This window comes from Enterococcus haemoperoxidus ATCC BAA-382 (genome assembly GCF_000407165.1).
Taxonomy (GTDB): Bacteria; Bacillota; Bacilli; order Lactobacillales; family Enterococcaceae; genus Enterococcus_L; species Enterococcus_L haemoperoxidus.
In genome coordinates this window covers 115,343-576,715 of the sequence record NZ_KE136480.1, presented here as the reverse complement: position 1 = coordinate 576,715, position 461,373 = coordinate 115,343, and the positions used below count along the sequence as shown (strand labels likewise).

General features: G+C 36.0%; 409 protein-coding genes, 1 pseudogene, 1 riboswitch and 2 other annotated features (1 of these 413 running past the window's edge). Of the genes and pseudogenes, 334 read left to right on the top strand and 76 right to left on the bottom strand.

Going from position 1 to position 461,373, the window contains the following annotated elements; translation table 11 throughout:
- The first annotated feature begins 244 nt into the window (after positions 1-244).
- On the top strand, positions 245-418 hold the full coding sequence (locus I583_RS16570; protein WP_010761950.1) for a helix-turn-helix transcriptional regulator: 174 nt from the start codon (positions 245-247) through the stop codon (positions 416-418).
- Between the two features lie 1,292 nt (positions 419-1,710).
- Here I583_RS16570 and I583_RS13400 read toward each other — a convergent pair.
- On the bottom strand, positions 1,711-2,082 hold the full coding sequence (locus I583_RS13400; protein WP_010761949.1) for a GHKL domain-containing protein: 372 nt from the start codon (positions 2,080-2,082) through the stop codon (positions 1,711-1,713).
- A gap of 1,059 nt (positions 2,083-3,141) precedes the next feature.
- Here I583_RS13400 and I583_RS13390 point away from each other — a divergent pair.
- Positions 3,142-3,615, top strand: coding sequence for a hypothetical protein (locus I583_RS13390; RefSeq protein WP_010761948.1), 474 nt, complete (start codon positions 3,142-3,144; stop codon positions 3,613-3,615).
- Between the two features lie 643 nt (positions 3,616-4,258).
- Here the strand turns inward: I583_RS13390 and I583_RS13385 are convergent.
- Both I583_RS13385 and I583_RS13380 read right to left on the bottom strand, forming a co-directional pair.
- Positions 4,259-4,645: a type II toxin-antitoxin system HicB family antitoxin gene (locus tag I583_RS13385; protein WP_010761947.1), complete on the bottom strand. Its 387-nt coding sequence runs from the start codon at positions 4,643-4,645 to the stop codon at positions 4,259-4,261.
- A gap of 175 nt (positions 4,646-4,820) precedes the next feature.
- On the bottom strand, positions 4,821-5,468 hold the full coding sequence (locus I583_RS13380; protein ID WP_010761946.1) for a FusB/FusC family EF-G-binding protein: 648 nt from the start codon (positions 5,466-5,468) through the stop codon (positions 4,821-4,823).
- A gap of 438 nt (positions 5,469-5,906) precedes the next feature.
- On the opposite strand from I583_RS13380, the gene glmU reads away from it, so the two are divergent.
- Positions 5,907-7,289 carry a bifunctional UDP-N-acetylglucosamine diphosphorylase/glucosamine-1-phosphate N-acetyltransferase GlmU gene (gene glmU / locus I583_RS13375; protein ID WP_010761945.1) on the top strand — a complete coding sequence of 461 codons (1,383 nt, stop codon included), beginning with the start codon at positions 5,907-5,909 and terminating at the stop codon, positions 7,287-7,289.
- A 562-nt stretch (positions 7,290-7,851) separates the two neighbouring features.
- On the opposite strand, the gene I583_RS13365 is transcribed toward glmU, so the two are convergent.
- Positions 7,852-11,622, bottom strand: coding sequence for a 5'-nucleotidase C-terminal domain-containing protein (locus tag I583_RS13365; RefSeq protein ID WP_010761943.1), 3,771 nt, complete (start codon positions 11,620-11,622; stop codon positions 7,852-7,854).
- Between the two features lie 402 nt (positions 11,623-12,024).
- On the opposite strand from I583_RS13365, the gene I583_RS13360 reads away from it, so the two are divergent.
- The 3 genes from I583_RS13360 (at position 12,025) to I583_RS13350 (ending at position 15,721) form a co-directional block, all read left to right on the top strand.
- Positions 12,025-12,996: a ribose-phosphate diphosphokinase gene (locus I583_RS13360; protein WP_010761942.1), complete on the top strand. Its 972-nt coding sequence runs from the start codon at positions 12,025-12,027 to the stop codon at positions 12,994-12,996.
- A gap of 482 nt (positions 12,997-13,478) precedes the next feature.
- Positions 13,479-14,768 carry an electron transport complex subunit RsxC gene (gene rsxC, locus I583_RS13355; RefSeq protein ID WP_010761940.1) on the top strand — a complete coding sequence of 430 codons (1,290 nt, stop codon included), beginning with the start codon at positions 13,479-13,481 and terminating at the stop codon, positions 14,766-14,768.
- A complete protein-coding gene (locus I583_RS13350; RefSeq protein WP_244264884.1) occupies positions 14,768-15,721 on the top strand; it encodes an RnfABCDGE type electron transport complex subunit D in 954 nt (317 codons plus the stop codon). Before rsxC ends, I583_RS13350 begins: the two co-directional genes overlap by 1 nt.
- A 71-nt stretch (positions 15,722-15,792) precedes the next feature.
- On the opposite strand, the gene celB is transcribed toward I583_RS13350, so the two are convergent.
- The 3 genes from celB to I583_RS13335 all read right to left on the bottom strand — a co-directional run bounded on the left by celB (position 15,793) and on the right by I583_RS13335 (position 19,502).
- On the bottom strand, positions 15,793-17,139 hold the full coding sequence (celB, locus tag I583_RS13345) for a PTS cellobiose transporter subunit IIC (protein ID WP_010761938.1): 1,347 nt from the start codon (positions 17,137-17,139) through the stop codon (positions 15,793-15,795).
- 15 nt (positions 17,140-17,154) lie between these two features.
- Positions 17,155-18,546, bottom strand: a complete 1,392-nt coding sequence (locus I583_RS13340; protein WP_010761937.1) for a glycoside hydrolase family 1 protein — start codon at positions 18,544-18,546, stop codon at positions 17,155-17,157.
- Between the two features lie 233 nt (positions 18,547-18,779).
- Positions 18,780-19,502 (bottom strand): DeoR family transcriptional regulator, encoded by a 723-nt coding sequence (locus tag I583_RS13335; protein WP_010761936.1) that lies wholly within the window; start codon positions 19,500-19,502, stop codon positions 18,780-18,782.
- 358 nt (positions 19,503-19,860) lie between these two features.
- Between I583_RS13335 and I583_RS13330 the strand changes: the two genes are divergently transcribed.
- From I583_RS13330 to nagA, 4 genes are all read left to right on the top strand, one after another.
- On the top strand, positions 19,861-21,135 hold the full coding sequence (locus I583_RS13330) for an LPXTG cell wall anchor domain-containing protein (RefSeq protein WP_010761935.1): 1,275 nt from the start codon (positions 19,861-19,863) through the stop codon (positions 21,133-21,135).
- 120 nt (positions 21,136-21,255) lie between these two features.
- On the top strand, positions 21,256-21,825 hold the full coding sequence (locus tag I583_RS13325; RefSeq protein ID WP_010761934.1) for a hypothetical protein: 570 nt from the start codon (positions 21,256-21,258) through the stop codon (positions 21,823-21,825).
- Between the two features lie 108 nt (positions 21,826-21,933).
- Positions 21,934-22,704 carry a DeoR/GlpR family DNA-binding transcription regulator gene (locus tag I583_RS13320; RefSeq protein WP_010761933.1) on the top strand — a complete coding sequence of 257 codons (771 nt, stop codon included), beginning with the start codon at positions 21,934-21,936 and terminating at the stop codon, positions 22,702-22,704.
- Positions 22,701-23,846: an N-acetylglucosamine-6-phosphate deacetylase gene (gene nagA / locus I583_RS13315; RefSeq protein WP_010761932.1), complete on the top strand. Its 1,146-nt coding sequence runs from the start codon at positions 22,701-22,703 to the stop codon at positions 23,844-23,846. The genes I583_RS13320 and nagA overlap by 4 nt, the downstream gene beginning before the upstream one ends.
- Positions 23,847-23,902: 56 nt before the next feature.
- Here nagA and I583_RS16780 read toward each other — a convergent pair whose 3' ends face one another.
- Together I583_RS16780 and I583_RS13310 are read right to left on the bottom strand one after the other, a co-directional pair.
- Entirely contained in the window at positions 23,903-24,070 is a 168-nt protein-coding gene (locus I583_RS16780; protein ID WP_010761931.1) for a hypothetical protein, read from the bottom strand.
- A 179-nt stretch (positions 24,071-24,249) separates the two neighbouring features.
- Positions 24,250-25,059 (bottom strand): MerR family transcriptional regulator, encoded by an 810-nt coding sequence (locus I583_RS13310; protein WP_010761929.1) that lies wholly within the window; start codon positions 25,057-25,059, stop codon positions 24,250-24,252.
- 107 nt (positions 25,060-25,166) lie between these two features.
- On the opposite strand from I583_RS13310, the gene I583_RS13305 reads away from it, so the two are divergent.
- Complete coding sequence (locus I583_RS13305; RefSeq protein ID WP_010761928.1) at positions 25,167-25,685, top strand: ClbS/DfsB family four-helix bundle protein; 519 nt, start codon at positions 25,167-25,169, stop codon at positions 25,683-25,685.
- Between the two features lie 96 nt (positions 25,686-25,781).
- Here I583_RS13305 and I583_RS13300 read toward each other — a convergent pair whose 3' ends face one another.
- From I583_RS13300 to I583_RS13290, 3 genes are all read right to left on the bottom strand, one after another.
- On the bottom strand, positions 25,782-26,606 hold the full coding sequence (locus tag I583_RS13300; protein ID WP_010761927.1) for a VanW family protein: 825 nt from the start codon (positions 26,604-26,606) through the stop codon (positions 25,782-25,784).
- Between the two features lie 167 nt (positions 26,607-26,773).
- Complete coding sequence (pgmB, locus tag I583_RS13295; RefSeq protein WP_010761926.1) at positions 26,774-27,424, bottom strand: beta-phosphoglucomutase; 651 nt, start codon at positions 27,422-27,424, stop codon at positions 26,774-26,776.
- A gap of 21 nt (positions 27,425-27,445) precedes the next feature.
- Positions 27,446-30,199 (bottom strand): glycoside hydrolase family 65 protein, encoded by a 2,754-nt coding sequence (locus tag I583_RS13290; protein WP_425268405.1) that lies wholly within the window; start codon positions 30,197-30,199, stop codon positions 27,446-27,448.
- Between the two features lie 163 nt (positions 30,200-30,362).
- Here I583_RS13290 and treR point away from each other — a divergent pair, with 163 nt between their 5' ends.
- Genes treR through I583_RS13275 form a run of 3 tightly spaced genes read left to right on the top strand, consistent with a single transcriptional unit; the run spans position 30,363 to position 32,382 of the window.
- Positions 30,363-31,076: a trehalose operon repressor gene (treR, locus tag I583_RS13285; RefSeq protein WP_010761924.1), complete on the top strand. Its 714-nt coding sequence runs from the start codon at positions 30,363-30,365 to the stop codon at positions 31,074-31,076.
- A gap of 36 nt (positions 31,077-31,112) precedes the next feature.
- Positions 31,113-31,898, top strand: a complete 786-nt coding sequence (locus tag I583_RS13280; protein WP_010761923.1) for a sulfite exporter TauE/SafE family protein — start codon at positions 31,113-31,115, stop codon at positions 31,896-31,898.
- Positions 31,899-31,950: 52 nt separating this feature from the next.
- Positions 31,951-32,382: a GNAT family N-acetyltransferase gene (locus I583_RS13275; protein WP_010761922.1), complete on the top strand. Its 432-nt coding sequence runs from the start codon at positions 31,951-31,953 to the stop codon at positions 32,380-32,382.
- A 136-nt stretch (positions 32,383-32,518) separates the two neighbouring features.
- Here I583_RS13275 and mscL read toward each other — a convergent pair whose 3' ends face one another.
- Positions 32,519-32,968, bottom strand: a complete 450-nt coding sequence (gene mscL / locus I583_RS13270; protein ID WP_010761921.1) for a large conductance mechanosensitive channel protein MscL — start codon at positions 32,966-32,968, stop codon at positions 32,519-32,521.
- A gap of 202 nt (positions 32,969-33,170) precedes the next feature.
- On the opposite strand from mscL, the gene yfmF reads away from it, so the two are divergent.
- The 5 genes from yfmF to I583_RS13245 all read left to right on the top strand — a co-directional run bounded on the left by yfmF (position 33,171) and on the right by I583_RS13245 (position 38,793).
- Entirely contained in the window at positions 33,171-34,439 is a 1,269-nt protein-coding gene (gene yfmF, locus I583_RS13265) for an EF-P 5-aminopentanol modification-associated protein YfmF (RefSeq protein WP_010761920.1), read from the top strand.
- The gene (gene yfmH, locus I583_RS13260) at positions 34,432-35,724 is read left to right on the top strand and encodes an EF-P 5-aminopentanol modification-associated protein YfmH (RefSeq protein ID WP_010761919.1); all 1,293 of its coding nucleotides are present in this window, start codon (positions 34,432-34,434) and stop codon (positions 35,722-35,724) included. Before yfmF ends, yfmH begins: the two co-directional genes overlap by 8 nt.
- A gap of 421 nt (positions 35,725-36,145) precedes the next feature.
- Positions 36,146-37,075: a helix-turn-helix domain-containing protein gene (locus tag I583_RS13255; protein WP_244264883.1), complete on the top strand. Its 930-nt coding sequence runs from the start codon at positions 36,146-36,148 to the stop codon at positions 37,073-37,075.
- Positions 37,076-37,277: 202 nt separating this feature from the next.
- Complete coding sequence (pgsA, locus tag I583_RS13250; protein ID WP_010761917.1) at positions 37,278-37,856, top strand: CDP-diacylglycerol--glycerol-3-phosphate 3-phosphatidyltransferase; 579 nt, start codon at positions 37,278-37,280, stop codon at positions 37,854-37,856.
- Positions 37,857-38,139: 283 nt separating this feature from the next.
- Positions 38,140-38,793: a hypothetical protein gene (locus I583_RS13245; protein WP_010761916.1), complete on the top strand. Its 654-nt coding sequence runs from the start codon at positions 38,140-38,142 to the stop codon at positions 38,791-38,793.
- 150 nt (positions 38,794-38,943) lie between these two features.
- On the opposite strand, the gene I583_RS13240 is transcribed toward I583_RS13245, so the two are convergent.
- Complete coding sequence (locus I583_RS13240) at positions 38,944-40,377, bottom strand: DUF1958 domain-containing protein (RefSeq protein ID WP_010761915.1); 1,434 nt, start codon at positions 40,375-40,377, stop codon at positions 38,944-38,946.
- 296 nt (positions 40,378-40,673) lie between these two features.
- Here I583_RS13240 and I583_RS13235 point away from each other — a divergent pair, with 296 nt between their 5' ends.
- The 4 genes from I583_RS13235 to I583_RS13220 all read left to right on the top strand — a co-directional run bounded on the left by I583_RS13235 (position 40,674) and on the right by I583_RS13220 (position 43,845).
- A complete protein-coding gene (locus I583_RS13235; RefSeq protein ID WP_010761914.1) occupies positions 40,674-42,371 on the top strand; it encodes a patatin-like phospholipase family protein in 1,698 nt (565 codons plus the stop codon).
- Positions 42,368-42,586 carry a YdbC family protein gene (locus tag I583_RS13230; RefSeq protein WP_010761913.1) on the top strand — a complete coding sequence of 73 codons (219 nt, stop codon included), beginning with the start codon at positions 42,368-42,370 and terminating at the stop codon, positions 42,584-42,586. Before I583_RS13235 ends, I583_RS13230 begins: the two co-directional genes overlap by 4 nt.
- 16 nt (positions 42,587-42,602) lie before the next feature.
- Positions 42,603-43,487 carry a YicC/YloC family endoribonuclease gene (locus I583_RS13225; protein WP_010761912.1) on the top strand — a complete coding sequence of 295 codons (885 nt, stop codon included), beginning with the start codon at positions 42,603-42,605 and terminating at the stop codon, positions 43,485-43,487.
- 70 nt (positions 43,488-43,557) lie between these two features.
- On the top strand, positions 43,558-43,845 hold the full coding sequence (locus I583_RS13220) for a hypothetical protein (RefSeq protein ID WP_010761911.1): 288 nt from the start codon (positions 43,558-43,560) through the stop codon (positions 43,843-43,845).
- A gap of 68 nt (positions 43,846-43,913) precedes the next feature.
- On the opposite strand, the gene I583_RS13215 is transcribed toward I583_RS13220, so the two are convergent.
- A complete protein-coding gene (locus I583_RS13215; protein ID WP_010761910.1) occupies positions 43,914-45,362 on the bottom strand; it encodes a DUF1958 domain-containing protein in 1,449 nt (482 codons plus the stop codon).
- A 401-nt stretch (positions 45,363-45,763) separates the two neighbouring features.
- On the opposite strand from I583_RS13215, the gene gmk reads away from it, so the two are divergent.
- The 11 genes from gmk (at position 45,764) to I583_RS13160 (ending at position 57,481) form a co-directional block, all read left to right on the top strand.
- On the top strand, positions 45,764-46,378 hold the full coding sequence (gene gmk / locus I583_RS13210) for a guanylate kinase (RefSeq protein ID WP_010761909.1): 615 nt from the start codon (positions 45,764-45,766) through the stop codon (positions 46,376-46,378).
- Positions 46,379-46,382: 4 nt separating this feature from the next.
- On the top strand, positions 46,383-46,688 hold the full coding sequence (rpoZ, locus tag I583_RS13205; RefSeq protein ID WP_010761908.1) for a DNA-directed RNA polymerase subunit omega: 306 nt from the start codon (positions 46,383-46,385) through the stop codon (positions 46,686-46,688).
- Positions 46,689-46,895: 207 nt separating this feature from the next.
- Positions 46,896-49,328, top strand: a complete 2,433-nt coding sequence (gene priA / locus I583_RS13200) for a primosomal protein N' (protein ID WP_010761907.1) — start codon at positions 46,896-46,898, stop codon at positions 49,326-49,328.
- A gap of 32 nt (positions 49,329-49,360) precedes the next feature.
- Positions 49,361-49,855: a peptide deformylase gene (def, locus tag I583_RS13195; protein ID WP_010761906.1), complete on the top strand. Its 495-nt coding sequence runs from the start codon at positions 49,361-49,363 to the stop codon at positions 49,853-49,855.
- Complete coding sequence (gene fmt / locus I583_RS13190; protein WP_010761905.1) at positions 49,848-50,789, top strand: methionyl-tRNA formyltransferase; 942 nt, start codon at positions 49,848-49,850, stop codon at positions 50,787-50,789. Before def (I583_RS13195) ends, fmt begins: the two co-directional genes overlap by 8 nt.
- A 5-nt stretch (positions 50,790-50,794) precedes the next feature.
- Positions 50,795-52,159: a 16S rRNA (cytosine(967)-C(5))-methyltransferase RsmB gene (gene rsmB / locus I583_RS13185; protein ID WP_010761904.1), complete on the top strand. Its 1,365-nt coding sequence runs from the start codon at positions 50,795-50,797 to the stop codon at positions 52,157-52,159.
- Positions 52,160-52,174: 15 nt separating this feature from the next.
- Positions 52,175-52,924 carry a Stp1/IreP family PP2C-type Ser/Thr phosphatase gene (locus tag I583_RS13180; protein ID WP_010761903.1) on the top strand — a complete coding sequence of 250 codons (750 nt, stop codon included), beginning with the start codon at positions 52,175-52,177 and terminating at the stop codon, positions 52,922-52,924.
- A complete protein-coding gene (pknB, locus tag I583_RS13175) occupies positions 52,921-55,104 on the top strand; it encodes a Stk1 family PASTA domain-containing Ser/Thr kinase (protein ID WP_010761902.1) in 2,184 nt (727 codons plus the stop codon). The genes I583_RS13180 and pknB overlap by 4 nt, the downstream gene beginning before the upstream one ends.
- A 130-nt stretch (positions 55,105-55,234) precedes the next feature.
- The gene (rsgA, locus tag I583_RS13170) at positions 55,235-56,134 is read left to right on the top strand and encodes a ribosome small subunit-dependent GTPase A (protein WP_010761901.1); all 900 of its coding nucleotides are present in this window, start codon (positions 55,235-55,237) and stop codon (positions 56,132-56,134) included.
- 52 nt (positions 56,135-56,186) lie between these two features.
- On the top strand, positions 56,187-56,837 hold the full coding sequence (gene rpe / locus I583_RS13165) for a ribulose-phosphate 3-epimerase (RefSeq protein WP_010761900.1): 651 nt from the start codon (positions 56,187-56,189) through the stop codon (positions 56,835-56,837).
- Positions 56,837-57,481 (top strand): thiamine diphosphokinase, encoded by a 645-nt coding sequence (locus I583_RS13160; RefSeq protein ID WP_010761899.1) that lies wholly within the window; start codon positions 56,837-56,839, stop codon positions 57,479-57,481. The genes rpe and I583_RS13160 overlap by 1 nt, the downstream gene beginning before the upstream one ends.
- A gap of 44 nt (positions 57,482-57,525) precedes the next feature.
- Here I583_RS13160 and rpmB read toward each other — a convergent pair whose 3' ends face one another.
- Entirely contained in the window at positions 57,526-57,714 is a 189-nt protein-coding gene (rpmB, locus tag I583_RS13155) for a 50S ribosomal protein L28 (RefSeq protein WP_010761898.1), read from the bottom strand.
- 266 nt (positions 57,715-57,980) lie between these two features.
- Between rpmB and I583_RS13150 the strand changes: the two genes are divergently transcribed.
- The 35 genes from I583_RS13150 (at position 57,981) to ftsY (ending at position 96,661) form a co-directional block, all read left to right on the top strand.
- Positions 57,981-58,343, top strand: a complete 363-nt coding sequence (locus I583_RS13150; protein ID WP_010761897.1) for an Asp23/Gls24 family envelope stress response protein — start codon at positions 57,981-57,983, stop codon at positions 58,341-58,343.
- 281 nt (positions 58,344-58,624) lie between these two features.
- The gene (locus I583_RS13145; protein WP_010761896.1) at positions 58,625-60,298 is read left to right on the top strand and encodes a DAK2 domain-containing protein; all 1,674 of its coding nucleotides are present in this window, start codon (positions 58,625-58,627) and stop codon (positions 60,296-60,298) included.
- Positions 60,299-60,383: 85 nt separating this feature from the next.
- Complete coding sequence (recG, locus tag I583_RS13140) at positions 60,384-62,438, top strand: ATP-dependent DNA helicase RecG (RefSeq protein ID WP_081631814.1); 2,055 nt, start codon at positions 60,384-60,386, stop codon at positions 62,436-62,438.
- 322 nt (positions 62,439-62,760) lie between these two features.
- The gene (gene plsX, locus I583_RS13135; RefSeq protein WP_010761894.1) at positions 62,761-63,759 is read left to right on the top strand and encodes a phosphate acyltransferase PlsX; all 999 of its coding nucleotides are present in this window, start codon (positions 62,761-62,763) and stop codon (positions 63,757-63,759) included.
- 143 nt (positions 63,760-63,902) lie between these two features.
- Positions 63,903-64,142: an acyl carrier protein gene (gene acpP / locus I583_RS13130; RefSeq protein WP_010761893.1), complete on the top strand. Its 240-nt coding sequence runs from the start codon at positions 63,903-63,905 to the stop codon at positions 64,140-64,142.
- 260 nt (positions 64,143-64,402) lie between these two features.
- Positions 64,403-65,410 (top strand): ABC transporter ATP-binding protein, encoded by a 1,008-nt coding sequence (locus tag I583_RS13125; protein WP_010761892.1) that lies wholly within the window; start codon positions 64,403-64,405, stop codon positions 65,408-65,410.
- Positions 65,410-66,354, top strand: a complete 945-nt coding sequence (locus I583_RS13120; protein ID WP_010761891.1) for an ATP-binding cassette domain-containing protein — start codon at positions 65,410-65,412, stop codon at positions 66,352-66,354. The genes I583_RS13125 and I583_RS13120 overlap by 1 nt, the downstream gene beginning before the upstream one ends.
- Positions 66,354-67,316: an oligopeptide ABC transporter permease gene (opp4B, locus tag I583_RS13115; protein WP_010761890.1), complete on the top strand. Its 963-nt coding sequence runs from the start codon at positions 66,354-66,356 to the stop codon at positions 67,314-67,316. Before I583_RS13120 ends, opp4B begins: the two co-directional genes overlap by 1 nt.
- A gap of 31 nt (positions 67,317-67,347) precedes the next feature.
- On the top strand, positions 67,348-68,253 hold the full coding sequence (locus tag I583_RS13110) for an ABC transporter permease (protein WP_010761889.1): 906 nt from the start codon (positions 67,348-67,350) through the stop codon (positions 68,251-68,253).
- A 16-nt stretch (positions 68,254-68,269) separates the two neighbouring features.
- Positions 68,270-70,048: an oligopeptide ABC transporter substrate-binding protein gene (locus I583_RS13105; protein ID WP_010761888.1), complete on the top strand. Its 1,779-nt coding sequence runs from the start codon at positions 68,270-68,272 to the stop codon at positions 70,046-70,048.
- Between the two features lie 348 nt (positions 70,049-70,396).
- A complete protein-coding gene (locus I583_RS13100) occupies positions 70,397-70,693 on the top strand; it encodes a WXG100 family type VII secretion target (protein WP_010761887.1) in 297 nt (98 codons plus the stop codon).
- A 248-nt stretch (positions 70,694-70,941) separates the two neighbouring features.
- Positions 70,942-74,316 carry a type VII secretion protein EsaA gene (esaA, locus tag I583_RS13095; RefSeq protein WP_034683737.1) on the top strand — a complete coding sequence of 1,125 codons (3,375 nt, stop codon included), beginning with the start codon at positions 70,942-70,944 and terminating at the stop codon, positions 74,314-74,316.
- 31 nt (positions 74,317-74,347) lie between these two features.
- Positions 74,348-74,842, top strand: a complete 495-nt coding sequence (locus I583_RS13090) for a hypothetical protein (protein ID WP_010761885.1) — start codon at positions 74,348-74,350, stop codon at positions 74,840-74,842.
- Between the two features lie 14 nt (positions 74,843-74,856).
- Positions 74,857-75,117: a hypothetical protein gene (locus I583_RS13085; protein WP_010761884.1), complete on the top strand. Its 261-nt coding sequence runs from the start codon at positions 74,857-74,859 to the stop codon at positions 75,115-75,117.
- 13 nt (positions 75,118-75,130) lie between these two features.
- A complete protein-coding gene (gene essB / locus I583_RS13080; RefSeq protein WP_010761883.1) occupies positions 75,131-76,303 on the top strand; it encodes a type VII secretion protein EssB in 1,173 nt (390 codons plus the stop codon).
- Entirely contained in the window at positions 76,284-80,729 is a 4,446-nt protein-coding gene (gene essC, locus I583_RS13075) for a type VII secretion protein EssC (RefSeq protein ID WP_010761882.1), read from the top strand. The genes essB and essC overlap by 20 nt, the downstream gene beginning before the upstream one ends.
- Entirely contained in the window at positions 80,726-81,127 is a 402-nt protein-coding gene (locus I583_RS13070; protein WP_010761881.1) for a DUF4176 domain-containing protein, read from the top strand. Before essC ends, I583_RS13070 begins: the two co-directional genes overlap by 4 nt.
- 11 nt (positions 81,128-81,138) lie before the next feature.
- Positions 81,139-81,393 carry a hypothetical protein gene (locus I583_RS13065; protein WP_010761880.1) on the top strand — a complete coding sequence of 85 codons (255 nt, stop codon included), beginning with the start codon at positions 81,139-81,141 and terminating at the stop codon, positions 81,391-81,393.
- A 12-nt stretch (positions 81,394-81,405) separates the two neighbouring features.
- Positions 81,406-81,768 carry a hypothetical protein gene (locus I583_RS13060; protein ID WP_010761879.1) on the top strand — a complete coding sequence of 121 codons (363 nt, stop codon included), beginning with the start codon at positions 81,406-81,408 and terminating at the stop codon, positions 81,766-81,768.
- Entirely contained in the window at positions 81,759-83,276 is a 1,518-nt protein-coding gene (locus I583_RS16330; RefSeq protein WP_010761878.1) for a T7SS effector LXG polymorphic toxin, read from the top strand. Before I583_RS13060 ends, I583_RS16330 begins: the two co-directional genes overlap by 10 nt.
- Positions 83,264-83,911, top strand: coding sequence for a hypothetical protein (locus I583_RS13050; protein WP_010761877.1), 648 nt, complete (start codon positions 83,264-83,266; stop codon positions 83,909-83,911). The genes I583_RS16330 and I583_RS13050 overlap by 13 nt, the downstream gene beginning before the upstream one ends.
- Complete coding sequence (locus tag I583_RS13045; protein WP_010761876.1) at positions 83,908-84,345, top strand: hypothetical protein; 438 nt, start codon at positions 83,908-83,910, stop codon at positions 84,343-84,345. The genes I583_RS13050 and I583_RS13045 overlap by 4 nt, the downstream gene beginning before the upstream one ends.
- Positions 84,338-84,817 (top strand): DUF5085 family protein, encoded by a 480-nt coding sequence (locus tag I583_RS13040; RefSeq protein WP_010761875.1) that lies wholly within the window; start codon positions 84,338-84,340, stop codon positions 84,815-84,817. Before I583_RS13045 ends, I583_RS13040 begins: the two co-directional genes overlap by 8 nt.
- 342 nt (positions 84,818-85,159) lie before the next feature.
- Entirely contained in the window at positions 85,160-86,128 is a 969-nt protein-coding gene (locus I583_RS13035) for a hypothetical protein (protein WP_010761873.1), read from the top strand.
- A gap of 67 nt (positions 86,129-86,195) precedes the next feature.
- Entirely contained in the window at positions 86,196-87,098 is a 903-nt protein-coding gene (locus I583_RS13030) for a hypothetical protein (RefSeq protein WP_010761872.1), read from the top strand.
- Positions 87,095-87,247, top strand: coding sequence for a hypothetical protein (locus I583_RS16775; protein ID WP_010761871.1), 153 nt, complete (start codon positions 87,095-87,097; stop codon positions 87,245-87,247). The genes I583_RS13030 and I583_RS16775 overlap by 4 nt, the downstream gene beginning before the upstream one ends.
- Positions 87,244-87,432, top strand: a complete 189-nt coding sequence (locus tag I583_RS13025; RefSeq protein WP_010761870.1) for a hypothetical protein — start codon at positions 87,244-87,246, stop codon at positions 87,430-87,432. Before I583_RS16775 ends, I583_RS13025 begins: the two co-directional genes overlap by 4 nt.
- Before the next feature lie 169 nt (positions 87,433-87,601).
- On the top strand, positions 87,602-88,198 hold the full coding sequence (locus I583_RS13020; RefSeq protein ID WP_010761869.1) for a hypothetical protein: 597 nt from the start codon (positions 87,602-87,604) through the stop codon (positions 88,196-88,198).
- A gap of 57 nt (positions 88,199-88,255) precedes the next feature.
- Positions 88,256-88,885 carry a hypothetical protein gene (locus I583_RS13015; protein WP_010761868.1) on the top strand — a complete coding sequence of 210 codons (630 nt, stop codon included), beginning with the start codon at positions 88,256-88,258 and terminating at the stop codon, positions 88,883-88,885.
- A 1-nt stretch (position 88,886) separates the two neighbouring features.
- Positions 88,887-89,297, top strand: a complete 411-nt coding sequence (locus tag I583_RS13010; protein ID WP_010761867.1) for a hypothetical protein — start codon at positions 88,887-88,889, stop codon at positions 89,295-89,297.
- Positions 89,298-89,641: 344 nt separating this feature from the next.
- Positions 89,642-90,049, top strand: coding sequence for a nucleoside-diphosphate kinase (gene ndk / locus I583_RS13005; protein WP_010761865.1), 408 nt, complete (start codon positions 89,642-89,644; stop codon positions 90,047-90,049).
- 235 nt (positions 90,050-90,284) lie between these two features.
- Complete coding sequence (gene rnc, locus I583_RS13000) at positions 90,285-90,977, top strand: ribonuclease III (RefSeq protein ID WP_010761864.1); 693 nt, start codon at positions 90,285-90,287, stop codon at positions 90,975-90,977.
- A 23-nt stretch (positions 90,978-91,000) separates the two neighbouring features.
- Entirely contained in the window at positions 91,001-94,579 is a 3,579-nt protein-coding gene (gene smc / locus I583_RS12995) for a chromosome segregation protein SMC (protein WP_010761863.1), read from the top strand.
- Between the two features lie 27 nt (positions 94,580-94,606).
- Positions 94,607-95,434, top strand: a complete 828-nt coding sequence (locus I583_RS12990; RefSeq protein ID WP_010761862.1) for a Cof-type HAD-IIB family hydrolase — start codon at positions 94,607-94,609, stop codon at positions 95,432-95,434.
- Entirely contained in the window at positions 95,435-96,661 is a 1,227-nt protein-coding gene (gene ftsY / locus I583_RS12985; protein ID WP_010761861.1) for a signal recognition particle-docking protein FtsY, read from the top strand.
- 63 nt (positions 96,662-96,724) lie between these two features.
- On the opposite strand, the gene I583_RS12980 is transcribed toward ftsY, so the two are convergent.
- Positions 96,725-97,519: an SDR family NAD(P)-dependent oxidoreductase gene (locus tag I583_RS12980; protein ID WP_010761860.1), complete on the bottom strand. Its 795-nt coding sequence runs from the start codon at positions 97,517-97,519 to the stop codon at positions 96,725-96,727.
- A gap of 22 nt (positions 97,520-97,541) precedes the next feature.
- Complete coding sequence (locus I583_RS12975; protein ID WP_010761859.1) at positions 97,542-98,384, bottom strand: aldo/keto reductase; 843 nt, start codon at positions 98,382-98,384, stop codon at positions 97,542-97,544.
- A gap of 156 nt (positions 98,385-98,540) precedes the next feature.
- Between I583_RS12975 and I583_RS12970 the strand changes: the two genes are divergently transcribed.
- The gene (locus I583_RS12970; protein ID WP_010761858.1) at positions 98,541-98,915 is read left to right on the top strand and encodes a winged helix-turn-helix transcriptional regulator; all 375 of its coding nucleotides are present in this window, start codon (positions 98,541-98,543) and stop codon (positions 98,913-98,915) included.
- A 215-nt stretch (positions 98,916-99,130) separates the two neighbouring features.
- Here I583_RS12970 and I583_RS12965 read toward each other — a convergent pair whose 3' ends face one another.
- The gene (locus I583_RS12965) at positions 99,131-100,009 is read right to left on the bottom strand and encodes a YitT family protein (protein WP_010761857.1); all 879 of its coding nucleotides are present in this window, start codon (positions 100,007-100,009) and stop codon (positions 99,131-99,133) included.
- Between the two features lie 199 nt (positions 100,010-100,208).
- Positions 100,209-100,703, bottom strand: coding sequence for a cysteine hydrolase family protein (locus tag I583_RS12960; protein ID WP_010761856.1), 495 nt, complete (start codon positions 100,701-100,703; stop codon positions 100,209-100,211).
- A gap of 227 nt (positions 100,704-100,930) precedes the next feature.
- Here I583_RS12960 and gshAB point away from each other — a divergent pair, with 227 nt between their 5' ends.
- From gshAB to lepB (I583_RS12905), 11 genes are all read left to right on the top strand, one after another.
- Positions 100,931-103,201 carry a bifunctional glutamate--cysteine ligase/glutathione synthetase gene (gshAB, locus tag I583_RS12955; RefSeq protein ID WP_010761855.1) on the top strand — a complete coding sequence of 757 codons (2,271 nt, stop codon included), beginning with the start codon at positions 100,931-100,933 and terminating at the stop codon, positions 103,199-103,201.
- Between the two features lie 871 nt (positions 103,202-104,072).
- A complete protein-coding gene (locus I583_RS12950; RefSeq protein ID WP_010761854.1) occupies positions 104,073-105,185 on the top strand; it encodes a tyrosine-type recombinase/integrase in 1,113 nt (370 codons plus the stop codon).
- 332 nt (positions 105,186-105,517) lie between these two features.
- Positions 105,518-106,228 (top strand): winged helix-turn-helix transcriptional regulator, encoded by a 711-nt coding sequence (locus tag I583_RS12945; RefSeq protein ID WP_010761853.1) that lies wholly within the window; start codon positions 105,518-105,520, stop codon positions 106,226-106,228.
- Between the two features lie 81 nt (positions 106,229-106,309).
- Complete coding sequence (locus I583_RS12940) at positions 106,310-107,590, top strand: pectate lyase-like adhesive domain-containing protein (protein WP_010761852.1); 1,281 nt, start codon at positions 106,310-106,312, stop codon at positions 107,588-107,590.
- Positions 107,591-107,664: 74 nt separating this feature from the next.
- Complete coding sequence (locus I583_RS12935; RefSeq protein ID WP_010761851.1) at positions 107,665-110,430, top strand: isopeptide-forming domain-containing fimbrial protein; 2,766 nt, start codon at positions 107,665-107,667, stop codon at positions 110,428-110,430.
- A 14-nt stretch (positions 110,431-110,444) separates the two neighbouring features.
- On the top strand, positions 110,445-110,792 hold the full coding sequence (locus tag I583_RS12930; RefSeq protein ID WP_010761850.1) for an EF2685/EF0750 family sortase-dependent surface protein: 348 nt from the start codon (positions 110,445-110,447) through the stop codon (positions 110,790-110,792).
- Between the two features lie 5 nt (positions 110,793-110,797).
- Positions 110,798-111,604: a WxL domain-containing protein gene (locus I583_RS12925; protein WP_010761849.1), complete on the top strand. Its 807-nt coding sequence runs from the start codon at positions 110,798-110,800 to the stop codon at positions 111,602-111,604.
- A gap of 32 nt (positions 111,605-111,636) precedes the next feature.
- On the top strand, positions 111,637-112,452 hold the full coding sequence (locus I583_RS12920; protein ID WP_010761848.1) for a WxL domain-containing protein: 816 nt from the start codon (positions 111,637-111,639) through the stop codon (positions 112,450-112,452).
- Between the two features lie 91 nt (positions 112,453-112,543).
- On the top strand, positions 112,544-113,638 hold the full coding sequence (locus tag I583_RS12915; RefSeq protein WP_010761847.1) for a WxLIP family cell surface protein: 1,095 nt from the start codon (positions 112,544-112,546) through the stop codon (positions 113,636-113,638).
- A gap of 33 nt (positions 113,639-113,671) precedes the next feature.
- On the top strand, positions 113,672-114,337 hold the full coding sequence (locus I583_RS12910; RefSeq protein ID WP_010761846.1) for a hypothetical protein: 666 nt from the start codon (positions 113,672-113,674) through the stop codon (positions 114,335-114,337).
- Positions 114,338-114,401: 64 nt separating this feature from the next.
- Positions 114,402-115,178: a signal peptidase I gene (gene lepB / locus I583_RS12905; protein WP_143139961.1), complete on the top strand. Its 777-nt coding sequence runs from the start codon at positions 114,402-114,404 to the stop codon at positions 115,176-115,178.
- Positions 115,179-115,404: 226 nt separating this feature from the next.
- Here lepB (I583_RS12905) and I583_RS12900 read toward each other — a convergent pair whose 3' ends face one another.
- Positions 115,405-115,851 (bottom strand): YueI family protein, encoded by a 447-nt coding sequence (locus tag I583_RS12900; protein ID WP_010761844.1) that lies wholly within the window; start codon positions 115,849-115,851, stop codon positions 115,405-115,407.
- Positions 115,852-116,223: 372 nt separating this feature from the next.
- Between I583_RS12900 and fitA the strand changes: the two genes are divergently transcribed.
- From fitA to fitD, 4 genes are all read left to right on the top strand, one after another.
- Positions 116,224-117,171, top strand: coding sequence for an iron chelate ABC transporter permease FitA (gene fitA / locus I583_RS12895; protein WP_010761843.1), 948 nt, complete (start codon positions 116,224-116,226; stop codon positions 117,169-117,171).
- A complete protein-coding gene (gene fitB, locus I583_RS12890) occupies positions 117,168-118,136 on the top strand; it encodes an iron chelate uptake ABC transporter family permease subunit FitB (RefSeq protein ID WP_010761842.1) in 969 nt (322 codons plus the stop codon). Before fitA ends, fitB begins: the two co-directional genes overlap by 4 nt.
- The gene (gene fitC, locus I583_RS12885) at positions 118,133-118,891 is read left to right on the top strand and encodes an iron chelate ABC transporter ATP-binding protein FitD (RefSeq protein ID WP_010761841.1); all 759 of its coding nucleotides are present in this window, start codon (positions 118,133-118,135) and stop codon (positions 118,889-118,891) included. Before fitB ends, fitC begins: the two co-directional genes overlap by 4 nt.
- Before the next feature lie 70 nt (positions 118,892-118,961).
- A complete protein-coding gene (fitD, locus tag I583_RS12880; RefSeq protein ID WP_010761840.1) occupies positions 118,962-119,927 on the top strand; it encodes an iron chelate ABC transporter substrate-binding protein FitD in 966 nt (321 codons plus the stop codon).
- 68 nt (positions 119,928-119,995) lie between these two features.
- On the opposite strand, the gene I583_RS12875 is transcribed toward fitD, so the two are convergent.
- The gene (locus I583_RS12875; RefSeq protein ID WP_010761839.1) at positions 119,996-121,258 is read right to left on the bottom strand and encodes a MucBP domain-containing protein; all 1,263 of its coding nucleotides are present in this window, start codon (positions 121,256-121,258) and stop codon (positions 119,996-119,998) included.
- Positions 121,259-121,531: 273 nt separating this feature from the next.
- Positions 121,532-121,767, top strand: a binding site (T-box leader).
- Between the two features lie 183 nt (positions 121,768-121,950).
- Between I583_RS12875 and I583_RS12870 the strand changes: the two genes are divergently transcribed.
- The 11 genes from I583_RS12870 (at position 121,951) to I583_RS12820 (ending at position 133,441) form a co-directional block, all read left to right on the top strand.
- On the top strand, positions 121,951-123,597 hold the full coding sequence (locus tag I583_RS12870) for a peptide ABC transporter substrate-binding protein (protein WP_034683721.1): 1,647 nt from the start codon (positions 121,951-121,953) through the stop codon (positions 123,595-123,597).
- Between the two features lie 43 nt (positions 123,598-123,640).
- A complete protein-coding gene (pepT, locus tag I583_RS12865) occupies positions 123,641-124,876 on the top strand; it encodes a peptidase T (protein ID WP_010761837.1) in 1,236 nt (411 codons plus the stop codon).
- Between the two features lie 70 nt (positions 124,877-124,946).
- Positions 124,947-125,174, top strand: a binding site (T-box leader).
- Between the two features lie 710 nt (positions 125,175-125,884).
- Positions 125,885-127,249 carry an anthranilate synthase component I gene (trpE, locus tag I583_RS12860; protein ID WP_010761836.1) on the top strand — a complete coding sequence of 455 codons (1,365 nt, stop codon included), beginning with the start codon at positions 125,885-125,887 and terminating at the stop codon, positions 127,247-127,249.
- A complete protein-coding gene (locus I583_RS12855; RefSeq protein ID WP_010761835.1) occupies positions 127,246-127,821 on the top strand; it encodes an anthranilate synthase component II in 576 nt (191 codons plus the stop codon). Before trpE ends, I583_RS12855 begins: the two co-directional genes overlap by 4 nt.
- Before the next feature lies 1 nt (position 127,822).
- A complete protein-coding gene (trpD, locus tag I583_RS12850) occupies positions 127,823-128,836 on the top strand; it encodes an anthranilate phosphoribosyltransferase (RefSeq protein ID WP_010761834.1) in 1,014 nt (337 codons plus the stop codon).
- Positions 128,837-129,595 (top strand): indole-3-glycerol phosphate synthase TrpC, encoded by a 759-nt coding sequence (gene trpC, locus I583_RS12845; protein WP_010761833.1) that lies wholly within the window; start codon positions 128,837-128,839, stop codon positions 129,593-129,595. It begins immediately after the preceding gene.
- Entirely contained in the window at positions 129,592-130,197 is a 606-nt protein-coding gene (locus I583_RS12840; RefSeq protein ID WP_010761832.1) for a phosphoribosylanthranilate isomerase, read from the top strand. Before trpC ends, I583_RS12840 begins: the two co-directional genes overlap by 4 nt.
- Positions 130,190-131,383 (top strand): tryptophan synthase subunit beta, encoded by a 1,194-nt coding sequence (gene trpB, locus I583_RS12835; RefSeq protein ID WP_010761831.1) that lies wholly within the window; start codon positions 130,190-130,192, stop codon positions 131,381-131,383. Before I583_RS12840 ends, trpB begins: the two co-directional genes overlap by 8 nt.
- Positions 131,380-132,147 carry a tryptophan synthase subunit alpha gene (gene trpA / locus I583_RS12830; RefSeq protein WP_010761830.1) on the top strand — a complete coding sequence of 256 codons (768 nt, stop codon included), beginning with the start codon at positions 131,380-131,382 and terminating at the stop codon, positions 132,145-132,147. Before trpB ends, trpA begins: the two co-directional genes overlap by 4 nt.
- Before the next feature lie 74 nt (positions 132,148-132,221).
- Positions 132,222-132,791, top strand: coding sequence for a GNAT family N-acetyltransferase (locus I583_RS12825; RefSeq protein WP_010761829.1), 570 nt, complete (start codon positions 132,222-132,224; stop codon positions 132,789-132,791).
- Between the two features lie 32 nt (positions 132,792-132,823).
- Positions 132,824-133,441, top strand: a complete 618-nt coding sequence (locus I583_RS12820; protein ID WP_010761828.1) for a DUF1054 domain-containing protein — start codon at positions 132,824-132,826, stop codon at positions 133,439-133,441.
- Between the two features lie 69 nt (positions 133,442-133,510).
- Here I583_RS12820 and I583_RS12815 read toward each other — a convergent pair whose 3' ends face one another.
- Together I583_RS12815 and lepB (I583_RS12810) are read right to left on the bottom strand one after the other, a co-directional pair.
- Positions 133,511-133,954: a hypothetical protein gene (locus I583_RS12815; protein WP_010761827.1), complete on the bottom strand. Its 444-nt coding sequence runs from the start codon at positions 133,952-133,954 to the stop codon at positions 133,511-133,513.
- Positions 133,955-134,110: 156 nt separating this feature from the next.
- Positions 134,111-134,656 (bottom strand): signal peptidase I, encoded by a 546-nt coding sequence (gene lepB / locus I583_RS12810; protein ID WP_010761826.1) that lies wholly within the window; start codon positions 134,654-134,656, stop codon positions 134,111-134,113.
- A gap of 192 nt (positions 134,657-134,848) precedes the next feature.
- Here lepB (I583_RS12810) and I583_RS12805 point away from each other — a divergent pair, with 192 nt between their 5' ends.
- On the top strand, positions 134,849-135,934 hold the full coding sequence (locus I583_RS12805) for an ABC transporter permease (protein WP_010761825.1): 1,086 nt from the start codon (positions 134,849-134,851) through the stop codon (positions 135,932-135,934).
- A gap of 17 nt (positions 135,935-135,951) precedes the next feature.
- A complete protein-coding gene (locus I583_RS12800) occupies positions 135,952-136,644 on the top strand; it encodes an ABC transporter ATP-binding protein (protein ID WP_010761824.1) in 693 nt (230 codons plus the stop codon).
- A gap of 144 nt (positions 136,645-136,788) precedes the next feature.
- On the opposite strand, the gene rpsD is transcribed toward I583_RS12800, so the two are convergent.
- Complete coding sequence (gene rpsD / locus I583_RS12795; protein WP_010761823.1) at positions 136,789-137,400, bottom strand: 30S ribosomal protein S4; 612 nt, start codon at positions 137,398-137,400, stop codon at positions 136,789-136,791.
- Positions 137,401-138,017: 617 nt separating this feature from the next.
- Here rpsD and I583_RS12790 point away from each other — a divergent pair.
- The 3 genes from I583_RS12790 (at position 138,018) to I583_RS12780 (ending at position 140,360) form a co-directional block, all read left to right on the top strand.
- Positions 138,018-138,815, top strand: coding sequence for a formate/nitrite transporter family protein (locus tag I583_RS12790; RefSeq protein ID WP_010761822.1), 798 nt, complete (start codon positions 138,018-138,020; stop codon positions 138,813-138,815).
- Positions 138,816-138,913: 98 nt separating this feature from the next.
- A complete protein-coding gene (locus tag I583_RS12785) occupies positions 138,914-139,561 on the top strand; it encodes a DNA alkylation repair protein (RefSeq protein ID WP_010761821.1) in 648 nt (215 codons plus the stop codon).
- Positions 139,562-139,583: 22 nt separating this feature from the next.
- Positions 139,584-140,360 carry a Cof-type HAD-IIB family hydrolase gene (locus tag I583_RS12780; protein WP_010761820.1) on the top strand — a complete coding sequence of 259 codons (777 nt, stop codon included), beginning with the start codon at positions 139,584-139,586 and terminating at the stop codon, positions 140,358-140,360.
- 51 nt (positions 140,361-140,411) lie between these two features.
- Here I583_RS12780 and def (I583_RS12775) read toward each other — a convergent pair whose 3' ends face one another.
- Positions 140,412-140,975, bottom strand: a complete 564-nt coding sequence (gene def / locus I583_RS12775; RefSeq protein ID WP_010761819.1) for a peptide deformylase — start codon at positions 140,973-140,975, stop codon at positions 140,412-140,414.
- Between the two features lie 281 nt (positions 140,976-141,256).
- Here def (I583_RS12775) and rpsO point away from each other — a divergent pair, with 281 nt between their 5' ends.
- The 6 genes from rpsO (at position 141,257) to I583_RS12745 (ending at position 148,596) form a co-directional block, all read left to right on the top strand.
- Positions 141,257-141,526: a 30S ribosomal protein S15 gene (rpsO, locus tag I583_RS12770; RefSeq protein ID WP_010761818.1), complete on the top strand. Its 270-nt coding sequence runs from the start codon at positions 141,257-141,259 to the stop codon at positions 141,524-141,526.
- 211 nt (positions 141,527-141,737) lie between these two features.
- Positions 141,738-143,852 (top strand): polyribonucleotide nucleotidyltransferase, encoded by a 2,115-nt coding sequence (pnp, locus tag I583_RS12765; protein WP_010761817.1) that lies wholly within the window; start codon positions 141,738-141,740, stop codon positions 143,850-143,852.
- A 186-nt stretch (positions 143,853-144,038) separates the two neighbouring features.
- Positions 144,039-144,899, top strand: coding sequence for a rod shape-determining protein MreC (gene mreC / locus I583_RS12760; protein ID WP_034683573.1), 861 nt, complete (start codon positions 144,039-144,041; stop codon positions 144,897-144,899).
- Positions 144,900-144,909: 10 nt separating this feature from the next.
- Positions 144,910-145,425, top strand: a complete 516-nt coding sequence (gene mreD / locus I583_RS12755) for a rod shape-determining protein MreD (RefSeq protein ID WP_034683718.1) — start codon at positions 144,910-144,912, stop codon at positions 145,423-145,425.
- Between the two features lie 241 nt (positions 145,426-145,666).
- Positions 145,667-146,992, top strand: coding sequence for a coiled-coil domain-containing protein (locus I583_RS12750; protein ID WP_010761814.1), 1,326 nt, complete (start codon positions 145,667-145,669; stop codon positions 146,990-146,992).
- 293 nt (positions 146,993-147,285) lie between these two features.
- Positions 147,286-148,596 carry a coiled-coil domain-containing protein gene (locus tag I583_RS12745; RefSeq protein ID WP_010761813.1) on the top strand — a complete coding sequence of 437 codons (1,311 nt, stop codon included), beginning with the start codon at positions 147,286-147,288 and terminating at the stop codon, positions 148,594-148,596.
- Positions 148,597-148,701: 105 nt separating this feature from the next.
- On the opposite strand, the gene I583_RS12740 is transcribed toward I583_RS12745, so the two are convergent.
- Positions 148,702-150,507 carry a M3 family oligoendopeptidase gene (locus tag I583_RS12740; protein ID WP_010761812.1) on the bottom strand — a complete coding sequence of 602 codons (1,806 nt, stop codon included), beginning with the start codon at positions 150,505-150,507 and terminating at the stop codon, positions 148,702-148,704.
- Between the two features lie 122 nt (positions 150,508-150,629).
- On the opposite strand from I583_RS12740, the gene I583_RS12735 reads away from it, so the two are divergent.
- The 6 genes from I583_RS12735 to I583_RS12710 all read left to right on the top strand — a co-directional run bounded on the left by I583_RS12735 (position 150,630) and on the right by I583_RS12710 (position 153,985).
- A complete protein-coding gene (locus I583_RS12735) occupies positions 150,630-151,133 on the top strand; it encodes a VanZ family protein (protein WP_010761811.1) in 504 nt (167 codons plus the stop codon).
- Between the two features lie 199 nt (positions 151,134-151,332).
- Positions 151,333-151,725 (top strand): YxeA family protein, encoded by a 393-nt coding sequence (locus tag I583_RS12730; RefSeq protein WP_010761810.1) that lies wholly within the window; start codon positions 151,333-151,335, stop codon positions 151,723-151,725.
- Positions 151,726-151,816: 91 nt separating this feature from the next.
- Positions 151,817-152,017, top strand: coding sequence for a hypothetical protein (locus I583_RS12725; protein ID WP_244264897.1), 201 nt, complete (start codon positions 151,817-151,819; stop codon positions 152,015-152,017).
- Positions 152,018-152,234: 217 nt separating this feature from the next.
- Positions 152,235-152,960, top strand: coding sequence for a YebC/PmpR family DNA-binding transcriptional regulator (locus I583_RS12720; RefSeq protein WP_010761808.1), 726 nt, complete (start codon positions 152,235-152,237; stop codon positions 152,958-152,960).
- 86 nt (positions 152,961-153,046) lie between these two features.
- On the top strand, positions 153,047-153,574 hold the full coding sequence (locus I583_RS12715) for a GyrI-like domain-containing protein (protein ID WP_010761807.1): 528 nt from the start codon (positions 153,047-153,049) through the stop codon (positions 153,572-153,574).
- Positions 153,575-153,586: 12 nt separating this feature from the next.
- The gene (locus I583_RS12710) at positions 153,587-153,985 is read left to right on the top strand and encodes a DUF1801 domain-containing protein (protein ID WP_010761806.1); all 399 of its coding nucleotides are present in this window, start codon (positions 153,587-153,589) and stop codon (positions 153,983-153,985) included.
- Positions 153,986-154,066: 81 nt separating this feature from the next.
- Here I583_RS12710 and I583_RS12705 read toward each other — a convergent pair whose 3' ends face one another.
- The 4 genes from I583_RS12705 to I583_RS12690 all read right to left on the bottom strand — a co-directional run bounded on the left by I583_RS12705 (position 154,067) and on the right by I583_RS12690 (position 157,167).
- Entirely contained in the window at positions 154,067-154,993 is a 927-nt protein-coding gene (locus tag I583_RS12705; protein WP_010761805.1) for a LacI family DNA-binding transcriptional regulator, read from the bottom strand.
- Between the two features lie 18 nt (positions 154,994-155,011).
- Entirely contained in the window at positions 155,012-155,302 is a 291-nt protein-coding gene (locus I583_RS12700) for a hypothetical protein (RefSeq protein WP_010761804.1), read from the bottom strand.
- Positions 155,303-155,383: 81 nt separating this feature from the next.
- Positions 155,384-156,322: a 1-phosphofructokinase family hexose kinase gene (locus I583_RS12695; RefSeq protein WP_010761803.1), complete on the bottom strand. Its 939-nt coding sequence runs from the start codon at positions 156,320-156,322 to the stop codon at positions 155,384-155,386.
- Between the two features lie 137 nt (positions 156,323-156,459).
- Complete coding sequence (locus I583_RS12690; RefSeq protein WP_010761802.1) at positions 156,460-157,167, bottom strand: GntR family transcriptional regulator; 708 nt, start codon at positions 157,165-157,167, stop codon at positions 156,460-156,462.
- 164 nt (positions 157,168-157,331) lie between these two features.
- On the opposite strand from I583_RS12690, the gene I583_RS12685 reads away from it, so the two are divergent.
- The 14 genes from I583_RS12685 to I583_RS12620 all read left to right on the top strand — a co-directional run bounded on the left by I583_RS12685 (position 157,332) and on the right by I583_RS12620 (position 174,485).
- Positions 157,332-159,113: a glycoside hydrolase family 35 protein gene (locus tag I583_RS12685; protein WP_010761801.1), complete on the top strand. Its 1,782-nt coding sequence runs from the start codon at positions 157,332-157,334 to the stop codon at positions 159,111-159,113.
- Positions 159,114-159,121: 8 nt separating this feature from the next.
- Positions 159,122-159,598, top strand: coding sequence for a PTS sugar transporter subunit IIB (locus I583_RS12680; protein ID WP_010761800.1), 477 nt, complete (start codon positions 159,122-159,124; stop codon positions 159,596-159,598).
- A 140-nt stretch (positions 159,599-159,738) separates the two neighbouring features.
- On the top strand, positions 159,739-160,626 hold the full coding sequence (locus tag I583_RS12675) for a PTS mannose/fructose/sorbose/N-acetylgalactosamine transporter subunit IIC (protein WP_010761799.1): 888 nt from the start codon (positions 159,739-159,741) through the stop codon (positions 160,624-160,626).
- On the top strand, positions 160,613-161,422 hold the full coding sequence (locus I583_RS12670) for a PTS system mannose/fructose/sorbose family transporter subunit IID (RefSeq protein ID WP_010761798.1): 810 nt from the start codon (positions 160,613-160,615) through the stop codon (positions 161,420-161,422). Before I583_RS12675 ends, I583_RS12670 begins: the two co-directional genes overlap by 14 nt.
- A 16-nt stretch (positions 161,423-161,438) precedes the next feature.
- Positions 161,439-161,843 (top strand): PTS sugar transporter subunit IIA, encoded by a 405-nt coding sequence (locus tag I583_RS12665; RefSeq protein ID WP_010761797.1) that lies wholly within the window; start codon positions 161,439-161,441, stop codon positions 161,841-161,843.
- A gap of 18 nt (positions 161,844-161,861) precedes the next feature.
- Positions 161,862-163,040, top strand: a complete 1,179-nt coding sequence (locus I583_RS12660) for an SIS domain-containing protein (RefSeq protein WP_010761796.1) — start codon at positions 161,862-161,864, stop codon at positions 163,038-163,040.
- 24 nt (positions 163,041-163,064) lie between these two features.
- On the top strand, positions 163,065-164,057 hold the full coding sequence (gene lacD, locus I583_RS12655; protein ID WP_010761795.1) for a tagatose-bisphosphate aldolase: 993 nt from the start codon (positions 163,065-163,067) through the stop codon (positions 164,055-164,057).
- A 104-nt stretch (positions 164,058-164,161) separates the two neighbouring features.
- Positions 164,162-168,130 (top strand): endo-alpha-N-acetylgalactosaminidase family protein, encoded by a 3,969-nt coding sequence (locus I583_RS12650; RefSeq protein ID WP_010761794.1) that lies wholly within the window; start codon positions 164,162-164,164, stop codon positions 168,128-168,130.
- A gap of 170 nt (positions 168,131-168,300) precedes the next feature.
- A complete protein-coding gene (gene lacD, locus I583_RS12645) occupies positions 168,301-169,290 on the top strand; it encodes a tagatose-bisphosphate aldolase (RefSeq protein WP_010761793.1) in 990 nt (329 codons plus the stop codon).
- A gap of 190 nt (positions 169,291-169,480) precedes the next feature.
- Positions 169,481-170,593 carry an alanine dehydrogenase gene (gene ald, locus I583_RS12640; protein ID WP_010761792.1) on the top strand — a complete coding sequence of 371 codons (1,113 nt, stop codon included), beginning with the start codon at positions 169,481-169,483 and terminating at the stop codon, positions 170,591-170,593.
- Positions 170,594-170,931: 338 nt separating this feature from the next.
- Positions 170,932-171,195: a hypothetical protein gene (locus I583_RS12635; RefSeq protein WP_143139959.1), complete on the top strand. Its 264-nt coding sequence runs from the start codon at positions 170,932-170,934 to the stop codon at positions 171,193-171,195.
- Positions 171,192-171,686: a YehS family protein gene (locus tag I583_RS12630; protein WP_010761790.1), complete on the top strand. Its 495-nt coding sequence runs from the start codon at positions 171,192-171,194 to the stop codon at positions 171,684-171,686. Before I583_RS12635 ends, I583_RS12630 begins: the two co-directional genes overlap by 4 nt.
- A 99-nt stretch (positions 171,687-171,785) precedes the next feature.
- The gene (locus I583_RS12625; RefSeq protein WP_010761789.1) at positions 171,786-172,715 is read left to right on the top strand and encodes a helix-turn-helix transcriptional regulator; all 930 of its coding nucleotides are present in this window, start codon (positions 171,786-171,788) and stop codon (positions 172,713-172,715) included.
- A gap of 255 nt (positions 172,716-172,970) precedes the next feature.
- Positions 172,971-174,485: a helix-turn-helix domain-containing protein gene (locus I583_RS12620; protein WP_010761788.1), complete on the top strand. Its 1,515-nt coding sequence runs from the start codon at positions 172,971-172,973 to the stop codon at positions 174,483-174,485.
- Between the two features lie 31 nt (positions 174,486-174,516).
- On the opposite strand, the gene I583_RS12615 is transcribed toward I583_RS12620, so the two are convergent.
- Positions 174,517-175,992, bottom strand: coding sequence for a helix-turn-helix domain-containing protein (locus tag I583_RS12615; RefSeq protein WP_034683716.1), 1,476 nt, complete (start codon positions 175,990-175,992; stop codon positions 174,517-174,519).
- Between the two features lie 255 nt (positions 175,993-176,247).
- On the opposite strand from I583_RS12615, the gene I583_RS12610 reads away from it, so the two are divergent.
- The 18 genes from I583_RS12610 to I583_RS12525 all read left to right on the top strand — a co-directional run bounded on the left by I583_RS12610 (position 176,248) and on the right by I583_RS12525 (position 193,959).
- The gene (locus tag I583_RS12610; RefSeq protein WP_010761786.1) at positions 176,248-176,937 is read left to right on the top strand and encodes a DNA-binding response regulator; all 690 of its coding nucleotides are present in this window, start codon (positions 176,248-176,250) and stop codon (positions 176,935-176,937) included.
- Between the two features lie 86 nt (positions 176,938-177,023).
- On the top strand, positions 177,024-177,314 hold the full coding sequence (locus tag I583_RS12605) for a hypothetical protein (protein WP_010761785.1): 291 nt from the start codon (positions 177,024-177,026) through the stop codon (positions 177,312-177,314).
- A 169-nt stretch (positions 177,315-177,483) separates the two neighbouring features.
- Complete coding sequence (locus tag I583_RS12600) at positions 177,484-178,209, top strand: WxL domain-containing protein (RefSeq protein ID WP_010761784.1); 726 nt, start codon at positions 177,484-177,486, stop codon at positions 178,207-178,209.
- A 29-nt stretch (positions 178,210-178,238) separates the two neighbouring features.
- Positions 178,239-178,907 (top strand): WxL domain-containing protein, encoded by a 669-nt coding sequence (locus tag I583_RS12595; protein ID WP_010761783.1) that lies wholly within the window; start codon positions 178,239-178,241, stop codon positions 178,905-178,907.
- Positions 178,908-178,948: 41 nt separating this feature from the next.
- Complete coding sequence (locus I583_RS12590; RefSeq protein WP_010761782.1) at positions 178,949-179,665, top strand: WxL domain-containing protein; 717 nt, start codon at positions 178,949-178,951, stop codon at positions 179,663-179,665.
- A 110-nt stretch (positions 179,666-179,775) separates the two neighbouring features.
- Entirely contained in the window at positions 179,776-180,861 is a 1,086-nt protein-coding gene (locus I583_RS12585; RefSeq protein ID WP_010761781.1) for a WxLIP family cell surface protein, read from the top strand.
- Positions 180,862-181,035: 174 nt separating this feature from the next.
- Entirely contained in the window at positions 181,036-183,660 is a 2,625-nt protein-coding gene (locus I583_RS12580) for a lectin-like domain-containing protein (protein ID WP_010761780.1), read from the top strand.
- A gap of 106 nt (positions 183,661-183,766) precedes the next feature.
- Positions 183,767-186,325 carry a hypothetical protein gene (locus I583_RS12575; protein ID WP_010761779.1) on the top strand — a complete coding sequence of 853 codons (2,559 nt, stop codon included), beginning with the start codon at positions 183,767-183,769 and terminating at the stop codon, positions 186,323-186,325.
- Positions 186,326-186,344: 19 nt separating this feature from the next.
- Complete coding sequence (locus tag I583_RS12570) at positions 186,345-186,710, top strand: LPXTG cell wall anchor domain-containing protein (RefSeq protein ID WP_010761778.1); 366 nt, start codon at positions 186,345-186,347, stop codon at positions 186,708-186,710.
- Complete coding sequence (locus tag I583_RS12565; RefSeq protein WP_244264882.1) at positions 186,700-187,494, top strand: WxL domain-containing protein; 795 nt, start codon at positions 186,700-186,702, stop codon at positions 187,492-187,494. The genes I583_RS12570 and I583_RS12565 overlap by 11 nt, the downstream gene beginning before the upstream one ends.
- A 29-nt stretch (positions 187,495-187,523) precedes the next feature.
- Positions 187,524-188,273, top strand: coding sequence for a WxL domain-containing protein (locus I583_RS12560; RefSeq protein WP_010761776.1), 750 nt, complete (start codon positions 187,524-187,526; stop codon positions 188,271-188,273).
- A 74-nt stretch (positions 188,274-188,347) separates the two neighbouring features.
- Positions 188,348-189,409, top strand: a complete 1,062-nt coding sequence (locus I583_RS12555; protein ID WP_010761775.1) for a WxLIP family cell surface protein — start codon at positions 188,348-188,350, stop codon at positions 189,407-189,409.
- 14 nt (positions 189,410-189,423) lie between these two features.
- The gene (locus I583_RS12550; RefSeq protein WP_010761774.1) at positions 189,424-190,089 is read left to right on the top strand and encodes a hypothetical protein; all 666 of its coding nucleotides are present in this window, start codon (positions 189,424-189,426) and stop codon (positions 190,087-190,089) included.
- Positions 190,090-190,286: 197 nt separating this feature from the next.
- Positions 190,287-190,811, top strand: a complete 525-nt coding sequence (gene lepB / locus I583_RS12545; protein ID WP_167584599.1) for a signal peptidase I — start codon at positions 190,287-190,289, stop codon at positions 190,809-190,811.
- Between the two features lie 36 nt (positions 190,812-190,847).
- On the top strand, positions 190,848-191,570 hold the full coding sequence (locus I583_RS12540; protein WP_010761772.1) for a hypothetical protein: 723 nt from the start codon (positions 190,848-190,850) through the stop codon (positions 191,568-191,570).
- Between the two features lie 74 nt (positions 191,571-191,644).
- On the top strand, positions 191,645-192,211 hold the full coding sequence (locus tag I583_RS12535) for a YdeI/OmpD-associated family protein (RefSeq protein WP_010761771.1): 567 nt from the start codon (positions 191,645-191,647) through the stop codon (positions 192,209-192,211).
- Positions 192,212-192,315: 104 nt separating this feature from the next.
- Complete coding sequence (locus tag I583_RS12530) at positions 192,316-192,894, top strand: histidine phosphatase family protein (protein WP_010761770.1); 579 nt, start codon at positions 192,316-192,318, stop codon at positions 192,892-192,894.
- 327 nt (positions 192,895-193,221) lie between these two features.
- The gene (locus I583_RS12525; protein WP_010761769.1) at positions 193,222-193,959 is read left to right on the top strand and encodes a helix-turn-helix domain-containing protein; all 738 of its coding nucleotides are present in this window, start codon (positions 193,222-193,224) and stop codon (positions 193,957-193,959) included.
- Positions 193,960-194,027: 68 nt separating this feature from the next.
- On the opposite strand, the gene I583_RS12520 is transcribed toward I583_RS12525, so the two are convergent.
- Positions 194,028-194,261: a linear amide C-N hydrolase gene (locus I583_RS12520; protein ID WP_010761768.1), complete on the bottom strand. Its 234-nt coding sequence runs from the start codon at positions 194,259-194,261 to the stop codon at positions 194,028-194,030.
- A gap of 489 nt (positions 194,262-194,750) precedes the next feature.
- Between I583_RS12520 and I583_RS12515 the strand changes: the two genes are divergently transcribed.
- On the top strand, positions 194,751-195,530 hold the full coding sequence (locus I583_RS12515; RefSeq protein WP_143139958.1) for a hypothetical protein: 780 nt from the start codon (positions 194,751-194,753) through the stop codon (positions 195,528-195,530).
- A gap of 126 nt (positions 195,531-195,656) precedes the next feature.
- On the opposite strand, the gene I583_RS12510 is transcribed toward I583_RS12515, so the two are convergent.
- Positions 195,657-196,208: a helix-turn-helix domain-containing protein gene (locus tag I583_RS12510; protein WP_010761766.1), complete on the bottom strand. Its 552-nt coding sequence runs from the start codon at positions 196,206-196,208 to the stop codon at positions 195,657-195,659.
- Between the two features lie 89 nt (positions 196,209-196,297).
- Positions 196,298-197,296 (bottom strand): linear amide C-N hydrolase, encoded by a 999-nt coding sequence (locus I583_RS12505; protein ID WP_010761765.1) that lies wholly within the window; start codon positions 197,294-197,296, stop codon positions 196,298-196,300.
- A gap of 238 nt (positions 197,297-197,534) precedes the next feature.
- Here I583_RS12505 and I583_RS12500 point away from each other — a divergent pair, with 238 nt between their 5' ends.
- Positions 197,535-198,401: a hypothetical protein gene (locus I583_RS12500; protein ID WP_010761764.1), complete on the top strand. Its 867-nt coding sequence runs from the start codon at positions 197,535-197,537 to the stop codon at positions 198,399-198,401.
- A 104-nt stretch (positions 198,402-198,505) separates the two neighbouring features.
- Here I583_RS12500 and I583_RS12495 read toward each other — a convergent pair whose 3' ends face one another.
- Together I583_RS12495 and I583_RS12490 are read right to left on the bottom strand one after the other, a co-directional pair.
- On the bottom strand, positions 198,506-199,507 hold the full coding sequence (locus I583_RS12495; RefSeq protein ID WP_010761763.1) for an LLM class flavin-dependent oxidoreductase: 1,002 nt from the start codon (positions 199,505-199,507) through the stop codon (positions 198,506-198,508).
- 233 nt (positions 199,508-199,740) lie between these two features.
- Entirely contained in the window at positions 199,741-200,460 is a 720-nt protein-coding gene (locus I583_RS12490; protein WP_010761762.1) for an SDR family NAD(P)-dependent oxidoreductase, read from the bottom strand.
- Positions 200,461-200,718: 258 nt separating this feature from the next.
- Between I583_RS12490 and I583_RS12485 the strand changes: the two genes are divergently transcribed.
- Positions 200,719-201,402: a replication initiation protein gene (locus I583_RS12485; RefSeq protein WP_010761761.1), complete on the top strand. Its 684-nt coding sequence runs from the start codon at positions 200,719-200,721 to the stop codon at positions 201,400-201,402.
- 201 nt (positions 201,403-201,603) lie between these two features.
- Positions 201,604-203,376 (top strand): collagen binding domain-containing protein, encoded by a 1,773-nt coding sequence (locus I583_RS12480; RefSeq protein WP_016249906.1) that lies wholly within the window; start codon positions 201,604-201,606, stop codon positions 203,374-203,376.
- A 56-nt stretch (positions 203,377-203,432) separates the two neighbouring features.
- On the opposite strand, the gene I583_RS12475 is transcribed toward I583_RS12480, so the two are convergent.
- Together I583_RS12475 and I583_RS12470 are read right to left on the bottom strand one after the other, a co-directional pair.
- Entirely contained in the window at positions 203,433-204,041 is a 609-nt protein-coding gene (locus I583_RS12475) for a hypothetical protein (RefSeq protein ID WP_010761758.1), read from the bottom strand.
- Between the two features lie 90 nt (positions 204,042-204,131).
- The gene (locus I583_RS12470) at positions 204,132-204,458 is read right to left on the bottom strand and encodes a winged helix-turn-helix transcriptional regulator (RefSeq protein ID WP_010761757.1); all 327 of its coding nucleotides are present in this window, start codon (positions 204,456-204,458) and stop codon (positions 204,132-204,134) included.
- 386 nt (positions 204,459-204,844) lie between these two features.
- Here I583_RS12470 and I583_RS12465 point away from each other — a divergent pair, with 386 nt between their 5' ends.
- The 6 genes and pseudogenes from I583_RS12465 (at position 204,845) to arsC (ending at position 210,426) form a co-directional block, all read left to right on the top strand.
- Positions 204,845-206,113, top strand: coding sequence for a RidA family protein (locus I583_RS12465; protein ID WP_010761756.1), 1,269 nt, complete (start codon positions 204,845-204,847; stop codon positions 206,111-206,113).
- A 144-nt stretch (positions 206,114-206,257) separates the two neighbouring features.
- Positions 206,258-206,560 (top strand): hypothetical protein, encoded by a 303-nt coding sequence (locus I583_RS12460; RefSeq protein WP_010761755.1) that lies wholly within the window; start codon positions 206,258-206,260, stop codon positions 206,558-206,560.
- Positions 206,561-206,665: 105 nt separating this feature from the next.
- A complete protein-coding gene (locus tag I583_RS12455; protein ID WP_010761754.1) occupies positions 206,666-208,174 on the top strand; it encodes a DUF1846 domain-containing protein in 1,509 nt (502 codons plus the stop codon).
- A 311-nt stretch (positions 208,175-208,485) separates the two neighbouring features.
- Positions 208,486-208,791, top strand: coding sequence for an ArsR/SmtB family transcription factor (locus tag I583_RS12450; RefSeq protein ID WP_010761753.1), 306 nt, complete (start codon positions 208,486-208,488; stop codon positions 208,789-208,791).
- Positions 208,792-208,966: 175 nt separating this feature from the next.
- Positions 208,967-210,025 (top strand): ACR3 family arsenite efflux transporter, encoded by a 1,059-nt coding sequence (gene arsB, locus I583_RS12445; protein WP_010761752.1) that lies wholly within the window; start codon positions 208,967-208,969, stop codon positions 210,023-210,025.
- Positions 210,025-210,426, top strand: a pseudogene (arsC, locus tag I583_RS12440) (arsenate reductase (thioredoxin)). Before arsB ends, arsC begins: the two are co-directional and overlap by 1 nt.
- An 84-nt stretch (positions 210,427-210,510) precedes the next feature.
- Here the strand turns inward: arsC and I583_RS12435 are convergent.
- Complete coding sequence (locus I583_RS12435) at positions 210,511-211,092, bottom strand: helix-turn-helix domain-containing protein (RefSeq protein ID WP_010761749.1); 582 nt, start codon at positions 211,090-211,092, stop codon at positions 210,511-210,513.
- Between the two features lie 560 nt (positions 211,093-211,652).
- Between I583_RS12435 and I583_RS12430 the strand changes: the two genes are divergently transcribed.
- The 9 genes from I583_RS12430 to I583_RS12380 all read left to right on the top strand — a co-directional run bounded on the left by I583_RS12430 (position 211,653) and on the right by I583_RS12380 (position 222,775).
- Positions 211,653-212,042, top strand: a complete 390-nt coding sequence (locus tag I583_RS12430; protein WP_010761748.1) for a hypothetical protein — start codon at positions 211,653-211,655, stop codon at positions 212,040-212,042.
- A gap of 1,531 nt (positions 212,043-213,573) precedes the next feature.
- Entirely contained in the window at positions 213,574-213,798 is a 225-nt protein-coding gene (locus I583_RS12415; RefSeq protein ID WP_010761745.1) for a helix-turn-helix domain-containing protein, read from the top strand.
- Between the two features lie 104 nt (positions 213,799-213,902).
- Complete coding sequence (locus I583_RS12410) at positions 213,903-214,136, top strand: helix-turn-helix domain-containing protein (RefSeq protein WP_010761744.1); 234 nt, start codon at positions 213,903-213,905, stop codon at positions 214,134-214,136.
- A gap of 474 nt (positions 214,137-214,610) precedes the next feature.
- Positions 214,611-215,180, top strand: coding sequence for an antirestriction protein ArdA (locus I583_RS12405; protein ID WP_010761743.1), 570 nt, complete (start codon positions 214,611-214,613; stop codon positions 215,178-215,180).
- A gap of 193 nt (positions 215,181-215,373) precedes the next feature.
- Positions 215,374-216,876 (top strand): hypothetical protein, encoded by a 1,503-nt coding sequence (locus I583_RS12400; RefSeq protein ID WP_010761742.1) that lies wholly within the window; start codon positions 215,374-215,376, stop codon positions 216,874-216,876.
- Positions 216,877-216,961: 85 nt separating this feature from the next.
- Positions 216,962-218,209, top strand: a complete 1,248-nt coding sequence (locus tag I583_RS12395) for an SIR2 family protein (RefSeq protein ID WP_010761741.1) — start codon at positions 216,962-216,964, stop codon at positions 218,207-218,209.
- Complete coding sequence (locus tag I583_RS12390) at positions 218,199-219,815, top strand: ATP-binding protein (protein WP_010761740.1); 1,617 nt, start codon at positions 218,199-218,201, stop codon at positions 219,813-219,815. The genes I583_RS12395 and I583_RS12390 overlap by 11 nt, the downstream gene beginning before the upstream one ends.
- A complete protein-coding gene (locus tag I583_RS17000; protein ID WP_010761739.1) occupies positions 219,778-220,275 on the top strand; it encodes a hypothetical protein in 498 nt (165 codons plus the stop codon). The genes I583_RS12390 and I583_RS17000 overlap by 38 nt, the downstream gene beginning before the upstream one ends.
- A 43-nt stretch (positions 220,276-220,318) precedes the next feature.
- Positions 220,319-222,775 carry an SIR2 family protein gene (locus I583_RS12380; protein ID WP_010761738.1) on the top strand — a complete coding sequence of 819 codons (2,457 nt, stop codon included), beginning with the start codon at positions 220,319-220,321 and terminating at the stop codon, positions 222,773-222,775.
- 211 nt (positions 222,776-222,986) lie between these two features.
- Here I583_RS12380 and guaA read toward each other — a convergent pair whose 3' ends face one another.
- The 3 genes from guaA to I583_RS12365 all read right to left on the bottom strand — a co-directional run bounded on the left by guaA (position 222,987) and on the right by I583_RS12365 (position 226,765).
- A complete protein-coding gene (gene guaA, locus I583_RS12375; RefSeq protein ID WP_010761737.1) occupies positions 222,987-224,543 on the bottom strand; it encodes a glutamine-hydrolyzing GMP synthase in 1,557 nt (518 codons plus the stop codon).
- Between the two features lie 106 nt (positions 224,544-224,649).
- Positions 224,650-225,573, bottom strand: a complete 924-nt coding sequence (gene coaA / locus I583_RS12370; RefSeq protein WP_010761736.1) for a type I pantothenate kinase — start codon at positions 225,571-225,573, stop codon at positions 224,650-224,652.
- 106 nt (positions 225,574-225,679) lie between these two features.
- Complete coding sequence (locus I583_RS12365) at positions 225,680-226,765, bottom strand: hypothetical protein (protein ID WP_010761735.1); 1,086 nt, start codon at positions 226,763-226,765, stop codon at positions 225,680-225,682.
- A gap of 238 nt (positions 226,766-227,003) precedes the next feature.
- Here I583_RS12365 and I583_RS12360 point away from each other — a divergent pair, with 238 nt between their 5' ends.
- Both I583_RS12360 and I583_RS12355 read left to right on the top strand, forming a co-directional pair.
- Positions 227,004-227,594, top strand: a complete 591-nt coding sequence (locus tag I583_RS12360) for an SGNH/GDSL hydrolase family protein (protein ID WP_010761734.1) — start codon at positions 227,004-227,006, stop codon at positions 227,592-227,594.
- Positions 227,595-227,604: 10 nt separating this feature from the next.
- Positions 227,605-228,210: a class I SAM-dependent methyltransferase gene (locus tag I583_RS12355; protein WP_010761733.1), complete on the top strand. Its 606-nt coding sequence runs from the start codon at positions 227,605-227,607 to the stop codon at positions 228,208-228,210.
- A 60-nt stretch (positions 228,211-228,270) separates the two neighbouring features.
- On the opposite strand, the gene I583_RS12350 is transcribed toward I583_RS12355, so the two are convergent.
- The gene (locus I583_RS12350; protein WP_010761732.1) at positions 228,271-229,710 is read right to left on the bottom strand and encodes a helix-turn-helix domain-containing protein; all 1,440 of its coding nucleotides are present in this window, start codon (positions 229,708-229,710) and stop codon (positions 228,271-228,273) included.
- Positions 229,711-229,877: 167 nt separating this feature from the next.
- On the opposite strand from I583_RS12350, the gene I583_RS12345 reads away from it, so the two are divergent.
- The 3 genes from I583_RS12345 to I583_RS12335 all read left to right on the top strand — a co-directional run bounded on the left by I583_RS12345 (position 229,878) and on the right by I583_RS12335 (position 234,835).
- Positions 229,878-232,952: a hypothetical protein gene (locus tag I583_RS12345; protein ID WP_010761731.1), complete on the top strand. Its 3,075-nt coding sequence runs from the start codon at positions 229,878-229,880 to the stop codon at positions 232,950-232,952.
- 98 nt (positions 232,953-233,050) lie between these two features.
- Positions 233,051-233,677, top strand: coding sequence for a WxL domain-containing protein (locus I583_RS12340; protein WP_010761730.1), 627 nt, complete (start codon positions 233,051-233,053; stop codon positions 233,675-233,677).
- Positions 233,678-233,812: 135 nt separating this feature from the next.
- Positions 233,813-234,835: a WxLIP family cell surface protein gene (locus tag I583_RS12335; RefSeq protein WP_010761729.1), complete on the top strand. Its 1,023-nt coding sequence runs from the start codon at positions 233,813-233,815 to the stop codon at positions 234,833-234,835.
- Between the two features lie 74 nt (positions 234,836-234,909).
- Here I583_RS12335 and I583_RS12330 read toward each other — a convergent pair whose 3' ends face one another.
- Positions 234,910-235,245: a RidA family protein gene (locus I583_RS12330; RefSeq protein WP_010761728.1), complete on the bottom strand. Its 336-nt coding sequence runs from the start codon at positions 235,243-235,245 to the stop codon at positions 234,910-234,912.
- 176 nt (positions 235,246-235,421) lie between these two features.
- On the opposite strand from I583_RS12330, the gene I583_RS12325 reads away from it, so the two are divergent.
- The 6 genes from I583_RS12325 (at position 235,422) to I583_RS12300 (ending at position 242,881) form a co-directional block, all read left to right on the top strand.
- The gene (locus I583_RS12325; RefSeq protein ID WP_174270362.1) at positions 235,422-236,387 is read left to right on the top strand and encodes an ABC transporter permease; all 966 of its coding nucleotides are present in this window, start codon (positions 235,422-235,424) and stop codon (positions 236,385-236,387) included.
- Between the two features lie 15 nt (positions 236,388-236,402).
- The gene (locus tag I583_RS12320; RefSeq protein ID WP_010761726.1) at positions 236,403-237,323 is read left to right on the top strand and encodes a carbohydrate ABC transporter permease; all 921 of its coding nucleotides are present in this window, start codon (positions 236,403-236,405) and stop codon (positions 237,321-237,323) included.
- 27 nt (positions 237,324-237,350) lie between these two features.
- Positions 237,351-238,817: an ABC transporter substrate-binding protein gene (locus I583_RS12315; protein WP_010761725.1), complete on the top strand. Its 1,467-nt coding sequence runs from the start codon at positions 237,351-237,353 to the stop codon at positions 238,815-238,817.
- Between the two features lie 181 nt (positions 238,818-238,998).
- Positions 238,999-239,613 carry a YesL family protein gene (locus tag I583_RS12310; RefSeq protein WP_010761724.1) on the top strand — a complete coding sequence of 205 codons (615 nt, stop codon included), beginning with the start codon at positions 238,999-239,001 and terminating at the stop codon, positions 239,611-239,613.
- Entirely contained in the window at positions 239,606-241,330 is a 1,725-nt protein-coding gene (locus tag I583_RS12305) for a sensor histidine kinase (RefSeq protein WP_010761723.1), read from the top strand. The genes I583_RS12310 and I583_RS12305 overlap by 8 nt, the downstream gene beginning before the upstream one ends.
- 54 nt (positions 241,331-241,384) lie before the next feature.
- Entirely contained in the window at positions 241,385-242,881 is a 1,497-nt protein-coding gene (locus I583_RS12300) for a response regulator transcription factor (protein WP_010761722.1), read from the top strand.
- Between the two features lie 55 nt (positions 242,882-242,936).
- On the opposite strand, the gene I583_RS12295 is transcribed toward I583_RS12300, so the two are convergent.
- Together I583_RS12295 and I583_RS12290 are read right to left on the bottom strand one after the other, a co-directional pair.
- Positions 242,937-245,078, bottom strand: coding sequence for a GH92 family glycosyl hydrolase (locus I583_RS12295; protein WP_010761721.1), 2,142 nt, complete (start codon positions 245,076-245,078; stop codon positions 242,937-242,939).
- 3 nt (positions 245,079-245,081) lie between these two features.
- Complete coding sequence (locus I583_RS12290) at positions 245,082-246,116, bottom strand: GntR family transcriptional regulator (protein WP_010761720.1); 1,035 nt, start codon at positions 246,114-246,116, stop codon at positions 245,082-245,084.
- 160 nt (positions 246,117-246,276) lie between these two features.
- On the opposite strand from I583_RS12290, the gene I583_RS12285 reads away from it, so the two are divergent.
- The 5 genes from I583_RS12285 to I583_RS12265 all read left to right on the top strand — a co-directional run bounded on the left by I583_RS12285 (position 246,277) and on the right by I583_RS12265 (position 255,412).
- The gene (locus I583_RS12285; RefSeq protein ID WP_010761719.1) at positions 246,277-247,566 is read left to right on the top strand and encodes a glycoside hydrolase family 125 protein; all 1,290 of its coding nucleotides are present in this window, start codon (positions 246,277-246,279) and stop codon (positions 247,564-247,566) included.
- A gap of 23 nt (positions 247,567-247,589) precedes the next feature.
- A complete protein-coding gene (locus tag I583_RS12280) occupies positions 247,590-250,280 on the top strand; it encodes an alpha-mannosidase (protein ID WP_010761718.1) in 2,691 nt (896 codons plus the stop codon).
- A gap of 18 nt (positions 250,281-250,298) precedes the next feature.
- Complete coding sequence (locus I583_RS12275; protein ID WP_010761717.1) at positions 250,299-251,162, top strand: ROK family protein; 864 nt, start codon at positions 250,299-250,301, stop codon at positions 251,160-251,162.
- A gap of 1 nt (position 251,163) precedes the next feature.
- Positions 251,164-252,462: a family 20 glycosylhydrolase gene (locus tag I583_RS12270; protein WP_034683559.1), complete on the top strand. Its 1,299-nt coding sequence runs from the start codon at positions 251,164-251,166 to the stop codon at positions 252,460-252,462.
- A 193-nt stretch (positions 252,463-252,655) separates the two neighbouring features.
- The gene (locus I583_RS12265; RefSeq protein WP_010761715.1) at positions 252,656-255,412 is read left to right on the top strand and encodes an endo-beta-N-acetylglucosaminidase; all 2,757 of its coding nucleotides are present in this window, start codon (positions 252,656-252,658) and stop codon (positions 255,410-255,412) included.
- Positions 255,413-255,604: 192 nt separating this feature from the next.
- Here the strand turns inward: I583_RS12265 and add are convergent, their stop codons facing one another.
- Positions 255,605-256,612, bottom strand: coding sequence for an adenosine deaminase (gene add, locus I583_RS12260; RefSeq protein WP_010761714.1), 1,008 nt, complete (start codon positions 256,610-256,612; stop codon positions 255,605-255,607).
- Between the two features lie 192 nt (positions 256,613-256,804).
- Here add and I583_RS12255 point away from each other — a divergent pair, with 192 nt between their 5' ends.
- The 14 genes from I583_RS12255 (at position 256,805) to I583_RS12190 (ending at position 270,825) form a co-directional block, all read left to right on the top strand.
- Positions 256,805-257,290, top strand: a complete 486-nt coding sequence (locus I583_RS12255) for an AmiS/UreI family transporter (protein ID WP_010761713.1) — start codon at positions 256,805-256,807, stop codon at positions 257,288-257,290.
- A gap of 202 nt (positions 257,291-257,492) precedes the next feature.
- Positions 257,493-258,506, top strand: a complete 1,014-nt coding sequence (locus I583_RS12250) for a LacI family DNA-binding transcriptional regulator (protein ID WP_010761712.1) — start codon at positions 257,493-257,495, stop codon at positions 258,504-258,506.
- Positions 258,507-258,643: 137 nt separating this feature from the next.
- Positions 258,644-259,945 (top strand): pyrimidine-nucleoside phosphorylase, encoded by a 1,302-nt coding sequence (locus tag I583_RS12245; protein WP_010761711.1) that lies wholly within the window; start codon positions 258,644-258,646, stop codon positions 259,943-259,945.
- An 18-nt stretch (positions 259,946-259,963) separates the two neighbouring features.
- Positions 259,964-260,626, top strand: coding sequence for a deoxyribose-phosphate aldolase (gene deoC, locus I583_RS16770; RefSeq protein ID WP_034683556.1), 663 nt, complete (start codon positions 259,964-259,966; stop codon positions 260,624-260,626).
- Between the two features lie 24 nt (positions 260,627-260,650).
- Positions 260,651-261,046 (top strand): cytidine deaminase, encoded by a 396-nt coding sequence (locus tag I583_RS12235; protein ID WP_010761709.1) that lies wholly within the window; start codon positions 260,651-260,653, stop codon positions 261,044-261,046.
- 309 nt (positions 261,047-261,355) lie between these two features.
- Complete coding sequence (locus I583_RS12230) at positions 261,356-262,453, top strand: BMP family lipoprotein (protein ID WP_010761708.1); 1,098 nt, start codon at positions 261,356-261,358, stop codon at positions 262,451-262,453.
- Between the two features lie 181 nt (positions 262,454-262,634).
- Positions 262,635-264,200 carry an ABC transporter ATP-binding protein gene (locus I583_RS12225; RefSeq protein ID WP_010761707.1) on the top strand — a complete coding sequence of 522 codons (1,566 nt, stop codon included), beginning with the start codon at positions 262,635-262,637 and terminating at the stop codon, positions 264,198-264,200.
- Complete coding sequence (locus tag I583_RS12220) at positions 264,193-265,326, top strand: ABC transporter permease (RefSeq protein ID WP_010761706.1); 1,134 nt, start codon at positions 264,193-264,195, stop codon at positions 265,324-265,326. Before I583_RS12225 ends, I583_RS12220 begins: the two co-directional genes overlap by 8 nt.
- Positions 265,326-266,288, top strand: coding sequence for an ABC transporter permease (locus I583_RS12215; RefSeq protein WP_010761705.1), 963 nt, complete (start codon positions 265,326-265,328; stop codon positions 266,286-266,288). Before I583_RS12220 ends, I583_RS12215 begins: the two co-directional genes overlap by 1 nt.
- Positions 266,289-266,381: 93 nt before the next feature.
- Entirely contained in the window at positions 266,382-267,548 is a 1,167-nt protein-coding gene (deoB, locus tag I583_RS12210; RefSeq protein ID WP_010761704.1) for a phosphopentomutase, read from the top strand.
- A 10-nt stretch (positions 267,549-267,558) separates the two neighbouring features.
- On the top strand, positions 267,559-268,377 hold the full coding sequence (locus I583_RS12205; RefSeq protein WP_010761703.1) for a purine-nucleoside phosphorylase: 819 nt from the start codon (positions 267,559-267,561) through the stop codon (positions 268,375-268,377).
- A gap of 26 nt (positions 268,378-268,403) precedes the next feature.
- Positions 268,404-269,111 carry a purine-nucleoside phosphorylase gene (deoD, locus tag I583_RS12200; RefSeq protein ID WP_010761702.1) on the top strand — a complete coding sequence of 236 codons (708 nt, stop codon included), beginning with the start codon at positions 268,404-268,406 and terminating at the stop codon, positions 269,109-269,111.
- Positions 269,112-269,265: 154 nt separating this feature from the next.
- Positions 269,266-270,456, top strand: a complete 1,191-nt coding sequence (locus tag I583_RS12195; RefSeq protein WP_010761701.1) for an iron-containing alcohol dehydrogenase — start codon at positions 269,266-269,268, stop codon at positions 270,454-270,456.
- A 33-nt stretch (positions 270,457-270,489) separates the two neighbouring features.
- The gene (locus I583_RS12190) at positions 270,490-270,825 is read left to right on the top strand and encodes a hypothetical protein (protein WP_010761700.1); all 336 of its coding nucleotides are present in this window, start codon (positions 270,490-270,492) and stop codon (positions 270,823-270,825) included.
- A gap of 45 nt (positions 270,826-270,870) precedes the next feature.
- Here I583_RS12190 and gpmA read toward each other — a convergent pair whose 3' ends face one another.
- The 3 genes from gpmA to rpiA form a co-directional block, all read right to left on the bottom strand.
- Positions 270,871-271,557, bottom strand: coding sequence for a 2,3-diphosphoglycerate-dependent phosphoglycerate mutase (gene gpmA, locus I583_RS12185; RefSeq protein ID WP_010761699.1), 687 nt, complete (start codon positions 271,555-271,557; stop codon positions 270,871-270,873).
- Positions 271,558-271,777: 220 nt separating this feature from the next.
- Positions 271,778-272,365, bottom strand: a complete 588-nt coding sequence (locus I583_RS12180; RefSeq protein ID WP_010761698.1) for a recombinase family protein — start codon at positions 272,363-272,365, stop codon at positions 271,778-271,780.
- Positions 272,366-272,495: 130 nt separating this feature from the next.
- Positions 272,496-273,173: a ribose-5-phosphate isomerase RpiA gene (gene rpiA / locus I583_RS12175; RefSeq protein ID WP_010761697.1), complete on the bottom strand. Its 678-nt coding sequence runs from the start codon at positions 273,171-273,173 to the stop codon at positions 272,496-272,498.
- A gap of 352 nt (positions 273,174-273,525) precedes the next feature.
- Here rpiA and rpsL point away from each other — a divergent pair, with 352 nt between their 5' ends.
- From rpsL to truA, 41 genes are all read left to right on the top strand, one after another.
- Positions 273,526-273,945 (top strand): 30S ribosomal protein S12, encoded by a 420-nt coding sequence (rpsL, locus tag I583_RS12170; protein WP_010761696.1) that lies wholly within the window; start codon positions 273,526-273,528, stop codon positions 273,943-273,945.
- A gap of 56 nt (positions 273,946-274,001) precedes the next feature.
- Positions 274,002-274,472, top strand: coding sequence for a 30S ribosomal protein S7 (gene rpsG, locus I583_RS12165; protein ID WP_010761695.1), 471 nt, complete (start codon positions 274,002-274,004; stop codon positions 274,470-274,472).
- Between the two features lie 80 nt (positions 274,473-274,552).
- Positions 274,553-276,640, top strand: a complete 2,088-nt coding sequence (gene fusA / locus I583_RS12160) for an elongation factor G (protein WP_010761694.1) — start codon at positions 274,553-274,555, stop codon at positions 276,638-276,640.
- A 139-nt stretch (positions 276,641-276,779) separates the two neighbouring features.
- Positions 276,780-277,967: an elongation factor Tu gene (gene tuf, locus I583_RS12155; protein ID WP_010761693.1), complete on the top strand. Its 1,188-nt coding sequence runs from the start codon at positions 276,780-276,782 to the stop codon at positions 277,965-277,967.
- A 205-nt stretch (positions 277,968-278,172) separates the two neighbouring features.
- A complete protein-coding gene (locus tag I583_RS12150; RefSeq protein WP_010761692.1) occupies positions 278,173-278,499 on the top strand; it encodes a PadR family transcriptional regulator in 327 nt (108 codons plus the stop codon).
- A complete protein-coding gene (locus I583_RS12145) occupies positions 278,489-279,043 on the top strand; it encodes a DUF2812 domain-containing protein (RefSeq protein ID WP_010761691.1) in 555 nt (184 codons plus the stop codon). Before I583_RS12150 ends, I583_RS12145 begins: the two co-directional genes overlap by 11 nt.
- A gap of 387 nt (positions 279,044-279,430) precedes the next feature.
- Positions 279,431-279,739 (top strand): 30S ribosomal protein S10, encoded by a 309-nt coding sequence (gene rpsJ / locus I583_RS12140; RefSeq protein ID WP_002389727.1) that lies wholly within the window; start codon positions 279,431-279,433, stop codon positions 279,737-279,739.
- Between the two features lie 24 nt (positions 279,740-279,763).
- Positions 279,764-280,393, top strand: coding sequence for a 50S ribosomal protein L3 (gene rplC / locus I583_RS12135; protein ID WP_010761690.1), 630 nt, complete (start codon positions 279,764-279,766; stop codon positions 280,391-280,393).
- Positions 280,394-280,418: 25 nt separating this feature from the next.
- Positions 280,419-281,042, top strand: a complete 624-nt coding sequence (rplD, locus tag I583_RS12130) for a 50S ribosomal protein L4 (RefSeq protein WP_010761689.1) — start codon at positions 280,419-280,421, stop codon at positions 281,040-281,042.
- A complete protein-coding gene (gene rplW, locus I583_RS12125; protein WP_010761688.1) occupies positions 281,042-281,332 on the top strand; it encodes a 50S ribosomal protein L23 in 291 nt (96 codons plus the stop codon). Before rplD ends, rplW begins: the two co-directional genes overlap by 1 nt.
- A gap of 38 nt (positions 281,333-281,370) precedes the next feature.
- Positions 281,371-282,201 carry a 50S ribosomal protein L2 gene (gene rplB, locus I583_RS12120; RefSeq protein ID WP_010761687.1) on the top strand — a complete coding sequence of 277 codons (831 nt, stop codon included), beginning with the start codon at positions 281,371-281,373 and terminating at the stop codon, positions 282,199-282,201.
- A 42-nt stretch (positions 282,202-282,243) separates the two neighbouring features.
- The gene (gene rpsS, locus I583_RS12115) at positions 282,244-282,522 is read left to right on the top strand and encodes a 30S ribosomal protein S19 (protein ID WP_010761686.1); all 279 of its coding nucleotides are present in this window, start codon (positions 282,244-282,246) and stop codon (positions 282,520-282,522) included.
- Positions 282,523-282,543: 21 nt separating this feature from the next.
- On the top strand, positions 282,544-282,891 hold the full coding sequence (gene rplV, locus I583_RS12110) for a 50S ribosomal protein L22 (RefSeq protein WP_010761685.1): 348 nt from the start codon (positions 282,544-282,546) through the stop codon (positions 282,889-282,891).
- A gap of 110 nt (positions 282,892-283,001) precedes the next feature.
- Positions 283,002-283,658 carry a 30S ribosomal protein S3 gene (rpsC, locus tag I583_RS12105; protein WP_010761684.1) on the top strand — a complete coding sequence of 219 codons (657 nt, stop codon included), beginning with the start codon at positions 283,002-283,004 and terminating at the stop codon, positions 283,656-283,658.
- 2 nt (positions 283,659-283,660) lie between these two features.
- Positions 283,661-284,095 (top strand): 50S ribosomal protein L16, encoded by a 435-nt coding sequence (gene rplP / locus I583_RS12100; protein ID WP_010761683.1) that lies wholly within the window; start codon positions 283,661-283,663, stop codon positions 284,093-284,095.
- Entirely contained in the window at positions 284,085-284,273 is a 189-nt protein-coding gene (rpmC, locus tag I583_RS12095) for a 50S ribosomal protein L29 (RefSeq protein ID WP_010761682.1), read from the top strand. Before rplP ends, rpmC begins: the two co-directional genes overlap by 11 nt.
- Positions 284,274-284,296: 23 nt before the next feature.
- Positions 284,297-284,563, top strand: coding sequence for a 30S ribosomal protein S17 (gene rpsQ / locus I583_RS12090; protein ID WP_010761681.1), 267 nt, complete (start codon positions 284,297-284,299; stop codon positions 284,561-284,563).
- A gap of 59 nt (positions 284,564-284,622) precedes the next feature.
- Complete coding sequence (rplN, locus tag I583_RS12085; RefSeq protein WP_010761680.1) at positions 284,623-284,991, top strand: 50S ribosomal protein L14; 369 nt, start codon at positions 284,623-284,625, stop codon at positions 284,989-284,991.
- Positions 284,992-285,025: 34 nt separating this feature from the next.
- Positions 285,026-285,334, top strand: a complete 309-nt coding sequence (gene rplX / locus I583_RS12080; protein WP_010761679.1) for a 50S ribosomal protein L24 — start codon at positions 285,026-285,028, stop codon at positions 285,332-285,334.
- A 26-nt stretch (positions 285,335-285,360) separates the two neighbouring features.
- On the top strand, positions 285,361-285,900 hold the full coding sequence (rplE, locus tag I583_RS12075; RefSeq protein WP_010761678.1) for a 50S ribosomal protein L5: 540 nt from the start codon (positions 285,361-285,363) through the stop codon (positions 285,898-285,900).
- 18 nt (positions 285,901-285,918) lie between these two features.
- The gene (locus tag I583_RS12070; RefSeq protein WP_002356214.1) at positions 285,919-286,104 is read left to right on the top strand and encodes a type Z 30S ribosomal protein S14; all 186 of its coding nucleotides are present in this window, start codon (positions 285,919-285,921) and stop codon (positions 286,102-286,104) included.
- A gap of 35 nt (positions 286,105-286,139) precedes the next feature.
- A complete protein-coding gene (rpsH, locus tag I583_RS12065) occupies positions 286,140-286,538 on the top strand; it encodes a 30S ribosomal protein S8 (RefSeq protein ID WP_010761677.1) in 399 nt (132 codons plus the stop codon).
- Between the two features lie 31 nt (positions 286,539-286,569).
- A complete protein-coding gene (gene rplF / locus I583_RS12060; protein ID WP_010761676.1) occupies positions 286,570-287,106 on the top strand; it encodes a 50S ribosomal protein L6 in 537 nt (178 codons plus the stop codon).
- 96 nt (positions 287,107-287,202) lie between these two features.
- On the top strand, positions 287,203-287,559 hold the full coding sequence (rplR, locus tag I583_RS12055; RefSeq protein ID WP_010761675.1) for a 50S ribosomal protein L18: 357 nt from the start codon (positions 287,203-287,205) through the stop codon (positions 287,557-287,559).
- Positions 287,560-287,579: 20 nt separating this feature from the next.
- Entirely contained in the window at positions 287,580-288,080 is a 501-nt protein-coding gene (gene rpsE / locus I583_RS12050; protein WP_010761674.1) for a 30S ribosomal protein S5, read from the top strand.
- A 13-nt stretch (positions 288,081-288,093) separates the two neighbouring features.
- On the top strand, positions 288,094-288,273 hold the full coding sequence (gene rpmD, locus I583_RS12045) for a 50S ribosomal protein L30 (RefSeq protein WP_010761673.1): 180 nt from the start codon (positions 288,094-288,096) through the stop codon (positions 288,271-288,273).
- A 36-nt stretch (positions 288,274-288,309) separates the two neighbouring features.
- Entirely contained in the window at positions 288,310-288,753 is a 444-nt protein-coding gene (gene rplO / locus I583_RS12040) for a 50S ribosomal protein L15 (protein ID WP_010761672.1), read from the top strand.
- Entirely contained in the window at positions 288,753-290,051 is a 1,299-nt protein-coding gene (gene secY, locus I583_RS12035) for a preprotein translocase subunit SecY (RefSeq protein WP_010761671.1), read from the top strand. The genes rplO and secY overlap by 1 nt, the downstream gene beginning before the upstream one ends.
- A gap of 88 nt (positions 290,052-290,139) precedes the next feature.
- Complete coding sequence (locus tag I583_RS12030) at positions 290,140-290,790, top strand: adenylate kinase (RefSeq protein WP_010761670.1); 651 nt, start codon at positions 290,140-290,142, stop codon at positions 290,788-290,790.
- A 193-nt stretch (positions 290,791-290,983) separates the two neighbouring features.
- Positions 290,984-291,202 (top strand): translation initiation factor IF-1, encoded by a 219-nt coding sequence (infA, locus tag I583_RS12025; protein WP_002356224.1) that lies wholly within the window; start codon positions 290,984-290,986, stop codon positions 291,200-291,202.
- Between the two features lie 32 nt (positions 291,203-291,234).
- The gene (gene rpmJ, locus I583_RS12020; protein ID WP_002288710.1) at positions 291,235-291,351 is read left to right on the top strand and encodes a 50S ribosomal protein L36; all 117 of its coding nucleotides are present in this window, start codon (positions 291,235-291,237) and stop codon (positions 291,349-291,351) included.
- Positions 291,352-291,369: 18 nt separating this feature from the next.
- Positions 291,370-291,735, top strand: a complete 366-nt coding sequence (rpsM, locus tag I583_RS12015) for a 30S ribosomal protein S13 (protein ID WP_010761669.1) — start codon at positions 291,370-291,372, stop codon at positions 291,733-291,735.
- Positions 291,736-291,762: 27 nt separating this feature from the next.
- A complete protein-coding gene (rpsK, locus tag I583_RS12010) occupies positions 291,763-292,152 on the top strand; it encodes a 30S ribosomal protein S11 (protein ID WP_010761668.1) in 390 nt (129 codons plus the stop codon).
- A gap of 80 nt (positions 292,153-292,232) precedes the next feature.
- Positions 292,233-293,171, top strand: coding sequence for a DNA-directed RNA polymerase subunit alpha (locus I583_RS12005; RefSeq protein WP_010761667.1), 939 nt, complete (start codon positions 292,233-292,235; stop codon positions 293,169-293,171).
- 27 nt (positions 293,172-293,198) lie between these two features.
- Positions 293,199-293,582 (top strand): 50S ribosomal protein L17, encoded by a 384-nt coding sequence (gene rplQ / locus I583_RS12000; RefSeq protein ID WP_010761666.1) that lies wholly within the window; start codon positions 293,199-293,201, stop codon positions 293,580-293,582.
- 291 nt (positions 293,583-293,873) lie between these two features.
- Entirely contained in the window at positions 293,874-295,073 is a 1,200-nt protein-coding gene (locus I583_RS11995; RefSeq protein ID WP_010761665.1) for a hypothetical protein, read from the top strand.
- Between the two features lie 15 nt (positions 295,074-295,088).
- Positions 295,089-296,258 carry a M20 family metallopeptidase gene (locus I583_RS11990; RefSeq protein WP_010761664.1) on the top strand — a complete coding sequence of 390 codons (1,170 nt, stop codon included), beginning with the start codon at positions 295,089-295,091 and terminating at the stop codon, positions 296,256-296,258.
- 259 nt (positions 296,259-296,517) lie between these two features.
- A complete protein-coding gene (locus I583_RS11985; protein WP_010761663.1) occupies positions 296,518-297,357 on the top strand; it encodes an energy-coupling factor ABC transporter ATP-binding protein in 840 nt (279 codons plus the stop codon).
- On the top strand, positions 297,333-298,202 hold the full coding sequence (locus tag I583_RS11980) for an energy-coupling factor ABC transporter ATP-binding protein (protein WP_010761662.1): 870 nt from the start codon (positions 297,333-297,335) through the stop codon (positions 298,200-298,202). The genes I583_RS11985 and I583_RS11980 overlap by 25 nt, the downstream gene beginning before the upstream one ends.
- Positions 298,199-298,996: an energy-coupling factor transporter transmembrane component T family protein gene (locus I583_RS11975; protein ID WP_034683540.1), complete on the top strand. Its 798-nt coding sequence runs from the start codon at positions 298,199-298,201 to the stop codon at positions 298,994-298,996. Before I583_RS11980 ends, I583_RS11975 begins: the two co-directional genes overlap by 4 nt.
- 19 nt (positions 298,997-299,015) lie before the next feature.
- Complete coding sequence (gene truA / locus I583_RS11970; protein ID WP_010761660.1) at positions 299,016-299,762, top strand: tRNA pseudouridine(38-40) synthase TruA; 747 nt, start codon at positions 299,016-299,018, stop codon at positions 299,760-299,762.
- A 175-nt stretch (positions 299,763-299,937) separates the two neighbouring features.
- Here truA and I583_RS11965 read toward each other — a convergent pair whose 3' ends face one another.
- From I583_RS11965 to I583_RS11950, 4 genes are all read right to left on the bottom strand, one after another.
- The gene (locus I583_RS11965) at positions 299,938-301,446 is read right to left on the bottom strand and encodes a helix-turn-helix domain-containing protein (RefSeq protein ID WP_010761659.1); all 1,509 of its coding nucleotides are present in this window, start codon (positions 301,444-301,446) and stop codon (positions 299,938-299,940) included.
- A 258-nt stretch (positions 301,447-301,704) separates the two neighbouring features.
- Positions 301,705-303,057, bottom strand: coding sequence for a branched-chain amino acid transport system II carrier protein (brnQ, locus tag I583_RS11960; protein ID WP_010761658.1), 1,353 nt, complete (start codon positions 303,055-303,057; stop codon positions 301,705-301,707).
- Between the two features lie 115 nt (positions 303,058-303,172).
- Positions 303,173-303,661, bottom strand: coding sequence for a GNAT family N-acetyltransferase (locus I583_RS11955; protein WP_010761657.1), 489 nt, complete (start codon positions 303,659-303,661; stop codon positions 303,173-303,175).
- Positions 303,661-304,002, bottom strand: a complete 342-nt coding sequence (locus I583_RS11950) for a MazG nucleotide pyrophosphohydrolase domain-containing protein (RefSeq protein WP_010761656.1) — start codon at positions 304,000-304,002, stop codon at positions 303,661-303,663. The genes I583_RS11955 and I583_RS11950 overlap by 1 nt, the downstream gene beginning before the upstream one ends.
- Positions 304,003-304,161: 159 nt before the next feature.
- Between I583_RS11950 and I583_RS11945 the strand changes: the two genes are divergently transcribed.
- Both I583_RS11945 and I583_RS11940 read left to right on the top strand, forming a co-directional pair.
- A complete protein-coding gene (locus I583_RS11945) occupies positions 304,162-304,800 on the top strand; it encodes a histidine phosphatase family protein (protein WP_010761655.1) in 639 nt (212 codons plus the stop codon).
- Between the two features lie 48 nt (positions 304,801-304,848).
- On the top strand, positions 304,849-305,415 hold the full coding sequence (locus I583_RS11940) for an LOG family protein (protein WP_010761654.1): 567 nt from the start codon (positions 304,849-304,851) through the stop codon (positions 305,413-305,415).
- Between the two features lie 45 nt (positions 305,416-305,460).
- On the opposite strand, the gene I583_RS11935 is transcribed toward I583_RS11940, so the two are convergent.
- From I583_RS11935 to I583_RS16325, 3 genes are all read right to left on the bottom strand, one after another.
- The gene (locus I583_RS11935) at positions 305,461-306,204 is read right to left on the bottom strand and encodes an amino acid ABC transporter ATP-binding protein (RefSeq protein WP_174270355.1); all 744 of its coding nucleotides are present in this window, start codon (positions 306,202-306,204) and stop codon (positions 305,461-305,463) included.
- 9 nt (positions 306,205-306,213) lie between these two features.
- Positions 306,214-307,800 (bottom strand): ABC transporter permease subunit, encoded by a 1,587-nt coding sequence (locus I583_RS11930; protein ID WP_010761652.1) that lies wholly within the window; start codon positions 307,798-307,800, stop codon positions 306,214-306,216.
- Between the two features lie 151 nt (positions 307,801-307,951).
- Positions 307,952-308,122: riboswitch (Lysine riboswitch) on the bottom strand.
- Between the two features lie 218 nt (positions 308,123-308,340).
- Complete coding sequence (locus I583_RS16325; RefSeq protein WP_010761651.1) at positions 308,341-309,960, bottom strand: Ig-like domain-containing protein; 1,620 nt, start codon at positions 309,958-309,960, stop codon at positions 308,341-308,343.
- Between the two features lie 224 nt (positions 309,961-310,184).
- Between I583_RS16325 and I583_RS16545 the strand changes: the two genes are divergently transcribed.
- Positions 310,185-310,313 carry a hypothetical protein gene (locus I583_RS16545; protein ID WP_010761650.1) on the top strand — a complete coding sequence of 43 codons (129 nt, stop codon included), beginning with the start codon at positions 310,185-310,187 and terminating at the stop codon, positions 310,311-310,313.
- Between the two features lie 143 nt (positions 310,314-310,456).
- On the opposite strand, the gene I583_RS11920 is transcribed toward I583_RS16545, so the two are convergent.
- Positions 310,457-312,232 carry an ABC transporter ATP-binding protein gene (locus I583_RS11920; RefSeq protein ID WP_034683697.1) on the bottom strand — a complete coding sequence of 592 codons (1,776 nt, stop codon included), beginning with the start codon at positions 312,230-312,232 and terminating at the stop codon, positions 310,457-310,459.
- Complete coding sequence (locus tag I583_RS11915) at positions 312,232-313,974, bottom strand: ABC transporter ATP-binding protein (protein ID WP_010761648.1); 1,743 nt, start codon at positions 313,972-313,974, stop codon at positions 312,232-312,234. The genes I583_RS11920 and I583_RS11915 overlap by 1 nt, the downstream gene beginning before the upstream one ends.
- Positions 313,975-314,072: 98 nt before the next feature.
- Here I583_RS11915 and I583_RS11910 point away from each other — a divergent pair, with 98 nt between their 5' ends.
- The 28 genes from I583_RS11910 to I583_RS11775 all read left to right on the top strand — a co-directional run bounded on the left by I583_RS11910 (position 314,073) and on the right by I583_RS11775 (position 352,096).
- On the top strand, positions 314,073-314,840 hold the full coding sequence (locus I583_RS11910) for a MerR family transcriptional regulator (protein WP_010761647.1): 768 nt from the start codon (positions 314,073-314,075) through the stop codon (positions 314,838-314,840).
- Between the two features lie 74 nt (positions 314,841-314,914).
- Positions 314,915-315,250, top strand: coding sequence for a thioredoxin family protein (locus I583_RS11905; protein WP_010761646.1), 336 nt, complete (start codon positions 314,915-314,917; stop codon positions 315,248-315,250).
- A 187-nt stretch (positions 315,251-315,437) separates the two neighbouring features.
- Positions 315,438-316,274, top strand: coding sequence for a BglG family transcription antiterminator LicT (gene licT / locus I583_RS11900; RefSeq protein ID WP_010761645.1), 837 nt, complete (start codon positions 315,438-315,440; stop codon positions 316,272-316,274).
- 107 nt (positions 316,275-316,381) lie between these two features.
- Entirely contained in the window at positions 316,382-318,262 is a 1,881-nt protein-coding gene (locus I583_RS11895) for a beta-glucoside-specific PTS transporter subunit IIABC (protein ID WP_010761644.1), read from the top strand.
- Positions 318,259-319,683 carry a 6-phospho-beta-glucosidase gene (locus I583_RS11890; RefSeq protein WP_010761643.1) on the top strand — a complete coding sequence of 475 codons (1,425 nt, stop codon included), beginning with the start codon at positions 318,259-318,261 and terminating at the stop codon, positions 319,681-319,683. Before I583_RS11895 ends, I583_RS11890 begins: the two co-directional genes overlap by 4 nt.
- Before the next feature lie 117 nt (positions 319,684-319,800).
- On the top strand, positions 319,801-321,117 hold the full coding sequence (locus I583_RS11885) for a metallophosphoesterase (protein WP_010761642.1): 1,317 nt from the start codon (positions 319,801-319,803) through the stop codon (positions 321,115-321,117).
- A gap of 261 nt (positions 321,118-321,378) precedes the next feature.
- The gene (locus I583_RS11880) at positions 321,379-321,756 is read left to right on the top strand and encodes an OsmC family protein (RefSeq protein ID WP_010761641.1); all 378 of its coding nucleotides are present in this window, start codon (positions 321,379-321,381) and stop codon (positions 321,754-321,756) included.
- 29 nt (positions 321,757-321,785) lie between these two features.
- Entirely contained in the window at positions 321,786-323,426 is a 1,641-nt protein-coding gene (locus I583_RS11875) for a peptide ABC transporter substrate-binding protein (protein WP_010761640.1), read from the top strand.
- Between the two features lie 310 nt (positions 323,427-323,736).
- A complete protein-coding gene (locus I583_RS11870; RefSeq protein ID WP_010761639.1) occupies positions 323,737-325,677 on the top strand; it encodes a heavy metal translocating P-type ATPase in 1,941 nt (646 codons plus the stop codon).
- A gap of 824 nt (positions 325,678-326,501) precedes the next feature.
- The gene (locus I583_RS11865) at positions 326,502-327,644 is read left to right on the top strand and encodes a hypothetical protein (protein ID WP_010761638.1); all 1,143 of its coding nucleotides are present in this window, start codon (positions 326,502-326,504) and stop codon (positions 327,642-327,644) included.
- A gap of 17 nt (positions 327,645-327,661) precedes the next feature.
- Positions 327,662-329,389 (top strand): glucosaminidase domain-containing protein, encoded by a 1,728-nt coding sequence (locus I583_RS11860; RefSeq protein ID WP_010761637.1) that lies wholly within the window; start codon positions 327,662-327,664, stop codon positions 329,387-329,389.
- Positions 329,390-329,413: 24 nt separating this feature from the next.
- On the top strand, positions 329,414-330,640 hold the full coding sequence (locus tag I583_RS11855) for a hypothetical protein (RefSeq protein ID WP_010761636.1): 1,227 nt from the start codon (positions 329,414-329,416) through the stop codon (positions 330,638-330,640).
- A 436-nt stretch (positions 330,641-331,076) separates the two neighbouring features.
- Entirely contained in the window at positions 331,077-331,658 is a 582-nt protein-coding gene (gene apf / locus I583_RS11850; protein WP_010761635.1) for an aggregation-promoting factor, read from the top strand.
- Between the two features lie 372 nt (positions 331,659-332,030).
- A complete protein-coding gene (locus I583_RS11845; protein ID WP_010761634.1) occupies positions 332,031-332,822 on the top strand; it encodes an LssY C-terminal domain-containing protein in 792 nt (263 codons plus the stop codon).
- Between the two features lie 686 nt (positions 332,823-333,508).
- Entirely contained in the window at positions 333,509-334,609 is a 1,101-nt protein-coding gene (locus I583_RS11840; RefSeq protein ID WP_010761633.1) for a tyrosine-type recombinase/integrase, read from the top strand.
- A gap of 273 nt (positions 334,610-334,882) precedes the next feature.
- Positions 334,883-335,590 (top strand): winged helix-turn-helix domain-containing protein, encoded by a 708-nt coding sequence (locus I583_RS11835; RefSeq protein ID WP_010761632.1) that lies wholly within the window; start codon positions 334,883-334,885, stop codon positions 335,588-335,590.
- A 138-nt stretch (positions 335,591-335,728) separates the two neighbouring features.
- The gene (locus I583_RS11830; protein WP_010761631.1) at positions 335,729-339,709 is read left to right on the top strand and encodes an isopeptide-forming domain-containing fimbrial protein; all 3,981 of its coding nucleotides are present in this window, start codon (positions 335,729-335,731) and stop codon (positions 339,707-339,709) included.
- A gap of 12 nt (positions 339,710-339,721) precedes the next feature.
- Positions 339,722-340,078, top strand: a complete 357-nt coding sequence (locus tag I583_RS11825; RefSeq protein ID WP_010761630.1) for an LPXTG cell wall anchor domain-containing protein — start codon at positions 339,722-339,724, stop codon at positions 340,076-340,078.
- A 3-nt stretch (positions 340,079-340,081) separates the two neighbouring features.
- A complete protein-coding gene (locus I583_RS11820; RefSeq protein ID WP_010761629.1) occupies positions 340,082-340,891 on the top strand; it encodes a WxL domain-containing protein in 810 nt (269 codons plus the stop codon).
- 32 nt (positions 340,892-340,923) lie between these two features.
- Positions 340,924-341,706, top strand: a complete 783-nt coding sequence (locus I583_RS11815; protein ID WP_010761628.1) for a WxL domain-containing protein — start codon at positions 340,924-340,926, stop codon at positions 341,704-341,706.
- A 104-nt stretch (positions 341,707-341,810) separates the two neighbouring features.
- The gene (locus I583_RS11810; protein ID WP_010761627.1) at positions 341,811-342,896 is read left to right on the top strand and encodes a WxLIP family cell surface protein; all 1,086 of its coding nucleotides are present in this window, start codon (positions 341,811-341,813) and stop codon (positions 342,894-342,896) included.
- A 39-nt stretch (positions 342,897-342,935) separates the two neighbouring features.
- On the top strand, positions 342,936-343,601 hold the full coding sequence (locus tag I583_RS11805; protein ID WP_010761626.1) for a hypothetical protein: 666 nt from the start codon (positions 342,936-342,938) through the stop codon (positions 343,599-343,601).
- 22 nt (positions 343,602-343,623) lie between these two features.
- Positions 343,624-344,370, top strand: a complete 747-nt coding sequence (gene lepB, locus I583_RS11800; protein WP_010761625.1) for a signal peptidase I — start codon at positions 343,624-343,626, stop codon at positions 344,368-344,370.
- A 23-nt stretch (positions 344,371-344,393) separates the two neighbouring features.
- Entirely contained in the window at positions 344,394-345,101 is a 708-nt protein-coding gene (gene lepB / locus I583_RS11795) for a signal peptidase I (protein ID WP_010761624.1), read from the top strand.
- Positions 345,102-345,135: 34 nt separating this feature from the next.
- Complete coding sequence (locus I583_RS11790) at positions 345,136-347,739, top strand: YfhO family protein (RefSeq protein ID WP_010761623.1); 2,604 nt, start codon at positions 345,136-345,138, stop codon at positions 347,737-347,739.
- A 30-nt stretch (positions 347,740-347,769) separates the two neighbouring features.
- Positions 347,770-348,717 carry a DUF5067 domain-containing protein gene (locus I583_RS11785; protein ID WP_010761622.1) on the top strand — a complete coding sequence of 316 codons (948 nt, stop codon included), beginning with the start codon at positions 347,770-347,772 and terminating at the stop codon, positions 348,715-348,717.
- 18 nt (positions 348,718-348,735) lie between these two features.
- A complete protein-coding gene (locus I583_RS11780) occupies positions 348,736-349,482 on the top strand; it encodes a hypothetical protein (protein ID WP_010761621.1) in 747 nt (248 codons plus the stop codon).
- 319 nt (positions 349,483-349,801) lie between these two features.
- Positions 349,802-352,096: a glycosyl hydrolase family 18 protein gene (locus I583_RS11775; RefSeq protein WP_425268404.1), complete on the top strand. Its 2,295-nt coding sequence runs from the start codon at positions 349,802-349,804 to the stop codon at positions 352,094-352,096.
- 47 nt (positions 352,097-352,143) lie between these two features.
- On the opposite strand, the gene I583_RS11770 is transcribed toward I583_RS11775, so the two are convergent.
- Complete coding sequence (locus I583_RS11770; RefSeq protein ID WP_010761619.1) at positions 352,144-352,746, bottom strand: hypothetical protein; 603 nt, start codon at positions 352,744-352,746, stop codon at positions 352,144-352,146.
- A gap of 41 nt (positions 352,747-352,787) precedes the next feature.
- Positions 352,788-353,585 (bottom strand): MurR/RpiR family transcriptional regulator, encoded by a 798-nt coding sequence (locus tag I583_RS11765; protein ID WP_010761618.1) that lies wholly within the window; start codon positions 353,583-353,585, stop codon positions 352,788-352,790.
- A 163-nt stretch (positions 353,586-353,748) separates the two neighbouring features.
- Here I583_RS11765 and I583_RS11760 point away from each other — a divergent pair, with 163 nt between their 5' ends.
- The 4 genes from I583_RS11760 (at position 353,749) to I583_RS11745 (ending at position 359,636) form a co-directional block, all read left to right on the top strand.
- Positions 353,749-355,197 carry a glycoside hydrolase family 1 protein gene (locus I583_RS11760; protein WP_010761617.1) on the top strand — a complete coding sequence of 483 codons (1,449 nt, stop codon included), beginning with the start codon at positions 353,749-353,751 and terminating at the stop codon, positions 355,195-355,197.
- A gap of 201 nt (positions 355,198-355,398) precedes the next feature.
- Positions 355,399-356,247, top strand: coding sequence for a PRD domain-containing protein (locus I583_RS11755; RefSeq protein WP_010761616.1), 849 nt, complete (start codon positions 355,399-355,401; stop codon positions 356,245-356,247).
- A gap of 4 nt (positions 356,248-356,251) precedes the next feature.
- Complete coding sequence (locus I583_RS11750; protein WP_010761615.1) at positions 356,252-358,111, top strand: beta-glucoside-specific PTS transporter subunit IIABC; 1,860 nt, start codon at positions 356,252-356,254, stop codon at positions 358,109-358,111.
- Positions 358,112-358,208: 97 nt separating this feature from the next.
- Positions 358,209-359,636: a family 1 glycosylhydrolase gene (locus I583_RS11745; RefSeq protein WP_010761614.1), complete on the top strand. Its 1,428-nt coding sequence runs from the start codon at positions 358,209-358,211 to the stop codon at positions 359,634-359,636.
- Between the two features lie 91 nt (positions 359,637-359,727).
- Here I583_RS11745 and I583_RS11740 read toward each other — a convergent pair whose 3' ends face one another.
- Together I583_RS11740 and I583_RS11735 are read right to left on the bottom strand one after the other, a co-directional pair.
- Positions 359,728-359,964, bottom strand: a complete 237-nt coding sequence (locus I583_RS11740) for a hypothetical protein (RefSeq protein WP_010761613.1) — start codon at positions 359,962-359,964, stop codon at positions 359,728-359,730.
- A gap of 22 nt (positions 359,965-359,986) precedes the next feature.
- The gene (locus tag I583_RS11735) at positions 359,987-360,574 is read right to left on the bottom strand and encodes a TetR/AcrR family transcriptional regulator (protein ID WP_010761612.1); all 588 of its coding nucleotides are present in this window, start codon (positions 360,572-360,574) and stop codon (positions 359,987-359,989) included.
- A gap of 246 nt (positions 360,575-360,820) precedes the next feature.
- Between I583_RS11735 and I583_RS11730 the strand changes: the two genes are divergently transcribed.
- The 5 genes from I583_RS11730 (at position 360,821) to I583_RS11710 (ending at position 364,084) form a co-directional block, all read left to right on the top strand.
- Positions 360,821-361,534: an ABC transporter ATP-binding protein gene (locus tag I583_RS11730; RefSeq protein WP_244264894.1), complete on the top strand. Its 714-nt coding sequence runs from the start codon at positions 360,821-360,823 to the stop codon at positions 361,532-361,534.
- Positions 361,531-362,217, top strand: coding sequence for an ABC transporter permease (locus I583_RS11725; protein ID WP_010761610.1), 687 nt, complete (start codon positions 361,531-361,533; stop codon positions 362,215-362,217). Before I583_RS11730 ends, I583_RS11725 begins: the two co-directional genes overlap by 4 nt.
- Positions 362,218-362,338: 121 nt before the next feature.
- Positions 362,339-362,566 (top strand): hypothetical protein, encoded by a 228-nt coding sequence (locus I583_RS11720; RefSeq protein WP_010761609.1) that lies wholly within the window; start codon positions 362,339-362,341, stop codon positions 362,564-362,566.
- A 21-nt stretch (positions 362,567-362,587) separates the two neighbouring features.
- Positions 362,588-362,791, top strand: coding sequence for a hypothetical protein (locus I583_RS16900; RefSeq protein ID WP_010761608.1), 204 nt, complete (start codon positions 362,588-362,590; stop codon positions 362,789-362,791).
- Between the two features lie 51 nt (positions 362,792-362,842).
- On the top strand, positions 362,843-364,084 hold the full coding sequence (locus I583_RS11710; protein ID WP_010761607.1) for an MFS transporter: 1,242 nt from the start codon (positions 362,843-362,845) through the stop codon (positions 364,082-364,084).
- A 116-nt stretch (positions 364,085-364,200) separates the two neighbouring features.
- On the opposite strand, the gene I583_RS11705 is transcribed toward I583_RS11710, so the two are convergent.
- Positions 364,201-364,887, bottom strand: coding sequence for a 4'-phosphopantetheinyl transferase family protein (locus tag I583_RS11705; RefSeq protein WP_010761606.1), 687 nt, complete (start codon positions 364,885-364,887; stop codon positions 364,201-364,203).
- Positions 364,888-365,206: 319 nt separating this feature from the next.
- On the opposite strand from I583_RS11705, the gene I583_RS11700 reads away from it, so the two are divergent.
- From I583_RS11700 to I583_RS11665, 8 genes are all read left to right on the top strand, one after another.
- The gene (locus I583_RS11700) at positions 365,207-374,650 is read left to right on the top strand and encodes a non-ribosomal peptide synthetase (RefSeq protein ID WP_010761605.1); all 9,444 of its coding nucleotides are present in this window, start codon (positions 365,207-365,209) and stop codon (positions 374,648-374,650) included.
- Complete coding sequence (locus I583_RS11695) at positions 374,643-382,238, top strand: non-ribosomal peptide synthetase (protein WP_010761604.1); 7,596 nt, start codon at positions 374,643-374,645, stop codon at positions 382,236-382,238. Before I583_RS11700 ends, I583_RS11695 begins: the two co-directional genes overlap by 8 nt.
- Before the next feature lie 2 nt (positions 382,239-382,240).
- Positions 382,241-387,871, top strand: coding sequence for a non-ribosomal peptide synthetase (locus I583_RS11690; protein WP_010761603.1), 5,631 nt, complete (start codon positions 382,241-382,243; stop codon positions 387,869-387,871).
- A gap of 22 nt (positions 387,872-387,893) precedes the next feature.
- Positions 387,894-388,589, top strand: a complete 696-nt coding sequence (locus tag I583_RS16320; RefSeq protein WP_010761602.1) for a thioesterase II family protein — start codon at positions 387,894-387,896, stop codon at positions 388,587-388,589.
- A gap of 328 nt (positions 388,590-388,917) precedes the next feature.
- Complete coding sequence (lplA, locus tag I583_RS11680; protein WP_010761601.1) at positions 388,918-389,931, top strand: lipoate--protein ligase; 1,014 nt, start codon at positions 388,918-388,920, stop codon at positions 389,929-389,931.
- 15 nt (positions 389,932-389,946) lie between these two features.
- Complete coding sequence (locus I583_RS11675) at positions 389,947-390,678, top strand: methionine ABC transporter ATP-binding protein (protein ID WP_010761600.1); 732 nt, start codon at positions 389,947-389,949, stop codon at positions 390,676-390,678.
- Positions 390,675-391,349: a methionine ABC transporter permease gene (locus tag I583_RS11670; protein WP_010761599.1), complete on the top strand. Its 675-nt coding sequence runs from the start codon at positions 390,675-390,677 to the stop codon at positions 391,347-391,349. Before I583_RS11675 ends, I583_RS11670 begins: the two co-directional genes overlap by 4 nt.
- A gap of 17 nt (positions 391,350-391,366) precedes the next feature.
- Complete coding sequence (locus tag I583_RS11665; RefSeq protein WP_010761598.1) at positions 391,367-392,188, top strand: MetQ/NlpA family ABC transporter substrate-binding protein; 822 nt, start codon at positions 391,367-391,369, stop codon at positions 392,186-392,188.
- Positions 392,189-392,287: 99 nt separating this feature from the next.
- On the opposite strand, the gene I583_RS11660 is transcribed toward I583_RS11665, so the two are convergent.
- The 3 genes from I583_RS11660 to I583_RS11650 form a co-directional block, all read right to left on the bottom strand.
- Positions 392,288-393,784 (bottom strand): helix-turn-helix domain-containing protein, encoded by a 1,497-nt coding sequence (locus I583_RS11660; protein WP_010761597.1) that lies wholly within the window; start codon positions 393,782-393,784, stop codon positions 392,288-392,290.
- 143 nt (positions 393,785-393,927) lie between these two features.
- Positions 393,928-394,110 (bottom strand): hypothetical protein, encoded by a 183-nt coding sequence (locus tag I583_RS11655; protein WP_010761596.1) that lies wholly within the window; start codon positions 394,108-394,110, stop codon positions 393,928-393,930.
- 13 nt (positions 394,111-394,123) lie between these two features.
- Positions 394,124-395,332 carry an MFS transporter gene (locus I583_RS11650; RefSeq protein WP_010761595.1) on the bottom strand — a complete coding sequence of 403 codons (1,209 nt, stop codon included), beginning with the start codon at positions 395,330-395,332 and terminating at the stop codon, positions 394,124-394,126.
- 252 nt (positions 395,333-395,584) lie between these two features.
- Here I583_RS11650 and I583_RS11645 point away from each other — a divergent pair, with 252 nt between their 5' ends.
- The 5 genes from I583_RS11645 to relB all read left to right on the top strand — a co-directional run bounded on the left by I583_RS11645 (position 395,585) and on the right by relB (position 399,140).
- Positions 395,585-396,241: a Crp/Fnr family transcriptional regulator gene (locus tag I583_RS11645; protein ID WP_010761594.1), complete on the top strand. Its 657-nt coding sequence runs from the start codon at positions 395,585-395,587 to the stop codon at positions 396,239-396,241.
- A gap of 170 nt (positions 396,242-396,411) precedes the next feature.
- Complete coding sequence (locus tag I583_RS11640; protein WP_010761593.1) at positions 396,412-397,350, top strand: helix-turn-helix transcriptional regulator; 939 nt, start codon at positions 396,412-396,414, stop codon at positions 397,348-397,350.
- A 435-nt stretch (positions 397,351-397,785) separates the two neighbouring features.
- Positions 397,786-398,406, top strand: coding sequence for a type 1 glutamine amidotransferase family protein (locus I583_RS11635; protein WP_010761592.1), 621 nt, complete (start codon positions 397,786-397,788; stop codon positions 398,404-398,406).
- Positions 398,396-398,809 (top strand): DUF3224 domain-containing protein, encoded by a 414-nt coding sequence (locus I583_RS11630; RefSeq protein WP_034683529.1) that lies wholly within the window; start codon positions 398,396-398,398, stop codon positions 398,807-398,809. Before I583_RS11635 ends, I583_RS11630 begins: the two co-directional genes overlap by 11 nt.
- A 112-nt stretch (positions 398,810-398,921) precedes the next feature.
- Positions 398,922-399,140, top strand: a complete 219-nt coding sequence (gene relB / locus I583_RS11625) for a type II toxin-antitoxin system RelB family antitoxin (RefSeq protein WP_010761590.1) — start codon at positions 398,922-398,924, stop codon at positions 399,138-399,140.
- Positions 399,141-399,349: 209 nt separating this feature from the next.
- Here the strand turns inward: relB and I583_RS17075 are convergent, their stop codons facing one another.
- Positions 399,350-399,484 carry a hypothetical protein gene (locus I583_RS17075; protein ID WP_010761589.1) on the bottom strand — a complete coding sequence of 45 codons (135 nt, stop codon included), beginning with the start codon at positions 399,482-399,484 and terminating at the stop codon, positions 399,350-399,352.
- 102 nt (positions 399,485-399,586) lie between these two features.
- Positions 399,587-399,859, bottom strand: coding sequence for a hypothetical protein (locus I583_RS11615; RefSeq protein WP_010761588.1), 273 nt, complete (start codon positions 399,857-399,859; stop codon positions 399,587-399,589).
- A 1,431-nt stretch (positions 399,860-401,290) separates the two neighbouring features.
- On the opposite strand from I583_RS11615, the gene I583_RS11610 reads away from it, so the two are divergent.
- The 24 genes from I583_RS11610 to I583_RS11495 all read left to right on the top strand — a co-directional run bounded on the left by I583_RS11610 (position 401,291) and on the right by I583_RS11495 (position 429,501).
- Complete coding sequence (locus I583_RS11610) at positions 401,291-403,726, top strand: CRISPR-associated helicase/endonuclease Cas3 (protein ID WP_010761587.1); 2,436 nt, start codon at positions 401,291-401,293, stop codon at positions 403,724-403,726.
- Positions 403,727-403,743: 17 nt separating this feature from the next.
- Complete coding sequence (cas5c, locus tag I583_RS11605; protein WP_010761586.1) at positions 403,744-404,463, top strand: type I-C CRISPR-associated protein Cas5c; 720 nt, start codon at positions 403,744-403,746, stop codon at positions 404,461-404,463.
- Complete coding sequence (gene cas8c / locus I583_RS11600; protein WP_010761585.1) at positions 404,460-406,358, top strand: type I-C CRISPR-associated protein Cas8c/Csd1; 1,899 nt, start codon at positions 404,460-404,462, stop codon at positions 406,356-406,358. The genes cas5c and cas8c overlap by 4 nt, the downstream gene beginning before the upstream one ends.
- 3 nt (positions 406,359-406,361) lie before the next feature.
- Positions 406,362-407,219: a type I-C CRISPR-associated protein Cas7/Csd2 gene (gene cas7c / locus I583_RS11595; protein ID WP_010761584.1), complete on the top strand. Its 858-nt coding sequence runs from the start codon at positions 406,362-406,364 to the stop codon at positions 407,217-407,219.
- A 1-nt stretch (position 407,220) separates the two neighbouring features.
- On the top strand, positions 407,221-407,874 hold the full coding sequence (gene cas4, locus I583_RS11590) for a CRISPR-associated protein Cas4 (protein WP_034683526.1): 654 nt from the start codon (positions 407,221-407,223) through the stop codon (positions 407,872-407,874).
- Positions 407,871-408,899, top strand: a complete 1,029-nt coding sequence (gene cas1c, locus I583_RS11585; RefSeq protein ID WP_010761582.1) for a type I-C CRISPR-associated endonuclease Cas1c — start codon at positions 407,871-407,873, stop codon at positions 408,897-408,899. The genes cas4 and cas1c overlap by 4 nt, the downstream gene beginning before the upstream one ends.
- Before the next feature lie 9 nt (positions 408,900-408,908).
- Positions 408,909-409,199 carry a CRISPR-associated endonuclease Cas2 gene (cas2, locus tag I583_RS11580; RefSeq protein ID WP_010761581.1) on the top strand — a complete coding sequence of 97 codons (291 nt, stop codon included), beginning with the start codon at positions 408,909-408,911 and terminating at the stop codon, positions 409,197-409,199.
- A 1,122-nt stretch (positions 409,200-410,321) separates the two neighbouring features.
- On the top strand, positions 410,322-411,413 hold the full coding sequence (locus I583_RS11575; RefSeq protein WP_010761580.1) for a tyrosine-type recombinase/integrase: 1,092 nt from the start codon (positions 410,322-410,324) through the stop codon (positions 411,411-411,413).
- Positions 411,414-411,683: 270 nt separating this feature from the next.
- Positions 411,684-412,433 carry a winged helix-turn-helix domain-containing protein gene (locus tag I583_RS11570; RefSeq protein ID WP_010761579.1) on the top strand — a complete coding sequence of 250 codons (750 nt, stop codon included), beginning with the start codon at positions 411,684-411,686 and terminating at the stop codon, positions 412,431-412,433.
- 139 nt (positions 412,434-412,572) lie between these two features.
- Positions 412,573-413,226, top strand: a complete 654-nt coding sequence (locus tag I583_RS11565; protein WP_010761578.1) for a hypothetical protein — start codon at positions 412,573-412,575, stop codon at positions 413,224-413,226.
- 34 nt (positions 413,227-413,260) lie between these two features.
- The gene (locus tag I583_RS11560) at positions 413,261-414,364 is read left to right on the top strand and encodes a WxLIP family cell surface protein (protein WP_010760293.1); all 1,104 of its coding nucleotides are present in this window, start codon (positions 413,261-413,263) and stop codon (positions 414,362-414,364) included.
- A 2-nt stretch (positions 414,365-414,366) separates the two neighbouring features.
- Positions 414,367-414,684 (top strand): hypothetical protein, encoded by a 318-nt coding sequence (locus I583_RS11555; RefSeq protein ID WP_010761577.1) that lies wholly within the window; start codon positions 414,367-414,369, stop codon positions 414,682-414,684.
- A gap of 9 nt (positions 414,685-414,693) precedes the next feature.
- Positions 414,694-414,918 (top strand): hypothetical protein, encoded by a 225-nt coding sequence (locus tag I583_RS11550; protein ID WP_010761576.1) that lies wholly within the window; start codon positions 414,694-414,696, stop codon positions 414,916-414,918.
- Between the two features lie 90 nt (positions 414,919-415,008).
- Entirely contained in the window at positions 415,009-415,731 is a 723-nt protein-coding gene (locus I583_RS11545; protein WP_016249904.1) for a WxL domain-containing protein, read from the top strand.
- A 135-nt stretch (positions 415,732-415,866) separates the two neighbouring features.
- Positions 415,867-416,919, top strand: a complete 1,053-nt coding sequence (locus tag I583_RS11540; RefSeq protein ID WP_016249903.1) for a WxLIP family cell surface protein — start codon at positions 415,867-415,869, stop codon at positions 416,917-416,919.
- Positions 416,920-417,132: 213 nt separating this feature from the next.
- Positions 417,133-421,992, top strand: coding sequence for a MucBP domain-containing protein (locus I583_RS11535; protein ID WP_010760297.1), 4,860 nt, complete (start codon positions 417,133-417,135; stop codon positions 421,990-421,992).
- Between the two features lie 180 nt (positions 421,993-422,172).
- Complete coding sequence (locus tag I583_RS11530) at positions 422,173-422,709, top strand: HdeD family acid-resistance protein (protein WP_010760298.1); 537 nt, start codon at positions 422,173-422,175, stop codon at positions 422,707-422,709.
- A 211-nt stretch (positions 422,710-422,920) separates the two neighbouring features.
- The gene (locus tag I583_RS11525; RefSeq protein ID WP_010760299.1) at positions 422,921-423,628 is read left to right on the top strand and encodes a response regulator transcription factor; all 708 of its coding nucleotides are present in this window, start codon (positions 422,921-422,923) and stop codon (positions 423,626-423,628) included.
- On the top strand, positions 423,618-425,012 hold the full coding sequence (locus tag I583_RS11520) for a sensor histidine kinase (protein WP_010760300.1): 1,395 nt from the start codon (positions 423,618-423,620) through the stop codon (positions 425,010-425,012). Before I583_RS11525 ends, I583_RS11520 begins: the two co-directional genes overlap by 11 nt.
- A gap of 84 nt (positions 425,013-425,096) precedes the next feature.
- Positions 425,097-425,726, top strand: a complete 630-nt coding sequence (locus I583_RS11515; RefSeq protein WP_010760301.1) for a PepSY domain-containing protein — start codon at positions 425,097-425,099, stop codon at positions 425,724-425,726.
- 220 nt (positions 425,727-425,946) lie between these two features.
- Positions 425,947-426,570, top strand: a complete 624-nt coding sequence (locus I583_RS11510; protein WP_010760302.1) for a nitroreductase family protein — start codon at positions 425,947-425,949, stop codon at positions 426,568-426,570.
- A 26-nt stretch (positions 426,571-426,596) separates the two neighbouring features.
- Positions 426,597-427,688, top strand: coding sequence for a FecCD family ABC transporter permease (locus tag I583_RS11505; protein WP_010760303.1), 1,092 nt, complete (start codon positions 426,597-426,599; stop codon positions 427,686-427,688).
- Between the two features lie 2 nt (positions 427,689-427,690).
- Positions 427,691-428,455, top strand: a complete 765-nt coding sequence (locus I583_RS11500; protein ID WP_010760304.1) for an ABC transporter ATP-binding protein — start codon at positions 427,691-427,693, stop codon at positions 428,453-428,455.
- Between the two features lie 38 nt (positions 428,456-428,493).
- Positions 428,494-429,501: an ABC transporter substrate-binding protein gene (locus I583_RS11495; RefSeq protein WP_010760305.1), complete on the top strand. Its 1,008-nt coding sequence runs from the start codon at positions 428,494-428,496 to the stop codon at positions 429,499-429,501.
- Between the two features lie 88 nt (positions 429,502-429,589).
- Here I583_RS11495 and I583_RS11490 read toward each other — a convergent pair whose 3' ends face one another.
- Positions 429,590-430,069, bottom strand: a complete 480-nt coding sequence (locus I583_RS11490) for a hypothetical protein (RefSeq protein WP_010760306.1) — start codon at positions 430,067-430,069, stop codon at positions 429,590-429,592.
- Positions 430,070-430,776: 707 nt separating this feature from the next.
- Here I583_RS11490 and I583_RS11485 point away from each other — a divergent pair.
- From I583_RS11485 to I583_RS11460, 6 genes are all read left to right on the top strand, one after another.
- On the top strand, positions 430,777-431,706 hold the full coding sequence (locus tag I583_RS11485) for a phosphate/phosphite/phosphonate ABC transporter substrate-binding protein (protein ID WP_010760307.1): 930 nt from the start codon (positions 430,777-430,779) through the stop codon (positions 431,704-431,706).
- Between the two features lie 80 nt (positions 431,707-431,786).
- Positions 431,787-432,551, top strand: a complete 765-nt coding sequence (gene phnC / locus I583_RS11480) for a phosphonate ABC transporter ATP-binding protein (protein WP_010760308.1) — start codon at positions 431,787-431,789, stop codon at positions 432,549-432,551.
- Complete coding sequence (gene phnE / locus I583_RS11475) at positions 432,551-433,330, top strand: phosphonate ABC transporter, permease protein PhnE (protein ID WP_010760309.1); 780 nt, start codon at positions 432,551-432,553, stop codon at positions 433,328-433,330. Before phnC ends, phnE (I583_RS11475) begins: the two co-directional genes overlap by 1 nt.
- Entirely contained in the window at positions 433,330-434,109 is a 780-nt protein-coding gene (gene phnE, locus I583_RS11470; protein WP_010760310.1) for a phosphonate ABC transporter, permease protein PhnE, read from the top strand. The genes phnE (I583_RS11475) and phnE (I583_RS11470) overlap by 1 nt, the downstream gene beginning before the upstream one ends.
- Before the next feature lie 17 nt (positions 434,110-434,126).
- Complete coding sequence (locus I583_RS11465; RefSeq protein WP_010760311.1) at positions 434,127-435,326, top strand: bifunctional metallophosphatase/5'-nucleotidase; 1,200 nt, start codon at positions 434,127-434,129, stop codon at positions 435,324-435,326.
- 22 nt (positions 435,327-435,348) lie between these two features.
- A complete protein-coding gene (locus I583_RS11460; RefSeq protein WP_010760312.1) occupies positions 435,349-436,872 on the top strand; it encodes a bifunctional metallophosphatase/5'-nucleotidase in 1,524 nt (507 codons plus the stop codon).
- Between the two features lie 119 nt (positions 436,873-436,991).
- On the opposite strand, the gene I583_RS11455 is transcribed toward I583_RS11460, so the two are convergent.
- A complete protein-coding gene (locus tag I583_RS11455) occupies positions 436,992-437,522 on the bottom strand; it encodes a LysM peptidoglycan-binding domain-containing protein (protein WP_010760313.1) in 531 nt (176 codons plus the stop codon).
- Between the two features lie 514 nt (positions 437,523-438,036).
- Here I583_RS11455 and I583_RS11450 point away from each other — a divergent pair.
- The 7 genes from I583_RS11450 to I583_RS11420 all read left to right on the top strand — a co-directional run bounded on the left by I583_RS11450 (position 438,037) and on the right by I583_RS11420 (position 446,732).
- The gene (locus I583_RS11450) at positions 438,037-439,536 is read left to right on the top strand and encodes a helix-turn-helix domain-containing protein (protein WP_010760314.1); all 1,500 of its coding nucleotides are present in this window, start codon (positions 438,037-438,039) and stop codon (positions 439,534-439,536) included.
- A 245-nt stretch (positions 439,537-439,781) separates the two neighbouring features.
- The gene (locus tag I583_RS11445; protein ID WP_010760315.1) at positions 439,782-442,592 is read left to right on the top strand and encodes a MucBP domain-containing protein; all 2,811 of its coding nucleotides are present in this window, start codon (positions 439,782-439,784) and stop codon (positions 442,590-442,592) included.
- Between the two features lie 17 nt (positions 442,593-442,609).
- Positions 442,610-442,930 (top strand): LPXTG cell wall anchor domain-containing protein, encoded by a 321-nt coding sequence (locus I583_RS11440; RefSeq protein WP_244264881.1) that lies wholly within the window; start codon positions 442,610-442,612, stop codon positions 442,928-442,930.
- Positions 442,931-442,981: 51 nt separating this feature from the next.
- Positions 442,982-443,851: a WxL domain-containing protein gene (locus tag I583_RS11435; protein WP_010760317.1), complete on the top strand. Its 870-nt coding sequence runs from the start codon at positions 442,982-442,984 to the stop codon at positions 443,849-443,851.
- Positions 443,852-443,917: 66 nt separating this feature from the next.
- On the top strand, positions 443,918-444,739 hold the full coding sequence (locus I583_RS11430) for a WxL domain-containing protein (RefSeq protein ID WP_010760318.1): 822 nt from the start codon (positions 443,918-443,920) through the stop codon (positions 444,737-444,739).
- A gap of 162 nt (positions 444,740-444,901) precedes the next feature.
- On the top strand, positions 444,902-446,104 hold the full coding sequence (locus tag I583_RS11425; protein ID WP_010760319.1) for a WxLIP family cell surface protein: 1,203 nt from the start codon (positions 444,902-444,904) through the stop codon (positions 446,102-446,104).
- Entirely contained in the window at positions 446,034-446,732 is a 699-nt protein-coding gene (locus I583_RS11420; RefSeq protein ID WP_244264880.1) for a hypothetical protein, read from the top strand. Before I583_RS11425 ends, I583_RS11420 begins: the two co-directional genes overlap by 71 nt.
- A 171-nt stretch (positions 446,733-446,903) precedes the next feature.
- Here the strand turns inward: I583_RS11420 and I583_RS17135 are convergent, their stop codons facing one another.
- A complete protein-coding gene (locus I583_RS17135; RefSeq protein WP_081631801.1) occupies positions 446,904-447,020 on the bottom strand; it encodes an IS3 family transposase in 117 nt (38 codons plus the stop codon).
- Positions 447,021-447,165: 145 nt separating this feature from the next.
- Here I583_RS17135 and I583_RS11415 point away from each other — a divergent pair, with 145 nt between their 5' ends.
- The 3 genes from I583_RS11415 to sapS all read left to right on the top strand — a co-directional run bounded on the left by I583_RS11415 (position 447,166) and on the right by sapS (position 449,228).
- A complete protein-coding gene (locus tag I583_RS11415) occupies positions 447,166-447,375 on the top strand; it encodes a hypothetical protein (protein ID WP_010760321.1) in 210 nt (69 codons plus the stop codon).
- Between the two features lie 138 nt (positions 447,376-447,513).
- Positions 447,514-448,188, top strand: coding sequence for a two-component system response regulator SapR (gene sapR / locus I583_RS11410; protein WP_010760322.1), 675 nt, complete (start codon positions 447,514-447,516; stop codon positions 448,186-448,188).
- Positions 448,189-448,202: 14 nt separating this feature from the next.
- Positions 448,203-449,228: a two-component system sensor histidine kinase SapS gene (sapS, locus tag I583_RS11405; RefSeq protein ID WP_010760323.1), complete on the top strand. Its 1,026-nt coding sequence runs from the start codon at positions 448,203-448,205 to the stop codon at positions 449,226-449,228.
- 164 nt (positions 449,229-449,392) lie between these two features.
- Here the strand turns inward: sapS and I583_RS11400 are convergent, their stop codons facing one another.
- Positions 449,393-449,785 (bottom strand): hypothetical protein, encoded by a 393-nt coding sequence (locus I583_RS11400; protein ID WP_010760324.1) that lies wholly within the window; start codon positions 449,783-449,785, stop codon positions 449,393-449,395.
- A gap of 199 nt (positions 449,786-449,984) precedes the next feature.
- Between I583_RS11400 and I583_RS11395 the strand changes: the two genes are divergently transcribed.
- The 6 genes from I583_RS11395 (at position 449,985) to I583_RS11370 (ending at position 458,634) form a co-directional block, all read left to right on the top strand.
- A complete protein-coding gene (locus tag I583_RS11395; RefSeq protein WP_010760325.1) occupies positions 449,985-450,848 on the top strand; it encodes a GRP family sugar transporter in 864 nt (287 codons plus the stop codon).
- Between the two features lie 83 nt (positions 450,849-450,931).
- On the top strand, positions 450,932-452,320 hold the full coding sequence (locus I583_RS11390; RefSeq protein ID WP_010760326.1) for an amino acid permease: 1,389 nt from the start codon (positions 450,932-450,934) through the stop codon (positions 452,318-452,320).
- 137 nt (positions 452,321-452,457) lie between these two features.
- The gene (gene fumC / locus I583_RS11385) at positions 452,458-453,822 is read left to right on the top strand and encodes a class II fumarate hydratase (protein WP_010760327.1); all 1,365 of its coding nucleotides are present in this window, start codon (positions 452,458-452,460) and stop codon (positions 453,820-453,822) included.
- A 33-nt stretch (positions 453,823-453,855) separates the two neighbouring features.
- Entirely contained in the window at positions 453,856-455,034 is a 1,179-nt protein-coding gene (locus tag I583_RS11380) for an NAD(P)-dependent malic enzyme (protein WP_010760328.1), read from the top strand.
- 161 nt (positions 455,035-455,195) lie between these two features.
- Positions 455,196-457,205 (top strand): methionine--tRNA ligase, encoded by a 2,010-nt coding sequence (gene metG, locus I583_RS11375; RefSeq protein WP_010760329.1) that lies wholly within the window; start codon positions 455,196-455,198, stop codon positions 457,203-457,205.
- A 196-nt stretch (positions 457,206-457,401) separates the two neighbouring features.
- A complete protein-coding gene (locus I583_RS11370) occupies positions 457,402-458,634 on the top strand; it encodes a hypothetical protein (RefSeq protein WP_010760330.1) in 1,233 nt (410 codons plus the stop codon).
- Between the two features lie 143 nt (positions 458,635-458,777).
- On the opposite strand, the gene I583_RS11365 is transcribed toward I583_RS11370, so the two are convergent.
- Both I583_RS11365 and I583_RS11360 read right to left on the bottom strand, forming a co-directional pair.
- Positions 458,778-459,368 carry a hypothetical protein gene (locus I583_RS11365; RefSeq protein WP_010760331.1) on the bottom strand — a complete coding sequence of 197 codons (591 nt, stop codon included), beginning with the start codon at positions 459,366-459,368 and terminating at the stop codon, positions 458,778-458,780.
- 176 nt (positions 459,369-459,544) lie between these two features.
- Positions 459,545-461,373: the 3' portion of a HelD family protein gene (locus I583_RS11360; RefSeq protein ID WP_010760332.1), read on the bottom strand. The gene runs 346 nt beyond the window's last position; only the last 1,829 of its 2,175 coding nucleotides appear in the window; the start codon falls outside the window, past its right edge — the gene reads right to left on this strand; its stop codon occupies positions 459,545-459,547.

Genomic DNA, 461,373 nt, shown 5'->3' with positions numbered 1-461,373 from the left:
ATATCCTTAGCCATTCTTTTTCAGTTGTTTTACCTGTTTTCTATTGTTTAGTTTCAGAGTAAAGAATGGTTGATCTGTGTACTTTCAATAAGTGTGGAATTGTGTGTGTGTTCCAAACTATGTATTAAATTGTTGGTATTTTAAATATCAGAAAAACGAATTGTAACTATTCAAAATCACTATTGTTTTTTCTAAAATAAAAGCCCTATAATAAGTGTATAGTATAACAAGTAGGGAGAAGACAATGGTTACAGAAGTAAAAAAGAAGCGAGAACAATTGAATTTAACGCAACAAGAGTTAGCAGATATGTTGTATGTAACGAGACAAAGTATTTCAAATTGGGAAAATGGAAAGAGTCATCCGAATAGTGATATTTTGAAACAGTTAAACAATATTCAGTTAAGCTATAAAAAATAAGAACAATGGTTTTAAACAAGAAAAACAAACAGCTGTTTATCTAGTAATAGTAAAAAAATGGTTGGGTTGTTTCTAAAGTGATAAACAGCTGTTTGAAATTCGCAGGTTCTGCAGGCCTGCGAACTTTTTATTTAACGACCCATCTTCCGCCAGACGGATTGCTAAGAATACGGATAGACTAAAAAACAATCGTTACGATGCACCATTCAATCATGTAAACTTAAGAAATTTTTTATTTATCTGTTCTAACCCATTTATACGCATTGACTTGGCTGCCTTTTTTGATTGAAGGGGCAACATATGGTAGTGATCGATCCTAGTAAATCCGCTCGCAAGCACCAATTGGTAGAATACCAATACGAAAATATCGTATTGAAAAAGGAGAGAGCGGTGCTTGCTATTTATAAAAAGAGCGAAAAAATACGGCATTAGCTACCAACTAATACCGTGCAAAAGTGCAACAAATAACCACCAACTACTTCAATACACTAAAATCTGTAAAAAGTACTAGTATTTCTTACAAAAATTGAGTAAAATGAAAGAGTCGATATGCAAATATTGACTAGGGCAACTTATATTATTAGTTTACGCTGATAATATGAGGCTCTGTACGAGGATGTCCGTCCTTTTACAGAGTGCCTTTTTATTTTGTTTTTCGCTCTAATTACCTGATTTTAAACACAAAAAAATGATATTAGTCAGCTACTAATACCATGAAGCGTTCGTTAAATAACCATTCACTATCATTATTGAATAAGTAAAAAAGAATGGAAATCTGTTCTTACTTTTAGTACAATAAGATTAGTCAATAAGAAATTATTGGCGAGGCAACTTGTATTATTAGTTTACGCTGATAATACAGGGCTCTGTTTAGAAGATGTCCGTCTTCTGACAGGGCGCCTTTTTTTATTTTATGTTGTAAATTTATTCTAACTTAAAGAGGTTGGAATAGTCAATAGAATATCGTGAAAGAATTCAAATAGTCAAAACTGTCCAAAAAACAGGACAAGTTTGATAAATGAGGGAGAATTTTTTTGGATTTACTTGCGTTGGTGAACGAATATAAAAACAAAGTATATCCAGTTTTTATATTTGACGCATTAAAATAGCGAGGAATAATCCCCACTATTTATAGCATTTAAAAATGAGCTGTGTGTTACTTTGGCAAGTAAGATGGTTTAAACACCTGAAAACAGCCTGCCAGTTTTTTACTGGCATAATCTACATTAGAGAGGTATGTTAACGCATATCTCTCTTTTCATTGTGATAAAAAGGCTTAAAGTGAAAACGGATTACGTACATATTGATTGTTTTTTTGTCTGATTGCAAAAAAATGAAAAGCAATCCGGAGCGGTAATAGTTAAAGTAGTGGTAAACGTCGTAGGATCTTTATTAATCGTGTAGCGAACGTTTTTGTACTGTTTAAGACTTCTTGAAAGAATAGCAAGACCTATGTCTTTATGATTCTTTTTAAAAATCGATAGATAGATTTTATCATCCAGAGGTAGATAAGAATTAGCCACAGTAATCGTTGTGCTAGTATTATCTTTAGAAAAATGGATTTGAACTTGCGGCGTTTCTCTTTGTTCAACGGCCTCAAGCGCATTGTCTAGTAAGAATGATAAAATGCGTATCAGGTATACAGTGCTGATTTCTATATCCACGATTTGATTCCAGACTTATAGGTCAAGCGCAATATTTTTTTCAAGACAATGACTGACAAAATTATTTAATAGCCCTTGAACGGATGGGGTTTCGATTAAGGGCATGGCGTGAAACAGACTTGGGCTAAGAATCTCTGTAGAAAAATCGGTAATAACTTTCACTAAATCAATTGCTTTGTCAGCTTCTAAAATGTAGAAATTGGTTTTGATTATTCACCCCAGCTTTAAGTTCTAATATCCTTTTTGTAAAACTATTTTTCAATAAAATACAAATATTATTATGGTGAAAAGTGATTATATCATAAAAGTATGATGGTAAGCGCTTGCAAGTGTGTTCCTTAAAAAGTACTTAAATGGTAAGTTAATGTTATTAAAAGATTTTACCCCTTTGCCGTTTTCTGATGGATCCAAAGCGCTATAAAAAAATCTGGTTTTCTTACTTCATTCCTTCTTTCTTAGCAGGTGGCGCTTCTATGAGTAAAGAGATCGGAATTTGGAATCTACCTGTCAAAACGATGGTTGATGTCAATGATACGAGTTGATATGGTAGTATCTCATTCTTTTACTTTGGACTGACTGGTTTGTTTTTTTCCTCTTTTATTTTTTAGCACTGACTTCATATACTGTATAGGTTTTTGTTTATGCTGCGAGTGTTTTATTGTCCAATCGGCGTCGTTATGAGTATCTAGATCATTGGTCATCAGGGGTGACTTTGCTATTGTTACTTCTATGATATGGAGTTAGGTCTATCAAAAGGGAAAGTGAAGCGTCAGTTTATTTGGTGCAGTATTGTGCGGAGTCTCTTATGGCAGAATGACGTTGAAGTAGACCAATGGGCAACAGCAGAAAAATTATTTTATTTAGTAATGATGAGGAAATGTAAGGAAAGAAACAAGTCTCACAATCAATGCGCATTTACTTTAATGAAAATCGGGAAATGCGATAAATTTATGGTGTGGTTGTCGACTATACAGAATAATAGTGAATAAAAACTAAATAGAAGGTTGACTCTACTCAAGAGTGATGATTTTTATTTCACTAGAAAAAGGAGAGTATGTTATGAAAAAAATGATTTTGTTTTCGGCAGTATTATCTTTAACAATTTTCGGGGGGCTGTTGTCTTCTAATACAGAAGCTTCAGCAAAAACAGTTGTAACAACAAGTCAAAATAGAGATGTTGAATTCAATCTATTAGTAACAAAAGCGGGAGATGTAAATCTTCAATTATACAACGTTCGAGCAATTAGTATTAATCAATTCAATTCTAATCTTATAAAAATTGGGCTTCATATGAATAAAGCACAATTAATTCAATTTATAAACGTTTCACAACCTATCATTGATAAATATGAGGATGAACGTTTGAATAACATGGACTATCTAAAAAAAGAAGCAGCTACTCTTTTAACTAAGATGCGTCATTATGGCTTTGTTTCTGAAAGTGAGTTTTGGGATCAAGTGATAGTAGTTAGTTCAATGGAGAAAGCTGAGTTGAGAAGCTGGGTTCTTGAGCACCGGACTTCATTTGTTTAATTATTAAGTAGCATCAGACTCTAGAGTAGAGTCAACCTTCTGTTTAGATTTTAGGATCAAGCTTTTTTTAAAGGAGTGATCCATACTGTGAGATTCTTTTTATTTGAATTGTAGAGATAAAAAAATGTATCAAAATTGATCCAGGAATGTTTTATTTAGAAGAAAATGAAAGTATATCGATAGAGAGTTATAAGAATGTTGACAGGTTGTCTCTATAAATTTTTTCTATAATAATCATTACTAGGGAATATACAGTCTGAAAGTGACATTATCACAGATTGCTGGGAATATCGCTGTGGTTTTTAAAAATCAACGGTTGGCATCCATAAGAACAGCTAAACAGTCTAATTTCACAATCCATCATAAATTTTCTAGATAACCAAATTTCTTATTCTTTCATCAAGTTTGAAAAATCAAAGATCATACTATCAATCTGAGGAAACTAAAAACAATTAGATTAATCCCCATCCAGCAGAATTTTAATTTAGTTACTTTTCCCGTGAGAGAAGACTAAGTTGATTAAAAAAGGATATCATTTTTAGTGTGAAAACCAAGTGGACTTTGACCATATTTGTTTTCGGTGGAAATGCTTTATTAACAAGAGCTAGTTCGTACAATAACTTTAAACAGCATGCATAAATTTTCAAACATTTAACTTATTTTTAAGGTCCTCTGTCAAAGTCTGTGAAAAATTTATATTCTCTTTTTCGGCTAAGTCGTTGATCCATTCTAGAATCGCTGTATTTTTTCTTACAGATTTTGAATGAAATTTTCTTCTATATTCATTTAGATCTAACGTGATCATTAAGACGAAATTCGTTTCATTGTCTAATTTTATTTTTCTTGGATCAGATGTGGTAGGCAATTCTGTTTTATTATAAATTGCCAAACCCAAAGTTTCTTGAGCCATGTCTACAGCATGATCGATACCATTGCCGAATGTCATTACTTCTGGAACATCAGGAAATGTAACGTTATAGTTATTTCCTTCTTGATTAAAAATTGCTGGGTATACAACTAGACTACTCATTTTAGTTTAAAGAGAAATAGCTAGTTAATCTAATAATGCCAAATAGTCAAATGATTCTAAAAATCAGGCTAAATTTGATAAAAACATCAAGTTCCCCCAATTTTTCCTTGCCAATAGCAAAATTGAGAAAGTCAAAAAAATAAAAACCTAGAGGCGATTTCCTCTAGGTAATGTTTTACTTCATAAACTTCACATTCTGAACGAACGCTTCTAACTCTTCTCTACGTTCAATATTATGATTACATTTCTCACTGTCATAGCAAATATAATTCCCACGCTTTGTGTACATACCATCACCAGATTCTTTCACCTTAGACAGAAACATCGAAACTTCTGATGTTTCATGACAAATCGGGCAGATGCCTTTTTGAGTCGTAGGAGCAATCGTTCCTGAAACGCCGACTAGCTGTCCATCGATTGAAGCGATAATAAATTTCTGCTGTTTTCCACTATCATTCCAACTATAAAAAGTATAATCTCTCAAATCCATTGTTTCCCAGTCTGGAATTTTCAATTTCTTCGTCTTTTTAAAGAGCTTTGTCAGTTGTTGTTTTGAAGGCGGATCAAACGGAATAACCGCTTCTTTTAACCCTTCCAAATACTGTTCCAGTCTAGGCTTAGAAGTCGCAGCTTCTAAAAATCCTTCTAGCAATGGCTGTAACGGATCTTTATCTGCACCAAACTGTTCATTGATTTTCTCAAGAACGATCGCTTGTAGTGTTTTGATTGTATTTTTATCATTTACAGATAAATGAGCTTGTAGCAAAATATTGGCTTGTTTTCTAATAAAATTAAATTGATATGGTTGTATTTGTTTTGTCATAATGGATTTCCTCTCTATCATTCAAGTGATAAAGTACTTTGCGTAAAGGCAATCCTTCAACAACCAAAGCACTTTATTATGTCAAACCTGAATGGGCTTTTGAATGAGATACGTGTGTTTGTTTAAGTATCATATTATCACCCCCCTAAATAAAAGCGAAACGAGCTCGTTCAACCTTGACAGAAAAATAGGAAAAATTGAATGTGACGTTTTTTGTCACAATCCATTTTTATCTTTCTTTCGAAAGGTTAGCTCGTGTAGCTAGATAACGTATAAGTAGATATATTATAACGCAAACACGTAAAATTATAAATTGGTATAGCAAAAAAGCAATTGGTTCAGTTGAAAAACCATAAAGAGTAAGCTAAACTAAAACATGGCGCTATTTTAAATCGAACTAAACTATTGAAAATAAAACAAATTTTAGGAGTGAAGCAATTGGAAAACAGATATGTCATTATCCTCGCTGCTGGTAAAGGAACACGTATGAAATCAAAACTTTATAAAGTGTTGCATCCTGTCGCTGGAAAACCAATGGTAGAGCACATCATGGACCAAGTCGAAAAAACGAATCCAAGTGAAGTTGTCACAATCGTAGGGCATGGGGCAGAGGCAATCAAAAGCCATTTAGGTGAGCGTAGCCAATATGCTTTACAAGCAGAACAATTAGGAACAGGACATGCTGTGTTGCAAGCAGAATCGCATTTAGCAGGAAAAAAAGGAACGACTCTTGTTATTACAGGAGATACACCGCTTTTGACTTCCGAAACATTAGCGAACCTTTTTGATTACCATCAAGGTAAAAACGCAAGTGCGACGATTTTAACAGCGCATGCGGAAGATCCAACTGGATACGGTCGTATCATTCGCGATCATGTAGGGATCGTTGAAAAAATCGTGGAGCAAAAAGATGCGTCAGAACAAGAAGCTCGTGTTCAAGAAATCAATACTGGAACATTCTGTTTTGATAATGAAGCCTTGTTTAATGCTTTATCTAAAATCAATACCAACAATGCCCAAGGGGAATACTATTTAACAGATATTATTGAGATCCTTAAAAAAGAAGGTAAAACTGTCGCGGCCTATCAAATGGCTGATTTTGAAGAAGCGATGGGAATCAATGATCGTGTGGCCTTAGCTGAGGCGAATAAAATCATGCACCGTCGTTTGAATACGATGCATATGAGAAATGGTGTATCATTTGTCGATTCTGACTCAACGTATATTGACGAAGGTGTCGTGATCGGTTCAGATACAGTGATTGAAGCTGGTGTGCATTTAAAAGGGAAAACAGTGATCGGTGATGATTGTTTTATTGGTTCCCATTCTGAAATCGTTGATAGTGTAATTGAAGATAATGTGAAAATCACCCAATCAGTTGTCGAAGAAAGTATTATTCGCAAAGATGCGGATGTAGGGCCATTTGCGCATATCCGTCCAAAAGCTGAAATCGGCGAACGTGTTCACGTTGGTAATTTTGTGGAAATCAAAAATGCAACGGTGGCAGAAGATACTAAAGTCGGTCATCTTACTTATGTTGGGGACGCTGACTTAGGTAAAAATATTAACGTTGGCTGCGGTGTAGTTTTTGTGAACTATGATGGCAAAGACAAACATCGGACTAGCATTGGCGATCATGCATTTATTGGGTCAGCGACAAACTTGATTGCTCCTGTGAATGTTGCAGCGAATTCAGTTATCGCAGCAGGTTCAACGATTACGGATGATGTGGCAGAATTTGACTTGGCAATTGCTCGAGCAAGACAAGTGAATAAAGAAGGCTATGGGAAGAATATGCCTTATATGAATAACGAGAAGTAAAGAATAAAAAGAAGATAAATGCTGATATTTTGGCATTCATCTTCTTTTTTATTTGTTTTATCATGTCTGCAAAACATTATTCTTACTTAATATTAAAAATCATACATATTTTTATAGTTATTGTTTTCTTTTTATGTCATAATTAATTATAAGTGTAACATGAAGAAAATAATATGTTGGTTTGTAGCATGTTAAAGGAGTGAACTTATGGCATACCATACCTATGAATTCTTAAAAAAGCGACGAAATGATCCTAAATGGCGAGAGGCGTATATTTCTGCAAGAAACAAAAAGATTATTTCTTTTTTGGTGTTAGGGAATTTGTTTTTTTGGGGCGCTATTCTGTGGAGATATATTGAACGCAATGATATAGACGTGATGAGTTATATTTATGAGCTCAAACAAAGAATTATAGATCAAATAAACTAACATTTATAAAGAAAAGTGTTAACGAGAAACAATCAGAAAGAGCGTGGATGTATAAAAAAAGAAAACCATTATTCGCCAAATATATTAGAAGACAAAAAAGAGAGCTAAGCAGGTGGCTAGCTCTCTTTTTTATCTATCCTATTTTCCGCTTTCGGTTATATTTATAAAAACTATAACTTGAAAGACCAATGATAAGTAACCCTAAACTTCCATAAGTAACAATCGTTTCACCCATCTTTGGATAATCTGCTGTTTTTCCAACAGGTTTTGCTGCTTTTATCTCATCTGGTTTTGTTATAATTGGATCTTTTGGATCTGGGTTTGGTACAGGTTTAGGTTTGTTTTTCTTATTAAACTCAGCTTCTGAAATAGAAATGATCCGTTCACCTGGAAAGGGTTCTTTGTATTGTGCGAGATCGATATTTGTTGCGGCATCGTATAGACGAATGTTTGTTCCTTGTTTTAGATGATCGATCAAAACGGTATCTAAAGAAGGTCCTTCCTCACGCTCACCACCTAACATATCGTAGCCATCACCACCAGCTGCCAGAAAATCATTCGTTGCCATATGATAAGTGGCTTTTTCATCGATTGGTGCAAATTTTCCAGTCTTGCGGTCTTGAATTTCAATTTGTAAGATTCGTTCACCGATGATGGTTTTGTCTGTTCCGTTTCCTTCATCTGCTGGCAGTAGAGAGCCTTTTTTCGTTGAATCATAGTGTACACGAATGGTACTTGAAACATGAAGGAAACCACCATTTGCCCCTAGTTTCGGTTGGTTGTATTCATCTAAAATTACTGTACCATTTTCGTCTTTTTGCACCATTGAACGAAGCGAAAGTTCAAACATTTCTTTAACTTGACTACCTGTCACTTTTATCTGAGAAATACTATTACCAAAAGGCATAACAGCAATGACATCACCTAACGTCACTTTACCTGGTTCAATATTTGCTCGAATACCGCCGCCATTTGTTACAGCGAAATCGGTTTTATTTTTGAAGCCTTGCTGTCCGTAAGTTAACATCGCATCGCCAATCAGATTCCCCAAATTCGTTTCTCTGGTTCGCACATTGTCGCGTTCTCCGTTAAATTGATAAGGATTATTTTCAATCACGACTTCTGATCCCCAAGCTTCAAAGTTCGCTCTAGCTTGATCAACTAATGCTTTAACTGGAGGATTTTCTTCTAGCGTTGCTAAAGTGTCTGCTGGTGTTAGTGAGGCGGTCTTTTTACTAAGGTCTGTCAAATTAACGTTAACTAAACCGACATTGTTTAGATAATTTCCAGTTTGTGTGTACATCACGTTTCCAAATTGTTTTCCGCCATCAACGGCTGTATGTGAATGTCCATCCAAAACGGTGATATTTAAATCAGGGAATTCTTTGCTTAGTGTCTCAGCCAAAGTATCGCCACGCCATTCGTGAGGAGTGGTTTCGTCGATGCCTAGATGCCCCGTCACAACGTATGCAGTGATTGTTTCGCCTGAATTTTTGATTGATTCGATTGCTTTTTTAGTTTCGATGATTGGGTCAGCAAAAGTCACACCTATCACATTGTTTGGATGGGTTTTTGTGGCTGTTTCAGGTGTTGTTACGCCGATAACTGCATATTTATTGTCGTCTTTTTCTAAGACTGTATAGGGTTCAAAAACTAATTGTCCATTTTGGAATGTATTATTGGATAAGATTGGGAAGTTTAACTCGTCTTTATATTCCAATGCAGTTTTTAAACCAAAATCAAATTCATGATTCCCAACAGCCATCGCATCGTAGCCAACTTCATTCATTACTTTGACCATATCTTTCCCTTTAGAGAAATTAGAAATCGGCAAGCCTTGGAACGCATCACCAGCATCGATCAAGAGGTCTGGATTGATCGCGTTTTTATAAGTCTTCAAACGTGCCATACCTAAGACGTCTTTTCCGTTTCCTTCCAAACGTCCATGCACATCATTGGTATGCATGATTGTGATTGATTCTGAATCAGGCTGATAACCTGCGTTGCGCACATCTTGTTTCGTGATTGGTTTGACGTTAGGTGTCCGACCATCGGCAGCAGGTTGTGTCTGTAAGGTACCATCATTCACTAGTTTAACAGCTAGATCACGCCAATTTTTATTAAAATGATAACCGATCAATTCCCAGTTGTGCTCGATTTCTTGTGCCGGATCAAGAGTTTGTTTTTCACGGATATAATCAGCAATTAATCCGCGTAATGTTTCAGGATCAGTGGATTTGATTGGTTCCCCTGTAACGATTCCTTGCGTTAGTAAACCTTCATAACGGTAATTATTCATAGCAATCGTATAGTTTGCTGTAAGGTCAACTGGTTTTCCGTCGATTGTTGGATTGATAATTCGTTCACCATGCGGTTTAGAAATATCGATCTTATAAGAAATTCCAGAAAAAATATCATAGTTATACACACGGATTTTTTCATTAAAGCTGATTGTTAGATCATCTGGACCAGGCGTGTTGTAGTAATCTGCTTGATTTTCCATGTATTTTAGTAGATTTTCTCCAGTAATGTTGACACTGACCAGTGTGTTAGGGTATTTGTAAATATCAAAAATATTAGAATAAGAAATATCGCCTGCGTTTAATTTACTATCCGCTTTAAAGAGAGCAGAGGCAGCAAGTTGTGCGCCGGTTGCTTTTCGTTGCACATTATTGATCAGAGAAATCATCGCAGTCGGACGAAGTTGTGCTTCTGGAATTCCTTTTACTTCTTCAGCGGGTAAAAAGTTTCCAGTTGCTGTTCCGATTTTTTCAGAGATAAATTCTCTCGTTTTGTTATGGTATTCTTGAGTTTCTTTTTTTAATGCTTCGTCAGCTGGAACAGTCTTGGTACTTACAATTGTTGGATTACTATTTTTAACGTGCCATTTATCGGCAGTTTTTTCGACATCAAGATCGATTTTGACCATTTCTGTTCCGGTATCTTTAGGTCCTGCTACTGGAACAGGGCCATTTGGTCCTTGCACTTGTTCTGCAAAAGAGCGATGATCGTGTCCCAAAATATAGGCGTCAATACCAGCAACTTTAGTGATGACCTCATCAGCACTTGAAGCAGGATCAGAGCTTTGACGTCCAGCATGCATCGAAGCGACAATGATATCAGTCTCATCTTTTAACTCCGCTACGGCTTTTTCTGCTTCTTCTCTTAAAGGATTAAAATACAGGCTGTCTACTTTAGCACCGTCCCATAATGGAATTTGTGGCGTTGTCAGCCCAATGATACCGACAGTCAAATCCTTCTTTCCATCTCCATCTAGGTCAATGTCTTTCTTCATCGTACCACCGACAAAGCGGCTATTTGAGTCTTTTACATAGGTATTCGCAGATAGGATTGGAAACGCTGCTTCAGTATTAAGTTTTTTGATCAAGTCTAATCCAAAGTTAAATTCATGGTTCCCTAATACCATTGCATCATATTTCATATAATTCATCGCTTTGATCATTGGATTTGGTTTATCGATCAAAGGAGCTTTATTATACAAATCATCAGTTAAAATCGTTCCTTGGTTCATATCTCCATTATCGATCAAAATAGTGCCATTCGGATTTTCTAATCGAATATTATTTACGACAGAACTAACTTGAGAAAGCCCTACAGGAGTTTGTTTATCATCTTCATACGACCAGTCCCATAGCTGGCCGTGAACATCTGAAGTGCCTAAAATGGTAAGTCTCTGCGAGGTCTGAACCTTATCAGTTGGCGTAGTGGTATCTTGTTCATCCGATAATGTTGTACTTGAAACAGTAGTACTTTCTGGTTGCGTTGATTCTCCAGTTTGCTGCTCGATCGCTAACGCAGTAGTGGCGCTGGTACCTGCTAATAAAGTTGAAACCATCAATACTTGAAACCCGTGTTGTACTTTTTTCAAAACAGACTTTTTCACAAAATTCCTCCTTAAATTTAAAGCGTAGCGGGCTCGTTCAGTCGAGACTAGCCCGCGAAGCTAGATAGTGACAATGTTCAACAGTTTCTGCGAAACTAGATAATACACAGCGCAATGTTCATAATTAAATACAAAAAATAATGCGCTTTCATTTTTGTGTCTTCCTAAATAGTAATATATTTCTTGTCTGTTGTCATTAGGAAATGCTCTGATTTTTCAAAAGAAAATAACAAAAACCACATATTTTGACTACTTTCATTTTTTTCGCGTGAAGACTTGCTGATTTTTATTAGAAAATCGTATTAATTTAGAGGAATGCCTCAAAATCACTTGATTTATTTTGAAAAAGTGACTACTATTTATAAGGAAACTATTGTTCAGTAAAAGAAAGTGGAGGTCCTCATGTCAAAACATTATTTTGATCCTAGATTGAAAATCTTTTCTCTTAACTCGAATCGTCCATTAGCAGAAAAAATCGCTGCTGCTGTCGGTGTAGAATTAGGAAAATCTTCTGTCACGCAATTCAGTGATGGTGAAATTCAAGTAAATATTGAAGAAAGTATTCGTGGTTCTCACGTCTATGTCATCCAATCAACAAGTAGTCCAGTCAATGATAATTTGATGGAATTATTGATCATGATCGATGCCTTAAAACGTGCAAGTGCAAAAACAATTAACGTTGTGATGCCTTACTATGGTTATGCACGTCAAGATCGTAAAGCTCGTGCTCGTGAACCAATCACAGCGAAACTTGTAGCAAATATGCTTGAAAAAGCAGGAGCAACTAGAATGTTGACATTAGATCTACATGCCGTTCAAATTCAAGGATTCTTCGATATTCCTGTGGATCACTTAATGGGCGCTCCATTAATTGCAGATTACTTTATGGAACATGGCATTCAAGGAGACGATGTTGTCGTTGTTTCTCCTGACCATGGTGGTGTGACACGTGCCCGCAAACTTGCGGAATATTTGAAAGCACCGATTGCAATCATCGACAAACGTCGTCCCAAAGCGAATGTTGCTGAAGTAATGAATATTATTGGACATGTAGAAGGCAAAATCTGTGTCTTGATCGATGACATGATCGACACAGCTGGGACAATTTCATTAGCTGCTAATGCGTTACAAGAAGCTGGCGCAAAAGAAGTGTATGCTTCATGTACACACCCTGTTTTATCAGGACCAGCTTTACAACGTATTGAAGATTCTGCCATCAAACGGTTAGTTGTAACAGATTCTATCTATCTTTCTGATGATCGTAAAATCGATAAAATCGATGAAATCAGTGTTGGTGAATTAATTGGTGATGCCATCAAGCGTATCCATGAAAATAAACCCGTTAGTCCATTGTTTGAAACAAAACGTCGTTAAAAGCAAATGACCAAAAATGACAGACATCTTTTTTCTGTATGTAAAAATACAGAAAGAGGATGTCTATTTTTTTGCTAAAAAATATCAAAATTAGTTTTATAACTGGAAAATATTGGTTTTTATCTTTTTTTATTAACGAACAATCGTTTAATATTCGACAATAGTAAGAGGAAAACGGTTTATTTTTTTTACATAGAAAGAAGTAGTAAAAGAATTGACTTCTCAAAAGAATCGCAAGTTCATCTTTCGACAATGAGCGGAAAAAAATAATTCTGAGCTGCAAAATTTAATGATATGCTAAATTTAATGAGCAAAATCTTGTAATACATAGACAAATAGAAATGGTAAAGGAGTATTCATGAAAAGAGAAAAATATGAAATTTTAGGTTTAACGATGCAATTAGTCGTTGTAGCAATTGCATTAGTCTATTACTTTTTCATTTATAGATAGACAAAAATTTAATTAGAAGGAAGGTAAATCAATGTTTGTTAGAATAAAAAGAAAACTTGGCGGCGTGCTAGTCCCCAAAAATAAATGGTTAACAAAGCTAGAATCAATTAAAGATCTAAACGCCCCAGGTAGGATTATCTTACCAATGAATATGCATATCGGTAAACCGGCAAAGATCGTTGTTTCCACAGGGCAAACGGTGAAAATCGGTACACTGATCGGTGCCAAAGATGGCATGATTTCAGCCAACATACATAGCTCAGTTTCAGGAACGGTTGAAAAAATCGAACAGAGAATCATTGGCGTAAACGAAGTATCCGTTGTGGTCATTAAAAATGATTTTAAAGATACATATGAACTACCGCAAGCAAGTAGTGAAAATTTAGTGGAAATAATCAAAAACAACGGAATCGTCGGGATGGGCGGCGCTGGTTTTCCGACAGATGTAAAATTTCTTTTGAAAGAACATCAGTACATGGAAACATTGATCATTAATGCGGTCGAGTGTGAACCATTTGTTACGGCCGACAGAAGAATTATTATTGAGCAAATGAATGATTTTATTGCAGGAATCAGTATGCTTCAAGAAATGATGTCGATCAAGCAATGTGTGATTGCGATAGAAAGCTCATCAGAAGAGGCAATCAGAAACTTGGAAGCTAAAATCGACAATGAGCAAATCAAGCTAAAAATTTTACCGAATCATTATCCCCAAGGAGCTGAAAAAATTGTTATTAAAGCAGTTCTTGGAAAAGAACTACCAGCTGGGAAATTACCGATTGATTTAAATGTCGGAATCATGAATGTCTCAACGGTATTCGCTACATTTCATGCGTTGAAGGAAAATCGACCATTGATCGATCGTGTTGTGACTGTATCAGGCACACCGATCAAGCATCCTCAAAACTTACGTGTGAGAATTGGTACACCAATCGAGAATGTCATTGAAGCGTGTGGTGGTTTTGTTGAAAGCCCGATGAAATTGATTAATGGTGGGCCGATGATGGGAAAAGTAATCCAAAATTTAGATGAGCCAGTAACGAAAACAACCTCATTGATCCTTGCGTTGACTAGAGAGGAAGCAAACATTCCAGAAGAACAAAATTGTATACGCTGTTCAGAGTGTGTCAATGCTTGCCCAGTCAATTTACAACCGATTTCTATCAGTAATGCGTATCGAGCAGGTAATATCGAAGAAACAAAACGCTTAGGGGTTCTGAATTGTATCGATTGTGGTGCCTGTTCGTATATTTGTCCATCAAAAATCGATATTTTAGGTGATATCCGAGCGGCGAAGCAAAAAGTATTGGAGAGTCGATGATGATAAATAAAGAATATACAAGTACTGGACCGTTTATGGGTCCTCATATTAGAGAAAAATGGACCTCTCAGTGGATCATGCAGCAAGTGTTGATTGCTTTAGTATTTCCAACAATTGCGGCTGTTTACTTTTTTGGATTATGGTCTTTAGTGATGGTGATTGTAAGTATTGTTGCCTGTGTGGGACTTGAGTTTGCTTTTCAGAAAATTGTTTGGAAGAAAGTGACGATAACGGACTACAGCGCAGTGATCACAGGGTGGTTGTTAGCTTTGACCTTACCAGTTACAGCTCCTTTGTGGACGTTGCTTATTGGTGATTTTATTGCAATTATTGTTGTGAAACAATTGACTGGCGGAATTGGCAGAAATTGGCTAAATCCAGCAGTGGCAGCTCGTGTCTTATTGAAATTATTCTTTTCACCGTGGATCACGAATTGGGTCACACCGCAACCGGATGTTGTAGCAACTGCGACACCATTAGCTGATTTAGGGAATTTTGCGAGAGAGGTTTCTCCGACAACGCCAGATTTAGTTGATTTGTTTATGGGTTTTGGGTTAGGTGGTCCGATTGGAGAAACGTGTAAGTTTGCTTTGCTTTTATCAGGAATTTATTTGATTGCACGTAAAATCATCAATCCGTTGGTTCCTGTTTTGACACTAGGATCATTTTATAGTGCAATGCTATTATATAGTGGATTTGATTTCTCATTTGCTAATGCTCATTTGCTAAGTGGAGCATTGATTTTTGCTGCTGTCTTTATGGTGACGGATTACACGACTTCACCATTGACGGATAAAGGAAAGTATATTTTTGCGATAGGCTGTGGTGTATTAGCAGCAATGCTTAGAATATGTATTGATCTACCTGGTGGAATCGGTGTGGCGATCTTGGTGATGAATTTATTGACACCTTTGATTAATAAATATACAGTATCAAGGATTTATGGGGAATGATATTTTCTAAAAAAAGATAGCAAGTTCTGTAACAGAAAACGGCTATCTTTTTTCTTTTTATTTTATTTCAATCATCCCTTATCCAAAGAGGCGATTTGCTCCCCATACAACTTCCCATCATACATCTTGAAAAACGGATAATAACAAACAATCGAAACCGCCAAATTAATCAACGCAATCAACACCGCTCGAAAATCGCCACCAGTTCCCAGAAATGCTCCAATTCCCACAGGCGAAATCCAAGGAATTCCAGTCGTCACTTTATTCACGAAACCAACAGAAGAAGCAAAGTAGGCAATCGTCACATTGATCAAAGGTGTTACAATAAATGGAATGATTAAATAAGGATTGTAAACAATCGGTGCCCCAAAAATCACAGGTTCATTGATATTAAACAAGCCAGGAAGCACAGCCGCCTTACCAAGCACTTTAAGTTGGTCTGATTTTGCCACAAAAATCATCAGTAAAACTAAACCAAGTGTACTACCAGCGCCACCGATAAAGATATACATATTAATAAAATCTCCAGCAAAAATATTGGTTCCGCCATTCACATTTTCAGTCAATGCAACTAATAAAATTGGATTGATAAAACTATTTTTAATAACGGCAGTTCCATGGACCCCAACAGCCCACAGCAGATGAATCAATAGCATAATCACAATGATTCCTAACCAAGAGCCCGTTAGATCTTTAACGAACTCAAATGGTTTTGACAATAATCCATGTAAATCAGTATGGAACACCGCTAAAATTGTATTGATAAATAACATCACAAACGCAATAAAAATAGCAGGAATCAATGAAGCAAAAGCTTTACTTACACCATCAGGAACCCCTTCAGGCATTCGAATGGTAATCTTCTTTTTCACACACCAACGATAAATTTGAGTCGCAATTACAGCTGTGATAATCCCGATAAAAATCCCAACACCACTAAAACGAGTGACCCAACCACCAATTGCGATCCCATTATAAACAATCGATGTTTCACTTTCTGATTGAATCAGCTGGGCACCGCCATCAACGATGTCTGTTTGTACAATCGTCATCAAAAAGGCAAACAATCCTAAAATAGCCCCAACAAAGCTACTCAGCCCCTCACTTTCTTCTTTCCGATAAATATCGGTTAAATAATAAGCAGTCGCCAAACAGTAAAAAATGGCGATCGAGCCGATCGACATGGTGGTAGCCACACTATAAATCGGAGCAAATTTCAAAATAGTATTTTCAAAAAATGGTGCTAACGGTGGAATAATCTGCGGTAAATTATTGATGATCAGGAAAATCGATCCGACGATCGTAAACGGTACCGTAATGATCCCGGCTTGCATAATCGCTCGAATAAAGTGCAAGTTCGCAACTTTATTCAAAGGCGGCATCAATTTTGTTTCTAAAAAAGTAAATACTTTATTCATTTTTTTCTCCTTTCTTTAAGAGGGCAGTTGATTCGTTTTGATCAAGGATTGGTACCAATAAAAACTATCTTTTTTATAACGAGCGAGTTCTTTTTCATCTTGCTCTGTGCGATCTACATAAATAAATCCATAACGCTTGCTGATACCTTCATGAACACTGATCAAGTCGATTGCTGACCACGGGCTGTATCCAATCAAGTCAACACCTGCTTCAATGGCTTGTAAGCATTGAGCAATATGTTGCTCTAAATAGTTGATACGGTAAGGATCGTGAATTTTACCATCTGCTGTTAATTCATCTTTTGCTCCTAAACCATTTTCGGTAATAATGATCGGCAAGTGATAGCGATCATAGAGTGTTTGCAACGTGGTTTTTAAACCATCTGGATCGATCGTCCAATTGAATTCATTTTTCTTCAAATGAGGATTAGTGAAGCCTTTATAAAAGCCCCATTCCATAATATCTTCACTTTGTTGATCACTGATCCCGTTTGCCATACCGTCTTTTTCGGTTGGTTTTTCTACAGTGACTGTGGTGTAGAAGTTCATTGCAACGAAATCCGGGAAATTATTTTCCATCAACTCTTGGTCGTCGTTGCCAAATTCAATCGTGATATCATTGCGATTTAAATAGTCTTTAAATACAGCGTTGTATCGGCCAAAACAAGAAAAATCTAGGTAGGCCCAATTACGAACACTATTAAAATAAAGAGCGGCTTGGTTGTCCATTGGTTTGCTCGTTGCTGGATACACAAGAGAAATATTCGGTACAGGACCAATTTGACCACCTTCGATCAATTCATGGCAACGTTTGAAGGCATATTTTTCAGCAATCATTAGATGATGAAATTGTTGATATTTTTCTTGTAGGGGGATTTCTTTCCCTAGAATTTTTTTATCAACTAATAGCATGATGTTTGGCTCATTGATCGTTAACCAATGTTTTACGCGGTCGCCGTATGCTTCAAATAAGGTTTCAGCATATACTTTGAAGGCGTCCACGGTACTACGAACGCTCCAACCTCCTTCATCTTCTAAGGCTTGAGGTAAGTCAAAGTGATTTAAGGTGATATAAGGTTGAATCCCGTATTTTAGTAATTCATCAATAACTGCGTTGTAATGCTGCAAGCCTTTTTGATTGATTTCACCCCGACCATTTGGAAAAATTCTTGTCCAAGCAATGGAGAAGCGGAAGATTTTGATGCCCATTTCAGCCAGTAAACGGATATCTTCTTTGTAATGATGATAATGATCTACAGCCACTTTAAAATCTGCGATTTCATGATTATCTCTTGGTCGTGTATCTTGAACACTTAATCCTTTGCCGTCCGTTTGGTAAGCTCCTTCTGTTTGGTGGGCGGAAATGGACGCGCCCCATAAGAAATTTTCTGGAAATGTATGTGTCATATAAATTTTCTCCGATCATTTTTTTGTAAAGCGTTTTCTTTGTCTTGAAATAAGCGATTGTTTGGATAAATTCAATGCAATCTAAGGAACTGTTCATGAAAGAATATATATGAAAAGTTCAAGATGACAGCTTATGTTCAATTTGACAATCACCTAAGAAAAGCTAACCCTTCTAGTATACCTTTTTTATTCAAATAACACTTTAACGGGGATTCCTTGTGCTTGATAGCTCGTTAAAATGGAAGATGGAATCGACATATCTGTATATAATATATCAAATAAAAACGTTCGATCATAAATGAGCTAACGGTCTCTGAATTAACGGCGGGGGGATAAACGATTTTGGGCCCTTTGGTATGCTGGATCATCGTACGATAAACAAATGTTTCACTCAATGGTGTGGTCGTTACTTCATGTGTATTAAAACCAGCAGCTTCAATAATGCAAAAATCCGCCTCAATCTTGTTAAAAGCATAGGTAGCAACATCGCCAACAAGAGCACGCGTATTTTTTTCCAGCTCACCACCGCTGATTGTAATCAAGGCTTTTTTCTCAGAGTGATCAATGGAAAGAGCAGAAACGTCATTGGTCAGAATGCTGATTTCAAGAAATGATAATGTCTGAATGATAGCTGTAGAAAAAAGGCCAGCGCCAATAAAAATTTGTACTTTTTTTGGTAATAAACCAGTGATTTCTTCAACAAATGCTGAAATAGGAAATGGCTTTGTTTCTTGAGGTGATTGTTGTGATACTGCTTGGTTTCGGATTAATTTTATACCACCGTAAAACTGCTCGATCATTTTTTTCTTTTCTAAAAATAGAAGATCTCGTCTAATCGTAACGGTTGAAACGTTAAAAAGTGTTGCTAGTTCATTAATCGTTAAACTTTCTGTTTTGGTCAATCGCTCAATCAACTTTCCCCGTCTTTTAAACACATCGCCCTGTCTAGTTTTCATTTTTATCCTCCTGTTTTTTTAAGCTTATCATTTTTAAAATTAGTCATAGTATAGACAAATTTTAAAAATGACAGCTTCTTTTACTAAAGATTTGTCGCTGCATTTGGTTGAATGGTTAGATTGATTTGTCCAACGACTTATGATTTATTGACTAATCTAGAATTTGTAGCAAAAGAAAAAATTGAACACATAACCACAAATGGTGGGTAAAAATAGCAATCTACTATGCCAGCAGATATAAGGCTAGTTTAAGTAAAAAGCTCAAGGCAGTTTTTGGTACAAAACTTTTATTGCTCTAATGATTAGGATTTGATAAGATAAAAGTGTGTCAATTATAATGAAAATAGAGGGAGTAACAATGAAAAGAATAAAAGGCTTGTTGTTAGGAATTTTGTTTAGTTCAGTATGTTTGTCATTTTCGACAATTTCATTTGCTACAGAGGACGGCTCTGAAGCTGAAGTAGAAGTGACGAAAACAACTGAAGCAAAAATCGCTGAAGTAAAAAAGGAAATCGATCTTACACCAAAATTTAAAATTAAAGAAATCAAAACAGATGTTGGCGGCAAAGGCACAGTAGAAGTTGAACAGGTCGAGGGGATGAAAGATCTAAAAGGAACGTTCAAAGCGACTATAGCTGACCAAAGCATCCTTTCAATCAATGATCAAGGTCAATGGCAAGGATTGAAATCTGGCAAAACTAAAGCAACATTGGATTTTGAATGGGACAAGGAGTCAATACAAAAAATCCAAGAAAAATATCCTGATCACCAACTAGTCAAAAAAGATACGATTCAGGAAGTTCCTGTCGAAGTGACAGCATCAAAAGAAAAGAGTGTCGATATCACTCCAAACTTCAATGTTGGAACAATCAGTGCAAAAATAGGCGAAACAGGACAATTTAAAGTGGCTCCGATGGGGGGAGTAGCAAATCCCAAAGGAACATATCTAGCCTATATTCCTGATAATGCTAAAGGGATTATCACAGTAGAGGCAGATGGGAAATGGACAGCTTTAAAAACTGGAACGGTGGAAATTGTGTTAGATTTCCAACTTTCAGATGAATCACATAAAGAGATTCAAGATAAAAATCCCGGCAGTATAATTACAACAAGAGCTATTGCTAGTCTAATAAAAGTAGAAGTGAAGCCGGCAGGGACATTAAATATCACACCAAGAATCGATATCACTTCTATTGATGGAAAAGTCGGTGATACTGGACAAATCAAAGTAAAACCGATTGAAGGAATTGAAGAGACAGCGGGTTCATTTGTTACATCTATTAAGGAGCCTTCAATCATTAAGATTGATGCGGATGGAAAATGGACGGCATTAGAAGCTGGGACTACATCAGTTATGTTTACGTATAGTTGGTCTGATGAAACGATGAAAAAATTGGCTGAAAAATACCCAGGCTATGAGTTTTACGTTGAAGAAGGAGCACAAGTGGTTGAAGTGAACATCACTGAAAATAAAATTGCTTCCACAAAACCTGTAGGTACGACAAAACCAACTGGAAAACAATTACCAGCAACAAATGATTCGAGTACGAATTTGACTTTAGTTACAGGATTATTTCTAGTATTTCTAACAGCAATTGGCTGGTATAAAAAAGAATCGTTGAATAGAGAATAAAAATTGGTTGAACATCTAAATTAACTAGATGTTCAGCTTTTTTATGTTGCTTTATGGAGTTGATTTATCTAAATTTTTAGTATAATGTGACTATAACAAAGCAAGAACAGGAGCGATCACATGCCCATAATGGAACGTCCAGATGAACGGGAAGCATTGGAAATTCTTCGAAAAATAGAACCTGAAAAATACCAAGAAGCAATCCTTTTAGATAAACCAGATATACAAAATCCAACTCAAAATATTGGTGTAGAAGTTACCCAATCATTGAAAGAAAGTGTTCTAAAAGCGCTGAGTATTGACGAAATCAATGTCCATAACGATAAGCAAATCCTTGAAATCATTAAGGAGAGATATGGAAATGATGTCCTTAGAATCAATTTACCTTTGCCTGATAATACCAAGAAAAAGGTTGCTATTTCAATTGCTAATTGGCATTCATTATTTAATTTAATCGAGGCTTACGATAATAAAGTTGAAAAACTCCAAAGTGGTAATTATAAGCTATACAAAGAAAATAATTTATTCATATTCGTGTTTGGAGAGGATGAAAAAAGTATTGAACAACTAGCCAAACATATCTATAGGAAAAAAGTTGGAAGGCAGTATGATTTTGTTTATGTCTATAGTAAACCCACTGTATACATGATCGATCGCCAAATGAATATCGTTGTAAAAAAGACTTTTTAGATAAAAGTCTTTTTTTGCTTACGAAAACTTAAAATATTTTTGGGAAAACTTATTAATGTGCAAATGGGAGTTTTTTTGTTATACTCAAAATAAATCAGGAGGTAACGTATGAATCAAAAAGAACGGATCGCAAAAATTTTAGAGTTACTACAAGAGAAGGAAAAGCTAGACGCAACCGAATTAGCCGACTATTTCCAAATATCTAAAGACAGCATTCGCCGAGATATCTTACTGATCGTCAATGATGGTTTAGCTGAAAGATATCGTGGAGGAATTGCATTGCCGATCATTAAAACCAAAATCGAAGATTACTCCAAGCGTTTAGTTGAACATAGCCAAGAAAAAATTCAAATTGCACGAAAAGCAGTCAAAGAAATAGCAGATAATCAAACCATTTGGCTAGATGTTTCAACAACTGTTCAATTTATCGCAAAAGAACTTACCCAAGAAAATGTCCTGATTGTCACCAATTCGATCGACAATGCAATATCAGCGACAGAAGTGAATAATAAACAGGATGTCTATCTGTTAGGAGGATACTTCAACTCTAACTCTCACTTGTTGAAGGGGACATCAGTGATTGCCCAATTAGCTAATTTTTATTTTGACATCGCGTTTATCGGTGCATCAGGCATCAGTGACGCAGGCTTGTTTTACTCTGAATTAGAAGACATCGAATTAAAACAAACCATTATCAAAAATGCGAAAAGAACCTGCGTTGTACTCGATAGCTCTAAAGTTAGAAATACGACCAATTTTAAATTAGATTTTGCAAAAATCGATCTGTTGATCACAGATAAACCACTGCCAGATTCAATCACGAAGCAATTAAGAAAAAACGAAGTCAAAATCATTCTTGTAGAAGGTGGAAAAAAATGAAAACACTTATTCAAAACGTAATGATCAGTAAAGAAGATGGCCTAGCATTAGTCGATATCCTGATAGAAAATGAACGTATTTTAGCGATAGAATCATCAGAGGCTAACACTTTTTCTAATGAGGTCGTGAATCATCGAATCAATGGCCAAAAACAATTGCTGATTCCTGGAATGATCGATGTTCATATTCACGGAGCCAACAACTTTGATATGATGGATGGCACTACAAAAAGTATTCAAGAAGTGTCTAAAAAGTGTTTGGAAACTGGATCTACTGGTTTTTTAGTAACGTCAGTCACTTCTTATTTAGCAGCATTGTTAACAATGATCGATCGAACCAAAGAAGTTATAGGGCATGAAATAGGAGCGAAGATTTTAGGTATTCATTTAGAAGGCCCTTATTTAAACATTAAACGAAAAGGCATGCAAAATCCGAATTATCTCAGAAATCCAGACTTAAAAGAAATGGACATGATTTTTGAACGAGCAGGTGATTTGATCAAAATGGTTACCGTAGCACCAGAATTACCAGGTTGTTTGGAATTGATCACCTATTTAAAACAAAAAAACGTTGTCGTTGCCATTGCACATTCTGATGCAACATACGAAGAAGCCCAAGTTGCTTTTCAACAAGGTGCTACACATATAACTCACTGTTTCAACGCAATGCCGTCGATCCATCATCGGGCACCTGGTTTGGTTACTGCAGCTCTTGAAAATGATGCGGTCAGTGTTCAGGCAATTGTTGATGGGATTCATTTACATCCGGGAATCGTCCGTCTATTACACAAAATAAAAGGAGCAGACGGGATGGTTTTAATCACAGATGCTTTACAAGCTATGGGTGTGGGAGATGGTGTTTATGAATTTGGCGGACATCATGTCACGGTTGAAAATGGCGTTGCCCGCTTAAATGACGGCACATTAGCATCCAGCACAGTCACGATGAATGAAGCACTGAAATTGAGTGTGGAGATGGGCATTCCGTTAGATGATGCAATCAAAATGGGTTCAACTACACCAGCTACTATTTTAGGTGAAAAGAAATTAGGGAAGATTGCTGTGGGATACGATGCTGATTTGATTCTTTTGGATGAAGAATTTAAAGTAGTCAAAACGGTCTTAAAAGGACTGGTAAAGTAGTAGCTGATTTTTATAGCAAAAAAGCGCATGATGAATGGTTCCTCATGTGCTGTTACTCAGTTGTTATCTAGCTGATTTATTTTATGTTTTAATGTAGTTATTTCTTTTTTTTGTCGATTGATTGAAAGGATACAATAAAGAACGAGACCTGCTAAAAGTGGGTCCAATAGTACATAGAGAATGTTCATAAATGTCTGATAAACGAGTCGAATCTGCTCTACCATTTTTTATCCCTCCCATAGATATGCCTTAAGTCTGCTGGAAGTATCATTAGACCAACAAGCCACTTTTTATTCCATTGTTCCAAGTTTATTTTCCTCCATTTGTTTATCCATATTAACTATCACTATATATTGATTATAAACTGAAAATAGTAAAATATAAACAAAAAGAAAGATAAATATTAGTGCTGGTTGAATGGTTTTTCGATGGGATAACAAACCTCTGTAATATAACATTCTTCCCGTTCCTCATTCGCTGGGCTAGAGTGATAAATGTTAAAGATATTTCCAGAAAGTGTGTACTCATTCACGTTCAACCAGTTGTCCATATCGGTATGAATAGTCGGCATAGAAGCGTAAGAGCCGTTTGTTACAACAGAAGCAATCAATCCTGGAGAGAAGGTTTTAGACTCTGGATAGATGTGCTTAAGTGATTCTGGAATACTAACCATAACTTCGATGTCGATATTCTTCGAAGTAGTCTTATGAAAAACGGCGATTGATTGACCTAGTGTAGACATATCCTCACTTCGTATAGTCGCAAAAAGTTGCTGCCAAAGTTGCTCTTCTTCATAGTAAGAGGTTACGTTTTGCCGATAAGTAAGAACGAGCAGGTCGTTCATTTTTTTTGTTTCGATGGGATAATTCATTCCTGTTTCCTCTGGAGACTTCTTTTTTTCTTCCAGCCAGTCTAGATAAGCAAGTTGTAGCTTTTTTTCCGCTAATTCCCGTTCAAGTAATGTTCGATGATGGATTAGGTAGTCTGTTTGGTCATTTTCATTCTCTAAAAGTGTTTTGATTTCTTTTAGCGGGATGCCAACATTTTTAAGCGAAAGGATTCGATTCGCTTGATTGATTTGCTCTGCTGTATAGTAGCGATAATTATTTTCTTGATGGATGATCTCAGGTTTTAATAAATTTAGTTTATCGTAATGTCTGAGCATACGTGGACTGATGTTTGTTAATTGAGAAAATTCGCTGATTTTAAACATTCTTTTGCTCCTTAAAATAGGTAGTCATTTTTTATTAGTATACTTGACTTTGACATTATGACAAGGTTTAAAATAGAAGCAGATCGTAACACGAAAGGGGTCTATTTATGCGTACATACGAAAATAAACAGGAATTGATTGATGAAATCAAAAAAAGGTATGAGAAGTATGATGAAGAGTTTGAGCAAGTGCCGGAAGCGCTAAAGAATGAACGGATCGATGAGGTAGATAAAACGCCTTCTGAAAATTTGTCTTATCAACTTGGCTGGGTGAACTTGATTCTTCAGTGGGAGCAAGATGAACAAGCAGGAAAAGTAGTCCAAACGCCTGCGCAAGGGTATAAATGGAATAATTTAGGTGGCTTATATCAGTCGTTTTATGAAAAATATGGGAAATACAGTATCGCAGAACAAAGAAAAATGCTGAGAGAGTCTGTCAATCAGGTGTGTATCTGGCTAGAAACACTGTCTGATCAAGAGTTATTTGAAGCAGGGCAGAGAAACTATGCCACGACTAAAGCGATGTGGCCTTTATACAAATGGGTACACATCAATACGGTAGCACCATTTACCAATTTCCAAACTAAAATTCGTAAATGGAAGAAACTTACTACATTGACTAACTGAAGAAACAAAGAGTAAAAATGTTATTTACGATTTTTACTCTTTGTTTCTTTAGTTTTTCTAGAATGAACGTATAAATAGTATAATGGCTTAGTACATTTAATGAGTAGTTCTTATTTCTAAATTCGTTGTATCGTATAAAACGCGTGCCTGATTTTCTTTGATCATTTTATTTTCTAATAGATTACCTGTTCTTTTATCGATACATTTTCTGAAAATTTGCCCATTACGGAAAACGTGTCCATTCTCTCTTGAAAAATATTCATTTTCAGCACGAATATGATAACTATAAATTTGTTCGTTGTCTGAGCGAAGTTCACCATTAAGGTGAGTTTCACTAACAGAAATAATTAGCTGATAAGTATTGTTTGTATTATTTTTAAAACGATAGTCCAGATAATTATAAACGATTGATGTTCCTGTCCCAAAAGGAATTTTACGTCCATAATCTGGGAAAAGATCTAAGCCGTCATGGTGGTGATGCTCAGTGATTTCTAATGGTGAATGAAGAATGATCCAATGAATCAAATTAGTAAACTGGCAAAGACCGCCACCAAGACCTGGACGAACAGTATCGTTAAAAATCGTTACACCGTTTTTATATCCCTTACTTGTAGAGCATTTACCAACCAAATGCCAGAAAGAGAATGTTTCATTAGGCTTGATCAAGATGTTTGATACTTTAGGTGCGGCAATCCTTAAATTAGATGCTTTATTTTCCTGTAAGGTCAGATCCGTATTCCCTAATTTTCTACGTATCAAAGAGGTATGTTTGTAAACGGATACAGGTAGAAGTGCATCATTTTTAGTTTGCGCAAGTTGTTCTTGCTGAACAAAATCTCGTATTTTTCTCTGGAGAATATTCTTTTTTATAGATATTTCATAAGTCAGTGGTGATAATTCGCTAAACAATTTCCTTTTCATTAGTCATAACCCCATTTCTTTATGTAATGATATTGTAACACAAAAGACTTTATATTGAAATGTTTAAAAGTATCTTAAGAATTACATTTAACTAATTTATTTTAAGATGAAAAGACCCAAAACATTAGATGTTTAGGTCTAACGTTTTGGATCTGTTCATTTATTTTCTAAATCGTTATTAATTGCTCAACATCTAATTCACTCATTGAAGCAACCTGTAAATCTGCTTCTACTAAAACTTCAGTTGCAGAAATACCGACAGCGTACATTCCTGCAGCTTTGATACCTTCGATTCCTGCTTGTGCATCCTCGAAACCTACGGCATCTTGTGGCGCAACTTTGATACTTTCCGCTGCTTTTACGAAAATTTCTGGATCAGGTTTCCCCTTTTTCAGAGTTTCCGGATCAACGATATGCCCGAAGAAATCAAGCACACCCAACTTTTCTAAAATCATTGGGGCATTTTTCGAAGCTGAAGCGATTGAACATGGAATATTATGTTCTTTTGCTTGGACTAAAAAGTCATGAACACCAGGTAATAAGTCAGTTTCAGAAAGGTCATCCAGAAGTTTAACGTATTCATCATTTTTCTTTTGGGCCAATACTTCTTTTTCTGCTGTCGTAAAATCATTTTCCTTGCGTCCATAAGCTAAAATTCTATCCAAAGAATCCATGCGGCTGATGCCCTTTAATGTTTCGTTAAATGTTTCGTCGATCGTTATTCCTAAATTTGCTGCTAAATCTTTCCAAGCAATATAATGGAATTTGGCTGTATCAGTAATCACGCCATCTAAATCAAAAACAAAGCCTTTTTTCATGTGTATTCTCCTGTCTCATGTTTAATAGTTGATTGTTGTGACTTTATGGGCAATCAATTGGTAAGGTTGCTTTTGGATGATTACCGTTGTATCTTGTGACGGACAAACTTGAACAGCATTTTTTGAAACGATCAAATTATAGTGAATTCCTTTGTGATCAATATTGAAGGTCATATCGGTCCAATTTTTCGGTAAATTTGGTTGAATCGTTAGGTGGTTCTTTTTAATATCAATTCCAGCATAAGTGGTCAAAGTAACATAAATCGTTGCAGCCATCACACCTGTATGGATTCCTTCAGCAGTCGTACCACCTTGAATATCTTGATAATCAGAGTATAAAGCTTCTTGGTACAACTTCCAAGATAAATCATGAAAGGCTACTTCTTCCGCCAATTGCGCATGGACGATTCTTGATAACGTTGAACCATGTGATGTTCTATTTAAATAGTATAAAAGATTTTTTTCAAGATAATCGGCAGGTAAATCATAGCCAAGTTCAGCTAAGATTTCATCGATTTTTTCTTTATTTAAATTGTAGAATAACATCAAAGTATCTGCTTGTTTTGAGACTTTATAATCATCCGGTGACTGACCTTCTGCTTTTAAAATACGATCCATTCGATAAATATTGCCATATTGTTCCTTTGCTTTTTCCCAATCAATTTCCTTTAAATCGAAATAACCTTCATATTGGGCGATGATCCCGTCCTCATTGATTTCGATCGATAAACGTTTGCGAATATCTTCCATTTTTTTGAGATTTTCTTGTGTAATACCCGTTTTATTAAATAATTCTGTTTGTTCTTGCGTATTTAGTAGTGAAAGGATATTTTCCAACTCCTCAAATAACCAGACTACCATTAAGTTTGTGTAGGCATTGTTTTTTAGGCCACTTTCTGTACTTTCAGGATAAGCTTCGTGAAATTCATCTGGTCCCATGACTTTATCGATATAATAGCGATTAGTCGTTTCGTCTAAAGTTGCAGCACTGCGCCAAAAATTAGCAATTTCTACTAACATTTCAGCACCATATTCTTTGATGAACAGGTCGTCTCCAGAGTTGTTCCAGTACATCCAGACGTTATATGCAATTGCTAATGAGACATGACGCTGAAGGACACTATGATCTTCACCCCATTGGCCATTCAATGGATTCAGATGAAGTTTTTGTGTATCTTCGCTACCATCAAGCCCCGATTGCCAAGGATACATGGCACCAGCGTAGTTGCTTTCGCGAGCATTTTCCTTCGCTTTACCTAAGCGGTTATAACGATACATCAACAGCTGTTTAGCAGTTTCTGGGAAGTGAAGAATATAAAATGGTAGAATAAAAATTTCATCCCAGAAAATGTGACCACGATAGGCTTCGCCATGTAAACCGCGGGCAGTTACAGAAACATCTAAATCATTATTATTAAATGGAGAAGCCGAAACTAATAAATGATACGTATGGATCCTTAATAATTTTTGGGACATCAAATCACCTGTAACCTGGATATCTGATTTTTCCCATAATGACGCCCAAGCATGTTTACTTTCACCCAATTCTGAGTCAAAAAAAGTTGCTGGAAGTAAGGCAGTTTCCCAATTTTCTTTTGCTATAGATGCTTTAACTTGAACATGTTTTTCGAAAGTATACATCTTATTTTGCTCAGCATAAAATGTAATTTCTTGTTCAATGATTTCTTTTCCAATAGAATTTTTAATAGAATCAGCCTCAAAAAAATCACCCGTGATCCTGGCTACTTGTTGGACGTTTATTTTCGATTGATTGGTTTGAACTTCGATCATTGTGTTGCTTTTTTCTGCGAGCAATTGGGTGACATGAAAGTGTTTAGCCGTTAGATTACGGTAACGTTCAACATTGAAATTGTAGATAGATCCGTCCGTTATTGTTTTGACTGTAATGTTTTTAGAAAAATTTAATGGGTTGATCGAATATTGGATGCTGTAATTATTTTTTTTAGCCATATTGACTATTTTTTTAGCTGTAATTTTTACTTGATGCTGCTGGCTATCTTCAATAATCATATGAGAAGAAAACAAACCTGTTTTTAAGTCTAGATTTCTATGCAAATAACGCAACGTGGCTTTTTCAAGAGTTAGCCATTCGTTTGATCCTTCTACTTTGATACTGATATATTGGTTATTTGGTGTATTAACAAAGTCTTCATTTTCAACGATTTGACCAGCAACTTCTGATTTTTCTTCATTATAAAGTCCCGCAATGTAAGTCGCAGGATAGGATTCTTTTGAGAGGGTCATTTCAGGGACTGTACCACGTAAGCCCATAAAACCATTACCAATCGTCAATAAGGATTCAACTGAATACTCTTCTTTGCCTGGAGTATAGCCAAAATAATCCAAATTCCAAGTTAAATACTCTTTTTTTTCTTTAAATGTAGCAGCTAGATCTGTAGCAGCTTCTAGCTCAGAAACGCTAAGAATCGGTAAATTCAATAACTCTGAAAAATGCTTGATTAGACTTTCTACGCCTACGTTCAAAGGTGTTACTTTTGTATTTTCGCTATAGAAGTCAGGCACTACGGTATTAAAAACAGCGCCTGTAGCCATTGGAAATTGTTCTTTGATCTGTGCAGCTAAAGTTACCGCTGTTTTAGGGAATTCAAAATCAGAAAAGGGAAACATATGCTCTGAGATGAGCGTGTTCTCCATTTTTTCTTGGATGTGTAAACTATTATGGGTGAGTGTTAGTAAAAGAAAGTTCATTATAAAGGGCTCCTGACTAAAATTTATTTTAACTTGTATAGACATGTTGTTGTTTTCGTTTTCATTATAGTATGAAACTCTTGTAAATACAAGTCGGATAATCTAAATGAATTGTTTCGATTCGAAAGCTTACTTGTTGAGAATGCTATTTTTTTAAGGAAGAATGTGCTATCATTTTCCTTGAGTATCCTAAGGTGGAGGGATGGACATGAATAAGTTTCATGATATATTTTTAGAGCTTGAAAAAGGGATTTTAGATGGGGATTATCAACCTGGAACCTTGTTACCTAGTGAAAATCAATTAGTTGAACAGTATTCCGTTTCACGAGAAACGATTCGTAAAGCATTGAATTTGCTGATCAATGCAGGGTATATCCAAAAGCAACAAGGTAAAGGATCAATCGTCTTAAATGTAAGAAAATTTGATTTGCCGATTTCTGGTGTCATCAGTTATAAAGAGTTGCAAGGTGCGCAACAAATACATAGCATCACTAGAGTCGTAGAACTAAAAGAAGAGAATGTCAGTGAATCTTTGGCTCGTTTGACCGGATGGAAGAAAGAGGCTGTGGTTTGGCGTTTAGTCCGACAACGGGAGATTGACGGAGAAGTGGTAATCGTTGATATCGATTATTTACTAAAAGACATTATTAATGAGTTGCCTGAGGAGCGGGCAGCAGATTCTATCTATGATTATTTTGAAAACGATTTAGGGTTAGTGATCAGCTACGCGCAAAAAGAGATCACAGTAGAAGCTGTAACAGAAGAAGATCGTACATTAATGGATATACAAGATGATACTCATGTGGTCGTTGTTCGTAGTGTAGTTAGTTTAGAAGATACACGTTGTTTTGAATACACAGAATCTAGGCACAGATTAGATAAATTCAAATTTGTTGATTTTGCTAGACGAAGAAAAGCCTAAAGAGAGTGTGATTACTTTTAGGAAAGGAAAAATATTGTGCATATAGGAATTATTTATTTTATTGTCATTATTTTAGCAAATACAGTTGGTGCGATTTCAGGAATGGGCGGCGGTGTGATCATAAAACCCGTACTAGATACGTTACACTTTCATCCATTAGCAGCAATTTCATTTTATTCTAGCGTAGCCGTTTTTACTATGTCGATCGTCTCTACACTAAGACAAATGAAGAATGGGTTGAAATTACAACTTCCGATTGCTTTCTTTGTTTCTTTAGGTTCTGTAATTGGTGGAATTTTAGGGAATACGGTATTTGAATCATTATTACGTTTTTTTTCTGATGAGAAATATGTTCAATTGATCCAAATTATTCTGACGATCGTAACGTTATTATTTGCTTATTTCTATACAAAAATTGGCAATGATCGTTCTTTCGATTTGTCACATCCCATTTGGTATGTGAGTATTGGTTTGTTTTTAGGGTTTATTTCTACTTTATTGGGCATTGGTGGCGGACCGATCAATGTAGCATTATTGATGTTGTGTTTTGGAATTCCGATCAAAGAAGCAACCGTTTATTCGATCATTACGATTTTCTTTTCGCAGGCGGCAAAATTATTTACGATTGCACAATCAACAGGGTTTGGGCGGTTTGATCTGACAATCTTGTTTTATGTGATTCCAGCTGCTGTTATAGGCGGATTCGTGGGTGCGTTGATTAGTGGGAAGATTTCTTCTGAACGAGTGACTCAAATTTATCAAGTTGTGATCCTTTTGGTATTACTGTTAAATCTATGGAATGGTGTACAGCTGTTCGTTTAATTATTAAAACTCTTATTTTTATACTATTTAATATGCTGAGGAGGTCAATGCAATGGAGTATCATGCAAAAGAATTTACAACACTGACGACTAAAGAATTTCTAGAAATTGTAAAGCTGAGAATCTCTGTCTTTGTGGTTGAACAAAACTGTCCTTACCAAGAGGTGGATGAAGCTGATGAGTTTGCTTGGCATACTTGGTTGCAAGAGGGACCAGATATTGTTGGTTACACTAGAATAATCGATAAAGGAGATACGGTGACTTTTGGCAGAGTAATAATAAATCCTGATTATCGTGGGAAAAAATTAGGAAACAAACTCTTAGAAGAAACATTGAAAGTAATTGAGGATAAATACCCAAACCGACCAATTATCATTGGTGCGCAAGCACATTTGACAGATTTCTATGGAGCTTTTGGGTTCGAAGCAATTTCTGATGTGTATTTAGAAGATGATATTCCTCATATCAATATGAGAAGAAACTAAATAAAAAATTGGCACGCATAGAAAAATGTGTGTCATTTTTTTCTTCTTTGTATAAACGAAAACGTTCCCAGCAAACGCAGATACATTTGTTGGGAACGTTCATTAAAAAAATTGAGCTAGATTTAATCACGGATAGTTACTTTTTGATATCCTCGGCGTTATCTTTCAAAATACCAGTTGTTTTCGTAGCATTTTGAGCTGCCAATAAGTCACGGATTTGTTCTAATAAATCATCCGTTGTAGGTCCAGAAACTTCTTCTTCCTCATTTTGCGGTTTTTTCTTCATTTTGTTAACAGCTTTTACGATTAGGAACAACACAAAGGCGGTAATTAAAAATGTAATAAGTGCACTGATTACATCGCCAATGTTGAATGCCACGCCTTTAACATGAAAAACGAGCGCGCCTAAGGCATCATCTGCGCTTTTTTCTCCAGTAGTCAATACGAATACTAAACTAACGAGTGGCGTAATCAACCCATTAACGATTTGTGTCACAATGGCAGTAAAAGCAGAACCAATAACGACCCCAACAGCTAAATCAAGGACATTTCCACGCATAATAAATTCTTTAAATTCTTTGATCATAAGTTTAACCTCCCTTTCTCAAATCAAGTATACAGAAAAATTTAAAAAAATTGAAATGAAAGACTCTCACATCAAGGAAAGATAGTTGAGCTGTGCTATAATTAAATGGATGTAGAAATTATTAAAAAAACATTTAAAAACGGCCAGATGATTGTATTTCAGACTGGGCTTTATTATGATGAAAAAAAGAGGAGCTGACAAGATGCCGATCGCATTAGCACAAGGGGTCAACTTACATGTTGTTCCAACAGAAAAATATAAAACAGTGCGTATTTTGGTTCGTTTTAATACGCGTTTGAATAAAGAAATAATCACGAAGCGGACACTTTTATCTAGTCTACTAGAAACAAATAGCCTGAACTATCCAGACCAAGTAAAATTAAGTGAGAAACTAGCCGAATTATATGGGGCTAGTTTTGGAATCAACGTAAACAAGAAAGGACATTTACATTTGTTAAACCTTTCTATGAACTTAGTCAATGATAAATATTTAGAAAATAGTCATGTCTTAGCGGATGCTGCTGATTTTGTGAAAGAGATTTTATTTTATCCCAATATTATCGATGGGCAGTTTGAAGCAGAGACTTTCCAACGCGAAAAAGAAAATTTAAAAGCCTATTATGAAAGTATTTCAGAAGATAAACAAGTCTATTCTTCATTGGCTTTACAAAATCTGTATTTCAGTCAATCTGAAGACCAAAAAATTCCAAGTTTCGGTACTATCGCGGATCTAGAAAAAGAAACAGCTGAAAGTATCGCGGCCTATCATCAACAAATGATTCAAGAGGACCAAGTCGATATTTTTGTCCTTGGGGATGTGGATGAAGCTGAAGTCAAAGCATTGTTTAGTAAATTACCATTTGAAGATCGCGCGTCTGGAATTGCAGATATTTTTTATGCGCAACCATCTAGAAATGTGATTGAAGAACGTTCTGAACAAGAAACGTTAGCTCAATCTAAATTGAATTTAGGCTATCATACGGATGTTTATTATGGAGACGAAAATTATTTTGCGCTACAAATTTTCAATGGTGTATTTGGTGGATTTCCACATTCTAAATTATTTATGAATGTCCGTGAAAAAGAAAATTTAGCGTATTACGCATCTAGCAGTATTGATACCTTCCGTGGTTTTCTAAGCGTTCAGACGGGAATCGATGGTAAAAATCGCAACCAAGTTCTGCGCTTGATTTCAGTAGAATTAGACAATATCCGCCAAGGAAATGTGACAGACTTAGAAATAGAACAAACAAAAGCCATGTTGAAAAATCAATATTTACTTTCTTTAGATAATGCAGGTGCTGTCTTAGAAAATGAATATTTGAATGATTTGATTCCTCACCTTCGTTTAAAAGATGATGAGTGGATTCGTCGAATGGAAGCTGTCACAATCGCTGATGTTCAACGTGTTGCCAAATTAGTGCAACTACAAGCCATTTTCTTTTTGGAAGGAGAAACAGTCGATGAATAAAAAAGAATATCCTCAAATCAATGAAGTTCTTTACACAGAAGTCCTAGATAATGGATTAACTGTTTATTTGCTACCTAAAAAAGAGTACAACAAAACCTATGGCTTGTTTACGACCAACTATGGTTCGATCGATAATGAATTTGTGCCGATCGGCGAAACTGATTTTGTAAAGGTACCGGATGGGATTGCTCACTTTTTAGAACATAAGATGTTTGAAAAAGAAGACGGCGATGTGTTCCAACAATTTGGTCGTCAAGGCGCTTCTGCTAATGCCTTTACAAGTTTTACAAAAACAAGCTATCTGTTTTCAACAACAGATCAAGTAGAGAAAAATTTAGAAACGTTACTAAATTTTGTTCAAGAGCCTTACTTTACCAAAGAAACAGTGGATAAAGAAAAAGGGATCATCGGACAAGAAATCCAAATGTATTTGGATGATTCTAACTGGCGCTTATTTTTCGGGACATTGGGCAATCTTTATCCAAAACATCCTCTGCATATCGATATTGCAGGAACCGTGGAAAGTATTGGCGAAATCACAGCAGAAGACTTATATACTTGTTACAACACCTTTTATCACCCAAGTAATATGACATTATTTGTTGTTGGGAAAATGGACCCAGAAGAAATGATGACGTTTATCCGAAAGAATCAATCTGCTAAAACATTTGCGAAAGCCGAACCAATCAAACGTCATTTTCCTCAAGAAACAGCAGCAGATATTATCAAGGAAAGTTCTCTTTCTATGGCTATTAGCCGTTCAAAAGTTATTGTTGGCTTAAAAGGGTTAGACGAAGTTCCTACAGATGGCAAAGAACTGCTTAAATACAAAACTACAGCGAATTTGCTGTTCCAATTACTATTTGGCAATACGTCACAAAACTATTTGAATTTGTACAATGAAGGGCTGTTAGACGATAGCTTTGGCTATGAATTTAATTTGGATCGTAGCTTTCATTTTGCCGATTTTGGTGGAGATAGTGATCATCCTGAGCAATTGGCTGAACGAATCGAGGAGATTCTTTTAACGGCAGATAAAAGTTCTGAAGTAACAGATGAGAATTTATCTTTATTGAAGAAGAAAATGATCGGCAAGTATTTTCAGTCATTAAATTCATTAGAATATATTGCAAACCAATTTTCACAATCACTATATGGTGAAACTACGCTATTTGATACACCAGAAGTTATTGAAAGTATTCAACTATCTGATGTTAAAGAATTAGCACAAGTGTTTATAAACAAAGATGGCTTAAGTCGTTTTTATATGTATCCAAAAAAATAAACACTATTTGTTAGATGCTGATGATTTTCCTCACTATGAGAAAAATCATCAGATCCTAGGATAGAAAAGTAAGGATGAGAAGTAACGATTATATCAAACAAAAAAAGTCCGATATTTAGTCAAAACTTTCAAAAATGTTATCCTCAGTAGTATTTTTTTATGTTATCCTTAGAACAGTTGGATAATTAGAAGTTTCTAGCTATTTGATTAGGTAATTCAAGTAGAATAAGAGAACTTTACCTAACTGTTTTACATAAAATAAACACAAACTTTAAACCATACAAAAGAGCAGTTGGATAAGAGTCTATTCAGAGATTTTTTATCTTATTTACCCAAAAGCTGCATGACTAAAAATCGCCTGATTTATAGTAGGCAAAACTGATAAATTAGAGAGACTGGAGAAGATGGACGAGTGGCCAGCGTGAATATAGGAAAAAAATTAAGAGATGCACGACTGCAGCAAAATATGTCAATAGATGAACTGCAGCAAATTACCAAAACACAAAAACGCTATTTGATAGCAATCGAAGAAAATGATTTTGACTCTATGCCCGGAACTTTTTATGTGCGTGCATTTATTCGCCAGTATGCAAGTGCAGTCGGATTAGATGGCAATGAATTAGTAGAAATTTATGATGGAATAGATGAACCAGAAGATATCGAAACAGCGGTCCAATACGAAACATTAGATGAGTCAAGGACGCAAATGTATGATGAACATAGCTCAGCTAAACGTTTTATGCGTAGTTTACCTGCAGTTATATTTTCACTGATTGGATTAGCAATCGCAATTGTTGTTTTTTATATTACATGGCAGGATCGTCAAACAACACCTATCATTCAGCCGCCAGCTTCTGAGATCATAAGAGAATCTGATTCAAGCGCAAGTTCAAGTTCTGAATCAAGTCAAGCGCCTGCATCAAGTAGTACAGAATCTTCGACGAGTTCTTCGTCAGAACCAAAAGCACCAACAGAAGTAAAATTCGATAGTGAATCTGGTACAACTGTCAATATGAGTGCAGTCAATGTAGCAAATCCAGCGAAACTTGAGTTTAGTGCTGTGACAGGACCTTGTTGGGTCGGTGTTTACATTGCGACTGCGGCAAACAATGACAATGGTTATTTCTATCAAGAAACAATTCAGCCAGGTCAGCCTAAAACAGTTGAAGTACCAGCAGGCACAACTCAAATGGTCATAAGTTTAGGTGCATCTGAGTATATGGAGTTCAAATTAGATGGACAAAAAGCAGAATTCAATCCGAATAATACTGGAATTGGACCAAGAAATATCAATATGAATGTAGCTTATGCACAAACAGAACAACCACAGCAGTCTCAACAACCGCAATAAAAGAAATTGTTCACAGAAAAAATGAGCGAGAAAAATTTGGGATGGAGAACAAACCATTTCCAACATTTTTCTCGCTCATTTATTGAGAGTATTTAATCAAATACACTTAAACAACTCTCTTTAGAATGATAATGTATCTTTTTTCGTGACACCTTCTATAAGATAACGTAAAATAAGGAAGAGAAGAGAGGGGCAATAGGCATTGAATTTACCAAATAAATTAACAGTCATTAGAATATTTATGATTCCAATTTTTATCGCTGTCGTTAGCATACCAATGGATTGGGGAACAATCACAATAGCAGGAACATCTTTAGCAGTTACTCAGTTAGTTGGTGCAATTATTTTTGCGGTGGCAAGTATTACTGATTGGTTAGATGGCAAGATTGCTCGAGCACGAGGTTTAGTTACCAATTTTGGTAAGTTTGCTGACCCATTAGCAGATAAAATGCTCGTGATGACAGCTTTTATTGTTTTAGTTGGGCAACAAAAAGCACCAACTTGGGTAGTGGCAATCATTGTTTGTAGAGAGTTAGCAGTTACTGGGTTGCGTTTGTTATTAGTTGAAGGCGGAGAAGTGATGGCAGCTGCTTGGCCAGGTAAAGTGAAAACAGCAACACAAATGGTTGCGATTATATTATTGTTTATCAATAATATTCCATTTGCTGCAATTGGTTTTCCCTTAGATCAAATCATGTTGTATGTTTGTTTACTATTTACAATCTACTCAGGAGTCGATTATTTTGTAAAAAATGCAAGTGTCTTCAAAGGATCAATGTAATGACGATTCGAACAATTTAAAATGAAAATCTAACTTTTATGCTTGAATTAAAGTATAAAAGTTAGATTTTTTTATTTTATAAAAACTCTTTTCGATAAAAATGAAGACGTAAAACCTTGATAGATCAGCTATTTTCAATTTTTTCTCTATTTATATAAAAATTTGATACTACTATTTATAAAATAATAGTTTACTTTTTTTGAAACTGTGGGTATAATCTGTGTATCGGAACTATTGTTATATAAATAGTAGTGTTCGAATAAAAAAATTGGAGGAATTTATAATGAACAAATTTGTAAAAGGTGCAGTAGTTGCTGGTTTAGCGTTATCAATCGGGGGAACAGGATTTTTAGCAACGGCTACTCAAGTACATGCGAACTCAGCACAACTTGTAGATAACACAGCAAAAATCAACGCGTTAATCCAAGAAAAACAAGAAGCAATCAACAAGAAAAAAGTAAGCCGTGATTGGCAAGAACAAAAAGCATTGGGTATCCGTATTGGCGAGATAGAACGTGAAATCCAAGCATTGAAAAAAGGTAGCACAACAAGTAGCTCAACTGGAAATACAACAACTCCAGCTGAAGACACAGCGGCAAAAATCAATGCATTAATCAAAGAAAAACAAGAAGTAATCAATAAGAAAAAAGTTAGTCGTGACCCACAAGAACAAAAAGCATTAGGTATTCGCATTGGTGAAATCGAACGTGAAATCCAAGCGTTGAAAAACGGTAGCGCAACAGGTGGTTCAACAGAAAATACAGTACCATCTACACCAGTTGAAGATAACGCAGCAAAAATTAACGCATTGATCAAAGAAAAACAAGAATTGATCAACAAGAAAAAAGTATCACGTGATAAAAATGAACAAAAAGCATTAGGTAAACAAATTGATCAAATCGAAAAACAAATCAAGCAACTTAAAAAAAATAAATAATTCCTTAATAACAAACAGCTAATTCTCAACTTTCTTGCCCAAATTTGTGTGAATTTTATAAAATGTCTATTCTTTACTAAGTTAGCAAAGATACGTAAAAGAACAGCTACCTAGCGATTTCACTAGGTAGCTGTTCTTTCATTGTTGTAATTAAATCCAAGGTCCAACGCCTACTGTGTATATACTCAAACCAATTCCTACAAGAACAAGAATGATCCCTAAAACGAATAAAGGGCTAATGTTTTTAGCGTTACCAGTTTCTGAGGGTTCTTTTTTAAATAGTTTTGATAAAGCCATGAATAAGAATCCTAAAATGACCAACAAACCATTTATAAAAAAGGTAGATAAACTATTTTTTTTGTTTCCGTTTTTCAAAAGAGTAGAATGTTGTAATGCTTTTAGTTTTTTTGCATATTTAAAGCCAACACTAGGAGCTTTAATTGTAGGTGAAACTTGAGTAAGACTAGTGTTCAATGTTACTTTATCAGCGGATAGATTAAAAGCCGGTTCAGTATTTCGCTGAATAACACCATAAAAGTCTTGCTCTAGAATCACTTCTTCTTTGTTTATCGTGTTGTTTCCTTTAGGAAGTAATTGCTTATATTCATAGGTAGCAAAAGCTTGGTCAAAAATGGCATTACCAAAAGCGTGACGCTGCAATTCACCTTCTTGATCTTCCCAATCGCCTACACCTAGCACAATTTCGATGAGACGTGTATTTTCACGTTTGGCAGTTGCTGCATAGTTAAAGCCACCAGTTGGGCTAGAACCAGTTTTTAAACCATCTGCACCTTCATAGCCATAAGCTAGGCCAGGTAACGAATAGTTATGGTTTTCTAAAACCTCAGCGTAAGGCGTATTTTCCATGATCGTGATTTGAGTTGGGCTTGTGTATGTTACTGTATCTGGATAATTTTTTAGTAAATGATAAGATAAAATAGCTAAATCTCTTGCTGTAGTGACGTTATCCGCATTTTGGTCGATTCCTTCAGGCTTGTAATAACCGTTGAATGAACCAGTTTCAGCGCCACTGCAATTGTAAAACGTCGAATTTGTCATACCAAGTTTTTTGGCTTTATCATTCATCATATGGATAAATTTTGCTTCATCGTTGGCAGTTACAAGGTTTGCTAACATCACAGTAGCGACATTTGATGATTGCACGAGTGTTGCATAAAGCAAGTCCCGAACGGGGTAGTCTACGCCTGAAACGATCGAGTTATTACTTAATTCATAAATCTGTGAAATAGCTTGATCGTTATCTGTTGCTTTAACGGTTGTATCCAAAGTAAATTGTCCGTTTGCCATTGCTTCAAATACAAGATAAACAGACATTAATTTGGCAATACTGGCTGGGTTCCATTTTAAATCTGGATTATCTTCCCAAAGGACTTGCCCCGTTTGAGCTTCGATTACGATTGAGGCTTTTGGTTTATAAAATTCATTCGTTTGATAACCTGCATTTTGAGTAATTGTTAGAATATCTTCTTGAGCGTAGGCACTAGTAGCTGTAAAAATGCCTGAAAAATAGCCTAGAACCAATATCAGTGAGCAAATTTTCAGTAAAACTTTTCTTTTTTTCATATAAACATCCTTTGTAATTAGTTATTCTTTTATATAGATAAGCCGAAAAGTTTCAGTTGCTAGTTGTGACTGCAAAAGGTCGGCAATCTGTGTTTATTTAATTAAGTTGGTGACAAAATAAAAACACCATCTTCTATTAAACTATCGTTTTTTAGCAAAGTCAATGTTAAAGCAAAAGTGTAACGCTTCTATTTTACGTGAAAAACTATTGAAATTGTGTCTTTTTTATATACTTTAAATAAAAAGTAATTTTTGGGTAGTTTTGGTATACTTAAAAAGACGGAGGTGGATTTGAAATGAAGATTGAACAAATGGTTGCTTCGCAGTGGGATTATTTTTCTGGACAGGTTTCTAAAAGCATATTATTATTTCCTTTTTATAGTACTCATACTTTAGCTAGACATGTATTTTATAAAAAAACACGTGAAAATTCAGGAACTGCGTATGTTATCTATAAGGGAAAGAATCCCTATATATTTTTGACTGTTGAACATGGGGCTGTCACAAATGTATTGATACGAGAATCAGTAAAACTTAGCTGGTCAGCAATCTTTCTGGCGATTGAAAAACTTTTTAAACAAACATTTCAACCAACGATCACATTTGTTTTTTCTCAATCACTCACCTTACACTTACAAGACGTTTTCTTGAAACAAGGATACGCGGTTCATGAAGATCGAATAAGTACCAAAGATTTAAGTTATAATACTGCATTAGTGCTTGGCGGCGGGGGAGCTCGTGGCGCTTATCAAATTGGGGTTTGGCAAGCGTTGGAGGAATTAGATATCCCGTTGACTATTATTACAGGGACATCGGTAGGTGCATTGAATGGTGCGTTGATTTTACAAGATGATTTTGAAGCCGCTAAAAATATGTGGGAAAAAATCGATACGCAAAAAATTTTATCTTTTCCAGTTACGGCAACGTCAGCCGATACCTTAAGCGGCATGGTTAGCCAAATCGGCTCATTTACTGTAAATGCAATCCAATCAAACGGTGTTTCTACGTTACCGTTACGTAATTTGATCAAAGAGACATTCTCTCAAAAAAAAATGCAAGAAGTTACGTCAGATTTTTATATAGTAACGACTGAATTACCTGGTCTACAAGAAAAAAATATACATTTCAATACATGCCAAAGTGATCGCTGGCAGAGTTGGTTGTTAGCCTCGGCCTCTTTTTTTCCCGCTATGGCAGCCACTCAAATAGATGGGAAATATTATGTAGATGGTGGTTATCGAAATAATATCCCAGTGGATGTTGCCTTGCAAAATGGAGCTACAGAATGCATCGTGGTCGACGTTAAGGGTCCTGGGATCACAAAACCAATCAAAATACCAGCTACGACTACAATGCTTAACTTACAGACATCGTGGTCCATGGGGGCAGTTCTTTTATTTGATGGGGTCCGTTCAACCAAAAATATCCAGTTAGGGTATTTAGAAACAATGAAAGTTATTGGACGGAAGTATTTAGGCCATTGGTACACATTTGACGAGACGTTGAAAAATGCTGAGATATTCCAGCGTGATTTTTTTGCCTTTATTAAAAATACCTATCAAATAAATCTATGGGATTCTACTGAACAACAAAATAAAATCTGTAAAAAATTGCGTAAAGTTTATAAAGACAGGGTGTATACGGAAAATATCGGGTTGGTTTTAGTCGAATTAATAGCAAAGAGTCAGGAAATTTCTGCTTCTAAGTTGTACAAGATCCAAGAATTAGTGGAACTTCTCCAAAAAAGTGGGAAGATGCAGACGAATCTGGTGGAGACGATCGGAATGATCTCTATCCAAGAATGGCTGAAGAAATATTATGAAGACTACTTTTTACTTTCGGATAAACAACAGTTATCATTAATGAATAATTTACTGGATTCAGATGAAAAAGAAAAACCGCAGCGCTTGGTTTTTTTACTAGATAAATTACCAGTTCAAGCGCTACAAATTTTAATGAAAGAATTTATACTACAAGGAGTGGATGAACAATGAAACAAGAATTTTCATATGAAATCGTAGAAGAAATTGCAGTATTATCAGAAAATAATCAAGGGTGGCGTAAGGAATTCAATTTAGTCAGTTGGAATGGTCGTCCGCCGAAATTCGATTTAAGAGATTGGTCTGCGGATCATGAAAAAATGGGTAAAGGGATCACTTTAACGAATGAAGAATTTGAGATATTATCTAATGCACTAAAATCTATGTAGAGAGGACACCCTGTCGATGAAAAGTATGACTGGTTTTGGAAAAGAAACATTTTTAAATGACGCCTATCAAATTGATGTTGAAATCAAGAGTGTTAATCAACGTTTTTTAGATATTCAATTACGGATGCCAAAAGAGGTCAATCCTTACGAAATGGCGATTCGCCAATTAATGAAAGAGACATTGCAACGCGGGCGGATCGAAGCCTATATCAATATCAAACAAAGCGGCAGTGGTACGAAAGAAGTGTTGGTTCATTGGAATCTCATCCATCAATTATTAGGAGAAGTCCAACAAGAATTAACGGAAAATTATCCTCAAGCTGAATTTGATCCTGCACAAAACATCAATCAATTACTTAACAATTCAGATTATGTTGAGGTCACAGAAAAGCAGGAAGTAGACGAATCGTTTGGCTTACTAGTCTTAGAGTGCGTGAAAAAAGCGGTCGAACGAATCGACGCCAGCCGCCTACAGGAAGGTCAAAAGATTCAACAAGTGTTGAACACGTATAGTCAGGATTTTATTAATTTAGTCAATGGATTATCAGACTTTGTTGTAATTTATGAAAAAGATTATCGCGAAAAATTTGAAACAAAGTTGAACGATTGGCTAGGCGGTCAAGTAGACGAAACTCGTTTATTGACAGAGCTTGCGATTTTAATTGAAAAAGGAGATATTCACGAAGAGTTAGATCGTCTAGCGATTCATGTGGATAAGTTGCAGGAATTATTGATTCAGCCAGAACCAGTTGGTCGAGAGTTAGATTTTCTGATTCAGGAGATGAACCGTGAAGTGAATACGATCGGTTCAAAATCCAGTCCGATAGAAATCAAAAATATCGTAGTTCAGATGAAAACGTTGCTTGAAAAAATTCGCGAACAAATTCAAAATGTCGAATAATAGAAAATAGTTTGTGATTCCGTTTTTTAAAGCTATAATTAAAGAGAAGAAAGCAAAGAGGTGAATAATAATGTCAAAGTATTATGATGTAACGTTTCATGAATTAAGCGGGAAATCTGTGGTAAAAAGAGAAATCATTTCTGATAAAGAGCCATTTGACGTTTGGGAAGATGCTTGTGTTTCATTTACAGAGGATCTTTTAAATATTCGTGTGAATGAAGAGGCATTTGTCACATTGAACCGTCGTTTCGTTGTCCGTGTGGATGCCGAAGAAGTAGATGGACCTGTGGATAAAAAAATCAAACGCCATGATGAAATTATGGGTGTTGTGAATACTTTATCAAATATGGGATTTTAAGCGCAACAATAATCCAAAAAGAATGAGACAAAACTGTTTTTTTTAGTTTTGTCTCATTCTTTTATTTTTTATAAAAAGATAAATACGCAAACTGCTGAAAGGATTAAAAGAGTTCCTAAAATAAAGAGCAAACGGGTCGTTGGTGTTGACGTTTTTCTGCTACCACGTCTAGTGCCAGCGATGCGTTTTCTAAATATTTTTGAAAGAATCAGTAGTAATAAACCTAAAATGGCTAAGATACCGGTGAGCAAATAAGGATGCTCCTCCTTTTTTATAGATGAAGGCTGGGTAGCCTTCTTTTTTTCTGATTTGGCAGAAGGGTCCACAACTGATTTTGAGTTAGATTCTTGGTACGGAACACTACGAGCAGGGATAGTTGGAGACACTTGATCATATTCATTATTTAAAGATAGTTTACCATCTGCTAACGTGAAACTAAGCTCAGTATCCTTTTTAGCAAATCCGTAAAAATCTTGTTCCAGCGTGATTTCTTTTTCATTGATCTTATTTGACCCTTTAGAAAGTAATTTTTTATATTCATAAGTAGAAAAGGCATGATCTAAAATCGCATTTCCAGCAAGGTGCCGTTCATATTCTCCCTCTTGATCGGACCAGTCACCTACGCCTAAAACAACTTCAATCAGTCGAATATCACCTTTTTTAGCTGTTGCAATATAGTTAAATCCACCAGTTGGACTTGAACCAGTTTTTAATCCATCAACTCCGTCATAGCCATATTTTGCGCCGGGCAATGAGTAATTATACGTTTCAAAAGTTTCAGCATAAGGTGTATTTTCCATAGTCGTAACAACGGGCTTGTTAGTGAACTGTAAAACATCAGGATATTTTTTGATTAAATTATACGTTAAAATAGCCAAGTCTCTAGCAGTTGATTTATTATCGCCTTCAGGATCGATACCTGGTGCTTGATACAATCCGTCAAAGGCACTGATTTGTGCGCCACTGCTGTTAAAGTAAGTTGTATTTGTCATGCCTAATTCTGCTGCTTTCTCATTCATTTTATGAATAAATCCAGCTTCATCATTATCAGAAACTAAATTTGCCAGCATCAGTGTAGCAACGTTTGAAGAGGGGACTGCTACCATTGAAAATAAGTCGCGAACAGGATATTCGACTCCTAGTGTAATCTTGCTATTACTTAAAGCGTAGATTTGAGAGATCTTTACATATTTTTCAGTTGCTGTGACAGTAGTGTCCAAGTTGAATTTCCCTTGCTCCATCGCTTCGAAAGCTAGATACATCGTCATGACTTTAGCGATACTTGCGGGGCTCCAAGATAAATCTGGTTGTTCTTCCCATAAAATCTGACCAGAATCAGCATCGATCACGATAGAGGCTTTTGGTCGATAGCCTTCTTTTATAGGATAACCTGATTTTTTTGCAAATTCCATTAGGTCTTCTTCTGCATAACTTGTTTGTACAAAACCTCCAAGTGAAATACAAGCAGCAAGTAAGAAGGCTGTTGTGGCTTTCCAAAATGTTTTTTTTATGAACATAGATTTAAGTCCCTTCGTTTTTTATAGATCAATTTTGTAAGTTGTTAGGTTACCAGAACATAAAAGTGCGTAATAACTTCATTTTACTTGAAAAGTAGGTAAAGTGTATACTTTTTTTGCAAATATTTTTGTAATAGAGGTGACATTTTTGAGAGATAGAAGACAATGGGATAGAAATTCTCTGTGTGAATGTTATTTAAAAGGTTATAGGTAGGACAAACGTTGTTATCTTTTCAACAAAGTAGATAATGTTGTGATGGATGAAATTATTTTATTCCGTATCTAGACGGAAAAGTATATTCCTTTTTTGAAAATATTAAGCAATAAAGCCTTGAAAATTACTGAAAAAAAGTGCATTATAGAAGTAATACTTAAAAGACATATTTTGAAAGGAAGTCGTCATGTCAGAGCGTGGATTATTAATTGTACTATCGGGTCCTTCTGGAGTTGGTAAGGGAACGGTACGAAAAGCAATTTTTGATAGTGAAGAGAATGATTTTCAGTACTCAGTTTCTATGACTACCCGTAAAATGCGGGAAGGAGAAGTAGAAGGAGTAGATTACTACTTCCGTACAAAAGAAGAATTTGAAGCAATGATCGAAGCGGGTGAAATGCTGGAATATGCACAGTACGTAGGAAATTACTACGGAACGCCGCTTTCTTATGTCAATCAAACGCTTGATAAGGGAAAAGATGTCTTTTTAGAAATCGAAGTCCAAGGCGCTGAACAAGTGAAAGAAAAAGTGCCGGACGGCGTATTTATTTTTCTAACACCACCAGATTTATCAGAGCTAAAATCACGAATTGTTGGTCGCGGTACCGATGATCATGATGTGATTGAAGAAAGAATGCGTGTGGCTCGCGAAGAAATCGAAATGATGGCATTATATGATTATGCCGTTGTGAACGATAAAGTGCCATTGGCAGTGAAGCGAATCAAAGAAATTATCGCGAGCGAACACTTTCGCGTTGATCGAGTAATTGGTAAATATATTAAAATGTTGAAGGAGATGTAGCCTTATGATGCTAAAACCATCTATTGACTCATTATTAAAAGAAGTACCATCAAAATATTCACTTGTTATTCTAGCAAGCAAACGTGCGCACGAATTAGACGAAGGTGCACAACCAACACTTGAAAATTTTGAATCTGTAAAAAGCGTAGGCCAAGCACTAGAAGAAATCGACGCTGCAACAGTAATCAACGATCCTCGCCCAGAAGAAAAACGCGAAAGAATGCGTATGGCAAAAGAAGAACAAAAAATGAGACATGAACAAGAACAAAAAGAACTTGAAAATCGCATCCGCGAAGAAAAAAGTCTATAAAATAGCTGGAACTGGGATGAAACCATGAAAAGTTTTCATCTCAGTTTTTATATGCTTTTAAAAAGAACAATGAACGAGAGCTTTAATTTTTAGTAACACAAATTAGAGGAACAAGACAAATGTCTGATTCTTTAGTACAATAGGCAAAGAAAAGCTGAACGAGCCCCTTAGATTGATAGAAAATTTTTATAGAATGGAGGAATGTTTATGAGAAAAGCGGCACAAGTGATTGTTGATGTCCCAACGATGCAGACAGACCAACCGTTTACTTATTTGATTCCTTTTAACTTAGAACAACAATTAGCAGTTGGTATGCGGGTGGAAGTTCCTTTCGGCAATGGAAATCGGCATTTACAAGGGTTCATTTTAGCGATTGCTGAAGTTTCTGACGAAGTAATCAAAGCACAAAAGTTTGAATGGAAGGAAATTCTTTCTGTTTTAGATTTAAAACCTGTGTTAAATGCTGAACTGTTGGAACTTGCAGACTATATGAAGGAAAAAACATTTGCCTTTAAAATTACTTGTTTACAAACCATGCTGCCAAGTGTGATGCGCGCAGACTATAGCAAATACATATATTTAACAGATGAATTAGAAGAAAATATGCAAAATGAATTGTTCGATGGATTGGAAGAAATCGCTTGGGAAGATGCTTTAGCTCGTAATATTTTACCGCAATTAATGCAACTTAGAAAACAGCAAAAAGTCGATATCCGTTACGAAGTGAACACACGAAATCGAGTGAAAACGATCCGCTATATTAAAGCGTTGAAAGACTTTGAACAATTAGAAGAAGCGCGAATGGAGCTTAGAAAAGGTTCGCAAAAGAAAGAGCAATTAATCAACTATTTGCAGCAATTAGGCTTAGAAAAAATGACTACAGTCAAAGAGATGAAAGAACTAGGGTTTAGTACCGCCGTTTTAAATGATGGAGCAAACAGGCAATGGCTGACGTTTATCGAAGCTGAAGCGTATCGTGACCCATTTGCTGATCACACGTTTGAAAAAACCACAGCACTTGCGTTAAATGACGAACAGCACATTGCAGTAGAAAAAATTCTAGGGTCGATGAAGCAAGGATTAAGTCAAACCTATTTACTAGAAGGAATTACTGGCAGCGGAAAAACAGAAGTATATCTGCAAGTGATCGCAGAAGTGCTGAATCAAGGGAAAACAGCCATGATGCTAGTTCCAGAAATTTCATTGACACCACAAATGGTACAGCGTTTTAAAAGCCGTTTTGGTGACCAAGTTGCCGTAATGCACAGTGCCTTGTCTCAAGGTGAGAAATACGATGAGTGGCGAAAAATCGAACGTGGTGAAGCGCAAGTCGTGGTGGGAGTACGTTCGGCCATTTTTGCACCTTTGGAAAATCTTGGCGTCGTGATCATCGATGAAGAACATGAAGCGAGCTATAAGCAAGAAGAAACACCGCGCTACCACGCACGAGATCTGGCTATTTGGCGAGGGTCATATCATCATTGTCCTGTTGTTTTAGGAAGTGCGACACCTTCTTTAGAGACTAGAGCGCGGGCGCAAAAAAATGTTTATGAACGATTGGTACTATCTAAGAGAGCAAATCAGACAGCGACCTTACCAACGATCGATGTTATAGACATGCGTGAAGAAATCCAAAATAAAAACACGTCATCATTTTCTTTAGCGCTTCAAGAAAAAATCCAAGATCGTCTAGCTAAAAAAGAACAAAGTGTTTTATTACTAAACCGTCGAGGGTACTCCTCTTTTGTAATGTGCCGAGATTGCGGCTATGTTTTGCCTTGCCCGAACTGTGATATTTCGTTGACACTTCATATGGATACGAAAACGATGAAATGCCATTATTGCGGTCATGAAGAACGAATTCCCTATCATTGTCCAAATTGTGGCGGAGATAAAATCCGTTATTATGGAACTGGGACTCAAAAAGTGGAAGAAGAGCTAAAAGCACTTTTCCCTGAAAGTCGAGTTTTGCGGATGGATGTGGATACAACCAGACGAAAAGGTGCTCACGAGAAAATTCTGACGGCATTTGGAAATCATGAAGCTGATATTTTGTTAGGCACCCAAATGATTGCTAAAGGACTTGATTTTCCTAATGTGACGTTAGTTGGAGTTTTAAACGCTGATACGGCACTTAATCTACCTGATTTCCGTTCAAGTGAACGCACATTCCAGTTATTGACTCAAGTCAGTGGTCGAGCAGGCCGAGCAGAAAAACCAGGAGAAGTCATCATTCAATCCTTTAATCCTGAACACTATGCGATCCAATTAGCCAAGGCGCAAGATTATGAAGACTTTTACCAAAAGGAAATGTATGTCCGGCATCGTGGAGACTACCCACCGTTTTTCTTTACGGTACAAATCACGGCCAGTCACCCAGAAGAAAATCAAGCAGCAAAACAGATGTTTGAAATCGTCAACGAGTTAAAAGAAGGATTATCTGACCAAAGTATTTTGCTTGGTCCAACGCCAAATGCAATCATGCGGGTCAATAATCGTTATTTTTATCAAGTAATCATAAAATATAAAAATGAACCTAATTTACAAAATATCTTAAAAAAGATACTGACCGACACCCAAAGAGCAACAGCACATGGGTTGAAATTATCGATCGATGCTGAACCGATGAATTTTATCTGATCTATTCAACCTTACACAAGAAAGGAAACTTTATGCGCTATCCTATAGTAATACACCCTAATGAACGTCTGAAGCAAAAAGCAAAACCAGTAACGATGATCACAGATGAAACAATCACTCTTTTAGAAGATATGTATGAAACGATGATCGCTCACGATGGTATCGGTTTGGCAGCACCGCAAATCGGTAAAAATTTTCAGCTTGCAGTGATCGAAGTAGATGATGAAACCGGGCTATTTGAGTTGATCAATCCTGAAATCATCGAGCGTAAAGGTAGCGATATCGATGTAGAAGGCTGTTTAAGCATACCTGAGACATATGGAACAGTCGAACGGGCAGATGAAGTCACCGTTCGTTATTTTGATCGTGAAGGAGACGAAATCGAAGTGACAGCATATGGCTATCTTGCTAGAGCTTTTCAGCATGAAATCGACCATCTAAATGGCGAATTATTTATTGATAAAATCATCGACCCAATCAAACCTGAAGATTTAGATGCATATATGGAGGAACATTTTGATGACTAAAATTATATTTATGGGAACACCGGCATTTTCAGTGCCTATTTTAGAAGGGCTAATTGAAAACGGATATGAAATCCAAGCAGTAGTCACTCAACCAGACCGCCCAGTTGGTCGAAAAAAAATAATCACACCAACGCCTGTGAAAGAAGCGGCAGTAAAGAATGGACTACTAGTTTTGCAACCAGAAAAAATCTCAGGTTCACCTGAAATGGAAAAAATTATTGAACTTGCGCCTGATTTTATTGTGACTGCTGCTTTTGGCCAGTTTTTACCGGAGAAGATTTTGAATGCCCCTAAATTTGGCGCAGTCAACGTCCATGCGTCATTGTTGCCAAAATATCGTGGTGGTGCCCCTGTTCATTACTCGATTATTGAAGGAGAAAAGGAAACAGGGGTTACGATCATGGAAATGGTGAAAAAAATGGATGCTGGCGATATTCTTTCACAAAAAGCAATTCCAATCACTAAAACTGATGATGTAGGCACGATGTTTGATCGTTTAAGTTTAGTTGGAAAAGAATTACTGCTAGATACTTTACCTAAACTCTTAGCTAACGAAATCACGCCGATACCTCAAGATGAAAATCAAGTAACATTTTCTCCGAATATCACGAGAGAACAAGAACGAATCAATTGGGAGAAAACAGCGGAACAAGTCGATAATCAAGTTCGTGGTATGCGTCCATGGCCGACAGCCTTTACAACATATAATGAAATCAATTGGAAATTATGGGAAGTCACACCTTTAGAAGAAACAACAGAGGCTGATCCTGGAACAATCATCAAGCGTAGTAAAAAAGACCTATGGATTGCTTGTGGAGAAGGAACGGTTCTTTCCATAAACGTGATTCAACCGTCCGGCAAAGGGAAATTATTCATTCAAGACTTTTTAAACGGGGTCGGTAAAACAGTGGCAGAATCAGATAAGGTGGGCTAGTCAATATGGGAAAAAAAATACCAACAAGAGTTAAAAGTTCTGTCCGTTATGTGGCATTAAGAACCATTGAACGCGTAGATAATGGCGGTGCGTATTCAAATTTATTGTTGAATGAAATGATCAATAAATCAGCATTAGGAGAAAAAGATAGTCGTTTGTTTACGGAGCTTGTCTATGGAACGATCAGCCGCAAATTGTTACTAGAATATTATTTAACTCCATTTATTACAAACCCTAAAAAAGTGGATAGCTGGGTGAAAAATTTACTTAGTTTGTCGATTTACCAATTAGTATTTTTAGATAAAATTCCTGACCACGCTATCATTAATGAGGCTGTAGAAATTGGGAAACACAGAGGAAATGTTGGAATTGGTAAGTTTGTTAACGGCGTACTCCGAGCATTTCAGCGTGAAGGAGCACCAAGTTTAGAGAACATTAAAGATCCTGTTGAACGCTTATCGATAGAAATCAGTATGCCTAAGTGGTTGACAGAAAAATTGATCAAACAAATGGGTATGGAGGAAACCAGAAATTTAGGTCTATCTCTGTTTGAAAAAAGTCATGTAAGTGGACGTGTTGATACTCGTGAAATCACTATTTCGGATGTGCTGGAAGAACTGCAAAAAGATCATATTGATGCATTTGCTAGTCAAGTTTCGCCTTACGGTGTAGTTGCTGAAAAAGGATTTTTAGCAGGAAACTATTTATTTGATGCCGGTAAACTAACGATTCAAGATGAAAGTTCGATGTTAGTTGCCCCAGCTATGCAGATCGAGAAAAATCATGTAGTTTTAGACGCTTGTGCCGCTCCTGGGGGGAAAACGACTCACATTGCAACATTTCTTGACGCAGCACAAGGTGGACGTGTGAAGTCTTTAGACATCCATGATCACAAAATTAAATTGATCAAACAAAATGCCGAACGTATGCATGTCAAAGATGTTGTCGATACTGAAAAATTAGATGCACGTAAGGTTGGCGAAGAATTTCCAGCAGAATATTTTGATCGAATTTTAGTGGATGCCCCTTGCTCAGGATTAGGCTTGATGCGTCGAAAACCCGATGTTAAATACAATAAATCAGCTCAAGATTTTGAGCAGCTACCTAAAATTCAATTAGAAATTCTAGAAAGTGTTGCCCAAACATTAAAACAATGCGGTATAATGGTCTATAGCACATGTACAATTGCCGAAGAAGAAAATCAAGAAGTTGTTGCAGCGTTTTTACAAAAGCATCCAGAATTTAAAAAAATCGATGTGAGTGTCAGTGAGGCTGTTCAGTCTTCCGTGCATGACCAAATGCTCACGCTATACCCACATCAATTAGGGACGGATGGATTTTTTATTTGCTGTATGCAGAAAGTTTGCTAAACGAGGTGAAGCATAGTGGAAATCAATTTTCAAACAGATGTCGGACGAAAACGAAATACTAATCAGGATTATGCTGGTCTATTTGAGAACCAGACAGGAGTTTCTTTAGCTATTTTAGCGGATGGAATGGGTGGTCATCAGGCGGGCGATGTTGCGAGCCAAATGGCAGTCAATAACCTTGGTGAGCGCTGGCAGGAAAGTCATATAGATACATCGGAAAAAGCAGCCCAGTGGTTGATTAAAGAAATCCAAGACGAAAATGAAATGATCTATGAAAAAGGTCAGTCTCGGCCTGAATATTTAGGTATGGGTACGACGATTGTCAGTGCAGTATTATTAGATCAGTCATTTGTGTTGGCAAATATTGGTGATAGCCGAGCTTATTTAGTCCGCAACAATCAATTACGTCAACTGACAGAAGATCATTCTTTAGTCAATGAATTAGTAAAATCAGGTGAAATAACACGTGAAATGGCAGCCAATCATCCAAGAAAAAATGTTTTAACGCGTTCATTAGGGATGCCAAGAATGGTAGAAGTGGATGTGGCGAATCATCTTTTGGTGCCGGATGACTATATTTTACTATGCTCAGATGGGCTGACAAATATGGTGTCAGAAGAAGATATTCTAACTATTTTACTTTCAGAAAAAACATTAAGTGAAAAAGTTGAAACATTGATTACAACGGCAAATGAAGCTGGCGGTGCGGATAATATTACTGTCTTAGTGATCCATTTTGACGAACATAAGGAGGAAAACCAATGATCGAAATCGGCAGAAAATTGAATGGTCGATATCATATTATTGGCAATATTGGCAGCGGCGGAATGGCTAATGTTTTTTTAGCACATGACTTGATTTTAGACCGTGATGTGGCTGTTAAAGTGCTGCGTTTTGACTTCCAAAATGATCAAGCAGCGATTCGCCGCTTTCAAAGAGAAGCCTTAGCTGCGACCGAACTGGTTCACCCTAACATCGTCAGTGTCTATGATGTAGGCGAAGAAGATGGCCTGCAATACTTAGTAATGGAGTATGTGAAAGGGATGGATCTAAAAAGATTTATTCAGACACAATATCCGATTCCTTATGCGAAGATTGTTGATATCATGGAACAAATTTTATCAGCAGTATCATTAGCACACGAACATAGAATTATTCATAGAGATTTAAAACCACAAAATATTTTGATGGATGAAAGCGGCGTTGTCAAAATCACAGATTTTGGGATAGCAATTGCGTTAACTGAAACATCGATTACGCAAACCAATACGATGTTGGGCTCTGTTCACTACTTATCTCCAGAACAAGCTCGTGGCAGTATGGCCACTAATCAGTCTGACGTTTATGCAGTTGGGATTATTTTATACGAAATGCTGACAGGGAATGTACCGTTTGACGGTGAATCTGCTGTCACAATCGCGTTAAAACATTTCCAAGAAGAGATGCCGTCAGTTAAAATGTTTGATCCTAATATTCCTCAATCATTGGAAAATGTGGTCTTACATGCAACAGCTAAAGACCCAGCTGATCGCTATAAAACGGCTGAAGAAATGTCGCGTGATTTATATACTGTGTTGGCTGCGAATCGTTTAAATGAACCGAAATGGCAACCGACAGGATTGATGGGCGAAACGAAAATTTTGACGCCGATTACTGATGAAATGGCAATGCCGTCTTCTTTTAATTCGATGGAAACACCACCGGAAGAACGAAATGAACATGAAGAGATCGAGCAGCAAGAAGCCGCAGTAAAGAAGAAAAAGAAACCATTGATCATTTTTATCGTCTTATTAGTATTGGCTTTAATCATTGGTGGCGGGCTCTATTTTGCGGGGCGTGGCAGCAGTGAAGTCAAGATTCCTAATGTGGAAGATAAAACGGAAGCTGAAGCACGAAAAATATTGGAAGATGCTGGGTTGAAAGTCAAAGATGAGACAAAAGAAATTCCAAATGATTCAATCGATGAAGGAAAAGTAGTTAAGACAGATCCAGCAATAGATTCTACAGTGAAAAAGAATCGCGAAGTTGAACTTTATATCAGCTCTGGGAACAAGAAAATCAAGATTGACGATTACGCGGGAGAAGATTATAAAGATGCGATCGAAGCGTTAGGTAAATTAGGATTTAAAGAGAGTCAAATCAAAATCACAAAAGAAACGGATTCTAAAGTAGACGAAGATAAAGTCATCAGCCAGACTCCTAAAAAAGGTGCAGAAGTCGATCCGAAAACAGACGAGATCACTTTGGTTGTGAGCGATGGACCAGATGATGTCTACTTAGCTGATTATGCGAGTCTAGGCTACAGTTATAATAATGCTGTAACTGAATTGTTAAGTTATGGGATAAAAGAAAGCCAGATTACTCGAGTGGATAAACCAAGTGATACAGTAGCGAAAGATTTAGTGATTGCTCAAAATCCAGCTGCAGGTAATCCATTTAACCCTAAAAAAGGCAAGATTACCTTAACCGTAAGCTCTGGTCCAGATAAAACAACAACGACTAGTTCTGAATCAAGTACAGTTGTCTTAGGTAGTTATGCAGAAAATTATACGTATGATAACGCAGTAAACGCGTTGATTAGTTTAGGGTTAAAAGAGAACCAAATCTCAAGGCTAGACGAAGCTAGCGATTTGCCTAAAGGGACTGTTATTTCACAAGATCCAGGGGCAGGTGCAACATTTGATCTTAAAAATGGTAAAATTACGCTAAAAGTTAGCACAGGACCAAGTAATGTGAGTGTTCCAAATTTAATAGGACTTTCTTCAGCTGAGGCTAAGGCTCAAATTGAAGGTGCTGGCTTGAAGTATGTAGAAGGCTCTGGGGATGCTTCAAAAGGAAAAGTAACCAGTATTTCACCAAGTGTTGGTGATAGTGTTGCAAAAGGAACGTCTGTTACCGTCAATTTCTCAACTACAAATGACCCAACCAATGATGGGGCTAATTAAATAAGTACCATAAAGTGATTAAGATAAACAACGTCTTAATCACTTTTTTTATGTGAAAAAGCGATTTATCTAGCTCTGCATTTAGCTTTTCTTCAACCTATGGTAAAATGGAACCAATAGAAACGAGGAGGTGGCATTTCTGAAAGGTCAAATCAGAAAAGCGTTAAGTGGTTTTTACTACATTTATGCAGATGGCGCAACTTTTCAAACAAGAGCTCGCGGGAATTTTCGAAATCGAAAAATCACGCCATTAGTTGGCGATGAAGTCATGTTTGAAAGCGATAATCCAACCGATGGTTACTTGCTTGAAGTGTATCCTAGACATAACGAATTGGTGCGTCCACCAGTAGCAAACGTGGATCAAGGTGTGATTGTTATGAGCATGGTTGAACCCAATTTTTCATACAATTTAATGGATCGCTTTTTAGTCACATTAGAAGACAAAGGAATAGCCCCAATCATTTATTTGACGAAAGTTGATTTGCTGATTGGAACTGAATCAGTCAGCGTGGCAGATGTCAAAAAGGTTTATGAAGAGATCGGATATCCTGTAATTGCTGCAACGAAAGCGAACGATGAAGAAGCAGTTCGAGCTTTAGAGCAGTATTTTCCAGAACGTTTGACTGTTTTTATGGGGCAATCAGGTGCAGGGAAATCAACGTTATTAAATAGAATTTCTCCGGATTTACAATTGGCGACCGATGAAATTTCGGAATCATTGGGCCGAGGAAAACATACCACACGTCATGTAGAATTGTTACCTTTGTATGATGGCCTAGTGGCAGATACACCAGGCTTTAGCTCAATCGACTTTTTAGAGATGGAGACAACAGAGTTACCAAAACAATTTCCAGAATTTGTAGAAGCTTCCTCATCATGCAAGTTTCGTGAATGCATGCACCGTAAAGAACCTGGTTGTGAGGTGAAAAAGCGTGTGGAAACTGGAACGATTGCTCAAACACGTTACGATGATTACTTGCAATTTTTACTAGAAATAGAAAATCGCAGACCAATTTATAAGAAAAAATAGAAAATACCAACCATCTAAGGATGAGCTTATAAAAATTAAAGGAGTGTTTTTAATGAAACTAGCACCATCGATTTTAAGTGCCGATTTTGCCAATTTAGAAAGAGATATTCAATTAGTCGAAAAATTAGGAGCTGACTATATTCATGTAGATGTGATGGATGGCCAATTTGTCCCGAATATCACCTTAGGGCCTAACGTAGTTTCAGCGATTCGACCAGTGACGAAATTACCGCTGGATGTTCATTTGATGATCGTTCAACCAGAAAACTACATTGAAGCATTTGCTAAGGCTGGTGCGGATATTATCACTGTCCATGCAGAGTCGACGCCTCATATCCATCGTGCTGTTCAAATGATCAAAGCATCTGGTGTAAAATCTGGTGTAGTGATCAATCCTGGGACACCTCTGTCAGCTATTGAGTACGTTCTTGATTTAGTTGATCAGGTCTTGATCATGACAGTGAACCCAGGATTTGGCGGACAATCGTTCATTGAAAGTTCCTTGGATAAAATTGCTCAATTAAAAGAATGGAAGGAAACAAAAGGCTATACGTATGACATTGAAGTAGATGGAGGAATCGTTCCTGAGACGGCCAAACGTTGTAAAGAAGCAGGAGCTAATGTTTTTGTAGCGGGTTCTTACATCTATAACTCGGAAAGTCCTAAAGATCGTATTGAGGCATTGAGAGCTGTGCTAGACTAATGAAAATTCTTCTTGTGGCAGGCGGTTCGCCAGATAAGTGGCCGCAGTTTAAAGCAGAAACATTCGATTACTTGATAGGGATTGATCGGGGAAGTTTGTATATTGTGGAACGTGGCTGGTCCTTGGATTTAGCAGTGGGAGATTTTGACTCTTTAACGATTGATGAACAACAGGTCGTTCAAAAGCAAGCGAAAGAACTGGTTCAGGCACAAGCAGAAAAAGATGATACAGATACGCAACTTGCTTTGGTCCTAGCAATCCAAAAGTTTCCAGAAGCCGAGATTATGATCATAGGCGCAACAGGCGGTCGCTTGGATCATTTTTTAGCAAATCTGTGGTTGCCATTGGAACCTCGTTTTCAAGCGTTTGCTCATCAAATAAAAGTAAAAGATCTTCAAAATAGTATCACGTATTATCTTCCAGGGGAATATGTGGTAAAAAAAGAAGCTAGGATGGATTATTTAGCGTACTGTTGTTTAACACCAGTTACAAATCTAACGTTAACAGAAAGTAAATATACGTTAGATCATGTGGACGTTGCGATTCCTACTTCTTATGCAAGCAATGAATTTGTTGGAGATACTGCTGGATTGTCATTTGATACAGGAATGATCGCTGTGATCCAAAGTTGCGATGATAAATAAAAAAAGCTGAACGGCATGCCGTTCAGCTTTTTGATTACGTTCTATTAAACACGCTCAATTTTACCAGATTTCAAAGCACGAGTTGACACCCAAACTTTTTTAGGTTTACCGTCTATTAATACACGAACTTTTTGCAAGTTAGGTTTAACAGTACGTTTAGTAGCGTTCATTGCATGTGAGCGGTTATTGCCGCTGCTTGTCTTACGACCAGTAAAATAACATACTTTTGCCATTTTTAGTTTCCTCCTTTGCTTTGATCTCGGAGCGATAGTTTTCAGCTCATACTAACTTAATTTATCATAGAAAGCAGTTTTTTGCAAGGGTATTTTCAAATCAGTTTGACATTTCCTATAAAACGATGTAAATTATACAATTATTGGTAAAATAGATGAGACGCTCTATAATTATCTGGATAAGTTCCTTTTCATTAAGGTACGGCTATGTTAAAATATTATAGAAGAAAATAGGGCAATTGTGCTCTTTAAGGAGGCTTTCATCAATGGCTGTAAAAATCAAAACACCAGCAGGCACCATTGAGATTACCAATGAGGTTATCGCCACTGTAGTCGGCGGTGCTGCGACAGATATCTACGGAATCGTCGGTATGGCTAGTAAAAACCAAATCAAAGATAATTTAAATGGCATTTTGCGTAAAGAAAATTATTCTAAAGGTGTTGTCGTACGTCAAGAAGAAAATGGCGTTGCGGTCGACGTATATACAATTGTAAGCTATGGAACAAAAATTTCAGAAGTTTCTCGTAATGTGCAAGAAAAAGTAAAATATAACCTTGAAACACTATTAGGTGTGACAGCTAATTCGGTCAACGTATTTGTGCAAGGTGTTCGTGTGTTGCCTGACTAGGTAGCCAGCTGTTAGCAATGATTTAGCGATTTACTTTTTTGAAGTTTGGCTGGACGTGATTGTTCCACTTTTTATTGATCTAGCTCCACGAACCAGACCTCTCAACAAATAGATAAAATGCCGAAAAGACAAAAAGCATCTTTCCTGCATTTTACTAATTGCCTTGACACACAACGAATAAAAATAAGTTGATGTAGAAAGGTACCTACTCGGTTGTTCGAGGGCTAAGCGGTTCGTTTCGCTTTTCTATGCAACAGGAATCTCAAAGGAGGATTTTTTAGGTGAATGTAACAGAAATCAGTGCAAGTCAGTTCCAAGAGATGGTTCAGGCTGGTGCGAGTCGTCTGCATGTGAATGCAGAATATGTCAACTCATTGAATGTTTTCCCTGTACCAGATGGTGATACAGGAACAAATATGAACTTATCTATGACAAGTGGGGCGAAGGCTGTAGCCGATTCTCGTTCTGAAAAAGTCGGAGAACTCACAACAATTCTTTCAAAAGGATTATTGATGGGCGCTAGAGGGAACTCTGGTGTTATTTTATCGCAATTATTCCGTGGTTTTTCTAAGCAAATCCCAGATGTTGAGACGTTGAATGCAAAAGATTTAGCAGCCGCGTTTACTCATGGTGTAGAGACTGCTTATAAAGCAGTAATGAAACCAGTAGAAGGTACGATTTTGACTGTTTCTCGTGAAGCTGCTCGTTCTGGTGAACGTAAAGCAAAAGAAACGGATGACTGTATCGAAGTGATGGAAGCAGTTGTTAAAGGTGCAAAACGCGCTTTAGCTAAAACACCTGATCTTTTACCTGTGTTAAAAGAAGTTGGCGTGGTTGACAGTGGTGGTCAAGGCTTATTATTTATCTATGAAGGTTTTTTAGAAGCATTATCTGGTGAGTTTTTAGCAACAGAAATCTATGAGCCAAGTCCAGGTGAGATGGACGAAATGGTCAATGCTGAACATCATCGTGGTGTTAGCGGCCATGTTGCGACTGAAGATATCAAATTTGGTTATTGTACAGAAATTATGGTTCAAATCGGTGAAGGTCCAACTGTGGATAGTGATTTCGATTATGAAACATTTAGAAACTACTTAAATGAGTTAGGTGATTCGTTACTTGTTGTAAATGACGATGAAATCATCAAAGTTCATGTGCATACAGAACATCCTGGTGAAGTGATGAACTATGGTCAAAAATTTGGTTCATTAGTGAAAATAAAAGTAGATAACATGCGTTTACAACATGAAACGTTGGTTGAGCATGACGCTCAAGCCGCGGTTGTTAAAAAAGCACGTGTTCCGTATGCAGTTATTGCAATTGCAGCAGGAGAAGGCGTGCAAGATTTATTCCGCAGCCTTGGTGCAAGCTATATTATTAGCGGCGGTCAAACAATGAATCCTAGTACTGAAGATATCTTGAAAGCTGTTAAAGAAGTGAATGCTGACCAAGTTATCATTTTACCTAACAACAAAAATATCTTCATGGCAGCCGATCAGGCAGCAGAAGTGGCTGATATTCCAGTAGCGGTTGTCCCAACAAAAACGATCTCTCAAGGAATGACAGCAATGCTTGCATTCAATGATCAACAAACGCTTGAAGAAAATAAAACAACTATGACAGAAATGATCGAAAGTGTAGTCAGCGGACAGGTAACAACAGCTGTGCGTGATACAACGATCGATAATGTTGAAATCAAAAAAGATGACTATCTAGGAATGATCGACGGTAAAATCGTAGTATCTGAACCAGATATGTTCAATGCATCATTGGATACCCTAAAACGCATGATCGATGAAGATACAGAAATCGTAACGATCATTGTTGGTGAGGGTGGTACAATGAAAGAAGCTGACAAATTTGTAGAAGCATTGACTGCCGAATACGAAGAACTAGAAACAGAACTTCATGAAGGTGGACAACCAGTTTATCCGTACCTATTTTCAGCTGAATAATAAATGACTTATCGAAGCCAGACACTTGTTGTTTGGCTTTTTCTATAGAAAATAAACAAATAGTGAGTAAAATGCGTATTTATTTATGAGAGGAGGAAGAGTGGTGAACTTGTCAGATGATATTGGTGTCTTGACTGGAGTAGGGCCAAAACGTGCCGAAAACTTGAAAGAATTAGGCATTCAAACAATTGAAGATTTGTTATCTTATTACCCTTTTCGATATGATGATATCCAAGAAAAAGAGCTAAATGAAATCCAAGATCAAGAAAAAGTCACACTAAAAGGTTTGGTTGTATCGGAGCCAGTTGTGAGTCGTTATGGCTATAAAAAAAGCCGAATGATGTTTCGAATGATGCAAGACCATGCAGTGATCAATGTTTCCTTCTTTAATCAGCCTTATTTAAAAGACAAAATTGTCATGTCCGAAGAAATAGCAGTGTACGGAAAATGGGATGCAAAACGTAAGTCATTGAATGGCATGAAAATTTTAGCGGCAAAAAATGATGGTGAAGATTTTGCTCCGATTTATCATGTAAATAAAAAAGTTCGACAAAGTAGTTTGATTCAGTTGATTCGTACTGGATTTGAAGAATATGGTACCCTGATTCCGGAAATTCTACCAGAAGATCTGTTAGAGAAGTATCGGTTGATGCCAAGAAAATCAGCAATGTTTGCGATGCATTTTCCTAGTAATCCAGAAGAAAGCCATCAAGCGAAGCGGCGTGTTGTTTTTGAAGAGTTCTTCTTGTTTCAATTGAAGATGCAAGGGTTGAAGAGACAAGAAAAAGCAGAAAAAAATGGGTTGAGCATTCAGTATGATGTGGAACGTTTAAAATCTTTTACGCAGAAATTGCCTTTTGAATTGACTGCAGCTCAAAAGAAAGTAACGAACGAAATTTGTCGGGACTTAATGAGCCCAAATCACATGCAACGCTTATTACAAGGCGATGTAGGGAGTGGGAAAACAGTTGTTGCGGCAATTGCTCTTTATGCAACGATGACCGCTGGCTTTCAGGGCGCTTTAATGGTGCCAACAGAGATTTTGGCGCAACAGCATATGGAAAGTCTTCAACAATTGTACGATCCCTTAGAAGTACGCACAGCACTATTAACTGGGTCGACCAAAACAAAGGAACGACGAGAGATTCTTGAACAATTGGCGATAGGTGAAATTGATATTATTATTGGGACTCACGCCTTGATTCAAGAAGATGTCTTGTTCAGTAGATTAGGCTTAGTGATTACGGATGAACAACATCGATTTGGTGTAAATCAACGCCGAATTTTAAGAGAAAAAGGCTTGAAGCCAGATGTATTATTTATGACGGCAACACCTATTCCAAGGACATTAGCGATTACAGCTTTTGGTGAAATGGATGTTTCGATCATTGATGAAATGCCGGCTGGCCGTATTCCGATAGAAACACGCTGGATTCGTCCTCCTCAATTAGATACTGTTTTAGAGTGGATGGAAAAAGAATTAGCTCGTGGACATCAAGCCTATGTGATTTGCCCGCTGATCGAAGAATCTGAAGCGCTAGATGTAAAAAATGCGACAGAGATCTTTGAGCATATGTCAGCCTTCTTTAATCCTACTTATCAAGTTGGCTTACTTCATGGAAAAATGAAAAACCAAGAAAAAGAAGAAATCATGCAGGAGTTTAAAGAAAATAACTTACAACTGTTAGTTTCTACTACTGTAATCGAAGTTGGAGTCAATGTTCCTAATGCAACGGTCATGTTGATCATGGATGCAGATCGTTTTGGTTTGGCACAACTACATCAACTTCGCGGTCGTGTCGGTCGGGGATCAGATGCATCTTATTGTATCTTGGTTGCTAACCCTAAAAATGAAATGGGCGTAGAACGGATGAAAATAATGACGGAAACCAATAATGGTTTTGTGTTAAGTGAAAAAGATTTAGAATTACGTGGTCCAGGTGAAGTGTTTGGTGCCAGACAATCTGGTGTACCACAGTTTGCTGTAGGGGATATCGTGACAGACTTCAATATTCTTGAAGTTGCCCGCCAAGAAGCTAGTGCTATTTGGAAAAAAGAGCAATGGTGGATTTTACCAGAGTATAGAGGTATTGCCGATAAAATTAAGCCTCATGATGATGAGCAGCAGTTTTTTGATTAATGTTAAGGAACTGGCTGAAGAGATGTATCGCTTTTCGATGATCTAGCTGCACGAGCCAGCTCTTCGGAAAAAAGATGAATTATATTCGTGATAAAGAACATCACGAGTATGATTCCCTATTTTTCAGACGGAGCTAAACGTCTCGTTTCGCTTTTCGATGATCTAGCTGCACGAGCCAGCTCTTCGGAAAAAAGATGAATTATATTCGTGATAAAGAACATCACGAGTATGATTCCCTATTTTTCAGACAGAGCTAAACGTCTCGTTTTGCTTTTCGATATGTTATACTACTTATTGTAATTTATCTAGGAGGGACTATGTTATGAAGATTGCAGTTGATGCAATGGGTGGCGATCATGCGCCACAGGCAATTGTTGAAGGCGTGATGTTAGCCAAACAGGATTTTCCAGAGGTTGAGTTTTTACTTTATGGAAAAGAAGATGAAATTAAAAAATATGTAACAAATGAAACGAATATTACGATTATCCATACGGATGAAAAAATCAATAGTGATGATGAGCCCGTTAAGGCGATTCGTCGTAAGAAAACAGCTTCTATGGTACTCGCTGCACAAGCAGTAAAAAATGGTGAAGCCGATGCGATTTTTTCTGCGGGTAACACAGGTGCGTTACTAGCCGCTGGATTATTTATTGTTGGACGAATCAAAAATGTTGAACGCCCGGGTTTGATGTCGACTTTACCAGTAATGGGCCAAGCGGATGGCGGGTTTGATATGTTAGATTTAGGTGCGAATGCTGATAATAAACCCGAGCACCTTGTTCAATATGCTGTATTAGGTTCTTTTTATGCTGAAAAAGTTAGAAATATCACAAAACCTCGTGTGGCACTTTTAAATAATGGTGCGGAGGAAACTAAGGGCAGTGAATTGACTAAAAAAGCTTTTGAGTTGCTTTCAGCAGAAGAAAGCATTCATTTTATCGGAAATGTAGAGGCGCGTGATTTACTAAGCGGAGCAGCGGATGTTGTGGTAACAGATGGTTTCACTGGAAATGCAGTGTTGAAATCAATTGAAGGAACAGCCACAAACATGATGGGGTTGCTAAAATCCTCGATTCTTGCAGAAGGATTTAAAGGAAAAATGGGTGCGTTACTTTTAAAGAATGCATTACGCGGAATGAAAGATGAAATGGATTACTCCAAACATGGAGGAGCTGTTTTATTTGGATTAAAAGCACCAGTCATCAAAACCCATGGATCAACAGGTCCAGAAGCTGTTCGGTATACGATTCGTCAAATTCACACTATGCTGAAAACAGAAGTTGTACCACAACTTGTCAGCTATTATGAAACGAAAGAATAGTCGTTTCCGCAACCTGATTGCAACCGTATTGTAATGGTTTTGCAAAAAAAGATGGACAAATCCATCAATTGTGAGTACAATGTATCATAGCGTTTAACTCAATAGTGAGGAACGCTGTTCAAAAGCAGTGGAGGTGAATACAGTTGACTCGTGAAGAAGTACTTGAAAAAGTAGCGAAGATTATCTCAAACCACTTTGATATTGAAGCTGAGAAAGTGACAGATCAATTAAACATTAAAGATGACTTGAATGCAGATTCAATTAGTGTAATGGAATTTGTTTTAGAGCTGGAAGATGAGTTTGGTACAGAAATTTCTGATGAAGACGCAGAGCAAATTGAAACAGTTGGTGCCGCTGTGGATTATATTATGAATAACTTATAAGTTGTAATGAAAAAGTAAGGCAAAACAAATCCTGTTTTGTCTTACTTTTTTGCTTATTCGGGAAAAAATGTATTACCAAAATGTTGCAATTTTTACAAATTTTATATACAATTGCTTAAATATGATTACAATGAGAATATGAGTTTTTTTAAAACGATTACAATGAGTATAGTAAAAATAATTATTAAAAAACAGAGTTTTTTTGATAAGTTTTACTGTTGTGATAGGCTATTTAACTGAGCAAGAAGGAGTGTATTAAAGTGAGTGATGGTAATCAATTGTTAGACGTTCAGCATCTGCATACAGGGTTTCGTATTAAAGACGAATACTACGATGCTGTTGATGATGTATCATTTGAATTAGGAAGAAATGAAATTTTAGCGATCGTGGGTGAATCAGGTTGTGGGAAAAGTACTTTAGCCACAACGATTATTGGGTTACATGATGAAAATAATACCCGTGTAACTGGAGAAATCCTTTATAAGGACTTAAATTTAACTACATTTAACGAACAATTATATAATAAAATCCGTGGTAATGATATCGGAATGATTTTTCAAGACCCGTTGTCAGCACTAAATCCATTGATGCGAATTGAAGATCAGATTAAAGAAAGTTTAACATATCATACGGATATGAATGCAGAACAAAAACAAGCGCGAGTAATCGAATTATTGACACAAGTGGGTATTCCTAATCCCGAACGAGTTGGAAAGCAGTATCCTCATGAATTATCTGGAGGAATGCGCCAACGTGTGATCATTGCGATCGCTATTGCTTGTAAACCAGCAATTATTATTGCAGATGAACCGACAACGGCATTGGATGTTACGATTCAAGCGCAAATTTTAGATTTACTCAAGGACTTGCAAGAAGAAACTGGCTCAGGAATCATTTTGATTACCCATGATTTGGGTGTGGTAGCTGAAATGGCAGATAAGGTGGCAGTGATGTATGCAGGTCAATTTGTTGAAGTTGCGACTGCAGAAGAATTATTTAATAATCCAAAACATCCATACACGCGCTCATTGTTACAATCTATCCCTCAAGAAAATTCAGATGATAGTCAGTTACATGTAATTGAAGGTGTGGTTCCTTCCTTAAGTAAGTTACCAAGAGAAGGTTGTCGCTTTGCGCCGAGAATTCCTTGGATTCCAGAGGATGCTCATGAAGCAGAGCCGACATTACATGAAGTGTCAGAGGGTCATTTTGTCCGCTGTACATGTTATCAGCATTTCCATTTTAGAGACGATCAGGAGGAAGTATAATGGCAGAAATTATTCAAATCAAAGACTTGAAAGTTCATTATCCTATCCGTAGCGGCTTCTTTAATCGAGTGACTGATCATGTGCTGGCAGTTGATGGTGTTGATTTTATTATCGAAAAAGGTAAAACGTACGGCTTGGTTGGTGAGTCTGGTTCTGGTAAATCTACTACAGGTAAAGCGATAATTGGGTTAGAAAAAGTGACTAGCGGCAGTATTATATACCAAGACAAAGATGTGACAAAAGCTCATAATCGTAAAGCCATGAAATACAATAAAGATGTTCAAATGATTTTCCAAGATTCAATGTCTAGCTTAAATCCAAAGAAACGAGTATTGGATATCATTGCTGAGCCGATTCGTAATTTTGAACGATTGAGCGACCAAGAAGAAAAGAAAAAAGTCAAAGGGCTTTTAGATATTGTCGGGATGCCAGAAGATGCATTGTACAAATACCCTCATGAATTTTCAGGCGGACAGCGTCAACGTTTAGGTGTTGCTAGAGCGGTGGCAACTAGTCCTAAGCTGATCATTGCAGATGAACCAGTTTCTGCTTTGGATCTATCCGTTCAAGCACAAGTATTGAACTTTATGAAAAATATTCAAGAAGAATATGGCTTGAGCTATCTATTTATTTCCCATGACTTAGGCGTAGTGAAACATATGTGTGATAATATTGCGATTATGTACAAAGGTCGATTTGTGGAAATTGGGACTCGTCAAGATATTTATACAAACCCACAACATATTTATACGAAACGCTTATTATCAGCTATTCCTAAAATCGATGTTGCGCATCGTGAAGAGCACAAAGCGCAACGTCGTCAAGTGGAAAAAGAATATATTGAGAATCAAAAACATTATTACGATCAAAACGGTCGTGTGTACGACTTACGTACAATTAGTGATACACATCAAGTAGCGTTAAAAGATGGAGGTGCAATCTAATGTGGAAGACGATTTTACGCCGTGTACTCTTTATGATTCCTCAAATCTTGATTTTAAGCGTATTGATTTTCATGTTAGCTAAAATGATGCCGGGGGATCCTTTTACGGGACTTATCAATCCAAATACAGATCCTGCCGTTATTGAGAAAATGCGTGAATCAGCTGGGCTGAATGATCCTTGGACAACACAATATGTTCGTTGGATCGTCAACGTTTTCCATGGCGATTTTGGTGAAAGCTTTATTTTCAAATTACCAGTATCAACATTGATTGGTAGCCGTGCAATAAATACGATTCTCTTGTCCTTAGTGACAGTTGTGATTATGTATGCGATCGCGTTACCATTAGGCGTTTTATCAGGCCGCTATCAAAATTCTATTTTAGACAAATTTGTAGTAATTTATAACTTTTTCAGTTTTGCAGTACCACCATTTATTTTTGCCCTCGTTATGCTGTTTATTTTTGGTTACCGTTTAGATTGGTTTCCTACAACGGGGTCGATTTCCAGTGGTGTCGAGCCAGGGACAGGTGCTTATATTTGGGATCGATTCTATCATTTGATCTTACCAGCACTCTCTCAAGCACTTCTTGGAACAGCGATCACGATCCAATACTTGCGTAATGAAGTGATTGATTCTCAATCATTGGATTATGTGCGGACAGCGCGTTCAAAAGGGGTACCGACGAATAAAGTGTATACAAGACATATTTTCAGAAATGCTTCTTTACCAATTGTTTCTCAACTTAGCTACGAAATCACAGCTTTAATCAGTGGTTCGGTAGTTATTGAAAAAATCTTTGGTTATCCAGGAATTGGGAAATTATTTATCGACTCGATCGGACAACGTGATTATGCAGTAATCACAGCCTTAGTATTGATTTTAGGAGTTGCAACGCTCGTCGGAAATCTGATTTCAGATATCGTAATGAGTCTTGTAGATCCACGGATTCGGGTTCAATAGAAAATCAATTTTAAGGAGAGGAAGAGACGAGATGGATAAAAATAAAGAAAATGCAGCAGTTGCTGTACCAGAAACGATCCCACCGATGGGATTTCGAATGATCGCAAGAGAATTCAAAAAAGACAAATTAGCGATTTTCTCACTTGTACTGTTAGTAGCCATTTTATTGGTTGTTTTTATCGGTGCTCTTTTGACTGATCAAGACAAAGTAATGACAGTTAGTATTTTAGATAAATATGCTGAACCTGGTGGAAACTTCATATTAGGAGCAGACGAAGGCGGACGTGATGTGCTTGGTCAATTGATCATTGGTGCTCGTAACTCTGTTGTCATCGGTTTTGCAATCACGATCCTAACATCGATCATCGGTGTGGGAATCGGTATTGTTTCAGGATATTATGGCGGAATGTTTGATAATGCTGTGATGCGTGTGGTTGACTTTATCATGATTTTACCGATCATGATGATCATCATCGTATTTGTTACGATCATTCCGAATTATAATGTTTGGTCTTTTGTAGGAATCATGAGTGCCTTTTACTGGGTCGCCAAAGCGCGGCTGTTTAGAAGTAAAACGTTATCTGAGGTTCGTAGAGACTATGTGAGTGCTTCAAAAACGTTAGGAACCAGCGATTTTAAAATCATGTTTCGAGAAATCATGCCGAATCTAAGTTCATTGATCATCACCAACTTAACAATCAACTTTGCGGCAAATATCGGGATCGAAACGACACTGACGTTCTTAGGATTTGGTTTGCCGACAAATGTGCCGAGTCTTGGAACATTGATCGGATATGCCAGCAATGGCGATGTTTTAGCAAATAAAACATGGATCTGGGTACCTGCATCAGTACTGATTTTAGTAATGATGTTATGTATAAATTATATTGGCCAAGCGTTTAAACGTTCAGCAGATGCTAGACAACGTTTAGGTTAGAAGAGGAGGAAGTAGTGTGAAGAGCAAAAAACTTTTGGGTTTAATTACACTGACAGCAGTGGTAGCTGTAACATTGGCTGCATGTGGTGGAGGTAAGAAATCAGATTCAGGCAACAAGAATGTAGAAACTGAGGATATCAGCAAATTTACAATGAAGGTTAAAAATGACAAAGAAGCAATCAAAGGCGGGACTTTGGATGTAGCAGTTGCGTCAGATACTCAGTTTAAAGGACTATTTTCTAAAATATACTATCAAGACTCGTATGATAATTACTATATGAGACCTTCTGATGAAGGGCTGTTTAGCTACGATGAAGATTTCGTTATTACAGATGAAGGTGCTGCTAAGCTAGATTTAGATGTTGATAATAAAAAAGCAACAATCACACTGAAAGAAAATATTAAATGGTCAGATGGTGAACCTGTAACTGCTGATGATTTGATTTATCCATATGAAGTGATCGGGAATAAAGACTACACAGGAATTCGCTATGATGACAATTTTACTAATATTGTTGGAATGGAAGAATACCATGATGGAAAAGCAGATACTATTTCAGGTATCAAAAAAGTAGATGACCAATCAATCGAAGTAACATACAAAGAAATGAATCCAGGCATGTTGCAATTAGACGGTGGCGTTTATACAAGCGCAATGCCGAAACATATCTTTAAAGATATTCCGATCAAAGATCAAGAAAAAAGTGATGCAGTCCGCAAAAATCCTGTAACATACGGTCCTTACTACATGAGTAAAATCGTAACAGGTGAATCAGTGGAATATTTACCAAATGAACATTACTACAAAGGAAAACCTAAATTAGATAAAATTGTATTTACTAACGTGCCTACTGCTTCAATCGTTGAAGCGGTGAAAGCGAAAAAATATGACATGGTTTACTCAATGCCGACAGATAACTTCCCAACATATAAAGATTCAGAAGGCTATCAAATGTTAGGTCGTGAAGAGTTAGCATATACGTATGTTGGGTTCAAACTAGGTACTTTTGATAAAGAAAAAGGCGAAGTGATCATGAATCCAGATGCAAAAATGGCTGATGTGAAATTACGTCAAGCAATGGGTTATGCGATGGATAATGATGCAATCGGACAAAAATTCTATAATGGTTTGCGTACTGGTGCGACAACATTAATTCCACCAATCTTCAAAACATTACACAATACAGATGTTAAAGGCTACCAATATGATCTAGATAAAGCGAAGAAAATTCTAGATGATGCGGGCTATAAAGATACAGATGGCGATGGACTTAGAGAAAATCCTAAGGGTGAAAAATTAACGATCAACTTTGCCTCAATGGCAGGTGGCGAAACAGCTCAACCTTTAGCTGATTACTATCTACAACAATGGAAAGAAATTGGATTAGATGTGAAATTAGCTACTGGTCGTTTAATTGATTTCCAAGCATTCTACGATAAAATCAAAAACGATGATCCAGAAATCGATGTATTCCAAGCTGCTTGGGGCGTAAATAGTGCACCATCTCCAGCAGGATTATACAGCCGTAACGCAGCATTCAACTACTCACGTTTTGCTTCAGAAGAAAATGATAAACTATTGAAAGCAATCGATTCAAAAGCTTCATTTGATGATACAAAACGTAAAGAAGCATATGATGCATGGCAAGAATATATGTTTGAACAAGCACCAGTTATTCCAACATTATACCGTAATGAAATCATGCCAGTTAATGATCGCGTGAAATCATTTACTTGGAATTACGAAGAAACAAGAGACTTCTATGACATTGAATTAACAGCTGAAAAACGTTAATTTATTGAGTAAAAGAGAGCAATTGAAAAAGACACTTCCATTATTTTTTGGAAGTGTCTTTTTACTTTTGTTGGCTTAGTCTATGAGGGGGAAACAAACTAAAGATTTTTATTATAAAAAAAACAAAATGAAAGTATTGTATTAAAAAGAATTACGTTTGTTTTGGTTTAATAAAAATATTTTACAAATAAATATAACTTTTATTCTATTAAAATAACAAAAATATCAATTAGGCTCCAATCGTTAGCTTTAAATAATAATTTATTTCTAAAAAACGTTGACAAGCATACTTAATGACCGATATACTATTTATGTAAACAATTTTATTATAGATTAGGAGAGATTATAATGGCAGGAGCAATTTCCGTCACACCCGAGCAACTGAAATCACAAGCAAAGGTATATACACAATCACAACAACAAATCCAAGATGCGATTCGTAAAGTAAATTCTATGAATCAACAAATCGCGCAAGAGTGGAAAGGTCAAGCGTTTCAATCGTATTTAGAACAATACAACCAATTAGAAGGAAACGTTAAAAAAATGGAAGAATTATTGATCAGCATCAATAGTCAATTGAACAAGTATGCTGATACAGTGGCACAACGTGACCAACAAGATGCAAGTTCTTTCGGTTTAAACTAAATTAATTTTGAAATAAAAAGCGTCAGTGCAATTCATTGCGCGGGCGTTTTTTAATTATCTAGCTTCAAGAGCTAGCGTTGCGCCTTGCTGTAATCGCATCATTTCCTAAGAGCTAAAGCTCTTAGGAGTGAAGGTTTCAAGAAAAATAGAAAAAATAAATGAGGCAAAGCTTGCCCCAGCTATTTTTCTATTTTCCTATCAAGGTTGAACGAGCTCTTTCAGCTTTTAAATTAGGAGAGAAGAGAAAATTGAAAAATAAACTAAAAAAGTATCTTCCTATTATTTCGATCATCGTCGGTAGCATATTGTTCTTATCTATTCTTTCTTATATTGGTTTCAAAAGTGATAATATCCAACAAACGTCTAATGAAAAGGTAACGAAAATGCAGTATGTATTGGTAAATGAAGATAAAGGAACTCTTTTTGAAGGGAGAAAATACTCTTTAGGAACGGACTTTGTCACATTGATCAATCAAGACACCGCTAACCGGTGGGAGACCACTACTAGAGATATCGCTAGTCGTGGAGTTGCAGATGGACAGTTTGATGCACAGATCATTATTCCGCAAGATTTCTCTGAACGATTGCTTTCACTACAAAGTATAAATCCTGAAAAAGCTTTAGTAGAGTATCAAGTAAGAGAAGGACAAAATGAGATAACCAATCAGGCGATTCAGGTAAAAGTGAATGATATTTTAAAAGATTTCAATCAACGAATTGTACAAATGTATTTTTCAAGTATTGTAGGAAATCTGTCAGAAGCCCAACAAAATGTCAATCAAATGGTTGGATTGGAAACAAACCATAAAAATAATTTGGAAAAAACAATTTACTTACCATTTAAAGAAGTACCAACTAATTTCTCAAGTGTCATTGATACAGCCAGTATTTTGGATGAAGACAATAAAATGTTTACATCCGAACAAAAAGCGTTTGTTCAATCAGTGAAGCAATTGATGGAAAGTAACAACACTGGTTTAGAAGCAAATAGTCAGGCAACCGAGGAAGTACAGAAATCTGTGAACGATTATGCAGATGAAGGAAATAAAAAACTAGAAACATCCATTAAACAGTTTAATGAGCAATTTGAGCTACAAAAAGAACAATTAGAGAATCAATGGCAAAGCGATTTGAAAGGATACAAGGCTCAATATGATGGTTTTGATGATAGCATAAAAAATCAATTGGGACTGTTTCTTACAAAAGGGTCTGAAGAATCTAAGGACTCTGGCGTTTACGCGAATTTTTTAACGAATGCATTTGCATTTAAAGAAACACAAACTAAAAGAATTGAAGAGTTAACAGGTGAAATAAAAGAGTTGGAAAAACAAGTAACAGAACTAACGACTTTAAAAGAAGATGTTGCAGAAAAGTACTACAACGATAGAAGTGCTAATCCAGATAATGCGAAAGAAGACCAAGTTAAGCTAGCTATCTCAAAATTATTATCACCTATTGAGAAAGAATCAGAAATTACGGAAGACGGGGAATACTTAACGGCTGTAAAAAATGAACTTGCGCAATTACAAAATCTTGCTCTTCCATCAAGTACGGATTTTCCCATTCTTTTAAATACGTTAGTGACTAAAGGATTGTTAACACAAGCAGAAAGCGATAAGTTAAGGGATTCATATAACATAGTGACACATTATGACCCAACTTTAACGGGTAATGGCAATCAATTCAATATAGTATCGACAGCTGAAAAAGAAGATATCTCATCTGATTTCAATGTAAAAAACACAGTGGAGATAAATTTGACACCTGGAACAACCCAATCTTTAAAATTCTCACATACTTTTGAGGTAGGAAGCAGCGGTCTGGTCGAAATTGTTGATTTGGACAAGATTAGAGCAAATTTGGAACAGGCAATCATTGCTAAATTATCTGGTTCAGACTACACAGCAGCTGTTTCTATAGAAGGAACACAGCTAAATATAGCCATAATACTTAAGGACACAGGGAGTAGTGATCCGCCCAAAAAACCTACTCAATCTCAGATGTCTTACCAAATTAATTCCCAGATAAAATGGACTTATCCAAATGATTATACCGACTATGAGTATTTCGTATGCTATTATTCCTGGAGTTCAATCAATTCAACAAACTCTGGACAACTGGCTGCTTATATAGACAAAGATCAGCCTCTAAAACAAGATTTAGCTGAACTCTTTAGTTTGTTCACGACATTAACGTCAGCAGCTGAAAAATTGACAACTCTTTACGCTGATCCAGCGCAGCTAAGTCTGAATAGCTTTGCTGATTATGTTACGAGCAACCCAGATAAAACCTTCAATGAGTTAGCTACACCTGATTCTGTTTACTGGTTATATGATAATATCACTGACTCAAAAAAAGTTTCTCAGATTTCGGAGTCGCTCTACACAAATTATAGGGCAAATGGAGACAGTCTATATAACGACATTGAAGAGCAGATCAACAAGTTAAACGCTACAATCGGAACCAATACTGATAAAAATGAAGGCGAAACGATGACGTTATATGGCACGTTAAATCTAATGACTGTACCAGATATGATGTTGCAAGAAGCCTCAATTTTAGGTGAGTGGTTCGATAAAGCCAGTCAAGAAATCGACGGGACCTATAATTCATGGAAAGAAACAGAACGAGTAGCAGCAGAATCTGTTATCACGGATACAAATGCACATCCTGATAAGAATGATACGGCTGCAATCAATTCTACTACGGAAAACTTGGTGAAAAGTATCCAGACATTAGCAAGTAGTTCAAGAGAAACGGCTAAAGCAACAGAAGAATCCGCAGCACAGGTCAAAGACATTGCACCGATTATTCAAACCTTGAAAGAATCGACAAACAAGGTGCAAACAGATGCAAATGGTATTTTAACAAATCTAGATAAAACGGTCACGGAAGTAGACGAAAAAACAAATGACAATGCGAAGTACGCAGAAACATTTGATAAAGTTCTTTCTAATACAAGAAATGGCGGTTCGGATAATTCAACAGTCTTTAACTTCCTTTCAAATCCAATTCAGGAAAAAGGCGATTTTGGTAAAACCAGACAAAATTCTTTGATTCCTTATTATGCAACGATTATTGCTGCATTTATTATTATTTTGGTCGCGACCGCGATGCAAAAATACATGAAACGAAGAAAAGTGTCTAAAACGGACTTGCTGATGAATCCATCAAGAGCTTGGTACAATACGTCAAATGTGATGGTGATACTGCTAAGCAGCGTTGCTTTGTCGATCGCATTTGCCCTTAATTTGAGTCTAGTTGTTGGGATGAATGCAAAATTAGCTTGGTTTAGTTATGCCTTTTTAGTTTTACTAGCAGGATTGTTGCTGACACTTGGCTGTATGAGACAGTTCAGATTACTGACGCTTTATCTTAGCGGTGCAATACTAGGCTTATTCTTTATGCTGACACCACTACTAGGAGTAGCCACTAAAACAGGCACATTCGCCAATATATTGTATCGAGTATCACCATTACAAAATATTCAAAATGGCTTCACCGCATTGCTAAACGGAGCCAGCATTGGTTGGGTAAGTTATCTGATTCTCGTAATTTTAGCATTGAGTGGTATTCTATTGAATTTTTGGGTGAAACCAGAAGACAAAAAAGTAAAAGCATGATCTTTTCTATTATTTGTAAGGGAGAAAAACGATGCAACATAGACCAAAAATTGATGTTAAAACGATTTTAAAAGGAATGCTTGTTCCTTTACTCTTCATTTTCTTACAAAGCATTCCTGTTCATGCAGATACTGGCGACTTAAAAATAAATAACCATGTGATCTACGATAAAAATGAAGGTAGTCAGAGTAATTCTGCTACCTTTACGATCAATCAATTATTTATGAAAGATATGTCTGCTCAGAATAAACAATTAGATGAAGAAAAAATGAAGGTAATTGAAAATGCACAAAAAGAAGTTTTTATGAAAGAAACACCAGCACAACGTACAGTTAACCAACAAATAACACCACTTCTTTTCTCAAACGGATATGTCTTGAATGACAGTTTAGATTCTGGAGATTCAGGGTTAAAGCAAGGAAATAACATTGGATTTATTGTATTTTGTGTAGTCGGTGGACTCCTTGTGGTAGGCCTTGGAATTTTATTAGGTCGAGCATTTCCTACATGGGTAAAAAAAGGATAGGAAGGTAGAATTTTATGCGGAAAGACACATCTATTGGTATTGGATTACATGTGGGCAAACAAATCATTGATTTACAGATTCCTATAAAAGTTTCTGGAAATCGTTTAAAAGAACTATTGAGAGAATCACTAGAATTACTAAATATCTCTTTACCAGAATCATTTGAGTTAGAGATACTAAATAAAGCAATTAAGTTAAACGGAGAAGTTCTTCTGGCCAACTATGCACTAGGTGATGGAGATCAATTAATTGTGAAAGAGACAATGAAAAAATAAAGGGGCCTATGACGTGAGTGAAGTAAAAGATATATCAGAAAAAATAGATATCCAAGTTCAAAAAGACAAGGTATTAGTCACATTACAAGCGAATCAATACCGCTTAGCAGAGCTGGATCAATTTCAAGCCGTTCTCCAAAAAAGAGACGCACTATTAGCTGGGGAACTGTTGGAGGCAACAGAAGAGAAATTAGTCTTATCTTATGATAAAGATAATTATGCCGTATCGATCGAAGAAGCGGTAAGAAAAATGTCATCATTTAATCGACTGCTCTTAGCGCAAAAAATTCGTTTCATTGAGCCTTTTATCCATTCAACGATTCAACCATTTATCCACCCGAGAAATATTTTTCTTTTTGGAGAAGAGTTATCGATTGCACATAGAGGATTTATGAATCTAGTTGTACCACATGTAACAAATGAAGAAGACTTTTTAAAACAATATCGTGCGTTGATTCTATTTATTCTTCATCCAAAATTAGATTATGAACGGTTGATCGAAGGCGCTGGAACATTGCAAGATCCTCTGTCTAAAAATATTCAAGCCGCACTTTCACCAGAAGAAATCGATCAAATGATTAGTGAACAAGTCGTTATCCAAAAAATGAAACAAGAGAAGCAAAATCAACTTGTAAACAAAAACAGCTATACGCTGTTTAAATGGGGCAGTCTTGTGTTGTTGGTTGCAACGCTTATTTTAGGTTTCTTTGTTGGAAATTATGCACTGAAAGAAGTTCCTACGCAAGAAAGAATCATTACAGCAGAAGCAAATTACATTGCTAATGATTATTCAGGCGTATTAAGCACGCTGAAAGAAGATACACCAGAGAATCTACCTAAAAGTGCACAATATGTCTATGCAGTAAGCTCGATACAACTGGATAATTTATCCAATGAGCAAAAAGAGATGATTTTAAATAATATTTCACAAAAATCAAATGAAAATACACTTTTATATTGGATCTATATCGGAAAAGGCGCCTTCGAAAAAGCTCTTGATATTGCACAAAACGTAGGAGATAACCAATTTATTTTACACGCTTATACAAAACTGTATGACGCAACAAAACTAGATACAAAAATGAATGGTGAAAAGAAACAAGAGCTATTAACGAAATACGAAGAAGCCATTGCTAAATATATGAAACTATTAGGAGGAGCAACCGATGATTCTGAAAACGAATAAAACAGAAGATGAGTCAATTGTTCCTATCGATGATCAAATGCAGCTAGCTGCGGATGTTCTTTTTGATGTTTTCTATTTTGGCGATGTCTTTTCTCATCATCAGTTGACAACAGCAAAACAAGAACGAATGATCGACGGACATTCAGTGTCTTATGATGGACAGAAGATTTTATTTGATAACAAACCGTTTGAAAAAAATAATCCTCAATTTATTATTGTAAAACCAACCGAGTATCAAACGATTGCTACAAGTAAACCTAAAAAAGATTTTACGATCTCTTCTACGGCTTCCTCCGCAATTAGTTTACCAACTGCAGCATTTGTTTCAGTTACAGTTGAGGCAAAAACGACTAATTATACTGTTGATATTTACGCAAATGAAGAAACGATTTATTTCAACGGACAACGAATTACTAAAGGAAAATTTGAGTTTGGTACTGGCGATCAGCTAGTGATTGATAAACTGATTATAGAAGTACGAGAAAATCAGCTGAAGCTCACAAATTTAGGTACTGACTTTAAATTAAATCCATTTGAAATCATTGAACAAAGCTACCAACCTGAATACCCATCAGAATTTCCATTATTCAGACGAAGCCCACGCATCCATCTAAAAGAACCGAAGATGGATGTAGAAGTAATGACACCGACACCGAAAGAAAAAGAAGGAAAAAATGAACTCTTAAGAACGTTGGTTCCTCCTTTAGGAATGGTGGTTTTAAGTGGTGCTACAAGCTTTTTAAGTGGCGGGAATCCGATCATGATGCTGAGCATGGGGGGCGCTAGTTTATTAACGGCAGGTTTTTCTGTTTCCAGTTATTTTACCAATAAGAAAGAAACCAAAGAGAAAAATGAACGTAGTGAAGGCTCTTATAGACAATACCTGATTCAGAAAAAAGGGGATATTTCTCTTTTACAACAAGAACAAGAGCACGCTCTGACGTATATGTATCCTTCAATGAATGATCTTGCCTTGATGGCCAAAGACTACCAAGCACGGATTTATGAACGCATGACCACCAATGAAGATTTCCTGAAAATCCATGTTGGGACTGGCGAAATCAAATCAAGTTTTTCTGTAAAATATCAAGCAAATGAAGAAAGTGATTTAAGTTCGCTAGCAGAAAAACAACTCGTTTGGCCGTATCAACAATTAGAAGCGGCACCGATCGTGATTCCTTTAATGGATCAAACGGTTGGGCTAGCCGGAAATTATCCAGTATTACGAACAGCTATTCAAACGCTCTTATTCCAAATTTCAATGCTGCATTCATACCGAGATGTTGAATTTGTGACGCTGGTTCCAGAAAATGACTATGACGTCAATTGGCATGCGTGGCGTTGGCTGCCTCATTTGAAGATTCGCAGTTTGAATCTAAGAGGAATCATCCACAATGCCCAAACACGGGATATGGTGCTTAACTCGTTTTACCAAATTTTAACGAAAAGAAGACAAGAACTGAAAGAAAATAGCAATGAAAAGATTCGATTCCAGCCGCATTATGTATTCTCTATTTTAGAAGAGAGCTGGTTATCTGGACATGGGCTAAATGAATTTTTAGCAGAAGACATGAGTCCGTATGGTGTGACCGTGATTTGGGGGAAAGATGCCTTACCGATGTTGCCTGAGACAACGACGACGTTGATTGATTACCAAAGTAGTGAAGCGGCAATTTTGATCAACCAAAACAATGAATATGTGAATCAAGCGTTTGTACCGACTCATTTACCAACGGCTTATCCGATTGAAGAAGCGTTGCAGAGATTGGCGAATTTACATCATGTTGAAGTGGAGAAAAATGCTGTTCCTGAAAGTTTAGATTTATTAGAGCAATATGAAGTGAAAAGAATCGAAGAATTACAGATTAACAACCGTTGGTTAGAGGCAGAACCAAACAAATCTATTCGCTCATTGATTGGTTGGAGAGGAAAATCTGATTATGTGTATTGGGATCTACATGAACGAGCACATGGACCACATGCATTAGTTGGAGGAACAACTGGTTCAGGGAAATCTGAATTTTTAACAACTTATTTAATTGGTTTAGCAATCAATTTTTCACCAGAAGATATTGGAATGCTGATTATTGACTGGAAAGGTGGCGGAATTGCCAATACCTTAGATAAATTACCTCATTTTATGGGAGCAATCACAAATTTAGATGGCGCAGGAACTGCCAGAGCTTTAGCGAGTATCAAGGCAGAATTAAATAAGAGACAAAGAGAGTTTGCCAAATATGGTGTGAACAACATCAATGGTTACATGAGTTTATACAAACAAAGACATACTCCAAAAGAAGATATCATTTATCCTGAAAAACCATTACCACATCTAATCCTAGTTTCAGATGAATTTGCAGAGTTAAAGGCTAATGTTCCAGAATTTTTAGATGAATTAACGTCTGTTGCCCGAATTGGTCGTTCGTTAGGTGTACATTTAATCTTAGCTACACAGAAGCCATCAGGTGTGGTTAATGATCAAATTGAAGCAAACAGTACTAGTAAAATTGCGCTGAAAATGGCTAGTGTTCAAGATTCTAATGAGCTTCTAAAAACACCAGATGCGGCACAAATTACTAATCCTGGTCGAGGGTATCTTAAGGTTGGAGAAAATGAAGTATATGAACTTTTCCAAAGTGGTTACGCAGGTGTTCTTTATGATCCTGATAAGACTATGGAAGAAGTTGTAGATGAACGTATTTTTAAAATTAATGATTTAGGTCAAACAGAACTACTTTATGATCCAGACGAGAATATCGTACAAGGAAAAGATACGAGTGATTTGCCAACACAATTAGAAGCGGTGATTGAAACAATAGGACAAATTTTTGAACAATCAGAGTTCACAATTCCTGATAAACCGTGGTTACCTAATCTTAGTGAACAAATAACAACAACGACTATCGAAGAAGCGAAACAAAGAAATGTAACTATTCCGCTAGGCTTGTTGGATATTCCATCTGAACAAGCACAGAAGGTTTATCATTACAATTTAGAAAAAGCAAGTCATACTGCTATTTTTTCAAGTCCTGGTTATGGTAAATCGACACTTTTACAAACATTAACTATGAATTTAGCACGTCAAAATACACCAGAACAAGTTCAATTTAATCTACTGGATTTTGGGAATAATGGATTGTTACCATTAAAAGATTTACCTCATGTAGCAGATATCGTCACGCTAGAAGAGGATGAAAAATTACAAAAAATGCTAGATAGAATCTCTGACTTGCTTGCCGAACGAAAAGGTTCATTTAAAAAGAATGGTGTTGCAAGTATTGTACAGTACGAAGCAAAAACTCAATCGAAGTTACCGATTGTTATTAATATCTTAGATGGGTATGATGGATTGAGTGTAGAGGACAATCGGAAAGATAAGATTGATGAAGTGTTACTTCAACTATTAAGAGATGGTGCAAGCTTAGGAGTCTATTTAATTATGACGGCAAGTCGCTCTGGTAGTATTCGTATGAATATGATGAGTAACATTGCAACTAAAATTGCGTTATACTTAAATGATGAAACTGAACTAAGTACATTATTGGGTAGAGAGACTCTTGCTGCTCAGGCAATTAATGGACGAGGACAAGTGATGCTTGATACGCCAACATCAGTGCAATTCTATCTTCCGATTGAAGGAGAGAATAGTTCTGATGTATTAGAAAATCTGGAAAAAGAAGTGACTCGTATGGATCAAGACTGGACAGGTGAACGTCCAGAGAAGATACCGATGGTTCCAGAAGAATTAACCATTCAAAATTTTGTTTCATTCGTAAAAGAAAGAGAAAACAATAATCTGTATCTGGGATTAAATAAATTATCTTCATTAGTAGAAAAATTTCCGATATTCCAAGGAAAGAGTTTAGGAATATTTACCTCATCGAATAAACAATTTAGATTAATGATGCCTTGGATTATGCAACAAATCAATGAGTGGAAAGAAGAAAATGATATCATTTTAATTGATGCAGCAGGAACATTGGAAGAAAAAGCAACATATGTGTCGACATATATTGATCGAATGAAGGTTACCCAACAAAACTATGAATTAAAAGAATCTTTAGAAGCGATGTTGTTAAATGATTCAAGTCAAAGAATCGTAATAATCAATGGCATTGCAGAATTAGTAGACAAACTTTTCTTAAATCCAGAAGAAGTCGCTTTTCTTTTAAATGGTGGGAATGATCACTTGCAACTTGTATTTATAGATAGCTTAACAAAAGTTGGAAATACGTATGGTGGATTGACGAATATGGTGAAAGAAAGTGTGTATCAAATCCTATTTGGCGGTAGTTTACAAAATCAATTATTCATAGAGAATTTACCGTACACACAAAAAAATGTTGTTGTTCCTCGCAATGTACTTCATAGTTTGAAGGATGATCTATTCGAAGATATTGTTATACCGATGGAGGTAGGAGAATGAGAGAAGAAATGAGCACGCCCTTTTTGCCTCTAGGGAGTATTTTACGATTAGAAGAACCTGAAAATGACCAAATACTTTATGTAGTAGTTGCTCGAGCCATTGCAAAAAATGAAATGGACGCAATTTTTTCAAGATATAAAGTTGCGCCCCACCCATTTGGGGATGTACCAAGCCAAGAAGTATTCACGATCAGTGCTGATCAAATTGCTGAGGTTATTTTTGAAGGTTATTCAGATCAAAATGATCAAGAATTTTTAGAGGATTTGTTAGTAAAAATGGCTAACGGTCCTATAGTTGTTCCAGAAGCACCCGAGCCAGAAGTGATTCAAGAACCTGAACCGATTTTAGATGAAGCAGAACAATTACAAGAAGATCCATTTTATAAATTTAGAGAGTAAGGAGAGAGAGTATGGGGAAGATCGCATCAAATGAAGGAGCGGCTCAAAATGCAGTTGCTGGAATTAGCAAAGTTTCTGTTAAAAGTGGAAAGACCTGTTCTTTGGGAAGAAGTAACATTTCTAGTATGAAGCAGGGAGCTAAAGTAAGTAATCAGATTTTATCCGATTTATCGAAATTAGTTAGTTGTGTAAATGAACAAGCCAATAAATTCCCTAAACTTGCGGCAGTTATTGCTTCTCGTGATAGTCAAACGAGATTTAAGTAGGGAGGAAAACATATGGCACAAGATAAAAATGAGAAGTTAAGATCGGAGTATACGCAAAAAATTGTTGAGAAAGAACGTCAAATTGACGATTTGAATAGTGAAAAACGACAGATTCAAGAAGTATTTGAGTCATTAGAGACGGAACTAACTCGAAATTTCCGACAACTACAAGAATTAAATGATGAATTAATAAAAGAAGGGAGTTCTTCTGCTCGATGGGAGCAAGAAGAACTTCATGGAAAAAAGAAGCATTTCGGACAATTTTTCAAGGAGCAAAAGCAAGAATTAGCAGAAATGTATACAAAATCAGCTGAAGAGCTAAACGAAGAACGCACAGAAATCCAGAAAGAAAGGAATGAATTAACATGGGATTAGTCTATTCAAGCGGAGACTCTTCAAAATTGATGAGTGCCATGTCGAGCAATTTATCGACGGCAAAAAGCACCGTGAGTGACTTACGATCAGGAAGTCAGCGCTTAACTGCAGCCGTGGATGGACGTACCTTGTCAGGTGCGGCATATAATGCGGGAAAAGGATTATTTTCAGAATTAATCCTTCCAACGATAAGTCGTGTTACCACATCAATGGACGGTATACAAAATGATTTAGTAAAATATACAGGAGCGAATGCAGCAATCTCAAGTGAAGGTTTTCTGGATGAAGATAAGTTGAATATGCAGATGCAACTTTTGAAAGCATCCAAAGCTGCTCTAGCAGCTTCAGCAAATACCGCTGGAAATCTAGCGGCAGGGAATCCAGTGCCAGGATTGAAAGATATGTTAAAGCATGCGCAAAATCGATTGAACCGCATGGCAAATAGCATGCAAGATGATATCGACAAGGTGCAGAAAAAAATTAAGAAGTTACATGATTTTTCGAGTCAGACGAATGGACTTTTTAGTAATAGCTTAAATGAGTTAAGTATTGCGATGCAAGGTGTGCTTGTATTGAGTGGAACAGTTGTTAATAGTGACGGTTCTTATTCATTGCCAAAAGGAACGGATAAAAGTTGGTTTACTAAAATACAATCTGAAAAAGCGAAAAGTGAACTTGATAAACAATACGATGAAGTAAAAGAGTGGAACAAACTATACAAAGAATTTATCAAAACAGGAGATAAGTCGTTTAAAAGTGTTTGGTACGGTGCGCGTGTAAGTCGATTATCAGATGGAACCTTGATTGTAACGACTGTCACTGGTATGTCGAAGCGATTGGATGAATTTACAGGATTTAGTAAATTTGTTAAACAGCATAAAAATTTTAATCGGATATCTTCTGGTGGGAAGTTAACGAAAGATGGTTTGAAAATACTAGAAGAAGCGAAAATTCGTGATGCTGGAATGTTAACAAAAGGAACATCAGGACGCTTTGGTGATATAGCTAAAGCTACATGGGGCGCAATTAAATCTGATGTATTATCTGCAGTAAAAAAACCAATATCATTTGGTTTAAACACGATAGTAAAAGATGCAAAAAACTTGAAAACAGCTAAAGGATTTGGAAGAGTTATTCCTGGCTTGAATATTGTTTCAGGTGTTATCGATGTTGGTACAGGAATTAAAGATAGTTATGATTTAGCAAAAGAGGATGGTCTAAAAGGAGGTCAAGTTATTGCAAGTCAAGTAGGTGGTGTTGTTGTTGATGTTGCTAAAGTAGCTGTGACAACAACTGCGGCTACAGTTGCAGCGACCGCTGGTGCTGCGGCTGCCACTGCCGCATTAGGCGCATCTGCACCTGTTTTGGCTGTAGCTGCAGGTGCAGTAGCTGTAAGCTACGTTGCGGTTAAGGGTGTGGAATTCATTGATAAAAAACTTGGTATAACTAAAGGATTAAAAAAAGGTGTGAATGGAATAATTAAAGGAGTAGGAGGGTGGTTCAAATAAATAAAGTAGCACCATTCCAATTGAAAAATTTTGATACAATGATAAAAACTTACGGAACATTTTTTTTAGTAGGTTTATTTCTACAAATATTTCCAGTGTTAGCTATTCAAAAGAAAAGACTTATATTCTTTGCAATATTTTTTTTGACTCTAATGCTAATGGCTTTAATTGGAAAAATTTTTTTCAAAAAGAAAAAAAATGAAGTGATTGGGTTATGGTTATTATTTATAACAATGATACTAGCCAATTTTGGAATTCTTTTAGTTCCATTTATTGGGTATGCTGAACAAACGATAGGAGAGTTACTATATTATTATATGCTAACAATCTTGGTAACCCTTCTTTTTATGGTATATGTTCATCTAGTTTATAGATATGGTCGTAAGAGGTTGTCAGATAAAGTAATAGGTATCATGGTAGGAGTTCCCTTTGTCTTGGTAATGATATTCTCTATATTTATGATAGAAAAATATGGAAATTTTTCAGTAGGATTAATTGGTATAGGAATGCTATTTTTATCTGGAACATTGAAACAATACCCAAGAATAGGTGCATATTTTGAACAGAAAAATATGAACAGATATGGAAACTCATTAGACATAGTGAATAAGAAAAAAGAAGGAGAAAAAAAATGAATGAGCAACGATTTACGATGATGAATTTAGCTTCAAGAGAGATGGTCGGAAACATTCAAGATATTATTGAAATTGTGAGCACGGTCGAATTAAATAATTATGGTGAGGGTCGGTTTCAAAATGGACCTACGATGGTAGAATTCAAACCAACCGAAATAGAGAATGAGGAACAAACATTTAAAGTGTATCTACCAATAAACGAAGAAGTTTCAGGTGAAGGAAACGATGGCGTAAATTGGAAATGGATACCCGAGTTAGACATTAAAAAGGTATTAAGAAGTCGTGTTCCTTTTGATGAAGGCATCGAAACTAAATTGGAAGAGATGAAAAGCTATTTACAAGAAAACTCTATTCCATATGAAGACCGTCTCATACTATTGTTCTCTAAGATTTATGAAGAATACTGGGTAGATTTGGTGATTCCGTATGTTTAACAAAAGAAAAGAAAAAAAAGAAATCAGAGTGGGATTTAATCAAACTATTCATTTTGAAAATGTAGTAAGCCGATATTATCAAGTAGATTTAAAAGATTTTGCTAAGGTATTTGAAGACTTTATAACGACTGTTGTACAGAGTGGTTACACGCCAACGAGTAATTTTTTCTACGCTATTAATTCTGATTTAGAAGATCCTATAGATATGCTTTTGCAAGTGTTTATCCCTGTAGAAGAAGAAAAATCGTACGAGTTGCCCGAAGAGTATCGATACCAGTCCTACTATGAAATTATCAATATGCTAGGTGTAAGAGTGGAAGGGGACAGTGAAGATCAATTTTCAGAAGGCATAAGAATGCTAGTTGAGCAAATTGTAGATATGGATGCTGAATTGGCAAGTCCACCATTTTACTTTGTAAATCAAATAGACGGTAAAACATTTACAGATATTTTAATAAAAATATCTGAATAGAATGTGTAGTCCATAAATTTGTAGAGATAGGTTAGATAATGTAATCAAAGAACGCCTATTTAAATTAGTACAGGTATGAAAAAGTAGAAATCAAATAAAAATACTGTTAGTTAGACTACTTATTTCTTAGAATTAACAAGATATAGGTAGTCTAATTTTTGTTAAAATATTAAAGGACTGTTTGCCCTGTATGTATTTTGAATTCAAAGATTTCTATGATGAAAATTCTGATGTTGGAATTAGTATTGATGTATATAGTTTTTTATTAACAGGAGCGGAAGTTAAAACTGTATAAATTTTCATTATTTTATACTACAAATGGTGGATTCGGAGGTTAATTTAGTGGAGAAAAATAAATCGCCAGAAGAGATGAACAAAGAATATTTTAAATCATTTGTAGTTACTAGAGGAAGTATTAGTTCGCTATACATATCCTGGGCGGGCTTAGTCATTACTTTTCTTTGTTTACCTATAACATGGAATGTTGCTATTTTAGGTTATGGAATAAATCCGCTACAAAGTAAGGTTAATATCTTTATTATATTTATAGCAATCTTTATGTTGTTAACATTTTTAACTGTTAGACTCAGGTTTACCAGAAAATTTTTGTTCCGACATCAAGGTTTTGCGAGCATTTGGTTAATATTTTTTTCAGTTTTACTTACGTCAATTTTAATGTTTATGTTTTATATGATAACGCAATGGGATAAACCAAACGAAATTTGGTATGAGTCTGAGTTTTCAATTATTGTTCTGTTACTATTCGGATTAACATATCTAGGTTCTCTTTTTTATAATTTTTATTGGTTAAAAAAACAATTAAAAATTGGGTTTTCAGAGACCCGTACAACTGCTAACTATTTTGCACGAGCTAAGGTTTACGAGTCAAAATCACTATGGATAATCTTTGGTTTTTCAATGATAGGAGCCTTTTTAACAGGGAATTTAGCGAGGGTCTTTGGCTTGGTCTTTGGTATGTTTTTAGGCGCTGCTTTTTCTAGATTAACAATAGAGCTTGCCTACTCTGCATTTCTACTAAATACAGACAAAGAATATTGGGTCAATTATATTGATGAGCCAGAAAAACCATGGAAAGAAGTTCTAAAAAAACGTTTAAAAAAGACATCCACATATGTGATTTTAGGTGTTTTACTGATTATTGCTATGGTGGAGATAGAAGACAGATACAAGGTGCCTAAAGGCCTTCAGATTACATTTTCATATGTTCTCATGGCGATCCTACTCTTTTTTGTGGTAGCTTTCATAATGTGGATTATAAAAAAAGTGAGGGATAAGTACGATAGAAAATAAAAACAGTCCAGAATCATTAAATAAAAAGTACTTTATTTCTTTAGCGAATACCAGAGGTTCAGTGGGAATGTTGCGTATCCAATCAATATGTTTATTTGTTCTATCAATTATAGGATTAATATCAGGAGTGGAAATTCATTCCTGGTATCACAACATAATAAGTACGCTATTATATGGAACGTTGAAATTTTATGTAGTTTATGCTATTTTACTGAACTTATCACTTTTTCTAGTTCCTCAAAAAAGTATATACAAGCATCAGATATTGACTTCTATATTACTATTTTTCACTTTATTAGCTGAATTAGTTATTTTGGTATCACTCTCGTTTATGATTAGTAACGGAAAATCGACTGGCTATAAATCAAATATTGCTGATTTTAACGCAACCTATTCAACTATGTATTTGATTATAATTGGAGTAGTTGTCCTATTAACTACTTGCTATACTATTTTTTGGATCAAAAAGGAAATAAGTAGAGGTTTTTCTGAACAAAGAGCTGTTGCTAATTATGTTGCTTTTTCAAAAGTATTTAGCTCTAGTTCAATTTGGATTATTTTTGGAATAGTTAGCGTGGTTGGAATAATCTTTACGAATTCTTTATTTGTTTTAGGGCTCATACTTGGCTTGATTTTTGTACTAGTCTTTCCAAGACTGCTTGTAGAGATTAGCTACCTAATTTATTTGAAAATTGTGGATAAAGATTACTGGGAAGAAAATAGAGAACGGAAATCCTTTTCCTTCAAAAAAAGATTGCTTTCAATACTTAAAAAAAAATCAACATATGTTTTAATAAGTTTTTTTATAATAATATTTATGGTGCAAATAGATGAGAAATATATTCTATCTAGAACAACAAAAAATATATTCGGAGTTATTGTAAGTATAATTTTAGTTGGATTTGCGGTAATTTTTATACAGTGGATGATAAAAAAAGTAAAGAATAAAAAACGGAGGAATGAAAAATGAAGCTAAAGACAAAACAACTTAGCTTAAATAATGTTATTGGGTTCAATGCAATAATTGATTCTGATGAGGATATATTTGATCAGGTTGCCAAAATGGGTAAACAGTTCAAAGAATTATTAATCCAAAAAAAAGGAGAGACTAAAAAATGAATGAAAAAAAGGTACAACGAAAATGGGCATTAGTAGTAGCAGTATTATTAACATTGGCAGCAATCAATCAATTGCTAAAAGGAATGGATCTATCTGATTCTTATGGTGCAGGAAGTCTTGTAAGCTTAATAGTATTTCCAGCCCTATTTTACTATCTAGCTTTTAAAAAGAAAAAAGAAAAATAATCAATTCGATATAAGTAAGGATCACAACTACTTTAGTTAATGATATCAAACAATAATTTGATATATGATGGAACAAATACGTGAGTGGAATCATTGGCATCGTTGGTAATCAATTACATATCCAAAAAAGTTGAAGGTAGTTATTATCAAGAATAAGGAGAGTACTTAATTGAAAAGTAAATGCGTACCATTATTGAAGATAGGTATGGATGAATCTATATATTTTGATTTGTCCACTCGTGAATTATTTATTCAAGAATTTATTGGTCCATTCACTGAAAAAACTGGAAGTAGTTATTCTAAATCTCAGACATGGGGAATATCTGCCTTTATTGGAATGTTTTTGATTCCATTGATTGCAAAACAATTTAATCTTGTTTCTTTAGTTCCAAACTATATAAATATACTTTGTATTTCTGGTGTAGGTTTTCTTATGGGTAAGCTGTTAACAGTTTATTTGATAGATAGATCTAAAGGTCAGTATATTGAAAAGAAATTCACAAAAAAAGATGTCCAAAAAATCTTGAGCAATCTATCAAATCTAAGAATTTTAGCGATAACAGAATTAATATTTATATTTGGTTATAGTATATTTTTAGCAATTTTACCTACCATTGAAAATATTTCTTTGAAAGCTACTATAGGTGTATTTTTACTTTGTTTCTCTGTAAGTGGTATACATTTTTCAGCCCATCCATTTGCACAACAGAAAGCATTTAGAATTTTAAAAAAGCAAATAAAAGCAGGTAAGTATGATGAGAGCTGATACTTATCCATTGATTTTGAAATGTATCTCTAGGAAGACGCCAAAAGGAGAAGCCCAATGATAACGAATAGACTTATTCAAACAAAAGCCAACTTTGGAAAAATATATGAACTAAGAGAAGCAAATAAAATCATAGGAACGACTAAAATACCAATAAATCTAAGAAGACAGATTAATGTCTCAATAGCAAATAAAAATTTTAAATTACAATTTTCCATTATTAAAGATGCATTAAGCCGTTTCGATTATACTAAAAATGTGAGACTACTACCATTTCAACTATTTAACGAAAACAATGTTTGGGTGGGTTCTTTGTGTGAAAGAAGAACAAAATGGTTATTTGGCTATACTTTTTTTGAATTAAATTACAACGATGAAACGTATTATTTCTACGCGGTAGGACTAGGTAAAAAAGGTTTAAAAATACCAATGTATGATGCTAACGATATTCAAGTAGGTCTGATTGAAAAAGACAATGTATCCTACGATAACAAGAGCACCTATACAATAAATACATTAAATAAGCATTATCAAATGTTGGCATTCCTCTTTGCAGTCTATTATGATAATGCGTACTATTCACCAAATGAAGTTGCGTACAAATCCAAAGAGATTAATTATAAGTATACGATAAACAAAGAATTAAAAAGTAAGTACAATCCCCAATTTATAGAAGGAAGGTATTAATATGAAAAAGAAGTACAAAATTTTTCTTTTAGTTTGCATAACTCTGATTATTATGGTGGGGTGCTCAGGATCAAAAGAGATTCAGAAAACTTGGAAGGCTGAAGATGCGACGGATAATGTGTATTCCATTGAAATTAAAGATAAAGAAATAACCATTTCAAATAACAAAGATACTGACAAAATGGATTACAAACAAAATGCCGTAGGAACAGCAAATGGCGTTAAATATTATGGTCTAACGATTGATAATGAAAAATATTCTATAATATTCCCAGAAAAAGGAAATACCGACTTAGCGTTATTTTTGAAAATAGATAGTGATGATTATCTAGATGGCACTCTAGTTTATGCTATGAATACTAAAAAACAGCCAAGTTACAAAGAATATGCAGAAAAATATTTAACAAATTAAAAAGAGAAGTGTAATATACAGAGCTCAGTAAGACGAGCCTTAATAAGAATATTTATATTAGTGTGTAAAATAATATAAATCTATAGAGAAAAAAGGTAGTATACATGCCAAATTATGGTATTTGGACTACCTTTTTTTCTACCATTTCAGGTGAATTATTCATAGCTACTTATCTTTATTTACGCTTAGATATCCAATCAGTTTCTCAAGACTATCTAACAATCACAAAGAACCAACTTTTTTTGTCACTTCTACACTAGACAGAAATTTCTAAGAATGATAATCTTCTTGTTAAGCGCTTCCATTCTTGCGTCATAAGAAACCTAAACAAGGAGAGAGATCATATGGAAAAAACACTCGTTATCATCAAGCCAGATGGCGTTTCACGTAAATTAGTTGGAGAAATCCTACAGCGATTTGAGAAAAAGCAATTAAAGCTTACTCAATTAAAAGTAGCAACAATGTCTCGCAATGTAGCAGAAGAACATTATGCACACGTCAAAAAATTCGATTTCTTCGAAGATATGATCACTTATATGACGTCGTCAGAAGTTGTTTATCTTGTTTTAGAAGGAACCAGCGTCATTAAAACCGTTCGTAAAATGATCGGAGCAACGAATTGTTTAGAAGCTGAACCTGGAACGATTCGAGGCGATTATGGCGCTAATAGTTATGAAAATATTATCCATGCGTCAGATTCACCAGAAGCGGCAGCAGTTGAAATCAAACGATTCTTTAATGAAGCCAATTAAATCAAAAGCGTATCAAGATTTTGTGACGATCTTGAACGCTTTTTATCATTTTAAAGTGAATAAACGCGAGGAAATTCTTGGTTTATGATAAAAACACACTAAAATCATTAGGAAATTCTTCAAAAACCATGAATTCAGCAGTGTTTTTAGCGCAATTCCTCCCTAACCATTTAAAAATCCCGCAAAAAAAAGTATAATAGAGAAGGTTGTAAATAAACTTAAAGGAATGTAGCAAATGGACAATCAGTTAACTACAGAATTAAAAGAACGTTACGGCATTGTTTTCCATGATGTCAACCTATTAGAACAAGCTTTTACCCATTCATCCTATGTGAATGAGCATCGATACTTAAAACTATCAGACAATGAACGATTAGAATTTTTAGGAGATGCCGTTTTAGAGTTATTGGTTTCTCAATATTTGTATAAACAATTCCCAGAAATGCCAGAAGGCAAACTGACGAAAATGCGGGCGGCAATCGTTCGTGAAGATAGTTTATCCAAATTTGCGAAAGAATGTCATTTCGACCAATATATTCTTTTAGGCAAAGGAGAAGAAAATTCTGGTGGACGGACACGTCCAGCATTACTTTGTGATTTATTCGAAGCATTTTTAGGTGCTTTGTTCCTAGATCAAAAAGTCGATGCAGTCAAGAAATTTATTGCAGAAGTTATTTTCCCTAAAATCGATGCCGGTGCTTTTTCACATGAGATGGATCATAAAACACATTTACAAGAAGTCCTACAACGTCAAGGTGACGTTACCATTGAATACCGTTTAGTCAATGAAGAAGGACCAGCCCATGACCGAATCTTTTTTGTAGAAGTTTATGTTAATGAAAAAATGATCGGGACAGGTCAAGGTAAGTCGAAGAAATTAGCAGAACAGGATGCCGCTGAACGAGCGCTGAAACAAAATCCTGAGTAAGCTTGGAAGGAGCCGTTTTATTCGTGTATTTAAAACGAATTGAGATCGCAGGATTTAAATCCTTTGCGGATCGAACCGTTATAGAGTTTGAAAATGGTGTTACGGCTGTCGTTGGACCTAACGGCAGTGGAAAAAGTAATATCACCGAAGCGATTCGCTGGGTCTTAGGCGAGCAGTCTGCTAAAAGTCTTCGCGGCGGTAAGATGCCGGATATTATTTTTGCGGGTTCTGAAGGCCGTAAAGCATTAAATATTGCAGAAGTAACGGTTGTCTTAGATAATAGTGACCACTTTTTACCGCTAGATTTTACGGAAATCAGTGTGACGCGTCGCTATCGCAGAACAGGTGAAAGTGACTTTTATATCAACAAACAAGCTTGCCGATTGAAAGATATTCACGATTTATTTATGGATTCTGGATTAGGAAAAGAATCCTTTTCCATTATTTCTCAAGGGAAAGTTGAAGCGATTTTTAACAGTAAGCCAGAAGATCGTCGTGGTATTTTTGAAGAAGCAGCCGGCGTCTTGAAATACAAACAACGTAAGAAAAAAGCAGAGCAAAAACTATTTGAAACAGAAGATAATTTAAGTCGTGTGCAAGATATCATCTATGAATTGGAAGATCAACTGACTCCTCTAGCTGCACAAAGCGAAGCGGCCAAGGAGTTTTTGAAACTTAAAGAGAGCTTAACGGAAATCGATGTTAGCTTAACAGTAACAGAAATCGAAGCAGCAAAAGAAGTTTGGGAAATCAAGACAGCGGAACTTGCAGGCATCGAAGAAAAGTTACAGATTGCTAGCAAAAAAATCCGAGATTCAGAAGATGAACTATTCCAATTGCGTGGCAAACGCAATAAACTGGATGAACAAATCGAAACGGAACAACAACAACTTCTACAAATCACAGAAGCATTGAAGCAAACGGAAGGACAAAAAAACGTCCTAGTCGAACGCTCAAAACATACGATGCAAACAACCAGTGAATATCAGCAGTCCTTACAAGAAAATGCGGAGAAAATCACTCGTTATCGTGAAGAAGTTCAAGACTTACAAGTAAAAGTAGCTGAGAAAAAAGCCCAACGTGAATCATTAGTTGATGCAATCAAAGCCTCAGAACTAGAAGTCGAAAAATACAGCAAATCGTCAAAAGAATTACTAGAAGAATTACGTAGCCAATACGTTGAAGTCATGCAAGAACAAGCCAATACGACCAACGATCTAAAATATTTAGAACGTCAGTATCAACAAGAAACGGCTAAAAATCAGCAATCTATTCAAAAGCATGAAGCGTTAGAAAAACAAATGACGGATGCTTTAGCTGAAAAAGAAGAACTAGAAGCAAATCTATCAGCATCCGACCAGGCATTGACCGACCAAAGAGAACAATATACGCAATTAAAACATCAGTTGGACCAAAAGCAAGGGCAATTAGCTGTGAAACAAAAGCAAATGTACCAGGCGATGAATCAGGTGCAACAAGCCAAAGCCCGTCAAAAAAGCTTACAAGAAATCCAAGAAAATTATTCAGGATTTTATCAAGGCGTTCGAGCAGTTTTAAAACATAAAGATCAATTAACTGGAATTGTCGGTGCCGTTGCTGAATTGATCGATGTACCAAAAGATTACACGTTAGCAATCGAAACAGCTCTTGGTGGAGCCGCTCAACATGTGGTGGTGGAAACTGAAAAAGATGGACGTGCCGGTATTACTTTTCTAAAGCAACAGCATAGCGGTCGTGCAACTTTTCTACCGCTAACGACAATCAAACCAAGAATGGTTTCTAGTGCAGTACGCGATCGTGTCAGCAATATTTCAGGATTTCTAGGGATTGCCAGTGAATTGGTTCACTTTTCAGATGAAGTCAGCAATGTGATTCAAAACCTTTTAGGTGTAACATTGTTAGCAGAAAGTTTAGAGAGCGCCAATCAATTAGCGAAAGCTGTAAATTATCAGTACCGTGTTGTGTCTTTAGATGGCGATGTTATGAATTCAGGTGGTTCGATGACCGGTGGTTCTAATAAGCGAGGCAATCAAGGTAGCTTATTCTCTCAAACCCAAGAACTTCAAACGTTGACGGAACAAATGGAACGTGTTGAAAAACAATTGACAGCCCATGAAAAAGAAGTGCAGCAGTTAACTGAAGAAGTCAAACAGCTCAATGAAACATTAGAACAGCTACGTTCAACTGGCGAAATAAGCCGCTTGAAGCAGCAAGAATTACAAAATAAACTAGCGAATCAAGAAGAAACGATTACACGTTTAACGAAAGAACAGCGTTTGTTTGAATTTGAAGCCCGTGAATTGCATCAATTTTTAACGGAATATCAAACAAGAAAAGAAGAACTAACGTTACAGCAACAAGAGCTGAATCAAACAAAGGACCGTTTAGATCAGGAAATGAAGCAAGTGGATCAAGAAGCTAGTCAAATGGAAACCTTGCGGGCAGAAGCCTTTGAACGTTTCAATCAAGTGCAAGCAGATCAAGCTGTGGTAACGGAACAATTGGCTCATCTAACGGAGCAAGTAGCAGAAAAACAAACGCAGTTAGATGAATTCTTAGCAAGAGAAACAGCTTTACGTCAACAATTACAACAATTAAATGATAATTCAACGGATCACTTGGTCACAGAAGAAAGCTTAGCGGTTCAGTTAGAACAACTAGCAGAGAAAAAAGACCAGCTGCAAACAAGTATTCAAGAAGCTAAAACTGCTCGTCAACAATTACAAGAGCAAGTTGATCAGATCGATACAGGTTTAGCAGAAGAAAATAAACAGCAACAACATCTATTGACAGAACAAACCAAGATCGAAGTTGAGAAAAACCGTTCAGAAATCAAACTAGATAACTCTTTACAATACTTACAAGAAGAATACAGTTTGACCTTTGAACGTGCGAATGAAGATTATGAATTAACAATTGATAAAGAGCAGGCCAAAATCGAAGTCAAACGCTTGAAACGTGATATCGAACGCCTAGGTCCAGTCAATCTCAATGCGATCGAACAATACGAGCAAGTCAATGAACGTCATGAGTTTTTAGTGTCTCAACGTGATGACTTGTTAGATGCTAAAGAGCAGTTGTTCGAAACGATGGGTGAAATGGATGAAGAAGTCAAAGCGCGCTTTAGTGAAGTCTTTGAAGCGATTCGTGCACAATTTAAAGTGGTGTTCCCAAATATGTTTGGCGGTGGTCGAGCAGAGCTGATTTTGACGAATCCAGAAGATTTATTGAATACTGGGGTAGAAATTGAAGCACAACCTCCAGGTAAAAAATTACAAAATCTAAGCTTACTCTCCGGTGGTGAACGGGCGTTAACAGCGATTGCGTTATTGTTCTCTATCATCCGTGTTAGACCAGTACCATTCTGTGTTTTGGATGAAGTTGAAGCCGCGTTAGATGATGCCAATGTTTCGCGTTTTGGTCATTATTTAAGTGAATTTGAAGACGATACGCAATTTATTGTTGTAACGCACCGTAAAGGAACGATGGAAGCCGCTGATGTGTTGTATGGTGTAACGATGCAAGAATCAGGTGTTTCGAAAATTGTTTCTGTTCGTTTGGAAGAAGTGAAAGAAGGCGGCGCAATTGTTGCTGAAACTTAATTATATAGGATTGGGGGACAAGACAGATTGATTAAATTAGTCGCTATTGATTTAGATGGCACACTTTTAAATAGTAAAAAAGAAATTTCTGAAAGAAATAAACAAGCCTTGGCCAAAGCGAAAGCTGCAGGTGTTAAAATCGTCATTTGTACAGGTCGTCCGTTAGCAGCGATCGGTATTTATTTAGACGCTTTGAATTTGCGAGACAACGGTGATTACAGTATTACCTTTAATGGTGGATTGGTTCAAAAAAACGATACTGGCGAAATCATTGAAAAAGCATCCATGCCTTTAGAAAATGTTCATGATTTGTTTGAATTAGCTGCAGCGTTGAATGTACCTTTGGATATTCTGTCTGACGGGCTAGTGTTGCAACTGCCAACGACGCAGAATTATGAATCGTTATATAGCCAACTAAATACATTACTGACATATGAGTCTTATGAATTAGACCAACTGACAGCTGATAGAATTTACAATAAAGCAGTCATTGCAGTGGAACAAACGTATCTAGATGAGCAAATTAAAAAGATTCCTAGTCCATTTTATGATCGTTATGAAATCATCAAAACGAGAAGTAATCTACTAGAATTTATGCCAAAAGGAATCACGAAAGCCTATGGAATTTCTTTATTAGCTAGAGATTTAGACATTAATCAAGAAGAAATCATGACGGTCGGTGATGAAGAAAATGATTTACCGATGATCGAATATGCAGGACTTGGCGTAGCGATGGAAAATGCTGTTGCTAGAGTGAAAGATTTGGCAGATGTAATCACAGATACAAACGATAATGACGGCGTCGCACAAGCCGTTGAAAAATTTGTGTTAGAACCATTGAAAGGAGGAATATAAATGGGATTTTTCGATAAAATAAAAAAGGCGTTTATGAATGAAAAAGAAGCACAGCCAGCTGAAATCGAAACAGACGAAACACAGACAGAAGCTGTGGAAGAAGATGGTGTTTTAGAAGAGCAACAAGTAGAACAAGAAGTGACGGAACAAGCACAAGATGATTCTCTTGAAGCTATAGAAGCAGAATCAGAAACGGAAATCGACCCTCTTATTACGGTGAACCCTGTGACACAAGCGGAAGAGCTTGTTGATCCTGAAATCATTGAGGAACAAGCAGAAGAAATCATCGTACAAGATAAGTATGAAAAAGGCTTAGAAAAAACCCGTAAAACCTTTGGCGAACGGTTGAATGAATTATTCGCTAATTTCCGTTCAGTTGATGAAGACTTTTTTGAAGAATTAGAAGAGACCTTGATCGGCGCTGACGTTGGTTTTGATACAGCCATAAAAATTACAGAATCCCTTCGTCAAGAAGTAAAATTACGTAACGTGAAAAAACCAGCTGCGGTTCAAAATACGATCATTGAAAAAATGGTTGATTTGTACGAAGCAGAAGGTATCGAAGAAAATAATGCCTTGAATATTCAACCAAATGGCTTAACTGTTATGTTATTTGTCGGTGTTAATGGTGTTGGTAAAACAACTAGTATCGGCAAACTAGCCCATGAATTCAAACAAGACGGAAAAAAAGTCTTAATGGCAGCTGCTGATACGTTTAGAGCAGGGGCTATCGATCAATTAGTTGTCTGGGGCGAACGTGCCGGTGTAGAAGTTGTTCGAGGCAATGCCGGTGGCGATCCAGCAGCAGTCGTCTTTGATGCCGTAGAACGTGCAAAAACGGAGAATGCAGATATCTTACTTGTAGATACAGCAGGACGCTTACAAAACAAAGTTAATTTGATGAACGAATTAGAAAAAATCAAACGTGTGATTCAGCGTGAATTGCCGGATGCGCCTCATGAAGTGTTGCTTGTAGTAGATGCAACGACTGGGCAAAACGCAATGTCACAAGCAAAACAATTTAAAGAAACGACCGATGTCACAGGCTTAGTCTTAACAAAATTGGATGGTACAGCAAAAGGCGGAATCGTCTTAGCGATTCGTAATGAGCTGCATTTACCAGTTAAGTTAGTTGGATTAGGTGAAGGAATTGATGATTTAGAACCGTTTGATGCAAATGATTTTGCAATTGGATTGTTTAAAGGCTTACTGAAAGTCGAAGATTAAAGGAACAACAAAAACCTTTTGAGTGACTACATTAAGTAGGCATCCAAAAGGTTTTTTTATTCGCTAAAATATTGTTGGAACCATACCGCCATCCATCCGAAGTGCGGCACCGCTGAACGCTGAAGCATAGGGACTGCTGATAAACGCAGTTAAACGTCCGATTTCACTAGGATCGATCAAGCGTTGGATCTGAGATAAGGGACGGTTGTTTGCCATAAATAATTTTTCTTTTTCTGCTAAGGTCAATGTTGAATCAGGATACATTTTTTCGATCATATCACGCACGCCTTCAGTCATTGTAGAGCCTGGCATGATTGTATTAACGGTTACTTGTGTTCCTTTGGTTAACTTAGACAAGCTTTTCGCTAAAGAAAGCTGCATGGTTTTTGTCATACTATACTGTGGCATTTCTCCAGAAGGCATGACCGCCTCTTCACTAGCAATAAAAATGATTCTGCCGAAGTTTTCGTTTAACATTTTAGGGAGATAAAATTTAACGAGAGAATTGGCAGCAAGTACATTTATCCGAAAGAATCTTTCCCAAGTATCATCGTCAATATCTTCATAAGCCATTGGTTGAAAAATCCCCATGTTATTCACTAGAATATCAATATGAGGAAATTTGTTAAATAAGCGTTGGCGATCTTCTGAGACAACGATATCTCCAGAAGCAGATTGTGGATTCGTTTTTGGAAAGCGGTCTTTTAGTTCGTCGACTAACGCTGTAACTTCTTTTTCGTTACGGCCATTAATCAAAACATTGACACCTTCTTTGGCTAATTCACTCGCAATCGCTTTGCCAATCCCCTTTGTTGAGCCGGTGATTAATGCAGTTTTTCCTTTGATATTCATTTCCATGACGATATCTCCTCACTAAATTTTATTTAAAAAAGAATGTATCTGGATTAGGACCAACTCGTGTACCATCATCTAGTTGATTGATCACAGCTAAATCTTCTGTTGATAGTTCAAAGTCAAAAATTTCTGCATTACTTCTGATACGTGATTCTTTAACCGATTTTGGAATAACGATAATATCGTTTTGAATATGCCACCTTAAAATAATTTGAGCGGCCGATTTGTTGTGTTTTGCGGCAATTTTTAAAATCGTTTCGTCTTCTAATAGTTGCCCTTGCATCAAAGGTGACCAGGCTTCAGTGATGATTCCTTTTTCTTTTCCAAATGCTCGAATTTCTTTTTGCGCCATTCGGGGATGAAGCTCCACTTGATTGATTACAGGAGTGATTTTTGCTGTATCAAGAAGTGTTTTTAGATGATGGACTTCAAAGTTACTAACGCCGATCGCTTTGATTTTTCCGCTAAGATACAAATCTTCCAATGCTGCCCAAGGTTCTAAAAATTCATTGTCTCCAGGCCAGTGGATCAAATAAAGATCTAAATAATCCAAACCTAATGTTGCTAAACTGTCGTTAAAGGCCGTAATCGTTTGATCATAGTTTAACCCATGATTCCAAACTTTACTTGTGATAAACAGCTCTTCACGTTTTTTCCCAGTCAAGGTTAGACCACGCTTGATTCCTTCTCCGACACCAGCTTCATTTCCATAAATTTGTGCAGTATCGATACTGACGTAGCCTGCCTCAATTGCTTTTTGCACGGATAAAACAGTATTTTCATTACTTACTTGAAATACACCTAAACCAAAGCCTGGCATTTCAACTTTATTGTTTAATAATATTTTGTCTGTTAATGAACGAATCATCGGTTATCTTCCTTTCACTTTTAAAGTAAATCTATCGTAACAGCTGCTAGTCTAAATGAATAGTACGTACTTTAAAGTTCTATACATACCAAAAAGTAATTAATTGATTTTTCAGGCTTTTTTTGGTTAAATGAATCATGAAAGGATGTGACGTGTATGGAATCAGTCCCAACATCAGTCAAAAAAAAGTACAATATAGGTGTGGAAGTTACGATGGATGTGATTGGTGGCAAATGGAAACCGATCATTCTTTGTAACTTAAGACATCAAGTCATGCGCACAAGTGAACTACTTAGAGCGATACCCAATATCTCCCAAAAAATGTTGACGCAGCAATTACGTGAATTAGAACAAGATAATATTGTTGATCGAAAGTCCTATAACCAAATTCCGCCAAAAGTTGAATATAGTCTAAGTGATTACGGTGAATCTTTAGGCGAAATTCTTGATTTGCTTTGTTCTTGGGGAGAAACACATGCGGAGCATTTGATTGATAATGGTGAAGCGATTAGTTTGAATTGTAATAATTAAGAGAACGTATAGTATAGAAATTGATAAAAAAAGCATAGCAAGGCCGTTGGAAACACAACAGTCTTACTATGCTTTTTTGAATACAAGTGACAAGAAGAATAGTGGAATCTGTGAAAAATAGCGTAATTTAATATGTTGCCCACTCTGTAGTTTTGCGGCTGAAAGGGGTGTATTTTATCCTACTTTCAAGAGAGTGAAACGCTTTGCTTTTCTGATTATAAATTATTCGCTTCAATTCCATAATCTTCTGCTATTTTCTTTAAACTAAAACCTCGACCAAAAACTTCGCTTGCATTCATCGAAACAATAAATGCTTCTTCATCGATGGCCATGACATTTTCTTTGATCTTAGCAAAGTCTTTTTCGCTAATAACCGTCATCATCAGCATACTTGGATTTTTTTGATACCCACCTTCGATTGGGATCATTGTCAAGCCTTTATCCATATCAACTAAGATTTTTTCTTTGATTTCTGCAAATTTTGGTGAAATAATCAACACATTTTTCGAACGAACAAAGCCAACTTGAACCATATCCACTACACGTCCAATAAGGTATAAACAAATCAGTGAGAATAGCACTGTGTCAGTATTGAAAACGAATAGAGCCGATAAAATGACTAATCCATCTACAAATAAAATTGAGACACCTAACGAAACTTTAAAGTACTTATTCACGACTTGTGAAATAATAGCCGTACCGCCAGTTGAAGCATTCCCTCTAAATTCTAGACCCAAACCAATACCTGTTAGGATCCCCCCGAAGATCGTCGCTAGAAAAATATTATGAGTTAGCACAGGCAAATGAGTGGTGATACCTACAAAAAACGGATAAATCAAGCTTCCATAAATTGTTTTGATTCCAACTTCTTTCCCTAAGAGTAAAAAGCAAACAATTAATAAAGGCAAATTAATCGCATATAAAACTAAAGCCGGATTGATTCCAAACAGATAATTGATCACTACACTGATCCCATTGGCACCACCTGCTACAATTTTATTTGGCAGTAAAATCGAATTGATCGATACTGCTAAAATAAAAGAACCAATCGTTACGTATAACGTATCTTGGATTTGTCTTTTCGTAAATTTCATGTAAAATGTTCCTCCATTTTCGTAGAATAGGGGTGTATTTCCTTTTTGAACGGAAAATAAGAGCAAAAAATAAAAAGTTCAACAAATATCCCCTAGTTATACTATCATGAATGACTAGAAGATATCATGAGATAATTTTAATTTTTTAGTCGATGAGTATGGTAAAATTAGAGAGAATAGAAAAACGAGTGCTATTTAATCAAATAAAAGTTAAAAATCGTTGATCCCATAAATTTTCATGGTGTTTGATAATCGTTTGAGCGCCTAATAAATCATTGTTTAGTGTAGTACTGAGTCCTCGTTTCATGAAACAAGTGTACCCTAAACCGTGAGCCATACGAACTGTGGTATCAACGCAATATTCTGTTTGAGCACCACAAAATTCAAGTTCGGTGACAGCTAGCTCAGCTAAGAGGGCTGTTAACTTCGTTTGAAAAAAAGAATTGGCATGAGTTTTCCCGACATAAAAGTCACAATCTCTAGCATCTAGTTGCTCAAATAGTTGCCAATCATAACTTTCAGGAACAAGTTCGGTATCTTCGTGTTGAATAAAAATAATTGGCTGGTGATTTTTTCGGTAATCTGCAATACGTTGGTTGACCCCTGTCAATAAATCAGTCAGATGAAATAAACCAGTACCCGAATTTTCTAGACCATTTTGGAGATCGATGACTATCAAAGCTTTAGTATTCATTAATTTCTCCTTGTTTTAACGATTTTTCTTTCTAGTATACAATGAAGTGAAGAAACGTAAAAGCATATGCTATATCGGAAAAAAGGGCTCAAAAAAAACTCGTTTTTTTAACCAATTAAGGAATTTTATTACCTTTTTAACAAAATTTAAGCTAAAATATTCTTTTTGCTTCTCTTTTTCTATATAATGATGAGTAATGGAATAATAACGGGAAGAAAGGCGACAGTATGAAATTTAAAGAGTTGTTACAGCAAAAAAGTGTGCGTCCATATGTCATGGCTGCACGATTTGGATTAGAAAAAGAAAGTCAACGCACGACATTTGATGGTCAACTAGCGACGACAGATCATCCGGAAGTTTTAGGAAATCGATCTTATCATCCATACATTCAAACAGATTTTAGTGAAACACAGATGGAATTGATCACGCCAGTGGCGAACTCGATCAATGAAATGCTCCGCTATCTTGCGGCAATTCATGATGTAGCAATACGTTCGATGAATAAACATGAAATGCTTTGGCCGTTAAGTATGCCGCCAAAATTGCCACTTAAAGATGAAGACATTAAAATAGCCAAGCTTGATCAGTTTGAAGGTATTCTTTATCGTCGCTACTTAGCAAGAGAATATGGCAAACGTAAGCAAATGGTTAGTGGGATTCATTTTAATTTTGAATATGATATTACATTAGTTCAACAGCTTTTTTCTGAACAAGCAGAATACGAAACGATTGAAGAATTTAAAAATATTTTATATATGAAAGTCTCACGTAACTATTTACGTTATCGCTGGTTGATTACGTATCTATTCGGCGCATCTCCTGTCAGTGAATCAGGCTACTTTACTGAAAGAGAAGAGCGACCGAAAGAGCCTGTCAGAAGTCTACGCAACAGTTCGTTTGGCTATAAAAACAATGAAAATGTCAAAGTATCTTATGAATCTTTACAACAGTATATTAATGACATTCACCGAATGGTTGAAAATGGTATCTTATCAGAAGAAAAAGAGTTTTACTCTGCGGTTCGATTACGTGGGGGCAAACAAATGGCTGATTTGCCTAAAACTGGCGTCCGCTATATTGAACTTAGAAATCTGGATTTAAACCCATTTGCGCCATTAGGGGTGGATGAAGAGTCACTTGAATTTATTCATTTGTTTATGTTGTATTTATTGTGGACAGATGAAAAAGAAGCACCGAATGATTGGGTTGCAACAGGCGATTTCTTAAATGAGCAAGTTGCTTTAGGCCATCCTTTTGCGCAAGTAAAGCTTTTAGCAGAAGGGGATCGGATATTTGCTGAAATGGATGAAATGATCGAAGCTTTAGGTTTATTTAGAGCGAAGAAATCATTAGAAGTTCACCGAGCGCAACTAAGAACACCTGATTTAACGATTGCTGGAAAAATGTGGACGATCATTGAAAGTAACTCAAATCAGGAATTGGGTATTATTTTTGGAAAAGAATATCAAGGAATGGCTTTTGAACGTCCGTATCAATTAGCTGGGTTCAGAAATATGGAGTTATCCACGCAGTTGTTTTTATTTGATATCATTCAAAAAGGTGTGGAAGTTGAACTGTTAGATGAAGCAGAGCAATTTTTGAAACTCAAACACAACGACCATGTCGAGTACGTCAAAAATGCCAATATGACTAGTAAAGATAGTTATATCGTACCATTGATCATGGAGAACAAGACTGTTACCAAAAAGGTTTTGGCACAAGCTGGGTTTAACGTACCAGATGGAGATGAGTTTGATACGATCGAAAGGGCAGAACAAGCTTATATCAAATATTCTGAAAAAGCGTTTGTAATCAAACCAAAAACAACAAATTATGGACTGGGAATCACAATTTTTAAAGAAGGAGCTTCCTTGGCAGATTATACAGAAGCATTGAAATTAGCATTTAAAGAAGATTCTGCTGTTTTGATCGAAGAATTCTTGCCAGGAACTGAGTATCGATTTTTTGTTTTAGATGATCAAGTGCGAGCAATTATGCTGCGTGTACCAGCTAATGTTGTGGGAGACGGCATTCGTTCTGTTGAAGCGTTAGTAGCAGAAAAGAATCTTGATCCCTTGAGAGGAACTCACCACCGTTCACCGCTGGAATTGATTCAATTAGGTGATGTTGAACGGTTGATGTTAAAAGAGCAAAATCTATTGACGACATCGGTTCCTGATAAAGATCAGATCGTTTATTTGCGGGAGAATTCCAATATCAGCACTGGTGGCGATTCGATCGATGTAACGGATAACTTTGATGAAAGTTATAAACGGATTGCTATTGAAGCGGTTCAAGCACTAGGTGCGAAAATATGTGGTATTGATTTGATTGTTCCAGATAAATCGATTAAAGGAACCAAGAATAGCCGAACATATGGCATCATAGAAGCAAACTTTAACCCAGCAATGCATATGCATGCTTATCCGCATTCGGGTCATGGGCGCCATTTAACAATGGATGTATTGAAAATGTTGTATCCAGAGATATTTGAATAATATAAATAAAAGATCAAGACCGTAAATAGGGCTTGATCTTTTATTTTTTTTATCTTAAAAATGAGTAGACAAATTCTTATGTGAAAAGCAATTTCAAATTGTTTTCCATTATGCAAGAGCTGATAAAGAGAATAAACGAATAGAATTGAAGGAGGTTATTGATATAAATGTGTTATTTGTTTTTGATTTAATTGGTTAAAATTTCATTTTTATAACAAAAAGTATTGTTTTTGAACTATAATGATATGGGAACTAGATAGAGAAGATAAGTGAGTGTTTTAGTCAATGAATAAAAAATGTAGTTGAGGTTATTCTTTGCAAGTAATGTTGTTAAAAATCGTAGAAATTTTGGAATGTGGCAAGTATGTAATTCTATTTTGTCAATCAGTAAAATTAGCATTAAGTAATCATGTTGAGGAAGACGTTGTTACTTTTTAAATGGAGATACTATGGTACATATAGATTATTATTGCATTTTTTTGAGTAAATCAATAATAAAGGAATCAAGGTAATTGACGTCAGATGGTGGTTGGTTAGAAGTAAATGTGGGAGTTTAAGTATGTGAAGTGCTTTTTTATTTGTTATATAAATGAGATTTTAGTATCTTGAAACTACTTATTTTGAGATGGAAATCTCTACTTCTACAAGTTTAAAGCATTTTATTTGATTAGTCTAGGTGTTTTCTTCTCATATTTTTTACAAATTATAATAAAAATTGAGAAAAATATGAAAAAATCGATATTTATCTCTTTTTTCTAATCTAATTGCAATATTATTTTTCCGAGGTGGTTCGTTATTTAATTAAAATGGTTGCATTATCAGCCGTCAAGATAGCCGTCATTATTTTACATAAACTGGAGGGATTTAGTTAGTGAGAAAAGGTGAAAATATTTATAAACGAAAAGACGGACGTTGGGAAGGACGTTTTATTAAAGATCGAACAACAGATAAACGAATTATTTATGGATACGTGTATGGAAAAAACTATTCAGAAGTGAAAGAAAAGTTATCAATAAAAAAAGCACAATACATTGCTTCAAACAAAAATATCACTTCTTTTTCAGGTACTTTGGAAGAATGGCTTAATTATTGGTTAGAGATTTTGATGAAAAATAAAATCAAGGCATCCTCCTATTCAAACTATAAAGGTAAGATAGACAAATACATATTGCCTTACTTAGGGAAGACAACATTGAGGGATTTGAAGACAGAACATATTGAATCTTTCATCAATGATTTAAATACGATGAACTTAGCAAATAGCACGATTCGCAGTATTATCGCTATATTGAAAAGTTCATTGAAAAAAGCTGTCTACGATGAAAAAATCTATAGTGATCCTTGCACCAAGATTGTCTTACCCACCATACAAAAACCAGAGATTGCTGCACTGACTGTACATGCACAAAAGAGTTTGGAACGAATTGTCTTACAACAAAATGAGTGCTCCGGAGAAATTATTGCACTGTATACCGGAATGAGAATTGGTGAAATCAGCGGACTGAAATGGTCTGATATTGATATGGAAAAAAATATTATCCATGTTAGACGTACAATATCTAGGATTCCCTCAACTACAATAAATGGAAAGACTGAGATAATAATTGATACACCGAAAACAAAAAGCTCCTTGAGAGTGATTCCTTTAGCTGTAAATCTAAAAGAGTATCTATTAAAATGGAAAAAATGCGCAATAAGTGAGTATGTCATAAACTGTAGAGGTAGTTTTACCGAACCCAGAATCATTAACTACAGATTTAAAAAAAATGTGAAGACGGCACGGTTAGGTTCTATCCACTTCCATATGTTAAGGCATACATTTGCAACAAGATGTGTTGAAGAAGGAATTGATATTGCAACTTTAAGTAAAATATTAGGACACTCTTCTATAAAAATGACTTTAGATACGTATACAGATTCATTGTGGGAAAATAGAAAAGCTGCAATAAGTGTTATTGATAAAAGATTAAGCATCCACTCCTAAAAAGAGTGGATTTTTTCATGGACTCAACGAAAACATTTTGTGAACTATTGTAATGAGTATTCGTTTTTAAACCGTCAAGAAAATGGTCAAAGTACTTTAGAAATACTGATATGCATAGATGAGAAAGCATATATCTCAAAATAAGTAGTTTCAAGATAATATAGTACGTTCCATTATGATATAAAATTTTACCTTAAAGTAGTGGAGTGCAGGTTGTCCTATCGAATTTATAGAATCTACTTATTATAACTTTCTTCAATAAAAAATAAAAAGAATATGAATATGGATATTGTCTGATTTTACCTACTTGGTGGAAAGGAGAAAAATTAACTATGTATAAAATTGGATATGTTGCATTGACTACCACAACAGAAAAAGACTATATGAATACCCTAAAAGTTACATATGAAAATGTTCATAGTATTGAGCACGAACAAGTGATGTTAAAAAAATCAAATGAATTAGATGTGATTATCATTCAAGATGATGACAATCAATACGTAGGAAATATCTGTGAAATGATCATTCATTTAAGAAAAAGCTCAGATACATTGGTGTGGATTATTTCAGAGCATTTAACAAAAGCTAATCGCAGTGTTTACCCAAGATTAGGAGCGGATGGAATTGCAGGGAATGAATGTGAACCCGATGAGTTAGTTCAGTTGATTACTAATGCATTGAATCGCTATAGGAGCCGACTTAACTTTTCAAAACAAAATGGTAAGTTGGTATCTAGAAGAAATCAATTAAATACAGTTGTAGGATTAGAACTTGTTCCTAGTAATTTTAGTGTAATGATTGATGATAATGAAATTGATTTGACTAAACTTGAGTATCTAGCGCTAGAATATCTTCACCAAAATGTTGGACGAGCAGTCAGTTACGATGAAATTTATCAAAATGTTTGGAAAGACGATGTTGCGGATCGAAAATATCGAGTATCAAACTTAATCTTTCATTTGCGCAAAAAAATCGAAAAAAATGAAAAGGCGCCAATGTATATCAAAACTGTTCGATCCAAAGGCTATATGTTAGTTATTTAGAAACATTGAAAGGTAACAAATAAAGTTATTGAACAGTTTTGTGACTGTTTAATATAGAGAGAAAATAGGAGGAAGATAGAGATGAAAAGTATTTCATTAAAATCAACAGTAACAAAAGCAGTAATTTTAGGAGCATTGATCGCCCCGACAGTTTTACCACTAGCAGCGCATGCTAACGAAGGTTCATCTGTTGTGGCTACAGAAAATGCGAAACAAGTAAACACATTTGAACAATTGAAAGCGGCACTGGCAGACGCTTCAGTATCTGCAATTGAAGTAACAGGGGACATTACTTTCCCAAGAGCTATCACAGGTGTACCAATTCGAGATGTCAAAATGTATTCAACAACAGGGGCAAAAATTGATCTTGGTAAACATTACATTCACGGTAAAATTTCAAGTAAAGAAAAAGGTACGTTCACTTTAGAAGGTGTAGAAGTTGTCGGTTATCGTAAATTAGCTACTTTCTTCAAAGGGAGTAATGGTTGGGACTTCGTATCAAAAGACAATACCTTTGATGGTGAAACGTTAGTTCAATTGAATAACGGAACATTAACGTTTGAAGGAACAAACACAATTGATGCAGAAGATGAAATCGGTTGGGTTGCACATGTTGTCTTTAAAGAAGGTTCTGAATTAAATGGTATTGCTGCTAATAGTGGCCATGATCGTAGCGCATTTAAATTCAAAGGGACTTATGAAAATGGTTGGCAAGGAACTGTAACGGTTGAGAGCACTGCATCAGTAATTTTAAATGTAAAAAACCAAGCACGCTCTGCATTTAATGGCAAAATCAACCAAATTAATTTACAAAGTGATTCTAGACTAAAAATTGAAACAGAAGGAACTGGGTTAGCATTTGATAAATCAATTCACCACAAAACGGCTCCTGTTTTAAACGTAGGTGAAAATGCAGATCTGGATATTCACTCAAAAGGCGCAAGTAAAGGAATAAAGCCAACAATTGATCTTGCACAACCAGGTTCTCAAATTAATGTTGCTAAAGGAGCATATGTTTATATTACAGGTGAAGGAACACAAGGTATTGTTTTTTCAGCACCTGGTTCATCAATCAATGTGAACGAAGTAGTAGAATTTGAATTAGGTAACAAAACATTAGGTTCACCAGTTTTCAGCACTAAAAAGAACCAAGGGAATCTAACGTTTGCTTTCCAAAATCAAGATAAAATTGAAGCATATAGTGACTACAATACGCTAACTAAAGAATGGTCTGTAACGGAAGCGACAACGAGCATTGCTAATGGTTCAACACAATCAGTTGACTCTGCGGTAGCAGACTTTAACAGTGAATTCCAAGTTCAAAACTTTGGTAGAATCATCATTACACAACCTACAACATAATTAAAGTATTTTAAAGACTGAGATAATACTAACTCAGTCTTTAAAATAAAATTCTAAGGAAAGGAGAGGGGAAAATGCTGAAAAACAAAAAAATCCAATTTTTGATCGCTATTGTAGTAGCAGTTAGCCTTATCTTTTTCCAAAATGTCTTTTCCAATAACTATAAACTCCAAGCAAAGATATCCGCAGATAGCTCAGTAAGTGATAATAAGCTATTTGGAGTCCCTTATTTGACCGATAATCCAAGTGATCGTGGAAAAATGCTTACAGAATACGATGCAGATAAAACTATTATCTTAGGAAAGACAAATATTACATCTTTGCCGGGAGAATACAGTTTTATACCGCGTTGGACGGAAAGTGTTGCTGGTAAAAATATAGGTACAGAGGTATTAAATAACGGGTTTACAGAAGTTGCCAACGCTGGGAATGGATTTACTGGTAAGGTGTACCAATATTCCCCAGAGGATTTTGAATCGAAAAAACCGGCAAATCTAACGTACACTAATGTTGGGGTATTTAAAGGGAAATGGATTGATATGCGTCTCACGGTTACTAATGTTGAAAAAAATAGTGGGTTTAATGCGAGAGGGACTTCTTCTAAAGGGTTATTAATCGGTGGAACAAAAAACCACTTTAATCAAGTACGATTAACGAAATCAGAAAGCACTAAAGAAGATCAATACCCAACTGTAGAATTGACTTATGAATACTTAGAACATGGAACAGAGAATAAAGTTGAAGTAACGGGTTACAATGTTTTTGCGGATGTAGATTACCGTGAAAGTATTTTAGTAGATGAAAAGAAAATGAATTTACAAAATCTTATCATGTCAGAAGACACCAAATTAAGTTTTAAAAAGACAGATGGATTACTACATCTGATGCCATTTATCCCAGGCGTAAATGCTCTCGAAGATCTAGCTAATCGTGAAGAAGCTAAATTATCTTGGGCAGCATACACATTTGGTCCAACATCGGGTTATCCGATAATTTTTCGAATGTCAGATAGTACAACGATGGCGGATAATGAAGGATTATTGCCCTTTGAAACAGATAATCCTAATAAAGTAGGATATGACAATGAAAGTACTGATAATGAAAAAAATGTGGAATATTCCGTTTATCAATATACACCAAACAATGGGAAAAACTATCGTTATAATTCATTTACATGGTTAGATCCCATTCATAATGCCATTAAAGTTGAAAAAGCAACTGATATTAAGCTTAAATTTGGACAAACTCAAGAAGATTTACCAGCTAAATATTACAATGTTACGATCGATCGCGATGTAAACGTGCCAGCGGTATCGGCAGATCCAGAAAAAGGAGTACTAGCAGAACCAGCAGGTGTGAGAGATGTTATTCGTGTAGAGTTTACAGAAGCCTTTATGACAGATAAAGATGCCAATGGAAATTTGTTGATGTATGGTGAAATGTTGGAGATGGACATAAAAGGAACATTGAATTCTGAGAATCGACTGGCACTACAATCGACATACTCAGCTTCTGAAAAAGCATTTGTCATACCGAATAGATCAGAGTTGCATTATACAGATAATATTTCTGTTACAGGGGATAAGAAAAAAATTATTTCTAGTAATACGGCCTATTCTAAAATTAAAACTGGAGAAGAAGTTCAAACTTTTGTTTCTAAAAAAGTGGTAAACAAGACAGCTGAAGACAACAAGCGACCCGCAACGGATAACGCAAAAGTCGGCGACATTTTGAACTATGAAATGGAAGTTAAAAACCTTTCACTTGTCCCAACGAATGTTTGGAAAAAGGTCACGATTTTTGATGAAATCGAATCGTCTTTAGATATTGATACTAGCACAATTGAAGTTACCAAAAATGGCACAACTGAGAAACATCCAGAATATTATGATGCGAATAATCGTAAATTGAGCTTGCCAAAACAAGATATAAAAGCTGAGGATACGTCTAATTTGAAAATCAATTTTTCAGCAACAATCAACTTTTCAGCTTCAGGGAAAAAGGTTGATAACTGGGTTTATGCTAATGGAGTAGATTCACTCGGTAATCCTGTCAAAGACAAGGACAACGCTTTGTTAGCTCAAAAAGTCGAAAACTTAATTCCACCAACCATTACATTGAACGAAACAGAAGGTGTATCAACTGGTGAAGCGAAAATATTATCCGGAACATTCAACGATCCTGATTCTGAGAGTATCACAATGTATTACCAAGTAGACAGTGGAGAACCTGTTAAGATTGTTCCAGAGTATATCAATTCGCCTAAAAATAATGATAATTCTTACCAATTTACAATACCAGGGGAAAAATTATCTCATGGTCCTCATAAAATAATTGTCTATGGTATAGATAGTGAGAAGTTAAAATCAAATGAATTGGTTTATACGTTAAAAGATGGAGAGTTAAATTTTATTTCCGCACCAAAGGTAATCAATTTCGGAATCAAAGCGTTTGATGCTAAAGTTACGAGAATAGATAATCCTTCTTATGATAACGATTTAGTTATTTCTGATGGAAGAGGACTGTTGGATACATGGACATTGACAGCTAAATTAAACGGAGATATGCATTTAGTGGGTGATGTAAGTAAGGTTTTACCAGATGCGATCCGATATGTCTATAATGGACAAGAATATAAGTTAAGTAATTCAGCTATACCTATTATGGTCCGTAAAAATGATAATCATAATGCTTATAATATAAGTGATTCTTGGGGGAATAAAAAGAATGATGATGGTTTCAAGTTAGAAGTTTTGCCAGGAGATGTTCAGTCACTAGGCGATTATGAAGCGGAGATTATTTGGGAACTATCTGCTACGCCAGGCGCAACACCACCGTAAAGGAGAGAAAAACAGTGAAAAAAAAATTATATATGACAATTCTAATTTCTTTCTTATTGGTTGTGTTTGGGAAATGCCATACGATAACAGTCTTTGCTGATGAAAATCAAATAGGGGGACAAGTTGGCACAAATGGTGTAGTTAGTTTCTATGAAGAAAAAGGAGCAGAACCGGAACTAGAGGAAGCAAGTTCCGAATCAGAAAAACCAGAAAAACCAGAAAAACCAGAAAAACCTAAAGGAAGATTGCCTTCAACTGGTGAATTTGTAAAAGGTTCACTGGGTGTATGTGGGATTGCGATACTATTTTTCTGTAGTTACCTTTTGCTCAAACAAAAACGAAAAAATGGGAATGGTGGCTAGATATTATGGGAAAAAAATTTGTATTATCAATAGTCTGTGTTGTTGCATTTTTGATAGCTCAAGCACAATCCCATTTTGCCGAAGAACATGAAATAACTTCTAAAGGAACTATTAAGATGAAGGGGCAATTACCTAAAGATCCAGTAGATCCAGAGCATCCTGAAAAACCGGTAGATCCTGGACCAGGACCTTCAACTGATGGATTATTACGCTTTGATTTTGCTCCGAAATTGAAATTTGGACACAATAAAATTACCAAGACAGATCGTAAATTTTACGCCAATGCTCAATTGTTCCATGATGGGACAGAAGCTAGAGGGAATTATATTCAGGTGACAGATTCTCGTCCCGGAATTAAAGGTTGGGAACTGCAAGTTCGCCAAGAACAACAATTTACAACCCTAGAAGGAGCTAAAAGCACAGAGAAAGAATTAAAAGGTGCATCACTATCTTTTGATAATATATGGGTCAATTCTGTTACTAGTTCTTTGGATACAGCACCAGAGATATCCAAAGATACTATTATGGTAGACAAACAAGCAACTACATTCCCGCTTGCAACTGCTCAATCAGGGCAGGGGAAAGGACAATGGGTCATTATTTTTGGCGCCTCTCAAAGTAATCCTCGAAATCAAAAAGTTACATTGGAGCCGAAGGTTGATGAATTTGGCACACCAGTATTGGATTCAGAATTTGAAAACCAGCAAGTTTATGATAACCATTCAATTTTTTTAACCGTACCAAATGAAACAAATATTCAAGCGGTACAATATCAAACGGAGTTGACTTGGGTATTAGCCGAGTTGCCTTAATAAATAACACACAAAAAATAGGAGGAACAAAAATGAAAGTAAAAACACTATGTAAAGCAGCATTATTATCAGTAATAGCTATTGGGGTAGCGGTACCAACTGCTACCAATGCAGCAGAACACACAACAACAGGAAAGGGGAAAATTAACTATACACAGGATACTGGCGATAATAAAGATATTGACCCAGAAAATCCCAAAGACAGTGTAGATCCTAAAAATCCTGATGATGTTACTGACAACGATACGTTTGGTGCAATTACAATTGATCGTGTAACAACGTTAAATTTCCCACCACAAAAAATTGGTGTTTATACAGAACCTCAAGTTTATTCGGCTAATGCGGTCTCTATGACTAATTCAGCTGGTGTAGATGTAACTCGTGGTAACTATGTTGCTTGGACAGATAAGCGTGGAGGAAACGATCACAAATATCAAATTAAAGCAAAAATGACGAAGCAATTTACATTAGCAGGAAGCGATACTGATACGTTAAAAGGTGCAACGATTGATTATCGTTATGGATTATTGAATTCTGACATGGTTACTACAAGTTGGCCGGCTACAACAGCTGTTCTTGACTTCCAATTAGCTGAAGGGGCTGCTGAATCAGCATTAGTGTTTGATAACAATGATTCAACTGGCGTAGAAGGATTAGGAACTTATACAGCTGAATTTGGTCAATCTGATTTAGATATGAAAAATGAAAAAGGTGAAGCTGCCAAAGGTTCAATTAAAGATGGTGTGAAACTTACTGTACCAGCTGGAATCAATATTAGTGAAGGCGACTATGAAGCTGAAATTACTTGGTCTATTGAATTTTCACCAGCAGCAACTCCTGAAGCTTAAAACATAAATTTTATTAATGAACAAAGAATTGAAATAAGACACTGATCATTTTTTCGATTAGTGTCCTTATTTCACTGGAAAGGATGTACATATGAAAAGGCAAAAAAATAAATGGTTGGTCTATCTTAGTTTTTTCTTAGTTGGGATTACAATCACTTTTTCTCAAACTGGGTATGCTAATGAAAAGAAAGATGAGAGTGGCGCAGCAGGGTTTGTTTATGAGCTACAATTTCCTGAAAATCAACAACAAGAAGTGGGATATTTTGACTTAAAAATGCAACCTGGACAACAACAAACAGTTCAAATATTAGTGAAAAATTATAGTGATGAAGATATAGCAGTTAATGTCAAGTTGAATGGTGCTAAAACGAATATGAATGGCGTATTAGAATATGGGCCGACAGCTCTAGAAAATGATGCATCATTAAAATATGATTTCACAGATTTAGTAAAAGCACCAGAAAGTATTGAAGTACCCAAAGAATCAGAGAAGATGTTAGATTTTATGATTACTATGCCAGAATCTTCTTATGACGGAGTGATTGTTGGGGGAATTCAATTACAGAAACAAGATGATGCAAATAAGCCAAAGCAAGAAGGAACAGCGATCATTAATAAGTATGCTTATGTTGTAGCAATGGTACTTCAAGAAAGTGATGTCAAAGTTCAGCCAGAGCTAGAATTAAACAAGGTAGTTGCTGGACAATCAAATTATCGTAATGCAGTGTTTATTGATGCATCCAACACTAAAGCTAATTTTCTAAATGATCTTACTTTAGAAGCTCAAATCATGCCCTTGAAGAGTGACGAAGTGTTATATGAAACGAAAAAAAAATCTATGAGAATGGCACCTAACTCTAATATCAAGTTCCCTGTAAGTATGGGAGGAGAAAAGATGGTACCTGGTAAATATCGAGCTCATGTATTGGCAACCTCAGGCAAAAAAAAATGGGAATGGACCAAAGAATTCAGTATTTCTAATGAAGAAGCAGATAAATTTAATGAGGAAGATCTTGGCTTGGTACAAGCTCGTGGTATTAATTGGAAGTTAGTTGCAATGGTTATAGCTAGTGTAATGAGTGTATTAATTGTGATTTTTATTGGTATTCGCATAGTGAATAAACGCAGAGCAAAAAAAAAGAAAGAACTTTCAATGATCAAGAAAAGAAAAAAAAGGACTGAGTGAAATTATGAATGATTAATAAGGAGAGTGAAAAAAGTGACAATATTTGATTGGATACTTATTAGTGGTATATCGTTAGCCGTATTGACATTTCTTTTGTTTCCCCTTTTTTTTCTCCTTTCTTGGCAGGCGGGTAGTAAACTAAAAAAAATGCAGAGAAGGCGTATAAAGAATAAACGCAAACGTAAAATGTTAATGCTTGAAAAACGAAAGTTGCTAAAAAAGAAAAAAAAGAGAAGAAACAATGCAATTGTTTGTTTTCTTGCCTGCATTATTTTTGGGGGTGGAGTTGGTTATTTGTATTACTATCAATCAACCAATCTAATGGCAAAAGACGCTGATTCTATTGCGCAAGGATATTATTTATTGAAAGATATGACAAATGAGTTGAACAGAGCTGGAAGTGAAGAAGGTAGTAAAGAAAAGGCTGAGAATAATTTGCGCGTATTATCTGGAAAAATCGCAAGTTACGGAGCAAAACAAGCTAGTTCAGTCAATACCGAAGAAGGACAACTTGTATTGAACCGATATTACAGGGCGATGAAAGAGTTTGGAACTAATACAGTTTCTAATTACATTTCAATTTATGGAAATCAGGAAATGGTTGATGAGTTTATAGAAGATATAAAAAATGTTCAGAAATATCAGAAAAAAGTTTTTGCATTTTACAAAGTAAATGAAGAGGCATTTAAGAAAAAATAATAGGTAAGAAAGAAGGGTGTCTTTGAAGTTACAGTCGAAAAAACGGCAAAGACATGAGCAACAAGTGAAAAATGATGAACGGAAGAATCGAAAAAGAAAAAAGCAATGTAGACAAGTTGTAATTAAAAAGAAAGTGAAAGAAAAAAGTAAAAATGTACAGGAAAAAGCAAAAAAGAAAAAGGCTCCGGATGTTGCGCTTACACATAAACCTCGCAAAAAGAAAAAGGCTGTTAAGAAGAAAATAAAAGCAGTAAAAAAGAGTAGTAAACAGGCCTACTGGAAAAAAGTAAAGATGTTACTACTTGAAATGGTGTTGGCAATTATTAGCACAGCAACAATACTTCTCTTTTTTTTCAATTTTTTTTATGCAATACTTAAAGTTGAAGGATATGCAATGATTCCAACGATACACGGAGGAGATTGGGTGTTTGTGGATAAGAAAAAGAAAATTCGTTCATTTGACTTAATTTATTTTGAAATACCAAACTCAAAAGAGAAATACATTAGACGCGTGATTGCAATGCCGGGTGAAACAGTTGTTTATAGGGATGATACCTTAATAATTAATGGTGAAATAAAAGATGAAACGTTTATTGGTGAGCAAATAGCTGAATCTAAAGAATTGAAAACAACATTTACAGAAGACTTTACTGCGACTACGTTAACGGGACATGGGGAAATTCCCAAGGAGAAATTTTTGGTATTAGGTGATAATCGTTCATATGCAACGGACAGCCGATATTTTGGTTTAGTCGATAAAAAGGACATAATTGGGGTAGTAACAACCAGAATTTGGCCTATGTATAAAATTGAAAATCTAGATTATCGCATGATTAATTGAATGGAAAAGAAAGTGAAATAAAAGCGTTTAGCTACGGGAAATGGGGAAATGTTTTTTCATCGTTTATTTGGATATAAAGAAGCTTAGATACAACTCTTAGGGGTAAATCTAAACTTCTTTTTTATTTTTAGTATTGTTTTATAAAGAAAAGATATTTGCTCCTGGATTGTAGTACTTATAAGACAAATACCTTTAAAACCTTAATCTAGCAAGAAACTGAAGTTGTTCAATGAAACAATCTATGCCAGAACTTTCTCTTAGGTTGCTCTGTTTGATTTACTGAAGTTTGCTTAGGATACTTTAGCTCAACATCGATCGTTTCTTCATTTACCGCCTCTTTTGCCGTTAACACTAGCCCTAAAGCATCTGGTGTATTCTCAACAAAATCATTGACCACTGTAAATTTTACTTTTTGCTCATTGATCAGCTTGATATAAGACGATTGCAAATCAATAGCCATTGCCCCGTTTAAAAGGACCGTAGCATCAGGATGTTTTGTGAGTTCGTTTAAGAAATTACGTTTATCCTCAGTATTTTTCATCTGTGTTATTGTCATCGTCAGATAGCATCTTTCGCGGAATGTTCCCATATATTTCCGCTGTTCTTCGGGTTTCAGTAGCGGGGTGCCATACATTGCATTATCTAAATGTTTCTGTAAGTCATCTTGTGCCATTAATTATCTAACCTGCTTCCATATAGTCTTACTTCAAATTATAGCATACAACAAACAGGAAACACCTAAAAGACCTGAATTCCCTTGCTGATTGAGAATGAATAAAAGCTAAAAAGGTATTGCTTTTCTTACTAATTTCGCATAGACTAATAAGTAAGAATGAAAATCATTCTCAATTAGAAAAGCTGAACAAGTTCGTTCAGTTCTGACAGAAAAATAAGAAAGCGTGATTGTGCCGCTTTTTGGCATGAGCAAGTTTTATCTTTTTTCCGAAGAACTAGCTTGTAAGGCTAGACAATTAGAAAAGCTGAACAAGTTCGTTCAGTTCTTGAGAAGGTATCATTCTAGCAAGTAGAAAAACGGAGCAAGTATATGAAAAAAATAGGCCTATTTGTTCTCTTACTCCTTTTGATTGTATCATCGATTTTTGTCGGGGTGAAAGATATTTCTCTGACACAATTATTTCAATGGGATTCACAGCAACAATTAGTATTGTTAACAACACGATTACCACGAACGATTAGTTTGGTAATCGCTGGAAGTACGATCAGTATTTCTGGTTTGATCATGCAACATCTAACACAGAATAAATTTGTTTCGCCAAGTACAGCAGGTACGATGGATAGCGCACGTTTAGGAATTTTAGTCGTGATGATTCTTTTTCCCAGTGCACCGTTATTATTCCGGTCTTTTATCGCATTCTTGTTTGCTTTTGGCGGTACATTGATTTTTATCTATTTAACACGGTTTTTACCTGCAAAAAATCAAGTCATGATTCCGCTGATTGGTGTGATGTTTGGAAATATCATTGGTTCGGTGGCAACATTTTTTGCGTATCAATTTCAATTAGTTCAGAATATGTCTTCATGGCTGCAGGGAAACTTCTCTACAGTGATGAAGGGAAATTATGAATTACTTTATCTGACGATTCCTTTATTGATCATCACCTATCTTTTTGCGTATCGCTTTACAGTTGTCGGTATGGGGGAAGATATGGCAACCAATCTGGGATTAAATTATCAGCGTATCCAATTATTTGGGTTAGGGATTGTGGCTTTATCTAGTGCGGTTGTTTTGATCATGGTGGGAAATATTCCATTTTTAGGCGTGATCGTTCCTAATCTGGTGTCGATGCGTTATGGCGATCATATGAAAAATACGTTGGCAATCACAGCAGTTGGTGGAAGTATCTTTTTATTAGCTTGTGATGTTTTAGCTCGTGTCGTGATTGCACCATATGAAGTGCCTGTCAGCGTTGTTGTCGGTGTGCTTGGCAGCTTTATCTTTATCGCATTATTGATGAGGAGGAAAACAGCATGAAAAAATTCTTCCAGTCATCCGCGATAAAAATCACTTTACTGTTGGTTGCCGTGATTGTAGTTTGCGCTTTGTATTTATCCTATAAAACTTATGGAAACTGGGCCTTTGCTTTAGAGCTTAGAGGGAAAAAATTACTTGCTTTTGTGTTCGTCGGGATCGCTGCAACATTTTCAACAATCAGTTTTCAGACGATGACACAGAACCACTTTTTAACGCCAAATATTTTGGGTCTGGATTCATTATATGTTTTTATTCAAACCTTGCTGTTTTTCTTTTTAGGTGGGCAGCAACTTTTAGGCAATGAAACGATCGCTACATTTCTTTTGAATGTCTTATTGATGGTAAGTGCGAGTATCATGTTGTCTCGCTTCTTGTTGAAAAAAGGCGGTAATGATCTGTTTCTACTATTGATGATCGGGATTATCTTAGGAACATTTTTCAATAGTATCAGCACATTCTTGCAGGTCGTGATGGATCCGAATGAATATGATTTACTGCAAGGTAAGCTATTTGCTAGTTTTGGGAATGTGAATAGTCAGCATCTATTGATTGCTGGAATTTTGATTACGTTATTAGTAGGATTTTTATGGCTTAAAAGTCATGCATTAGATGTTTTGCATTTAGGGAATGAGCAAGCAACTAGTTTAGGGATCAATGTTCCGAGATTTCAGTTTGTCTTATTGACTGTGATTAGTGGATTGATCGGACTTTCGACTGCTTTGGTGGGCCCTGTGACCTTTCTTGGCTTTATTGTGGCAAATATGAGCTATCAACTGATGGGTACCTATCGACATCGTGAGTTATTTTTAGGCGGTAGTTTATTGTCCATCCTTTTGTTAGTATTTGGACAGTTTCTTGTAGAGCAAGTGTTTCAGTTGAATACGACGTTAAGTATTGTAATCGAATTTGGCGGCGGTGTTTATTTTGTCGGAAAGATTATAAGTGAAAGGAAGCAGCGCAGATGATCGAAATCAAAAATGTTTCAAAAAGATATGGTGAAAAGATTGTTGTTTCAGAGGTTCAATTGCCCATTACGGAGCAAAAATTGACAGCTTTTATCGGTCCAAATGGAGCAGGTAAAAGTACGCTGCTTTCGATGATGAGCCACTTGATTCCAAAAGACACTGGTGAGATTTATTTAGACCACAACGAAGTAAAAACGTGGAAACAAAGTGAACTGTCTAAAAAGTTATCGATTTTAAAACAAACGAATGGCATCAATCTGAAAATTACGGTTAGAGAGTTAGTTAATTTCGGCCGCTTCCCCTATAGTAAAGGTCGCTTAAAAAAAGAAGATCATGAAAAAGTTGAAGAAGCAATGGCAAATCTTGGATTGCTGGAATTAGCAGATGAACTGATCGATACATTGTCAGGTGGACAATTACAACGAGTTTATATTGCGATGGTTTTGGCGCAGGATACGGATTATATTTTACTAGATGAGCCATTGAATAATTTAGATATGAATTTTGCAGTTCAAATGATGCAGACATTACGGCGTTTGGTGGATGAATTTGGTAAAACGGTCATTATTGTACTGCATGACATCAATTTTGCGGCGAGCTATGCAGATGAAATCGTAGCAATGAAAGACGGTCGGCTGTTTACACATGGTAGTACAGATGACATTATTCAATCTGAGGTATTGAATAAACTTTATGATATGAACATCCGAATTTGTGAAATTGAAGGAAAAAGATTTTGTATGTATTTTAATTAGAAAAGTGGAACAAACACATTCAAATGTAATAGAAGAATTTTAAACTATTAATTAAACTGGGGGAAATAAAATGAAAAAGAAATTCTTAGCAATTGCAACTGTTTCTATGATCGCACTCCTTACATTAGGTGCATGTGGTAACAATGGGAAAAAAGCGACAGACGGTTCAGCTTCTAAAGAATCAAGTTCAGATGCAGCAACAACGATCACAGTAAAAGATTCAAACGGCTCGGTAGAAGTGCCTAAAAACCCTAAAAAAGTCGTTGTTTTTGATAATGGATCCCTAGATACAATTGATGCGTTAGGTATGGGGGATGTCGTTGTTGGTGCGCCAACGAAAAACCTACCTAAATATTTAGAAAGCTACAAAAAAGTAGAATCAGCAGGTGGTATCAAAGAACCTGATTTGGAAAAAATCAACCAAATGAAACCAGATATGATCATTATCTCTGGTCGCCAACAAGATTTCCAAGACAAATTAAGCAAAATCGCTCCAACGATTTACCTATCAGTAGATGCTAAGGATACATGGAACTCTACCAAGAAAAATATTGAAACACTAGCTGAAATCTTCGATAAAAAAGACGAAGCGAAGACGAAAATTGCCGATTTAGAAAAAGAAATTGCTGATGTTAAAGAAAAAGCACAAGCAAGTGATGAAAAAGCGCTAGTTGTTTTAGTAAATGAAGGACAACTTTCAGCTTATGGTACGGGTTCTCGCTTCGGTATCGTTCATGATACTTTTGGCTTTAAACAAGCAGATGATGCAATCGAAGCATCAACGCATGGCCAAAGTGTTTCTTATGAATATGTTTTAGAAAAAAATCCAGATATCTTATTCGTTGTTGACCGTACGAAAGCAATCGGTGGCGACGATACGAATGATAATGTAGAAAATAATGAGTTAGTAAAACAAACAAATGCTGGGAAAAATGGTAAAGTTATTTCTTTACAACCTGATGTTTGGTACCTAAGTGGTGGTGGATTAGAGTCTACGCACTTGATGATTGAAGATGTGGCAAAATCACTGAAATAATTTTTACTAAACAATAAAAAACGGGACATATGTCAACTAATGACGTATGTCCTGTTTTCTATTATATTTTATAAGCTAAATTGATCTTCTCTTTTTTTCTTAGTGAAATAGACACCTGCAATGATTGTTAGTCCGATAGAAGCGACTAAAGAACTAGTTTCAGCCTCACCAGTTTCAGGTAATTTTTTATGATCTTTTTTAGATTGCTTATTGTTAAGAAGTTCTGTTTTGACAGGAACTTGCTCTAATAGGTTAGGAATTGTTGCTGTTTGGATACTTGGTGTTGGGGCAGCGGGAGTCGCTGGTACCTCAACAATTTTTCTATAAGTAGCAACGAAGTGTTGATCTTCTAAACCATATGATCCACTAAATGTTGTAGAAGGATTCGAATAGGTTGCTTGAGAAATACCTAAATATTCATAACCAGGTACTTCAGGCGCTGTAATAGTGAAAGTATCCTTAAACTTACCAACTTGGGAAACGACTTCACCTAAAGGTTCGCCGTTTTCATCAACACAAATGACACTAACAGTTGTTTGTACGCGATCATAGCGATAAATGACTGTCTGTTCAGTTTCTGTATACGAACCGTTATTGTTAAGAGGTGTATTTACTAGCGTATAACCAGGAATGTTTTGGGCTACAGTTGTGTAGTTTTCACCAATAAAACCATTTAAAACAGTTAGCGCTTCTGTTAATTCATTGCCTAAATCGTCAAGGTGAAGTACAAAGACATTTCCTCCCACGATGCCAGCTAGTTGTCTAACAGTGACAGAAATATTATGAATACCTGTATTAGAGTTTGGGAATGTCAGCTGTAAACCTAATTGACCTGTTTCATCAACAATAGGAATTGCCAATCCATCTGAGGTAGATACAAATTCATATCGTCCAGCTTCTAAAGGTAGACCAATATTTTTAGTTGTACCAACTTCACCCGCAATAGGTATAACTTGGGTTGTACCTGTTGTTTGATCAATAAGGCTGATCATTACAGTTACAGTTGTAGCAGCTTTGTCTTCTTTAGGCTGTTCTTTTTCTTTTGTTTCTTTTTCAGCTTCAGGTTTAGCCTCTTCTTTTGAAGGGTCTTTTTCTGGTTTGCTTTCAGGCTTAGTTTCCTCTACAGGTGTTTCAGGTTTAGCCTCTGTTTCTGGTTGTTTTTCAGGTTCAACTTCTTTTTCAGCTTCAGGCTGTTCTTTTTCTGGAACGACCTCTTGTTGCTCTGAAGGAACTGACGGAGCTTCTTCAGCGAATGCATATTGTGCATTCAATAATGTTGGCGCTAGTAAAGTAACCAACGCTAAACTAGCAAATCTTTTGTTTTTTTTCATTTTACCTTCTCCTCCTAAATAGTACCAAATTATTTTGATACAATTAAAGTATATCATTAAGAAGACAGAGCGTTTTATCAAAAAAAGAATTTATTTTATAAGAAATAGAGAACAAAGTAATAGATTATAATTCGGATGTATTTTTATTCTTACATTAAGGGGTATCAGGGAAGAGGGGTTATAAGTCATTATGTTCGATTAAAATGAAAAAAACTCTGTTGACTCTCGCTAAAAATTTATGCTACAATCCATATAATACATTATCTATTAAAATTAAATGTGAAGATAAGGAAAGTATTTTTCAGATAACTCAAAGAGAGTCTCGACTGGTGGAAAGAGACAGTGAACATGGAAAAGAAAATGGCCTTTGAACAAATTGATCGAACAAGTTAAGGTCAATTCAGGTGCGCCTGTTATAGCGCCTCAGTATGTTTGTACTGAAAGAGTGGACTTATTATATAAGTCAATTGAAGGTGGTACCGCGAAAGTTTAAAACTCTCGTCCTTTTATAGGATGAGAGTTTTTTGTTGTGAATCACTACGATTGGCTATGTCAGAGTAGATGATGAACAATACTTGGCGACCAAAGGGAGAGAAGTTACATCTATGTTCATTTATGATCAGCTTTCCTGACATCTACACAAACAAGGTAGGAGTAGTTTAATGTATAAAGATATTGAAGGGGGAAATAAAATGAAGAAAAAATTATTAGTCGTAAGTGCAGTACTAACGGGATTAATTCTAACCGCATGCGGGGGCAACGACAAAAAAGAAACAACTAAAAGCGAAGACGGGACAATCGCAGCAAGTCAAAAAATTAAAATCAGCTCACCAGCACCGATCTCAACTTTAGATACAACACAAACAATGGACAAAAATACTTTCACGATCGTTCAACATCTTTTTGAAGGGCTATATCGTTTTGATGATGATAGTACACCGATTCCCGGTTTAGCAGAAAAAGTAGATATCAGTGAAGATGGTTTAACGTATAAATTTACACTGAAAGAGGATATAAAATGGAGCAATGGCGAACCAATCACAGCGCAAGATTTCCTATATTCATGGAAAAAACTTGTAACACCAGCAACGATTGGCCCAAATGCTTACCTGTTAGACAATGTAAAAAACAGTAAAGCAATTCGTAATGGTGAGAAATCTGTTGACGAGATTGGTCTTTCAGCGCCAAGCGATAAAGAATTTGACGTCGTATTAGAACAGGCGCAACCCTCATTTTTAGCAGTTGTTTCAATTGGATGGTTAGCTCCGCAAAATCAAGCTTATGTTGAGAAACAAGGAAAAGAGTACGCAGCAGACAGCGATCATTTGATTTACAGTGGACCATTTATCTTAACAGATTGGGATGCATCATCTGATACATGGACACTAAAGAAAAATCCTGAATACTATGATGCTGATAAAGTAAAATTAGAAGAAGTTAAAGTGAATACAATCAAAGAAGAAAATACAGGAATCAATTTATATCAATCAAATGAATTAGATTTAACTCGAATCAGTGGTCAATATGTGCAACAATATAGCGACGATGCGGGGTATGTAACGCATTCAGATGTAGCCAATAATTATTTAGATTTCAATAAAAAAGAAGGCACAGCGCTTGCAAATACTCACTTACGAAAAGCGATTGCTCAAACTATCGATAAAGATGCATTAACGAAAAGTGTGCTGAATGATGGCTCAAAACCATTAAATGGTTTGATTCCGAGCGACTTATACAAAAATCCTGAAACCTCTGAAGACTTTAGAAAATTTAGCGGTGATCATTTGGTTCATGACGTAAAAAAAGCGCAAGTTGAGTGGGAAAAAGCCAAAGCGGATTTAGGGGATAATATTAAGTTGTCACTATTGGTTTCTGATGATGATAACGGAAAGAAAATATCTGAATATATCCAAAGCCAATTACAAGAAAACTTAAAAGGCTTAGAAATCACGATTAATGCGCAGCCAAAAAATAATCTATTGCAAACACGTAAAGATAAAAACTATGAACTTTCATTATCTGGCTGGATCGCGGGTAGCAGTGATTTAGATTCTTATTTTAACTTATATGCTGGAGAGTCTGCGTATAATTATGGTTCATACAAAAACGCTGACTATGATAAGTTGGTTACGGACGCCCGTACAGTCAATGCAAATACACCAGACAAGCAATTTGATGATTATAAAAAAGCGGAAGATATTTTATTAGATCAAGGTGCCGCGCAAGTGCCACTGTATCAAAGTGCGTCTAACTATTTGATCAATCCGAAAATTAAAGGGATCAGTTATCACTTATATGGTGACTATTTCAATCTGAGAACAGCTTATCTAGAGGAGTAGAAAACACAATATAAGCTAAAATTTGAAATGAAAGAGGGATACGATGACTGGATTATTAGAACGATTTATCCGATATGTCAAAGTGAATACTCGCTCTGATGCAGCGAGTCAAACAGTTCCAACGACACCAGGGCAAGTGGACTTTGCAAGAATCATTGAAAAAGAATTAGTTGAAATTGGACTTTCTGACATTCATTACAATGAAAAAAATGGTTTTTTAACGGCTGTTTTACCTGCAACAACAAACAAGAATGTACCAACGATCGGGTTTATTGCTCATTTGGATACAGCAGATTACAATGCTGAGAATATTCAACCCAACATTTTTTCAAACTATGACGGTCAAGATGTTGTACTGAATGAAAAACTGGGAATCATCATGGAGATTGAAGAGTTTTCAAATCTAAAAGATTACATCGGTCAAACCTTGATCACAACAGATGGAACAACTCTTTTAGGAGCGGATGATAAAGCTGGAATTGTAGAAATTTTAGATGCAGTTGAGTATTTATTGGCACACCCTGAAATTCCTCATGGGAAAGTATTACTTGCGTTTGGTCCTGACGAAGAAATCGGACGTGGGGCAGACCGTTTTGATGCAGCTAATTTTCCAGCAGCCTTTGCTTATACGATAGATAGCGGAAGAGTGGGCTGTTTTGAATATGAAACGTTTAATGCGGCACAAGCTGTGATCACGATCGAAGGTACCAGTGTCCATCCTGGTACGGCTTATGGCACAATGGTCAACGCAATCAAATTGGGTGAGAATATAGATGCCCAATTACCGAAAGCAGAAGTTCCTGAAAAAACGCGTGGGCATGAAGGTTTTTATTTGTTGACGAAATTTATTGGTAGTTTGGATCATGCTGAGTTGACGTATATTATTCGAGATCATGACAAAGAACTGTTCAAAAAGAGAAAAGAACAACTTGCAGAGATCGTTAGCGAATTAAACAGCTCATTTGACAAAGAACGAATCACGATCGATTTTCTAGATCAATACTACAACATGAAAGAAATCATCGAAAAAGATATGACACCTGTAGAACTTGCTGTTAAAGCAATGGAAAATCTTGGCATCAAACCGGATATCCAACCTTTTCGTGGTGGAACGGATGGCTCAAAAATCTCTTTTATGGGTATTCCAACTCCTAATTTATTTACAGGTGGCGAAAATTTTCATGGGCAATATGAGTTTATCACGTTAGAGTCAATGGAATTAGCAGCAAAAACAATTGTAGAAATCATTAAAGAAAATACTGATTCATCAAAAACTTGAGGAAAAAGTTGCTGTTTATATAAAAAAACAGTTGACAAGATTAGAAAACTCTAATATGATTGTTCTCAATAGCAAAGCTTTGAGAAAGAGGAGTAGCAACACTGGAACTTTTCAGAGAGCTGATGGGACTGTGAATCAGTAAGGGATGGGTTGTGAATGGACTTTCGAGCGAAATGTTGAATGTTAGTAGGCATTTTCGGGAACTCCCGTTATAGAGTAAGGTCGTTGATAGACGACTGATAAGAGGAAAGAATTTCTTTCGAACTTGAGGTGGCACCGTGAATTTTTCGCCCTCAAACCACAGATTTTGTGTGGTTTGAGGGCTTATTTTATTGTTTATCACTACATAGCGATTCAATCTCATCAATTTCTAAGAGTTAAAGCTCTAAGAAGTAAAGGAGTACGATTGGCTTTGCCAATGCAGATGATCAACAGTACAAGGTGCGCAAAGGGAGAGAAGCAACCTTACTAGGCTATGATCTAATCTAGTTAATAGTGGACACAAGCCAAAGGTTACTTAAAAAGAAATACACTTTTCATTGAGGTGGTACCGTGGATACTATTATTCGCCCTCACAAAACAGATAGAAGTCTGTTTTGTGAGGGCTTTTTGCTGTGAATCACTACGACTGGCTTCGCCAGAGTAGATGATGAACAGTACTTGGCGAGCAAAGCGAGAGAAGTTACCGTACTAGAGAATCACCACACTACGTTTCAATCACATCAATACCTAAGAGCAGGAGCACTAAGAATTGAAGGGTTACGCCAGAGTAGATGATGAACAGTACTTGGCGAGCAAAGCGAGAGAAGTTACCGTACTAGAGAATCACCACACTACATTTCAATCACATCAATACCTAAGAGCAGGAGCACTAAGAATTGAAGGGTTACGCCAGAGTAGATGATGAACAGTACAAGGCGTGTAAGCGAGAGAAGTTACCGTACTAGAGAATCACTACAAAGCGATCTATCAAACTATAAAATAAAAAATGAGAAAAGAGGACATAACGTGCAATTAATCAAAGAAATCCAAGCAGATTATCTAACTGCGATATCCGCATTTTTAAGAATTAAAGGAACAAACAAATGCCTTTTAGAAAGCATTCCTAGAGATAAAAGCAAAGGGCGCTATTCGATCATTGCATGGGATGCTATTTCTGAAATCACTTGTTTTGGAAAACAATTAACGATAGATGGGCAAACAAATACGGTAAAAGATCCATTAAAAGAAATCGAAAAACATGTATTGAAAAAAGAAGAACTCGTAAAAGAACTTCCTTTTCAAGGTGGAGCAATTGGTTATGTTGGCTATGATGTGATTGCCTGCTATGAAGATTTAGGCAAGCTGCCATTTGATGAATTAAATGTTCCTGATATCCACTTTTATCTATTCGATTCTTATTTGATTTTCGATCATGTCGGTGAAAAAATCATTTTGGTTGAGGCGGACGCTTACTCAAAACGAAGTGAAGAAGTATTAAACGAAGCAATCAAGCAGAAAATAAATGAATTACAAACACCAAACGAAGAAGAACAAAAGGAGATCCAGTTAAAAAAATTGGATTATCAAAGCAACTTTACCAAAGAAAGCTTTGAACAAGTAGTTACAAAAGTGAAAGACTATATCAAGCAGGGAGACATGTTCCAAATGGTGCCTTCACAACGCTTAACAGCTGATTTTGAAGAAGAACCTTTCGATTATTACCGTAGATTAAGGGTCACTAATCCATCAACTTATCTGTATTTTCTAGATTTTGGTGAAACATACGTGATTGGATCATCTCCAGAAAGTCTAGTCAGTGTCAAAAATCAAATCGTAACAACAAATCCAATTGCAGGAACACGCAAAAGAGGGCGAACGGTGGAACAAGATTTTATTTTAGAACAAGAGCTACTCACAGATGAAAAAGAACGTGCAGAGCATTTAATGTTGATTGATTTAGGGCGAAACGATGTTGGGAAAGTGAGTGAAATAGGAACTGTTAACGTCCCTGTTTATATGATCGTTGAAAAGTATCGCTTTGTAATGCATTTAGTCTCAGTCGTAACAGGAAAATTAAAAAAAGGATTGACCGCGATGGATGCATTAAAGGCGACGTTGCCTGCTGGAACAGTCAGCGGTGCGCCAAAAATCCGAGCGATGCAGCGTATTTACGAAATCGAACCCGTCAAACGAAACATCTACGCAGGAGCAGTAGGTTACTTATCTAAAAATGATCAAGCTGATTTTGCTATTGGGATAAGAACGATGGTCATCCACAGAAATAAAGCTTATGTGCAAGCAGGAGCGGGTATCGTTTATGATTCTGATCCTACGAAAGAATATGAAGAAACGTTGCAAAAAGCCAAAGCACTTTTGGAGGTGGGAAAATGATTTTACTGATCGATAATTATGATTCATTTACACACAATCTTGCTCAATTGATTGGGACAGACCACGATGTAGTAATCATTCGAAACGATTCAACGAATATTTTTCGATTGGCAGAACAAGCAAACGCAATTGTAATTTCACCAGGACCTGGAACGCCAGCAGAAACAGGCTATGTAAAAGAAATTATACAGCAATTTTATCAACGGAAACCATTATTAGGTATTTGTTTAGGGCATCAAACAATCGGTGAGGTATTTGGCGCTAAGGTAATAACAGCCAAAGAAATTCGTCACGGTAAACAATCCGTTATTAACACAGATAAAACCAGCCAACTTTTTAAAGGAACCTCTGATGAATATTTAGTGATGCGCTATCACTCATTAGTCATTGATCAAAAAACACTACCAAAAGAATTCATAGTTACAGCAACTGCGGCAGAGGATCAGGAAATCATGGCGATCGAACATCAAACATATCCTGTTTTTGGACTTCAATTTCATCCGGAATCCATCGGAACGTCAATGGGTGCAGTGATTATTAAAAATTTTATCCAACTAATGGAGGAACGATGACATGAAAGATCTATTTGAGAAAGTTTTTAGAAATGAACATTTGACGCGTATAGAAGCGCAGCAAGTAGCGGAAAAAATCTTTGAAGGTCAACTAACTGATAGTCAAATTGCAGCTTTTTTAACAGCGCTAAAATGTAATGGAGAAACAGCTGAAGAAATGGCAGGAATTGCTGAAACGATCCAGAGAAAAGCGGTGACTATCGATTGTCAAAAAGAAAATGTCATGGATAATTGTGGAACTGGTGGTGATCAATCTGGCAGTTTCAATATTAGTACAACCGCCGCCTTTGTTTTAGCGGCAGGGGGCGTATCTGTGGCTAAACACGGCAATCGTAGTATTTCCAGTAAATCAGGCAGTGCAGATATTTTTGAATGCTTAGGCGTAGATCTTGCCCTTTCGCCAGATAAATTAAGTACTGTATTGAATGAAGTCGGATTGGTCTTTCTTTTTGCGCCTCATATGCATCCGAAAATGAAATATGTCATGAAAGTTCGCAAAGAACTAGGAACACCAACCATCTTAAATTTGATTGGTCCATTAACGAATCCGGTACTTTTAAATTCACAATTAATGGGAACTTATCGGCGAGACTTATTAGAAGAAACAGCAAAAACATTAGGAGAACTAGGACGTACACGGGCGGTAGTGGCCAATGGTTCAGGCGGTTTGGATGAAGCAACGTTAGCTGGAACAACACATTTTGCTTTGCTAGAAGAGGGGATGATCACTATGCATACGATCGAACCAGAAGAGTTTGGTTTTACTCGTCTTCCTATAGAAGCGATTCGCGGTGGTAATGCTGAGCAGAACACTAAGATACTGTTGGCTATTTTGAAAAATCAAGCAAGTCCTTATTTAGACACTGTTTTATTGAATGCTGGCTTAGGTTTTTTCAGCAATGGAAAAGTATCAACTGTTCAAGAAGGAATTTTATTGGCAAAAGATTGCGTGGCCAGCGGTGCTGCATTTGATAAACTTCAACAGCTGATCCAAGTGCAAAAGGAGGTTGCTTAAATGGATTTTTTAGAAAAAATTATCAATGAAAAGAAACAAGAAGTGAAAGCAATGTCATTAGAAACAATTAGACCACTACGAAAAACATACTCGTTTTATCAGCAAGTCAAAGATCATCCCGAAAAAATGCATATCATTGGGGAAGTCAAACGAGCGTCCCCTTCAAAAGGCGCAATTAATTTATCTGTCAACGTGATTGAACAGGCAAAAGCGTATGAACAAGCGGGCGTTACAGCAATTTCTGTATTAACAGATGAAGTGTTCTTCAAAGGATCGATCGAGGATTTAAGACAAGTAACCTCACAAGTGACGATTCCTGTTTTATGCAAAGATTTTATTATTGATGAAAAACAACTGATTCGGGCGAGAAATGCTGGAGCGACGATTATTTTATTGATTGTATCGGCTTTGTCCAAACAAAAATTGGCAGAACTGTATAAAAAGGCAACGATATTAGGGCTAGAAGTTTTAGTAGAAGTCCATGATGAAGAGGAACTAAGGATTGCTGAAGCATTATCAGCACAATTAATTGGCATAAATAACCGAAATTTGAAAACTTTTGAGGTTTCGATTGGAGTGAGTCAAACGTTGGGAAAAAATCAAAAAACAGATGCTATTTATATTAGTGAATCCGGTTTTTCATCGAGTGAACAAATTACTCTGGTAAAAGAAAACTATCAAGCTATTTTAGTGGGAGAAGGATTGATGCGAGAAAATGATCCGAAAGCCAAGGTCAAAGAATTACAGGTCTTGCGATGAAAGTGAAAATTTGCGGCTTGAAAACCAAAGAACAGGTAGACGTGGCAGTAGCTTATGGCGCAGATTATCTTGGCTTTGTCTTTGCCAAAAGTAAACGACAGATCAGCCCTGAAAAAGCCAAAGAAATTACGAAAAATGTACCAAAAGAAGTAAAAAAAGTGGGTGTCTTTGTTTCACCGACCCAATCGGACGTAGAAGAAATCATTCAACGAGCTGGACTTGATATGGTGCAAATTCATGGGGCATTAACGACAGAAAACTTTTCAGTACCGCTGATCCGAGCGATACCAGTTGACGGAATGGAGCAAGAAAAACGCATGGAAGAAACCGCCGCAGAATTTCTACTTTTTGATGCACCGCCCAAACAATTTGTCGGCGGCAACGGTGAAGTTTTCGATTGGCAGCAATTAGATACTAGTGCTATCAAAACTAAAAAAATCATTATTGCAGGTGGTCTAACTCCAGAAAATGTGCAGCAAGCCAAACAAAGATTCGATCCATATGCAGTTGATGTATCCAGTGGAGTTGAAACAAACGGGGTAAAAGACTCAACAAAAATCATTGCTTTTTTAAAAAAAGCCAAGGAGGAAGATCATGTATAATCAACCAAATCAAGGGTTTTACGGAGATTTTGGGGGACAATTTGTTCCAGAAACATTGATGTATGCCGTCAAAGAATTAGAGGAAGTTTATGAAGCATCAAAAGAAGATGAAGCATTTCAAGCTGAATTGAATTACTATTTAAAACAATATGTTGGACGGGAAAATCCGTTGTATTTTGCCGAACGTTTAACAGAATTTGCTGGTGGAGCTAAAATTTATCTAAAAAGAGAAGACTTGAATCACACGGGTGCCCACAAAATCAACAATACGATCGGACAAATTTTATTGGCGAAAAAAATGGGTAAGAAAAAAGTTGTTGCAGAAACAGGGGCAGGACAACATGGTGTAGCAACTGCTACAGTTGCTGCTTTGTTTGGGATGGAATGCACGATTTTTATGGGAGCGGTCGATGTGGCTCGTCAATCATTGAATGTGTTTCGGATGGAATTATTAGGCGCCAAAGTTGAAAGTGTGACGTCAGGCAGTCAAACCTTAAAAGATGCGGTAAACGAAGCATTACGTTTTTGGGTGGCTAATGTTGAAGATACCCATTACGTGATGGGGTCTGTGTTAGGTCCTCATCCATTTCCAGAAATCGTCCGAGATTATCAAAGTATTATCGGAATTGAAGCAAGACGCCAATTTTTAGAAGTAGAAAACAAATTACCTGATGCAGTCGTTGCTTGTGTTGGTGGTGGCAGTAATGCGATGGGGATTTTCTATCCGTTTATCAATGATGATGTCGCGCTGATTGGTGTTGAAGCAGCGGGATTAGGACTAGATACAACATCACATGCAGCATCGATCACCAAAGGGAAAACAGGTGTATTACATGGGGCGATGATGAAGTTATTACAAGATGATGATGGGCAAATTTTAGAAGCCTTTTCGATTTCAGCTGGTTTGGATTATCCTGGACTTGGACCGGAGCATTGTCATTTAAGCGAAACGCAACGAGCAAGTTATGAATCAGTAACCGATCAAAAAGCGTTAGAGGCTTTTAAAATTTTATGCCAAACAGAAGGAATAATTCCAGCTCTAGAAAGTTCTCACGCTGTTAGTCATGCGCTAAAAGTCGCAAAAGAACTTGGACCAGATAAACAAATCATCGTTTGCCTTTCAGGACGTGGGGATAAAGATGTACAGCAAATCAAAGGATTGTTTGAACAGGAGGGAAACGGATGAAAACACTAACGAGGCAATTGAAAGCAAAACAACAAGCAAATGAAACGATTTTTGTTCCATATATCATGGCAGGTGCGCAAGGTCTAGATCAGTTAGCCGATGAAATCCAACTACTAACAGAAGCTGGAGCTAGTGCTATCGAATTAGGGATTCCATTTTCAGATCCAGTTGCAGATGGTCCAATAATTCAAGCGGCTGGCCTAAGAGCCTTAGAAAATAACGTAACATTGCAGAAAATAATCCAGCAGTTAAAAAAAATCGAAACTAAAACGTCTTTAGTAATCATGACCTATTTCAATCCGATTTTTACCTATGGTTTAGAAACATTTATTCACGATTTAGCTGAAACGGATGTAAAAGGAGTAATCATCCCTGATTTACCACATGAGCATCAAGAATTAGTAGCACCATTACTAAAAGACAGTGATATTTCGTTGATACCACTGATTGCTTTAACCACACCTAAAGATCGAATTCCAACTTTAGTAGAATCAGGAGAAGGATTTATTTATGCGGTGGCAGTCAACGGTGTAACAGGCACAGGACGAAATTATCAAGAAACATTAGATGAACATTTAGCATATATTCAAAAAGTCAGTGATAAACCAGTTTTAGCAGGATTTGGCGTATCATCTAAAGAACATGTGGAACGTTTTAGGAAAAGTTGTGCGGGCGTGATCGTAGGTAGCAAGATCGTTCAGCTGCTTAGTGAAGGAAAACGTGCAGAAGTTAGTACGTTTATCAAAGAAGCAGTCAGTAAATAATTTTATATTTTATATTTTTCCTCTTGCCTATAAGCATTTCTTTCTGTAAAGTAGTATGAAAAGTAGGTGGAATTATGGAGATTGTCATCAATCGCAATTTAATTTTTGCAGAAAATCAATATTTGGAAACGGAACGCTTAAAGTTACGTCCAGTGACATTAAGTGACGCTAATGATATGCACGAATATGCATCCGATGAAGAAACGGTCACCTATGTTTTCCCGATTCATCAGTCTATTAAAGACACTAAAGAAAGTATTGCAAACTACTTCATAGCAGCACCACTTGGCAAATATGGCATCGAGTTAAAAGCGACTGGAAAATTTATTGGAACGATCGATTTACGTGTGGTAGATCAGCATAATATTGCAGAAATTGGTTATTCTTTAAACAAGGTATTTTGGGGACAAGGCTATATGCCAGAAGCGGCACACAAACTACTTTGTTTAGGCTTTGAAGAGCTAAAATTGATGCGTATTTTTGCAACGCATGATATCGATAATCCCAAATCTGGTCGTGTGATGGAAAAAATAGGTATGAAAGTAGAAGGTAATATCCCGAATGCCCGGATGTGGAAAGGGAAAGTCGTTACAGATATTATTCGCGGTATCACGCTCGAAGAATGGCAAAAATTGCATAACTAACCTACAGAACAGCTCAGAGGAGAAATGACTACATGTTAATGTTTACTGAAAAAGATTTTGATGTTTTTACAATAGATGGATTAGACCCAAGGATGGCTGGTATTCGTTCCACGATCCAACCAAAATTTCAAGAATTAGATGATTATTTTGCTGAAAGATTGGGCGAAAAACTAGAAACAGAATTTTTTGTTCACATTGCCCAACACCGTCGCAGAACAGTTTATCCACCAGAAAATACATGGTCTGCATTAAGTCAGAAAAAACGCGGCTATAAAATGGAAGCCCATTTCCAATTAGGTATTTGGCCAGACTATCTTTTCATGTGGTTATCACTAATTGATAATCCTAAAAATGAAAAAGAAATTGCGCAAGCTTTTTTAGACAATCAAGCGTTATTTGAGCAATTAGATGATGATTTTTATTTGTCGATCGATCATACACAACCCGAAATTGAACGATTGAATGAAGCGGATTTGGAGAAGCATCTTACTCGTTTTCGTGATGTGAAAAAAGGAGAGTTTCAAATTGGACGAATCATTAGAAAGACGGATGATTTGTTGAATGATCCAGAAAAAGCCTGTGAATATATGTTGAAGACATATGAAGAATTAATTCCATTGTATCAGCTAGCGATTGGGTTACAGGAGTAAGGCTAGAGCAGAACAAAGGTCACTATATAGACTATTGTTCTGCTTTTTTTTTTGCAAGGCTTCAAGTTTCTATAGCCAAACTAGACTATTGAGTTCACTAGCAGTAAGGGAATACTGTTCAAAGCAATCTAAAATAAATTGTTTTGGATCATCGATATCGATGCCTTCTCGAACCAAAATGTCAATTCCAGCAGGTGTTAAAAAAGAGCGGTCGAATTTGATAACTAAAATCGTCTCCGTAACAGTCAAGATGGACCATTTGCTACTTAAAATAGCTAAGAGCCCTTTCCCACGCCAAACAAAGTGATTTTGTTTATATGTATCTATTCCGATAATCTTTTTTTGTTGCCCTCTATTATTGTTATAAGTAACAATATCCAAAAATTTGAGGGGAGAATTTTCGGATTTTTCATATTGTATAGTAGGATCACTACGCTTTTTCGATAGCCAAAGAGGAAAGTTAGTCCCTCGTATTATCCAGCGGCCCTCTAATCGTTCAGGGAAGTTTTCCATTTTTTACAATCCTTTCTATAGTTGATTTACTCTCGGAAATTAGTAAGTATTTTTCATTATTCATACACAAAAAAAGCTATATAATGCATCTTTTACATTATACAGCCTTTAATAAAATGACTCCAAAAGTCAGCTTGTGATACGTGGATAATAAGTTTATTGCACGCCAATCTTATTCAACGGATAATATCGGAAATAAACAATCCCCACAATATCCTCTTCATCTACAAAACCAAAATAACGACTATCATCCGCTTTTCGACGGTTATCTCCTAACACAAAATATTTTCCATCTGGGACAACTCTGGCAGGACCTGCCGCACTATTTTCCAAAGTAAAATCGGTAGTCAAAGGCATTCCATCTGTCAAAGCTTTTTTAAATTCAGCCAAATAAGGTTCGTCATATTTTTTGTCATTAATATATAATTGATCGTTTTCCATCCTAAGTGTATCACCAGGCATTCCAACAATCCGCTTAACGATTCGTTTCCCATCTCGTGGGCTAGGAAATGTTGCTATGTCAAATCGTTTTGGACTAACTAAAGACGACTGCCACAAGCGATCCGATTCATGGTAAGTTGGCTCCATTGAAATGCCAACAACTTCTACAGGTGTTAAAACAAACATCCTTAAAAAAAGTGCAAACATCAAAATCATTGCGAACTGTAGTACTGTAAAAAGGGTACTGTATTTCTTTTTCATAAATAAACTCCTTTTTAATTATTATTTCTTACTAGTATACCAGAATAAATAGAGTAAATAATAAGAAAATCCGATGATTTTATGGATTATTTAAGGTTCAATAGAATTTCTAAAGCAGATATTTTGTTGTCATTCCTAAATTTTGCTATACTTTTTATAGAACTTATCGATTGATAAGGAGGAGGAAGGACTATGTTTTTAGCTTGGAATGAAATAACCCGCTCAAAGTTACGCTATGCACTGATCATTAGTGTGATGTTTTTGATTTCTTATTTAGTTTTCTTTTTAACAGGCTTAGCGTATGGTTTGGCTGAAGATAATCGAACAGCTGTGGATAAATGGCAGGCAGACGGCATCGTGTTGTCGGATGAATCCAATACCAATATCAATATGTCAATGATTCAGCTAAAGTCAATGGATGAAGTCGAAGCAAAAGAAAAAGCGACATTAGGACAAACTGCGGCAGTGATTCAATTAGATAAAAAGAATGCTGAAAAAATCAATGCTAGTTTTTTCGGTATCAATAAAGATGAATTTTTAATGCCGAATATTATTGAAGGGAAACCATTCACGAATGATAACGAAACGGTTGTGGATAACAGTTTGAAAAAAGAAAATGGCATCAAACTTGGAGATACAATCAAACTAGCTGGTAATGATAAAAAGCTTAAAGTCGTCGGATTTACGGATAATGCTAAGTTTAATGTTGCACCTGTATTATACGTAACCACAAACGCTTTTCAGCAAATTCGCTTTGAAAAATCAGATACCTCAAAAAAGGCTCGTGTGAATGCGATTGTTTTTCGTGCAAAAGAGGGAAAATTAAAAAATGTTCACTTGAAAGAGGATAGCTTGACCCGTTATAGTATCACGAAATTCATCAATGAATTACCAGGATATAACGCTCAGGTACTAACATTTGGGTTTATGATCGGATTTTTGATTGTGATTGCAGCGATAGTTATCGGAATTTTCATCTATGTCTTGACTATGCAAAAAGCAACGATTTTCGGGATCATGAAAGCGCAGGGGATTTCTGGTTTTTACATTGCGGTCTCGGTAATTGTTCAAACATTTGTCTTAGCCGTTTTAGGGATAACTTTAGGTTTGCTTGGTACTGTGGGAACATCTTTCGTCTTGCCAACGGCGGTTCCATTTCAAGCGAATTGGTTATTCTTTTTATCGATTGGCGGCATAATGTTGGTGATTGCGGTATTAGGTGCACTGTTCTCAGTTCGGACAATTATTAAAATAGATCCACTGAAAGCAATTGGTTAGAAGGGGGCTAGTTTAAAATGAAAGCAATCGAATTTTTGTCTGTGGATAAACAGTTTTTAGATGGAGACACCACAATCGAAGCATTGAAATCCACCGATTTTTCTGTGGAAAAAGGGCAATTTGTCGCAGTTATTGGTCCAAGTGGTTCGGGGAAAAGTACGTTTTTAACATTAGCTGGTGGCTTGCAAACACCAACGAATGGCGAGGTTAAGATAAATAATGAAGCATTTAGCGAAGAAAATGAGAAAACACGCTCTAAAATCCGTTTCTCTGAAATTGGTTTTATTTTACAAGCATCGAACTTAGTTCCGTTTCTAACAGTGGAAAAGCAACTACGTTTGGTGGATAAAGTAAAAAAAGAAAAGACCGATGTGGATAAAGTCAATAAGTTATTAACAGAGCTAGGAATTGAAAAGTTGAAGAAAAAATATCCTGATGAAATTTCTGGTGGTGAACGTCAACGAGTAGCAATTGCTCGGGCCTTGTATAATGATCCGTCTATTATCTTAGCGGACGAACCTACAGCAAGCTTAGATTCAGATCGGGCTTTTGAAGTTGTAAAAATATTAGCGAGAGAAACAAAGGAAAAAAATAAAGCAACGATCATGGTCACTCACGATCAACGCTTGATTGAGCATTGCGATGAAGTATATGTGATGAAAGATGGTGTGTTGCAAAAACAAAAAACTTTGAAAAAGCAAATGAGATAACATGTTTATTTGGTTTTAAAGGGTGAGGCAAAAGTATTTTTACTTTTGTCTCGCTCTCATTTTTTATATAAAAAAACCTTGTACAGAAAAACTGTACAGGGTTTTTTCGAGAAAGATCCATAATGCAATAACAGCAAGAGAATCTTAAAGTTTTTGGTTGTAGTATTCAACGACAAGAGCTTCGTCGATATCAGGGTATAATTCATCACGTTCTGGTAAACGAGTGAAGCTACCTTCTAATTTTTCAGCGTCAAAGCTTACGAATGCTGGACGTCCAACAGTTGCTTCAACAGCTTCTTTGATTGTTACTACGTTTTGAGATTTTTCACGAACAGAAATCACTTGACCAACTTCAACGTGGTATGAAGGGATATCTACGCGTTTGCCATCTACAGTAACGTGACCGTGGTTTACTAATTGACGTGCTTGACGACGAGTAGTAGCAAGGCCTAAACGGTAAACGACGTTATCTAAACGTTGTTCTAGTAAGATCATGAAGTTAACACCGTGTTTACCTTCTTTGATCTTGCTTGCTTTAATAAACAAGTTAACGAATTGACGTTCGTTCATACCGTACATATGACGTAATTTTTGTTTTTCAGTTAATTGCATACCGTATTCAGAAACTTTACCACGGCTGTTTGGTCCGTGTTGTCCTGGTTTGTATGGGCGACGTGCTAGTTCTTTACCAGTTCCTGATAGAGAGATACCTAGACGACGAGAGATTTTCCATGATGGTCCTGTATAACGTGACATTAAAAATTCCTCCAATAAAATAATTTTTTGGAGTAAAATAATCTTCTGAAAAATTCATATTCGTTCAGTTCATTCTTCAACCTTCGCCCTTTGCAGCCGTGGGTTACGCAGTTGAACCTGAAAGCCGAAGCAATCAAGGCAATGAAATGTTGACGAGCCTATTATTTTTCTGCTGCATTATTTTACACAAAGCATAGTATAGCTTAAAACTGAGGATAACTCAAGCTTTTTATTAAGTAAGCTCTACAATTTACCATTTGCCAGAAGCTCCACCGCCACCAGAAGAACCACCGCCCAAAATACCCCAAAAAAACATCGTTATAGCTTCCATGTCAAGTGCATCTCCTTTTGCAAGTATGTTATAATTTTATTGCAACATAATGACAACCAAGAGATGCATTCAATTTCGTTGTTTTTCTGTAGGTGACTGTAGTGATGCATCAAGTCATGGGGATTTAGAGTAGTATTACAAGAAAATAGTATAAATAGAATTGAATTAATGTTATTTTAGAAAGTATTGTGAAAAAACTACTAGACAAAACCCTTACTGGTCTTTAGAATGGTAAAGGATGTTTTTGAAAATATAATATGAAAACAAATTGAAAAGGAGAAACACAATGAAACCTGTATCGCCATTATTTGAGCAGATCGACAAATCAATCAGTAAAAAAATGAACTTATTCCAAAGTAGTTTTATGCGTTACGCTTTTCGTGCAATGCTCGCTTGTATGTTTTTAACATTAGGAACAGCAGTGGCCTTTGCGATCGCAATCAAAGGTGAAGGAATGGTCCATGGCTTAGGTAAAATTCTATATGCCTTTATGTTCAGCTGGTCACTTGTTATGATTCTTTATATGAATGCGGAACTCGGAACATCGAATATGCTTTATATGACAGTTGGGGTCTATCGCAAAAAAATCAACTTCTCTTTTGCGGCAAAAATTTTATTTGCCTGTATTTTCTTTAATTTAGTCGGTGGCGTTTTGTTTGGCTATTTGATTTCATTGACTGTTCCTTTCCAAGATTTACCTGCGGATAGCTTTTTCTTTACATCGATTGCTGGTAAATTAGATAAAACAACGACACAAATTTTAGTTGAAGCGATGTTTGCAAATATCGTGGTAAATACAGCCGTATTAGTAAGTATGCGTATGAAAGACGATGCTGGTAAAGTTGCCGCAATCATTTTTATCATCTTTATCTTTGCATTCTTAGGCTACGAACACGTTATCGCCAACTTCCCAGCATTTAGTTTAGCGTATTTCGCTTCTCATGGAACAATGGCGGCAATGACAGTTGGCAGCGTAGCACACAATCTATTCTTTGCCTTGATCGGTAACTTTATTGGCGGAGGCTTAGTAATGGGCTTGGGTTATGCATGGTTGAATAATGCGGATACAACATATTTAGATTAAACAATTTAGAGGCTGAGATGGATTTTCCGTTTCAGCTTTTTTGCTGTCTACAGTATATTGAAGTAAAATAGAGTAAAAAAGAAAAAGGGAGTAATGAAATGAATAAAGTCGTTTTTCCTAAAAATAAAGAAAAAGCAGAACAAATGGCGGCTTACATGAAAAATTTATTTCCTTTTGCAGGTGTTACGGCACCAGAGCGCGCTGTGCTAGAGAAAGAACTGTTGAAAGAGAGTAAAAAACTACCATTTATAGAGTTATTTGATTTAATCAGTTTTTACTATCATAAGCCTGAACGGGAATATCAGTATTTGGCAATCGATTTAGCAACTGTTAATGTAAAACGCTTCTCTCTTGAAGAAGTGTTACACTTCAAACCTTTTGTGATCGATAAAGCTTGGTGGGATAGTGTTGATTCTTGGCGTAAATTTTTTGGCCTTTGGGGATTTCAGAATTTAGAAGAAATGCCTCAGTTGTTTGAAGCTTTTTTTGGCGAAAAAGATTTTTGGCATCGAAGAATTGCAATCAATCTGCAACTGTTATATAAAGAAAAAACAAATACTGTGTTATTGAAAAAAGCCATTATTTATGATAAAACTACAGATGAGTTCTTTATTCAAAAATCAATTGGCTGGTCCTTGCGTCAATATAGCAAAACGGATCATTTATGGGTTCAAACATTGATCAAGACGACTGAACTAAGCCCATTAGCAGTTAGAGAAGGCAGTAAATATTTGCCAAAACCATAGAAAGCGAGCGAGTTATTACGCCATGAGAAGAAAACTTTTTGCATTTGATATCGATGGAACACTACTGGGAACAGACAGACAACCGTTGGAAAGCACAAGAGAAGCATTAAAGAGTTTAAGACAACAAGGACATCTCGTAACAATTGCAACAGGTCGCAGCCGATTTATGGCGCAAGATATTATTTTAGATTTAGATTTTTCCAATTATGTACTTTGTAATGGAGCAGCAGCATTTTTAGATCATGAGCAGTATTATCAAAATTTATTGGATCAAGATGAATTGCATCGTTTTGCTTCAGAGGTCGAGAAAAGAGAGATTGGACTAGCTTATGTTGGACTAGATGATGTTAAGAAAAACAATCATCATCGTCGTGCGCAAATGGTTGAAGCGATGGGGTCAATCGATTTTGAAGCACCGGAATACGATGTGAATTTCCAAAAAGAAAATGATGTGTATCAAGCATTGGCTTTTTACGACGATTCAGCAGATGGTATGTTTGACCGTGAATTTTCTAAATTCCGTTTTATTCGTTGGCATTCTGAAAGCGTAGATATCGTACCAAATAATGGTTCTAAAGCAGCGACTTTACTGAATTTAGCAGATCGTGTTGGAATTGCTCGTGAAGATATCATCACATTCGGCGATGGAGAAAACGATCGTGAAATGTTGCGTGAGGCTGGTATTGGAGTGGCGATGGGCAATGCTTTGCCGCATATCCAAAAAGAAGCAAAAATTGTGACGGATACGAATGATAATGATGGTATTTGGAAAGCATTGAAAGAACTAAAGGCAATTTAAGAATAAAAAAAGCGATCCGCACAAAACGATTGAGTTTGTGCGGATCACTTTTTATTCAATGACCAAAACGCCATCTTTCAACGCATATGGGTTTTCTTGATTGATATGATCATAAAACATCACACCATTTAAATGATCGATTTCATGCTGAACGACGATTGCTTCATAATTTTTCAATCGAATCTTTTGTTTAACGCCAGATGCATCTACATAAGATAACGTGATTTTGTTGTGGCGTACCACATAACCTGGAACTTCACGGTCAACAGATAAACACCCTTCGCCTTCGCCAAGACAAGCATCTTGAACAGAATGGCTTAAAATTTTAGGATTATACATTACTGCACTTAATGTTGGTTCTGGGTTTTCCAAATCGCCGCTCGGTACATGAACCGCGATGATTCGTTTTGAAATGTCTAATTGCGGTGCCGCTAAACCAACACCGCCACGTAATCCTAATTCTTCTGCTTTGACAGGATCTTGACTATTATGTAAGAACTCCATCATTTCTTCACCTAATTTGATATCTTCATCAGATAGTGGCAGAACTACTTCTTCGGCCACTTCTCTAAGTGTTGGGTTTCCTTCGCGGATAATATCCTTCATGGTGATCATAGGATAATTCCTCCTTTATATTTAAAAGTCTCGGTCAGTTTCAGTTAGAAACTAAATCTTTCCATCAATGTATTTATTTGCCTATACAGTTTATCACAAAACCATGCATAATGGGGATAAATTGTTCAAAAAACAGTGGGTAAATTGTGCTTGGTCTTGCATTTTTAACAAATTTCCTGTAAAGTATACCTGTATGGAAACATACCGTCTTTTACTTGGTTGTGCGAATCACCAACGCATTACTCAGTAGGAAGATGACTATTAAAGAAGAGGTGAAAAACATGGCAATGTCAAAAGAAAAGAAAAACGAAATCATTAGCGAATACGCTCGTCATGAAGGAGATACTGGTTCACCAGAAGTACAGATCGCTGTATTAACTGCTGATATCAATCACTTGAATGAACACGCTCGCGTTCACAAAAAAGATCACCATTCTTACCGTGGACTAATGAAAAAAATTGGACATCGTCGTAACTTGTTAGCTTACTTACGTAAAACTGACATCCAACGTTACCGCGAATTGATCCAACGTTTAGGATTACGTCGTTAATCAAAAAAGGAAAAGCGAGATTCGTAATGAACCTCGCTTTTTAGCTTATTTAAAAGCGAAGGTTTAGTCATCCGTAAAATACTAAAAAATCATCATCTTTGGAAAGTTTGAATGAATCTACTAACCAAATAAAAGGACTCAATTTTTTTGAATCTTTTCATTTGTTTAGTAGTAGTCTAACTTTTCCGAAGAATCGAAGGAGAAGAGATATATGTCAGAAAAACAAGTATTCAAAACAACTTGGGGCGGACGTCCATTACAAGTTGAAGTTGGCCAATTAGCCAAACAAGCAAATGGCGCAGTATTAGTTCGTTATGGAGAGACTGTGGTATTAAGTGCCGCTGTTGCTTCAAAAGATGCGAGAGATTTCGATTTCTTCCCATTAACAGTCAACTATGAAGAAAAAATGTACGCTGTAGGTAAAATCCCTGGTGGATTCATCAAACGTGAAGGTCGTCCGAGTGAACGTGCAACATTAACTGCTCGTTTGATTGACCGCCCAATCCGTCCGATGTTTGCTGAAGGCTTCCGTAATGAAGTTCAAATCACAAATACCGTGATGAGTGTTGAACAAGACTGCACACCAGAAATGGCTGCGATGTTTGGTTCATCTCTAGCATTAGCGATTTCAGATATTCCGTTTGATGGACCAATCGCAGGTGTTGATGTAGGTCGTGTAGATGGCGAATACGTGCTAAATCCAACAGTAGAACAATCTGAAAAAACAGATATCGAATTAACCGTTGCAGGAACGAAAAAAGCAATCAACATGGTTGAAAGTGGTGCCAAAGAAGTATCAGAAGAAGATATGCTAGGCGCGTTACTTTTCGGTTTTGATGCAATCAAAGAACTAGTTGCTTTCCAAGAAGAAATCGTTGCCGCTGTTGGTAAAGAAAAAATGGAAATCAAATTATTACAAGTTGATGCTGACTTGAAAAAAGAAATCTTCGATGCTTACTATGCTTCAATGAAAGAAGCGGTTATGACAGAAGAAAAACTAGCTCGTGAAGTTAATATCGATGCAATAAAAGACCAATTAAAAGAAGCGTATGCTGAAAAATTTGCAGGTCATGAAGATGAAACGCAAGTAGCCAAAGAAGTAAAACAAATTGCTGAAGATCTTGAAAAAGATGTGGTTCGTGAATTGATCACGATCGATAAAATCCGTCCTGATGGCCGTAAACTAGACGAAATTCGTCCGTTAGCTTCAGAAGTCGGCATTTTACCACGCGTTCATGGTTCTGGATTGTTTACTCGTGGACAAACACAAGCATTGTCTGTTGTGACATTAGCACCGCTTGGCGAACACCAAATCATTGATGGATTAGGTGTAGAAGACAGCAAACGTTTCATTCATCATTATAACTTCCCGCAATTCTCTGTTGGTTCAACAGGCCGTGCCGGGTCACCTGGTCGTCGTGAAATCGGTCATGGTGCTTTAGGGGAACGTGCGATGGCGCAAATTATTCCTGATGAAGCTGATTTTCCATACATGATCCGTGTGGTATCAGAAGTTTTAGAATCAAATGGTTCTTCATCACAAGCAAGTATCTGTGCCGGAATCTTAGCATTGATGGATGCTGGTGTACCAATTAAAGCACCAGTTGCCGGAATTGCAATGGGACTTGTCAGTGATGGGGAAAACTATACAATTTTAACAGATATCCAAGGACTAGAAGATCACCTAGGCGACATGGACTTTAAAGTTGCTGGAACAAAAGATGGAATTACAGCACTACAAATGGACATCAAAATCCAAGGGATCACTGAACAAATCTTGACAGAAGCCTTAACTCAAGCGAAAAAAGCACGTATGGAAATTCTTGCTGAGTTGACATCAACATTAGCTGAACCTCGTCCAGAATTAAGCAAATACGCACCGAAAATCGAAATGATCCAAATCGCTCCTGCCAAAATCAAAGATGTGATTGGCAAAGGTGGAGAAACAATCAATGGAATCATTGATGAAACTGGCGTGAAAATCGATATCGATCAAGAAGGTAATGTAAGTATTGCTTCTGCTGATGCTGATATGATCAAAAAAGCGATCAAGATCATTGAAGAGTTGACAAAAGAAGTGGAAGTTGGACAAGTTTACCTTGGTAAAGTCGTTCGTATCGAAAAATTCGGCGCATTTGTTAACTTGATCAAAGGAAAAGACGGGCTTGTTCATATTTCTCAATTAGCGAACGAACGTGTAAACAACGTTGAAGATATTGTGAAACTTGGGGATGAAGTTCTTGTAAAAGTTACTGAAATCGACAAACAAGGTCGTGTAAATGTTTCACGCAAAGCGTTGTTGACTGAAGAAAATAAAGAAAAATAAGCAAAGGAATTTTGCTATTAAATGACTTTCAAACGAAGCAGAGTAAGGTGTTCATCCTACTCTGCTTTTTTGTGAAAATGACTTTATTTAATAAAAAAACATAAAGACGCATCACAGCTCTTTTGTTTGCCTCTAATTAGTGGTAAAATTGTTGCTATCAGTCTAAAGATTATTCGGGGTGTCGATGTGAAAAAATTTAATCCAAATAAAAATATAATTATCACGCTGATCGTCGTGATCATTGTGGTTACGGTCATTAGTTTTACCGCAGCTCACAGAGCAAATAGTGGGAAAACAAATCTTGGGCAATCAGCAGTTAACGACAGCGTAGGTTTTGTTGATAAAGTTATTGCGTTTCCAGGTAAAGTAATCAGTAGTGGAGTATCATCAATCAGTACGCTTTTTAACACCTACGATGAAAATCAACGCTTAAAAGAAAGAATTGACGGATATGGTGAACTTTCTATCCAAAACGATAACTTAAAAAAAGAAAATGAAGCATTAAAAAAAGAACTTTCATTGAATGAGACATTAGGGAATTATGAAAAAGTAACGGCAACAGTTGTTTCTCGTTCTCCTGATATGTGGCAAGACTTATTGATCGTTGATCGAGGCTCAAATGATGGGATTGAACCGAATATGGCTGTCTTAGCTCAAAAAGGGCTGATCGGCCGTGTAGTTGAAGTAAATGCGACGTCTTCAAAAGTTGAGTTATTAACATCTAAAAATCAGAATTCAAATCATTTTCCAGTTCAAATCAATTCTGAAAAAGGTGATTCATATGGTCTTTTGAAGGAGTATGATGACAAAGAAAATACATTGATCGTCAGTCAATTGGTAGGAGATATGGATATCAAAGAAGGCGACATTGTTCAAACATCTGGATTAGGACAAAATTCTCCAGCGAATCTGCCAGTCGGTGTGGTTCAAAAAGTTAAACCAGACAGCTATGGCTTAGATCGAGAAGTTTATGTTAAGCCGTACGCTGAAATGTATAATATACCCGTTGTGACGATCATCAAGAGACTAGCTGGAGCGGGGGAGTAAGATGCAAGTGATGCAAGTAATTCGAAAAGAAAATGTTAGATACTATGCGCCGATAGTTTTCTTTTTACTGATGCTGATCGACGGTCAATTAACTCAAGCTGCACGGAATGTAACAGATAACGTCTATTTTCCAAATGCTCACTTTATGTTGTTGGCATTTTTGATGGCAGTCCCTAATCTGTCTAAACGCTATTTGTTAATCACAGCTCTGGTTTTAGGAATGATTTGCGATAGTTATTATATCGGTATCATTGGGATCTATACGGTTGCTTTAGCAGCGACTGTTATGATGATGTATCGGTTTCAACGAGTGGTTCATACGAATCTTTTAACGGCTTTTTTTGGGATGATTATTTTTGTGACTACGTATGAACTGATTGCGATGGGGCTACAAATTATTTTTCATCTATCAAACGTGGCGCCGCTATTATTTATCACAAAAGTTTTAGGACCAACACTACTTTTTAATATGTTGATATTTGTTATTTTTTCTTATCCAATGAAAAGACTATTCGCTAATGAATAGTCTTTTTTTATTGGAAATGGACAAAATATTGTAAGAGATATTATTGAAAAGTCCATTTTTTAAGGTTTCAGAAAGATTATTGGTGTTATTTAATTCAGTTCAGTGAAACAATTTTGTAATATGCCTTTTATCTGTATGTCATACTGCTATGTTACAATTAGCACGTTGTCAGATTAAAATAAAACTGAAATAATACCCAGAACTTATAAAATACATACAGTAAATGCCGGAGGAATAAAGAGTGAAAAAAAGTATATTATCAGCGTTGATGGTTTGTTCGATCACGCTTACTTCAGCTGCCTTGCCTATGGCTGCAGTTGCAGATGACTATGATACCAAGATTGAAAAGCAAGATGAAATCATCAATGGACTAAAAACAAAAGAATCAGAGGCTTTGTCTAAATTATCAGCAATTGAATCAGATATGTTGACGACAGCTACTAAAATTGATGAATTGACAGCTAAGAAAAAAACACTTAAAGAAGAAATCACAAAGTTATATGGTGAGATTTCTGATTTGAATGTTCGTATTCAAAAAAGAGAAGTTCAAATGCGCAATCAAGCTCGTGATGTTCAAGTAAGTGGAACAAGCACTAGTTATTTAGATGTAATCATCAATTCCGAGTCTATCTCTGATGCAATCAGTCGTGTTCAAGGAATCACAACGCTGGTTAATGCAAATAATGATTTATTAGAACGACAAACGTCTGATAAAGAAGACGTAGAAAAAAAGACAAAGACAGTAGAATCACAAATTTCTGTTTTAGAAACTTCTACAAAAGAACTAAATGAAAAACAAGCATCTTTAAATACTTTAAAAATTGAGCAAGAAATTGCTAAAAATGAGTTAGAAGCACAACGCTCAACAGAAGAAAACAAGAAATCTGAGTATGTTGATCAAAAGGCTGCAGCTCAAAAGAAATTAGAAGAAGAACAAGCAAAACAAGCGAAACAAGCCGAAGCACAAAGAAAAGCTGAAGCTGAAGCAGCTAAAAAACTTGCTGAAGCACAGGCTGCAAATCCTGGGCTTGCAAAAATGAATGTTGTAGAAGAAAATGGTACAACGAATGAAGCTCCAGCTACACTAGTATCAGAAAAACCAAATGGCAGTACTGCTGGCGGTGGTAGTAGTATTGGTACTGGCGGCGTGTCAGCAGCAAAGAAAAAAGCAGCGCAAATTGCTTTGAATGCTGTAGGCCAAACAAATCCAACCGGATGGGGTCAAAGCGGTGAGTGTATTGTAGCTGTACAAAATTGGCTGAATGCAGCAGGCATTAGATTCTCACCAGGTGGTCCTCATAGTGGATATACTCAATCAGGAGCAGTTCAAGTGTCTTGGTCTGATGTTCAAGTTGGAGACGTTGTTCAATACGAAAACGCTCTTAGCCCTGATGCTTGGTTGGACGGCGTTCACACGGTCCTAGTCGTTGGTGTCAACGGCAGTTCAGTTCAGATCGTTGAATCAAATAATCCAGCAGGTTCCGGGTATGTGTCAACAACCACTGGTTGGACACCAAGCCCATATGCAGCAAACTTTAGAGCCGTTGTATGGCGCTTTCCAGGATAAGCTAATAGAATAATTAAATCCCTACCGACTAAAATCAAATAGATTTTGTGGGTGGGGATTATTTGTAATATATCATTTATTGAAGTATGGTAAGAGAATCAGTGTTGTGTTATAGATGATAGGTGATTATTCAGATGTCATTTTGAACTATCAAAAATGAAATACTCCTGTAACATTAATTTTATATGTATGACATGTGATTATGATACAATGATTTCGTTGTCAATATAAGAATGAAAATTACTCAAAAGATGAATGAATTTATTATAAGTAAAAAGTCGGAGGAATGAATTTTGAAAAAAAGTATATTACCATTACTAATGATTTGCTCATTAACCCTAACATCTGTAGCTTTACCATTAGTTTCATCAGCAGATGAAGTGGACTCTAAAATTCAACAAAAAGACCAAGCAATTTCAGGATTGAAGTCTCAAGAAGCAGACGCTCAAAGCCAAGTAGCAGCAGTACAAAATCAAGTAGCTTCAATTAACGAAAAAGCAGAAACATTATTAGCTGAACAAGGCAAATTAAGAAAAACATCTTCTAACTTAGAAAAAGAAATTTCACAATTAACAAAACGTATTGAAAAACGTGAAGTGGCCATTCAAAACCAAGCACGTGACGTACAAGTTAACGGTAACAGCACAAGCTACATGGATGCATTATTGAATGCAAAATCAGTTTCTGATGCTATTACTCGCGTTACTGCAATGTCTACAATCGTTAATGCCAACAACGACTTAGTGAAACAACAACAAGAAGATAAAAAAGCAGTTGAAACTAAGAAAACTGAAAATGAAAATAAATTACAAGAACTTCAAGACAACCAAGTTGAACTTGAAGCACAAAAAGGCGATCTTGTTAAAGCGGAAGCTGATTTGAATGTACTACAAACAACATTAGCTGCTGAACGAGCAACTGCTGAAGATCAAAAAGCTGGTTTAGTAAAAGAAAAAGAAGCAGCTATTGCAGAACAAGCACGTATTGCAGAACAAGAAAAAGCAGTAGCAGCTAATGCTAAAAAAGCAGCTGAAGAAGCTAAAACGGCTAAAGCAACAACGCCAAGCACAACGACTGCTTCATCTTCAAATACTGAAGAATCAACAACAGGTAGTTCAACAGAAAATAATAATTCAGGTGTTGTAACACCTCCTGCTAATAATAGCGGAGGCGGCGGAGCAGTTACACCAACTCCACAACCTGAACCACAACCCAAACCAGATCCGATTCCGGATCCAGTTTTACCACCATCAACTGGTGGCTCTGCAATCTCTGTTGCAGCAGCGCAAGTTGGTAAACCATATGTTTGGGGAGCTAAAGGTCCAGGAAGCTTTGACTGTTCAGGTTTAGTCTACTACGCATTCATGCAATCAACTGGCCGTAATGTCGGTGGGTATACAGTTGCACAAGAAAGTGCTGGTACACGTATCTCTGTGGGTGAAGCTCAAGCTGGAGATTTATACTTCTGGGGTAGCCCAGGTGCTTCTTACCACGTAGCAATTGCTACAGGTGGTGGCGGTTATATCCACGCTGGAAATGAAAGTACAGGCGTTGAATACAGCAATGTTGGTTCATTTACACCAAGCTTCGCTGTACGTATGTAATCAAACTTAATTTAATAATTTAAGAACCAGACAGTTGTCTGGTTCTTTTTCTGTATACAAACTAAAAAGAAGCTTCAACGAAAAATCCGTTGAAACTTCTCAATACTATTTAATATACTCTTCTGTCAATTCCATAAACTCATTCACATCTTTAATCACTTGATCGATCCCAGCTTGCCAAAAATCAGGTTTTGTTAAATCAACATCGAGATGTTTTTTAGCTAAGTCTTCTGAAGTCATAGATGCAGTATCACGAAGTAAGGCAATATATTGATCTTCGAAATCACTACCTTGTTTATTTGCATAAGCATAAATCCCCATACTGAACAAGTAGCCAAATGTGTAAGGGAAATTATAAAATGGAACATCATCAATAAAGAAATGTAATTTGCTTGCCCAAAAATGAGGATGATAAGTTCCTAAACTATCTTGATAACTTTCTTTTTGCGCTTCAAGCATCAATTCGGTTATTTCATCTTCACTAAGCAACCCTTTTTGACGAGCTTGATAAAAACTATTTTCAAAAATGAAGCGAGAGTGGATATTCATAAACATCGCAATTGCATTTTGCATCTTAGTATCTAATAAATTAATTTTCTCCTCAGGCGTTTCTGCTTCTTTAAGGGTCGCATCAGCAACAATCAATTCTGCGAACGTGCTGGCTGTTTCTGCGACGTTCATTGCATATTCTCGATCAAGAGTTGGAAGATCCCACATCACGCTGCTATGGAACGCATGACCTAATTCATGAGCCAAGGTTGCGACTTCATTGATCGAGTTTCCAAATGTCATAAAAATTCTAGATTCTTTGGTTTCAGGAAGTTCAGTACAATAACCGCCGGGGCGTTTATCGGGACGATCTTCTGCTTCGATCCAACTTTTTTCAAAAGCATCTTTAGCAAATGTCGCCATTTTTGGACTAAATTTTTCAAAGTTTTCTAAAATAAATTCTGCAGCTTCATCAAAGCTATATGTTTTTTCTTTTAAATCGCCTAAAATGATTGGTGCATCTTGATCTTGCCAGTCCATTTTTTCTTTTCCGAATAATTGTGCTTTACGCGTCAAAAAGTCAATAAAGGGCTGTTTATTTTTTTGAATCGTTGCCCACATGACATCTAGGGTTTCTTTTTGCATACGGTTATAGTTCAATGGTTTTTCTAAGAAATCAGTCACACCATGTAGTTTGTATTCACTTAAACGGAATCCATCTAAATGATTCAAAGTGTCTGCTAATAAGGGGGCTTTTTCACTCCAAGCGTTTTCCCATTCTTTGAATAGTTGGGCACGAACCTCTGCGCTAGGATCACTCATCATCCGATTAAAAGCTTGTCCAGCTGAAAGTGAAATAGTTTGACCGTCCTCTGTGAATGGAATCGAAATACTCGCCACAATCGTATCATAATGGCTACTCCAAGCGTTAAGACCGTCTAAAGATAATGTATTGATAATGTTCTCTTCCTGCTCGGATAATAGCTGCATACCGTCACGACGAATTTCATTTAAACGAAACGCAATCGATTCAAAGGCAGGTAAAGCTGTTAAGGTTTGCCAATGCTCATCAGAAATTTCTGTCAATTTTTTAGTGAAAATAGTTTCTGCTAACTGAATTGCAGGTAATAATGAAAAGAGGTCACCAGACAAAATTTTAGCTTTCTTATCTTTTGTATCTGCAGATGCTAATGCGTTGATAAAGCTGTTGCATTGTGAAAAACCATCAGAAATTGTTCCTTGTAAAGTTAAGATTTGTTGCAATTCTTGATAATCAGTGTCATTTTCTGGTGTCCACTGTTCAATCAATTGGTGATATGTTTGGCTTTGCTCTTTCAATTCTGTTAAACGTTGTTCCAATTGTACCGAGTGGCTACCTCCTGGGAAAATGCTATCTAAATCCCAAACGAGCGAATAAGTCATATCTGATTCCTTCTTTCTTAATTCTATTTCTTCTAGTATATCATAAGAAAAAAAGATTGAGCGATTGTTTATTTTATTATAAAAAACTACTATAATGATAGTAATTGAAACGAGGTGACAAATTGAAAAAACAGTTGAAAAATAGTAATTTCTATATATTTCTGGCCTTTTTAATTATGGCAGTTTTATTTTATAGTTCTTCTCAAACATACGAACTACAATCTCAAGTTGGATTGTTGGACAAGTTATTGAGTAATCATCCATTTAAGGAACAATTGAAAGGCATCTCATTTAGCTATGCTGGAAGTGAAGTAAGCATTCAAGCACGAGGTTATGCAAAATTTGTGGAGTTCTTTATTCGCAAAGGTGCTCATTTTGGGACATACTTTTTATTAGGTGGTAGCTGGTTTATTGGATTAAATATGAGAATCAAACAACCGCTTTTAATTGGTGTTGTTGCGTGGCTTACAGCAACAGGTTATGCTGGTTTGGATGAATACCATCAAATGCTGACAGGTGGTCGGACACCACTATTTCAGGATGTGATGCTGGATTCTATCGGCGCACTTACGGCAGTGGTTCTTTGTTTACTTGTGATTGGTATCAAAAAATTGAAGAAAAAATAAGTGAAGTACTAATGAGCGTCTGAAATAATAATTCAGTTTTTTAAATAAATGGAGCGATACTTTGATATTCAGAGGATTGTTTCATTTATTTTTATAATTTAAGTAAAAAATCAGTCTCTAGCTGGATGTCCATAGAATGAAAATATTCTACTATGAGTAGAGTAGATGAAATTAGACGAAAAGGAGAGAGTGGCATCTGATGAAACAGTTCTGCAAATCAGTATTGGCGATAATCGTCATCATGGGAATCTGTGTGATGGGGCTGAGAATTTATACGTACAATAATACCTCGACTGCTGCAGCTATGATCGATCACTTTAATCCGTTGGTCAAGACCGCAACTCTTTATACTAAGACAACAGAAAAATATGAGTACAAATATCCTGATGCAGTCACAAAAATAGAAAATTTTGCATATATTCAAAATTGTTACACTAATAATGGACAAAAGCGGAAACTAGAATATATTTCGTTTGGGAAAAAGTTAACCCCAGACAAATTCCTTAAACTCACTGTTAAAGGTCAGAAAGTTTTGGATTGGGAAGAAATAGATAAACGAGATTTGTCGAAAGAAATATTGCCCTTATTATAGTTAAATGAAAAAAATCTTACGTAGAAAATAGTCTAATTCAAAAGAAATCCTTCTATAATCTATAAGTAAGGAGTGATTAAATTTGGAACGTGTGATTATTAATAAAAAGCAGACAAGAGATACTGCAACGATCCCAAGCTTAGGGATGTTGGCCTATCGAATTTTTCCAGATACAGAGTGCATCAATATTCAATTATTGAGCGGAGCGCAAGAAGAATGTACAATTCCATTTAAAGATGGAGAAATGTTCAGCTTGCGTGATGTGAATTTACAGCTAGATGTTGTTGATTAAAATGAAAAAAAGGTAAGACAACCGATTTCAATAGGTGTCTTACCTTTTTTACTGTAATCTGTCTCAAATAAGAGTAAAGGTTGCAACTATTAGGAAGAATAGTAAAATAGAAGGTAATAAATTAAATTAGATTATCTAGCTTTAAGAGTGAGTCTTTCGGAAAAAAGATAAGATGCTGGATGAGCAAGATACACTTTTTAAAATAGGAGGAATAACAATGGCAGGGCATAGTAAATGGAAAAATATTCAAGGTAGAAAAAATGCACAGGATGCGAAACGAGGAAAGATTTTTCAAAAATTATCAAGAGAAATTTATATGGCGGCTAAAGCAGGAGGAGCAGATCCAGCAACTAATGCAGCGTTAAGATTGGTTATGGATAAAGCCAAAGCGGCTAATATGCCTAATGATAATATTGACCGCGCAATTAAAAAAGCCAGTAGTGCGGGAGAAAATGAGCACTATGACGAGATTACTTATGAAGGATATGGACCAGCGGGGGTAGCGATTTTAGTCTATGCTTTGACAGACAATCGTAATCGTACAGCAACGAATGTCCGAGTTGCTTTTACTAGAAATGGCGGTTCTTTAGGTGAAACAGGTTCCGTGAGTTATATGTTCGATCGCAAAGGGTATATCGCAATTGAGCGCTCAGGTCTTTCGGTTGATGAAGATACGATGTTTGAAAATGTATTGGAAGCAGGCGCAGAGGATTTGGAAACATCTGAAGAAGTGTTTGAAATTTATACGGCACCAGAAGATTTTACTACAGTCAGAGATACCTTAGAGAAAGATGGTTATACATTGGCACAAGCGGAATTGACGATGGTGCCGCAAACCTTGGTAGAACTGGAAGAAGAGCAACAAGAACAACTACAAATTCTGATCGATAAACTAGAAGAAGACGATGATGTATCAGAAGTTTTCACTTCAGCTGATAGGTGATTCTTTAGAAATAGTGAAAATGATGACATAAAGTTGTCATCATTTTTATGTTAATTTATAGTCATCACGTTAAAGAGGATGATACGATGAATTATCGAGTTGAGCAAAAAGCAGCATTCACTGTTAGAGGATACACAAAAGAAATAGCTAAGATCGAAAACAATGAAAATTTCTATGCAATATCACACTTCTGGTCAAATTTGACAGACGAAAAAATCAATCAGCTGGTGTCTATCTCAGATGGCAGTGTCCAGGGGGTATTAGGTGTTTCTGATAGTAATGAGAGTAAAAAAGAACAATTTAACTATACGATTGGAACAAGTGTAAATCATGAGGAATCTGCTAAAAACGAGTTAAATGATCGCCCATTTCCAGCCTCCTCTTGGGCAATATTTAAGTGTATCGGCGCGATTTCAGCAGGAATTAAGGCCATCGATGAAAACCAGCCTTTTGAGCTTAATAACTTGATGCAATTAAAACAAAAAAAGTATGCACCGTGGCTAGATGAGTCAATTTTGGAAAATACTGAGATTCCGAGAATAGAGTTTTATCCGCTTGGAGACATGGAAGCGGCAGATTATCTCTGTGAATTATGGATACCTATAAAACAGTAAAAGAGGGATAAAATGAAAGAAATCACTGATGTAAGTGTTGCAACTGTTTTTGAACGTTATCCTGAAGAATATCGAAAACCTTTACTGGCAATTCGTGATCTGATTTTTGTTACAGCAGCGAATTTAACTGTTGTTGGTGAGTTAGAAGAAAGTTTAAAATGGCATCAGCCTTCTTATGCAACGAAAGTAAGCAAGTCAGGCAGTCCAATCCGTATCGATCGTTTTGGTGATGAAAAAATCGCGGTCTTCTTTCACTGTCAAACGACTTTAGTAGAGGAATTTAGAGCGTTATTTAGTGATGTTTTCGAGTTTTCTAAGAATCGAGCAATTGTTATTGATCCTGAAAAAGAACTACCAGTCAATGAACTGACTTTTTGTATTGAGCAAGCATTGACATATCATAAGAGATAAACTAAAAAGGAACTATACAATACCACAGATAATGGGTTTGTATAGTTCCTTTTTAGTTGGCGTAAATAGAGCTTGATGATCCTATTGGCGTTTAATAAATGTATAAGGAATGGACACCGTTCTTCTTACTTCTTCCCACAAAAGATGGAAAGCCGCTTCCCCACACTGATCGATATGGTGATCGATCGTCGAAAAATTAAGCAGTCTGCTGGAAAGTAAATTTTCCTCTCCAATCACTGTCACCTGGTCTCGAGAAACATGCTGTAAAATACCAGCAGCAACATCATCGCCATTGGTGACGATCACTTCAAGTTCTTTTAACTGTGCAAAATGAATTCCCGCTTGGATACCATCTTCGTATGTACGGCAGTTTCTAACAATCATTGACTCATCAAAATAGCCGATGATATCACTGTAAGCTTGTAACACCAATCCAGTACTAGCACTTTCTTTTTCAGTACGTCCGACTGTTAAACCAATTTTATGATAGCCTTGTTTTTTCAAACTTGTAAAAAGATCAACATAGGATGCTTCACGTTTGATTGAAACACAGGAAATAGGGAAATTACCCGTATCTTCACAACAAACGATCGGTGCATATTTTAGATAATGTGTAATGGTTTCAAAAGAAACTTTTTTTGAGGTAATGATCATACCGTCCCAAGCTTTTGCAGCTAATTCATCCAAATAGTGTTTCTCGATGTCAGGATCATAATTAGTTGGAAGTAAGGTCACTTTATAGCCCTCGTCAAACGCAGCATTCAAGATACCGCTGACGATTTTATCAGAGTAAGGGTGGTTGGCATAAGGGATCATGACCGCAATATGTTTTGATTTACCACTACTCAAATCACGCGCCTTGGCATTGGGTATATAATCTAGTTCGTGCATGATTTTCAATATCTTTGCTCGTTTTTCCTCAGATACATAAGGATGATTATTTAAAACGCGAGAAACGGTAGTGACTGAATAACCAGATAGCTTGGCAATATCACGAATATTTGCCATAAATGACTCCTTTCAAACCTAGTAACTAACGCTTACAGAACGCAGAATCCGGCTTAAAAAAGGCATCAAGTGATTTCCGTAATCAATAAAGTGAAAATGTTCTCCTTCATAATCAAAGCAAATAAAATCAAGCTCGCCTTCTTCTCCAAACGTTAATCCGTCTATTTTAGCCAATTCTACTGCTTTATCAATTGGTTTGCAATAGTTATTCAAACTACGAATCACAAGTACTCCTTTTTCAGTTGATAAAGAAACAAAGTAATAATCGAGTCCTAAGAAATCAGTTAATTCAAGCATACCATTCATCATAAATCGATTCCTCCTGTCTTTTTTTCAACTATAAAGTATGAAACGCGTATCAGGTCAAGAGGAATGAGTGTATTTATTTTGTTATAGCTTTTTAATGATAATTTTTTGTTCGATTCGATCGATATCAAGCTGTTTCATTTCAGGGAACCAGTTAAGCACATTAGCTGTTGAATAACTAACCGCTTTTTTTAAGACATCAATATCTTTTAAGGACCCTAATGTCAGGTATTTGACCAATCCACCTAAAAAGAAATCACCACAGGCAATTGGGTTTTTCGCCTGAACTGGTGGGACAAAAAGATGATAAATCTGTTGATTTAATTTTGCGATAACCCCTTTTTCCCCAAGTGTGACGATGAAATAGGGAATGGCTGCTGCTGTTTCTGAATTTAGAAAGTTGACATAATCCTCTAACTCTTTAAAGGTGCGATCAGGAACTAAATCATTTAGTTCTTCATCATTGATTTTGATCACATCAGGTTTTCCCTTATAAGCTTCAACCAAAGCGGGACCACTAGTATCAATGAAAAAGCGAATATTTTGCCCTTTTAATTGATTTTGAATCTGGGCAATATAATCATCAGGCATTCCTTTCATTAAGGACCCGGAAAAAACAACGGTGTCTTTTGGTTGGATCGTATTTAGTAATTGCTTGGTAAATTTGTTTAATAAAAGGGGATTCAACACGAAACTATTTTCATAAATGGGATAAATTCTATGGGTCTTTGTATCTACAATGATAGTGCAAAATCGTGTATTGACATCCACATCGGTTATTTCTAAATGAATATCTTTTATTGAGGCAAGTTCTTTTAAAAACGCGCCATTTCGCCCGCCTAAAATCGTATGGATGCAGTAAGGAACAGTCGAATCTTCAAAGTCTAGTGCATAAGCGACGTTAAAACTTTTCCCGCCAGCAAATTCTTTTACTTCATAAGGGCGATTAGGTCGTTCAGAAGTAAAATTTTCTACTAAAAGTGTTCGGTCGATGGCTGGATTTGGGCAAATCAAATGAATCATTTGGAACAACTCCTTAAATGTTATTGACATAATAAACGATCTGAAGAAAATTAAGCGGTTTCATTCTTTAGCTTGGAAATGACACATATAAGAAACGAAGGACGTATTGCAAGCGCGTTTCTAACATGTGTCGAGCATCACATTTCATAGGTTGAGAATTCGATTTTATAGTAGTCCCATTTTTTATAACTTTCAACATATTCTGCTACTGTTCCATCTTGTAAGGTTGTCTTTTTTTTCTGGAAAACGACAGGTTCACTTTCTGAAATAGCTAAAAGTTTTGCCACTTTTTTTGGTGTAGGAAATAAAATTTCGTTTGTTTCAGTTGCATGCTCATCATACATGTGGATCCCAAATTCTGTTTTAAATCTCTCGTAAATTGAGTCATAGTAACTTAGTTCTTGTATCTCAGGATTGATAAATTGATTTGGCATATAAGTAAAATGCAAAATAAAAGCAATATCGTCGACTTTACGAACTCGGGTGATTCGTCTGTATGTTTGGTCAGGTTGTAAGTTTAGCTCTTCAAGGATTGTTGGATCAGATTCTTCTACGATGCTGATAACTTCAACAGTTTCAGTTTTACCTGCAAAAATTTCTATATCTGTAAATTCAACCAGTTTTCTTTTTCTAGAACGTGAGACGTATGTTCCTTTACCTTGATAACGTACCAGATAGCCTTCTGATGCTAATTCTTGGATCGCTCTGATTACAGTGATAGAACTTGCATTATACAATTTGATCAACTCGTTCTCACTATAAAAACGATCACCATGCTCAAATTCGCCGGATTTTATTTTGTTTAGTAAGTCATTTTTTATTTGCTGATACTTTGGGATTTTCATAGCACACCTCCATTTTTCTCTTACTTAATATAATAAGTTAAATGTTGAAAAATAGCCATGATTTTTAATGATACAGAATAAAAAAGATATTTATTGACAAATCCTACGCAAAGAAGTTAATATGTTAATATATTAACTGGAAGCGTTTTAAAGGAGAGGTCGGAATGCATACATTTGAAGTGAAAGAGGATTTTTTACTGGATGGGAAACCGTATAAAATCATGTCAGGGGCTATACATTATTTTAGAATTAGACCAGAAGAATGGTATCACTCGTTATACAACTTGAAAGCCTTAGGATTTAATACAGTGGAAACATATATTCCTTGGAATTTACACGAACAAGAAGAAGGAAAATTTGATTTTACGGAGCATCTAGATATTCAAAAATTTGTATATTTGGCACAAGACTTAGGATTATTCGTTATTTTACGTCCATCCCCTTATATTTGTGCAGAGTGGGAATTTGGAGGGTTACCTGCTTGGTTATTGAACGATCTTGATATGAGAAATCGTTCTAGTGATCCTCTATTTATTGAAAAAGTAGCAAACTATTATGAAAAATTGTTTCAACAAATTAGTCCGCTGCAAGTCGATCAAGGTGGACCTGTCATTATGATGCAGTTGGAAAATGAATATGGATCATATGGTGAGGATAAAGAATATTTATTGGCTATGTATAACTTAATGAGAAAAAATCAGGTCAACGTACCACTTTTCACCTCAGATGGTGCTTGGGATGAAGCGCAGACATCTGGTATGTTTTTAGAGAAAGATATCTTAAGCACAGGTAATTTTGGTTCAAAAGCCAAAGAGAATTTCACTCAATTGAGGAATCTTCACCAACGTCATGGAAAAAAATGGCCGTTGATGTGTATGGAATTTTGGGACGGTTGGTTCAATCGTTGGAGTGAGGAAATTATCAAGCGAGATCCTGAAGAATTAGCAGATGCGGTTGGAGAGGTTTTAGAATTAGGCAGTATCAATCTTTACATGTTTCACGGTGGTACCAATTTTGGTTTCATGAATGGCTGCTCAGCAAGAGGGCGTAAAGATTTACCGCAGATAACATCGTATGATTATGATGCTTTACTAGATGAACAAGGAAACCCAACAGAAAAATTTTTCGCTGTACAAAGGAAAGTCCATGCGTTATTTCCTGATATAAAACAATCAGAACCACTTAGAAAATCAGTCTTGGAGCCAGCTGTGGCTCAATTGAAAGAAAAGGTCAGTCTATTTTCTGTAGTAGAGTTGATTTCACAGCATAAATCAAGTAAATATCCTGAGAATATGGAGAAATTAAACCAAAATTATGGCTACGTACTGTACAGAGCGAAGATTTCTAAACACTCCGATGAAGAGTTTATAAGAGTGATCGACGCAAGTGATCGTGTTCATGTCTTTTTAAATCAAGCGAAAATTGCGACACAATATCGAGATGAAATTGGTGAAAAAATCTTTTGCCACCCAAATGAAGCACGAAATCAGTTGGATATTCTAGTTGAAAATATGGGACGTGTGAATTACGGGCATAAATTGTTAGCGGATACACAACGAAAAGGAATTCGTACTGGTGTTATGGCAGATTTGCATTTTATTTGTGAATGGGATCAATACAATATTGATTTCTCAAAACTTGACGATATTGATTACAAGCAACCGTGGATCGAAGGAACACCAGCATTTTATCGCTATGAATTCGCTGTGGAGAATCCTGCCGATACATTTATTGATTTGCAAAAATTTGGCAAAGGAGTGGTGATGATCAATGGATTTAATTTAGGTAGATTTTGGAATGTAGGACCGACACTTTCTCTGTACGTTCCAGCATCTGTCTTGAAAACAGGCGCCAATGAGATCATTGTATTTGAAACAGAAGGAGAGTGGGCATCAGAACTTAATTTTGATAAGCAGCCAAAATACAAAGAAATACAGGAAGGATAGTGAAGAAGATGAGTATTATTGCAGTGAGAATCGACGGGAGATTGATTCATGGACAGGTAGCTAATCTTTGGACAACAAAATTAGATATTAGTCGCATTATGGTTGTTGATGATGAGGTATCAGAAAATGCGATTGAAAAGAGTGGGCTAAAATTAGCAACGCCGTCTGGTGTGAAATTAAGTGTTTTGCCGATAGAAAAAGCCGCCGCTAATATTTTGGCTGGGAAATATGATTCGCAAAGGCTATTGATCATTGCTAGAAAACCTGATCGCTTATTAAAATTAGTTGAATTGGGCGTTCCAATCAAAGAAATAAATGTTGGCAATATGTCGCAAAGTGAGCATTCTAAAGCAATCACTAAGTCGATCAACGTATTGGAAAAGGATATTGAAGAGTTTAAAAAATTAGATGCTGCAGGTGTAAAATTAATTTCACAAATGGTGCCGAGTGATAAATCAGAAGACTTTATGAGTTTATTGAAATAGGGAATGTGTTTTATGAGCGAGTTAGTTTCTTGAAAAAAAGATAAAAATAGAATGAGGCAAAAAACACCTCAGTCGATTTTTCCTATTTTCCATTCGAGACTAAACGAGCCCACTATACTTTTAAATTAGGGGGAATATCAATGGCAATTCAATGGTGGCAAATTTTATTATTAACGCTTTATGCAGGGTATCAAATTTTAGACGAGCTACAGATTTATTCAGCATTTAGTCAACCTGTTTTTGCAGGTTTGGTGGCAGGTTTTATTATGGGGGATGTAACTGCAGGTCTGATTATTGGTGGAAGTATGCAGTTGACGATTTTAGGTGTAGGAACATTTGGTGGCGCTTCCAGAATCGATGCCAATTCAGGGACTGTTTTAGCAACAGCATTTTCAATCGGGTTAGGTATGAACCCAGAACAAGCGATTGCAGCGATTGCGGTGCCAGTAGCGAGTTTGATGATTCAAATGGATATTCTTGGTCGTTTTACGAATACATTTTTTGCTCATAGAATAGATAGCAATATTGAAGCGATGAATTATAAGGGGATTGAACGTAATTTCTTATTAGGAGCATTACCTTGGGCCCTTTCAAGAGCGTTACCAGTATTTTTTGCTCTAAGTTTCGGTGGCGGTTTTGTTGATAATGTGGTTGGTTATTTGAATACGGATCTAAAATGGTTAGGTGATGGATTATCAGTTGCAGGAGCTGTTTTACCTGCTGTCGGTTTTGCAATTTTATTACGATACTTACCAGTTAAAAAACATTTATCTTATTTGATTTTAGGGTTTGTGCTTACAGCTCTTTTAACCACTGTATTTGGCAATATCCAATTATTAGGTGGAGCAGTTGCAGGTGTAGCGAAAGATTTTGCGCCAATGTTTACTAATTTACCGATGCTTGCGATTGCGATGATCGGTTTTGCATTAGCGTTAAATGAATATAAAAAATCAATTGCACAGCCTGTTGTTGTAAAAGATCATTCGCAAGACACCGATGAAGGAGAGATCGAAGATGACGAAATCTAACTATAAATTAACGAAAAAAGACTTTAACCAAATCAATAAAAGAAGTTTATTCACGTTCCAGTTAGGTTGGAACTATGAAAGAATGCAAGGTTCAGGTTATCTGTATACGATTTTACCTCAACTAAGAAAAATGTATGGTGACGATACACCTGAATTAAAGGAAATGATGCGTACCCATGCACAATTTTTTAATACAAGTAACTTTTTGAATACAATCATTACAGGAATCGATTTAGCGATTGAAGAAAAAGAAGGAATCACTGCAAAGGATTCTGTTGCTGGGATCAAAGTTGGGTTGATGGGACCTTTTGCCGCAATTGGAGATTCAATTTTTGGGGCATTAGTGCCAACTATTTTTGGAGCACTAGCTGCCAATATGGCGGTCAACGGTAATCCAATCGGTGCCTTTATTTGGATGGCTGCACAAATTGCGATTATGGTATTTCGTTGGAAACAACTGGAATTTGCCTATAAAGAAGGAATCTCTTTAGTAACGACTATGCAAAGTAGATTAACAGCGATGACAAATGCTGCGACATTGATGGGTGTGTTTATGGTCGGGGCTTTAGTCGCAACGATGATCAATGTGCATTTTGCTTGGGCTCCTTCAATTGGAGATTTAACGATCAATGTTCAAAATAATGTAGATATGATCATGCCTCGATTATTGCCAGCTGCAATCGTTGGTGGTGTGTATTGGTTACTTGGCAAAAAGAATATCACGTCAACTAGAGCAATCTTTATCGTACTGATTATTTCAGTTGCGTTATCTGCTTTAGGTGTCATTTCAAAATAGTTGGGAGGCGCTAGGTTTGAATAATTTACTATTAGTCAGTCATGGCAACTTTTGTACAGAGCTAAAAGCCAGTGCGGAGATGATCATGGGCGAACAAGAAAATATTTATACTGTACCTTTGTTGGCTGAAGAAGGTGAAAAAGAGTTCTTAGAAAAATTTGAAAAGATCACAGAATCAGTAGAGAATTTTATAGTTTTTTCAGATTTATTAGGTGGAACGCCTTGCAATATATTATCAAAAAAAATAATGAATGGTGCCTCATTTGAATTGTATGCGGGAATGAATTTGCCGATGGTCATCAGTTTTGTTAATGCAAATTTGTTAGGAAGCCAAAGCGATTTTGTGGCAGAGGCAAAGGAAAGTACGGTCAAAGTCAACGAATTATTAGCGGCAGATGCATTTGATGATGAAGATGAATAGATAGGAGTATAAAACAACATGGACTTATTTAAAGAAACCCCAGAAACACTTGAACAAATCGGCGCTTTGATCACAACACAAGAAATAAAACAGCAACCAAATCTATGGCAAGAAGCCTTTAATAACCATAACGATCAGCGCAAAAAAATAGAACAATTTATTGCTACGATTGTAGAAACCGAAAAAGGCAAAAAAATCCGGGTGATTTTTACAGGAGCAGGTACATCTGCCTATGTAGGTGACTCAATTACGCCTTATTTAAACCACAAAGGAAATACAGCAGATTTTATTTTTGAAAGTATACCGACAACGAATATTGTCTCTAATCCCTATGATTATTTACAAACAGAGGTGCCGACGATATTAGTATCTTTTGCTCGTAGCGGTAACTCACCAGAATCAGTCGCAACGGTAAAATTAGCCAAACAGCTGGTTAAAAAGCTCTATCAAATCACCATTACATGTGCAAGAGATGGTCAGCTTGCGCTAGAAGCGGTAGGAGATACCAATAATTTGTTACTATTAATGCCTGAAAAATCCAATGATTTAGGATTTGCGATGACAGGTAGTTTCACCTGTATGTTGCTAAGTGCTCTCTTGATTTTTGACACGAGTAGTATGGATGAAAAACAACTGTTTGCCCAACAAGCGATCCGAATGGGAGAAGAAGTTATCACAAGAGAGTCTGAAATTGAAAAATTACTAGACGGTTCAGTTGACCGAATAGCATATCTTGGTTCTGGTAGTTTAGCTGGTTTGACAAGAGAAGCACAATTAAAAGTTCTTGAACTAACAGCTGGAAAAACAGCAACTATTTTTGACTCATCGATTGGGTTTAGGCATGGGCCAAAATCATTCGTCAACGAGAAAACACTGGTTTTTGTCTTTGTAACAAATGACTCGTATACGAGAAAATATGATTTGGATATCGCAGAAGAAATAAAAGCAGATAAGATTGCAGCAAGGATTATCACACTCGATGTAGAAGGCAAGGATAATTTCTCAGGACAACGTTTTACCTATTCAACAGGCAAAGAATTACCCGAAGCTTACTTGGTCTTGCCATACGTTTTATTTGCTCAAACGATTGCAATCCATAGTTCGTTAAAAGTAAACAATACACCAGATACACCTTCTGCTACAGGGACTGTCAATCGTGTCGTAAAAGGGGTCAAAATCTACGATTATCATGACTAAAATAAAAAAACGAGGGAGAAATAAATGCTAAAAATGACAGCAAGTAAAAAAGCAGCGATGGACCGTTTATCAACAAAAGATGGAATTATTGAAGCTTTAGCAATCGATCAACGAGGCGCATTGAAAAAAATGATCAAAGCTTTAGGAAAAGAACCTACTGAGCAGCATATTATTGATTTTAAAACCATGGTTTCACAAGAATTGACGCCATTTGCCTCTGCTATTTTATTAGATCCAGAATATGGGATACCAGCAGCTGAATCAAGAGACCAACAGGCTGGTTTGTTACTAGCTTATGAAAAAACAGGATATGATGCATCAACACCAGGAAGATTACCAGATCTTTTAGGGGATTGGTCTGTTATACGTTTGCAGGAAAAAGGTGCCGATGCAATTAAGTTTTTATTGTATTATGATGCGGATGAATCACAAGAAATCAATCATCTAAAACATATCTTTGTGGAACGGTTGGGAAGTGAATGTTTCAGTGAAGATATACCGTTTTATTTAGAATTGATTTCTTATGATGCGAAAATTACAGATGCTTTGTCTAGCGAATATGCAAAAATCAAACCTGAAAAAGTCATCAAGATGATGGAGGAATTTTCGAAACCACAATATAAAGTTGATGTGTTGAAAGTAGAAGTCCCGGTCAATATGAATTATGTTGAAGGAATAGGGTCAGAAAAAGCTGTTTATTCCAGAGAAGAAGCACTGACATATTTTAAGCAACAAAGTGAAGCGACCCAGTTACCATTTATTTTTCTAAGTGCAGGTGTTACAGCTAAAATGTTCCAAGATACACTAGAATTTGCCAAAGAAGCAGGCTCGACGTTTAACGGTGTATTATGCGGACGTGCTACTTGGAAAGATGGAGTAACGCCCTTTGTTGAAAGTGGGGAAGAATCAGCTCGTCAATGGTTGCGTACTGAAGGAAAAGACCATATTCAACAATTGAATGAAGTCGTCGAACGAACAGCAAGTTCTTGGCATGACAAGGTAGAAGTAATAGCGTAAACGAGTTGGAATAAGTGAAATAAAGTGTATTGAAATAGACTGTTGCGAAGAACGTTGCCCATTTTTAAATGATAACGTATTCAAAGAGGGAGAGTGACAAAAGAATGAAAAAAAAGTATACGACATCTATTAGCATCTTAGCTTTAATGACTTGTGGGATTTTGCTGGGGTCAACCGATGTTTTGGCGGATGAGAACAGTAGTCAAAATCAATCTCAGATCGTTGCAGAACCAAAAGCTGTAGAAAATTATTGGCAAACAAATTTTCAAAATGGACAATTAGGCAATTGGCAGGATTTAGTTGGCGGAACCAATAGAACCTTAAAAAGTAACGCACTAGACATTTTCAGAAAGACAGAATCTGGCAATAATGCGGTATCGATCAATTTAGATTCGCCTCAAAAAGCAGATGGCGAGATTGAAACGTCATTTAAATTTACTTCAGGAGAAGGCAGAACGGGTGTCGTTGTTAGAGGTGCTTCTAAAGATAGTTGGATTTTTATTGGCTATAATGTAAATGGAAAATGGCTCGTTGAAAGTCCAACATCTTGGAACGATAATCTTTCTGGACCAACATTAGTGGCTGATACGACTTACGTTTTAAAAGTTCGTTATGTTGGAACAAAAATCACGATTTGGCTAAATGGTACTCAATTTTATGACGGAGAACCTGTCTTGGCTAATGGAGCTAAAATTCCGACGACAGCCGGGCGCATCGGTTTTAGAACTTGGTACGACCAAAAGTCTGTCACCTATCAATATTTTAAAAATGGTGATAGCGGAACGATTCCTGAGATAATACCTGAAATTACCGAAATAGCACCTAGTAAGATTTTTACCAAAATTGGTGTAGCACCAATTTTACCTACAACTGTCAAAACAACCTACAATACTGGCATTCAAAAAGATGAGTCTGTTTCGTGGGACCCAATTGCACCAGAATCTTACCAAAAAGTCGGTAGTTTTGATGTATTGGGAACAGTAACTGGAACAGCTTTGAAAGCTAAAGCGACAATAACGGTCATTGATGAAGGTAGTATTGAAACAGGAGATAAAATTTCATCTGCAGACCTTACTGCTGTTTTAGACCCTAAATTTCCAAGAGTGATTCGTTACGAAAATCCAAGCGATAACAAAATTATTTTTAAAGGTCAGCAAGAAAAAAACAATCAAGTTTTGATTGATGGGAAACCCTACGAAGCAACTGCGGTGAAAGAACAGACTACTGCAAAAAATAAGGCAATCTATCAAGTAACAGTGCCAGCAATCGATTTGAGTTTTAAAGTGAGTTTTACTATTTCTGACGGTCTGGAAATGGCAATGAAAATAACGGATATCAAAGAAGGAACGACAAAAATCCATACATTGGCTATTGCAAATCAAGGAATGCTTTCAGTAAATAGTACCGATGCAGGAGCAGCATTTTCTGGGGTTGTCATGAATACAGGAACGAATGCGAACAACAACAATAAAAACGGAGATACATTCCAGAACTTAGTATCATCAAATGAAGTTGGAACAAAGCAGTATATGTATGGTTTCTTAAATACGAATGATTATGCTGCAAGTTTTTGGACCAATGCTTATGGTGATGGCACCGTTGATAACAGCGATAATAATCGTATCTATAAACAAACAAAAGAAACAGCGGCTGGATATGTGACATCATTATGGAGTGGCTCATGGACCTACCGCCCGTTTGATGCGCCGAACACTTATTTAACAGGTGATATACCCGAGGTGAAAGTCAAATTTGCAAAAGACTTAAATGGTGATGGCAAAGTTGATTGGCAAGATGCAGCAATAAGCTATCGCGCTATTATGAACAATCCTGTTGGTGCTGAAAAAGTGCCGGAATTAGTCAATCAAAGAATTCCATTCAACTTTGCCAGCCAGGCAACAAATCCATTTTCAGTAACGTTGGATGAATCAAAACGAGTGTATAACCTGACAGATGGATTAGGGCAAATGAACTTATTAAAAGGCTATCAAAATGAAGGACACGATTCAGCACATCCAGATTATGGCGAAGTTGGTAAACGTCAAGGTGGAGTAAATGATCTGAATCAATTGATTGAGGAAGGTCATAAGCTTAACGCGATTTTTGGAGTACATGTCAATGATACCGAGTCTTATCCAGAAGCAAAACACTTTAGTGAAGAGTTAGTCGATCCAACCAAACGAGGCTGGGATTGGTTAGACCCATCTTATTTCATCAAACAACGCCCAGATACAATCAGTGGGAATCGTTTGGAACGTTTCAAAGAATTGAAGCAAAACGTACCGAAATTGGATTATATTTATGTAGATGTCTGGGGAAATCAAGGTGAAGCAGGTTGGTTAAGCCGCCAATTAAGTAAAGAAATCAATGGACTGGGTTGGATTACAGCAAATGAGTTTCCAAATGCACTAGAATATGATTCGATTTGGAATCATTGGTCCGCCGAAAAAGCATATGGAGGAACCTCAACGAAAGGATTTAACAGTAATATTGTGCGTTTTATCCGTAATCATCAAAAAGATACATGGATCATATCTGATAATCCATTATTAGGTGGAGCAGAGTTTGAAGCATATGAAGGTTGGGTTGGAAAAACCAATTTCAATACGTATAAAGATAAAACCTTTGCAATCAATATTCCAACAAAATTCTTACAACATTACCAAATCACAAACTGGGATACAACGACTTCAGCCGAAGGTCAAATATATGGTACGATCAAACTGGCAAGTGCTAATGATAAAGTAGTTGTAACAAAGAAAGATGCCAGTGATCAAAAACGCATAACGCTAAATAACGTTGACGTATTAAAAGGGAGCACCTATCTGTTACCTTGGACAGTCAATAAAGAACTGAAGTTATATCATTGGAATGAGACAGGCGGTTCTACAACATGGACGATTCCAGACGAATTGCAAGCAAAAACGAATTTACATGTATACGAACTAACGGATCAAGGTCGAAAAGATAAAGGAGCAGCTAATATAACAGGAAACCAAGTAACGATTCAAGCAGCAGCAAAAACACCTTATATAATTGCTGAACCAGCGACTGTTGAACCAGTAAAATTTGGCACAGGAACACCTGTGAAAGATCCTGGATTCAATGAGCAAGATACATTGGCTAAAAATTGGCAAGTCATTCAAGGAGATGCAACAGTCATTAAAGACCCAAATGGTGACTATGTTCTCAATGCCGGAAAAGCAGCAATGACGATCAAGCAAGACTTAACAGTACCCAAAGCAGGAAAGTACAGTGCATACGTCAATACTGAAACGCATAACCGAAAAGCGAGCATAACAATGGAAATCGACGGGAAAAAATATACCAAAGATTATACCAATTCTGTCGTTCAAAACTATATTCAAGCGGATATTAATCATACCAGCAGCAAATATCCCCAATATATGCAAAATGCCAGAGTCGATTTTGTAGTTCCGGAAAATGCGCAAAAAGTAACACTTACTCTAGCAGCAGAAGCAGGAACCAACAAAACAAAATTTGATGATATTCGAATCGTCGAACGACAAACAGATGTAATGAATCCAACGAGTGAAACCATTATCAAACAAGATTTTGAAGATACCCAAGCAATTGGATTGTTCCCGTTTGTCAAAGGGCAAGCTGGTGGTGTGGAAGATCCAAGAATACACTTATCAGAGAAAAACGAACCGTATACGCAATACGGTTGGAATGGAAATAAAGTATCTGATGTATTATCAGGCAATTGGTCCTTAAAAGCCCACAAGCAAGGGACTGGTTTGATGCTTCAAACGACTCCGCAAAACATAAAATTTGAAGCAGGTAAAAAATACACAGTAAGCTTTGATTACCAAACAGATGGAAAAGATATTTTCTCTGCAGGGTCTGTGACAGGTGAATTTAAATCACTTTCAGATCTTAAAAAAGTTGGCACAATTTTACCGACATCGGCAGATGGAAAAACTAAAAAATATGAAGCAGAAATTACTGGTGATGCTTCAGGAAATACCACATTTGGTATTTATACAACTGGAGGCGCGTATGACTTGGTCATTGATAATTTTACCGTGACAGTCAAAACGACAAAGTAAGTTGAATACCGTAAGAGCTTAGTGGATAAGCGCAAAAAATGCAGCATATCACTAAGCTCTTTTTTACGTTCCTGATGATAAAGTCTTCTTCTTTGTTTTTCTAAATATCAGCGAGTATACTCAAAAGTAAGAGAGGTTTTGCCTCAAAAAAGAGCAAAGGAGTCATTACAATGATCAAAATCAGTCAAGCAAAAATGGATGCTTTGAATCGTTTATCGAATGAAAAAGGTCTGATCGAAGCGTTAGCGATCGATCAAAGAGGCTCGCTGAAAAAAATGATTGCTACAGCAAGTACAATGACGACAGGAGAAGAAATTGTTGAGTTTAAAAAAGTTGCTTCTGAAGAGTTAACACCATATTCTTCTGCGATCTTACTTGATCCAGAGTACGGCTTGCCAGCAACGAAAGTACGGGATCACAATTGTGGCTTATTATTGGCTTATGAAAAAACGGGGTACGATACTTCAACTCCCGGTAGAATGCCGGATTTATTAGAAGACTGGTCAGTAGCTCGTTTAAAAGCTGCTGGGGCAGATGCTATCAAGTTTCTATTATATTATGATCCAGATGAACCAGCAGCAATCAATCACTTAAAACATGTTTTTGTTGAACGTCTAGGTAGCGAATGTTTAGGCGAAGATATTCCGCTCTTTGTGGAAATTGTGACTTACGACACAGAAATCACTGATTCCAGTTCAGCTTCTTTTGCGAGAGTAAAGCCCCATAAGGTTCTAGAATCAATGATTGAATTTTCTAAACCTCAGTATCATATCGATGTATTAAAAATGGAAGTACCAGTTAACATGAATTATGTAGAAGGTTTTGCAGAAAATGAAGTGGTTTATAGTAAAAAAGAAGCTCTAGGTTATTTTAAAAAACAGAGTGAATTAACGGAACTGCCATTTATTTTTCTTAGTGCCGGTGTTTCAACAAAATTATTCCAAGAAACACTGGAATTTGCAAAAGAAGCGGGTTCTAAATTTAGTGGTGTCCTATGTGGACGGGCTACTTGGCGTGAAGGGGTCAAGCCGTTTGCTGCTAAAGGTGAAGCAGCAGGTCGTGATTGGTTTGCCACACAAGGAAAAGAAAATATTGAAACCTTAAATGAAATAGTAGAACGTTGCGGAACATCCTGGCGTTCAAAGGTGGAAGTTGGATAAGAATAAATAACATCTGAAATAAATCGATCAAAGATTTATTTCAGATGTTTTATGTAAATCAAGGATTAAAAAATAAAGAGAAAATTTAATTTTTTTCTATGTATTGCGGATGAACTTTCATTAAACTATAATTTAGTAAGTAGCGTATAAAATATAATGCTAAGTAATGAGTTAGAGAGGATCCTGAATAATGAAAATTGGTATTCCAAAAGAAATCAAAAATGGCGAAAATCGAGTAGCCTTACCAGCTGCTGGAGTTTTAGATCTCATTAAACATGGTCATACAGTCTTTGTTGAAACTAATGCGGGGTTAGGTGCTTCGATCCATGATGAAGAATATGTAGCGGTTGGTGCAACAATTGTAGCATCTGCTAAAGAAGCTTGGGCCCAAGAATTAGTTTTAAAAGTAAAAGAACCATTAAAAGAAGAGTATCAATACTTAAGAGAAGATTTGATGCTATTCACCTATCTTCATTTAGCAGCCAATAAACCATTAGCTGAAGAATTAATGAAGAAAAAAACGAAAGCGATTGCTTACGAAAGTGTTCAATTAGCCAATGGAGAATTACCTTTGTTAGCACCAATGAGTGAAATTGCTGGACGTTTGGCGGCCCAGATCGGCGCCCAATTTTTAGAAAAAGTTCCAGAAGGAAAAGGGATTTTGTTAGGCGGCGTTCCAGGAGTGAAAAAAGGTAAGGTGACTATTATCGGCGGTGGGATTTCTGGGTGTAATGCAGCGAAGATCGCGCTTGGACTTGGTGCAGATGTTACGATTTTAGATGTCAATATCAAAAAACTGCAAGAGATCGATAATCAGTTCAACGGAGCAATCAAAACGCTTGTTTCAAATCACTTCAACATACAAGAAGCAGTCAAAGACGCAGATCTTGTGATTGGGGCAGTTTTGATTCCAGGACATAAGGCACCTGTTTTAGTCACAAAAGAAATGGTTGTTTCAATGCCAGAACATTCTGTGATCATCGACATTGCTATCGATCAAGGCGGGATTTTTGAAACGATCGATGAAGTAACCACGCATCAACACCCAACTTATGTTAAATATGGTGTGGTTCACTATGCTGTTGCGAATATGCCGGGAGCCGTTCCGCAAACCGCAACATTTGCTTTAGCCAATGCGACATTACGATATGTATTAGAATTAGCGAATAAAGGATTTGAACAAGCCGTAGAACAAAATCCAGCATTACTTGCAGGTGTTAACACGCTGAACGGTGCGATGACGAATCAGGCAGTTGCGACTGATTTGAATTTACCCTATTCTTTTGTTCAATCCGTTTTATAAATAATTTAATTTATTAGGAGAATTCGTATTCCAATGATAAAAACTGAATCTTTACATGCAATTGAACGTTTATCCAATGCATCAGGCGTTTCTGGATTTGAAGACGATGTAGTAGCAATTGTTCAGAACAAGCGGAGAATAAAACTATGGTAAATTCAGCAATGAAGAATTCGATCAATTACTAATAGAATCAGCAACAACCTATGCCACCAAAAACGAAAATCGTTGGGATCCATTGCTGGATGCTCAAAAAGTATTAATGGATCATTCACCAGTGACACCATTTTACCAAGTATTAGAAGCTTTCTTAGTAAATGATTGTGCAAAGGGGAAGTCCATTGCGTAATTGGCGTCCCACTATAAGAATGTATCAGCAAAATAAAGAATTAGAAAAAATGTTGAAGCGCCAGCAAAAAGCTGTTTTTCAACATTTTTTTGCATACAAACTTCGATCACATTTAAACTATGTATGTACCGTGGAACTTACCCAAGTTGAAATCTGTCATTCATTTATTCTGACGAATCACAACAAATTGATGCAATCTCTGAAAGAAAGCTTTATACTAAGAAATAATGATACGTTTTCTGGAGGAGAAAGATGAATAATAACGATATATTGATTCGCTTACGCTATGCGTTAGACATTAAAGATACAGATATGATCAAAATTTTTAAATTAGGTGATCTAGAAATCACAAGAGAAGAGTTACGTGTTTTATTAACAAAACAAAATGAAGAAGACGAACTTCCACGAGATGCCGTTTGCGACAATCGCACACTAGAAGCTTTCTTAAACGGTCTGATCACGTATAAAAGAGGTAAACCACCTGTTAAAAATGGTGTGGCACCTAAACCAACATTCTTGATCACGAGCCAAAGTAACGTCAATAATGTGTTGCTTAAAAAAGTAAAAATAGCTTTAACACTTACAAGTGATGATATGCTAGATGTGCTAAGATTGGCTGGAGTTTACGCTTCGGATAGTGAATTAAGTGCAATTTTAAGAAAAGAAGGACACCGAAATTACAAGGAATGCGGCGACCGCTATGCAAGGAATTTCCTGAAAGGTTTAGCGATCAAGTATCGGGAATAATCAATCAACTAGTGAAACAAAAATAAAAATTATTATCAGGATGAAACAAGAGTAACGAACTCTAGTTTTATCCTTTTTCTGACTAAGGGAGGAAGCAACATGAAGAAAATCGAACGAATTCTGGCAATCATCGTTCTACTGCTAGAAAATGAGCTTGTTTCAACTGCTCAATTGGCTCAGCGGTTTGACGTGACCAAAAGAACGATTTTTAGAGATATCGAAACGATTGAATTAGCTGGTTTTCCGATTATTTCTCACCCAGGACGCAATGGTGGGTTCTCTCTGGTAGATTCTTTCAAATTACGAACATACACTTATAGTGGGGAAGAGAAGCAAGATATTCTTAATGCGCTAAATATCCAAGAAGGTTTATTCGGAATTTCGGATCAGCAAAACACAATCAAAGAAAAAATTACACTAATACAAGAAAAAACAACCCAAAAAAGGCAACTCAAAAAACAATTCTCTTTTGAGTCACCAACGATGCATCGACCAGAAATTGAAGCCGAAACAAAAATGAAAATCAATCAGATCAATCTTTCTCTCAAACAAAATCGGAAGATGACGATTTGGTACGTGGACAACAAAGGTGATCATACTCAAAGAACGATTCACCCATATGAATTGATGTTGATGAATGGTAGCTGGTATATCTACTCGTATTGTGAGGAACGAGATGCATGTAGGTATTTTAAAGTCACGCGTATTCGGCAACTTACGATTCAAAAGATGACATTTGAACCTACTGAATACTCTAACTCAAGACTCATTGAATCTGACGGAGAGTTGATCCAATTACGTTTTAAAAAAGAAGATTTAGGAAAACTGTATGATTATTACACAGAAGATGAAATTGAAGTAGGAGATAACCATGTAGACGTAATGATTTATGCAAATCAGCAAAAAACAATCCTCCCCTTTTTACTGATGTTTGGCAACGGTGTAAGAGTGATTGCACCAGAAAAATTGAAAGAGCTGCATAAACAGGAAATAATCAAGTTGAATGAAACATACCAGAATGATTGTTAAGTAGCATCAAAAGAGAGCGTTAGGGCGTTCTTTTTTGATGCTACTTTTATCTATATTCCATTTTTTTGTCGAAAAAATCACCTAAAGAAAATAAAAAAAATATAAAAATTAATTTAATATAAATAGTTGTGATTTCATAAATGTTTGAGGGGTAAGAAGTAAAAGAAAAACAAACTTATATTAAACAGGTATGATATTTACGATATAAATTTTATTAAGAAAAAGAAATCTAAAAGTTAAAAAGAAGGTGAAAATATGCGGATTTTTTTAGATGAAGTATACGACAGAAGAATCAATGTCCTAAGTTTTATTGCCAATAGAAGAGAGGAAGTAAGTTTATCAGAAATAGCAGAAGCAACCAAATTTTCAAAGAAAACAGTTTCACTTATTATTAAACAATTCGAGCAAGAGTTAACTGTTTCTAAAGAACGGTTTGAAGTATCCTACATACATAATACGGTACAAGGCGTATATGCGAGTAATATTGATTTAGTCAGTATTAGCAATAAATACTTAAAGACCTCCATTCTCTATAAAATGATCAAGCATATTTTTCTAATGGAACGAATCGATGCGATAACATTTTGTGATTTAGAATTTATCAGTCCAGCAACTTTCTCACGTAATCGAAGTAAACTTCAAAAGATATTAAATCAATGTGGGTTAAGTTTGACACGAAAAAATGAGATCAAAGGAAGCGAGTTACGAATTCGAAATTTCTTTTTTCTATTCTTTTTCAATGCGTCAAACAATTGGGATTTTGATCAAGCTAGTTATAACGAAATGAGGGCTTATTTTAGTGAGAGAATACAAGGCTGGGAAAGCTTGAATTGTATAAGAAAAAGACAAGTATGTTTATTACTCTTTATTTGTAACGTTCGTATCAGCCAAAAAAAAGTGGTGAAAAAATCTATCCTGACTGCTTTATCTGAACGATTTCAGGATGGAATGTACACAAAAGTATTTTTTGAGTATTTTCACCTAAAGAAAAATCGTCCAGAAAAACAATCTTGGGATGAAACAAGCGCTGCTTTACTATTGCTTTATAAAGAACGTTTAGTGGATGGAGAAGTATTTGTGATCGAAGAACATCAGAAATTTTTCAATGAGGAAAATTTCAAATTAGTGAAATATAGTCATATGTTAGCTGAAAAACTGATCGAGACGTTCTTTCACGGTAATAGCACGCCGATGGTTTATTGGAAACTTCGAAAAGAACTCGATATGATGCACTTGTTGATGGAGACGTGTTTCATTGATCCCAAGCTGTTTTACTATATTTATGATGAAAAAAACTTCTTTTATGCAGATCCAACAGAAAAAAAAATCCAACAGAATATTCAGATGGTCATTGAAAAACTAATCACGAAAACAGAATATGGTTCTTTTTTTAAAGCAATCAAAAAATATACATCACAAGAAACATTGACCGATTATATTTACCTTGTGACATATACAATTTTAGTGAAATTTATGCAAGTTGATTTCCCTAAAGTACGTATTCTAATTCAAAATTCCAAAGTATTCGTAGGTCCAATCATATCGCAGAAAATCGAATTACTGTTTAGTGACAAGATAGAATTTGTCAAAAACCAACAGGGTTCTCCAGATATTATCGTGACAGATATCGAGTTAACAGAAAAGAACAGTAAAGCCAAAGAAATATTCATCTCTTCTTTTTCTAACAGTTCAGACTTGGAATTGTTATTGGAAGAGATTGGGAAAAAAATCATTGAACACTACGATGATCGACACCTGTATTTAGGTTAGAGTAGTGGTAGTTTTCAATAACGATAGTTGCTCAAGTATTATGCAATGTATAAATCTTTCCACTGATAAAAAGAATCAATTCTCTCCAAGAGACTTGATCATGGGAATGTTCAAAATGAAATGTTTTTTCGTTAGAGTCTTCTCCTTCAAAAGCATCAGAAATAATCACATCGGCGTCCCCTACATCAAACGTAAATTCTAACGTTGTATCCCCAAAAATGGTGAGTAGATTATTCTTAACAAAGTCATAAATAAAATGATTGTTAGAATGCTGAATGAAGATTCGTAACTTAGCATCTCTTTCTCCACTTTTCAAAATAGAGTTGAAAAATTTTGCCATAAAAGAGACAAGACCAGCATTCAAGTGTTTGCGTATTAAAGGTTCTTTGCCAAGTGTCTCTTTTACGAAAGAACGATAAGATGATTCATCAGAAGAAAACCAATTTGCTTTAGAAACCGTTGTATCGTCAACAAGAAATTTTCTGAAATTGATTCCAATAAAACGGATATAAATCAAGCAGATAATTAATAAATAGTAGTTTTCCAGATAACTATCAGGGGATAGCTTCACTTTAAACGTAGTTAAAAGCTTGTCTAAAGTACGTGTGGTCAGCTCAGCTAATGGTAACTTTGACTGGACAAGTGATTGGGTAATCACTTGTCTTTCTTCCATTGAATCTATATTTGCAACAAGGAATCTTGATAAAAAGCCAAAGAAAAAGGCTTCATCTTTCAGATTGATTTGTTCAAGATCTACATTTTCTAAATTTGAAAATAATTTAGTAGGTGCTACTGATTCAAAGTAGACAAGATAATCCTTAAATTCTTGTGATAGAGTTAAACTTTCTCTTCTGTATATCGTACGCCAGTAAGTAACGTTTTGAAAATATCTAATTCTGGTTTGCTGTGAAGGGGAAAGTCTTTGATCATTCACAGCTGAAGGAAGTGTCTTGTAAGAACTTGGTGTTTTCTCAAAAGGCCATTCTAACCCTTTAAAAACATTCCAAAACAATACAAATCCTAAAGTTCGGATATTTAGTTCAGCTCCTTGAAAATTTGTTTTATAAATAGAGGGAGAAAAAGAAATTTTCAATTCAAAAGGACGTAGGAGCTTATTAAGAAACGTTAAATTCGAGTAAACATGAGAGGGACTTAAATTCAGATCCTGCGCTAATGCTTCAACAGAAATATAATGTCTTTTTAAAACGGCTTCAAGAATTGAAAATTTTTGTGAGATTCTTATGTAATAAAGTCTCATAGAGTCGAGAACATAACTAAATGTCAGTGAAGGCGCTAGTTCAATGACATAAAGGAGTTTTTTCTTCTGGATCGTAACGTCACCTTGTGGGAATACAGTATTTAAATCATCACTGAGTTGTTTTTTATAACGATAAAACGTTTTACTTGAGAGAGTGAAAAAATCCATCATTTGTTGTGAAGTTGCGCCAGATTTAGCATACAGGAGTTGCTTTAATAGCTCAAAACGAAGAGTTTCATTTTTCTTCATAAAAATAGTTTCCATGTTGTGTGAACAACTCCTTTTAAAATCTTGAAACTATCATAACACGGATAGTTTCTAAGCGTATATTATTAGCATTTATTTAAAAAATATAATGATATTTCAATAACTTCTCAGGGGGCAAACGATATTGGAAACAAAATAAAACGAAATAATATAATATTATTTTTAAGAGTTATGTATAAAAACGATATTATATTAAATAAAAAACATAATACATAGAAAAAGGAGCAGAAGATATAGATGTGTAACATAGGAATGCTTTCTTTAGGAACTAATGCAGAAAATAGAATCGACATAGAGGAAATCAAACAAAGACATAAAATTATTGAAGTAACAGAAGAGTTAGAGTTAGTAGAAACGTTACAAGCAATCATTATTTTAGAAGGAAATATTAGCAATTTAAGTATGATCTGTGAATTGATTTCTAAGATAAAAAAAAGATCAACTTGTTATATCTGGATCATGACAGCTACAGAAAAATCAGTTGGTAAGTTGGTGTATTTACAATTAGGTGCAGATGAAGTTTTTGATTTAAGCAGAGAACCAAAAGAAATTAGTTTTATTATGGAAAACTCTTTACTAAGAATCAATCAACCACAAGCTAAAGCGAACCTTGTAACAGAAAATTATCATGAAGAGGAGCTACTTAAGCTGATTCCCACGAATGTTAGTGTGATGATGGAAGGAAACAAAGAAATTGTCTTAACTAAATTAGAATTTCAACTGTTGGAATTATTATGTAGAAATCAAGGCCTTGCAGTTAGCTATGAAACAATTTACCAAAAATTATGGAAAACAGATACAGCAGAAAACAAGCAGTATAGAATCGCAAATGTTGTCTATCACTTGAGAAGAAAAATTGAAAAAAATGTTAAAAAACCAATTTTTATAAAAACAGTGCGTTCTAGAGGATATATGCTGAATATTTAATTGAATGAACTAGGTACAATTTTGATAGTCAATGACACAATAGAAAAAAAATGTTGGCCTTCGGGCTAAGAAGGTGAAAATAGCGAATGAAAAATAAATTACTAATCGTAATCGGGATGATTATGTTGGCAAGTGTAGGAACACCATATTTTGCATCTGAGGCAGATAGTGAGATAGGAATTTTCTTTACTGAAAAAGATTCATTGCCAAAAGAAGAGAACATACTTGAACAACCAGAGAAAGTTAGAGTGGAGTACAACAACCGAGTATTACCTAAAACGGGGGAAGACAATAGAAATAGGTGGTCATTTATAGGCAGCGTTATTTTATGTGGACTCATTGTAAGTAGAAAAAGTAAGCTAAAGCTTAAAAAATAGTTAGAGCGATGAAAAAAGCTGTGGAAGGAGTACTAGAAATGAGAACTAAAAAAATCACATCGACTGATCAAGCGCTGATTTCTCTGTTCTTACCAATTTGATAAAGGGATTGTAAGAATTTAGAAATTAGTAAGAAACAGAAAAAATTAACAGAACGAGGAGAATAGAAATGAGTAAAATGAGTTTGAAACAAGGGATAATGGCAGGGATGTTAGCGGTATCGCTGTTGGCGGCAAACAGTACAGGACTTGCAGCGGAAACAACGACTGGAAATGATAAAGATGGAACAAAAGCGACTTCTCATGGGCATATCAACTTAAAGCCTAATGAAGGGAAAGAGTCACCAGAAGTACTTGTTCCAGAAGAAGAAAAAAACGAAGCACCCGATACTGAAACACCTTCAACAGGCAACAAAGGTCCACTGACAATCGATGCGATTTCAGCGCTAGAATTTGGTTCATTTGAACTATCTGGAACAACTGAAGTTTATTCAGTAACGAATCAGGTTGACGGAATCAAAACGAAAAAAGTACAAGTAACAGACCGTCGTGGTACGGGAGCTGGTTGGGACTTACAAGTGAAATCTTCAGAATTCGCAGATAAAACGGATGACAAGAAAATTTTAAAAGGGGCAACATTATCGTTTCCACAAGGACGTATGGACAAAACAGAAGGAAATACATCTGCAGAGCCATTGGTCTCTGAAATTACGTTGCTGACAGGAAATGCTCAAGCTGATTCATTTATGAAAGCTGAAGCAGGTGCTGGTTTAGGATCATGGATGAATGTAATGGATTCAAGCGAAGTCAAAATTACAGTGCCTGCAGGGAATTTAGCGGGTGATTATTCAGCTACTCTAGAATGGTCATTGATCAGCGTACCAACAGCAGAATAAATATATATTAAAATAAAGGAGATTTTTTTATGAAATTCGTTAAAATAACAACCGTTGTAACACTATCAGCAATCGCTTTAATGGGGGCGGCGCAAGTGACTTTTGCAGAAGACGCACCAGCAAAAAATCCAACGTCAAAAGGAATTGTCACATTGACTACTGGAGATGCTAATGCTGTAACACCTCCAATCGACAAGGACACGCCAAAAGAAGATATAACGAACCAACCTGGACCGTTATCAATTGATGTTGCGCCAAACTTTGATTTTGGTACAGATAAAATTGGGGTAGGAACAACGGAATATCCAATTAAAAATACAAATAATCCTTATGTACAAGTAACTGATTCTCGTGGAACAGGTGCCGGTTGGGATTTAAAAGCTAAAATCACAGAATTTGAAACAGCCGATAAAAGCAACAAGTTAACTGGTGCAACACTTACTTTAGCGTCTAAAGAGCTTCAAACAACGAACCCTCAAGGTGTAGCATTCAGAGCACCAGTTGGTTATGTTGACGGAGTTACCTTAAATGATTCACCTCAAAGCTTGCTTTTTGCTGCTGAGGGAAATGGTTTGGGAACTTGGGCTAACTATTTCGATAAAGGAACATCTAAATTAACAATTCCTGGTGGTAACTTTATTGGTGAGTATTCAGCAACGCTTGAATGGTCATTAACTACGACACCTAAAGCTGAATAAACAAGAAACTAAAGTAAAATGTTTTCAGTTGGAGGAGTAGAATGAAAAAAATAAGTGTATTGAATCTGACAGCTTTATTATTTTTACTGCTTACTTTCACTCTCCACAAGGTAGAAGTAGACGCCAGTCAGGTAAACTCCAAAGATAATCACATCGAATTCACAGAGAATACGAGCATTAAACCGCCACTCGACCCTCTTGATCCTAACAACCCGACACCACCGATGCCAATAGATCCATTAGATCCAACAAATAAAGGTACGGGAAATGTAGGGGCGTTAACAATCGATTATGTTCCAAGTATTAAATTTGGTAAACAACAATTAGCCAATGGGGATAAACATTATTTTGCTCAGAACAAAGATCCTTTTGTTCAGGTCACTGATTTACGAGGCGTAGGGACTGGCTGGAATTTAACAGCACAAGTTTCTAAGTTTATGAATAGCGATGGCACAAAGGAATTAAAAGGCGCAGTTTTATCTTTTAAAGATGGTGTTATCAAGACACGTTCAGGCAATGTGTCATCTGCTCCAGAGGGGTATGATCTAGTCTTTGATAGTCAGGATACATATACTTTGATGCAGGCTGGAGAAGGTAGCGGTAAAGGATCATGGTTAGATGTTTTTTCAGGGGAAGCGGATGATAATGAAAAAATACAATTGCTTGTCCTTGAAGGATCTGCAGAAACCAATATTCGCTATACAGCAACAATTAACTGGGCACTGTCAGATATACCAAAACCAGTAAATAATGAGTAAGTGAGCCAAACATATAGTGTAGTGCAGCTGCTATATTTATCTCAATAGTTAGGTGAGTGGAGAAATCCACTCACCTTGTTAATAAAAAGCGATGGAAGGATAACAAAGTAATGCAAAGAAAATTAAAAGCCGCACTGTTTACGTTAAGTATCATAGTGGCATTATTGTTATTGCCGCAAGTAGTAGCAGCAAAAGAAGAATCTGGAGAAGCTAATTTTTCAGCAAGAGCAGAGATTCCAGAGAATCAAGTAGATAAAAATCAAACGTATTTTGATTTAAGGATGCAACCAGGAATGGAGCAAGATTTAACATTAGTACTGACCAATCCAACAAAAGAAAAAGTCAGTGTGACAGTTGAGCCAAATGTTGCGACGACCAACCAAAATGGTGAAATGGACTTTACCAAGCGTCCCAAAAAACAAGACAACACATTGCAGTATCCATTTACTGAGCTAATCTCCGACAAACAAGTCGTTGAACTAGCTTCAAATGAAACAAAAAATGTTACGTTCAAACTAAAAATGCCGAAAGAAAAAATAGAGGGAATGATATTAGGTGGTTTTTACCTCTATAAAAATATCGGTGAAGAAGAAGAAAAAGCAGAAGCAAACGTTCAAATAAAAAATCGGTACTCATATGTAATCGGAACAAAACTAACAATTGATGATCAGAAAGTAAAACCCGATGTTGCATTAAATGAAATCAAACCAGATTTATTGAACTATCGAACAGTTGTGACTGCCAATCTTCAAAACATCAAACCAACAATGATCGGTAACTTTAAAGTAGCAGCAAAAATCTACCAAAAAGATAAAACAGAAGTGCTTCATGAAACAACAAAAGAAAATATGACCATGGCACCCAATTCAAACTTCGATTTTCCAATTAGTTGGAATAATCAACGCTTAGAACCAGGAACGTATCGATTGAAACTTCAGGCAAGTTCGAATGACGAAAACTGGGAGTTTGACAAAGAATTCACCATTGAAAAAACAGATAGTGATCGATTGAATAAAGAGGCCGTTGAATTAGAAGAACAACCAATGAATTGGTATTTAGTGATTGGCGTAGGTGTAGTCATAATTGTATGCCTAATTGGTTGTGTAATGATTTATAAGAAGAACAAAAAGAAAAAAGAGAAACTAAAAAGAAAAAAGGGACCAAAAAAAAGAAAGAAAAAAATCGTTAAAAAGTAATTACAGTGTGCGAAAAACGTTAATAATCTGTTTTAAGAAATCTACAAGTCTTAGTGAACCCGTTAAGCCAACCATAAAGAAAAATGAGTAAACAATCTTGGGAAAAGGGTCGCATAACTTTGAACGTAGAAATTACGGGAAGACGCAATATGAGAATAGGAGGTTTCCCACTAAATGAAGCAAATAAAAAAAAGGCGATATTTGCTATTGATTGGTATTATAGCAGTATTTACTTTCGTTTACATAAATACACAATCAGGTATCAGCGCTAATGAAAAAGAAGTTGTTAAGAAAACAAATACTGCTCCAATTGCTGATAAAACAAGTTTATTGAGGGCAAATACTGGAATAGATAACCCACCAGAACATGTATTCTTAGACGGGATTTTCCAATTACCAGCTATTTCAGATAGTACGTTGATCGGAAATGTTGTTCAAGTAACAGACAATAAAATTAATCAAGAAGGAGCTATTTGGTCAACGTCAAATAATCTATTGGATTTAACAAAGGACTTTGAGCTCGAAGCTTATCTTTATTTTGGGAATAAAAAGAAAGACAATGGGGACGGTATGACCTTTGCTATGCACAACGATCCCGAAAGATTAACGACTAAAAGAGGGATAATGGGGGAGCATCTAGGTGTTTATGGAAAGTATGATCCAAAAACAAAGAAACATGCAGTCGGGGCGTTAGAAAATAGCTTTGCTGTTGAATTTGACACTTACTACAATGAGAAAGGGATGGATGCTTATTTATCTTATTTTAGCTATTTTGATAGAGCGCACATCGCCTATGCTTTTCCTGGTAGAGAAGATTCATATGGTGAACGCTATACATGGCAATCATCATTAAACCATCAGTCAACACAAGTTTATAATTCGTTAGCCAATGATCAATGGAATAAATTTACTGTTTTTTGGGATAGTAAAAAACAAACCTTGACATATCAGTATGGTAGTTCACCTCAAGTAGCTGTCCCTATTGATCCTCAAGTGATTTTTGGCACGAATGACGTGATTTGGGGATTCACTGGTTCAACAGGTGGCTCGACACAGTATAGCCGCGTTGTATTTACGAAAGTTCCAGGTCTAGTTAATGCGAAGTCAACTATTACAGCGGTTGATAGTACGGGAAATCCTATAGAGGGAAAATCACTTAAAGCTAGACAAAAGGTGACGTATACCGCAGAAGTTACCTATGAATCAGGGAAACAAGATTGGTTTGATGTGTCAGGAGTAGCAAGCCTGAATGAATTTGTGGATTATGTTCCTGGTTCACTGAAATTAGATGGTATCCCTATTGATGATACATCCTTTATCGAGAGCAAGCGAATCGCTTTAGGCGATCTGTCTTTAACATCGACTACCAGAAAAATATCGTTTGAAGCACAAACGAAAGAATTGACGGCGACTCAAAATGTTTCAGATACGATCAGTTTTGCTGGAAAAAACTATATGTCAAATCCAGAGACATTTAATTACCAAATCACCGCAAGTACTGTTAAGGATAGTCTGGCGATAGATCCAATCGCGCCTCTCAATAAAAGTACTGATATTACGGGGAATTGGTCACTTAAAAACCTCCGAAAATTGAAGTCACTGATCTATCAAGTAGATGATGGAGCAACCATTCTTTTACCAAAAGAAACCTATGCAACAAATGATGAGGAATTTAACCCTTGGAAGCTGCAATTATCGCAAGAGTTGATTGATTCCTTAGATGTAACCAAAGAACATGTCTTAACCGTGACGGGTATTCCAGAACAACCATTGTCCGGGCAACCAGAAATTCAAGCTACAGCAAAATTTGCTGTAAAACCGCAACAAGTAACATTAGACACTGCAATTACAGATAAAGCGACTTCGATCGAAGGCATTGGAGTTCCTGGATTAACTATCCAGTTAAGAGATGAACAAGACAAACTTATTAAAGAAACGACCGTAGATCCTGAAGGGAAGTTTGTTTTAAGTCCACTGGTGCGAATGAAAGAAGGCACAAAGGTAAACTTAATTCAAAAAAGCCAATTTGCTATTAGTGAACCTTTGGAAGCCACTGTTGAGCATTTAGAACTAGCACCTAAATTAGTCGTTGAAGGTGATGGTGAAACAACAACCATTTTAAATGGGGCAGATTTTACGATCAAAACGCAAGTTTCTGGTGAAGAAGCGGATGATTTAGTGTTGAAATATGCGATTAATGGTGCTGTGAATGACTCAATGACTGAAATCATCGCAAATCCTACAATCAATGAAGTTCATACAAGAACTGCAACATTAAAAGCAGAAACGTTACCTATTGGGGAGTACAGTCTGACCGTTGTAGCTGAGTGGAAGACAAGTGGAATGAAATCTACTGTTGGAAAAATCAATTTATTGGTAGTAGCGGGAACGATGACCTTCAGTAAAGTACCAGAAGAAGTCAGCTTTGAACAAGGAGCTATTACAAATCAACCACAAACGTTGGCTAGAAAAGCTGGTTGGGATATTCAAATAGAAGACTTTCGAGGAAAAGGGAGTAGAACAACGCTTTACGCTAAACTGACAGGCGATTTTAAAACGAAAGAAAACCATATTATTACCAATTCGTTGATTTATGTGAACCAAAACAATCAAGCCACACCAATCCCTGTAGATAGTAGCGTTAAAGTATTTGAACGAGAAACAACAGAGACATTTGCAAATGTAGCTGTAGATTGGCAAGCGAATCAAGGCATACTTTTTGACTTGAAACCTGGAAATTATAGCGGAACTTATCAAGGGGAGATAGAGTGGACGTTATTAGATATTCCGAAAGAGTGAGTGACTGCCTATTAAACAGCTGTTTGTTTTTATTAGAGCAAGTTTAAAGTAATGTTGTTCAAATAGAAACTCAAAAATATTATTTGAGTTGGAAGGGGGAAAGTGAATGAAAAGAAGGTTGGGAATAGTAGGTTGTTTATTATCGATAGCGATAATTATGAGCGTGTGGCAGAACCCCAATTTGATCAAAGCTAATACAATTGCAGAAAAGCCCTTATCTAAGGGGGATTCAGAAACAAAAAGAAAACTCCCTGAACTGAGGTCAGCAGAAGGTTATGTTGAAAATCCTGAACTGGAAGGTTGGACAAAGATAAAAGGGAAAAGCCCGACAGGAAGCTTAGTAATATCTAATGAGACAAGTTTAGAATACAAGTTTCAACAATACATGGCAGTTGAACCAAATCAAATTGCTAATAAATATGCTTTTTTTCCTAATGTCTATTTACTAGACAAAGGAAAAACAGTTGGTGCATTACACGGGTTTCAATCCTATCCTTTAGGAACCTTCCCTGTAGGCTTAGTGTTTGGACATGAAAACTCACTTAGAAACGACGATAAAATAAATGGAGAAAATATCTTAAACCCTAAATATTATGCAAAGTATAGCCCGAATCAAACGATAGAAGCGTTAATGTTTAAAGGAGAATCTTTAACAGATCCTTACAATAAATCAGCAAATTATAACAAATCAAAGTTTGATATTACGATCATCATGACACCGTCGAACAAAGCGATAAAAATAGATACCTTTGTTAAAAATAATTCTGATCCCAATCTCGTTCAAGACAGTTGGTATGATGAGACGATTTTATATACGATGATGGATACATCCCTAGTCAATGATACAGTGCCTGTTCGTTTTTTAGGGGGAAATCGAGGGTTATATATTGAAAATCCAAGCTCCACGGATAAATCCATTATCTATCGTTTAAATTATAATTTTAACGTTTCTAATCCAGTTAGCAACTGGAAGGCTGGTAAGTATAAGATGCCATGGGGAGTGGATGGACATCCTGTTTTTAACCCAATTCATGGTGGTTTTCCAACATATGATGCCCCAGGTGCAGAACTTCTAAATGGAGAAGCTGGGAAAGATGCCTTTGATGCCTATCCTAATAACAAACCTGAACCAATTGATACGGCAATCTTCATGAAATCTGCTAGACAAGCCTTCCCAGTTGGCTCAGTTATGGGGTATTCCTACAGTGTAGGGATTGATAAAAAAGATGAAAATGCACCTATTACGAATGATAAGCTGTTTTTAAAAGTAGATAAAAACGCCGATACTTATTCAGGTGAAGGAAAAGGATATACGCTATCAGGAACATTTAATGATGAAACTATGTTTTTAGAAGATATATCGTATTCTATCGGTAGCCCATTTAATATGAAACCAGTCTTAAGTTGGATTCATAATACCAATCCTGGGACGGATATGCCATTTAACTTTCTTGTAAATAAAGATGAATTAAAACAAGGGCAGAATGCTATTTTTCTTAAAGCCAAGAATATAAATGGTGTGGAGTCTGAGTTGGTTGCAATGATACTAAATGTTACTATGCCTAATCCACCGAACATTTCTGCAAATCTGGCTATAGACAAAGCGGAAATCTTAGAAGGGGGAAAAGTAACATTTACTTCGACCATTCAAAATACAGCAGTGGCACCATCACCTTGGGACAATGTGATGTATGAAACAACCAACGCTTTTCCAGCAAATATCGATGTTGATTTGAAAACAGTCAAATTGAACGGTGTAGCAGTACCAGCATCTGATGTTACATTTGGCGCAGATCGAAAACTGCAAGTGAAACTGGGGAATGTCGAGCCGAGTATCGAACTAAAACTGACCTACGATGTTCTATCCACCATTGCTGTCCCAATATTGACCAGCTCTTTTGACGTGAGTCAGGCATTTAAAGTCAGCGGAACGGCATCAAATGGTGAAATAGTAGAAAGTACATCTGGGGAATTAAAGACATTCACAGTCAAACCAAGAGCAGCTAAATTGACGATACTACATTTAGAAGAAGGAACGACCCCTGAAAATGAACTTTACAAAGAAGAGCCTAAAGAAGGCTTGATAGGAGAGAAAGTTGTGATAACTTCTCATCCAACCGAAGACTATATTTTAAGTAAAGTGCTGATTGATGGACAAGAAAAAACGCCCTTACCAGAAGTTGATTTTGAAGTGATATACGGAGAGGTCAAAGAAGTCAAATTTTATTATAAAGGTGTCTTAAGACTTAATTCAGTTCCAGAAATCATGGACTTTGGGCAACACGAAGCAACGTTTAGAAAAGTTCGTGTAAACCAACCGGATTTAGCGGGTCAGAAATTAGCCATAACAGATACCCGCCAAAGCAAAAAAGAATGGACACTAAAAGCCGTTTTGATACAAGAATTCACTAATATCGATGATCCAAATTCCCAAATGACAGGAATTCTACGTTACAACACAGGAGCACAAGACAGCGAAACTATTTTTGAATTAAACAAAGTAGAAGAACTGATGCGACATACAAATGACTCTAAGAGTGAATTTGTTGTGAGTGATACTTGGAGTGAAGCTGGTTTTGGGTTCAAAATGGAAGTACCAAACGGCGGAGGGAAAATCGGAAAGTATCAGGCTCGTATCGAATACCAATTGGGCGATACGCCATGATGATGAAGGAGAATAGCCAATGAAAAATAGAAAAGGAATTTGTCTTTTCATCACCTCTATTCTATTCAGTATGATGCTGTTCATTCTTCCGATGAAAAGTCTTGGAAGTGAAGGTGCCGTTCAGACTAAGGGGGAAGTAACGTTAATTAATGGAACGACGGCAACAAGTGGAAGTCCTACCTCAACAACAAAAGACGCATCACTACCCAATACCAAAGGACAGAGTCAAAAACCAATCGGGCGATTGCCTTCTACAGGTGAGTTGGTACAGAAAAGTTTAACCATTAGTGGAATACTAATATTGTTGATTTTTTTGACGGCTTATTTTTTAAGAAAGAAAAATAAGCAAAGTGAACGCAAGAAAGGAAGGATAGATGATGAATAAAAAATCAATACTTATTCTGACCTTCCTAATGTTTACTATAGCGACGAGACCAGTTATTAGTCAGGCTACAGATCATTCTGGCGGTGCCATTTTTGAAATTGAAAAGTCTAGGTCCGATAGCTCTCAGATCCAAGATCCAGAAGATAATAAAGTAATCGTAAATCCAGGAGAGATTCCTCGGACTGAAGGCGATTTAAGAATCGACTTTGTCCCTTACTTAAACTTTAGTACGGTCGAAATGACAGACGATATAAGTGTGTTACCTGTTAATGCACAATTGTTTCACGATAGTGACAAGGTTCGCGGCAATTTTATTCAAGTAACCGATCAACGTGAAAAACCTAGCGGTTGGACGATTCAATTAAGACAAGAAACACAATTTAAACAACTGATGAAACACGGTGCCCAATTAAAAGGTGCGACCATTTCATTTGATCATACGTGGACGAATTCTGCCACGAACAGTCAATACTCACCAGAAGTATCAAAAGAAGTGATTCAAATGAATCATGTCGGTGAGACCTATACAATAGCGACTGCAAAAGCTGAACGGGGCATGGGAACTTGGAGTATCATTTTTGGTGCGTCAAAAGAAAATACAAATAAGCAACAACCAACCTTATTTCCCCGCATCAACAATACTGGCAACATAATCGAAGATCCAGTATTCAAGAAACCTAGCTATGTAAATAATGCAGTCAATTTAACCATTCCCAAAACTTCTGAAAACGAAGCGGGAACATACTCAACGGTGTTAACTTGGATAATAGCCGAGTTGCCATAAATACAAACAAATCTTAGGAGGAAATACAAATGAAATTCACACACAAATTATGCGGAACGATCTTACTAGCAGCGTTAACAACAGCGGCAGCAACAGGGACAGTGGTAGCAGCTGAACCAGACAGTACAATGGACGGAAATGTTGGTAAAGTTGAGTTTACAGATGCAACGTATGAGGAAGAAACGGATAATCCAGTACCTGATACAGAGGAAAAAGATCCTGAAAAACAACCAAACGGGAAATTCTTGATTCGTAAAGTGACACCATTAGATTTTGGTAAAGCAGAAGCAAGTGCGACCAAAGAAATTACGTCATTTGCCAAAACATATGTACCTGCTGGAAATCCTAAAGCAGAATCTGCTAACTATATTCGTTTTAAAGATGATCGCCAAGTAGATGATCACACATACCAATTAACAGCTAAAGTAACAAAGCAATTTGAATTCAAAGACGGCGAAACACTAAGAAAATTAGACAATGCAACGATCACTTATGGTCACCAACGTCTACTTGATGCTGCTGAAAATGGTATCCAAAATCCAGGAGAATCTGGATTGCACCACGATGCAGTAGTGAAATTCGGCGAGTCTACACCAATTTTCACTAATACTGGGGCAAAAGGTCGAGGAGACTACTTTATCGCTTTCGGTAAATTAGGTGACGAGGCTAAACCAGGTAACCAAGCAGTCAAATTAACGGTTCCATCTGGTACAGATGTCCGTACAGGAACGTATCAAGCAACCGTTACTTGGACACTTTCAGAAACACCATTAAAATAAAAAGGTAACGCAAACGAAAGTAAGCTCACCGATTAAAAAAATCGGTGAGTTTTTTTAGAAAGGTTGATTTGTAGATGAAAAAAAGAAACGCATTTTTATTAATCTGTTTATTTTACATAGTTAGTATGATTGTGACAACAGAGAAAACATATGCTACCGAAGCAATCGCCACGCCCTATACTTACACAGTAGTCAAACCAGAAAATCAAGAAGGAGACGTTGGGTATTTTAACTTAAGAATGACACCAGGGAAAAAACAAAAAATTCAAATAGAATTGAAAAATGATGTAGATAAAGAAGTCACTGTTGGTGTCGAAATCAGCCAAGCAAAAACAAATTCAAATGGTGTGATTGAATTTGGCCCAAGCCCAATTAAAGACGATTCCTCACTGAAATTTGACTTGAAAAAAATGGTGACAGGGCCTGAGAAAGTTGTCCTTCCACCGAATCAAAAAGAGGTATTAGAATTAACCATCGATATGCCTGCAACAAGTTATGACGGTATTTTAACTGGTGGGATTCACTTGAAAGTGATCCCGACCAAAGAAGAAGAAGAGGAAAAAAAGAAACAAAAAGGGGTTATCAATGAGTATGCTTATCTGATTGGTTTAGTGTTAAAAGAAACAGATACACCAATCGAACCAGAATTAGAACTGAATAACGTTTATCCAGGATTATCTAACTATCGTAATGCTATATTTATTAACTATTCAAATATACAGCCAGATTTTGTCAATGATATGGATGTAGAAGCCCAAGTGATGAAAGAGGATTCCAGTGAAATTTTGTATGAAACCAAGAAAATCAAAATGAGGATGGCTCCTAATTCGATGATTGATTTTCCTATTCTAATGAATTCTGAAAAAATGGAACCCGGTGTTTACAATGCTCATGTCCTTGTAAGCAATCAAGAAAAAAAATGGGAATGGACGAAAAAATTTAAAATCACAAAAGAAGAAGCCGATAAATATAACGCGCAAGATGTGACCTTGATTCAAGAAAGAGGGATCGATTGGGGATTGATCGGTTTGATTGTTTCTGGAATTATAGCTGTTTTTGTCATCATTTTCTTCATTGTTCGAGTAATCAACAACAGTAAGAAAAAGAAAAGAAAGAAAAGTAAAAAAAATAGCTGAGGAGGCATGACCAAATGAGTGTATTGGATTGGCTGTTTATTGGGCTATTATCGAGTGGTTTCGTATCCATCCTTGTACTTCTGTTTGTAAGTACGCGCTTGTTCTCTATTAAGCTAACGTTAAACATGTTGAACCGAAAACGACCAAAAACGAAACAAAAAAGACGTTGGCTAAAAAAGAAAAAATATCGACTTCAAAAACAAAAACGCTTTTTTCTCAGATGGCTGTTGTTGCTTGCGATTTTTGGGATCGTAACTATTTGCGGAGCATTGTATGCACGTTACTATCAATCAACGAATTTAACGGCAGAAGATTCCAATATGATTGTGCAAAGTTATTTTGTCACGGAAGAGGTAAATACAAATTTAAAAGATATCGAAAGCGGTGGCAGCATCGATAAAATCCAACCGAAGTTAAGAGATGTCAGTTCCTTACTAGTGAGTTATGGAAATCGAAATCTAGCGCAAGGGATGTCAGAGGAAGGCACGTCGTTATTGATTCGTTATAAAGCCATGATGAAAGAACTCGGGACGAATATTTATGCCTTAAGTAGTGAGGATTTAGCCAACGCGCAACTGGTTTCTGATTATCAAAAAGATCTAGAAAAGCTAACACGAAGTCGTAAGAAAGTTTTTGACTATTTTAAAATCAACGAATTAGCTTTAAAACAAAAAAAGTAAACGAGTTGAGGTGAAATGTAGTGAATAAGAAAAAGACAATTCCCTCTACAAAGAAGCGGCCGAAGAAACGCAAACGGTCGACGACCGCTTCAATACATAAGCGTTTCACTAAAAAAAACATAAGGAAAGTCAAGCGTCCAAGACAATCTCAGCAAAAAAGAAAAAAGCGAAAGACTAGGAAAAGAGTGAAACGATTCTTGATAGAGCTAGGTATTACGACCGTTATTAGTTTACTTCTAATTAGCTTTTTTCGAATAGTCGTGTTCACCGTTCCTAGGGTCAATGGCTACAGTATGACAATGACGTTAAATGAAGGGGATCGGCTTGTTGTAAATAAGTTAGCCTCTATAAAGAGGTATGATCTGATTTATTTTATTCATCCATTTACCAAAGAAAAAGTAATTCAACGTGTGATCGGATTACAAGGAGAGTCATTATACTATCAAAATGATCAATTATTTATCAATGGAGAAATGAAAAATGAGCGCTTTTTAGCAACCTCGATTACCCAAGCGGCGAAAGAAAATCACATGTATACTAATGACTTTACACTGTTGGAAAAGACAGGAGAATCTATGGTGCCAAAAGATAGTTATTTTGTGATGGTAGACAATCGAATGTATGAAACAGATAGTCGGAAATTTGGTTTCATACAAGTAAACGATGTTATCGGGGTCGTAAAATTGAAATGGTTCCCACTCCATCAAATGCAAAAATTTTAAATAGCTAAGTAAAATATGAAAAGAGGTACATCTTTTATGAATAGAAAAACGCGTGTGATAACGCTGATCATCGTATGTTTACTCCCCATATTGATCATTTCTGGATGTGAGAAAGAGAACGGTTTTCCTAAAGAATCGCAAGACTTGCTGTGGCAATCAAAGAGAACCAAACCATTCGGTGTTTTCGAATATAGTGATCTCTCTAAAGCAGCAGCTGAAACCATTTTAAAAGAAAAGTTTGCTGTATTGCTATCTACTTTGACTGAAAAAACTGAAGCCATCTTAGATGAAGCATTATTGACAGCTACAGGAGAAAAAGGCACCGTAACGTATACAATCGATGCGAAAGAAAACAAGTTACAGGTACGCGGATTTTATCCTTATGAGCAAGGGGATACCATGCAGGCATTCGCTTATATTGATTCTGAGTACCACTATCTTCCAGAAAAAAAACAAGCTAATTTAATTGACCAAACAATCACACTTTCAAATTATGGAGAATCATCGGCATTTCAAAGCGAAAATGTAGAGCCATTATTAAAAAAACTAGGGGAACTAGTTCAAGTGGAGAATTTAACGATTGCGCTCACACAGCTGAAAGAGCATGAGAAAGAGGTCGAATCAAAAGAATTAGAAGTCTCAGACAATGGAGAGGATGCGTACAAGAAAAAAAATATTCGTTCTTCTTTGTATGTGGGAATCGACGAACAATCAGAAATCAAAGAAATATATGCTCGTTTAACAGATTACAGAGAGTAGTTTGGCTAAATAGTTATTTTTCCCTTCAGATTCCTGTATAATACTCTAATCACAGTAAAAGAGGAGTTTATCAGATGGAAATAGATAATCTACTACCCATAACGACCCGACAAGAATTACGTAACTGGTTAGAAGCAAACAGCACAACCAAAAAATACTGCTGGATCATCGTTAGCATCAAACCAGAACCCAATAAAATCCAATACCTAGATGCGGTAGAAGAAGCCCTTTGTTTCGGTTGGATCGATGGTATCAAAAAGAAAGTCTCTGATACACAAACTGCTCAACGACTTTCACCAAGAGCGAAAAAAAGTCCATGGACAGAGCTAAACAAAGAACGCGTCCGTCGTCTGGAAAGATTAGGCTTAATGACCGATCAAGGTAGAAACGTTTTACCTGATATGTCAGAAGAGTCTTTTGAAATCGATGAACTCATTATACAAAGACTAAAAGCAGACATGGAAACCTATGAAACATTCTTGACCTTCCCAGAATTATATCGGCGTATCCGTATCGACACGATCCAAAACTATAAACATCAGCCAGAGTTATTTGAGAAGCGATTGGCTAAATTTTTGGAAAATACAAAGGCTGCAAAAATGTATGGTGCTTGGCATGATGAAGGCCGATTACTTGAATAAAGAGCAAAAAAAGCTGAATCGACAATGTTCAGCTTTTTTTGCTTGCCTTGGAGTTCACTTCATGGTTTATGATAAACACAATGAATAGAAAAGAGGGCAAGATTATGACCAAAACATTATATCTGATGAGGCATGGGGAAACATTATTTAATCAACAGAAAAAAATCCAAGGCTGGTGTGATTCACCCCTTACAGAAAAAGGCATCAGACAAGCGCAAATCGCTGGAGGTTATTTCAAGGACCGCGACATTATTTTTGATAGCGCATACTCTTCTACCTCTGAACGAGCAAGTGATACCTTAGAGCAAGTAACGGATAAGCCATATAAAAGGGTAAAAGGATTGAAAGAATGGAATTTTGGCCGTTTTGAATCAGAGAGTGAGTCTCTGAATCCGCCATTACCATATGGCAACTTTTTTGCTGGATATGGTGGAGAAGAAGAATGTCAATTTAGAGAACGAATATCTGAAACCTTGCTGGACATCATGAAAGAAGCAGGAGCGACTGTTTTAGCTGTTTCACATGGGGCATCTTGTCGGCAATTTATGCGAAACTGGGCGCATACCAGTGAAGTCGATCAAAAAGATAGATTAGGAAATTGTTGTATTTTAAAATTTGCATTTGAGCATGATACATTTAAGTTACTAGAGATTATCAACCACGATTTTTCAAGTTTGGAATAAAAGATGACAAGTGTATTCCAAGAGGAGCGAATTTTTCTCTCATGGCTTGATCAACTAGATAGCTGACACAAAAATAAATGTGCAAGTCTTTTATAGATAAATACGTTCAAAACCTTCGTAGATTCTACAAGTTTTTGAGCGTGTTTTTTATTTTAATAAGACAATAATCCGCTAGAATTTTGCTATAATGTTTAAGTGCTGATCCCTGGAAATACCGACAAATCAATATGATACGAATTGTATCATACAAAAATCTAGAAATGATACGAAAAGTGGCTACCTTTTATTGTAAGTTATCAAGATAATAAAAAAGAAAGAGGTGATACCATGAACATTGGCGATAAAATCAAAGAGCAACGCTTAAAAAAAGAACTGACACAAGAACAGTTAAGTGAATTATTAAATGTTTCTCGTTCCACCGTTTCTAGCTGGGAAGTAGGCAGGAATTATCCGGATTTAGAAACAATTGTAGCAATCAGTGACTTGTTCGGTATCTCTCTTGATAACTTATTACGGGAGGATACGGAAATGACAAAAGATTTATCAAAAAAAATAAGATGGAACAGCTATTACAAGCGGATATTATTGTTTATAGGAGTTCTTGTGTTGATTTATACTGGTTTTAATGGCAAATTGAGAATGGATGAACAGCGCTATTTAACTAATCTTACTGCGCATTCTTGGAAGCAAGATGATTACAAAGATTCAGGGAGTTATACTCTGCAAGAAGATGGTATTCTGTATGCGACGTATATCATGGAACCCGGTGTCAATCCTATTCCATTAAAAGAATACCAGCCAGGAGTGATTGCGAGAAAAGACAATTTGGTGATTAAAGTCAAAGCTGGCAATAAACAATATGTCGTTATTTCAGAAGCGAATGATCCAAAAGTAACACATGAAGCGATAGTTGAAGTAGATAAGGCTGGGAATTTATCGAAAAGTGAATCAAGTTGGTCAGATGAGAAAAAGCAATCGGTGAACGCTTATTTGAAAAAATATCAAAAAGAGTACGTAGATCTACTGAAAAATACTGTCCATAAAAGACAAGAAATTGTTGATTAGGAGCATATCAAAAGAGAGTAGCACCCTAGGATAAAAAGGTTGCTACTCTCTTTGTATAGTATCACAGATTATTTTTTATTATTTCGATATAAAATATCTTCTGAATCTCCACTAGACCAGATTTTCCCAGTTGCTGCGTCGAAATCTTCATTGCCTAATTGGATGCAGCGAATGCGTTGATTATTGTACGTTTTATAATCATAATTCAAAGAGCTGTTTACCATAACAAAAGTATATTGCGTATAATCATAGGCTTGTGTTGTCTTTACCACACCTTCGATGCCATTGTAACACTTGTACACATAATTACCGCTCCCTCTTTTTTATGAAATAAATGTTCTATCTAAAAAAATAGAATAATATAAGTTAAAGTGAACTTTATAAAAGTTTAACGTAGTTTAAATTTATAATCAAATAAAGACTATGGGGTATTTAATACAAATATTTAAGTGGATTATTAATTTTATTAAATATGTTTGTTGAATTTTTTGAGAAAAAGAATGTAATAAAAACTAAATTGATTATGATGATATACTTTTGGTATAATAAATATAGATTTGTTTTAGTCAAACAGGTATAGGAGTAAACCGCTAACGTTTAAGTTCCTATACGTGACAAGAGACAACGAGATTTATAAAGCACACTAAAAAAAGATTAAAGGCTAAACAAGAAAGTTGGTGTTAAAAAGTCAGGTATGCGTTAGGGTAGTTTTAAAAAAAGTATTAAAAAAGGATTGTTCTGCTTTATCATTTCAATTAGGTGGACAAAGTATGAACGGAATGGAGTTTAAGATGAAAAAGAAAATTTATATTACAGGGCTTTTTATAATAATGGGATTGCTAGTGGTTCCTAAGATTGCTAGTGCTTTAGGGGAGTATGTCTATCTTCCTTCTGATAACTTAAGAACAGAGTTGAGTAGAGACGTTGCAGATCCCAATAATTTATTTGAAAAATATGGAATCTTTGAAAAAGACGTAGTTCAAAATTATACTGGAACAATCGTGGGGGAGCTCAGTGATAAAGACTTTAATCTTGAAGGGGTTAACGAATTCAAGAGTGCTCATAAATTCAGTACTGAGGGAGGAACGTTTAAAGACCTCCGATCATTAGGAGAACTAGAGCAATTAAAGGAACTTGAGCTTTACGATATAAATTTATTGGTACCAAATTTGGAAGATCTATCAAAACTTAGCGAGTTAGAGCGTATTTATTTTGAAGGACATGAAGCCAGTTTTACTGACATTTCAGCATTGTCAAACTTACCTCAGTTAAAAGAAATAAAAATCAGTTTGGATGATAATAAGCTGGCTACTTATAAAATTAGTAAATCAAATCCGTCGCTGACTATCGTTGATCCAGTTACTCTATCAAGTCAATTTAAAAATGCTAAAGTTGAATATAGTTCATTTGATGAAAATGTCACTATTTCATCTGAAGGGATCCTGGAATGGGAAAATATCCCTACAGATACTAAAGAACTACACTTTGAATTTTTAGCAGAAGTAGAAGATGGTGAAGCTTTTTATTCATTCAGAGGCCAAACAACTATTCCTATAACTTGGAATAAGTAAAGTGAAAATCTAGATGAAAAATAAGACCATGGCTCTTATACAAGTGTAGTGACCCCAAAAAGTTAGACTTTTTTCGGAGTGGAGAAATCCACTCCGTTTTTCTTTGATTTCATTGCCGATTCTATTTTAAGCTGCTCTCAATGCTGCTTCTCTAAATTGCACTGGACTTTGCCAATCTAGTTTTTCCTTCATATGTTCATAGTTATAATAATGGATGTAACGATCAATGGCGTGCTTCAATTCCTCAAAGCTATGGTATTCTCTTCCATGATAGATTTCTTGTTTCAATAGACCGAAGAAATTCTCCATCTTAGACAAGATTTTGGGACGTCCTTTCGTTTTTGAGAGCCCATCGATTCCTTCTGAACGAAAAATTTTCATCCAGTTGGCCATTAATGCGGGATTGTTTATCCCTAAATGATTCGCTACTTCGCGATAGGACAGCTCACTTGTTTGATATAACTCTATCGCATCCATCTTGAATTGAACAGAATAATATTGATTTTTTCGTTTTCGAAGGAGCCCTATTTCACCGAATTCGCGATAAGCATTGATCCAATCCTTCACTTGTGTTTTTGATTTCACCCCATATTTCTTCGATAGATAGAGTGCTCCTCCGTTTCCTTCAAGATACTCTTGAACGATTTTCAGCTTGAATTCAAAGCTATATTTAGCCATAAAAATACCGACCTCCAGAAGTTAGATTTTTGGGTCTAACTTTTGGGGGTCGGTACAATATTTAGTGGTGTAGGGCTCTTTTTAATAGGTTATTTTTTACAATTTCGATACAATATATCTTCCGAATCACCACTAGACCAGATTTTACCAGAAATCGCATCAAAATCTTCATTTTCTAATTGGATACATCGGATACGCTGATTATTGTATGTCTTATAATAATAATTCAATGAACTATTTACCATAACAGAAGTATATTGAGTATAATCATAAGCTTGCGTTGTTTTTACAACACCTTTAGGGATATCGACATTAGCAAGCACATGAAACATAGACGTAACACCGTCTAACTCCGTTTGAACATCTTGTAAGCAAGCTTTCAAGAAGGCTGCTCTGACAAATCTTGATGGTGGAGTAAAATCACCTGGAAGACCAAATGCACCAGCACCTTCACCAAAAGGTTTCATCACCATATCCTTTAAATGAACTTCTGTTTTCTGTTCAGGTTGAAGCCCAATATAATTTCTTAAATTCGTTGTGTGCCACTTGTAATCAGGGCTATTTGTCATAACACCGATCGTATTTTCATGAATGTGTAATGTTTGTTCTGTATATTCAATGACAATGCTTTTCCCAGTTTTATCCGTGATGACCCAATGAAGCGGTAGGACGATTCCTAAGAAATCTAGCGCTGTATTTTCAACCTGCGCATTTTCCATTGTACGTGTTACTTCTTCAATAGTTGAACAAGTAGAAAGTACAAATGGGGCAACATCATGCGGTGCTAAAGTATATTTTTTAGAAGTATCTTGACTATTATAGCCAGCATAACCTGAAAAGTAGAGGGCTGCGCAGGAAAGTCCTTTTTCATTTAAGCCATCGGCAAAAACAAAGTGTCCGTCATCTACTTGCCGCGCCATTCCTACAAAGGCATAATCATTTTTACGATCATCATTTTCGTCATTAACAAATGCAAATTTATTCCGTGGAATAAACGTTGGTTCGGCCTCCAGAACAACTGCAAAATCCATTGTTCTTGCCAGTAAAACATGTTGGTCTTTCGTTGTCATTGTAATACTTGTACACATCGATTATCGCTCCCTCTTTTTTATAAAATAAAAGCCATATCTAAAAAATAATATTATAGAATAATTTAAGTTAAAGTGAACTTTCTAAAAGTTTAACGTAGTTTAAAATTATAATCAAATAAATTGTATAAAGATTTCGATAGGAGAAGTTTTGGATAAATGTATTAGTATCGACTTTTTTGTTATAATACTATGATTGATTTATATTTTATTCGATTATCGAATTGAGGGGGATTTTGTGGAGGAAGAACGTTTTACTAAAAGAGTTCCTTTAAGAGGGCTTGTTCATTTGAGTAGTCTGAGTTACCTTGCTGTATTACTTTTTATGGTGATCAATCAGCGAGGTTTTATTGAAAACATCATTCGAAAATCTTTTCGAATCACAGTCAGTAATGTATTGACTTTTTTTTCATCTGAAGATTGGCAAACAGCTTTTTCAGTCAAGCTCAATCAGGTAGTAACTAATTTGACTATACTCGTTATTATCCAGAGCATTATTGTGTTCGTTGGATTAGCACTGATTGGGTATTTTTTATGGCAATTAAGAAAAAATGATCAGTGGCATTTGAGCGAAAAACTAGTAGTGGTCGGTTATTTATTTTTAGTGATTGCTCTTTTAACGTTATTAACTAAAATGGCAATGGAAACGTATCAAACATATACGGTGATTGAGGGACGTATCCATCGTTTGAGTTTAGAGGAACTCAATCGCTTTCATCAAAAACTTTCAGATATTTTTCAGCATTCTACGTTTACTTTAGATCAGATGATTCCAAGTGTAATATCATTGGTAGAGCAATTGAAAGCACTGATTCAAACAACCAGAAACATCGCAGAAATTCCTGATTTGGTACAACAAACTTGGGAGCAGTTGCTTGTCTTGAAAAATTGGCTAGTTGGATTAAGTAGTACCGCCATTGTAATTATTTTAGGCGGTCACATGATTGAAGGGCTTCGCCTCCTTAAAAATAGTCAATGGGCAGAATCAAAATTGCAACGGACAAAAAAGAACCGTCAAATAGAAGTGAACGAACGATTGGTAGAAGTTCTTGAACAGCAACAACAGTTGATTGAGCTCTTGTCGAAAGGTCAAAGTAAAGAGTGATCAAAAAAAAGACTATAAACAGCTTGTTCGCCGTTTATAGTCTTTTTTAATGTGGCAATTGTAGCCGCAAATAACACATGCATTTTTCTTTTTAACAAGAAAAACTATAACGCCTCTACTGCTTCTTTCAACACCCTAAACGAATTTTTTTGTTTATCAAAATCATATAGATAACTAGCAGCCATGATTTCGTCTACTTGGAAGTGTTGTTGAAAGAGTTGTAATTGTGGTTTTAAGGATTCTTTATTTCCAAGTAAAGTCAAACCGAATAGTGAATCTACATATTGTTTTTCCATCGGACTCCATAAACCATCCATAGAAGCTACTGGAGATTTTAAAGGTTGGATTTGATTTCTAATGGCGTAAAGATACATCTGTTGCATTGTTGTTAATTCATGTTGCGCCTCTTCATCTGTTTCAGCTGCAATGACATTTAGAGCCATTATAATGTAAGGTTTATCGAGATAATCAGATGGTTGGAATTCATTCCTATATGTAGCAAGTGCAGCACTTATGTTATTATTTGGGAAATGTCCGGCAAATGAATAGGGTAAACCTAGTTTTGCTGCTAATTTTGCTGAGCTAGTAGATGAACCTAAAATGTAGAGAGGAACATTGGTACCAACAGCTGGATAAGCTTTTATTTCTCCTTGTTTTTCTTCTGGGCCGAAATAACGTAATAATTCAGTAATGTCATCTTGAAAAGTATCGACACCATTCAAAAGTGCTCTTCGTAAAGCGTTCCCTGTATGTGGGTCAGCGCCAGGGGCACGTCCTAAACCTAGATCTACACGGTTTGGGTGGATCGTTTCTAATGTACCGAATTGTTCTGCTACGACTAACGGGAAGTGATTTGGCAGCATCACACCGCCAGAGCCGACGCGAATTGTTGTTGTATGTTCTAACGTGTGATTGATCAGCATTGAGGTTGCTGAACTGATTGTACCATTGATATTATGATGTTCTGCAATCCAATATCGTTTATAACCTAAGTGTTCTGTATAGCGTGCTAAATCAACCATATCTTCGATAGCTTCCTGATTTGATTGACCTTCGCGGACTGAAACAAGATTTAAAACGGAGAGAGCTAATTTTTTCATTGTCATTGATTATATACTTCTTTCTTATGTAGTATTTTAATAGCAAAGAGGTTAGGGAAGAAGTGTCGAACTCCGAGACCGCAGTAAGTACTGTGCAACATCAACGCATACTTCGTTATGTTTTTAAGCAATAAAAAGGAGTTGCTTTTGATTCCACCGTTTATTCAGATTGCTTGATGCTGAGATATGACTCGCAGAGTTATGTCCCAGCATCTTTTGATAATAGAATTGTGTGAATATTAAGATTTTTTGATCCGAACATCAAAGTTTTCTCTAAGTGCATCTTCTTTAAAAATTTCTTCCGCTACGTCTTTAGCAGTGATTCGCATTTCTTTCGTTAATTCAAAGCTGCCAGGTAAATCTTCCCGTTTTGCCTCTTTTTTCTCATCTGTGATAACTGGTGGATTGTCTAATGGAAAGTAGCCCACAAAAATATCTTTTTCTTTTAGTTCTTGACTCAAATGGGTCATCAACATTTTCAACGCTGCTTGAGCTGTCCCCATGATACCAGTGTATGGATAAGCAATACGGTCAGATTGACCGCTAGAAATCAAAACAGAACCGTGACTTTCTTCCAAATAAGGTAGTACATGCTGCACAGAACTTAGGACAGACGTTACTCTTAATTGTAAAAATAAAGAGAATAAGGATTCTGGTGCATCCAGCATCGGCATATAAGACTTACCTAATGGACCTGGCACATTATAGAAATACGTAGTTAAACTACCAAGTTGTTGAACTAATCGGTCGATTGCTCTATTTAACTCTTCTGTATTACTTGCGTCTGCTGGTTCGTAATAGACTGTGATTCCTTCTTGCTCTAATTCATCTTTTAATTCGACTAAAACAGGTTCTAAAATATTGATCAGACCAACTTTATAGCCTTCATTACCATATTTTTTTGCCGTTTCATAGCCAACTCCTGGACCTGCACCTACGATAATAATTGATTTACTCATAAAAAACATCCTTCCATTGTGTTTTGAATTACAACAAAAGAATAGCACCATTGTTAAGCTATGTCTGTGCAAATAAAATTTGGATGACACATCAAGAGGATCGAAAGCTAGATGAAACAAGGCTTTTTAGCCTGTTTGATTTTTGGGGATTTTATGTTTTCTAAAGATCAATCAGTACTTTTTTGTATTTCAGCTTGCTTTTTGAAAACAAACTGATTATAATGACGTTCAATCTAAACGTAGAAAGCGAGCATAAAGATGAACGATTATGTAAAATATAAAAATGAGTTGAATACAGTCTCATTTGGCGCTTTTAACGCTAACGAATTTAATCTGTTTTTCGCTATTTTAAGTAAAACAAAAGAAATAGAACATAAACAAATTTATCTAACTTGGGACGATCTAAAACGTTTAGCAAACTATAAATCAACCTCTACTATTCGTTTCTTGAAGGATTTAAAGAGCATGCATCAAAAGTTGATTGATTCTGAGTATGTCCATTTGTATACGGATGATGAACAAATTGGACTGGAAAGCTTTGCTATTTTTAGGGATATTAAATTTCTCGAAAAAGAAAAAGCAATTGAAGCGCAATTTAATCCAAAATTCACTTGTCTTTTGAATCAGGTGAATACGAATGCTACGTGTTTTTCATTAGAAGAATTTATTTCTTTAAAAAAGAAGTATTCTAAGAATTTATATCGTTTATTGAAGCAATTTGAGCAAAAAGGTAATTGGGAAGTACAGATTGAAACGCTGTTTTTTTTACTTGGAATTCCCAAAAATTATCAAGTAGGTCAGATCGATCAAAAGATTTTAAAGCCAGCACTTGAAGAGTTAAATAAGTATTTTGATCATTTGTTTGTTGAAAAAAAATATAGCAAAACGCAAGGAAATAAAGTAGAAGGATATGTTTTTAAATTTGATAGAGCGAAGCAGTAAAAAAGCCGCTAAATGATCAGCTGGCTTTTTTTTATACAAAATCATGCATTATGAGTCGAAATCATCATAATTTAATCTAAAATGTATATGATTTGACACAGATTTACTTTTTGTTTAACATCAGAAAAGTTGCTATTTAAAAAAGCGATAAAGAATACATATTGGTCTATATCAATCAGAGAAAGGGATGATGTATAAAAGATGTTAAAGAAATTATCATGGTGTGTAGTAATGTTTGTAGGGTTTTTAGGATTAGTTGGTTTTAGTGAACAGTCATTGGCGGCAGAATTAAATAGTGGAGGATTTGTTGATTCGATTCATTTTGATAAAACAGAATTGTCAGATGGCGAACTTACCTCTATTCGGGTAAACTTCAGTGAAAAATCTGATACAAAGTTAAAAGCTGGAGATACATTGACTTTAACATTACCAAAAGAGCTAGAAGGTCTTGCAGATTCTGACAGCGTACCACGAGAAATTAATTTAAATGGATTAGGAATAGTCCGTGTTTATAAAGATAAAGTAATTGCTACATTTAACGAGAAAGTGGACCAGCTTGATCGTGTCCGAGGTGAATTTACATTTGGCGTGCGTGTAAAAAATGTTGCAGAAAATACAGTAAAAGAGATACCTGCAAACTTAGGTACATCAATCACTGTACCAAATATTGTGATTAAAGGACATACCGGCGGTGGTGTGGAAGGTGAGAAACCTTTCTTTTATAAAACAGGAGACCTATTAGGGAAATCAGGTCAAATCCGTTGGTTTTTAAATGCAAATTTGAATAAAAGTGAATTAGGTAATGACATCGTGCTGACAGATAAATCAGGTGGTGGCCAAGTATTAAATAAAGATAGTTTTATGTTTACTATCGATAACTATTTAGGTCAATCAACATTAAGTTTGGAAGAGTTTGAAAATCAGCGATATGGTACAGTTGAATTTGGAGCAGATAATGCTTTTGTGATTCGTCTTTATCGCGAAAAAGCGCGTTTGACTTCATTTTCAATCATGTACACAGCAACGATAACAGAAGCTGGGAAAAAACAAGCGAACTTTACCAACGATTGTCAAATCGAGTACCAACTTTATTATGAAAAAGCAATCAACGAAGTTGCAACTCATCAAGTGAAGAATATCTTTTTGGATGGAAATGCGACTGGCGATGAAAATGAACAAATCAAAGAACCGATCGAACAAGAAGAAATCATTGAAGATGAATCCGGTCAGTTAGAAGAAATCACATCGTTTGATCCAGAGCAACCGAAAGAAAGCCAAGAAGAAGAGCTAAATACAGCAAAAGAAGAGCAACCCGAAATCCATGTTAGTGAACAAACTGAAATCATCGAAGATGAATCAGGAGAATTAGGAGAAATCCAACCGATCAAGGAAGAAAAGGCAAAAGAAAGCCAAGAAGAAGAGCTAAATACAGCAAAAGAAGAGCAACCCGAAATCTATGTTGGTGAACAAACTGAAATCATCGAAGATGAATCAGGAGAATTAGGAGAGATCCAACCGATCGAGGAAGAAAAGGCGAAAGAAAGCCAAGAAGAAGAGCTAAATGAAGCCAAAGAAGAACGCCCAGAAATCTACGTTGATGAACAAGTCGAAACAATCGACGATGAATCAACTGAGTTAGAAGAAATCAAACCAATTGAACCAGAAACGGTGAAAGTAACAGAAGTACCATCATTAGAACCGGCGATTTCTGGTAAAGAGGTAGACCAAGACAAGCCTGTAAAAGAGGATATTAAACCAAATGGGCATGCAGAAGGTGAAATGATACCAGTCAAAGAAGAAAAGAAACAACCAAAAGCTGATAAAGTACTTTTGAAGGCTTCTAAAGCTCAATCAAAAGCACAATTACCTAAAGCCGGTAGCGAAGATAGCTATGTTGGTATGGTTGCTGGTTTGGCAGTGATTATGTCGACGTTTGGAGCATATGTATTGAATCGTAAAAGAACCGCTAAATAAACAATAGGATAGAGGATAAAACAAATAGTACCGACTATTTGTTTTATCCTTTTTATCTAATCAATTGCTGTAATCTTCCACTCTTTGAAGAATGCTTCTGTCCCAATATCAACAAAGAAACCAATCCCACCTTTAGCATCAGCACCATGTTTCATATTCTCCACTACCAATACGGGTTCTTCACTATCGTTCAAATAAAACTCTCCACGAGCTCCATCGATCACTACTTTTAAGCTGATCCATTCATCTAGTCCAATATCAGCTGGACCCTCAAAATCAGTAATGCCAAGATTTCGGAAATAGTCAAAGGTGTATTTAGGATAGGAAAAATATTGCACCCCACGATTTTTTCTAACCGGATCATCTATGCGACCATTTGTTGGTCTTACGTAGAAAGATTCAAAATTGGTATCGTCATGATTGATCCGAAAGGCAATACCGATAAATCCTCGCGCAAAATCTGGTGCATCTGGCAATAAGCGGCTTAACATTTTCACTTCGATTGTTCCGTTATGAAAAGTTAAGTTGTTTAGTTTAGCATACGTATTTTCGTCAAATTCCATAATTTTATCTTTTTTTACAACTCTTAAAACGGGCTCGCCATTTAGTATGGTTTGTTCAACAGCGGTATGAACGGCTTCAATTGGTGTAAATTCAGTATTCACTTAAAACTCCTCCTTAATAGTTGTTGCTATCTGTAATAAAGTATAGACAACTTTTTTGAAAATGTTAAGTAGGCACTAATTTGTAACTATCTATCCTAACTGCTGTTTATAAAATTGTCCCCACTGTCTCATGGATTCAATGACAGGCAATAAGCTTTCTCCTAAAGGGGTTAATTGATACTCAACATGAGGTGGCACTTTTTGGAAATCGATTCTTTCTACAATGCCATCTAGAATCATTGAGTTAAGACTATCAGTTAAGACCTTTTGAGAAATTCCTTTTAACGATCGCTTTAATTCGGAATTTCTTTTTGGACCTGTTATTAGATCTCGAATGATCAACGTTTTCCACTTACTTCCAATCAATTGAACTGTCGTTGCTACATCGCAAAGCGGCATTTCTTCTTTTTTTATCATTAAAAAGTTGCTCCTAACATTTGAAGATGAGTCAGCTTATAGCAGTGACTCTGATATAGAAGAATTGTTGCATGTTTATGGCAGAAAATCAACTTTCATTGTAAAAATGAGAATGATGGTTCTATAAATTTTAAAATACGTTATTGAAATGTTAGCGCTATTATTGTAGACTGAAATGAGTGGTAAAATTTTTGTCAATTTGTCATGATTTTTATAATAAAAGCAGAAGAGTAAAAAATGGTGAACCTATCAAAGAGAAACTTCTATGTTTCCTGGTTAACATTGGAAAAAGCAATTTTTTATGAAGGTTAATTTGAAAGCGGTATCATTCCGTAGGGAGAATATTTTTTATTTGAATGTATCTAAAAGAAAAGAGGAACAGGAATATGAGCAATAACAACGCAGTACTAGCAAGAAATACAAAAAATGCACCACAGAATCCACTAGCATCACAAACAGTTGCTTTTTCTCACTACAATAACTTTTCAGCCCAATTACCGATCGATCCCGTAACTGGTCAATTGGTAGCAGGAGGTATTAACAAACAAGCTGAACAGTGCTTTGAGAATATCAAAGCAATTGCAAAAAGTATCGATCATGTGATGAATGACATTGTTCGAATCACTATTTTTGTTAAGCATAGTAAAGATGTCGATGCAGTAGATGAGGTGTACACATCATTTTTCACGAGTTACCAGCCTTCAAGAACGGTAGTTGTGGTAGAGGATTTACCACTGGGCGCTTTAGTACAAATTGAAGCTCTTGTTTCGAATGGTGAAGGGACCATTCCGCATGCTCCTCAAGCAGGTGATTTGATCAAACTGACAAACAATACATCAAATGCGCCAACCAGTTCATTATCGACGCAAACGGTCTCGTTTTCACATTACAATAATTTATCAGCCCAATTACCGATTGACCCTAAAACAGGGAGAGTAGTAGCTGGTTGTATTAAAAAACAGACAGGTCAATGTCTAAAAAATATCAAAGCAATTTTAGAAAGTATCGATGTTCCGCTCGATGATATCGTTAAAATTACGATCTTCCTAAAAGATTTGTCGAAGATGGATGCTGTAAACAAAGTGTATACAACCTTTTTCCCGGATTCAGCAATTGCCCGAACAGTTGCGTATGTTCCAGCGCGAACAGTGGTTGCAGTAAAAGATCTACCAATGGGCGCTGCAGTTCAAATTGAAGCAGTCGTTTCACATGGAGATGGTACGCCGCCCCAAGCGATTGAAGATAGACATGGTCTGATCATCGAAGCGAATAATACCGAACTTGCACCGAAATGTCCATTCTCAACACAAACAGTTGCTTTTTCACATTATAATAATATTTCAGCCCAATTACCGATCGATTCAAAAACGAATGAGATGGTTACTGGTGGAATAAAAGAGCAGACAGGTCAGTGTTTAGAGAATATCAAGGCGATCATTGAAAGTGTTGAACATGTAATGACTGATGTGGTCAAAGTGAATATCTTTGTTAAGAATATAGAAGATATGGATGCTGTAGATGAAGTTTATGCAAGATTTTTCCCAGATGGTGTGCCTGCCAGAAGAGTGGTTGGTGTATCGGAATTACCTAAAGGTGCGTTGGTCCAGATTGATGCAATTGTTGGCAATGCGGAAGGAACACCGCCGATTGTATAATAGCTAAACTAAAAGTTATGAAAGTTCTAGCTACAAGAAAAGAATCATAAAATAAACCTGTGTTACCTTTGCTAATGGAGGAACATAGGTTTATTTTGCTGTATAATAGAATGAAAAATGTGTGGAAGTTAAAGGAGGTTCAAGATGGAAAATCTATTTTCTTCAAAGGACCAAGTCTTACTATTTTTAGTTATATTTAGTTTGCTTCTTCTGTTATTTGCAATACTTGTGGATAAATCAAATGGGTTATTTTTAGCAAGAAATCTTCTAGATATTAAAAGCTATGAAATCTCTCCAGAAAATAAAATGGAAAGACAGGCAGGTAAATTATTTGTTAGGTGGGTGTATTACGGAGTCAGTGTGATGGTCCCAGGTATAGTAGTGTTGTATCTAAAAATTTGGCAATCCTGTTTATTATGGGAATCTGTATATATCGAAAATATCTGACAAGATAGCGATCTTTTTTCAACATTAAAGTGAAATTCTATATCGTAATCAGTAGTAAATAAGTTTATAATAGATGGCAGTATACAAATATCGGAGGGTTCTTACGTGAAAAAACTAGGTTTTGATCCACAAAAGTACATCGAAGAGCAGTCAAAATATATCCTTGAAAGGGTCGATCATTACGATAAATTATATTTAGAGTTTGGTGGGAAATTGATTGGGGATATGCATGCAAAACGTGTTTTGCCAGGTTTTGATGCGGATGCTAAAATTAAACTGTTACAAAAATTAAAAGACCAGGCTGAGATTTTGATTTGTGTTTATGCAGGGGATATCGAGCGTAATAAAATTCGTGGCGATTATGGGATTACCTATGATATGGATATTTTGCGCCAAATCGATGAATTAAGAGAGTATGGCTTAGCAGTCAACAGTGTGGTTATTACCCGCTACAGTGGACAACCTTCTACAAAAATGTTTATCAACAAATTGGAAAGAAGAGATATCAAAGTCTATAAACATGCGGCAATCGAGGACTATCCATCAAATCTTGAGAAAATCGTCAGTGAAGAAGGTTTTGGGAAAAATGACTATATTCCAACAACAAAACCAATCGTAGTCGTTACAGCACCTGGTCCTGGTAGTGGGAAATTAGCGACTTGTTTGAACCAACTGTATCATGAAAGCCGTAACGGTAAGACTGCTGGTTATTCAAAATTTGAAACCTTCCCAGTTTGGAATGTTCCGTTGAAACATCCTTTAAACATTGCTTATGAAGCTGCAACGGTGGATCTAAAAGATGTGAATATGATCGATTCATTCCATTTTGATAAATACCAAAAAGTTGCTGTTAATTACAATCGTGATGTTGAGACCTTCCCTGTGATCAAACGAATCATTGAAAAAATTACCGGCGCAGAATCTGTCTATCAATCACCAACGGATATGGGTGTGAACCGTGTTGGTTTTGGGATCATCGATGATGATGTAGTGAAAGAAGCCTCTAAACAAGAAATCATCCGTCGCTGTTTTGCCACAGAATGTGACTTTAAAAAAGGCTTGATCGATGAAGAAACAGTCAATCGCATTAAGTTGATCATGGAAGAAGTCGAGCTGAAAAAAGAAGACCGAAAAGCGGTGCTTCCTGCTAGAGAGTATTCAGAACGATTAAGAGAACAAACCCAAAGTAATGACACACCTGCCGTTATTGCGTTTGAGTTAACAGATGGCAGAATTGTAACAGGAAGAACCAGCAGCTTAATGGATTCATGTTCATCTGCTATTCTAAATTCAATCAAAACATTAGCCAATATTTCAGATGAAATTTTATTATTATCTCCAGTGATTCTAGAAACGATTCAAACGATGAAAAGAAAAGATCTTCACAGTAAAATTACGGCTTTAAAAGCCAATGAAATTTTGATTGCTTTAGCGATCAGTGCCGTTACGAACCCAACAGCACAATTAGCTTACGATAAATTGTCTGAATTGAATGGTGTACAAGCACATTCTACTGTGATGTTAAGTAAGAATGATGAGCAAACGTTAAGAGAGTTAGGATTGGATATTACCAGTGATGCGGTTTATCCGTCTGAGAATTTGTATTATATTTAGAGTGGTTGTTGATCACTTTAAATTCCAAGTTAAATTTTTTATTGAGAGACAAGTAGCTGATTGGTCAGCTGCTTGTCTTTAATTTTTTGCGACTATGTATAATAATACTATGTTTGCAAAAAAAGATAATATCTATTGACAATACATAGATGTTCCTCTATATTAATTTTATACATAGATGTGTATCTATGTGAAGCGGAAGTATTTTAATCATGTAGTTATTGGTCGACTAATAGTTCGACTATTTGATATTTTTTAACGGTAGCTGTTTATCTAACGATTTAGAATTGAAGTAAAAAGGAAGTGAAGAAATGAATTATGAAAGTTATGCAGTGAAATTGAAAACAATAACTGACCCTAAAAGAATGAAGATTATTGATCTGCTTTCTTGTGGTGAGATGTGCGCCTGTGATATTTTAGTCCATTTTGATTTTACCCAACCAACGTTATCTCATCACATGAAAATATTAGAAAATGCTGGCTTTGTAGAGATGACAAAGAAAGGCAAGTGGCATCACTACAGTTTAAATCAAGATGAGTTAAAAGTATTCATGACAGAATTCAATCAGTTGTTTTTTAACTCAGATAATTGTATTTGTCAGAAAAATAATGTATAACAGAAAATCATTCAGCTGTTAAGGCTTCATAGGCTCTGATGGAGTGATAATATAGCTGAATGATTGAATGGCTAGTACGTTATAAAATAATAGAGAGTAGAAAAATATATTTTTTTACCTAACACATAGATATCCATCTATGTGTCGGTTGATAGAAGTTGGAGGATGAATAAGAATGAATAGTGTAACAAAAAAGATGTCGATATTAGACAAGTATCTTACCGTGTGGATATTCTTAGCAATGGCTATTGGGGTAGGTGTCGGCTACGTTTTTCCTAGCATACCTAAAGCAATGGAAAGCCTGTCTTATGGCACAACATCGATTCCGTTAGCGATTGGCTTAATATTAATGATGTATCCACCTTTAGCAAAAGTTAAGTATAATGAAATTGGGCGCGTCTTTAAAGATTGGAAAGTGCTATTATTGTCCTTATTTCAAAATTGGGTCGTGGGTCCTATCTTAATGTTTCTATTAGCCGTGATTTTCTTGAAAGATTATCCAGAGTACATGGCGGGCCTAATTATGATTGGCTTAGCGCGCTGTATTGCGATGGTCATCGTGTGGAGTGAGTTAGCGCAAGGGGATAATGAATATACTGCAGGGTTAGTTGCATTTAACTCAATTTTCCAAATTATTTTCTATCCTATTTTTGCCTACCTCTTTTTAACGGTATTACCAAAGGCAATTGGTTTAGAAGCGCACAGTTTGAGTATCACCATGGGAGAAATTGCTAAAAGTGTTTTCTTTTATTTAGGTATTCCATTTATTGCGGGATTCCTTACGCACTTTATTTTAACAAGAGTAAAAGGCGAAGAATGGTACGAAAAGGTCTTCATTCCTAAAATTAGTCCGATCACATTAGTGGCCTTATTATTTACGATCGTTACAATGTTTTCTGTTAAAGGAGACAAAATTATTGAATTACCGTTGGATGCTGTTAGAATAGCGATACCACTGCTGTTATATTTTGTCTTAATGTTTTTTGTATCCTTTTTACTATCTAAAAAAATGGGCACCAGCTACCCAGTTGCAACGTCTCTTTCATTTACAGCAGCAAGTAATAACTTTGAATTAGCCATTGCGGTAGCTGTGGGTGTGTTTGGAATTAACTCTGGAGAAGCGTTTGCTGCAGTTATTGGACCACTCGTTGAAGTCCCTGTATTAATTGCTTTGGTAAATTTAGCATTAAAATGGAAAAACAAATACTTTGATAAAGAGGAGTCGCTGTTCTAATGAAAAAAATCTATTTTTTATGTACAGGTAATTCTTGTCGCAGTCAAATGGCAGATGGTTTAGCTAAAGTAATTTTAGATCCAAAAGAATGAGAAGTCAGAAGTGCAGGGATTGAAGCGCATGGACTTAACCCAAGAGCGGTCAAGATCATGGCTGAGATCGGCATCGACATTAGCCAAAATAAATCAGAAGTTATTGATTTAGAATTTCTAAATTCTTCTGATTTAGTGGTGACGTTATGTGGGGATGCGTTAGATAATTGTCCGGTCATTCCTAAATCTGTTCAGCACATTCATTGGGGCTTGGAAGATCCTGCCAAAGCAACAGGAACAGAAGAAGAGATTATGAGTATGTTTAGAAAAACAAGGAATGAGATAGAAAAGAAAATAAAAGATTTGTGATAAAAAATATACAGAAAAACAAAGGAGAAAACCATCAACCAATGGTCTTCTCCTTTGTTCCTTCTATAACTTTTCTAAAGAACTTTACGAAAGCCAAATCCATAAAAACGAACTAATCGCAGTAAGTACACCAGCTGCTAATGAAAAGCTCAAAACGATTTTTGTTTTATTCCAGCGATCCCTTTTTTTGTCGCGTTTGGCTCTGGCTGCTTCAAGATCTTCCCCATCTATAAAAGCAACAATTTCACTATAGGTTTGAACATCTCTTTCCTTTTTGATTTTCTCGATTTTTAAAGCTGCAATCATAGAAATTCCCCAAAGAACAAAAGAAATACCCAATCCGTACCAACCCCAAAGCATCATAGCAGGACCAATGGATAGGACTGTTAGGACAATAAATACAATCATAACCCAAGAGAGTCGATTCATTTTTTCCGCTTCGATGTGTTGATTGTTTTTCATAATTGCTACATCTCCTTTGACTAATTCATCTAAAGTGACATCAAAAAGAGTGCTTAATGCAATCAAATTATGAATATCAGGATAAGTATGATCGTTCTCCCATTTAGAAATTGTTTGCCGTGTGACATAGATTTTTTCTGCAAGTTCTTCTTGAGAGTAACCATCTCTTTCACGATAAAGTTTTAATTGCTTATTAAAGTTCATTTTGTTGTCTCCTTTGAGTCTAAGATAATATAGAAGAGGATATTTTGTCTGTCTATTAGAGTGTACTTTGGTAGAAATACGGGTGTATACAGGTGTTTACATCGATAGAAATGTTGATATAACTGGTTTTTCACGAGTATGAACCAAGTAAGGAAAATAGTATCTAAAATAAACATATCGTGTGTTTATTTTCTAGGATGGCAGAGAATTAGATCGTCAGTTGAGCCTTTTATTAGATAGACGAAATACCACATAAAAATAATTATGGCACAAGCGATCAATTAATTATAGTTAAAATAAATAATTTGAGGAAAGTACGATTCTATAATGTGATATGCTTATGTTACCTATGATAATTCTGGTAAAGCGATAGAATTGACAACAAAAAAATAGAAGAGAAGAACATCGATTATGCTAAGGACATGATTTCGTGGGAAAATTACCATGGAGCAACAAAGAGTTATTGCATGGCGTTTTTAGTTGGGCGGTTCTTCAGCATAATACCTTGGACAAAATAACGGAATCGATTGAATGTATTCATGATGAGAGAAGGAGAGCGGATGAATAAATTTTATTTAATAGGTCTAATGTTACTGTTAGTAGCAGGCTGTTCAAAAATTAGTAGTAATGATAAAGACCTTAAGAATGAAGAGTCTTTAGTTACTTTGGAGTTTCAAGGAATGAAATTGTTAATTAAAAATGATACCAAAGATATTATTACAATTTTAGACTCTGAGACCGAGTTTTCGACAAAGAAAAATAATAAATGGGCGTTAATTGATGAGACTCAGGGGCTTACGGTGTTTACAACCAATATTTTGAGTGAGGAAGAGACTGAATTGGATTTGACTAATGAACTTTCAAAGCTCAAAGAAAAAGAGGCTAAGGTAACAATCCATTACGAACTTAACAGTGAGAGTAGAGAAGAAAGTATAGTATATGTCAAATAGGGAAGAAACAGAAGGAAATATATTTTCTGAGAAAGAAAGTAAAACGAAATACGTTGTTAAAAACTAGTATAAGTCGAAAAATCAATTGAATAAACTGTATTAATTTTACAAAAAACAATCGTATGAACGTAACTAATAAGTTCATACGATTGTTTATCGACTACATTTTAAAATTGTTGAGGAAATAAATTAATAGTAACGGATAAACAATACAAAGTATTGCTAGCAAAACTAAAAAATAGAAATACTTTTTTGAACAGATTACGGATAAAAGGATAGTTACAATCACATAAATGATAATCATTGTAGTATAAATAATTGTACCGCTACCAGAGAAATCATTATAACTGGCTTTTGTTATTACACGTAATAGACCAAATGGAATTAAAAAAGCAAGAATGCCCCAAATTATATTAAAAAGAAATCTAAATAGGTTCATAGTTTTACTATCCTTTATATTTTTTTTATACGTAGGTGGAGACCTATGCAGACCAGGTTCCAACATGAGCAGGTCTTGAATTAAAGTATGCTGGTAAATCATAAGGACTTACAATTAATGGTTGTTTCATACCTCCTACTTGAGTGGCAGCAGAAGAATACCAATACGCTTGCCAAACTATTTTAGAGCAGTAGGTTTGTATTTAGCAGTAGGTCTATAAATTTTAGTTCATAACACTACTTAAATGCTTTTTTGACGATGGGAGTAAAAATACAGTAACAAACAACAATAAGATAAATTTTTTCATCGAGCAACAACTCTTTATTATTCTGATTAGAAAATGATTGTATTATGAAACGCTTTCTCTGTCAATTTGTTTTTTGTTCAATATGAAACTTAATTAGGACTAAAGATGCTGTCTAATTTCGTTTTTTAGATTTTCTCAACAGATTAGTTATCAATAGTTCACATGGCAGGAACTATAAGAAAGTAACAAAAATGGTTGTTATGAGGTTTAGAGGAATTATCGCTAGCCTTTTTTGAACTGAAATTAAGTTGTGTTATATATTAAAATGCTTTGTGTAAACATCATAAGATATTCGCATCCGTCTGAAGATATTTTGCAAAAAAACAAGTAGTTAGATAGTCAACTACTTGTTTAAATCTATCGTTCATCAGTATCAGTTCTGGCTAATACTGATGAACTTTAAAATCCTATTTTGCAGCTAGGATTTTAAATCAAAATATTTTTCAGTTTCTGTTTGCTTTTAAGTTTTTGTGTTTCTTGATCTAATGTTTTTAGTATTCGCTCATGCTCATAGAAGAGGTTATCGGGAATAGAATGATTTTGGGAGTTGTTTTTTAGTGAACTGAATGTTTCGTGCCAGTTCTTTAATTGTTGGATTGAATGATTTAGTTTATGTAGATCTTGATAGGTGATCATTTTTACTGGGTGAGCCATGTTGAACCTCCTAATGATTTCTATTTTTTCATTCGTTGTTTTTGTTCTTAAATCTATTTTAGAGTTTATTGCTCTAAAAGTCAATAGAGTTTATAACTCTATCGTAAAATAATTAAAAAAGGAGACAAGTCATGCAGTATATAAAGCGGATAAGAGAATTACGTGAAGATAATGATTATACACAGAGAGAAGTTGCAGCGCTGTTGAGTGTTGGACAAAGAACTTATGCTGATTATGAATATGGGAAAACGAGAATACCTCTAGATTCCATGATTGTATTAGCTAAATTTTATAACGTTGATATGAATTATATATGTGGAATTAGTAATGTGAAGAACTCATTTCCTAAAAAATAGTTAGTTCAATGCTAAATGATAGATAGTTAATTTAAGAGTTTATAGCTCTAAATAGTAATTGAGTTTATAACTCTAGGATAGAATAATCAAAAAGAGGGATGGCTATGGATTATATTAAGCGAATAAGGGCATTACGTGAGGATAACGATTATACACAGAGAGAAGTTGCAGCGTTGTTAAACGTGGGTCAGAGAACTTATGCTGATTATGAATATGGTAAGACGAGAATCCCTTTAGAGTCTATGATTAAACTTGCTAAGTTTTACAATGTTGATATGAATTATATTTGTGGGGTTAGTGATGTGAAGGTGCATTTTCCAAATAAGAAGGGGAAATGAAATTGCAAATAAACATGAATAAATTATCTTTATATTCACAATAAGACAAGATTTTAGATGTCATTGATAGCATTTTAGATATTGAGAAAAACAAAAACAATTAAAGACGATGAGTTGGTAGAAGTTTGCATACGCAAGCTTCTTTTTTTACGTGTTTTCCTTTTCCAACTGTATGTCTCTCTGTCATGTTCCATTCTGCCCTTTCGAGTTCGGACAATGCAATTTAGCAATTTTTTTGATTGCCTACAAGGAATCAGGCAAGCCTTCGAATACTTCGTCCTTTCCGTCAATCAAAAAAATTGCTGTGTCAATTGCGCCGAAAGCGAAGAGCAAAATGAATCATTCATTGAAAGTTGATACATAAACTTTGAAAACTAAAAGAGAAGAGAAAATCGTCAGGATTGCATCCTAACAACCTGCGCCTCGGCTCGAAACAAAATGGATAGTCAAAAAGACAAAGAGAGGAAGATTAAAATGGAATTAGTAAAAGTAACGGAAGAAATGATGATGGAGCAAGAGGGGAAAAGAGTTGGTGGAGATAGCGATCATTGGATATATTTAACTAATTTGAAAGCTTATAATGAAGGCTTTTTGTTGGGTGTGTATTTACATTTTCCATTTGATGAGGAAGACTTGGCGCAAGCTTATCAAACGATTTGCGTGGGAAATGAGTTTGTGGATGAATTTGGTTATTCATATGAAGAGTATTTTATTACTGATTATGATGTGCCTTTTTCTGTAGGGGAATACGACTTTCCTCAATCTTTAGCAGAAAGATATGATAGTTTAGAAGAGTATATGAGTTATCCAGATGAAGTTGTTCAAGTGATTGCGGAAAATAGAGGGGCTGAGGTAACTGTTATTGAATTGGATGATACAGGAGTGAGTGATCATGAGAAGTTGGGATATGCTTTGGTAGATTTGGGGTATTATGATATTCCAGAACATTTGGCGAATTATATTGATTATGAAGCTATTGGAAGAGATTATGATTTTGGGACTAGTGGAGAGTTTGCAAATGGGTATTATATTGAGTTTGGCTAAACTATTTTATTGGTTATACATTAAATATAGTTTTAAAGAACCTCTGGGGATAATTAGTGAAATAAACTAAGCATAAAGTATTTTTATTATGCATAATTTGATATAATTGAGATGTTAACGTTTTGAATGCGTTTGCGAGTATACATTTATAGGAAATATTCGTATAAAATTTCTACAATAGGGAGAGAGTATTATGAAAATATCCGAAATATTTAAACTTAATAAAAGTCAACATGAATTAGATTTTATAGATATAGATCTTGATGACGAACTTCCGCTTTTTCTAGATGCTCATATCTTTTCTTCTAAAAATGACCCTTGGTCAGAAAAGTGTGATTTGATAATTAAAGATTTTTTTAGAAAAATACATGAAACTGTTAAATTGGATAGAAAAGAAGAACTCTATAAATTATGTTCTTTTTTAAATGAGCCAAATGAAACTTGTTTAGGAAGATCCAAAGGGAAACCTCGAGGATCGTTTCAAAGTACCGAAATCTTAATTGAAATATTTGAACAACTTTTTGATATAAAAAAACGTAATCAAAAGCAGTTCCAAACAATAGAGACTTTATCAGATATGAAATTTTATATTGATGGAGTAGGCAATGATACAATTTCAGATATCGTAACCAATTTAATTCGTTACCAGTTGATACTATATACAAACGAACAGTGTAAGTTAAATGGGATTCCTACAGAAAAACAAATTTCAAAACCTTATTGGAATGATATTAGCTCAAGGTGGGAAAAAGAAGAAAGTATTAATCAATTAATTATAGATGGGAAAAGAATTTTATTGGTTCCGAAGAATATTGTCTTTTCAGAAAGCTATTATACCTTCACTAAAGAACGTTTCGTACAACATGATATGTTAGAATTTCTTCAAGAAAAGGAATTACAGGTTCCAAACAGTCCATTAATTAAACATAGAGTACCTAAAAAAAATCAAGATATAGGTGAGGCTTTTGTGACTAAAAAAAGTATTCGGGAGAGAGATAATGTTGATAAAAAACAAAATGTTCTTGAATTTAGTAGCAAATATCCAGCTATTATGGAAACTTTTAAAAATAAGAAGCATTTCAAGAGTCTGAATGTTGCTGAGCTTTACAAAATTCAAGAAGATAGTTTTTCTGATGATGATTATAATAATTTGCTAGATGCTTTTATTAAAACTTTAAAATCTATTCCTAGTGGAAATAAATATGCAAATGATTATCATGAATTTATTTTAGGATTATTAACTTTCATTTTTTATCCATCACTTTCTCACCCTAAGAAGGAGACTCCGATAGATAATGCTAGAAAAAGAATTGATATAACATATGTAAATACGGCAGATACTGGTTTCTTTTGTAATCTGAAATCAGAAATAACATCTAATTATATATATGTTGAGTGTAAAAACTACTCTGATAAAGTATCCAACCCTGAATTTGATCAGTTGGCTGGAAGATTTAATGAATCCTCTAGTAAAGTGGGAATGTTGGTTTGTCGAAAAGTTAATGATCTTGCCTATGAAAGAGCTTCTGGACAATATAGAAGAAAAAAAGAATTGCTATTAATTATTACTGATGAATTACTTATTTCTATGTTAAATGATATGAAACTCTCTGAGGATAAAAGCGATATAAATATTTTAGCGCATGAAAAAAGATTGTACGAGCTAAAGAGAAGAATTGAAGTGGAAAGGTATTAATATTTAAAAGTTAAATCTAAATCCTGAATTTCAACATATTAGCATTAGTGTAATGATAAATATAAAGCGATGGAGTGAACGGATAATGAAAGAAATTTCAGTAATTAAACATTTTATTTCCAATAATATAGTTCTAATGGAGGGAGAGGACAAAAAATACTATGAGAATGATATTAACTCGGAACTAGTAAAAAAAGAGACAAATGAAGGGATTACCCATAAAGAATTTAATGAGAGAATAAGATATGAAGTTGCAGAATTTATTAATCATTCTTTTGATAATATTGTAGTTTTAGCTGGTGCAGGAGCCTCTGTGGTAGTGGAAGAAGGAAAGATTGATAAGGAATTTGGAAAAACTGTTTTGATGATTGCTGAAGCAATTGAAGAAAAAATGCGTGAAGAATCTGATACGTACACTTTACAAGAACTAGCAACAATGAGTAGTTATGAGGAACCTGTCCTAGATATAACAACAAAAAAATTTAACCATCGATTTAATCTTGAAGATTTTTTATCTAATTTATTAACATATGAACAATTTATTAAAGATGATTTAAAGAAAGAAAAATTTATTAAATCGAAAAATAAGATTTTAGATCTTATAAAAGATAATACTAATTACAATTTCGATGGTTCTAAGATGAAGCATGGATCTTTTTTGAAAATTTTGTCTAAATATATAAAGAAGCCTAATAAATTAACGATAGTAACAACAAACTATGATACTTTATTTGAAGAGGCAGCTGAAAGTTTAGATTTTACTGTTATGGACGGATTTACTTTTTCATATAATCCATATTTTGATGGTGATATGTTTGAATGGAATTTGGTGAAAGATATTCCAAACGTTAAGACAAAAGAACTAGAGTATAAAAAAAATATCATTAATTTATTGAAAATTCATGGTTCATTAACTTGGGAAAATTCAATAAATGGTAAAAGGATTAACAGGAAAAATAAAAACCTTGTTGAGAAACCTATTATGGTATTTCCAAGCTCTAACAAATATATGCAAAGTTATGAGAATCCATACTTTGAACTTTTCACTAAATTTCAGGAACTTTTACGAAGAAAAAATACTTTATTGATAACTACTGGATTTAGTTTTGCTGATAATCATATTGCGAAAATGATTATACAAGCTATTAAGCATAATACTGGATTAGCTGTATTAGTTAGTGATTATAACATTGAACAAAATCATGAAAACTGGGTAGAATTAGATGAACTTAGAATTAATCATTTTCGTATTGCTTTTCTAAAGGCAACTTTAAACAATAACTTAACAGATTTTTTAAGTGAAAGGAAGCGAGCAGGTAATAATGATTATTGATGAATTCTATAATGAAACTGATAAAAGTCATTTTTATCTAGGAATGGTATCTCAAGTTTATAGAGAAAGCAGTATTATTCAAATAGAAAATTTATCGTGGTTGGGACATCGAAAAATAAAGTTAGAAACACTTATTCCGAATACTGTTAACTACTTTGTAGTTGTTGATTCTGTTCAAGGTTTATTTATAGGTGAAATATTTCAGTCAAGGGTTTCTAATTCTGAGAGTGTACATGATTCCATGAATAATGGCTTTATGGAAGATGTTTATCCTGAAATAGGGGTTGATATTATAGGCTTGATGAAACTAGGTGAAGATAAATTTAGTCTTGCGGGCTTTAAAACAGTAGGGATAACTGATAAAGTTTATATTGCTAATCAAGAGATGATTAAAAAATATCTTGATTCTATTGAGATAAGAAAAAATGATGATGAAATGCCACTTTCTGCATTTGGAAAGTTTTCAAATCTTGATAGTCAAAATATTATTTTGAGACCAAGTACTATTTTTGATAGACATATAATGGCACTGGGCGCTACAAACAGTGGCAAATCAACTTCGTCCCTAGCAATTTTAGACAAGTTATTGAAAGATAAGAAAAAAGTACTAATTATTGATCCTACTGGTGAATATTCTAACTCATTTGCTGAAAATGAAGTTAAAAAATTGAAATTAGGAGTTGATACTGTTGTTTCAGTTAGTGAGTTATCTATCCAACAGTGGGCTATGCTGTTCGAAACAAACGATGCTACTCAACCAGCAGTCTTATCTGATGCTATAAAAAGTTTAAGGTATCAAAAGAAAAATGATAAATCGGGTATTTATGAAAAGAATAATCAATTAGTTTCAGTAGTAAATGAGCACATGGCTAGTGTAGGTATGAATGACAGAGACTTTATCTTATCTGATTTACCTGCGCAAATTTCTGAGGAAACAAATCAGGTTAATCGTGATGGAACTAGATTTGTGAGTAACAATTTTCAGTTTAACTTACATCAGTGGCTAGTCCAGAAATTACAAAACAAATTAGATAACACAAGCTTTGTAGACTTTTTCAATAATGATGACTCAAAGTATAATCTTATGTATGAATTGGATAGTTTTTCGTCGATATCTAATACAAGCCTGTACATTGATACATCTGAAATTGGAACAACAGATGGCGTTGGAGGAATGATTATTGACTTAGTTTGTAATTACTTAGTTAATAAAAATAAGAATGACATAAAACCATTTGTCCTGTTTATTGATGAAGTGCATAGGTATACAAGAACTTCAAATTCAGAAAATGATTATTATACTGGATTAACTTCAATTGCTCGAGAAGGAAGAAAAAAAGGAATTTTCCTTTTCTTGACAACTCAAAATCCTCAAGATGTTTCTGGTGTTCTTTTAGGACAGATTGGAACACTTTTAGTTCATAGATTGACCCAATCAGAAGAGTTAAAATCAATACAAAATCATTTAGGTTCAAATATTTTAGGACAAGTAAAAAAACTAAATAGAGGCGAGGCAATATTATCAAGTATAAATTTGCTACAGGACATTCACCTGAGGATAGATAAGTGTGGCAGAAACCATGATAGTGATACTCCAACACTTTAAAAATCAATTAGAAAAAATCCTCTTTAATCAAATTTGTGATTATAATGTATTAAAAAAAGAAGGTGTCAGAATGTTTGATTATAATAATTATTTACAAAAAAATGGTTCAATGTCTTTCGAAGAGGCATTGAAGATTTTCAACTCCATTTTTAAAATATTGAAATGCAAAGATGAATATTTACATGAACTATGGAAAGAAGTTATAGATTCAGCAATAGCCTATTCTAATATGAGAACTAACTGGAATTATTTTTCTAGGGAAGAGAAACAGGAAAAGGATAAATTAAGAACTAACTATCATAATACATTTATGATCAATCTAAAGGCATTCCATAAGTTAACTGAACAATTGGAACTAGATACTAGTTGGATAGAAAAACTTGGCTCGTCAGAAGATAGAAACCGCTGGGGAGATTTTGGAGGATATATCTTGTGTATTGAAAATATTAGAGCTAGATAGGCAAAAAAATTAGGTCGAATTGTATTTACGAGGAGGAAAGAATATGAAAATAGTAAAACCAAATGAAATTAAGGACGAACTCATTGAATCGTTTAAAAGAAAGATGCTAATACCTATTATTGGTTCTGGATTCTCAAGAGACTGTCTTACTCGAAGTGGAAAAGTACCTTCTGGTGAGGACTATAAAAAATTTATGACTAACGAACTTTTAAATACAAGTCTTTTTAGTGAAAGTGATCAAAAAATGATAAAAGAGAAAAAATTTTCTGAGTTATCTAGCACATATAATAAGCATATAGAATTTGGTAAACGAAATAAATATTTAACAGATAATTTTATGCATGTTCATCTATGCGATGCTAAGAAAAAATTTCTTGAAATATCTTGGACATATATTTATACGCTCAATATTGATGATGCTATTGAGAGAAATAGCTCTTATAAAAATGTTGTGCACTCTAATCGAAAGTTCAATGATAATATTTTTACACAGGAGAAATGTGTAATAAAAATGCACGGTGATATAAATGAAATAGTTACTTATAAGGATTCAAACAGTCAGATATTCAGTCAAGATCAGTATCTTGAAAGTTTAGATAAAAACCATCCTTTATTACAAAAATTGCTCCATGATTTTACTTTTCAAAATTTAATATATATTGGATGTAGTCTAAGTGACGAAATAGATTTAAAGACTGTCTCTATAAAAAAAGAAAATTATGAGAATGTTAATCGATATCTATGTACTACACACGAACCTAGTTTACTTGAAAAAGATCACTTTGAGTCTTTTGGAATAAGTCACATCATTCTATTTGATAAATTTGATGATATATATGATTTTTTATATGAGACTTGGAAAGAATCAGAAAAAATAAAAGTTGACGAATTGGAATCATTTGTTATAAGTAGTCGTCCTGAAAGAATAGATTATAAATTTGAAAACAACAGGGATTATTTATTGTTCGGAAAAGGTTTGTTGGATAAAAATAGAAAGATATATATACCGTATTATTTTATTAGTCGAGATTTGTCAGAAAAAATATTATTAGACATTACTAGTAATTGTATTCAACTTGTATTTGGTAGTAGAGCCAGCGGAAAAACTTATTTAATGATTGATATCGCGACAAAGGTTTTAAATAAAAAAGTATATTTATTTGAAAGTAAAGACAGCATTAATACTGAAGCTTTTTCAGTTTTAATCTCAAAAAAAGATAGCCTTTTGTTATTTGATGACGGTGCTTTATCAACTACTCAATTAGAGCAGTTATTTAACGCTAAAAATGAAATACATGCTATAAATTCGCATGTAATTATTTTTTCAAATAGGAATTCCAGAGATTTACTAGGATTAATTAATCAGTTGAAATTAAAGGATAAACTAAAAAAAACTGATATCTGTGAATACAATCTAAACAAAAAAATGTCTAAATCTGAATTAGACAAAATAAATAAATTACTTCCGGCCACTGAATTAACTATTTTTAAAAATACCACTATTTTAGATAATATACTAAGAATTAGTAATTTATTAAAAAATCAAAATAAGTACACTCATAAAAATGCATCCTTAGAGGATAAATTTCAAGTAGCAGTTTTAGTTGCATTAGCTACAGAGAAAAAGCTATACTCAACTAAAATAATTATGTTAGATTTATTAACTGAAATAGAAAAACAAGCTTCGTTTACTACTCCTTTGATTGATAAAGAAAACACTTGGAATTTTGAAAAAACATATGGAAATAATTCTCCAACTAAATATGTTTTGAACGCAGAGTATTGGTTGTACAATGTATTAAGAGATTTTGTGAAAAAAGACAGCAATAGAAATATAATCGTAGAATCTTATGTCTATATAATAACCCAATTGCTACAACAGATGAATGGTAAAGAGATAAGCAATACTGCTAATTCAATTTATAAAGAGTATATACTATTCGATAATATTAATAAGGTTTTTGGTTTTGATGAAAAGATCAGAGATATTAGCTTAATTAGAGATATCTATGATGGACTTGCCGAGTTATTGTCAACAGAACCCAGTTATATGCATCAAAAATCAAAATGCTATATAAAATCTATGATCGTTGAAAGTAAACTAAATAAAGAAATCAGATTAGATTATTTGAAAAAAGCAACTAGATGCGTAAATACGGCTTATCAAATGTTTGAATCTATTTATACTAATACAAGGAATTCAAAGGTAAAAATATCTTTAGATCATGTACATTATACGAAAGCAATAATACTTTGTCATGAATGCTATTTAAATAATTATAAAAATGTAGAAGAAAATGAGAATACTTTAAAAATATTGTATGAAGCGCTTAGCTCAAATAATAACTCGTATGATTACGCTCGTAAAGACTTTATTAATGAAAATGATGTAATAAAAAAATTAATCAGTTATTTACTTATCAACGGAAATGAACTGGGAATAAGCAAAGATGCTAAATCCTATTTATCTAGCTTGGCTTCTATAATCAAAAATAAATAATTATTTTGAAATATTACCTTTTGATTAAACTAGTGTGTTTTAAGAAAAAGTAATGATACAAATAAAAATCCCTTATCAGATATTAATCTGACAAGGGATTTTTGGTAGGGAAAATGGTAGGGAACCATATCATTTTTAATGAAAATCAAGCATTTCATAAGTTGAAAAACGTTGATTTATCGGCATTCCCCATCCTTATTATGTTGGCTCTTTATTCCCACTCAACAGTAGCAGGTGGCTTACTCGTAATATCATAAACGATCCGATTCACATGATCCACTTCATTCACGATCCGCACAGAAATCTTCTGCAACACATCCCAAGGAATTCTAGCAAAGTCAGCTGTCATCCCATCAATCGAAGTTACTGCACGAATGCCCACAGTATAATCATACGTACGGCCATCACCCATCACACCCACACTACGGATGCCAGGTAACACAGTAAAGTACTGCCAAATATCACGATCTAAACCAGCGTTGGCGATCTCTTCACGTAAAATCGCATCAGAATCACGCACGATTTCTAATTTTTCTTCAGTAATTTCACCAAGCACACGAATCCCTAAACCAGGACCAGGGAATGGTTGGCGCCAAACTAGCGCTTCAGGCATGCCTAATTCGATTCCTAAGGCACGAACTTCATCTTTAAACAACGTATTCAACGGTTCAATCAATTCAAATTGCATATCTTCCGGCAATCCGCCCACGTTATGGTGAGATTTGATCGTTTGAGCTGTTTCAGTTCCACTTTCTACGATATCTGTATAAAGGGTACCTTGTGCTAGGAAGTCGATGCCATCAAGTTTTGTCGCTTCATCATCGAAAAGATAAACGAATTCGTTCCCAATGATTTTACGTTTTTTCTCTGGATCAGAAACGCCAGCTAATTTATCTAAGAAACGTTTTTTTGCGTCTACTTTAATAATGTTCAAGCCGAATTTTCCGCCTAAACTATCCATTACTTGTTCTGCTTCACCTTTGCGCAATAAACCATGATCTACAAAGATACATGTCAATTGGTCGCCGATAGCTTTTTGTAAAAGCACACCAACAACGCTTGAATCCACGCCGCCTGAAAGGCCAAGAAGGACTTTTTTATCACCGACTTGTTCGCGGATTTTGTTGATTTCCATTTCGATGAAGTTGCCCATTGTCCAGTCGCCTTCGCAATGACAAATATCAAACGTAAAGTGACGTAATAAGTCATTCCCATATTCAGAATGACGAACTTCTGGATGGAATTGTACGCCGTAAAGGTTACGGGCTGTATCTTCAACTGCTGCAAACGGACAATCTGCGCTAGTTGCCACCGTTTCAAAGCTATCAGGGATGGCAGCGACAAGGTCACCATGACTCATCCAAGCGATTTGTTTTTCAGGTGTGCCTTTAAAAATAGGTGAATCAGGAATCAAAAGTGATAGCTCTGACTTGCCGTATTCACGGTTACCAGCAGGTTCAACTTTTCCGCCTAAATTATGCATCATTAGTTGCATACCGTAACAAATTCCTAGAATTGGAATGCCTAATTCATAAATTTCAGGATCGATACTAAACGCATTTTCATCATAAACACTATTTGGGCCACCAGAGAAAATAATTCCTTTTGGTGCCATTTCGCGAATTTCATCCGCTGTGATTCGGTGGCTCAATAATTCTGAGAACACGCCAAATTCACGAATACGTCGAGTAATCAATTGGTTATATTGACTACCAAAGTCTAAAACAATAATTTTTTCGACAGTTGTCAAATCGGCAACATTGGTCACATTTATTACCCCTATCCATTTAGATTTATCTAATAAAAGGTCAAAAAGAATTTTTTGACCTTTTTAGAATCAAGTTAAGTGTTGTTTTGAGATCTAGCTTTACGAATTAATACTTCCGCATAAATATCTCATCAATAATATGATTTTCAGTCTTATGAAGTATAATATCCGCTCTGCCTCGAGTTGGCAAGATATATTCCTCTAAGTTCTTCAAATTCACTGTTTTCCAAACTTCTTTTGCCATCGCAAAGGCATCTTCACGGTTTCCGATCGCATATTGATAATAGTAATTATCTGGATCAAGAAAAGCTGTATCAAGTAAGGCGCCAAAACGTTCAAGGTACCATTTTTCGATCAGCTTCGGTTCTGCATCTACAAAGACTGAAAAGTCAAAGAAGTCGCTGACGTAAATCTGCTGATTGGCTGGTAATTGCAGTGTATTGATTCCTTCAACGATCAGAATATCTGGTTGTTGGATTACTTCATATTCGCCTTCAATAATATCATAGACACTATGAGAATAAAGTGGTGCTTTGATTTCTTCTTGGCTATTTTTGACTTGGTTTAAAAAGTCGATCAACTTTTCCATGTCATAGCTTTCTGGAAATCCCTTCCGATCCATAATGCCTTTGGCTTCTAAAACCTTATTCGGATACAAAAAGCCGTCCGTCGTGATCAGTTGGACATTGCGGCGTTTAAAGGTTCTGGATAAAATCAGCTGCAGTAAGCGAGCGGTGGTACTTTTCCCAACAGCCACACTACCAGCGATCCCGATGATAAAAGGTGGAACAGGTACATATTCATGTAAAAACAGCCCTTTGCTAACAGTTAAAGACTCAAATTCTTTCATATATAAATGAATCAGATGAGTCAGTGGCACATAAATGTCCTGCACATCCTGCAATGAAATTTGATCATTGAAGCCTTTAATATCTTCTAATTCTTCTTCTGTCAGCGGCGCTTTGCCGTTATGATAGAAGCCCTGCCATTCCTTCCGTGAAATGGGGTAATAATTCATTTTATCGTCCATCGGTTCCTCCACCAAAGCCAACATTTATTTCTGTGCTTATTATAGCATCTTTCATAAAACAACAAAACCCTACTGAGTGGTTAAAGTAGAGTTTTGGTGTGTATTCTTATTTATTCATAATCAAAGCACTTGTATCTTCAAAGTCATAGGCTGATAAGTCTAGTTTGATCGGTGTATTCGTTTTAGGATCATATTTGGTGAGTTGATCATCGAACATAAAATAGTAATAACCACTATCCTGAGTGAAAAATGGAGAATTTATATGTTTTTCTTGTTCCAATTTTTCGTATTCAGGAAAATGAATGAACGATTCTGATTGGTCTTTCAAGTTGTAAACGGTCCATGTATAGCTTTTTACATAGAGCTCATAGTGACGAATGATTAGGTTTTCGTTTGGCACGTCTACATATATTTCCATCGGATAAGGATAAGTCAAAGTGAGATACGATTGATTTTTTGTTGCTAGATCATATACAAGTACTCGATTTGCTTCTCCTGGTTCACCAGTTGCCCCCACACTAGCATTGGCTTCTGTAATATAAAATTTATTTTGAAAATGAACCATTCTCATGTATGCACTTTTTTCATCACCTAAATCTGTTTCTTCGATCACTTCAAATTCCTTCGTCATTTTCACTAACATATTTTTACTTGATCCGTCATCAGGGCTAGTATAGCCACATAAAACATAGAGATACTCTCCTAGAGGGATCAATTGATTGGTTAGGATACTTTCTTTTTTGCGGAGTTCCTTTTTCAACTGTAGTTTCAAGTTCTTATCATATTTATAAAATTCTGTTCGATCACTAAAACAGGCGGTAGTATAAAAAAATTCCCCGTCTACATTTGAAGTATAGGCATCATTTCCTTCTGCTTTGACAAGATCAATTGATAAGTCACGACCAATTTTTGCTAAGGAAACTTCAAGTTTGGGATTTTCAGAGGTTTTTGTGTAGTAATGATTATCCATTGTCCAAAAATTATTGCGCCAAAAATTTAGGTTTCCGTCTGTTCGTTTAAGTTGCTCCACTTTTTCTAGTTTATCGTCTTTTTCAAGAAAAGTTGTGATGTTTTTTGAATCAATAATAGCTATATTGTACTCTTTTGTTTTTAGTGCAGTTGTTTTTTGGCATCCGCCAAGTGTAATTAAAAATAATAGCGAGGCTAGGCCGAGTATTCTTTTTTTATTCATATGTAAGTTTTCCTATCTTATTTCATTTAACTTTATTGTATAATGGAAGAATTACTGTTTCAATATGATTATGACAATTAGTCAATTTTTAAGGATATTAGTTAAATTTGAATCGTATGATTGGATAGGATGAGGGGCCGTTTTATTTTTACTGCTAAAATAATTTTTTGCCTCGGCAAAACAGCCTTTTCAATGGTATGATGAATAAAGAAAACAAGTCGAGAAAGGGAAATGCTTGATGAAAAAAATCGTTTTATTTGGAGATAGTATCACAGCAGGATACGGTGAAGAAGCCATCACGCCTATTTTACAAAACTTGATTGCAGAAGATTTAGCAGCTCAAAATTATGAAGAGGTGATGATCGTAAATGCAGGAATGCCGGGAGATACTACGCAAGATGCACTGAAACGTTTGGATAAAGAAGTCTTAGCAGAACAAGCAGATATCGTAACGATTTTCTTCGGCGCCAATGACACGAATAGCGACAATTTAGTGCCTTTAGAAAAATACGCTGAAAACCTCGAAACAATGCTCGCTAAAATCGGTAAAGAAAAAGTCGTGTTACTCACACCGCCATATGTAGATTGTGCTAGAAAACCAACCCGAGATGATGATCGGATTCGTGAATATGTAGAACGAGTAAAAGTGATCGGCGCTAAATATGAAATTCCTGTTATTGATTTATACAAAGCAATGGTGGTTTACCCTGGAACAGATGAATTTTTACAAGCAGATGGACTACATTTTTCTAAAACGGGTTATGACTTACTAGCTGCCTTGATTGTTCGCGAAATAAAAGGTAGACTGATGACAAAAGAAAATAGTTAGGAAGAAGAAAATGAATAATCATTATTATACAGAAAATCCAGATCTTGCGCATGATTTAGAGCAATGGTCGTTTGAATTAAGAGGGAAGAAGTTTCAGTTTTTAACTGATAGTGGGGTGTTTTCCCGTAATACAGTGGACTTCGGTTCCCGTGTGTTGATCGATGCTTTTGAGTGGGAAAATCTTCCAGAAGGCAAATTGCTAGATGTCGGTTGCGGTTATGGTCCAATTGGTTTAGCGTTGGCTTCATTCAGTGGTAGAACGGTAGAAATGATCGATGTTAATCAGCGAGCGGTGGCTTTAGCGCAAGAAAATGCGAAGAAAAATCATGTTGAAAATGTCGATATCCACACATCAAATATCTACGCTGATACACATGAACAGCAATACGCTGCAATCATTAGCAATCCACCGATTCGAGCAGGGAAAAAAGTAGTGCATGAAATTTTAAGTGAAGCGTATCCTAGACTACTTGTCGATGGAACATTGACTGTCGTGATTCAAAAGAAACAAGGTGCGCCAAGTGCTGAGAAAAAAATGACTGAAGTTTTTGGAAATGTAGAAATCGTGACAAAAGAAAAAGGCTACTATATTTTGAAAAGCGTCAAAGAAGCATAATAGTGAATAGAAAAATAAAAAATCGAGACAGTCGAAATGATTGTCTCGTTTTTTTGCGTATTATTCTTTAACGAGCTGTAAAAGTTGCGTATAAATAGCTTTCCAAGTTCCTGCTTCATTAAAGTTTTCAACTAGTAAAAAGGCGGTGTCCGATCTTTCAATCGGTGCCACATAATTTGCGATGATTACATCAGCGATCGTATCATCTGTCGTGAAGATGAAGGTATCGGGGTTAAGGATTTTTATTAATTTTCGTTTTAAGGCCAATTCAGCAACAATGTTCCCACCAAAGTCGATATAAATCATGACTTTTTGCTGATGCTCACCTAGAACGATCAAATAAAGTGTATCGATCAAGACTTGCTTGCTTTCTTCTTTTTTAGACCAAGAAACTTCTGGTTGGAACTGATCATAGAAATTAACCATTTGTTCATACAATGCTGCATGGGTTTGGATACTTTTAGTAGTTAAAGCTTGTGAGTAAAAGATATTTTTTAAATCGTGACCAAAAAACTCGATATAACTTAAATGTAGGGTCAAGATATAAAGACTGGCGTAATAGTTTTTATAAAGACGCGGCAAAGATTCTAATGTAAAAGTATCGAATACGGCATCTAACATTTGTTTAGCAAGCATCGCTAAATCAAAATCGACCATAGTTTCTAAATGTTCACCCAAGCGAATCATTTCTTCAAAAGTACAAAGTCTAGGAATAAAGATTCGTAGGAAAAAGAGCAGATAGGCGTGATCAAGTTCATTTTCTTTTACTTCAAGAATCGTTGTCAAAGGAAACACAGAGGATGCTTGAATTTCCACTGATAAGCGATTTAGATCAGTCGGTGTATGCTCCAGCACATAGAAAAAAGAGTTTAGACTATGAAGCTCGGAGTAGGTCATTTGTTTGGCGTAAGGAAGAGTTTTGTCGTTTGCTACGCTTTTTTGACGTTCAGTTTCGATTGTAGGATAAGGTGAGCGATAAAAAAATAAGAAACTAAACACTAAAAAGCGAAAGATAAAGATATCAGAAGCGCGTCCATTAAGAACAACAGTCTTATTAGCAACCATCAATTTTAAATTGAATTGTTTTAAAAAAGGATTGACTTGACGGATGACATAATAGGTATGTGACTGAGAAAACAACAACTTTTGTGCAATATCAGTAATTGGTGTTTGGTCCTCATGTAAAAAAAGATAAGTCAATTGAAACATAGCTGAAGCATTTAAATAATGTTGAATGAGTTCATAAATCAATAGTGAAGAATGATGACTTCCTTCAGATTTTTCTGCTATATATTTATTTTCTTTATACTGAATGGTTATCGGGATTTGATAGATAGCTAGATCTTTATCGAGTTGAAGCACAAAATGATACAGACGATTTTTAGATAGAGACAACTGTGCTTGTAATGTCTCGCTTTCAATCATAGGGCTATTTACGATTCTAGTAAATAAATCCAATTTTATCTGTTCGTTTTTCTTGATTAATTGAGTCATTAACATAGTGATCCCACCTTTATAGTAGTTATTATAAACGGGTTTAAATGTTTTTCATATTAAAAAATTAAAAATAAGTAAATTATTGTAATACGAGATTATCTTGAATTTGAGGTCGGCTTCTTTTATATTTTGTAAGCAGAACAAATTTTGACAAATTAAGAGGTGTCTAAGTGAAATTAATTAAACAATTCAATTTATGGATGGTTATTATTTTTTTAGTTGTCAGTCCGTTATGTCAAAACCCAATACATGGATTCGCCGAAACGCTAAACAAGCAGACCAATATTTTAAAAATACATAAAAATGAAAAAGAACAAGCCGTCGTTACGTTACCTCAATTCAGTTCAGATAAAGAGATAACCATTAAAACAAACACCGTCATTGATATTGTAGCTTTAGAGCAAGAACAAGCGCTCCAAAATTTAACAAGTGATGCAGACAAGCAATGTATTTCATTTACCTACCAGGGACCAGAACCTTTTCAATTGTTTTTTGATACGGATGAGGTAAAAGAGCAAGAAATCATAATAGAACAGAATCAAGAGGTCACAACCTACCAACTAGAACTAGATGAAAGTTTTACTGAAACAAATGTGACAGAAGCAACTAGCAGCGAGAGCGAAGTTCTCGAGCAATCAAGTTCAGAAGTAGTTGAAACATCAGACCCATCAGAAATTGAAAGAAGTTTAGAAACGCAGAGTAGTACTAGTAATGATGTAGAGTCAAGTTCAACTTCCACAACAACAGAACAAGCACATAAACCAGAAACACGGTCAGGCGACTTAATGAGCGAGATTTCGGCAGATCGAGATGCTGGTTGGAAAGTACAACTAGATAAGCAGAGTACGTTATCTACAGCTCTAGCATCTGGAAATCAAATTTCTTATGGTTTTGCAACAGAAGAAGATTTATTTTTAACCAATATTTTCTTAACCAACGAAAATGGTCAACGAGTTGATTATCGAAATGAAAGTAATTCTTCCAATGGTAGAGGAATTCGTTTCTACTCTTTTGAAAAAGTTGGTGATTATACAGCTATAGAGAAAGTGGCGTTGACGGCAGTTTCAGTCAAAGATAACCAAATCAGAGGATATGGAGAGTTTACACTTGATCATAATATACTCTACTCTTATAAAGTTGTGGTACGAGTGACATTAAGTGCAAATCCTGTAACTGGGGATATTCAAAAACAAATTGAAATCAAACGTGTAGACAAACCCCTACTAGGTGATCCTCAACCAATGAATGTTGGCTTTTCAGAAATCGTTGATACTAAATTGAATGGTCGAGACGGCGGAGACGTTGCTTACATTGGGAATGGTCGAGGACTTTCACTTGAAAATACTCCATATCAACTGATGTTTAGAGTTGGGGAGACAAATAATGATGGTGCTAACCCAGACAAATGGGGGGCAGCAAAAGGAACCTATTTAGATTTAAGTATCGGAATTCATTGGTGGTATCGTTATGCAGAACCTGGTGATTTTTTTAAGAACCGATCAATCATTGGTGGTGAGGTTCATGGTCTAGAAGGTAACAATGGCCAGCCAGGTGAAATCGCAGCTCATTATTCAGATGCGGCGATTGCAATGATGTGGAATAAACAAAAAGTGAAACCACAAGAAACACGCACGATGGCGTATACGATTCATTTGGATGAAATCAACAAACCTAAAATCAGCCTACAATCAGATATTCCTGCAAGTTTACTTGAAGGAAAAGACATTGAAAAAGTAATCGGCACAGTAGAAGCTGCTAGAAGTAGCACAGTTGATATGCTCTATGCAATCGATGATGAACCCTATACAAAATTTGAAGAGATTGAAAACAAGAATCCAGGTGAAAGACAGGAATGGTCACTTGATAAAATTGATTTGTCAGCATACAAAGCTGGAAAACATACACTAACTTTTCTAGCTCAGGACAGCGATGATCACTTGTCTGAGAAGATCACACGTACGTTTAGAATCGTGTCAAAAGACACAAAATATGTGTTTGATTCTACTGTTACAAATATGAATGGACTCCTTTCAAAGGTTCATCCTGGCGATCGTTTACACTATGAAATATATCTAGAAAATAGAGGGAAGAACATTTACTTTCAATGGAAAAATGACTTTTCCAACTACTTGACACTAGATGAAACGTCACTGCATATCGAAAATAAACGAGACCCTAAACCGAATGTTCAAATCAAAGGAAATACAATGATCTATGATGGGGCAATGGCGCTTAATGAAGTGATCACGTTTAGTTTTGATGCCATTGTTAAAGAAGAAAGTTTAGGTGTAAAATTAGCATCAATCGTGAACAAAGCTAGTTTTTATGAAAAAGGCAGCACAACAAAACCTTTAGTAAAAAGTGACATCAGTGTAGCAAATGAAGGGGTTGTTACTAACTTCCCTAAACCATATTTAGAAGGCCAGTTACTGAATAAAGAAATCAAAGAAGAGGATGAACTTGTTTTTGAGGGCAAAATCGGTAACTCGACACTAGCCAAAGAAACAGATTCTGGTGCGTGGAAACAAGTGCAATATGTGTTTCCAGAGGAAGAAGGACTAGATCTAAAAGAAATTCAGGTTCTTGACAAAAATAATCAGCCGTTACCTGACAGCGAAGTTGAATGTGGAATCGTTTCGGAAACAGATAGTCAGCAAGTGAAGCAAAACTATCGTAGAATGGCGATTGCTCGTTTTAAAAAGGATATTTTCCCTCAAGAAGAATATCATATTCGAGTGAAGGCGAAAGCAGCAAAAGATTCATCTAAGTTAAATGAACCAATCATTGTTCATACTTCAGCTTTTGGAACAGACAAAACAGAAGAAAGTGTTGAAATTGAGCAAGAAATCCAGCTACCTAAGATTCAACCCAAAGAAATGTTAACGATTGTAGAGGTTACAGAGGGAATGGATTTTGGTGAGTGGACACTAAAACGAGAAAAACAAAAAAGATACGCAGAAGATCTAAGTATAAAAATTCAGGATACACGTAGCGGCAATAATTCATGGTCGTTGCGAATATCGAGTGAAGTAAAAAATGAATCTGGCGCTATATTACCTCTTTTCTTTGAAGAAGGAAAACAAAAACAGTCTTTAGAAGACGGAGTTGTCATTGCTAACAAAGGAATGAAGGAATTGACTTTTGGAGAAAAAAGCAAGCAAAAAATTTATGCTGAACTTTCTCCAGACATGACAAAAGGCCACTACCAAGGAACAATTTCTTGGAATCTGATGGATGTACCTTAAGAGGCAAGCGTTCATTATTAACGTTTTAAAAAGATAGAGCTATTAGTTTCTATCATTAAAATAATTAAGTAGTTAAACATATTAGGAGGAATTTTATTATGAAAACAAGTAAATTAACAGCAGGAATGATTCTATTAACAGTAGGAAGTATGTTTGCAGTAACCGGACATGCAGAAGAAAATCCCCATTCAAAACAAGCAGTAACGAAAGCTGAAGCCTCTGTTAAAGGTGGAGATCTATACTTAACAGGTTTTACAAATAATGTGAATTTTGATTTTGATTTAAATGATGTGGTAACAACGGATGATGCAGGGATGACGGCAATTAATTCAACAATTAAATCTAAAAAGAATGCTGACGGACTTATTTTGGGGCAAGTAGTCGATTTGTTAGGTTCTAATGAGAAATGGACAGTTAATGTGAAATTATCAGAGTTTGTAAATACAGAAAATAAAGAACAAACACTTGCATCACCCATGATCGGAGGAACAAGAATTTTAGGCCAAGAAACACCGAGATCAGCGTCAGATGATTCAATAACTGTTGATCAAGTAGGAACTAATATTGTTTCTGACGGAGAAACAACAGGGTTAGGTGTTAATACGATTGGGCTTTCTGGTGCGACGATGACATTTGGTTATACAAATAATAAGAAAATTGTTGCAGGAGATTATGCAGGCGAAATTAACTGGAACTTAGTCGATGCAGAAACAGGACAAGAGTGAGAAAGAATTTAATTAGACATAGTAATCGTTCATTAACACAATAGAAAGGTAAGTTTGAAACAAGGAGTAGCTGTTTGTTTCAAATTTATCTATACATAAAATATTAAGGTTATAACATAGGAAGGAATCACTCAGATGAAAAAAATAATAGCATTTTTAAGTATGGTCTTTGTTACGGGGGTATTTTGTGGAAGTACTGCATTTGCAGAAGAAATGTCTTACTCCGTTCAAGCGATTTTACCAGAGAATCAAAAGTCAGATGTTAGCTATTTTGATTTACGTATGAACCCATCAGAAGAGCAAGAGCTAAAATTAAAACTAATAAATTATGCAGATCATCCCTCAACTATTGCAGTTATTCCTAGAGATGCTTTTACGAATAATAATGGAATGGTTGATTATAGTGTTGATAATCCTATGTTAGATAAAACAATGAAACATAGTTTGACCGATTTAGTTTCTGAGAAACAAATTGTTACCTTGAATGCCAAAGAAGAAAAAGAGATTATATTTCATTTAAAGATGCCAACTGATTCTTTCGATGGAGAAATCTTAGGGGGATTTTTTGTTCAAGAAGTAAATGATAAAGAGACTTCTGAGGATTCAAACGAGTCTAAACAAGAGCAAAAAAATGTTTCTGGTGTCCAACTATCAAATCGTTTTTCTTATACGATTGGTGTAAAATTAAGCGAAACAGATAGCGCTGTAAAACCAGAAGTCAAGCTGGGAGATGTCAAGGCAGGGCTAGCTAATGGTCGAACAGCTTTTTTAGCGACAATAAGAAATGTTCAAAGTACAACGGTAAAAAAAGCGACTATTGAAGCGAAGATCTATCAAAAAAATAAACTGATTTACACAACAAAAAAAGAAAAACTAGCGATGGCTCCCCATTCTGTATTTGATTACAATGTTTCTTTAGAGAATGAAGAAATACATGCAGGAGAGTATATGCTCAAATTGACTGTTACAAGTGGTGACGATCACTGGGCATTTACCAAAGGGTTTGATGTCGAGAAAAAAGAGGCAGAGAAACTTAATAAAGAAGCTATAGATGTGGTAAAACAACCAACCAATTATTGGCCATGGGTGGTAGCTGGAATGGGAATTGTCTTAGTTGGATTATTAGGATATATTATTTATCAAAAAAAACATAAATAAAAGAAACGAGGTTGGGATTCGTAGCGTGTCCCGACCTCGTTTCTTTTTTAGTTTAAAGAGTATTGCAAGTTTATTCAAAAAGCTGCAATGCCATCAATTTCTACTTTAAAATTTGGATCGATCAAACCGGCAACAACAACAAGTGTAGCTGTCGGTTTTGATTCGCCCACAAATTCGGCTAATTTACTTCTAACACCGGCTAGATAGGAAACGTCTGTAATATAGATTGTGATTTTCACTAAAGACTCTACAGTTAAATTATTTTCATGCAGAGCAGCTGTGATTTTTTCTAGCACAACTTCTGTTTGTTCTTCAATGCTTTGAGGTGTGTAATCAATTTTACTGGGGGTTTGACCTGAAATATATAGGGACATGTTGCTAGCTATTTTTGTGTTTTGGTAAATTTTCATGGTGTTTCCTCCATTCAAGTTGTTACGTTAATTGTATCATATTGAAGAGAAGTGATTGGATAGGGCGGTTTCGTAGATCATTTGTCCCTAACATCTATATTTTCTATAAGAATACCTATATTTTGTTTATTTCTATCTTTTTTTGAAAGCGCTACAATTCTATTGTAGACAATTTGATGGAAGGAGTTGGGGGAATGAAGAAAAAGTCAAAGAGCGCGCTTTTCTTTACCAATATTTGGCGGTATAAAGCGTTGATCTTGATGGCAATTCCAGCGATGGTTTGGATGATTTTTTTCTTTTATATTCCAGTGTTGACCAATGTGGTGGCGTTTAAGGATTTTCATATTTCACCAGATGGGTTTATTGCTAGTTTGAAAGAAAGTCCATGGGTTGGTTTAGAGAATTTCAAGTTTTTATTTTCTTCTAATGATGCCTTTTTGATTACGAAAAATACAGTGTTGTACAACGTGACCTTTATTACATTAAACCTTGTCATTTCTGTATTTTTTGCAATCGTGATGAGTGAGTTGCGGAATAAGCGCTTGGTAAAAGTATATCAAACGATGTCTCTTTTACCGTACTTCTTATCTTGGGTTATTATTGGGTATTTTGTTTATGCCTTTTTAAGTCCAGATAAAGGGATTTTCAATCAATGGATTTCAAATCGTGGAGGAACACCAATCAATTGGTATAGTGAAGCGAAATATTGGCCATTTATTTTAGTATTCATCGGAACATGGAAAGGAATTGGGTATAACAGTATCATTTATTTTGCCTCGGTTATGGGGATTGATCCAACTTATTATGAGGCCGCAATGGTAGATGGTGCCAGCAAGTGGCAACAAATCAAAAACGTGACGATTCCTCAATTATTACCATTAATGACGATCATGACGATTTTAGCTGTGGGAAATATTTTTAGAGCGGATTTTGGTTTGTTCTACAATGTTCCAAGGAATTCTGGCTCATTGTATCAGGTCACCTCTGTTTTGGATACGTATATCTTTAATGGATTGACTGCTACAGGCGATATCGGAATGACAGCAGCAGCTGGATTGTATCAATCAACAGTTGGATTTGTCTTGTTGATGATCACAAACGGAATCGTTCGTCGCTTTGACAATGATTCGGCATTATTCTAAGGAGGAGTGAAAACATTGAGGAAAAAGCCAGTTTCAAAAGTAACAATTCGTTCGTTTAATAGACCTGTCAATTTATTTTTTAATGTGCTGATCGCAGTTTTCGCGCTATCCTGTGTGTTGCCGTTTCTATTTGTTGTGGCAATCTCACTTAGTAATGAAACAGCCTTAGCGGCTCACGGCTATAGTTTTTGGCCTCAGGAATTTAGTTTTTTTGGTTATACTTATTTATTCGATCAGATGCAGGATAAAATTTTTCAAGCGTTGTTTGTGACGGTATTAGTCACAGTAGTTGGCACGCTGATCAATAGTACGGCGACATCACTATATGCTTATGTGATTTCAAGATCTAATTTTCCGTTTCGCCGATTTTTTACAGTGTTTTGTTTAATCACCATGTTATTTTCACCGGGAATGGTAGCGAATTATTTAGTGATGACAAATTTACTTCAGTTGAAAGATACGATTTGGGCGTTGATTTTGCCAATGGCAGTCAGTCCGTTTAATATTATTGTGATGCGAACCTTTTTTAAACGTTCAGTGTCAGATTCGATCATCGAATCAGCACGGATCGATGGGGCTTCTGAGATGCGAATTTTTATTCAAATCGTGCTGCCGCTAGCGGTACCTGGTATCGCAACGATCAGTTTGTTTGCCGCTTTAGGGTATTGGAATGACTGGTTCAACGCACTTTTATATATTCAAAAAGACAGTTTAGTGCCACTGCAATATTTGTTGATGAAGATTCAAAATAATATTCAATACTTGACCCAAAATGCCGGAGCCAGCAGTCAGTTATCTGGTGGGATGGCAGCAATACCGGGAGAATCAGCTCGAATGGCGATCGTGGTTATTTCGACATTACCGATTGCAATCAGCTATCCATTTTTCCAAAAATATTTTGTCAAAGGATTAACGATTGGCGGAGTTAAGGAATAATATATAGAAAATGGAGATGAACAGAAAATGAAAACGTGGAAAAAAGTAGTCGGTTTAAGTACAGCAGTTGTTCTTTTAGGTGCGTTGACAGCATGTGGTGGAGGCAGTAAAGAAAAAACTGACGGAAGCAGCAAAAAAACAGATGAAAATACGTTATTGATGTATCAAATTGGGGATAAACCTGATAATTATGATGCATTGATGGACGTTGCCAACAAGAAAATCGAAGAGAAAACAGGTGTTAAACTAAATATTCAGTATATTGGGTGGGGCGATTACAAGAAAAAAATGAGTGTCATTGTCTCTTCTGGTGAAAATTATGATATTGCATTTGCAGATAGTTATGTACCAAATGCACAAAAAGGAGCCTTTGCGGATTTAACTGAATTAGCACCGAAGTTTGCTAAAGATGCTTATGATCAGTTGGATGAAGCGTATATCAAAGGGAATTTAGTGGACGGTAAGCTATACGCATTTCCTGTAAATGGCAATGTTTACTCTCAACAAGTGTTGACGTTTAACAAACAATATTTAGATAAATATAATTTATCGATCGATGATATCAAAACATATAAAGATGCTGAAAGTGTGTTAAAAACATTCCATGAAAAAGAACCGAATATCGCAGCATTTGCAATTGGTCAAGGGTTTAAAGCGCAAGGTGATTTTGATTTCCCAATTGGAAATGACTATCCATTTGCTGTCGATCTAAATGGTGATACTAAAAAAATCATCAACCAATACGAAAACAAAGACTTTATGGACGTTTTAAAAACAATGCATAAATGGTATCAAGCAGGTTACATTCCATCAGATGCAGCCACAAGTAATACAGAGTTTCCTTTAGAAGGAAACACATGGTTCATTCGTCAAGAAACACAAGGTCCTTACGATTATGGCGATACGATTTTAAGTAATGCTGCGGGTCAAGAATTAGTTTCTAAAGCATTTACAACACCATTAAAATCAAGTGATCAAGCACGAATGGCGAACTTTGTTGTCGCAAATACGTCTAAAAATAAAGAAAAAGCTGTAGAAGTATTAGGACAAATCAATAGTGATCCAGAATTACTGAATGGGTTAGTTTGGGGTATCGAAGGCGAAGCTTGGGAAAAAATTCCAGATAAAGATGGAAAAATCAAATTACTAGACGGCTACAAACCAAATACGCATTTACCTGCATGGAATACTGGAAATAATAAAATCTTATACACACAAGATATTATTACTGATGAAATGATCAAAGAGCGTGATGAATCGATTGCTAAAGCAGAAACATCTCCGATCTTAGGCTTCAACTTCGTGACATCAAATGTGAAAACAGAAATGAGTAATATAGCCAACGTTATGAGTCAATATTTAGATGGCTTAAATACAGGAACCGTTGACCCAGAAGAAACAGTTCCTAAATTAAAAGAAGCACTTGCTAATGCCGGTTATGACAAAGTCTTGACTGAAATGCAAAAACAATATGATGACTTTTTGAAAAAATAAAACAGGTATAATAGCGGGAACCAAGTGATTCGATGATGCATCGTTTTTACTTGGTTCTTTTATCAAAAAAACAATTTCCTGATTGGACTGCGTAGTTCTATTACAAGCAGCAGTTTTTTTATTTGGAATATTTGGCATAGTTATTTATTATACTAATAGAGACGTAGAAAGGAAGAGTTAGATGGTTGGAAAAGCGTTAGAAACGTTATTCATTAAAATTTGGGTCATTGTAAAATTAAATTTATTCTTTTGGTTATTTAGCTGTTGTGGTTTGATTGTAGCGGGTGTGGGTCCAGCCTTGAAAACAGTTAACGAATTATTTGTCAGTCATGAATTTAATTATAAGGACATTACTTTAAAAGAAGGCTGGGCTATTTTTAAGCGGAATTTCATCAGGGGCAATATTATTTTTTATGCATTATTCGTATTATTGGCACTATTAGCATACAATCTATTTTTATCGGTTCAAATTCAAGGATTACCCTTTTTGATGATTGATTTTCTTTTAGTTTTTGCAATGATCTATGGGGGAGTTACATATCAATACACATTATTGTTAGACAGCTATTATGAAATCGGTTTAAAAAACTTATTGAAATTAGCGTTTATTTCAACGTTATCGAATTTTACAAATCTCTTGAAAATTGCAATTGGTATAAGTTTGATCTTGTTTGTTACGTGGAAGTTCAAAGGGTTGATTTTGTTTGGCACTTTTTCTATGATTCAAATTTGGAGCTTTACAGCAACAAAATCGTGGCGGCAAACGATCGATCAACGATTGGAACTTCATGCATAAAAAGAAAACTTCTTCCTTTAATGAAAAGACACTACTGAACCGATTACTAAAAAACTATGCGTTGATTTTGGTTTCACTGATTTTGATAGGCATGGGCAGTATTGGTATGAATACCTATTGGCAATCGATGGGAAGAGGGGAAATCACAGCTCAAGAAGCAGTCGATATGATTAGCCGATCGATCAATGATAAAAATTTACAAGGAAAAACTATGCTGAATGGTCTAACGGATAATCAAGAGAAGATCAACAATTTAAATCGATATATGGATACGTCGATTTCAGATTATTTGAATTATTCGTATGATCAACAACTGGCCACGGGGAACTATTTATTTTTGCCTGGTCAAGTGAAAAATTTTTATACCATGTATGATAATATCGAATCGATCATCATGGTATTGAACAATTATAATGATTATTATCTTTCTACACCACAGGATAAGAGTGGGAAGAAAATTAGCGGGACACCTCGTTTAAATAATAAATTTTATTTAGCTTACCCAATTACCAATCCAGTTACCTTAGAAGTGCTGGGCAGTTTTTATGTTGAATTCTCTCAAAAAGATATTATTGATAGTTTGACTCATTTGACGACTTTTGAAGGATTATCGGCATATGTATTCTCGAGTACAGGGTATCAGTTATTGACTTATACGGAAAAAGATAACACGATAGATCAGCAACTGATTCAACAAAAAATGAAAGAATCATCAGCGTTGCCACTTCAAAAATTGACGGGGGATAATATACTAGAACACCTGCAAACGACAAGTGGGTTTGATATTTTAGTGACGATTTCAAAAGAAAAGATCCTGACCCATGTTCTTTTTGATTTGCGTATTTTGATGTTGGGTGGTTTGGTGCTGATTTTATTGTTGCTCTATTTACTTTATCGAACATTCACTAAGTATTCTCAGCAAGTCGATATTATTATGGGATCAATGGCACTTGTTTCAGAAGGAGACTTGAATACACGGATCAATGAGCAAGAGACTCAGTTTGAGCTAAAAGAGCTCTCACGAGGAATCAACACAATGCTGGATAATATTGAGCAATATATTTCAGATATTTATAAATTAGAAATCAAGCAACAAGATGCCCATATGCGAGCATTACAGTCACAAATCAGTCCGCATTTTTTATACAATACATTGGAGTATATCCGCATGTATGCATTAAGTGAAGGCAGCGAAGAACTAGCCGATGTGGTGTATGCATTTTCAACATTATTGCGCAATAATACTGATCAGGCTAAGACAACAACTTTGGAAAAAGAGCTGAGTTTTTGTGAAAAATACGTCTATTTGTATCAGATGAGGTATCCAGATCGGGTGGCGTATCACTTTGAAATCGATGAAGCGTTGAAGGAACTGGTATTACCAAAATTTTCGATTCAACCATTGATTGAAAATTATTTTGTCCACGGAATTGATTTTTCCCGTAACGATAATGCGATTAGTGTGAAAGCTCGTTTAGTTGATGGGCAAGTGAAAATATTGATTCGAGATAATGGTAAAGGAATATCTCCTCAAAAACTAACGCTGATTAAAACCAAATTAAAGAGTCAACAAATCGAATTACATGATTCTATCGGATTACAAAATGTGAATGAACGTTTGCGAGCTTATTTTGGACCGACCTTTTTGATGACGATTACCCCAAATGAAACCAAAGGAATCGCTATTGAACTGTCATTTGACGAGCCAATTTCTTAAAACTAAATGGAATATAAAAACAGTCACAATAATTCACGGCTAAGGAGTGAGAGAATGACGTATAAGGTTTTGCTAGTTGATGATGAATATATGATCGTTAACGGCTTGAAAAGAATTATTTCATGGGAAACAGAAGGTTTTTCTATCAAAGGAACAGCGCAGAATGCCAAAGAAGCGTTAACTATGATGGAAATGGAGTCAATCGATCTTGTGATAACCGATATTACGATGCCGGAAATGACCGGATTGGAATTTATTGAAGCGGCTCAAAATGAAGCAAGACAGTTTGAATTTATGATTCTTTCTGGTTACCAGAAGTTTGATTTTTTAAAAGGCGGACTGCAACTAGGGGCGATCAATTACTTGATGAAACCTGTAGATAAATTGGAACTTTTAAAAAGTGTGAGAAAAGCCAAAAAACGTTTAGACAATCGTAATCAACAAGAAACTAGAAACGGCATGTATAGTGAAGTTTTATTGTCCCAATGGGTCAATGGTGAAATCGATAAAGATAACTTTGAAGAACTGAATCAACTAGTCAACACTGCAGAAAAATCAGATTGGACTGTGTTATTAGTGGAAGTCACGCGTGAAAAAAAAGCCCAAGTTGTTAAGTGGCTGGAAGGACAACAACAATCTTTGTTTTTTTCGCGTAATTTAGGAGATAAGAGTTTGCTTGTACATATCTTTAAAGGTGGTAAATATCAATTGAATCAACTTCTGGCAGCGAATCCCTTACAAGCAGATGAAGACGATAGCTGGTTGATCAGTGTGGGGGAAACAGTGAGTGATTGGGAAGATGTTCCAGATAGTTATGAAAAAGCAAACCAAACATTGCAGCGTTACAAGTTTTATGAAGCAAGTGGAAAAAATCTGCTATATTCTGTGTTTTCAGATGATTTTGATCTCTCAGCAGACATCATCAATTTTAACAAAACGCTGATGGTAGGGGATTTTACGACGATTGAGACGACGATTGCTGAAATCTTTACTAAAACGCAAAAAATAGGTGCACGTCCAGAAGATGTTCGGCATATTACATTTATGCTTTTCATGGATATCTATCGCCGTTTTAATCACTTAGATGAAGCGGAATACCAACAAGTTTTAGATGATATCAATCACTCGTCAAATGCGGATAAATTACGTGAGATTCTATCAACGACTGTTAAGCAAATCACTCGGGAAAAACTAGCGTATGATTATTCAGAGAATGTTCAAAAAGTTATCGATAAAATTCGTTCGGACTACACAAGTGAATTGACCTTGAAATGCGTGGCGCAATCTTTGCATCTTAATGTAATGTACTTGGGACAGCTGTTTAAGAAAGAAACCAAAAAGAGTTTTTCTCAATATTTGAATCAATATCGAATGAAGAAAGCACAGAACTTATTGCTGTATACAGATGATAATGTCAATGAAATTGCGGATAAAATTGGTTTTAACAATAGCACCTATTTCTCACAGATTTTTAAAAAGATGAACGATTTAACACCGAAAGAGTTTCGGGAAAAATACAAACATCACTATGATTCTGTGGGTGAAGAATGAACAGACCAAAAAACGAACTGGATGTGTTATTGCTCCAGTTCGCTTTTTTTATTCGTTAAATACTAAATGGAAGTTGTTCATTCTCATAATTTTTTGGTCTAGGGACAATGCCTAAAGTAAACTCGATTTTTCCGCCTTTCATCAATGATTCATGCTCAAACACTAAGCTCTCGTGTGAAGAATCATTATAGTAGATATGATCGATAAACTGTTGCTGCTCCTGATTTGGGCCACTGGAAATCGTCAATGTTTCCCCATTAGACAAATGAATAACGGCTTTATCGAATAAAGGCATGCCAATAACATATTCACCTGAACCAGGACAGACAGGATAAAAGCCTAGAGAGTTAAAAATGTACCAACTTGCCATGCTTCCATTATCTTCGTCTCCAGGGAAACCAGTGGGGCTGTCATTAAATTCTTGAATCATTAGTTGTTTTAGCAAAGGCTGTGCAAATTCAGGTTTACCAAGGTAACTGAACAGGTAAGGTAGGTGGAAACTTGGCTGATTAGAAATCGCCAGTTGTCCAAATTCAGTAGCCGCCATTTCGCTCATTTCATGGATTTCAAATCCGTATCCATCGACATTAAAGGAAGGTGATTGATTACATAAATCAATTAATTTTTCTAGGAATTTATCATGCCCTCCAAAAGCTGTGATCAAGCCTTTAAAATCATGATAAACAGCAAAACTACTTTGCCAAGCACTCCCCTCAGCGTAATCACCACCCCAGCGATGACTATCAAAACCTTCTTTGAATGACCCGTTTGTTTGTTTCGCACGCATGAACCCTGTGTCAGGATCAAAAATAGTTAAATAATTTTTCGCCTGTCTACCATAATGTTCGGCTGTGTCAGAATCTTTTGATATTTTGGCTACTTGGCTGATGCAAAAGTCACTATAGCAATAATCTAAGGTATGATTGACCGACTCGTGGTAGTGAGCAGGAACGTAGCCATAGGTTAAATAGTCATTTGTTCCTTGTCTACCATAATTTGGATTGTCGCTTTGAATTGTAGCTCCTTTGATCATGGCCTCTAAAAATTCGGGCATCAAATCAGGGCGAATATTTTTCACTGCAGCATCTGCAATCACTGCATCGATCAATGTTCCTGGCATCAAACCTCGCTCATCAGGTGAAAGCCATTTAGGTAAATAGCCGCTTTCTCGATAACTGTTTAAAAATCCTTCTAGCATTTCTGCATATTTTTCTTGAGCAATTAATGAATACAACGGGTAAACAGTTTTATAAGTGTCCCAAAACCCATTATTCGTATACAGAAATCCTGGTTTTACTTTCTTAGCTAACGTATCATAATGAATAATTTGTCCATCCAAATCTTTTTCATAGAAAGTTTGAGGAAATAAAAATGCTCGATATAAATTATGATAAAACGTTGATCGACGTTGTTGGTTTTTATCTTGAATATCAATTTTATTTAGATAATACGCCCATTGTTCCTCTGAATGTTTACGGTAATCTTCTGGCATCCAGGCAAACTCCCGTGACAAATTCAACTTGGCTTGTTCTAAACTAATAAAAGAAGTACCAAACTGAATAACTTGTTTCGTGATGTCTCCAAATGAAAAAGTAACACAATCATCTGCTCCAGCTTGTTCCGTAAGTTGTTCAATAGCTAGTGGCTGTTGAAAATGTAGGGTGAAATAAAAAGCAAAATCTTTATCCTCACAGCCTGCGTAGTTGACGATTGATCCGGAAACGGTATGAGCATCCTCGATCGTAATCTTATAGTTTCCTGGCAATGAAAGTAAGAGTCCTGCATCTGGCTGTGTGTAACTTGTTGACAAAGCACCACCGTACATACTAGGGATCAAACGAGCTGTCAGTTGATAACGTTGTGCAGTGATTTCTAAATAGCTAGGATTAAAAACGCTTTCATCTGGTCGGTAAGAAGATTGTGCATGAAAAATGCTCTTCTCTTTTAGCTTGCCATTAAAAGGCTGCATAACAAAATAACTAAAATCCCCCATCCAAGGGCTAGGTTGATGAGTTAAACGGAAACCTTGGAAGACTCGGTCGCGAGGATTAAACCACCAACTACCATTATCCCCATTGGTTTGTGGCGCAAAATAATTCATGCCAAATGGCACACCAGTATAGGGGAGACAGTTGCCATTTGAAAAAGAATGTTGGTTATCAGTTCCGTGTCGAGTGTCGATTAATGTTGGTTTCATTCCTTAATTCTCCTTTGTTGAGTTACGAATAATTTGTTTTACTGGGACTTGTTGGTCTGCTGGAATCACATGGTTTTCAATCCATTCAATCAGCATCGTTCCGGCAAGTTTTCCCATCCCTTTAAAATCTTGAGCAATCGTTGTGAGTGCAGGATCGATCAGTGAGGCTGCTTGGATATTATCAAAACCGATAACGGATAATTGAATTGGTATATCAATGTTAGCTCGTTTCGCTTGATTCATGAGTGAGATTGCAACTAAGTCGTTTTCACAGACGACACCTGTAATGGCATTTTCGTTGAGATAAGCCATTACGTCAGCGTCTACAAAGGCTTGTTTGTCTGTTAATGCTGTATGAAAAGATAAGTGCTGTTCTTTTGTTGCGTGAATATAGCCTAAATAACGCTGCCGCACTGATTGAGGCAAAGTCGGTTCTCCAAAAATATAAGCGATCCGTTGATGACCTTGTGCAGCTAAATAATTGGTAGCCATAGCACCACCTGAAAAGTTATCAGATTGAACCGTTGGGTAAGGTAGATCATGAATTTTTTTATCTAAGATGATAACTGGAAATTGCTGAATAGACAGCTCAAATAAGGTATCTAAAAAGTCTTCAGTGTTGTGGGCATAATAAATCATGCCATCAAAATCTTCAATGATATCAGCTGCCTGTTTATTGATCAAAAATTCAGCAGAGGACATGATGACTTCATAATGATGCTCACTTGTTATAGGAGCCAACCCTTCATTGAAATTTCCGAGGGAAAGATCGTTGACAAATGGAATCAAAAATAAAATACGGGAAACTTTTTTCTTTTTCGCTTTCTGTTTTTGAACATAGCTCCCTTTTCCTTGAATACGGTAAATCAATCCTTGACTTTCTAGCTCTGTCAACGCTCGTTTAGAGGTGATGCGGCTAACGTTGTAAGTTTGAGAGAGTTCCTTTTCAGTTGGAAGTTGAGCATTTTCTGGTAGCTGACCTGTTTCTATTGCATTTAATAAATCATCGATGATTTTTTTATATAGTGGTTTAGACATTGTAATTCTCCTAATTGTAAAATGATATATCATTAATGGTAGTTTACCATACAAAGAAAAAGAGTTCAATTTTAAAATATTAATAAAAACAGTGGACAAAACGCTTTCATTGGCATATACTTTCGTTGTGAAATGATATATCAACTATTAGGAGGTTACTATGACTTATAGCAAAATACCAAATTCTGTACAAGAATTTATGGATGAAATCACACAATTGTGTGGAGAAGCGCACGCTGGATGGGCAGAAAATTTTAATGCAGCATTTGCCAATACATTGACTACAACAGTTAAAAGACAAGCTGATGGCACAACGTTTTTACTAACTGGTGATATTCCTGCTATGTGGTTGAGAGATTCGACTGCGCAGGTTCGACCTTATTTAGTGATTGCAAAAGAAGACGAAGAACTTAGAGACATGATTTGTGGCTTGGTACAACGCCAATTTTTCTATATCACACTTGATCCATATGCCAATGCATTCAATGAAACACCCAATAATGCTGGTCACCAAACAGATCACACGGCGATGAGTCCCTGGATTTGGGAGCGAAAATATGAAATCGATTCACTTTGTTATCCTGTTCAACTAGCGTATCTATTGTTTAAAAATACTGGCTGTAAGCAGCAGTTTGATGAAAATTTTGTTGAAGGGATAAAAAAAATCCTGACGGTCTTTACGACAGAGCAGGAACATCACCATTCGCCTTATGCATTTGAACGGGATACAACGCGCTTAGAAGATACGCTTACGAATAATGGACGCGGCAGTGAAGTTGGAAAAACGGGAATGACGTGGTCTGGTTTCCGTCCAAGTGATGATGCTTGTCGTTACGGTTATTTAGTGCCGTCAAATATGTTTGCAGTTGTTGTTTTAGGCTATATCGAGGAAATTTTTACTGAAGTACTTTCTGATTCCAAAGTGGCAAAACAAGCATCTGACCTCAAAAAAGAGATCGACGCTGGTATTCAAAAATACGGAAAAGCAGAGAATCAAGAGGGTGATTTGGTCTATGCCTATGAAGTTGATGGACTAGGAAACAGCAGTATTATGGATGATAGCAATATTCCTAATTTACTTTCAGCACCTTATCTAGGGTATACAACGGTTGATGACTCAACTTATCAAGCAACGCGTAAAACAGTTCTAAGTAAAGAAAATCCCTATTTTTACGAAGGGAAATACGCTAAAGGAATCGGTAGCTCTCATACGCCTGAAAATTATATTTGGCCGATTGCTCTTGCAATGGAAGGGATGACGACAAAGGATAAAGATGAAAAAGCCCGAATCTTAGATTCTTTAGTAGCAAACGATGGGGGTACTCATTTAATGCATGAAGGGTTTGATGTGGATGATCCCACACGCTATACACGTGAGTGGTTCTCTTGGGCAAATATGATGTTTTGTGAATTAGTAATGGATTACTTTGATATTCGAGTGGAACGATAACGAATGAAATGGAGCGTAAAATCATGAAGAAAAAAGTTTATATCATTTCCCACTCTCACTGGGATCGTGAATGGTACATGCCTTATGAGCAACACCACATGCGTTTAGTTGAATTACTGGATGATGTGTTGGAATTAGCGGAAACAGATCCAGATTTTGATAGCTTTCATTTAGATGGGCAAACGATTATTTTAGACGATTACTTACAAGTACGACCTGAGCAGAAAGCGGCTGTTCAAAAAGCTATCACCGATGGAAAGCTGAGAATCGGACCCTTTTATATTTTACAAGATGACTTTTTGATTAGTTCTGAATCGAATGTTCGCAACATGCTGATTGGTAAGAAAGAAACTGAAAAGTGGGGACCAGCCGTTAAATTAGGTTATTTCCCCGATACGTTTGGTAACATGGGGCAAACACCGCAAATGATGCAACAAGCCGGCTTAGATGCAGCCGCTTTTGGTCGCGGGGTAAAACCAGTTGGCTTTAATAATGAAGTGTTGGATGATGAAAATTATACGTCTCAATATTCAGAAATGTGGTGGCAAGGACCAGACGGAAGTGAAGTATTGGGCTTGCTGTTCGCCAATTGGTACAGTAATGGCAATGAAATACCAGCTGAAAAAGAAGCAGCTCTGGCTTTTTGGACGCAAAAATTAGCAGAGGCTGAAAAATTTGCTTCTACTAATCATTTATTGATGATGAATGGCGTAGACCATCAACCTGTTCAAAAAGATATAACAAAAGCGATTGCGTTAGCAAACGAACTATTTCCAGAATATGAATTTATTCATTCCCATTTTGATGAGTATTTAAAACAAATTCGAAAAGAGTTGCCAGAAGAAGTTGGAACGGTTCATGGAGAGCTGACAAGCCAAGAAACGGATGGCTGGTTTACACTGGCAAACACTGCTTCAGCAAGAGTGTATTTAAAACAATGGAATACCCAAGTTGAACGACAATTAGAAAATATAACGGAACCATTGGCTGCGATGGCATACGATTTAACGCAAAAATATCCCCATGATCAACTAGATTATGCATGGAAATTATTACTACAAAATCATCCACACGATAGCATTTGTGGTTGTTCAGTAGATGAAGTTCATCGAGAAATGATGCCAAGATTTGAAAAAGCCAATGAAGTTGGGAAGTTTTTAGCTGAAGAAGCATTGGCGCAATTAGTTGAAGCTATCGATACAGAAAGCTTTTCTAAAATAAGTCATCCGTTTGTCGTGTTCAATACATCTGGTTATGAAAAATCAGAGGTTGTAAAAGTCAAAGTAGAAATTGAGAGAAAACCATTCAAAGAAGGTGTTCCTCATGAATTGTGGGAAGAACTTGCTAAAAGTAATACACCAAAGTTTGAAGTGGTTAATTCGCAGGGAGAAATTATTCATTCGGTCATTTCAAAACCAGAAGTCAGCTTTGGTTATGACTTACCAAAAGATCGTTTCAGAATTCCTTACATGGCTAAATATGTGGAAATTGACATGCCGATCACGAATATGCCAGCATTTTCTTGGAATACGTTTGCGTTACAAGAAAGCCAATCTAAAATAGAAGAGAAAGGATCGATGATCAAGGATCTAAAACATTATAGATTGGAAAATAGCTGTTTGGTTGTAACAATCAATGAAGATGGCACTTTAGAAGTATTGGACAAAGCAATAGGAAGAACCTACAGTGAGTTGTTGACAATTGAAAATACGGGTGATATTGGCAATGAGTATATCTTTAAAAAACCGGAAGGAACGAGCCCGATTTTATCTAGTGGATGTCCAGCAGAGATTTCGGTTGTAAAAGATGAATCTTTCCTAGCGCAAATAAAAATCATACAACGCATGATGATTCCAAAAGCGGCAGATGATTTACTAGAACAAGAGCAAAAAGCTGTGATTGATTTCCGCTATCGAAAAGCTGGACGCTCAAAAGAATTACAAGAACTAACGATTGAAACTATACTGACGATGGAAAGAGATTCTGCTCATTTACGTTTTGAAACAACAGTGGATAACCAAATGAAAGATCATCGTTTACGGATGCTGTTTCCAACAGGGATCCAAGCTGAAACGCATGAAGCTGACAGTATTTATGAAGTTGTGACACGACCGAATCGTGTCAGCAAAAGTTGGGAGAATCCAACAAACCCTCAACATCAACATGCTTTTGTTAATGTGCATGATGATAAGTCTGGAATCACAGTTTCCAATTATGGCTTGAATGAATATGAAATTTTGCCTGAAACAAATACGATTGCTTTAACACTTTTACGCGCTGTGGGAGAAATGGGGGATTGGGGCTATTTCCCAACACCAGAAGCGCAATGTCTAGGTACGCATACATTTAACTATGGTGTTGATTTTCATGGCGAAAAAGCCCAACGCTATGCGACGTATAAACGAGCATATGCAGCGCAAATCCCGTTTAGTGTGAAAACAACAACGAGACATTCAGGGCAGTTGAAAGCCAAAGATGCGTATTTAACTGTCGAAGGAGAAACAGTTGCTATAACAGCAGTGAAAAATAGTGAAGACAATCAAGCGTTGGTTGTAAGAGGATTTAATATGAGCGAAAATTCAGCTGAAGTACAGATCAAGAAAATGGGAAGTAATGAGCCAGACTTATTGAATCTGTTAGAAGAAAAACAAAATGAACAACCAACGAAGAAGTTGAAGGCGTATGAAATTCGTACGATCGGATTTGACCGATAAGAAGGAGACGTGATTTAAATGACTTATTATGGATCAATTGAAGCAGGCGGTACAAAATTCGTTTGCGCTGTCGCAGATGAAGAGCTGAATATCATTGAACGAATCAGTTTGCCGACGACATTGCCAGAAGCGACATTAGAACAAGTTTTTGCCTTTTTTGATGCCTATGACTTAAAAGCTTTAGGGATAGGTTCGTTTGGACCAATCGATGTGAATCGCAAATCAAGTACGTACGGTTATATTACCTCTACACCAAAACCAGGTTGGACAAATGTAAATCTTTTGGGTGCGTTAAAAGAACGTTATGATATTCCGCTAGCTTGGACGACAGATGTTAATGCAGCAGCGTACGGCGAGATGCATTTGGGAGCCGGAAAAGAAACGCAAAGTTGTATCTATTTGACTGTTGGTACAGGCGTGGGTGGCGGTGCGGTAGTCAACGGAACCGTCCTGCAAGGATTTAGTCATCCTGAGATGGGACATATTTCTGTGCAGCGATACCCAAATGATACATTGGAAAGTACTTGTCCTTATCATGATCATTGTCTAGAAGGGCTTGCTGCAGGACCTGCTTTGGAAAAAAGAACAGGAATCAAAGGGCAACAGTTGGAGTCAGGTCATGATGTTTGGGCGGTGGAAGCTTTTTATTTGGCGCAAGCATTGATGAATTATACGTTAGTTCTTTCTCCTGAAAAAATTATTTTAGGTGGAGGCGTGATGAAACAAACCCATCTTCTACCGAAAATTAGAGCATCTTTAGTACAGCAACTAGGCGGTTATGTGGCGTTGCCTGTTTTAGAAGAGTATATTGTCGGCTGTGATTTAGGCGATAATAGTGGAACGATGGGTTGTTTGTTATTGGCGAAGGAACAGTGTGCATAGTATGGACGCGAATAAGACCTCATTTGTGTCTGAGATGAACGAAGTCCGTGTTTTTCTAGTGGAAGCTTTTGTTGGCGAAAAAGAAAGGATAACGCATTTATACATGCAGTTGTTAGAGAAACAAATTTGTTTTATCGATAAACCAGAACTAGCGACTATTATTGTAAAAAATTCATCAGAGCTAAACGATACATTTGTGATCGAGGTAGCTGAAACAATCATGATTTCAGCTGATAGTTCGTTGACTGCTTTTCGAGGGATGATGTATTTAGCGCAGCAAATAAAAGCAGGAAGTGAAATTAAATCCGGTAAATTCCGTGAGGTTTTAACTGAGCGAATCGTTATGTTGGATATCGGTAGAAAATATTTTTCCCTTTCAAAATTACGCCAAATTTTGGAGCAAATGGCCTTGTATGGTTTTAACTTTTTACAGGTACATTTTTCCGAGAATACAGGATTTCGGATTGAATCAGAAAAGTATCCTGAACTTGTTTCAGAAAATTTTCTGACAAAAAAAGAAATAAAAGCCTTGATCCGTTATGCTGCCTACTTATCGATCGAGATTATTCCAGATATTGATACACCTGGGCATATGGAACAGCTATTGAAGACGCACCCGCAGTGGCAACTAACAATAAAAAAGCCGCAGGAGGAAATAACCAACATTCCTTCCGCATTAGCTATTACAAACGAAGAGGCTGTAGCATTTGCGTTGTCACTATATGATGAATACATGGCACTTTTTACTGATAGCCGTTATTTTCATATCGGTGCAGATGAGTTTATTGATTTTGATCAAATTGAACTGTATCCAAGCTTAGCTGATGGGGGTATAACAAAATTTGAATCTTACGTCAATACAGTTGCAAAATTTGTCAAAGCGCGTGGCTTTGTGCCTAGAGTTTGGAATGATGCATTTTTCAGAAATGGTAAAACCTCCACTTTAACGAAAGCTGTTGAGATTACTTATTGGACGAAATGGCAAAAAGAAATGGCTCCAATCCAAACATTTTTGGATGCAGGGTATTCAGTCGTCAATTTCAATGACAATTATCTTTATTATGTATTAGGGGAAAATGCTGGCTATACGTATCCTACTGTGGAAAAACTAAAATATCTATGGCAGCCAAACCTGTTTTCTTCAGAACAACAAGTTCCGCTACAGAATCAAAAACAAGTAAAAGGTGCAGCTTTAGCGGTATGGTGCGATAAACCAGAAGCAAAAACTGAAAAAGAAATCATAGAAGAGCTTACAAAATTAATGGAAGGATTTTCTTTTCATTTTCATAAAATCGACTAAACTGACAGCTGAAATAGAATGTGGGAAACGCAATATTTCAGCTGACTTTTTCGGTCACGTGTAAATGAAACCTATACTTTTTGATATAAATGCTATAGTTTGTCTATTTATAAAACAAAAAGAAAACGTTAACATTTTGTGTAAGAATGAAAAATGCTGAAACTTTGGGCAAAAGACTAAGGAGGTTCATTCATTGAAAAGAAAAACTTTGAAAAGTATGTTTTGTTTATCGAGCGCTGCGCTTGCTTTGACGATTGGAGCAAATGTGATGTTCGTAGCAAATGGTTACGCAGAGTCAACTGAAGTGAGTCAGGAAACAACTATCCCGTTGTTTGATCAAGTACCAGAATCTACAGCTTTATTTCCTGAAACCTTACTAAAATGGACGCCCAAAAATGACCCGGATGCGCCGTTTAATGTATCTAACGTTCCTTTAGCCACTAGAGTGAAAGGGAAGAAAATGAATGCCGATCAAAGTACAGAGGCCAAAGTATTGTCGATTGCAATCGTAAATCGACATACCAAAGGAACGCCCTCTCAAGGCGGGACAGATAAAGCTGTCTATAATTTTACCAACTGGCAATATGTAGATACTTTGGTGGCTTGGGCAGGCTCTTCTGGCGAAGGAATCATCGTTCCACCAAGTGGTGATGTCACTGATTCGGCGCATCGAAATGGCGTGCCAGTCGTAGGGACAGTTTTCTTTCCGCCAGAAGCATATGGTGGAAAAGCGGAATGGGTAGCGCAATTTGTGCAAAAAGATCAAAACGGCAATTTCCCAATGGCGGATAAACTACTTGAAATGTCCGCTGCCTATGGGTTTGATGGCTGGTTTATCAATCAAGAAACCAATGTTGATGCACAAACTGCCAGCGCAATGAAAGAATTCATGAGCTATTTACAGGTACGTAAACCTAGAAATCAGCAAGTTATTTGGTATGACTCTATGCTTCCAAATGGCCATGTCGACTGGCAAGGAGCGTTGAATGAGCAAAACCAAGGGTATTTCCAAGAAGGGGAAAAACGTGTTTCCGATAAGATGTTTATTGATTTTCGTTGGCAAGGTCTCGCTTCATCTAGGGAAAAAGCAACTCAGTTGAAACGAGATCCGTATGATTTGTTTGCTGGAATCGATGTTCAAGCAAACGGTGTAAATAGCCGCCGGAAGCCAAGTAGTATCTTAGATGGAAATGGTCAGCCACTGGTGTCTTTAGGTCTCTACTGTCCGGATTGGACGTTACGAGATGGTGGTCAATACGATATTGAACGTTATTGGGAAAATGAAAAATTACTTTGGATAAATCCTCAAGGTGACCCTCGTAATGTAGAAAGTCCGAAAAACGAGTGGCAAGGTGTTTCCCGTTATTATGTAGAAAAAACGCCTGTAACAAGTTTCCCTTTTTTAACGAATTTTAATGTGGGGAATGGAGATGCTTTTTATCTAAATGGAACCAAAGCAAAAGAAGGAACCTTTAATAATCGTAGTGTTCAAGATGTTTTACCGACGTATCGTTGGGTCATTGATAATGAAGAAGGTAATCAACTTGAAGCAGCAATAAGCTATGAAGACGCATTTAATGGCGGTTCATCGATTAAGTTATCTGGAGCGATGACAGCGGAACAACAAACCTTTATTAAATTATACGCTTCTCAATTAAAAGTTAACGCATCAGATACAGCAACAGTAGTGACGAAAGGAGCCGATGAAGCTTCTTTAGTCCTAGAGCTAAAAGGAAAGGAACAACCTTTAACCATTCAAGGACAACAACAAGCTTTAGCGAATGGCTGGGTACAAACGACTTATTCATTAAAACCTGCAAACGATCAAACTGTGACAGCAGTTGGGCTGAATGTGAAAAAGACGGAGAGTGGTCCTACAACGATTTATTTAGGGCAATTAAAACTTGGCAAAGAAAAGAAAACACCAGTCAGTACTGTTAGTAATCTTGTTTTTTCTGGAAAAACAGTAGTAGATGATTTAACTGAAAGTATTCGAATGAGTTGGCAGACTAAAGGCGAAAATACTGCTTCTTACCGCATTTATCGGGAAGTTGGGGGGCAACTGCAATTTGAAGGTGAAACAGCCAATCATTCTTATACCCTATTAAATCAAGAGCGAAAAGGGGAAAATACTAGCTATCGGGTGATTCCAGTTGACCATTATGGCCGAGAAGAACAAAATAAAGGCACTTCAGCGATTTATACATTTGAAACATTGAAAAAACCGGAGATAGCAGTCAATGCTAGCAGCACACTGATTCCAGCAGGGGACACGATCACCTTATCTGCGACTGTTTCAAAATCTACGGAAACCGTCAATTGGGAAGTGATGGGCGCAACACCGCAAACCGCATCAGGCAAAGAAGTCACATTTTCTTTTACTAAATCAGGTGTTTATACAGTAAAAGCTACAGCAGTGAATGCTTCTGGCGAGACGGCAGTTATTAAAGAAAACTATCTACATGTTTATGATCCAAGTGCTGGCATCACAATAGAAAATCTCTCTACGCTACCAACTACAACAGCTACTCAAGGTTCCGGTTATACGAATGACCGTGAAAGTTATCGCTTTGCACTGGATGGTGATGTAACTACGAAGTGGTGTGATAATGCAAACGATAAACCATGGATGATAGCAGATCTAGGCGCAGTCAAAACTATTTCTGGTTTTACGTTATTTCATGCTGAAGCAGGTGGTGAAAGTCCGGAATGGAATACCAGAGATTATGATATTTCCGTAAGCCGTGATGGAAATAATTGGACAACCGTTGTTCAGCATCGAGGCAATACTTCAGATAGTAGTCGGGATGCCATTAGTTTAGTTGAATCTAGATATGTCAAACTTTCGTTAGAAAAAGCGGAACAAAATGGAAAAACGGCTAGAATTTATGATTGGCAGATTATTGGAGTAAATCAAACGGGAATCGTTAATGGTGTGGGACGAAACTAAAGGTTCGCACGCTAAATTCAAATAAATGGTGAGAAAAAAGCAAACACGCTCCATTTCGATCATATCGACTTATAAGAGCTAAAGCTCTATGAGTTGAAGTCCTTTGGAGAAAAATGTTTGTCTTGACTAAGACGCAAAAAAGGTAGAATGCTTCGTAAGACGCCCATTTTACCTTTTTTGTGTTGAAACGAATCAATAATTATTCGTTAACTGTTCGTGAAGGATTTGTTTTTCATTTTCAGAGATGAAAGCACCCGCGACTGCGTTGTGATTCAATTGTTCCATATCGGCATAAGTAATGCCATACCATTCGTGAAGTTTCATAAACTCATCTGTTAATGTTGTATCAGAGACAGTTCGATTATCTGTGTTGATGCAAATCTTGATACCGTTATCCAAGAATGTTTTGAAAGGATAATCTGCTAAGTGAGTGACGGTTTTGGTTTGGAAGTTGCTCGTAGGGCACATTTCGATTAAGGTATCTTTTTCCTGCAACAATGAAAAGTATTCTGGTGTGTCTTTCAACGCAATACCGTGTCCAATTCGTTTGGCACCTAGATGAATAGCATCCGCAACATTTTTCCCGCAACCACATTCGCCAGCGTGAAGTGTTAATGGAATATTTAAGTGATCGACTAAATTTAAGGTTTCTTCGAAGGTATAGGGTGGAAAATCTATTTCATTTCCAGCAAGGTCGAAACCAACGATACCGTTTGTCTTAAATTCTTCAGCTAAGCGAACAACTTTTTCGATATCGGCTAATTCTTCGTGGCGCATGCCGCACAATAAGGCGTTACTTTTTACACCAAATTGTTGTTGACCATATTCGAGCCCTGCTAAAACTGCTGTAATTATTTTAGGTAAAGAGAGTCCTTTTTCAGTGTGGAGAGATGGGGCAAATCGGACTTCGATATATTGGATATTTTCCTCTGCTGCTTGACTGATAACATCGATTGCAGCTGTTTTTAATGCTTCTTCTGTTTGCAGACAAGTTAAAACTAAATCAAACCGTTCTAGATAGTCATTTAAATCTTGGCAATCAATAGGTGCGACTAACAACTCTTTTAATTTTTTATTATCTACAGGTAGAGAAATGCCTTGCTGATCTGCTATCTTTCGTAAAGTTTCAGGTCGAATCGATCCATCTAAATGGCAATGCAGCTCGATTTTAGGTAGATTTTTAACATGTTCACGTTTCACGGTATCATCCTCTCTGTCTTGGTGGAACGACGGTTGCGCTCAGTAAGTATTTTGAAGACTTTAACACGTGTTACAGGTGCTGTCAATAAGAGAGGAACGATCTGTAGAAGAAGGTGGTTTTTTTCAGCATTTTAAAGTAAAATATTTCAGTAGAAAACGGTCTTTTTTTGATAAGTCATTGGAGGGAATGTAGTGTTAGGAGTAGGACTATTATTTGTAGCAATCACACTGATCAGCAATGGCTATTGTGGGTTAGCTGGTGTAGACAAAAAATCGACAGGCTTGATCAACTTGATGACAGGAAGTTTATCTTTTATGATCAACACGATTTATTTATTTAGAGGTGCCTATTATGATGCAGGAACAGGTTATTTATTTGCGTTTACTTATTTGATGGTTGGTCTGATTTATATCTTTGATTTAGATATGCGTATTTATGGAATATTTGCTTTTTTTGTGGCAGTAAATACGATTCCAGCAGCCTATATATCCTATACAGTCGATGGTGACTGGCGTTTTGCCTTGATCTGGTTATCATGGGGGATTTTATGGCTGACAGGTTTCATTGAGTATGTGTTGAAAAAGGAAATTGGCAAACCTGTGTTGTATTATGCGATTTTTGAAGGAGTTGTCACATGTTGGATTCCAGGATTTTTAATGTTAACAAATAACTGGTAAAAATAATTTGATCGCTTGCTGGCAGTGTTTGAGTTGATATAAAAAATCGGTGAGCGGTTCTGCTATTTTTGTGTGAGAATAGCAGGATTTTTTTGTTAAGCTATTCTATTCCATAAAATTCTGCTAAACTAGAGTCATTCGAAATGTGTTTTGAAAACGTTGACATGGTTGGTAGGTCTTGTCAATAAAGGGAGAATGAACGATGAAATTGACGATTAAAGAAATTGCAGATATGGCAGGTGTATCGGTCACGACGGTGTCACAGATCATCAATGACAAAGGCAGCCGTTTTAGTGAAAAAACAAGAAATAAGGTTCTAGCTGTGGTAGAAGAATATGATTACAAGCCAGATTATTTTGCTTCAAACATCATCACTCGCCATTCAAAAACAATTGGTATGGTCGTGCCTGATGTAACCGATTTTTTCTTTGCTAAAGTAATCGAGGGTGTAGAAACGTATTTGAATTCATTGGGCTACATGATTTTATTGTGTAATTCAAAGCACGATGAAGATAAGGCGACGCAGTACGTTACTGAACTGGTGCATCGTTCAGTTGATGGAATCATTTTTGCGACGCCTAATGTTTTGCCGGTGGATCATATTTTGCGGAATAAGAACAAACGTAAAGTTCCGGTGATTTTGGTCGATCGTGGTATCAATCCTCGAGAAAACGGCCGTTTGATTGTAAAAGAATATGAAGGTGCCTATCAAGCGGTATGTTCGTTGATTGAACAAGGGCATCGGCATATTGCTATGCTGAAAGAAAATGATGGTTACTATCAGCTGACAGAACGGGTAACCGCGTATCAGCATGCGCTAAAGGATAATGGTATTCCAGTAAGAGAGGAATACATGAGCAGTGGAGATTTGAATTTAGGTGGTGGTTATATTGCGGCCAAAAACGTATTGAAAAATTCAGAAATTACAGCTATTTTTTGTGGAAATGATGAAATGGCAATGGGTGCTTATCAGGCGATTGAAGAGGATGGAAAAAAGATTCCAGATGATATTTCGGTTATCGGATTCGATGGGTTAGAAATTTCAGAATACTTGGTGCCAGGGTTAACTACAGTTTATCAACCTAGTTTTGATATTGGCTTTTATGCAGCGCAATTTTTGGTAGAAGCAATCAATGACCCAGAGAAAAAAATGCCAAATAAAATATTTGATACAACATTTATTTTAAGAAATAGCACGAAATCGATTGACAATTAGAGTGATTTGATTTAATGTTCGTGTTATAAGCGTTTTCAAAATATGTAAGCGTTAGTAAACTGTTTTACTAAAAGGTTTTAACCTGAATGATTTTAGTGTATAATACATCCTTGAGGATTGATTCGGAGGAAAAAAGCATGAGAATGGTAGATTTGATCGAGAAAAAACGTGATGGACTGGTTTTAACAGATGAAGAGATTCAATTCATTGTTTCCGGCTATACCAAAGGGGATATTCCGGATTATCAGATGAGCGCATTTTTAATGACTGTTTTTTACAAAGATATGACGGATGAAGAAATTACAACACTGACATTGGCTATGGCTAATTCAGGTGAGATGATTGATCTTTCATCGATCAAAGGAATAAAGGTCGATAAGCATTCTACTGGCGGTGTTGGTGATACCACAACGTTGATTTTAGCACCACTTGTTGCAAGTGTTGGTGCTAGTGTAGCCAAAATGTCTGGCAGAGGACTTGGATATACCGGTGGGACTCTTGATAAGTTAGAAGCGATTCCTGGATTTCATGTAGAGATACCGGATGAAGAATTTATTCGATTGGTAAATGAAAGCCATGTAGCAGTCATCGGCCAATCTGGTGAGTTAGCACCAGCCGATAAAAAATTGTATGCATTGCGTGACGTTACTGCAACAGTCAATTCGATTCCGTTGATTGCAAGTTCCATCATGAGTAAAAAAATTGCAGCTGGAGCTGATGCGATCGTTTTGGATGTAACGACAGGTGAAGGTGCTTTTATGAAAAACATTGATGAAGCACGCCGCTTAGCTCAAACAATGGTTCGAATCGGACACTTAGCCAACCGTCAGACAATGGCAGTGATTTCGGATATGTCCCAACCGTTAGGTGAAGCAATTGGCAATAGCTTAGAAGTTGTTGAAGCAATTGAGACACTTCAAGGAAAAGGACCGGAAGATCTAATGGAAATGTGTTATATCTTAGGAAGTCAAATGGTTGTTTTAGCTAAAAAAGCTGATACATTAGACGAAGCGCGTGCGATGTTAAAAGAGGCGCTAGAATCAGGGAAAGCCTTGGATAAATTCCGTGAGATGATTCGCAATCAAGGGGGAGATGATAGTATCATCGATCACCCAGATCGTTTATTAACAGCCAAATATCAAATAGAGTTACCAGCAAAAACAGCTGGAGTTGTACAAAAAATCGTTGCAAATGAAATCGGTATCGCCGCAATGCTTTTAGGTGCAGGACGAGCGACGAAAGAAGATTCAGTCGACCATGCTGTAGGCATCAAGCTTCATAAAAAAGTCGGTATGCCAGTTGAATCAGGAGAATCGTTGCTGACTATTTATGCCAATTCAGAATCAATTGAGAACGTAAAAGAACTTTTATATAAAAATATCGAAATCGGCAGTTCTGGCACTGAACCTGAGCTGATTCATGATATAATAACAGCATAAAGGATGTGTAAAAAAATAATGGAAATAAATCAAATGATTGACCACACTATTTTAAAAGCAGATGCAAAAGAAGAGGATGTTTTACGAATTATTGAAGAAGCAAAAAAATATGAATTCTTCTCAGTTTGTATCAATCCATGTTGGGTTGCCTTAGCAAAAGAACACTTAGCAGGAACTTCTGTTGATGTTTGTACAGTAATTGGTTTTCCTTTAGGTGCTAATACATCAGAAGTAAAAGCCTATGAAGCAACGGATGCAATCAACAATGGTGCCACAGAAGTTGACATGGTCATTAATGTCGGTGCACTAAAATCTAAGCAATACAAAAAAGTTTTAAAAGATATTCAAGCAGTTGTTGATGCAGCCAAAGGCAAAGCTTTAGTTAAAGTAATCATCGAGACGGCGTTACTTACAGATGAAGAAAAAATCAAGGTTTGTGAACTGGCTAAAGAAGCTGGTGCAGATTTCGTCAAAACGTCAACTGGTTTTTCAACAGGTGGAGCAACTGTAGCAGATGTTAAACTAATGCGTGAAACAGTAGGGCCAGATATGGGGGTCAAAGCCTCTGGCGGGATTCATAATGAAGCAGAGGCACAAGCGATGATCGAAGCAGGTGCTACACGTATCGGAACAAGTGCTGGTGTTGCAATCATGGAAGGCGCTACAGGAGCAGGTTATTAATCTAAAGAAGAAAGTGGCGGACAAATGACAGCAAAACAAGAATGGTTAGCTATTGCAGACGATGCATTAACAAAAGCATATGTACCTTATTCTCACTTTCCAGTGGGAGCTTGCCTCGTTACCAAATCGGGACAAACGTATCAAGGCGTCAATATCGAAAATGCTTCATACGGATTGACCAATTGTGCCGAACGGACAGCGATTTTCAAAGCTGTTTCAGAAGGGGAACGCGAGTTTCAACATATAGTGATTGCAGGGAATACACCTGAGCCAATCTCTCCGTGCGGTGCGTGCCGCCAAGTGATGGCTGAATTTTTTGCGCCTGAAATGCCAGTTACATTAGTTGGCGAACATGGTGTGACGAAAGAAATGACTGTCGGCGAATTATTACCATATGCATTTACGGAAAAAGATTTATGAGATCTAGCTACATGAACCAAACCTCTCAACAAATAGATAAAATGCTAGAAAGATAAAAAACATCTTTCTATCATTTTCCTAATTGCCTTGATACACAACGAATGAAAAGAGTTGATGTAAAAAGGTACCTACTTTGGTTGTTCGAGGTCTAAGCGGTTCATTCCGCTTTGCTTAGAAACACAATGAACAAAGTGATTTGATGTTGAAAAGTACAAGACGACCGAAGAGAGAGTTGTTTCACTATTATCTTGTTTCATTCAGTCATCCGGCTGTTGAAAATATAAAACTATTTTAGGGGGCTTTACAGAGATGAAAAAAGCAAAATTATTTGGTTTTGGCTTGACTGCACTAGCTTTAACAGTTGCATTAGCAGCATGTGGTGGAGGTAAAAAAGATTCAACAGGTGGAAAATCAGCAGGTGGGGACGCTGATCATAGCGTTGTAATCGTTACTGATATCGGTGGGGTAGACGACCGTTCATTCAACCAATCAGCTTGGGAAGGTTTACAAGCTTGGGGTAAAGAACATGATTTGAAAAAAGGAGCAGATGGTTTTGATTATATTCAATCAAACGACGCTTCAGAATACGTAACAAATATTGATACAGCCGTTTCTAACGGATTTAAAACAGTCTTTGGTATTGGCTACTTATTAGCTGATTCTATCGGTACTGCAGCTGATGCAAATCCAGATACACAATTTGGTATCATTGATAGTGTCATCGAAGGAAAAGATAACGTAGTATCTGCAACATTTAAAGACCAAGAAGCTTCATATTTAGCTGGTGTAGCAGCAGCACATACAACAAAAACAAACACTGTAGGGTTTATCGGTGGTGAAGAAGGCGCGGTTATTGACCGTTTTGAAGCTGGTTTCCACCAAGGTGTAATCGATACAGCGAAAAAATTGAACAAAGACATTAAAGTTGAAGTTGAATATGCTGCTTCATTTGGAGATCCTGCTAAAGGGAAAGCATTAGCTGCTTCTATGTACCAAAAAGGCGCTGACATCATCTTCCATGCTTCAGGAGGTACAGGTCAAGGCGTTTTCCAAGAAGCAAAAGACTTGAATGAAACAGGTTCAAAAGACAAAGTTTGGGTTATTGGTGTAGATAGTGACCAAGACAAAGAAGGTAAATACAAAACAAAAGATGGTAAAGAAGATAACTTCACTTTAACATCAACTCTTAAAGGTGTAGGAGCTGCAGTACAAGACATCTCTAATCGTGCATTAGAAGATAAATTCCCTGGCGGCGAACACTTGGTTTACGGTTTGAAAGATGGCGGCGTTGATTTGACAAAAGGCTATTTATCAGACGAAGCACAAAAAGCGGTTGATGCAGCGAAAGAAGAAATCATCGCTGAAAAAATCACTGTTCCAGAAGTGCCAAAAGATGTAAAAGAATAAATTACTCTACTTAGCGCTGTGGTAATAGCAGCGCTAAGAGTTTATTAAGCTTTTAAAGAAGGAAAACGAATCATATAACTATTCATTTTCTTTCTTTAAGTGCCTAAAAGCTACTTTATTTTTTTAGAAGTACCGTATTAATAGATGATGCAAGTGATTAAATTGTTAGGAAGTGAAAAATGTGGCTCAGGAAAACTATGTAATTGAGATGCGCAATATCACTAAGCAGTTTGGAACATTTAAGGCGAATGATAATATCAACTTAACTGTCCGGCCTGGAGAAATCCATGCATTGCTTGGAGAAAATGGTGCAGGGAAATCAACTCTGATGAATATTTTATCCGGTTTATTAGAACCAACTTCGGGTGAAATCTTTATGAACGGTTCAAAGGTAACAATCAATGGCCCCACTGCAGCGAATCGTTTAGGAATTGGGATGGTCCATCAACACTTTATGTTGGTAGATGCTTTTACAGTAACGGAAAATATTATTCTAGGAAGCGAACCAACAAATGCTGGTGTATTAGACCGTAAAAAGGCAACAGCAGAAATCAAACGAGTTTCTGAGCAGTATGGACTATCGGTAGATCCAAGTGCATATATTCGGGATATCTCTGTAGGAGCGCAACAACGAGTGGAAATTTTGAAAACGTTGTATCGCGGAGCAGATGTCTTGATTTTTGATGAGCCAACAGCAGTTTTGACTCCTCAAGAAATCGATGAGTTGATGGAAATTATGCGTGGACTTGTACAAGAAGGCAAATCAATCATCTTGATTACACATAAATTAGATGAAATTAAAAAAGTAGCGGATCGCTGTACAGTTATTCGCCGTGGTCAAAGTATTGATACAGTAAATGTCAAAGATGTTTCTTCACAACAATTAGCGGACATGATGGTAGGGCGTTCTGTTTCGTTTAAAACAGAAAAGAAAGCGCCAGAACCTAAAGAAGTAGTTCTTTCAATCAAAGATTTAGTTGTGAAAGAAAGTCGTGGTTTAGAAGCGGTTAAAAGCCTTAGCTTAGATGTACGGGCAGGTGAAGTAGTCGGGATTGCAGGAATTGATGGTAATGGTCAGACAGAGCTGATTCAAGCTTTAACTGGATTACGTAAATCAGAAAGTGGATCAGTTGAATTAAGAGGGACAGCAATCACGAACAAACAACCCCGTGCGATTACAGAAGCAGGTGTTGGACATGTGCCTGAAGACCGTCATAAATATGGATTGATCTTAGATATGACATTGGCCGAAAATATTGCGTTACAAACCTACTATAAAAAGCCATTAAGTAACACTGGCGTTTTGAATTACAATCAGATCAACTCCTACGCTCGTAGATTGATTGAAGAATATGATGTACGAACAGTCAATGAACTAGTTCCAGCCAAAGCGCTGTCAGGAGGTAATCAGCAAAAAGCAATTATTGCTAGAGAAATTGATCGTAACCCTGATTTATTGATTGTCTCTCAACCAACTCGTGGATTGGATGTTGGCGCGATTGAATATATCCATAAACGTTTGATTGAACAACGAGATAAAGACAAAGCGGTATTGGTTGTTAGTTTTGAATTAGATGAGATTTTAAATGTATCAGACCGTATCGCGGTTATTCATGCAGGAAAAATCGTTGGAATCGTTGATCCAAAAGAAACGAGTGAAAACGAATTAGGATTATTAATGGCTGGGTATTCATTAGAAGAAGCAAGAGCCGAATTAAGTCAAAAGGCGGGTGAGGCAGTTGAATAATCGGTCAGAAAGAATACGGAATATTTTAGTTCCTATTTTATCAGTATTGATGGGATTTATTCTCGGTGCAATTATTATGTTAATTTCAGGGCAGGATCCAATTGCTGGATACCAAGCGATGCTTAAGACTGCATTTCAAAGTCCGAAAAGTATCGGCGAAATTTTTGTAACAGCAGGACCTTTGATTTTTACCGCGTTAGGATTTGCAGTAGCAAATTCAGCTGGATTCTTTAATATCGGTCTTTCAGGTCAAGCGTTGTGTGGTTGGGTAACAAGTATTTGGGTAGCACTTTCTATGCCGGATGCACCTCGAATGGTTGTTCTGCCATTAGCGGTTCTTGCAGGGGCATTAGCTGGAGCGCTGGCTGCAGCGATTCCAGGATTACTACGTGCTTTCTTTGGTACAAGTGAAGTAATCGTTACGATCATGCTGAATTATGTTTTTCTTTATACAAGTACGCACATTGTTAACAATGTAATGTCAAAAGATTTGATGACAAACAAAGGTGTTACGAAAGTCATTGGAGAAAATGCTAGTTTGCGAACAGGATTTTTGAAAGAATTAAGTAGCGGTTCTCGTTTGAATATTGGTATTTTTATGGCACTTATTTTCTTAGTGTTGATTTGGTTCCTTATGAAGAAAACGACATTAGGCTATGAAATCCGTTCAGTTGGTTTAAATCCATTCGCTTCTGAATATGCGGGGATGAGCAGTAAACGAACAATTGTGATGTCAATGGTTATTTCAGGAACACTAGCTGGTCTTGGCGGTGTGGTTCTGGGATTAGGAACATTTGGCAACTTCTTTGTTCAGGGCTCTTCATTGAGTATTGGATTTGACGGAATGGCTATTTCCTTGCTGGGAGCAGGAAGTTCAGTCGGGATATTCTTATCGGCGATCCTCTTCAGTGTACTGAAGCTGGGTGGTCAAGGAATGCCGCTTCGTGCAGGTGTGCCAATCGAATTAGTGGATGTTGTTATTGCAGCAATTATTTTCTTTGTGGCAATCAGCTATTTGATCCGCTTCTTATTAGCGAAAGCTTCAGGTAGTAAAAAAGAAGTTGCGATTGTTGAAGAATTAGTTGGAAAATCAGATCCGACAAGTCAAGAAGGAGGAAAAATCTAATGGATATTGCATTAATCGCTGTATTAGCGCCGATTATTACACAAACTTTGGTTTATTCTACTCCTTTAGTTTTCACGGCTTTGGGTGGGACTTTTTCCGAACGTAGTGGTATTGTAAACGTAGGGCTTGAAGGAATCATGGTTATGGGAGCTTTTAGCTCAGTCGTATTTAATTTAACTTTTGCTGAAACTTTTGGTGCAGCAACGCCTTGGCTTGCTTGTCTGGTAGGCGGAGTGGTTGGGATGCTATTCTCATTACTCCATGCAGTTGCAACAATTAATTTAAGAGCGGACCACATCATCAGTGGAACGGTGGTCAATTTGATGGCACCAGCTTTGGGTATTTTCTTAATCAAAGTAATCTATGGAAAAGGCCAAACAGATACGATCACAGAATCATTTGGTTACTTCTCATTCCCGATTTTGAAGGATATTCCTATTTTGGGAGACTTGTTCTTCAAACAAACAACTTTACCAGCTTTTGTAGCGATTCTGGTTGCTATTCTTTCTTGGTTCGTGTTATTCAAAACACGTTTTGGATTGCGCCTTCGTTCAGTCGGTGAAAATCCTCAAGCAGCAGATACACTTGGAATCAATGTTTACGTAATGCGTTATGCAGGTGTTTTGATCTCTGGCTTTTTAGGTGGGATCGGTGGAGCAGTTTTTGCTCAAACGATCGCTGGTCGTTTTGCAGTAACAACGATTGCTGGACAAGGCTTTATTTCAATGGCGGCGATGATCTTTGGTAAATGGAATCCGTTAGGTGCAATGGGAGCAGCATTATTCTTCGGTTTTGCTCAAAATATCAGTATTGCCGGATCAAACTTACCAGTAATTTCATCAATACCAGCTGTTTATTTACAAGCAGCACCATATGTGTTGACCATTATTGTTTTAGTCGTTTTCTTAGGAAAAGCTTCTGGACCAAAAGCAATTGGGAAAAATTACATCAAATCTAAATAAATATAGAGTATAAAAGGGCGGGGCTATGGGACAATTTCTAAAGTCATGCCCTTTTTATCAAATAGTAAGTAAAACTAAGAAAGAAGGATGGTTATGTTTAAACGTGTGCATTTAGTTGTAATGGATTCAGTCGGTATCGGGGAAGCACCTGATGCTGAAAAATTTGGCGATGTAGGTAGTGATACATTAGGTCATATCGCAAAAGAAGCCGGTTTAACAATTCCTAATTTAGAAAATCTAGGACTAGGAACAATCGCTCCTCTTCACAATGTAGAAGCTGTTGCTGATCATAAAGGTTATGCAACAAAATTAGAAGAAATTTCAGTCGGTAAAGACACGATGACTGGTCACTGGGAAATCATGGGCTTAAATATTCAAAAACCTTTCCGAGTATTCCCAGATGGATTTCCAGATGAATTATTAAAACAAATCGAAGAATTTTCAGGACGTAAAATTGTTTGTAATAAACCATATAGTGGAACTGCAGTCATTGATGACTATGGCCAACATCAAATGGAAACAGGAGATTTGATCGTGTATACGTCTGCTGATCCAGTGTTGCAAATTGCAGCGCATGAAGAAATCATTCCGTTGGATGAATTATACCGTATTTGTCAGTATGTTCGTGATATTACCAAAGATGAACCTTACATGATTGGTCGTATCATTGCTCGTCCATATGTGGGTGAACCTGGGAACTTTACTAGAACAAGTAACCGTCACGATTATGCATTAGACCCATTTGGTCATACAGTTCTTGATTCATTGAAAGATAATGGCAAAGAAGTGATTGCAGTTGGAAAAATCAATGATATTTTTAATGGCCAAGGGATTACAGATTCGGTTCGTACGAAAAGCAATATGGATGGTGTAGATCAATTACTTAACGTGATGAAACGAGATTTTGAAGGTTTAAGTTTCACTAATCTAGTTGATTTTGATGCATTATATGGTCATCGTCGTGATGTAGTTGGCTATGCTCATGCAATTGAAGCGTTTGATTTGAGACTTCCAGAAATCATTGATGCAATGGAAGAAGATGATTTACTAATGATCACAGCTGATCACGGAAATGATCCAACATTCCCTGGGACCGATCATACAAGAGAGTACGTTCCATTGTTGGTTTACAGTAAAAAAATGAACGGCCAAGGTAGTTTGCCGCAAGGTCATTATGCAGATATTTCAGCAACTGTGGCTGAAAACTTTGCTGTTCCAAAAACAGAAAATGGCGAAAGCTTTTTAAATAAACTGGTATAGGAGAGAAATAATGACAAAACTAGGTGAGATGTTAAAAGAGACAACGGCATTTTTAAAAGAAAAAGGCGTTGGAGAAGTTGATTTTGGCTTGATTTTAGGTTCTGGTTTAGGTGAGCTGGCAGATGAAGTAGAAGATGCCATTGCGATTCCTTTTTCAGAAGTGCCTCATTTTGCGGTTTCAACAGTTGTTGGGCATGCTGGTAAGTTAGTTTATGGTACACTTTCTGGGAAAAAAGTATTAGCGATGCAAGGACGTTTCCATTATTATGAAGGCCATTCAATGCAAAAAGTGACATATCCAGTTCGTGTAATGGCTGCAATGGGCGCTCATTCAATCGTAGTAACCAATGCTGCTGGTGGCGTAAATGAAAACTTCACGCCAGGTAACTTGATGTTGATCACAGACCATATCAATTTTACGGGAGATAATCCGTTGATCGGTGAAAATGACGAAGCGATGGGACCACGTTTCCCAGACATGAGTCATGCTTATACGCCTGCTTACTTTGAAATTGCTAAAAAAGTGGCAAAAGAACAGAATGTACCATTACAAGAAGGCGTTTATATGGGCTATTCAGGCCCAACATATGAAACACCAGCTGAAATTCGCATGTCTCGTGCGATGGGGGCTGATGCAGTTGGAATGTCCACTGTATCAGAAGTCATTGTTGCGGCTCATAGCGGTTTGAAAGTCTTGGGAATTTCATGCATCACAAACTTAGCTGCTGGTATGCAAAGTAGTTTAAATCATGCAGAAGTTGTAGAAACAACAGAGCGTGTCAAATCTCAATTTAAAGAATTGATCAAAACGACATTAGCAGAACTATAAAAGTTTCATTATAAAGGAGAAGAAATATGAGTGTTCATATCGAAGCCAAACAAGGCGAAATAGCAGATAAAATTTTATTACCGGGAGATCCATTACGTGCGAAATACATCGCCGAAACATTTTTAGAAAATCCGGTGTGCTACAATCAAGTAAGAGGGATGTTGGGTTACACAGGTACGTATAAAGGCGAACGTGTTTCCGTTCAAGGAACAGGAATGGGAATGCCTTCTGCGACAATTTATGCTCACGAGCTGATTAATTCTTATGGTGTAAAAAAATTGATTCGAGTTGGTACTTGCGGATCAATCTCAGAGAAAGTCCGTGTGAGAGATTTAGTAATTGCACAAGCGGCAGCAACGCCTTCTTCAATGATTCGTAATGATTTCCCTAAATATGATTTCCCTCAAATCGCTGATTTTGATTTGTTGTTAAAATCATACACAACGGCAAAAGAAAAAGGTTTTGTTACCCATGTTGGGAATGTGTTGTCTGATGATGTCTTTTATAAAGATAGCATGGATGGCGTTTTTGAACTTGGTAAATTAGGTGTCTTAGCAATTGAAATGGAAGCTGCAGCATTATATTATTTAGCAGCAAAATTTGATGTACAAGCGTTGGCGATCATGACTGTTAGCGATAGTTTAGTAACAGGTGAGGAAACAACTGCTGAAGAACGTCAAACAACATTCAATGATATGATCGAAGTAGGATTGGAAACAGCAATCAATAGTTAATAAAAATAAGTAACCAAACAGCTCCTGATTTTAGATGGAGCTGTTTTTATACTACGATTTAATCGAGAAGGGTTAAAGATTTCTTTTTCTTGACACTCTTTTTTGATAGATTATTATATAAATAAGAAACCTAAATTGAATGGAGGAAGAAAAATTGGATAATTTTAGATTTTATGTACCAACAGATATTCGTTTTGGGAAAGATCGTTTGGCAACAGAGTTGACAGATGTGCTAAATGTTTATGGAAAAAATGTACTGTTAGTTTATGGCGGCGGTAGTATCAAGAAAAATGGGTTATATGATCAAGTGATTGAGTTACTTGCAAAAAATCAAAATAAAGTTATCGAATTAAGCGATGTAGAACCAAATCCTCGTATTGAAACAGTTCGTCGAGGCGTAGTGTTATGTCGTGAAAATGATATCGATGTGATTTTAGCTGTAGGTGGGGGTTCGACGATTGATTGTTCCAAAGTGATTGCGGCAGGTTTTTATAGTGATGAAGATCCGTGGGAAGTCATAGCAGCGCGCAAAGGGTTCCAAGGTGAAGCCTTACCGATTGTTACGATCTTAACTTTAGCTGCAACGGGTAGTGAAATGAATATTGGTGCTGTGATCACAAATTTAGCAACAAACCAAAAATTAGGTGTTGGTGGTCCAGCAATGATGCCGAAAGTTTCATTTTTAGATCCGACCACGACATTTACTGTACCGGCTTATCAAACAGCGGCAGGTTCTGCTGATATCTTAAGCCACTTATTTGAAAGCTATTTTAATATAACCGAAGGAACAGATGTGCAAGACTTTGTCTCAGAAGGTCTGATGCGTGCAGTCATTAAAAATTGCCCAATTGCGCTTACTGAACCTGATAATTATGATGCTCGTGCTAATTTGATGTGGTCAAGTAGTTTAGCACTAAATGGATTGACAAGAAATGGTAAACATGGTGTTTGGTCATGTCATGCGATGGAGCACGAATTAAGTGCCTTTTATGATATTACTCATGGCATTGGATTGGCTATTTTGACGCCGCGCTGGATGAACTATGTACTTTCAGAACAGACAGTAGCTAGATTTGCACAGTTTGCTCATAATGTTTGGGGAATCGTTGAGACTGACCCAATGCTTGCGGCGAAAAAGGGCATTCAAGCAACCTATGATTTCTTCAAAGCATGCGATATTCCTATGACATTACCAGCTGTTGGAATCGATGAGGAAAAATTTGGAGAAATGGCGAAACAAGCAGTTGCACACAGCACGATTAAAACGGATGCCTTTGTTCCGTTAGCTGAATCGGATGTTGAAGCGATTTACCGTGAATGTTTAACTGAATCTAGTTTTGCGTAACTAAGATTAACGACGCGAGAAGGGGATAGTTCTATGAAGCAGTTGTTTGATGAAACGTATTCCGAAAACCGGACACTTTGGTATGCTTATTTTAAAGAAATAGAACAACCAGACTTAGTTGAAACAATTAGCCGAATTATTCAAACTGACTTGAAAACAGCTATTGATATACTGAATACAAGTTGGATATTTTATCGTGAAGAGTTGCAAAAAGATGCGTTACAAGAGGAAGTGAGATCTTCAATCATGGTACGTTTGGTGGATGGACAATATGATGTTCACTATAATATGTCAGACTTTGAATTTGTAACACAGAGAGAAGTTATCGCAAATCGGCTACAACAATTAAAAGAAGTATTAGAGAAATAAGTAAAAAAGCTCCTGAAACTATACAGTTTCAGGAGTCTTAGTTTTTTATAAGTAGTATTTTTTAGCTACTGTTAGGTCATCGTTTAATTCATAAACAAGTGGTTGACCTGTTGGTATTTCAAGATCCATGATATCTTCATCTGAAATACCTTCGATATGTTTCGCTAAAGCACGTAAAGAGTTACCATGAGCGGCTACTAAAACAGTTTTGTCGTCTAGCAAAGCAGGAGCAATTTCGTCTTGCCAGAATGGTAACGCACGTTCTAGAGTAACTTTCAAGTTTTCTCCACCTGGAATATCGCGTTGGTCTAACATTGCATAACGACGATCGTTTGCTGCAGAACCTTCATCAGTCGCTTCCATCAATGGAGGTAAAGTATCGTAAGAACGACGCCAAATGTGTACTTGGTCATCTCCATATTTTTCAGCAGTTTCTTGTTTGTTTAAACCTTGTAATTTACCATAGTGACGTTCGTTTAAGCGCCAAGATTTGATTTGAGGAACCCATAATTGATCTGAGTTCTCTAAAATTAAGTTACAAGTTTTGATAGCACGAGTTAATACAGAAGTATAAGCTACATCAAATTCAATTCCAGCTTCTTTGATTTTGCGTCCGCCTTCGATTGCTTCTTCAACACCTTGTGGTGCTAAATCTACGTCAGCCCAACCTGTAAATTGATTTAACGCATTCCATTCACTAAGTCCATGACGAGAAAATACTAATTTTGGCATGTATAGCTCTCCTTTGAGTTGTAGTTTCTGAAACTTTCATTTCCTGTTCTATTGTACACCGTTTTAAAATAGATTTCCATTGTAAATTAGTAAAAAATACTGGAAAGGCTAGCTAGCGTAGTTCGTTTACGCTAGGCTGATCTAAGGTAAGTGAAATAAACAAGAAGAGTACAGCCGATTGACTGCACTCTTCTAGAGAAAAATTTCAACTATATACTTGTTACTCTTGAGAGAGCTTGGCAACATCAGCTTCAGATAAATTGATGTATTTGTAGCAAGTGCCGACAGAAACATTGCATTTTGAAGAAATAAATTGAATAGTTTCTTTCTTCTCGTGATATAAGTGTCGGATTTTTTTTACTGTTCGTGCATCTATTTTAGGTCGTCCGCCAATCTTGCCTTTTTTTCGGGCATTGCTCAATCCGATTAAAGTACGCTCTGTGATTAGATCGCATTCCATCGTTGCCAAACCATTCATTAACTTGAAGTAAATCTCTCCCATTGGATGCCGGGTGTCGATCTCTTCATGTAGGCTGACTAGATGAATACCAGTGTCTTTGAACGTTTGTGTTAGTTCCGTCAATTGACGCGTAGAGCGACCTAAGCGGTTTAAACGGCAGATAACTAAAGTGTCGCCTGTTTCTAAACCGTTTAGGACAGTCTCAAGCTCAGAAATGAGATGTTTGTCATTTGTGATGTCGAAAGATTCTTGATAAACTTCATCGCAACCAAAGTCAGATAAAATGTTGATCTGAGCATCTAAATCATTGTCATTGATTGTTGTACGTGCATAACCAATTATTTTCATCGTTCGTCCTTTCTAGTAAAAAGTAAAATAGGATACTAAAAATGTAGCATATAACTGGACGAAATGATAGCTGTTTTTTTATCTTTCTTTAATCTTTTTCTTTCTTTTCAAATCGTATTCAAATAATTCTCTATTTTGGTACGTGGATGGTTTTTGGGCCTGTTTCTCCGCCGACGATAACAGTGGAAACGATGTTAAGGAATAATCCATGTTCAACGACACCGACTAACTGATCTAAATAAGCACCTAAAGCGATGGGGTCAGTGATTTCTTCTAAATGAAGATCGATAATATAATGACCGCCATCCGTGACCAATGTTTCTTCAGTAGACGTTGTACGTAAAACAGGCGCATACCCTTTTTCTTCAAATAAACGAACCAGTTGTTGACTACCGTATGGAACGACTTCAACAGGCAATGGGAATTTACCAAGTTTTTTCACAAGTTTTGAGTCATCAACGATCCATATGCATTTTTTTGAGTACGTTGCGACGATTTTTTCGAATAATAAAGCAGCACCGCCACCTTTGATACCTTGAAAATCCTCACTGATCTCATCTGCTCCATCAATCGTCAGATCGACATAAGGAACGTCATCGATCCCTTTCAAAGGAATGCCCAATTCGATGGCTTGACGCTCAGTTTCTTTTGATGTGGTTACACCAACGATAGATAAACCTTCCTCTTTTACTCGTCGACCAATTTCATCCACCATAAATTTCGCAGTAGATCCTGTTCCCAAACCTACGATCATACCATCTTCTACATATTTTGCTGCTTCGATTCCTGCCATTTGTTTAAGATTCATCCGCTTGTTTGCCCCTTTCAAATAATCAAAGATATTGTACCGTTAAACGACATAAAAAGATAGAAAGATTTAGAAAAATGAGTATTTTCTACTATATTAATGTTGGAATAAGTAAAGATGTAAAAAACTACTCATTTTAATAGAAAAAGAGTGATAAGTGGTTGACAGACCCGAATTATCATGCTATCCTAGCAAAGGTGCTTTATCTACAGGTCTCTCGTTGGAGACGTGCTGACTGTCTATCGAAGCATATTTGATAATGAGTGCAGAGATTGCATTATTTTTTATCGCTAAAAAAGAACCACCTGGATGTGTGGAACTAGATGCGAAATGAGGAAGGAGGAAACAAGGAATGCCTACAATTAATCAATTAGTACGTAAACCTCGTAAATCAAAGGTGGAGAAATCTAATTCACCAGCGTTGAACAAAGGATATAATAGTTTTAAGAAATCTCAAACGAACGTAAACTCACCACAAAAGCGTGGGGTTTGTACTCGTGTGGGAACAATGACACCTAAAAAACCTAACTCGGCTTTACGTAAATATGCCCGTGTTCGTTTGTCTAACTTAATCGAAGTAACAGCTTATATCCCAGGTATCGGTCATAACTTACAAGAACATAGCGTGGTATTATTACGCGGTGGACGTGTAAAAGATTTACCAGGGGTACGTTATCATATCGTACGTGGTGCGCTTGATACAGCTGGCGTTACAGATCGTAAACAAAGCCGCTCTAAATATGGTACTAAAATGCCTAAAGCTGCTAAATAATTTGACAATCACTATGGTCTTATACAATAAAGAATTTTCGGAAGGAGGAGTTACGGATGCCACGTAAAGGTCCTGTTACAAAACGCGATGTTTTACCAGATCCAATTTATAACTCAAAATTAGTAACTCGCTTGATTAACCGTGTAATGGTTGATGGAAAACGCGGGATTGCTGCTAATATCATCTATAATTCATTTGATATCATCAAAGAATCTACAGGTAATGATCCATTGGAAGTTTTCGAACAAGCAATGAAAAACGTTATGCCTGTACTAGAAGTAAAAGCTCGCCGTGTTGGGGGTTCTAACTATCAAGTACCAGTTGAAGTTCGTCCAGAACGTCGTACAACTTTAGGTCTACGTTGGGTTGTTAACTATGCTCGCCTACGCGGTGAACATACAATGGAACAACGTCTAGCGAAAGAAATCATGGATGCTGCCAATAACACTGGTGCTTCTGTTAAAAAACGTGAAGACACACATAAAATGGCGGACGCTAACCGTGCGTTTGCACACTATCGTTGGTAAGATCCTCTCTGTATGTAATTTAACTTTACTACAGACAGTCACTTTACAATCGATTTAAATAAAGAGAGGAGAAACCTAGAATGCCAAGAGAATTTTCGTTAGAAAACACTCGTAATATCGGTATTATGGCGCACGTTGATGCTGGTAAAACAACAACAACAGAGCGTATCTTATACTATACTGGTAAAATCCATAAAATTGGTGAAACGCACGAAGGTGCATCACAAATGGACTGGATGGAACAAGAACAAGAACGTGGTATTACTATCACATCTGCTGCAACAACTGCAGAGTGGAAAGGTTACCGTGTAAATATCATCGATACACCAGGACACGTGGATTTCACTATTGAAGTTCAACGTTCACTACGTGTATTAGATGGTGCTGTAACCGTTCTTGACTCACAATCAGGTGTTGAACCTCAAACTGAAACAGTTTGGCGTCAAGCAACTGAATATAAAGTTCCACGTGTTGTTTTCTGTAATAAAATGGATAAAATCGGTGCGGATTTCTTATACTCTGTAAACTCATTACATGATCGTTTACAAGCGAATGCTCATCCAATCCAATTGCCAATTGGTGCAGAAGATAGCTTTACAGGGATCATCGATTTAATTACGATGAAAGCTGAAATCTATACAAATGACTTAGGTACAGACATTCAAGAAACTGAAATTCCAGAAGAATATATGGAACAAGCAATTGAATGGCGCGAAAAATTAGTAGAAGCTGTTGCTGAAACTGATGAAGACCTAATGATGAAATATCTAGATGGTGAAGAAATTACGAACGAAGAATTAAAAGCGGGTATCCGTCAAGCAACAATCAATGTTGAATTCTTCCCAGTAATGGCTGGTTCTGCCTTCAAGAACAAAGGTGTTCAATTAATGTTGGATGCAGTTCTTGATTATTTACCATCACCACTAGATATTGAAGCGATCAAAGGGATCGACGTTAAAACAGACGAAGAAACAACTCGTCCTGCTGATGACGAAGCACCTTTTGCATCACTAGCATTTAAAGTTATGACTGACCCATTCGTAGGTCGTCTAACATTCTTCCGTGTTTATTCTGGTGTCCTTGAAAGTGGTTCATACGTATTGAACGCTTCTAAAGACAAAAAAGAACGTATCGGTCGTATTTTACAAATGCACGCGAACACACGTAAAGAAATTGACAAAGTGTTCTCAGGAGATATCGCTGCCGCTGTTGGATTGAAAGATACAACAACTGGTGATACTTTATGTGCGGTAGATTCACCAGTTATTCTTGAATCAATTGAGTTCCCAGAACCAGTTATTCAAGTTGCTGTTGAACCTAAATCAAAAGCTGACCAAGATAAAATGGGTGTGGCTCTGCAAAAACTTGCAGAAGAAGATCCATCATTCCGCGTTGAAACAAACGTTGAAACTGGTGAAACAGTTATCTCTGGTATGGGCGAATTGCACTTAGACGTATTAGTAGACCGTATGAGACGTGAGTTCAAGGTTGAAGCAAACGTTGGTGCTCCACAAGTATCATATCGTGAAACTTTCCGTGCTCCTGTAACGCAGGCAGAAGGTAAGTTTGTACGTCAGTCTGGTGGTAAAGGTCAATACGGACATGTCTGGGTTGAATTTACACCAAACGAAGAAGGTAAAGGCTTCGAATTTGAAAATGCTATCGTCGGTGGTGTGGTTCCTCGTGAATACATCCCTGCGGTTGAAAAAGGCTTGGCAGAATCTATGAACAACGGTGTTCTTGCTGGATATCCATTAGTTGATATTAAAGCAAAACTTTACGATGGTTCATACCATGATGTCGATTCAAATGAAACAGCCTTCCGTGTAGCTGCTTCTATGGCGCTACGTGCGGCTGCTAAAAAAGCAATGCCTGTAATTTTAGAACCAATGATGAAAGTAACGATCACTGTACCAGAAGATTACTTAGGTGATATCATGGGACACGTTACAAGTCGTCGTGGACGTGTTGAGGGTATGGAAGCACACGGTAACTCACAAATCGTTAACGCGATGGTGCCTCTAGCTGAAATGTTCGGTTACGCGACAACATTACGTTCAGCAACACAAGGTCGCGGTACGTTTATGATGGTCTTTGATCACTATGAAGATGTACCAAAATCTGTACAAGAAGAAATCATCAAGAAAAATGGCGGAAACAACGCATAATAGTTAAGAAATTGGCGTAAGCTTATTTATGACTAGGATTTTCTAACGATTTCGGTTAAACTAATTAAAGATGATCAGGTAGCTGTAAACTATCTATCAAATAAAATAAAATTCATATATTTTAGGAGGAACATTTAAAATGGCTAAAGAAAAATTTGACCGTTCTAAACCCCATGTAAACATTGGTACTATTGGACACGTTGACCATGGTAAAACTACATTAACTGCTGCAATCGCAACTGTGTTAGCTAAACACGGTGGCGGTGAAGCTCAAAACTATGCTGATATCGATAACGCTCCAGAAGAAAAAGAACGTGGTATCACAATCAACACTTCTCACATCGAGTATGAAACTGATGCTCGTCACTATGCACACGTGGATTGCCCAGGACACGCGGATTACGTTAAAAACATGATCACTGGTGCTGCACAAATGGATGGAGCTATCTTAGTAGTATCTGCTGCTGATGGTCCTATGCCTCAAACTCGTGAGCACATCTTGTTATCACGTAACGTTGGTGTACCATACATCGTTGTTTTCTTAAACAAAATGGATATGGTAGATGACGAAGAATTATTAGAATTAGTAGAAATGGAAGTTCGTGATTTATTATCTGAATATGATTTCCCAGGTGACGACACTCCTGTTATCGCTGGTTCTGCTTTGAAAGCATTAGAAGGCGACGCTTCATACGAAGAAAAAATCATGGAATTAATGGCTGCAGTTGACGAGTACATCCCAACTCCAACTCGTGATACTGACAAACCATTCATGATGCCAGTCGAAGACGTATTCTCAATCACTGGACGTGGTACAGTTGCTACTGGCCGTGTTGAACGTGGAGAAGTTCGCGTTGGTGACGAAATCGAAATCGTTGGTATTAAAGAAGATACTGCTAAAACAACAGTTACTGGTGTTGAAATGTTCCGTAAATTGTTAGACTACGCTGAAGCTGGCGATAACATCGGTGCTTTATTACGTGGTGTTGCACGTGAAGATATCGAGCGTGGACAAGTATTGGCAAAACCTGCTTCAATCACTCCACACACAAAATTTAAAGCTGAAGTTTATGTTTTATCAAAAGAAGAAGGCGGACGTCACACTCCATTCTTCACTAACTACCGTCCTCAGTTCTACTTCCGTACAACTGACGTAACTGGTGTAGTTGAATTACCAGAAGGCGTTGAAATGGTAATGCCTGGTGATAACGTTGCAATGGACGTTGAATTAATCCACCCAATCGCTATCGAAGACGGAACTCGTTTCTCTATTCGTGAAGGCGGACGTACTGTTGGTTCAGGCGTTGTTTCTGAAATCACTAAATAATTACAGATTAATATAAAGTAACAAAACCGACGTAAAACATCGGCGTACTCGGACGTAAGTCGAAGGGATTCCCCTTCGGCTTTTTTTGTTTTTAATTTTTAACAACTTTCCTTTAAAATGGGCTTGACTTATATCGAGGTTCGATGTAATGTAGGGATGTGATGTATCGTGACTCGATATAAAAAAGAAAAGAAGGAACGGATGGATGGAAGAAAAGCTAAAACGAATCTATATACCAATGACGGAAACAGGTTTTTATATATTGTTCGCACTTAAAGAAGAGCGTCATGGATATAATATCATTCAGTATGTGAAAGAGCTGACAGGGCAAGAAATTATTATTAGTGCAGGAACGATGTATGGAAGTCTCAGTAAAATGGAGAAAGATGGTTTGATACAAGCGACAAAAGAAGAAAACAGACGAAAAAGCTATCTAATAACAGCTCTTGGAGAAGAAATACTTGTTCACGAAATCAATCGAATTAAACGATTGTATAAAAATAGTATTGGGGAGAAAATCGATGGAGACTAAAAAAATAAGAAGGCGATTTGAGTTGGCAGATTATGTAGAGGAAGAAAATTTTTTACAAGAAGAACATAAAAATGGGTGGAAAATGGTGGATTTAAAACTACCGTTTAGTACCTATATTTTTGAAAAATGTGAACCGCAAGAGTATGTATACCAACTAGATTTTAAACAACAAGGAAATGACTTGGGAGAATATCTACAATTATTTGAAGATTGTGGTTGGGAGTATTTTTATAAATATGGTAATTGGTATTATTTTAGAAAGCTAAAATCTGAAATAGAAGAAGAAAATGCTATTTTTAGTGATGCCCCGTCTCGTGCGGAAATGGCAAAAAAAGTTGTGAAATTTCAAGGTATGATTGCATTAGCTGCATTAGTTCCACTGAGCTATTTAATACCTGTATTGCTGAATAGAAGCGAAGGAAGAAGTAATGTTTTACTTGCCTTACTTGTGCTAGTTATAGGGATTACAGTTATTTTATTAGGAGTTCACTTAAGAAATTTTTTGAAACTTACTGAGATTATTAAAAGAGAAGAATTGAAATAAGCAAGTGGCTGGGATATAGCTCGTAAAGTTATATCCCAGCCACTTGAAATTCGAATAAGCATTTATGTTCCGATTTTTTCTACTATAATATGGATAGATAAGCATGTTTAAATTAGTTTAGGATACTATAATGCTTTTCAAGAAAATGCTTGCAGTAAAAAAAAATCTTTTTTCTGAAAAAAACCTTGCTATTACTATGTTTCTATAATATAATTACAAAGGTGCTATTTACAGAAGTGTAATAAGCATTGGTAAATCAAGCTTTTGATCTACCGGCTAAGAAACGAGAGGTTGCGACACGCCCGGACGCTTTGCCACGAACGAGCGTGACGGAAAAATTTTCGTGGAGCTATGTCTACTTTCAAAATAGGCGAAGGAGGGAACAAGATGGCAAAACAAAAAATTCGTATCCGTTTAAAAGCGTATGAACACCGTATTTTAGATCAATCAGCGGATAAAATTGTGGAAACAGCAAAAAGAACTGGAGCTGACGTGTCAGGACCAATTCCATTACCAACAGAACGCTCGCTTTACACAGTTATTCGTGCGACTCATAAATACAAAGATTCACGCGAACAATTCGAAATGCGTACGCACAAACGTCTAATCGACATTGTGAACCCAACACCAAAAACAGTTGATGCTTTAATGAAGCTTGACTTACCATCTGGTGTGAATATTGAAATCAAACTATAAAATCAAGACAATGGAGGTGTACTCATGACCAAAGGAATCTTAGGGAAAAAAGTGGGAATGACACAAATCTTTACTGAGTCTGGTGAGTTAATTCCAGTAACAGTAGTTGAAGCTACGCCAAACGTAGTTTTACAAGTAAAAACTGTTGAGACTGATGGATACGAAGCTATCCAAATCGGTTACCAAGACAAACGTGAAGTTTTATCAAACAAACCTGCGAAAGGTCATGTTGCAAAAGCAAACACGGCTCCTAAGCGCTTCATTAAGGAATTCAAAAATGTTGAGCTAGGAGAATATGAAGTAGGTAAAGAAATTAAGGTAGATGTTTTCCAAGCAGGAGACATTATTGATGTTACAGGGACTTCGAAAGGTAAAGGATTCCAAGGCGTTATCAAACGTCACGGACAAAGCCGCGGACCAATGTCTCACGGTTCTCGTTACCACCGTCGTCCTGGGTCAATGGGTCCAGTTGCGCCTAACCGTGTATTTAAAAATAAAAAACTTGCTGGCCGTATGGGTGGCAACCGCGTAACAATTCAAAACCTTGAAATTGTTAAAGTGGACGCTGAAAGAAATGTAATCATGATCAAAGGTAACATTCCTGGAGCGAAAAAATCATTAATCACAATCAAATCAGCTGTGAAAGCTAAATAAGCGTAGGGAAAGGAGGAACTAAGGAATGCCGAATGTAGCATTATTTAAACAAGATGGAACTCAAAATGGTGAAATCACTTTAAACGAAGAGATTTTCGGAATCGAACCAAATGAAACTGTTGTCTACGATGCAATCATCATGCAACGTGCTTCATTAAGACAAGGTACACACTCAGTAAAACACCGCGGAGAAGTTCGTGGCGGTGGCCGTAAACCATGGCGTCAAAAAGGAACTGGTCGTGCTCGTCAAGGTTCAATTCGTTCACCACAATGGCGTGGAGGTGGCGTAGTCTTCGGACCAACACCGCGTTCTTACAGCTACAAACTTCCTAAAAAAGTTCGTCGTTTAGCAATGAAATCTGTATTGTCAGATAAAGTTGCTGAAAACAACTTGGTAGCAGTTGAAGCGTTAGGCTTTGATGCACCAAAAACAAAAGAATTCAAACAAGTTTTAACTAACTTATCTATTGATGCGAAAGTATTAGTTGTTTTAGAAACAGGAAATGATTTTGCAGCATTGTCTGCACGTAATCTACCAAACGTTTCTGTAGTAACTTCTGATAACGTAAGTGTTTTAGATATCGTTTCTAATACTAAAGTATTGGCAACACAAACTGCTCTTACTCAAATTGAGGAGGTGCTTGCATAATGAACTTACTAGACGTAATCAAACGCCCAGTGATCACTGAAAAATCCATGCTTGCTATGGACGAAAAGAAATACACTTTCGAAGTGGACACTCGCGCAAACAAAACTTTAGTAAAACAAGCTGTTGTAGCAGCATTTGATGTTAAAGTTAAAAACGTAAACATCATTAACGTGCGCCCTAAATTTAAACGTATGGGCAAACACGCTGGTTACACAAAAAAACGTCGCAAAGCTGTTGTGACATTAACAGATGATTCAAAAGAAATTCAAATTTTCGATGCTGCTGAATAAGCAGTCCATGTTAACTATTAAATGGGAGGGAAAAAGACGTGGCGATTAAAAAGTATAAACCTACCACAAATGGCCGTCGTAATATGACAGCATCTGATTTTGCTGAAATCACGACATCAACACCTGAAAAATCGTTGTTGGCGCCATTAAAAAACCATGCCGGTCGTAACAACAATGGTCGTATTACAGTTCGTCATCAAGGTGGCGGTCACAAACGTCAATACCGTATGATCGACTTCAAACGTAATAAAGATAACGTTGTAGCGGTTGTCAAAACTATCGAGTATGATCCAAACCGTTCTGCTAACATCGCGTTAGTACATTACGAAGATGGAATCAAAGCATACATTCTAGCACCAAAAGGATTGGAAGTAGGCATGCGCCTTGTTTCCGGTACTGAAGCAGATATTAAAGTAGGGAACGCATTACCATTGGAAAATATTCCAGTAGGTACTGTTGTCCACAATATTGAAATGAAACCTGGTAAAGGCGGTCAATTGATCCGTTCTGCTGGAACAAGTGCTCAAGTACTTGGTAAAGAAGGCAAATACGTATTAATCCGTTTGAACTCAGGTGAAGTTCGTATGATCTTGGCAACTTGCCGTGCAACAATCGGTTCAGTTGGTAACGAACAACACGAATTAATCAACATTGGTAAAGCAGGCCGCTCTCGTTGGATGCGTAAACGCCCAACTGTACGTGGTAGCGTAATGAACCCGAACGATCACCCACACGGTGGTGGTGAAGGTAAACAACCGATTGGACGTAAAGCTCCAGTATCACCTTGGGGTCAACCAGCTATCGGCTTGAAAACTCGTAATAAAAAAGCTAAATCAGACAAACTTATCGTTCGTCGTCGTACTAAATAATTTTTTTGACCATGTGTCGTACATTTTGAGAGGAGGTTCACCATGGGTCGTAGTTTGAAAAAAGGACCTTTCGCTGATGAGCATTTAATGAAAAAAGTAGAAGCTCAACAAGGTGCCGAAAAAAAGAAAGTAATTAAAACTTGGTCTCGCCGTTCTACAATTTTTCCAACATTTGTTGGATTTACAATTGCCGTATATGATGGACGTAAACACGTTCCTGTATACATCCAAGAAGACATGGTAGGACATAAATTAGGTGAATTTGCACCAACTAGAACTTATCGTGGCCACGGAGCCGACGATAAGAAAACTAGACGTTAATTTTGAGGGGAGGAAATGCAAATGTCAGAACAAATTACATCAGCTAAGGCAACTGCTAAAACAGTTCGCACTTCACCTCGTAAAGCCCGTTTAGTAATCGATCTTATCAGAGGTAAAAGCGTTGCGGATGCAATTTCTATCTTGAAATTCATGCCAAACAAATCTGCTGGAATCATTGAAAAAGTTTTAATGTCAGCAGTTGCTAACGCAGAAAATAACTTTGACTTAGACGTTGAAAACTTAGTAGTATCTGAAGCATTTGTCAACGAAGGACCAACAATGAAACGCTTCCGTCCACGTGCAAAAGGTTCAGCATCACCAATCAATAAACGTACAAGTCATCTTACAGTAGTCGTATCAGAAAAATAATCTGTTTTAAACAGATGTCACTTGATAAGAGGAGGTCCATTATTCTTAATGCATTAGCATTTTGAAATAGTGGCAACCGAACCTTAAAAGATTAAGAGGAGGGACAATCAGTGGGTCAAAAAGTACATCCAATAGGAATGCGTGTAGGCATCATCCGCGACTGGGATGCAAAATGGTATGCTGAAAAAGAGTATGCTGAGTTCTTACACGAAGATTTAAGAATCCGTAAATTTATCGCGACAAAACTTGCTGATGCCGCTGTGTCTACAATTGAGATCGAGCGCGCTGCAAATCGTGTGAATATTTCAATCCACACAGCTAAACCAGGTATGGTTATCGGTAAAGGCGGATCTGAAGTCGAAAACCTAAGAAAATCATTAAATTCATTGACTGGTAAAAGAGTTCATATCAACATCATTGAAATCAAAAAACCAGATTTAGATGCAAAATTAGTAGGCGAAGGAATTGCACGTCAATTAGAAAACCGTGTTGCTTTCCGTCGTGCTCAAAAACAAGCGATCCAACGCACTATGCGTTCAGGCGCTAAAGGAATCAAAACACAAGTATCAGGTCGTTTAAACGGTGCTGATATCGCTCGTTCAGAAGGTTACTCTGAAGGTACAGTTCCACTTCACACTTTGCGTGCTGATATTGATTACGCATGGGAAGAAGCAGACACAACTTACGGAAAATTAGGAGTTAAAGTGTGGATTTACCGTGGAGAAATTCTTCCAACGAAAAAAAACGCTGAGAAAGGAGGGAAATAATCATGTTAGTACCTAAACGTGTAAAACACCGTCGTGAATTTAGAGGTAAAATGCGTGGTGAAGCCAAAGGTGGAAAAGAAGTAACATTTGGTGAATGGGGTTTACAAGCAACTGAATCTCACTGGATTACTAACCGACAAATCGAAGCTGCCCGTATTGCTATGACTCGTTATATGAAACGTGGCGGGAAAGTATGGATTAAAATTTTCCCTCACAAATCATACACAAGTAAAGCTATCGGTGTTCGTATGGGTAAAGGTAAAGGGGCACCTGAAGGCTGGGTTTCACCAGTTAAACGTGGCAAGATCATGTTTGAAATCGCAGGCGTACCTGAAGAAGTAGCTCGTGAAGCACTTCGCCTTGCATCCCACAAATTACCGGTGAAAACCAAAATTGTAAAACGTGAGGAAATGGGTGGTGAATCGAATGAAGGTTAAAGAAATCAGAGAATTAACCACTGCCGAAATGCTTGAAAAAGAAAAGCAATTCAAAGAAGAATTATTTAATCTTAGATTCCAACTAGCAACAGGTCAATTAGAAAACACTGCACGTATTCAAGAAGTACGTCAATCGATTGCACGCATCAAAACAGTATTGCGTGAACAAGCTAACTAATAGTGGAAGGAGGCCAAACGCGTATGACTGAAGAAAGAAATCAACGCAAAGTTTACCAAGGTCGTGTTGTTTCAGATAAGATGGATAAAACTATCACTGTTGTCGTAGAAACAAAGAAAAACCATCCTATTTATGGTAAACGTATGAAATATTCTAAGAAATACAAAGCTCATGATGAAAACAACACTGCAAAAGTTGGAGACATCGTAAGAATCATGGAAACTCGTCCATTATCAGCTACAAAACGTTTCCGTTTACTAGAGGTAGTCGAAGAAGCAGTTATTATCTAATAAAAACGAGATTTTCCTATATAGATTGAAACATAAAATCTGAAAGGGGGATACACATCGTGATCCAACAAGAAAGCCGATTAAAAGTCGCAGATAACTCAGGTGCTCGTGAAATCTTAACGATTAAAGTACTAGGTGGTTCTGGACGTAAAACTGCTAATATTGGTGACGTGATTGTTGCTACGGTTAAACATGCAACGCCAGGTGGGGTTGTCAAAAAAGGTGAAGTCGTAAAAGCCGTTATCGTTCGTACAAAATCAGGAGCTCGTCGTACAGACGGTTCATACATCAAATTTGATGAAAATGCTGCTGTAATTATTCGTGATGATAAAAGCCCGCGTGGAACTCGTATCTTCGGTCCTGTTGCACGTGAATTACGTGAAAACAACTTCATGAAGATCGTTTCTCTAGCACCAGAAGTATTATAATCAGGACACGTATCAAAGGAGGTGCGAAACAGTAATGTTTGTTAAAAAAGGCGATAAAGTGAAAATTATCACTGGTAAAGACAAAAATAAAGAAGGCGTTGTATTAGCAGCGTTTCCTAAAAAAGACAAAGTCATCGTTGAAGGTGTTAACATCATGAAAAAACACCAAAAACCTAACCAAGCAGCGCCGCAAGGCGGAATCCTAGAAGTCGAAGCGCCGATTCATGTTTCTAATGTAATGGTGATTGACGGAACAGGTGTAGCTGGTCGTGTAGGTTACAAAGAAGTCGATGGTAAAAAAGTCCGTGTTTCTAAAAAAACCGGTGAAGTCTTAGATAAATAGATTAAAAGGAAGGAGGGGCTTACTAAATGAACCGCCTGAAAGAAAAATATATTAAAGAAATTACTCCATCATTAGTGGAAAAATTTAATTATAGTTCAGTTATGCAAACACCTAAAGTTGATAAAATCGTTATTAACATGGGTGTGGGTGACGCTGTTTCAAACGCGAAAAACTTAGATAAAGCAGTTGAAGAATTAGCATTGATCACAGGTCAAAAACCTTTAATCACTAAAGCTAAGAAATCAATCGCTGGTTTCCGTTTACGTGAAGGAATGCCAATCGGTGCGAAAGTTACATTACGCGGAGAAAGAATGTACGAATTTTTAGATAAATTAGTATCTGTTTCTCTACCTCGTGTACGTGACTTCCACGGAGTAAGCAAAAAAGCCTTCGATGGACGTGGTAACTACACTTTAGGTATTAAAGAACAATTAATCTTCCCAGAAGTTGATTATGATTTAGTAGATAAAGTACGCGGTATGGACATCGTTATTGTAACAACAGCAAACACAGATGAAGAATCTCGTGAATTGTTGGCACAATTAGGTATGCCATTCCAAAAATAATAAAAGGAGGCGAACTACGTGGCTAAAAAATCAATGATTGCTAAAAACAAACGCCCTGCAAAACATTCAACACAAGCGTATACTCGTTGTGAACGTTGCGGACGTCCACATTCAGTTTATCGTAAATTTCATCTTTGCCGTATTTGCTTCCGCGAACTTGCCTATAAAGGTCAAATTCCCGGCGTGAAGAAAGCTAGCTGGTAAACAAGTAAACTCGCATAAAGGAGGTAAATAGTTCAATGGTCATGACAGATCCAATTGCAGATTTTCTAACGCGCATTCGTAATGCAAACATGGTTAAACATGAAAGCTTAGAAGTGCCTGCGTCAAAAATCAAACGTGATATCGCTGAAATCTTGAAACGTGAAGGTTTTGTACGCGATGTAGAATATATCGAAGATGACAAACAAGGCGTGATTCGTGTTTTCCTTAAATACGGTAAAAACGAAGAACGTGTTATCACAAACTTAAAACGTATCTCTAAACCAGGTTTACGTGCTTATGTCAAATCTGACGAAGTGCCTAAAGTATTGAATGGTCTAGGAATCGCGATTATCTCTACTTCTGAAGGTGTTGTAACTGATAAAGAAGCAAGAGCTAAAAACATCGGCGGCGAAGTAATCGCCTACGTATGGTAATTTAAAAAAACACACAAGGAGGTGTCTCTAAGTGAGCCGTATTGGTAATAAAATCGTTGTACTTCCTGCTGGCGTTGAAGTCAAACAAGAAGGAAACAACATTACTGTAAAAGGACCTAAAGGTGAATTAACACGTGAATTTTCTGCTGATATCAAAATGAATATCGAAGGAAATGAAGTAACATTCACTCGTCCAAATGATAGCAAAGACATGAAAACAATTCACGGAACAACTCGTGCGAACTTCAACAACATGGTTGTTGGTGTAAGTACAGGCTTTGAAAAAGGTCTTGAACTTATCGGGGTTGGATACCGTGCTCAAATGCAAGGGACTACATTAGTTCTTAACGTTGGGTATTCTCATCCAGTAGAAATCACACCACCAGCTGGTGTAACTGTAGAAGTACCTTCGAATACACAAGTCGTTGTAAAAGGCGCTAACAAAGAACACGTTGGTGAATTAGCAGCAAATATTCGTGGTACTCGTCCTCCAGAACCTTATAAAGGCAAAGGAATCCGTTATGTTGGCGAATTCGTACGTCGTAAAGAAGGTAAAACTGGTAAATAATAGCAGCTTGAGAGTTATTTTTCAACACTGTTTGAAAAATAACGATCCGTTGTCTATCGCAGCTTAATAGCTAGCAAATATAAAGAGGTGACAATTGTGATTACAAAACCAGATAAAAACAAAACACGTCAAAAGAGACATCGTCGTGTACGTAACAAAATCTCTGGTACTGCTGAGTGCCCACGCTTGAACGTATTCCGTTCTAACAAAAACATCTACGCTCAAATCATTGATGACGTAGCGGGTGTAACGCTAGCAAGTGCCTCTGCCTTAGATAAAGAAATTTCAGGTGGAAACAAAACAGAAACAGCCGCAGCTGTTGGTAAATTAATCGCTGAACGTGCCGCTGAAAAAGGCGTTAAAGTAGTAGTCTTTGACCGTGGTGGATACCTTTACCATGGCCGCGTGCAAGCTTTAGCTGAAGCAGCGCGTGAAAATGGACTAGAATTTTAGGAGAAGGAGGAACACCATTCATGGTTTATATTGATCCAAAACACTTGGAATTAGAAGACCGCGTGGTTTCTATCAACCGTGTAACTAAAGTTGTTAAAGGTGGACGTCGTCTACGCTTTGCAGCACTAGTTGTTGTGGGAGATAAAAACGGTCACGTTGGCTTTGGGACTGGTAAAGCACAAGAAGTGCCAGAAGCAATCCGTAAAGCAATCGAAGACGCGAAGAAAAACTTAGTTGAAGTGCCTATGGTTGGTTCTAGTATCCCTCACGAAGTGATCGGGGTATTTGGTGGTGGCCGTATCCTTATGAAACCTGCAGTAGAAGGTTCTGGGGTAGCCGCTGGTGGACCAGTTCGTGCCGTATTGGAATTAGCTGGTGTAGCAGATATCACATCAAAATCATTAGGTTCAAATACACCAATCAACGTTGTTCGCGCAACAGTTGAAGGGTTAAAACAATTAAAACGTGCCGAAGAAGTGGCAGCACTTCGCGGTAAATCTGTAGAAGAAATCTTAGGATAAGGAGGACAAAATAATGGCTGAATTAAAAGTTACATTAAAACGCAGCGTTATCGGACGTCCTCAAAACCAAAAAGATACAGTTAAAGCACTAGGTTTAGGTAAACTAAACAGCTCTGTTGTGAAACCTGCGAACGAAGCAATCAAAGGTATGATCAACACTGTGTCACATTTAGTGGACGTTGAAGAAGTTTAATTTACAATAGTACATTGTTAAGGAGGTGCCAAACCAATGAAACTTCATGAATTGAAACCTGCTGAAGGTTCACGCCAAGTACGTAACCGTGTTGGACGTGGTACTTCATCTGGTAATGGTAAAACTGCCGGCCGTGGACAAAAAGGGCAAAAAGCTCGTTCAGGCGGTGGTGTAAGACTTGGATTTGAAGGGGGTCAAACTCCATTATTCCGTCGTTTACCAAAACGCGGCTTCACGAACATCAACCGCAAAGATTATGCAGTCATCAACTTAGATGTCTTAAATCGTTTCGAAGATGGAACTGAAGTAACACCTGCAGGCTTAATCGAAGCTGGAATCGTGAAAAACGAAAAAGCTGGAATCAAAGTACTTGCTAATGGTGAATTAACAACTAAAAAATTAACTGTGAAAGCAGCTAAATTCTCTAAAGCAGCAGAAGAAGCAATTGTTGCAGCTGGTGGATCAATCGAGGTGATCTAATGTTTAAACTATTAAAAGATGCTTTTAAAGTCAAAGACATTAGATCAAAAATTTTGTTTACTGTATTCATTCTTTTTGTATTTCGTTTAGGTGCGCATATAACTGTACCTGGCGTAAATGCAAAAGGTTTGCAAGACTTAAGCAATTTACCATTTTTAAATATGTTGAATATGGTCAGTGGTAGTGCTATGCAAAACTTCTCTATCTTCTCGATGGGGGTTTCGCCATACATTACAGCATCGATCATCATTCAATTATTACAAATGGATATCGTACCAAAATTTGTAGAATGGTCGAAACAAGGTGAAGTTGGACGTAAGAAATTGAATCAAGCAACAAGATATCTAACGATTGTCTTGGGTATAGCTCAATCTTTTGGGATTACTGCTGGATTCAATCAATTAAGTTCTGTTGGGATCGTAAAAAATCCTAACATCAGCACTTTTGTAATGATTTCTGTGATTTTAACCGGTGGAACAATGTTTGTGACTTGGTTAGGAGAACAAATTACTGAAAAAGGAATCGGTAATGGTGTTTCAATGATTATCTTCGCGGGGATTATTTCTCGTTTGCCAGAAGGAATCAAAGAAATCGTTGACGATTACTTTATCAATATTGAGTCTTCTAGAATTTGGCAATCTGCGATCTTTATTGCAATTTTAATCGTTGCAATTTTGGTTATTGTTACATTAGTAACATTTTTCCAGCAAGCAGAACGAAAAATTCCGATCCAATATACAAAACGAGTTTCTGGTGCACCAACAAGTAGTTATTTACCGTTAAAAGTAAATGCTGCCGGTGTTATCCCAGTTATCTTTGCTAGTTCGTTGATTGCAACGCCTAATGCTGTTTTACAAGCCTTTTCTAAGAGTTATTCTGGTGAAGGTTGGTATGATGTAATGACACAAATTTTTAGTTACAATACCGTTCCAGGTGCAATTATTTATACTGTACTGATCGTTGCTTTCACATTCTTCTATGCTTTTGTTCAAGTTAACCCTGAGAAATTAGCGGAAAACTTACAAAAACAAGGAAGCTATATTCCAAGCGTTCGACCAGGTAAAGGGACAGAAGAATATATTTCTGGAATGTTAATGAGACTAAGTGTTGTCGGTTCTATATTCCTAGGTTTAGTTGCATTACTACCGATCATTGCTCAAATGATTTGGAAGTTACCGCAATCTATCGGTCTAGGAGGAACAAGCTTACTGATTGTGATTGGTGTTGCTTTAGAAACAGCGAAACAATTAGAAGGTTTAATGTTGAAACGTCAATATGTTGGCTTTATCAATAAGTAAGAGTCGTGTGTTGAGGATTTATCCCTCAGCACCATTCTCTCGCTAGGCTAGCTTCAAAAGCCAGCCTTTAAAATTAGGAGGAAATGAAATGAACCTCATTTTAATGGGATTGCCTGGAGCAGGCAAAGGAACTCAAGCTGAACAGATCGTGGATACTTATGGTATTCCTCATATTTCTACAGGAGATATGTTCCGTGCAGCGATGAAAAACGAAACTGCTCTTGGCTTAGAAGCGAAATCTTATATCGATAAAGGTGCTTTGGTTCCAGACGATGTAACAAATGGAATTGTCAAAGAACGTTTGGCAGAACCTGATACTGATAAAGGCTTTTTATTAGATGGTTTTCCACGTACTTTGGATCAAGCAGAAGCATTAGATAAAATGTTAATAGAATTAAATAAAAAAATTGATGCTGTCATCGACATCCATGTTGAAGAAGAGATTTTAGTTGAACGCTTAGCTGGCCGGTTTATATGCCGTTCATGTGGCGCAACTTATCATAAAATCTTCAATCCTCCGACTGTAGAAGGAACATGTGATCGTTGCGGCGGACATGAATTTTATCAAAGAGAAGATGATAAGCCTGAAACGGTCAAAAACCGTCTGGCAGTCAACATCAAAAGCAGTGCGCCAATTTTAGACTTTTACAAGGCTAAAAACGTATTGTATACAATAGATGGGAATCGCGAGATCGATACTGTTTTTTCTGAAGTGAAAGAAATCATTGAAAAAAGATAGTTGTCTGAATTGCCGCAAACTTACCATTTTGTTTGATACAGATTCTCTTGCCAAATAGAATAGTTTATGATAGAATATATCAGTCCGACTTCTACCTTTTTGTAGAGGTTTAATTGAAAATTCTAGGTGGGGGCTGAAGTTTCCGCCATTTTATCGTGTGAAAATGCGAAACAAGTACAAGGAGGTACTGTGCGTGGCTAAAGAAGATATGATTGAAGTCGAAGGTACAGTCGTCGAAACTTTGCCGAATGCAATGTTTAAAGTTGAACTAGAAAATGGACACCAAGTTCTTGCTACTGTTTCCGGTAAGATCCGTATGCACTATATTCGAATTTTACCTGGAGATAAAGTAACTGTTGAGTTATCTCCATATGATTTAACTCGTGGTCGAATCACTTATCGCTTTAAATAATTGTACTCCGTAAAATTCAGGGAGGTATTATCATGAAAGTAAGACCATCAGTAAAACCAATGTGTGAACATTGTAAAGTAATTCGCCGTAAAGGACGTGTTATGGTCATTTGCCCAGCAAATCCAAAACATAAACAACGTCAAGGATAATAGGAGGTGTAACGTAGAATGGCTCGTATTGCAGGAGTAGACATCCCTCGTGATAAACGTGTAGTAATTTCTCTTACTTATATTTTTGGTATTGGTAATACTACTGCTAAAAAAGTTTTAGCAAACGTTGGCGTATCTGAAGATATTCGTGTTCGTGATTTAACGAATGATCAAACAGATGCTATCCGTGCGGAAATTGATAAGTTAAAAGTTGAAGGTGATCTTCGTCGTGAAGTGAACTTGAACATCAAGCGTCTGATGGAAATCGGTTCATACCGTGGAATCCGTCACCGTCGTGGATTACCAACTCGTGGACAAAACACGAAAAATAATGCACGTACTCGTAAAGGCCCAGCTCGTACTGTAGCAGGCAAGAAAAAATAATTCCTAAGTGAAGGAGGTTAGATCTTCATGGCAGCAAAAAAAGTTAGTCGTAAACGCCGTGTGAAAAAGAATATAGAAACTGGGATTGCACATATCCATTCTACATTCAACAATACAATTGTAATGATCACTGACAGTCATGGTAATGCATTAGCATGGTCATCAGCAGGATCATTAGGTTTTAAAGGAAGCAAAAAATCAACACCGTTTGCAGCTCAAATGGCCGCAGAAGCTGCAACTAAAGCAGCACAAGAACACGGACTTAAAACTGTTGATGTAACAGTTAAAGGACCAGGTTCTGGACGTGAAGCAGCGATTCGTTCATTGCAAGCAACAGGTTTAGAAGTGACTGCAATTCGTGACGTGACTCCAGTTCCTCATAATGGATGCCGCCCTCCAAAACGCCGTCGTGTTTAATGAGTGCCACTCATTCTGAGTTTGAATTAAGAACGTCATTGAACAAGACACTTTTCGTTTTGAAAGGGGTATAGATAAGAATGATTGAATTTGAAAAACCAAGAATCGAAAAAATTGATGAGAATAGAGATTATGGCAAGTTCGTCGTTGAACCACTGGAAAGAGGTTACGGGACTACTTTAGGTAATTCTCTACGTCGTATTTTATTATCTTCTCTGCCGGGTGCGGCTATTACAAATATTCAGATCGATGGTGTGTTGCATGAATTCTCTACCATTAAAGGTGTGAGAGAAGACGTAACTCAAATTATTTTGAATATTAAAGGTTTAGCTCTTAAGCTTTACGCAGAAGAAGAAAAAACCCTTGAGATCGATATTACAGGACCTGCTACAGTAACTGCTGGCGATATTATCGTCGACAGCGATGTTGAGATCTTGAATAAAGATTTAATTATCTGTAGTGTCTCTGAAGGAGCTACTTTCCATGCTCGCTTAACAGTGAAACCTGGTCGTGGCTATGTTCAAGCAGACGAAAACAAAAAGGAAGATATGCCAATTGGTGTTCTACCTGTTGATTCCATCTATACACCAGTTCGTCGTGTGAACTATCAAGTAGAAAACACTCGTGTTGGTCGTCGTGATGACTTCGACAAATTAACAATGGAAATATGGACTGATGGTTCAATCATTCCTCAAGAAGCCCTTAGCTTAGCTGCTAAGATTATGACGGAGCATTTAGACATCTTTGTTAACCTTACTGATGAAGCGAAAAACGCTGAAATCATGGTTGAAAAAGAAGAAACACAAAAAGAAAAAATGCTAGAAATGACCATCGAAGAACTAGACTTGTCTGTTCGTTCATATAACTGTTTAAAACGTGCAGGTATTAACACTGTACAAGAACTTACAAATAAATCTGAACCAGAAATGATCAAAGTACGTAATTTAGGTCGTAAATCTCTTGAAGAGGTTAAACTAAAACTACATGATTTAGGTTTAGGCTTACGTAAAGACGATTAATACTTTTTACGAAGGAGGAAAACCAACGTGGGTTATCGTAAATTAGGACGCACATCAAGCCAACGTAAGGCAATGTTGCGTGACTTAACTACTGATTTAATTATCAATGAACGTATCGTTACGACTGAAGCTCGTGCGAAAGAAATTCGTTCGACTACAGAAAAAATGATTACTTTAGGCAAACGTGGAGATCTTCATGCTCGTCGTCAAGCAGCTACTTTTGTACGTAATGAAGTTGCTAGCGTTCGTGAAGAAGACGAAAAAATCGTTGTTGAATCAGCTTTACAAAAGTTATTCAATGACCTTGCACCTCGTTACGCTGAACGCCAAGGTGGTTACACTCGTATCTTGAAGACAGAACCAAGACGCGGAGATGCAGCACCAATGGTAATTATCGAATTTGTTAAATAATCAAACTATACCGTCACTTTATAGATGATTCTTTTAGAGTGTTATGATGTTGGAGGCGACTCCTAGTCTAGCTCAACGCTTTCTCTGTCGAACTTGTTCGGCAGGGAAGCACTCATCATATTATAAGGTGTATTTTTTTGTCCTAAGATTTTTTCTTAGGACTTTTTTGTTTGCTACAGGGAAAGATAAGAAAGTGTGTTATGTTATTGCATCTAGGTGTAATTTTTAGTATACTTTTATTAGTCGGAATTTTCAGACAAATAAAGAGTAATGACTTAAAGGGGGAGTAACATGGCACAAATGACAGCTTTCACGTTATTGATGGCTATTTTGTATATTGGAGATGTCGTATCAAGTAAAACGAAAGCATGGATTTCATCTGTTTTTGTCTGTGCAGTATTATTTGTTGTTGGGTATTGGACTTTTTTTCCAGAGAATATTGTTGAGATTGCTGGGATTTCACCAGTAGTTGCGACGTTATTAATGTACCTACTAATTACAAATATGGGAACTTTATTATCGATTAAAGAACTAGCCAATCAATGGAAAACAATTGTGATCACACTTTCAGGGATTTTAGGTATTGTCGTATTATTATTAACGCTAGGATCAATAGTTTTCGATTTCCAAACGGTTTTAGTGGCAGTTCCACCGCTGGTTGGAGGGGTAGTTTCATCTTTGATCATGTCAGAAGCAGCTCAAACAGCAGGACTGACATCATTATCAGTTTTAGCTATTTTGATATATGTAATGCAAGGTTTTGCTGGTTATCCGTTAACTTCTATTATGCTAAAAAAAGAAGGAAAACGAATGCTAGAAAAGTACCGAAAAGGCGAGTGGACACCTGTTCATGAGCAAGAAAATGGCGAGAAAGAGGCCGAGGAAGACATACCAAGATTATTTGAAACTATTCCTAAAAAATACCATACTGATTTTTCAAGAATCTTTCGTTTAGCGATTGTGGCTTTAGTGGCATATTATGTTTCAGTATGGAGTGCGCCATTTGTTTCAATTAGCCCGTTTGTCTTATGTTTATTCTTTGGAGTTGTCGCTTCTTCAGTAGGATTTTTAGAGAAACAACCACTGAAAAAAGCGAATAGTTTTGGTTTTGCCATTTTGGGATTAATGTTATTTATATTTGATGGATTAAAGAAAGCAACACCAGAAATGTTAGAGGAATTATTTTTACCAATGGTTGGTATTATTGTTATTGGTGTTATCGGGATGTATGTCTTTTCAGCAGTTGTCGGAAAATTATTAGGCGTTAGTAAAGAAATGGCCTTTGCTGTATCATTGACTGCTTTATATGGATTTCCAGCTGATTATATCATTACCAACGAAGTCATCCAGTCATTAACAGAAGACGAAAAAGAAAAAGAAGCGCTGACCAGTCATATGATGCCGCCAATGTTGGTTGCTGGTTTTATAACGGTTACCATTGTGTCAGTTGTATTAGCCGGAATCTTTTCAAGTATTTTATTGAGTTTATAGGGAAGAGGGAATAAAATGAAAGAATTAAAAATGTTGATCCAAAAGTATAAAGATGAAATGATCGATTTTAGAAGAGACTTACATCAACACCCAGAATTACAATTTGAAGAATTTAGAACAACAGAAAAGGTTGCTGAAACGTTAGACAAAATCGGTATTCCTTATCGTAAGACTGAACCTACAGGAATCATAGCAGAGCTAGTTGGTGGTCAACCTGGAAAGACAGTTGCCTTGCGTGCGGATATGGATGCATTACCTGTTCAAGAGTTGACTGAGGGTATCTCTTATAAGTCATTAGAAGATGGGAAAATGCATGCGTGTGGTCATGATGCCCATACAGCTATGTTGTTGACTGCAGCGAAAGCGCTAAAAGAAGTGCAAGGGGAGATTAAAGGAACGGTTCGTTTTATTTTTCAACCATCAGAAGAAAATGCTCAGGGTGCTAAAGCAATGGTTGCTCAAGGGGCTGTAGAAGGTGTGGATGACGTTTTCGGAATTCATATTTGGTCGCAGATGCTTTCTGGAACAGCCTCTTGTGTTGTGGGCTCATCATTTGCTTCAGCAGATATTTTTTCAATCGATTTCAAAGGACGCGGTGGACATGGCGCAATGCCAGATGCTTGTGTCGATGCTGCCATGATAGCTTCTTCTTTTGTGATGAATGTGCAGGCAGTCGTTTCTAGAGAGACCAATCCACTGGATCCAGTTGTAGTGACTGTAGGTAAAATGGATGTTGGTACACGGTTTAATGTGATTGCTGAAAATGCTCGGTTAGAAGGCACTGTACGTTGTTTTAGTATTGCCACGCGTAATCGTGTGGAAAATGCTTTAAAACGCTATGCGGAGCAAACTGCGGCTATGTATGGCGGTACAGCAGCAGTAGACTATAATTATGGAACAGTCCCTGTGATCAATGATGAAGAAGATGCATTATTTGCTCAATCGATTATCACAGAAAACTTTGGGGAGTCAGCGCTGATTCAAGAACCACCAACCACTGGAGGAGAAGATTTCAGTTACTTTACTGAGAATACACCTGGTTGTTTTGCTTTGGTCGGCTGTGGTAATCCAGAAAAAGATACACAGTGGGCCCATCATCATGGACGTTTTAATGTAGATGAGGATGCTATGGAAATTGGCGCGGAATTATATGCGCAATATGCATTTGAGTATTTGAATCAATAACCGTTACCTCAATGGAGGGAATACTAGTAAATAGTAAGAAGGATGTGAGAAGGCTAATTTAGTTTTCTTTCATCCTTTTTAGTTATTGTAAGTAAATAAATAGATTATTTAAAAAACTTTCTGTCATGACAGATAAGAATATACATAAATTGACTTATTTTGTTATAATAGAAAATAGTGCAAAGAAAAGAATAGATGATTGAAAAAACACTGATTTTTTGTTAGTGTTAGTAAGACTAAATAATTGAGGGAGTACGCGATGCAACCGATAATTGAATTAAAAAATATCGATTTTAACTATCAACCAGAAGATGCTTCTCCCGCTTTGAAAGATGTATCTTTTTCCATCCAACAAGGTGAGTGGATTGCAATTATTGGACATAATGGGTCAGGGAAATCAACATTGGCAAAAACGATCAATGGATTGTTATTACCTGCTTCCGGCAGCATTTCAGTTGGCGGTAAAGAACTGAATGAAACGAACGTTTGGGATATTCGTAAAATGGTGGGGATGGTGTTTCAAAATCCTGATAACCAATTTGTCGGATCTACAGTAGAAGATGATGTTGCATTTGGCTTAGAGAATCAAGGTATTCCTCGAGAGGAAATGCTTGTTCGAGTGAAAGATGCCTTAGAAAAGGTTCGAATGAGTACCTTTGCCACACGTGAACCAGCTCGTTTGTCTGGTGGCCAAAAGCAGCGTGTAGCGATTGCCGGTGTTGTTGCTTTACGTCCAGATATCATCATTTTGGACGAAGCAACAAGCATGCTTGATCCAGAAGGACGGGAAGAAGTTATTTCAACAATCAAAAAAATCAAAGAAGAAAGTAACTTAACGGTTATCTCAATTACTCATGATATTGATGAAGCGGCTAATGCAAATCGGATTTTAGTGATGAAACAAGGTGAGCTAGTTAGTGAAGGCACACCAGAGAAAATTTTCTCAGCTGGAACTGAATTGATTCAAATGGGCTTAGATCTTCCTTTCCCAGAAAAATTGAAAATTGCGTTAAAACAACGTGGTGTCGATGTGCCAGATGAATATTTGACTGAAGAAAGGATGGTGGATTGGTTATGGACATCCGTTTTGAACAAGTAGATTTTACCTACCAACCCCACACACCATTTGAACAACGGGCATTATTCGATTTGAATTTGACGATAGAGAATGGTTCTTATACAGCAATTGTTGGTCATACTGGTAGTGGGAAATCAACCTTGCTGCAGCATTTGAACGCTTTAGTAAAACCAACAAAAGGTACCGTAACAATTGGTGATCGAGTGATTGTTCCAGAAACAAATAATAAAAATTTAAAACCGATTCGTAAAAAAGTCGGTATCGTCTTTCAATTTCCAGAAGCTCAACTATTTGAAGAAACAGTAGCAAAAGACATTGCTTTTGGTCCAAAGAATTTTGGCGTATCAGGAGAAGATGCGGCAAGATTAGCTGCTGAAATGCTTGAGTTAGTTGGGCTAGATGCTAGTCATTTAGAACGCTCTCCGTTTGAATTATCAGGAGGACAAATGCGACGTGTAGCGATTGCTGGTGTTTTGGCGATGGAACCGGAAGTACTAGTCTTAGATGAACCAACAGCAGGACTTGATCCGCAAGGGCGTAAAGAGATGATGGAAATGTTTCAACGTCTGCATGAAGAACGTGGGATGACGATCGTTTTAGTGACTCATTTAATGGATGATGTGGCTAACTATGCAGATCATGTGATCGTATTAGAACAAGGCCAAATCGTTAAAGCAGGTACACCGCAAGAAGTATTCCAGGACATTGACTGGCTGAAAGAAAAACAATTAGGTGTACCAACTGCTGCGACCTTTGCAGAGAAATTACTAGCGAAAGGTTTTTCTTTTGAAGAATTACCGTTGACTGCAGATGCTTTAGCTGACGATTTATTAAAAGGCTTAAAAAAGGCAGGTGAAGGCCTGTGATGAACAAATTGATTTTTGGTCGTTATATCCCAGGCGATTCATTTATTCATAAGATGGATCCAAGAGCCAAGCTGATTGCTAGTTTTTACTTTATTGGGATTATATTTTTAGCGAATAATTGGCAAACGTATAGCGTATTAGCTGTTTTTACATTGTTTGCAATTTTTCTTTCTAAAGTGAATATTCGATTTTTTATACGCGGAATCAAACCACTGATTTGGTTGATTTTATTTACGGTCGCTTTACAGATGCTGTTTACTCAAGGTGGAGAAGTTTACTTTAAATGGGGAATTTTCACGATCACGGAATTTGGGGTGATCAATGGTTTATTTATTTTCTGCCGTTTTGTGTTGATTATCTTTATGTCTACTCTATTAACATTGACAACACCGCCTCTGGATTTATCAGATGCGATCGAGTATTTATTGCGTCCGCTAAAAGTGGTTCGTTTTCCTGTTCATGAAGTCTCGTTGATGTTGTCGATCGCGTTGCGTTTTGTGCCAACATTAATGGACGAAACTGAGAAAATCATGAACGCTCAGCGTGCTCGTGGAGTCGATTTTGGTGAAGGAAATTTGATTCAGAAAATGAAAGCTGTTGTACCGCTACTGATACCGTTGTTTGTCAGCAGTTTTAATCGAGCAGAAGATTTGGCGACTGCAATGGAAGCACGCGGTTATCAAGGTGGAGACGGCCGGACGAAATATCGAATTCTTCATTGGCATTTGACAGATACTGTCGTGATGCTAGCTTTTGGGGTATTAACAGCAGTATTGATATTTATAAGAAGTTAGAAGTAAAGGTGGAAAAGAAATGCCACGCTATAAAGCAATAATTGCGTATGACGGAACGAATTTTAATGGATTTCAGTCTCAACCAAATGGGCGAACCGTTCAAGAAGAGTTTGAAAAAACATTAAGAAAAATGAATAATGGCAAAACGATTACGATTTTTGGCTCGGGTCGGACAGATGCTGGTGTTCATGCTGTAGGACAGGTTATTCACTTTGATTACCCACAGGAGAGAGACTTGGAGAGGATGCGCTATGCATTAGATACCCAAACGCCTGAAGATATCGCTGTAAAACGTGTGGAAATCGTTCCCGATGAGTTTCATGCTAGGTATCATGTCATTGAAAAGACCTATCAATTTCGAGTAGATATCGGTAAACCAAGAAGTCCGTTCAAACGATTCTATGCTAGTTATTTTCCCTATGAAATCGATACGGAAAAAATACAACGAGCATTGACTGATTTAATCGGAACACATGATTTTACTTCATTTTGTGCTTCTGGAACAGAGATAGAAGATAAGGTTCGAACGATTCATGAAGCGAGTCTTGCAGTTAATGAATCAGGGGATGAATTGATTTTTACGTTTCGGGGAGATGGTTTCTTGTATAAGATGATCCGGATTTTAGTCGGAACACTGCTCAAAATGGGGAACGGACGGATGGATGAGACACTAATTCCTGAAATCATTGCAGCAAAAGATCGAAATTTAGCTGGACCAACGGCTCATCCAGAAGGATTGTATCTGGTTGAAGTGAAATATGAATAAATAGAAAAAAATACTAAGATTAGAGGTTGGGACAGGAGTGTTTAACCCTGAGAAATAAGAAGGGGTTACTTCTGCTCCCACCGTTTATTCGTATTTAGGGTGTGAAACAAAAGTACTTTTTACTTTTGTCCCACACCCTTTTTTAGTTAGTTTCTCGTATCACAAGTGTGTTTAGTTAGTCTTGAATAATGTTTTTTTTCTCAAAAAGCTGCTGTAATGTTCGATATAAATCAGCTAGCTCTTCTTCATCATAAGATAAATCCCAAAAATAAAGTGGTAGTTCTGGGTATTTTTTTCTTGGTAATAAAGAAGAACTAATAACCAAATCATATTGCTCATTCAACTCCTCTTGATAAGGAGCAGAATCCACAAAGCCTAAATCATTTAAAAATTGATAAATTCTTCTAACCAAAAGGAAATTATGCTCAAAAGCAACACCAACAATTAAATGCTCAGAATGTTTTGGTTTATCATAAGCAGGGAGTAAAACACTTTTGAAAGCTTTGACCAGTGGTTTTTTGATTGTATAAATAAATTTATATTCTTTTTCTTTTGCTTTCTCATCGAAAAACGCTTGAATACGTGTTTCAAGAAGTTCGTCTGCTTTTTTCTTTTTCCGCGGTAACTCCACTAATTTTTGAAGGTTTGGGAAAGGTTGACGTAAGACAAAAAAAGTAAACATGATATTTAGCAAATTCCCAACAATAATCGGGCTATTCGTAATTTCAGGTTCCTTTTTAAAGATGTTGACTTTAGCATAGACTAAAAATTCCTGAACTAGTTCATACACAGGGTTAGGCCTCGCTGAAAAGTCATGTAATGTCTGAAACAGCGAAGGATCATCATCTAATGTGTAAAAAGGAGCATAATGAGCTAAGAAAAAGATAAAGCTACTTTCTCCCTTACTGTGCTTAGCGGGTAATGCTTGGATTGGACCCAGTTCTTTATTTAGGCGCTCAAAATCATAGTAGGGATTATCCATCATCAAAAAGTCATACCGAGTATCATAACTAACAAAATATTTTTTTCGGGTCCGACAAAGAAAAATTGCTGCAAAATAGGTCAGTTCTTTGGCTCCTAAGTAAGTTCTGGATAAAGGGAAATATTCAGAAAATGACTCAGCAAGTCTTTCAGCGTCTTCAAGTGCAACGCTCTTAAATGGCCAAGCTGTTCCTCTGGTTCCTAACCATAAGGTATCAAAAAGCGCAACTCTGACAGCTCGTTCGTCACCAGACAAGTTTGCTTCAGTATATGTAAATCGTAAATTATATTGTTTTACGTGCTTTTTCAAAGGCAACATCTTTCTAGAAACTGTGGAACGGCTAACGTAATAGCGTTGACAAAAATCATCTATGCTAGGAGAATCATAATTCAAAAAATAAAGAATAAACTGAAACGGAACCGATTTTTTCAAAAGAAAGTAACGGTATTCATCGATTGTTACAAGTAATTTAGTGCTATTGATTTTTCCTGCTTTGTGTAAAATGGATGGATGGGTAGAGATTATTTTCACTAGATCATTATTAATTTCATTTACGATAATAAAGGTTTGCTGATAATTCAAAGAGAGTTCTTCGGATAATTGGGTAATCGAGATATCTGGTTGATTGATTTGTGTGATCCGTTTGAAAAGTTTGAATTTTGTAAGCATTCCCGAATCCATCATCAGTTCCTCATAGAGCATAACTAATCACTTCCTTGCCCCTATTCTACTGTACTTTATAGTCACTTGTCAGCTAAGACGATAATTGAAAAACATTTAGTGACACATCTTTAACAAAAAAGCAAACTTTCGTAAAAAATGAACAAAAGATAAATCAGAATGAACATTATTTCTCATTTTGAATCCAAAAAAATATCAGTATGATAGATAAAATTTCGGTGAATTAGTCACAAAAAAGAGCCAAGACAAAACGCAACGAGTTCTATCTTGGCTCAGTGATTAATTAAGAACGGATTCCTTTTTTACTTTGATCCAAATCAAGCCAATTATAAAACCAACGATGGATGGAACGACCCAACCCATGCCAATCGTAAATAAAGGCAAGTAATTTTCAGCATTTTTTAAAATAGTAGTAACTACTGTATTCGACTTGATAAAATCGGGGGCACTATTCAAAGCATCAAGTAACGCTGCAAACAATGTCACATAAGTCGTCATACGATAAACTTCTTTACGGTGATGAAATAAGGGACTGATAATCACTAAAATCATCAAAGTCATTGCTAAAGGATAGAGAAACATCAATACAGGCACTGAAAATTGTATGATATTCGTTAACCCAACATTTGCAAACAAACAAGGTAAAATACTTGCTGCTGCAATGTAAAAGGCATAAGAACCTTTTGGAAACAGCTCACTGAACGTTTCAGAACAAGCTGTAATTAATCCAATAGCTGTTTTCAAACATGCTAGAATAACGATAAAAGCCAATAAAATACTACCTAGATTACCCAAATAATGGTTAGCGATCTGAGCTAAAGCAATCCCACCATTTTCACTAAGAGGGAATTTACCTAAACTCATCGTGCCCATATAGGACAACAATGTATAAATGATTCCCATCAAGACAATACTGATTGCACCAGATTTTATCGTATCTTTCGCAATATCATTTGGTTTTTCTACACCCATGCCTCGAATCGTCGAAACAATAATGATCCCAAACGCTAGAGAAGCTAGTGCGTCTAATGTGTTATAGCCTTCAGTAAAACCTTTGAAAAAAGGATTCGCTACATAAGTCTCAGCAACAGGCGCAGAAGATATAGAGCCAAGCGGTGTAAGGAAAGCAAATAAAATCAAAATCGCTAACAAAAATAGAAATAATGGATTTAAAAATTTTCCTACATAGCCTAATAACTTAGTAGGTTTACGTGAAAAAGCCCAGGCAATTAAGAAGAATAGCGCTGAAAAGATTGCTAAAATCAATTTGTGTTGATCGCTTGGAATAAAAGGCGCTAAACCAATTTCAAACGATGTTGTTGCTAAACGTGGTAATGCAAAAAAAGGTCCGATCGTCAGATATAACAACACAGTAAAAGCAACGGCATAACGCCGATTAATACGAGTTGCTAAATCAAAAACCCCATTACTTTTGGAAATACCGATAGCAATTACACCTAAAAACGGCAAGCCAATCCCTGTAATCAAAAAGCCGAGATTTGCTAAAAAAATACTAGCTCCAGCTTCTTGTCCCATATGAACAGGAAAAATCAGATTCCCCGCTCCAAAAAATAAGCCAAACAGCATGGAACCTACATAGAGGTAATCACGCCATGATAATTTCTTTGTCACACTTCAACACTCCTTATATTTTGTCCTTACTAAAAGTACCAAAATAAGAAGAGCACAGCAAGAAAATTTTCAGAAAAAGCCTGAGGTTTTCTGGAAATATTAAAAATCACTGAGATTAATCAGTAAAATAGGCAAATTGATAATCATCACAAAACGCACCGTTGATAAAAAACTCATCTTTAAATAAGGCTTCTTGGCTAAACCCATTTTTACGATAAAACTGAATTGCCTTAGTATTGGTTCCCATGACCCGTAAAGAAATTTTATGAATTCCTTCATTAGTTGCAGTTTCCTTCAAATAATCCAGTAATTGCCGTCCAACTCCTAAAGACTGACTATCAGGATGGACACCAATCCCAAACATCCATTGTTTTTTATGAGCAAGCAACGGAGTAGGATGATGAACATCCACAAAACCATGAACTCTTTTATCATCTGCAGCAACAAAGATAATACGTCCAGCTATTTTCTCCTTATACTCATCAACTGAGTGATAATAATGAAGGACAGGAGAATTTTCATTTGTCCAAATCGTATTTTCTATTTCAAGTAATGTTGGAAAATCTTTTTCTTCAATTGGTCGAATGACTATTTTATTTTCCATTATGAGCCTTCTTTCGTAGTGCTTATGTCAGCGAAACGCTCTTCTAATTTTTGTTTATGTGAGGCTAAAATGTCTTCAAAACGAATATCATATTTGTCCGCTAAAATAAAAATATTATCTAAAACGTCGCCTAGCTCTTCTGTCAAATCCTGAACTAGACTGTCTGTTGTTTTTTCCTCTTCATCTGGGCGATCACGACCAATTTCTAAAGCACGTACAGCGCGAGCTACTTCTCCTGTTTCTTCTGATAAAAAGCTGACACGAATAAATGAATTAAGTGCGTACAAGCCTCTTTTTTTATAAAATTCACTGATCCATTGTTGATAGTGTTGAAGCTCCATTTAAATCCCTCCAGTCTATTTTATTATGGTAGCATAGAGAATCGTAAAAGTGAAAAAAATGTAAGAACAGATATTTTTTAGTGGAGCAAAGATTCCTTATTTGTAGTATCATAATCAAGTATAAGGAACGGTTTCAAAAAATGGAGGGAGACGGAACAAATGACCACATTTTATTTTGTTAGACACGGCAAAACTGAACTGAATTTAAGTTTGCGATTTCAAGGCGGAGATATCGATTCGCCCTTATTGCCAATCGGAGTAGAACAAGCGATTCAAGCAGGTCGTTACCTTTGTGATACTTCATTTGATATAGCAGCAGTCAGCACTCAAAAAAGAGCAATGGATACGGCAAATTATATTCTTAAAGAAAATAATTTTTTAGATGGATTGACTGTGCAATATTATGATTCATTAAGAGAAATCAAATTCGGTAAACGTGAAGGCGTCGAAATTGATCATACTGATGAACAAACTGACCACTTACGTAATCGGCCAGATTTATATGATCCGACAGCTTTTGACGGTGAAACGATTGATTCTTTAGTTGCACGTTCGACTGAAACAATCGAAAAAATTAGTGAATCCTATCCAGATGGAAAAGTGTTGATCGTAGCTCACGGTGTTTTACTAATTACACTGATCAATTCACTAGTAGGAAAAGAAAAGGCAAAATGGCGTGAAGGCGGCCCACTTGCGAATACAAGTATTACAATTTTAGAAAAAGAAACCAATCAACAGAACTATACGATAAAATCATTTAATGATATTTCGTATCAATCGCAAAGTGAAGAAGCATAAAAACGAAACGAGCAAAGGCTCTTATTCAATTACAGTAGGTGGGATTTTATGAAAAAGATGGCGGTTTATTGCGGTGCCAGTGTAGGGAACAAGGCAATTTATCAGGAGCAAACAAAAAAATTAGGGCAGTGGATGCATGACAATGAGTATGATCTTGTTTATGGCGGCGGCAACGTCGGTTTAATGGGGAGTTTGGCGGACACGGTTATTGAAAATGGTGGAAAGGCAATCGGTGTTATGCCAACGTTTCTATTAGAGCGAGAGTTGGCGCATCAAAATATTACGGAGATGCATATTGTAAATGATATGCATGAACGTAAACGTAAGATGATTGATCTCGCTGATTGCTATTTAGCATTACCTGGTGGACCTGGAACGTTAGAAGAAATATCAGAGGTCGTTTCTTGGGGAAGAGTAGGGGAACATCAAAATCCTTGTATCTTTTTTAATGTAGATGGCTATTATGATCTGTTGGCAGAATTCTTTGATAAGATGGTTGCAGATGGATTTTTAACAAAGGAAGATCGGGACAAGATTTTCTTTTCGGATGATTTGGCTGAAATACAACAATTTATTGAGGCTTTCACACCACCAGCGATTAGACAATATAAATAAGTAAAAACTCGTTTGAATGCTGACCATTCAAACGAGTTTCTTTGCTTAGGCTTTAGATAAGATACGGTGTAAAAATTCTTTTGTCCGCTCTTCTTTTGGATGAACAAAGATATCATCAGATGTGCCTTCTTCAGCAATCACACCTTTATCCATAAAAATCACACGATCAGAAACCTCTTTTGCAAATTCCATTTCATGCGTTACGATGATCATTGTTAACCCTGTATGGGCTAAATCTTTCATTGTTTTCAACACTTCACCGACCATTTCAGGATCAAGTGCTGAAGTTGGTTCATCGAAAAGCATGACATCTGGATTCATGGACAAGGCGCGAGCAATAGCAACACGTTGTTTTTGTCCACCAGAAAGTTGTGAGGGTTTCGCATCAATGAAACGCTCCATACCAACTTTTTCAAGATTTTCTAAGGCAATCTTTTTAGCTTCTTCTTTGCTGCGTTTCAAGACAGTAATCTGTCCAGAAGTACAATTTTCTAAAACATTCATATTATTAAATAGGTTGAACGATTGAAACACCATACCTAAGTGAGTACGATATTTCGGTAAGTTATAGCCACGTTCTAAGACATTTTCACCGTTATAGATGATTTTGCCACCTGTAGGTTTTTCCAATAAGTTGATGCAACGTAAAAGAGTTGATTTACCAGAACCAGAAGAGCCGATGATTGTCACGACTTCTCCTTTATTTACTGTCACATTGATATCTTTTAACACTTCATTTTCACCGAAGCTTTTTCTTAAATGTTCGACTTCAATAATTGCGTTCATCATACTCTCCTCTTAGCTTTCTTTTAGATTTTCTGCTTCTTCTAGTTTCACATAGGCAGAAGGGCCGTCCATTTTCTTCTCAACAACACGTAAAACGCGAGTGATTGCATAGGTCATAATCAAGTACATGATACCCACAATCGTAAATGTTTGGAAGAATTGGAAGTTTGCGCCAGATGCAGAGTTTCCTTGGAAGAATAAGTCTGCTACCCCGATAACACTCAAGACAGCTGTATCTTTGATGTTGATGACAAATTCATTTCCTGTTGCTGGTAAAATATTACGCAATACTTGAGGGACTACGACTTTGCGCATTGTTTGACCATGTGTCATCCCAATGGCTTGAGCTGCTTCAAATTGTCCTTGGTCAACAGCGAAGATTCCGCCACGGACGATTTCAGACATATAAGCACCTGTATTAATAGAAACAATAAACAAAGCTGCTACTGTCCTATCTAAGGAAATTCCAAAAGCTAAGGCTAAACCGTAAAAGATAACCATCGCTTGAACCATCATAGGCGTACCACGGAACACTTCAATATAAATAGAAAGTAGGGCATTACCTAATTTTTGGAAGAAGCGTTTCACTTTATTTTCAGATTCTGGAATCGTGCGGATGACACCAATCAATAAACCTAAAGCAGTTCCGACAAATGTACCAATCAACGCGATAAATAAGGTTAAACCTGCACCACGTAAGAACATACCGCCGTATTGATTCCAGATATTTTTGAAATCAGCTAAAACGCCTGCTTTTTCATTATCACTTGTTTCAGCAGCAGGTTGATCTTTGACTGCTTGATCCATGATTTTTGTTCGTTCTTCTGAAGAAATACCAGACAATATTTGGTTGACTTTCGCAATTTCGGGATCAGCTTTACGCATACCAACTGCGATTTGAACATCTTCAGCATTTGTCTGGAAACCATTTTCTTTAGAAAACTCTAGCATTTCTAGATCTTTATTAACACTTGTGGCTGTTACACCTTCTGGTCGTTCGCTGACATAACCATCGATCATGCCGGAAGCAAGGGCCGTTCTCATTGCTGAGAAATTATCCATGGCTTGTTGTTTACTAACGCCAGGAATCTGATCGATTACACTATAATGGAAAGTATTTAACTGTGCAGTGATTTTCGCATCAGATAAATCTTTTAAATTCTTAGCATCTGCAAACTTGCCTTTTTTCTGAACGACAACAACTAATTGTGATTCATAATAGGGATCGGTAAAATCGATTTCTTTGCGACGTTCAGCTGTTGGACTCATCCCTGCTATAATCGCATCGATTTTCCCAGATTGTAAGGCTGGTGCTAAACCATCCCATTTTGTTTGGACAATAACCAGTTTTTTATTCAATCCATCGGCAATTTTTTTCGCGATTTGGACATCATAACCGCCTGCATAAGAAGAATTTCCTTGGATTGGCACAGCGCCATTTGCATCTGTTTTTTGAGACCAGTTAAATGGTGCGTAACCTGCCTCCATACCGACGCGGAATTCACCCGCTGGCTCTTCTGCTTGGCTGAATACTGGGGCACAAAAAATACTTAAAATAAATGCAACTAACAAGCCAAGTGAAAATGATTTTTTGTTCATGTTTGTCTTCCTTTCTTGTACATCCTTGAGTTTGTTCTACTATAATTTAGTTTAAAGAGTTTTGAAGAATGTGTCTAAACCTATTCTTCCTTTACGCAAAAAAACAACTATGCAAAATGCATAGCTGCCTACTATCGTCAGGTACTCTCAACAAAAACATAGCGCAACTTAGCATCACTACTAAGACAGTCCGTAAGTTGTTCGCTTACGTCCCAACACATAACAGGGAGGCTGTTATGCATTTCGGCGATTTTTCCTAGACTTGCTTCGACGTGCCTCTCACTCCACAAGCTTAATAAAAATCGCAACCTCTACCTCAATTTGAGGTACTATTTAATTAGTTAATTCAAGTTCATAGTGTACGTTAATTGATTAAAAAAGTCAATATTTTGCTTGGAAAGTCTAGTGATTTCTAACTGTTTTACAATGGTTTGTTAAAAAAGTAAAAGAGCGAGGGAAAACTAACGATCTGTTTTGCTTCACTCTCTAAATTCAAATAACTATTTTGTCTCAAGCACTTAAAAATTTTATGTTAAAGTTTTATCTTTTTTCAACGAAGAAATAATCCTTTACGATTTTTGGATTTTTCTTGTCGACATACATTATAACGATTTTACTATCCGCTAATTGTCTGTCAGTATCGATTGTGTAATAAAATTGTGTGAATGGTTTTCCTAGTGTAATGGCTTGGACATTATAAATGCCAGTTTCACCGTTGAAATCAAATTCACCAATTTTTAAATCGTATAAAGCATTAGGTTTTTTTAGATGGAATAGAATATGAGTAAGTTTGTCAGTATTAGAGATTACTTCACGAGTTTCTTTCATTTCTTGCTTAGAAAAATGCGAACCGATTCTAGCTGGGAAAGTTAAGTCCGCTGGTTTTAATTTTTCCTTGACGGTAACCGTAATGCGTTTTTCGATATCACCAAAATTAGTTACAGAAAGAATCTTAATTTCAGTTGCTCCGACTTTTTTACCTGTGATTGTGCCATTATCATCAACGTCAGCGATAGAGGCATCATCTGAGATCCAGAATAGTTCTTTATCAGTTGCATTGGTTGGTAAAACAGAAGCTTTCGGTGTCATTGATTCACCTAGGAATAACTCTACGTCTTCATGATCAACAACGATTTCTTCAGGAGCAACTTCGTTTACATCAACATCAATATATTTTGTAATTTTTCCGTCAGCCGTTGATGCTGAAACCCATGCAGAACCAGGGCTTACAGCTGTGATATTCCCATTGTTATCAACAGTCACAATCTCTTCAGTGGCAGTTTCCCAGTGTAATTGCTTGTTCGTTGTATTCTCTGGTAAAACAGAAGCTTTAAGAGTCATAGAGTCCCCAGCATTTAGTTCGACAGCGTCTTTTTCAATGACAATTTCTTTAGGCGCTATCTCAATAGGAGTGCTTGCTTCACCAATATGTTCTAAAATGAAATCAATTTTTTCTGAATTTAATTTTACACCAACATTTCGGTTGCCGCCGCCAGCAGAATGAACAGCGATTATTTGATGCTTGTCATTAAATACGGAAGAACCAGATTGACCACCGAAAGTATCAAAGTCGTAATCGATTAGGCTAGCTGTTTGTTTTCCAATGATTTTACCTTTCGCTTCCCATTGGGTTCCCCATGGTTTATCCCCGGGATAACCTGAACTCGACACATTGTCTCCAATCGTTACGGTATCCGTTAAGATGATTGGATTTTGTTTAACAATATCCCCAATCCCCTTACCATCATTTGGTTCCAAAGTAAGTATTGCCACGTCATCACTTGTACTTGAAGTCGTTAAATATTTTTTAAAGATATGAACCTCTTTAATTTTGAATTTTCCATAAGGAAGAGATGCACCGTTTCTTCCGGGAACAACATAGTTAGAATCTGTATTTGGATTGTCTTTGATACCAGATACGACATGAGCAGCTGTTAGTACAGTGTTTTTTCCGATAACAGAGCCCGAACCGAGAGCGCCATTTGCACCAATAAAGACAGTACTTTGATAAGGCACGGCTGTAGTGTCAGTGATTTGAACACGATCATCGTTACCAATGACGGAACGAGATTCTACTGCGGATACAGATTCAGGAGCTAAACTAACCAACGTTGCTCCCAGTAAAAAAATACCAATTAAACCTAATTTTAAATTTTTCAAGATAGTAATTCCTTTCCTTTTTTGAGTTCGTAGCCTATTTTTAGTAAAATATTGGATACATAAAGTATAATATAACTTTTAGGGAATAGCAATAAAGAAATATATTTGTTATAAAAATGCTGTTTAAAAGGTAGTTAGTATGATTGTTGAGATAAAAATATAATTTATAGGAGAAAGCCAATAGAACATGAACGAAAAAGAGTAAACAGGTAGGAATCGCAAACATGAGTGTAGGAACAGTTATTGGCGGACAGCTTTATATAACCATTGGATCTGCTGGGCCAGCGTTTATGGGAATGTTGTTGATCGCGATCTCAATAGTTTTCTTGAGTAAAATGAAGTACAACTATTGAGACTATTAAGTCGACTCAACTAACTTTTTTCTTATAATGATGGGATAGATTAAAACAACCAATTAGGAAGTGAAACTCTTTTAGTTAGTAACACAAAAAGACTATCTAAAACAAATCAGATAGCCTTTTGTGTATACACTTATCTAAGTCTGTTGAAACTGACTATTATACAACGATGCATACAATGAGGGTTTCGCCAACAACTCTTGGTGATTTCCTTTTTCCACGATATCGCCATCTTTCATCACTAAAATTAGGTCAGCATTTTCAATCGTAGATAAACGGTGCGCGATCACAAAGCTTGTCCGATTATTCGTCACTTCATCCATGGCTTTTTGAATATGAGCCTCTGTTCTAGTATCTACACTAGATGTTGCTTCATCCAAAATAACGACAGGAGGGTTTGCCAAAATGATTCTGGCAATCGTCAATAGTTGTTGTTGACCTTGTGATAAAGAGCCATTTTCACTTGAAATAATCGAATCATAACCATTTGGCAACGTTCGGATAAAGTGATCACATTGGGCAATTTTAGCAGCTTCGATAACTTCTTCTCGTGTTGCATCCATTCGTCCGTAAGCAATATTCTCCGCAATTGTTCCTTCAAATAACCACGTATTTTGTAAAACCATCCCAAACATTGCACGTAAATTTGTTCGTGAAAGATCTGTGATATCTACGCCATCAAAGGTAATGCGACCACTGTTTAACTCATAAAAGCGCATCAATAAGTTTACTAACGTTGTTTTACCAGCACCAGTTGGTCCAACGATTGCCACCATTTGTTTTGGTTTAACCGTGAAATCGACTTGCTTCATCAACATTTTCTCTTCGGTATAACCAAACTGAACGTTATCAAAAGCAATAGCACCAGTTGGTTGATCGATGACTTGTAAGTTTGCTTTTTCTGGAACGTCTTCTTCTGCATCTAAAATTTCAAAGATTCGATCAACAGCAGCTAAGGCTGCTTGAATTGAGTTGATGACATAAGACGCTGTAGAAATTGGTTCAGAAACTTGATTGATATATTGTAGGTAAGCTTGAAGTAGCCCAATCGTGATGCCGCCTTGTAAAACTAAGAAGGCACCGATGATCGCACTGACGATAAACGCTAATTGATTGATCAAACGAATTGCTGGATAAATCGCAAAGTTCATAAATTGAGCACTTAAAAATGCTTTATAATGCTTTTGGTTTGTTTCTGATATAACGTCTTTGGCATGATCTTGTTGATTAAAAGTTTTCGTCACTAAATTTCCAGATAAAAACTCTTCTGTTTTATTATTTAAAATGCCAAGCTCAGCCTGACTTGCTTCAGCCAGTTTCTTGTTTTTATTGGCAATTTTACCAGTTAAGAATGAGCTTCCAGCAATTAGGACAACGACGATCAGCGTTAGTTTTACATCAATGTAGAATAACATAATACCAGCAAATACAATCGTTGAGATAGATGTAAAGAATTGATTGATCCCAGTTAGGAATACTTGAGACAATTGGTTTAAACTGGTCGTTGTTCGGCTTAGAATATCTCCTACTTGATGTTGGTCAAAAAACGCCATCGGTAGTGATTTGAATTTTTTTGTGACTTCTTTTCTGACTCTTAATGTGATCCGTTCACTTAAAGAAGCCATCACACGTTCTTGCGTGTAAGACAGCAAACTACTGATGATCGCAAAGACGATCAAAATCAAAACAGGTGTCAATAAAGCTTCTTGAACCAGTGAAAACGTGATATTCCCGACGCCATGAGTTTTGATAAGTGTAAGCAAATCATCAATAGCGATACCCATAATGAAAGGCATAGCAATGACTAAGGCATTGCCGACCAAACTACATAGAATCAAGCCGAAAAATATCGGACGTTCAGGTCGAATCAATTGAAAGAATCGTTTTAATGTTTGTTTATTTAATTTTTCCATCATGACTGTGCTCCTTTCATGATAATCCCTTGTGAGCGGGCAAACTCTTGGTACGTTTTATTATTTTGCAACAGTTGGCTGTGTGTGCCTTGACCAACGATTTTTCCTTCATCTAGCACAATAATATTATCTGCTTGTTGGATCGTGCTTAATCGTTGAGCGACGATCAGTAAGGTTTTATCTGCCATTTCTTCTTTTAATGCGAGTCTTAATGTAGCATCTGTTTTATAATCAAGGGCAGAAAAGCTATCGTCAAAAATATAAATATCTGCAGGTTTGATCAAAGCACGAGCGATACACAAACGTTGTCTTTGACCACCTGAGAAGTTGGTACCGCCTTGTGCAACGAATGAATCGTAACCATCTTCTAATGTAGCAAGGTAAGAAGCAAGTTGGGAAATTTCAGCAGCTCGATCCATATCGGCTTTCGTTGCTTCAGGATAGCCCATCAATAAATTACTCTTAATGGTTCCGCTAAATAGAAAAGCTTTTTGAGGAACGTAACTGATTTTAGAGCGCAACTCTTCTTGCGTAACGTTTCTGATATCCACGCCATTAAATAAAATCGCGCCTTCAGAGACATCGCTAAGCCTTAACAATAATTTGGCAACGGTACTTTTACCAGAACCTGTACCACCGACGATTGCCGTTGTTTTTCCTTTTGGAATACTGAAATGGATGTCCTCTAAAACGGGTTCATCCGCTTGATCATAACTGAATGTCACATGGTTTACATCAATCAAAGCATCTTGTGGCCCAGTCTCTTCAAGTAAAACAGGTTGGTCAGTATCAAGAATTTGATCTTGGGTATTTAAAATCTCTTCGATTCTTTTTACTGAAGCAAGTGATCTAGGCAACATAACTAAAACCATGGCAGCGATCATTAAATAAGCAAGTGTTAGTAAAGAATATTCCACGACGGCTGAAACAGTACCAATTTGCAAAGTACCAAGTGCAACTAAGTTTCCGCCAAACCATAAGATAGAAGAGAAAACCACACCCATTAACAAGAAGGCTACTGGCGTAATAAAAGCGAAAATAGTATTTACACGAATCATACCATCTGCATAGTCAGAAAATGTTTTATTTGTCCGTTCTTCTTCATAATCTTGATTATTAAATGCTCGAATCATATTGATCCCGGTAAAAAATTCCCGTAAAGTTACAATGATCTTGTCCATTTTAGGTTGGATCAATAGTGAAAGAGGTGTTCCTTTTTTCATTAAGATATACACGATCAAGCCAAAAGCTGCGATTGCAATCAGTGGCACCAAAGCCAGTGTTGCTGAATAAGTGAAGGTCATATAAAGCGAGAAAATCGCAATGATCGGTGCTGGTAAAATCAATTGCAGAAACAGCACGATCATTTGTTGAATATTATCCACGTCATTCGTCATTCGTGTCAGTAGAGAACCTGTCCCAAAATTATCTGCATCTTTAATAGAAAATGTTTGCAGTTTATCAAAAAACATTTCTCGTGTTGCTAAACCAAATTTAGCGGCTACTTTAGCTGAAAGATAACTTCCAGCAATTGCTGAGAGCGCACCAAATAAAGCCATTGCGAGCATTTTAAGCCCAATCGTTTTGATGGATTGTTCATCGCCGCTTGCAATTCCCACGTCGATCAATTGTGCTACTAGTAACGGTACACCAAGTGTTCCGATAATTTGTAAACATAAACAAAGAACTGTCGCTAAAATAAGTGTCAGATTCTTTTTAATGAAAAACTGAATGATTTTCATATAAATTCCTCCTTTTCAAGACTCAAATGGAATTCTACACCTTCAAGTCACTTGAATGTCAACGGTTTTTGTTTATAATTAAAATAAGAGGTGATTTTATGGAAAAAGAGAAGTTATTGACTGTTGGACAAGTGGCTGAAATTATGAAATTACCAAAGTCAAAGATCCGTTATTGGGATGATATGAATTTATTAACATCCTCTAGAAATAGGCATAATGGCTATCGTATGTTCGATATGGAGGATATCTTGACGATTAACGATATTGATTTTTATCGTAGACTGGACATTCCCATTAATAAAATGACCAATCTTTACCGGAAATCGCCAGAAGAATTATGGACGATATTAGATGAAACAGAAACTAGAGTTGCGGCAGAATTAGCAGAACTAGAGAAAAAGCAACAAGGAATCAAACACAGAAAAAAACAATTATTAAGTTTAATTGAGTTGAAAGAAAAAGAATTTATCGATGAACCATTAGATGTAGAACGAATTATTCCAATTGACTTAAAAGATCCAGACGAATTACAGACCTATATTGATAATCCATCAAGTTTAGTAGTTTATATTGAGTCTAATCATGAAAAAGAAATTATTTATGGTTTTGCTGTCACAACAAAAGAATTTGTGGAGGAAGAGACGATTTGGCAGCAACCAGAGCAACCACGGTATTCATACAAACAGTTTCTACTTACGATCAAGTCGGATGATCCTTTGGAAAATAATTTCCAATCAATGAAAGAAAAATTAGAGCAACAAGGCTATCAAACTGGAACGATGGTAGGACGTTATATCATGACTGCAGAAGAGCAAGATGGGTTTTACAAAGATTATTACAAGGCGTGGATTGAAGTGAATAAATAGTGTTTTGGGCATAAAAATCGTAATGTTGAGAAGAAGGTGCTATGATTAGCCAATCACAAAAGGATGATCAGTCTATGAAAAAATTACAAACAATTCAAGAGGTATTAACCTTTATAAATGAAAGTCATCTTGCTTTTTTGTATGTCTCGCAAGAAGATTGTTCAGTGTGCCATTCACTTAGACCCAAATTGATTGAGCTATTAAAAAACTATTCTAAAATCGAACTAAGAGAAGTGGAAGCAGAGAAAGTCAAAGAAATTTCAGCTGAATATTTGGTTTTCTCAGCACCAACGTTACTTTTTTTCGTTGATGGAAAAGAATATATTCGAGAAGGAAAATTTGTTCAGTTTAAAAAGCTAACTGAGTCCATTGAGCAAATTTATTCGTTTGAAGAAAGCCAGATGTTATGAGCAAAGTGAGGGATTTGTTATCAAAATGTAAGCGTACTATTGACAAAGAAAATAAGTCGTTGTATACTTTGGTCAACGGATCGTTACTGGTTAAGCAGGCGTGACCTCTCACATTACTTTTTTTGGTGATGTTTGATATGGTCAGGTCTTTTTTCGTTTTTCAAGTCAAGAACAGGAGATAATTTCAATGAAAATACTGAAAGTTTTTAATAATAATGTTTCTTTGGTTTTAAATGATGATAGCATCGAAGAAATCATTATGGGCAAAGGTGTCGGCTTCAACAAGCGTGAAGGCGATGTGATCGATTCAGCCCTGATTGAAAAAAGATTTGTTCTTGAAGGTAACAATTCCGTTAATAACTTAGACAATCTGCTTGCACGAATCGATATTGAAGATATTGAACTGGCCAGTGATATTATTCAATTAGGCGAAGCAGAATTAGAACAATCGATCGATGATTCCATTTTACTGACATTGTCCGATCATATCGGATTTGTCATAAATCGAGCAGCAGAAGGGTTACAAATGCGCTCACCACTAGAATGGGACATTAAACAAATTTATACAAAAGAATATGCGTTTGCATTAAAAGCCGTTCAAATGATGCGGGAGAAAACAGGTATTGCTATTCCAGATCAAGAAGCAGCTTTTATTACCCTTCATTTTGTCAATGCCTATAACTCTACTAGTAATATGAACGAAACGATGTTGACAACGAAAATCATTCAAAGCATTATCGATATTATTAAATATCATTATGGTAAAGAATATGATGAAACGTCTTATGATTTTACTCGTTTCATTACCCATATTCGTTACTTTGTCAAAAGACAACTAGATAAAGAAGTTTCATCAAATGAGGATTCATCCTTGATCAATTTAATCGCTGTTAAGTATGAACAAGATTACCAGTGTGCAGTTAAAATCAAAACATTTTTGGAACAACAATATGATTGGACGATTTCCAATGATGAATTGATGTACTTAACACTTCACTTAAATCGCTTATCAAGCAATCAATAGGATCGTTACTGGTAAAGCAGGCGTGACCTAAGAAAAACACTTAGTGTATAAGTGTTTCTTAGGTCACTTTTTTTATAAAAAATGAATCAAAGAGAGGAAATATTCCCATGCGTTATGAAGAAGAAAGTAAAAAAATCATCGAACTTGTCGGTGGCAAATCGAATATCAATAGTTTAGTTCACTGTGCGACACGTTTAAGATTTAGCTTGAAAAATACGAAAAAAGCGGATAAAGAATCATTAGAGAAGTTGCCCTATGTGATGTCCGTTGTGAATAGCGGTGGACAATATCAAGTTGTGATCGGTAGTAAAGTCCCTGATTATTATGCAGCGATTCAGTCGCTCGCTGATTTAAACGAAGATGCACCTAAAACAGAGAAAAAACTAAGCTTTAATTATGTGTTCGAAGTGATTTCTGGGGCCTTTTCACCGCTGATTCCAGCAATGGCTGGATCTGGCATGATCAAAGCAGTTTTGACGATTTTAGTTGAAATGAAACTTTTAGCGGATACTAGCTCAACTTATATGGTACTGAGTGCGGCTAGTAATGCAATTTTTTACTTCTTACCTGTTTTCTTAGGAATCACGTTGACTAAAAAAATCGGTGGGAATATGTATGTTGGTGGTGTGATCGGTGCCGCATTACTGGAACCGTCGTTCACTGGCATGATTGGTCAGGAAAAGCTTGATTTTCTAGGAATCAATTTAAATGTTGTCGATTATGCAACAACGATTTTCCCGATTTTTGTAGCGATCTTCATTTACTCATTCGTGGATAAATTCTTACGTAAAATTATTTTTAGAGACCTTCAATTATTTGCAGTACCAATGTTCAGTTTGATGATCATGGTACCATTGACTGCTTTATTATTCGGTCCATTTGGAACGGTTATCGGAGATGCGCTTTCTCAAGGCGTGATGTGGTTGATTGGCAAAAGTGCGTTGCTTTCAGGTATCGTCTTAGGTGGCGGAATGCCGTTTATGGTGATGTTTGGTTTGCATTGGGGCTTTTCTCCAATCACACTTGAAAATTTAACAGTTATGGGCGGTGATCCAATCGAAGGAATGGCTGTTGCAGCTGTTTTTGCTCAAATCGGGATCGCAATTGGTTTTTATTTAAAATCTAAAAAACATTCTAAGATGAAAGCTTTGGCTGGACCGTTGGCATTAACGGGTTTATTTGCAGGAGTAACTGAACCAATCGTTTATGGGTTGATTTTAAGATACAAACGCTTATTACCGATTGTAGCAATTTCTGGTGCGATTGGTGGCGCAATTTGTGGTGTGACAGGTGTTACGATGAATGCCTATGTGTTCCATAATATTTTCTCTATACCCGTTTATACACCGAAAGTGGGTTACTTTATCGGAGTAGGTTCTGCGTTGATTGCAGGTGCAGTTTTGACGTATTTCTTCGGTGTTAAAGAAGATGAAATGACTGATTTCTTACCTGAAACAGATCAAGGAGAAGATGATTTTCAAGAAGGAATAGTGAACGAACAAGTAACGACTGAAACAACGGTTTATGCACCGCTTGAAGGTACGGTAATTCCGTTAAAAGAAGTTGATGATGATGTGTTTTCTAGTGAAATTGCCGGAAAAGGAGTTGCAATCATCCCAACAGATAATAAAGTTGTTGCACCATTTGATGGAACCGTCGTAGCAATTTTCCCATCAAAACATGCCATTGGCTTGAAATCGAATGGCGGTAGTGAATTATTGATTCATATCGGAATCAACACGGTCAATTTAAATGGTGAATATTTTGAAACGAAAGTTGAAATGGGTGATCCAATCACACGTGGCCAAACATTGCTAGTCTTTGATCGTGAAAAAATCGAACAAAAAGGTTATGCGATGACATCACCAGTCATTTTGACAGATGGACCAAGTATGGATACGCTGAACATCATCAACACTACTGAGTCAGTAACACCAGAAACGAAGCTTTTCGTTGTAGGCTCAAGCAAGGAGGAAGCGGATAAATGAGAAACGATTTCTTATGGGGCGGCGCGGTAGCTGCTCATCAAGTTGAAGGTGGTTTTAAACAAGGCGGCAAAGGTGTGAGTATTGCCGATGTGATGACGGCTGGTTCAAAAGATCACGCTAGAGAAATTACAGACGGTGTTATAGAAGGAAAATTTTATCCTAACCATGAAGCAATTGATTTTTATGGGCATTATAAGGAAGATATTCAGTTATTTGCTGAAATGGGCTTTAAATGTCTAAGAACAAGTATTGCTTGGACGAGAATTTTTCCGAATGGTGATGAACCAGAACCTAATGAAGCTGGGTTGGCATTTTACGACGATTTATTTGATGAGTTATTGAAACATGGCATCGAGCCTGTCATTACATTATCACACTTTGAAATGCCCTATTATTTGGTGAAACACTATGGTGGTTGGCGTAGTCGCGAACTGATCGGATTTTTCACTAAATTTGCTGTAACCGTGATGGAACGCTATAAAGATAAAGTGAAATACTGGATGACTTTTAATGAAATAAACAATCAACGTATTTTAGAAAATCCAATTTATTCATTTACCAACTCAGGTATCCTTTATCAAGAAGATGAAGATAAATTAAAAACGATGTATCAAGCAGCACATTATCAATTTGTAGCAGGAGCGATCACAGTTGCCGAAGGGAAAAAAATCAATCCTGATTTTCAAATTGGCTGTATGCTAGCTGCAACACCAAACTATCCGCTAACCAGTGACCCTGAGGATATTATCGCTGCCCAACAAGAAGATGAAAAGCAGTTATTTTTCACTGATGTCCAAGTTAGAGGAAATTATCCACGATGGGCAATCAGGGAATGGGAAAGAAACGGCTATGAACTAGATATTACGGATAAAGATTTTCAGGTATTAAAAGCTGGAACGGTTGATTATATTGGGATCAGCTACTATTTAAGTAATACGATTTCAACACGTCCAGAAGCCGTTCGTTTGGAAGATAATCTACTTGGAGATAGTTCACTTGTTGAAAACCCATATGTCAGTATGACGGAATGGGGCTGGTCGATCGACCCTGTGGGCTTACGTCATTATCTAAACCTACTAAGTAATCGTTATGAACGGCCGATCTTTATCGTAGAAAATGGATTTGGTTATGCAGATACTTTAATAGAAGATAAAGTACACGATGCAGAAAGAATCGATTTTCTTAGCCAACATATTAAAGAAATGAAAAAAGCAATCGAGCTAGATGGAGTAGATGTTTTAGGTTACACCGTTTGGGGCTGTATCGATCCGATTTCATTTACTACTGGAGAAATGCGTAAACGATACGGATTTATTTATGTAGATCGTGACAATCAAGGGAATGGCTCGCTGAAACGGATTAAAAAAGATTCATTTGAATGGTATAAACATTTGATCCAAACCAATGGAACAGAAATCTAAACTCCATTATTATTGAAGCTGCTCTCACTGTATTTTAGTAAATTAAATACAGTGAGAGCTTTTTTGCGTAAAAAAGCATAAAATAGAATGGAATGATGAAGATTGGGGAGGTAATGAATGAAAAAGAAAATTGGGTTAAGTTTACTCAGCATAATAGTTGTCGTAGTGGCAATTGTTTATTTTGGTAAAGAGAAAGAGCATAATGAGGAGATGCTATTAAAAAAAGAAGCCATTGAATTTTGGGTGGTCAGTGATCCTCATTATATTGATAAAAGTTTAACTGATTCGGGTTTAGCCTTCAAAAAAATCAAAGAGACAGCAGCTGGAAAAGAACTTGATTATCAAAAAGAAAGTTGGCAGGCTTTTATTAACAAAGCCATCGAGCAAAAACCGGATATGTTGATCATTACAGGTGATTTAACGTTAAATGGAGAAAAAATCAGTGCGGAAAAGCTGGCTGAATTACTGAAACAACTAACAAACGAAGGCATCAATGTTTTTGTGATTCCAGGAAATCATGATGTCAACGATGGTTGGGCCAGAAAATTTGTTGGTGACAAGCAGGAAAAAATTGATCCGATTTCAATTGCTGATTTTAAAGAAATTTTTGCTGATTTTGGGTATCAAAATGCCACAAACTACGACAAAAATTCATTAAGCTATTCAGTCGCAGTCAATCCACAGTATCATTTTCTTTTTCTAGATTCCAATATATATCCCGAGGACAATCAACCCAAAACAAGTCCCACAACAGGTGGAACGATTCGCGGTAAAACAATGAAATGGATCAAAAAACAATTAGAAAAAGCCAAGCATGAAAAGAAAAAAACGCTCGTTTTCATGCATCATAATATATATGCCCACAACAAACTATTATCAAGCGGTTTTGTTCTTAATAATGCGAACGAATTCAAGCAAGTTTTAGCAGAATACCAAGTACCGATCGTTTTTTCAGGTCATATTCATGCGCAAGATATCATGACAGAAACAACGGATGACCATCCGCTAACTGAAATTGTGTCTAGTTCTTTTTCGATTGCACCTCAAGCTTACGGCGTAGTGAAACTAAAGGGGAATTCATTTGAGTATCAAAAAAAAACAAATACGCATTCAGTTTCCAACTTAGAAAATTATCCGCAATACATCAAAGAACTTTTTATTAACGATGGAATGAGATTAGGGTACAGTCAATTGATTGATGCAGGATTATCTGATAGCAAAAAATTGGATGTCGCCGCTGAATTTGTAGGACAGGTAAATTATCGCTTTTTCTCTGGGGATGATTTTATTACGGATAAAGAAGTGGAGAAAATCAAAGCAGAAGCTGGTTATCGAATTATTTCTGAGAATAGCAAATTTTTAAAAGAATACATTGATTCGATTATTCAAGATAAAAATCAAGAAGATAATCAATTGAAAAAGAATTTTGACTAAACTACTTCTTAACAGAAGAGGTTGGGACACTAACGTTTATTTTCGGATGAGTTGCTTTTGACCCTACCGTTTATTCAGATTTTATGTGACTAGGAACTCACTCAAAAGAGTGAATTCCTAGTCACGTTTTTTTATTGATAGCTTTTGGTTATCATATCTGGGAATAAACTATTATCAGTTTCTGCTGTTTTGTACTATCATAATAAGATAAAGAAAACGCTATAAAAATAAACGATAAAATAAAGCAGAGGAGCGAAAAAAATGGAATTAATTTCAGGGGAAAAAGGATTTGAATTGGTACATGAACGTGGTAACTGGTTACTAAAAAAAGATATCGGTTTTTCGCCAGTTGAACTGTTAGTTGCATCTATTGGTGCATGTGGAGCCTATGTTTATGAGAAAATATTAACGAATTCTCACATTGATTTTACTATTGAAAAGGTAGATATCTCTTATGAACGAGCAGAAGATAAACAAGCGAAACCTTTAAGCCGTGTTGCAATTAATTTTTCGATCCACGTGTCAGAAGAAGCACAAGGAAAAGCTGAGCGTGCATTAAAACTGATTGGCAAAAATTGTCCAGTCATACAATCGTTAGATCCAGAAATAGTGGTTGTTGAAAATGTGATTTTTGTTTAGTTTAGCATCAAGTGTTGAGGAGGAAAGAGATGAAAAAGTTTTTTGCAATTAGTATATTGGCACTTTTAGTTTTTGTGACAGGTTGCAATCCGGCTGGAAAGTCAGAGTCGACTGAATCGAAAAAAGCAGTCGTTCATTTCACTGAGCCAGCAGAACTGCTAACCCTTGATACCACACAAGAAGAAGATTTCACTAGTTTCAATGCCCAAAATCAAGTCCTTGAAGGGCTTTACCAATTAAATGAAAAAGATGAAGCAATTCCAGCTGTAGCCAAAGAGCTACCAGAAATCAGCGAAGACAAACAAACGTATACGATTGCTTTAAGAGACGATGCAAAATGGTCAAATGGTGATCCAGTAACGGCTGAAGACTTTTTATATGCCTGGAGACGAGCCGTCACACCGGAAACAGCACCATCATATGCTAGTTTATTTGTTTCTTCAATCAAAAATGCAGATGCCATTTATCAAGGGAAAATGAAATCGGATCAACTTGGAGTAGAAGCGCCAGACGAGCATACGCTAGTGATCCATCTGATCAAACCAATTCCTTATTTTACGTCTTTATTGACATTTGAAACATTTTTCCCAATCAACCAAACGTTTGCTGAAAAACAAGGCAGCGACTACGGAACGTCAGCAAAAACAACTCTTTATAATGGGCCCTTTACTCTAGACGGTTGGGAACAAAATTCTGATACTTGGAAATACATCAAAAATCCAAAGTATTGGGACGAGAAAAATGTGAAGGTTGATGAAATTCAAACGACCGTTGTAAAATCAACCAGTACAGCCGTTAATTTATATCAAACGGATGAGTTAGATCGAGTTGTATTAGACGGAGAATTTTCTAAACAATATAAAAATGATCCAGATTTTCAAAACCAAAATGATACAAAAATGGGCTATCTCCGCTTTAATCAAGGCCAAAATAAATTATTGGAGAATGTCAATTTACGCAAAGCAATCTCTTTAGCAATCGATCGTGATACCTTTGTAAAAAACATTTTAGGAGACGGTTCTATTGCGGCAACTGGTTTTATTCCTAAAAACTTTGTTCAAAATCCAAAAACAGGGGAAGATTTCCGTAAAGAAAATGGTGTTCAGCAAACATTCGATAAAACAGCCGCACAAACAGCGTTTACACAAGCGAAAGAAGAGTTGCATAAAGAGGCGATCACATTAGTTTATCTAACGAAAGATACGGACATAGAGAAAAAAACAGCTGAATATTTAGCTAACCAAATCGCTGAAGTACTGCCAGACATCAAATTTGAAATCACCACATTACCAAGTAATAACCTGCAGCAACGCTATTTATCTGGTGATTATGATATCGCTTTTGGTCAATGGATGCCTGATTTTAAAGATGCGATTACATTTTTAGATATGTTTGCCTCAACTTCTGGTTTAAACCATGTCAATTACAAAAATCCAGCATATGATCGCTTGATTCAAGCTGCTTCTGATACAGATGCAGCAGATGAAGAAAAAAGATGGTCAGATCTATTGCAAGCAGAACATCTTTTATTAGCTGAAGATTACACAATTGCTCCAATTTATCAACAACAAACAGCCTTATTACAAAAGAAAAATATCAGTGGTGTAGTAAAACACAGTTTTGGTTCACCCTATAGTTTTAAATATATTCAAGTAGAAGAAACAGAATAAGCAGAGAAGCGTGAGACAAAACGAAAAATCAGTTTTGTTTCGCGCTTTAAACCCAAATAAATAGCGAGACAAAGCAACTACTTCGTTAGGCTTCGATAACATCAAATTCTAAGAGTCAAAGCACTTAGAATTGAAGGTTTCGGAAATACGCTTTGTCTCAGCTTTTTTTTTGCAAAAAAAAGAATAAGTTTTCACTTGACACATGAATATCCGTTCATGTATTATAGGTATATGATATATGAACGGATATTCATTTGAAAGAAAAAAGGTGTATCTTTTCAGAAAACAACCAAAAAGGAGGAAGAGTATAATGGAAACAACAAAAGAACATAATCACAGTTGCTCAAATGAGAAAGGACATGGTCATGAACACGATCATAGTCATGGGAAATCGCCAGTCATTTTATTTTTTACAGGGTTAGCTATTTTTATCGTGGCATTCTTTATCGGTGAAGGCTCTTTATTGCAGAATATTCTCTTTGTCAGTGCGATGTTATTATCCGGTTATCATATTATTTTAGAAGGTATTGTAGATACGATCAATGAATCAAAAGAGCAAAGAAAGTTTGTCCCAAATGTTCATATTTTGATGACTTTAGCCGCATTTGGTGCGACGATTATTGGAAATTATGAAGAAGGAGCTTTGCTGATTATCATTTTCGCAGCTGCTCATTTTCTTGAAGAGTATGCAGAAGGCCGTAGTAAAAGAGAAATTACCAATCTACTTAAAATGAATCCAACAGAAGCTCGTTTGATTCAAGCTGATGGTAGCGTGAAGATAGTTGATGTCGCTACATTAAAGATCGGCGACAAATTACAAGTGCTAAACGGCGACCAAATTGCAACTGATGGAGTTATTTTGACTGGAAGAACTTCAATTGATGAATCTTCTATTAATGGAGAAAGTATACCTAGAGAAAAAACAATCGGTGATGAAGTATTTGGTAGTACGATTAATGGTAGTGGTACATTTACAATGGAAGTTACAAAAGATAGCAGTGATACTGTCTTTGCCAAAATTCTTCAATTAGTTAATCAATCGCAATCAAACTTGTCAAAAACAGCTACGAAGATCCAAAAAATAGAACCTTATTACGTGACGGGTGTTTTGATTTTAGTACCAATTTTTATAGCAGCTGGACCATTTATATTTAATTGGTCATGGAATGAAAGCTTTTATCGAGGAATGGTATTTCTGATTTCTGCGTCACCCTGTGCTTTGGCTGCAAGCGCGGTACCAGCCACGTTATCAGGGATTTCAAATTTGGCTAAAAGAGGTGTTTTATTTAAAGGTGGTTCTTATCTAGCAAACTTAGCAACAATCAAGTCAGTCGCTTTTGATAAAACAGGTACATTGACTAAGGGAAAACCATCTGTGACCGATTTTTATTTTTTGACAGACTCAGCACAATTAACAGAACAAGCATGTATTGATTTAATTGTTGCAATGGAAAAAACAGCTAATCACCCGTTAGCTAATGCCATATTGGACAAATTTAAAGCAAAAACAGAATTGACCTTAACGGTAGAAAATGAAGTTGGTAAAGGGCTAGTGACAGAATATCTTGGCGATACGTATCAAATTGGTAAACCCGAATTATTCAGTTTAGTCAAGCCCCAGATCAACGCCCATAATGAACAATACGCAAAAGAAGGAAAAACCGTTGTTTATTTTGCGAAAAATAATGAAGTAATTGGTTTGATTGCAATGATGGATGTACCAAATGAAAATGCTAAAACTGTCATCTCTTATCTAAAATCGCAAGGCATCCATACAACGATGATCACTGGAGATGCAGAATTAACAGGGCAAGCAGTTGGCCGGCAAATCGGGATCGACGAAGTTGTTGGGAATGTAATGCCCGAAAACAAAGCTGCAATTATTAAAGATCAACAAGCACGTTTTGGCAATGTGGCAATGTTAGGAGATGGTGTCAATGATGCGCCAGCTTTAGTAACAGCGGATATTGGTGTCGCAATGGGAGAAGGGACAGACATCGCAATTGATGTAGCAGATGCTGTATTGATGCAGAATGATTTAACTAAATTCAGCTATGCCCATAAGATTTCTAAACGGTTGGATCGAGTTGTTTGGCAAAATATCATCTTTTCAATGTTTATCGTAGTTCTATTGATCACGATGAATATTCTTGGAAAAATGGATATCACGATTGGTGTTATCGCCCATGAAGGAAGCACATTGCTAGTTATTTTAAATGGATTACGTTTATTGATCTCATCTAAAGAGTAAAGAAAAAAGTTGAGACTTAAGCTATCAACTTCAGGAGCAAATTTTTTAAAGTTAGTCTGTTTTAGGTGTCAAAACTAAAGGAATTGGTTCATTAATTGTGAAGAAAATGAGTATTTTGTGTGAAAAAACAGCAAATTACGAAAAAGAATATTTGATAGTATTCCTAAAGTTTAATTAAATTAATAACAAAAAATAATCAGTGAGAAATTTGATTATTTTATGTATTATTGATTTTAAAAATGAAATATTTAATTTTAAGAAGAGTGGTCTCTGAGGTTATTAGAGACCACTTCGTTTGTTTTAGAATAAAATCTAACGTTTAAAAATGGATTTAATCCATAGTATAAAAGAAAATAGTAACAATATTAGCTAAGAATGGACAGTTTGTTTTTAAGGAAAGATAGATAAAACAGAACTGTCTAAAAATATATTAATTCTATTATATATATATAATAAAATGGAATAAATTTGTCGATTCAATAGTTTGTGATAATAAAAAAACATATAAATTTTTAGTTATAGATATTTTTATTTTGAAAATAAAACTGACAACAATTTTAGTTTCACGAAACCCGAAATAAACCACTAATTCAGTTTGTTTGTTTAAGCTTTATCTGATAAAATAGAAAAAGGTAGGTACGTTTTTGAAGCTTTTTGTCTAATGAAAGAATAGTTGATTATTTTACAAATAAAACGATTACGCCATTTGTCACTATAGTTACATATAAAGACAATTCACATAATTTACTTAGTATTTATAGTTAGTACATTCAAAATAATCAATAACAAGAGAGAGTCCCATTTTTGTAGAAGGAAGTGAGCATATGCTAAAAATTTTTGGCAAAGGTAAAAAAAGAAAAAAATACGAAGATTACGATGAATATGATGATGAAGATTATGACGACGATGAGTACGAAGATGATGATGATTACGATGACGACGATTATGATGATGATTACGACGATGACGATGAAGATTATGACGACGATGACGAATACGACGATGACGATGAAGATTATGACGACGATGACGATGACGAATACGACGATGATGATGAAGATTATGACGACGATGACGAATATGATGATGATGACGAGTATGAAGATGACCGACCGTTATTCTCACTGAAAAAGAAAAAAACAAAACAGGCTCCTGTTGCTAGAAAGCCTAAGCCAAAGAAAAAGAGACCACCAGTCAATGTAGTTATCGATGATGAAGAACTAGAAGAACTTCAAGAAGAAAATGAGCAACTTCAAAGTGAGCTTCGAGAGTTGAAAGCTGAATTACGTAAGGGTAAGAGAGAAAATTCTCAATTACAAAACGAAATAGAAGCTGTCCGTCAAACGAATGAATCTTTAGAGAATGAACTATCAATGGTACAAGCTGTGCCAAAAGATTACGATGCTCGTATGGCTGAACTTGAACAAATAAGAAGTAAATATAACAGCTTATTACGTGAAAGCAATCGTCAAATTGATGAAACAGACTTAAACCGCAAAAAAGCAGAGCGCTTTGCAAATAAAATTAGACAGTACGAACAAGAGCTGTTAGCGAAACAAGAAGAAATCGATAAACTTTCAGAAGATCGTATCGTAATTATGGCATCAGATACACCGACAGATTCAGGGGTGTACGAAGAGTTAGCGAAGGTTCGCCAGGAACTAGAAGCAACTAAAAGTCAACTAGCTCAAAAAACAATCGATGTGGATCAACAACTATCTAAAGAAGACATTGGCGAAGTTTTATTAGATGCGAAGAGACAAGCAAAAGAAATTGTAAATCAAGCAAATCAACATGCACAGCTTATCAATGAAGAAACAAAGAAAAAAGCGAGTGTCCTAAAACGCTTAGAACGTGCCGAACAAGAATACCAAAATTATTACAAACGCATCAAAGATGTTAAGGAAGAGTCAGAACAAGCCTTTAACCAGATCATTAACTTGGTGAAAGAAGATCCATATCAATAAGAAAGAGAGGACACAGTATGAAAAAAAGAAATCTAAACAGTAAAAAGTTACGATTATTAAGTGTAGGGTTGCTTACTTCAAGTGCTGTCCTTTCTGTTACCGATGTTCAACCAATTGTTGCTAAAGAAATTAACAATCAAGCAACCTCAGGCTCCGAAGAACAAGAAAGTGTAGCAATTTTATCTTCAACTAAGGAACATGAAACAACAGAAAGTACAGTAGAAGGAATCGAAACTAGCTCTTCTACCGAAAATAGTGCGATGTCTTCAACTGAAGAATCGACTGAAGAGACAAGCAGTGATTCGACAAGTTCGTCAGATGATACAAGTTCTACGTCAGACACGAATGATTCAACGAGTACATCAGATTCAAGTACATCGACAACAACGTCAAGTACTAGTACAACAAGCAGTACTAGTACAACAAGTACGACGACGAGTTCATCAACAACTCCGTCAAAACCAAAACCAAGCAAGCCGAAACCGAGTAAACCAAAACCGAAACCAGTACCAAACAATCCAACACCACCCGTTCAAGGACCAACCCAACGGCCGAGTGTAGCAACTCCGCAACCAAGCAGACCAAATTCCGGATCTACTGTTGGAACGACAACTGGGAACAATAGTGGCGGCTCAGATCAGGTATTCCATATAAGTCCTAATCTGACAACAAAAAGTTTTGTTAAAGTAATTGGTGAGGATGCTCGCTCAATCGCTGGTGAGAATAATTTATATGCATCAGTGATGATTGCCCAAGCAATTTTAGAAAGTGCTTCTGGAAACAGTGCACTAGCTTCTGCACCAAATTACAATTTGTTTGGTATCAAGGGGAGTTATGAAGGTTCAAGTGCTAATTTTCTAACTAGTGAAGACAATGGTTCTGGTGGTATGTTTACGATTCGTTCTAATTTTAGAAAGTATCCATCATACAAAGAATCTTTAGGCGATTATGTGAAGCTTCTTCGCGGTGGAACTGATGCAAGCAGTAGTTTTTATAGTGGTACATGGAAAACGAACACAAAATCATATAAAGATGCAACGAAGTTTTTAACAGGGCGTTATGCGACAGATACTAGCTATAATTCAAAATTGAATGGCTTGATTGATGCGTATGATTTAACGCAATATGATACATTAAAAGACAAAAAGAAAACTAAAAAAGCTAAGAAAATTACATTAAACACGTCTTTTGATAAGTTAGAGAAGAAAAATGATCAAAAAGATCAAAATATTGAATACCTTACGCATGTTGTAAAAAAAGGTGAATCACTTAAATCAATTAGTGAGCTATATAATATTTCTACACTAGCAATTCTAGAAAAAAATCAATTAGACCGACGTATGTTATTTATTGGTCAGAAATTAAGTGTTCCTAAACAAGAAGACAAAGTTACAACTCTAGTAAAAGAAGATGCAGTAGACCGTTCATTGGATATGGTTCAAAAATTATCGAATGCATTCACAGGTCAAGCTACAACACAGTCGGCTGTTAAAAAAGAAACAAAAACAACAGCAACTAAAAAGAAAACAACAGTTAAAAAAGATACAAAAGATTATCAAGTAAGTGCAACTCGTAAGAAAACAAAAGAAACCTATGAGGTGAAAAAAGGCGATACTTTAGCTAGTATTTCTAAAAAAACTGGTATTTCAGTTTGGTCGTTAAAAGAGTGGAACGACTTAGACCAATATTTCTTAACAGAAGGACAGCAGCTTATTTTAGCGCCAGTTTATGATCTTCAATCGTAGAAAACAAGAAAGGAGAACGGTTTAATGAATGATTATTTCGATGTGTTTTTTCATCAACAAGCAATTCCATTCACTATGGGAACCGTTCTCTACCAAAAAGATAGTACGGAAGAAATTGTTGATGCATGTGAAACACTCTATGAACGCTCAACGGGAGATTTTCTAACTTTTCTGGAAAATGATGAAATTTCTGAAAAAATTATTTCTTCACCGATCAAAAAACATGTGGAAATCCAGTTTTTTCAAGCTCAATTAAATTGGGATGTTTTACTGGAAGAACTGGAAGAACTTTTCCCACAGTTTATTTGGACAAAAATAGTTGAAGAAGTGGACGGTATTTTTAGTACATATTTCTGTGAATTTATTCCTATTTCCTTCGCTTCAGAGGAAGAACCAATTCAATTTATTGTTTCAGCTAGTTTACAACAGATGGGCTATTCAAAATCTGAATCAGTCAGCAGTATCTTAGAAGCAAAACTCCTTGCTAGTTTTCAAGAAGAAGAGCAGATGTCTTTATCTAGTGAGACACTAACTTTTCCTGTAGAAGTATCTATAGAAGAAAATGTTGAAAATGCAGTAGATGTCGATTTTTCATTTTTAGATGATGATTCAGAAGAGGAAGAAATATCTGAAGTAGAACCAAGAGATGAAGTCGAAATAACTGCAGTTACTCGTTCAGAAGAAAGCGAAGTTCTTTTCTTAAAAGAAAGTCTAAAGAGAGAGAAAGCGTCAAAGGAACGTGTGCGGGTAGCAAAAGAAAAATTAGAGTACGAGCTGCTCGCCATAGAAAACAGTTTGCTCGTTAGTGGCTTAAAACGATTTAAGAAACATCAAAAAAGCTCAATTGATGAAGAAGACTGGTATAAACCAGTCCGGATCGATTTGATAAAATATGATGATCTTTATAAAAAGGCGAAGTTTATTGAACAATCTTGGCGCTTGAATCGTCAATTAGTAACAACTACGGAAAAAATGACCGTAACGAAAGATCAATGGGTCTATGAACGTGCACGAATTGAAAAAATCAAAAATAGTGTATCAGAAATGGATTTACAATCAATGATGGAGCAATGTCATTTGATCAATGAGCGAGTAAAAATTCGTCCTGGTTTCCTATTTTTAAAACCCAGAGTAAAATTATATCAAATCGATTATGAACAATTAGAGAAGATCAGTGCCTTCTTTGATATAATTCAAACTGAAAATAGATTACTAGAATCAGTGATCGAGCAAAAAGAATTTGATGTATAATCATTAATGAACAAAGCAGAAACGCTAGGTAACTAGAAAGGTTTCTGCTTTTTTTGTCGATTAAAGAAGTAAAACAGTCATTATTGCTATAATATATTTTCTTAAAATTCATAGATTTTGTAGTAAAAGGTCATTTTTTACTAGAAAAGCAAGCTGCAATTCTGTAATAATTATAGATTTTTGTAACATTACGATCGTTATTAAATTGAATAAGAAGAATATTTCAGAAAAAAACATGTTTTTTTACATTCTGAAAATCAAAAAGAAATCCAGTGCGAACAAGTGTTTTGATGAGTGTATTTTACAAGCTGTTACGCAATGCAAACACTCGTAACGAATTGTTACGGTATCTTCACCTATGAAATATTTTTAGATGTTAAAGTATGCAAAGTCGATAAACAAACGACGAAAATATTTTTTACAAAGGAGAAACAACATGAAATCACTTAAAACGATTTTATTAGCAACAACTTTGACTGCAGGATTTGGAATTTTTATGGGAACGACTGACGCGCATGCTGATAGCTTATATACAGTAAAATCAGGAGATACATTATCTACTATCTCTCATCAATTTAATGGAGACAATAGCTTAATCGATTTAATCGCAAAAGATAACAATATCCTTAATGTAAATATGATCTTCGAAGGTGAAGAATTAGTAATTCGTACAGATGAAGAAGCGACTCAAGCACCAGCTAAACAACAAGCGCCAGTAGCCGCACCTGTACAAGAAACGCAAGTAGAAGAAGCACCAGTTGCAGAATCGGCACCTGTAGCATCAACAGTTGCAGCAGATAGCTCTTCTGCAAAAGAATGGATTGCGCAAAAAGAATCAAGTGGTTCTTATGGTGCAACAAATGGTAAATATATCGGTAGATATCAATTAGATGCTTCTTACTTAAATGGTGACTATTCTGAAGCCAATCAGGAACGTGTAGCGGATAGTTATGTAGCTGGACGTTACGGGTCATGGGAAGCAGCACAATCTTTCTGGATGGCTAACGGCTGGTATTAAACAATACAGTCTCATAGGTAACAATTAAATAAATAATAAGAGAAGCAACCATTTTATTGGGGGCTTCTTTTTTTTGAAGTTATCGAAATAATAATACGCTACCTTTCATAAGTGAATATAATTTAATGAACTTTATCTTAGGCAGGTGAAGTAAAATACCTAAACCTTACAAAAATCTCAAAGTAGCTGGAATAATCAATGCAATAAAATCATGAATAATCGAATAGAAAAGAATATAGAACTCGCAATAATAGGGAGAGACTCGTATAATAATTGTTAATAACATATTTGAAAATTATCTAGTTTATTTTCAAATGTGTTTCATATGATTCAAAAGGAAAAGAATAATAAGTAGAGAAGGGAAGTATTTACATGAAAAAGCAGGCGTTGTTAAACACCATTTTTAGAGTAGTTCGCTTTATTTTTATCGCTATTATCGGTTACTTAGTTTATAAGGCCTTATTTTCAGAGATCTTAACAAGAAAAATCCATATCTTTCTTTATATCATTTTATGGCTATTTAGTTCCTATCTGGTACTTCCTTTTATTAATAAATTAATGACAGGACGCTATTTGCCAGATTATTTTATCGGACGCTCGAGAACAGGGGATGGTTTACTTGGCGATCCAATCAATCTTGCTTTTATTGGATCGCAAGAAGAATTAAACCAACTTTTTATAAAAGCTGGTTGGACAATAGCGGAGCCATTATCAATAAAATCTAGTCTGCATATGATCATTGCGAGTGTTTTAGGTAAGTCCTATCCTAAAGCACCAGTCAGTTCATTATTTCTATTTAATAAGAAGCAAGACATAGCATTTGAGCGAGAGATAGACAACAATCCAAGAAGAAGACATCATGTTCGCTTTTGGAAAACACCAGAAGATTGGTATTTACCAGGAGGAAGGAATGCCGATTGGCTAGGTGCAGCAACCTATGATAAAAAAGTTGGTTTTTCATTTTTTACAGGACAAATCACACATAAAATCAATTCAGATGTCGATCAAGAGAGAGACTTTGTTTTAGGTATGCTTAAACGGTCAAATCAATCTGTTTCTATTGAAATAGTTGAACACTTCACTACGAGTTATCATGGACGTAACGGTGGTGGTGACGAAATCTTCACTGATGGTGCATTGCCGTTTATTAAATTAGATAAATAAGGAGAATCGAAGAAAAGAAGGTAAAATACTTTTCTTCGTTTTTTTTTTGCTCCCGATTGATCAAGTAGAAGGAAACAACATAGGACGTTAACAACTGTTTTTTGCAAGTATTGTTCTGGTGAGACCGTCTTTATACGATTATTTTTTCAATTGGCTTAGAAAATCAGATGTTTATAGAAGAAGAAAATTAAAATCACCATTTTTTACGTCATCATTGAAGAAGACAACACTATTTAACGGTTGTCTTTCTTATGGTATTTGGATAGGAATAGATAAATTTTATATTGTTTATCAAAAAAGTATGATATTTTCTCTTTTTTTTAATAATAAAAAAGTAGTTATTTTATATATACTTGTTATAGAAATATGTATATATAAAAAATCCCGTTCTAAATAAGAACAGGAAAAAAATGGCAGATTAAAGAAAATGTGGATATATTTTTATTTTCATCACTTTTAAACGGTTATATGATTTGCGAAATATCTTTTAATTACTTGTTTTAAAGATAAAAATAAAGTGAAATATGTGGATATGATATCTTTTTTTTATCTTTTGTAAGTATAACTCATTTTTATCCTAAGAACATATCAATTTTTTCATTAATTTCTGAATAATTTGAGAAAAGCTGTTTTTTTTTTCGCCGTCAGATTCGCCGTCAATTATTTTTTATGGGAGGAAGATTACTTTGGCTAGAAAAGGTGAAAATATTTATAAAAGAAAAGATGGTCGTTGGGAGGGGCGATATATTAAGGGAAGAAAAGCGAATGGGCTTATCCATTATGGTTATGTTTATGGTCAAACGTATACAGAGGTGAAGAAAAAATTGACAATAAAAAAAGCAACGATGTTCAGTGCTCAAGACCAGTCAGAACAGTTTTACGGAAGTCTCAACAATTGGTTAGATTATTGGTTAGAGAAAATAATCAGTACAAAAGTGAAACCAGGAACATTTGATAGTTATAAAAGCAAATTAGACTGTCATGTTCGTCCCTTAATTGGGGAGATAAGACTGAGTGACTTAACAGTTGAACATATCAATAAATTTATTGAGAATACGCAGAAAAAGATATCAATCAATTCACTTCATTCTGTTTTTAGAGTATTAAAAACATCTTTAAGATATGCACAAAAACTACATTTTGTGAAAAGCTCAGTTTATGAAAATGTTGAGCTTCCAAAAGGAAAGAAACCTAAAATTGCAACTATTTCACAATTTGAACACAAACTTTTGATAAGAGAAGCAAAAAGATCTTCTAACGGTCTAGCAATGTTGATGTCATTAGAAACAGGTATGAGAATTGGCGAAATTGCTGGCTTGAAATGGGAAGATATCGACTTTGAAAACAGAGTGCTATCAATCAAGCGTACCCTTCAGAGAGTAAAAACTTATACCGAAAGTAGCGATAAGACGCAAATTATCGAAGAAAAACCAAAATCAGAAAATTCAGAGCGAGTGATACCTTTATCATCTGATTTATTAGAGCAACTATTGAGTAAGAAAGAATTGAGCAAGAGTGCTTATGTTGTTTCTAAAACTCAAGGGTTTACAGAACCACGCACGATTCGCTATCAATTTAAACGGTTGTTGCAAAAGGTTAAATTAGCAGATTATTCATTTCATGCCTTGAGACATTCGTTTGCTACTCGTTGCTTAGAAAAAGGGGTAAATATTGCTGTAATCAGTTCTTTATTGGGACATGCATCAACCAAAATGACACTTGATATTTATACAAATTCCAACTTAACAGAAGAAAGAATTGCGGTGGAAGCAGTTGCTGCTATCTAGTAGAAAATTACGGTTTCGCCGTCACAATCGCCGTCAAAGGAAATTCAAATCGTTGATGTCAAACGATTTATGCAGTGATTTCCTGTTCTTATTTAGAACGAGAAAATTCTGTCAAATTTATAAATATTAATAATTAAAATTAATTTTACTATGAATTTGAATAAAATAATAATTTTTGGCTTTTAAGTTTATTATTTTAAATCTAGAAATGAAAATGACAAAGGAATTGAAAATAACTGGAACCGACCATTATTAAGAACTAGGAGGAAACAAATGTTTAACATAGCCTTAGTAAATACTATTGAAGAGGATCAATCAGAATACATAGTTGCTTTAAAAGAAAAAAAATGCACGCTTCATCATGTCAATTTAAATGAAATGGAGGAAAGGATTCCCCAAATGGACGCGGTGATCATCAATGAACCTACTATAGAAGATATTGGCTTGACGTGTGAGTCGATAATCAAAGTGAGAAGTTTGACGAATCATTTTGTCTGGATTTTATCTGATGAGTCAACAAAGATAAATCGTATTGTCCATCTTCAACTTGGAGCGGATGGTACTTTTGATAATCGGACAGAGTCAGATGAATTTTGTTTGTCTATTATGAATACACTTGAGAGAAGAACTGATAAGAAGCAGAAACAAGAGACTATTACTGATACTGTACATCCAACAATGGAAGGACAACCACCAGCAATTCGACTAGTCCCTAATAATTTCTCCGTAAGTATTGAAGGAAAAGGGGAAGTAGGACTGACTAAGTTGGAATTCAAAGCCTTAGAATCTTTGATTCGTCGCAAAGGAGAAGCAATCACATATGAAGAACTGTACAAAAGTGTTTGGGGCGAAGAAAAAGGCGATAAGAAATATCGTGTAGCCAATTTAGTTTTCCATCTAAGGAAAAAACTAGAAGATGATTCCTTCAAACCAAAATATATCCGAACTGTTCGTTCAAGAGGGTATATGTTGTCTAGTTGAGAAATCTATAATTCACTTTAATCTGTTTTCATTTTTTGATTCAAGAGAACAATTGTTTATCTATGAATGGAAAATTGGAATATATGTGTGATCCGACTCACACAAAATCACACGAATAGAGAGGAGTTGAAAAAAATAATGAAGATCGAAAAAAAAGCTATACTAGTTGCTTTGTTGGTTTCTTTGTTTAGTATTTTGGGATTTCTAATGTTCAATGAACAAACCAAAATACAAGCTTCTGAGGAAAATAAAAGTAACTATACTTTAAAAAAGATTTCTGAATCAACAAATCAAGTAGAATACCTATTGAAAGTCGAAAACTCTCAAAAAGCGAAAATTGAATTGTCTTTAGACGAAACGAAAATAGGTCTTTTATCTGAAGAGGCTCTGATGGAATCTTTTTCTTCACAGCAAGCAAGTGAGCTAGAAGTCAAAGAACATGATCAAACGAATAAAGTAACTATTCAATTTAAAAAAGCTAAAGGTAACTATGAGTTTCCGATAGTTTTTGATGCTACAAAAATCGGGAAAAACATCTCTGATACGCTTAAAGTAGTTCATGAAAATGATGTAGTTGCAAAGGGTAGCTTTAATTTGAAGTATCCAGGACAAGTAGTTGAGACTCCGATAAACACTAACCCAATTACACCTACAGTTGCTTCTAATACAAGAAGCGTAGCTACAGTTGAGAACTGGACAACGTTTGTGAGTGCTTTACAAAATCCGACAGTACATTCAATTAAATTGACTAAAAATATTTCTCGCGGAAGTTCATCGGTTAATCCTGGTACAGTGAATAGAAGTGTCACAATTGATGGGACTAACGGAGTGGATAATTTTGAATTAGATTTTGGTGCTAATTCGGCTGCTAATTTTAGAATCACTTTAGGATCGGTCGGGATAGCTTCTGAAATTAGATTTAACAATGTGAATTTAAAAGGTTCTGGTACTGCCGTTTCTTCAAATGATGCATTAGTATATGCGTCAGCTGCTGATAGTGCAAATTGGACTGCGGCTTTTAACAATATTTCATTAAGTGAAGGTCATACCAAACGTATTGCCTATTTGCCAAACGGCGCTATTTTGATGGATGGAGGCAATATTCATTTGACTCATAATGGTATAGGTTCTGGTGGTGCTGGTGGAACAAGTATGAATGATAACTGGCATAAATTATTTGAAGCTAAAAATATAACGATTACTAATGGGACAAAGGTTAGCGGCTCTTTTTCAGATATGTTTCTGGCGTCCCAGGTAAATGATTCAACGATTAATGTTGATCAAGGTTCAACGTTAGATTTAAATAATAGCAGAACAGCGATGATAGGTCTTAATGGTGACAGAGCAACGATGAAATTTAATGGCGAAGGAACAAAAGCCACACTGTATGGTTCACAAAATGGAGTAGATGCATTTGGCACTATTGTGGGGATTAAAGGAGCGAACTCTGTAATAGAAGTTACAAATTCAGCAGAATTCCTACTGACTTCCAAATCACATCCAACAACGGTCATGGAAGGAAATGGTGGTATCTTTAATATTAAGAACAATGCCAAACTACATGCCACAATTTTAGACGATGCGACTGGAAATGGTTTTGGTGCTGTAATGCGTTTCAGGCTATCAAATGACATGCAGTTTAACATTGAAGATAAGTCCGAATTTATTCTTCTTAAAGAAAAAAGTTCTAGATCTGAAACGTTGAGATTATCAGCTAGTAGTACTGCAAATGGAAATAATGCCGTAAAAGTAACCGGAGGTTCGAAGTTTAAAGTTATTAATAATGGGAACCAAGAGGGGATAAATTATACTGGTACCGGTAATTCATTCAGAGTACAAGATAAAGATTCTAAAGTTGAAATTGTTGCTAAAGGAAATAGAGGATTCAGTTCTGGTAATAGAACAATAATTGCTGGAGATCCTGGCACGGAATTTACAATTGATGGATACGGTACTGGTGGTACATTTGATTTTGGTACAAATTCCATACTCGAGTTTCATAATATGCTGTACTACGATTTTAGAAACAATAGCGGTAGTGTAGTTTTTAATGGAAGTGGTGATTTAAAAAATGTCTATTCTGACGTCAGTGTTTGGAAACAAGGCAATGCTGATCAATTAGAAGGAAACCCATTTAGAGCATGGACCCTTATCGATATGGGGCTGTATGACACTGGTTTTAGATATGATTATCATAGTTCACGTGCTGCGAGGTATCGAACCTTTGAAATGAGTCAGATCAATTTACCTGGCACTTTTACGACAGATGATGCAGCTCATGCTGTATTGGGAAGTACAGCTAATAGTATGCGTACAATGGCACGTATCAGTGGAAATAATGCTAATCCAATTGTAGATGAACTACGAACGCCCACAAATGCGGATAAGTATTTATTCGGACACGTTACCATTCCAGAGGGTGTTGAAGGTTCTCGTGATGCTTGGACAGATGAAGTGACTGTTGTCTTAAAAGTAACGAAAGCTAATGGTGAAGCGCCTTATGAAATAAATGGTAAGACGGTGGGCGTAGACGGTTCTTCAAAAGGACTCAGTGTATACGGAGAAAATGAAAGAGCTGGTTTATTCCAAGCTGAAAATAAAAAGACTTCTTCTGGAACTGCCGAGTTTTTTGAAGCAGGTGATAAGGTTGAAGTAGTAAGAGCATGGCGTGGCGGTAAAGCTGGCGATTTAAATCCAGATCCTAGCAGTGTTCATATAGGAAAACCAGGGGATGAAGTTCCAGATGGGCTGAAAGGGTGGGCCGAGTCAGTTGAGTCGCTGGACGTCACTCCACCAACTCAAGCAGTAGTACCAACCAATCTGAACAACGCAACCAAACAATTATCAGGTACTAGTAATGAAAATGGTGCAAAAGTTTTTGTCAAGGTCAATGATCAATGGTTAAAAGGTTCAGATGGAAAAGCAATCACATCAAAAGTCAGCGCAGGTAAATGGACGATTGATTTACCTGAATATTTAGATAAGACAGCTAAAGTAGATGTCTATTTAAAAGATACTGCAACAAACAGTCCTTTACCGGCCTTTACATTACCGAAAACTTATACACAAGAACCCGATGGTGTATTTGGAAATATCAATGAAGAAATTACTGGGTATGAAAATTACCAAGGTTATCATGATGCAGTGAAAGTTGGCAACAAAGACGAGCGATTTAATCAAGCAAAACGTTTGATTACGAAAGATGTCATCCCAGATCAATCAAAATTAGTTAAATCGGTGGTATCAAGTGGAGGTTCAGGTAAAACTGCAATTGGTGACACGCTGACCTATACATTGCAAGCTGAAAATCCTAAGACGGGATCTGAACCTTGGAAGAATGTTGAATTAGTCGATGTTCTAGCAACTGGGTTATCTTTTGATCCAACAGATAATGGTATTACCATCAATGGTAAATCAATTGGTACAGATCAAAGTAAATTTAGTTATGATGAAGAAACACGAACATTAAAAATTTATGTTGGAGATTTAGCGGCCAATAAAAAGGTAACAGCAAGCTTTAAAGTTAAACTTGGGCAAGATGCTATTGTGGGTAATGATATTAAAAATCTAGCAAAGGCAAATGGTGATTCACCCCGAGAGAAGCCATTTATCCAAGGTCCAATCAATCCAGATTCAGCACATGAACTTCTTACAATAAGTTCTAATGAAGTTGGGTTGCCAGGAGGTAAAGTAGAAGGTGTTCTTTCCTTTGTTTCAGCACCAAAAATGATTGATTTTGGGCTAAAAGAATCGGGAAGTTATGGGAACTTTTCTGCTGATAACCCAGAATTTGATCAATCTCTTGTGGTTAGTGATAGCCGAGAAGTCTTAACTGATTGGAAGCTATCCGCTAAAGTAACAAAAGTGATGGAATCAACCGACGACCAATCTTATAAATTACCAGAAGCGCTTATCTACAAAGATGGTGCACGTGATAATGTACTGAAATTAGAAGAACCATATGACATTATCAAAAAAGCCAGAGGTAGTCAAAACATTAGTGAAGAGGAATGGGTCAAAAAAGGGAATGGGTTTAAAATGGTTCTGGAAGCAAACCAATATAGAAAAATTGGCGAGTACACTGCGACTATCAAATTTACTTTAAGTGAAACCCAATAATGGAGGGATAAAATGAGAACAAAAAAAGTCACATATCTGCTTATCTTTTTCATAGTTTGGGTTACGTTAGTCATTTTGCCACCTCAGTTAGTAAATGCACAAGAGGATGAAAACGGTGGTGGTGCAGTTCAAACGAATGGAGAAATTGGTTTCTACGAAGAAGATGGTTCTACAGAATCATCAACATTAACTAGTTCATCAAAATCAATTGATAAGGAAACATCTATCAAGCCTAAAGGCAAGTATCCTTCAACGGGTGAATTAGTAAAAAAAAGTTTATCCATTAGTGGTGCTGTTGTAGTTGTAATTGTTTTAGGCTATTTTCTTTTGAGACGGAAAAAGGAAAAGCAAGAAGGAAAGGGGCATTAAGCAATGAAAAGAACAGTGACATTGTCTTTACTTGCCGCGACTCTTTTAATAACAGGACCTTTTATAACAGGGACTCAGACTGTATTCGCTGAAGAAAGTTTAGATGGCGCAGGGAACATTCAGTTTACTGGTAACTATGAAAGTAGAGGGATTAAAGATCCTGAACATCCAGATGACATTGTCGATGCAGGAGAAAGTCCGAGTACCTCTGGAAAGCTTCGTATTGATTTTGTTCCACAATTCAATTTTACTGGACGCAATAAAATATCCGATAAAGATATGACGTATTCGGTGAATGCTCAATTATTTCATGGCGCGACTGAAGCTCGTGGGAATTTCATCCAGATTTCAGATTATCGTGGCGGAGCAATAGGATGGACTCTTCAGTTAAAACAAGAGACACAATTTCAGAATACTAAAACATCAAACAATCAATTAAATGGTGCCGTGTTGTCTTTAGACAAATCATGGACGAATTCTACGGTAGATAACGCATATGCCCCAGTTGTTTCAGGTGATATTATTCGTCTGGAAAATATTGGAGAAACATATAATTTAGCAGAGGCAAAACAAGGCACAGGAGCAGGCACGTGGTCTATTTCATTCGGAGGATCTTCTGATAATCCGCTTGGAAGAGAAAACACCTTGAAACCAAAAGTCGATGCAGATGGAAAGCCAATGCTTGATGCAAACTTTGAAAATAAGCAAATGCAAGAAAATAGTGCAATAACGTTGTCAATACCCGGAACAACGAAAAAAGATCCGGTACCTTACACTACGGTGCTAACTTGGACATTAGCCGAGTTACCATAAATCAAAACACACAAAACTAGGAGGAAACACACATGAAATTAACACACAAATTATGCGGGGCTGCATTACTAGCAGCAACAGGAGTTGCTTTAGCAATGCCTAACACAACAAAAGCGAACGATCTTGATGGATCGGGGCATATTGAATTTACCTATAATACAGATGAAGATCCAATCATCACTGATCCAGGTAATTCAACGGGTACAACAATCACAACGGGTATTACAACAACAAACCCTGGGCCTATGGGTATTATTGGTATTAGCCCATTAGACTTTGATTCACACGATATTTTAACAAGTCAAACACAACGTGATTACAAGGCGTTGCTTATCACAGCAAACCCAGATAGTACAGAAGAAGATAAAGCTACTAACACTGGGAAATTTGACATGCAAAATGCTGTATGGTTCCAAGATTTACGTGCGACAGATAGCCGTCCATACCAATTAACTGCTAAAATCAGTGAAAACTTTAAAGAAAAGACAAGTGGCACTTACCTTAAAGGTGCTAACATTACGTACAAAAACATCAATGTAACATCAACTGCAGATCCAAGCTTAAAACCGGTTGAAAAATCAGGGACTGTAAAACTTATAGCAGGCGATGGTGCAACTGCTGGTGGATCAGAAATTTTTGTGGATAACAGAGATGCTGCAGAGGGTGTTGGTTATGGTAAATTCGAACTTAACTTTGGTTTACACTCGGATGGTACTGCAGAAGAAGCGGTTATGTTAAACATCCCGTCAACAACCGCAATTGGTGAAGGAGATTACTCTGCAAAAATTACTTGGACGATGGCAGACGTAATTTAAGTTGCAACCATTAACTTCATTTTAAAGAAAAATAAGTACTGAGTGAGGTTCGCCGGCTCATTGAGTCGGTGAATTTCATTTTATAGAAAGGTTAGAGAAAAGGAATGAAAAAAAGAGCAACGATATTTTTACTTTCCCTTATATACATAGCTAGTTTTGTTTTTCCAACGCAGCTGGCATACGCCAATGATTCGAAGAAACAAGAAGGACAAAAAAATCCGCTGGGATTCAGTTATAAAGTCATTAAACCAGAAAATCAAAAAAATCCGCAAGTTGGTTATTATGATCTAAGAATGATGCCGGGACAAAAACAAACTGTTCAAATTGATTTGACAAACGATGGAGATCAAGAAGTAGAAGTAGAGGTTTCAATTAATGGCGCTAAGACTAACGGTAACGGTGTTATTGAATATGGACCGAGTGCGATCGATAATGATAAATCATTGAAATATGATTTTAAAGATATTGTCAAAGGAGAAGAATCTGTAAAACTCCCACCCAAAACAACTGTTCCGTTGAAATTAGCAATTACAATGCCTGACAGCAGTTATGATGGTATGATTTCTGGCGGTATTGAAATGAAACGCCATATTAGTAAACAAGAACAAGAAAAACAAAAAGGTGTTGTTAATGAATATGCATTCTTAGTCGGTATGGTACTGACAGAAACAGATACTGTAGTTCAACCGGAGTTAAAATTGAACAAGGTATATGCTGGATTAAGTAATTACCGCAATAGCATCTTTGTAAATCTTTCAAATATAAAAGCAGCAATTTTAGATGATTTGACATTGGATGTTCAAATCATGTCAAAAGAATCTGATAGTGTTATTTATGATACTAAAAAAGCAGGTATGCGATTTGCACCAAACAGTATGATGGATTTTCCAATTTCAATGAATGGAGAAAAAATGGTGCCAGGTAAGTATCGAGCGCATGTTCGTGCAACGTCTCAAGATAGAAAATGGGAATGGGACGAAGAGTTTACAATTACGGATGAAGATGCTGATAAATATAACAAACAAGATGTCAATCTAGTTCAAGAACAAGGAATTAACTGGAAACTTATCATACCGATTGTTGCTGGTATCTTTATTTTAGGATTGATCATATTCTTTGTTGTAAGAATGCTGAATAAAAAAAGAGCTGCAAAGAAAAAGAATGCTAAAAAAAATAATAAAAGTAAGTGATAGATAAAAATAAATTTAAAAAAGGAGAGAGAGCCGAATATGAGTATGTTAGATTGGTCTTTTGTGACATTACTGTCTAGTGCCCTGCTCTTTTTCCTATTTGCACTATTCTCTGTTGTTCTTTCGATAATAACTAGTCGGAAATTGCGTCGCTTTAAAAGGAGACCGCCAAAAGATAAGCGTAAACGAAAACAATTTATTATGAAACGGCGTAAAGTTGAAAAACAAGTTAAACGTCAGCGTAACAGCGGTATTACCCTTTTTGTTCTAATGTTGATAGCAACAGGTAGCGCCTTATATACTCGACACTACCAAATGAATAATTTACATGCAAAAGATTCAGAGTCGATCGTTCAAAGCTACTATTTATTAGATGAAGTTGAACTGCAATTGAACAATATTAAAAATGATGAAAACCCACAAAAATCTATTAAGAATCTAAGAGAACTTTCACTATCATTATCTAGTTATGGTGCAAGAAGAGCATATCAAGGTCTAACTGAAGATGGGCAAATGCTGTTAAATCGGCATTTTGTTTTGTTGAAAGAACTTGGAACTAATTTGAGTAGTCAGACAGTAGATTCATTAGGCAAAGCTGATACGATGGAAGGCTATCAAAAAGATGTAAAAAAAGTGAGGGATAGTCAACAGGAAGTATTCAAACGATTTAAAGTCAATGAAGCTGCTTTGAAGACCAAAAAGTAGTAGCTAGGTTGAGGTGAATCAAATGAAGCAAGGAAGCCAAAAAAAGAAGCAACGACCAACAACCAAAACGAAACCAATATCTAATGATAATCACAAAGAGCGAAAAAAGAGGAAATCTAGCAATAAAAAAAATGCCTCAATAAATGCAAAAACTCATAAAATACAAAAACAGCAGAGTGCTAAACGTAATCGATTAACAAAAAAACAACGGATAGCGTTAAAGAAAATGCAACGCAAAAAGCTTGTTTTAGAGTTGATTATTACAATTATTTCTACTCTGAGTTTGATCTCTGTGATTGCTTATTTTATATTCGCTATTCCTAAAGTTGAAGGATATTCTATGACGCCAACGATAAACGATAAGGACCGCTTATTTGTAAGTAAATGGGGACAAGTCAAGCGGTTCAGTTTAATTTATTTTAAAGAGCCTAAAAAAAATGAAGTCATGATTCGTCGTGTAATCGCCTTACCAGGTGAAGATTTTTTTTATGAAAAAGGCAAGTTGTATATTAATGGAGAAGAGATAGTGGAACGTTTTATGTCTCAAGAGACCCAATCTAACGAAGAAAAAAACTCGAACATCACACCAGATTTTTCGCTTCAGGATATATTGCAAGTAAAGCGGATACCAAAAGGTAAGTACGTTGTTTTAGGTGATAATCGGCGCTATTCAACAGATAGTCGGTACTTTGGGCTGATTGATGAAAAAGATATTATTGGTGTGGTGACAATTCGATTATTTCCTATTCATGAAATGACCCATTTTTAGTATATGAATAACGAGGGAAAAAAATGAAACAGTCAAAGTCAGAACAAATAGTACATAGAAAGAGCCCAGCTGGTCATGCTCAAAAAAGAACGCTTTATAAAAAAAAGAGTAGACTTAGCTACATAAAAAGACAGCACATAGCTAAAGGAGAAAAAAAACAAAAAGAAAGTCGGGCTGGGAAAGTACGTCACTATTTTTCTAACTTGATTTTTCTGTTTTTTATCATTGCTTGTTTTCTGTTCTTATTTCGTATGGCTACGCATCGAGTAGAAGGGCATTCTATGGAACCAACTTTTAGTAACAGAGATCGTGTGTTGGTTGCTAAAGGAGTCCATCCGTCCAGATATGATATTGTCACGTTTGAACCAAAAACGGCGAAGGAAGAATCGTATATCAAGCGAGTCATAGGGATGCCTGGCGATGTTATTTGGGTAGAGGAAAATACGTTGTATATTAACCACCAAGCAGAAAATAATCCTAAAAATCTCTATGGTCAAAACCTAGCAGCTAAAGAATTACCAGACGGAACCATTCGAGTCAATGTTACAACAAATGTTGCACGAGCATTATCAGTCTATTATAAGATACCTGAAAATGCTTATTTTGTTTTAGGTGACAATAGAAATCATTCTGAAGATAGTCGAATATTTGGTTTGGTAGATCAGAATCAAATCGAAGGAGTAGTTGTCTATCGTTATTATCCATTTAATAAGATGGGCGTTGTCCGATAAAATGCTGGGAACTGTAAAGAAAGTGAGATCTAAAATGAGAAAACATAGAATAAAAGAGTTTCTAAAACAAAATTGTTTAGCGATGCTGCTAAGCTTTAGTATACCTGTTGTATTAATGGCAGTGACTTATTATTTTAACGATATTTATCCAGGTAGTAAATTAACGGTTTTAGCAAGTGATTCATTTACGCAGTATGCAAATTTTCATGCCAGTTTTAATAATGTTTTACATGGCAAACAAAATATTTTCTATACCTGGTCTGGTTCATTAGGATTAAATTACTGGGCGTTGATGGCATATTATTTAAATGGCTTGTTCACGCCATTCGTTTTCTTTTTTGATAATGGAAATATGGCAGATGCTTTGTATTATTTAACGCTACTTAAGTTTGGTGCAAGCGGATTGGCTTTTTGGATATTCGCCCACAATACGTTTAAAATCAATCGTTGGTTCGTTGTCGGTTTAAGTGTATCTTATGCACTAATGTCCTACAGTGTAGGATACTCGGAAGTTATCATGTGGTTAGATACATTTATGTATTTACCGTTGATTATTCTAGGTATCCACCGGTTGATGGACGATAAGAAACCAATTCTGTTGTTTGTTAGTTATCTACTTTTATTTTTATCTAATTTTTATATGGCCTTTATGGTAGGAGTATTTTCTTTTCTGTACTTCTTTGCCAGAGCAATCGGCAATTGGAGTATTTATAGAAAAAGGATTCCGACCTATCTGATCACTTCGTTACTTGCTGGTGGGGCTTCAATGATCACCATTTTACCGACCATTTTTGATCTTAGTAATAATGGCGAAAGTTTATCGGCAATCACAACTTTTTTAACACCTGATACTGGTCCATGGGATTTCGTTGCAAAAAGTTTAGTGGGTGTTTATGATACGTCAAAATTTGAGAGTATGCCTTTTATTTATATTGGCTTATTTGCGCTGATTTTTTGCATGTTTTATTTTATCAGCAACAAGATTGCAATTAAAAATAAATTGCTTTTTGGGAGTTTGTTTATTTTAGTGATTGCAAGTGTCTACATTTTACCGCTGAATTTAGCATGGCATGGCATGCATTCGCCAAATATGTTACTTTTTAGGTTTAGTTTTTTATTTTCATTTTTAGTGATTTTATTGGCTGGATATGGTTTAGAAGTATTTGAAAAGAGCGACTTCAATCAACTGTTGAATGGTGTATTGGGGATAGCAGGCCTTTTCATTGTCTTTTTGATTATGTCGAATAAGAAAAGATATGGTGTTATCACGACAATGTCTTTAGTAGTAACAATTGGTCTTTTAGCAGCGTATGTTTTAGTTTTATATTTTTATGCGTATCAGCCAAAGTGGAAAAAGTGGCTTCCCGTGTTAATAGTTTTGCTAATGAGTGGAGAGGCTTTTGTAAATGCGCAAGCGTTAGTAAAAGGAATTAAACAGGATTGGAACTATCCTTCACGTGATTTGATTGCTAAGCCCTATCCTCATATCAAGGCGTTGTCAGACCAAGCATTTGAAGAAAACGAAACATTTTTTAGAATGGAAAATTTAAATCCAATTTCTTTAGATGATAGTTTTAATTTTGGTTACCATGGTATCGGGATGTTTTCATCGATTCGTAATAGGCATTCTTCACAATACATGAATGCACTAGGGTTTCGTTCTTTAGGCAGCAATCTGCAAGTTCATTATGAAAATAATACTTTATTGATGGATTCGTTGATTGGAATGAAATATACCATTGCCAAAGGAAACTTAAACAAGTTTGGCTATGAAAAAATTGGCCAATCAGGTGATTATAGCCTTTATAAAAATGATTATGCACTACCGCTCGGAATTATGACTGACAAAAGTATTTATAAAAAAGAAGCAGTCAGAAATCAAACAGAACTCTTCAATTATTTATCCAGTTCAGAAGGGGAATTATTTAGCTTTGGAGAAGCCACTATGGTGGACTCGAAAAATGTCATTGTCACAGAAGAAGAAAATACAGTCAGCTTTAGTGAAGAAGAGCCGAATAAAATAAAATCAGTTACGTGGTTAATCACAGTTCCTGCTAATTCACAAGGTTATTTAAGCTTAGTGCCAACAGACCTAGGTGCCGCAGTAGATACTAAAGTGCATGTGACGGTCGACGGGGTAACACGTAGGACTGATTTACGCGATGATGGTCAATATCATTCAATAGGGTATTATGACAAAACAAAAACATTAAAAGTTACGACTAGTTTTACAGGTGGTAAGCAAAGAACTACATTGTTCAAACCAGATGTTGTCTTTTTAAATACACAGGAATTTGAAAAGTCGGTGAAAAAGATTCAAGAAAGAAGTGTGGCTTTTAAAACAAGTGGTCGTAAAGCACAGGCTCGAACTACTTCTGACAAAGAGGAGGTGTTGTTAACAACGATTCCATATGATAAAGGTTGGAAAGCCTATATCGACGGAAAACAGGTGACAATTCCAACATTCAAAGATGCTTTTTTAGCGATCCCAGTGCCAGCCGGTGAACATGAAATCAATTTTGTTTTCTTACCGCAAGGATTTGTGATGGGCACAATTTTATTCCTGCTTTGTATACTATTATTTGTTGGCTATATCTACAGGATAAAAAAAGAATTGACGATAAAGATTGAAGCATAAAATAAATCAAAAAAGTAAAGGAGAGGCAACATGAAGCAATTGAAGGAAATCATTTTTTGTGCATTACTATTTCTTTTGACTGGCTGTGCTCATCAAGAGTTGTCTGGAAAAAAAGAATATTTTTCAAAAGAAGGCGTAGAATATTCCTTCAATTTGCCAACTGGGTGGAATGGACAAGAGGATTATCAAGAGCAATATAATGAGGCCGCAGTTTTCGGTGCACAAGATACAACTAGTAATTCTTATATGTTTATTCGTGTGCGTGGTATAGAGGAACCTAAAAAAAATACATTAGAGAAAAAAGCGGAAAAATTAGTCAAAGAATCTTTTGGTGTTGAGCATGCTTCTTCGAAAAAATTAACGTTAGACAATCAACCGGCACTACGTTTTTCATTTAAATATGTATTTAAGCAAAAACCTGTATGGGTGTCAGCTTATTATATTCTTCAAAAACAGCATTTAGTTGAGTATATCTTTTATACACCGCAAGATAATCAAGAAAGTAGAAGAACAACGGTATTTGATCAATCAGTAGCAACATTAAAATTAGAACATACAACAGAAACAACATCGGAACAATCTCCAGAAAAATTAAATAAAATTGAAAATGACTCCTATGTATTTGACTTGACGGGTTACAAAATTGTTTCTGAAAATAAGCAGCAAAATCTTTTAATTGTACGTTATGTTTTTAAAAATAAGAGTGAAGTAAAAAAATCCGCAAACTTATTGGAAACACTTGTAACTGTCAAACAGGATGATAAAGTATTGGAAAATAGTCCAATGACAGAACATACACAGGCAGAAGATCTAGCCTATTTACTAGAAAATGGTAAGCAGTTAATTGGAAAGAACGATTCGATAGAAAGTGCAGTAGTTTATAAACTGAATGATCAATCGTTGTCAAATATTATTTTTTTATTTGATAAGGAGCAATTTAAAGGGCAAAAAGAGATTATTATGCCAATTAAAAACTAAGTAGAAAGCAGGTTTATTATGAAACATGCAAAGATTGTATTATTATTGCCATTATTGTTTTTAACAGCCTGTAATGGAATCACAGAACAACAACCAGCATCCACTGCAAATCATAAACTGGATAAAAGTGAGCAAAAATTTGCTTGGTGGGAGGACCGTAAAACGCCCTTCGGTGATTTCGAATATAGGAAAATTTCAGAAAAAGAAGCACAAGAACTAATGGATAAGAAATTTAAAGTGACAATACCTGATAATATCAATGCAGCTAAGAAATTAATTGCAGAAGATCTTGCAATCGAAGGAAGCGAAAAAGAAGCAGACACCTATAGTATATATAGCTCTGAGAATACATTGGCGTTTTCATGTTTTGTAAAATACAAAAACAAAGCTGGAAAGTATTTGTCTTATGGAGAAATCAATTTGACATACAACTACATTCCGATTCAAAAAAAAGTTAAACTATCTAGTGAAAAATTAGTGATCTATAATGCATCGGATGAAGGGATTTTCCATGGAGGGAATGCAATTACTACCTTAAAAAATATGGGTAGTTGGTTAGATTTAGCAGATCAAGATAAGTTAGTGAAAAAATTTGAAGAAGAATCCAAGGCAAAAGAATCATTAATAAATCAGGAAATAATACTCTATCGTAATTTGGATGAAGCAAAAGAAAAACGTCTTTTTGGAAAGAGCTTTGGTGTAAAATATGGAGCAAATGGAATAATAACAGAAATTTATGCTGTTGCTAGAGATTACCGTATTTAAAAAATATATTGGATGAATAAGCCTTGATAGAAGTAGGAATTTTTTTAAAAAGATTCTTTTATCATTATTTATACTTATCAAGAAGGTGGAGTAAGCTGATTTTTTTCAGTTTACTCCACCTTTATTATTTTTTTAATAATAAAAAAATATATCTATAAAAGTATATTGTTAGCGTTTGCATTCTGAATGTTATATTATTATAAGAGAGATTTAAAAGGCTAGTAGGAGGTGCAATTTTAAAAGAATAGTTTTTTTCTCATTGAATAAATAGTGAGAATCCAGTGTACATGGTTAAACGACACACAAAACTTAAAACGAGGTGGAAAATGTGAAAAAAGTGTTTAAAAAGAATGTGAACGTTCTATCTGCTCTAGTGCTCGTAGTTTCAAGTTTGGTTTTATCTTTATCTGTGTTAGTACCAAGTAAGGCTGTAGAGGCGGCAGAACCCTCGCAATACCGTAATGTTATGTACTATGGTGATTGGTCAATCTGGGGTGGAGAAGATAATTTTTATCCTAAAGATATTCCAGCGGATCAATTGACGCATTTAAACTATGCTTTTTTAGATTTTGACAGTAGTGGCAATTTGAAATTTACAGATAAAGATGCCGCAGTCGGTGCACCAGTTGGGCAAGAGGGTGTTCAGTGGAATAGTGCCAGTGCGGGTGTTTTAAATGCTATTCAAGATATTCGGGCCAAAAATCCTAATTTAAAAATTGGTATTTCAATCGGTGGTTGGTCTAAATCAGGCGATTTCTCTGATGTAGCAGCAAATCCGACGACTAGAGCTAATTTTGTTAGCAATATTGCTAAATTTATCAAATATACAAATATGGATTTCGTTGATTTGGATTGGGAGTATCCTGCTTCTGTTCGCGAACCAGATAAAGTGGATAATACAAACGACGAAGGAACACCACATGCCAAACCAGCTGACAAACAAAATTTTATCACATTGTTACAAGATATTCGTACCGCAATTGACAAACAAGGGAAAGATTTAGGAAAAACATATGAACTTTCAGTTGCTTTACCTGCTTCACAAAATACTTTGAAAAATGGTGTGGATGTTGCGCAATTATTTAAAGTAATCGATTTTGCTAATGTGATGACCTATGATATGAATGGTGCTTGGACACCAAATAGTGCGCATCATAGTGCACTTTATGGTAACCCCGCAGATCCTAATTATGCCAGTGGTTTTTCTGTTGATCAAACAGTGAAGTATTTACAGACAAATGGTGCACCATCAAGTAAAATCGTGATCGGAGCAGCCTTCTATACTCGTGGGTGGAATAAAGTAGCAGCTGGAACAGATTCAGCACATCCTGGTTTGTTCCAAGCGGCAGAAAAAAATAATAAAGATGCGGATTTATCACCAACCTATGGTGCTAATAATAAAAACCCATTAAAATCGGGTGATGGTGGCCGTGCAGGTGGTGTTTGGCCGTACCGTAATATTGCTGATCTTAAAGTGAAATCACCTGACTTAAAAGAATATTGGGATGATGTAGCCAAAGCGCCTTATATGTACAATCAAAAAACGGGTGAATTCTATACCTATGACAATCCTCGTTCAATCAGTTATAAAGCAGAATACGTGAAAAATAACCAATTAGGCGGCGTGATTTCATGGATGCAGTCACAAGATAAAGCGACAGATACAACGAAACGTGATGAATTAACGAAAGCGATCAAAACAGGTTTATTTGGTTCAGCTGCTCTACAAGCAAATAAAACCGTCTATGCAGACTTAAATGTCAAAGCAACGATTGTACCATATAATGAAAATGGTGCTGGCTATGAAATTACAGTCAAAAATAATGAAACTTCTGGAGAAACAGGAGACGTTTTAAAAGCAGTTGAAGCAGCCTTTGAAACAGTGAAACTGCCCAAATTATATATCCCAGTCAATGCAGCAGAAACATTGACAGCAGGTGATTATAAAGCTGGAACCGTAACAGTAGAAAATGGTAATGTGGTAGTGGACTTATCTTCGGTTTACGATGCACAGCAAATTCCACAAGGGGCAAGCTATACTTTTAGATTGAAATCTAGTGCGGCAACAGTTGATGTAAATCGAATCAGCAGTATTGCTTTGACTCAACGGATTGCCAAAAATGGTGCCGAACTTAGCAAACAAACGATTTATGGCGGAGGAGCAGTCAATCCAGATCCGACAGATACAACACCACCGACAACGCCTGCAAATCTTGTTGCCGGAACAGTTACCGAAAATAGTGCTGCATTAAGCTGGTCAGCTTCTACTGATAACGTGAAGCTTGCTGGATATAAAGTATACCGTGATGGTGTATTAGTTGGAACAGTTGCTGAAACAACCTATACAGATGCAAACTTAAAAGCGAATACTGCTTACAACTACACAGTGAAAGCATATGACGCTGCTGGAAATCTTTCAGCAGATAGTAATACTCTTGCTGTAAAAACAAAAGAAAGTACAACTCCTCCTGTAAGTAATGCATGGGATGCAGCGAAAGCTTATAATGGTGGAGATGTTGTGACATATCAAGGTAAAACATATAAAGCGAAATGGTGGACTCAAGGCAACGTACCAGGAACAGAACAATGGGGACCTTGGGAATTAGTTGGATAGAAATAAAAAAAGTTGGCCTAACTTCATTATTAGGCCAGCTTTTCTTTTTATTTTGGCGGAGTGTCTAAATAATCATGAATAACATCCACATATTTTTCGACGATCTTTTGCCCTTTATCCATTAAAATATAAATGCCAGGATCGACCATATTGACAATATAATCAGTAGTAAATTCTTTTCTCATCAATTGGATGGCTTGTTCTTTGGTATCACATTTAGTCAATCCATTTTCTTTCAATACCTCATTTAATTGGAACAAAGACCAATAATTAATAACAGTAGCATCATTCAAAATATCTAAATAGTCAGCAAATAGCAGTTCATTGGTTGTTTCTACTGGATCGATTCCTAGCTCCATTTCGAAGAATTCTGGAAACAGTTCAGTAGTGGACTGTTTTCCATTGACCCAATCGAGAATAATCACTTCACCGGGAAGTAAACCATCTTCATTACGGATCATGCTTTCTTTTGGAACGAGTTTCCCTGTACCGTTAGCAATGGATTCTAGCCAGGCATCAACATTCCGAGTTTCCGACATTACTGGGAATTCTGGATACGTTTCATAGATTGCGATGATTTTAGCTACTTCCTCATCTAAATTGATGCTCTTTTTTGGTTCGGTGTGTTTAAAAAAATCAAATAACCCCATATTTTTCTCCCTTTTTTATAGTAATGTATCCATGATTTTACCTAAATTTGTTGATACAAACTTGCATATCGTCGTGCAAAATAATCCAGAAAAAATGTTAAAGGATAATTACCGATACGCACATAGTTTGTCGTAGTCACGTTAATAGATAAATCGAATTGATTGGTCAGTGTATTTTGTGTATGTTGGGTCAAAAGAATCGATTTAGCTGGACTATCACTGATTTTTCTCATTAGTTCACTACTGCGATTCAGTAATGAGCCGTAAGATGAAATAACGATCACAATTGATTTTTTACTGAGATCTGTAACAAATGCTTCTTGTGTTTCCTCTGTTTCACCTACAAAAATCAGCTTTTGACTTAGTAGAAAAGATGTTTGCAGCTCTTTTGCTAATTCCAAAGTTGAGCTATAGCCAATCAGAATGACTTCTTTTGCTTCATGGATATCTGCTAATATCTGATCGACTTGCGCAATATCGATTGTTTGTTGAACATCGTTTATTGCTGTGATAATTTCAGTTCCATATGAAGCAAGATAGCTTTTAGGATCACTTCTTAGATCAGTTAATTCATGTTCTTTCATTCGTAAACCGCTGTGTTTTTTCATCGTTCCTAAAGAAACCAAAGATTCCCGTAAAGCAGCAAAGCTTGATATCCCAAAGTGACGGCAGAATCGTGTTAGTGTTGCTGGCGAGACAAAGCAGCGCTCAGCGATTTCAGTAATGGTCAGTATCTGAATATCAGTGAGATGAGAAAAAAGGTAAATGATGATTCGAGAATAGGTGGCATCTCGTTTATTTGTATTTAAATAATGGAGAAAATCAAATAGATCAAGCATCAAAAAAACTCCTTTAAAATGATTCATTTTCACAAGTATGAAAATGGATGTAAATAATGAAAATCACGCAAGAAACATAAAAATAACTTCGCATCTTCTCGTGTTAAGATAAGTTTATTAAGTCAATTATACACTAAATCAATGACTGAGAGGATGGAAAAAGATGAGTGGATTTCCACAAAATTTTTTATGGGGCGGCGCAACAGCAGCTAATCAATTTGAAGGGGCATTTTTAGAAGATGGTAAAGGCTGGTCAACGGCTGATACAGCAAGATTTATCAAAGCAAATGGAATCAGTATGGCAGAACTGTTAAGACCAACGACAAAAGCAGATGTTGAATTTGCGATGAACGATAAAGAAGGCGTTTATCCTAAACGACATGGAATCGATTTTTATCATAGATATAAAGAAGATATCGCATTATTTGCCGAAATGGGTTTCAAAACGTTCCGTTTATCGATTTCTTGGCCGCGGATTTTTCCAAATGGGGATGAATTAGAGCCAAACGAAGCCGGTCTCGCATTTTACGATGCAGTTTTTGATGAATGTTTGAAATATGATATTGAGCCGTTAGTGACGATTTCTCATTATGAGTTTCCTTTAAGTCTAACGTTTAAACAAAATGGCTGGGAAAGTCGCGACACGATTGAAGCTTTTGAACGTTATGCTCGTGTCTTGTTCAATCGTTACAAAGATAAAGTGAAATACTGGCTGACCTTTAATGAAATCAATATCATCGGCATGACTGGCTATTTAAGTGGTGGTATTTTAGCTGATGGACAGAAAAATATGTTGCAAGCTCAATATCAAGCAGCGCACCATCAATTTATCGCAAGTGCTTTGGCAGTCAAAGCATGTCATGAAATTATTCCTGATGCACAAATCGGTTGTATGCTAGCGAGAATGGAAGCTTATCCTGAAACGTGTAATCCGCTAGATGTGATGGAAAGTGTCAATAGTGACCATACTAACTTGTTCTATTCAGATGTCCAAATTCGCGGCTACTATCCAAGATATATGAATAAATTTTTCCGTGATCATAATATTACCATCAAAAAAGAAGCGGGTGACGATCAAATTTTACGTGAAGGAACCGTTGATTTTATGTCATTCAGTTATTATATGAGTAGTATCGCTTCTCATAAGAAAGACGGAGAGACAACAGGGGGCAATCTGCTTGGTTCTAAGAAAAATCCATATCTAGAGGCAAGTGACTGGGGTTGGCAAATTGATCCAGTTGGACTTCGTGTAACCTTGCATAAGCTATATGATCGTTATCAAATTCCTTTGTTTATCGTGGAAAATGGTTTAGGAGCTAAAGATGTGGTTGAAGCAGACGGCAGTATTCATGATAGTTATCGTATTGATTATCTAAGAAGTCATATCGAACAAATGGAACAAGCCATCGATGAAGGTGTAGATTTGATGGGCTATACTCCTTGGGGCTGTATTGATTTAGTTAGTGCTAGTACTAGTGAGATGTCAAAACGTTATGGCTTTATTTACGTTGATTTAGATGATGAAGGGAAAGGCACGTTAGATCGTTCTCGTAAAGATTCTTTCTATTGGTATAAAAAAGTAATTGAAACAAATGGAGCCAATTTAGAGTAAGAAAATAATCCCGAAATATATTCATGTAAGCGTTGCTTATTTCATTTCAATCGATTATACTAAACATAAGAAAAAAAACGTTAATGGCGAAGCAGTCATTTTATAGAGTATGTTACTGAATAATGCAGGCAGAACTCAAACTACCTAGGAATGTCCTTTCCTAGGTAGTTTGAGTTTTTTTTCTGGAAAGGAGTAAAACAAGTGAAAGTAAGTCAAATTTTAAACAACAATGTAGCAATTGTAAGTCGTGGAAACAATGAGGTTATTGTTTATGCTAAAGGATTGGCCTTTAGAAAAAAAGTCGGACAGGTAATCTACGAAAATGAGATTGAAAAGACCTATGTTCTAGATTCAAATGATATGTTAGAGCATTTTAGTTATTTGTTGTCCCATTCTGATGCCAATCACATTACTTTAGTCAATCAAATTATTGCTTACGGAGAAGAAAAGTTGGGTGAAAAATCAAATGATTATCTCAGTTTGACTTTACTAGATCATATTGAATTTGCATTGAAACGTGCAGCCAAAGGACAATTTATTCGCAGCCCGCTAACATGGGAAGTAAAGAAATTTTATCCGCAGCATTTTGACATTGGTATGTATGCATTGAACTTGATCAATGAACAATTTCAACTGACATTTCCAGAAGATGAAGCCGTTTCGATCGCGTTACACTTTGTCAATCTGCAGGAGGATAAGAATAATCTAGACGAAACGATCCGCTCTATGGAAAGTTTAAGAGATATCTTATCGATCATTCAGTACCATTTTCAAATCAAATTAGATGAAGGCTCTATGAATTATATGAGACTGATGACCCATCTGCAATATTTTATTCAACGAATCATGGCTAAAAATAGTTATGAAGAAAGTGACACGATTTTAAATGAGCAAATTAAATTGATGTATGCCAGTTCATTTGAATGCGTGCAGAAAATCAGAGTCTATATCAAGCAAAAGTACGCCTGTGATCTAACGATCGATGAAGAAACCTATCTTATGCTCCATATCCATCGAGTGACGAATCGGAGTCAAAAAGAGAGGACATAAGACAATGAAATATCAATCATTTAATGAGGAAATCATCCGTCTAGTAGGCGGAAAAGAAAATATCCAAGCAGTGGTACATTGTATGACTCGCTTACGTTTTACCTTAAAGGACCGTGAAAAAGCGAACACAGAAGAATTGAAAGCACTTGATGGTGTAATCGATGTTGTTTCTAATAATGTGGCGTATCAAGTTATTATTGGTACGCATGTTAGTGAAGTTCACGCTGAATTGATTAGTATGCTAGGATTAACACCCAACGTAGGTGAGGAAAACGAAGTCAAAGAGAAAAAAAATCCATTCAAAGCTGCAATGGATCTACTTTCTGAAACAATGACACCAGTGATCGAGCCAATCATTGCCTCTGGATTGTTAGCTGGATTTTTATCCTTATTCTCAATCACAGGACTGATTTCTGCTGATAGTCCAACGTATCAATTATTAGATTCGATCCGTTCAGCTGTATTCTTCTTTTTACCAATTTTTATTGCAATGTCTTGTGCAAAACGTTTAAAAGCTAGTCCATATTTAGCAGTGGCATTAGCTGCAACACTTGTTTCAAGTTCAATCAATGATGTGGCTGGTTTAAGTATTTTCGGTATTCAGCTACCACAAATGGTTTATGCGAATTCTTTTATACCAATTATTTTAGCTGTTTGGTTTATGGGACAATTAACAGTCTTATTAAAGAAATATGTCCCTAAATTTTTACAGTACTTTTTAAATCCATTGTTGATCATGGTGATTTGTTTGCCTGTGACGTTGCTGATTTTTGGACCAATTGGCATTTGGATCGGTGATGGTATTGGCTGGTTCTTTGAAGTACTTCATAATACGTTTGGCAGTTGGATCGTGGTAATGCTGTATGCAGCCTTTCAGCCATTTTTGATTATGTTGGGTGCAGGGAATTTCATGATGCCGTTAGCATTGAATTTTGTGAATAAAATGGGGTATGATCCGATCTTTTTGGCAGCGGCAACCATTTCTGATTTAGCAGTATCAGGTGCCATGTTAGGATATTTTTTAAGAGCGAAAGACTCCAAACAAAAGCAATTATTTGGAACAGTTAGCTTCAGTGCTTTAATGGGGGTTACCGAACCTGCGATATATGGTGCGTTTATTAAATTTAGAAGACCTTTTATTGCCGTTATGATCGGTGGTGGACTGGGAGGTTTGTTTGCAGGATTAATGAATGTTAAAACGTATTCTATCGTTTGGGGCTTGATGGGGTTACCATCTTATGCGGATAATCAAGATTTTTCTAACTTAGTTTTTATGATTATTAGTGTTGTGATCGGTTTTGTTACAGCAGCAGTCGCAGCTTATATTTTAGGGATTCCTCAAGAGGAGAAATCAGTTCAGGCTAAAGAAGCACCCAAAGAAGAAGTTCTGGAAAAAACGATTGAATTTAAGAAGGTTCCATTATCTTCTGCTGTTGAAGGAAAAGTAGTTCCTTTAGCTGAAATTAATGATCAAGCATTTTCAACAGGTGCTTTAGGTAAAGGATTAGGAATCATTCCGACAGATAACAAGGTCCTTGCGCCAGTTTCTGGCGAAGTTTCTGCTGTATTTCCAACAAAACATGCTATTGGGATAAAAACAGAAGAGGGAGTAGAGGTGCTGATCCATATTGGTATTGATACCGTAGAACTGGATGGGAAGCATTTTGATACGATCGTAGAACAAGGCGCGATCATAGAAAAAGGGCAATTGTTATCTACAGTTGATTTTGCAGGAATTCAAAAAGATGGTTATGACCCAACAGTGATAGTGGTCGTGACGAATACAATGGATTATCTAGATGTGATTCCAGTAGCTCAAGAAAATTTATTTACTACGGATGAGTGTTTAACAGTTATTCTGTAAAAAATAATACTACAAAAAGGACAGACACATACACGTTCTCTTTCTAGTATAATAAAGAAGCATCCATTTTTTACTAACGGATCAAGGAGGTTTTTAAATGAATAAAAATGAATTTTTATGGGGTGGAAGTATTGCTGCTCACCAATGCGAAGGCGCTTGGAATCAAGATGGCAAAGGTGTAGCAATTATGGATCTTGTCACGCAAGGTACGTATGAAACGCCACGTGAAATCTGCCAAACGATTGAACCTGGGAAATATTATCCTTCTCATGACGGTATCGATTTTTATCATAGATACAAAGAAGATATTGCATTGTTTGCCGAAATGGGCTTCAAAGCACTACGAATTTCAATTGATTGGTCGAGGATTTACCCTAAGGGAGATGAACAAGAGCCAAATCAATTAGGGATCCAGTTTTACCAAAATGTTGTTAGTGAGCTATTGAAAAATAATATCGAACCGATCGTTACATTGTATCATTTTGAAATGCCAGTTCATTTGGTCAGAGAATACGGCTCATGGACGAATCCAAAGGTGATCGATTTTTATTTAAATTATTGTCAAACAATGTTTGAAGCCTTAAAAGGAAAAGTCCGTTATTGGGTGACCTTTAACGAAATGAATCACATCGACCCTCAGACAGAAGCTTCAGATATTTTTACTTATATTATTGCAGGGTTGAAGTATACGGAAATGGAAAATAAAAAGCAAACACTGGCAACCATTAGCTATAATATGACGTTAGCAAGTGTGAAGGCTGTTAAATTAGCGCGTACGATCGATCCTACCAATCAAGTTGGTTGTGTATTCGGATTGACACCGGCCTATCCTTTAAATTGTGATCCGCAAAATGTCATGAATTCATTGAAAGAAACTGATCGCGAATTTTATCAGATCGATGCGATGTGTATGGGGAAATTCCCAGAATATAAACTGAAAGAATATCAAGCACAAGGGATCGATTTAACTGTTTCTAAAGCAGATCAACTAGCTTTTAAAGAAGGAAAATTAGATTTTATCGGTTTGAACTATTATTCTTCCAGTGTGGCCCATTATGAAGGGGATGACAACAACGAAGAAACCTTATTCGGTGGTGTCCAAAATCCTTATTTAGAGCAAAGTAAGTGGGGCTGGGCGATCGATCCAACAGGGTTAAGGTATCTATTGAATTATGTGTACAGACGTTACGGGTTGCCAATCATTATTACTGAGAATGGTTTGGGCGCACTTGATCAGTTGGAGGAAGATGGCTCTATTCAAGATGACTACAGGATCGAATATGTACAAAAACATTTGGATCAAATGGAAAAAGCAATCGTTGAAGATTATGTTGAGTGTTTTGGATATCTAATGTGGGGACCTATTGATTTAGTTAGCGCAACGACTGGCGAAATGAAAAAACGCTATGGTTTTATCTATGTAGATAAAAATGATGATCAGACAGGAACCTTGGAAAGGAAAAAGAAAAAATCCTTTGATTGGTATCAAGAAATCATTCAAAATAACCCCACATTTAAAGCCTGAAAATAGCAAAAAAAAGAGTGGATCAAAATGTTGTTTGTTTTGATCCACTCTTTTTTTTTTCGGATAAATAACTAGTAAAATACAAAAAAAGTTACTTATCTTGACCTATTTCTTCTTTTAAAAACCAAGCAGACAGTACAGAAAGTCCACCCATTAAATAATAACTTTTCTTTTTACTCATCAAACCATAACAGATTGCTGTTGTGCCCAATAATAAATTAATAGTAGAAGCTTTAGCTAATCGTTCGTCATTAGGTGTGGGTAAAGCAACGTTTACATTCAATGAATCATTGATCTTGTTTAAAGTAGAATTAATTTCAGTTAACAATATTATTCCTCCAGTCATATAGTTATTCAATCACATTATCAATGGTAGAGTCTAAAATAAATTCAAAAATACTTTCAAAGTCATCTGTTACTCTATCACGAATAATAATGATACTTAATAAAGTATTGATAATTTCAAAGGCTTTTTTTTCACTTACTTTAAGGTCTAAATTAGCAATGTGTAAGGCTTCTTCAAAAAACTTCCAGTTGTCCGTTTTAAGCTCAGTAATGAGATCTGGCGGTAATTTACCAATGAAGGCTAAAAAATCAGGATTTGAGAAATCGTAAAGAAAAGGCGAATTTTTGTATTCTCTGAATAAAAATTTCATGGCTTCGACAAAACCTTTTTTAGAAGGGTTTGAATTTAAGATATTACGCCAATTGGTTTTCAAACGATTTTGTACTCTGTCTAATGTATCAACAAATAAATCTTCTTTTGTTCCATATAATAAGTAAAATGCACCAGTAGAAATAGAAGCTTTGGACGTTAATTCAGCAATATTGGTTTTCTTATAGCCGTTAGTTCCCCAGCTTTTTTCGCATTCCATACATAGAGTATTTCTTAATTCTGCTCTTTTTTCTTCCGAAAATCCCTTAGTGCCTGTCTTCATTAGTAGCCTACTTTCTAACGTTGAATATATTTATCTTAATATTCATAATTGTAGATTAAATAAAAAATTTGTCAAGTTTTTATCCTATATATAACCCGAAAAATTGTTTGAAATTAGTATCTGTTACTAAAAATATTATAAACACTTGACAGAAATAATTGTAAGCATTATTATGTGAATATAAAGTTATGAATATTCATAGATAAATATTCAAAAAAGAAATGAGTGAAATTGTTATTGGATAATGTGTTAGAAATTAAAAATTTGAGGAAAGCATTTGGAGAGCAGCTTGTTTTAGACAACGTATCTCTTTCATTGAAAAAAGGGATGATTTATGGATTATTAGGTGCTAATGGCGCTGGAAAGACGACAATCATCAAAGCCATTTTTGATCTTGTAAAACCTCAAAGTGGAGAAATATATCTTTTCAATAAAAAAATGCCCCAGTCTGTAGAACAATACAAAAAAGTAGGTAGTATTATTGAAACGCCTGTTTTCTACGAAAATATGACTGTGGAAGAAAATTTACTCCTTCATTGCGATTATATGGGCGAACAATTTAAAAATAATATAGACAAAGTACTACAAGATGTCGGATTGTTCAATGAGAAAGAAAAAAGGATAGATCAACTATCATTAGGCATGAAGCAACGATTAGGTCTGGGCAGAGCGCTTTTGAACGAGCCTGAATTATTAATCTTGGACGAGCCGATAAATGGGCTAGACCCGGAAGGTATTATTGATTTTAGAAAGTTGATTTTATCGATTAATCAAACATATGGTACGACAGTCTTGATTTCTAGTCATATTCTGATTGAAGTATTCAAAATAGCTGATATGATAGGTATCGTTTCTAAAGGGAAACTGATCAAAGAAATTAGTAAAAATAGGCTAGAAGAGCTGGAGATGGATATTGAAGAGTACTACCTATCCTTAGTTAAAGAAAAGGTGAGTGTATGACGAAGCTATTGAAAAATGAATTAAAAAAAATCAATTTAAAAAACCAGATCATTTCACTAATTGTGATGAATATCGTTGTGTTGTTGTTATCTATTTTCACAGCAAGTCTATTAGCCGACCCAACAAGTGAAGCCAATTCGGCAGGTATAGCAGTTCAACTAGGGACTTCCGAGTTAGCCTTACTGATTACACGAGCTATTTTAATTGTGTGGCAAGCGATTTTAATTGTTCAAATCATCATTGAAGAATACAAAACCAAAACGATCACAGTTTTGTTTACTTATCCATACGGGAAAAAGCAGCTGATTCTAACTAAATTTTTACTTATTTTTCTGTTAACTGTAGCATTTGCGGTATTCTCAATACTATTTCAGGAAGTTAGCATTTATTTATTGAGCCAACGACTTACATTCGTTACATTTGTTCAAGAAAGTATATGGTCTTTGATCATCGTACTTCTTTCAAACAGTTGTCTGGGTTTTTTACCTTTATTTATTGGGATGAAGAATGTTTCAGTTATTGCAACAGTTGTTTCATCATTAGTTATTGTAGTAATCGGCTCTAATTCACAAGCCACACCTGCAGGACTATTAGGAATTCCTATCGTTTCATTATTTTTAGGTGCAGTCAGTGTGATCTTGATGATCGTGACTTACCGTTCAATGTTAGTCAAAGAAATTTAAAAAAATTTAGCTTAGCAGGCTAGCATTACGGTTTGCTTCGACCAAACTAAGTAATAACTACTTAAATAGTAGTTTCAGATAAATAAGCCTGCTACGCTTTTATATTGAGGAGAATATAATTATGCCAAACAAAATTTTAGACAATTCATTTATCAAAATTCCTGATCAATCAGTTTTAATCTATGTGTGGATCGGAACGATTATCTTGGGGATTGTGTTGCTTATTATGGGGTTGATTTTAGGGAAAAGAAATAAGAGTAAAAATAAAAATGTTTCTAAGGTCTTGATTTGGGGAGGCGTTGTTATTGTTTTAGCACAGGGAGCGCAATTACTAACCAGTTTATTATAGGAGAGAAAGGAATGTTTTTAAATGGATCAGATGACTCGTTTTTTTGAAAATATTGGTCAAAGCTTAGGGATCAAAGTGAAATTACCTAAAGTAACAAACAAGTATTCTTTGATTAGTTTACTCATTATGATTATTAGCATTTTTTGTATAAAGATCTCATTTATCTTTCTAATACCAGGTGTTTTAGCTGGTGCTAACTTTTTATTAATAAATAAAAAGCGTTGAATAAAAGTGTTCATTCTAGGAATTGGCGCTTTTATATTTAGGAGGAAAAGAATGGAAATTGAAAATCGTGTGATTTGGAATAAGAACTTTGGATATATCATAATGGGGCAAACCCTTTCTGTTTTAGCAAATTCTGTTATGAAATTTGCTCTGTCGCTCTATATATTAGATTTAACAAAATCAGCTGCTTTATTTGGTACACTTTTAGCTGTCTCAATCATTCCAACAATTATCTTTTCACCAATAGGCGGTGTCTTGGCGGATAATTTCAATAAGAAAAATATGATGGTCATCATGGATGGTCTGTACGCTTGTATTGCTATTTTGGTTTATTTGGCTGTTGTTTCAAGAGCAAACATAGCTGTTGTAGCAATGTGTCTATTATTGATGTCAGTCGTTTCGGCATTTGAAACACCCATTGTTCAATCTAGTATGCCATTACTATTCAAAGAAGATAATTTATTAAAAGCAAACTCAGTGGTTAATCAAATCCAGCTGTTTGCAAATTTTGTTGGACCTATTCTTGCAGGATTTCTATATAGCCTAGTGAAAATCGAATGGATTTTTATTATTTGTTTTATTTTATTTTTTGGTGCTGCCTGCATTGAGTGTTTTATTAAAATACCGATTTTAATAGTTAAATTTGAAAATGGAGCAATCGCAACTGTTATCAAAGACTTGAAAGAAAGCTGGATGTTCATTAGAAAAGAAGAGCCAGCTATAATAAAAATAATCATTCTTTTAGGTGCGATCAGTTTCTTTATCTCAGGTTTGTTATTTGTTGGTATTCCTTATATTATTAGGATCGTTTTAGGTCTTAACAGCCAGTATTTAGGAATCAATCAAGGGTTGATTTCTTTGGCAGGAATCGGAGGCGCTATTATGGTCGGGGTATTTTCAAAAAAACTGAATATGAAAAATAGCTATTTGATTGTTGGATTATCTAGTCTTTTGGTTCTGCTTATGGGCGTTATTTTTATGATCAACATGCCTGATACAGTAACTTTTGTTTTGTTTACTCTGACGATCATGTTGCTACAAGCCTTGTTTACGCTTTTTTCAATTTTCGTGGTTTCAAATATCCAAGCGAATACACCTGTTCAATTAGTTGGAAAAGTAATGTCTTATGTAACAACGTTAAGCTTATGTGCACAGCCGCTCTCTCAAGCTGTATATGGACTTTTATTCGATATTTTTTCGAATTCAGTTTATATTTTGTTTTTATTTACAGGATTCGTTATGCTACTAGTGAGTTATTTTTCGAAGAATTCGTTTGAAAATTTTAATCAGTAAAATATAGAGCAAGAATCGAGTTACAGACTTATGTAAGAATGTTAATTTCAGTACTTGTGATAATTATAGGGGATTGAGTGATAACTTAAAGAAGTTGTCACTCAATCTATTTTTATTTAAAAGTGGACTTTTGTAACGAGCTCAGTAAGTGTTAACTGTTTTTGAATATTTTTTGAAAGAATCGATGAGCAAAGAGCAAATTTATAGTGATTATCAATGGTGCGAGAGTAAAATTGAGCATCATTTTTTATTTGTGTTGAGAGTAAAATTTTTTCGTCATTTAAAATAAATTGATACGTATCCAAGGGAACGGACAGACCCAGACCAATTTGTTTACTAAAAGCTTCTTTTAATGTCCAAATGGAATAAACTGCCTCTAATTGTTTTGCTTCAGTTTTTTTTGAATGGATGTATTCTTGTTCAGAAACAGAAAAGAAACTAGCTATGCCCAGAATATCAATTGGTTTCATTTGCTCAATATCAATGCCAACAGGAGCGTTACTTACGGAACAGCAAACATAGTCCTCAGAATGAGTTAAATTAAAAAAAATACCTGGATGAGAAGCTAAAAATGGCTTGCCATGTTTAGACGCTGAAAAAACTAATTCAGTAGGCTTCAATCGATAATAATTGAATAACATAGAACGTAAAAGAATGCCAGCTGTGAGCGAGCGTAACCGATCACCAGCAAATTTCAAATGGTCTATTTTATTTTTTCTCTCCAGATCTAGTAAGTGATACCATGTTGACCAAGTAGTAGAAGTGAGCGAATGGTCTAGTTTTAATAAATGTGTAAATAGCATAGATACCTCAGTCATCGTGATGAATAGAATGTTTAAAACATCGTAAGTATATTTTACAATTTGATAAAAGTCAAATGTATTTTATCTATTTTTCAATTTTTTATTAATATATATGATAAATAATACGTTTTTAGATAGGAAATATAGTGGATATATTTCCTTTTTCATAAAAAGTAGGTTTGACATTTAGTGAAAAATTTAATAAACTTTGAATTAAAACATTTGAATATTCACTTTTTTTAATTCATGATAATTTGTTGAAATGAATCAAAATAGTGTTTTTGATTGTTTTAATATAACAAAATGGAGTGGTTATTGGTTGGATAATACATTAGTTAAGCAATTAGAGTTAGCTGAATATGAGAAGGTTGTGCATCAGTTTAATTCGAATAAAACGACAAGTCAAAGTGATGTTGATTTAGTTACTTTGTTTGAACAGGAAGTTCAAAAACATCCTCAAAGAGAAGCTGTAGGAATCAAAGGTGAGAGATTAACATATGACCAATTAAACAAAAGAGCGAACAATGTTGCAGAATTATTAATAGCCTCAGGTATTGAAAAAGAAGACTTAGTTGGTGTCCTCTTAAACCGTTCGATTGAATTGATCGTTACAATTTTAGGCGTTTTAAAATCAGGTGCAGCATTTTTGCCAATAGATTCCGAAAATCCCGAAGAACGAATCAACTATATTGTTGAAGACAGCAATGTTAAAGCAGTAATTACGGATATAAATTCAAGAGAAAAATGGGAAAAACAATTAAATAAAAAAATAATTTGTCCGAAATTCACAGATACCAGTGAAAAAAATTTGACTATATCATATTCCCCGAATCAATTAGCCTATGTTATCTATACTTCTGGAACAACTGGAAATCCCAAAGGCGTTATGATCGAACACATTGGATTAGTAAACTTTATCAAATGGAAACTTGGAACAGCAAAATTTAGCCACAAGAGTGTAATGCTTCAAAAAGCAACTTGTTCTTTTGATGCAGCAGTTGGAGAGATTTTCTTAGGGATATTGGGTGGCGCGAAACTACAATTACTGACCGATCAAGAAAATAACAATTTTAGCATGTTACTGGATGTCATTAAAGAAAATCAAGTAACACATATGGTGATGATCCCAACCGTTCTTTCTGTTTTTTTAGATTATGCTGTAGAAGTGAACAAAGAATCTTATTTATCGTCGTTAGATATGTTGTATATTGCTGGTGAAAAGCTAGAAGAGTCTTTAGTAAAAAAAATCTGTAGACTGACTTCTTTGACGAAAGAAAATGTATATAATCTTTATGGACCAACAGAAGCTTCGATCGGTGCTACTTATTTTCATTTAAAGGATTTAAAAGATGAGTCGACCGTTTCAATTGGTAAAGGAATTGATAACGTAGCAATATATATAATGAATGAAAATCAGTTATGCGGTGTTAATGAGGCCGGTGAGCTTTGTATCGGTGGCGTTGGTGTTGCCAGAGGGTATTTGAATCGTCCCGAATTGACCAAAGAAAAATTTGTTGATAATTATTTTGGACTACCTGGAAAAATATACAGAACAGGTGATCTAGCTAAATGGCAAGAAAATGGAAATTTAGAATATTTGGGTCGAATAGATGAACAAGTCAAAATCAATGGATTGAGAATTGAACTGAGTGAAATCAAAAATACATTGGCTAGTTATCCTAAAATAGATGATGCTGCAGTGATTGTTTCAGAAGAAAATCAAATCATTGCCTATTTTGTTTCTAAAGAAAACTATAAAGAAGCACAGCTACAAGAATATTTAGAGAAAAAATTACCATTGTATATGGTTCCAAAAAGGTTTATCAAGATCAATGTTTTACCTGTGAATAACAATGGAAAACTAGATAAAAGTAAATTACCTGTTGTTGAAGATGAGCCGATTCTAACAACCAAAGAAACAGTATCCCCTAAAACTGAAAAAGAACATGTTCTTATCTCTGTTTTTTCAACTGTTTTAAATAACGAAAATATCGGATGCAATCATAACTTTTTTGAAATCGGTGGTGATTCGATCAAAGCCATCAGAATTGTTTCAAAGCTCAGAGAAATGGGCTATAACTTGAGTGTTCCAACAATCATGGTGGAAAAGAATTTAGGAAATATTGCAGCACGTATGGAAGCGAATCAAGCTGAAACATTAGGGCAAATGGAGCAAACAATTGTGGGAGAAACTCCTTTGTCCCCAATTCAGAAATATTTTTTTGATAGCAAACTTCCAACACCAGAACATTTCAATCAAACATTTTTATTGGAATGTCAAAATCTAGACATAGTAGGTTTAAAAAAAGCATTATTAGCGGTATGTAATCATCATGATGTGCTTAGAGCAGTCTACTTAAATAACAAACAAATCATTAAAGAGCAAGATGGTTTAGATTTGTTTGAGGTGATTTCTTTTGATTTAACTAGTGAAAAAGAATCACATATTTCTGAAAAAATGGTCGCTATAAGCGATAAAATCCAGTCTACTTTAAGTTTAGCTGATGGGCCATTGATCAAGGCAGTTGTTTTCCAAACTAAAGCAAAAAATTATATCGCATTGATTGTCCATCATTTAATGGTTGATGGTATTTCTTGGCGCATTTTGGTGGAGGATATCAACACCGCATATCAGCAAGTGCTAGAAAAAAGAACGATAGAATTACCAATGAAAACAGCGTCATTTTCTAGATGGTGTCACTCACTAGAAGCATTTGCTAACTCAGAAATGTTGGCAAAAGAGCGACCTTATTGGAATAAAATTAGTAAATTAGCCAATCAAGCTAAGACTACCTTATGTACGCCACAAGATGAGTCTGGTACGGGTTTTGATGAGATATTATTATCTAAAGAATTAACGGAAAATCTTATTTTGCATTCGAATAAATCCTATAACACTGAAATAAATGATTTATTGGTAACTGCTCTATTCAGAACTATAAATAAATTGACCAGAGCAGATACGATCAGCGTTCGAATGGAAGGACATGGGCGTGAGCCAATTGATAAACCGATTCATATTGATCGAACGATTGGCTGGTTTACAACGATTTATCCCGTTGTTTGTGCAGGAATCGGTGATACGTTACAGCAAGATATCAAAAAAGTGAAGGAAAACTTACGCCGTATTCCAAACCATGGATTAGGGTATAGTGTTTTGGATTGTTATGACGAAGAGTTTGAAGGAGTTAAAACTGAGATAACGTTTAATTATCTGGGAGATTTTGAACAAGAATCCTCAGAGTATGATATCCAAATTAATTCGGTAGAATATGGTTATCAAATTGCAGAGAATAATCATTTTGGAACACCAATTTCTATTGATGGATCTTTGAACAATGGCGTTATCTCTTTTGGTTTTATTTATGATAAATCGCAATGCGATGAAAGAATGATCAGAGAACTTAAATCATTGTTTGAAAAAGAACTTGAAATGGTTGTTGAGCATTGTCTGAACAAAGAAGGCATTGAACACACAGCGTCTGACTTTGGAGAAATAAACTGGACGGAAGAAGAGTTTAGAGAGGTCGAGGCGAACTTTATTGAACGGGAAGACCAAATCGAAAAAATCTATCCTTTAACCCCACTTCAAGAAGGTTTATTGTTCCATGAACAAGAAAAATCAACATCCAGCGCCTATTTGGTGCAGGCTATATATGAATTAGGGGCGATCAAAACACTAGAATTTAAGCAAGCACTTGATTTATTAGTACAAAAACACAGTGCTTTAAGAACTAATATTATTTATAAAAACGTCCGTATACCAAGACAAGTTATTCATAAAAAAGCGATTTGCGACGTGGAAATGATTGATTTAACAGAATGTACAGCTACTAAAGAAACACTACAAAAAATCGAACAAGAAAATATTCAAAGAGGATTTGATCTTCAATTTGACCCCTTGTTCCGCATAAAAATCATAAAAATAGCAGTAAATAGCTATAAGATGTTGATGAGTTTCCATCATATTATTTTAGATGGCTGGTGTAATTCTATTTTGCTGAATGATTTACAAGAGTTTTACCAAAGATTGATTAACGGTCAACGTTATGAAGCAATTAGAAAAGAGATCGCTCCTGATTATGCCCATGCAGAACACGTAAACTATTTAACAGAAATGAATACACATGAAGCAAAAGAATATTGGCATGCACTACTTGCCGAGTACACAACAGTCGCCAGCATTTTACCTACATCAGTAAAAACAGTTGAAGCAGATCAGAATCAAATCAAACAAGTGCTAGACCTTCAAACAAGTGAAAAAATCCGTACCTTAGCAAAATCTTTAAATGCTACGGTTAATACTATTTTTGAAGCAGCTTGGGGCATTGTATTACAAAACTATACAAATACAGAAGATGTTGTTTTTGGTCAAGTTGTTTCTGGAAGAAATAGTCCAATTGCGAATATTGAAGATAAAGTTGGCCTGTTTATCAATACGATTCCAGTTAGAGTGAACAATGAAAAAGAAGCTGATTTTGCGACAATTGTTACAGCGTTACAAAAACAATTAAATCAAAGTGGCACCTACGATTTATATCCATTAAGCGAGATTCAAAATGAAAATGAGTTGGGAAATAAGTTAATACAGACGATTGTTGCTTTTGAAAATTATGAAGAAAATCTATTATCAGAAACAGAGAAACCACAGTTTGTATTAGAAGACATTAGAGAAGAAACCAATTACGACTTAACGCTTTCTATCCAAAATGGTGAAAGATTTATTGTTAATCTCTTATTTGATGTTTCGAACTATTCAAAACAAGGTGCAGACTATATTTTGACTCATTTTTGCCATGTACTCAAAGAAGTCACCCATTCATCAGAACAGCCGATTTCGACTATTGATTTTCTTACAGCGGACCAACGGGAATTGATCCTAACAGATTTCAATCAAACGGCGACTGAGTATCCTAATGAAGTATCGATTGGTACAATGTTCAACGAAATTTTACCAAGTTATCGAAAACAAGTAGCAGTCGCTTCCAAAGAGCACGTTCTTACGTACGAACAACTAGATACACTTGCAACAAATTTGGCGTATAGATTGAGAAAAATCGGGATTGTTAAAGGCGATATAGTAGCTGTAGTGGCGGAGCGAAAAGTAGAAACAATCATACTCTTTTTAGGAATCTTGAAAGCTGGAGGAGCCTATTTACCAATAGACAGTAGCAGTCCGATGGAAAGAATCAAATTTATTATCAACGATGCAAAATGCAAAGTGTTATGTGATTTTGATCAGCAGTTAAAAGATAGTCAAATGTTAGATAATTGTCTAATAATCACAAATAATGCGTTTGAAGAAATGGATGAAAAAAAAGAATTACCTCATGTTGATGCGGATGATTTGGCGTATGTTATTTATACTTCTGGGACAACAGGTGTTCCTAAAGGCGTTATGATTACGCATAAAAATGTTCTTCGTTTGGTTCAAAATACGAATTACGTTGATTTTAAAGAGAGTCATATTTTGCAAACAGGTTCTTTAACGTTCGATGCTTGTACATTTGAAATCTGGGGTGCTCTACTAAACGGAGGAGAGTTGTTTATGACAACCTCTAATGTCTTGTTGGACCCAGAATTATTAGAAGAAGTAATTGTATCTCAAAAAATCAATACTTTATTTATTACAACGGCTTTATTTGTGAATATTGTTGAGATTCACCCCAAAGCATTTCATTCTTTACGTCGAATTTTAGTTGGTGGGGAGAAAATTGTTTCAGCGCCGATCAAGCGATTTAAAGCATACAATCCAAACGTTAGCATTTGCAATATCTATGGCCCAACTGAAAATACGACTTTTTCATTATTTGAAGACTTAGATTATGAGATCGAAGCGATTGTGCCAATTGGAAAACCAATCTCCAATACAACTGCCTATGTCATGAAAAACGACCAATTGTGTGGGATTGGTGTTCCAGGAGAACTGTATCTAGGAGGAGATGGTTTAGCGGATGGTTATTTGAATTTAAAGAAAAATACAGATGAAAAATTTATTATTTCTGATTCTAATGAACGTTTATACAAAACAGGTGACCTTGTCCGCTGGCTTGAAAATGGGGCAATCGATTATCTTGGACGTGTTGATGATCAAGTGAAAATCAGAGGATTTAGGATCGAGTTGGAAGGAATCACGACGGTTATCAAGCAACTTCCTTACGTAAGTAATGCTATGACAATTATTTTTGAAGAAAATGGACAAAAAGAGATTTGTTCGTATGTCCAGTTAGAAGAGTCTATTGACCTTGAGCTGATTCGTCATGAATTGATGCTGAAATTACCACAATATATGGTACCTAAAGTGATCATGAATGTAGAAAAATTTAAGCTTAATAAAAATGGGAAAATCGATAAAGTAGCTTTACCGACACCGGAAGTGGGGGAAGTAATTACTTTTACAGCGCCTCGAAATGAAGCAGAAAGCATTGTATCTGAAACCTTTGCTGAAATTTTAGGTTTACCACAAATTAGTATTACAGATGACTTCTTTACATTAGGCGGTCATTCATTGAAAGTCATGCAATTATCAGCTCAGTTAGCTGCGAAAACCGGAACTAAAGTAACGTTAGAAGAAATAATGACTAGCCGAACAGTCGAAAAAATTGCATTCAAACTTCAAAAAGGTGAAACATACAAACCAATCGAAAAAGGTTCTAGCTTAGAAGTGAGTCCAGCACAAAATCGTATCCTTTTAGTTGAAGAAACATTGGCTAATAATACAACCTATAATATTCCAGTTGTATTGACGATCGAAGGAGAATTTTCAGTTACAAGAATAAAACAAGCTCTACAGCAAATGAGTGAAAGATATGAAATCTTAAGAACGACTTTTGAATTCAAAGAAGGAACTTATTTCCAAAAGATCGCTGATCAAATAGTGATTCCAGTAACTACGTCAACAATTAAAAAAGCAGAGTTGAATCAAGCGATTTTTGATTTTATTCAGCCGTTTGACTTGAGTCAAGGGCCACTGATCAAAAGTCACGTTTTCACTATTTCGTCAAATGAACACATAGTAGTTATAGATCTTCACCATGCCATTTTTGATGGAGAATCGATTCCGACGTTTGTCTCTGAACTAGCAACTCTATATAACGGTAAGGAACTAAAAGAAGTAGGAATTCAATACACAGACTATAGTTCTTGGAAAAATCAATTGGATTTACAAAAGCAAGAAAAATTCTGGCTGGATAATCTAAAAAATGCAGAGTTAAATACTGAATTTCCGACTGATTTTAATAGAGGTTCTCAAGCAAGTTTTGTAGGGAAAAGTTTCTCAATAGAGTTGCCGAAAAAATTGAATGAGAAAATTAAGGAATTTGGAAAAGAAACTGGGGTAACAAGCTATATTTTCTATGCGGCAATGTTTAATTTACTTCTTTCAAGATATACAAGAAAAGCAGAAATTATTACGGGAACCGCTATTTCAGGACGAAATCATCCGGATTTAGAGCAAATGTTGGGGATGTTTGTGAATACAGTGGTCTTAAAGCAAGAGATTGAATCTGACATAGCATTTACTCATTATGTAAAACAAGTTCAGTCTAATTTCTTTGATGTTTTCAACAATCAAGATTACCCATTTGAAAAATTGGTAGAGAAATTAGCGATCAAACCAAGTCAAACGCGTAATCCAATTTTTGATGTGATGTTCTCTTATGAAAATCTAGAAGATAAAAGCTATCCTTTAGACAATGCCAAGATGAGTTTTTACGAATTGCCTAATAATACTGCAAAATTTGATTTAACGTTGACGATCAAGGAACATCCAGATCATGTTTCGATCAATTGGGATTATAATGTCCAATTGTTTAAAGAAGAAACAATGAGAAAAGCATCCGAGCATTTCATTACGCTGATTACTTCTGCACTGGAACAACCAGAAAGTCAATTAGTTGAGCTTTCAATGATCAATGAGGCTGAAAAAGAAAAAATTTGTTATTCATTCAACACACAAGAAAAAATACCATTGCAGCATGAAACAATTGTTTCATGGTTTGAAGAAAATGTGGCAAAGTATCCAAATAGAATTGCTGTAGGAATTGAAGACACTGATGTCACCTATGATGAATTAAACCAGATGGCTAATGCCGTCGCTAAAAAACTAAAAGAGTCTGGTGTTAAAAGAAATGATGTGGTCGGACTATTGTTTCATCGTTCGATTGAATTTATTGCGGCTATTTATGGTGTTCTAAAAGCGGGTGCTGCCTACTTGCCGATCGATGTTGAACTTCCAGCTAAGAGAATTGACTACATTTTAGAAAATAGTCATACCAAAGTGATTCTAACAAATGAAACGACAGTTCCATTGAATGTCAAAATAATCTTTGTGTCATCAGAAGAGAAGATGGCAGAAAACCAAACACTAGAAAGTTCCGCAGATGATTGTGCTTATATCATTTACACTTCTGGAAGTACAGGCCATCCTAAAGGTGTCAAAATTAGACACAATAGTCTGATCAATTTGATCGAATGGCAAAAAGAACAAAGTAAAATCACGAGTGAAAGTGTTGTCCTACAAAAAGCTACGTGCTCCTTTGATGCCTCTGTTTGGGAGATTTTCCTAGCAACCTTGTCTGGTGTGAAACTTCAAATGCTAACGGAAGATGAGAATCAGGATTATGCCAAACTACTACGGGTGATTCGTGAAAAAAATGTTACCCATACCTTAATGGTCCCAACTGTTTTTGATTCTATTTTAGACTATATGAAAGTGGAACAGTTAACGGATGTTTTGGATGGATTGGAGAAAGTCTATCTTGGAGCAGAATCATTAACGACGCAACTATTAGAAAAATATGTAGACGTTACTAAAAATAAAGGGAATTTAACCAAAATAACGAATTTGTATGGACCGACAGAAACGACTGTTTGCGCCACATTTTATGAAGTAAGCGCAGAGGATTTAAATACCCGAGTGGCAATCGGTCAACCAATTCGTAATACTCAAGTTTATATCATGAATAATGGTGAATTGTGCGGAATTGATGTTGCAGGCGAAATTTGTGTTGGGGGAACGGGCGTCTTTAAAGAATATTTGGGTTCTGAAAGTCTAACAAATGAGAAATTGATTTCAAACCCAATCCACGAAGATCAATATCTATATCGAACAGGAGATCTTGGCAAATTTGATGAAAATGGACAGATCCATTACCTTGGACGAATCGACAAGCAGGTTAAAATTCGAGGTTTTAGAATTGAAATCGAAGAAATCGAAAAAGAAATTCTGAATTTGACAGGAATTTCAAGTGCGGCGGTCATTGTCAATGAAAGTCTTGGGAACCCACAATTATGTGCATATGTAGTTAGTGAATCAGAATTATCGATTCCAACAATCTCAACTGAACTAAAAGAAATTTTTCCAGATTATATGGTCCCTAGTTTTATCAAACAAATTGATGAACTTCCAAAAAATCATAATGGTAAATTAGATGAAAAAGCTTTACAAGAAATCCCAATAAACTTTACTACAATGGTTGTTCCGCCAAAAACAAAAGACGAAGTAAAATTATTGCCATTATTTAAAGAAGTATTGAATGTAGAAAATATCGGTGTAACAGACAGCTTCTTTGAACTTGGGGGGTATTCGATTAAGGCTGTTGAATTGTCTAGACGAATTGAACATGAATTTGGTTTGCGAGTGTCATTAAAAGATATCATGAAAGAGCAAAACGTGAAAAACATCGCTAAAATCATTAAAAAGAAAAATAAAAAGGTCTTTCAACCGTTATTAAAAGCTGCTGAGGAGTGCTTAGATGAGTAAAAAATATTTAATGAGTTCTAACCAAAAAAGGATTTATACACTTGAACAATCCCATGTATCAAGTGTCACCTATAATATGCCGATTGTCTTAAAATTTGAAAAGGGGCTTGATCAGGCTCGATTGACCCAAGCTTTCAATAAATTATGTGAAAGACATGAAGCATTTCGTACGAGTTTTTCACTTGAAAAAGATAAATTTATTCAACGAATCCATAAGGCGAAAGAAGTTCATATCGATAAACTAGAAGGTCAGACTTTTGAGGAAATGATCAAGAAATTCGTGCGACCATTTGATTTAAGCCAGGCACCATTAATCAGAATGGGAGTAGGCATAGATCAAGCAGGATGCGCGATTTTAATGATCGATGTTCATCATATTATCTCCGATGGCACTTCTACTGGTATTTTGTTGGAAGAATTTGCTGAACTATATGAAGGCAATGATTTAGAGCCGATTGATTTACAGTATAAAGATTTTTCAGCATGGCAAAATAGTATAGATTTAGAGGAGCAAGAAGAATTCTGGCAAGAAGAATTTAGTGAACTATTGCCAGAAACAGATCTGCCAGTCGATTTTAAAACGCAGGATCACCAATTTTTTGAAGGAAATCATATAGAAATGAAAATAGGCTCTTCGCTTAAAACAAAAATCGAAGCCATCAACAAACAAAACCAAACGACTAGTTTTATGGTTTATTTAACGGCATTAATGATTTTTCTGACTAAGTTAAATCGTCAGGAGCGTGTCGTGATTGGAACAGCTGCTGAAGGAAGAAATCATCCTTCAGCACAAGAGATGATTGGGATGTTTGTAAATACCTTGCCGATTATTGGAAGTATTGAGCATCAGAAAAATTTTATTGAAAATTTAGAAGAGATAAAAGATAAGAGTTTAGATGTCTTTGAAAATCAAGATTATCCTTACGAAAAAATTGCGGAGTTAGCACCAAAAAATCCGATTTTTGATGTGATGTTTTCTTATGAAGGAGGCTTTGATGAACCGGTTTATTTAGATGGGCAACTTGCTAAAGTAGAACCAATTCAATTAGAAGTATCAAAATTTGATCTAACGATTACGTTGATTGAACATGCTGATGATTATACGATCAACTGGGAATATAATTCTGGACTTTTTAAAGAGGAAACAATTCAACGACTAGCTGATTATTTTGAGGTGTTGCTGACTAATTTAGTAGCATCACCTGAGAGAGCTGTCTGCGAAGTGCAATATTTGAAGCCAGCACAAATTACTCAAATAAAAGAAGAGCTGAATCAGCCAAATAATCAGTTTGATCAAGAAGCTTTTGTTTCTCCGATTCAGTGTTTTGAAGAGCAAGTATTAAATCAGCCAGATAAAACAGCTGTTTATTATCTAGAAGAACAATTAACCTACAATCAGTTAAATGAACGAGCAAATGCTGTAGCACAACAATTAAAAAAAGAGAATATAGGGAAGAATGATGTTGTTGCCTTAGTCGTTGAACAATCGGTAGAGTTAGTAATCGGAATATTGGGTATCTTAAAGGTAGGAGCAGCATATCTGCCGATAACACCAACAATACCGATCGAACGAATCAACTACATTCTAGAAGATAGTAAAGCCAAAACAGTTCTGTTATCACCAAAAATTGAAGCAATCGTTCTTGAAGAACTTATTTGTAAAACTACCACCTTTTGTGCAGAAAATAGTCAAAAAGACTCTGTTGAACGTGGCTTGGTCGAAGGTAATGATCTTGCTTATATTATTTATACTTCTGGCAGCACAGGAAAACCAAAAGGTGTAATGATCGAAAATCACTCATTGAAGAACCTGATTGAGTGGCAAATAAAAGAAGGCGATGTAACAGAAAATAGTACCATTTTGCAAAAAGCTATCTACACGTTTGATGCATCTGTTTGGGAAATTTTTCTAGCATTACTTTCTGGTGCCTCGCTGCAGATGTTAGCACGAGAAGAACATGATGACTTTGGTAAGTTATTAGATGTGTTTGAAAAGAATCATGTCACGCACTTCTTATTAGTCCCAACATTTTTAGAAGCGTTATTAAACTATACAACAGAAAATAATCGTAAAAAAGCATTTGAATCGATTGAAGCCGCTTATGTGGGTGCTGAAAAAGTGACCAATCATTTGCTCACTCAATTTGTTGACAGTACAGACAAGAAATTATCGATCGTTCGAAATTTATATGGACCGACAGAAGGAACGGTTTGTGCCACTTATTATCGTTATTTAAACCAGTTAGATAGTCAAGATACTTTGATTGGTAGACCGATTCCAAACGTCAAAGTTTATGTGATGAATGATCAGACATATTGTGGTGTTGGGATTCCAGGAGAATTATGTATTGTTGGAGCAGGTGTTGCCAGAGGTTATTTAAATCAGCCAGAATTAACGGCTAAACAATTTACAACAGTAGACGGACAAGTTGTTTATAAAACAGGTGATTTAGGTAAATACAGAGCAGATGGATCAATCGATTACCTTGGACGGATCGATAATCAAGTGAAGATACGTGGCTTTCGTGTGGAGTTATCTGAAATCAGGCAGACGCTTCTGCAAATACCAGAAGTGACATCAGCCGCTGTCACGATTAAAAAACAAAAGGGAACAGATTATCTTTGTGCGTATGTCGTCTCTGCTCAGTCCGTGACTGAAAATACTTTAAGAGACTATTTAAGTCGAAGCTTGCCAGAATATATGATTCCGAATTATTTTAGTTTCATAGATCAATTACCGATTACTGCAAATGGTAAATTAGCTGAAAATCAGCTACCTGAACTAACTAATTTTAATGAAAAAGTCTTTTTGAAACCGACAACTGAAAAAGAAGAGCAAATCATATTAGTATTAAAAGAAATTTTACAGTTGGAGCAAATCAATCTTTTAGATAGTTTTTACGAGCTAGGTGGAGACTCAATCAAAGCGATTCGGATCGTTTCCAAAGCGAGAGAACTTAAGTATCAACTTACTGTAAAAGAGATCATGCAGGCCAGAACAATCAAAGAAATCGCACAAAAAATGAATGTTATGACACAAAAAATGGATCAAGAGATGGTAACAGGTGTGGTCCCTAAAAGTCCAGTACAGCAGTTTTTTTATTCAAGCAATTTAACTAAACCGGAGCATTTTAATCAGTCGTTGATTTTAGAAATTAGTGAATCAATTGATGAAACACTTCTGAAAAAAGCATTAGATGGACTTGTTCAGCATCATGATATGTTAAGGATGTGTGTTGATCAAAATGAGCAAACGATTGTAGCTTGGGAACAAGAAACCAATTATGAAATTCATTCATTCCAATTGAGTGATGAAAATGCAGATGTGGCACAAGAAATTCATCGGATCGGTGCACCGTTTCAGTCAATGTTTACTTTTGAATGTTCACCGTTATTAAGAGTTTTAGTCTTTCATTCTAAACAGACAGATTATCTTTGGATTCAGATGCATCATTTGATCGTGGATGCTGTATCATGGCAAATTTTTGTTGAAGATTTAAATCATAGTTACGAGAGATTGATTAGTGGACAAGCAATTGAACTTCCGCAAAAAACAACTTCTTATCCTGCTTGGAGTAAAGGGGTGGAAGAGTTAACAAAGCGTTATGAAATTAGAAAAGATGAAGATTATTGGCAAGAGGTCAATCAGAAAATCGCAAGTACAAGCTTATTTGATCAGACAGTTCCAACAACTAGTCATACCTTCACTTTTGAATTAGGCAAAGGAGAAACAAGGAAACTTCGGTTTGAAGCAAATAAAGCATTTTCTACAGAAATCAGTGATTTACTGTTGACTGCTTTAGCTAAGTCTTTAGGGAAGATTTTTGATCGATCCAGTATTTCCTTTACTTTGGAAGGACACGGTCGTGAATTATTTGACTCAGTGGGTTCTGTAGATCGTACGATCGGCTGGTTTACTTCTATGTATCCGCTAATGATCACAGTGGAAGAAGCTGTATCTGAAACAATTAAAAAGGTTAAAGAGTCGATTAGAAAAATTCCGAATAAGGGAATGAGTTATGGTTTATTAACGACATATACAGATAAAATCACTAGTCAAAAAACGGATGTGGTCTTTAATTACCTTGGTGAAATAGGCGATAGTAAAGAGGAGTCACAACGATTTACGATTAGCGATATTGCTAATATAAATGATAGTGCTAAAGAAAATACGATTGGTGGTCCGATATCCGTCAATTGCTATATTCAAAATAATCGGTTGATCACAGATGTAGTCTATGCTAAAGAAGTTTTTTCTGATGAAGTGATCGTTGACTTTAGTAATGACTATCAAAAAGAATTATCAATACTGATCGATTATTGTACTATGGTCGCTGAACCACAAAAAACGGCTTCTGATGTAGGTGAATTTTCTTGGGATCAAGCTGAATTTGATTTTGCTAATCACAGAGCAGTGGAACTTTCAGCCGGAGAAATTCAAAAAATTATTCCATTGACATCGATGCAAGAAGGACTGCTTTATCATAAACTCCTTGATGAACATTCAACTAGTTATGTGATTCAATGTTCATATGACGTGAATGTAAAAATGAATCAAAAACGAGTAGAGCAAAGTTTGAAAATACTTGCTGAAAAACATCCTGCGTTAAAAACCAATATTTTATATAAAGACATTAAAGAACCAAGACAGGTCATTTTTTCGGAGCGTATTTTAGAATGTAAAAGTCAAGATTTTACAAAAGAAGTAGATGCTGAAGAGCAATTTACTCAGTACAAAATTGCGGATGTAACGAGAGGATTTGACTTAGAAAAAGAAGCGTTATTTAGAGTTTCATTGGTAGAGATGCCGACAGGACAACGACTTATTTTTACGTTCCATCATATTATTATGGATGGTTGGTGTTTATCAATCGTGCTAAACGACTGGATGAAGATCTATGCAGTGTTGCAAAATGATGAAGAAGCAGTTGTTTTAGCCCAGATCGAAATAGATACTATTTATGAAGATTATGCACGAATAGTAGCAGATTTAGATAAAGAAGCGAGTTTGACTTATTGGGAAGAATTGCTAGAAGAATACGAAACCCAAGCAAGTTTCACAGGAATGTATCCTAAAAATGAACAAAAGGCTGAAGTTCAAGCTATCTTTGAATCACTTTCCAAAGAAGAGACAAAGGTGATCCAAGCTTTTGCTAAAGAAAATAACGTGACGATGAATGCAGTGATCGAAGCTATTTGGGGTCTTGTTTTACAACGATATAATCAGACGAATGATGTTGTTTTCGCTAAAATGGTTTCTGGGCGAAATTTACAATTAGCAGGAATCGAACAGGCTGTTGGATTGTTTATCAACGCTATACCAGTTCGCGTTAAAAGTGAAGAAAAGGATTCCTTTATACAGTTAGTTCAAGCTGTTCAAACGCAATCGATCGAAAGTGATGAACATACGTATTGTTCATTATCAGACATTCAAAATAGAAGTCTACTCGGAAAAGATCTGATTCATACAATTGTTGTTTTTGAAAATTATGCCGTGCAAGACGCAGATGAGTCAGTAGCTTTACTAGGTGAAATGGAAGATTATCGTGAACAAACAAGCTACCCTATTTCATTGAGTGTAAGTGCTTCTGATGAATTGAGTTTCAAGTTGATGTTTGATGAACGTTTATTTACAGAAATCGAAGCCAAACTTATTTTGTCTCGAATCATTTGTGGTTTAAAAGAGCTGGCGGTGAATCAATCATTAGCATGCGGTGACTTTTCTTTGGTAAATGCAGAAGAACAACAGTTGGTAATGACTGAATTTAATCCGGAAAAACAAGCAAATAATAGTTATCCAACGATTTTAGCAGCTTTAAAAACACAGGCGAAAGAGCGCCCTAACAACGTGGCAGTTATTTTCGAGCAAGAACAGCTAACGTATGCTCAATTAGAAGAAAAATCAACAGTTCTAGCACAACGTCTCCTGATCTCAGGAGCTGGAGAAACATCTTTTATCGGTTTATATTGCGATCGAACGATTGAAATGGTTGTGGGGATCTATGGAATCATGAAAGCAGGAGCTGCGTATATTCCGCTGTCGCCAATTTTGCCGGAAGAAAGAATTGCTTATATTCTAAAAGATAGTGCGATTAAATTTGTAGTAAATGGGCAACCTAAGAGAACGATGCCGTTGGAAGCTACAGTGATCGATTATACGGTTGAAAGCTTACAAGTAGATGAACAACTCGTTCAAGTTGTCTTGCCGGAACCTAAACCAGAAAATAATGCTTATGTGATTTATACGTCTGGAACAACGGGCAATCCTAAAGGGGTGATCGTCGGACATGCTTCTTTGATGAATTTAGTCAATTGGCAAAAAGATTATTTTGAACTTGATTCACAGCAGACGATTCTGCAACAATTTTCCTTTATTTTTGATGGCTCAGTATTTGAGTTATTTGCTGGCTGTCTGGTTGGTGGAACCCTTGAAATTATCTCGGATGAAGTAAAAAATGATCCAGAGAGTTTCTTGAAAAAACTAGATCAAAAAATTTTGATCACAGTGCCGTCTATTTTCAAAATGTTATTGGAATTTGCGCAAGAAAATGGTCGTCAAAATGAAATCAATCAATTAAGCAAGGTTGGACTTGCAGGAGAAGCAACAACGATGGCTTTAGTTGAGAAATTTTATCAAGTAATGACTCACGGACAAACAACGCTTTACAATCTTTATGGCCCAACTGAAACAACCGTCTGCGCATCAGCTTATCAAGTGGAAAATAAATCCTATAAATCAGTTCCGATCGGACGTGCTATTGCCAATTCTAAGCTGTTTGTTTTCCATCAAGAGAAACTTTGTGGAATCGGAATGTTAGGTGAATTATGTATCAGTGGTGATAATTTAGCTCTGGAATATTTAAATAATCCGAAGATAACCGCAGAAAAATTTGTTCAAAATCCAGTGGTTCCGACAGAACGAATGTATCGAACGGGTGATTTAGTGAAATGGCAAGAAGATGGCCAGATGCAGTACGTAGGAAGAATCGATGAACAAGTAAAAATTCGTGGTTTTAGAATAGAGTTAGGTGAAATTGAAAATCAGCTAGGTCTAATTCCAGCTGTTTGGGATGCCTGTGTGGTTACTCGAATAATCAATCATGAACTAGCCTTGTGTGCCTATCTTGTTACCAATGAAGAATTGCCTGCATTAGTGGTAAAAGAGCAGTTGAAAAAGACCTTGCCAGACTATATGATTCCAGCCTACATCACAATTGTTGATAAGCTGCCTGTTACGAAAGCAGGAAAAATCGATAAACGGAATTTACCTGACCCAGAGCTAAATCAAAGTGTGTTTTATGAAGCACCGCGAAATGAGCTGGAAGCTACGATTTGTGCTCTATTCGAAGAGATTTTAGACCTTGAACAAGTTGGTATCGATGATGATTTCTTTGAATTGGGTGGTCACTCACTAAAAGCAGTTCATTTAGCAAATGGTATTTCAAAATTCTCTGGAGTAAAAGTACCGTTAAGCGATATTCTTCAAGAAAAAAATGTTCGGAGTTTAGCAGAAAAAGTGGAAGAATTGATTGTAGTCGGTTCTATGGCCCTTGATAGTATTGAAATTGTGGATGATGAGGAGTTGTAAAAGTGAGCAAAAAATATTTAATGAGCTCTGCTCAAAAAAGAATTTACACGATTGAGCAAGTACAAGGAGAAAGTATCACCTACAACATCCCGATTGCGTTTCAATTATCTCGACCGATTGATTTAGAAAAATTGACAAGATCACTAAATGAGCTGATCAAACGCCACCAAGTTTTAAGAACTTATTTTGAAATGATCGATGGTAAATTTGGACAAATCGTTGAAGAAGAATACAGCTTTGAGATTGAAATGATCACAGAGTCATCGAAATTACTTTCTACGATCATGGATGAATTTGTTCGACCCTTTTCTGTTGATACGTTGCCTTTGTTACGAGTTTGCTACTGCACGCTTGTAACAGGTGAACGCTATCTATTACTTGATGCGCATCATATTATTATGGATGGTGGCTCAATGGGAATTTTTTTAGAAGAACTGAGTCAGTTGTACAATGACAAGCTATTGCCACCTGTGAAATTACAATATAAAGATTATAGTGCGTGGCATAGAAAAAAGGATAAAGAGGCGAGCAAGCAATTTTGGCTAGAAGAATTTTCTGATGGGTTACCAGAATTTGAATTATTTTACGATTATCCACGCCCTAAAGAACGCGAATATAGGGGGGATACAGTCAGTGCTTGTTTAACTGCCGAGCAGATCAAGCTATTGAATCACTTGACTGAAAAAACGAGTACAACAAACTATATGATTTTTATTGCTTGTTTTATGATCTTCTTATCAAAATATTCGGGTGGTGAAGATGTCGTGATTGGTACCACAATGTCAGGGCGCGTTCATCCAGACATTCAAAATTTATTAGGAATGTTTGTTAATACAGTTCCCATCAATGATAGGATAAAGTCTGATGAAGCGTTCATTATGTATTTAGAGCGGGTAAAGCATAAGTTGATGAAGAGTTTTGATCATCAAGATTATCCACTAGATGAGATCATTGAAGCGTTAAACGTGCCCATTTGTGAAAATAAAAATCCGATTTTTGATATTCTCTTTAACTATCAAAGTAATGGACAACTAGATGTTGCGCTAGGAGAGAGTCAATTAACGGAGGTACCTAGAGATTCTGATGTAGCAAAATTTGATTTGACGTTTAACTTAGGGATAGCAGAAAATCAAGTAGAACTCGTTTGGGAATATGATGTAAACTTATTCAAAAAATCAACGATTGAACGAATGCAGCAACATTTTATTACATTAATGGGCGCTATTTTGGCAGAGCCAACAAAAACAATCAGTGCGTTTTCTTGTTTAGAAAATGAAGAAGTCGAGAAAATCATGACACAATTTAATGCATCCAATCTTGAATTGGCAGACGATGCGACGGTTATTAAATTTTTTGCAGAACAAGTAGAGAAGTATCCCGAAAATAGTGCAATAGTAGGAATCAATCAAACATTGACTTACGCTGAATTAGATCAGGAATCAACTAAAATCGCTTCTTTGATTCAAACCAAAAAAGCTGGTTCTAAGATCGTGGCTATCCTTGCTGCCAGAGAAGTTCAAACGATTGTGGCGTACCTAGGTATTTTAAAAGCAGGCTGTGCTTATTTGCCGCTAGATCCTAAGAGTCCTAAAAAAAGAAATAAAGAAATTGTGGAAAATAGTCAAGCGGCATTATTGATCGATCTGACAACAGATCAGCTGGATGATGAGTTTCTTGTAGAACAGGTGACCGCAGCAGATTTGTTAAACCCAGATTTAACCCTCGATTATCAACCAGTTTCACTTTCAAAACAAGCATTAGCATATGTGATTTATACGTCTGGAACAACTGGGGAACCTAAAGGAACGATGATCGAACATAAAAGTATTATCCGCTTAGTCAAAGAACCAAATTATATCCAACTTGAGCAACCTAATATTTTGCAAACAGGTTCATTAACCTTTGATGCAAGCACCTTTGAAATCTGGGGAGCATTATTAAATGGCGGAACGTTGTATTTATCAGAAATTGAAAATTTAGTTGATCCTGAGAAGTTAAAAGAAATGATTGAAACAAATCAGATCGATGTGATGTGGTTGACGTCTTCTTTATTTAATCAATTAGTTTCCTTAAATGAACAGACGTTTTCAGCATTAAACTACCTGCTTATCGGTGGTGAAAAACTATCAAACTATCATGTCTCTAAATTTAAGCAAGCCAACCAACGCACCCATTTGCTTAATGGATATGGTCCAACTGAATGTACAACCTTTGCTTTGACCTATGAAATTACTGAACCATTTATGCAAGTGATTCCAATTGGGAAGCCGATCAATTACACCCAAGCATTGGTTTTTTCAGACGATGCTCTTTGCGGGATCGGAATGCCAGGAGAATTATATTTAGGTGGTATTGGACTTGCGCGAGGGTACTTAGGTCAAGAAGAATTAACCAATGAAAAATTCATAGAAAATCCCTTTACGCAAGGAGAAAAACTATACAAAACTGGAGATTTGGTTCGCTGGGATGAAGAAGGGCAAGTTGAATTTCTAGGTAGAATCGATCAACAAGTAAAAATTCGCGGCTTTAGAATAGAGCTCAAAGAAATTGAAGCACATCTATTGGGGATTGCTGAAATCAAAGAAGCAGCCGTAAAAGTGGTTGAAAGTCAGATGTCAGCAGAAAAACAACTCATTGTCTATGTTAGTACCACAAACGAGATGTCGAGCAAACAAATAAAGGAACAACTAAGAGAGAATTTGCCTGAATATATGATTCCAAAAGCAATTATTCTTTTAGAGTCGTTACCTACTACAAAAAATGGGAAATTAGCTGTCGATCAACTGCCTGAACAATCGATTGATCTGAATATAGAAGCCAAAGAACAGCCTGAGACGCCAGTACAAAACAATATTTTAACTATTTTTAAAGAAATTCTCAATTTGGATGACATTGGGATAAATGAAGATTTTTATGATTTAGGTGGAGATTCGATCAAAGCGATTCGGATTGTCTCCAAATTGAAAGAACAAGGATTTTCATTAACGATCAATGACATTCTGCACAATCGTACGATCAAGGAACTAAGTAAAAATCTTAAACAAAATAAAAAAATAGCTCTCGATCAAAGGGAAGTGACTGGAGAGGTTCTTTTTACGCCAATCCAGAAAAAATTCTTTGAGGAACAATTAGTTGAGCCGAATCACTTTAATCAATCAATCATGCTTGAATTTGCGACAGAGCAATTAAATAAAGCAAAAATAACCGAAGCATTAAAAGCAATAATGAGCCATCATGATATGTTGAGAGCCGTTTATAGTGGTAGACAATCGATAAAAGCGGTAGATACAGTAGCTTCTTTTACCGTAGATCATTACACCTTTAAACAAGAAAGCCAGACGATCGACTGGTTTGATCAAACAACAGAGATCTATCAATCTATACAAAAATTGAGTAATACTGCTCAAGCGAATCTTTCCTTATCAAATGGAGAAGTATTTAAGGCGGTTATTTATCAATTTGAAGACCGGAGTTTCTTATTATTGATTGCCCATCACCTAGTTGTAGATACAATTTCTTGGAAGATTATTTTAGAAGACCTTGAAACGGCATATAAAAATTTGATGACTAACCAACCAATCAAATTACCGCTAAAAACAATGTCTTATCAAAAATGGAGTCAAGCATTAACTGATTATAGTAAGAGTGAGGAGCTAGCTGAAGAGCTATCCTTTTGGCAAGAAACAGCAACCATTGTTGAGCAGAGCCAGATACAAGATCAGTCAAGTACTGAAAAAAATAAGCGCTCAATGATTCTTTCTGCTCAATTGGGTGTCGAAAAAACAATTGAACTTTTAACACAGAAAAATCGTTTTAACCATTTCTATGTCAATGAAATCTTGATTACTGCTTTAACTAGAGCAATAGCGAACGTGACTGAAAATAAAGCTGTTTCTTTATTGATGGAAGGGCACGGAAGAGAACAATTGACAGAAGAAATCGAAATCGATCGGACAGTTGGGTGGTTTACAATCACTTATCCAGTTGCTTTTTCATTGGAGAACGCTAGTCTAGAAGCGGATATTCTAGAAGTCAATCGGTCATTGAAGGCAATTCCTAAAAATGGTATTGGCTACGGCCTTGCGAAAACTTTACTACCAGAAATTTCTAAGCATGAACCAATGGTGACGTTCAATTATTCAGGAGAGTTTAATGAATCACAACAAGCGGAACAACTATTTACGATGAGCCCAGCACCGCAAGGCAATGAAGTTAGTCCTAACAATCAATTTGGCACTCCAATTGCGGTCAATTTAGTGATCGTAGACAAGAATTTGAATAGTAATATTGTCTATAATAATCGCTTCTTCTCAGAAGAATTTATCAAACAAGTAAGTGATCGATTTTTAGCAGAGATCAATCAAATAGTGAGATTTTTACAAAGTGAGCCGCAACAAGCGTTAGATGAAGCCTATTTATTTGTTCCAATCAATTGGAATGAACAGCCTATTAAGCAAACAATCCAACCTTCCGCAATGCAAAGAATGTTTCTAGAGACTTTGGAAGAGACTATGGTCTACGCGCCATTTGAACTGCACACAACAGATCAAGAACGCATAGTGAAGGCACTCAGAAAATTGATTGAAGAACAAGCGTTACTGCGAACGACGTATGGTAGGCAAGGGGCGCAATATGTTTTATATGAGCATCAAATTAACGAAGAAGTCACTATTCCTTTCATTGATTTAAGGTTCAAAACTGAGGAGGAAAGTTTCAGTTTCCAACAAGAAATAAAAGATAAAATGATTGAAGGATTTAAAAATGGACAATCAAATGCTCTTTACCATATGTTGCTTACCCCAAAAAATGACCAAACAACCATTTTACATCTACTGATTTCTCATAGTATTTGGGATAAATATAGTGATGAGGTATTTTATGATCGACTAAAAGAGTACATCTTAAATCCAGTGAAAAATTCTCCAACAGTACTCGACTATGCCTTGCCTCAAACTAACATCAAAGAGCAGACTGATCTGAATGCGTTGAATGAACATCTTTCACTATTTAAGAAAAGTAAAGAATCTATTTATGCTAATCAAGATCCAGAACAACCATTTTCGATTGGTTTATCTACACTATCTTTAGGTGAAAAGACGAAAAAATATTATGCTAAAAACCATTGGGTGCTAATCATGTATTTAGCTCAAATAATCATTCGGGAAAATCATAGGATTAATGATGGTGAAATACTCCCTGTGTATGTTGTACAGGAAAATAGAAAGTACTTACCAGCCAATTTTTCCCAAGCGATTGGACCGTTTATCGATCTGTGGCCGATATTACTTGATCAGTTCAATAGCAATGTGCAAGAGCAGATGAACCAATTACATCAATTAAAAATGGAGACGCAGGTCAGTTTGATTGATGAGTTAAGTAAAATTGATAGCCGCTATACAAGTAAAGAAATCTATTCTATCAATAATCAAACGATTTTTGAACTAACGAGGGAAACTCTGGAAATGGTCAAAAAACAAGTAGAAACAATGACTCAAGTCAAGGGACTTGAAATTGTGATAAACAAGTATTTGGATCAATTAGTGCTGATTTATCCAGAAAGTATCAGTCAGAAAAATCAATTGGCTGAGCGACTGCAAAAAGCGTGCGATCAGTTTGAGCTGGAATTGCGCTAGATAATAGAGATAGGAGAAAATAATGATTCAATTAGTAATGTTTCCTTATGCTGGAAGCATCATAAACCCTTATAAAGAATGGCTATCGTTGGATGACACAGAATTTGAAATTATTCAAATCGAGTATGATGGACGTGGTCGTAGAAGCTTTGTGGAAAGACCAGAAAACTGGCGGACATTGATTGATAAGACCTTGAAGCAAGTACTAGAATGTGTGGATTTTACCAAAGAATATATTTTATTTGGTCATAGCATGGGCGCCAGAGTTGTTGCAGATATTTATAGAAAGATTGACGCAATGGCAATCAATCAACCCAAATTATTAATATTTTCTGGAAGTGAAGCCTTTCGTGCAAAGAATTATGAATCGATCTTAACTGCACCGGTCAAGAAATTCAATCAATTTTTCTTTAAACTAGGTGGAATTCCGAAAGAAGTGATTGAAGAAGTAGAGCTTTTAGAGCTAGTGACTGACTATTTAAGGGAAGATTTGACATTATTGAATCAGTTCAATTTTAACCGAAAAAAAACAAAAATAACTTGTCCAGTGCTGATTTTCAATGGAACACAAGAGGAGAAAAGTGAGTTGAAGGAATGGACCGATCTAATCGGTCCAAACTGTCAACAGATGATTTTCCAGGGAGACCATTTCTTTATTAGAACTAATGTTCAGGAGATTCTTTCTGTAATTAAGAATAAACTAAATGAAAGTAAATGATTGTTACTGAGTTGTTTATGCCAGGTGTTAGTCACTTAGAATTTAGATAGAAGAGAGTAGGACAAAAGCATTTGCTTTTGTCCTACTCTCCTATTTTTTTAGCTAGTAAATTACTTTTTTGTGTACTAAAATCTGTTCTAAATTGAAATTTCTGTTATATAAAATATCGTTTTTCCTTATAATATAAAGCTTTTTTGAGCAAATATATGTAATATTATAGTTAGGAATGATAGACTGAACCTGTTATTAGAATTATCAGAAAGTTTTTTATCGTTTATATTGAAAGCACTTTTATGTAAGAGATAGACAATAGGAAAAGAGGAATAAAATGTACTATATGATTATGCCCTCTCACGATATCCGTCGGAATTTAGCGACGGAACAATATCTGCTAAATCAGCGAACTTTTGATGATCCACTGGTATTATTTTATATTCAAAAACCATGTGTCATCGTTGGGCGCAATCAGAATGTACGGGCAGAAGTTGATTTGACTTACGCAAAAGAACACGAAATCACGATTACTAGAAGGTTATCTGGTGGCGGGGCAGTGTATGATGATTTAGGAAATTTGAGTTTTAGTTTTGTTGTGAATGCAGAGCATGAATCATTTGGCAATTTTAAACTATTTACTCAGCCGATCATTGATGCGTTACACGAAATGGGTGCACTAGGGGCTGAAATCAGTGGCCGTAATGATTTATTGATCGATGGGAAAAAATTCTCAGGTAATGCTATGTATACGAAAAATAAAAAAATGTATTCACATGGTACATTGATGCTGGATGTTGATTTGGATGAAGTCAGTCGAGTATTGACTGTTTCTGAAAAAAAACTAGCATCAAAAGGGACGAAGTCAGTCAGAAGCCGAGTAACTAATCTTAAACCATATTTAGCGAAAGAATACCAAGAAATTTCCACGGAAGCATTTCGAGATCGTTTATTGCTACATTTGTTTAAGGCCAAAAGGTTGGAAGAAATCAAATCACAGGAATATCAGCTAACAAAAGAAGATGAGCAAGCAATCGATCAATTAGTATCAGAAATTTATGGAAATGATGCTTGGGTGTTTGGTGAGGAACCGAAGTTTACAATCAAAAGAGAAGAAAAATTTACAGGCGGATTAATAGAAGCGAATATTTCTGTAGAGAAAGGCCGAATCTCAGCAATCACAATTTATGGTGATTATTTTAGCCAAAAAGATACGAAGGAAATCACAGACTTGTTGCTTGGCTGTATGTATGATCAGGAATCAATTAAACAAGCGTTGGCTGAAACTTCAGTGGGGGATTATTTTAACAATGTTTCTAAAGCTGAGTTTATTCAGTTGTTGGTTGACTAAGGTGGAGGAAATAAGATGATTACGTTTAATCAAGTTTCAAAGAGCTACACTCATAATGGCGCAACTGTCACAGCATTAGATCATGTTGATCTACAAATTCAAGAGCACGAGTTATTTGGTGTGATTGGAGAAAGTGGTTCTGGAAAATCAACATTATTACGAATGATCAATACATTAGAACAACCTAGCAGTGGTTCTATAAAAGTCGCTGGAATTGATTTGATGACGTTAAGTGAGTCACAAAAAAGGCAAAGTCGTAAACAAATCGGTATGATTTTTCAGCAATTTAATTTACTTTACAACCAAACAGTCAATGAAAATATCGGGCTGCCTTTACGGTTGAATAAAGAGTATGATCGCCAAAAAGTTCAAGAGGTTTTGGATTTTGTACGTTTGACAGACAAAGGGGAGCAGTATCCTAGACAGCTTAGTGGGGGCGAAAAACAACGTGTGGGCATTGCCAGAGCTCTGATCACACAACCCAAGATTTTACTCTGTGATGAACCGACATCTGCTTTAGATGGTCAAAATGCGTACGATATTTTGACATTATTGCGCAGAATCAATCAAACCTTTGGGACAACGATGGTCATTGTTAGCCACGAATTAAATTTGATCAAGCAATTGTGTAACCGAACTGCAGTTTTAGAAAAAGGAAAGGTGCTAGAAACACTAACAATTCAACAAGGCCAGCAGCAACCACAGTTTAGCACCTATTATGAAAGAATTCGGGAGAGTTTAGGATGATGACAGCTTATATAGAGAAAATTAGTTATTACCATCCAGAACTTACGAAATCTTTATCTGAAAGTGGCATCATGATTCTGATTTCAATCATTGCGGCTGTGGTAATTGGCTTACCTCTTGGAACGTTTGTTTACTTAACAAAAAAAATGCCGACTAAATCCAATCACTGGATAGGTATTTTCTTAAACGCTTATATTAATATTGTTCGTTCATTTCCTTTTTTATTGTTTGTGGTTGCGCTTATTCCTTTTACGCGACTTGTATTAGGAACTGCATTTGGGACGTATGCAGCGTCTTTACCGTTAAGTTTTGTAGCAGTCGCAATATACGCTAGACTTGTGGAACAAGTCCTTTTAGAAATACCCAACGATATTTTAGAGCTTGCTCAATCTTTAGGTAGTACCAAGTTACAGTTGATCAGCCGTTTTCTTTATGTGGAAGCACGTTCGGGTTTAGTTTTGGCGTTGACATCAGTCGTAATCAGCATGGTTTCTTACTCAACCGTGATGGGTGTGATCGGCGGCGGTGGAATCGGAGATTTTGCATTGCGTTATGGGTATCAACGTTATGAGTATGCAGTAATGTATACGGCAATTGTGCTTATGATCATCTTTGTCAGTGTTATTCAAATTAGTGGTAGTTGGTTTGCTAAAAAAATAAATAAAAAATAATAGTTAGGGGCAAAATCATGAAAAAAAAATTATTGATCAGTATGTTAGTGTTGGCAGGGGTAGCAGTTGTTGGATGCGGTGGTCAGAAAAAAGCTGCGGATACAAAGAAAAAAGAAGATAAAATCATCAAAGTGGCTTCACACATCCCATCAACGGTCGAAGTAGTTGAGTTAGCGGGAAAAGAAATTGAACATGGCTACAAAGTAGAACTAGTTCAAGTCAATGATAATATTCAATACAATGAATTATTGAATGCTAAAGAAATCGATGCAAACTTTGCTCAACATGAGCCATTTATGCAAAAGTTTAATGAAGAAAAAGACGGTAATTTAGTAGTTGTACAAAAAATTTATAATGCAAAAGTTGGTTTTTATTCTAAAGAGTTTAAAGATATAAAAGATCTTCCAGAAGGGACGAAAATCGCATTGCCAAGTGATGTTTCTAATGAAGGTCGTGCATTAGCTATTTTAAATGAAGCTGGTTTGATCAAATTAAAAGAAGGCGTAGGATTTAATGGGACAATCAAAGATATCATAGAGAATCCGAAAAAATTTGATTGGGTATCTGTCGACTTATTAAACTTAGCGGAAGCGTATAATGAAAAAGATATTGCAATGGTCTACAATTACCCCACATATATTGCGAAAGTTGGTTTGACACCCAAAGATGCGATTTTATTGGAGAAGAAAGTGGATGATCGTTTTGCAATCAGCTTGGTTGCCAGAGAAGATAACAAAGATTCAGATAAAATTAAAGCGTTGAAAAAAGCGATGACAAGTGATAAAGTCAAAGAATTACTAGAAACGAAATACAGTGAAACGTTGACTCCAGCATTTTAAAAAAACGAAAAACAACGCAAGGGACAGGATTAAGATTGTCCCTTGCGTTGTTTTTTTTCTTTAAGAGTAGAGAGAGTTAGAATCAAATTTATATAGTGATTATAATTGTTTGTAGAAAACATTCTTGTAAAGCTTGGTACTAATAAAGCTGATCAATGCCTGCCATTCATTTGTATTCACAGGGTTATCAAAATAAAAGAAATTTTCATTAGGACAATCTCTTTCATAACAGTCTGAAATCAAAATATCGGATCGGTGAGGATCATCGACAAAGGCAATTGATTCCGAGCTAAAGAAACTGGCGAGACTTCTTTTTATTTCAGCTACGCTAATATGATTTTTAGAGTATTGAATAAAAATTTTTAACTTTTGCGATTGTTTAGAGTTGTCTATAAAGAAATAAAATAAATAAACCATATATGTGAAAAAGCCTTTTGATTTTAATTCACTGAGATAAGGTGCTTCTGAAAATAATTGCTGTGCAAGTTCTGAAAGCTCGACTTCCATTTGTGGGAAATCAGCATAGTCAGTCCCTAATTCTGAAATATTTTGGTCATTTTCAAACAAATCAGTATTATCGATAGATAAGTACGTAATAGAGGTCAAAGCAAGCAATAGTGAATAATAAGCAAAAAGATAATCCTCATGCTTAGGTTCAATAGCATAAGCTGCATAAACTCTATCCAAAATAAACGTGCAACTCTTTGAAATTGGTAAATCAGACTGGATAAAGGCAGTAGCTGTTTCTAGTTTTTGAGCATGCGTATCGCTATTGTAGATAAAAAGTCGACATAGAAAACCAAAATAGCATTCTTCTTGAATTAGAGCTTCCTCAGGAATATTTAGGCCAACAGAAAATTTAATTGGATGAATGGAATTGAGTAACTGAATTACTGCTAAAAAATCAGGTGCAATGTCTACCAACTTATTCCTATAAAGAATTCTCCAAATAGATAAGGTTTGGAAATACTTTAAGCGCCCTCTTTGTGACTCCGAAACATCATAGATAGCGACATCAATATCTTGAAGATAGCTCAAAGATTTTCTAAATGGCCAAACCACCCCTTTGAAAACAGACCAGTAATAATAAAACAAAAATAATCGAATATTTATCTCTGAGCCCTGGAAATTTGATTGTAAATTATCATCATTAAAAATAAGTTTGACATCAAAATAACCTAGAGCTTTATTGATGGTATTGAGGCTTTTATAAGTTTGAGCAACACTTAGGTTAATCTCCTGAGAAAGTGCTTCAACACTGTAGAAATAGTTTGAGAAAACAGAATGGAAAATCAAATATTCATGGGATTGCTGTATATAAAAGAGCCTTACTGAATCAATAACCAAGCTTATATTTGTACAATTATCGATCAAAACAGACAAAAAAATATCATTTTTGATTATACAAACATCTTCGGGAGAAAAAATTTCTGTCAAGTCGTCATTGAGCTCTTTAAGCTTTCGATAAATCAAATTTAAGGACAACTCAGATTTCTCTGCAAGTGTATTGACAGAGACCCCATTTTTACTAAACACAATTAATTTGAAAAGTTCGAATTTTTGTTTATCACTTTTTTTCATAAAAAAATTTTTCACAGGATACCACCTCCTTTGTGAATCATAATACTTATTTTAAAATAATCAATAAAAACATACGATAATTAAATAAAAAAAATAGAAAAATGAAAAACCAATGAAAAAAGAGCTCAGTCTCCTAAGCTCCTTTTATCTGTGTCGATTTACCCCATGATATTATTATTTTCTGTGGCGGCTTCAATAGCTCTTGCATAGTGATCCATATTGGTTTGATACTTGTCGATCGAAGTGAGATCTTTTTCGATATGACCTAAGCGTGCGTTTAATTCTTCAATTCTAGTTAACGTTTGTTGTAAAACTTCAAGCATACGTTCATCTGTGTTCATCATAAGTCTCCTTTTATTGTTCGTTCAATTTATTTTCATAAATAGGTGCTTTTGATTTGTAAAACAAGGCATATAGAATTATACAAATCACTGGAATCAAACCTGCAACGAAGTATAAACCTTGGAATGAAAGGACACTTCGCAACTCTCCTAAAATATAAGGTCCTACACCCAAACCAAGATCTAAACCAATGAAGTAAGTGGACAAGGCAATACCGATTCGATGACTGCTGGGACTGGCTTTTAAACAAATTGCTTGACCATTAGACATAAACGTACCATAACCTAAACCAATCAATCCACCTGAAACAAGCAACATCCAACCACTTGTGGTCACACTCAATAAGAGTAATCCTGCCGTTAGAAAGACAAAACTAGGATACATCACCGCATTTTCGCCACGAGCATCAAAGATTCTGCCAGACATTGGACGAGTCGCTGTGATCACCAGCGCATAGACTACAAAGAAAAAGGAACTAGCACCGACCAGATCGATCACTTTGGCATAAGAGGAAAGAAATGAAAGGACGCTTGAATAAGAAAGTCCCATCAAAAAGGCAATAAACGAAATAAATAGCACTTTTTTTTCAATAAAACTATCAAATGTCCAACGTGACAAACTGGCTTTATGAGCTACACTTAATTGAATATTTTTTACAGGGAAGATAAAACAAGCAATCGTTGTCAGGAAAATCAGCACGATCGAAAACGAAATAATAAAATAAAAACTCGTTGTATTTAACAAAATCATCCCAATAAATGGACCAATCGCTGCAGCTAAGCTAGTGCTTAATCCATAATAATTGATTCCTTCACCATGTTTTGATTTAGGAATATAGGCCGTCACGATCGCATTTGTCGCAGTCGACACCGTTCCATAGCCAAAGCCATTAAGTAAACGAACAAAATAAAGAATCCCGATACTTGGAATATAGAGATAAGCAATCGTTGTGATGAGATAAAATAAAGCACCATATCGCAAGACCACTTTTCTACCAAGTAACTCCAACATTTTTCCCATAAATAGCCGAGCAAATAAAGTACCAATAATATAAATACCAGAGGCCAGACCGGCTTGACCTAATGAAGCATGAAGCGTATCTTGCGCAATCACTGCGATGATTACCATCAATAAGTAATAAACGAGATAGACCACAAAATTGATCAACGTAATGCTGATAAACCCTTTATTGAATAATTTTTCTTCTGAATGTTCCGTCATTGTTGCACGTTCCTTCTTTCTTGTTAGGATAAGCTTAAATTGCAAATTACAATTCTTTTCTGAAAGCTAGTTGTATGGATACTATACGAAAAAAGTTAGTAAAAAAAATGCGGATTTGTTTTAAAAAAAAGTTAGTAACAAAAAAGCACAACAAAAGTCATATACATTTGTTGTTGCTATTCGATGTGTTATCATCTTAAATAAGAATAGCTTTTACAGGAAATTTTCATATAAATGGTGAGGAGTTACTAAATGGACAGCCACGTGTTACAAGAATACTTAGACGATCATGCATTTCCAATCGTAGTGAAGAAAAAGAGAACGTACCTTACTTATGAAGGGTTACAAGACCGATATGCTTATATTTTAAAAAGCGGTATTATCAAAACTAGCGTTATTTCGCCAGATGGACGAGAATTCAATCTTAGGTACATCAATAGTTTGGAAATCGTTTCACTATTGAGGGATGAATATTCTCAGTTTATTGATGCGCCGTTTAACATTCGAATTGAGTCTGACCAGGCAGAGCTGTATCAAATCGATCGTGTACAGTTTTGGAAGGATATCAATCAAAGCAAAGACTTGCAGATGTATGTGAAAGATTATTATCGTGTACGTTTGATGTATTCAATGAAGAAGATGCAGCAGATGTTGATGAATGGAAAATTTGGCGCAGTTTGTACCCAGATTTATGAGTTGTACGATACTTTTGGTGTGCAAATAGATGACGGATTATTGATTGATTTTGTGGTGACAAATGAAGAGATTGCTCATTTTTGTGGCATCACTTCTGCTAGTAGTGTCAATCGAATGATGCAGCAGTTGAAGGATCTAGGAGCGATCAAGATTCAGGAACGGAAGATTGTCATTACAGATCTGGAGATTTTGAAGGATAATATTATTTTGTAGAGCCACGTAGAGAAATTCTGATTTTGGACTGTTTGTTTACTGGATTAAATTGTGTGATAACCCGTTACGAAGTATAATGATAATAGAAAAATCAAGAAAGAAGGAATCGATGAGCATTTAGTAAATGGATTCCTTTTTTATCTGTATAGATATAGTGAAAAGGAGAAATTATGAAAATCGATCGCTTGCTCAGCTTGGTAAATTTATTGACGGAAAATGACCGAATGACCGCCAAAGGGTTGGCAGAACGGCTGGAAGTATCTAAACGAACCATTTATCGTGATATCGAAACCCTGAATTTAGCGGGGATTCCGATTATTTCTTATTCAGGGATTCATGGCGGTTACGGTATCGTAGATGGTTACAAAGTAAGTAAACATGTCTTCTCAACTGAGGATATTTCGGCGATCATGACAGGACTTTCAGCGATTCAAAGTATTTCAACATCCTCTGAAATTAGTCCTTTGCTGGCAAAAATTGCCCCGAATACGAAGGTACAACAGCCGCAAAGTGATTTGTTGATCGATCTATCTTCTTGGTACAAGCCAAATGACGGAAAAAATAAATTAGATGATTTACGACAAGCGATAGCAACACAGAAAATCATTGTGATTCAATACCATTCTAAGAAAGGCTACTCTGAACGGGAAATAGAACCATACAAGCTTATTTTTAAAGCTTCACATTGGTATCTGTATGGTTTTTGTTTAAAAAGAAAGGCATTTCGCTTATTTAAACTGACAAGGATTCAAACATATACGCTGTTAGAGGAGCGATTTGAACCTAGACCACTAGACCCTGTGGAGCTAACCAGAGAGTCTGAAATTGATTATTTAGAAGCGATGGTATCGCCAGATATTCAGCAAATCGTCTTAACTTATGAGCAAAAAGATAAATTATACTTGATCGATAAACTAGGTGCAGAATTTTTTCAGGAGCATGAAAAGAAATCAACTACTGGAACGATTGTATTTCCACTGATAAATCATAAAAAATCAGTAGACTTTATTTTACGTTTACAAGATAAAGTGCGAGTTATTGAACCGCCGAGCATAGTTGATGCAGTCAAAGCGAAAATAGAAGAAATGTATTTTCTTTACAAAAGCTGACAATCAGTTGTCACACTTCTGTTGTATGATGAATTCCAACAGGTATCTAGCTACGCGGGCTAGCTCCTCGGGAAAAAGATAAAAATAGTTTGTGGTAAAAAGCACCATAATCGATTTTTCCTATTTTCCAGTCGGAGTTGAACGAGCCTGCTTCGCTTTTAATGTTATCTAGCTACGCGGGCTAGCACTACGCTGTGCTTCGATCTCAACAATTCCTAAGAGCTAAAGCTCTAAGGATTGAAGGTCTTCGGGAAAAAGATAAAATCTAAATGAGGCAAAAAGCACCTCAGTTAGATTTTCCTATTTTCCTGTCAGAGTTAAACGAGCCCACTTCGCTTTTGCTTTGAAACACAGTGAATAAAACGAACTGATGTTGAAAAGTACAAGGTGTAGCATAGCGGAACGTTGTTACCTGTATATAAGGAGGAATAAATCATGACAGAAGTGTTTTTTGTATTATTAGAAGATTATGCAGATTGGGAAGCAGCATCGATTGCGGCTGAACTGAATCAGCAAGAGGGGGTCACGGTTAAAACTGTTTCAAATGAAAAACAAGCGATTCATTCAATGGGCGGTTTTTCGACATTACCAGATTATACGCTTGCCGAAGCGTGTCAAAAAGAGTTTGCTGCGTTGATTTTAATTGGTGGAAAATCTTGGCGAACGGATAAAGCAAAAGAAGTCGATGCTTTAGTAGCAAAAGCAGAACAACAAGGTGCTGTGATTGCAGCCATTTGTGATGCGACTGTTTATTTGGGAAGTCTAGGGTTACTAAATGATCACAAGCATACGAGCAACCAATTACAAGACCTACAAGATTATGCTGGCACGCGTTATACTGGTGGGAATCACTATTTAGAAGTTCAAGCAATAAGAGCAAACAACCTGATTACAGCCAATGGAACTGGGCATTTAGAGTTTGCAAGAGAAATTTTGTTGGCACTTCAAGTAATGCCTGAAAAAGAAGTGGAACAATGGTATAACTTTTACAAGTTAGGCTACTATGAAGCGATCAAACAAGAACTAAGAAATGCTGGTGAGGATCATGTTGGCTAAAAGTACCTTTGAGCTTGTTTCATGGGAGGAAGAATTATTGGCAGATATCCCAACAGAACAACCAGTGGCGAAAGCTTCTGCTTGGTATAAAGCCTTACAAGAAATCACAGGCAGTTTCAAAGCAGATTATTTATTGCATTACTCGCAGTACAATCAAGAAAACCCTCATCTATCAGAAGCGACCTATTTAGGGTATCTGTTCTTTGAAGGGGTGCTAAAAGGTCGCAAAGGCACGTTTGTCTTAGAAGAACGAGGGACTTTTGAAAAGGGACTTCCGCACAATGAATTAGTGATAAAAGAGAACACTGGAACGGAAGAACTTTCAGGAATTCAAGGTACGGGCAAGTATTTTTTAGATGGAGACAACTTGGTTATTGAGATTGATTATGGGATTGAGAAGTAAAGTGTTTATTAGTAGCGGAACAATCCAAAATGTAGTTTTAGTACAATTGAAAAATATATGTAAATGTATTACGATAATCAGTAAGACGAATGTTTGAAGAGGAGGTAACTGAATGAATACAGTGTCATTTAGATTATCTAACGATGAAAAAGATTTTATGCAAAGGCTGGCTAACTCTAAAGAGATATCCTTATCTGAACTTGCTAAGACAACAATTTTGGAAAGCCTAGAAAATCAGATTGATTTAGAAACATACAATAATCTGATGAAAAAGCATCAAATAAATGACGAAAGTATTTCTCATGCTGAAATGATGCAGGAGCTTATTTAATGATAAGTGGACAGGTTGTTTATTGTGATAGAACAAGACAATAACGATTTTTATCACAGTGATTTTGCATAGGAAAACTCTTTATCAGTAATAGTAGCGAAAGGCTTAGAAATAGTATTCATTTCTAGGTCTTTCGCTTTTATACAAAAACTACTTGAAAACAAGCGCCTATTAAAATTTTTAATGAATTGTTTCGCGAGAAAGACGTTCTATTTTGGAATAAATGAAATAATCTCTTCTTTATTTTTATAGTAGTAGAATTCTTGATTTTCTTTTATAGCTAATTTTTTTGGAAAGATAATAACAATTCTCTCTCCTTGTTTTGTTGCTTTTAGTAAATCCAAAATAATCCCTCCCATTTTTAATGTGACTTAAAATAGTCCAATCATATTTTTGTTCCTGACACTATCTAAATACGCAAAAGATGATTCCTTTCATTTTTTTAATCAACTATTTTGATTTTGTGTAATAATAGCCAATTGTTTTTGCGACTCTGCTATCAATAACTTAAATTCTTTATTAAATGTTTCAAACAATTTGGCACTAGCGTAATACTGTTTAACGACCTGTTTTTTATTGATTGGTGTTGTTGGATTGGTAAAATATTTTTCAAGAACTTCCAATGGTTCTTTCCAAGATTCTAAACGTTCCAGTGAATCTCGAAGATTTAGAATCTCTTGATACGGGACAGTTTTAATGCAGATGACGGAATTTTTCATGGTAATTCTCCTTTTCTCTTTGTTTGATTTTTGTATGTAGAGCGAAAGAAAAAGGGGAAAGCTGTCCGTCTCTATTGTTGAATTATGCCAGTATGTTGGGAACTTCTTTGTGTAACCAGAGAAAAATTCAAAAAGTGTCTAGAAATTCTTACAAGAATTAGGTACAATAAAGAAGCTAGTACTACGGTACTGGTAAATGGGCAACTTGGATAGAGAGGTGCTACTTTCTATTCAGGGCTTCATTGAACGGTTGGCGCCGAACAATGAAGTGCCTTTTTTGCTTTGAATCACTACGCTGTCGCTTCGATCGCATCAATTTCTAAAAGCTAAAGCTCTAAGAATTGAAGGACTGCGACTGGCTATAAGACAGAGCTGATGATGAAAAGTACAAGGTGAATAAAATGAACGTTGTTCCCCTGAAAGTTCTTCTTCGTCTCAAATTTGTAGGATAGAAATAAAAAAAGACGATCCACAGGTGACCTGTAATCGTCTACAAATAGGCAAGATAAAGAAACTATAAAATGTGTCGTCACTATAGACGTGTACAACAAAAATAGATCGATCCTTACGCTATTGGCAAAGTTGTTTGACAGGTGCTACTGTTTAAACAAGGCTTCTGGTTTGGTTGGCGCCAGACCACGAAGAGCCAATTTATTTATTTTTAATGTTAGTTATTTCTATCCTATGAATATTATTATACAGAAAGAGTGGCTTGTTCACAACGAATTTTTTTGTGGAAAGAGATTAAATAACACCCGATTTTTGCTCCTTATATATAAGGAAAAATAACAAAACTTTTTTTAGAGTGGTCGATTATTTTTTGTTTATTAAGCTAAAATGCTCGCTCTTTCTTTTGTGATGTAGATATGTATCGCATAAAAGAGATGAGCTCAATGGCTTATTGTTTTTTATTTAGAAGAGACATTAAATATCTGAGTTATTTTTTCTTACTGTTATTTAACAAAAATAAATCAAAAAAAGCCTGGATAGTAGTTATCCCAGGCTATTCCTTGTAGTTACGTACAAAGACATAATACTTAAAAATTTCAATCCACGCATTCTAAAATTTACTATAGATTACGACATTAATTAATCAGTGTTTACAGAATATTATAGCATAAAAATTTGTGTAAAAAATTCTTTTAGTCGATATATGTTAAATTGATGTTGACTATTTCTTTCTTAAACGATAAAATGATATAGAACAGTGGATTTTTCTTACAAAGAACAAAATACATAAAAGAAGAATTAAAAGGAGTTGTCACAATGTATATAGAAGGATATGTCCTAGTGATTTTAATTATTGGCATTGTTGTTTGGCAGATTATCGTTAGAAAAAACAAGAAGTGATATTGAAAAAAATATCGCTATTTTTTTTTGAAATGATATAATACATTTAAGACATTTAGACGACAATTAAGGAGTTTTGGTATGTTTATAGCACATATTAGGGAATTGGATGGAGAAGAGCAATTATTAAAAAATCATTTAAAAAATAGCGCAAAACTAAGTGGTCACTGGGGGAAAAAATTCAATTTAGAAAAGACTTGCTATTTAGCTGGTCTTCTTCATGATTTCGGCAAGTACTCTGACGAATTTCAATATTATTTAAGACAAGCTGTAAAAGACCCAAACAGCGTTAATCGAGGTAGTGTGGATCATTCAACAGCTGGCGGTAAGTTACTGTTTGAGTATTTACATCAAGAAGAAGTGAATCCATTTCAATTATTCCTAGCTGAAATTATTGGCGACGCGATTATCTCCCATCATAGTAGTAATGGGCTACAAGATTTTTATAAACCAGACGATATGCGCTCTGTTTATTTAGAACGAGTAGTAGAAAAAACAATTCCAGAGTATGATTTAATGAAAGAACGATTTTTTAAAGAGGTAAAATCAGAAGCTGAATTTCAGAGTGATTTACGAGTAGCGAATAAAGAAATCGAACAATTTCATCAAAACATAAAAACGGAACACGCTTATTTTTTTCTACTAAAATTTGTCTATAGCTGTTTACTTGATGCAGATCGAACCAACACCATGTTGTTTGAAGCACATCGAGAAGAAGAAAGTGTAGAAGTAGATACGCACACTTTACTGAAAAACTATCAGCAACATTTAGAAAAGCATATCGAAGAATTGAAGAAATCCGTACCGAAAACAGCTATCAATCAGTTACGAACAGAAATGTCTGAAACATGTAAGCGTTTCGCTGGACATCCAACGGGAATCTATAGTCTGTCGATCCCGACTGGAGGAGGTAAAACGTTAGCAAGTTTACGTTTTGCTTTAAACCATGCTCTTCAACATAGCAAAGATCGAATTATTTTTGTTGTCCCGTTCACTACAATTATTGAACAGAATGCTCAAGTCGTGCGGAATATCCTAGAGGATGACCAGCATATCCTAGAACATCATTCCAATGTATTTACAGAAGAAAGAGTAGATCAAGAAGATGAATCAGAGTCATTAGAACAAACGCAGGAATTAATGAAAGACAATTGGGATTCACCAATCATTTTTACAACAATGGTACAGTTTCTTAATGTTATTTCTAGTCGTGGGACTAGAAATCCAAGACGATTTCATAATTTACAAAATGCAGTGATTATTTTTGATGAAGCACAAGGCGTTCCAATCAAATGTACTCATATGTTTACGGAATCTTTGAACTATTTAAAAAATCACGGACAAACAACCAGTGTTTTGTGTACCGCAACACAACCTTCATTAGATAAATTACCCAAAGAACTTGAAAAAGATGGTGAGATGATTCAAAACTTATCGGAGATAGAGAAGTCATTTAAGCGTGTAGATCTTGTAGGAAAACTGAAAAATGGCGCGTGGTCATTAAACGAGTTAGCTGATTTTGGTCAGGAAATTTTGGAAGAAAAAAATAGTTTGTTAATGATATTAAATACAAAATCAGCTGTTCTGAAAATGTATCAAGAATTAAAAGAACGTTCACTTAGTAATGTAAAAATCTTTCATTTAAGTACAGCGATGTGTCCAGTTCATCGAAAAGATATTCTAAAAGAATTAAGAAAGCAACTTAAAAATACTAAAAAAGATCAAAAAATACTATGCATCACAACACAACTGATTGAAGCAGGGGTAGATATCAGTTTTGAGTCAGTGATTCGTTCTACAGCAGGATTAGATTCAATGGCGCAAGCGGCAGGTCGTTGTAATCGAAATGGAGAAGCTGGAAAACAAGCAGTTTATCTTGTCAATGTTTCATCAGAACTTGAAAAACTCTCCCGTTTAAAAGAAATTTCGGTGGGAAAAGAAGTGACAGAACGAATGATAAAAGATAATAATGAGCAACCAAGATTATATGACGGAGAATTACTTTCCGCTAAAGCACAAACTAGCTATTTTGAACGTTATTATAATCATGAAAAGATTGAAAATGAGCTTGTGTATCCCGTCAAAAAAAGTTCGTTAACGTTATTTTCCTTGCTTGGGAACCAAAAAAATGCTTCTCAACAATATCTTGACAAGCATCGGAAAAAATTGGGATTAGTATTAGGTAGTAGTCCTCAAACAATAGGTCATCATTTTGAAGTAATCGAAGATTTTACGACATCCGTTATTGTCCCTTATAAAAAAGACAATGCCCAAGGAGCAAGAATCATCGAAGATTTGAATGGCGAATTATCCCCGAATGAGGTTGTACCGTTAATAAAAGAAGCACAACAATACATGGTGAATTTATTTGACTATGAAATAACAGAATTGAACAAAAACGGTGCTATTTTTCCTCTGTATAATGGGAATATTTTTGCTTTGACCGAAAATTCATATTCAAATGAATTTGGAACTGATCCAACAGCTTTAGCAGCAAGTGACGAACTTATTTTTTAATGAATGGAGGAAGAGTAGTGAGAAATCAGGTAAGTTTCAAAGTTTATGGTGAGTATGCGTTATTCACTGATCCTGTCACAAAAATGGGTGGGGAAAAAATGACCTATCAAGTACCCACATATCAGGCATTAAAAGGAATCACAGAGTCGATTTATTGGAAGCCAAGTATTACGTATTATGTTGACGAAGTTCGGATTGTTAATCCTATTCAAATGGAATCAAAAGGCATTCGTCCTATGAAATACAATGATAGTAGCGCCAGTGATTTAGCCTATTACACGTATTTAAAACAGCCGTGTTATGAAGTGAAGGTGCATTTTGAATTTAATCAATATCGACCAGATTTAAAACAAGATTGGAATGAACATAAGCATTTTCAAATTTTAAAACGAGCAATCAAAGTGGGAGGCCGAAGAGATATTTTCCTAGGTACTAGAGAATGCCAAGGCTACGTAGAACCTGTAGATTTCGGTGAGTCAGAAGGCTTTTACGATCATTATGGGGAACTTCATTTTGGAACGATGGTTCATGGATTATCCTATCCAGATGAAACTGGAAAAGATGAATTAGCAGTTCGGTTATGGCAACCGATTATGGAGAATGGTGTGATACATTTTCTACGTCCTGAAACATGTGAACTGATTAGACCATTAAAAAGCATGCAGATGAAACCTTTCACTTTTAATGAAATCGAATCTGTCGATCAATTAACTGAAGTATTGGAGGGGGAGGAATGAGTTGGCTGTATGACCTATATCAAACTTACGAAGCAAATCAAGACTTAGTTGGAAAACCGATTAGAACATCATGGGGAAAAGAAATCGTTCTTTTACCAGTTGCTCACGCTTATCAAAATGCTCAAATTGAAGTTCGAGTAACACCTCAAGGTGAATTTTATGAAGCGAAAGTAATTCCTAAAGAAGATGCGCCAACTGTGATTCCGGTAACGATTGAATCCGCAGGACGAACAAGTAAACCGACACCGCACGGGATACATGATGGTTTGCAGTATGTAGCTGGTGATTTTGAATCTTATGGTGGTATTTACAAAAAAGGGAATAATTCGTATGAAACATACATGGGAAACCTTAGGGAGTGGTGTCAGTCTCCAGAAGCCCATCCAAAAGTACAAGCGATTTTCACCTATTTAGAAAAAGGAACATTAATCAGCGATCTGGTTGAAGAACGAGTATTACTTGCTAAAGATCACCAAATCATTCCAAAATGGAAAAAAGAATTGGAAGCTGAATTTGGAGAAAAACCAGAGATTTTTTCAGTTCTTGCTGGCGATCAATTTTCAACATTTGTTCGTTTTTCTGTGTATGATGCAGAAATAATAACCGATGAAGTGTGGCAAGATTTATCTGTGATTGAATCTTATGTTCAGTACTATAGTCAGAATCTTCCAGAAGCGGGGTTAGATTATGTGACGGGGCAACAATTGCCAATTACTGAAAATCATCCATCAAAAGTTCGCTACGGCGGAGACATGGCCAAAATTATTTCAGGAAATGATCTACAAAATTTTACATTTAGAGGTAGATTTTCAGATAAAAACCAAGTAGCAATGATTAGTTATGAGGCTTCACAAAAAGCACATAATGCGCTGAAATGGTTGGTTGGTAAGCAAGGATTTATTTTAGACGGGCGTGTATTTTTGGTTTGGGGTAAAACGCAATTGGCTGTTCCATCACCAGAAGAATCAAGTATGGATGTATTTGCAAATTTATTTCCAGAAGAAACTAAGGTTGTTACTGCAGACACAACAGCACAACAGTTTGCAGAATTATTTCAACAAGCAATGAGAGGGTATCAAAAGGATTTAACTCGTGATGCACCTATTTATATCATGATTTTAGATGCAGCAACACCTGGGCGGATGGGGATTTTATATTATCGTTCAATTCAACATGTGGACTATTTTAAACGCTTTGAGCAGTGGCATCAAACGTGTTTTTGGCGGCATACTTATGGTAGTAAGAATAAGCAGCGGTATACGTTTTGGGGCGCACCTGCGCTAAGAGATATTGCAGAAGCAGTTTACGGTGCAAGAGGGAATGAAACCTTAGTTAAAAACACTGTGGAACAATTATTTCCTTGCGTTATAGATGGTCGAATGATTCCTAAAAATATTGTTCAAAGTTTATTAAAACGGGCATCCAATCCAGTTGGTATGGAAAATTGGGAATGGCAAAAAACGTTGAGCATTGCGTGTGCGGTAATGAATAAACACTTTAATTTCAAAAAGGGGGAAAGAAATGTGGCATTAGATAAAAATGAGACAGACAGAAGTTATTTATTTGGCAGAATGTTAGCTGTAGCAGATAAATTAGAGGAAGATGCCTTAGCAGCAAATGGGAAGTTGGGAAGTAGACAAACAAATGCAATTCGCTATATGAACGCTTTTAGTATGCATCCAGAAACTACTTGGAAAATTATTCAACAAAATTTAATCCCTTATCAATCTAGATTGTGGGGAAATGGTAAAAAATTTCAAGATATATTGAAAGAAATAGGAAATAAATTTGAGATAAGTCAGTATAATGATGAACATCTAAATGGTAAGTATCTATTAGGGTACTATAGTCAGAAATACGAACTAGAAAATAAAAAAGATAAAACGGAGGAATAAACAATGAGTACACTAGAAAATAAAATTGATTTTAAAGTAATTGTTTCAGTAACAAATGCCAACCCAAACGGTGATCCATTAAACGGGAATCGCCCACGACAAAATTTTGATGGTTTTGGTGAAATATCAGATGTCGCAATCAAACGTAAAATTCGTAATCGACTGCAAGACTTAGGTGAACATATTTTTGTTCAGTCTGATGACCGTGCAGATGATGGATTTAAAAGTTTGAAAGACCGAGCAGATGCAGTCGAAGAACTAGAAGCAATCATTAAAGACAAGAAAAAAGATGCAGATCGTTACGCAGAAGTCGCTTGTAAAACATTTATGGATACTAGAAGTTTTGGACAAGTATTTGCTTTTAAAGGCTCTGATTTGTCTGTTGGTGTTCGTGGACCGGTTTCGATACAAACAGCTGTTAGCATAGATCCAATTGACATCAACACGATGCAAATTACAAAAAGTGTGAATTCTGTTACTGGTGACAAAAAAGGCTCAGACACCATGGGAACCAAACATTTCGTCGACTTTGGCGTCTATGTCTTCAACGGCAGTATCAACGTCCAACTAGCAGAAAAAACAGGTTTTACCGAGGCAGATGCAGAAAAGATCAAAGAAGCCCTAACCACTCTTTTCGAAAACGATGCATCATCCGCTCGTCCAGATGGTAGTATGGCAGTCGAAAAGGTTTACTGGTGGGAACACCCAAGCAAAATGGGTAAAGCGTCATCTGCGAAAGTCCATCGCTCTGTAAAAATTGAAAAAATTCCTGAAGTCGACCGCGCAAAATCATTTGACGATTACAAAGTAACCGTGGAACCACTAGAAGGGATCGAGCTAACAGTCATCGAAGGGCTATAACATGTACGATGAACAGGATTTTTTAATGATTTCAGGCATCCAGCATTTTCTGTTTTGCCGTCGTCAGTGGGCATTGATTCATATTGAACAGCAATGGCAAGAAAATGTTTTAACGTTAGAAGGGCAATATCTGCATGAAAAAGCGGATCAGCCAACGATTAGAGAGAAGCGTAAAGATCGCTTGATTGTTCGTGCATTGCCAATTCATTCACCAACCTTAGGAATCACTGGAATCTGTGATGTGGTGGAATTTGTGCAAGATCCAAATGGTGTACCTCTAAATGGAGAATCCGGAACTTTTTCTCCTGTTCCGGTTGAATACAAACACGGAAAGCCTAAACAAGAACTCAGTGATATTTTGCAATTAACTGCGCAAGCCGTTTGTCTAGAGGAAATGCTTGTCTGCGAAGTGCCGAAAGGCTATTTATATTATCATGAAACCAAACGTAGAGAAGAAATCGAGATCACGCCAGCTTTACGAGAAGAATTACAAAAAAATATAGCAGAAATGCACCAGTATTGGACTAGACGCTATACACCAAAGGTAAAAACTGGCAACTTTTGCAAAAAATGTTCCCTACAAAATATCTGTTTACCTAAATTAATGAATGTTCAAACCGTTAAAGGTTACTTAGATCGGAGGTTATGCGAGTGAAAAAACTGTTGAATACCTTATTTGTAACAACTCGAGATGCCTATTTAGCTTTAGACGGTGAGAATATTGTCGTCAAAATTGATGAACAGAAAAATAGAGTTCCACTTCATAATATAGAAGCGATTGTCACCTCTGGTTATTTAGGTGCTAGTCCAGCATTGATGCGTAAATGCGCTGAAAAAAATATAGGCATAACCTTTTTAACAAATTCTGGTAAGTTTGGCAGTCGAGTGACTGGCGGCACAACTGGTAATGTCACATTGCGGAAAAAGCAATATCGTCTATCGGATAAAGAAGCAGAAAGCTTAGAAATTGCTCGTCATTTTATTATTGGTAAATTGTACAATCAACGTTGGATGTTGGAGCGAATGACTAGAGAAAACCCGATGAGAATTGATGTCGAGCGTTTTAAGCAAATTTCTGGCGAATTAAAAAAATACATTGAAGATATTCGCCAAGTTGGGGATTTAGAAACATTAAGAGGAATCGAAGGACAAGCTGCGAATCGTTATTTTCTATTGTTTGATCAAATGATTTTACAGCAAAAAAGTGATTTCGGTTTTTATGGTAGAAACCGTCGGCCGCCTTTGGATAATGTAAATGCTATGCTTTCTTTAGCGTATACTTTGTTAGCGCAAGAATGTGCTGCTGCATTAGAAACGGTTGGACTGGATCCTTATGTCGGCTTTATGCATCAAGATCGACCAGGTAGAGCTTCTTTAGCATTAGATTTGATGGAAGAGTTGCGAGGGATTTATGCGGATCGTTTTGTTTTAACGTTGATTAATAAGAAAATGGTGACCGAAAAGGATTTTGTCAAAAAAGAAAGTGGTGCAGTCATTTTGACGGATGATGGTAGGCGTACCTTCTTTCAAAAATGGCAAGAGAAAAAACAAGAACAAATTCAGCATCCATTTTTAGGTGAGAAAATCAATTGGGGGCTAGTTCCTTACTCTCAGGCATTATTATTAAGTCGCTTTTTAAGAGGTGATTTAGATGGTTATCCACCGTTTTTATGGAAGTAGGTGAAAAGTATGTTAGTGTTGATTACTTATGATGTCGCAACAAGTTCGAAGAATGGAACTCGTCGTTTGAGGAAGGTAGCAAAAAAATGTCAAGATTATGGACAACGTGTTCAGAATTCTGTTTTTGAATGTGTTGTTGATGCAACGGAGTTAACGAAGCTGAAGAAAGAACTGGTTGATTTAATTGATGAAGAATTAGATAGTTTACGTATTTACCGATTAGGGAATAATTACCAAAATAAAGTTGAGCATGTAGGGGTAAAGGAGAGTTTTGATGTAGAAGCGCCACTGATATTTTAATAAGAAAATTAAGTGCGAACCCTAAGTGCACATGAAATCGCTAAGGGATCCGCACCAAAATTTAGCCATTTTTATCAATAAAAAGCTGTTTTTCTCATGGGAATTTAATTTTATAAGTGTTTTTTATGAAAACGCGAAAATATATCGTGTATTTTTGCCGTTTTCACTGTCTAGCTCTGTTTAGAGCTAGTGGATTGAAATTCCCCATTTCATAAAATAATATCTGTAACAAATTGTCTAGCTCTGTTTAGAGCTAGTGGATTGAAATAACCTGAATTAACTATTGTTTTGGACCAAATAGTGCGTCTAGCTCTGTTTAGAGCTAGTGGATTGAAATAAAGGTAGCGCTGATAAAGTGAAAAAGTACGCTGAGTCTAGCTCTGTTTAGAGCTAGTGGATTGAAATAAAAACTGATCCTCCTGGAGAATTTACGTGAACTGGTCTAGCTCTGTTTAGAGTGAAATTCGATTACAACGTTTATAGTTATCTTAGGATAGCTCATCAAGTACTAAAAATCAGTTGATTACATCAAAATAAAATAACTAAAAGAAGAAAGCCAAGCATTTTAGCCTGGTTTTCTTCTTTTTTATCCATTAAAAACCTCTAAACATCCAATATTTAACTATCACAAAGTCAACAAAAAATGGAACTAGAAGTTATATTTATAAAAGGTATAATAGAGTGACATGCTGTCATTCGTTTTCCTACTACTATTTGGTCACTCTATTCACTTAACTGAAACATACATAAGCATTAAAAAAAGACCTAGAAAGTAAAAGTCCCCAATGATGCCTATGGATAATTCAAATAATACAGAAAATTGCGTAGCAAAATGAATCTGAAAAGATTATTTTTTTGCAGAAAAAATTGTTTTATATATGTTATTTTAAATAATTTATTCTTGTTATATTAACAAACAAGAAAACTGAAAGAATAATGTTATTTTCAGGTCTCTCAGCTGATAATATAATGTTTTGTTCAGTTTGTCAACACTGTTTTATGTATTTTTTTGTATTTTAATCATTGTGTTTGCTTTTATATCTTATTGTTTAATGGCTTTTATACAATAATTTTATTCGCCGTCAAATCGCCGTCAAAATAAAGTTAAGGGGGAAATGATTTATGGTAAGAAAAGGTGAAAATATCTATAAACGAAAAGATGGTCGTTGGGAAGGAAGATACATAAAAGGAAGAAAAAGTGATGGAAGTGCTATATACGGATATGTATATAATAAAACATATATGGACTTAAAAGAAAGACTGTTAACAATGAAAGCACTCTATTCACATAATTATACTTTTAAAACAATTGCTTATCAAGGCACGCTCAATGATTGGGCAACTTGTTGGTTAACAGAAATACAAGATCAGTTGAAACCCAGCACCTATGTTAGTTACACAAATAAAATGATAAAACACATCCTGCCTTTTTTAGGAGACATCCCTCTACAATCCATCACAACGGTCAATTTAAATGACTGGATTAAAAAAATAGAGGAGCACTTGTCTCCTAATTCTGTTCGAATCGTCTATCAAGTATTGATGTCGTGCTGCACAGCTGCAGTAAAAAGGGAATTAATTGTAGACAATCCTTGTAAATATGTCGTTTTACCGAAAAAAACTCCAAATAATATACATGCAATTACATCGGAGGATCAAACAAAACTAAAAGAAAAAGCTGCCGCACACCCTAAGGGGCTTGCGATTATATTAGCGTTAGAAACTGGGATGAGAATCGGAGAGATTGCTGGATTAAAGTGGGAAGACATTGATTTTTCAGAAAGTATACTTACAGTTCAACGCACAATTCAACGAATACAAGTGGTTAATGGCTTAAACAGAAAAACACAAATTATTGAAGGAACACCTAAAAGCATTACCTCCAAGCGGACTATCCCGTTTTCTGAGAATGTAAATCAACTTTTAAGCAAACAAAAACAAAAAAGTAATGGAGATTTCGTATTAGGAGGGAACAAGCCAGCAGAACCGCGTCTAATTTCAAACTGGCTAAAAAAAATCTGTCAAAGTTTTCATTTTGCAAATATTCGTTTTCATCAACTTAGACACAGTTTTGCTACTCGTTGTCTAGAAAAAGGGGTTAATATAGCGACAATCAGCGCTTTGTTGGGTCATCATTCTACGAAAATGACGCTAGATGTTTATGTAAATTCTTTTATGTCAGAAAAAAGAAAAGCTATCAATTTAATCAGTTAGTCTATCTACTTTTCAAAAATTATCACGTTTGGGAAGTAGATAGTCTTTTTTTTGTTTTCAATTAACGAACCTTTTTCGAAAGATTAGTTTAATTGATTTTATCTTATCTAAATCGTTCAGATCTGTTTGTTTCATACTACGACTTAAGCCGTCAACTTTGCCGTCAAAAGTCCCTGAAACTGTTGATATTTATAGGTTTATAGTGATTTTTCCTGTTTGTTAATAAAACAAGAAAAAATAGTAGAAAAAATTGAAGAGGAGGGAAGCCAAATGGAAAATACAATTGGCATATTACATATCAGAGATGATTCTGAACAGAGCGATAACATAGGTTTATTGATAAACAGGGCCCTCAATGAACAAAGTTATTCACTAATTGAAATTACAGAAAAAAAACAAATTGGTTTATTAGATGGTTTAGTCATTAATTTGGAGAAATCATCAGACTATGTTAAGGCGATGCAATGGTTGATTGACTTACAAGAAGATCATCCCTTGTTTATTTGGATTCTAAATGGAGATTCTGACTCAGAATTGACAAAATTGTATCCTCACTTGAGTAAAAATTCTGTAATAGAAATTATTTCATCAGATCAAGGATTTGAGATGCTTGGGACCGTAATAAAAAATGCACTCAATTATAAAAACCAGTTACTAAACAGAGGGAGACCAAAAAAAGCATCTGACGATCATTTCCTAGATCCATCAAAGCTGAGTCTGGTAGTTCATGACAAAATAATAGCATTAACCCGAAAAGAATTCAAAATTATTGAGCTGTTATATGAAAATATAGGCAATGTTGTTACCTACGATGAAATCAACGAAGTAATCTATGGTGCAACAACAGGAGAAGCGCTAGAAAAATACAGAGTAGCAAATTTCATTTTTCATATCAGAAATAAACTAAAAGAACAAACGTATTTTGAAATTGAAATCATTCGAACAAAGGGCTATCTTCTTACTTATTCAAAAAACGAACGATTTTCTTTCAAAAATACAAGTGAAAAAGTTTTACAATAATCTAGTTTTTTTATAAGCAACGATTAGCAAGAACAACGATCCTTAAATTGATTGTCGTACCAGTTAACTTGATTCAGGTAAGAGAGAAAATAATTTGAGGAACCTAAGCAATTATGTAAAGAAATGGAAGGCTAAATGTGTGAAAGATAAAAAGAATTATTATCAAAAATATCGATATTATTTTCTTGGTGAAATTTTACTTTTAATTGGGTGGATCACTAACTTTGTATTCTTTTCAAGGTTTTATGAGGAAGCCATATTTTATGTAGATAAAAATGCCAAGTTGATTATTCAGCTATTGTTCGTGGTGAATTACTACTTAGAAGATCTACTAAAGTATTTGTTTGTTGCCTTTTTACTAATGACTCTAAATCTCTTCCTGATCTTGATATTTTATATTAAAAACAAGCAAGAAGTAACCAAGCAAAAAGAAATGAATTATTCAATGATCGCATTTCTGGTGCTTCTGGTCGTTAATGTTATCGCACTAATGACGACGATTATCTGGCCCTTATTCTTGCTACTATTTATTGTATCAATGACGATTGTTTATATCATATACGTTATTACGAAGTATTTATACGAAGAAAAAGATGAACGATATGAAGAAAATGAAACAGTTAAAGTAGAAGGCCCTTTTCAAACGAAAGAAGCGGCTGAAAAATACTCAAAAGAGTTTTTAGCTCATTGGACAGACTATTTTACTAAGAAAGGATATAACTTAGTGAAATATATAGAATGTGATGCAAGTAATGAATGGCATGTAGAGATCATCGTTCAGTCGATTAAATAAGAACAAATATTAGTAGTTAGGAGAACCCTTTTTCATGAGAAAGATTAATGCGATATATCTATCATTTATCTGTGTCTTTTTATCATTTTTTTTTGCAGATCAAGTGATGGCTGCAGAGGATGATAATAATTTAGGCTATACAGTAACCCTAGTACAGTCGAACACGCAAATAGATCCAAATAAAAGTTATTTTTATGTGAAAACCACACCTGGAGAAGCACAAACGTTAGAGGTAAGAATCAAAAGTACCAAAAAAGAGAATGTGCGAATTAAGATATCTGGAACTAATGCGATCACAGGTGACGGCGGAACGATCGAATATAGCGATGATAAAACATATTACGATTCGACATTAAAAGAGCCAGTAACGTCGATGCTCAAAATTCCAACTCCAGAAATTACAGTTGGTAATTATGAAGAGAAAACGGTGAAATTTCAACTTACACCGTCAAAAGAAAAGTATGATGGTGTGAAAATGGGTGCAATCGTCTTTGCGTTAGATCAAGGCGAAAAAGCAAAAAGTGGTGTTTCAACAGAATTTTCATATCGAGTAGGGCTGATCACTTCCCAATCAGGAGATGAATTCAATAATGCGCAAACGCTGAATTTAAATTCAGTAAAGGCCTCAATCAAACGCGGGAAAAAAATGGTTTTAGCGAACTTACAAAATCCTGAACCTAAAGTCTTAGAGAATCTAAGTATCGTCGGTACGATGACTAAAAAAGGAACGGATGAAGTCGTTAAAAGAAAATCTGTAGAAAACTATAGTATGGCACCAAACAGTTCATTTGATTTTGAAATGGATTGGGGGATTGCGAATCTGCCGTCGGGTACTTATACCTTGAAATTGGATGCATCAAATGACTATCAAGAATGGCAACTTAGTAAAGAATTCACGATCACCAACCAACAAGCCAAAAAAATGAATGAAGAAAGTGCGTTTAAGATCATTACGCCAACATGGATCAAAGGTAGCGCGATTTGCTTATTAGTGCTCACCGTTTTGATTATGTCATTAACCCTTTTTAGAAGAAAAAAATGGGAGAAACAATGGAAAAAAATCAGAATCGCGAAACGTAAAAAACAAGGGAATCAAAAGAAAAAACGAAAAAAAATCAATAGAAAAGATGGTGAATAAGGATGAAAAAAACTTACTTTATTTGGCCGCTATTTATTGTGATTTGTGTATTTGGACTCTTGTTCAGTCAAGCACCACATGCGTTTGCCGAGCAAGAAAAGACAGAAACTGGCATATCTTTCAACCAGTCTGTTGAACCAGATAAACCCAAACCACCTATTTATGAAACGAAACCACCAGTCTATCCAGCAACAGATGGTGCACTGCCGCATTTAGGACAAATGATGACATCGTTCATTTTATTATTGTTGGGCGTCGCTTGTTTGATCGTATTTCTAGGTGTTATCAGTTTACGTAAGGTATATAGCATACATGTATAGGAGTGTAAGATGAAAGATTATTTGTGGATTTATATATTGGGAGGCATTGCCTCTGTGTCGTTGATTTTTTTTCTGGTAACACTTTCCAGAGATGTATTTTTAGCAAGAAAACTAAAGAAAAAGAAGCTTGATCTAGCAGTCAATTTCACTCTATTAGCAGTGTCGATCACAAGTTTAACGCTGATTATTTATTTATTTGTGTTACTAAAAGACCAAATCAGATTGATTGGCTAGATCAGAAAGAACAAGCATTATTCTGTGAACAATTTACAACAGTAACTGTCGCCAATTTTATTTACGCTAAATAAGAAGGGTGATTAAATTTTGAAAAAAATACTATTTACAACATTACTTGCTTCATCAGCATTGCTGATTTTTGCAAAACCTGCGAATGCAGAAGAAGTTGGCAGTGAGCAAACAGATTTGGGGATTCGTTTTGATACTGACGGACCAGTAAAACCTGGACCTGGACCATTTAAAGATAACTTAGCATTGGTATGGACACCATCTAAATTTGATTTTGGTCGTCAAGCAGCAACAGCGAATATTGCTACATATAGCAATACTGTAGCCGGAGATCAATATGTTGTCGTAAATGATGACAGACAAGGTACTGAAACTGGCGGCGAAGGAACAAGAGCTGTAACAACGTCTGCTTGGAAAGTTAGCGCGACATTGTCTAAATTAGTCTCTAAAGATAGCTCAGCTACAGAATTGCCATCAAAATTAACGTTTACTTTAGGCGATCCACAATCTTATGATATTGGTGAAGTTGATCCAGATACAAATGACTTCTTGCCAAATCCGATTGAAGGAAACTTAGGTACTCTTGCTGATCCTAACAATATCGTTGTAGGTAAAAACGTAACATTGGAAGCTGGCAATACAACTGCAACAAACATCATTGCTAAAACACAAGCAGATGCTGTTAAAGGCGGATTTGCTACAAAACTAACTGATACTAAATTAACTGTAACTACAGGTACTGGCGCTGCTGGTAAAGCATTTAAAGGTAGCGTGAACTGGAGTCTTGACAACACATACTAAGAAATAGCTTGGTCATGTGTTTCTATAAATAAGTAAATAGGTTGGTTGACAGTTATTGTTATAAGTTGTTCACAGAATTAATAGATACTACTTAAAAACAAATTTTTATTTTTACAAAGAGAGAGGGATCCGTAGATGAAAAAACATCTTACCTGCGTATTACTAGTCCTGTTTTACCTTGCATTATTCTTTGATCCCAGTAAAGGTTTTGCTAAACAAGATGTGGAGAATTTGATTGGTGGATTGTCGTATGAAGTTTTATATCCAGAAAACCAAAAAAACAAGAACCTAGGTTATTTTGATCTCCAAATGAAGCCAGGACAAGAACAAAAAGTATCCCTAAAATTATACAATTCATTACCGAAAGAGTTAACAGTAGAAGTTCGGTTAAATACTGCAAAAACCAATAGCATCGGTAAGGTTGAATATGGACCAAATGATTTAAAAGAAGACTCATCTTTGACAAATGATTTTATCAACATCGTCAAGGGGCCCAAAAAAGTAGCGATCCCTTCTAAAGGTAGTACGCAGGTCGACTTAATGATTTCTTTACCTAAAGAGACGTCCGTAGGTTTGATAGCAGGTGGGATTCAATTGCAGCCGGTGGTAGATAGTAAAACGAAGGATCAAAGTAAAAAAGATGTCGTAGTAAACGAATTTGCTTTTTTAGTTGGGATGTTAGTAAGAGTTGGTGATACTGATCCCATAGAACCAGAGCTAAAACTAAATAAAACATACATAGCATTTAAAGAGAGTAAAAGCCATTTTTTTGTCAACATTTCCAATGTCCGTCCTGTTTATGTTGAAGGCATGGAGGTAGCCATTCAAGTAAGAAAAGCCAATAAACAAAAGGTGTTATTTGAGTATCAAAAAAAAGGAATGAGAATGGCACCAAATTCGATGATCGATCTTCCTGTTGATTTAGCGGATAAAGGCATAACTGCAGGAGATTATTCAGCTCAAATCAATGTCACATCAAAAAATGGTGGTAAATGGTCTTGGATAGAAGATTTTAAGGTCAACGCGTTAGAAGCGAATGGTCTCAATAGGCAATTAGTCGAAAATAAAACCGGCAATAAACTGATTTTTCTAGTGTGTTTTTTGATTTTATGTGTGGGTGCATTTGTCTTTATTTTGAGTTATAAAACGATAAAACGTAAACGAAGTAAAAATGAAACGAATAAGTAGTCGTTTTTCAGAAATAAAATCATGAAAATGGAACAACTTAAAATAGACAGTAGTAAATCAACACGAACACTCTTCTTCGGCATCGCTTCTAATACCCCAATCAATAATCTGGTTCGAGTGGTTGAACTAAATAGGTGATAGCGATACAAAGGAGGTGTTGCGATAAGAGTGTATCTGATAGACGATCAAAAATAATAAAGAAAGGAGAAGAAAATGGAAAATGAAAAAAAGAATCCTATTAAAAATAAACTACGTTGGACACTCATCGGACTAACTGTATTTAGCATTTTTTCTGTCACCGTTTTGTTCACCGCAACGAATCCTATATTAGCTAAACCTGAAACGAGCGTAAAAAAACAGACAAAACAGACAATCAATAAAGAGTCTGATGCAAGTACTTCAAAAGCAGCAAACGAAAAGGCAACACAAAGTTATACAGTGAGAGCGCTAGATCCAGTTGAAAATGAAGAAGGACTGAAAGCTACACCTAAAGTGTTAACGATGAAGCAAAACGAAGTCTTCCCAGATCTTAATAGTGAAGCAGGTCTCGCAAAACTTTTTTCAGAAAGAGTTATTCCGCACCCGGAATATGGTGCTTTATATGAATATGTGAATGCTGATGGCACACCTGCTAATCCTAGCAGTGAGCTAGCAGGATTTCAGACAATTTATGTAGAGATTACCGAAAATTATAATCTGACGAGTATTCGCGTTCCTATACCTGTAACGGTTACCGATTTAGGGACTTCACTTTTGTTAGATAATCAAATTGCCCTTCAAGTCGATAACGTGAATGGTAAAATTATTTTGTATCCAAACGAAATTGCGAATAAGACAGAAGAGCAGCTACAGCAGTTAGTAAAAACAAAATCTAATGTACGTTCATGGAAATTGGAAGATGGCAGTACTGTTCCTGCTGATGTTACAAAAACAACTATTTCAGCAACTTCTATCGGAACGTATAAGGCAGATTTTGAAATTACTGTCGGAACTGGTGAAGGTGAACAAAAAGCGTCAGTTCAAAAAGATGTGGTAGTGTTTGGTGCTGATCCGCAAGCTTTTGTATCAGTAGCACAAAATACAACACTTGCTTTGGGGACCAATCCAACCAATCTATTTACAAAGTTTCAAACGGTGAGTAGTACATCAGCTACGAATGCACTTTATCAATTTGTGGATATAAATGGTGAACCATTGGAAAAATTCGATACTACAACAGTTGGATTTCACTGGGCTTATGTAAAGATGACAGAGAAAACTAATGCAAATGTGTCGACGATCATCAAAGTTCCAATCAATGTGACAAGCGCAGATACTACAGCTCTTTTAACAAACAAAGTAATGGTAAAAGCCGATGCAAAAGTCCTTTTTTATCCAAATGAAACAAAAGGGAAAAGCAAAGAAGAACTAATTGCGATGATTCAGTCACGCGCACATTTGAGTGCCTGGAATATGAGTACAGGTGCAGCAGTACCAGTATCGTTTACAGATACAACGACACTTAATGATTCTGTAGGATCTTATACCGGGACAATCAAAGTAGAGCTAAATGGTACATCAGCCACGACAACACGAAATGTTACAGTGTTTGGTGCTAATCCGCAACCGTTTGTATCTATCGCTCAAAATGCTACATTATCTTTAGGTACAAATCCAACTAATCTATTTGCGAAATTTCAAACAGTTAATAGTGCAACTTCGACAAATGCGCTGTATCAATTTGTTAACGAAAATGGTGAAGCAATAGACAAATTCGATACGTCGACCGTTGGATTTCACTGGGCTTATGTAAAAATGACCGAGAAAGCTGATGCAAATGTGTCGACGATCATCAAAGTTCCAATCAGTGTGACAAGCGCAGATACTACAGCCCTTTTAACAAACAAAGTAATGGTAAAAGCTGATGCAAAAGTCCTTTTTTACCCAAATGAAACAAAAGGGAAAAGCAAAGAAGAACTAATCGCGATGATTCAGTCACGCGCACATTTGAGTGCTTGGAATATGAGTACAGGAGCGGCAATCCCAGTGTCATTTACTGACACGACTGCGGTCAATAATTCAGTGGGTTCTTATACTGGAACCATTAAAGTAGAGCTGGATGGTACATCAGCGACCACAACTAGAAATGTCACGATATTCGGTGCAGATGTAAAATCGCCTTATTACTTTAAAGTGGATCAAAACAAAGACATGGCGATGGGCACGAATGCTGCTAATGTTTTTTCAAAATACCAGTCTTTAAATGACGCAGCAGCAGCCAGCTCCACCTACGAATGGGTCAAGAATCCAGCAGGTGATCCGACTGAGCCAGTCAATAAGTTTGATACGAGCAAAACAGGATTTCACTGGGGCTATATAAAAATGACGGATAAGAAGGATACCGCTGTTTCAACAATTATTCCGGTCCCTATTACAGTGACACTAGATAATCAAACAGTTATTGTAGAGTCAAAAGCAGGAATGAGTTTTAATTACCTACCGTTTTTGAATGCAAGTGAAGTTAAAGGGAAAACTGTTCCGCAAATTATTCAATTGCTTACTAAGAAATTAGCCCCAAAAGCTTGGGATCTAACGACAGGACAAGATCTTGATGCACGAATCACCAAATCAATGATTGTGAATTCCAGTCGAGGCTCCAAAGAAGTGACCATTACGATAACGTTAGGTGAGCAACTGTTGACCTATACGTTTAATGTATTGGTTCTTCCAGACCAGGTATTTGGAAATAGTACGCTCGAGGGGTGGAACAACATTCCTTTAAATTCTACTGATGGTGTTATTACGAATCCATTAAATGGTTCTAAAATGGGCTTTCCTGAAAGAGGGATTTCTGTAACTTCACAGAAAAATGAAGTAGGTTTTATTATCAAAGATAGTGCTGGAAGAGGCTATATTTACAGTGGTGGTGAAGGTCGGGTATCAGATATTCCTGGGCTGAATAAGAGCCCTATTTATGGGACTGCTTGGGCTAGAGGAAGCGGACTTGGCTATGATGGAGTTGCTCCCAAAATGACCTCTAAATACTTTTTGCGAAAAGGAAATGAGTTAAAGCAAATTCTAATAGATGAACCAAATCAGATTCTGTATGTATATAATTTATCTTTGAATCGAAATTTAAATTTCACTGTCCAGTTAGACATGTACAACCTTTCTAATACAACGAAGAATTTTTCGATGTTAGAAAGTGTGGATACGGATTATTATACAGATTCAGTTCCAATCTATGCATTAGGGAATAGTAGCGGCTTTTACATTCAGCCCTCTTCTGGAAAGAGATTTACAATTCGACTAAAAGATTCCCGAGGAAATTGGCTATCAGATTATACTAAATATATAGCTGGTTCATACAGCGGAACAGGAGTTTCTGGGGGAACCAATTACTTTGGAAATGATTTTATGGGATCAGGTTCTGAAAGCAAAAATTACACTGCCGGACAAGTCATCGCATCCAATGTCGATTCAGCCTATCAACTAGGTGCACCGTGGAAAGATATTTCCCCAGATGAAGCATTAAACACAGGGTACGAGATTTTTGCTGGTGATGAGCTTCCCTATATGCAAATAAAAGCTGATCCAGAAGTCTTCAATATTTATCCAGATTATGTAGATGATTTTAATACGAGTTACAAACTAAGCAAAATCCCTACAGCAACTGATCATGGGACTGTTTATGTCACTTATCCTACAGGTGTTGAAGTTACAATGCCCTTTATCTCCAATAGTCAAAAAGAATTTAATAGTCCATTGATGATTCCAAGGACAGGATTACCTGAAGAGTTAAACAACGAACCTGGAACTATCAAAAACTATGACACTTCTTTATTAGCTATTAACGAGTCAGAAGGACCTTATAATGGATTGCCTTCACAAGATTATGCGGTGAAAATCAATGTCTATAATCTTGGGGCAAAACCAATTCCGCAAATCATCAAAAAAGGAACGACCTTTAATAAAAAAGCTTCTGAAGTGATTCAGGATGCAGTTATCTTACCTGGGCATACGGCTTCATACGAATATGAAGGTGATATGCCAGATACTTCGATCACAGGTTTAACCAGCGTAATGGTGCGAATGACCGATGCAAATCAACCAGATAAGACGACGTTGATCAAAGTGCCAGTCCAAGTGATCGATGAAACACCGCCATCTAGAGGGCTTTATATTGCAGCGAACGATTTCAACAGCAGACCAGAACCATTTCAAGATTTAACTGAAAGTGAAATCAATCAACTGATTCTTAAAAAATCTGAAGCGATTGCTTGGGACGTTGCGACAGGTTCAAGTAAAGATATCACGCTTTCAGTAGAGTCAACGACAGTTCCTCTAAATCCTGAACAAGGAAGCTATAAAGCAACATTAAAAGCGGTCAGAGGAACAGAAACGGTCAAGAAAACAATCACGATCGATATTCAAAGTAATCAAAAAGTGAACGTAGAGTTTGTTGATGAAACAGGAGCTGCTTTACATGATAAAATCACTTTCGATAAAGTAATCGGAACAACGATTGATTTGACGGAAGAAAAAGAAGTCCAAAAAGTACTTGAATCTATTCAGGCTGAGAACTATCAATTAGTGAAAAAGCCAGACAACGAAACGAAGATTCCTGTTACAAGTGAAGAAAGTACTGTTCAATACCAATTTAAAGGGATGCTGTTTGTACAATCTTCCCCAACTTTCTTGAATTTTGGGCGTAAGACTTTAGGGATTCCGTTTATAAAAGTCGAAAAAGCAAAATACGACAAACCATTGATCGTTTGGGATAATCGCAAAAAAGGCGGTGCATGGAATTTAACAGCAACATTAAAGAAACCATTGACCAGCCAAGAAGACCCGAGCAAAATTCTACCTACGGCTATTCGTTACAAGGTAAGTGAGACAGAAACAGTCATCTTATCTGAGAATACGACACAACCAATAGCGAAAAGAACACATGAAACCAAAGGGCAATATAACGTGAGTAATGAGTGGGATAAAAACGAATCCGGCTTGTTGTTAGAAGTTCCTTCTGGGGAAGTGTTGCAAGCAGGTGGCTATCGAGCGACGATTTTATGGCAAGTTGAACAAACACCTTAATAGAAATGTGAAAAAGTTCCGCCCAAAAGATTTAATTATGGGTGGAACTTTTTCTGATCGATTTATTATCTGGCTAAATTCATAAAAATAACAATTACTGATCCATATTACTCGTCTTATTCAAAGAAATTCTATACAATATAATAGAAAACAAGTAAAGCATTAATGGAGGGGATAATAATGAATAACGTTATGGAGCAATTAAGGAAGTATGCACTTTTACGTGGAATTGTTTATATGATTTTTGGGTTGTTGATTTTGATCAATCCAAGAAGTGTATTCCAATTGGCTGTCTATTTTATATCTGCTTATATTGCAATTATGGGTGTATTAAATCTTTATGACGGTTTTAAAGTAAAAAAAGCAACGGGAACTTATGGAATGAGTTTTCTAGGTGGGATCATTTTATTAGTGTTTGCAGGAATCGTACTGGTTTTTGCAAAGGGAATCGTAAGTATTTTACCGATTTTCCTTGGGTTAGTGATTGTGATCGTTGGTGTCACTCGTGCGATTCAATCAGTCAACTTACGCACATATGTCAATGTTAGCTGGATGCCGATGATGATTTATAGTGTGATTTTGATTATTGCCGGATTAGTATTAACGTTTAATCCATTTAGCAGTTTGCTCGTACTTTTCCAATTATTTGGCGGCATTCTGATTTTTATGGGAATTGGCGAAATTGTTTCATTTTTCCAATTGCGTAATATTAAGTAATCTTTAAAAGAGGCCGAGATAAAAGCTTATTTCCGAAGGAGTTGCTTTTTTCTCGCCGTTTATTCGGATTTGGAGCGCGAAACAAAACTAATCTTTAGTTTTGTCCACGCTCTTTTTTTGCGTAGAAACACAAAATGAAGATTTTTTCATCATGATTTGATTGACCTTGTTTTAAATACTGGGTACTCTATACAAAAAGGCAGGTGGAAAAATGAAGGATATAGTCATTTTACTAGTGGAAGACGAAGCGAGTTTAGCAAGTTTTATTTCGCAAGAACTTCGATTTGAAGGGTATGAAGTGTTGCGCGCAACGGATGGTGAACAAGCGTTGGAGCTGTATGAACAAAATCAAGAAAAAATCACAATGCTTTTATTAGACTGGATGCTGCCAAAATATGATGGTATTACTGTTGCCAGAAGAATTCGCAGAAATAGTCAAGTACCGATCATCATGATGACCGCCAGAGACCAATTAACAGATAAAATCATTGGATTGGATGCTGGCACAGATGATTATATTACGAAACCATTTGAGATTGAAGAATTGTTGGCTAGAATCAGAGTGATTATCCGCCGCAAAGAACACTTACAGAAACTGCAACAACAACCTGTATTGTTTCAATATGATGATTTAACCTTAGATTTAACCAAACGAGTAGTTAAACGATACGGTGAAGAGATTCAATTGACTCAAAAAGAGTTTGAGTTATTGGCAGAATTGATCCAGCATCCAGAAGAAGTACTTTCGCGTGACGAATTGCTGAATGCAGTCTGGGGCTATGATTATTTTGGTCAAACGAATACAGTAGATGTTTATATACGTTCGCTTAGAAATAAAATGGATTATGAGCCGACTTGCCGATTGATACAAACTGTTCGAGGAGTAGGTTATGTATTGAGGCTAACCAATGAAAAATAATAAAAGGACGTTGAATCAACGAAAAAATACAACACAATTTCAATTGACTATTCGGTTTATTGGCTTACTTACTTCAGCTGTGCTGATTTTAAGTATAGCGATTATGGGGATTACAGCTGCAGAACTATATGAATCAACAGAAAAGCAAGCCCACTTATTGGAAGATTCTTTAAAAAATAGTGGTGCAAAAGAAGCGAAAGATTGGCAAAAAGTTCTGGTGAAGGATACATTTAGTGACGATTCTCTTTATCTTATTCATGTTCAGCTAAACTCTGGTGAGGTCGTGTATTCTTCTGAAGATGCCAAAGAGATATTTCAAGAGTTTCCTCAATTGAAGCAGTTCATTTTATTTGATCGTATCTTATGGACAAGTGAGGTAGAGCCTTATTATTATACAAGTTTTCAAAAAGATGAGACGAAAGTGACGATCCTAGTGGATATGGAAAACCAATTTGAACTGATTGGGCGTATTTTTTCGTTAACGATTTTTATCACGTTGGCTGTGATTGCGCTTGGTTCGTTGGTTACGTATCGTTTTTCTAAAAAATTAAGCGGTTCGTTAGTTGTTATGGATGAAGAAATCAATCAGTTAAAGGTTTCAGATTCTAAACAACAACTAACGGTTCCAAAAACACCACAAGAAGTTCAAAATATCTCGAAGTCATTTAATCAGCTACTGGTGAAGCAAAGAATGTATTTGAAAAGGGAGCAACAATTCGTTACAGACGCTTCTCACGAGCTAAGAACACCGATCGCCGCAATTCGTGGGCATGTGAATTTGATCAAACGTCGCGGAAAGTCACATCCACAAGTGATCCCAACTTCACTTGATTATATCGATAAGGAATCGAAACGTCTGGAAATACTTGTAGAGAAATTGTTATTGTTAGGTCGATTAGATACACAATTTAACATGGAACAGCTAGATTTATCTTTGATAATACAACAAACGGTCGACGAACTGAACGTCATGATGCCACAAGATATCACTATTACAATTGAAACAGGCATTTTTGTAGAGGGACAAGCAGAACATTTTTATCAAATCGCTCGGAACTTGCTGGAAAATGCTATGAAATACACGGATACTTCTGGGACGATCACCGTTAGACTTTTCTCAGATGAAGATACGATTCAATTGTTAATAGAAGATTCTGGTATGGGGATTCCAGATGAAGAGAAAACGAAAATATTTGAACGTTTTTATCGAGTGGATCAATCACATTCTAGTGAAATTTCTGGTACAGGAATCGGCTTATCGATTGTTAAAGAGCTCGTTGAAAAATATCAAGGTAAAATAAATGTAACGGATGCATCACCTAAAGGGACACGTTTCACAGTAGAATTTATAAACACACATAAAAATGAAGATTTCTTCATTTAACTTTCATGCTGATTTATTTTTTTACATGATTTACCTGCTAAAATAATAATGTAAAGCAAACTCAGAAATGGAACATTGAAAGGGATGGATAACGTGAATAAAAAAATGATGATCGGTACACTATGTTTAGGTTTTGTTCTAGCGGGCTGTACAAATACGGATAAGTCATTGGAGACAAAACAACAAAGTAAAGTGAGCACACAAACGAGTCAATCAGCAACTCAAAATTCTAGTGATACTTCAAATAGTATTACGAAAAATCAACCGCAGATAAAAATAAATGTTGAGGATGCGATAAAAGCTTACAACGAGGCATACCCAAATACAGCGATTACCTCTCTGGATTTGGATCCTTCATTTGGCGTCTATTATTATGAAATCAAAGGCGTGGATGATTCTAAAGAATATGAAGTGAAAATTAATGCAGAAACTGGAGAGCTAAAAAAAGAGCGTGAAGAAACTCTAGATAAAGATGAACAAAATGGTGTAGAAAAGAAAAATGAAGCATTAGATTTAAAGGACATCAGATCCGTAGATGATGTGTCAAAAATCGCTCAAGATAGTCTGGGAGAAGGCACGGCGATAGAATGGTCATTAGAACGAGAGTTATCCGTTACTTATTGGGAAGTAAAAGTACAAACTGGTAATAAAGAAATGACGGTGAAAATCAACGCCCAAACCGGAGATGTCTTAGAAAAAGAGTTAGACGATTAAAGAATCTTTCATTGATATGAGTAATAAAAGCTGAGCTTGAGATATGACTCGTAGAGTTATGTCTCAACCTCATTTTTTTGTACTAAAAATAGAAAAGAGACTTGCAAATAAAATAGTGAAATGGTACTCTTAATTTCTAATTGAGAATGATTTTCATTGTCAATTAATGTGAAGTTTTATTCTAAAGCTCTATCAAGGATAAAAGAATAGGAGAAAAATGATGGACATTGACTCAATTGAACAGGTCATTAGAGCGCGCCGAACGATTCGGACATTATCGGATCAAGCGATCTCTATGGAAGTTATAGAGGAACTATTAGCAAGTTCCAGTTATGCCCCATATCATTCGAAAGAAGAACCGTGGGAAGTCGTCATCGTCGAGACGACACAAGATCGTCAGTTATTCGTAGAAAAAATCATGGAAAGTTATGATCGATTAGATACTTGGGCACGTTACGAGCAGCAAAATCTAGAAACGGCTAAAAAAAGAACACGGGATTATTTTTTAGATGTTCCTTTAACATTGATTATAACAGCGCCTAAGCATAAAAGTGAAAAGTTGAACTTGGAAGCGGTAGGGGCTGTTTCAGCATTTATCCAGAATTTTCAATTAGCTGCTTGGTCAAAGCAAATTGGTGTCACTTGGCGTACGATTCCAGTAATTTTTGATGGCAAATTCAAACAAGCAGTTGGCGTGACTGCAGAACGACAAATTATCGGGTTGCTTGATATCAGTGTAATAGATGAAACGATGAAAATACCGACAAGTCGTAGAAAACCGTTAGAACACTGGACAGCTCAATTGTCCGATAAAATAGCGAAAATGAGTGAAGGTAATGAATAGTTCAGATACACAGGAGGCGTATTTTTTTGCAAGTAATCAAGGCAAGTGATGTAAGGAATAAGACGAAAAATCAGCAAATTTTCCCGTTGATACTGTTATTATTAATCGTACTAATTTTCTCTTCAATCGTTTATTCGTTGATTAATGGGCAAGCGAATATTTCGATGGAAGATGTATTTCAGATTCTGTTAACGAAAATATCTGGTGGTAGACTTGGATCGCTTGATGGGATTACCAGTAATTCAGCGGTGAATATTATTTGGTTTGTGCGAACGCCAAGAGTGATCTTAGCTGTTTTTGTAGGGATGGGTCTAGCAATAACTGGGGCTGTGATGCAGGCAGTTGTTCAAAATCCTTTAGCTGATCCTTATATTTTAGGGATTTCTTCGGGGGCTTCACTTGGTGCGACCTTTGCGATTTTAGTTGGATTTGGTACAGGGAGTATTTTTTCTCAATTTGGGTTGGCTTTTGGTGCTTTTATGGGCGCGATGGCAGCGGCTTTTGGTGTATTGATATTATCGGGGATCGGAGGTCGGATGACTTCAGTTAAATTAGTTTTATCAGGTTCAGTGATTGGTGCTCTTTGCAGTTCTATTTCTAGCTTTATTGTGTATCTTGCCAATAATGCAGAAGGGATAAAGACTGTGACGTTTTGGGCGATGGGGAGTTTGGCTTCTGCAAGTTGGAATAAGCTGGCCATTTTGTCGATCACCGTTATTGTGATCACAGGTTTCTTCTTATTTCAACATCGTATCTTGAATGTGATGTTGTTAGGCGATGAAGCGGCGATTACGTTGGGAGTTCCTTTGAGTAAATATCGTCAATTGTATTTACTATTGGCTGCTCTTTTGACAGGAGTGATTGTGGCGTATTCTGGCATGATCGGTTTTGTAGGATTGATTATTCCTCATATCGTTCGTGGCTTGATTGGTTCTGATCATAAACGCTTGTTGCCAATCGTAGCTTTGTCAGGTTCTCTTTTTATGATTTGGGCGGATTTACTTTCAAGAGTTATGATTCCAAGTGTTGAACTGCCGATAGGGATTATTACGTCAGTGATCGGTGCACCGTTATTTATCTATATTATTGTCAAAAAAGGTTACAATTTCGGAGGGTAACAATGGAATTAACTGTAAAAGATTTAGAAATCATGATCGGACAAGAATCGATCGTTAAAAGTATCTCTTTTCAAACACAAAAGAAACAATTTGTGGGGATCATCGGTGCCAACGGCTGTGGGAAATCAACGATGTTAAAAGGAATTTATAAAGGAATCAAACCACAAGCAGGTCGCGTATTTTTAGATGAATTGGACCTTTTAGCGGTTTCCGAAAAGAAAGTGGCTCAAAAATTAGGTGTAGTAAATCAATTTAATGAACTGAATTTTGACTTAAGTGTTTTTCAAATGGTTTTATTAGGACGAACGCCCCATAAAAAGTTATTAGAATCAGATACACAAGCAGATATTGAGATTGTGATGGATGCGTTGGCTAAGACGAATTTGACGAGCTATTCTGATCGAAGTTTTTTATCATTATCTGGTGGTGAAAAACAACGGGTGATCTTAGCACGAACGATTGCCCAACAACCTAGTTATATGATTTTGGATGAGCCAACCAATCATTTGGATATTCGCTATCAGCTTGAGATATTGAATTGTGTAAAAAATCTTGGGATCGGTGTTTTAGCGGCACTACATGATTTAGAATTAGCCGCACATTATTGTGATTATATTTATGCGATGAAGGCAGGCAAAATCATTGCAGAAGGTAAACCCGCGGACTTATTTACAGCGGCATTGATCGAAGAGATATATGGCGTTAAATGTACGATTTATCAAAATCCAGTGACCCAGCGATTAGGCTTTGCCTATTCATTGGACTAGTCACCAGATTTAAATTTATATGTAGAGGAAGCGAAAAAATGAAAAAAGCACTTATTATTAGTTTATTAGGTTTAACAATGTTATCAGGTTGTGGTCAAAAAGAACAAAAAGCTACTGAAAAAAATCAAAGTGAAGGCTATCCTGTAACCGTTCAGAATTTTTCTAAAGCAGAAGGTGCAGAAAGCTGGCAAAAGAAAGAACAAACTTTTGATAAAGCACCAGAAAAAGTCTTAGCGAATACGCAACCTGCAGCAGAATTATTACTGCACTTAGGATTAAAAGATAAAATCGTCGGCGTAGGCGCGGTCTTTGGTGAACCGGATAAAGCAGTTGAAAAAGAATTTAATGAATTGAATCATTTATCGACAGACTATATCGGCAAAGAGATGGCGTTAAGTGTTGATCCAGATTTGGTATACGGACGTGGTGGATTGTTTGATAATCAGGATTGGGGCGTTGGCACAGTGGATACGCTTAATGATATGGGAATCAAAACCTTCGTATTGAACTCTTCTGTAACTGGTGGCACGTTTGATTCTATTTATGATGATATTGATAACTTAGGCAAAGTTTTTAACGTAACAGATAAAGCAGATGCATTCAAATCAGAGTTAAAAGAGCGTCAAGCAAAAGTAGATAAAAAACTAGCTAAAATCAAAGAGGATCAAACATTCGCTTATCTTCATACTGCAGATCCAGCAGAATTATATATTTATCCTGCCCACAATGAAACTTTTTTCAATGATATTTTCAAAATGGTGAAACTAGACAATATTTTCAAAGATGAAAAAGGCGAAGTTAGCGTAGAAAAATTGATCGAAACGGATCCTGACGTTTTGATCGTAGCGGATTGGGGTACGATGAAAGATGGCATTTCCGGTGACAAAATGATCGATGCTGTGTTGAAAAATCAAAAACTTTCAAGTATGAAAGCCATTAAAAATAAACAAGTTTATGCGGTCGATTATAATTATATGTTTGGTTATGGGTACCAGTCGTTAGATGGAATCGAAAAATTAGCAGATCAAATGTATCCAGAAAAATAGAAAAGAAGGTCGACACAAAGCAAAAAGAGCGATGTGTTTGACCTTCTTTTCTATTTTTTAGTATTCAACATTGGTAAAACAACAGTAATTACTTGTTATATAAAACGCCGCTTGTTCTCAAGTTTACATCTAATCCATTCGTAACTTTCGCTCGTCCTGGAGAATAAGCTTGATAACTTCTATATTTAGAACTAGAGTAGTGGAAAAATTCGATGACTACGCGTGTTCCAACTTTTTGATCATCGATCGTGTCAATCAAGAAACGATCACAAGCTGTAAATACAGATTTGCTCGGATCACGTTTTCCTTTAAAAACATGTGCCTCATTGTTCAATTTAAAGGTAAGAGTAAATGATTCTTTGTCTACATTCAATAGTAAATCATTCATTTTACCCTCATAGACTTCACCATCGATATTCATATCGAGGTTTGATAAAAATGCTGTAGTTGATGTATATGCACCAGAGCGAGGTGATTCTGCGCTCTCTGCATTTGCAGAACTAGAAAAGAATGTGCCAAAAAATACGAACATGGTACTTACAATAAATAATTTTTTGAAAAGTTTCATAAATAGCCTCCTAATTTTTAGTTTACCAATGTTGAAAGTTTATTATAAAAAATAACTATAGTTTACTCACAATGTCAGTATTCGATCACTATGTACCTAATTATTTTTATAACCGATAAAGTTGTGTTATTTCTTCAATAAAAATAGACTTTTGAATCTTGTGAAATATGAAAATTTCATCTGTCTTAGAGTTATTGGGAATAGTATATATTAAACGAAGTGTAAAAAAAATATGATTTTTGTAGAGGAGGATCGAATGGAATTTATACGCTCATTTTATATATTTTTTGTAATCAAATTTAAGATTAAAGCCCAACGATATTTTAATGTAATCGAACAATGACAATTAGTCGGAAACAATCGAACCCTTATGAATAAAGGTTTTATTTACCTTTTTTTCTGAAATAGAAATGAGAGTAAAATAAGTAAAAAATGAAAACTAGTCTAGAAAAAATTAGAATTTATGCTATACTGATTTTAGTTTGGTACGTTCATTTTTTTATGAGAGTAACACTGAAAATTACTGAAAAGTATCAAGCATTGGCTCCATTTTTTTACTTAATAATAATGAAGTTGACTTGAAATATTTACATAACGTTTACGTCATTATTATGATAAATTTACACCACTAAAATACAATAGGTATAACTAAGCATAGGAATATTTTCTTGCTTGAGTAATACCAAACATGTGAAGGGATGGAAAGAGTGAAAAAGAGAACGAAATTGTTAGGGTTGCTGTCTGTTATTGGTTTGAGTGTAGGATTACTTACAGGATGTGGGTCAAGTGGCGATAAAAAAGCCGCTGACGATACGAAACCACTAGAATTACAATTTGTCCCAACCAACAACGATGGCTCAATGGAAGCAAAAGCGAAACCTTTCGCAAAATATTTAACTGAAAAATTAGGACGGGATGTCAATGTTACGTTAGCAACAGATTACTCAACAATCGTTGAAGCAATGGCGTCAGGTAAAGTAGATATCGGAATTATGCCGCCGTCAGCATATGTTCAAGCACGCAACCAAAAAGCGGCAACAGCGATTTTATCCTCTGAATTAGGAGCGTTTAATCGTGAAACAGGGAAGCCTGAAAAAGACAAGCTATCAAGCACATTTAAAGGTGAAGTTTTAGTTCGTGCAGATAGCGGAATCAATTCGTTAAAAGACTTAAAAGGCAAAAAAATTGCTAGTTTAAGTCCAAATTCAGCTAGTGGTTATATTTATCCCGTGGTTGAAATGAAAGAAGTAGGAATTGATCCAACTAAAGATGTTACGCTAACAACTGTTAATGATATCCCTAGTGAAATCACAGCTGTTTTAAATGGTCAGCAAGATGCCTGTTTTGTTTTTGAAGGAGCACGTAATGTGTTTGCCTCAAAATTTGAAAAAGACGATTTGTTTAAAGACTTAAAAGTCCTGTATTTAACAAAAGGTGATATTCCAAACGATGCAATCGCTGTTCAGCCAAAAATGGACAAAGACTTACAAGCGAAAGTCAAAGACGTTTTCTTAGCAATGCCTAAAGATACAGAAGGCGCAGAAGCGATGGCAATGTGGGGACACAAAGGCTATGTAGAAGCGGACGATAAAAATTACGATACAGTTGAAGAATATACAGAAAAAGCAGCAGAATAAAGCTTTGCTACATGAATGAGTGACTTAAAAGCTGAACGTAATTTGTTCAGCTTTTCTATTTTTTATTAAAAGGAGAAATCATGATTCAGTTTGAAAATGTAACAAAAACCTATAATAATGGAGTTAAAGGGCTTAAAAATATTAATTTAACAATCAACGACGGTGAATTTGTATCCGTGATCGGATTAAGTGGTGCGGGTAAGAGTACCTTATTACGCTCGATCAATCGCTTAAATGAAATCAGTGAAGGCAATATTATCATCGATGGTGCTTCAATTACCAAAGCAAACAAAAGAGACTTACGTCGAATCCGTAGAAATATCGGGATGATTTTTCAGCACTTCAATTTAGTGAAAAAAAGTTCTGTTCAAAAAAATGTTATTTCAGGTCGATTAGGCTATTATTCAACCATTAAAAGTATTTTTGGGATTTTTTCAAAAGACGATTACGCTTTAGTCAATGATGCATTAGGGCGTGTTGGATTAGCAGATAAGCTACATTTAAGAAGTGATGAGTTGAGTGGTGGACAACAACAACGTGTGTCAATTGCAAGAACGCTGGTTCAGCAAGCATCGATTATTCTAGCGGATGAACCAGTTGCGTCTTTAGATCCGATCACAACACAAAAAATCATGAAAGACTTAAAGAAAATCAATCAGGAATTGAACCATACTGTGGTGATCAATCTTCACTCAGTGGATTTAGCTCGTGAATTTTCTAGTCGAATCATTGGCTTACGTGATGGTGAAGTAGTTTTTGATGGGACTGCAGCAGAAGCGACCGATGAAGTGTTGACAAGTATTTATGGTGCGGATATTTTGAAGCAAACAGAAGGTGTTGCGTAATGAAGTTAAAAGATACGATTCACCGTGATTTATATAAACATCTATTTATTTTAGTATTGGTTCTTTTATGTGTATTTTCAAGTGCTAGAGTCACTGGAGCGCAAATGGCGGACGTCTTCAATAACTTAGATCAGATGGGTATTTTTTTACAACGTTTTCTTAGTCCTGATTGGCATTATATTCCTAAAATTATTGAACCGATGTTGAAAACGATCAAAATGTCAGTTGTGGGAACAACAATGGGGGTCGTTTTTGCAGTACCATTTGCATTTTTAGCTACAACAGTGGTCACTAGAAACTTTTTTGTGACAACGATCATTCGTTTTCTAATGAGTATTATTCGTACGATTCCTAACTTGTTATTGGCAGCTTTGTTTGTAGCCATGTTTGGTATCGGTGAATTTACAGGTGTACTGACGATTGCAGTTTTTACTTTCGGTATGGTTTCACAGTTAGTTTACGAAGCCATCGAAACAATCGATCATGGGCCAATCGAAGCGGCTGAATCGGTCGGTGCAACAAAGACTCAGATTGCTTTTTGGTCGATTGCGCCGCAAATATCTCACCAAGTTGCCAGCTATTCTTTGTATGCTTTTGAAGTCAATATTCGTGCTTCAACGATCTTAGGTTATGTTGGTGCTGGCGGAATCGGTGTGATTTTGAACTCTTCATTGAGCTTGATGCGCTATGACCGAGTGTCGATTATTATTTTATCTATTTTAGTTGTGGTGATCACGATCGACTGGATTAGTGAAATTATCAGAAAGAGGTTGGTATAATGAGCATGAATCGGAAGTTAAAGAGCTATTTGCCAATCATTATTGTTTTAGCGATCATTCTTTATTCTGCAGCAGGGATTGATTATTCAGAAGCTGGAAACATGTCATTTGATATGGTCAAATCCGTTCTTTCTGGGTTATTCCATCCTGACTGGGGTTATGTCTATGATGGCAGCGGAGAGGATTTACTGAGTTTACTATTGTTAACGATTGGAATCGCCTTTTTAGGGACGGTTATTGCGACTGTTTTAGCGTTACCGTTAACTTTTATCAGCGCTCATAATCTATGGAAATCAAATACGATCGTCTCTAAAATCGGCAAGTTTATCTGTAATGTTTTAAGAGCGTTTCCTGAACTTGTTTATGCTATCATCTTTGTAAAGATGGTTGGTCCTGGACCTTTTGCTGGTGTTTTGGCAATCGGTGTTCATCAAATCGGAATGCTAGGTAAATTATATACGGAAGAAATTGAGTCGATGGATGAAGCGCCTGTAGAATCAATGACGGCTGTTGGCGCAAACTTCTGGCAAACGATGTTTTATGCACGCTTACCGCAATTGATTCCAACATTTTTATCACTAGCTTTGAATCACTTTGAAATAGCGGTTCGTAGTGCTGCAACGCTTGGTTTAGTTGGAGCAGGAGGAATCGGTGCACCGATGATTTTTGCAATTCAATCAAGAGCCTGGGATAAAGTTGGCATTATTTTGTTTGGGATCATTATTACAGTATTTTTGATTGATGCTGGAACTGGTTATTTACGTAAAAAACTACAGTAATTCGTGAGGATAAAAAAATGGATAAAGTAACAATATTAAGTACAACAGATGTCCATGGTTTTTTGACAGCCGCAGCAAACGAAGAGAACGGTCTTTGTTCTCTTCATGCGATTGCTGAAAATTATCATGAACCGATTTTGATCGACAATGGCGATTTTTTAGTGGGTAGTCCTGAGACTACTTTTTTTAATACAACTATGACAATTTCGCCTTTGGTCGAATTAGCTAATAAAATTGGATTTGATGTAATGGTTCCAGGAAATCATGATTTTGATTATGGAATCGATTTTTTGAAACGCCAAGCGGAGGCTTTTAATGGAAAGTATCTCTGCGCTAATGTGTTAGATTTATCAGATGAACTGATTTTTGATCCCTATACAATCATTGAACGTGGTGAATTGAAAATTGGTGTAATTGGTGTGATCACTGGCGCGATGCCGCAAATCACTGACTATGAGCAAATCAAAGACCTGAAATTCACCGATGTAATCGATACGTTAAACCATTGGGTACCACAAGTACGTGAACAAGTTGATGTATTGATCGTAAGTTATCATGGTGGGATCGAGCGAGATATGAGCACAGGTCAACCAACGCAATATGATACAGGAGAAGACCAAACCTATCGAATCATTCATGAAATAGCGGGGATTGACGGTGTAATTTGTGGGCATCAACATCGAATTAATGCAGGTGTATTAAATAGTACAGCTTTTGTGCAGCCTGGATATCGCGGGAATTTTATTGGGGAATTGACTTTTTCTATTGATGGGAATCATATGTCTGATAAAAAAGCACAATTGATTGATACAAAAAAATACAAAGTAGTTAATGAGCAATTATACGACCAAGTAAGTTTCGAAAAATGGTTGGAAACGCCACTTGATTTAAGCCATTTTGATCAATATTTGGCTAGAAAAGTTCCAGGTACTTATTATGCAGTTGAACTTAATGCGCCAACAATTGCAGCATTTTTAACTAATTTTAAGCCGCCATACACTCTGTCAACTTACCATGTATCAAAAAGTGAACTGGTAGAATTATTATTAAGTCGAACAGTTCAAGGGATACGTTTAAAAAATGGTCAACCTTTACCAGATCAATCAGACTATCGCATAACATCTAATAAAGCGATTTTTCCAAGTTATCGCTTAGAAACGAATTATATTTATAATGTTTTCGACGAATATATTGCTAGTGTAAGCATAAAAGAGTAAGTTAAACTTGAGGTGAAACTAAATGAAGCAACAAATGAAAATCTACTATACATCAGATGTACATGGCTATTTATTTCCAACCAATTACGCTGATACCCAGGAAAAAGATATGGGACTGTTAAAATGCATCCCAAACTTTAAAAAAGACGAGAATACATTGATCATCGATGGTGGAGATATGCTACAAGGCTCAGCTTTAGCAACCTACTGTCAAGCCCATCCAGAAGAAGGATTCCCTCAAGCCAAGGTATTGAATTATGCTGGCTATGATTTTGTAACATTAGGTAACCATGACGTCAATTATGGAACAAGTTATCTGTATAAGTATTTAGAGGCACTTGATGCAACGTGTGTTTGTGAGAATCTACTAAATGCAGATCAAACCAAAAAATTTCCATGGACCATCAAGACGTTAGCAAATGGTTTAAAAGTCGGGATTGTCGGTGTAGTGACAGATTACATCAATGTTTGGGAAAAAGCAGAAAATATTAAAGATGTTATCATTTCAGATCCATTTACAGCTGCCAAACAAGCATTAGAAGAAGTCAAATCACACGTTGATCTTACGATTTGTATTTATCATGGTGGATTTGAACGAGATGTACAATCTGGTACTATTCTATCCAAAACGAGTGAAAATATAGGGTATAAAATATGTGATGAACTTGATTTTGACATACTGTTGACAGGGCATCAGCATTTATTGATCGAGGGACAGTTATTACATGGCACTTATATTGTGCAGCCTTCGTCTAATGCCCAGAATTACTTTGAAATCAATATTGAAAAAGTACAGAATAATATAGAAATAACTTCAACGATCGGCAAACCGACTACTCCACCAGAACCGAAATTAACGGGTGAGCTACAACCTGTAGAAACAAAAGTTCAAGAGTGGTTGGATCAAGCAATCGGTAAATTGAACAGAGATGCATTAGCTAAGGATAAACTAGAGATGGCACTACATGGAACTCCAGTTGTAGAATTGATCGGAGCAGTTCAACTGCAAGCTAGCAAAGCTCAGATCACAGTCGTGTCTTTGGCCAATACGTCACCTGGATTCCACAAAAATGTAACGATGCGAGATGTGATCGCAACTTACCCATATACGAATCAGTTGATGACGCTAAAAATCACTGGTGCTCAATTGAAGCAAGTTGTGGATAAAAATGCGGATTATTTTAGTTTAGATGAACAAAATGAAGTAATCATTTCGCCAAGTTATTTATATCCTAAAATTGAACATTATCATTTTGACTTTTTTGTTGGGATTGATTATACGATTGATCTTTGCCAGAAGGTTGGAGCGCGCGTAACTGAGTTGCGGTATAAAAATCAATCGATTAAAGATACGGACGAATTTACTATTTCTTTAAACGACTATCGAGCAAGTGGTGGAGGTGGTTTTCCAACCTACCTAGAATGTCCAGTAATCAATGAAGGGGCAGAAGAGATTGTCGGATTGATCGTTGACTATATTCAGTCACAAAACGAGATTGTATTGCCTAAAAGCTTGAATTACAGAGTGAAACAAGCTTGTAAGTAAGCAACGGTATAGCTAATAAACAGAGGGTGCAAAACTAAAAAAAGTTTTGCACCCTCTGTTTATAAAAAATGTGTGTAATCAATTTGTTAGGCAAAATTATGTAGAGAAAAATAAGTTGCTTATTGCAATGATAACACTTGTCCAACGTAGACTGTTGAATCAGTTAAATTATTTTTTAGCATTAAATCTTGAAGCGATATTTTATTTTTTTCAGCAATCACAGAAAGTGTATCTCCAGATTGAACTGTGTAACTTGTAGCTGCAACTTGTGATGGTTCGGTTGAGCGTTCAGTTTGTTGTTCTACAGCCTCAGATGATGGGGGCGTTTGTGCTGGCTGATCTGAACTTTCAATAGTCGAACTTGATTCTTCCATTTTGCTTACTTGAGTGGAACTTTCTCTTACAGGAACATTATGTTCTGTATTGTCAGTTGCAAGAACTGGGACGTTTACTCCGAGATCAAGTTTGCTTACTTGTTTTTCTATACTGTTTAATCGTGCTTCTTGCTTAGAACTAGCCTGAACATTCAAATAGAGCAATCCGCCTAATGCAAGTGTATTGACTAACAATAATAAAATAACGATTACGATGGTGAATTTTGATGTAGATGGGGGACGTTGTTGTTTACGTCGAGAGTATTCTTCATCCAAAATAAATTGACTCCTTTCATGATAGATTTACTAGGAAAATACTTTAGAACAAAGCATTCTTAGTATATCATACAGTCATAGTACTCTCCAAGAGGAAAATGAGGGAAAAGTTTTGGGCAATTTTTATTAGAACAATCGTTCAATTATAAAAAAACAAAAAATAGTAAAAAAGAAGAACTTGATTATATTATTTATGAAATAACAAGTGTGTATGTTTTTATATTAGATTTTGAATGCTTGTTTATTTTGCAAATGTTTTTATTATTCTTTTTTTCTGATATGTTTTTAACAGTATAGAAGATAGACTAAAAGTATAATTTTTATTGAATTCTAGTGATTATTTTATTTTTTACATATATAATGGGTGAAGAATCATCGAGGTAAATGGAGAATTAGTAGCATCTGTAGTGCTTGAAGAAAGGAATGAAGCCTTTTTTTTGAGTATTCTATTATAAGAAGACTCCAATAGTGACGGAGTGAGGTCTGAAATCATTAAAAATAGAGGGGGAGATTTATGAAGTTATTTATCAGTGATATAGATAATAGAAAAATCGAAGTGTTAGCGTATCTAATTAAAGAATTAAAAGAAGTAAAAATAGCTGATCTAGTCGCTGTAACAGGTTTATCTGATAAAACGGTTAGGGGAATCGTGTTATCTTTAAAAGATAATACCTATCTTGATGAAACAAAAATGACGATTAATTATAATGAAAAAGGGAAAATCAACTCAATTATTGTTTCTAATATCTCTTTAGCAGATGCAGCATTTTTTTACTTAGAAAAGTCAGTTATTTATATTATGGTAAAAGACTTATTCTTACGTGGTTATCTTGATAAGAGCAGAATTTGCAAAAATCATTTCATCAGTGAATCAACTTTTACACGATATAAAAATCAATTGAAGAAAATTCTGAAAAAGTTTGAATTTGAATTATCTAAAGAAAATACACTAGTTGGTGAAGAGTACCGCATTCGTAATTTCTATTTCTTATTTTTTTCTTTTGCACATTCAAATTGGTTTTTTTCAGAGGAAAGCTATCGAGAGATTGAACGTTCATTATCAGAACTTTTTTTTGACAAGGTATCGTTTGATTCTTCCAAAAAAAGTATGATCTGTTTACTACTTTTTATTTGTAAAATCAGAAACAATCAAGGCTTTTATTTGGATCAAAAAACGACAATTCATTTCAAAAAAAATGGTGCTCATGAGCGTTTTTATAAAGGAATAGCTAGATTTATAAATACATATTGTCCTTATTTTAAAAATAAGGAGGAAGAAATTCAGTTCTTTTTTTTCTTTTGCCTTCGTGGACAACTGATCATACCAAGTCCTTATTTAGAGGAAGAGATGAGTATTGAAATTGACCATCTCGAAAGTTTTAATGAGACTAGGGAATATCTTACCCAAAACATAATCACAGAATTTTTTGAAGAGGATCCTGAAAGACGACGATTAGTTGAACAAGATGTAACAATATTTTTATTGTATGTTTATTATAGTTTTATTGATTCTAGACTTTTTTTATATGTTTATGATGAAGATAACTATTATTCCAGAACCAAATATGAAAAAGAATTATTAGAGAAAATCAAAGGATTTGCAGATCCAACACTGCAACAGTTTCCGAAGAATCCGCTTTTTGAACGATTATTTCATGGAGAAAAAGTTGATATGTTGATCAATCAACTTTTCCTACTGATTTATAGCTTGATATCTCGAGTTGAGTTAGAAAATATTGTCACAGTTCGTGTTTATGTTCAGATTTCTAAAGTATATGTGGCAGATATTTTAAAAACTAAAATTAAGCAAGTATTTGCAGAAAATGTGGAAATCGTCAATTGTTATGATGAATCAATAGATTTAGTTATTTCTGATAAGAACTATTCTGATCAAGTCGAACATCCTTCAAGGGTCTATATCCCAACATTTTCTGATTCTCAATATTTTGATATAATGTGTGAAACAATACTGAAAGAAATAACAAAGAAAATTAGTCGAAATAGATCCTGGTGATAAAAAAGAATCATGTAACATGAATGTTTAGTAAAAATAAATCATTATTTCCTACAAGTAAAGGAAATAATGATTTATTTTTCGTTTAAAAAAAGTGTATAACTAAAAAGTGACGTAAAAGATATAATAATGATAAAAATAAGATGTAAATTCAGTTGGGTTTGTGTGCGTGTACAAGTTTTAGTGTGGAAAATTGTATGATTTTATGGAATTTATATCTAATTTATAATAAAGGGAGGGCTGGAATGATAAATAAAAAGGGGAGCAAAACTATATTTATGATGGTAATAGGTATCATGGGTATTTTATTGATTAGCTTACTGATAGCAAAAAACGTCACTCAAATCAAAGCAGAAAATGACCTAGTATCTTTTGCTGTCGAAAGTTCAAATTATAAAACTTGGGAAGCTGAGAATTTATCAACAGCTAAAAATGAGGTCAAAGGTTTTTTAGATAAGCAAAAAGGAACCGATAAAAACAGACCTTATAAAGGGAATAAAGAATGGACAGAAGGCTCGTTGGCAGCCCTAGATAAAGCCTATCAGTCAAGTTTGACTGCAGAATCAGGTGTTAGTTCAGATTTATCTCGAATGCTACTGATAGAAACAGTACGGAAATTGGAAAAAGCTACTACGCTTGGTCGGTTAGACCCATCCATTAAGGCGCTAAATAATTTTCCAAATGCTTTAGGCCAATATGATTTGGAGTATGAATTACCAACAATTTTAGCCTTACCACAAAATAAAAAAATGAAGTATGATGTGATGTTTGTCTTGGATTGGTCAGGTTCGATGAATAGTCCTACACTTGCGGGACTAAATCCTGCGATACCTCGCTTTCATGGTAAAGAAATGATTATTAATTTGTCGAAGCTGGTGTTAAATGATTACAATGGAAGTCGGATTCGAATATTTGGACTAAATTCACCTACGCGAAATAGTACAATCATCAATGATGATGTTGATCAAAAAGAATTTTTGGGAAATGTTGCTGGTTGGGAACAAAAAATAGATAAATCCTTCGAAAAAGATAAGACCTATGATGAGGATAATCAAGTTGGTAACTTGGAATATGTCGTGCCGATCATGGAAAAAGAAAGAAATGCTGATGCTATACCTGTTATTATCTATTTATCCGATTTTCAACTATCAGCTCGACCAACAAACACTCTAACTAAAAATGTAGTCACTGATTACAAAGATATTCTGACCAGGTTCAATAACATACCTGTGCAAGGAGATCAAGGTCCGATTTATATAGCAGTTAGATACGACCACTCGGGGAATTATAATCCTAGAACAGGGGCACCACGTTGGGCTGGAGGAACTATTGAAAGTCCAGGTCAAACTGGGACATACAATAGCTTGCAAGATGATGTAACAAAAGGCAGAAAGTTCTGGAACTGGATGGCTGTAACGGCGACAAATAAAACAAGTACAGATCCACACGCAGTTCAGGCACCAAATGCAACAGCTCAATTTATGAAGCTTTTTACTGACTCACTGCCAATCAATCCGTCAAGAGCATATCAAGCAGATTTAAATTTTCAAAAATTTAGTTATGTAGCATCTTCGTTAACATCAAAAAATAATCCAGTTCTAACGTCACCTACGAAAAAGTCATTAACGATTGCAAACAAAAATGATGGAGATACAGACATTGTAGATTCAGGCTCATTTAAAGCTGTTTTTGATGATCCGATTTCTTCTTCTATGGGAACAACAAGCACATTAGGAACGAAGACGAACGGAGTAACCTTCTCAGCAGCGGAATATCAAGCACATAACAGCCCATTTAAAATACTACCCAACTTGTTCCACCCTTATACAGAAGCGGCTGTAGAAGTCTATAAATATAAAGGGACAGGAGCTGCTACTAGTGCGGATAATTATGAATTGAAACAAACAATTGTTGGTTCTAATTATCAATTATATAGTGGGAAAGACTATTCATTAAAAGATCCAGATTTATCATCATTAAAGTATGGAGAAACTTTGACGAAAGCTAAAGCCTTAAAAATTGTTAGTGATCGACTAGGTGTAGCCGAGTACAATAAATTAGACTTTAATGGAGCAGGCGCTAGTTCTTTGACTGCTACAACCCATAAGGTAACCTTTGATGCTGCAAAAAATGTTTATAAATTATATGCAGAATCAAATGAATCAAGTGTGACAGTTGAATATTATGATGATTCAACTGGTTTAAAGGTTAAAGAGAATAAAACGATTCCGGGAATCATTGGAGATTCTTATACAATCGATCCGCTTGATGAAAAAGTTACGGACTTTGATTATGTACGTTCAGAAGGAGCCTCATTAACAGGCAACTTTAAAAAAGAGGTTCAGAAAATCAAATTATTCTACCGTAAAAGTGAAGTCGAATTAAATATTTATTTTAAAGACGAAGACGGTAATGAGATCAAACCTGTCGTTACACTTTTGAAAAAACCAAAAGAATTTGTTGATTTAACTGCTGAAACAGAGATTTCAAAAGTTGTAAAAGTAATTACTGATGATCTGTATGAGCTAATAACACCGCCATCTGATGAGAAGAAAGTTGAAATTCTTGTAGGAGAAAATGAAAGAACATACATTTTCAAAGGCCAAGTAGCCTTAGGCGCCACAAAAGAAATGCTCTTTAAAACTGGGGTGATCCAGTCTCGTGATCAAGAATTAAACTATGGTTCTACAGCTCCATTTAAATTAAACATAGCAGATAAGCGTGGAACTACGGCGCCTGTTGATGGCTTTAAACGAGGGCAATTTACAATTAATGGTTCACTTTCGAAACCTTTCACCCATGAAATAAGTGGTGACGTATTAAAAGATGCTGAAATTATTTACAACAATGGAGAGAATGATTTAGCTATATCAAGTGAGGATAATGTCACCATTTACAAGAATAGGACAGCCCGTCCACAAACAAATTATGAATTAGAATTGGCCAATCAAACAGATAAAAAAGAAGGCTTGAAACTACTTGTTCCTAAAGGGAGCGGCGCAATTAAAGGAAGTTACAAAGCTGAAATCACTTGGGAATTAGTTCAAGAACCATGAGACAGGGGGATCAAGAAATGAAAAAGAAAAAAATTTATTTACTGTTCCTTCTGTTGCTTAGTATGTTTCTTGTAAGTAATGTGACAGCGGTTGATGCTCAAACAAATGGGAAAACAGAAGGGAAAATTGGTTTTATTGATGGCGGTAAGGAAGCACCTAAAGGGCCGGAAATGGAAAAACCGATAAATCCCGAGACACCCAAAAAGGAAAGTAGCGGACTGCTACCAAAAACTGGGGAAGAATTTTTGATGTATTTAACAATTATTGGAATGATTTCATTGGCAGTAACAGCGATTATTGTCGTAATAAAGAGAAGACACAATCAAGGTTGCTCGTAGACAACACGTCTAGTTTAACAATAATAAAGAGAAAAGAAAGAGGAGTACAAAATGAAGAAAAGAATGTTAGCAAGTCTATTATTAAGCGTTATGGTTTTATCAGTTGGGGCACAATTTGCTTCTGCTGAAAACTTAGAAAGTAGTAAAACAACTGGGGAAGTTGGTTTTACAGCCGGGGAAAAACCAGGAACAACGAAACCAGAAAAAGGTCCTAAAGATGGCGAAGATCTTGAAGACGATAAGGATGAGGACGGTAAGCCTATCCCGTTACCAAATAACGGTGGAATCTATGTTACCCATTTACCAAACTTCTCTTTTGGAACAGAGAACAAAACAAGTGTCAAAACTGTAGACTACGAAGCTTATACAGAAGAGCGTAAATTGAAAGGCACAGAAGATGTTTTCTACATGCCACATTCAGTTCAAGTAAGTGATGTTTCAGGTAATGAACAAGCGACTTGGAAATTATCAGTTGTTCAAGATAATCCCTTTGAAGCTGGAAGTTCAGTATTAAACAATACACGTATTCGTATTTATGGTAATACATTTACTAACTCATTAAAAAACACTCAAGAGCTAGGAGATAATATTAAAGGTGTTGAAGTTGGAGTTGGTGAAGAAAATGGAACTGCTAGACACGCTGTTATTCCATTAACTGGCGAAAAAGAAGGAGAACTAACTGTATTGAGTAATACAAAAGCAGGTTTCACCAATGCTTCAACAACATCAGCAGTCTTCAGTGATGGTTATTTAGCAGAGAATTATAATCCAGAAAAAACACCAAAAACAGCCGCTTATGAAGGCGTAAAACTAAACGTTCCAGCGAGTGATCAAGCAAAAGCTAAAACATATACGACACAATTAACTTGGACACTAACTGTAGAACCAGGAACACCAGAAACACCAGAAACAGCTGAATAGTAGCAAATAGTTACAAACAAAAGGGGTATTTATTTTAAGAGGTTTTAAAATCAAGGAGGAAAAAAAATGAAAAAATCAATTATATATAGTGGAATTTGTGCAATGGCATTAACAAGTTTATTTGCAACAGCACAAATCGTATCTGCAGCACCAGAAACAAATTCTGTACAATCAGATGGGAAAGCAAATTTTGAAGTGCCAAAAGATCTTGTGGATCCTGTCAAGCCAGGAACAGACGACGAGATTGTAATCGATGGTGGCCAAACAAAGGTTGGTGGCGTACAGTTACTACATGCACCAATATTTGATTTTGGTGAAAACGAATTAAAAGCAAAAGGGGATGACTTAAATGTTGTCCATGAATCATATGCATACGCAAAAAATCAAGAAACTAAGTATGCTATACCTTTGTTTGTCCAAGTGGGAGATTTTTCAGGAAAACGTGCAACAGATTGGAAGGTCTCAGTAACTCAAGATACAACGTTCAAAGAAACGGGTGGTCATGAGCTGACTAATTCACGTATTCGCATTTTCAATCAATCGTTTACAAATAATTTAAATGAGTCTAATGCTAGTAACATGGTAACAGGGGTGGCGATTCCTGAAAATGGACATGCTGTGATTCCAGTAACTGGTGATACGCCAGATTCACTAGGCATCTTTTCTTCAAAAATGGTAGACACAGATGAAGGAACAACGAATGGCTCGATTTCATCTGTTGTTTTCAAAAAGGCTTATGATGCAAAGAACTATGGACCAGATGCAGCATCAGCACCAGAGTTAACTAGTAGATATGATGATGTACAATTAAATGTTCCTGCATCTGATAAAGCACAAGCTAAAGCTTACTCTACAAAACTTACATGGACATTAACTGTAGAGCCATAAAAGAGATATTAAATAAACATCTAAGAGGGCTGTGGCGAAACATTAAGATGGTTTCGCCACACCCTCTAAATACGAATAAATGGTGGTGTAAAAACGAGAAATTTTATCCTTTTACACCTACCTTTTTCATTCGTAAATCAAGCAACTGAGAGGAAAGTAATCATGCAAAACGTAACTCTGAAAATACATACTTCTTTATTTAAGAAGAGCTTTTTTTTATTTAGTTTAATAACTATACTTTGTTTTTTAATTCCCGTGAATACCTATGCAGAAGGCGAAGAATCTAATTTATCTGTTAAAGCAGAATTACCAGATAATCAGCTGACAAAAGATGCGGGCTATTATGACTTAGAGGTAAAACCTGGTCAAACACAAGAATTGACGTTGAAAGTCTATAATATGGGTGATAAAGAAACGACAGCAAAAATCGAAATCAATCCTGCTTATACAGGGGCAAGTGGTTCGTTTGTCTATGCCTTGGATGCTTCAAAACGTGATGAAAGCATGACATTACCATTATCGGATATTGCTAAAACGGATGAATTTATAAGTATACCTGCTAAAAGTGAAGCAGACGTTAAGATTAATTTAACGATTCCGACAGAACCTTTTGAAGGGATTGTATATGGCGGTATTCGAGTAACAGATGCTGAAGGAGAGAAGGAAGGTAACTCAAAATCAGAAAAAGAAGATAGCGGCTTTAGCATAGCAAATAAGTATGCATATACGATTGCAATGAGAATACGTGAAAATGAGGAACTTCCAAAATCAGATCTAAAAGTAAAGAAGATCTTAGCATCACAAGTCGTTGGCAGAAATGCAGTAAAAGTTAATTTACAAAATCCTACACCGACAATTATTGATAAAGTAACATATGATGCAAAAATCATGAAAAAAGGCAGTTCTGACGTACTTCACGAACATAAGGTCAGTAATTATCGAGTAGCACCAAATACAAACTTTGACTATGCGATTTCATGGGATAACAAACCGTTCGAAGCAGGAAGTTATCAATTAGAAATGACTGCAAAATCAGAGGTCACGGGTCAAACTTGGAACTTTAAACAGAACTTTACGATCAGTGCGAAAGAAGCCAAAGAATTAAATGCAAAAGCTGTTGATTTAGAAAAAGATTATATGAAATATATCATTTATGGATCAATCGGGGCTGCTATTTTATTACTTTTGATTATTATTTTATTAGTTACTTTATCAAAAAAACGTAAGAAAAAACAACGTAGAAAAAAAGCTAAAGGCAAACGACCAGCTAATAAAAAAGGAAAGGAAGCAAGGAATGGATCAGGAAGGCAACCATCAGGAGCAAAAAGAAAACCAGCTGCACAATCTGGAAAACGAAAAAGATAGTCGTTTTGAAGAGCTGGAGTTATCTGAAGAATGTATGCTAGAACATGAGACGGACATGGATGATGAGTCAGTTGAAGAAATTATAGTTAGACCAGCAATGTTTTATGTTTTGCTTGGATTATTGATTATAGTGCTTATCGGAGTCGGAATCGGAAGTTATCTTTTCTACCCTTTTTCACCTAAAATCAGTGGAACTTGGGGCAATCCTGAACTTGGAATGAATTTATCAAGTGAAGGAAAATCATGGACAGCTAAAATAGAGAATTATCAGGGTGTCAAAGGCTATACATTTATTTATAAAGGGCAGTGGCAAGCAGCAGGTATCAATACCTATGAGGGGAAACAAACAAAAGTTCAAATTCTTTTAGATAAACAAAAGATTCCAGAAACGGAAATTTCTGCATTACAAAAAGAAAATCCTTTGTACAAAAAAATTACGGATGATAAAAAGATCCTACACATTGAATACACAGAATCAGGGATGAAAAAAATATTTGGTAAAAAGAATATTGATGATTATTTTCATTTCACATTGGAACCAATATCGTTTGAGAAGAGTAAGCAAGTCTTATATTTAAATCATGCTTATTTTTCATCTGAACGTCTTCCTTTTGTTTTTAATAAGTAAATGGATGGTTGCTAAAAATTAAGATAAGGTAAACGAAAAATTGAGAAACAGGGGACAGAACCCTATTGTTTTTTAGAGTCTAAATAACCAACTTAAAGCAATATTAAGCAATTTTAGTAGGCTGGACAAAGCTCATTGAGTTTTATCCAGTTTTTTTTGATTCTTTGTTAACTAATGTTGGTAAAGAAAATTCAAGGAATGAAATCGATGATGATTGTAATAATCAATATAATTTGTAACAGCTCGTTTTAATTCCTCAAGGCTAGAAAAACTACGACTATAATACATTTCTTGTAAAAAAATATTTTTGTTCTAGTCACTTTTCATTTTACCGATTCAGAAAATTTATAGATATTATTTCCTTTAAAAAAAAACTGTATTAGCGTAAAATGTAAGTGTATACAAAAATGAATGAGTTTGTGGGAGTGAAAAAATGTTAATAGAACTAGTTATAGTGCTGACAATTTTCACATATGGCAGTAATTTTATTTTATATCTGATTCTTAAGACAAAAGAAAAAATCCAAGGAATCGAAAAATTGTCAATATTTTTTGGTGTAAATATGACGATTTTACTTTTAGATGGAGTCTTTTTATTTATTGGAAAAGCGATATCAGATAATGGCGTTGCTGTTTTGGAGTGAAGTATGAAAGAGTGGAAAAACCGTTATTGGTTTTATTTCATTCTTTTTTTTCTGTTAAAAAGTCGGCTAAAAGTCCTATATGAATGACGCAGGTTTTCTGATAAGGTACAATAGAAAGAAACAACTGGAGGGCAAATAATGGCAAAAATCATGATTATAGAAGATGAAACAACGATTCGCGAGCTAATCAGCGAAGAATTGCAGAAATGGCAATTTGACACATTTGGAACGACTGACTTTAACGCTGTTTTAGAAGATTTTCAACGTGAAGATCCACAACTAGTTTTGTTGGATATCAATCTTCCCGTTTTTGATGGCTACTATTGGTGTCAGAAGATCCGTGAGATTTCTAAAATTCCGATTATTTTTATTTCCAGCCGGAATACAAATATGGATATGATCATGGCTATGAATATGGGCGCTGATGATTTTGTCACGAAGCCATTTCAAATTGATGTACTGATCGCAAAAATCAATGCCTTGTTACGTCGTTCATATAATTATTCTGAAGTGGGCAGTGAGATTATGTCCCACAATGGAATTACGTTAAACGTTGATAACGGCAGTATGGAAATCAATGGCGAAGTGATCGACTTAAGTAAAAATGAATATCGCTTATTGTATATCTTGATCAAGAAACACGGTAAAATTTTAACGAGAGAAAAATTATTGCGTGCCTTGTGGGAAGATGAGCGCTTTGTAGATGATAATACATTGACTGTGAACATCAATCGTTTGAGAAAAAAAATCGAGCAGGCAGGCCTGGAAGGATATATTGAGACAAAAGTGGGACAAGGTTACATCGTACCATAGGATAGGAGAAGAAAATGACAATTGGTAAGTATTTAAAAGATCATTGGCTTCTGCTGATTGGCTGGCTATTTTTTATAGGAGTGACTTGTTTTATTTTGTGGCTATCTCCAGATATGGTTGTGAATCCATCGGTCATTGGTTATTTGGTATTATTGCAAGGATTATTTTTACTCCTTTTTTTAACAATTGATTATTCCTTGAAAAAACGTTGGTGGTGCTCTTTGGATATTTCAGAGCATCCCCCTTCATTGGAGCATTATTTGGGAGAAGCTTCAAAGTCAGAAGAGCTATTAGTCCAAAATTATATCAACGGTTTACTAGTAGAGCACCAGCAAGTTATGCAACAAGCAATCAATAATCAACAGGATCAAAAAGATTATATCGATTCATGGGTCCACGAAATTAAAGTACCACTTGCTGCCGTGAATTTGATTTTACAATCGATTGAAGATGATATTCCAGAAAAGAAATATTATTTAGTCGAAAATGAGTTAAGTAAAATCGATGAGTATGTAGAACAAGTTCTTTATTACGCTAGATTAGACAGCTTTTCACGGGACTATTTGATTCAAGAGTATTCACTAAAAGAAATTGTACAATCAGTGATTCGTACACAAGGCAATTATTTTATTCAAAAGAATTTACGCTTTTCTATAGAAGGAAACGATCAAATGATCTTAACTGATGCCAAGTGGGTTGCTTTTATATTTAAACAATTGGTCAGTAATGCAATCAAGTATACACCTGCTGGCGGTGAGATCATCGTCACCTTTTCACGTACTAAAGAAGGAGCTTGGTTGTCGTTGAAAGATACGGGAATTGGTGTTCCTAAAGAAGATCAACGCCGTATTTTTGACAAAGGCTTTACAGGAGAAAACGGACGGACAAGTGAACAGCATTCAACTGGTTTAGGGCTATATTTAGCGAAAAGCCTTGCGGACAAGCTAGGACATCAATTAACGGTGGAATCAGTTGAAGGAGAAGGCACGACGATGAAACTGTTGTTTCCGTTTTTGAGTTATTTTAATGAGAGAAGATAAAAATAGTGTTGAGAAATAGTTGATTTATTTCTCAACACTATTTTTACTGTTTAGTAAGGTGAATGGTTACTTTTCTTTGAAGATCTATTTTTTCGATTTTGATTTGTTCAGCTTCTACCAAACAAATAAATTCTTTGAAAAAGCGTGAAACAAAGGAGCGAATTCTACTTAACTTTTTTTAATGTTATTGGAGGTGATTCACCAACAAGATTCTCATCGGAATTGGAAGAAAAGTAAAACTCCAACCTATTTTTTTCAATTACATGAAATGAGTAAATGAAACTTTTGTCATTAGATTTTAAAATAAGTTCTTTATTAGTATATTCAGTAGCAATGAGATTGCTACTTTCTGGAAAATCAAAATTTTTAAAAGCCAGATTAAATAAATGTTCCTTGTTTTCTGTTATAGTAACTTTTTGTTTAGAAGTGTCTGCTGTTTCCCAAGTTCCAACAAATATGGACTGATTACTTGAGGTAGTTTTATCTTTAGATTGTCTACAACTTACCAAGAAGGTTAACAGAACTATGCTGACAAAAAAGTAGGATATAAATTTCAACTCAATTCTCCATTTCTTTTTATTTGTACATTTAGCTAAATAAGATATACATAAATCGTAACAGCAAACGATATGATTTCAATCATTTATCCAAAGAAAAATGAGAGAAATTCTATTAAAATTTTTCCTATCTTATAGTTGTATAGCAAACGCTTTTATTGTTAGACTAAATGTATCATATTTTTGATAGGAGCATATTATGGAGATATTAGTGGCGTTGATTCCAATGTTTGCCTGGGGCAGTATTGGTCTTGTTAGTGGTAAAATGGGTGGTAGTGCAAATCAGCAGACACTCGGCATGACCATTGGCGCTTTGTTCTTTTCGGTAATGGTATTTTTTGTTGTTCAACCGATGATCAATAGCCAAATGATTGTGATCGGTATTTTATCAGGTTTATTCTGGAGTGTTGGACAAAATCAGCAATTTCACGGCATGAAATATTTAGGCGTATCTGTAGGATTGCCTGTTTCAACTGGAATGCAGCTGACAGTTAATACGATTGCTGGTGCTGTGTTTTTTCATGAATGGAAAGGCAGCAGAGATTTTCTTTTAGGATTTGTTGCGCTTGGTTTACTGGTGTTGGGTGCTTATTTGACAGCTCGACAGGATGATGATAGTGGTGTGAAAACGACCAATAAAATGTTTGATTTTAATAAGGGATTGCGTGCATTGGTCGTTTCAACGATCGGTTATGGGGCGTATACAATTATTATCAATGCGGCTGGGCTTGATCCGATGGGGATCATTTTACCACAAAGTATTGGTATGGTGATTGGTGCTAGTTTCTTTGCATTTAAAAAGGTTAAACTGGACCGTTATGTTTGGCGAAATATGAGTTGCGGACTGTTATGGGGCTTAGGGAATATTTGTATGTTGCTAACGATGCGTCAAATTGGTTTAGCAATCAGTTTCTCCTTGTCGCAAATGGGAATCATCATCTCAACTTTAGGTGGAATCTACTTACTTGGTGAACGCAAGTCTAAAAAAGAAATGAGATATGTGATAATTGGTTGCCTATTCGTCATTTTAGGTGGTATCCTTTTAGGGTATATGAAAGCGTAAATGTCCTATTTACGCTTATTTTTATAAGGAAATTTTGCAATTATGAAAACGAGAAAATGGATTGATTTATTGGAGGAAAAGAAATGTCGATGTTTCGGAAAAAAGAGCTGACGGCAGTATCAAGTGAGCCAAGTTCGATGAAAAAGGATTTAAAAACAATGGATCTGATCATGCTTGGGATCGGTGCGATTGTTGGAACTGGAATTTTTGTTGTGACAGGTGTTGCAGCAGAACAATATGCAGGTCCTGCACTGTCACTTTCGTTTTTAGTTGCGGCAGGAGCAATTGTTTTAGCAGGATTATGCTATGCAGAGTTTGCCTCAAGAATCCCAGCAATTGGTGGTCCCTATGCGTATATGTATGTGGTTTTTGGAGAATTAGTTGCTTGGATGACAGGTTGGTTAGTGATCTGTGAATTCTTTTTAGCAGTTTCGTCTGTGGCATCAGGCTGGTCTGGTTATGTGCATGGATTTTTGAATAGTCTTGGGGTTGATTTACCAAAAGCGTTAAGCGGGGCGTATAATCCAGACAATGGTACATATGTTGATTTGATTGCAATGCTAGTTCTTTTAGCTGTTATGTTTTGGGTCTCTTTAGAAGCCAAAACTGCTTTACGCTTAAATAACGTGATGGTTTTTGTAAAGTTTGGGATCATTGCGCTCTTTTTAGTTGTCGGTATTTTTTATGTTAAACCAGACAATTGGCAGCCATTTATACCATTTGGTTTTTCTGGTGTTGTCAGTGGTGCAGCGGTTGTTTTCTTTGCTTTTTTAGGGTTTGATGCGGTTAGTATGACAGCTGAAGAAGTGAAAAATCCACAAAAGGATATCCCGAAAGGAATCATTGGTTCGATTATCATAGCTACTGTCTTATATGTGATCGTAACATTGATTTTAACAGGAATCGTACCGTTTGATGCACTTGGTGTGAAAGATCCAGTAGCGTTTGCGATGCGTTTTGTGCAACGTGATGGTGTGGCGGGAGTGATTTCTGTTGGAGCGATTTTAACGCTGTTAACCGTAACAATTTCAATGATGTACAGTTTAGCTAGAATCATTTATGCGATCAGTAAAGATGGATTGTTGCCGAAATTTATGAGTAAGATCGATGAAAAAAATCGCACACCGAAAAATGCAACGTATGTAGCAGGTGTTTGTACAATGATTTTTGCAGGCCTCGTTCCGATGGAGCTTTTGGCTGAGTTGACAAATATTGTGACGTTGATGTACTTGATCGTGATGGCGATTGGTATTATTCGCCTGAGAAAAGTAGCTGGCGATCCTAAACCTGGGGAATTTAAAATTCCATTTGTTCCGTTTGTTCCCATTTTGCTTGTCATTGTTAGTATTGGTTTGATGTTGCAATTACAAGCGGCAACTTGGAAGGCTTTCGCAATAGCATTGGTGTTAGGCTTTGTTATTTATTTTGCGTATGGATATAAACATAGTAACGAAGGTAAAATCAAAAATTAAAGAAAGAAATCAGTGATCGTAACGGTTACTGATTTTTTTCTGTTGTTTCTTCACAAAAAAAAGAATTTCACTGTAAATCGTGTTTCGTTTACAGTATAGTGATAGTAACTAGAGAAGAAAAGAGGAGTAGTGAAAGAATGTCATATCGTATCGAACATGATTCTATGGGAGAGATTCAAGTGCCAGAAACGGCACTTTGGGGTGCTCAAACTGAGCGTAGCCGCAAAAACTTTAATATCGGTATAGAAAAAATGCCCAAGGCACTTATTCAGGCATTAGCATTGGTAAAAAAGAATGCAGCTAAAGCAAATGAAGCAACTGGAAAATTAGAAACAACAACTAGCCAAGCGATTCAACAAGCAGCAGATAAAATTATTAAAGGGACAGTAGACGAACATTTTCCTTTATCTTTATGGCAAACAGGCAGCGGCACACAAACGAATATGAATGTTAATGAAGTTATTGCTCATTTAGCGGCTCAATCAGGTGTGACAGTTCATCCAAATGATCATGTCAATATGTCTCAAAGCTCAAATGATGTTTTTCCAACGGCGATTCATATAGCCGGAGTTAACTTAGTTCAACAGCAGTTATTCCCAGTGATCAATCAAATGATTCAAACGCTAAAAAAACTTGAAGCTGAAAATGAAAAAATTATAAAAATCGGCCGAACGCATTTGCAAGATGCAACACCGGTGACTTTTTCTCAAGAAATCAGCGGCTGGCGCTCTGGTTTAGAACATAGTTATCGAATGTTGGCGTTGACTTTGGATGAGCTAAAGCAACTAGCAATAGGAGGCACTGCTGTAGGAACTGGGCTGAATGCCTCGAAAGAATATGTTGCATTATTCTTTAAGTACTTGAATGAGGAGACCAACAATCAATTTTCAGAAGATCCAAATAAATTCCACGGATTAGCCAGCAAAGATGCTGTCGTTTTTACCTCAGGAGCATTAAAGGCACTTGCCGCCAATGTCATGAAAATGGCCAATGATATTCGTTGGATGGCAAGTGGTCCAAGAAGTGGGTTAGGAGAGATTACGATTCCGGCCAACGAACCAGGTAGCTCGATCATGCCTGGTAAAATCAATCCAACGCAATGTGAAGCATTGACCATGATTGCGATTCAAGTCATGGGAAATGATACAACGATTGGAATCGGTGCTTCGCAGGGGAATTTTGAATTGAATGTCTATATGCCAGTAATGGCATATAATTTGATCCAAAGTATTGAATTATTAACGGATGGGTTACGTTCTTTTGATCAAAACTGTTTGGTTGGGATCAAGGCAGATCAGGAAAAAATGAATCAATATGTGGAACAATCTTTGATGCTTATAACAGCATTAAACGGACATATCGGTTACGATAATGGGGCCAAGATTGCTAAAAAAGCCTTTGAAGAAAATATAACGCTAAAACAAGCAGCTTTGACTTTAGGTCTAGTGACCGAAGAAGAATACGACAGTTGGGTCAAACCTGAGCAAATGTTAGGCAAATAAACGTGGTTAAGTTAGAAAGGGATGGAAAAAAACATGACAGATATTTATGAAAAAGCCTTAAAAGCACACGCACAATGGCGTGGGAAAATCGATATTCATTCAAAAGTTGAGGTAAAAACAAAAGAGGATTTGTCGTTAGCTTACACACCAGGAGTGGCTGAACCATGTAGAAAAATCCATAAAAATCCAAATTCAGTTTATGACTACACTTGGAAAGGAAATACTGTTGCAGTCGTAACAGATGGCACAGCAGTTCTTGGTTTAGGGGACATTGGTCCAAAAGCTGCTTTACCCGTTATGGAAGGCAAAGCGTTATTGTTTAAAGAATTTGCTGGAATAGATGCGATCCCAATTTGTTTAGATACAAAAGACCCTAAAGAAATCATCAACATTATCAAAGCGATGGCCCCCACATTTGGCGGGATCAATTTAGAAGATATTTCTGCTCCTCGCTGTGTAGAAATCGAACGTGCTTTGATCGAAGAATTGGATATTCCTGTGTTTCATGACGATCAACACGGAACAGCGATTGTAACGATCGCAGCGTTGATCAATGCATTGAAAATTGTGAATAAAAAAGTTGATGAAATCAAAGTTGTTGTGTCAGGAACCGGTGCTGCCGGTAGTGCAATCATCAAAATGCTGCATTATTTTGGTGTGAAAAATATCTTGGCATTCAATATTGATGGAGTATTGTCTAAAACGATGGAAAGACCCATGAATTTTTTAGAAAAAGAAATTGTAGAGATTACAAATCCTGAAAACTTCAATGGTTCTTTAGAAGAAGCAATGATAGGAGCGGATGTTTTTATAGGCGTTTCCGCACCGAAACTAGTTTCAAAAGAAATGGTTGCTTCAATGAATACTGGAGCTATTGTGTTTCCAATGGCTAATCCGGAATCAGAAATCGATTATCAAGATGCAATCGATGCAGGCGCAGTAGTAGTTGGAACGGGTCGTTCGGATCATCCCAATCAGATCAATAACGTTTTAGCTTTTCCTGGTTTGTTTAAAGGAGCTTTTATCGCTGAGGCTACGAAAATTACTGAAAACATGAAACTAGCAGCAGCAAAAGCAATTGCCGAAATTATTCCAGACTCAGAGCTTACCAGTGAGTATATTATTCCGTCGTCTTTCAACAAAGAGTTAGTGGATGTCATCATTCGAGAAGTCGCCGAAGCGGCCGTACAAGATGGTGTTATTCGAGCTTAAACGAAAGGGTAATTCGACGTTTCCACCAGTTTTTTCTAAGATGAAGCTGGTGGAACCTTTTTATCTAGAGAAAATATCAGGATTTCTAGTTCAATAAAGCCAAGTATGGTATACTATTTAGGAGTAAATTCAAGAGAATGCTAGAAGGAGGATGTTTCTACATGGCAGAAAAAGAAACATTTTATATCACCACCCCGATTTATTATCCAAGCGGACAACTACATATCGGCAATTCGTATACAACAATTGCCTGCGATGCGATGGCCCGTTACAAACGTTTGATGGGCTATGACGTATTTTACTTAACAGGTGTGGATGAACATGGACAAAAAATTGAAAATAAAGCTTCAGAGTTAGGTGTTACACCAAAAGAATATGTCGATAAAATGGCGGCAGATGTTCAAAAATTATGGAAAACACTTGATATCAGCTATGATAAATTTATCCGTACAACGGATGATTACCATAAAAAAGCAGTTCAGCAGATCTTTGATCGTTTGTTAGAACAAGGAGATATCTACCTTGGTGAATACGAAGGTTGGTATTCGGTTTCAGATGAAGAGTATTTTACTGAAACACAGTTAGCAGAAGTTTATCGTGATGAAGAAGGCAAAGTGATTGGTGGTAAAGCACCGAGCGGTCATGAAGTTGAATTAGTTAAGGAAGAATCTTATTTCTTCCGTATGAGTAAATATGCAGATCGTTTGTTGAACTATTACAACGAACATCCAGAATTTATCCAACCTGAATCACGTAAGAACGAAATGATCAACAATTTCATCAAACCAGGGTTAGAGGATTTAGCTGTGTCACGTACGACCTTCTCATGGGGGATTCCATTATCCAATGATCCAAAACATGTTGTTTATGTTTGGATCGACGCGTTGTCAAACTACATCACAGCGTTAGGCTATGGATCAGAAGATGACAGCTTATTTAAAAAATATTGGCCAGCAGATGTTCATATGGTTGGAAAAGAGATTGTTCGTTTCCATACGATTTATTGGCCAATTATGTTGATGGCATTAGATTTACCTTTACCGAAGAAAATTTTCGGTCATGGTTGGTTATTGATGAAAGATGGAAAAATGTCTAAATCTAAAGGAAATGTTGTTTATCCAGAAATACTAGTCGATCGCTACGGATTAGATGCCTTGCGCTATTATTTATTGCGTGCCATTCCGTTTGGTAGTGACGGTGTCTTTACTCCGGAAGATTTTGTTTCTCGTTTGAATTATGATTTGGCTAACGATTTAGGTAATTTATTGAATCGTACAATTGCGATGATCAATAAATACTGTGATGGACATGTTCCAGCATATGCATCAAAAGTTACTCCATTTGACAGTGAATTATCAACAACTGCTGCCAATGTGATCGGTAAATATCATGAAGCAATGGAAAAAATGGAATTCAACACAGCAATTGCTGAAGTTTGGACCTTGATTTCACGTGCTAACAAATATATCGATGAAACACAACCATGGGTTTTAGCGAAAGATGAAGAGAAGAAAAAAGAATTAGACAGTGTGATGGTCCACTTAGCTGAAAGCTTGCGCATTGTAGCGATTCTTTTACAACCAGTGATGACTGTGACACCGACAAAAATCTTTGAACAATTAGGCTTAGATCCAGACACGATGAATATGGAAGAAATCCACTTCGGTGAGTTTCCAACAGAAATCAAAGTTGTTGCCAAAGGAACACCGATTTTCCCTCGTTTAGAGATCGATACAGAAGTGCTTTATATTCAAAAGAAAATGTCACAAAATACGCAAACGACAACAGAAGAAATCAAATGGGACCCAGAAGAAACAGAGCTTGTTTCTGTAAAAGAGAAAGAAATCAAGTACGAAGATTTTGATAAAGTTGAGTTAAAAGTAGCAGAAGTCATTGATTGTAAAAAAGTCAAAGGCGCAGATAAATTATTGCAGTTCCGTTTAGATGCAGGAGATGGACAAGATCGTCAAATCCTCTCTGGTGTTGCAGAATTTTATCCAGATCCAAGTGCTTTGATTGGTAAAAAAGTCGTGATCGTAGCGAACTTGAAACCAAGAAAAATGCGTGGTCAGATTAGCCAAGGAATGATTCTTTCTGCTGAATCTCCTGAAGGTAAGCTACAAATTATTGATGCACCAAAAGAAATGCCAAATGGTGCAATAATTGCCTAGCTGAAGAGATTAAAATAGTTAAATAAAAACGACCAGGGTATCTGTCTAGTACAAATTTAGATAAATACTCTGGTCGTTTTTATATAAATCGAATAATTTAAAAAATAATATTGTAACGTATATCAAAAAAATATATTTTATTGTATCATTAGAATAGAACCAAAAAAAATGAGTCAATAAACGAGGAGAATGTTGGATGAAAATGAAGAAGTATATGTTGGGGATCATTACGGGAGTAGCAATTTTTTTATTAGCTGCTTGTGGTTCAGATCCAAGAAAAGATTTTACAAAAGAGCTTTTTAGCTCAAAAGGTGATGATTACAACGCCGCAAGTTTTAAGATGAAGATCAACGATTTGACGTACGATGGTGAAGAGGGTGGCGCATATGTAAAAATGTTTGCTAACCAATTAAAAGAGATGAGTATCGATGGGAAATATGCAATCGATGAGAAAGCCGATACAATGGAAATGGAGATCACGGCGAATCTATTCGGTGAAAAATTACCGCTTCAATTTGTGGGGAATAAAGATAAATACTATATGTCTACTAGTTTTGTTACAGGTATGGTGGATATAGCGAATTCATTTAACTATCCGCTTGAACTTAGCAAAAGTGATTTAAACAAACTAAAAGGAAAATACATCGATATTGCTGAAGCCGGTGATACACTCACTTCTGGAGAACTAGACAAAAAAACAAATCCATTAAAAGATAAGATGTTTACTAATTCAGAAGAGTCAAAAATGGGGAGAGAAATGAAGAAGCTAATAGAAAGCTTCGACAAAAAATCATTTAAAAAAGACAAAGATGTTGTAACACATACATTTACTAAAAAGGAAATTATCCAAATGATGGAAAAATTCAATGAAGTTGCTAAAGAAGATAAAGACTATAAAAAATCAGGCGAGCAAAAAGAAATTGAAGATGGAATCAAGTCATTGAAAAATGATGTGGATAAAATGGACCTTAAAGTCAGTATCAATCAAAAAACAAAAGCGACAGATATGGAAATTTCTTTAGCTACTAAGGATGATACCGCAGCGAATATGAGCATTGTTGTGACGATTTCTGTTACACCACAAAAAAATAGCGGGAAAATCAAGATGCCTACTAAGAAAGAAATCATCAGCCAAGGTGAATTAGAAGACATTTTTTCAAGCATTACTGGAACAACTTCTGATGATTCAGATCTAGATTTAGATGATGACTCAACTGATTATAGTGATTTAAAAGATGATCCGGAGATTCAAAAGTTGATGGATGAACAATTAGATGAAATGATCAAACAAATCGAAGCTAATCCAAGTGCAGTAACAGAAGAAAAGGCAAAAGAAGCGCGAGAAGGCGCGAAAGAAATTTTCAATGAAGAACAAATGAAAAAACTAAATGACGCTTTAGATAAAGCGTTGAGTGCAGGAACAGTTTAAACATATAGGAAGTAAACAAATATGGTAATCAGTTCAGCGTTAATTGTTTGGGCTGAGCATTAGCATTGCAGAACGATTGAATTAATAACAAAAAGCAGCCTCTCTCGACAAATGAGAGGCTGCTTTTTTACTAACTATCCCTACTAAAATTTTAACTTTCTATTTGATTTAAATCTACGGAACCGAGTTGGTAAAAGCATGATCAATACCGCATAAGGCACGTTAATGATTGACCAAGTCAAAGTTCGGCTCAAACTGTTGTTTTTGTATAACCAATTAAGTAAAAAATGTAGGCCGACTATACTAAGTGCAACAAAAATCAACACAGCATAAGTCGGTTCATTTTTAACCACAGCCCGAAGAATTCCACCGATTAATGGCACTAGATAAAAATAAGCACCGGTTAATGAGATACGCCAACTTTTTGCGATAGTTCCAAGATTTATCAAGAAAAATAAAATCGATAACACGATTCCTAAGGGTGGAAAAAAAGCGATTAGAAACGAGTAAATAGCTCCCCATAAAAGCATCAAAGGCCCTTTGACAATTGCTGCGATAGCTATAAAGATCGCTATTAGAAGAAACTGTTGTGTCATGGTGCCATAAGCCAATAGGCCGAAGAGAATAAGTAATACCCAATGCCAGACTGTATTGACCTGTGGTTTTCTTTGGATCGTCACGTTCTTTTGAATCGTTGATTTTAGAAAGTCAGATTCTTCGAAGAAATTTTTCAAAAAGCACTCACTCCTATCAAATTGAAAATCAGACTGGAGTTAAGTTTACTGCTGAATAGGGAAAAAAACATCGGGCTAAAGTCGGTGTTTTAGCCTGATGTTTTTTAAGAATTGGTAAAATAGAGTGAAACAATTTTGCTACTCTAATTTTTGTACCATATTGTTGAAGAGATTGATTACTCAGCTTTAAACAGCTCAGAAAGCTCTCCAACATAAGGCAGAAAGACTTGTTTCATCCCACGAGAAATCGCAGTATAAAGAATCTTCTTCTCTCTTTCCGTTGTACCATAACGCACTGCAGAAGGATCGTGAATGATCACATTATCAAATTCAAGTCCTTTCGCCATATCGATCGAAAGAACTTGATAATCGATCGAACTATTTTTTTGTAGCAACTGCTGTTTCAATAATTCCGCTTCTGTTGCAGTTTTTGTAATCACCACAGTATCTTCCTCGGGTGCTAATGAATTTAACAGTGACGTTAACGTATCTAAATAGACCTCTTCATCGTCACAATAAACAAAGGCTGGCTTCTCACCATCTTTTCGAATAGAAACAATCTTGAGTTTCTCATGATTTGTCATTAACGTTTGAAATAGCTGAGTGATTTCTTTACTTGAGCGATAGCTATTCAATAATTGATAAGAAGTAACGGAACGACTAGAAGCAGATAATAACTCTTTTAGAGCAATAAAACTGATCGATGTATTAAAGATCGCTTGATTTTCATCGCCAGCTAGTGTGAAATTCGCTTGCGGAAATAATTTAAGCAGCAAAAGAATTTGCGCTTCAGTATAATCTTGTACTTCATCTACTAAAATAAAGGCCATTTGTCGATTCGATAAGTCTTCAATGAATCTGTCTTTAAGCAATAATAAAATCACTACTTCATCTGCCGTGTAATCTTTCGTTGTTCTTTCATACGAATCTTCTTGATAAAGCTGATACAATGCTTTGAAAAGTAACCATTGGTCGAACCAAGCAAAATCAGCGATCGCATCCACTACTTTGCGGTATTTTTGTTGCAACCGTTGAAGAGCAAACTCTGCTAATTGTTCCTCATCTTCCTCAGCAAAGGTTGTGTCAAAATAACGCAATTGTTCGGCTTCAGTCAAGTCTTGCATTTGATCGATCATTTGTTTAGATTTTGACTGTTTAATCAAGTACCGATTCCATAAACTAGATAGTTTTTCCTTTGTTGCTGAAAGTCTGTCTCTGATTGATAAAGTTGTTGGTGTTTCTTGGTATAAACCAAAAATCAGTTCAGCTGAAAATATAGGTTTACGTTTGAATAAGATAGGTTTAAATAATGATTGTTGGATCAATGAAGGATCTTGAAACGTTTGGATAAAGTCAACAAAAGCTTGCGATTGGATCACCCGTTGTTGTGTATTTACTTGTTCTGCAGTGATTCGCTTAAAATAAGCTGATTCACCCTCAATTGTCATTTTTTCGCGAAATGTAAATTTAAGAAATTGTAACAACGTTAAATTCAATGGATTACGCTCACCTAGGTTTGGTAATACTTGAGAAATATAATCAATAAAAGTTGAATTAGGAGAGAGTAGTAAAATATCATCGGCAGTAATCTGTGTACGATGATTATAAAGTAAATAAGCAATTCGTTGCATGATAGCAGATGTTTTTCCACTGCCCGCAATCCCGTTAACTAAAAGCAAAGGATGACTTTCGTCACGAATGATCTCATTTTGTTCTTGTTGGATCGTTGTCGTGATATCTTTCATGTACTGAGAAGAATCCGCTTCAAGTGAATGAAGTAAAATATCATCTTGAATCGCAAGGCTAGTATCAAAAAAGTTGATCAAACGGTCTTCTTCAATAATCAATTGTCTTTTTAAATTTAGGCTAATAGGAATCTCTGTTTTATTGACGTAATAACGACTATCCCCTAAAACATTATTATAAAAAAGTGAAGCAATAGGGGAACGCCAGTCATAGATTCGTGATTCACCTTCAAGATTTGTAAAGTCATTCATACCGATAT

Excerpts from the sequence above, each read along its gene's own strand:
- I583_RS16570 (WP_010761950.1), top strand. The coding sequence starts at position 245 with ATGGTTACAGAAGTAAAAAAGAAGCGAGAACAATTGAATTTAACGCAA.
- I583_RS13390 (WP_010761948.1), top strand. The coding sequence starts at position 3,142 with ATGAAAAAAATGATTTTGTTTTCGGCAGTATTATCTTTAACAATTTTC.
- I583_RS13385 (WP_010761947.1), bottom strand. The coding sequence starts at position 4,645 with ATGAGTAGTCTAGTTGTATACCCAGCAATTTTTAATCAAGAAGGAAAT.
- I583_RS13380 (WP_010761946.1), bottom strand. The coding sequence starts at position 5,468 with ATGACAAAACAAATACAACCATATCAATTTAATTTTATTAGAAAACAA.
- I583_RS13360 (WP_010761942.1), top strand. The coding sequence starts at position 12,025 with ATGTCAAAACATTATTTTGATCCTAGATTGAAAATCTTTTCTCTTAAC.
- rsxC (WP_010761940.1), top strand. The coding sequence starts at position 13,479 with ATGTTTGTTAGAATAAAAAGAAAACTTGGCGGCGTGCTAGTCCCCAAA.
- I583_RS13350 (WP_244264884.1), top strand. The coding sequence starts at position 14,768 with ATGATAAATAAAGAATATACAAGTACTGGACCGTTTATGGGTCCTCAT.
- celB (WP_010761938.1), bottom strand. The coding sequence starts at position 17,139 with ATGAATAAAGTATTTACTTTTTTAGAAACAAAATTGATGCCGCCTTTG.
- I583_RS13340 (WP_010761937.1), bottom strand. The coding sequence starts at position 18,546 with ATGACACATACATTTCCAGAAAATTTCTTATGGGGCGCGTCCATTTCC.
- I583_RS13335 (WP_010761936.1), bottom strand. The coding sequence starts at position 19,502 with ATGAAAACTAGACAGGGCGATGTGTTTAAAAGACGGGGAAAGTTGATT.
- I583_RS13330 (WP_010761935.1), top strand. The coding sequence starts at position 19,861 with ATGAAAAGAATAAAAGGCTTGTTGTTAGGAATTTTGTTTAGTTCAGTA.
- I583_RS13325 (WP_010761934.1), top strand. The coding sequence starts at position 21,256 with ATGCCCATAATGGAACGTCCAGATGAACGGGAAGCATTGGAAATTCTT.
- I583_RS13320 (WP_010761933.1), top strand. The coding sequence starts at position 21,934 with ATGAATCAAAAAGAACGGATCGCAAAAATTTTAGAGTTACTACAAGAG.
- nagA (WP_010761932.1), top strand. The coding sequence starts at position 22,701 with ATGAAAACACTTATTCAAAACGTAATGATCAGTAAAGAAGATGGCCTA.
- I583_RS16780 (WP_010761931.1), bottom strand. The coding sequence starts at position 24,070 with ATGGTAGAGCAGATTCGACTCGTTTATCAGACATTTATGAACATTCTC.
- I583_RS13310 (WP_010761929.1), bottom strand. The coding sequence starts at position 25,059 with ATGTTTAAAATCAGCGAATTTTCTCAATTAACAAACATCAGTCCACGT.
- I583_RS13305 (WP_010761928.1), top strand. The coding sequence starts at position 25,167 with ATGCGTACATACGAAAATAAACAGGAATTGATTGATGAAATCAAAAAA.
- I583_RS13300 (WP_010761927.1), bottom strand. The coding sequence starts at position 26,606 with ATGAAAAGGAAATTGTTTAGCGAATTATCACCACTGACTTATGAAATA.
- pgmB (WP_010761926.1), bottom strand. The coding sequence starts at position 27,424 with ATGAAAAAAGGCTTTGTTTTTGATTTAGATGGCGTGATTACTGATACA.
- I583_RS13290 (WP_425268405.1), bottom strand. The coding sequence starts at position 30,199 with ATGTCTATACAAGTTAAAATAAATTTTAGTCAGGAGCCCTTTATAATG.
- treR (WP_010761924.1), top strand. The coding sequence starts at position 30,363 with ATGAATAAGTTTCATGATATATTTTTAGAGCTTGAAAAAGGGATTTTA.
- I583_RS13275 (WP_010761922.1), top strand. The coding sequence starts at position 31,951 with ATGGAGTATCATGCAAAAGAATTTACAACACTGACGACTAAAGAATTT.
- mscL (WP_010761921.1), bottom strand. The coding sequence starts at position 32,968 with ATGATCAAAGAATTTAAAGAATTTATTATGCGTGGAAATGTCCTTGAT.
- yfmF (WP_010761920.1), top strand. The coding sequence starts at position 33,171 with ATGCCGATCGCATTAGCACAAGGGGTCAACTTACATGTTGTTCCAACA.
- yfmH (WP_010761919.1), top strand. The coding sequence starts at position 34,432 with ATGAATAAAAAAGAATATCCTCAAATCAATGAAGTTCTTTACACAGAA.
- I583_RS13245 (WP_010761916.1), top strand. The coding sequence starts at position 38,140 with ATGAACAAATTTGTAAAAGGTGCAGTAGTTGCTGGTTTAGCGTTATCA.
- I583_RS13240 (WP_010761915.1), bottom strand. The coding sequence starts at position 40,377 with ATGAAAAAAAGAAAAGTTTTACTGAAAATTTGCTCACTGATATTGGTT.
- I583_RS13235 (WP_010761914.1), top strand. The coding sequence starts at position 40,674 with ATGAAGATTGAACAAATGGTTGCTTCGCAGTGGGATTATTTTTCTGGA.
- I583_RS13230 (WP_010761913.1), top strand. The coding sequence starts at position 42,368 with ATGAAACAAGAATTTTCATATGAAATCGTAGAAGAAATTGCAGTATTA.
- I583_RS13225 (WP_010761912.1), top strand. The coding sequence starts at position 42,603 with ATGAAAAGTATGACTGGTTTTGGAAAAGAAACATTTTTAAATGACGCC.
- I583_RS13220 (WP_010761911.1), top strand. The coding sequence starts at position 43,558 with ATGTCAAAGTATTATGATGTAACGTTTCATGAATTAAGCGGGAAATCT.
- I583_RS13215 (WP_010761910.1), bottom strand. The coding sequence starts at position 45,362 with ATGTTCATAAAAAAAACATTTTGGAAAGCCACAACAGCCTTCTTACTT.
- gmk (WP_010761909.1), top strand. The coding sequence starts at position 45,764 with ATGTCAGAGCGTGGATTATTAATTGTACTATCGGGTCCTTCTGGAGTT.
- rpoZ (WP_010761908.1), top strand. The coding sequence starts at position 46,383 with ATGATGCTAAAACCATCTATTGACTCATTATTAAAAGAAGTACCATCA.
- priA (WP_010761907.1), top strand. The coding sequence starts at position 46,896 with ATGAGAAAAGCGGCACAAGTGATTGTTGATGTCCCAACGATGCAGACA.
- def (WP_010761906.1), top strand. The coding sequence starts at position 49,361 with ATGCGCTATCCTATAGTAATACACCCTAATGAACGTCTGAAGCAAAAA.
- fmt (WP_010761905.1), top strand. The coding sequence starts at position 49,848 with ATGACTAAAATTATATTTATGGGAACACCGGCATTTTCAGTGCCTATT.
- rsmB (WP_010761904.1), top strand. The coding sequence starts at position 50,795 with ATGGGAAAAAAAATACCAACAAGAGTTAAAAGTTCTGTCCGTTATGTG.
- pknB (WP_010761902.1), top strand. The coding sequence starts at position 52,921 with ATGATCGAAATCGGCAGAAAATTGAATGGTCGATATCATATTATTGGC.
- rpe (WP_010761900.1), top strand. The coding sequence starts at position 56,187 with ATGAAACTAGCACCATCGATTTTAAGTGCCGATTTTGCCAATTTAGAA.
- I583_RS13160 (WP_010761899.1), top strand. The coding sequence starts at position 56,837 with ATGAAAATTCTTCTTGTGGCAGGCGGTTCGCCAGATAAGTGGCCGCAG.
- rpmB (WP_010761898.1), bottom strand. The coding sequence starts at position 57,714 with ATGGCAAAAGTATGTTATTTTACTGGTCGTAAGACAAGCAGCGGCAAT.
- I583_RS13150 (WP_010761897.1), top strand. The coding sequence starts at position 57,981 with ATGGCTGTAAAAATCAAAACACCAGCAGGCACCATTGAGATTACCAAT.
- recG (WP_081631814.1), top strand. The coding sequence starts at position 60,384 with ATGAGAGGAGGAAGAGTGGTGAACTTGTCAGATGATATTGGTGTCTTG.
- plsX (WP_010761894.1), top strand. The coding sequence starts at position 62,761 with ATGAAGATTGCAGTTGATGCAATGGGTGGCGATCATGCGCCACAGGCA.
- I583_RS13120 (WP_010761891.1), top strand. The coding sequence starts at position 65,410 with ATGGCAGAAATTATTCAAATCAAAGACTTGAAAGTTCATTATCCTATC.
- opp4B (WP_010761890.1), top strand. The coding sequence starts at position 66,354 with ATGTGGAAGACGATTTTACGCCGTGTACTCTTTATGATTCCTCAAATC.
- I583_RS13110 (WP_010761889.1), top strand. The coding sequence starts at position 67,348 with ATGGATAAAAATAAAGAAAATGCAGCAGTTGCTGTACCAGAAACGATC.
- I583_RS13100 (WP_010761887.1), top strand. The coding sequence starts at position 70,397 with ATGGCAGGAGCAATTTCCGTCACACCCGAGCAACTGAAATCACAAGCA.
- I583_RS13090 (WP_010761885.1), top strand. The coding sequence starts at position 74,348 with ATGCAACATAGACCAAAAATTGATGTTAAAACGATTTTAAAAGGAATG.
- I583_RS13085 (WP_010761884.1), top strand. The coding sequence starts at position 74,857 with ATGCGGAAAGACACATCTATTGGTATTGGATTACATGTGGGCAAACAA.
- essC (WP_010761882.1), top strand. The coding sequence starts at position 76,284 with ATGATTCTGAAAACGAATAAAACAGAAGATGAGTCAATTGTTCCTATC.
- I583_RS13070 (WP_010761881.1), top strand. The coding sequence starts at position 80,726 with ATGAGAGAAGAAATGAGCACGCCCTTTTTGCCTCTAGGGAGTATTTTA.
- I583_RS13065 (WP_010761880.1), top strand. The coding sequence starts at position 81,139 with ATGGGGAAGATCGCATCAAATGAAGGAGCGGCTCAAAATGCAGTTGCT.
- I583_RS13060 (WP_010761879.1), top strand. The coding sequence starts at position 81,406 with ATGGCACAAGATAAAAATGAGAAGTTAAGATCGGAGTATACGCAAAAA.
- I583_RS16330 (WP_010761878.1), top strand. The coding sequence starts at position 81,759 with ATGGGATTAGTCTATTCAAGCGGAGACTCTTCAAAATTGATGAGTGCC.
- I583_RS13045 (WP_010761876.1), top strand. The coding sequence starts at position 83,908 with ATGAATGAGCAACGATTTACGATGATGAATTTAGCTTCAAGAGAGATG.
- I583_RS13040 (WP_010761875.1), top strand. The coding sequence starts at position 84,338 with ATGTTTAACAAAAGAAAAGAAAAAAAAGAAATCAGAGTGGGATTTAAT.
- I583_RS13030 (WP_010761872.1), top strand. The coding sequence starts at position 86,196 with ATGTTGCGTATCCAATCAATATGTTTATTTGTTCTATCAATTATAGGA.
- I583_RS16775 (WP_010761871.1), top strand. The coding sequence starts at position 87,095 with ATGAAGCTAAAGACAAAACAACTTAGCTTAAATAATGTTATTGGGTTC.
- I583_RS13025 (WP_010761870.1), top strand. The coding sequence starts at position 87,244 with ATGAATGAAAAAAAGGTACAACGAAAATGGGCATTAGTAGTAGCAGTA.
- I583_RS13015 (WP_010761868.1), top strand. The coding sequence starts at position 88,256 with ATGATAACGAATAGACTTATTCAAACAAAAGCCAACTTTGGAAAAATA.
- I583_RS13010 (WP_010761867.1), top strand. The coding sequence starts at position 88,887 with ATGAAAAAGAAGTACAAAATTTTTCTTTTAGTTTGCATAACTCTGATT.
- ndk (WP_010761865.1), top strand. The coding sequence starts at position 89,642 with ATGGAAAAAACACTCGTTATCATCAAGCCAGATGGCGTTTCACGTAAA.
- rnc (WP_010761864.1), top strand. The coding sequence starts at position 90,285 with ATGGACAATCAGTTAACTACAGAATTAAAAGAACGTTACGGCATTGTT.
- ftsY (WP_010761861.1), top strand. The coding sequence starts at position 95,435 with ATGGGATTTTTCGATAAAATAAAAAAGGCGTTTATGAATGAAAAAGAA.
- I583_RS12980 (WP_010761860.1), bottom strand. The coding sequence starts at position 97,519 with ATGGAAATGAATATCAAAGGAAAAACTGCATTAATCACCGGCTCAACA.
- I583_RS12975 (WP_010761859.1), bottom strand. The coding sequence starts at position 98,384 with ATGATTCGTTCATTAACAGACAAAATATTATTAAACAATAAAGTTGAA.
- I583_RS12970 (WP_010761858.1), top strand. The coding sequence starts at position 98,541 with ATGGAATCAGTCCCAACATCAGTCAAAAAAAAGTACAATATAGGTGTG.
- I583_RS12965 (WP_010761857.1), bottom strand. The coding sequence starts at position 100,009 with ATGAAATTTACGAAAAGACAAATCCAAGATACGTTATACGTAACGATT.
- I583_RS12960 (WP_010761856.1), bottom strand. The coding sequence starts at position 100,703 with ATGAATACTAAAGCTTTGATAGTCATCGATCTCCAAAATGGTCTAGAA.
- gshAB (WP_010761855.1), top strand. The coding sequence starts at position 100,931 with ATGAAATTTAAAGAGTTGTTACAGCAAAAAAGTGTGCGTCCATATGTC.
- I583_RS12945 (WP_010761853.1), top strand. The coding sequence starts at position 105,518 with ATGTATAAAATTGGATATGTTGCATTGACTACCACAACAGAAAAAGAC.
- I583_RS12940 (WP_010761852.1), top strand. The coding sequence starts at position 106,310 with ATGAAAAGTATTTCATTAAAATCAACAGTAACAAAAGCAGTAATTTTA.
- I583_RS12935 (WP_010761851.1), top strand. The coding sequence starts at position 107,665 with ATGCTGAAAAACAAAAAAATCCAATTTTTGATCGCTATTGTAGTAGCA.
- I583_RS12925 (WP_010761849.1), top strand. The coding sequence starts at position 110,798 with ATGGGAAAAAAATTTGTATTATCAATAGTCTGTGTTGTTGCATTTTTG.
- I583_RS12920 (WP_010761848.1), top strand. The coding sequence starts at position 111,637 with ATGAAAGTAAAAACACTATGTAAAGCAGCATTATTATCAGTAATAGCT.
- I583_RS12915 (WP_010761847.1), top strand. The coding sequence starts at position 112,544 with ATGAAAAGGCAAAAAAATAAATGGTTGGTCTATCTTAGTTTTTTCTTA.
- I583_RS12900 (WP_010761844.1), bottom strand. The coding sequence starts at position 115,851 with ATGGCACAAGATGACTTACAGAAACATTTAGATAATGCAATGTATGGC.
- fitA (WP_010761843.1), top strand. The coding sequence starts at position 116,224 with ATGAAAAAAATAGGCCTATTTGTTCTCTTACTCCTTTTGATTGTATCA.
- fitB (WP_010761842.1), top strand. The coding sequence starts at position 117,168 with ATGAAAAAATTCTTCCAGTCATCCGCGATAAAAATCACTTTACTGTTG.
- fitC (WP_010761841.1), top strand. The coding sequence starts at position 118,133 with ATGATCGAAATCAAAAATGTTTCAAAAAGATATGGTGAAAAGATTGTT.
- fitD (WP_010761840.1), top strand. The coding sequence starts at position 118,962 with ATGAAAAAGAAATTCTTAGCAATTGCAACTGTTTCTATGATCGCACTC.
- I583_RS12875 (WP_010761839.1), bottom strand. The coding sequence starts at position 121,258 with ATGAAAAAAAACAAAAGATTTGCTAGTTTAGCGTTGGTTACTTTACTA.
- I583_RS12870 (WP_034683721.1), top strand. The coding sequence starts at position 121,951 with ATGAAGAAAAAATTATTAGTCGTAAGTGCAGTACTAACGGGATTAATT.
- pepT (WP_010761837.1), top strand. The coding sequence starts at position 123,641 with ATGACTGGATTATTAGAACGATTTATCCGATATGTCAAAGTGAATACT.
- I583_RS12855 (WP_010761835.1), top strand. The coding sequence starts at position 127,246 with ATGATTTTACTGATCGATAATTATGATTCATTTACACACAATCTTGCT.
- trpD (WP_010761834.1), top strand. The coding sequence starts at position 127,823 with ATGAAAGATCTATTTGAGAAAGTTTTTAGAAATGAACATTTGACGCGT.
- trpC (WP_010761833.1), top strand. The coding sequence starts at position 128,837 with ATGGATTTTTTAGAAAAAATTATCAATGAAAAGAAACAAGAAGTGAAA.
- I583_RS12840 (WP_010761832.1), top strand. The coding sequence starts at position 129,592 with ATGAAAGTGAAAATTTGCGGCTTGAAAACCAAAGAACAGGTAGACGTG.
- trpB (WP_010761831.1), top strand. The coding sequence starts at position 130,190 with ATGTATAATCAACCAAATCAAGGGTTTTACGGAGATTTTGGGGGACAA.
- trpA (WP_010761830.1), top strand. The coding sequence starts at position 131,380 with ATGAAAACACTAACGAGGCAATTGAAAGCAAAACAACAAGCAAATGAA.
- I583_RS12825 (WP_010761829.1), top strand. The coding sequence starts at position 132,222 with ATGGAGATTGTCATCAATCGCAATTTAATTTTTGCAGAAAATCAATAT.
- I583_RS12820 (WP_010761828.1), top strand. The coding sequence starts at position 132,824 with ATGTTAATGTTTACTGAAAAAGATTTTGATGTTTTTACAATAGATGGA.
- I583_RS12815 (WP_010761827.1), bottom strand. The coding sequence starts at position 133,954 with ATGGAAAACTTCCCTGAACGATTAGAGGGCCGCTGGATAATACGAGGG.
- lepB (WP_010761826.1), bottom strand. The coding sequence starts at position 134,656 with ATGAAAAAGAAATACAGTACCCTTTTTACAGTACTACAGTTCGCAATG.
- I583_RS12805 (WP_010761825.1), top strand. The coding sequence starts at position 134,849 with ATGTTTTTAGCTTGGAATGAAATAACCCGCTCAAAGTTACGCTATGCA.
- I583_RS12800 (WP_010761824.1), top strand. The coding sequence starts at position 135,952 with ATGAAAGCAATCGAATTTTTGTCTGTGGATAAACAGTTTTTAGATGGA.
- rpsD (WP_010761823.1), bottom strand. The coding sequence starts at position 137,400 with ATGTCACGTTATACAGGACCATCATGGAAAATCTCTCGTCGTCTAGGT.
- I583_RS12790 (WP_010761822.1), top strand. The coding sequence starts at position 138,018 with ATGAAACCTGTATCGCCATTATTTGAGCAGATCGACAAATCAATCAGT.
- I583_RS12785 (WP_010761821.1), top strand. The coding sequence starts at position 138,914 with ATGAATAAAGTCGTTTTTCCTAAAAATAAAGAAAAAGCAGAACAAATG.
- I583_RS12780 (WP_010761820.1), top strand. The coding sequence starts at position 139,584 with ATGAGAAGAAAACTTTTTGCATTTGATATCGATGGAACACTACTGGGA.
- def (WP_010761819.1), bottom strand. The coding sequence starts at position 140,975 with ATGATCACCATGAAGGATATTATCCGCGAAGGAAACCCAACACTTAGA.
- rpsO (WP_010761818.1), top strand. The coding sequence starts at position 141,257 with ATGGCAATGTCAAAAGAAAAGAAAAACGAAATCATTAGCGAATACGCT.
- pnp (WP_010761817.1), top strand. The coding sequence starts at position 141,738 with ATGTCAGAAAAACAAGTATTCAAAACAACTTGGGGCGGACGTCCATTA.
- mreD (WP_034683718.1), top strand. The coding sequence starts at position 144,910 with ATGCAAGTAATTCGAAAAGAAAATGTTAGATACTATGCGCCGATAGTT.
- I583_RS12740 (WP_010761812.1), bottom strand. The coding sequence starts at position 150,507 with ATGACTTATTCGCTCGTTTGGGATTTAGATAGCATTTTCCCAGGAGGT.
- I583_RS12730 (WP_010761810.1), top strand. The coding sequence starts at position 151,333 with ATGAAACAGTTCTGCAAATCAGTATTGGCGATAATCGTCATCATGGGA.
- I583_RS12720 (WP_010761808.1), top strand. The coding sequence starts at position 152,235 with ATGGCAGGGCATAGTAAATGGAAAAATATTCAAGGTAGAAAAAATGCA.
- I583_RS12715 (WP_010761807.1), top strand. The coding sequence starts at position 153,047 with ATGAATTATCGAGTTGAGCAAAAAGCAGCATTCACTGTTAGAGGATAC.
- I583_RS12710 (WP_010761806.1), top strand. The coding sequence starts at position 153,587 with ATGAAAGAAATCACTGATGTAAGTGTTGCAACTGTTTTTGAACGTTAT.
- I583_RS12705 (WP_010761805.1), bottom strand. The coding sequence starts at position 154,993 with ATGGCAAATATTCGTGATATTGCCAAGCTATCTGGTTATTCAGTCACT.
- I583_RS12700 (WP_010761804.1), bottom strand. The coding sequence starts at position 155,302 with ATGATGAATGGTATGCTTGAATTAACTGATTTCTTAGGACTCGATTAT.
- I583_RS12695 (WP_010761803.1), bottom strand. The coding sequence starts at position 156,322 with ATGATTCATTTGATTTGCCCAAATCCAGCCATCGACCGAACACTTTTA.
- I583_RS12690 (WP_010761802.1), bottom strand. The coding sequence starts at position 157,167 with ATGAAAATCCCAAAGTATCAGCAAATAAAAAATGACTTACTAAACAAA.
- I583_RS12685 (WP_010761801.1), top strand. The coding sequence starts at position 157,332 with ATGCATACATTTGAAGTGAAAGAGGATTTTTTACTGGATGGGAAACCG.
- I583_RS12680 (WP_010761800.1), top strand. The coding sequence starts at position 159,122 with ATGAGTATTATTGCAGTGAGAATCGACGGGAGATTGATTCATGGACAG.
- I583_RS12675 (WP_010761799.1), top strand. The coding sequence starts at position 159,739 with ATGGCAATTCAATGGTGGCAAATTTTATTATTAACGCTTTATGCAGGG.
- I583_RS12670 (WP_010761798.1), top strand. The coding sequence starts at position 160,613 with ATGACGAAATCTAACTATAAATTAACGAAAAAAGACTTTAACCAAATC.
- I583_RS12660 (WP_010761796.1), top strand. The coding sequence starts at position 161,862 with ATGGACTTATTTAAAGAAACCCCAGAAACACTTGAACAAATCGGCGCT.
- lacD (WP_010761795.1), top strand. The coding sequence starts at position 163,065 with ATGCTAAAAATGACAGCAAGTAAAAAAGCAGCGATGGACCGTTTATCA.
- I583_RS12650 (WP_010761794.1), top strand. The coding sequence starts at position 164,162 with ATGAAAAAAAAGTATACGACATCTATTAGCATCTTAGCTTTAATGACT.
- lacD (WP_010761793.1), top strand. The coding sequence starts at position 168,301 with ATGATCAAAATCAGTCAAGCAAAAATGGATGCTTTGAATCGTTTATCG.
- ald (WP_010761792.1), top strand. The coding sequence starts at position 169,481 with ATGAAAATTGGTATTCCAAAAGAAATCAAAAATGGCGAAAATCGAGTA.
- I583_RS12630 (WP_010761790.1), top strand. The coding sequence starts at position 171,192 with ATGAATAATAACGATATATTGATTCGCTTACGCTATGCGTTAGACATT.
- I583_RS12625 (WP_010761789.1), top strand. The coding sequence starts at position 171,786 with ATGAAGAAAATCGAACGAATTCTGGCAATCATCGTTCTACTGCTAGAA.
- I583_RS12620 (WP_010761788.1), top strand. The coding sequence starts at position 172,971 with ATGCGGATTTTTTTAGATGAAGTATACGACAGAAGAATCAATGTCCTA.
- I583_RS12615 (WP_034683716.1), bottom strand. The coding sequence starts at position 175,992 with ATGAAGAAAAATGAAACTCTTCGTTTTGAGCTATTAAAGCAACTCCTG.
- I583_RS12610 (WP_010761786.1), top strand. The coding sequence starts at position 176,248 with ATGTGTAACATAGGAATGCTTTCTTTAGGAACTAATGCAGAAAATAGA.
- I583_RS12605 (WP_010761785.1), top strand. The coding sequence starts at position 177,024 with ATGAAAAATAAATTACTAATCGTAATCGGGATGATTATGTTGGCAAGT.
- I583_RS12600 (WP_010761784.1), top strand. The coding sequence starts at position 177,484 with ATGAGTAAAATGAGTTTGAAACAAGGGATAATGGCAGGGATGTTAGCG.
- I583_RS12595 (WP_010761783.1), top strand. The coding sequence starts at position 178,239 with ATGAAATTCGTTAAAATAACAACCGTTGTAACACTATCAGCAATCGCT.
- I583_RS12590 (WP_010761782.1), top strand. The coding sequence starts at position 178,949 with ATGAAAAAAATAAGTGTATTGAATCTGACAGCTTTATTATTTTTACTG.
- I583_RS12585 (WP_010761781.1), top strand. The coding sequence starts at position 179,776 with ATGCAAAGAAAATTAAAAGCCGCACTGTTTACGTTAAGTATCATAGTG.
- I583_RS12580 (WP_010761780.1), top strand. The coding sequence starts at position 181,036 with ATGAAGCAAATAAAAAAAAGGCGATATTTGCTATTGATTGGTATTATA.
- I583_RS12575 (WP_010761779.1), top strand. The coding sequence starts at position 183,767 with ATGAAAAGAAGGTTGGGAATAGTAGGTTGTTTATTATCGATAGCGATA.
- I583_RS12570 (WP_010761778.1), top strand. The coding sequence starts at position 186,345 with ATGAAAAATAGAAAAGGAATTTGTCTTTTCATCACCTCTATTCTATTC.
- I583_RS12565 (WP_244264882.1), top strand. The coding sequence starts at position 186,700 with ATGATGAATAAAAAATCAATACTTATTCTGACCTTCCTAATGTTTACT.
- I583_RS12560 (WP_010761776.1), top strand. The coding sequence starts at position 187,524 with ATGAAATTCACACACAAATTATGCGGAACGATCTTACTAGCAGCGTTA.
- I583_RS12555 (WP_010761775.1), top strand. The coding sequence starts at position 188,348 with ATGAAAAAAAGAAACGCATTTTTATTAATCTGTTTATTTTACATAGTT.
- I583_RS12550 (WP_010761774.1), top strand. The coding sequence starts at position 189,424 with ATGAGTGTATTGGATTGGCTGTTTATTGGGCTATTATCGAGTGGTTTC.
- I583_RS12540 (WP_010761772.1), top strand. The coding sequence starts at position 190,848 with ATGAATAGAAAAACGCGTGTGATAACGCTGATCATCGTATGTTTACTC.
- I583_RS12535 (WP_010761771.1), top strand. The coding sequence starts at position 191,645 with ATGGAAATAGATAATCTACTACCCATAACGACCCGACAAGAATTACGT.
- I583_RS12530 (WP_010761770.1), top strand. The coding sequence starts at position 192,316 with ATGACCAAAACATTATATCTGATGAGGCATGGGGAAACATTATTTAAT.
- I583_RS12525 (WP_010761769.1), top strand. The coding sequence starts at position 193,222 with ATGAACATTGGCGATAAAATCAAAGAGCAACGCTTAAAAAAAGAACTG.
- I583_RS12515 (WP_143139958.1), top strand. The coding sequence starts at position 194,751 with ATGAAAAAGAAAATTTATATTACAGGGCTTTTTATAATAATGGGATTG.
- I583_RS12510 (WP_010761766.1), bottom strand. The coding sequence starts at position 196,208 with ATGGCTAAATATAGCTTTGAATTCAAGCTGAAAATCGTTCAAGAGTAT.
- I583_RS12505 (WP_010761765.1), bottom strand. The coding sequence starts at position 197,296 with ATGTGTACAAGTATTACAATGACAACGAAAGACCAACATGTTTTACTG.
- I583_RS12495 (WP_010761763.1), bottom strand. The coding sequence starts at position 199,507 with ATGACAATGAAAAAATTAGCTCTCTCCGTTTTAAATCTTGTTTCAGTC.
- I583_RS12490 (WP_010761762.1), bottom strand. The coding sequence starts at position 200,460 with ATGAGTAAATCAATTATTATCGTAGGTGCAGGTCCAGGAGTTGGCTAT.
- I583_RS12485 (WP_010761761.1), top strand. The coding sequence starts at position 200,719 with ATGAACGATTATGTAAAATATAAAAATGAGTTGAATACAGTCTCATTT.
- I583_RS12480 (WP_016249906.1), top strand. The coding sequence starts at position 201,604 with ATGTTAAAGAAATTATCATGGTGTGTAGTAATGTTTGTAGGGTTTTTA.
- I583_RS12470 (WP_010761757.1), bottom strand. The coding sequence starts at position 204,458 with ATGATAAAAAAAGAAGAAATGCCGCTTTGCGATGTAGCAACGACAGTT.
- I583_RS12465 (WP_010761756.1), top strand. The coding sequence starts at position 204,845 with ATGAGCAATAACAACGCAGTACTAGCAAGAAATACAAAAAATGCACCA.
- I583_RS12460 (WP_010761755.1), top strand. The coding sequence starts at position 206,258 with ATGGAAAATCTATTTTCTTCAAAGGACCAAGTCTTACTATTTTTAGTT.
- I583_RS12450 (WP_010761753.1), top strand. The coding sequence starts at position 208,486 with ATGAATTATGAAAGTTATGCAGTGAAATTGAAAACAATAACTGACCCT.
- arsB (WP_010761752.1), top strand. The coding sequence starts at position 208,967 with ATGAATAGTGTAACAAAAAAGATGTCGATATTAGACAAGTATCTTACC.
- I583_RS12435 (WP_010761749.1), bottom strand. The coding sequence starts at position 211,092 with ATGAACTTTAATAAGCAATTAAAACTTTATCGTGAAAGAGATGGTTAC.
- I583_RS12430 (WP_010761748.1), top strand. The coding sequence starts at position 211,653 with ATGAATAAATTTTATTTAATAGGTCTAATGTTACTGTTAGTAGCAGGC.
- I583_RS12415 (WP_010761745.1), top strand. The coding sequence starts at position 213,574 with ATGCAGTATATAAAGCGGATAAGAGAATTACGTGAAGATAATGATTAT.
- I583_RS12410 (WP_010761744.1), top strand. The coding sequence starts at position 213,903 with ATGGATTATATTAAGCGAATAAGGGCATTACGTGAGGATAACGATTAT.
- I583_RS12405 (WP_010761743.1), top strand. The coding sequence starts at position 214,611 with ATGGAATTAGTAAAAGTAACGGAAGAAATGATGATGGAGCAAGAGGGG.
- I583_RS12400 (WP_010761742.1), top strand. The coding sequence starts at position 215,374 with ATGAAAATATCCGAAATATTTAAACTTAATAAAAGTCAACATGAATTA.
- I583_RS12395 (WP_010761741.1), top strand. The coding sequence starts at position 216,962 with ATGAAAGAAATTTCAGTAATTAAACATTTTATTTCCAATAATATAGTT.
- I583_RS12390 (WP_010761740.1), top strand. The coding sequence starts at position 218,199 with ATGATTATTGATGAATTCTATAATGAAACTGATAAAAGTCATTTTTAT.
- I583_RS12380 (WP_010761738.1), top strand. The coding sequence starts at position 220,319 with ATGAAAATAGTAAAACCAAATGAAATTAAGGACGAACTCATTGAATCG.
- coaA (WP_010761736.1), bottom strand. The coding sequence starts at position 225,573 with ATGGACGATAAAATGAATTATTACCCCATTTCACGGAAGGAATGGCAG.
- I583_RS12365 (WP_010761735.1), bottom strand. The coding sequence starts at position 226,765 with ATGAATAAAAAAAGAATACTCGGCCTAGCCTCGCTATTATTTTTAATT.
- I583_RS12360 (WP_010761734.1), top strand. The coding sequence starts at position 227,004 with ATGAAAAAAATCGTTTTATTTGGAGATAGTATCACAGCAGGATACGGT.
- I583_RS12355 (WP_010761733.1), top strand. The coding sequence starts at position 227,605 with ATGAATAATCATTATTATACAGAAAATCCAGATCTTGCGCATGATTTA.
- I583_RS12350 (WP_010761732.1), bottom strand. The coding sequence starts at position 229,710 with ATGTTAATGACTCAATTAATCAAGAAAAACGAACAGATAAAATTGGAT.
- I583_RS12340 (WP_010761730.1), top strand. The coding sequence starts at position 233,051 with ATGAAAACAAGTAAATTAACAGCAGGAATGATTCTATTAACAGTAGGA.
- I583_RS12335 (WP_010761729.1), top strand. The coding sequence starts at position 233,813 with ATGAAAAAAATAATAGCATTTTTAAGTATGGTCTTTGTTACGGGGGTA.
- I583_RS12330 (WP_010761728.1), bottom strand. The coding sequence starts at position 235,245 with ATGAAAATTTACCAAAACACAAAAATAGCTAGCAACATGTCCCTATAT.
- I583_RS12325 (WP_174270362.1), top strand. The coding sequence starts at position 235,422 with ATGGAAGGAGTTGGGGGAATGAAGAAAAAGTCAAAGAGCGCGCTTTTC.
- I583_RS12315 (WP_010761725.1), top strand. The coding sequence starts at position 237,351 with ATGAAAACGTGGAAAAAAGTAGTCGGTTTAAGTACAGCAGTTGTTCTT.
- I583_RS12310 (WP_010761724.1), top strand. The coding sequence starts at position 238,999 with ATGGTTGGAAAAGCGTTAGAAACGTTATTCATTAAAATTTGGGTCATT.
- I583_RS12305 (WP_010761723.1), top strand. The coding sequence starts at position 239,606 with ATGCATAAAAAGAAAACTTCTTCCTTTAATGAAAAGACACTACTGAAC.
- I583_RS12300 (WP_010761722.1), top strand. The coding sequence starts at position 241,385 with ATGACGTATAAGGTTTTGCTAGTTGATGATGAATATATGATCGTTAAC.
- I583_RS12295 (WP_010761721.1), bottom strand. The coding sequence starts at position 245,078 with ATGAAACCAACATTAATCGACACTCGACACGGAACTGATAACCAACAT.
- I583_RS12290 (WP_010761720.1), bottom strand. The coding sequence starts at position 246,116 with ATGTCTAAACCACTATATAAAAAAATCATCGATGATTTATTAAATGCA.
- I583_RS12285 (WP_010761719.1), top strand. The coding sequence starts at position 246,277 with ATGACTTATAGCAAAATACCAAATTCTGTACAAGAATTTATGGATGAA.
- I583_RS12280 (WP_010761718.1), top strand. The coding sequence starts at position 247,590 with ATGAAGAAAAAAGTTTATATCATTTCCCACTCTCACTGGGATCGTGAA.
- I583_RS12275 (WP_010761717.1), top strand. The coding sequence starts at position 250,299 with ATGACTTATTATGGATCAATTGAAGCAGGCGGTACAAAATTCGTTTGC.
- I583_RS12270 (WP_034683559.1), top strand. The coding sequence starts at position 251,164 with ATGGACGCGAATAAGACCTCATTTGTGTCTGAGATGAACGAAGTCCGT.
- I583_RS12250 (WP_010761712.1), top strand. The coding sequence starts at position 257,493 with ATGAAATTGACGATTAAAGAAATTGCAGATATGGCAGGTGTATCGGTC.
- I583_RS12245 (WP_010761711.1), top strand. The coding sequence starts at position 258,644 with ATGAGAATGGTAGATTTGATCGAGAAAAAACGTGATGGACTGGTTTTA.
- deoC (WP_034683556.1), top strand. The coding sequence starts at position 259,964 with ATGGAAATAAATCAAATGATTGACCACACTATTTTAAAAGCAGATGCA.
- I583_RS12235 (WP_010761709.1), top strand. The coding sequence starts at position 260,651 with ATGACAGCAAAACAAGAATGGTTAGCTATTGCAGACGATGCATTAACA.
- I583_RS12230 (WP_010761708.1), top strand. The coding sequence starts at position 261,356 with ATGAAAAAAGCAAAATTATTTGGTTTTGGCTTGACTGCACTAGCTTTA.
- I583_RS12215 (WP_010761705.1), top strand. The coding sequence starts at position 265,326 with ATGGATATTGCATTAATCGCTGTATTAGCGCCGATTATTACACAAACT.
- deoB (WP_010761704.1), top strand. The coding sequence starts at position 266,382 with ATGTTTAAACGTGTGCATTTAGTTGTAATGGATTCAGTCGGTATCGGG.
- I583_RS12205 (WP_010761703.1), top strand. The coding sequence starts at position 267,559 with ATGACAAAACTAGGTGAGATGTTAAAAGAGACAACGGCATTTTTAAAA.
- deoD (WP_010761702.1), top strand. The coding sequence starts at position 268,404 with ATGAGTGTTCATATCGAAGCCAAACAAGGCGAAATAGCAGATAAAATT.
- I583_RS12190 (WP_010761700.1), top strand. The coding sequence starts at position 270,490 with ATGAAGCAGTTGTTTGATGAAACGTATTCCGAAAACCGGACACTTTGG.
- gpmA (WP_010761699.1), bottom strand. The coding sequence starts at position 271,557 with ATGCCAAAATTAGTATTTTCTCGTCATGGACTTAGTGAATGGAATGCG.
- I583_RS12180 (WP_010761698.1), bottom strand. The coding sequence starts at position 272,365 with ATGAAAATAATTGGTTATGCACGTACAACAATCAATGACAATGATTTA.
- rpiA (WP_010761697.1), bottom strand. The coding sequence starts at position 273,173 with ATGAATCTTAAACAAATGGCAGGAATCGAAGCAGCAAAATATGTAGAA.
- rpsL (WP_010761696.1), top strand. The coding sequence starts at position 273,526 with ATGCCTACAATTAATCAATTAGTACGTAAACCTCGTAAATCAAAGGTG.
- rpsG (WP_010761695.1), top strand. The coding sequence starts at position 274,002 with ATGCCACGTAAAGGTCCTGTTACAAAACGCGATGTTTTACCAGATCCA.
- fusA (WP_010761694.1), top strand. The coding sequence starts at position 274,553 with ATGCCAAGAGAATTTTCGTTAGAAAACACTCGTAATATCGGTATTATG.
- tuf (WP_010761693.1), top strand. The coding sequence starts at position 276,780 with ATGGCTAAAGAAAAATTTGACCGTTCTAAACCCCATGTAAACATTGGT.
- I583_RS12150 (WP_010761692.1), top strand. The coding sequence starts at position 278,173 with ATGGAAGAAAAGCTAAAACGAATCTATATACCAATGACGGAAACAGGT.
- I583_RS12145 (WP_010761691.1), top strand. The coding sequence starts at position 278,489 with ATGGAGACTAAAAAAATAAGAAGGCGATTTGAGTTGGCAGATTATGTA.
- rpsJ (WP_002389727.1), top strand. The coding sequence starts at position 279,431 with ATGGCAAAACAAAAAATTCGTATCCGTTTAAAAGCGTATGAACACCGT.
- rplC (WP_010761690.1), top strand. The coding sequence starts at position 279,764 with ATGACCAAAGGAATCTTAGGGAAAAAAGTGGGAATGACACAAATCTTT.
- rplD (WP_010761689.1), top strand. The coding sequence starts at position 280,419 with ATGCCGAATGTAGCATTATTTAAACAAGATGGAACTCAAAATGGTGAA.
- rplW (WP_010761688.1), top strand. The coding sequence starts at position 281,042 with ATGAACTTACTAGACGTAATCAAACGCCCAGTGATCACTGAAAAATCC.
- rpsS (WP_010761686.1), top strand. The coding sequence starts at position 282,244 with ATGGGTCGTAGTTTGAAAAAAGGACCTTTCGCTGATGAGCATTTAATG.
- rplV (WP_010761685.1), top strand. The coding sequence starts at position 282,544 with ATGTCAGAACAAATTACATCAGCTAAGGCAACTGCTAAAACAGTTCGC.
- rplP (WP_010761683.1), top strand. The coding sequence starts at position 283,661 with ATGTTAGTACCTAAACGTGTAAAACACCGTCGTGAATTTAGAGGTAAA.
- rpmC (WP_010761682.1), top strand. The coding sequence starts at position 284,085 with ATGAAGGTTAAAGAAATCAGAGAATTAACCACTGCCGAAATGCTTGAA.
- rpsQ (WP_010761681.1), top strand. The coding sequence starts at position 284,297 with ATGACTGAAGAAAGAAATCAACGCAAAGTTTACCAAGGTCGTGTTGTT.
- rplX (WP_010761679.1), top strand. The coding sequence starts at position 285,026 with ATGTTTGTTAAAAAAGGCGATAAAGTGAAAATTATCACTGGTAAAGAC.
- rplE (WP_010761678.1), top strand. The coding sequence starts at position 285,361 with ATGAACCGCCTGAAAGAAAAATATATTAAAGAAATTACTCCATCATTA.
- rpsH (WP_010761677.1), top strand. The coding sequence starts at position 286,140 with ATGGTCATGACAGATCCAATTGCAGATTTTCTAACGCGCATTCGTAAT.
- rpsE (WP_010761674.1), top strand. The coding sequence starts at position 287,580 with ATGGTTTATATTGATCCAAAACACTTGGAATTAGAAGACCGCGTGGTT.
- rpmD (WP_010761673.1), top strand. The coding sequence starts at position 288,094 with ATGGCTGAATTAAAAGTTACATTAAAACGCAGCGTTATCGGACGTCCT.
- rplO (WP_010761672.1), top strand. The coding sequence starts at position 288,310 with ATGAAACTTCATGAATTGAAACCTGCTGAAGGTTCACGCCAAGTACGT.
- secY (WP_010761671.1), top strand. The coding sequence starts at position 288,753 with ATGTTTAAACTATTAAAAGATGCTTTTAAAGTCAAAGACATTAGATCA.
- I583_RS12030 (WP_010761670.1), top strand. The coding sequence starts at position 290,140 with ATGAACCTCATTTTAATGGGATTGCCTGGAGCAGGCAAAGGAACTCAA.
- rpmJ (WP_002288710.1), top strand. The coding sequence starts at position 291,235 with ATGAAAGTAAGACCATCAGTAAAACCAATGTGTGAACATTGTAAAGTA.
- rpsM (WP_010761669.1), top strand. The coding sequence starts at position 291,370 with ATGGCTCGTATTGCAGGAGTAGACATCCCTCGTGATAAACGTGTAGTA.
- rpsK (WP_010761668.1), top strand. The coding sequence starts at position 291,763 with ATGGCAGCAAAAAAAGTTAGTCGTAAACGCCGTGTGAAAAAGAATATA.
- I583_RS12005 (WP_010761667.1), top strand. The coding sequence starts at position 292,233 with ATGATTGAATTTGAAAAACCAAGAATCGAAAAAATTGATGAGAATAGA.
- I583_RS11995 (WP_010761665.1), top strand. The coding sequence starts at position 293,874 with ATGGCACAAATGACAGCTTTCACGTTATTGATGGCTATTTTGTATATT.
- I583_RS11990 (WP_010761664.1), top strand. The coding sequence starts at position 295,089 with ATGAAAGAATTAAAAATGTTGATCCAAAAGTATAAAGATGAAATGATC.
- I583_RS11985 (WP_010761663.1), top strand. The coding sequence starts at position 296,518 with ATGCAACCGATAATTGAATTAAAAAATATCGATTTTAACTATCAACCA.
- I583_RS11980 (WP_010761662.1), top strand. The coding sequence starts at position 297,333 with ATGGACATCCGTTTTGAACAAGTAGATTTTACCTACCAACCCCACACA.
- truA (WP_010761660.1), top strand. The coding sequence starts at position 299,016 with ATGCCACGCTATAAAGCAATAATTGCGTATGACGGAACGAATTTTAAT.
- I583_RS11965 (WP_010761659.1), bottom strand. The coding sequence starts at position 301,446 with ATGCTCTATGAGGAACTGATGATGGATTCGGGAATGCTTACAAAATTC.
- I583_RS11955 (WP_010761657.1), bottom strand. The coding sequence starts at position 303,661 with ATGGAAAATAAAATAGTCATTCGACCAATTGAAGAAAAAGATTTTCCA.
- I583_RS11950 (WP_010761656.1), bottom strand. The coding sequence starts at position 304,002 with ATGGAGCTTCAACACTATCAACAATGGATCAGTGAATTTTATAAAAAA.
- I583_RS11945 (WP_010761655.1), top strand. The coding sequence starts at position 304,162 with ATGACCACATTTTATTTTGTTAGACACGGCAAAACTGAACTGAATTTA.
- I583_RS11940 (WP_010761654.1), top strand. The coding sequence starts at position 304,849 with ATGAAAAAGATGGCGGTTTATTGCGGTGCCAGTGTAGGGAACAAGGCA.
- I583_RS11935 (WP_174270355.1), bottom strand. The coding sequence starts at position 306,204 with ATGATGAACGCAATTATTGAAGTCGAACATTTAAGAAAAAGCTTCGGT.
- I583_RS11930 (WP_010761652.1), bottom strand. The coding sequence starts at position 307,800 with ATGAACAAAAAATCATTTTCACTTGGCTTGTTAGTTGCATTTATTTTA.
- I583_RS16545 (WP_010761650.1), top strand. The coding sequence starts at position 310,185 with ATGAGTGTAGGAACAGTTATTGGCGGACAGCTTTATATAACCATTGGA.
- I583_RS11920 (WP_034683697.1), bottom strand. The coding sequence starts at position 312,232 with ATGGAAAAATTAAATAAACAAACATTAAAACGATTCTTTCAATTGATT.
- I583_RS11915 (WP_010761648.1), bottom strand. The coding sequence starts at position 313,974 with ATGAAAATCATTCAGTTTTTCATTAAAAAGAATCTGACACTTATTTTA.
- I583_RS11910 (WP_010761647.1), top strand. The coding sequence starts at position 314,073 with ATGGAAAAAGAGAAGTTATTGACTGTTGGACAAGTGGCTGAAATTATG.
- I583_RS11905 (WP_010761646.1), top strand. The coding sequence starts at position 314,915 with ATGAAAAAATTACAAACAATTCAAGAGGTATTAACCTTTATAAATGAA.
- licT (WP_010761645.1), top strand. The coding sequence starts at position 315,438 with ATGAAAATACTGAAAGTTTTTAATAATAATGTTTCTTTGGTTTTAAAT.
- I583_RS11895 (WP_010761644.1), top strand. The coding sequence starts at position 316,382 with ATGCGTTATGAAGAAGAAAGTAAAAAAATCATCGAACTTGTCGGTGGC.
- I583_RS11890 (WP_010761643.1), top strand. The coding sequence starts at position 318,259 with ATGAGAAACGATTTCTTATGGGGCGGCGCGGTAGCTGCTCATCAAGTT.
- I583_RS11885 (WP_010761642.1), top strand. The coding sequence starts at position 319,801 with ATGAAAAAGAAAATTGGGTTAAGTTTACTCAGCATAATAGTTGTCGTA.
- I583_RS11880 (WP_010761641.1), top strand. The coding sequence starts at position 321,379 with ATGGAATTAATTTCAGGGGAAAAAGGATTTGAATTGGTACATGAACGT.
- I583_RS11875 (WP_010761640.1), top strand. The coding sequence starts at position 321,786 with ATGAAAAAGTTTTTTGCAATTAGTATATTGGCACTTTTAGTTTTTGTG.
- I583_RS11870 (WP_010761639.1), top strand. The coding sequence starts at position 323,737 with ATGGAAACAACAAAAGAACATAATCACAGTTGCTCAAATGAGAAAGGA.
- I583_RS11865 (WP_010761638.1), top strand. The coding sequence starts at position 326,502 with ATGCTAAAAATTTTTGGCAAAGGTAAAAAAAGAAAAAAATACGAAGAT.
- I583_RS11860 (WP_010761637.1), top strand. The coding sequence starts at position 327,662 with ATGAAAAAAAGAAATCTAAACAGTAAAAAGTTACGATTATTAAGTGTA.
- I583_RS11855 (WP_010761636.1), top strand. The coding sequence starts at position 329,414 with ATGAATGATTATTTCGATGTGTTTTTTCATCAACAAGCAATTCCATTC.
- apf (WP_010761635.1), top strand. The coding sequence starts at position 331,077 with ATGAAATCACTTAAAACGATTTTATTAGCAACAACTTTGACTGCAGGA.
- I583_RS11845 (WP_010761634.1), top strand. The coding sequence starts at position 332,031 with ATGAAAAAGCAGGCGTTGTTAAACACCATTTTTAGAGTAGTTCGCTTT.
- I583_RS11835 (WP_010761632.1), top strand. The coding sequence starts at position 334,883 with ATGTTTAACATAGCCTTAGTAAATACTATTGAAGAGGATCAATCAGAA.
- I583_RS11830 (WP_010761631.1), top strand. The coding sequence starts at position 335,729 with ATGAAGATCGAAAAAAAAGCTATACTAGTTGCTTTGTTGGTTTCTTTG.
- I583_RS11825 (WP_010761630.1), top strand. The coding sequence starts at position 339,722 with ATGAGAACAAAAAAAGTCACATATCTGCTTATCTTTTTCATAGTTTGG.
- I583_RS11820 (WP_010761629.1), top strand. The coding sequence starts at position 340,082 with ATGAAAAGAACAGTGACATTGTCTTTACTTGCCGCGACTCTTTTAATA.
- I583_RS11815 (WP_010761628.1), top strand. The coding sequence starts at position 340,924 with ATGAAATTAACACACAAATTATGCGGGGCTGCATTACTAGCAGCAACA.
- I583_RS11810 (WP_010761627.1), top strand. The coding sequence starts at position 341,811 with ATGAAAAAAAGAGCAACGATATTTTTACTTTCCCTTATATACATAGCT.
- I583_RS11805 (WP_010761626.1), top strand. The coding sequence starts at position 342,936 with ATGAGTATGTTAGATTGGTCTTTTGTGACATTACTGTCTAGTGCCCTG.
- lepB (WP_010761625.1), top strand. The coding sequence starts at position 343,624 with ATGAAGCAAGGAAGCCAAAAAAAGAAGCAACGACCAACAACCAAAACG.
- lepB (WP_010761624.1), top strand. The coding sequence starts at position 344,394 with ATGAAACAGTCAAAGTCAGAACAAATAGTACATAGAAAGAGCCCAGCT.
- I583_RS11790 (WP_010761623.1), top strand. The coding sequence starts at position 345,136 with ATGAGAAAACATAGAATAAAAGAGTTTCTAAAACAAAATTGTTTAGCG.
- I583_RS11785 (WP_010761622.1), top strand. The coding sequence starts at position 347,770 with ATGAAGCAATTGAAGGAAATCATTTTTTGTGCATTACTATTTCTTTTG.
- I583_RS11780 (WP_010761621.1), top strand. The coding sequence starts at position 348,736 with ATGAAACATGCAAAGATTGTATTATTATTGCCATTATTGTTTTTAACA.
- I583_RS11770 (WP_010761619.1), bottom strand. The coding sequence starts at position 352,746 with ATGGGGTTATTTGATTTTTTTAAACACACCGAACCAAAAAAGAGCATC.
- I583_RS11765 (WP_010761618.1), bottom strand. The coding sequence starts at position 353,585 with ATGCTTGATCTATTTGATTTTCTCCATTATTTAAATACAAATAAACGA.
- I583_RS11760 (WP_010761617.1), top strand. The coding sequence starts at position 353,749 with ATGAGTGGATTTCCACAAAATTTTTTATGGGGCGGCGCAACAGCAGCT.
- I583_RS11750 (WP_010761615.1), top strand. The coding sequence starts at position 356,252 with ATGAAATATCAATCATTTAATGAGGAAATCATCCGTCTAGTAGGCGGA.
- I583_RS11745 (WP_010761614.1), top strand. The coding sequence starts at position 358,209 with ATGAATAAAAATGAATTTTTATGGGGTGGAAGTATTGCTGCTCACCAA.
- I583_RS11735 (WP_010761612.1), bottom strand. The coding sequence starts at position 360,574 with ATGAAGACAGGCACTAAGGGATTTTCGGAAGAAAAAAGAGCAGAATTA.
- I583_RS11725 (WP_010761610.1), top strand. The coding sequence starts at position 361,531 with ATGACGAAGCTATTGAAAAATGAATTAAAAAAAATCAATTTAAAAAAC.
- I583_RS11720 (WP_010761609.1), top strand. The coding sequence starts at position 362,339 with ATGCCAAACAAAATTTTAGACAATTCATTTATCAAAATTCCTGATCAA.
- I583_RS16900 (WP_010761608.1), top strand. The coding sequence starts at position 362,588 with ATGGATCAGATGACTCGTTTTTTTGAAAATATTGGTCAAAGCTTAGGG.
- I583_RS11710 (WP_010761607.1), top strand. The coding sequence starts at position 362,843 with ATGGAAATTGAAAATCGTGTGATTTGGAATAAGAACTTTGGATATATC.
- I583_RS11705 (WP_010761606.1), bottom strand. The coding sequence starts at position 364,887 with ATGCTATTTACACATTTATTAAAACTAGACCATTCGCTCACTTCTACT.
- I583_RS11695 (WP_010761604.1), top strand. The coding sequence starts at position 374,643 with ATGAGTAAAAAATATTTAATGAGTTCTAACCAAAAAAGGATTTATACA.
- I583_RS16320 (WP_010761602.1), top strand. The coding sequence starts at position 387,894 with ATGATTCAATTAGTAATGTTTCCTTATGCTGGAAGCATCATAAACCCT.
- lplA (WP_010761601.1), top strand. The coding sequence starts at position 388,918 with ATGTACTATATGATTATGCCCTCTCACGATATCCGTCGGAATTTAGCG.
- I583_RS11675 (WP_010761600.1), top strand. The coding sequence starts at position 389,947 with ATGATTACGTTTAATCAAGTTTCAAAGAGCTACACTCATAATGGCGCA.
- I583_RS11670 (WP_010761599.1), top strand. The coding sequence starts at position 390,675 with ATGATGACAGCTTATATAGAGAAAATTAGTTATTACCATCCAGAACTT.
- I583_RS11665 (WP_010761598.1), top strand. The coding sequence starts at position 391,367 with ATGAAAAAAAAATTATTGATCAGTATGTTAGTGTTGGCAGGGGTAGCA.
- I583_RS11655 (WP_010761596.1), bottom strand. The coding sequence starts at position 394,110 with ATGAACACAGATGAACGTATGCTTGAAGTTTTACAACAAACGTTAACT.
- I583_RS11650 (WP_010761595.1), bottom strand. The coding sequence starts at position 395,332 with ATGACGGAACATTCAGAAGAAAAATTATTCAATAAAGGGTTTATCAGC.
- I583_RS11645 (WP_010761594.1), top strand. The coding sequence starts at position 395,585 with ATGGACAGCCACGTGTTACAAGAATACTTAGACGATCATGCATTTCCA.
- I583_RS11640 (WP_010761593.1), top strand. The coding sequence starts at position 396,412 with ATGAAAATCGATCGCTTGCTCAGCTTGGTAAATTTATTGACGGAAAAT.
- I583_RS11635 (WP_010761592.1), top strand. The coding sequence starts at position 397,786 with ATGACAGAAGTGTTTTTTGTATTATTAGAAGATTATGCAGATTGGGAA.
- I583_RS11630 (WP_034683529.1), top strand. The coding sequence starts at position 398,396 with ATGTTGGCTAAAAGTACCTTTGAGCTTGTTTCATGGGAGGAAGAATTA.
- relB (WP_010761590.1), top strand. The coding sequence starts at position 398,922 with ATGAATACAGTGTCATTTAGATTATCTAACGATGAAAAAGATTTTATG.
- I583_RS11615 (WP_010761588.1), bottom strand. The coding sequence starts at position 399,859 with ATGAAAAATTCCGTCATCTGCATTAAAACTGTCCCGTATCAAGAGATT.
- I583_RS11610 (WP_010761587.1), top strand. The coding sequence starts at position 401,291 with ATGTTTATAGCACATATTAGGGAATTGGATGGAGAAGAGCAATTATTA.
- cas8c (WP_010761585.1), top strand. The coding sequence starts at position 404,460 with ATGAGTTGGCTGTATGACCTATATCAAACTTACGAAGCAAATCAAGAC.
- cas7c (WP_010761584.1), top strand. The coding sequence starts at position 406,362 with ATGAGTACACTAGAAAATAAAATTGATTTTAAAGTAATTGTTTCAGTA.
- cas4 (WP_034683526.1), top strand. The coding sequence starts at position 407,221 with ATGTACGATGAACAGGATTTTTTAATGATTTCAGGCATCCAGCATTTT.
- cas2 (WP_010761581.1), top strand. The coding sequence starts at position 408,909 with ATGTTAGTGTTGATTACTTATGATGTCGCAACAAGTTCGAAGAATGGA.
- I583_RS11575 (WP_010761580.1), top strand. The coding sequence starts at position 410,322 with ATGGTAAGAAAAGGTGAAAATATCTATAAACGAAAAGATGGTCGTTGG.
- I583_RS11570 (WP_010761579.1), top strand. The coding sequence starts at position 411,684 with ATGGAAAATACAATTGGCATATTACATATCAGAGATGATTCTGAACAG.
- I583_RS11560 (WP_010760293.1), top strand. The coding sequence starts at position 413,261 with ATGAGAAAGATTAATGCGATATATCTATCATTTATCTGTGTCTTTTTA.
- I583_RS11555 (WP_010761577.1), top strand. The coding sequence starts at position 414,367 with ATGAAAAAAACTTACTTTATTTGGCCGCTATTTATTGTGATTTGTGTA.
- I583_RS11550 (WP_010761576.1), top strand. The coding sequence starts at position 414,694 with ATGAAAGATTATTTGTGGATTTATATATTGGGAGGCATTGCCTCTGTG.
- I583_RS11540 (WP_016249903.1), top strand. The coding sequence starts at position 415,867 with ATGAAAAAACATCTTACCTGCGTATTACTAGTCCTGTTTTACCTTGCA.
- I583_RS11535 (WP_010760297.1), top strand. The coding sequence starts at position 417,133 with ATGGAAAATGAAAAAAAGAATCCTATTAAAAATAAACTACGTTGGACA.
- I583_RS11530 (WP_010760298.1), top strand. The coding sequence starts at position 422,173 with ATGAATAACGTTATGGAGCAATTAAGGAAGTATGCACTTTTACGTGGA.
- I583_RS11525 (WP_010760299.1), top strand. The coding sequence starts at position 422,921 with ATGAAGGATATAGTCATTTTACTAGTGGAAGACGAAGCGAGTTTAGCA.
- I583_RS11520 (WP_010760300.1), top strand. The coding sequence starts at position 423,618 with ATGAAAAATAATAAAAGGACGTTGAATCAACGAAAAAATACAACACAA.
- I583_RS11515 (WP_010760301.1), top strand. The coding sequence starts at position 425,097 with ATGGATAACGTGAATAAAAAAATGATGATCGGTACACTATGTTTAGGT.
- I583_RS11510 (WP_010760302.1), top strand. The coding sequence starts at position 425,947 with ATGGACATTGACTCAATTGAACAGGTCATTAGAGCGCGCCGAACGATT.
- I583_RS11500 (WP_010760304.1), top strand. The coding sequence starts at position 427,691 with ATGGAATTAACTGTAAAAGATTTAGAAATCATGATCGGACAAGAATCG.
- I583_RS11495 (WP_010760305.1), top strand. The coding sequence starts at position 428,494 with ATGAAAAAAGCACTTATTATTAGTTTATTAGGTTTAACAATGTTATCA.
- I583_RS11490 (WP_010760306.1), bottom strand. The coding sequence starts at position 430,069 with ATGAAACTTTTCAAAAAATTATTTATTGTAAGTACCATGTTCGTATTT.
- phnC (WP_010760308.1), top strand. The coding sequence starts at position 431,787 with ATGATTCAGTTTGAAAATGTAACAAAAACCTATAATAATGGAGTTAAA.
- phnE (WP_010760309.1), top strand. The coding sequence starts at position 432,551 with ATGAAGTTAAAAGATACGATTCACCGTGATTTATATAAACATCTATTT.
- phnE (WP_010760310.1), top strand. The coding sequence starts at position 433,330 with ATGAGCATGAATCGGAAGTTAAAGAGCTATTTGCCAATCATTATTGTT.
- I583_RS11465 (WP_010760311.1), top strand. The coding sequence starts at position 434,127 with ATGGATAAAGTAACAATATTAAGTACAACAGATGTCCATGGTTTTTTG.
- I583_RS11460 (WP_010760312.1), top strand. The coding sequence starts at position 435,349 with ATGAAGCAACAAATGAAAATCTACTATACATCAGATGTACATGGCTAT.
- I583_RS11450 (WP_010760314.1), top strand. The coding sequence starts at position 438,037 with ATGAAGTTATTTATCAGTGATATAGATAATAGAAAAATCGAAGTGTTA.
- I583_RS11445 (WP_010760315.1), top strand. The coding sequence starts at position 439,782 with ATGATAAATAAAAAGGGGAGCAAAACTATATTTATGATGGTAATAGGT.
- I583_RS11440 (WP_244264881.1), top strand. The coding sequence starts at position 442,610 with ATGAAAAAGAAAAAAATTTATTTACTGTTCCTTCTGTTGCTTAGTATG.
- I583_RS11435 (WP_010760317.1), top strand. The coding sequence starts at position 442,982 with ATGAAGAAAAGAATGTTAGCAAGTCTATTATTAAGCGTTATGGTTTTA.
- I583_RS11430 (WP_010760318.1), top strand. The coding sequence starts at position 443,918 with ATGAAAAAATCAATTATATATAGTGGAATTTGTGCAATGGCATTAACA.
- I583_RS11425 (WP_010760319.1), top strand. The coding sequence starts at position 444,902 with ATGCAAAACGTAACTCTGAAAATACATACTTCTTTATTTAAGAAGAGC.
- I583_RS11420 (WP_244264880.1), top strand. The coding sequence starts at position 446,034 with ATGGATCAGGAAGGCAACCATCAGGAGCAAAAAGAAAACCAGCTGCAC.
- I583_RS17135 (WP_081631801.1), bottom strand. The coding sequence starts at position 447,020 with ATGTATTATAGTCGTAGTTTTTCTAGCCTTGAGGAATTAAAACGAGCT.
- I583_RS11415 (WP_010760321.1), top strand. The coding sequence starts at position 447,166 with ATGTTAATAGAACTAGTTATAGTGCTGACAATTTTCACATATGGCAGT.
- sapR (WP_010760322.1), top strand. The coding sequence starts at position 447,514 with ATGGCAAAAATCATGATTATAGAAGATGAAACAACGATTCGCGAGCTA.
- sapS (WP_010760323.1), top strand. The coding sequence starts at position 448,203 with ATGACAATTGGTAAGTATTTAAAAGATCATTGGCTTCTGCTGATTGGC.
- I583_RS11395 (WP_010760325.1), top strand. The coding sequence starts at position 449,985 with ATGGAGATATTAGTGGCGTTGATTCCAATGTTTGCCTGGGGCAGTATT.
- I583_RS11390 (WP_010760326.1), top strand. The coding sequence starts at position 450,932 with ATGTCGATGTTTCGGAAAAAAGAGCTGACGGCAGTATCAAGTGAGCCA.
- fumC (WP_010760327.1), top strand. The coding sequence starts at position 452,458 with ATGTCATATCGTATCGAACATGATTCTATGGGAGAGATTCAAGTGCCA.
- I583_RS11380 (WP_010760328.1), top strand. The coding sequence starts at position 453,856 with ATGACAGATATTTATGAAAAAGCCTTAAAAGCACACGCACAATGGCGT.
- metG (WP_010760329.1), top strand. The coding sequence starts at position 455,196 with ATGGCAGAAAAAGAAACATTTTATATCACCACCCCGATTTATTATCCA.
- I583_RS11370 (WP_010760330.1), top strand. The coding sequence starts at position 457,402 with ATGAAAATGAAGAAGTATATGTTGGGGATCATTACGGGAGTAGCAATT.